Below are 461,373 nucleotides of genomic sequence, written 5' to 3'. Positions count from 1 at the left end.
CGCGGCGTTCCGGACCCTGGACCTGCCGACCGTCAAACGGGACATCGCCGACGTACTGACCACCTCGCAGGACTGGTGGCCCGCCGACTTCGGGCACTACGGTCCGTTCATCGTCCGCATGGCCTGGCACAGCGCGGGCACCTACCGGATCAGTGACGGCCGCGGCGGTGCCGGAGCCGGTCAGCAGCGCTTCGCGCCGCTCAACAGCTGGCCCGACAACGGCAACCTGGACAAGGCCCGCCGCCTGCTGTGGCCGGTCAAGAAGAAGTACGGCCGGAGCCTGTCGTGGGCCGACCTGCTGATCCTGGCGGGCAACGTCGCCCTGGAGTCGATGGGCTTCAAGACCTTCGGGTACGCCGGCGGCCGCGCGGACGTCTGGGAGCCCGAGGACGACGTGTACTGGGGCCCCGAGACCACCTGGCTGGGCGACGAGCGCTACACCGGCGACCGCGAGCTGGAGAACCCCCTGGGCGCCGTCCAGATGGGCCTCATCTACGTCAACCCGGAGGGCCCCAACGGCAACCCGGACCCGATCGCCGCCGCCCGCGACATCCGCGAGACGTTCCGCCGGATGGCCATGAACGACGAGGAGACGGTCGCCCTCATCGCCGGTGGGCACACCTTCGGCAAGACGCACGGCGCGGGCCCGGCCGACCACGTCGGCCCCGACCCCGAGGCCGCCTCGATCGAGGAGCAGGGCCTCGGCTGGCGGAACACCTTCGGCACCGGCAAGGGCGGCGACACGATCACCAGCGGCCTCGAGGGCATCTGGACGGACACGCCGACCACCTGGGACAACAGCTTCTTCGAGATCCTGTTCGGCTACGAGTGGGAGCTGTTCAAGAGCCCCGCCGGCGCGCACCAGTGGCGGCCCAAGGACGGGGCGGGCGCGGGCACGGTACCCGACGCCCACGACCCGTCGAAGAGCCACCAGCCGACGATGCTGACGACCGACCTGTCGCTGCGCTTCGACCCGGCCTACGAGCAGATCTCGCGTCGCTTCAAGGACGACTTCGACGCCTTCGCGGACGCCTTCGCCCGCGCGTGGTTCAAGCTGACCCACCGTGACATGGGCCCGGCCGTGCGCTACCTCGGCCCCGAGGTCCCCTCCGAGACGCTTTTGTGGCAGGACCCGCTGCCCGAGGTCACGCACGCACTCGTGGACGCCGCGGACATCGCCGCCCTCAAGACCCGGATCCTCGACTCCGGTCTGACGGTGTCCGAGCTGGTCTCCACCGCCTGGGCGTCCGCCTCGTCCTTCCGCGGCAGCGACAAGCGGGGCGGCGCCAACGGGGCGCGCGTGCGTCTCCAGCCGCAGATCGGGTGGGAGGTGAACGACCCCGACCGGCTGGCGTCGGTGCTGCGCACGCTGGAGGGCGTCCAGGAGTCGTTCAACGCCGCCCAGAGCGGCGGCAAGCGGGTCTCGCTCGCCGACCTGATCGTGCTCGCCGGTGGCGTGGGCGTCGAACGGGCCGCGAAGGAGGCCGGCTTCGAGGTCGAGGTCCCCTTCACGCCGGGCCGGGTGGACGCGTCGCAGGAGCAGACCGACGTGGAGTCGTTCGCCGCGCTGGAGCCGACCGCCGACGGGTTCCGCAACTACCTCGGCAAGGGCAACCGGCTGCCCGCCGAGTACCTGCTGCTCGACCGGGCCAACCTGCTGACCCTGAGCGCCCCCGAGCTGACCGTCCTCGTCGGCGGCCTGCGCGTCCTGGGCGCGAACCACCAGCAGACGCAGCTCGGCGTGTTCACCACCACCCCCGGGTCGCTGACCAACGACTTCTTCGTCAACCTGCTCGACCTGGGCACGACGTGGAGGGCGACGTCCGAGGACCAGAACACCTTCGAGGGCCGCGACGCCGCCACCGGCGAGACCAAGTGGGCCGGCAGCCGGGCGGACCTCGTCTTCGGGTCCAACTCCGAACTGCGCGCCGTGGCGGAGGTCTACGCCGCCGACGACGCGAAGGAGAAGTTCGTGCACGACTTCGTCGCCGCCTGGACCAAGGTCATGAACCTCGACCGGTTCGACCTGGCCTGACCCACCGGCGTCCGGGCCGGCCCACGCGCCCGGCCCGGACGCCCCCGTACTACGCCGTGCCGCGGAAGGTGTTGCGATACGCGCGCGGCGACACACCGAGGACCTCGCGGAAGTGCTGGCGCATCGCGGTCCCGGTGCCGAAACCGGAGCGGGCGGCGATGCGGTCGACCGGCTCGTCGCTGCGCTCCAGCAGCCGCCGGGCGTAGTCGAGGCGCTGCCGGCCGAGCCACTGCATGGGTGTCACCCCGGTCTCCTGCCGGAACCGCCGGTTGAGGGTCCGCACGCTCATCGCCGCCTGCCGCGCGAGCTCCTCCAGGGTGAGCGGCTCACCGATCCGCTGGAGCGCGTAGGTACGGGCGGCGGCCGTCGAGGAGTCGTCCACCTGCCGGATCGGCCGGTCGATGTACTGCGCCTGGCCGCCCTCGCGATGCGGCGGCACCACCGTGCGGCGCGCCACGGTGTTCGCCACCTCCGCGCCGTGGTCGTCGCGGATCATGTGCAGGCACAGGTCGATGCCGGCGGCGACACCGGCCGAGGTGAGCACGCCCCGGTCGTCGGTGTAGAGCACGTCCGGATCGACGTCGACCTCCGGGTACAGCGAGGCGAGTTCGGCGCAGGACTTCCAGTGCGTCGTGGCCCGGCGCCCCTCCAGCACACCGGCCGCGGCCAGCACGAACGAGCCGGTGCAGATGGACGCCAGCCGGGCGGTCGCGGGAACCCGGCCCAGCGCCGCGCGCACCGGGCCGGCGAGCCGCCCCCGTTCCTGCGGCCCGTAGTCCTCCACGGCCGCGGGCACCACCACCGTGTCGGCGCTCTCCAAGGCCTCCGGTCCGTGCGGGACGTTGACACTGAAGTCGGTGTCGGTGGAGACCTCGCCCGGCGCGGACGCGCACGTCAGCACCGAGTACAACGGCCGCCCGTCGTCGTCCTCGGCCGTGCCGAACAAGCGGTGCACGATCCCGAGTTCCATCGGCAGCAGCCCCGGCCGTACGAACACCACCACGCGGTGCACCGGCCGCCCCGCCTCCCACGCCTCACCCGTCGTCTTTCTCATGGCCAGATTCTTTCACTCGATGTCCATCCGGTCAGTGGTTTGGGTGCGGCGCCCGGCGGAGGGTGGGGGCCATGCCCCACACGACCGGACACTCCCGCACCCGCCTCGGACACCGCGCCTGGTGGGTCGCCGCCGTCACCGCGACCACGATCGTCGTCGCCGGCGCCTTCTCCACCATGCCCGGCATCCTCCAGGGCCCGCTGCAACGCGACTTCCACTGGTCCCGCGGCTCCATCGGCCTCGCCGCCTCGGTGAACATGGTCCTGTACGGCCTCACCGCCCCCTTCGCCGCCGCGCTGATGGACCGCTTCGGCATCCGGCGGATCGTCCTCACCGCCCTCGGTGCCGTCGCCGGGGGAGCGCTGCTCACCACCGTCATGGACGCCGCCTGGCAGTTCACCCTCTTCTGGGGCCTCCTCGTCGGCCTGGGCACCGGGTCCCTGTCCATGACCTTCGCCACCACCGTCGCGAACCGCTGGTTCACCGAACGGCGCGGCCTGGTCACCGGCATCCTCTCCTCGGCCGGCGTTCTCGGCCAGATGGTCTTCCTGCCCGCCCTGTCCTGGACCATCGACCACTACGACTGGCGCCCCGCCCTGGTCACCCTCGCCCTCGCCGCACTCGCCACCGCCCTCCTCGTCCGGCTCGCCCTGAGCGACCACCCCGCCGACAGCGGCCGACGCCCCTACGGCAGCCCCGTCTTCGTCCCCAAGCCCGCCCCCGTCCCCGGCGCCGCGCGCCGCGCCCTCCGGGTCCTGCGCGAGGCCGCGCACACCACTCCCTTCTGGCTGCTGGCGGCCGCGTTCGCCGTCTGCGGAGCCTCCACCAACGGCATCATGTGGACCCATTTCGCCCCCGCCGCCCACGACCACGGCATGCCCGTGACCACCGCCTCGACGCTGCTCGCCCTCATCGGCGTCTTCAACGTCTTCGGCACCGTCGCCGCCGGGTGGCTCACCGACCGCTTCGACGCCCGCAGGCTGCTCGCCGTGGTCTTCACCCTGCGCGGCCTCCTGCTGGTCACGCTGCCCCTGATCATGAGCGCGGCCGTCACACCGCCGATGATGGCCTTCGTCGTCCTCTTCGGCCTGCTCGACCTCGCCACGGTGCCGCCGGTCATCGCCCTGTGCCGTCGGTTCTACGGCGACGACAGCGCCATCGTCTTCGGCTGGACCAGCGCCGCCCACCAGGTCGGCGCGGCCCTGGCGTCCTTCCTCGGCGGCGTCGCACGCGACGTCTTCGCCACCTACGACCCGGTCTGGGTCGTCCTCGGCGGGGCCTGCGCCGCCGCGGCACTGCTCGCCCTCACCGTCCGCCGTGCCGGGCCGCGCGTGGTCGCGGCGCCGCTGCCGGATCGAAAAGCGGTGGCCGCCCGTGGAGCGCGATGCTGACATGGCGTGATGCGGAGCGAGACTTCAGTGGTCGTGGACCGGGGCCGGTACCGGGACGCGGTGACTCCCTGGGAGGACGAGGCCTGGCGGACCACGGCCCTCGGCTGGGTGGCGGGCGAACTCGAAGCCCTCGGACTGCGGTCGACGGGGGAGTGGCGGGTGCGGCTGCGGCCCTGGTCCGTCCTGGTGCGGCTGGCCGTCGAGGGCCGCGGCGCCGTCTGGTTCAAGGCGAACCCGCCGGCCAGTGCGTTCGAGGGCCCGTTGACCGCGGCGCTGGCCCGCTGGGTGCCGGAGCACGTACTCGAGCCGCTTGCCGTGGACGCCGACCGAGGCTGGTCGTTGTCGTCCGACGGGGGACCGCTCCTGCGTGACGTACTCGGCCGGGAGCCGGCGAATCCCCGGATCTGGGAAGAGCCGCTGCGCCAGTACGCCGCCATGCAGCACGCCCTGACTCCGCACGCCCGGGAGATCGAGCGGCTGGGTGTCCCCGGCACGCCGGCCACCGCACTGCCCGGCGTCTTCGACCGGCTCGACCACACCGCGCTGCGGCCGGGGGAACGTGAAGCACTCCGGGAACTGCGCCCCCGCCTCCTGGACTGGTGCGCGGAACTCGCGGCCGTGGGCATCCCGGACTCCCTCGACCACGCGGACCTCCACGAGGGCCAACTGTTTTGCCCCGCGCCGGGCAGGTTCACGTTCTTCGACTGGGGCGACGCCGTGGTCTCGCACCCCTTCTGCAGCCTGCCGGTCCCCGCCCGCCGGGCCCGCGAGCGATACGGGCCGCACGTACTGCCGCGACTGCGTGACGCCTACCTGGAGCCGTGGACGGGCGGCGGCCGGAGCACGGCGGAACTACGGCGTGCGGTGAGCCTCGCGTGGCGGCTGAGCGCCCTGAGCCGCGCCGGCGCCTACGGCAGGCTGTTCCCCTCGGCGTACGGCCCCGCGCGTGCCGCGGTGGCCGCGGACGGTGCCCGCTGCCTGCTGGAACTGCTCGGCGATCCGCCGGTCTAGCCGTCGTTGTCAGTGGCGGATGCGAGGCTGCGGGGCATGGATGAGGTGGAGTTCATGCGGGGCAGGGTCTACGGCGCCGACCACGACGACCCCGGGCCGCGGGCCGGACGCGTCTACGCGCATCTGGTGGGCGGCCCCCTGGACGGTCTGCTCCTGGACGTCACCGACCTCGCGGAGCACGAGCGCGGCCGGGGAGTGTCGCTGGCGACGGAGATAGGCCGATACGGCCCGGGGGGCCGCTCGGCGTACGGCCCGAGGCCGGGCGACCCCCGCCGCTTCGACTGGCGGGGCGACGTGCCCTGACGTCACCCCGGCTCCTCCCCGGAGCGCGGGTGGCGGGCCCGGAGAAATTGCACGGGATTCCGGGCCAACCGGCCGGCCAGACCGAGAGGCACGCCCGCACCGTGCCCGACGGCGCCAGTGGACGGCACTCCGTGGTGGTGACGGTCGAGTGACCCACAGGACCGGCCGCCCTCCCTCCCCCTGATCGTCGACACCGCCCTGATTCCCCGGGGACTGACAGCCCGTTGCCTGCCGGGCGACGCGCGAGGGCGCCCGGCGGGACGGCTCCGGCGGGACCGGGGCCTCGGGGCGGCCGGTGCTCCGCCCGGCCGCCCCGCTCCCCGCGATCGAGGCGGTCACCTGGTGAGCCGGCTGCCCACCGGCCCAGGAGAGGCGAGGTCTCCGCACACCTCGCACCCCACACTTTGTCCCCCCGGCGGAAGAAGAATCGAGATCTTGCGCGAAAGGGGTTACAGGTGCGGACCAATGCCGCTAGCTTCCTTGAAATGAACCGGTCATAGACCCCCGACCGGTGCGCGACGGCGCGACGGCGCGCGCCCGTACTCCCTCACGGCAGGTCTCGCACGCCTGCCGCCACCCCACACTCCCCGGGAGAACTCTGTGCGCACGAGACCGCTCGGACACAGACGTGTCCGCTCCCTACTGCCGGCCGTGGCATGTGTCATCGGCCTGGCCCTGCCGATCAGCCCGGCCGCCGCCGCCCCGGTGGACCCGGGCGGCGGGGCCGGGGCAGCGGCCGCCGAGAACTTTCAACAGGTCACCCTCGCCAAGGGCGTGGCCGAAACGGGCGAACCCATGACGCTGGCGGTACTGCCCGACCGCTCGGTGCTGCACACCTCGCGCGACGGCACACTCCGGCTGACCGACGCGGCGGGCACCACCCGCGTGGCGGGCAAGCTCGACGTCTACAGCCACGACGAGGAGGGCCTGCAGGGCGTCGCGGCGGACCCGGACTTCGCTGCCAACCGGTTCGTGTACCTCTACTACGCCCCCGAGCTCGACACACCGGCCGGTGACGCGCCGGCGGACGGATCCGCGTCCGACTTCGCCCCGTTCGACGGGGTCAACCGCCTGTCCCGGTTCGTCCTGAAGGCCGACGGCACCCTGGACCTGGGCACCGAGAGGAAGATCCTCGACGTGCCCGCCTCCCGGGGCCTGTGCTGCCACGTCGGCGGCGACATCGACTTCGACGCGGTGGGCAACCTGTACCTGTCCACCGGCGACGACACCAACCCCTTCGCCTCGGACGGCTACACCCCCATCGACGAGCGTGCCTCGCGCAACCCCGCCTACGACGCCCAGCGTTCCTCGGGCAACACCAACGACCTGCGCGGCAAGATCCTGCGCGTCAAGGTGAACGCCGACGGGACGTACGGCATCCCGCCCGGCAACCTCTTCGCGCCCGGCACCGCCAGGACCCGGCCCGAGATCTACGCCATGGGCTTCCGCAACCCCTTCCGGATGAGCGTCGACAAAGCCACGGGCACCGTCTACGTCGGTGACTACGGCCCCGACGCGGGCACCGCCAACGCCTCCCGGGGCCCCGCCGGGCAGGTCGAGTTCAACCGGATCACCAAGGCCGGCAACTTCGGCTGGCCGTACTGCACCGGCGACAACGACGCCTACGTCGACCACGACTTCGCCACCGGTGCGGCGGGTGGCGCGTTCGACTGCTCCGCGCCCAGGAACACCTCGCCGCGCAACACCGGCCTGACCGAACTGCCGCCGGCCCAGCCCGCCTGGATCCCCTACGACGGAGGCTCCGTACCGGAGTTCGGCAGCGGATCCGAGTCGCCCATGGGCGGACCCGTCTACCGCTACGACGCGAACTCCACCTCCGCGGTGAAGTTCCCCGAGGCGTACGACGGCGACTTCTTCGCCGGCGAGTTCGGCCGCCGCTGGATCAAGCGCATCGAGACCGGCGGCGACGGAACCGTGCAGTCCATCAACTCCTTCCCCTGGAGCGGCACCCAGGTGATGGACATGGCCTTCGGCCCGGACGGCGCCCTCTACGTCCTCGACTACGGCACCGGCTACTTCAACGGCGACGCCAACTCCGCCCTGTACCGCATCGAGCACGTGACCGGCGGCCACGCCCCGGTGGCCCAGGCCAAGGCGAACACCACTTCCGGCGCCGCGCCCCTCGCGGTGGCCTTCTCCTCCGCCGGCAGCTCGGACGCGGACGGCGACGCCCTCACCCACTCCTGGGACTTCGGCGACGGCGCCACCTCCACCGCGGCCAACCCCTCCCACACGTACACCACCAACGGCCAGTACACGGCGACGCTGAAGGTCACCGACACGACCGGCAAGTCCGCCACCGCCTCCGTGCGGATCACCGTCGGGAACACCGCGCCCACCGTGCGCATCGACCTGCCCACCGACGGACGCGTCTACGACTTCGGCGCCGCCATCCCGTTCAAGGTGACGGTGACCGACCCCGAGGACGGCACCATCGACTGCGCCGAGGTGAAGGTCACCTTCATCATCGGCCACGACAGCCACGGCCACCCGCAGACCTCTGCCACCGGCTGCACCGGGACCCTGCGGACCCTGGCGGACGGCGAGCACGACCCCAACGCCAACATCTTCGGCGTCATCGACGCCGAGTACACCGACAAGGGCGCGAACGGCCAGCCCGCCCTCACCACCCACGACCAGCACATCACCCAGCCCAGCCACCGGCAGGCCGAGCACTACGGCGACTCCTCGGGCGTCCAGGTCGTCGACCACGCACCCGCGCACGGCGGCAGGACGGTCGGCCACATCGAGAACGGCGACTGGATCTCCTTCCGGCCCTACGCCCTCGACAACACCACCGCCTTCACCGCCCGGGTCTCCTCGGGGGGCACCGGCGGCACGATCGAGGTGCGCGCCGGCTCTCCGGCCGGCACTCTGATCGGCACGGCGGCGGTGCCGGTGACCGGCGGCTGGGAGACCTTCCAGGACGTGACGGCCGCGCTGAACAACCAGCCGGCCGGTTCCACGACCCTGTACCTCGTCTTCAAGGGCGGCAGCGGATCGCTGTTCGACATCGACGAGTTCTCGTTCGGCACCGCGGCGGGCGGCGACCGTACGGGTCCGGTGCGGGGTGTCGGCGGCAAGTGTCTGGACGTGGACAACGCGGGTACGGCCGACGGCACCGAGGTGCAGATCTGGTCGTGCAACGGAAGTGCGGCGCAGGACTGGACGGTCGGTGGTGACGGCACGTTGAAGGCGCTGGGCAAGTGTCTGGACGTCTCGGGTGGCGGCAGCGCGGACGGTACGCGGGTCCAGTTGTGGACGTGCAACGGCACGGGCGCGCAGCGGTGGGCGGCGCAGTCGGACGGCACGGTGCGCAATCCGCAGTCGGGCAAGTGCCTGGACGCGTCGGGCGGTACCTGGAACGACGGGACGCCGGTCCACCTGTGGACCTGCCACACCGGCCAGAACCAGAAGTGGACCCTTCCGTAGAAAGGAGGCGACCGTACATGCGCAACCATCTGAAAGCGGCCCTCGGCCTGTTCGCCGGCGCCGTGCTGTGCGTGGCCCCCCAGGCCACCGCCCTGCCCGGCGTCGCCGCCGGGCCCACGGGCGACACCGTCCGCACCACGGCCCCGGCGGGCCCGGACGCGGCGGCACGGGCAGCGGCGGCCGACCCGGCGTACAAGATCCTGGTCTTCTCCCGGACCGCGGGCTTCCGTCACTCCTCGATCGACGACGGCATCGCGGCCCTGCGGGACCTCGGCACGGCGAACAACTTCACGGTCGACGCCACCGAGGACCCGGGAACCTTCACCACCGGGAACCTCGCCCAGTACAAGGCGGTCGTCTTCCTGTCGACGACGGGCGACGTGCTGGGTGACACCCAGCAGACGGCGTTCGAGAGTTACGTCAACGACGGCGGCGGCTACGTCGGCGTCCACGCCGCCGCCGACACCGAGTACGACTGGCCCTTCTACGAGGGGCTGGCCGGCGCCCTCTTCCAGTCCCACCCGGCCATCCAGTCCGCCACCGTCGAGATCGAGGACCGGGCGCACGACGCCACCGCGCACCTGGACGCCACCTGGCAGCGGACCGACGAGTGGTACAACTACCGCACCAACCCGCGCACCACCGCCCACGTCCTGGCCTCGCTCGACGAGTCCAGCTACGCGGGCGGTTCCATGAACGGTGACCACCCGATCGCCTGGTGCAAGGACTACGAGGGCGGCCGGGCCTTCTACACCGGCGGCGGTCACACCGACGAGTCCTACACCGACCCCGCCTTCCGCCGGCACCTGCTCGGCGGCATCCGCTGGGCGGCCGGGATGACCAACGCCGACTGCCGCCCGGAGAGCGGCTACACGTCCCTGTTCGACGGCTCCGGCACCACCGGCTGGCAGCAGGCGGGCCCCGGCGGGTTCACCCTCGCCGACGGCACCCTCACCTCCCACGGCGGACTGGGGATGCTCTGGTACTCCGCCGAGGAGTTCACCGGCGACTACTCCCTCAAGCTGGACTGGAGGGCGGCCGGGGACGACAACTCCGGTGTCCTCGTGGGCTTCCCGGCGTCGGGCGACCCCTGGTCCGCGGTGGACAACGGCTACGAGATCCAGATCGACGCCACGGACGCGGCCGACCGCACCACGGGCGCCGTCTACGGCTTCCGGTCGGCGGACCTCCCCGCGCGCGACGCCGCCCTGAACCCGCCGGGGGAGTGGAACACGTACGAGATCCGCGTCACCGGGGAGCGGCTGGAGGTCTTCCTCAACGGCGTGAAGATCAACGACTTCACCAACACCGACCCGGCACGGAGCCTGCGACAGGGATACATCGGACTCCAGAACCACGGGGACGGCGACGAGGTGGCCTTCCGCGACATCCGCGTCAAGAGGGCCGGGACACAGCCGCCCGGCGACCGTACGGGTCCGGTGCGGGGTGTCGGCGGCAAGTGTCTGGACGTGGACAACGCGGGTACGGCCGACGGCACCGAGGTGCAGATCTGGTCGTGCAACGGAAGTGCGGCGCAGGACTGGACGGTCGGTGGTGACGGCACGTTGAAGGCGCTGGGCAAGTGTCTGGACGTCTCGGGTGGCGGCAGCGCGGACGGTACGCGGGTCCAGTTGTGGACGTGCAACGGCACGGGTGCGCAGCGGTGGGTGGCGCAGTCGGACGGCACGGTGCGCAATCCGCAGTCGGGCAAGTGTCTGGACGCGTCGGGCGGTACCTGGAACGACGGGACGCCGGTCCACCTGTGGACCTGCCACACCGGCCAGAACCAGAAGTGGACCCTGCCCTGACGGGTGCCGCGAGATGAGTGACACCGGACCGGCCGGCCGCCCGGAAACGGGCGGTCGGCCGGCGGTCCCGGGACGGGCGGCAAGCGTTTTCTGCTCGATGGCTTGACGTGTACGCGGCGTAATGAGTTCATGGGAGGCGCCTCATGGGAGCGCTCCCACATCGTTCCGGCAATCATTCCGGCACCCTCGTTGTCCTTCGTGTCCGCACTACTCAGTCATGGAGTCGCCGTGCGTACAGCAAGACGCGATACACCCGAGAGCCTGGTCCGCCTGCTGACCGGGCTGGCCGCCCTGCTCGGCCTGGTCGTCGTCGGTGCCCTCTGCCCGGCCGCCGCGCTGGCCCGGTCGCCCGGCCCCCAGGCCGCCGGCCTGCACATCAGTGACGGCCGGCTGCTCGAGGGTAACGGCAACGACTTCGTCATGCGCGGGGTCAACCACGCCCACACCTGGTACCCCGGTGAGACGCAGTCGCTGGCGGACGTCAAGGCACTGGGCGCCAACACCGTCCGGGTCGTCCTGTCCGACGGTCACCGCTGGAGCGAGAACAGCCCCGAGGACGTGGCCGCCGTCGTCGGCCAGTGCAAGGCGAACCGGCTGATCTGCGTACTGGAGGTGCACGACACCACCGGTTACGGCGAGGAAGCCGCCGCCGGCACGCTCGACCACGCAGCCGACTACTGGATCGGCCTCAAGGAGGTGCTGGCCGGCGAAGAGGACTACGTCATCGTCAACATCGGCAACGAGCCCTGGGGCAACACCGACCCCGCCGGCTGGACCGAGCCGACCATCGCCGCTGTCGAGAAGCTGCGCGCCGCCGGTTTCCAGCACACGATCATGGTGGACGCGCCCAACTGGGGCCAGGACTGGCAGGGGGTCATGCGGGCCAACGCGCGGTCCGTGTACGACGCCGACCCCACCGGCAACCTGATCTTCTCGATCCACATGTACAGCGTCTACGACACCGCCCAGGAGATCACCGACTACCTGAACGCCTTCGTCGACGCCGGACTCCCCCTCCTCATCGGCGAGTTCGGCGGCCCCGCCGACCAGTGGGGAGACCCCGACGAGGACACCATGATGGCCACCGCCGAACAGCTCGGCCTCGGCTACCTGGCCTGGTCCTGGAGCGGCAACACCGACCCGGTCCTCGACCTCGCCCTCGACTTCGACCCCAGCCGCCTCAGCTCCTGGGGCGAGCGCATCTTCCACGGCGCCGACGGCATCGCCGGGACCTCGAAGGAGGCCACGGTCTTCGGCGGCGGCGACCCGGACGACACCCAGGCCCCGACGGCGCCCGGCGCCCCGTCCGCCTCCGCCGTCACGGACACCTCCGTCACCCTCGGCTGGACCGCCGCCACCGACAACGTCGGCGTCACCGGCTACGACGTCGTCCGGGTCGGCGACGGCGCGGAGACCGAGGCCGCCGCGTCCACCACCAACACCGCCACCGTGACCGGCCTCACCGCCGGCACCGCCTACACCTTCGCCGTCTACGCCCGCGACGCGGCGGGCAACCGCTCGGCCCGCTCCGCCACCGTGGACGTGACCACCGACGAGGCGGGCGGTACTCCCGGCACCACCTGCTCCGTCGGGTACCGCGTCGTGGGCGAGTGGCCCGGCGGCTTCCAGGGCGAGATCGCCGTCCGCAACACCGGCACCGCGCCCGTCGGACCGTGGACGCTCGCCTTCTCCTTCGCCGACGGCCAGACGATCACGAACATGTGGGGAGGCACCCCGACCCAGAACGCCGGCGCGGTGAGCGTCGCCCCCGCCTCCTACACCTCCACCATCCCCGCCGGCGGCACGGTCACCCTCGGATTCACCGGTGCGCGCGGCGGCACCAACACCGCCCCCGGCGTCTTCAGCCTCAACGGGACCGCGTGCGCCACGACGTGAGCGCCCGGCCCACCACCCGGCGGCGGCCACCTGCCTCCGCCGGGTGGTACCGGGGTGTGTGCGGAGGGCGTCACCACGACACCTCGCGGACGTTGGCCTGACTCCGCGGCTGCGTCGTCGCGGTGATCTCCGACCGGTGGCGGCTCGCCGAGAAGGTCACCGTCAGCGTCCGCGGCCCGCTCTGCTCCGTACTCACCGTGAAGCCCCGGTTCGGCACCGCCGAGACCAGGCACACCCCGCCGCCGCCGAACCGCACCGTCGCCTTGCCGCCCTCGGACGGCACCGTGTACACACCGGCCCCGCCCTCCTCGCACCCCGGGTCGCCCCCGCCCGCCGGGGCCCGCGGGGGTGTGGTGCGGGCGGCAGGCGTCGGTGTCGGACTCGGCTCGGGCGGCCTCTCGGTGGTACGGGACGGCGTCGGGCTGGGCCTCCGGCCGGTCGGTGACGGGCTGGGGGAGGGCTTCGCGGTCTTGGACGCAGTGGGCCGGGGGGACGCCGGCAGCTCCTTCGGCGCCGACTGCGCGACCGGCGCGGTCGGCCGGGTCGAGCCCACCACGAAGTGGATCGTGATGATGACAGCCGTGACGCTGGCCGCCGTGCACGACAGCCAGATGAACAGGTAGCGCAGGAGGCGGGACACGACACCATAGTGACGGACCGGCTAACGTGCCTGCCCATGGCCTCCGTACTTGTCGTCGAGGACGACCCTGTGATCCGGGCCGCGCTGATCGAGGTCCTGACCGGACACGGCTACGCGGTGAAGACCGCCCACCAGGGATTCGAGGCGCTGCGCGACATCACCCAGAGCCCGCCGGACATCGTGGTGCTCGACCTCGGGCTGCCCGACATCGACGGTCTGGACGTGCTGCGGATGATCCGGGGCGTCTCCCGTGTACCGGTGCTGGTCGCCACCGCCCGCGACGACGACACCGAGATCATCCGGCTGCTCAACGCCGGCGCCGACGACTACATGGTCAAGCCGTTCTCCGGCGGCCAGCTCGCGGCCCGGCTCGCCGCGGTGCTGCGCCGCTCCGTGCCCGCCGGCGTCCGGGACGCGCGGCGGCCCGTCGTCCAGGTCGCCGACCTGCGCATCGACCCCACCGCGCGCACCGCACACCTCGGCGGTCGGGAACTCCCCCTGACCCGCCGTGAGTTCGACCTGCTCGCCTACCTCGCCGCCAACGCCGACCAGGTCATCTCCCGGCAGCGGATACTCGCCGAGGTGTGGCAGCAGCCGTACGTGGAGGACCAGACGGTCGACGTCCATCTCTCCGCACTCCGCCGCAAAATGGGCGAGCAGGCGCGAAAGCCCCGCTATCTCCACACCGTGCGCGGCATCGGCATCAAGCTGGTCAGCTCGCCATGAGACGCGCCCTCGCCGGGATCGCCCTGGCCGTCACCTCGATGGTGGCGCTGTCGTTCCTCATCCCGCTCGCCCTCCTCGTACGCGAACAGGCCCGGGACCGGGTCACCACCGCCGCCGAACAGCGCGCCTCGGCCCTCTCCCCGGTGCTCGCCCTCACCACCCGGCGCGCCGACGTACAGCAGGCCGTCGCCGAGCTGGGCTCGGCCGACCAGCTCGTCGTGCGGCTGCCCGACGGCGGCTTCGTCGGCACTCCGCACGCACCCGAGGGCGCCCTCGACCGGGCCGTGCGGGGACGCGAGACGCTCGCCGTCGACACCGCGGACGGCTGGGTCTACCTCCAGCCCGTCGTCCTGCGGGGCGACCGGGTCGCGGTGGTGGAGGCCTACGTGCCCGCCGCGGACCTCACCCGGGGGGTGGCCGCGTCGTGGGGCGTGATGGCGCTGCTCGCCCTGGGGCTGGTCGGTGGCTCGGTGCTGGTCGCCGACCGGCTCGGCGCCCGCGTCGTCCGCTCCTCGCGCGGCCTCAAGCGCGCCTCGCTCGCCCTCGGCTCCGGCAACCTGGACGTACGGGTCGAACCGGACGGCCCGCCCGAGCTCCAGGAAGCCGGTGTGGCGTTCAACACCATGGCCGACCGGGTCGTCGACCTGCTCGCCGTCGAACGCGAACTGGTCGCCGACCTCTCGCACCGGCTGCGCACACCACTGACCGCCCTCTACCTGGAGGCCGACCGGATGGGGGCGACCCCGAGCGCCCGGCGGGTCACGGAAGCGGCCGGCCAGCTCGAGAGCGAGCTCGACTCGATCATCGCGGCCGCGCGCACGCCCCTGGCCGCGGTGCAGCACGGCGGTGCCGGGGCGGGCCCGGCCAAGCCGTGCGACGTCGCCGAGGTGGTCGCCATGCGCCTGGACTTCTGGTCGGTCCTCGCCACCCAGCAGGGCCGGCCCTACGAGCGCTACCTGACCCCGCGCCCGGCGCCGGTCGCCTTCCCGGAGGACGACCTCGCGGCCGTCGTCGACGCCCTGATCGGCAACGTCTTCCGGCACACCCCGCAGGGCACCGCCTTCGCCGTCCGCGTGGAGCGGGCGGAGCGGCACGTGTTCCTCACCGTCGACGACGCCGGCCCCGGCGTGACGGACCCCGAGGCCGCGCTCACCCGGGGCGTCAGCGTCGGCGGCTCCACCGGCCTCGGCCTGGACATCGTGGCCCGGGCGGCCCGCGCGGCGGACGGCGAACTGACGATCACCCGCGCGCCACTGGGCGGAGCGCGGGTGCGGGTGTCGTTCGTACTCGCCGGTGCGAGCGGCGCCCAAGGAGGGGGCCGGTGACGGACGTCAGCGACCGGCGCCGAAGTTCTGGGTCCACCAGGGGCCGCCGTCGCCGAAGTGGACGCCGACGCCCAGCTCCTCGAAGGAGCAGTTGAGTACGTTCGCGCGGTGGCCGGGGCTGTTCATCCAGGAGTCCATCACCGAGGCGGCGTCCGCCTGCCCCCGGGCTATGTTCTCGCCCAGCGTGGACCACTGGTAGCCGGCGGCCTCGACCCGGGTCGTCATCGTGGAGCCGTCGGGGCCCGTGTGGGACATCACGCCGCTGCTCGCCATGACGTCGCTGTAGTCGTCGGCGGCCCGGGTCAGCCGGTCGTTCGCCGTGACCGGCGAGCAGCCCGCCGACGCCCGCTCCTCGTTCACGAGAGCGAGAACCCGCGCCTCGGGGCCGCCGCCCCCGCCGGAACCCGAGTCCGCACCCGATCCCGCGCCCGAACCGGCGTCCGAACCGTTGTCGCCGCCCCCGTTCGACGACCGGTCGCCGCCGCTCTTCGCCGTCGTCCTCGCGGGAGCCTTCGACGCGGGCTCGGCCGCCTTCGCCGGGCCGGCGGCCGGATCCGCCGACTTCTTCGGCTCGTCCTTGTCCTTGTCCTTGGCCTTCGGCTCGGCGCTCGCGCTCGCGCTCGGCGAGCCGTCGGCCTCCGTGGCCGTCGGGCTCGCCGACACCGAGGCGAGCGGCGTCGCGCCGCCCGCCGCGTCCTCGGCGCCCGGTGCCTGCCCGGCGGCGTTCGTGGTGACCCGGTCCGCGGCGCCGCCGTCCTCGCCTCCGGTGACGGCCAGGGTGATCCCGACGCCCGCCGTCACGGTGACGGCGCCGAGCACGAGCGCGGTACCGCGGGTCCGGAGCCCGCCGCGGGGGCGGGCATGAGGGCGGGACGGGCGAGCGGCTCGGCGGGAACCCATACGGCAGGACACCTCGGCTTGTCGGTCGGCTGACGGACCCCCGTACCCGGTGGACGCGACCGCGCCCACCGGGACTGTGGGGGGTGTTCGAGAGCCTAGGGTGCGGCCGGCGCGTAAACGCCGGTTCGAAGGTCATCTTCAGAAAGCCTTAAAAGAGCCGCCAAAGTCCGTTGAGGAAGTGCGACAGCGCCGCCGTCGAGCGGCCCCGGCCCGTTACGCGCCCGCCGCCCGCCACCCTCGGTCCGCCGCGGGGCGCTTCTGCGTGAAAAGCGGACACGGGTGCCCGCAGGAGCCCCTCACGTGCTCCCGATGCTCCGCCGCCCCCCGTACACGGCGCTTACCGAGCCGGACGGCCGGACAGTCTGTCGGCGTGCCACCGGCAGGTCGCCGGTCACCGCCGGCGCACCCGAGGAGGCCGGGACCTCCCGCCCGCCGCCACCGGGCGCGCCGCGCACGGACGAAGGAGGAACCGGACATGCCGTCCACCGCTGAGGAACGACAGTTGCTCGAGGAACTGCGGGACCTGCTGGCCGCCACGGTCGAGGACCTGTCCGTGGAGGAGATCGATCCGGACTCCTCCCTCCAGGACGACCTGGGCGTCGACTCGCTGGCCAGGCTGGAACTGGTCGCCGCGATCGAGGACCGGTGGCAGATCGAGGTGCCGCCGGAGCAGGCGGACCGGCTCACGACGGTCCGGCAGATCGCCGCCCACCTCGCCGAAACCGTCGCCGCCCCCGCGGGCGGCACCGCGTGAGCCCACGACACGCGGCCGGCCCCGACCCCGGGGAACGGGCCGCCGTCATCACCGGGCTGGGACTGACGACCGCGCTGGGCGGCGACGTCCCCTCCACCTGGCGAGCCCTGCTGGGCGGCGGGTGCGGAGTCGAGCGCGTCGACTTCGCGGCGCCGGAAGGGCCCGCGCAGGTGTACCTCGCGGCCCGGGCCGCGGTCGACCCCGGGACGGCCCTGTCGTCCGCCAAAGCGGCGCAGTGCGACCGTTCGGCGCGGTTCGCCCTCGTCGCCGCCCGGGAGGCCGTTCGCGACGCGGGGTTCCCCGACGCGTCAACGCTCTCCGCGGCCGGCACGCGGGTGGCCGTGGCCGTCGGGGTGGGGCTGGGCGGGCTCACCAGCATCCTGGAGCAGAACCACCGCCTGGAGACCCGGGGCGCGGCGCGGGTGAGTCCGCGCACCATCCCGGTCATGCTGCCCAACCACCCGGCCGCCGAAGTGGGGCTGATGGTGGGCGCCAGGGCCGGCGTCCACGCCCCCGTCAGCGCCTGCGCGTCCGGCGCCGAGGCCCTCGCCCAGGCCCTCGGCCTGATCCGGGAGGGCCGCGCCGACCTCGTGGTCGCGGGCGGCGCCGAGGCAGCGCTGCACCCGCTCGCCCTGGCCGGGTTCGCGCGGTTGCGGGCCCTGTCCCGGCGCCACGACGACCCCAAGGGCGCGTCCAGACCCTTCGACGCCGACCGGGACGGCTTCGTGATGGGGGAGGGCGCCGGCGTGCTCGTCGTCGAGAGCGCCGGGCACGCCGCGGCCCGTGGGGCACGCGTCCACGCCCGGCTGACCGGCGCGGGCATCACCAACGACAGCCACCACGTGGCCCAGCCCGCGCCCGGCGGAACGGGCTGCGCGGCCGCCGTCGACGCCGCGCTGCGTGACGCCGGGCTCCTTCCGGAGGAGGTCCAGCACATCAACGCGCACGCCACCTCCACACCGCTCGGCGACCTCGGCGAGGCGCAGGCGCTGCACAAGGTCTTCGGCGAGACACTGGACGACGTGGCGGTCAGCGCGACCAAGGGCGCCTTCGGGCACACACTCGGCGCCGCCGGTGCCATCGAGGCCGTCCTCACCGTCCTCGCCCTGCGGGACAGAACCGCACCGCCCGCGTGCAGTCTCGAACGAGTGGATCCCGAGATCGGCCTGAACGTCGTCGGCCGCACTCCCGCGGCGCTGCACTCCGGGCCCCTCTCGGCCATCACCACGAGCATGGGCTTCGGCGGCCACAACATCGCGCTCGCCTTCGCCGACGCCTCATGAGCAACGACCTCCTGGCCCCCGCCGGCGGCACACCGCGCACCGTGCTGATGTGCCCCGGCCAGGGGGCCTACCTTCCCGGCGCGCTGCGTCACCTGGGCGACGTCCCGTCCGTCTCGGAGGTGCTGCGGCGGGTGGACGACCACAGCACCGCGCTCGGCGGCACCGGGACACCTGTCGGCCACCTCCTCACCGACGCCGGGGCGCCCGGCCCCGGCCCACTCCTGCTCGCCGACCCCCTGGCCTTCGACCTGGCCACCTATGCCGCGGTGGTCGCCTCCGCCACCGTCCTGCTCGACCTCGCGACCCCGCCCGTCCACGCGGTGCTCGGCCACAGTGTGGGCGACCTCGCGGCGCTCACCGTGGCCGGGGCCATCACCCTGGAACAGGGCGTCCGACTGCTGCACGTGCGCGACCGGCTGCTGCGCGACGCGGCGCTGCCGGCGGCGGGCCTGCTGGCCACCGACATGACCGCCGACCTGGCGGCGGACCTCCTGTCCGCCGCGGACCTGCCACAGGTGCGGATCGCCGCCCGCAACGCCCCCCGCCAGACGGTCCTCGCCGGGCCCGACGACCAATTGGCCGCCGTCCGGCGCACGGCCCGGGGGCTCGGTCGTCGCGCCACCCCGCTGACCAGCCGCACCGCCTACCACCACCCCCTGCTCACCGAGGTCCACCGGGCGTTCCGACGCCTCCTGCGGGCGCAGCCCGTCGCCCCGCCCACGCTCGCCGTCTACACGGCCACCGTGGCGCGGCCCGCACGCACCCCGGCCGAGCTGCGTACCGTGGCGGCCGCCCACCTCACCGAACCCCTGGCCTTCCACCGAACCCTGCACGCGATGCGCCTGGCCGGTTTCACCACCTACCTCGACAGCGGCCCCCGAGCCCTGCTCAGCGCCCTGGCCAGGGCCGGGCTGCCCGGCTGCGCCACGGCCGCCCCCTCCCGCACACCGGTCGGCGTCGACCGCATACGCCACCGCCTCACCGTCGCCCCGCGGTGACGAAGGCCCTCCCGGCCGGGTCCCGCGCCCGGATCGGGGTAGGCGGAGGGGAATCCGAAGGAGGAGTGCCATGACGACGTATGTCATCTCGGTGCCGGGCACGTTCACCGGCGCCGTCCAGGACGGCACGAAGGACGAACTGGCCCGGGCACTGCGCCCCGCGGATCCGCACCGCACCCACCTGGGAGACGAGGAGGACCTCGACGCCCTCTCGGTCAACGAGGACGGCACCTTCACGGTCCGCCTCACCGTCGAGGCGGACACCGCCGCCCATGCGGAGGGCCGCGCCCGGGAGGTCGCCGACTCCGCCCTGCGCGCGGTGGGCCTGGACGGCGGCAGCGCGCCCCTCGGACCCCCGGTGGTCACCGGTATCGACTCCGACGTCTGACCCGGCCGCAACGGCACGGGTACATGACGGAGCCGGGAGTGGCCCGGCTCACATGGCGTACCGGGGGCGGCGCCGACACCATGGTCTCGTCACCCGGCAGGCTGAAGGGATCAAGAATGTTCCGCAAGGTGCTGGTCGCCAACCGCGGTGAGATCGCGATCCGTGCATTCCGCGCGGGCTACGAGCTCGGCGCGCGCACCGTCGCCGTCTTCCCGCACGAGGACCGCAACTCGCTGCACCGGCTGAAGGCCGACGAGGCCTACGAGATCGGTGAGCCGGGACACCCGGTGCGCGCGTATCTCTCCGTGGAGGAGATCGTCCGCGCGGCCCGCCGGGCGGGAGCCGACGCCGTGTACCCGGGCTACGGATTCCTGTCCGAGAACCCCGAACTGGCCCGCGCCTGCGAAGAGGCAGGCATCACGTTCGTCGGACCGAGCACACAGATCCTCGAACTGACCGGCAACAAGGCCCGGGCCGTGGCCGCCGCCCGCGAGGCCGGTGTGCCGGTCCTCGGCTCCTCCGCGCCCTCCACAGACGTGGACGAACTCGTCCGCGCCGCCGACGACGTCGGCTTCCCCGTGTTCGTCAAGGCGGTCGCGGGCGGCGGCGGGCGCGGCATGCGCCGCGTCGAGGAACCCGCCCAGTTGCGCGAGGCCATCGAGGCGGCGTCCCGGGAGGCCGCCTCCGCCTTCGGCGACTCCACGGTGTTCCTGGAGAAGGCCGTCGTCGAACCCCGCCACATCGAGGTCCAGATCCTCGCCGACGGCCGGGGCGACGTCATCCACCTCTTCGAGCGGGACTGCTCGGTGCAGCGCCGCCACCAGAAGGTCATCGAACTCGCCCCCGCGCCGAACCTCGACCCGGCCCTGCGCGAGCGGATCTGCGCCGACGCCGTGAACTTCGCCCGGCAGATCGGCTACCGCAACGCCGGCACCGTGGAATTCCTCGTCGACCGCGACGGCAACCACGTCTTCATCGAGATGAACCCGCGCATCCAGGTCGAGCACACGGTCACCGAAGAGGTCACCGACGTCGACCTCGTCCAGTCCCAGTTGCGCATCGCCGCCGGCGAGACGCTGGCCGACCTCGGTCTCGCCCAGGAGAACATCACCCTGCGCGGTGCCGCACTCCAGTGCCGCATCACCACCGAGGACCCGGCCAACGGCTTCCGCCCGGACACCGGCCGGATCAGCGCCTACCGCTCACCCGGCGGCTCGGGCATCCGACTCGACGGCGGCACCACCCACGCCGGTACGGAGATCAGCGCCCACTTCGACTCGATGCTGGTCAAACTCTCCTGCCGGGGCCGGGACTTCACCACCGCCGTGGGCCGCGCCCGGCGCGCCGTGGCCGAGTTCCGCATCCGCGGCGTCGCCACCAACATCCCCTTCCTCCAGGCGGTGCTGGACGACCCCGACTTCCAGGCCGGCAAGGTCACCACGTCCTTCATCGAGCAGCGCCCGCACCTGCTCACCGCCCGCCACTCCGCAGACCGCGGTACCAAGCTGCTCACCTACCTCGCCGACGTCACGGTCAACAAGCCGCACGGCGAGCGACCCGAGATCGCCGACCCGCTGACCAAACTGTCACCGCTCGCCGCCGGTGAACCCCCGGCCGGCTCCCGCCAGCTCCTCGCCGAGCTGGGCCCGGAGGGCTTCGCCCGCCGGCTGCGCGACTCGCCCACCATCGGCGTCACCGACACCACGTTCCGCGACGCCCACCAGTCGCTGCTCGCCACCCGGGTGCGCACCAAGGACATGCTCGCCGTCGCCCCGCAGGTCGCGCACACCCTGCCCCAACTGCTGTCCCTGGAGTGCTGGGGCGGCGCCACCTACGACGTCGCCCTGCGCTTCCTCGCCGAGGACCCGTGGGAGCGGCTGGCCGCCCTGCGCGAGACCGTGCCCAACATCTGCCTCCAGATGCTGCTGCGCGGCCGCAACACCGTGGGGTACACCCCGTACCCGACCGAGGTGACCGACGCCTTCGTGCAGGAGGCCGCCGCCACCGGCATCGACGTCTTCCGCATCTTCGACGCCCTCAACGACGTCGACCAGATGCGGCCCGCCATCGACGCGGTACGGCAGACCGGCACCTCCGTCGCGGAGGTGGCCCTGTGTTACACCGCCGACCTGTCCGACCCGTCCGAGCGGCTCTACACGCTCGACTACTACCTGCGGCTCGCCGAGAAGATCGTGAACGCCGGCGCGCACGTCCTGGCCGTCAAGGACATGGCCGGACTGCTGCGTGCCCCGGCGGCCGCGACCCTCGTGTCCGCGCTGCGCCGCGAGTTCGACCTGCCGGTGCACCTGCACACCCACGACACCACCGGCGGCCAGCTCGCCACCTACCTCGCCGCGATCCAGGCCGGCGCCGACGCCGTCGACGGGGCGGTGGCGTCCATGGCGGGTACCACCTCGCAGCCCTCCCTGTCGGCGATCGTCGCCGCCACCGACCACACCGAGCGGCCCACCGGCCTCGACCTCCAGGCCGTCGGCGACCTGGAGCCGTACTGGGAGAGCGTCCGCAAGGTCTACGCCCCCTTCGAGGCGGGTCTCGCCGCACCGACCGGGCGTGTCTACCACCACGAGATCCCCGGGGGACAGCTCTCCAACCTGCGCACCCAGGCCATCGCGCTGGGCCTCGGCGACCGCTTCGAGGACATCGAGGCGATGTACGCCGCCGCCGACCGGATGCTGGGCCGCCTGGTGAAGGTCACGCCCTCCTCGAAGGTGGTCGGAGACCTGGCCCTCCACCTGGTCGGCGCCGGCGTCTCCCCGTCGGACTTCGAGGCGGAACCGGACCGGTTCGACATCCCGGACTCCGTCATCGGGTTCCTGCGCGGCGAGCTGGGCACCCCGCCCGGCGGCTGGCCCGAGCCGTTCCGCAGCAAGGCGCTGCGGGGCCGCGCCGAGGCCGGGCCGGTGGCGGAGCTGAGCGGCGACGACCGAACCGCGCTGGCCAAGGACCGCCGGGCGACCCTCAACCGGCTGCTGTTCCCCGGACCGGCGCGCGAGTTCGACACCCACCGGGCCTCGTTCGGCGACACCAGCGTCCTGGACAGCAAGGACTTCTTCTACGGCCTGCGTCCCGGGAAGGAGTACACGGTCGACCTCGACCCCGGCGTCCGGCTGCTCATCGAGCTCCAGGCGGTCGGCGACGCCGACGAACGCGGCATGCGCACCGTGATGTCCACCCTGAACGGCCAGCTCCGCCCGATCTCGGTCCGGGACCGCTCGGCGGCTTCCGACGTCCCGGTCACGGAGAAGGCCGACCGGTCGGACCCCGGCCATGTCGCGGCGCCCTTCGCGGGTGTGGTGACCCTCGCGGTCGCCGAGGGCGACGCGGTCGAGGCCGGCGCCACGGTGGCCACCATCGAGGCGATGAAGATGGAGGCCGCCATCACCGCCCCCAAGTCGGGCACGGTGAGCAGGCTCGCCATCAACCGGATCCAGCAGGTCGAGGGCGGAGATCTCATCGTCCAGCTCACCTGAGCCGGGCACTCGGCTGCCGCCGCCCGGGTGCCGGACCGGCGGCAGCCCCCGCTCCGGTCACCCGGGCGGCGTCTCGCGCGAGCGCCCCCTGGCGGCCAGGACGGCGGCGACCGCCAAGAGCACGGCGGTCGCCGCGAGCGTGAGGGCCGTCCAGCTCATCCACACGTAGTCCGGGTCGCTGGAGTACGTGGTGCCGTCGTCGAGGACACAGTCGAACCGAAGCGGCAGGTAGGAATACCGGTGGTGGGACAGTTCGGCGTCCGGGTCCGCGGCAAGGCTCTCCCGGCAGGCCGGGGCGGGCACGGAGTCCGCGCCGTCACCGACCTCCAGTGCGGAGGTCAGGACGGCGGTGAACCCCAGCGCGTAGACACTCGCCGCCGCGGCGGCGGCCGTGCCCGCGGCGCGGCGCAGCAGATGCACCGGCCAGGGCTCCGGCCGGCCGGGCAGCGCCACCGCGACGACCGCGCCCAGCCCGGCCAAGGCTCCGACGGCGCAGGCGGCGGATACGCCGAGGCCTACGAGCACCGCTCAGGCGTTCTTCGGAGCCGCCTGCTGCACCACCTCGAAGGACCACACCGTCGACCCGCTCGCCGCGGGCTTCGGACGCTCGCCGCCCTCCGCGCCGCCGCCCTGGTGCGCCGCCTTCATCGGCCCCTCCATCCAGGCCTGGAACGACTCCTCGTCACGCCAGCGCGTGTAGACGAGGTAGTCGTCGGTGCCCTCCACCGGCCGCAGGAGTTCGAACCACTCGAACCCGTCGGAGCTCTCCACCGCATGGGCCCGCGAGGCGAAGCGCTTCTCCAGCGTCTCGCGCTGCTCGGCGGGGACGGTCAGTACGTTGATCTTGACTACGCTCATGGCACCATCCTGCCGCATGCCGCCGTCAGCACGCCTCGCGCCAGACCCCGAGCTCCGGTCTCTTCAGCATCGACGACAGCCCGAGCCGGCGTGACTCGGGACAGAAACCACGGGTCGGCTCGCTGTACTCCACGTGGAAGACCGCCTTGCCCGCCTCGACGAACGGCGTGAGCCGCGCGCACTCGCCGTACTCGGCGCACTGCTCGTTGACCGCGAAGTCGAAGTCGTCCACCAACTGCGGGATCTGCGGCAGGTCGTTCTTGAGGCCCACCGCCAGACCGCGTTCGTGGGCGATACCGGCGATCATGCGGTTGTACGCCAACTGGTCCCGGGAGGTGAGCGGGAAGCCCGTCTCGTCGGCGTATCCCTCGACCAGGTCGGGTTCCACCGCGTCGAACCCCTTGTCGCGGCACATGTCGAACCGCCGCTCCATGATCGGCCGCAGTACGGAGATCCGGCGGATGTCGAGCCAGCGCTCGCCCCGCCAGCCGTTGGGCTCGCCCAGCACCGCACGGGGGAAGGCGTTCCGGTCGGGCCGGAAGCTCTCCCAGGCGCCCACGTTGACATAGCAGATCACCCTGCGTCCGGCGCGGTGCAGCCGGTCCACGTCGGCCGCGTCGTTCTCGAAGCCGTCGATGTCGTAGACCGGCACGTCGGCCGACGGGTCGACCTTCCCGTCGAGCTGCCACTGCCAGGCCAGCCCGGGCCGGGGCTGCCACACCGCGGCGGCGGACGGGCCCGGCGCCGGCGGGCGGTCCGCACCGGAACACCCGGTCACCACCGCGACGCACAGGGCGGTCAGCGACGCGGCGAGCGCCCGTCCCCTCCTCCTCGTCCTCCTCATCGCCCCGCTCCGGCCAGTACGGGGGTCAGTCGGGACCACGGATTGGGCGGTTCTCCCGTCACGGGTCCGCAGACCGCGGCGCCGCGCTCGTGCGCGGTGCGCACGGCGAGCGGGGTTAGCGCCTCGGGCACCCCGTACACCAGGTGGCAGAACCGCTCGGGCGGATGGCGCAGCGTCCAGTCGGGCCGGCTGAACGCGGACACGTAGGCGGACCAGGGCCCCTCGAAGGTGACGACGAGATCGGCGACCCGCGCGTAACCCGGTGCCGGGTGGACCCCCGGGTTCAGCACGACGGGACCCGAGCCCCGCCGGCGCAGACCGCGCACCAGCGCCCTGTAGGCGGGCAGCTCGGTCGCGGCCGCGCTCACCCGGTCCAGGAAGCACCCGTCGGCCGTGTACCACTGGCGGTGCCGCCGGACGTCCTCGGCGACCTCGGCCGCCGGACGCGTGCCGTAGTCCGTGTCGACGTAGCCGAGCAGACGGGCGCCCGCCGCCCGCAGCGCGCCGGCCGCCGCGGCGAAGGCGGGATCGGGTGCGTCGCCCGGCCCGTTCGCGGGGTTGATGACCACCCCGTAGGTGCGGCCGGCCGCCGCGATGAGCCGGTGCCAGGAGCGCGGGTCCTCGGCCGGGTGGACGTACAGCGGGATCAGCAGGCTCACGACGGACGGTCGCCTTCCGGGGTGCGGGACGGTGGGCGGGCGCCTGCCGACCACAGCGCGGCCAGTGACTCGTCCAGCGAGTACGACGGCCGCCAGTCGAGTGCGGCCCGGGCGGCGGCGATGTCGGAGCACTGCCAGGACACCTGGTGCGAACGGGCGGGGCCGGCTCCCTGTTCCTCGATCCGGCCGCGGAAGCCGGCGGTGTCCGCGAGCGTGCGCACGAGGCGGCGCACCGGGACGGCGTCGCCGCCGCCGATGTTGAGCACGCGCGGCAACGGCCCGGCCGCGGTGACCGCGCGCTCGACCGCCCGCGCGACATCGCGTACGTCCACGAAGTCCCGGTACGCCGACAGGTCGCCCAGCCGGAGCACCGCCTCCGGGTCCGTGCCCGCGGCGCGCAGCAGTCCGGTGACCCGGCCGGGCAGACCGGAGGGCGGTGCGCCGGGCCCCACCGGGTTGCCGATCCGCAGGACCACCGCGTCCAGCTCGGCGGTGGCGACCGTGACGCTGCCGGCCAGTTTGGTGGCGCCGTAGGCGGTGAGGGGGCGGGTGGCCGCCGACTCGGGCACCGGGACCCGCTCGGTGCCCGGCCCGTACTCGGCGGCCGAACCCAGATGGACGAGACGGGCCGTGGGGCGGGCCCGGCGCAGCGCCGCGCAGAGGGCGGCCGGGCCGCGGGTGTTGAGCTCGGCGAGCGTCACCGGATCGCCGCCGGTCGCGCCCGCGCAGTTGACGACGGTGTCGACGGCCGCCGACGCCAGGGCCACCGCGAGCCGGTCGACCGGGTCGGTGGCCAGGTCGCAGCGGACGTCGGCGGCGGGGGAGCGGCCGCCGCCGAGGACCCGCGCGCCGGGCAGGGCGCGCAGCCGCTCGGCGACGTGGCCGCCCAGATATCCGGTGGAACCCAGGACGAGGATGCGCATGCGGTGCTCAGGCTCCCTTGAGCAGCAGGGCCTTGCGGCTGGTGAACTCCGCGTTGGCCCGGTCGTAGTCGTCGGGGCGGCCGATGTCGAGCCAGTAGCCGTCGAAGTCGTAGGCGTGCGGCGGGTCGTCGGCGCGCAACAGGTCGAGCACCAACTCGTCGAAGCCCAGGGGCAGCCCCGCCGTGTAGCCGTCGAGCGTCGCCCGGGTCAGTCCGTACACGCCCATGGAGACGCGGTAGTCGGTGCTGGGCTTCTCGGTGAAGGCGACGACCCTGTCGGCGTCCGTGGTCAGGACACCGAAGTCGATGTGCACCTTCCTGGCGTACGTCGCGATGGTCAGCGGGGCGCCCGAGGCGCTGTGCCGGCGCAGGACGTCGGCGTAGTCGAGGTCGGTGAGGACGTCGCCGTTCATGACCAGGAAGTGCTCCGGCAGCCGCTCGCGCATGGTGAGCAGGGGCCCCATGGTGCCCAGGGGACTCTCCTCGGTGGCGTAGTCGACGGTCAGGCCCCACTGCGAGCCGTCGCCGACGTAGGCGCGGATGATCTCGCCGAGGTGGCCTATGGCGATGGTGCAGCCGGTGAACCCGGCCGTGGCGAGCTGGCGCAGGACGATCTCCAGGATGGCGTGCTGGTCGCCGATGGGCACGAGCGGCTTGGGCAGAGCGGTGGTGTAGGGCCGCAGCCGGACGCCCTTGCCTCCGGCCAGGATCACTGCGTGCATGAGGTTCCCCCCTCGGTTCACGTGCCGGTCGGTGGTCAGATGTTGTAGATGCCGGTCTTGTAGCGGGCGAGGTTGGCCGGGTCGCGGAAGAACTCCACCGTGCGCGCGAGGCCCTGCTCCAGGTCGTGCCCCGGGCTCCAGCCCGTCGCCGCCCGCAGCCGGGACGCGTCGGCGACCAGCCGCATCACCTCGGAGTTCGCGGGGCGCAGCCGCCGCTCGTCCTCCCGTACGTCGAGGGCGGTGTCCATCACCTTGCCGATGAGTGCCACCAGGTCGCCGACGGAGATCTCGCCGCCGGTCCCGGCGTTGAACGTACGGCCCACGACCCGCTCGGCGGGTGCGGTGCCGACCGCCAGGAACGCCTGAGCGGTGTCCTTGACGAAGGTGAAGTCCCGGGTGGGACGCAGGTCGCCGAGCGTGATGGTGCGTTCCCCGGCCGCGACCTGGCCGATGACCGTGGGGATCACCGCCCGCATGGACTGTCGGGGGCCGTAGGTGTTGAAGGGGCGCAGCGTCACCACCGGCGTGTCGAAACTGGCGTGGTAGCTGTCCGCCAGCCGGTCCCCGCCCGCCTTGGACGCGGCGTACGGCGACTGGGTGTGGACAGGGTGGTCCTCGGTGATCGGCACGGTCCGCGCGGTGCCGTAGGTCTCGCTGGTGGAGGTGTGCACCAGCCGGGGCGTGCCCTGGGCGCGCACCGCCTCCAGCACGTTCAGGGTGCCGGTGACGTTGGTGTCCACGTAGCTGTGCGGTGCCTGGTAGGAGTACGGGATGGCGATGAGGGCGGCCAGGTGGTAGACGCAGTCGGCGCCCTCGACGAGACCGCGGACCGAGCCGGGGTCGCGGACGTCGCCCAGGACGATCTCGACCTGGGCGAGGACGTCGGGGGAGAGGGTCTCCAGCCAGCCGTAGGAGGAGAAGGAGTTGTACTGGGCCATGGCCCTCACCCGGTGCCCGGAGGCGACGAGTGCCTCGGTGAGATGGGAGCCGATGAATCCCTCGGCTCCGGTGACGGCGGCGAGCGGTGTGGCGGTCACGCGGGATCCTTCCGGTCGGTGGGTCGGTGGGTCGGTGGGTCGGTGGGTCGGTGGGTCGGTGGGTCGGTGGGTCGCGGTCGTTGGATGGGCCGGCGGGTCGGTCGGCGGGCCGGTCGGTGGATCGGTGGATCGGTTGGCGGCGATGCGCGGGGAGCGGGGGCGGTCCGTGCGGGCCCGGCGGCCGTACGGTGGTCCCGCCGAGGCCTCACGCATGGGCCGCCGGCCGGCCCAGCAGCCGCAGCACGCACACCGTGAGACAGAGCGCGGCGGCGCCGCAGCACAGGGGCAGGGCGGTCGCCGGGCCCGGTGACGGCCCGGCCAGGGAGACCGACCCGGCGCCGGCGGCCGCCGCGAGACACAGCGCGGCCGGAGGCCAGGCCACGCCGAAGGCCTGTAGCAGCAGCGAGGTCCACAAGGCCGCCGCGAGCAGCAGCAGCGTGACGGGTTCCGCGTCGACGAGCAGCGCCGCGGGCACCAGCGGTCCGAGGTACACCAGCAGGCAGCCCGCGAGGACCGCGGCCGAACGCAGCCGGAAACCGGCCGGCGTCGCGGTGGCCCGCAGCGCCGCCACCGACAGCCCGCGGTAGCGGTGGAGCAGCCACTCCGCCGGGCCCATGCTCAGGGTCAGCACGATCACCGCCCACGGGTGCTGACGGCCCGCCAGGAACACCAGCGCCCCGGCGGCCAGCCCGAACAGGCCGTACGGCAGCGAGCGGAGCGGAGGCGGGCGGACGGCGTCCGGCACGGGCGCGGTCGCGAGGGCGCCGCGCAGTGCCCAGCCGGCCGCGGCCACCGCGCCGAGGAGCGACAGCAACGGCAGCCCCGCCCGCAGGACGGCCCCGGGCTCCCACCACGGCAGCGTCACCGCACCGGCGATCACCGGCGCGAGCGCGGCCAGCAGGAGCCGCTCCCGGCCCAGCACGAGCAGCACACCGGCCGCCGCGAGGTAGCCCGACTGGGCCGCCACGGCCAGGGCCGTGGCGCCGGAACCGGCGAGGAGCGCCCCGGCCGCGCCCGCCGTGACGGCGCCCGTCGGCGCCCCCTTGAGCAGGGTGCGGCCCGCCTCCCGGCGACCGGTCGCCAGCCGCAGATACGCCCGGTGTCCCAGCGCCTGGTTCCAGGCCCAGGAGAGGAGCCCCGCCACCACCAGCGCCCGCACCGCGCCGTCCTGGGGAAGCAGGCGCCCGGCGAGCGCGTAGGCGAGACCCGGCAGCGCGAACAGCGCGCCGCGCAGCGCGCACCGCACGTGGTCGGGCCGCCAGGGGTCGGCGGGGCGCGGAGGGTCCGGGAAGGCGCGCGGTACGCGCTCGTACAGCGCCGTGGCGAGGGAGAACAGGCCGCGGTGCCCGTACCGTTCCTGGATCACCTCGCCGGTCAGCCCCTCGGACTCCAGCAGCGCGGCCACCTCGTAGGGATGGACGGCGGGTGCGATGCGGCCGGCCAGTTCGGCGGCCAGCCGGTCGACCGCGTCCCGCCGGTCGTCGTGACCGGGGCGGACCGGGGCAGGGGTGTGCCGGCCGGCCGCACGCAGGGCGGGTGTGCGGTCGTCCGCGAGGCGCAGCGCCAGCGTGTCCTGCTCCGCGCCGCCGGGTTCCAGGGCCATGGGTCCGCTCATCCGGTCGCGCTCCTCACCGGCGTGCCGGCCGCCGTCGCCGCCGCGTCCTCCTCGGCGGCCGCCGCGGGCGCGGCCGCACCGCCGAACGCCGACAGCTCCAGGTAGACGGACCGGAAGGTGTCGATGGTCTGACGGAGCGTGAACTGCTCGATCACCCTCAGCCGGGCCGCCTCGCCCATCGCCCGGCGCCGCCCGGCATCGCCCAGCAGCTCCAGTGCCGCGGCGGCCATGGCGGCCGGATCGCGCGGCGGGACCACGAGACCGGTGTCGCCGACGGCTTCCCGGACGCCGCCCACGTCCGTGGAGACGGTAGCCCGGCCGCAGGACATGGCCTCGATCAGGGTGAACGGGAAACCCTCGCTGATGCTGGAGAGCATCACGACGCTCCCGGCGGCGTACGCGTCCTTGATGTCCTCGACCCGGCCCTCGAAGGAGACGGCGTCACCGTGCCCCAGCTCCGCCGCCAGCGCCTCGCAGCGCTCCCGGTAGGCCTCGCCGCCGCGCGGGGTGCCGCCGAACAACCGCAGCCGCGCGGTGGGCAGTTCGGTCCGTACGAGGGCGAAGGCGCGGATCAGGGTCTCCAGGTCCTTGATCGGGTCGACCCGCCCGGCCCAACTGAGTACGGGTCGGGCCGGCTCGGGACCGGCGGGCGGGAAGGCGGCCGGGTCCACGCCGTTGTAGACGGTGCGTATGGACTCCGGTGCGGCACCGCCCTGTTCCTCCCACAGCCGGTTGTAGCGGTTGCCCGGTGTGATCAGGGCGGCCCGGCGGTAGGTCTCCTCGGCCAGCAGCCGGAAGAAGCCCAGCAGGAGCGCCTTCACCGGCCAGCGGTAGGGGGCGGTGCGGTAGCCGAGGTAGCGCTCGCGCAGGTAGACGCCGTGCTCCGTCAGCAGCAGCGGCACGCCGTGCCGCTCCAGTCCGGCCAGGCCGGGCAGGACCGCCACACCGCCGCTGACCGCGTGCGCCACGCCCTCCCGCGGGTACGGCGCGGCCAGCGGACGCAGCGCGTGCTCCAGCAGCGCGGTCGCGGTCACCGCGTCGTGCAGGGTGGGCCGGGCCTCGCGCACGGCCAGCCCCGGCCGGTTCCAGACGGCCGTCAGGACGCCGATCGCCCGATCCCCGCGCAGGAAGGGACTGAGCCGGCCGTCCGCGGCGGCCCGCGCCAGCCGGTACAGGGCGGGGGCGAACCCGTCCTCGGCGCGCGGGTCGAGCAGCGCGGTCACGAACCGCTCGTAGGCGGCGGCGAGCCGGTCGCGCTCCCGCCCGCGAGGCGCACGCCCTTGCGGTGCGGCCCCCCACAGGGGAACGGACACCACCTCCGAGACGTGCCCGGGGATGTCCCAGACGAGCGGTTCGCGCCCGGTGCCGGTGACGGCTATGACGTCGAAGTCGAGGTCGGGCATGCCGGTGACGAGCTGGTCGCACCAGACGCTCACGCCGCCGTGACTGTGCGGGTAGGTGCCTTCGGTGAGCAGGGTGACGCGCGACGCGCCGGAGCGTCGCGCGCCGTGGGGAACGTGCATGGATGTGCTCCACGGCCGAGGTGTGGGCTGATCCGGCCGGCTGACCGACCGGACCCGCGGTGGTGGGCGACGCTCAGCGCTCCGCGCCGTACGGCACCGGCTCGGTCACACCGGCCGGTACGCGGGTGCGGGGCGCGGTGGGCGTCGCGGCGGCCGTGCCGCCCGGTTCGGCGACGGCGGAGGGCACGGCGGCCGACGACGGCAGGGTGAGGGAGAGCTGCCCCCCGGCCGCCGCGGTCCAGCCGGACAGCGCGCCGGCGTAGGCGTCGCCGAAGCCCGTGCCGCCGCGCAGGGTGCCCGCGGGCATCGTCGCCGTCACGGCCACGCCGTCCGGCGCCTGGACGGTCACGGTGCCACCGACGCGGTACGCCGTGACCTCGCCGGCGTCGACGGCGCTCCGCCAGGCGGCGCGGTGCCGCATCTCGGCGCCGATGTCCTCCATGCGGAGGTTCACCACGGGGGTACTGTCCGCGAACAGGTCGTCGTAGCCGCCCAGTACGCCGTCCAGGACGGGGTAGGCGATGCGGTCCTCGGCGAGGTTCGACTGGTGGATGAAGTGCGGCCTGGGGTCGTTCGACAGGACGTGGCCGAGCGCGATCCGCGTCTCCAGCGGCACGATGTGCTCGGCGTAGCCCGTGGCGGTGTCCAGCGGGGCGGCCAGGCAGGTGGAGGTGGCGGGATTGTCCTCGCAGATGCCGCTGCCGCCCTGGGCGCGGCTGGTGTAGATCCAGTTGTACTCGTCGACCTGCTCGGCCGCCCGTGCGGCGTTGTAGAAGACGTTCATCGGGTAGCGGGAGACGGTCGTGGCGCTGCCGACCTGCCGCTGGACGGGATCGCGGGAGTTGTCCGAGGCGAGCCAGGCGATGCCGTTGTCCGCGAGGGCCGGGCCCAGGTTCGGGTTGTCCTCGGGCTGCTGCGGGGTCACCTTCAGGCCCGAGTGCTCACCGGTCACCAACTCGTCCTTCTCGAGCGGGAGTCCGGCGGTCTCGCCCCAGACGCGGTTGGTGGCGATCTCGTCGGCGATCTCGTTCCGGCTCACCCACTGGGTGCTGCCGTCGGAGTCGGTCGCGCACTTCCACGGGACGACGCTGACGTCCTGCCGGCAGCCGAGGAAGGCGTGGGTGTAGGTGTGGTTGATCCAGCGGAACCGGTCCCGGTCGGCGATCAGCTTGTCGGCGAGCGGGTCGGCTCCGTCGTTGTCCTGGCGGTGGTCGACGCTGCCGGAACCGTTGTAGGCCAGGTCGAGCGTGAAGTCCCGGCTGTCCTGCCAGGCGGTGGCGTGGTCGACGTCGGCCGGGACCATGCGGATCGGGTTCGGTGTGCCCTCGCCCGGCGGGCAGTCCACGTCGCCGGGCGTGCAGTTGAGTTCGGTGTCCCAGCGGTCGTCGGCGGCGAAGACGTCGTCGACGTGCACGGCGAAGTAGTTGCGGTCGGCGCCGAGGTGGACCCCGTCGGTCATCCACTCCACGATGCCCCGGGCCAGCAGCCGGAACTGCCGCTGGTGCTGGTTGTAGACGAAGGTGACGACGAGTTCGCGCCGCCCGTCGTGCCGGTACTCGCCCACCAGGGAGCCCTTCGTGGGCCGACCGGGTATGGACGCCTGGACGTAGGGCACGAAGTCGGCGCCCGGCGCGGGTGTCGAGAGGTAGGCGTAGGACTCGCCCACGGTGGGGGAGTTGTCCTCGAAGGGGACGGCGCCGTCCAGGTAGCCGAAGGGGCCGGCCAGTCCGGCCGGCGTCACCTCCGCGCGGACGCCGTCGACGCTGCCGGCGTACCCGGTGCCGACGGCGGGCTGGAGTCCGACCTCGGGGCGCGCGTAGGTGTAGGCGTCGACCTGGGGGATCGCGTACGTCCGCTCGTAGGACGCGAGGGCGGCCATCTCCGCGGAGTCCGCCGGGAACGGGTTGTCATTGGGCAGGACGACGGCCTGGAACCTGGCCCGCGGCCGTCCGTCCACGGTGTCCGCCAGGAAGCCGGCGTCGATCACGGGCCGGCCGGCGTCCTCGAGATCGACCTCCGTGTACGGCGTACCCGCGGTCTCCAACTCGGCGGCGATGGCGTCGGTGGCCGGGCCTCCGTCGCTCACGACCAGCACGCGCAGGTCGATGCGCGGGGCCGGTGCGTCGGCGTGGACCGGCCCGGCCGGTAGGCCGAGCGACGCGATCAGCGCGCCCGCTGCGAGCACCGTAGTGCGAATGGTCCGCTTCATGCGGTGAGATTCCCTCCCCCGGACAGGGGTGGGCACGCTCCTGCCGGAGCCGTGCCCACCCCGTGACCACGCCGTCGCCCCCCTGAGACGCCGGTCGTCGACGTTTCCGTCGCGTCACATAGTGAGGCTCGTGTGGAGCTTTCGTGTGCCTGCTGCGGAACTTGACGGAAAAGCGCATGTGTCCATTTGCCCGGAAGGGGCGTGGCCGTGAGCGGCCGGCGCACGCCCGACTCCGCACGTCGGACTGCCCCGTCAGGCCTGTGTGCTGCTGCGAGCCGGAAAGCGGCGGGCGCGGAATCCCGGCCTCCGTCGAGCCTGGGTGTCAATGGTCTCGACCGGTGCGCCGACCGGACGCGGAGCGAGATCAGGTCAACCGCGATGGTGCTCGCGCCGACGGCGGCCGGTCCGTCGCGGGCCGGCCGCCGTCGGCGTTCAGTGCGTTCCGTGCGTTCCGTGCGCTCGGTGCGCTCGGTGTGCTCGGTGCGCGCCGAGTAGTGGGGTCAGGAGCACAGGACGCGGGTCTCCGGGGTGTGGACCGGGCCGCCGTTGACGCTCGTGCCGTCGCTGAACTCGGCGTAGTAGTACGAGTAGAAGCCGATGTTGCCGTTGCAGCCGGAGTCGGCGGCGATCTGCAGGGTCAGGGTGACGGTGCGGCTCTGGCCGGGCGGGATGGTGGCTCCGTAGTTGGTGCCGAGGTTCGCCGGCCCGGTCCCGGTGCACGGAACGGCGCCGGCCTCCGAGGCCAGGCTGCATCCGGTGAAGCCGTACTTGAGATCGGGTCGCTGTGTGGTCAGCCAGGTCGGGTCGATCGTCTGGTAGACGAACCAGATGTCGTACGTCCTGTTGTTCTTGATGGTCATCGACAGGTTCACCGTCCCGCCCGGCTGAGTGGTCGCCGCGTCGGTGGCGAACGTCAGCTCGGCCGGGGCGGGGTCGGCGGCGCTCGCGGAGGGTGCCAGGCCGAACAGGGCGAGGGCGAGGGCGATGATCGTGGCGAGGCCGAGGCGTCTCGTTCGTGTGGATCGCATGGCCCGGGAGACTAGGCACGGCCCCGGCGCACCGTCTGTACCGCCGGGAACACGCAGGACCACACTCGGCCGGAAGTGTGTGTCCCGTGAAGGGCCTGTGACGGCCTCGTCACAACCGGTGGGGGCCGGTGTTCGCGCACGGCAGCGCCCGGGTCCGGCCCGGGGTTCGCGCGGGCCGGTCCTCCCGCCGTACCCCCGGTGGCAATGGCGGATTCCGGGTGCCTGCCGAGCGTGCGCCCGCGTGTCCGGGAGAGGTGTCCCCGGGCAAGCGGGCCGGCGGCCCGCCGGTCGGTCACGGGGGCTGCGTGCCCTCGGGCGGAACGGTGCTCGTCCCCGGCATGGGTGCACCGGTGTGGGTGCACCGGTGTGGTCCGCGACCTGGCGGTACAGGCCTGTGCCCCCGAGGAGGGGCACCGCCTCGGCGAGAGCCTTACTCCCGTGTGAAGACTCCCGCTCGCGCCGCCGCGACCGCGGCTTCCGCGGCGCGGTCCGCCGCCGCCTCGTCCAAGGGCTCGTCGGTGGTCAGCAGGCGGTAGTAGAGGGGGGCGGAGACGGCGCGGATCACCTCGCGCGTGTCGGTGCCCTCGGGCAGTTCGCCGCGTTCGACGGCCTGGCGGGCGCAGGGCTCCCACTCCGTGACGCGCACGTCGTAGAACCGGCGGAGCGCGGCGGCCGCCTCCCGGTCGCAGGTCGCGGCGGCGATCACCGCCCGGAAGAGCGCTCCCTGGCGCGGGTCGGCCAGCGTGCGCTGCACCAGTCGGGCGTTCGCGCGCAGGTCGCCGAGGAGCGTGCCGGTCTCGGTGCGGGGGAGCGACTGCTCGGCCATGTCCGTGAGCAGATCGGCGACCAGGTTGGCCGGGGTTCCCCAGCGCCGGTACACGGTGGTCTTCCCGGCTTCGGCGCGGCGGGCCACGTCCGCGAGGTCCAGGCCGGCCAGGCCGTGCTCGGCGAGGACGTCGCCGGCGGCCCGGAGTACGGCGGTCCGTACCCGGGCGGTGCGGCCGCCCGGACGGACGGTGCCGGGGCCCACGCCTTCAGATGTCATAACGGTACTCCGGTTCCATTAGTGGCTGGGTTGCTGTTAGCCTGTGGACATCTTAACGGAACGTGAGTCCCGTTAATGAGTGCCGCTCCGTGCGCGTCGCACACCCACCTCGACGGGACGGACGGCCGGACGAAGGGATGCGGTTGTGGAATTCAGGAGACTGGGCGCCTCCGGGCTCATGGTCCCGGCACTGAGCTTCGGCGCGGGGACCTTCGGCGGGCGGGGAGAGCTCTTCGGCGCCTGGGGCAGTACGGACGAGGCGGAGGCGCGTCGCCTGGTCGACATCTGCCTGGAGGCGGGAGTGACCATGTTCGACACCGCCGACGTCTACTCCGGTGGCGCGTCGGAGGAGGTGCTCGGCGCAGCCGTGAAGGGGCGGCGCGACCAAGTGATCATCTCCACCAAGGCCGGGCTGCCGACGGGCGACGGGCCGGCGGACGCGGGGACCTCGCGGGCGCGTCTGATCACCGCTGTCGACCAGGCCCTGCGCCGGCTCGGCACGGACTACATCGACCTCTTCCAACTGCACGCCTTCGACGCCGGAACCCCCGTCCAGGAGGTGCTCTCCACGCTCGACGACCTCGTACGGGCCGGAAAGATCCGCTACACCGGGGTTTCCAACTTCAGCGGGTGGCAACTGATGAAGTCGCTGGCCGACGCGGAGGCCCACGGACACCGGCGCTACGCGGCGCACCAGGTCTACTACTCCCTCGTCGGCCGTGACTACGAGTGGGAGCTCATGCCGCTGGCCCTCGACCAGGGTGTCGGAGCGGTCGTGTGGAGCCCGCTGGGGTGGGGCCGGCTCACCGGCCAAATCCGCCGCGGCCGGCCGCTCCCGGCCGGCAGCCGACTGCACGCCACGGCGGACTACGGCCCGCCCGTGGCCGACGAGCTGCTGTTCCGGGTGGTCGACACCCTGGACGCCATCGCGGCGGAGACGGGCCGGAGCGTGCCTCAGATCGCGATCAACTGGCTGCTGCGGCGCCCGACCGTCTCCTCGGTCATCATCGGCGCCCGCAACGAGGAGCAGCTACGGCAGAACCTCGGCGCCGTCGGCTGGAAACTGACCGAGGACCAGGTGGCCAGGCTCGACGCCGCGAGCGCCACGACGGCTCCCTACCCCTACTTCCCCTACGAGCGCCAGGAGGGCTTCGCCCGTCTCAATCCCCACCCCTTGCGGCGCGTGGGCGTCTGCCAGGACTGACCCGCGTGTTCCGGCGGTGCGGCAACGGCATTGTCAGTGCCGTGGACGAGAATGCGGGCAAGCGAGATCAACACCGGCCGGAGCGGGTAGGCGGTCTCGAGTCCCCTGTCCCGAAAGGTCACAGCCGATGCCGCTTACCGTCGTCCACGCGCAGAACGCCGAATCCCGCGCGACCGGTGGTCGCGGGCCCCGCCCGTGCGGTCCGCTCAGCCCTGCCGAGGCCGACGTCCTGCGGATCGTCGCCGACGCCCGCACCCCGGTGTTCGTCACCGTGCGCGAGGGCGGCCGGCGCAGATACAGCTACTGGCGACCGCTGGACTCGGCCACCGGCAGGGGCGGCTGCTACGCGGCGCTGCCCACCGCCGAGTGCGACAAGCTGCACGCCGCCGGCCGGATCGCACTGGGCGAGCCGCTGATCGACCCGGCCAGGACCACCTACCGGGTCACCGCCGCCCGGACCCCGACCGGGCCCCTGCGCGCCGTGCGGGGCCGGGCGCACGCGGCGTGAGCACGCAGACGGGAGAGCTACTTTGACGCCGGAGGGTGAGGAGACGGGGATGGCGAAGGGCCACGACGCCGGTGGCGACACCCCTGAGGAAGATCTTCTCGAGGGCCTGCGGATCGACGAGCGCAGGCCGGAGAAGCCCATCCTGCTCAACGCGGAGGGCAGGCCCATCGACACCTGGCGGGAGAACCATCCGTACGACCGTAAGGTACGCAGGGCGGAGTACGAGAGACAGAAGCGGGTCCTGCAGATCGAGCTGCTCAAGATGCAGCGCTGGGCCAAGGAGACCGGACAGCGGATCGTCGTCCTGTGCGAGGGCCGCGACGCGGCCGGCAAGGGCGGCACCATCCAGCGCTTCACCGAGCGCCTGAACCCCCGCGGCGCCCGTGTGGTCGCACTGGACAAGCCGACCGAGAGGGAGGCGGGACAGTGGTACTTCCAGCGCTACGTGGCTCACCTGCCCGCCCGCGGCGAAATCGTCTTCTTCGACCGCTCCTGGTACAACCGGGCGGGCGTCGAGCGCGTGATGGGCTTTTGCACGGAGCCCGAGTACCGCCAGTTCCTCCAGCAGGCGCCGCAGTTCGAACGCCTGCTCACCGACGACGGCATCCTGCTGGTGAAGTTCTGGTTCTCCGTCTCCCGGGCCGAGCAGCGGACCCGTTTCGCGATCCGCCAGGTCGACCCGGTCCGCCGCTGGAAACTCTCGCCGACGGACCTCTCCTCCCTGGACCGCTGGGACGACTACACCGCGGCCAAGGTCGACATGTTCCGGGCCACCGACACGTCGCACGCGCCCTGGACGGTGGTCAAGAACAACGACAAGCGCCGGGGCCGGCTGGAGGCCATCCGCAGCCTGCTGGACCGCTGCGACTATCCGACGAAGGACGACAAGGCCGTGGGCAGTCCCGATCCGCTGATCGTGGGCGCCGCCGACACCCTGCTCGAAGCCGGTGAGGAACCCGTCGACCTCTCGCCGACACCGCTGGCCGGACACGGTGACGGGCCGGGGACCCACCCGGACCGGGTGAACTGACCCCGGCCGTCCGCCCGGCAGACCCGGGTGGCGCCCGCGCCGGCGCGGGCCGCGGGGCGGATCAGTGTTTCAGGGCCGCCCGCAGCGCGGGATCCGCCGCCGCCCGCCACACCGACGGGAGTTCCTCCTGCCGGGCGCGGGCACCCGCCCGTTCCTGACCGTGGAGCAGGCCCCAGGTGAACGCGGTCTCCCCCGCCCCGTGGGCCGCCACCGCCAGCTTGCGCAGGGTGTCCTGGGCCACGACGGCGTCCTGGTGCTCGCCGAGCAGCTTCTGCACCGCCTTGGCACGCTTGCCGAGGCGGGCGACGGGCTTGCCGAGCGCCGGGCGCGCCACCTCGGCCGCGTAGCGGACCTTCTTGGCCGCCTTGCGCGCCTGGTGCAGCGCCGCGTCCCGGGACTGCCCGGGAGGCTGCTCCAGCGCGTGGTCCATGCGCCCGGCGAGGCGGTCGTACTCCTTGAGGACCGCCTTGGCCATGACCCGGGCCGGTTTGCCCGCCGCCCTGGCGCGCAGCGGCGGCCGCCGGACCAAATCGTCCAGCGCGTCCAGGAGGCGCAGGTAGCGGGGCGAGGCCAGGGCCTCCCGGGTACGCGTCCGGCTCTCGTCTCCGCGCGACACGTCCCACACCCGCAGCCGGGCGGCGACCGGGCCGAGCACCAGGTCGTCGGGCAGTTCGTCGACCGCGCCGCCGAGCCGTTCGCGCAACACCTCCTGGTCCCGCTCGACACCCAGCTCACCCGCCAGCCACTGGAGTTCGGCGCGCAGCGGATCGGTGGCCCGCCGGTCGAGCACCGACCGGTACGAGCGCAGGCAGCTACGCAGGCGCCGGCAAGTGACACGCATCCTGTGCACCCCGTCGGGCCGGTCCCGGCGGACCGCGGGATCCAGCGCCGCCAGGATGCCGGCCTGCTCGCGCACGTACGCCAGCACGTAGGCGCCCGGAGACCCGGGCACCACCTCACCGGGGGCCCGGCGGGACGCCCCCGCCTTGGCCGCGGCGCCGGTGTCCCGCAGCGCCCGGGCGAGTTTGGAGGGGCTGTGAGACCGGGCGATCCCCTTCTTGCGCAGTTTCCGTTCCAGGGTGTCCAGCAGCCCGGCGGGCGCCCCGTCGGCGAGTTCGACCTCCAGCTCGCTCCACTCGGCACGGCCACCGCCGGTCAGCAGCGACTCGGCGCGCACCGCGTCGAGACTCAGCTCGGCGAGTACCGTGCCCTCGGCGTCGCGGAGGTGCCGCACGGAGCGGGTGGACCTGATCCGAACGACGGGGCGCAGCTCCGCGCCCCGCGTGCGGGACAGGACGAGCTCGCGCAGCGCCTGCGGTACGTCGTCCGACAGGGCGGCCCGCACCTCCTCGCGGCTGTCCCCGGAGAGCGGCAGCTTCAGATGCCACCCGGCGTCCGAGCCGCCCGTCCGGCGGCGCAGGGTGACCGACGTGCCTGCCAGCCGCAGATCCACGGTGTCGTGGTACACCGCGTCCAGCTCCTCGGGCCCGGCCTCGGTCACCGAGGCGACGGGACCGACGCCGGTGAGGTCCGGCAGATCTTCGGCGCCGGGGGAGGAGGGCTCGTACTTTCGCTCTGTCTCACGCTTCGACTGGGTCATGATGTGTCCTTCGACGCGATCCGGCGGATCAAACGCGAGCTGCGGTGCGTAATGCCACGATAGGAGAAGCCGCCGCGGCACCGGCCCCACAGGGAGATCGCATGTCCGAGAGCCCGACGAGCATCGTGGCAGCGGCGTTCCGGTACTACCGGGCGCAGGACCGGGACGCGGTGACCGCTCTGTACGCCGACGACTTCTCCTTCACCAGCCCGCAGGACGACCACATCGGCGAAGCGGCGTTCTTCGAGCGGTGCTTGTCGACCGCCGGCCGGCCGCGGGAGCAGCGGTTGCCGCACGTCACCCCGGCGGACGGGGAGCTCGTCCTCGCCGGACCCACGGATGCGGACATGCGCCGCCGCTTCTAGCCGCCGGCGACGAGCCAGGGCCGGGGATCGGTGTAGTACCCGTCGAGGACGACTTCGAAGTGCAGGTGGGGGCCGGTGGACAGCCCGGTGGAGCCGACCCGCCCGATCGGGGTGCCGGCCTCCACGGTCTGTCCCGCGACGGCCTCCAGGGACGACAGGTGACTGTAGGTGGTCTCCAGCCGTTTGCCCTCGATCGTCCCGTGGTCGATCACCACGCGGTTGCCGTACGCGGTGGTCGGCGCGGCGAACACGACGCGGCCCCGCCGCGCGGCGACGACCCGCGCGCCCTGGGGCGCGGCGAAGTCCACGCCGGTGTGGAGCTTGGTCACCCCGGTCAGCGGGTGCTCCCGCGAGCCGTAGGGCGAGGTGATGGTGAGCGGGCTCACCGGAGCGGTCAGGAGAGCGCCGGCCGCCCCGCCCGTGCCGACGGAGTCGGCTCGGTCGAGTGCCTCGTAACGCGGGAGCAGGGCCTCGACCTCGGCGAGGTAGGTCTCGGCCGTCGGAGGTACGCGCCCCGACTCCGTCACGGCGTCCGTTCCCGAGGAGTACGCGGCGAGGGTCAGGTCCACCAGGTCCCCGTTGACCCGGCCTTCGGTGCGCAGGTCGGTCACCTCCTCGGCCAGGGAGCAGTCCTGTCGGCCGAGCGCCATGATGGCGTCCGCCGGATCACGGGGCGAGGAGCGCCCGTTGCCGTCGTCGTCCCTGCCCCAGGTCCGCCACTCGGTGTCGGTGAAGGCCGCTATGCCCTTCTGGCCGGAGAGCTCGTCCGTGTCGTCGCTCCAGCCGGAGAGCTGGTCGATCTGAGCCGCGAGTAGGGACGGTTCGAGGAGCGTGCAGGCCGAGGCGGCCTTGCGCAGCCACGGGATGTAGGAGGGGTCGATGTCGACCGCCGCGGCCTGGTCCGTGTCGGATTCCTCGGGCCACGGGGACGGCAGGCCGCCCGTCAGCGCGAGGAACGCGGCCACGCCGGTGACGGTCACCAGACCCGGTAGCAGCAGCAGCGTGACGGGGCCGGGACCGCGGCGCTTCCGCTTGCCGGCCCCCTCCGTCCGGCCCGGCTGTTCCGGCTGACCGGGCGCTTCCGGCTGACCGGGCTGTGCTGACCGCTGGGGCCGTTCCGACCGCTCCGGCTGTAGCCCGTCCGTGTCTTGAACCGCCTCCGCCGTGGTCAGCCGCTCGTCGTTCACCTGGGCGCTCGCCGGGACCTGATGCTCACGAAGCCGAACGTAACGCCCCGTTCCGCAGACGTCAGGAGACCTGGAGGCAGCAGGGGCTGCCCGAACGGGCAGAGCACCGGCGCCCGCCGGACGCGGTATCCCGCACACGAAGGTCATGTCCCGCTCCGAGGCCGCCGTCCCGCTGGACCGCACCGGCCGCCCCACCCGGGCCGCCCGGCGCCTGACCGTGTTCCGTCCGCCCGAACCCGCCGCCACCGCACGGCAGCTCACCGACGAAGTGGCCAACTGGCCCCTGATGCCGGTCCACGTCCTGGCCCGCGGCGAAGTGGCCCGCGCCCACGCACCGCTGCACGGAGTCGTCGCGCCGCAGCAGCTACGGCTCTGCCGGCTGCTGCGGGACACGGCGCACTGGCTGACCCCAGTCGGGCACTGGAACAGGACGTGCCCGCCGCCGACTTCGCCCGGTACACCGCCGCCACCGCCGCCCGGGACGGCGAGGTGCGCACGGCCCGCCCGCGAGAGCCGGCAGTGGAGCCGGGAGCTGAGCGCCGAGGCGGTCGGCCGTTGGGCGGTCCGGGTGCCGCGACGGCTGCACGAACAGATCGCGGAGCTGCCGGCGGCGGACCGCCCGGGCTGAAGCGCGACCGATCACCAGGGCGGTGCGGGGCGGACGGCGAGCACGGCGATGTCGTCCGCGCTGTCGGCGCCCAGGCCGATCAGCAGTTCGTCGCAGAACGTGTCGAGCGGCTCGCGCGCCAGATCGGCGGCGTGCCGGCGCAGCCGCTCCAGGGCGTCGTCGAGGGGTTCGTCCCGGCGTTCGATGAGCCCGTCGGTGTACAGCAGCAGCGTCGAGTGGGCCGGCAGCACGTGGACGGCGGTGGACCGGGGCGCGTGGGGGTCCATACCGAGGAGCAGACCCGCCCCGTCCTCGAGGTAGCGGGTCTCGCCCTCCCGGGTGGTCAGCAGGGGCGGGGGGTGACCGGCGGAGGAGTGCTTCAGCTCCCACGGGCCCTGGGCGGAGCCCTTGACCACCCCGTAGACACAGGTGGCGGTGGCCTCCTGGTGGAGACTGTGATTCGCCAGGTCCAGGCGGTGCAGCACCTCCGCGGGCGGCTCCTGGCGGTCCACGGCGATGCCGCGCAGCATGCTGCGGAGCTGACTCATGGCGATGGCCGCGTCGAGGTTGTGTCCAGTGACGTCACCGATGACGACGGCGGTGTCCCCCTGGGGCAGGACGAAGCTGTCGTACCAGTCACCGCCGACCTGCGCGGTGGCCGAGGAGGCGGCGTAGCGGGCGGCGAGCTGAAGACCCACGACCTCCGGCAGTACCGGCAGCAGGGAGCGCTGGAGCCGTTCGGCGATGGAACGGGTGTCCTGGTACAGACGGGCGTTGTCCACTCCCAGCGCCAGGCCGTGGACCAGGTCGTCGACCAGGGCGAGGTCCTCCTCGGTGAACGGCCGCCCGCCGGGCGCACGGGCCAGGGTCAGCGCGCCGAAGATCTCGCGGCGGGCCCGCAGCGGAGCGACGACGGCACTGCCCGCCCCGAGCCCCCGGAACAGCTCGAGATAGTTCCGGTCCAGCGCGCTCTCGGCCTGGCCCGGTGGCGGGGCGTCGGTGAGCAGCAGCGGCCCCGCACCGCGCAGCACACGGGCCAGCGGTCCGCGTGATTCCTCGGAGACGACCGGCAGCCTGACCTCGAACGTGTCGGGGCGCCGGTCCCTCGGATCGCGGTGGACGACACAGACCCGGTCCACCTGGGCGTGCTCGGCGAACAGGTCGACCGCGCACCAGTCGGCCAGCCGCCGCGTCAGCAGCCGGCCGGCGCGCCGCAGCCCGTCGTCCAGGTCCAGGGTGTTGTTGAGCTCCGCTCCCAGATCGGCCAGGAGTGACAGCCGGTCCAGCGCCGACATGCGGCGTGCGCCACCGCTCGGACTCCCGCCGCGGTCCGGGGCGGCCGATGGCCGGCCCCCGCCCGGCTCCGGTTCCGCCGACTGCGCACTTCCGCCGGGAACCCTCGGCACGTCGAGGGGCGTGGTGGCCCGCGGACTGAGCTGGGCGACGAAGACCGTACGGCCGTCGGCGGTCTCCTGGGTCTGGATGTACAGCCTGACCGGGATCAGCCCGCCGTCCCGGTGCAGCGCGGGAAGGGGCACGGAGCGGCCCACGATGCGGGTGCGACCGGTGAGCAGCATCGAGGCGAACGCCGTCGTGTGCCGCCGGCGCAGGTGCTCGGGGATGAGTGTGGTGAGCTTGCGTCCGACGAGGTCGTCCGGTGCCCAGCCCAGCAGGTCCGCCGCCGGTCCGTTCGTCGCGATGATCCGGTTGTTCTCGTCGGCCGCGATGGTCGGGACCCTGCTGCCCCGTACCTGGCCGGCGTCCCACGGTACGACCTCGGCCGCGCCGGTCTCCGGCTCGCGGGGCACCACCGTCCACGCGGTGGGGTGGCCCCCGGCGAGCTGTCCCGCGATCTGGTCGAAGAGCCATGCCTGGAAGGCGCGCCCGCGAGGCAGTGCCGGCAGCGTGAGCAGCCGTTCCTCCCCGGCCTCGTCCTCGGCGAGGTCCAGGACGCGGCGCAGGGCCCGCACCGAGGGCGCGGCGTCGGCCGGCAGCGGCAGGCGCAGGGTGCGCAGGTCCGGGTCGGGGAGCGGTTCCCGGAGCGCGGTCGTCACGCGGGCGCTGATCAGGTTGTTGATGTCGCCGGCGGCGGCCAGCTCCTCGGGCGACACACCGAGGGGCTCGCCGGTGGACGCGGCGAGGGTCAGTTCGCGCAGCACCGCGTGCCGGTGCTGCCGACACGCCGACTCCAGGGCGCTCGGTACGTCGACGAGCGTCACCGTCCGTTCGCAGGGGCACGGAGGCACGGCGGATTCCCACCCCGGCGACGGCGACGGCGACGGCGGTGGCGGGCCTTCGGGCCACAGTTCGAACCAGACCGCCTTGCGCTCGTCGTCGGCCTCCACCCCGTGTCGCGAGGCCAGCTTCTCCAGCAGGGCCAGACCCTGTCCCGTACCGGCGTACGGCGGCCAGTGCCGCGGTACGAGCGCACGGCCGGGCCGGCCGTCACCGACCCGTACGCGCACCCGGCCGTCGGGGCGTGACACCGCCACCTCGACCTCGGTGCGCGCGTGCAGCACCGCGTTGGTGACCAGCTCGCCGACCAGAAGTTCGGCGGTGTCCACCAGGTCCGGGACGACGTCGTCCAACGCGGCCCGTACGAACCGCCGAGCCGACGCGGCGCTCACCGGAGTCTCGGGAAAACGCCGTGACACCGCCGCCGGCGGATCGAGGTAGACCATGTCCTCAGTGTGCGCCCCGCACGGCCGGCCTCACAGCGCGCCATGCGCGTGTGCCCTGTTCGGGACGCCAGGGCTGTCCGCCGGCCGGGTGAGGTCTCCGGGTGGTGCGGGGGGCGGCCGGGGCTGGCAGGCGGGGGATTACTCCGATAGCTTGCTCGTGCGGCCCCGCGTTCTCCCCCGTACGCGGGGCCGCACCAGTGCGCACCGCCCCGGCCGGCCGGCGCCGGACCCGGCCCGGACGGGGGCACGCCCCGATCGTGACCACCGAGCCGCCGCGGCGGGCCCGGCCCGCGGCCCGGACGACGCGGTGGGTGCGCGGGTGGCACCCCAGGCCAATCGGGACGCGTCGTCTGCCGGCCATCCGGGAACGATGGAAGCGAGCCGGGCGGGAGCCGTGATCACCGGGCCGGCGCGGGGCTGGTAGCGTCGCGTGGTCGCGAGGGCGGCGCGAGAGAGGTGTCGGTGCGTGGGTGAGCGGCAGGACCGTGAGTGGGTGGCGATGACGCCGGGCGATTTCGACCGGGACGCCCCACTGGTCCTCAACGTGGCCACGGGACCCACGACCGTCCCGGCCGAGCCGGACGAATACGGCACGGCCCCCCTGTTCGGGGACACGGCGCCCGCATCGAGCACCCCGCGCCGCAACCGGCGGGGACGGCCCTCGTCCGCCCAGGAGCGGCTGTTCTGACCGTCCCCGCCGGGGCTCAGGACGCGGGGACCTCGTCCACGAAGTCCGTGCCGGCCGCACGGTACCCGGTGACCTTCGCGGCGACCTCAGCCGGGCTCAGCACCTGGTCCTTGACGTGCAGGACGTAGTCGACCTGCTGGTCGTAGGCGCGCGGGGTCGTCGACGTCTGGCCGTTGAGGTCGATCAGCCACTGGTTGAAGTTGATCGACATCGGCCGCTCGGGCAGGTAGCGGGCGTCATGCGTGCCGAAGTGCTGCCCGTCCACGTAGTACGTGATGGCGCTGTCGTCGATGGTGACGACGAGGTCGTGCCAGCCCGCGTAGCTCCGGCGCTGCTCCGAGTGCTGGTTGACGGCCTGCCAGGGCTCGGGGTCGTAGGTCTCCCAGGAGGTCGTGTACAGGATGTTCGACGGCTCGCCCCAACCTCCGTTCGGCAGGTACTCGAAGTCGTACTCGGCGTAGTCGTCGGCCATCGGGGCCTTGAGGTCGTTGATGGTGAAGAACGTCTGCACCAGGTGGTCCCCGTCGGGCCCCGACCGTGGGGCGTCGGAGAACCTCACGCGCGCCGCGTAGGTGCCGTTCTTGAACTTCATCGCCTTGGTGAGTACCTCGGTGTGCGTGGTGGACGCACCGGTGCCCGCCGTGGACGTCTCCAGGTTCATCACCGAGTTGCCGTCGGCGGCGACGAAGGTGACCTTGGACGGGTCCCAGGTGGCGCCGGGGACTCCGGGCCCGCCGGAGTTGGAGCGCACGCTCCAGCCGTGCGCGGAGATGTCGGGGTCCGTGTGCGAGCTGTACTCGAAGTCGTCGAACAGTGACTGTCCGCCGCCGGGCGGGTCCGTCGGGTCGGGCGGATCGGTCGGGTCCGTGGGGTCGTTGCCCTCGGGAGCCGCGCCCCACACGGTGGCGCCGTCGAGCTGGGCGGTGACCTTGTCCCAGTCGGCGTACGCGGTCTGGGCGCCGTCGAACGAGTAGTCGTCGCTCTGCCGGACCGTCTGCCAGTTGGTCTGGTGGAAGCGGAGCTGCATGTCACCGGTGTCCGCGCCGGGGGCCAGGGTCCCGGCCGCCGGGGTGAAACCGATCTCCAGGTAGCGGTCGGCCGTCGAGGTGGGGTTGCTCAGCGTGCCGAACGCGCCGGTGACGGCGGAACAGCCGCGCACCGCCCAGGAACAGGCGAAGCGGTAGGAGGCGTTCGGCGCGTCCGCCTTGAAGTAGTAGCGGATCTTCACCTGGCTGAGCTGCACGGCGGAGGTGCCGGTGTTGCGGACCTTGAGCCAGGGTTCCGTCTGGTCGGCGGTGGCTCCGCTCGCGCTGGTGCGGTACTGGACGGTGAGACCGTCGGCCGTGGCGGCGGCCTGGGCGGGCAGGGCGGTCAGGGCACCGCCGCCCAGGAGGGCCGCCAGGGCGAGCGCCAGGCGGGCGCGGCCGACGGTGGGGCGGGTTCTCATCCGGGATCCTTTCGGTATGGCTCCCGCCTGCGCGGAAGCACGGTCGGGTGGTGCGTGGAGTGGGGGGATACGACGGTGAACCGGCCCGGCACCGGGTGCTCAGCGCAGACCGCCGACCCGGGGCGGCACGGGTACGGTGGCCGGCGGGTCGGCGTGCGGGACGTTCAGGGCGTCCAGCCGGGCCCGGTGTCCGGCCAGCCGGGCGGCGAAGTCCCGCCAGCCCGACGTGCCGTCCCAGACCCGCTCGGCGAGCGCGCACAGCCGGGGGTACGTGAGGTACTCGATGTGCGCGGGCGTCCGGACGAACTCCGTCCACAACTGGCCCTGGGCGCCGAGTACTCGGGACGCGGCCGCCGGGTCCCGCGTCGGCGGTGCGAGGTCGACGCCGTACACCGCACGCAGGTCGACGACCGCGCCGGGCTGGGCGGGCGGTTCCTGCGGGCCGTGGCCGCGCGCGTAGTCGAAGTAGGTGGCGCGGTGGTCGGTGTGCACGACCTGGTGCCCGCGCTCCGCCGCCGCGTGGCCGTGCCCGGGTTCGCGCCAGCTCATCACCGTGCAGTCGAGCGGGAGGGTGACACCGTTCTCGGCCCAGACGACCGGCCGGCGCCCCGCGCGCACGAGGTGCTCGGCCATGCGGGCGATGAACCACGGATGCAGCGCGCGGGGCCCCGGCAGCCCTTCACGGGCGGCGCGGGCCCGAGCCGCCGGGCTGCGCTCCCATTCCGCGGTGGGGCATTCGTCACCGCCGATGTGGACGTACGGCGAGGGGAACACGTCCATCACCTCGTCAAGGACGGTGCGGAAGAAGTCCAGTACGTGGTCGTCGGTGCCGAGGACGTTCTCGCACACGCCCCAGCGCGTCCACACGTCCAGGCGGCGCGCGGGGTCGGTGCCCAACTCCGGGTGGGCGGCCAGGGCGGCGCGGACGTGGCCGGGCACACCGGTCTCCGGGAGCACGCTCACCCCGCGTTCGGCCGCGTACGCGACCAGTTCGCGCAGTTCCGCCCGGGTGTACGCGCCGACGTGCGGCACGCCGTCGAACCGGTCGCTGCCGGCCGGGCCGGCCATCGACTCCGGCCGCCGGCCGCCGACCTCGGTGAGCCGCGGGTAGGCGGCCACCGGCATCCGCCAGCCCTGGTCGTCGGTGAGATGGAGGTGGAAGACGTTCAGCTTGTGCAGTGCCAGCAGGTCGACGTAGCGCCGCAGGTACGACACCGGCTGGAAATGCCGGGCCACGTCGAGCATGGAGCCGCGCCAGGCATGACGGGGTACGTCGGTGATCTCCACGGCGGGCAGCTCCCAGGGCACACCGCGCACCGGCCGTTCGGACAGGGCCTCGTAGGGCAGGAGCTGCCGCACCGTCTGCACTCCGCGCAGCAGTCCGGCCGGACGGGCGGCGCGCAGCAGGGCCCCCTTGGGGCTCACGGTCAGGCCGTAGCCCTCGTCGCCGAGGCCGGTCAGGGCGGGGTCGAGCGCGAGGACGAAGGCGCCGTCGGCGGCCGCCTGCAGCCGCAGTCCGGTGGCCGGGGCGAGGAGCGCGCGCAGCAGTTTCGCGGCCGCTTCGGCTCCCCGGGTGACCCGCAGCCGGGTGGTGCCGTCCAGCCGGAAGCGGCCGGAACGCGTCGAGACGCGGCGGGGGCGGGGCACGAGGGCCAGTTCGGGGCGTGGCAGGTCCACGGGGCGGCTCCGGTGGTCGGGGCGGTGCACGACGGGTGGGGGAACGACGTACGCGATCAGCCCTTGACGCCTCCCGAGGCCAGCCCCGCCGTCACATGGCGTTGCAGGGCCAGGAAGATGACCAGCGCGGGCAGGGCGAAGAGGGTGGAGGCCGCCATGGTGGCTCCCCAGTCGGTGCCGAAGGTCGACTGGAACGAGGAGAGCCAGACCGGGAGCGTGCGGCTGTCCTGCTGTTTGATGATGAGGAAGTTGGCGTACGTGAACTCGTTCCAGGCCGTGATGGAGCCGAACAGCGAGGTGGCCATGAGACCGGGCGCCAGCAGGGGGAAGGCGACCCTGCGGAAGGCGCCGGTCCGGGTGCAGCCGTCGACCTGTGCGGCCTCCTCCAGCTCCGGGGGGATGCCGGCGATGAAGCCGCGCAGCACGACCACCGTGAACGGCAGCGTGATCATGAAGTAGATCAGAGTGAGTGTCGGGAGCCGGTCGAGCATGCCGGTGTCGCGGGAGATGATGTAGATCGGGATGATCAGCGACTCCCAGGGCGCCATCTGCGCGATGAACACCGCCAGCATGAACTGCCGTCGCCCGCGCCACCGCATGCGGGCCACGGCGTAGGCGGCGCCGAGGGCGACCAGCAGGGCGAGCACCACCGCGCTCAGCGTGACCAGGACGCTGTTGCGCCAGAACAGCGCGAATCCGTCGGCTCCGACGGCCCGTCGGAAGTGGTCGAACGTCCAGGCGCGGGGGATCAGGCGGGGATCGTACGACTGGATGTCCGTGGACGGTTTGAACGCGGTCGTGACCATCCAGTACACCGGGAACAGGCAGATCACCACGGTGAACGCGGCGGCGGCGTTGAGCGGGAGGCGGCGCAGGGCCCGGCGTGCCGAGGGACGCGTGGTGCTCACGGCTGCTCACCCTCCTGACGGAACAGTTGACGTAAGTAGAGGACCAGGACGCCGCTCATCAGCAGGACCGTGAGCATCGAGGCCGCGGAGCCCAGGTCGTAGCGCTGGCCGGCCAGCGCGGTCTGCACGGCGTACACCGGCAGGATGGTGGTGGCCTCGCCCGGTCCGCCGCGGGTCATCACCCAGATCTGCACGAACGCCTTGAACGTCCAGATCACTTCGAGGGACAGGACCAGCATGAAGATCGGCCTGATCAGCGGGAACGTCACCGAGCGGAAGACCCGCACGCCGCCCGCGCCGTCCATCCGCGCCGACTCGTACAGTTCGGCCGGCACCGTGACCAGGGCCGAGTACAGCGTGATCGCGGCGAACGGCACGGACTGCCAGACGATCAGGACCACGACGATGGCGAACGCGCTGGTGCCGTGCGCGAACCAGGGACGGCCCTCGTACGAGGTGAGGCCGAGGCCGGTGAGGGTCTCGTTGACGATGCCGAACTCGGAGTGGAACAGCCACTGGAAGACGGTGGTCGCCGCCACCACGGGCACGGCCCACACCAGCACCAGGGAGCTGAGGACCACGGTCCTGGCCGTCCTGCCGAGCCGCTCGGTCATCAGCGCGACCAGCGTGGACAGGACCATGATCGCGACGACGCTGACGGTCATGAACACGAAGGTCCGGCGCACCACCTCCCAGAACCGCGGGTCGCCCAGCAGGGTTTGGTAGTTGCGCAGTCCGACGAAGTCGGCGTCGCCGAGGATCAGTTGGCGCAGCCGGAAGTCCTGGAAGGAGATGAGCACGGCGCGGGCCAGCGGATAGACCAGCAGGTAGAGCATGCCCAGCACGGCGGGCGCGATCAGCAGGTACGGCCACCGGGAGCCCGGGCCGGGCCGGCCGCGCCCGCCCGGACGCCCGGGGGCGGCACGCGACGGGCGGCTCACCCTGCGCGGCATGCTCCGTTCACGGACGGTCGACACGGCGCCTCCTGCCTCTCGGGGGTCGGGCCGGCTGCTGTCAGGAGTCGCTGTTGAGCGTCTCGGTGATCGTCCGGGACGCCTTGGCGGCCTCTGTCTTGGCGTCCCCACCGGTGAGTACGGCCGTCATGTACTCCTTGATCGGGTTCTTGGCCTCGACCGCCGCCCACTGGGGTGTGTTGGGGGTGGCGTGTCCGTTCGCGGCGCCGGCCGCCATGGCGGCGGTGCCGGGGTCGGCGGAGACGGCACCCGCGAGGGTGGTCTTGTTCGGCACGTAGCTCATGGCGACGGCGAGCTTCTTCTGCCAGGCGTCCCCGGTCAGTTCCCGGATGAAGGCGAACGCCTCCTCCTGGTGTCCGGCGACGGCCGGGACGACCAGGTCGGAACCGCCGGTGAAGACGGCACCCGGCCGGTCGGCGGTCTTGCCGGGGACGGGGAAGAAGCCCAGCTTCCCCTTGAGTTCGGGGTTCTTCTCCTCGATGACCTTGGCGCCGCCGGGGACGGCGATGATCTGGGCGATCTGGCCCTTCGCCATGACCTCCGCCTGCGGCGGCTGGGCCTCGTCCGAGTCCTTGGGGCCCTTGCCGAGGGCTTGGAGGCGCTGGTAGAAGTCCATGGCCCGCAGTGCCTCGGGACTGTCGAGGCCGCCCTTCCACTCGCCGCCGGACTCGACGGCGAGGTCGCCGCCCTCGTCCCAGACGAAGCCGGAGAGGACGTACCAGTTCTGCCCGGGCAGGTAGATGCCCTGGGTGCCGTCCTCGTCGAGCTTGCCGGTGGCGGCGATCCACTGGTCCCGGGTCTTGATCCCGGCGGCGTCCACACCCGCCTTCTCGAACAGGTCGGTGCGGTATATCACGACCCGGTTGGCGGCGTAGTACGGGATGCCGTACTGCTTGCCGTCGTACGACCCGGGTTCGGCGAGCCCCTCGAGCCAGTGGTCACCGCCGAGCTCGTCCACCCGGTCCGAGAAGTCGGCGAGACCGCCGCTCTGGGCGTACTGGGCGACCTGGGTGTTGCCCACCTCGATGACGTCGGGGGCGTCGTTGCTGGCCAGCGCCGCGGTGACCTTCTCGCCGATGCCCTCCCACTCCTGGATCTGTATCTTCAGGTCGATGTCCGGACGGGACTTCTCGAAGCCCGTCTCGAACTGCTTCTGGAAGTCGGCCGAGACGCTGTCGCGCATGAGCCACACGTCGAGGGCCGTCCTGCCGGCCTCGTCCGACGCGTCGCCGGACGAGGAGCAGGCGGCGAGCCCGGCGCTGAGCACCAGCGTGGAGAACAGGGCGAGCGAGCGGTACTTCACGGTTCACCTCTGGGAGCCGGATCTGTGAGAGCTGGGCTGTGAGAGCTGGGCTGGGGGGAGCTGCAAGGGACGGCGCGTCCGCACTTGACCAGTGAAGGGGTCGAGGGCTTACCAGTCGGCGTTGGTCGAAGGTGGCATGGACCAATGAGGGCGTCAACCCCTCGCGTAGGAGCGGGATTTCGGCCCGACGGGTCGGTGGGTGGCTGGTTGGCGACCCATGTGGACAGGTAAACTCGGTTGACCAGCAGACCAGTTACGGGAGTACTGCATGGAGATCGACGCCGCCGCCTCCGGTGCGGTGCTCAAACGCGAGCGTGTACGCGACGCCATCCTGGAGCTCATCGAGGAACGGAGCCCGGGGGACCCGATCCCCTCCGAGCGCGCCCTGTGTGCCGAACTCGGGGTGTCCCGCCCCACTCTGCGTGCCGCGGTCGACGAACTGGTGCTCGCCGGGCTGCTGGTGCGCGAGCACGGCCGGGGCATGTTCGTCGCCGCCGAGAAGATCACCCAGGAACTGGTCTCCGGCCGGCGGGCCTTCAGTCTTCCGCCGGCCGCGGGCGCCTGGACCAGCAGGATCCTGGAGGTGCGTACCCTGCCCGCGGGCGCCCGCGTGGGCCGCAGGCTGCGCATGTCGCCGGCGGCGCAGATCCACTACGTGGCCCGGTTGCGGCTGGTCGACGGCTCGCCCATGGCCATCGAGTACCTGCACGTACCGGCCGACCTCGTCTCGGACCTGACCAGTGAGGAACTGGAGCAGGGTGACCTGTACGACCACCTGGGTGAGCGGCACGCCGTGCGGGTGAGTGAGGCCGTGCAGTCGATCGAGCCCACGGTGGTGACCCGCGCGGAGGCCGACCTGCTCGACGTGCCGGAGCTGTCCCCGGCGCTGCTCTTCGAGCGCCTGACCACCGACACGCGGGGCCGTCCGGTCGAGTACGTGCACTCCCTCTACCGCGGCGACCGCTACCGCATCGTCTCCCGGCTCACGCTCGGCCCGCGCGACCAGGCCCCGCCCTCGAGCGAGGGGCACCATCCGGGCATCCCGCCGGGTGACTTCACGAACGGGGACCCGGTCACGCTCTCGACGCGCGGGGTCGTGCAGGACGGAATGTAGCGGCCTTCCGGTGCGTGGAGTTGCTCGAAACGGCTTTGTATCGAGCACGTATTGACATGTAACGGCTGAGCACGCAGAGTCTTGCCCCGAAAGGCTCGAGCTGGACGGCTCGACCGCGCTCCGCCGCGTGCCATCGTGCTCCGCCGCGTTCCACCGTGCCCGACAACGCCCGACCGCGCCCCCGCCCGTGATGCCGACCGCCCACGAGGAGTGTTGCCGTCATGTCCGAAACGCCCGCTGTCTCACGCCGACTGCTCCTGGGCTCGGCCGTCGCCACCGGCGCGGTCGCGGCCGGGATGACCGCCTCGGCCCCGTCCGCGTCGGCGGCCGGGCAGGCGCCTCGCCGCAGGCCCGGCCAGAAGTCGATGATCGGCGTGCCGTTCGACGCGCACAGAACCGTCCGTGTCGGTGTCATCGGCCTCGGCAACCGGGGCGGCGGCATGATCACCGGCTGGGCGGCCGTACCCGGCTGCACCGTGACCGCGGTCTGCGACATCCGCGCCGACCGCGCGAAACGCGCCGCGGACCGCCTGGAGAACAAGGGCAACCCGCGCCCCGCCGAGTACGGCGGCTCCGCCGACTCCTACGCCCGGATGCTCCGGCGGGACGACGTCGACCTGGTGTACGTCGCGACACCGTGGGAGTTCCACTACGAACACGGCAGGGCGGCGCTGCTCAGCGGCAAGCACGCCCTGGTGGAGCTCCCCATCGCGACGGAACTGCGTCAGCTCTGGGACCTCGTCGACACCTCCGAGCGCACCCGCAGGCACCTGCTCCTGTCGGAGAACTGCAACTACGGCCGCAACGAGCTGGCCATGCTCAAGGGGGCGCACGACGGCCTGTTCGGGCAGATCACCAACGGCCACGGCGGCTACCTGCACGACCTGCGCGAACTCCTCTTCTCCGACACCTACTACACCGACTCCTGGCGGCGGCTCTGGCACACCCGCAGCACCGCGTCCTTCTACCCCATGCACGGCCTGGCCCCGATCGCGGCGGCCATGGACATCAACCGCGGCGACCGGATGATCACGCTGCGCGCCACCGCGACCGCCCCGAAGGGCCTGGCCGACTACCGTGCGCGCTTCGTGCCGAGGGACCACCCCTCCTGGAAAGAGACCTACATCAACGGTGACCTGGTCACCTGCATGATCGAAACGGACAAGGGCCGCACGATCCGGGCGGAGCACGACGTGAGCTCACCCCGCCCGTACAGCCGCATCAACACCCTCGCCGGCAGCCGCGGCATCGTGGAGGACTACGCCGGCCCCGCCCCGACCGGCGCCCGGATCTACGTGGAACCGGACCACAGCGGCCACACGTGGCGCGATTTCGAGGGCTACCGCAAGGAGTACGACCACTGGCTGTGGCAGAAGGTCGGCGACGACGCCGCGGGCAACGGCGGCCACGGCGGCATGGACTACGTCCTGCAGTGGCGCACCGTCCAACTGATGCGGGCGGGATTGGTGCCGGACATCGACGTCTACGACTCGGCCGCCTGGTGCTCGCCCGTCCCGCTGAGCGTCACGTCGCTGGCCAGGGGCGGCCGCCCCGTCGAGATCCCCGACTTCACCCGCGGTGCCTGGCGTGAGCGCCGGCCCGGACTCGACTCGGCGCCCACCGACATGCCGCCCGTCGGCTGACCGGAGACGGACGGCACGGCCCCGCCGCGGCACCACGAGCAGCCGCGGCGGGATCTCCCGGCGCGATCCACCGGCGTGCGCGTCCGACGCGGCGTCAGCGGGCGCGCAACCGGCCCAGTTCCTCCAGTGTCCGGGCGGCGGTGCGGGCCAGTTCCGGCCGGTCGCGTACGAATCGGCGGGCGGCTCGTACCGGTTCCCGGCCCAACCGGTAGAGGGCGCCGCCCGGCCCCGGGCGTACCACGGCGCCGGCGTGCACCCTGAGGTCGCGCGTCTTGAACGACTCCTTGTAGCGGGCCGGCCCGCTGCCCAGGTCGACCAGCTCGATCCCGTCGGCGGCGGCCGCCTCCAGCATCCGCAACAGCAGCAGGACCCCGGGGGAGTACTTGCCGTACGCGCGGTCGTACGCCGGGAACCACCAGGAAAGCACCGTGGGCGAGCGCAGGCCGAAGTGGGCGGCCACGGGCCGGTCCGCGGCGTAGAGCACGGACAGCACTCCTCGGCACTCGGGGTCGTCGCTCCGGGCGAGCAACTCCACCAGCCGGGTGATCCACGCCTGCGCGAACCGGTCCCGCCGGCCCGTTCGCCGGTACTGGGCGGACTTCCACCGCATGAGCGCCCGCAACGCGCCGGGGTCCGGGTCGTCGTACACGAACCGCACCGCGCCGACCTGCCGGGCGAGTCTGCGCTCCTTGGCGAGGGTCTGTTTGAGGAAGCCCGGCGAGTTCCGGCGCAGGCTCTCCAGGTACGGCCGGAATCCGGCACCGAGGCCGACGACGGGGGAGGCCAGTTCCTCGGTCGCGTGGGGTAGGAACGGGTCCTGGCCGGCCTCGAGACTGTCGAACTCCCAGGACGAGAGGGCGCAGGCCCGCAGCAGCGCGTGGGCGTCGAGGCGGATGCCCTCGCGCAGCACGGCGCCCTGGCTGTCCGACACTCCGAGTCCGATGGCCCGCCCGCGTCCCGCGACGCCCCGCTCGTGCGGGAAGTACCCGACCGGGAAACCGTCCTCCCGCAGCACCGCTACCGCGGCCCGCGGCCTCACCCGTCCCACAGCGGCGGTGAACGCCGGGTCCAGGAACGGATTCGCCGGAGCTCCGGAGGCGGCCCTGAGCTCCCGCCAGATCTTCTGGTCGTCCGCGCCGAGCTCGCCCGGCCCGACCACGTCTATGCGCCTTCTGGACACTCGCCCGCCTCCTGCGTCATCGGGATTCCGGACACACGAAGGCCTGCTGGCACCGCGCTGCGGTGGGGCAGCACTCAGGCCGCGCGGCGCAGGCCCTGTCGGTACTGCCGCTCAGCAGCGAAACGTTCGCAGCTCGGGTGCTCCTCGGGCGCCCCCGCCCGCTCCCGGCCCGCCCGCCGGTCCCGTGCGGCGAAGGTCCGTGCCGCCGCCCTGGCCCGCGGCGCCGGCCCGCGCCGGGACACACGGGGCGGCGCCGTCGTCCGCCCCGACCGCCTCCGCGGCCCTCGGCGACCGGACGGCGACGTGGCGGAGCGCCGGATCCGCTTCACCCGGGCCCGATTCCCCGGCCTCCTCGGCCGTCGCTGTCGCCGTCGCCGTCGCTGTCGCTGTCGCCGGCACTGCCGTCGTGGCCCGGTCCGGACCCGGCGCCGCGGACCCCGGCGGCCGAGGGGCTACGGCGTACAGCAGCGCCCATGTCAGCACAACTGCCGCCGCTGCCCATCGACGCCGCACTGTCGGACTCCTGACCTGCGTCCCGGCCGGGGGCTGACATACGGGCCGACACTGGACCAGTCCCCCGAATCCGCCCCGTCGTGCCTCCAGTAGGCCGAGCGCGACCCGCTCAGTCAAGCCCGCGTGAGACGAACCGGTACGCCCGGCTCGGCCCGGGGACTCAGCGCTCCGTTGCCGTTTCGCACCGGGCGTCTACGGCGGGTGGACGCCTGCCGGGGCCGTGTCACCGCCTCAGGACCGACTCGGGGCCCATGACGACGACCGGCTCCTTGTCCGGTTCCAGGGCGTTGAGCAACGTGCGCATGTGCTCCTCGCTCAGGGAGACGCAGGCGTTGGTCGGCCCGTCGTGGTCCACGTGGATCCAGACGCCGCCGCCCTTGTCCTCACCCAGCGGGCGGGTCTTGTCCAGGGGGGTGGTGCCGGGCACGCGGTTGTAGTCGATGGCGATCACGTAGTCGAAGGAACCCTCCAGCGGCTCGCCGAGATGCCCGGTGCCCGACACGGCGAACTCAGGGTCCTGGTCGTAGGGGAGCCGGGTGCCCGGGTCGGGCAGCCTGCCCCCGGCGTCACTGAGACGGAAGACGCCGATGGGCGTGTGCAGGTCGCCCGCCTCGTGCTCGTCGGTCCAGCCGCGCAGGCCGTTGTGGGCGGGCCACGGGCCGGCGACGGCGCGCCAGCCCTGCACGGGGTACTGCTCGTAGAGCACCGCCTGCGCCTCGTACGAACTCTCCGTCGGGCCCGTGACCACCAGCGCCTGCCGGGAGGCGTCCGGGACCCGGGCCCGCGTCGCCGGTCCGAGGCCGGGGAGGGGGCGGGGAAAGGAGCGCGGGGGCGCGGGCCGGGGCGACGCCGGCTGTGACGCCGAGCTGCCGGGCCTCGGCGAGGCCGGGGAGGAGGCGCCCGACGGCTGCTGGGCGCAGCCGGTCCCCAGCACGCCGGTGCACATGACAGCGCCGATCACCAGGGCCAGCGCTTTCCTGACGGTCATATCGATCTCCGACTCCGTGTGTGGACTACTCATTGCTAGACCACTCACGGAACCGGGTGGTGCGGCCGCCTCGCCGTCTCCCCCGTTCGGCGCAGGGAAGAGTGAGGGCGCGGGCGCTCCCACGGATCACTGCGAGGCGGCCGCCCCGACCGCGTGTTCCCCGGCCTTCGGACGCGGTTCGGGAGGCTCCCGCCGGAACCCGCGGGTCGGCATGCCCGGATACGCGATGCCGAGGACGAGCCAGGCGCTGCCGAGCAGTACGGCCGTGTTGTTCAGTTCGGTCGGCATGTACACGTCGGCAGCGGCCCCGAGGACGGCAGGACGACGTGGGTCAGGACGGTCAGCGCGGTGCCGCCCCGGCGATGGCGGAACCAGGTGGCGATCACGCGACACCACGTACATCAGACGGCCGGTGCTCGCCTGCCCAACTTCGCCGTAGCCGGCCGCCGTCAGCGTCATGGCCCGTCGCGACCAGGTACACGCGCACTTTGGTGGCCCTGGTGGACGGCTACGGCATCGACTTCCTCTCCGGAGCCGCCACCGCGGAGCAGGTCGAAGAACGCCTCCTGCGCCATGCGCGGCTGATGACCGGAATGTGACGACACTCCGGCACGCCGTCACAGGCCCCGGTTCGCAACATCGTTGCCGCTCACACCCCTTACTCACTGGTGAGGCTCGGACATGCCGTGTAGCGTCAGCAGCAGATGTCGTGGTTCGCCCAGACCGCCCGCGCCGGAGTGCGGGCGGTTTGCTGTGCAATGCCGGAGGACCAGGACGACCACCTCCGGGTTCGCACGGTGCGGATCCGATATCGGCTGAAAGGCAAAGGCATGGCCAGCGGAACCGTCAAGTGGTTCAACTCTGAAAAGGGCTTCGGCTTCATCGCGCAGGACGGCGGCGGTCCCGACGTCTTCGCGCACTACTCCAACATCAACGCCCAGGGCTACCGCGAGCTGCAGGAAGGCCAGGCCGTCACCTTCGACATCACCCAGGGCCAGAAGGGCCCGCAGGCGGAGAACATCACCCCCGCCTGACCGGGAGACCGCCGAAACGGGGCACGGTGCCCGGGAACCGATCGGTTCCCGGGCACCGTGCCCCGGTGTCCGCGGCGGCGTTCGCGCGCCGCGGCCGTCAGGCGACGTGCCGCAGAAAGGCGAGGAGCGCGGCCGTCAGCTCGGACGGCGCGTCCTCCTGCACGAGATGGCCCGCATGGGCGATCGGCTCCCACCGGGCGCCGGGGACGGCGGCGGCGAGTTCGCGTCCTTTCGCCACGGGGATCCACGTGTCGTCCTCGCCCCAGCAGACCAACGTCGGGACGCCGATCGCGGAGTACCGCTCCTGGATCTCGTCGGTGTGACGCTGGTCGGCCTGGGCGATCTGCCGGTAGAAGGCCGGCTGCCCCGACTCGCCCAGCCAGGGCTCGACGAGCCGGTCCAGCACCATGGGACGCAGTCCCGGGCTGCTGGCGGAAGCGACGTACTCACGCACCAGAGCGCGATGGAGCGCGGGCGGCAGCTCCTCGAAGACCTCCGCGTGGTCGCCGACCAGCCGGAAGAACGGCGATCCCCACGGCGCCAGCGCGACCGGATCGACGAGGGCGAGGGCCCGGTAGCCGGCGCCGTGCAGCAGGTGGGCGCGCAGCGCGACGGCGCCGCCGAAGTCGTGGGCGACCACGAGGGGCTCCGCCAGGCCCCAGTGGTCCAGTAGCTCGGTGAAGACCCGGCCCTGGGCGGCCAGGGACACGTCCTGGCCCGCGTACTTCTCCGACATGCCGTAGCCGGGCATGTCCCAGACGAACACCTGATGGTCGCGGGCCAGCGAGCGGGCCACCGCACGCCAGACGTACGAGGAGAACGGCGTGCCGTGCAGCAGGACCAGCGGCGGCCGGTCCGCTCCGCCCAGCCGGTTCCAGCGAACGGCCCCGGAACCGCTGCGGAACGTCTCGGGCAACGGCCATCCGGTCATGGGTACTCCTTTCGGTCGGCCGCTCAGGCGGGCCGGGTCGCTCAGGCAGGCCGGGCGGGCCGGGTTGGCCGGGCGGGCCGGGCGCCGGTGAGGGGGCGTGCCGGCCCGAGCCCGCCGGGGGCGACCGCGGACCGCGTCACCGGAGCCGCCCGTCGAGTACGCCGACCCTCCAGGCGGTGGGCGCTCGTGGCGCCGCTCCCGGTGATGCCGTCCGCGGTCAGGGCGTCACGGCTTGCGGGCCAGGCCGCCGTGTTCGCCGATGAGCGCCGGGGCGTCGGAGCCGGCCTCCGGACGCCAGCGGGTGACGGGCACGACCCCGGGGTCCACGAGCTCCAGGCCGTCGAAGAACGCCGTGATCTGATCGACGGTGCGCAGAATGTAGGGAGCGGCGCCGCTCTCGTTGTAGGCGTCCTGGGCCCGGTCGAATTCCGGATCGACGCCTCGTGAGCCGTCGTTGACGGAGAGGTAGCTGCCGGACGGAAGGGCGTCCATCAGCCGGGTGACGATGGAACGCGCCTGGTCGTAGTCCGCCACGTGACCCAGAATGTTGCTGAGGATGAGGGCGACGGGCCGGTCGAAGTCCAGCGTCCTGGCGGCGTCCCTCAGGACACCGTCGGGGTCGAGCACGTCGGAGTCGATGTAGGCGGTCGCCCCCTCGGGAGTGGAGTAGAGCAGCGCACGGGCGTGGGCGAGGACCATCGGATCGTTGTCGACGTAGACGATCCGGGTCTCGGGGGCGATGCGCTGGGCGACCTCGTGGGTGTTGTCGGCGGTCGGCAGACCGGTCCCGATGTCGAGGAACTGCCGGACACCCGCCTCGGCGACCAGGTACGTGATGTTGCGGCGCAGGAAGGCGCGGCTGCTGCGGGCGATGGTCACGATGCCGGGGAACACGGCGGTGTACGCGTCGCCGGCCTCCTCGTCGACCGGGTAGTTGTCCTTCCCGCCCAGCCAGTAGTTCCAGATCCGGGCCGAGTGCGGCACCGAGGTGTCGATCTTCTGGTGCCCTGCGGTGCCGGGTGTCGTCACGGGGTCGCTCATGGGTACGGTCCGTCTTTCAGCCGAGGCATGGGTGCTTCACCACAACCTACGTCGCAACGGCCCTTTCCTGTACACCGGTTCGCTGTTTCACCGCCGGCCCGGCTGCCCCTGGTCACCCTTGGTCACCTGCCGTGATCCCGGTCGGGCCCTAGAGGCGCGGCGCGCCCGTCACCGACATCACCAGTGAGTACAGGGACGTGGTGGCCGTGATGAACAGGCGGTTGTTCTTCGGGCCGCCGAAGGCGATGTTGGAGACCGGCTCGGGCACCCGCAGCCGGCCGATGAGGGTGCCGTCGGGGTCGTAGCAGTGGACGCCGTCGTCCAGTGCGGCGGCCCACAGGCGGCCCTCGTCGTCGAAGCGGATGTTGTCGAAGTGCACGTCGCCCCGGGCCTTCGCGAAAACCCTGCCGTCGGACAGCGTGCCGTCCTCGCGGACGTCGAACACGTGGATCCGGGCGGCCCGGGAGTCGGAGACGAACAGCCGCCGCTCGTCCGGGGAGAGGATGACGCCGTTGGGCCCGTCGAAGCCGTCGGCGGCGAGCCGGACCTCTCCCGACGCCGGGTCGATCCGGTACACGTTGCACGCGCCGATCTCGGACTCGGCGCGATATCCCTCGTAGTCGCTGGTGATGCCGAAGTCCGGGTCGGAGAACCAGATCGTGCCGTCGGAGCGTACGACGGAGTCGTTGGGGCTGTTGAGCCGCTTGCCGCCGTAGCGGTCGGCGAGGACGGTGACGGTCCCGTCGGGTTCGGTGCGGGTGACCCGGCGGTTGCCCTGTTCGCAGGTGACCAGGCGGCCCTGCCGGTCGAGGGTGTTCCCGTTGCTGTGGCCGGCCGGGGTGCGCAGGACGCCGACCGTGCCGGTGGCCTCGTCCCAGCGCAGGATGCGGTCGTTGGGGATGTCGCTCCAGATCAACTGGCGCCAGGCGGGCACGTACAGCGGGCCCTCGGCCCAGCGGCAGCCGTCGTGCAGGACCTCCAGTCTGCTGTCACCGTTCGCACAGCGCCCGGTGCGGAAGCGGTCGTTCAGGATCTCGTACGGGCCGTCGGTGGACATGGTGTCCTCTCAGCAGTAGTGATCAGAATGTCATTCAACGTAGCACGCACATTTCCGAATCAGGTACGGTCTGTGGATGAAATCAGTGGATGAGATCGACCGTCGCCTGATCGCGTTGCTCCAGCGGGACGCGACCCGGCCGTACGCCGCTCTGGGCAAGGAGGTCGGCCTGTCGGCGGGCGCCGCCCACGAGCGCGTCCGCAAGCTGCGGGAACAGGGCGTCATCAGGGCCACCACGGTCGACGTCGACCCCGAGGCGCTCGACCGCGGAGTCCTCGCCTTCGTGCTGGTCGACTCCACGGCGTGGATGGGTGACCGGGCCGAGGACTTCGCCGCGGTGCCGGAGATCCAGGAGGCGCACGTCATCGCGGGCAGCGCGGCCGTCCTGGTCAAGGTGCGCACCGCCACCACCGAGCGGCTCCAGGACGTGCTGCGCCGCCTCTACGCGATCGACGGGGTCAGCGGTACCCAGGCGACGGTCGTGCTCGAGACGTTCTTCGAACGGCCGCTGGCCGCCGGTTAGCGGCCTGCCCCCGTCCGCTCCCGGAACGGCACCAGGACGCGGAAAGCCTCCGGAGCCGGCCGGACGGGGTCGCGCCGGCGTCGGCGAGGGGGAACCGGGCACGCAGGTACCCGTCCGGACGGACGACGAAGCCGGTCGGGCCGACGGGACGGTGGAGCCGGACGAACTCCCCGGCCATGGTGGCCCCGCGGCACAGGACCGGCCGCCGTCGACGCCGCGAGCCTCCGCTCAAGGCCCGTCCGGCCGAGGCTGCGCGCGAGTTCCATGCCTGTGGCGCACCGGTGCGGTGTCCGGCCGGGCGGCGGGCGGGCGCTCATCGGTCGTCGCCCGCACGTTCGTGCCGCGGTGCTCTCTGATACGCGGTCCTGATTCCAGAGAATAGCCAGAAGCGCGATGGCGCATTGCGGGCCCCGGGAGTTGGCCCGTTACATCCGGAACCTTGAATTCCGTGCAATAACCATGGTGTGACGCCGGACACATGAGTAAAGTCTTGATCAAGTGGAGTCGATGGTTCGATACTGAGCGCACGCTCGGTGCCGCGGATTGACCACCGCTTCACGAGGTCGCAGTCGAGGGGGGAAGCTCTTGTTTCTGAGCGAGATGAATCAGGACGTCACGGTCCCTCCCGCCCTCACCTGACTGTCCAAGCAATTTGTTGCTGGCGGCTATTCAGCAGGCCTGAGCCATGTCCTTCCTCGAGTGTTCCAGTGCATCGGAGCCAGGCGCCCCACCGTCGGACGACCACGAGGTTGATAGGTGAATCGTAATACATCCTTAAGAGACTCCCACCTCAGACTAGGAAACGATCACTTGAGAATCCTTCAACTTGTCTCGCAGGGCTGCACCATGACACAGGTGGCTCGCCGTATGGAGATGAGCGACCGCACCTTGCGGCGCAAAGTACGGTCGATATGTGACCGCGTCGACGTGGAAACTCCGATAGAGGCAGTGGTCTGGGCCGTGCGTCGAAGAATCATCTGAGTGGCACGGGCGGAGAAGGCGTAAAGACGAAGGCGTGTATGCGGCGGCGGCCGTCGACGGGGGAGGAATCCGTCGACGGCCGCCGCCTTGTGCCCGGGCAGCCCGGTGGCGGTCGCACCGGCGGTGGCGTCGTCCCGCACGGCACACGGCGCATCCTTGCCCCGGTGGCCGATTGCGGTCACTTCGTTGTCCCTCGGCCTCGCCCCGCGATAGAAAACGTCTGTGGCAGGCGAAACGATCACTCCCCCGCAGGGCCGGCCTTCCGCGTCGGCTGTCGACAGTCCCGTGGACGCATCGGTCGAACAGCTCCTGATGCAACTCCGGCTGGGTTCCCTGAGCGCTTCGGAGGTCTATTCCTATCCCGGCCGGAACGAGAACTGGTCCGGTGTCACGGACGCCGGTAATTCGGTATTCGTGAAACGGCTGAAAGGGAGCCCCGAGGAATCCCGGAAGCGCTACCGAAGGATCGTCGCGTTCGAGCGTCTCGCCAATGCGGGCCTCCGTCCCTTTCCTCGCCCGGAATTCCTCGGTGGAGACGAGGAACATCGGCTGCTGGTGTTCCGGATGCTGGACGACATCAGGTCCGGCAGTGAACTCGCCGCGGAAAAGGAGTTCACCGAGTCCATGTCGGCCCAGGCGGGCCGGACGCTGGCCACACTGCACCGACTCCCGTTCCGGGACGAGGACTTCCCCGAGCCGGATCCCCACCCGTTCCCGCCGGTCGACGACCTGCGGTCGCTGCCGCTGGAGATGTACGTCCACGCCACCGGTGCCTTCGTCCAGGCGTGGGGGCTGTTACAGCGCGACGCCGCGCTGCTCGAGGCACTGGAGCGGCTGCGAGCGGCCGAGACACACGTCGTCCGCGTGCCCGTCCACGGCGACCTGAGGCTGGACCAGTTCCTGCTCACCGACACCGCGTTCCACGTGAACGACTGGGAGGAGTTCCGGCTGGGGGACCCGGCACGCGATGTCGGGGCGTACGTCGGCGAATGGCTGCACCGCGCGGTGCTCAGGATTCCCGCACAGGAGACGGACGACGCGTTCTCGGCCGTGCTCACCCACGACGAGGTCGTGGCGCGCGGAAGCGAGGAACTGGACCGTGTGCTGCCGCTGATCTCCGCGTTCCACCGCGGTTACCGCGAGGGCGGCGGTCCGGACGACGACGGACTCGTGGTGCGCGCCACGTCCTACGCGGGTTGGCATCTGATCGACCGGCTGATCGCCTCGACCAGGGAGAGCGGCAGGCTGTCGGCCATCGTGCGGGCGGCGGCGGGCATCGGCAGGACCGCGCTGCTCGACCCGCGGAACTTCGTCGGCACGATAGGACTGGGGGAGGCGTCATGAGCACGCGCACCGAGGAGTCCGTCCCGCACGGGGAGCGGACGGCGGAGCGGCCCGCCGTGACCGGGGCACCCGCGCCGGTGCTGTCGGCCGGTCTCCGCCTCGCGCTGGAGGACGTGCATATCGCGCCGGACGGCCGGACGGCCCGGGTGCGGGACGACGAGGTGACCGCCGAGTCCCCGTCGGCGATGCGCTTCGCCCTCGCCCGCACCCTGTACGAGGTGCTGCACACCGGGCGCGGGGTCAAGGACCGCGAGTCGCCCAGGACCCTGCGCGCGCCCGAATACGAGGGACGGCTGGCGAAGGCGACACCGCATCCGGAGACGGTCGTCGCGGGAATTCTCACCGACCGGCGCTCGGCCACCGGCCGGCGGGTCGTGGAGATCGACGGCCTGCGGGTGGGCGTCCCGGACGCGCTGACGCTGCGGAGGACCGGGCGCACGTCGGGCGACGCCGGCCGCCCGGTGGTGCTGATGAACCTCCCGTCGGCCCGACCACTCGTATCGCCGGGCTTCTTCCTCGTGGACAGCGGCACGGGCCGCACCGGCGGCGGCGACCTGCTGCGGCTCTATCTCCGAATCGCGGACGCCGACGCGGCCCCCGAGCTGTGGCACGCCGTACTGAGCGCCCTGGAGAGCCGCTCCGTCACCTACCGAGCGAAAATCATCTCCAATCCCGCGAGCCTGCCGCGCAACGACGGCATGGTCGTCTACCTGAGCTCGGGCTCCTGGGACGCCGTCGGCGCGGTGACCGAGGAGGCTCTGGCCACCGGCCTGCCGGACGGACCCGCCCCCGCGTTCGCCCATGAGGTCGCGCCCGGGGTGACAGCCGCGTGGGAACCGAAGGACGACCGTACGGGCATGCGTGGACTGAGTTTCGGCGAACACCGGGCGCACGTGGTCGCGCGGGCCTTCGTGGCCGCCGCGGAACAGCGGCGCGAGCGTCCGACGGCCGCCGAGCTGGCCGCGGCGTGCGTCGCGGCGAACGTGGACCCCGCCGACCCTGCCCGCAACCTCGACTCGGGCGACTGGCCGTGGCACGGGGCCCACCGGCCGGCCTGAACCGCCGGACGCGCGAACGACGGTGGCCCGACCCGACCGCACACCGCAGGAGGTCCAGCAGCATGGCCAGAGAACCACGTCCGGACGACACCCGCGAACTGCGTGTCTTCACCCAGCTCCTGGAGGGCCGGAGGGCCACCGTGGCCGCCGCGGTGGTGCTGAGTCTCCTGTCCGCCGCAGCCACCCTCGTCCTTCCCCTTCAGGTCCGCGATCTGGTGATGGCTCTGGCCGGGGACGAACGCCCCGTCGGCCCGCTGCTCATGATGGCGGGCCTCGCGGTGGGCGCCGGGCTGGCGACGGCGCTCTCCTCCTACCTGCTCGCCCGTGCCGGTGAGGGCCTGGTCTCCGAGGCGCGCTTCCGCATCGTCTCGCACATCCTGACCCTGCCGCTGCGCTGGGTCCGGCGCGAAGGGGCCGGCAACCTGGTCGCGCGCGCCAACTCCGACAGCACGCAGTTGCGTTCCGTGGTGGACGTCGGGGTGGCGCAGATACCGTCCTCGCTCTTCCTGGCCGTCGGCACCCTGATCGCCATGGGCGTGCTGGACTGGGTTCTGCTGCTCGTCGTGCTCGCCACCTTCTCGGTCGCCGGTGCCGGCATCTTCCTGTGCGTGCGCTCGATCCGCAGCGGTGTGGAGCGTCAGCAGAACGCCATCGGGACCATGTCGCAGCAGATGACGGCGGCCGTTCTCTCCCTGCCCACGGTCAAGGCGTTCCTCGCCGAACGCCAGGTGGCGTCCGCGCTGGGCCACAGCGTGGAGGACGCGCGCAAGGCCGCCGTGTCGGTCGCGCGGGTGACCGCCCTGGTCGGACCCACCATGCAGTTCGGCCAGCAGCTCTCGATCATCGCGGTGATGGTGACCAGCGGCGCCCGGCTGGCCTCCGGGGACCTGGGCATCGGCGAGTTCGCCGCCTTCATCGTCTACCTGCTGCAACTCGTCGCGCCGCTGACCCTGCTGGTCTCCGGCGTGGCCCGGATGCAGAGCGGCCTGGCCGCGCGCGGACGGCTCAACAGCGTGCTCACCGTCGCCCCGGAGAGCCCCGGGGCGACCTCCCCGGTCGAGCCGTCGCCGACCGCGCCCGCGGTGGAGTTCGACGACGTCACGTACACGGACGGCGGGCGCACCATCATCCACGAAGCCGCCTTCGCGGCCCCCGCACGGGGACTCACCGCCATCGTCGGGCCGTCGGGAGCGGGAAAGACGACACTGCTCGCGCTCACCGAGCGCTTCCTTCTGCCGGAGTCGGGCCGCATCTCCGTCTGCGGGCGGCCGGTCGAGGAGTGGCCCCTGACCCAACTGCGCGGCGAGATCAGTTACGTCGACCAGAGCTTCACCCTGGTGGAGGGCACGGTGCGGCAGAACCTCCAGCTCGGACGGGACCGGTCGCTGCCGGACGCGGAGCTGTGGCGGGCGCTGGAGACCCTGGGGCTGCGCGGTGCCGTCGAAGCGCTGCCGGACGGTCTCGACACCGAGCTGGGACGGGCCGAGGACCTGTCGGGGGGCCAGCGGCAGCGGCTGGCGGCCGCCCGCGTCCTCCTGCGGGACACCCGCGTCGTCATCTTCGACGAACCGACCTCACAGCTCGACAGCGAGAACGAGGAACGGCTGCGGGCGCTGATGCGCACCCTGGCCGCCGAGCGCGCGGTGCTCGTGGTCGCCCACCGCATCTCCACGGTGCAGGACGCCGACCTGATCGTGGTCGTGGACGAGGGGCACATCGTCGACCGGGGCACGCACGAGGAGTTGCTGACGCGCTCCGCGCTCTACCAGGAACTGGTGCACGGACAGTCGCTGCGCGACCCGGTCAGGCGGGCGGCCGGCGTCGTCCCGGCGGATCCCGGCGCCACGCCGTCCGGTGGCCCGGTGCCGTCCGCTCCGGTGGCCGGGGCGGCTGCCCGGTGACCGGTACGACGAGCGCGGGGGAACCGGTGGGGGCGCGCCGCCTGCTGGTGATCGGGACCGGATCCGTGACCGCCGCGCACCTGCCCTTCTGGGCCAGTTGGCTGCAGGCCGGGCACCCGGGGACGCAGGTGCGCTACGTCCTGACCAAGGCGGCCACCAGGTTCGTCACCCGCGACGCGCTGACTGCCATCGGCGGCTGTGACGTACTGGTGGACCGGTGGCCCGACGAGCCCGAGCCGAGGGCCCGGCATGTCGACCTCGCCCAGTGGCCCGACGCGGTCGTGGTGCTGCCGGCGACGCTCAACTACCTGGCCAGGCTGGCCGCCGGACTGGGCGACTCGCCCTCCGTCCTCGCGCTTCAGTGCACGCGCGCGGCGATCGCACTCGCGCCCGCCCTGCCGCCCGGCGGCGCGGAGAGCGCGGCGTACGCGGAACACACCGCCCGGCTCCGGGCGCGCCGCAACGTGGTGGTCGTCCCGCCCCACCCCGGACGCAGTACGACCAGTGGGAAGCGCGAGGCGTGGGCGCCCGCGTCCTTCCCCGAAGTCCTAACCGCGGCCGACGGGCTGCGGGCGGTGCTCGACGCACCCGAGGCCGGCGGCCACACCGGGCCCGAGCAGGAACACGCATCCGCCTGACACCTCACGGAGGAACACATGACCACCGAAGCACCCCGGCAGCGGGCGACCGCCGAGGACAGCAGCGCGTACGGGGAGTCGCTGGCGGACGTCTACGACTCGCTCTACCCCGCCTCGGGACCGGCCGTCGACTCCATGGTCGCCTTCCTGCGGGAGCTGCGCCCCGCACCCGCATCACTGCTCGAACTGGGCGTCGGCACCGGGCGGTTGGCGATCCCGCTGGCCCGGCACGGCTACCGGGTGCACGGTGTGGACGCCTCTCCGGCGATGCTGGCGAAACTCCACGAGAACGACCCCACGGGCGAGGTCACCACCTCGGTGGGCGACTTCGGCGCGCTGGCCGTCGACGAGCGGTACGACCTGGTCCTCACCGCGCTCAACACCTTCTTCATGCTCCCCACCCAGGAGCAGCAGATCAACTGCCTGCGCGGCATCCACGACGCGCTCGCGGACGGCGGTGCGGCGGTCTTCGAGACGTACAACCCGCAGGTCTATCACCGGCTCACCGAGGCCACGACCCGGGTCGGCCATCTGGCGCCGGACGCCCTGCTGCTCGACACGATCCAGGTGAACCAGTCGCTCCAGTCCGTCCTGGTCGTCCACACGATCATGGACTCCGGCCGGCTGCGGAAGGTGCCGGAGGTCAGCCGCTACGCCTGGCCGGCCGAGTTCGACGTGATGGCCCGGCTCGCGGGTCTGCGTGTGACCGGCCGCTGGGCCGACTGGGACCGCAGCCCGGTCACGGACCAAGCGGAGAAGCACATCTATGTGGTGGAGCGCCAAAGCGTATGAGTAACTTGACGAGCTGTTGTGTTAAAGCAATACTTCAGTGAGTCAACGCATTGCATCGGAAGGTGTGACATGGCTGGGCCGACGCTGGAGGTCGATGGCGTACGGAAGAGTTACGGCAGACGCCGGGCCGTCGACGACATGACCTTCGACATCCGCGCCGGTGAGCTGTTCGGCTTTGTGGGAAGCAACGGAGCCGGCAAGACCACCACGATGCGGATCGTCCTCGGAGTGCTCACGCCCGACGCGGGAGAGGTGCGCTGGCTCGGCCGTCCGGTCGGCTTCGACGCCCGCAGGCAGTTCGGTTACATGCCGGAGGAGCGGGGCCTCTATCCCCGGATGAAGGTCGGCGAGCACCTGAGGTACCTGGGGGAGCTGCACGGCCTGTCCCCGGCCGCCGCACGGGCCGCGGCGGGGCGGTGGATCGAGCGGCTGGAGCTTTCCTCCCACGCCTCGCAGGAGGTCCAGAACCTGAGCCTGGGCAACCAGCAGCGCGTGCAGTTGGCCGCCGCGCTGGTCCACGGACCGAGGGTGCTGGTGCTCGACGAGCCCTTCTCCGGACTCGATCCGGTGGCGGTGGACGTCATGCGCGACGTGCTCGCCGAGCGGGCCGCCGACGGAGTGCCCGTCATGTTCTCCAGCCACCAACTGGCGCTGGTCGAGCGGGTCTGCGACCGGGTGGGCATCGTCGGCGGCGGGCGGCTGATCGCCTGCGGGACGGTCCGGGAGCTGAGCGAGAACGCCGGCCGCCGGCTGCTGGTCGAGGCCCCGGAGGCGGACGGGAACTGGGCCGCGGGGCTGGCGGGCGTGGAGGTCGTGAGGCGCGAGGGCGCCCGTACCTGGCTCCGCCTGGCGCAGGGCGCGGACGACCAGCGGGTGCTGCACGCGGCGCTGGCCACCGGGCCGGTCTCCGCCTTCGTGTCCGAACACCCGCCGCTGACCGAGCTGTACCGCGACCTGGTCACCGGGACGGACGACCGGGCCGAGGGCGGCGAGCGATGAGCGCGACGACACGGGCGTCGCACGGAGCGACCGGTCCCGACACACCGGACGGGGAGCGGAATCCCACCCCGCGCCGTGGCACCGCGGGCCCGCAGGCCGATACCGCCGCGCTGTCGGCGCGCAGGGCGGTCGGCCTGGTCGCCCGGCGGGAGGTCAGCAGCAGGATGCGGACGAAGTCCTTCGTCCTGAGCACCCTGGGGCTGTTGCTCGGGCTCGGCGCCTATGCCCTGATCATCGTCGTCGCCCAGGACGGGCCGACCAGGGTCGGTGTCGAACGAGAAGCCTCGGCGCTGCGCCCGGCGCTCGCCGCGGCGGCCGAGGAGACGGGCGGCTTCGAGTTCGTCCCCGTCGAGGGCACCCGTACCGACCGGCTCCTGCGCGAGGGGGAACTGGCCGCCGTGATCGGCGGCGGAGCCGGCGGGCAGCTCACCCTGACCGTGGAACACGAAGCGGACGAGGACCTGCTCGCCGTGACACGGGCCGCCGCTGCCAGGGAACGCACCGCCACGGAACTGGAACGCGCGGGCGTGGACCCCGGGGAGTTCAGGCAACGCGTGGCCTCGGCCACGGTGGAGGTCGACGCCCTGGACCCCTCGGAGAACAGCGCGGCCGAGCAGTTCGCGCTGATCCTCGCCTCCACCGGGCTGCTGTACTTCTTCTTCGTCTTCTACGGGATCATGCTGGCGCAGGGCGTGGTGGAGGAGAAGGCCGGCCGCGTCGTGGAGTTGCTGCTCTCCACCATTCGCCCCTGGCAGCTCCTCGCCGGAAAACTGATCGGGGTGGCCGTGGTCGGCCTGACCCAGCTCGTACTGCTCGGCGGCGCGGCGGTGGCCCTCGCGCACGGCACCGGAACCGTCACCCTGCCGACCGCCCTGGGCGGGACTCTGGTGACGCTGGGCGTCTGGTTCATGCTCGGCTTCTTCCTCTTCGCCGCCATGCTGGCCGCGGCGGCCGCGCGCGTCTCACGGCAGGAGGATCTCCAAGGCGTGGCGCAACCGGTGATGCTGCTCATCACCACGCCGTTCGTGCTGGGCATAGCCCTGCTGAGCAAGAACGCGCACGATCCGTTGATCGAGTGGCTGTCGCTCGTACCGCCGCTCAGCCCGATCCTGATGCCGGCCCGCACGCTGCTCGGTGTCGCCCCCGTCTGGCAGATCGCCCTCTCCCTGGTCCTGACGGCCGCCGCGCTGGCCGCGATGACCCGGGTCGCCGGGCGGATGTATGCCAACAGCGTGCTGCGCAGCGGTTCCAGGGTTCCGCTCGCCGAGGCACTGAGGCTGCGCTGAGGAAGCGCCCCTGGCCGTCGCCTCCGTCCTGTCCGTCGCCCGCTCCAGTCCTTCGTGCCCCGCCCCCGTCCACCCGGCCCGCCGGGCCACCCGACAACCGAGGAGTACCTCATGAGCACCACTCTCTGGATCGTCATCGCCATCGCCCTCGTCATCGCCGTGATCGCGGGGATCAAGAAGAGCCGGGGCTGACCCGCCCGATCGGCGCACGTCCCCGAGGGGGCTGTGCCTCCGCGTGGACCACGCGGAGGCACAGCCCCCTCGATCCGTCAGAAGTCGAGTTCGCCGGTGTCGCCCCGGCGCAGCGGCGCCACCGCCGCCTCGTCGGCGACGACCACCCCCGTGAAACCGGCGGGACGGAAGAACCGGTGGGCCGCCTCGACGACCGCGTCGTGCGTTACGCCCTCCAGCAGCGGCCCCCAGTCGTGCAGCCAGTCCGAACCGACACCGACGTGCAGCAGGTTCGCCAGACCGGACGCCAGCGCGCCCGGCGAGGACATCGCCGTGGCGGTGGAGCCGACCGCGTAGCTCCGGGCGGCGTCCACCTCACCCGCCGACGGCGGCTCGGCCGCCATGCGCTCCAGCTCCGCCCTGATCACCGCGAGGGCCGGCACGGTGTGCTCGGCGGCGGTGTCGGCCTCGACCATCAGCGTCGAGGCCCCCGGCACCGACTCCACGCCCGAACCGAGCTGATACGCGTATCCCTTCTCCTCGCGCAGGCACGCGACCAGCCGGGAGGCGAAGGATCCGCCGAAGACCAACTGCGCCAGATGCAGGGCCGGGTAACCCGGGTCCGTGCGGGGCAGCGCGGGGGTGGCGAGCCGGATCACACTCTGGACGGCGCCGGGCCGGTCCACCCGGAGCAGCGGTCCGCCCGCGAACCACGACGACGCGTCGGGCCGGTCGTCCGCCGGCCCCGGCTCCCATGCCCCGAAGGCGTCCGTAACCGCGGCGACGGCGTCCTTCGGCCGCAGGTCGCCGACCAGCACGAGCACCGCGCCCCGGGCGCCCAGATGCCGCGCGTGCAGTGCGGCCAGGTCCTCCGGCGTGCAGGCGGCTGCCGGTTCGGGCGCCGGCTGCCGCAGGGCGGCGGTCCTGTCGCCGTACCGGTGCCGCAGCAGCGCGTGCTGCGCGAGGGCCGCCGGCTGGTGGGCGGCCAGTTGGATACGGCGTACCAGCGCCTCGATCTGGGGGCTGACGGCGTCCTCGGTCAGCCGCGGCTCGAGGACGCTCTCGGCCAGCAGGGCGAGCACGTCGGGCAGACCGTCGGCCATGGTGTGCCCGGCGAAGGTGAACCGGTGCGCGTCCGCGGCGGCGTCCAGGGTGGCGCCGTGTGCGGCGAGAGCGAAGTCGTGGGCGTCCGTGTCCCGGTGCGCGGTGCCTCGCAGCAGGGACGCGGCCAGCAACTGGCACCGGGTCACTTCGCCGGGCATCCTCGCGGTGTACGGGATGGTGAGACGGATCTCCACGACGGGGACGACGGGGGCCGAGCAGACCACCACACGCAGTCCATTGACGAGGGTGGTGTCGACGTCGGGCAGCGGCAGCCGCCCGTCCGCGGCGCCCGGCCCCGAGCCCCCGGTCACGCCGCCTTCCCGCGTACCCCGGCCGGTACGAAGCGCACGACAGCCCGGTGCGAGGAGGTGAGCCGGCCGGCGGCCCGGCGCACCTGCTCCCCGGTCACCCCGGTCCGTACCAGCTCCGGCAGCGTCTGCGTCAACTCGGCCTCGCCGAACAGTGCTTCGCGCAGGCCGAGCAGTTGCGCCCGGGTGCCCGGATCGCCGAGTTCACGCAGCGCACCCGCGGCCCAGCGCGCGGTCGTGGCACGCAGCAGACCCGGGTCGACCCCGTCCTCCGCCAGGGTCTGCAGCGTGCCGTCCAGCGCGGCCAGAACGTCCTCGGCACCGCGCTCGTGCACGGCGAACAGCGTCAGCAGATCGGGCCCCGTCGTGTCCAGTGGCAGTCCGAAGAGGCCGCAGCCCACCGAGAGGCTCGTCATCCGCGCGGCGGCCGGTCCGCGACGCAGCAGGGCCCGTCTGCCCTGGCCGAGCAGCGCGGCCAGGACCAGATGCGCGAGGTAGTCGGCGCGCTCGGTCACCGGATCCGGCATGCGGTAACCCACCGCCACGGCGGGCGTTCCGGCGTGCGGGTCGGCGACCGTCAGCCGCCGCTCCCGATCCGGCGACGGCTCGTGCCCGTCCGGCGCGGCCACCGACGGACGCGCCGGCACGGATTCGAAGTGGCTGCGTACGAGACGTTCCGCCGATCCCGGGTCGAACGCGCCGGTCAGTGTCACCACGGCGTTCGAGGGTCCGTAGTGATCGGCGAAGAACCTTTCGCACCGCGGGATGTCGAAGGCCGCGAGGTCGGCGGTTTCGCCGTACCCGTCCCTGATGTTCTCCGCGCGCGAGTGCAGGGCACCCGGCAACACCCAGGGGAATGCGCCGTACGGGCGATTCCGCACCATGAGGCGGATCTCCTCGTCGATCACCGCGGTCTGCGTGCGCAGGGTCTGCGCGGTAATACAAGGGGCACGCATTCGGTCCGCTTCGAGCGCGAGCAGCATTTCCATGGCGGAGGCCGGAGCGGCGGCGTAGTAGACCGTCACGTCCTGGCGGGTTCTGGCGTCACCGAAACCGCCGGCGCGCTGGAGCCGGGGCAGATACCCCTCGGGTGCGGCACCGTGACCGCCTTGGAAGACAAGGTGTTCGAAGAGGTGCGCGAGGCCGGTGTGCCCCTTTGGCTCGGTGCGGAATCCGACGCCGTAATGCACCGCGAGGCCGACCGAGGCGCCGACGGGATGCGGTGCCAGCAGCACCCGCAGACCATTGTCCAATTCCAGGCGGTGCAACTGAGTTCGGATCATCCGGGTGAGCATAGAACGAGGCAACTTCCCACTCAACGGAGGGCGTTGACCGATAGCGGCCAATGTCCGCATGCGGCCAACTCCATTGCCATCGCGACACCGGCCGGGGAATGGTTCTGACACGACCGGGGCACGTGATCGCCATCGCCGGAAGCGCCGCCCCGGTCACCAACCGATTCCGCTCACACCCATGGGAGTGATTATGAACACCCAGTCCCTCATCAGCGGTTACTCCGCCTACGCCGCCGCCGACGAGATCGTTCCCGCGGTCGAGGCTCCGGGCGCCACCATCACCATCACCACCTCGTCGCAGGCGTGCATCTCCGCCGCGTCCGCCATCTCGGCGGTGTCGATCGACAACACCTTCGACCACTCCTGCTGAATCGCGTGACGCGCTGAGAAACAGGGCGGGTGCCCACCGCCGCAATCGGTGGGCACCCGCCCTGTCGCACGATAGTGGGTCGCCGGTACCCGGCGGTCGGATCACTCGTCCTGGTAGGACTCGGAGTCCTCGACGCCCGTGTCGGACAGGCCCAGGATGATGGAGGGCAGCGCCGACGAGGTCAGCATCAGTGTCGTCAGCAGCGCGGGCATCCGCTCGATCATCCCGGGGTCGTTCTGGAAGACGACCATGAGCAGAACGACCGCCATGCCGGCGGCGATCGCGCACTGGTACCCGATGAAGGAGACCCGGTCGCGCAGCCCGCGCTCGCGTTCATCCAGTCCCGCCACCGGCCGTTCGGCCACCCCCCGGGTCATCGAGCGCAGCACGCCCCAGAGCAACAGCCACAGGACGAAGCCCACGAGCCACCACGAGTCGGAGAACGCGTTGCCGTCCGAGACCAGCGACAGCGCCACCATGGCGGCGCTCAGCGCGCAGAGTGAGAGTGCCACGGGGCGCATGGGGCTGCGGACCCCACTCGTTGTCCCGTCGGAACCTTCCCGGCTCACGTGCGTTCCTCCTTCTTGTACAACTGGGCGGAGAGCGGGACGAAGGGTTGACGACTGAAGATCGCTTCGACCGGAAGTTCGAACACGTCGCTGAAGCGGAAGGCCAGATCGAGGCTCGGGAAGTAGTCACCCCGTTCGATGGCGCCGATGGTCTGCGGGTGTACCTCCACCAGTTCGGCCAGCGCGACCCTGCTGAGACCGCGCTCCGCGCGGAGCACTCTCAACTGGTTGTAGATCGGCATTCCCTCGCGATGACTCACTGGGCTCATGCAAGAAATGTAGTGCTAACACAACAACCCGTCAAGAAATAGCTACGGGAAGGAAGGCTTACCTGTGACCGACGTGCTCCCGAGCGTGCTCGTGCCGAACATGCCCGACACCCCGGACGCCCTGCGGCCCTTCGCCGAGCTGGTGCGCGACACCGGCGCGCGCCGGTTGTGGACGGGCCAGTCGCTCAAGCTGGAGACCCACCAGGCGTTCGCCCACCTCGCCGGCGCCGGGGTACGCGTCCCCGTCGGCACCGGCGTGACCCTGATGCCGCTGCGCCACCCTTACGAGGCCGCCCTGCAGGCCCGCTCCCTCGCCCTGCTGACCGGGAGGACGGTGGTGGCCGGATACGGCGTCGGCGCACCGGCGTTCGTACGCAGCCTCAACGGACGCACCTATCCCAGCCCGCGCACGATGGCCGCCGACTACCTGCGCACGGTCCGCTCGCTGCTGGACGGAGAGATCGTCGACCATGCGGGCGACTACCACGCGCTGCGCGGGCGGCTGATCCCCATGGACCACCCGGGCGTGGAGGTCGGCGTGGGAGTGCTGCGCCCCAACATGGCACGCACCGCCGGCGGCGTCGCGGACGTCGCCATCACCTGGATGACCCCGCCCGGATACGTCGCCGGGACCCTGCTGCCCGCCCTGGAGGAAGGCGCAAAGGACCGGGACGCCCGCTGCCGCGTCGCGACCGCCGTCCATGTCGCGGTCGAGCGGAGCGGCCGGGACCCGTACGTCCTCGCGCACACGGCCGCCGCCGGGCACCTGGTGGCCGACCACTACACCGACATGCTGCGCCGCGCCGGTGTGCGGGCCGATCCGTCCGACCCGAGGGCCGGCGCCGCCGCCCTGGTGGACAGCGGCACCTACGTGTTCGGCTCGGCGGACCACATAGCCGCCCGCCTCGACGAGTACCGGGGCGCCGGGGTGGACGAGGTGATCCTCAACTGCGGCGGGGTGCTCTTCACCGAGGGCCGGGACGCGGCGTTCCGGGACGTCCGGGAGATCATCGAGGCGGTCCGGCGGCGGCACGGTGGCTGAGCCGGTCACCGCCTCGGAAGCCGAGCCGGTCACCGTGCGCGAGTACGGCACCCGCTATCTGCGGATCACCGTGCGGTACCACGGGGGCACGGCATTCAGTTGGCTGCGCGCACCCGGGCCGGCCCACACCCGTCCGCAGCGCCTTCCCACGGCGGCGGTCGAGGCGGCCCTGCGCCGGTCCGACGTCGCCGTCGGTGACGCGGCGGACGGCCGGCCCGGCGCCCGGCTCGCCCTGGGGGAGTGGGCCGGTGGCCCGGCGCCGGACGGTGAGGCACCCCAGGGCGTGCTGTACCGGGTGCAGGGCGCCGTCTCGGTGGCCCGGCTGCTGCCCTCCGGTGACAGCACCGCCCACCGGCTCGCGGTGAGTGCGCTGGCGGACGCGGGCAGGACGCTGCGGCGGCTGCACCGGGAGCCGTGGGACTTCCCCGAGCGGCCGCCGCACCCGGGCCTGCGGCGGCTTCGCGCCTGGGTCGTGGGGGAGGACACCACCCCGGGAGCGACCCGGCTGCGCGCACTGGTCCGCACCCGGCTCGGCCCTTCACTGTGGAGCCGGCTGACCGACTGGTCCGAGGCCGCGAACGACACCCGCGGTTCGGGCGCGGTCCTGCTGCACGGCGCGCCGAGCACCGGCTGGCTGGTCCCCTCCGCCGCCGGCGGCCGAGCTGCCCTGCTCACCGGTGAGGAGGTCACCGGCGGCGACCCGGCCCTCGACCTCGGCTGGATCCTCGGGGAACTGCACGAACTGAACGCAGCCGCCGCCCGCGGCCTCGGCGCCGCCGGGCAGGGACCTCCGGTCGACTACCCGGCGGCGGCGCACGCCCTGCTCTCCGGCTACGCCGACGGCACCGGCACCGCCGGCGTCGCCGCCCTCCCGCCCGGCACCGAACGCGCGGCCACACTCCGACTGGCCGTCCACATGCGGGACTACGCGTCGTTCGTCGGTTGGCACGAGGACCTGCGCCGATACTGCGACCTGCTGGCGGAGGCGCTCGCCGAGGACGGCGCCCCCGCCCTCCGTTGGGGTACGGCCCCCGGGAGCGTCAGGTCGTGACGACCGTCGTCGTCACCACCACCGTGATGATCGCCGTCAGCGCGTCCTCCGCGGCCTTCACGACGTGACGTACCGCCGTCGCGGACCACCTGCCCCGCGAGACCGATTCCATGGCCGCCTCCACCCGGTGCGCGTCGGCGCCCGGGAAGGCCAGGCGGTGCAGTTTGGCTCCGTGCAGCAGGGCCACCAGGCTCGCCGTGCGCTCGTCCGGCGCCGCGCCCTGCAGGACGACCGCGTGGAGGCGCTGCCGTACCGCCGCCTCCACCGAGCCGTCGGCCTCCGGGTACCGGCGCACGGGGAAGAGGCCGAGCACCTTCTTCTTCTCCTCGCGGACCAGCCCCTTCTCGATCAGGCCCGTGTTCGCCCGGGCCACGGCGTCCGTCTTCAGCCGGTTGATCCAGTCCTTGGTGCTGCCCGGCTTCTCCTTGCCGGCGACGGCGTCGAGCGCGGCGTCCAGGGCGGGCTCGCCCAGCGGCGTCGCGTCGACGACGGTGACCTTGTCACCGGTCACGTCGATCCGGCCGGCCAGTGCGAGTTCCACCAGCGCGGCCGCGGCGATCGCCGGGGCGACCTTCGCCGGCTCCCTGGCGGTGCCGGACTCGTCGTCCAGCGAGAGGAGCAGGAGCTGCTCGCCCAGGGTGGCCGAGGCCGCCTCGGAGGTCTCCGTGGAGGTTGCCGTGGGGGGTTCCATCGCTGTGTCCGTTCCTTCGGTGTCCGGGTGGGGCCGGTCGTCGGTGCTGAAGGTCCTCACCTCTGCTCTCTGGGACGCGCCTACCCGCACCGCCGTTCCCACACGGCCGATCCCGGCCACCGGGACACGGCGGTGTCGAAGCCGGAAGCCATGCAGATGCCGCCCCTTCCTCGCGAACCGGCGTGTCGCCTGGGCGGGAAGAGGGCGCAGGCACGTGTCGACCAGATGTCCCGGAACCGGCCCGGCGGCGCACGTCGAACCGAAGTACGCGGAGTCGACGCGCACGGCCCACTGTTCGCCGGTGCGGGAGAAGTCGGTGACCAACCAGCCCGGTGTCATTGAAGGCGCACGGCGCGCAGACGGCTTCGCGCGGCGCCGCGGACCGACCCGCCGCTCAGGCGTCGGCCGCGGCGGGCTCCTCCTGCGGGTCGCTGAGCTGCTCGCGGACGTAGTTCCAGACCACCGCGATCAGCGCGGCGACCGGTACGGCGAGCAGGCTGCCCACGATCCCGGCCAGGCTGCCGCCGAGTGTCACCGCCAGCAGGATCACCGCCGCGTGCAGACCGAGCCCGCGGCTCTGGATGATGGGCTGGAACACGTTGCCCTCCAACTGCTGCACCACGACGATGATCGCCAGCACGATCAGCGCGTCCGTCAGGCCGTTGGACACCAGGGCGATGAGCACCGCGACGAAGCCCGCGAACAGGGCACCCACGATGGGCACGAAGGCGGACACGAACGTCAGCACCGCCAGGGGCAGTACGAGGGGCACGTCCAGTATCCACAGTCCGAGGCCGATGAAGACGGCGTCGAGCAGACCCACGAGCGCCTGCGACCGCACGAAGGAGCCCAGGGTCTCCCAGCCGCGCAGGGCGACGGCCGGCACGTCCGTGGCGAGCCGGCCGGGCAACTGGCGGGTGAGCCAGGGCAGGAACCGCGGCCCGTCCTTGAGGAAGAAGAACATCAGGAAGACGCCCAGGACCGCGGTGATCAGGCCGTTGACCACGGTGCTCAGGCCGGTGGCCACGGTGGTGACCACGCTGCCGACACTGTCCTGGATGCGCGCCATCGCGGAATCGAGGGCACCGGTGATCTGGTCGTCGCCGATGTTCAGCGGCGGTCCCGCGGCCCAGTCGCGCAGCCGGGCGATGCCTTCCACCACGCCGTCGGTCAACTCGTCGGTCTGGGAGGACATCGGCACCGCGATCAGCGCCACGATGCCCGTCACGGCCAGGAGGAAGGCCACGGTCACCACCGCCGCGGCCAAGGCGGGACGCCACCCGTGCCGCCGCAGGAAGCGGGCCGAGGGCCAGGTCAACGTGGTCAGGAGGAGACCGACTATCAGCGGCCACACGACCGACCACATGCGGCCGAGGACCCACAGGACCACCGCGAGCATCACAAGTATGAGCAACAACTCGGCAGAGGTGCGCGCGCTGGTGCGGAGCCCGGCGCGGGTCCTCGCGGAACTCAATCTGGCAGACATGGGGATCACCTTATGGCGACGCCGGTTGCCCTCCGCGATCGAGTCCTTCCTCCCGGGACGGGAACCGGTCAGCCGACCTTGACCCAGTCCAGGGTGCGCTCCACCGCCGACTTCCACCCCGCGTACCCCTGCGCGCGCCGGTCCTGTGACCACTGGGGTTCCCAGCGCCTGGACTCGTGCCAGTGGGTGCGCAGTTCATCGGTGTCCCGCCAGAATCCCGTGGCCAGTCCCGCCGCGTAGGCCGCGCCGAGTGCGGTGGTTTCCGCGACGACTGGACGGCTCACCGGCACGCCGAGGACGTCGGCCTGGATCTGCATGCAGAGGTCGTTGGCGGTCACGCCCCCGTCGACCTTGAGCACGTCGAGATGGACCCCGGAGTCTTGTTCCATGGCTTCGACGACGTCGCGGCTCTGGTAGCAGATGGCTTCCAGGGTCGCCCGGGCCAGGTGCGCGTTGTCGTTGTACCGGGCCAGGCCGACGATCGCTCCGCGGGCGTCGGAACGCCAGTAGGGGGCGAACAGGCCGGAGAAGGCGGGCACGAAGTACATGCCGCCGTTGTCGTCGACGGTACGGGCGAGCTCCTCGCTCTCGGCCGCCGTCTTAATGATCTTCATCTGGTCGCGCAGCCACTGCACGGCCGACCCCGTCACCGCGATGGAGCCCTCCAGCGCGTAGACCACCGGGCTGTCGCCGAACTGGTAGGCCACGGTGGTGAGGAGGCCGTGCTGGGACCTGACCAGTTCGGTGCCGGTGTTGAGCACCAGGAAGTTGCCGGTGCCGTAGGTGTTCTTGGCCTCGCCGGGCGCGAAGCACACCTGTCCGACGGTGGCCGCCTGCTGGTCGCCGAGTACCCCGCCGATGGCGACGGCGGCGCGCAGCGGCCGGGAGGTCCGGGCCACACCGTAGGCCTCCGCGTGCGAGGAGGGGTTGATGGCCGGGAGCATCGACCGGGGGATGCCGAAGAAGCCCAGCAGTTCGTCGTCCCAGTCGAGGGTCTCCAGGTCCATCAGCATGGTGCGGCTCGCGTTGGTCACGTCGGTGGCGTGGATGCCGCCGTCGGGGCCGCCGGTGAGGTTCCACAGGACCCAGGCGTCCGTGTTGCCGAAGAGGGCGTGGCCGGCTTCCGCCGCTTCGCGCACGCCGTCGACGTTCTCCAGGATCCACTGGATCTTCCCGGCGGAGAAGTAGGTCGCCGGCGGCAGTCCGGCCTTGCGGCGGATGACGTCGCCGCGGCCCGAACGTTCGAGGCCCGCCGCGATGGCGTCGGTGCGGGTGTCCTGCCACACGATGGCGTTGTAGTAGGGGCGGCCGTTGCGCGGGTCCCAGACCACCGTGGTCTCCCGCTGGTTGGTGATGCCGATGGCCGCCAGGTCGGTCCCCGACAGCCCGCTGAAACGCAGCGCGTTCTGCATCACCGAGTTGGTGCGCTCCCAGATCTCCACCGGGTCGTGCTCCACCCACCCGGAGCGGGGGAGGATCTGGGCGTGTTCCAACTGGTGCTTCGCCACCTCGTTGCCGCCGTGGTCGAAGATCATGAATCGGGTACTGGTGGTCCCCTGGTCCACCGCGCCGATGAAGTCCGCCATGCTGTGCCGCCTCTCCGGCCGGTGTCAGTCCTCGGGCGCCGGTACGCGCCCCGTCGGCTCGGGTTCCGCCGTGGGCAGGAACCGGCCGACGAAAACCTTGTACAGACCCGCGCCGAGTACGCCACCGATCAGCGGGCCGATGATCGGTACCCAGAAGTAGAGGTTCCCGTACTGATCTCGCCATGCTCCGCCGTATCCGGTGAGGAAGCTGGCCAGCCGGGGGCCGAAGTCGCGGGCCGGGTTGATGGCGTAGCCCGCGTTGGTGCCGAAGGCCATTCCGATCGCGACCACGATCAGGCCGATGATGAAGGGTGCCAGGTTCGCGCCCGGCGGTGTGTTCGCCATGTCCGTCAGGGCCAGGATCAGCAGCAGGAGGATGGCGGTGCCGATGACCTGGTCGCGGAAGGCGCCCCACTCGTGGACCGGGAGAGCGGTGTTCCCGTTGGCGGGGAGCGTGGAGAACACGAACTGCGTCTTGATGGTGTGGCCGGGGTCGGCCTTCGCGAGCGCTTCGGTGTAGTTCCAGCGGACCACGAGAGCGGCCACGAAGGCGCCGGCCGTCTGCGCCAGCGCGTAGGGAACCACCTTGCGCCACGGGAACCCCTTGAACACGGCGAGGGCGACAGTCACGGCGGGGTTGATGTGGGCACCGCTCAGCCTCGCCGCCACGTAGACGCCCAGCGTGACACCGAGCCCCCACGCCCAGGCGATGCTGTCGTGGTTCCCGAGGCCGCCTTCCGGGTCCGTGAGGGCACCGCCCGCGACCACTTGGGCCACCACACCGCAGCCGAAGAGGATGAGGATCATCGTGCCGGCGAATTCGGCCGACAGTTCACCGATCAAGCCTGATCTCTTGAGTCGTTCAGCCATGGAAGCTCACCTTCCGCCGGCTGAACCGGCATCGACTGTCTGAGCCTCTCATCCGGAAGATTAGGTTCCTGAGCGGCGAGCCGCACACCGAGTACGGCCGTCCGGCTGACCCCTCCTCATCAGCCGGTGTGCTCCGGGCCGGGCGACCACGGCGAAGGCGCGGGCGGTCAGCTCGAGGGGGCCCTGACACCGTCGCTGTCGCTCCGGCGCCGGAGCTCGGTGTTGCACGCGGTCAGCGCCATGGCGGAATGCTGATCGGCCGCGTCTCATCCCGCTCGCCCGGTCTGCGGACCGGGGTGCGCTGGTGCAGTCGTGCGCGGCGACCGACCCGAGTGCGCGCAGCGGCGGGTCCATCGGGACGGACGCCCTGGCGCAGCCGCGCGGCGGGCCGACACGGGCACGGCTGTCACCCGCGGCGGCGGACGCCGAGACCGGCCGCCGCCTGTGGGACCTGTCGGAGCGGCTGACCGGCAGGCGCTTCCCGCTCCGGCCCGTGCCCGGCTGATTCAGCCGTCCCGCTCGGCCGACGCCGTTGCCGGCGGCGGTCCGCACCGAGCGCCCAGCCGTCCTGCCGGAGCCCCCGGCACCACACGATCACCGACTGGCTCGCCACCGGCCTCGGTGAACGGTGACCCGGGGCCGCCCCCTCACGGACCGATGGGCAGCCGGCGCTTGTGGTCGGTCAGCCGGTACCGGGTGACGATCTTCTTGACGGCCTGCTCGTCCACCGGCTTGCCCTCCAGGAAGTCGTCGATGTCCTCGTACGTGACCCCGAGGGCGTCCTCGTCGGCCTTGCCGGGGTCGAGGGTCTCCAGGTCGGCCGTCGGGACCTTCCACACCAGCTCGGCGGGCGCGCCCAGCGTGTCCGCGACGGCACGCACACGGCGCTTGGTGAGACCGGTCAGCGGGACCAGGTCGGCGGCGCCGTCGCCGAACTTGGTGAAGAAGCCGGAGACCGCCTCGGCGGCGTGGTCGGTGCCCACGACCAGGCCGTCGTGCGCTCCGGCAACGGCGTACTGGGCGATCATGCGCTGCCTGGCCTTGACGTTCCCCTGGACGAAGTCCTGGTGCCGGGCGTCACGGAACGTCACACCCCCGGCGATCAGCGCCTCGAGCGCGGCGTCGCTCGCCGGCTTGATGTCCACCGTCAGCACGTGGTCGGCCTTGATGAAGGAGAGCGCGAGCTGGGCGTCGTGCTCGTCGGCCTGGATCCCGTGAGGCAGCCGCATCGCGTAGAAGGCCGCCTCGTGTCCCTCGGCCTGTGCCCGCTCGACGGCGAGCTGGCACAGCCGGCCCGCGGTGGTCGAGTCGACACCGCCGCTGATGCCGAGCACGAGGGAGCGCAGACCGGTGGAGGTCAGCCGCTCGGCCAGGAAGGCCACTCGGCGTTCGATCTCCCGTTCGGCATCGAAGGTCTCCGCGACCTCCAGTTCCCGGGCGATCTCTAGTTGCAGGGCGATGGACGCCGACTCGCTCAATTCCGCTCCTCGTCCGGCCCGCAGGGGCCTTCTCATGGGGCCTGTCACGGGTGCTTCCCCACTCACCCTACCCAGGGGCGTTCGCCCGCCCCGGCCGGGCCCGCCCCCGGTCAGCGGCCCTTGCGTACCCGGGCCGCCGCGCGGGCTTCGGCGGCCTTGCGGGCCTCGGCGGTCCTGCGGGACTCCTTCGCGGGACGGCCCGAACGGTCGCCCAGACCTCGGAAGGGGGCGTTGCCGTCGCCGGCCCGCGGCCCGGTCGGCGGGCGTCTCGCACCGGTGATGGTGGTGAGTTTCTGTTCGCCGGAGCGCACCGCCGTGACGGTCGGCCGGACTCCCGCGTCGGACATCATCCGGTTCACCTCGCGCCGCTGGTCGGGCGTGACCAGGGTGACCACGCTCCCGGACCGTCCGGCGCGCGCCGTGCGCCCGCCGCGGTGCACGTAGTCCTTGGCGTCGGCCGGCGGATCGACGTTGACGACGAGGTCGAGCGCGTCGACGTGGATGCCCCGCGCCGCGACGTTGGTTGCCACGAGCACGCTGACCTGGCCCTCCACGAACTGGGCGAGGGTGTGCGTGCGCTGGGGCTGCGACTTCCCGCTGTGCAGGGCGGCGGCCCGCACGCCGCTGGCCCGCAGGTGGCGGGTGAACCGGTCGACCGCGGCCTTGGTGTCCAGGAACATCAGCACCCGGCCGTCGCGTGCGGCGATCTCGGTCGCGGTCGCGTACTTGTCGGCGGGGTGGACGGTCAGCACGTGGTGTTCCATCGTCGTGACCGAGCCCGACGCCGGGTCGACCGACGCGAGCACCGGGTCGTGCAGGTGGCTTTGCACCAAGTGGTCGACGTCGCGGTCGAGCGTGGCCGAGAAGAGGAGCCGCTGCCCGTCGGCGGGCACCTGGTCCAGAATGCCGGTGACCTGCGGCAGGAAGCCCAGGTCGCACATCTGGTCCGCCTCGTCCAGCACCGTGATCCGCACGTCGTTCAGATGGCAGTCACGGCGCGACACCAGGTCGGCCAGCCGCCCCGGCGTCGCGACGACCACTTCGGCGCCGCCGCGCAGCAGCGCCGCCTGCCGGTTGATCGCCAGTCCGCCGACCACCGTCGCCAGTCGCACGTTCAGCGCCTGCGCATACGGTGCCAGCGCGTCACTCACCTGCTGTGCGAGTTCCCGTGTCGACACCAGGACCAGCGCGAGCGGCCGCTTCGGCTCCGCACGCCGCCCCGCGGTCCTGACGAGCAGGGCGAGCCCGAAGGCCAGTGTCTTGCCGGAGCCGGTCCGCGCGCGGCCGAGGACGTCGCGGCCGGCCAGCGCGTCGGGCAGGGTCGCCGCCTGGATCGGAAAGGGCCTGGTCACCCCCAGGCCGGTCATCGTCCGCACCAGCGCCGGCGGAAGTCCGAGCGCGTCGAAACGCGTGACCGGCGGCTGGTCCGCCGGCTCCGGTGGCGCCGTCGTGGACTGGGACTCGCCGGCCCGGGAAACTCCGGTGGCCGGCGACGGCTTCGCGTTCATGCGGGGGAACCCTCCTGATCAGGCGCCCGGAACACGACCGGGTCCGTACCCCTCGGTACGGACCCGGGCGCCTCAAAGCGTGGCCCCAGTTTACCAGCGGGCGGTCAGCGGTCCGGCGGTCCGGACAGCACCGGCGGACCTCGCGAGGGACACCTGCTCCGCGCCGTTCCGGGGGAGTACGGACGTGGCCCCCGCGGCGGCCCCGGTGCCGTGCCCGCCGCGGCGGCCCCGGTGCCGTGCCCGCCTACTTGGTCTCGACCCGTCCGAACGGGTCGGGCCCGGTCGTCAGCTCGTCGCACGCCGTCTGCCAGGCGTCGTCCCCGGGGTACAGCTCGGCGCGCAGGTAGGCCCAGGTGAGCCGCTGGACCGCGGCCACCCGCTCGGGGCTCTCGTCCGTGGTCTCGGCGACGTCGTAGCCGGCGACCCCGCCGAGCCCGTGCTCCGCGTCGAACAGGGTGAGCAGTGACTTGGGGCCCGGGGACAGGATGTACGGATCGGCGTGCCACCGCGGCCCGCGAACCGTCAGATGGGCCGAGTCGTCCTTGTCGCCGGCGACGACGAGCGCGGGCGTCGTCATCGAGGAGAAGTCGGTGGTGAGGAGGAAGGGGAAGTTCTCGGCCGTGGACTCGCTCAGGGCGTCGCCGCCTCGGCCGGGCGCGGCGAGGAGGACCCCCGCCTTGATCCGGGGCTCGGCCAGGTTCACTTCCGTTCCGTCCTCCGGATCGGTGAGCCGGGCGCCCAGCAGCAGGCTCGCGGTGTGCCCGCCCATCGAGTGCCCGGCCACGGCGACCCTGCTCCGGTCCAGGCGTCCGGGGAGCTGCGGGACGGCGCCCTCCAGTACGTCGAGCTGGTCGAGAAGGCGCGTCATGTCCTCGGCCCGCGATCGCCAGAACAGCGGCGCCCCGGGGGTCTTCGGATCCAGCCTCAGTGTCCTCGAGCTCAGGTGGGTGGGCTGGATCACGACGAAGCCGTGCGCCGCCCAGTAGTGGGCGAGGGGAGCGTAACCGTTCAGTGAGGAGAGGTGGTTCGAGTAACCCTGCCCGTGCGAAAGGAGGATGACCGGCAGGTCGCTCCCGGTCACGGGTGCGCAGACCCGCACCTCGAGGTCCACGGCCCGGCCGGGAGCCGGCAGTACGACCGGCCCGACCGAGAGGACGGGAGAGGGCGAGCCGACGATGCCGGCCGTGGGAATGGATGTGTTCATGGGGCGTGAGTCCGTTCGGTGACCGCCATCGGCCGGTCTCGTCCGGCCGATGGCGGTGAGGGGGTCGTGGGCGTCCGGCGTCGGCGAGCACGACAAGCGGGACGCTGTCCCGGTTAAAGATACGGAACGCCGTCCCGTTTAGTCAACGGCGGTTACGCGCGGCCTGGACGCGGCGGTGGCTCCAGGCGAGCAGGGCGAACAGGACGCAGCCGGAGATGATCAGGCTCGCCCCGGTGGCCCAGCCGGAGTACGGGACCCGGGGGACCAGCCCCCACACCACGCCCGCACCGACGAGGAGGAGGCCCACCAGGGCCGAACCGGCGAGACGCCAAGGCGAGGAGACGCTCTCCTCGGCCGCGCGCATCGCCTGTCCGCGGACAGGAGCGACGAACCGGTCCAGCGCCGGGATGGCGCGCGCCAGCAGCACCACCCCGGCGAACACGAGCAGCAGACCCGGTCCGGGCAGCACCAGCAGGGCCACGCCGATCACCACCAGTACGGCACCGAGGGTGCCCAGTGAGGCTCGCCGGATCGAATCGACACCGCCCGCCATGTCGCCCCGCCTTCCCGTGTCCGGCAAGTAACTCCGCTTCCGTCGGCCTGTCCACCTTAGGCAGGCCGTGGAGGTGCGGGCGATTCCGCTCCACCCCGCGCCGACGGGAGATCCGCACCGCTCGAAGATCACCGAGAGCAATCTGACGGCCGTATGGGCGGACTGCGCCCGGCTTTCACCGCGGGCGAGCTGCCGGCAGGCTTAATCAAATTTGACTAGAGTGGGGGAATGGGTGAGAAGACCATTCCGATCCTGCCGTGCAGGACCATTCAGGCCGTCCTCGACTTCTACACCGCCCTCGGGTTCGAGGTGACGTTCCGGCAGAAGAGCCCGAACCCGTACGCGGTCGTGCGGCGCGGCGGTGTCGAGCTGCAGTTCTTCGGGCTGAAGCAGTACGAGCCGGCCGAGTCGGTCAGCACGTGCTACGTCCTGACCGACGACGTCGACGGGTTGCATGACGCCTTCCGGGCGGGACTCAAGGCGGCGTACGGGAAGATCCCCACGCGGGGGCTGCCGCGCATCGGGCCGGTCAAGGACATGTCGTACGGCGTTCGGCAGTTCCTCATGACCGACCCCGGCGGCAACTGCGTCCGCGTCGGTCAGCGGACGAGCGGGGACGGGCGGCACCGGCGTGCTCCCGAGGAGACCTTCGCCCGCGCCCTGCACCACGCCGCTCTCCTCGCGGACTCCAAGGACGACCCCGCGGGCGCCGCGAAGGTCGTCGACCGGGTGCTACGGCTCGAGGGCGAGCGGCCCACCCCGGTACAACTGCTGCGCCTCCTCGTGCTGCGAGCGGACGTCGCGGGGCGTCTCGGTGACGAGGGGACCGCGGCGGCGGTGCTCGACGAAGCCGCCGCCGTCCATCTCACCGCCGAGGAGCGGGAGTCGGTGCGGGACGACCTCGAGCGCCTCGGAGAGCTCCGCGAGTGACGCCTGTCACCAGGCCGGCCCGGCCGCCGCGCGCCCGTCCGCCGCCATGCGCCCCGCACGGCCGGGCGGTACCCCGGCCGGTGGTCGGCATGGCAAGCTGTGGTCCTGTTGTCCGAACCCAGGAGGTCACCATGACTGCAGAGTCTTCATCGCAAGCAGGTTCGGAGCCGGCCGACGTCGAGAGCCCTGCCGTGACGCCCGACGAGAACGGTCAGTACGACCTGAAGGGGAAGTTCCGGGAGGCTCTGGCACGCAAGCGCGAAAAGCAGGCGGAGGCCGCCGACCTCGCCGGGCACACCGACGCGTCGAAGATCCGCGGCGCACACGGTCCGGCCGCGAGCCAGCGGTCGTTCCGGCGGAAGAGCGGTGGCTGACGTTCACCGTGTGTGAGGGAGGGCCCGACCTCGTTTTCCGGTCGGGCCCTCGCCGGTGTTCGCCCCTGCTCGCCCGTCCTGTCAGGGACGGCTGGTCAGGTAGCCGCCCATGGAGGTGAAGTACTCCGTCGCGGGCAACTCCCGTCCGTCCTGTGTCCGTACCCGCGTGATGGCGAGGCCCTGGTTGCGGCCGGTGCGCGCGTCGGCTCCGGCGACGATCACCACACCGTCACCCTCGCGGTAGAAGACGCGGCCGGGCGTGCCCCCGTAGCGGCCCTGGGACACGACGGCGGCGAGGACCTCGAGGCGCCTGCCCTTGTGGAAGGTGAAGGCGCTGGGGTACGGGTCTGACTGGGCGCGGACCAGGCGCTCCAGATCCTGTGCCGGCCAGTTCCAGTCGATGCGGATGTCCTCGGCGGAGCGCTTGTGGAAGAAGGTCGCCCGGGAACGGTCCTGCCTGGTGAACTCCGTTCGGCCCGAGGCGATGAGGCCGAGGGCGCCGATGGTGACCGGAGCGATGAGGTCCACCGTCTTGTGGAAGAGGTCGGTGGCGGTGTCCGTCGGTCCGACCGGCACCGCCTCCTGCCGGACGATGTCGCCGGCGTCGAGTTCGTCGTTCATCATGTGCGCGGTGACGCCCACCTCGGTCTCCCCGTTGATCAGAGCCCAGATCAGCGGAGAGAAACCGGCGTACTTCGGCAGCAGCGAGTCGTGGATGTTGAGCGTGCCGCGGTGCGGGAGGCCGAAGACGCGCGGGGGGATCCACGTCCGCCAGTTGTTGGCCACGATGACGTCCGGGTCGGCCTCCTTGAGGCGCTCGAACAGCTCGTCGTCGTCCGGTCGGTTGCGGAGCAGCACCGGCACGCCGTGCTCTTCGGCGAGGTCGGCGACGGAGTCGCTCCAGATCTTCTCGTAGGCGTGCTCGCTCTTGGGATGCGTCACGACCAGCACCACGTCGTGTTCGGAGTCCAGGAGGGCTTGCAGGGTCCGGTGCCCCCAGGTCTGGTAACCGAACATGACGACCCGCATGGGGTTCCTCCTCAAGGCAGGGGACGGCCCGGGCAAGTAAAGCAAGGCTTACCTTAGTGTGCAACGGCCATGCGCGACACCCCAGTTGGGGGACGCGTCACGCGGGTTCGCCCTATCGACAGCTTCGCGGCATTAGCTTAGGCTCACCTAAGTTCCCGGCGGCCGCTCCGTCGGCATGTCCCATTTCGGCAATCCCCACGCCCGACAGGCGACTGTCCCGCACGATGGGAGTGACATGTCACAGGTTCTTCCTGATGACGCAACACCGGTCCACGACCTCATTGGCATCGGTTTCGGACCCTCCAATGTCGCCATGGCGATCGCGATCGACGAGCACAACGCACGCGCCGGCCGGCAGGAGGCGATCACCGCCCGCTTCTTCGAGCAGCAGCCGCGCTTCGGCTGGCACCGCGGCATGCTGATCGACGACGCGACGATGCAGGTGTCCTTCCTCAAGGACCTGGTGACACTGCGGAACCCGGCCAGCGAGTTCAGCTTCCTGTGCTACCTGCAGAGCAAGGGACGGCTGATCGACTTCATCAACCACAAGAACCTCTTCCCGCTGCGGGTGGAGTTCCACGACTACTTCGAGTGGGCCGCGGCCAAGGTCGACGACATGGTCTCCTACGGCCACGAGGTCGTCGGCGTCGCGCCCGTGGGCCGGGACGGAGCCGTGGACCACCTGGAGGTGACGGTCCGTTCGGGGGAGGGGCTCGAGGTCCACCGGGCGCGCAACCTCGTCATCGGCACCGGACTTCGCCCCCTCCTGCCGGACGGCGTGGAGCGCGGCGACCGCATCTGGCACAACTCCGAACTGCTGGCGAAGGCCGACGGACTGGAGGGCACCTCACCCTCTCGGTTCGTCGTCGTCGGCGCCGGGCAGAGCGCCGCCGAGAACGTCGCCTACCTGCACCGCCGCTTCCCCGGGGCAGAGGTCTGCGCGGTCTTCACCCGGTACGGCTACAGCCCCGCCGACGACAGCGGATTCGCCAACCGGATCTTCGACCCCGCCGCGGTCGACGACTACTTCGCCGCGCCCGGCAGCGTCAAACGCCGGCTGATGGACTACCACGGCAACACCAACTACTCCGTGGTGGACATCGACCTGATCGACGACCTGTACCGGCAGATGTACCGGGAGAAGGTCCTCGGTACCGAGCGGCTGCGTTTCCTCAACGTGTCCCGGCTCACCGATGTCAAGGAGACGCCCGACCGGGTCCGGGCCGCCGTCACGTCCCTCGTCACCGGCGAGGAGACCCTCCTGGACGCGGACGTCGTGGTCTTCGCCACCGGCTACAGCCCGGCCGACCCCCTCGGCCTGCTCGGCGAGGTCGCGGACCGCTGCCTCAGGGACGACGAGGGCCTCCTCCGCGTCGAGCGCGACTACCGCGTCGCGACCGACCCGGGCCTGCGCTGCGGCATCTACCTGCAGGGCGGCACGGAGCACACCCACGGCATCACGTCGTCCCTGCTGTCCAACACCGCCGTCAGGGTCGGGGAGATCCTGGAATCGCTGCTCGACCGGGGCCTCAAGTCCGCTTCCGACGAGGCCCGGACGGTTGCCGACGGAACCGGCACCACCGCCCGTTAGTGTACGTCGCTATGGCCACGACTGCGGTTGAGCGCCCCCTGCCCGGGGGCACAACAGAGGCCCGCCGAAGGCGGGTTGTGGGTTTGGGCGTACTTGCGGTGATCCTCGTGGCCGCGACGGCGGCGTCACTGGCCGTGGGTGCGCGCGCGCTGAGCCCCGCCGAGGTGTGGCACGGGCTGCTCGCGGCGCCCGACTCCGACCAGCGGCTCACGGAGATCAGGCTCATCGTGCGCACCGTGCGGGTGCCCCGCACGGTGCTGGCGGTCGTGGCGGGCATCGCCCTGGGGGTCGGCGGGGCGCTGATCCAGGGGTACACGCGCAATCCGATCGCCGACACGGGCCTGCTGGGGGTGAACTCCGGTGCCTCGTTCGCCGTGGTGTCGGGGATCGCCCTGTTCGGCTTCACCAACCCGTTCCAGTACGTCTGGTTCGCCTTCCTGGGCGCGGCGGTCGCCGGTGTCGTCGTGTTCGGGCTGTCGAGCATCGGCCGGGGCGCCGGCAACCCGTTGACGCTCGCGCTGGCGGGACAGGGCGTCACCGTGTTCCTGGCGGCGATGACCACGGCGGTCGCGCTGACGGACAAGGCCTCGCTGAACGCGCTGCGGTTCTGGAACGCGGGCTCGGTGGCCGGCGTCGGGTTCGACGTCATCTGGCCGGTGACCGCGTTCATCGCGATCGGACTGGTGCTGGCGCTGACCACGCTGCCCGCCGTCAACCTGCTCAACCTCGGTGACGACGTGGCGCGGGGGCTGGGTGTGAACATCGCGCTGAGCCGGACCGTCGGCATCGTCGCCATCACCCTGCTGGCGGGCGCGGCGACCGCGGCGTGCGGCCCCATCGCGTTCATCGGCCTCATGGTGGCCCACGTGGCCAGGTACCTGACCGGGCCGGACTACCGCTGGCTGGTGCCGTACGCGGGACTGCTGGGAGCCGTCGTCCTGCTGGTCTGCGACATCGTGGGGCGCTTGGTGGTGCGGCCGGGAGAACTGGACGCGGGTGTCCTCGTCGCTCTCCTCGGTGCTCCGTTCTTCGCGGCCCTGGTGTGGCGCGGAAAGTTCAAGAACGCGTGAACGGGGCGGACGTGAAGAGGAACGGGCCGGGCGCCAAGGTGAACGGGGCCGACGCGAGGCCGTCATTGACGCCGGGTGTGCGGCTCGGGCGCGTGTCGTTCGTATGGCGGCCCTGGACCGCCGGCGTCACGCTGCTGCTCGCGGCGGCGGCCTTCCTGTTGTTCTGTCTGTCCATCGGCGTCGGGGACTTCCCCATCGGCCTGCCCAGGGTCGTCGCCACGATCCTCGGCGGGGGCGATCGGGTCGACCAGTTCGTGATCATGGACCTGCGGATGCCGCGTGCCCTCGCCGGCCTCGTCGTGGGGGTGGCGCTCGGGGTGTCCGGCGCGCTCACGCAGTCCCTCGCGCGCAACCCGCTGGCCAGCCCGGACATCCTGGGCATCACCAGCGGCGCGGGCGCGGTCGCCGTCTTCCTGGTGACCGTCTCGGGCGGCACCGCCGCCGCGGTCGTCAACTCCGTCGGGCTGTCCGCGGCGGCGCTCGCGGGCGGTCTCGGCACCGGTCTGCTGGTGTACTTCCTGGCGTGGCGGCGGGGGATCGACGGCTTCCGGCTCATCCTCATCGGCATCTCGGTCAGCGCCGTGATGCAGGCGATCACGACCTGGCTGCTGGTCACGGCCGACATCAGGGACGTTGCCCGAGCCCAGGCGTGGCTGGTCGGCTCGCTGGACAACCGGTCCTGGGACGAGGTCCGGGTCGCGTTCTGGGGGACGCTCGTCCTCCTGGTCGCCGTGTTGTGCGTCGCGTTCCAGTTCAAGCCGATGCACTTCGGCGACGAGGTCGCCGCGGGTCTCGGCGTCCGGTACTCGATGGTCCGTGCGGTCCTGCTGCTGTGCGCGGTGCTGCTGGCCGGCGTGGCGGTGAGCGCGGCGGGCCCCGTCCCGTTCGTCGCGCTGGTGGCGCCGCAGGTGGCGATGCGTCTGGCGAGGTGTCCGACACCGCCGTTGGCGGCCTCCGGCATGGTGGGGGCGCTGCTGCTGATCGGCTCCGACCTGGTGGCGCGCACGGCCCTGCCGGTCTCTCTCCCGGTGGGTGTGGTCACCGCCGCGATCGGCGGCCCCTTCCTCGTCTACCTGCTGGTGCGGGCGAACCGCAGATAGCTGGTACAAAGTAAGGCAAGCCTAAACAAGGGGGCCTCGTGGTCGTTCAGTCCATCAGCGCGGTCAGGTCCGGGATCGATGACGCCTCACGGCTGGCGGCCAGGGGCGTCACGGTCGGGTACGGAGCCCGGACCGTCATCGACGAGCTCGACGTGGTGATCCCGCCCGGGGTGATCACCACGGTCATCGGGCCCAACGGCTGCGGGAAGTCGACCCTGTTGCGGACGCTGTCGCGGTTGCTGAAGCCGACCAGCGGCACGGTGGTGCTGGACGGCGAGGACATCGTCACGCTCAGGACCCGGGATGTGGCGAAGAAGCTCGGCCTGCTGCCGCAGGCGCCGGTCGCACCGGACGGGCTGACCGTGTCGGACCTGGTCGCCAGGGGCCGACATCCGCACCAGAGCTGGCTGCGGCAGTGGTCGTCGGACGACGCCGCCGTCGTCGAGCGCGCGCTGGCCATGACCGGGGTGTCCGACCTCGCCGACCGCCCGGTCGACTCGCTGTCCGGCGGCCAGCGCCAGCGCGTCTGGATCTCGATGACCCTGGCCCAGGGCACCGACCTGCTGCTGCTGGACGAACCGACCACCTACCTGGACCTGGCACACGCGATCGACGTGCTCGATCTGGTGGACGACCTGCACGAGTCGGGGTGCACGGTGGTCATGGTGCTCCACGACCTCAACCTGGCCACGCGCTACAGCGACAACCTCGTGGTGATGCGGGAGGGGACGGTCCTGGCGCAGGGACACCCGCGCGACGTGATAACCGCCGACCTGCTGCACGAGGCCTTCGGGCTGCGCGCCAAGGTGATCGACGATCCGGTGGGCGATCGCCCCCTCATCGTGCCGATCGGACGGGCCCACGTCGAACTCGACCGAGTGGTAACGCAGTTGTAGTGGTGAGGGTAGGCTAACCTCACTCGAGCGCGGTAAGGTTTGCTGCCCTTAGACGGGGGCGCAGTGGACAGTGCGACAGCAAGGGATCTCCGGATGCTCCTCCACAGAACGACGCGTACCAAGACCTGGCGGCGGTTGGCGGCGGTACTGTCCGCCGCGGCCCTCGGCGCCGGCCTCCTCGCGGGATGCGGTTCCGACTCGGCGGACAAGGCGGGCGACGGCACCCCGGCCGCCGCCGGCGCCTTCCCGGTTACCGTGGAGCACGCGTTCGGAACCACGAAGGTCACCGAGGCTCCCGAGCGGGTCGTCTCCGTCGGCTACACCGACGACCAGACCATCCTGGCGTTCGGCATCAAGCCGGTCGGCATGGTCGACCAGTACCCGAACCCGGCGGGCCAGAGCCCCGACATCAACACCCAGTGGCCCTGGGTGAAGGACAAGTGGGGCGGTGCCTTGCCCGAGGTCGTCATGAAGAACGGCGACTCCGGCCCCAACTTCGAGAAGATCGCCGCACTGCGGCCCGACCTGATCATCGCGGTCTACTCCGAGATCGACCAGGCCGCCTACGACAAGCTCTCCAAGATCGCCCCGACGGTGGGCCGCACCAAGGCCGAGAAGGAGCCGTTCAGCGCTCCGTGGCAGGACAACGCGCTGCACATCGCCAAGGCGCTCGGCAAGGCCGAGGAGGGCGAGAAGATGGTGGCCGACATCCAGGGCAAGCTCGACGCGGCCAAGAAGGCGCACCCCGAGTTCGCCGGCCAGACCGCCGTGGTGCTGTCCTGGTACAAGAACTCGGTGGCGCCCTTCACCTCCACCGACGTGCGCGGTCGGCTGGTGACGGGCCTCGGCTTCGGCTACCAGACCGAGATCGACGAGGTCGCGGACGGTGACTTCTACACGACGCTCTCACCCGAGCGCGTCGACCTGGTCGACGTCGACCGCGTCTTCGTCATCAACGACAAGGCGGACCAGGACGCGCTGAAGAAGTTCGAGCTGTTCACCAACCTGGACGCCGTCAAGAACGGCAAGGTGTCGTACCTGCTGGACAGTGAGGGCCCGGCGGTCGGCGCGGCCATCTCCCAGGGCACCCTGCTGTCCATGCCGTACGCGATCGACGAACTCGTCAAGTCGGCCGGGTAGGTGTGAGCGGCACCGACACGCGCGTCGCCCCGGCGATCCTGCGCACGGCGACCGGACGGGAGGCCACCCGGTGGGTCGCGGCGCACTGCCGCGAGGTGCCGTGGCTGACACTCACCACCGTACTCACCACGGTGGCGGGCGCGGCGCTCCAGGTGCTCCCGGTGCTTCTGCTCGGCCGGGTGGTCGACGCGGTGGTCGAGGGCGAATCGCGAACGGTCCTGGTCCGGGTCGGGGTCCTGATGGTGGCCGCCGCGCTGCTCGGTGCGGTGGCCACCGCGGTGTCGACCTACCTCATCGGGCGGCTGGGCGCCGACCTGCTCGCGCGGCTGCGGGAGGGCGCCGTCCGGGCGGTGCTGGGGATGCCCAGCACGCGCATCGAGCAGGTCGGCCGGGGAGACGTGCTGTCCAGGGTCGGTGACGATGTCGCCGTGATCTCCAAGGGCATCCGGACGGCCGTCCCCACGGTGTTCTCGGCGGGGGTCCTGGTCGTCATCGCCACGGCCGGCATGTTCGGGCTGGACTGGCGACTGGGTCTGGCCGGCGCCGGAGCGCTGCCCGCGTACGCGCTGGCCCTGCGGTGGTACCTCCCCCGGTCCGCTCCGCTCTACCAGAAGCAGCGGGTGGCTCAGGCGGACCGCGCGCAGGCCCTGATCAGTGGTCTGAACGGAATCGACACCGTCCGGGCGTACCGGCTCGAGGGCGCCTTCCGGGAGAAGGTCACCACCGAGTCGTGGCGGGTGCGCGATCTCGGTATCGAGGTGTTCCGGTTCTTCGGCCGGTTCGTCGGCCGGGAGAACCGCGCCGAGTTCATCGGGCTGACCCTGATCATCGTGGTGGGGTACGCCTTGCTGGAGGCCGGCGCCGCCAGCCTGGGCGAGGTGTCGGCGGCCCCGCTGCTGTTCCACCGGCTGTTCACCCCGCTGGGCGCCATCATGTTCACCTTCGACGAGGCGCAGAAGTCGGGCGCGAGCCTCACCCGGCTGGTCGGGGTGCTGGAGGAGGACGCGGAGGACCGGCTGGTGGGGGACGCGTCGGTGGCGGTGGCGGACGCCGCGCCGTACCCGGTGACGGTCCAGGGGCTGACGTTCGCCTACCCCGGCACCGACGAGCCGGTCCTGCGGGATGTCGATCTGACGATTCCGGCGGGCGGTTCGCTCGCCCTGGTGGGGGCGACGGGCGCGGGCAAGACGACCCTGGCCGCGCTGATCGCGGGCATCGGGACACCGCAGGCCGGGTCGGTGCGCGTCGGGCCGACCGAGCTGGCCGGGCTGGACGAGGCGGGGGCCCGGGCCCTGGTGAGCATCCTGACGCAGGAGACGCACGTGTTCTCGGGGCCGCTCGCCGACGACCTGCGGCTGGCCGCGCCGGAGGCGGGCGACGCCGAACTCATGGCCGCCCTGCGCACGGTCGGCGCCGACGCGTGGGTCGACGCGCTGCCCGACGGGCTGGACACCCCGGTCGGCGAAGGCGGCGAACGCCTCGACGTCACCAAGGTCGCCCAGATCGCCCTGGCCCGGCTGGTGTTGAGCCGGTCGCCGGTGGTGGTGCTGGACGAGTCGACCGCGGAGGCGGGCAGCGAGGGCGCCGCAGAGCTGGAGCGGGCCGTGCTGGCCGCCTGCTCGGGCCGGACCACGCTGTTCGTGGCGCACCGGCTGACCCAGGCGATGGCGGCGGACCGGATCGCCGTGCTGGACGCGGGACGTGTCGTGGAGGAGGGCACGCACGAGGAGTTGGTGGCTCTGGGCGGCCGGTACGCACGGCTGTGGCGGGCCTGGCGAGAGGGTAGTTAGGTATGCCTAAGTTAGGTTAGCCTGCCTTCATCCCTTGGAAGGGGCGTTGAGTCTTCGATGATGGAACCGACCGCTCGTCTCGTACGGCTTTCTCCCGGGCACCTGACCGACATACGCCGCCGCACCGGCGACTTCTCCGACCGGACCATCGCCGAAGCGTGCGCCACAGGGCTGTCGTACTGGGCGACGGGCCGGAGTCCGGACGGCATCGACCTCGCCCCCGGCACCCTGTTCGCCGACGTCCTCGGATGGACCGCCAACGGCGGTACGGCACCCGTCGGCTGGGACGTCTCGGCGGACCTCCGGAGCATCTCCCTCCCGGACGGCGTGCTACCGGCCGACGCGCAGCTCGCCCTCGACGACCTGGCCGACTTCCCGGACCGGCCCGTCGGCACCATCCGCCCGTCCGGCCGGCGGGCGCGGCTGGCGGAGCTGGCCGAGTGGAACGACACCGACGCCGACCGGGTCCGCCCGACCCTGGTGGAGATGTTCCACGAACAGGCGCGGCAGAGGCCGGACGCCGTGGCCGTCGTCGACGAGCGGCGCACGCTGACCTATCGCGAGACGGCTGGGCTGGCCGGCCAGTTGGCCCACCATCTGATCAGACGCGGCCTCACCGCCGAACAGGTCGTCGGCGTCTCCCTGGAGCGCTCCGCCGACATGGTGATCGGGCTCCTCGGCGTGCTCCAGGCGGGCTGCGCCTTCGTGCCGCTCGATCCGCACTGGCCCGCCGCGCGCCGGGCCGTCGTCATCGAGGACGCCCGGGTCGTGGTGCAGCTCAACGCCTCGGGCGAACACGCCGCCGGCGAACCCGAGGCCGTGGCCGTGGACCTCGACGACTGGCGGTACGCGTCCCACCCCGCCGACGGGACCCCGGTCGCCGTCCTCGGCGACGCACTGGCCTACGTGATCTTCACGTCCGGTTCGACCGGGCGGCCCAAGGGCGCGATGATCCGGCACGAGGCGATCAGTGAGCGCCTGCTGTGGCAGGTCCACGAGATCCTGGGCTTCGGCCACGACGACGCGTCCCTGTTCAAGGCGCCGCTGTCCTTCGACATCTCCATCAACGAGGTCTTCCTGCCGCTCGTGTCCGGCGCCCGGCTGGTGGTCCTGCGCCCCGGCGGCGAACGCGACCCACACCACCTGCTGAGCGTGATCGCCGAGCAGCGCGTCACCTTCACCTACCTCGTGTCGTCCATGCTGGACGTGCTGCTGGAGATGTCCGGGGACTCGGGGAGCCTCGACAGCCTGCGGCACGTCTGGTGCGGCGGCGAGGTGCTCACGCCCGAACTGTACGAGCGCTTCCGTACCCGGCTCGGCATCCCCATGTACCACGGCTACGGCCCCGCCGAGACGACGATCGGCGTCTCCCACGTCGTCTACCGGGGCGCGGCGGAACGCCTGTCGACGTCGATCGGCAGGGCCAACCCCAACACCCGTCTGTACGTGCTGGACGACGAGCTGCGCCCGGTACCGGTCGGCGTCGGCGGGGAACTGTACGTCGGCGGCTTCCTCCTCGGGCGCGGGTACGTCAACGCGCCCGGCCTGACGGCGTCCCGTTTCGTCGCGAACCCCTTCGCGAACGACGGATCACGGCTGTACCGGACCGGTGACCTCGCGCGCTTCGCCCCCGACGGCTCGCTGGACTTCCTCGGCCGCGCCGACAACCAGATCAAGATCCGCGGTATGCGGCTGGAGATCGAGGACGTCGAGGCCGGCCTCGCCGAACACCCCGCGGTCCGGCACACCTGCGTCGTCGCGAAGAAGAACGCGGCCGGAGGCACCTACCTGGCGGGATACGTGATCCCGGTCGCGGGGAACGACGGCCTGCGCGCGGCCGACGTCAAGGCGTGGGCCGGCGAGCACATGGTGGAGTACATGGTGCCCGCCCGCGTCGTCGTGATGAAGGAGTTCCCGCTCACCGCCAACGGCAAGCTGGACCGGCAGGCGCTGCCCGAGCCCACGGGCGGGACGGCCCCGATCGTCGCGCCCGCCACCGAGAACGAGCGCGCGGTGTGCGCGGCGGTCGCGGCGCTCCTGCGACTGGACGAAGTCGGTGTCGACCAGGGCTTCTTCCAGCTCGGCGGCGACAGCATCCTGGCCATCTCGCTGCTGGGCGCGCTGCGCGACGCCGGCCTCCACGTCACGGCACGGCAGATCTTCACCCACAGCACCATGGGGGCACTGGCGGCGGTGGCGAGCCGTGCGGACACCGTCACCGTGGACCACCGTGATGTCGCGACCGGCCCCGTCGTGGGGTCACCCGTCGTGCAGTGGCTCGGCGAGACCACGGACGCGATCGACGGCTTCGTGCAGTCGGTGGTGCTGAACACTCCCGAAAACCTGACCGCCGACGCCCTCGACGAGATCCTCGGCGCCGTGGTCGGGCGGCACGACATGCTGCGGGCCAAACTGGTGCGGGGCGACCGCTGGGGCTTCGACATCCCCGACGCGGACGAGACGGGCGAGACGGGCGAGACGGGCGAGACGGGCCAGGCGGGCCAGGCGGGTCGGACGGACCCCGGGGACCGGATGGACGGGGGCCGGGTGGACCGGCCGCACCGCGTGATCGCGTGGTGGCAGGAGAGCGACCGACCGCTCGACGAGTGCGTCGCGTTCGCCACCGACGGGCTGGACCCGGAACGCGGCGTCATGCTGCGCGCCGTCTGGCGCCGCGAGGCACGGCAACTGCTGCTGGTGGCCCACCATGTCGTGATCGACGGCGTGTCCTGGCGGATCCTGCGGGACGACCTGGCCACGGCGTGGCGGCAGTCCGCCGCGGGTGCCCCGATCGAACTGCCGCCGGTGGGCACGTCGTTCCGGCGCTGGACGCAGTTGCTGGAGCGCGCGGCGTTCGACGCCGACAGTGCCTACTTCCGGCGCGCCCTGCCGGGCGCGGACGAACCGGTGGGCAGGCGTGCGCTGACCGAGGCCGACACCGTCGCACGCGAGCGGGTACGGACCGTCTCCGTCGGCGCCGGGACCACGGCCGCGCTGCTGAGCGAGACGCCCGCGAAGTTCCACGCGGGCGTCAACGACGTGCTGCTGACCGCGCTCGCCGTCGCCCTCGCCCGCCGGCGCCGCGACCTCGGCCAGGACCAGACGTTCGCGTACATCGAACTCGAGGGCCACGGCCGCGAGGGACGGTTCGTCGCCCCCTCCGCCGGCTTCGAGCCGGAGCTGTCCCGAACGGTCGGCTGGTTCACCACCCTGTTCCCGGTGACCGTGGACCCCGGCACGGCCCCGGACCTCACCGCACCCGAGTACCTGACCGCCGCGCTCAAGGCGGTCAAGGAAGACCTCTCCCGGGTGCCGGACAACGGCGTCTCCTACGGCGCCCTGCGGTACCTGGCGCACACCGAGTTCGACGCGCCCGCGCCCCAGGTGCTGTTCAACTATCTGGGCCGGTTCGACACCGGCGCGGCAGGCGACTGGCAACTCGCGCCGAACACCAGGCACTTGGGGGAGCAGCGTGACCCGAGGATGCGTCTGCCCCGCGCCCTGGAGTTCAACGCGATCGCCGAACCCGCGCCGACCGGCGAGTACGAGCTGGTCACCACCATCTCCTGGCCCGACGGGATGTTCACCGACGAGGACATCGCGACGCTCGGCGCGTACTACCGCCAGGCCCTGACGGGGCTGGCCGCGCTGGACCGGGGTGGCCACTCGCCCGGCGACTTCGCTCCGGTGCCGCTCACCCAGGCCGACGTCGACGCGCTGGACGGCCCGGCACTGCGGGACATCCTGCCGCTGACACCGCTGCAGGAGGGCCTCTACTTCCACTCGGTCTACGACGACGACTCGACGGGCAGCTACGTCGAACAGCAACTGCTGGCACTGGACGGCGAGGTGGACACCGATCGCCTCGCGGCGGCCGCCACCCGACTGCTCACGCTCCACCCCAGCCTGGCGGCACGGTTCGTGGCCCTCGCCGACGGCCGCGTGGTCTCCGTGCTGGAGAGCGGAGTCGAGGCGCCCTTCACCACGCTGGACCGCCCCGGCATCACCGACGACGAGATCCGCGAGCACGCCGAACGGGACCGCCGTGCCGGGTTCGACCTGGCCACCGGCCCGCTGATGCGGTACACGCTCATCCGCGGGGGCCCCGGCCGCGACGTCCTGGTGCAGACCGTGCACCACATCATCGCCGACGGGTGGTCGGTACCGCCCATGCTGCGCACGCTGCTGGCCGAGTACCACGCGCCCGGGACCGTGCACGTGCTCGACGGCTTCCCCGACCATGTCCGCCGCCTCGCCGGACGCGACGACGCCGCGAGCGACCGGGTCTGGCGCGAGCAGCTCGCCGCACTGCCCGGCCCCTCGCTGGTCGCCGAGGGTCACACCCCGTCGGAACGGTTCGCCGACACCGCGGTGGCGGCCGAGGACGACATCGACGCCGCCGTCCGGTCGGCCGGCGTACCGCTGAGCGTGGCCGTGCACAGCGCCTGGGCGTTGACACTGGGCGGCATCCTGCACGGCAGGGACGTGGTGTTCGGCTCCACGGTGTCCGGGCGCGACGCGGACGTGCCCGGCATCGCGGACATGGTCGGCCTGCTGATCAACACGATCCCCGTGCGCGCCCACTGGGCCGCCACCACCAGCGCACGCGACCTGCTCGCCTCGGTCAGGGCACACCAGAGCGCGGTCCTGCCGCACCAGCACGTCTCGCTGGCGAGGATCGCCCGCCAGACCGGCACCGTCTCACTGTTCGACACCCTGGTGGTGTTCGACGTGGCGACCGACGTGACCGGCCTGCGGCGGCCCGGCGACACGCTGGTCGTCACCGGCGTCGTGAACGAGGGCGCTCCGCACTACCCGTTGACACTGGTGGTGGAGCGTACGCCCGGCGGCCGACCGCGCTTCAACCTGATCTACGACGGCGAGCTCCTGCGGGAGGCGGGTGCCCGCCGGATCCTGCACACCTTCACCCGGATCCTCACCGGCCTGCTCACCCGGCCGGACACCCTGGTCGACGACCTGACGTCCGGGGGGACCTCCCGGCGTACGGAACCGGTCGCCGCGACGACCCTGGACGGCCTGTTCGACGCCGCCGCGCGCCGAGACCCGGCCGCCACCGCCGTCACCCAGTGCGGTCTCGACGGCCGGACCCGGTCCCTGACCTACGGCGAACTCGCCGACGCGAAGGGCGCGCTGGCCTCGGCGCTGCGCGCGTGCGGTGTCGGACCGGGCAAGCGGGTCGCCGTCGCCGTCCCGCGCTCCGTCGAGCAGGTCGTCGCCCTGGTCGCGATCGTCAGCGCGGGGGGCGCGTACGTGCCGCTGGACCCGGCGTACCCGGACGAGCGACTGGAGTACGTACTCGCCGACGCCGCTTCGCACGTCGTGTTCGTGGAACCGGAGCAGCGCGAGCGCTTCACGCGGCTGCTGGCCCGGGCGGGCGTGCCGGCCCGTGTGCTGGTGCGGGGGGAGGAGCCGCCCGCACCAGCCACCGGGCCGCAGTCCGGTGCCGGTTGGACCGACCCCGCTTACGTGATCTACACGTCCGGATCGACCGGCAGACCCAAGGGCGTCGTCGTCCCGCACTCCAGCGTGGTGACGCTGCTCGCCAACACCCGGTCCCGCATGGCCTTCGGCCCGGACGACGTATGGGTCCAGTTCCACTCCTCCTCCTTCGACTTCGCGGTCTGGGAACTGTGGGGGGCGCTGGCACACGGGGGTGAGCTGCTGGTCCCGGAGTACGGACTGACCCGCTCCCCGGTCGACTTCCACCGGCTGGTCCGAGAGCGCGGAGTGACCGTGCTCAACCAGACCCCGTCGGCGTTCTACCAGTTCGCCGAGGCGGACCGGCAGGCCGGCGAACCGCTGCCCGCACTGCGCCGCATCATCTTCGGCGGCGAGGCACTGGACCTCGGGCGGCTGCGCGACTGGGTCGAGCGGCACGGCACCCGTACGCCCGAACTGGTCAACATGTACGGCATCACCGAGACCACCGTCCACGTCACCCACCGGGTACTGACCGACGAGGACTTCGGCACCGGTGGCGGCGCCAGTCCGATCGGCGGCCCGCTGCCGGGCCTGGTCACCCACCTGCTCGACGACCGGCTCCGGCCGGTGGCGCCGGGCAGGGTGGGCGCCATCTACGTCGCCGGAGACCAGGTGTCGCTCGGCTACCTGGGCCGGCCCGCGCTGACCGCCGGCCGTTTCGTGGCGGACCCGTTCGCGGGCGACGGCTCCCGCATGTACCACACGGGTGACCTCGCCCGCCGTACGCTCGACGGCGAGCTGGAGTTCACCGGCCGTGCCGACGACCAGGTGCAGCTCAAGGGCTTCCGTATCGAGCTCGGCGAGGTGGAGTCCGCGATCAGGGAACTCGACGGCGTGGTCGACGCGGCCGTCACGGTCGCGGAGAGCGGCGACCACCTGGCCGCGCACGTCGTGGGTCGAGTGCCCGGAGATCTCACCGAGCGACTCTCCGCGAAGCTGCCCGCGTACATGGTGCCGGGCCAGGTGCTCCCGGTCGACGCCCTACCGCTGACGGTCAACGGCAAGCTGGACCGCGAGTCCCTGACCGAGCGGGCGGAGCTGTACCGGTCCGCGCCTTCCCGGGGCGCGACCGGTCCCGACGCGCCCGCCGGCGAAATCGCCGGTGCCGGGGGGACTCGGGCGGAGCACCGGGACGTTTCCACGCTCGCCGCCTTGGTGGAGATCTTCGCGGACACGCTGCCCGGCTCCGGCGGCGTGGACGCCGACACCGACTTCTTCACCGCCGGAGGCGACAGCATCGTCGCCATCACCGTGATCAACCGGGCCCGGGCGCTCGGCCTGCCGATCGCGCCACGGGACGTGTTCCTGCTCAGGACTCCGCGCGCGCTCGCCGAGCACCTGGGGACGCGCACACCGCCGCCCCCGGTGCCCGTGCCCGTCCGCCGCGCGGACGGTCCGCTGCCACCGACGCCGATCGTCCTGCGGCAGCGGGAACTGGGCGGTTCACTCGCCCGGTTCGCCCAGGCCAGGACGCTGGTGGTCCCCGAGGGCACTGGCTTCGCCGACGTCGAGCGCGCCGCGCACACCGTCGTGGCCGCGCACCCGGCCCTGCGCCTGCGACTGCGCGTCGAGCACGGGGTGTGGTCGTTGCGCACCGAACCCGGGCGCCGGATCACCGTCGCCCGGACGGAGGCCACCGACGCGACGGCCGCGGCGGACGAAGCCGCCGGACGGCTCGAACCCGAGTCCGGGGACGTCATCGCGTTCACGTGGCTGGAGAAGAGCCGAACCCTGGTGGTCACCGTGCACCACCTCGCCGTCGACTCGGTCTCCTGGCTGATCCTGCTGGACGACCTGACCACCGCGCTGCGCGGAGCACCGCCCGCGCCTCCGACCACGTCCTACGCCGAGTACGCCGAAGCGCTGACGCTCCAGTCGGCCCACGCGGTCGGCGATCTGGACCACTGGCTCGCCACGCTCCGGGCGCCCGCGCCGCTGCCCGCGGCCGAGGGGCTGCGCGAGACCACGGTCGTGCTCGCGCCCGACCTGAGCGACCGCGTGACGCGCACCGCGCCCGCCGCCCTCGGCGTCGGACTCACCGAGCTGCTGTGCGGCGCGCTGCGGTCCGCGCTGACGCACATCCAGCCGTCGCCCACCGATCTCGCGATCGAGATGGAGCGGCACGGCCGGGTGCCGGCCCTCGAACACCACGACTACAGCCGCACGGTCGGCTGGTTCACCTCCATCGCGCCCGTACGGCTCACGCCCCACACCGACCCGCTCGCGGCCGCGCGTGAGGTCGCGGAGCGCCAGCCGGACGAGCGCGCGCACATCGACTACGGACAACTCAGGTACCTGAACCCGCAGACGGCCCCGCTGCTGACCGCCCGCCCGCAGGTGCTGTTCAACTACCTCGGCCGGGGCGGCGAGTCACAGGCGTTGCGTCTGACCGGTGGCGACCGGGGCAGTCCGTACGCCGTCGAGGTCAACGCGTGGACCGACGCGGCCACCGGCCGCCTGCACGCGGCCTTCACCCTCGCCGAGGGCGTCCCCGACGAGATCACCGGGCACTGGCACGGCGCACTGGAACGCATCGCGGACGCCGCCGCGACGGCCGGGCGCACCGCACCGGTCACCCCGCTCCAGCGGGGCCTGTACTTCCAGGCCCAGATGGCGGGCCCGGCCGGACACTACGTCGCGCAGAGCTACTTCACCTTCGACCGGCGCCTGGACACCGAAGCGCTGGCCGAGGCGATGGCATACGTGATCGCGCGCCACCCGGTCGTGGGCGCCGGCTTCACCACCGACGACGACGGGAACCCCGTCCAGGTCCTCTCGGCGGGCCGGCGAGTCGACGTGCGCACCGTCGAACCGGTCACGGACGCGGAGGCCGAAGCCGTGCGGGCCCGGGACCGGGACACGGGGTTCGATCCGGGCGAGGCGCCCCTGGTCCGGTTGACCGTGCTGCGTCTGCCCGGCGACCGCGACGGACTGCTCCTCAGCTACCACCTGCTGCTGTGGGACGGCTGGTCCCGCGAGATCGTGCTGCGGGACCTCTTCGACGCCTACCAGGCCGTCCTGGCGGGTGAGCCGCGGGCAGCGGTCCCCGCCGCGCCGAGCTTCCAGGACCACGCCCGGGCGCTCGACGCGAAGGACCCGGCCGGATCGGAGTGCTTCTGGGCGGAGCACCTGGCCGGCCTCCCCGGCCCCACGCTGCTCGCCGGACCGGCGCCGTCCCTGACCGACGACCTGCCGCGCGCCCTCGTACGCACCCTTCCCGCCGGACAGTCCAACCTGCTGAGGGAAACCGCCAGGGCGCACGGCGTCACGCTGAACTCGGTCCTGACCGGCGCGTTCGGCCTCCTCCTCGGCGCGCACACCGGGCGTGCCGACGCCGTGTTCGGCGTGACCGTCTCCGGCCGGGAGGGCGAGGGTCTCTCCGACATCGTCGGCGTGCTGCTGAACACCGTGCCCATGTGGACGCGAGCACGGCCGGACCAGACGGTCCGCGAGTACCTGACGGCCGTACAGGCAGCCAGGGTCGAGGCCATGGAGCACGAGCACCTCGGTCTCGGCGAGATCCAGCGGGCCGGCGGACACGACACCCTGTTCGACAACCTGTTCGTGCTCCAGAACTTCCTGGACATGGACGCCTTCGCCGAGATGAACGCCAGGCACGGCATCACCTCGGTGCGGGCCGACGACTCCACCCACTATCCGTTCACCTGGGTCGTCACACCGGGCGACCGGCTCACCGTCAAACTGGAGTACCGCGACGGCGACACCGACGGCGCCCGTCGTCTCCTCGACGACTATCTGCGCGTACTCGACGACCTGGCCCGGTCGACCGGCCCGGTCGGCGCGCTGCGGGGCCCGGGACCGGAACCCGAGCCCACCCCACGCGCCGACGTCGGCACGGACACCGTCGTCGACCGGTTCGACCGGGCGGCGGACCGTGCTCCGCGGCGGGTGGCGCTCGTAGCCCACGGCTCGGCCATGACCTTCGCCGAGCTGCGCGACCGCAGCCGCGCGGTGGCGGGCGTGCTGGCCGGGCGCGGCATCGGCCCCGAGGCGACCGTGGGCCTCGCCGTCCCGCGCTCCCTCGACTCGATCGTGGCGCTGTTCGCGGTACTGCGCGTCGGCGCCGCGTACGTGCCGCTGGAACTGGACCACCCGGACGAGCGGATCGCCGCGATCGTCGCGGACGCCGGTCCGGACGTCACCCTCACCGTGAGCACCGTCGCGCCCCGGCTGACCGGCGACCTGATCGAACTGGACCGTCCGCTGCCCGGGGCCGAGCCTTTCGTGACGTTCGCGCCGGACGACCCGGACCGGCTGCGGCACCCCGCCTACACGATCTACACCTCCGGGTCGACCGGGAAGCCCAAGGGCGTGGTGACCGAGTACGCCGGACTCACCAACATGCTGATCAACCACCAGCGCCGGATCTTCGAACCGGTGCTGGCGGAGCACGGGAACCGGGTCTTCCGGATCGCGCACACCGTGTCGTTCGCGTTCGACATGTCGTGGGAGGAGCTGCTGTGGCTCGCCGACGGCCACGAGGTGCACATCTGCGACGAGGAACTGCGCCGCGACGCGCCCAGGCTGGTCGAGTACTGCCTCGAGCACGGGATCGACGTGATCAACGTGACCCCGACCTACGCGCAGCAACTGGTGGCCGAGGGCCTGCTCGACAATCCCGCACGCCGCCCCGCACTCGTACTGCTGGGCGGCGAGGCCGTCACCCCGGCGCTTTGGCAGCGGCTCGCCGAGACCGAGGGAACCGTCGGCTACAACCTGTACGGGCCCACCGAGTACACCATCAACACGCTCGGCGTCGGCACCTTCGAGTGCCGGGACCCGGTGGTCGGGGTGGCGATCGACAACACGGACGTGTACGTCCTGGATCCGTGGCTGCGGCCGCTGCCGGACGGCGTGCCCGGAGAGCTGTACGTGTCGGGCATCGGCATCGCGCGGGGCTATCTCGGGCAACCCGCCCAGACCGCGCACCGCTTCGTCGCCTGCCCGTTCGGTGCACCCGGCGAGCGCATGTACCGCACCGGGGACCTGGTGGTCCGGCGGCCGGACGGGAACCTGATGTACCTGGGCCGCACCGACCAGCAGGTCAAGATCCGGGGGCACCGGGTCGAACCGGGCGAGGTCGAGGCCGCTTTCGCGGCGCACCCGGCGGTGCGGTTCGTCGCCGCGGTCGCCCAGCCCGACCCGCAGGTCGACGGGGCGTACCGGCTGGCGGCCTACCTCGTGCTGGACGGCTCCGACCTGACCGAGGTCGCCGCCCAGGTGGGCGCCGGGCTGCCGGACTTCCTGCGCCCGACGCACTACGCCCAGGTCGACGCGATACCGCTGACCGTGAACGGGAAGGCCGACACCAGGGCGTTGCCGGAGGCCAAACCGCTGGGCGCGCTGACCACGGCGGGGGAGCGCGGACCGCGGTCCGGAACCGAGACCGTGGTGTGCGAGTTCTTCGCCGAGGCACTGGACCTGGACGACGACGAGGTGAGCGCGGTGAGCGACTTCGTGTCCCTCGGAGGGCACTCCATGCTGGCGGTGCGGCTGACCGGGCTGCTCCGCCGGGAGTACGGTCCAGTGATCACCATCCGCGATCTGTTCACCCTGCGAACCCCCGAAGCGATTGCCCGCCACCTCGATGACAACTCCTGACACGCAGCGGCCCCGCCAGGGGTCCGACATCCTGCGCACCGCGCTGCGCCGCAACGTCGGCGCCATGACCGGGGGCACCGTCCTCATGGGCCTGTACCAGGCCGGTGAGACCGCCTTCCCGATCGCGCTCGGCCTGATCGTCGAACACACGATGCGGGATCGGAGCTCCGGTTCGCTCGGCGTCTCGATCGCGGCGCTGGCCGTGATCATCACGACCGTGTCGCTGTCGTGGCGGTTCGGAATGCGGATCCTGCAGAAGGCCAACACGACCGAGGCGCACCGCTGGCGGGTACGAGTCGCGGCCTGCGGACTCCAGCCGGTGGCCAGGGACGTCGACCTCAAGTCCGGTGAGGTGCTGACCATCGCCACGGAGGACGCCGACCAGAGTGCGGACATCATCGAGGTGGTGCCGCTGCTGGTCAGTTCACTGGTCGCGGTGGTGATCGCGGCGGTCGCGCTGAGCCTGGCCGACCTCCGGCTCGGTCTGCTCGTGATCGTGGGAACCGTCGCGATCCTGTCGGTCCTGAGCGTGATGTCCCGACGGATCGGCTCCAGCACCCACGAACAGCAGGCCCGGGTGGCACGGGCCGGCGCGAAGGTCGCCGATCTGATCATCGGACTGCGTCCGCTGCACGGCTTCGGCGGCAACCACGCGGCCTTCCGGTCCTACCGGAAGGTCAGCACGCAGGCGAAGCAGCAGTCGGTCACCGTCGCCAGGGTGAACGGGGTGTACGCGGGCACCGCGCTGGCCCTCAACGCGGTCCTCGCCGCCGCCGTGACGCTGACGGCGGGCTGGCTGGCGTTCGACGGCCGGATCAACATCGGCGAACTCGTCATGGCCGTGGGACTCGCGCAGTTCATCATGGAGCCGCTCAAACTGTTCTCCGAGATGCCCAAGTACGTGATGATCGCGCGTGCTTCGGCCGAGCGGATGGCACTGGTCCTGACCGCGCCCCCGGTGACGACCCCCGGGCCGGAGCGCCCGGCGGCAGGCCGGGGGCTCGAGGTCGACTGCGTGCGCCACGGGGCCCTGCGCGAGGTGAAGTTCCAGGTGGCCGCCGGCGAGTTCGTGGCCATCGCCGCCTACCAGCCGCGCGCGGCGGCCGACCTCGCGTCGATCCTGGCCCTGAACGTCCCGCCCGAAGCGTACGAGGGAGCGGTGCGGGTCGGCGGCCGGGACCTCGCGGACCTGTCGACCGCGGCGGTCCGCGAGCACATGCTGGTGAACCCGTACGACGGGGAGATCTTCGCGGGCACCCTCCGCACGAACATCGACCCGTCGGGCACCAGCCGGACGGTCCCGGAGGCCGTCGAGGCGTCCATGCTGACCGACGTCGTCGCCCTGCACCGCGAAGGGCTCGACCATCCCGTCCGCGACCGCGGCGCGAACCTGTCCGGCGGCCAGCGCCAGCGGCTGTCCCTGGCCCGTGCGCTCGCCGCCGACACCGACGTCCTCGTCCTGCGCGACCCGACGACCGCCGTCGACGCGGTCACGGAGCAGCTCATCGCGCGCAACGTCGCGAAGCTGCGCCGGGGCCGCACCACCGTGGTGATCACCAGCAGCCCCGCCCTCCTGGACGCCGCCGACCGGGTCCTGGTCCTGGACGACGGCGTCATCACCGCCGAGGACACACATCGCAACCTCCTCGCCACCGACGAGGACTACTGCAAGGCCGTGGCCCGGTGATCCGGTGACCGCTCGCTAGGCGAGAGCCCAGGCGACGTCCCGGAGCAGGGCGTGCCGCCAGCCCGCCCGGTCGTGGTGCGACGCCGACCGCGAGACCCGCACGGTCGCACCGGCCTGTTCGGTCAGCGTCTCCACCAGGGCGCAGTGGGGGAGCATCCGCGTCTCGTGTTGCCCCACGTCGAACGCGACCCGCAGACCGGACAGGTCGGGACGCCCCCGCAGGCGCGCGGCGACGGCGCCGCCGACCGGACCGCCCAACGGGTCCGCCGATTCCTGTGCGTCGGGAGTCCACCACAACGACGCCGACTGGCAGGCGACGCGGGTCACCAGGTCGGGGAACTCCAGCGCCGCGTACAGCGCGCTCAGCCCGCCGAGGCTCTGCCCCGCGACCACCAGCCGGTCACGGTCGGCGGGCACGCCGGACTCCGCGACCAGCGGCAGCAGTTCGTCCCGGACCGCCTCCCACAGCTCGGGACGGCACCCGAACTCGCCCTCCCTGTCCCTGACCGGAAGGAAGACGAGTGTGACCGGCGGCAACTCGCCACTGGCGACGGCCGAGTCGAACGCGGTCGCCGCGGGGTGCAGGTACAGCCAGTCGTCCCCGTCGAGCAGCAGGACCACGGGTCCACCGCCGCCCGCCGGGTGGACGCGCACGGTACGCCGCCCCCCGAGCCGCTCCCCGGCCCAGCGCAGCCGGGTGCGGGGGAGGGGCAGTACGTCGGTGGCGGCGACCGCCGGCCAGTGCGGCTGGGGCGGGGCGTCCGGGGTCGCGGCGATGGACCGGTCACCGCCCGCACCGACCGGGTTGAACGGGTCGGCGTACGCCGCGTCGCCGACGAGGAACTGGTACGTGACCCGCAGCCGCGCGGGCATCCGCACCTCGGCGTACCAGCAGTCGGTGTCGCCCCACCGGCGCAGGGGCACCGGCTCCGACCAGCTCTCGAATCCGATGGTCGCCGCCTCGGACCCGCGCCGCAGGAACAGGGTCACCCAACCGTCGCCGTCCGCCACCGACGCGGGTGTCCGCGCACTCGCCCAGAACGCGTCGGAGCCGGGCTTGCCGGACAGTCCGAACGCGGCGAAGGTCTCTTCCCCCACCGACCTCATCAACGTCTCCTTGTGGAGCGGAAAGTGAGACGACTAAGCTCCTTTCCCATTAGGCGAGCCTAACCTAATCCATCGGGAGGCACCGCAGATGAGCACCAACCCCTTCGACGACGCCGACGGCCGTTTCCTCGTCCTCGTGAACGACGAGGGCCAGCACTCGCTCTGGCCGTCCTTCGCGGAGGTGCCCGGAGGGTGGACGATCGCCCTCGAGGAGAACAGCCGGGCCGCCTGCCTGGAGTTCGTCGAGGCCAACTGGAAGGACCTGCGCCCCCGTTCCCTCGTCGAGTCCATGGACGCCTGACGCCCGACGCTCTGCACCAGACTGACGAACGCCCGCTTCCTCACCATGGGCCCCGGCCGACAGGCGAGCGCGCGAACCACTGTCATGGCCCCGACCGCGCGCCGCGCACATGAAATCGGTCGCGCCCCGTGAGACGACCCGTTAGCCTCCGCCTGGGCGCGGTGAGGCGCGACGTATGAGCGCGAGGGGGAGTCAGCCATGGAGACCGACGGCCTGCGGACCGACCGTCTGGGCTTGCTGCTCGACCAGTTCGACCAGGCCAGGGCCATGGCTCGGGTACGGCTGGCCGGGCTCGGTGACGAGGAGTACCTCTGGGAACCGGTGGCCCGTTGCTGGTCGATCCGGCGCCGGGGTGACGCCGCGACGCCCAGGGCGTACGGGCCCGGCGAGTGGGTGCTCGACAAGGGCGCCCCGGGCATCCCGGCGAACGAGTACGCCGAGGTCGCCCGGCAGGCCGCCGACGGCATGACGATCGCCAAGATCGCCGACGACTGGAGCGTGACGGTCGAACGGGTCGAGCAGGTCCTCGCCCACACCGGTACGCCGGAACCCGACGACACGCCGATCACCACCATCGCGTGGCGGCTGGGGCACCTGCACTCCGACTTCGCCGGCCGATGGGAGTGGACCTTCGGCGAACGCAGGCGGGATCCGAAGCTGCTGGTCGACTTCACTCCGTCCGCCGCTTCGGCGCTCGAGCGGTTCTGGAAGCTGGTCGACCGCTGGCGCGACAGCGTCGCCGCCGTCACCGACGAGCAACTCGACATGGTCGGCTTCTCGCAGTATCCGTACGGCTCCGACCCCGACGACCCGTTCATCGCCGTGCTGGCCGGTGCCAACCTCGAGTTCATCCACCACATGGCCGAGGTCGCGCTGCTCCGCGACCTGTGGCGGACCCGCTTCACGGCTTTCGAATAGGGGCGGCCGCTCGGCTGTTCGAGGGGGCCGGAGCCGCACAGGGAGCCGGCTGGCTCCCGTGTCTCCTCCGGTCGGTCTGTCAGCCGCCGACGTTGACGTCGATGCAGGCGTAGAACGCGTTGTCGGTGTCGGCGACGTTCCACACGGCGAGAACCTTCTGCTGCCCGGTGAGGCCACCGAAGTCGACCTGGTGGTTCACCACTGCGCCCGGTTTGGCACCGCCGTCGTCGAACAGCGCGATCCGCTGACCGCCGGCGTAGTACTCCCAGGTGCTGGTGGCGTGCTGCGCGGTGAGTTTCCACGAGAACGTCGCGTTCCTCGGCACCGGTGTGACGGCCCAGCCCTTGCCGTCGTCGTCCAGCTCGGCGAAGCGGCCGTTGCCGCCACTGCAGCTACTCAGGCCCTTGGGGCCTTCGACGCTCTGCGGCTCGTACTTGATGTCCCCGCAGGACACCGTGCCCGCGGCACACTGGGCCTGGCGGCTGGGCGGGTCGGAGATGTAGCCGTGCGCACTCGCCGAGGAGGCGGGGAGGCTGACGGCGATCACTGGGGCGAGGGCCGCGCCGATCAGCGCGGCGGTCTTCCGGTTGGTGTGCATGCGGAACTCCTTCACATCAGGCCGTCGCATGGCACGCGCAGTCGTGTGGGGTGACCGCACACGCCGAGTACGGCCTCTCGTGGGTGGGGCCAAGAGGCGGAAGGTGATGCGTACTCACCGCCCTCCCGGGAGACACGAGCCCCGGCTGGGGTCAACTCCGGAAGTGGAACGGCGAGTTCTGTTGGACTAGACCATACAAGTGCTCGGCGTGGACGTGTCAAGAGTGTGGCGCGGCGGCGATTCCGGGGCGGTGAGGCGGTGCGGCTGCGAACGGAGCCTGCGGTCGCCGTACGTCCCACCGGCAACGCCCCACCCCTGTGACGTCGACGCCGGCCGACCGGGCAATCGGCCAGACGGACAGTCAGACGGCGCGCGCCAACCAGCACGTACCGCCGGTTCGTCGCGGTCGTCGGCCTCATCCACGTCCTTCAGACGTCCTTCAGGAAGGGCTCGAGCGAGGCTGGACGTCCCCCGCGACCCTGCTCGGCCTGGCCGTCGGCGGGGGTTCGCGCACGCTTCCGGTCGTCTTCGGGGTCCAGGCGGGCATCTTCGTGGTCCTCTTCCCGTTCCTCCAGGCGCTTTCCGCACCGCGCTCGACGTCGGGGATCAGTCGGTGTCGAGCTGGTGGTCGGCCCAGACGTAGCTTTCGGGCAGCAAATCGGTGATGAGGACCGTGCGGAGGCGGTCGCCTTCACCGACGATGACCTCGAGAGTGGGGAAGTAGTCGAGAAGGACCTGCCGGCACCGGCCGCACGGAGGAACCACCCCCCGGTCGCGGTCTCCGACGGCGACGATCGTGTCCAGCTCGTAGGAGCCCTGACCGGCTGCGGCTCCGATGAGGACCAGCTCGGCGCAGGGGCCTCCGGTGAAGTGGTAGGCGTTCACCGCGGTGACGATCCGACCGTCCCGGGCGCGGGCCGCGGCCGCCATCGTGTGGTTGTCGCCCCGGCAGCGAGTGCGTGCGACGTGGGCCGCGGCCGCAACGAGTTCTCGGTCGACGTGGCGAGCCTGCGTGGTCATCTTCCCTGCTTTCGTGGGCTGTGGGCGGCTGTGAAGGGCTGTCAGGGGCTGGCAGGGGATGTGAGGGCGGCGAGCAGGAGGTCCGCCGGTAGCGCGGGCACCGTCCGGCCGCCGAAGCCGGTGGTCGTGGTCGCCGCGAGCAAGGAGTTGAGCACCGCCTCCTCGACCGCGTCCAGGACCGCTTCGAACAGCGTGCCGAGCCCGGCGTCCGCCATCGGGACGCCGTCCGGTCGAGTACCGAAGGCGATGGCGTAGTCGCCGCTGCCGTGGCTGTAGGCCGCGCCCGTGCGGGCCAGGGCGAACACCGCGCGCCGTGCGACACGGGTGAGCTGCCGGGCATCGAGGGGGGCGTCCGTGGCCACCACGATCATGCAGGAGCCGGTGTCCGCGGGCGGTACCGGCACGTCGGCCCCGACACCCACGGAACGCGGCGTGAGGGTGCGGCCGAGTACCCGCAGAGTGCCGTCGAAGTTGGCCTGCACCAGGACGCCGACCGTGCGGCCTTCGCCGGCCAGGTCCGGGGTACGTGAGGCGGTGCCGATGCCGGCCTTGAATCCCAGGGCGACCGTGCCGGCCCCCGCGCCGACGCAGCCTTCGGCCACCGGCCCGCCGGAGGCCGTGTCGAGGGCCGTCCGGACGTGCTCCTCCTGGACGGGCCGCGCGCGAATGTCCGACAGAAGGCCGTCGTTGCACTCGCCCACCACGGGGTTGAGGCTCTGCACCTCCTCGCATCCGGGCCGCTGGAGCACCCAGCCGACGAGGGCGTCGGCGACACGGAAGGCCCCGAGCGTGGAGGTGAGCAGGATCGGGGTCTCCAGTGTGCCCAGTTCGGTGAGTTGGGTGGTACCGATGAGTTTGCCGTAGCCGTTGCCGGTGAACACTCCGGCCGGCAGCGGGGTGTGCGGGCTGACGAGGTCGGGCACGACGGCTGTGACTCCGCTGTGCACGTCCGGCCGGCCGCGAACGGTGGTGTGTCCGACGCGCACCCCCGGGACGTCGGTGATGGCGTTGAGAGGACCGGTGGCAGCGGAGCCGATGACGATGCCGAGGTCACGGGCTCGGCGTCGGGCGGTGCCGGGTGGAGGCTGTGGGTGGGGCAGTGGTCCCATGCGGCGGGACGTTACGCCTGAAGCGGCGGGAGGGCGCGGGCAGCCGGCCACGACCGGTCGGTCGGCTCGGAATCCACGTGCGTGGCGTGCTGTGACGCACCGTCCGCCGTCCGCCGTCCGCCGTCCGCAGGCAAGCCCGCCATGCTCTTGCAACGGACGGCTCCGCCTCGCCCAGCCCCTGCGCCGCGTAGCCGCCGCCTGGTCAGAGCCGCCGCCAGGTCAGGGCCAGACGTTGGCCTGTGCCTCGAACTCGGCGGGCGCGCTCTCCACGGGCAGCACGCACACCACGTGCCCTCCGGGCACCCGCAGCACGTGACATTCCTGCCACTGGGCGATCTGCTCCGCACCCAGGCCGATCAGGCGCGCGGTCTCCGCCTCGATGTCGTCGGTCTCGATGTCCAGGTGGATACGGGGTGCGTCGTCGACCGCTTGCACGGCGGTCTCCAGTCCTGGGAGAGCCTGATGAAGGTTGGTGAACTGGGGTGCGGGCGGGAACGGTTGAGCGACGACACCGAGAGCCGCCGACCAGAAGCGCGCTGACTGGGCGGCCTCGGCTTCGGGTGTGTCGATGATGACGGCGTACACTCGACTTCTGTGCATGTGCAACTGCCTTCCCCTATGGATTAGCAGCAGTCTGCGGTCACGGATATGCCGTCGCCGGTGCCGTCCCCGCCCACACCGCCGGCGTTCGGACCGTCCACGGGCTCGCCTGTTCGAGTTGCCCGGCGAGGCGGAAGAGGAGGCCTTCGAGTCCGTAGCGGGCGGCGAACTGCATACCGATCGGGAGCCCGGTCTCGGCGTCGGCCGTCAACGGTACGGACATGGCGGGGGTGCCCGCCACATTGAACGGCATGGTGAACGGAGAGCGGTCGTTGAGGCGGTCGATCCAGCCGAGGCCGTCCAGGGGCTCCGCGGTCTCGGCGTAAGTACCCAAGAGCATGGGAAGCTCCGGCAGGACCGGGGTGAGCAGTACGTCGTGGGCGCCGAAGAACCGTGCCAGGCCGCGTGCGACCCGGTTACGGACCGCGAGAGCGGTGACGAACTGGGCGCCGGTGACCCGCTGCCCGTAGTGGTAGCCGGCCAGGGTCTCCGGCTCGAGGGTCGAGGAGTCGACGGGCCGGTTGAAGGCGGCGGCCAGCCCGTCGACCGAGGCCGCGAGGTTCGCCGCCATCAGACGGGCGTTGGCCAGGACGAACTCCTCCCAGTCGACCCCGAGGCCGACTTCGACCTCGGCCACCTGGTGGCCGAGGGATTCGAGCAGACGCACGGTGCGAGCGAGGGCGTCGGCCACTGGCGCGGTGGTGCGGCGCCCACCCCATGCTTGAGGGAGGACACCGATCCGCAGCGAGCCCGGAGGCGCGGTGACTTCCTCCGCGTAGGGCCGGGACGGCTGCGCGGCGAAGTAGGGATCACCCGGTTCCGGCCCGCGGATCTGGTCGAGCAGAACCGCACTGTCGCGCACGGTGCGGCTGACGCTGCCGTGCACGGCCAGACCGTTGAAGACCTCGTCGGCGTCGGGGCCCATGGAGACCCGGCCACGGGTGGGCTTCAGGCCGAAGAGGCCGTTGTAGGCGGCGGGTATGCGGAGCGAGCCGGCCGCGTCGGTGGCGTGTGCGATCGGGACCACCCCGGCAGCGACGGCCGCGCCCGCGCCCCCGCTGGAGCCGCCCGCGCTGCGCTCCGGGTTCCACGGGTTGCGGGCCGGGCCGTACAGGACCGGTTCCGTCGTGATGCTGTAGGCCAGCTCCGGTGTCGCGGTGCGCCCGAACGTCACGAGGCCGGCGCGGCGCAGGCGCAGCATGAGGGCGGAGTCGGCGCCGGCGACGTTGCCGGCCGCGAGACGGCTGCCCAGCTCCATGCGTCTCCCGGCCATGGCGACCCCGATGTCCTTGATCAGGAATGGGACTCCGGCCAGCGGCGCACTGCCCGGTTCGGGCTCGTCGTCGGTGGGCCACGTGTCCACGATGGCGTTGATCCGCCGGTTGACCGCCTGCGCGGCCTCTAGTGCGGCTGCCGCCAGTTCGGCGGGGGTCACCTCGCCCTTGGCCACGAGCTCCGCGAGCCCGACGGCGTCGAAATTCACGTACTCGGCAACTCTCACTGTCACTCCCAGTCGAAGGCATGAACGAGACCATCGGGTACCGGATGATACCGAACGGTATCGCGTGGGACGGGCTGGTACCGTAGCAGGGGACGAGGGCGCGCAACCGACGGGACGTCACGGAGTGGTCATGGCATCGGCCGGCAGAAGACCGGGCAGGGTGGCGAAGCTGCCGCCACGTGAGCGCATCCTCGACGCGGCGGAAGAGCTCTTCCAGAGCGAGGGGATCCGACGGGTGGGGGTCCAGGCGATCGCCGAGAGGGCCGAAACCACCAAAATGGCGATCTACCGGCACTTCGAAACCAAGGACGCGCTGGTCGCGGAGTGGCTGCGGATCGTCGCCGCCGACTACCAGGCGGCCTTCGACCGGGCCGAGGACGAGCATCCCGGCCGGCCCGGGGAGCAGATCCTGGCCCTGGCCCGCTTCATCGCCGAAGGACTGCCGGCGATCTCGCACCGGGGCTGTCCGTTCATCAACTCCATCGCCGAACTGCCCGACCGTTCGCATCCCGCACGGCAGGTGATCGAGGAGCACAAGGCCCGCCAGACCCGCAGGCTGGTCGGGATGTGTGCCGAGGCCGGTCTGCCCGACCCCGAGCAGACCGCGGCCGAGATCACTTTCGTACTCGAAGGCGCTCAGGTCAGCACACAGAACGGAAGCATCGATCAGGCGGGGGACCGGCTGATGAGAGTCGTCGAGGGAATCCTGGACCGGCACGACCCCGCCTCCGGCTCATCCCGGACGACGGCACACAGCCCGGGAGCGGCTGCCACGAGGAGGCGCTGAGCGGCGGTTCGGCCGGACGGAGTTCACCAGGAGCCGGGCGGTCACGGGTGCTCGGCGGCAGGCCGGGGCGACGGCATCGTCCTCGACCGCAACTCGGCGTGGACGTCGTCGGTTTCCCCACTTGGGACGAGCGTCGCGCCAATGCCGCGCAGCGCCGCGAGTGCCGCCGCGTTGTGCGTTTTGGTGTCCGCGACCACGGTCCGGGCACCGGCTTCGGCGGCTTCGCCGAGCAGTACGCGCAGTGCGGCGCCGCCTATCCCGCGGCCGCGTCGGGAACGGGCGAGCCACATGCCCGTCTCGAGGACCTCGAGGCTGCCACGGACGGCCAGCCGGGCCGACCCCACTATTCTTCCCTCGTGGTGGATCACGAAGGTGGATTCCCTGAGCGGGCCGGCCAGCCCCGGGCGCCGAGCGCGGTGCCACGCCCGGAAGGCTTCCCGCCGTAACGGCGTCCACCCCGGTGGACCGGCCACCGGAGGCATGACCTCCTCGGGTTCCGCATCCTCGACGGCCACGGTGAGGAGTCCTTCGAGGCTCACCTCGTCCACCTGCCGCAGCACCACTTCGCCGACCACGTTGGTCCCCTCCAGCGCGCGTTGGACACCGGTTGTCGATTCTCCCGTTCTGCGGGGCGTTCACGCGAGTGGTTTCCAGCGGGGCCGGCATGCGTTCAGGGAACGGGAGGGCCGATGGACCCGCAGGACCAAGAGAGATTCCGGGACTACGTCGACGCCCGGTGGAGCGCCCTGCTGCGCCTGGCGAACCTGCTGACGGGCGGCGACCGGCACGAGGCCGAGGACCTGGTAGAGATCGCTCTGATGAAGGCGCTTGGCCGCCGGCGGCACGTCGAGGACCCGGACGGTTACGTACGCAAGGTGATGTACCGCCAGCAGATCAGCCGCTGACGGCTGCGTCGTCCGCACCGAGAGGTGACCTTCGCGGCGCCGCCGGAGGATGCCTACTCGGCCGACGACGGGAAGCGGCTTTGGTCGCGCGACCTCGGGCTGAAGCTGCGCGAGGAGTCGGGCGACCCCACGATGCGGGAACTGCTCTTCGACGCCGCGGCGGAGTACGGGTGCCGAAGAACCCGGTGGAGGGCGGGATCGCCCCCGAGCTGATGCTCTACGAGCACGGACTCATCGGGCAGATCGGCGGCGAACTGTTCCGGCCGGAGAGGTGTGACCGCGGTGCGTGGACCGGGTCTGGCCGGCCCAGGAGGGTCAGTCGTCCTCCCCGGGCTCCGCGGGCTCCCCGGGCTCCGCGGGCTCGTCGGGCCGACTGGTCCGCCGGAGAGGCGGAAGGCCCCGGTCCGGGCCACACTGCTGGATGTCTCCCAACCGAGTGGGGCAGGCGGCTGGGTAGCTGTCGATTCCGTCCAGCGTGGTTGGCGGGTGTACCGCTTCCGGCTACCAGGAGGAGCGAACGATGACTGCGCGTCTGGGCAGGGTGACCTGCGACATCACGATCTCGGCCGACGGGTTCTCGGCCGGTCTCAACCAGACCGAGGAACGTCCGTTCGGCGACGACGCCGGCGACGGCTGGGGAGCCAAGCTGCACGCCTGGCTCGTCGAGACTCCCGAGGAGAACCGGACCGAGGTCGATCAGTTGGCCGCCGCCAGGGCCTTCGTCATGGGGCGCAACATGTTCGGCCCGGTCCGCGGCGAGTGGGATCGGCCGTGGAACGGCTGGTGGGGCGAGGATCCACCGTTCCACGCCCCGGTCTTCGTACTCACCCACCACGCGCGTGCGCCGCAGCCGATGGACGGCGGCACCACTTACCACTTCGTCACCGACGGAATCGAGTCCGCACTGGCACAGGCGCGCGCGGCGGCCGGCGACGGCGACGTGGCGGTCCAGGGCGGCGCGACCACCATCAACCAGTACCTGGCCGCCGGCCTGATCGACGAGTTGCGGCTGCACATCGCGCCGCTCACGCTCGGCGCCGGCACGCGGCTCTTCGAGGGCGTCCCGCCGCTCGAACTCGAGCAGGTGAAATCGCGAGCGGCGAAACTGGTCACGCACGTGACCTACCGCGTGCTGTCCTGAAGCGCGGGCCGATGCGAACGAACCGAACGCGGCCGACGGCGTCTCGGCGCCGACTGGTGCATGGGCGCACCGAGCCGCGGTCGGGGAGCGCGGTCACCGCGGTCGGTGAGCCGCCGAGGGGATGGCGAGGGCAGCGGCGGCCGCACCGGCGAACAGGCGTAGGGACACCAACGGCCGACCTCGGACTGGCCGGCCACCACGATCGGCCTTGTGACGGCCCCCGCGGGAGCACACCCGCGTGCGCGTCGGCTCACGGGAGTATTATGATCGGCCGAAGTTGGCTGGGCAAAGGGCCCGGCGGTGTGGGGGTTGTGTCAGTGGCTGTTGGCCGGGTGATTCGTTTCGACAGTGCGCGGGGCTATGGGTTCATCGCCCCCGCAAAGGGCGGGGAGGACATCTTCCTGCATGTGAACGACCTGCTGATCCCAGAGTCGTATCTACGCCCCGGGCTCGAGGTCGAGTTCGAGATCGAGGACGGCGGCCGGGGCCTGAAGGCCTCGAACGTGCGGCTCACGCAGGAGGCACAGGCCTCCCCGACGCCGGCCCCCGATGCCCAGGCGCCCCGGTTCCAGACCCCGCACTCGGTCGCCTCGGCCGTCGTGTCCGCACCCGCCGCCCCGGCGCCCGTACGCGCCGCCGGCGGGGAGGAGCCGATGTGCGACGTCCTCAGCAAGGCGGAGTTCACCAGGGAGGTGACCGAGGTGCTGCTGAAGTCCGGCCCCGGGATCACCGCGGCGCAGCTCCTGGAGATCCGCGACGAGCTGGTCAAGTTCGCCGAGAGCCACGGCTGGGTCGAGGACTGAGGCAGCCGGCCCCGGCGCCGCGGCCGACGGCGTACGCCCGCGAAGCTTCTTCCGCCGCGTGACGGCAGACCGCGGTGCTCCAGGAGAAGTAGCACTGTGCGCGGACGGCGCGGAGGCGATCGACGCGGTCCGCGCACGCGCTGCGCCGTCTTCGTCGTACCCGTGGACACCGGCTGCGACGAACCCGCCGACGGACGCAGGAACAGCCCGCGGGCAGGCCGGGCGGACCGTCGCGGCCTCCCCGGGAAGCCGGGGAACTACGCGGGCCGGGAGCCGTCGGGCAGCTTCGGCGCCGAGTCCGAGTGGAGCATGCCGACCGACGGTCCACCGAGGGCCTGGTACGTCGGCACCGTGTTCCCCGACGGAGCGCCGCAGGTCAGCCCGATGTGGGTGGCCCTGGAGGGCGAGGGGGAGCTGACGTTCAACACCTCGGTGGGCCGGGTGAAGGAGGAGAACCCGCGCCACGACCCCCGCGTCTACCTCTCGCACGCGGACGCCGCCGATCCCTTCGACCGAGTGCAGATCAGCGGCGTGGTGGACCCCGCTCCCTGACGGCACGCCGGGCAGGCGCCGGCCATGGCACGACGGGCGCGCTGCGGCACGCAGCGGAGCAACCGCCGTGTGGGCACCGGGTGCTGGGTGGAGCCGCGGGCCCGGTGAGAGGTGAGAAGCTGAGTCGAGGGTGATCCGGTCCCATACCCTTGTGTGCGAAGACGCCAGATGCCGTGGGTATCCACATCGAGGAGGCGATGGTGCTGGGAAGGGGCACGTGGTTGCTGGCGGGCGCCATGGTGGTGGTCTGCGTGGTGCTCGTCGGCCCCAGTGCACCGAGCGGTGCCCTTTTCGCCAGGTCACTGCCCGTCGACGCGGTCGAGGACGTCGTATCGAACCGGGTCATGACGTGGAACATCTGCAACCCCTGCAAGGAGAGCAACGTCGACCGGGCGGCGGAGATCGCCACGTACGCGCCCCAGGTCGTAGGCCTCCAGGAGGCGTGCGTGCGCGACGTCGAGAGCATCCGGGATTATCTGGAGCGCGTCTACGGACTGGTGTACCACGTCGAGTACGGGACGGTTCTCGGGCACCGGGGCCGGTGCGGGGGACTGCCGTGGAGCCCGGGGGCCTTCGGTCAGGCGGTCCTCTCGGCAGCGCCGATGACGGACCACGTCAACGTCGAGTATCCCGACGGCGGATCCGAAGACCGCGGGTACATGGCAGTCACCACCCTGGTGGGCGGTGAGCCCGTCCGGGTCTTCAACACACACCTCGCCCAACGACGCCAGGAGTCGTTCCGGGCAGACCAGCTCCGGGTACTCGCCGCGGACGTCGCCCGGCACGACCGCGCGATCGTTCTCGGCGACTTCAACGCCGTACCGGACGCTCCGGAACTCGCCCGGATGTGGGCTCTGGCCACCGATGCGGATCCCCAGTGCCGCCCCGCACCCGCCGGCTCCTGCGAGCCGACCACCGACTGGTACAGCAAGTTCGACTACGTCTTCCTGCGAGGCATCGCCCCACTCGAGCACCGGGTGCGACCCACCCGGTACTCGGATCACCACATGCTGCACACCGACGTGGACCCGACTTGAGAGCTCGGCCGGCTCGTAGCTCCTAGCTCGCGATCCGTCAGCCGGAGACATCCGTTCCAGGGTGTTCCGCCTGGGCCTTGATCCGCAGCAGTCGGGTCTCCCAGGAGTGGCCGATCCGGTCGAGTTCGCGGGCCAGCGCGCCGAGCCGGGCGCCGACGGCGATGTGGACGACCTCGCGCCCGCGCTGCTCGGCTCGACCAGTCCGACCTGTCGCAGCGGCTCGAACAGGGCTGCGCCAGGCCGTTCCCGTTCAGTGGCTGTTGTTGTTCCGATCTTGAGAGATGCGCGTCGAACGGGAGTCTCGATTGAGTGGTCGCGGAGGGCTGGACGCATATGGACAGGGCCTCCTGAACAGCTCGTTGGTGTCGAATCACCGAGCAGCAGGAGGCCCTGGTGCAGCAGTCTTCCGTGCCGATGGCCGGGCAGTCCAGCTCGGTCACCTGGGAGTGTGACTGCCTGGCTCACCGGTTCGGAAACGCCGCCGACAATGGGACGCGGCGGCCGCGTTACCCGACGGACATGACGGACGCGGAGTGGGCGGCTGTCCGGCCGCTGCTGCCGGTGCCGGGCTGGCTGCGCGGCCGGGGCGGGCAGCCCGAGGCGTACTGCCACCGGGCGATACTCGATGCGATCCGCTACCTGGTCGACAACGGCATCAAGTGGCGGGCGATGCCGGCCGACTTCCCGCCGTGGGACCGCGTTTACGCCTTCTTCCGCCGGTGGCGCGACCACGGCCTGATCAAGGAGTTCCACGACCGGCTACGCGGTCAGGTCCGCGAAAGGCTGGGGCGGGACACGGAGCCGACGGCTGGGGTGATCGACTCGCAGTCGGTCAAGGCGGACGCCGTCGTCGGCTCCGACAGCCGCGGCTTTGACGGCGGCAAGCTGATCAACGGGCGCAAGCGGCACGTCGTGGTCGACACCCTCGGCCTGTTGCTCGCGGTGATGGTCACCGCCGCGGACACCGGCGACCGCGCAGCCGCCCAGGTCTTGCTGCGACAAGTCGCTGACGCGCACCACCTGCTGGCCCTGGTCTGGGCTGACGGCGGCTACACCGGCAGCCTCGTCGAGTACTGCCTGGCCACGTTCGCCCTGGTCCTGGCGATCGTCAAACGCAGCGACGACCAGAAGGGGTTCGTGGTGCTGCCCAAGCGGTGGATCGCCGAGCGGTTCTTCGCCCACCTGATGCGCACCCGCCGCCTGGCACGCGACTACGAGCGCCGCACTACCAGCGCCGAAGCGATGACCTACTGGTCGATGATCCTGCTCATGACTCGCCGCCTGGCTCGGCCACGCCCGCCGCAAGCGTGAAGCGGCCCGGCTGCTGCTCGGCCAGCCAGCCGCGAGCCACCAGTCGTTTCGCCTTCGACCGCAGCGTCTCCACCCGCGCCGGCACCACCTCCATACCGAACGCGGCGGCCATCTCCTGGCAGGTCAGTGGCCCTTGACCGAGCCGGGACCGGTCCGCGAGCACTGTGAGGAGGCGCTGGTAGTCCACCGACAGCACCGACCAGGCCAGCCCCTCACGCCACACGGGCACCTGCGACTTCGGCTTCGCCGCATCCCGGGGCGCCGACTGCGCGTCCGTATCCCGCAGGTCCGGGGTGGTCGTGTCGGCGGTGTTTCCGCCGTCCGGAGCCAGCACCACATCGACCCGCCTGCGGGCGATAGCCCACTCCTGCCATTCCTGCTCGGCCGCGGCCAGCTCGGCCTGAATACGGTCGGCCTCCTCCCGCAGCCCGTCAACTCGACGGCGAGCGGCGAGCTCGTGCTGTTCCAGCAGTCCGACAACCGACGGCATCCATAACCTCCCAGGGAGCAACGACACGACAGGCCACAACTCCCAAGAAGTCACCGATCCTATGCCTGGCCTGCGAAAACACCGCCCTCAGGTTCGGTACGACAACAGCTACTCACCGTTACGGGCAGGCCGCAGCAACTGGACTCGATGCTCGGACAGTTCGCGTCCCGGAGATCTTGGGCACCCTCGTTCTCGTCTCCGCAGGCACCCCTTGGACCACACCGCTCAGGAGGAACCAGTGTCATACCCGCAACTGCTCACCCCCGAGGAGAAGCTCGCCGACGCGAAGAAACTGTTGAGCCTCCCGCGTATCGTCGCGATCTGCGGCTCCACCCGCTTCATGACCGAGATGAACGAGGCCGATCTGCGGGAGACCAAAGCCGGAAAGATCGTCGTCAAACCGGGCTGTGACATGAAGTCGCCGCACGAACTCTGGTCCGATCCTGTCGAGGCCGAGGCGCTGAAGGCTCGACTCGACGATCTGCACCGGGCGAAGATCCGGCTCGCTGATGAGGTGCTCGTAGTCGGCGACTACATCGGAGACAGCACCCGAGCCGAAATCGCCTACGCCCGGTCGCTGGGCAAGCCCGTGCGGTGCACGCACCCCGAAGTCGACCCTGACGCCTGACCGCCCGCTGCCACCGCGGCAACCAGGGCCGGCAGCCCGCCGCCCGACCGTCTCGCGGTGGCTTCGGCCGCCGCCCACCCCACACCCTCCGCAGGCATCCCTTGGAATTGATCACCTAGGGGCACCCGCCCCCGTCCGTATGCGGCCCCGGCCCCGGTTCCCCGGGCCGGAGATGCCTCAGTGGCGCGCTTCGATGCCCCAGGCGGCGGCCCGGGCGGCGGCGGCCGCGCGGTTGGGGAGGTCGAGCTTGGCGAGGATGTGCTCGATGTGGGTCCCCACGGTGCGGGGCGTGACGTGGAGCCGCTCGGCGATCTCACGGTTGGTACGGCCAGTGGTCAGTTCGGCCAGCACCTGGAGCTCCCGTGGCGAGAGGCCGCCGGGTCGCCGCGGGTGGGGGGCGTCCCGCCCGGACGGTGCACCTGCGGGGGAGTCGAGGGCCGCGGCGAGGGCCTCCGTGAGCAGGGTGACCACGGCGCGCGCCGGATCGGGCGTGCGCCGTGGCCGGCGGGTGCTGACGTTCAGCATGCCGACATACCGGCCGTCGACGGCGAACAGGCACTGCGCCACACCGTCCTCGACGCCGAGGGGGCGCAGCACCTCCTGGAAGCCGGGGGACGCTGCCAGGAGCTGCCCGGGGACGTCCCTGAGCCAGAGGCCGTCCCGGGCCGGGCCGCGGAGCACGGCGAACACCGGGTCACGGTGGAGGCGGTTCTCTATGTAGGCCGTGGCGTCGTCCGGGTAGCTCCCCGCCAGTGTGGTGTGGCGCCGGCGCAGCGGATCCCACCGGGCCAGGGAGGCGTGGTCGTACGCCATGACCTCCGACAGCGCCGCGAGGACCGTGCCGACGCCGGCCGCGCCGCTCGTGGCGTTCCTGGCGGCCTCACGCACGTGGACGGCCGCGTCCAGGATGTCCGCCGTGTTCCGTCCCGCTGCCATCCCCCAAGGATGATCATGCGCCCGGAATACGTCAATCGCGAAGGGCGTCGTGCACGATTCTCCCGTCCACGACGGTGAGCACGACGGGCATGTCCGGGATGTCGTGGGGGTCGGCAGCGAGCAGATCCCCGTCGAGTACGCAGAGGTCGGCGACCTTTCCCGGCTCCAGTGAGCCCTTCCAGTCGTCGGCGAAGTCCTGCCAGGCCGCGTCGATCGTGTAGGTACGGATCGCCTCCGCCAGGCCGATGCGCTGCTCGGGGCCGCTGACCCGGCCGGTGGCCTTGGACTCGCGCAGCACCATGGTGGCGACGCCCTGGCGCCAGTCCGGGTGGGTGACGGGGGCGTCGGACCCGCTGACGACCCGTACGCCGGCGTCGATGGCGTCGCGGTACGGCCACGCGTACGCGGCCCGTTCGGCGCCGACGAACTCCTCTTCCATGTCGGCGACGGTCCACTTGATGGTCGGGTTCATGTTGACGCCGAAGCCGTGCGCGGCCAGCACCTTCATGCTGCGGGCGGTGAGGAAGTCGCCGTGGATGACGTAGTGACGGGCGTCGGGTCGCGGGTGCTCCGACACGGCCGCGGCGAAGGCGTCCGTGACGGTGTCGATGGCCCGGTCGCCGGTGACGTGGACGCCCACTTGGTACCCGGCGGTGTGGGCATGCCGGATCATGGCCCCGATCTCCGCGGTCCGCTCGGTGTCGGTCTCGCCGCCGACGCACAGGGAACCGCAACCCCCGCCGACGTACGGCTCGTTCATCCAGGCGGTCCTGTTGGGGACGATGCCGTCGGCGAAGACCTTGACCCCGTGGATGGCGAGGCGGCGCGGGTCGGAGCCGCCGGACTCTCCGGACCGTCCAGACCGTCCGGAGCCTGCGGACCCTCCGGATTCGCCGAGGGAGGTGAGGACGCGGGCGAACTCCTCGGCGGTGCCGGCCATGCCGGTGGGCACGAGCAGGACGCCTACGCGGGCCGTCAGTTCGCCGTCGGCCAGTAGCCGGCGGTAGGCGTCGAGGGTCTGCGAGCCGAGTGCGCCGCGCATGATGCCGTCGCCACCGGGGCCGAGCCCGGGCTCGGTGTAGCTGGTCACGCCGAGCCGGGCGAGCGTGGCGAGGGCCGCCCTGATCGCGTCGGTCCGCTCCTGCCGGCTGAGCGGCGGCAGCGCGTTCTGGACGAGGTCCTGGGCCCCCTCGTGGAGCAGCCCGGTCGGTTCGCCGGCCGTGTCCACGACGATGGCCCCGCCGGGCGGCGCCGCGGTGTGCCGGTCGATCCCGATGAGCTCCAGCGCCTGGGAGTTGACCCAGGTGGCGTGCCCGGAGAAGGAGTACAGGACGACGGGGTGGTCCGGGCTCACGGCGTCCAGGTCGCGCCGCGAGGGCAGCCGCGACGGAGCGGACACGCACTCTGCGAGATAACCGGTGTCCCAGCCGTGCCCCGTGATCCACTGCCCGGCCGGAGCTCGCCCGACGGCCACCCGTACCGCTTCGGCCACGTCCGCGAGGGAGGACACGGCGGGATGGCCGAGGTCCAGGGAGAGCGGCGGCGTGGCCATGCCGAACGCACAGCCGTGCAGATGGGAATCGTTGATACCAGGGAGCAGCGTCGCCCCCCGAAGGTCGATCACCCGGGTGCCCGGCCCGACGAGCGGCGCGACGTCGTCCCGGCCACCGACGGCGCTGATGGTCCCACCGGTCACCGCCAGGGCCGAGGCGACGGAGAACCCCGCGTCGACCGTGACCACCTGCCCGCCGAGAAACACCAGGTCCGCGTACATGTCCATGGAGGGTCCCTTTCGAAAACCGGGCGCACAGCGGGCACCCGCGAACGATCTCCCGAGGACTATGACGGCACCCACGCCTCCCGCACATCGGTCATTCCACCGATGCGCATCGCCCCTCCTCAGTCGTCGATGAGGGCGTCCGCAACGGCTCTGGCCACCCGGCCGGCCCGCTCCGGTGTCCGGACGTTCTGGACCACCCCTTTTGAGCTGGGTCGGTTGCGGGCCACGGGGCCGTCCTCGCGGGCGCGGGGAGTAGGCGAACCCCACAGGCGAGGCCGGCCGGCGGATGGCGGTGCCCGGCTTCGTGGTCAGGGGACGGGGCCGTGGGTCCATCGCCCGGCCAGCGCCCGTTCGACGAGGTGGGTCAGCTCGGTCAGCCGGAGACGTTCGGTGGGGTGGAAGTCCTGGGCGTCGATGGTGGCGCGCAGCCGGGTGAGGGCGGACTGGACCGGAGGCTGGTGGGCGGGCGTGCCGTTCCAGGCCAGTTCGCGCAGCAGCATGGCGATGCGGGCGAGGACTGCGGGTTCGGTGGCGCCGTAGCGCATCGGCTGGGCTACTGCCAGGTCGAGCAGGTCTTCCAGGTCCGGGCGTCGTAGGACGACTCTGACCTGCTGGTCGTCGTCGAGCAGGAGATGGGGGTCGAGGTGGCGTTGGGCCAGCTCGCACAGCAGTGCGGAGGAGTGAGACAGGGCGTGGACAGCGGTTGTGGGGTCGTTGACTGCTGGGGAGAGTGCTTTGGCGGCGATGTCGGTGAGCTGCCGCAGTCCGAAGGCGATGTCCTGGTGGTCGGTGCGTTCGGCGCCGGTGGTCACGGCCTCGGCGACTGCTCCGGCCAGACGCGCCCGCGTCTCGGAGGTGAATGGCTCGCTGGTGTGTGGCCAGGCGGCGCCCATGGGCGTGCCGGTGACCAGGGAACTACCGGGGTGGCGGTCGATAAGCAGGATGGCGTCCGCTTCCACGGCTGCGTTGAGCAGGGCTTCCTCGTCCACGGAGGTCAGGAAGCCGGAGGTGCGGGTGGTCAAGGTCAGGGCGTTCGGGGGCGGTTCCGGGGACGCACCACGGTGGTTCCCTGCGGCGGAGCCCCCGGGTGGCGTGTCCTCCTGTCGGGGCAGGAGTCGCTGGATGGTCCGGTCAGCGGCCCAGTGGACTCTGCTCATCATCGTCTCGACGCGGATCTCGCGGGCCAGGTGGGACAGGAAGAGCACGAGGCCGAGCACGCTGGCCAGCGTGAGCAGGAAGGCCACCGTGACCGACACCTGGGGGACGAAGCCGGTCCGCTCGTCCTCGCCAGTGCGTACGGTGCGCAGTACGGTCAGGGCGTAGGTGAACGTGGCGAGGAACAGTGCCAGCGTCGTCTGGACATACCGGTCGGCGGTGAAGGTACGCAACAGGCGCGGGGAGAACTGACTGCTGGCCAGTTGCAGCGTCAGCACCGTGAGCGAGAAAGTCAGCGCCGTGACTGTGACCAGGGAGCCGGCGATCGCCTCCAGCACGGAACGCGCGGCGTCCGCGTTGCCACCGAACAGGTAGTCCCTCAGCCATGCCGGGACGTCGTGCTGGATCCGTTTGTCCATCCGCGGCAGGCCCACGCCCGCGACGACGGCGAGCACGATGCCCAGCGTCGGCAGGGGCCAAAGCTGTGCCCGGAGCGTGTCACGCATCAGCGCGGAGGGGGCGTGGCGGCAGACCGGCAGGGAGGGCCGTTGATGCGGGAAGGGCGAGCGAGTACGTGGGTGTCAGCACGGTCTCACGGTACATATCGTGCCAAGTGGTGCAACGCTGAAGCCGCTGCCGAGTGCCGTGTACCCGGGCGTCGTGGAGTTTCCGTGCTGGTGATGGCCACGCGTTTCCCGGTCTCCGCACAGTGTGGACGTTTCGCACGTAAGTCTGCTTGTTTATCGGTTGGGTGTTTTGTTCCCTTCCGTCGGGTCAGTCGGCCTGCATGAGAATGACGGGTGAGATCCGGAACGAGGACGGATGGGTGTGGCGACGGATCGCCGTGGTCCTGAGCGTGCCAGTCTTGGCGTTGTCGCTGCTCGCGGGCTGCGGCCGGGACGATCCACTGAACGAATCCGCCGAGCGGTTCGAGATGGTGGAGGTCGATCATGAGCGCGCCGTTCGCCTGGCGACGGCCGAGGTGACCGGGGGAGAGCTGGTGGCTCTGGAACTCAAGAAGCCCGAGTCGGTGTCGCCAGTATGGGAAAGCCGGGTCGCGGATCAGGACGGACATGTGCAGACGGTCCGGCTGGACGCCACCCGGGGCGAGTCACTGGGTGCCGGTGCCGGTCCCGACCTCACGGATTCCGAGCGGCAGGACCTCGTGCGGCTGCTGGATCAGGCTCAGGTCCTGCCGGACACGGCAGCCCGTGAAGCGGCCGATACGCCGAACAGCGAGGTCGTCACCGCCATCGAGCTGGAACGGCAGGACGGCGGCCCGGTCTGGTTGGTCAGCGTCCTCGGAGTAGGCGATGATCTCGCGATGGTCCACGTGGTGGACGCGAAAACCGGCGAGATCCTCGACCGCCACCCGGCCTGACGCGAGCGCGGGGCGCATGTGGCCGACAGCACGCTCACCGATGTCCCGCCGTCGCCTCTCATGCATCGTCTCTCCGGCACAGCAGCCGGGGTTACGACGTCGGCAGCACACCGCGAGTGCCGACGGACTACCTCTGCGAGGTGGTGGCCCGCTGCCGTGACCTGCGCTTGTGCCGGACGAACGCCTCACCGATGGTGCCCGTGAGCATGCCGAGCGAGCCGATGACGAACAGCCACAGGGCGATCCGTTCCAGGCTGGGAAAGAGAAAGAACACGCTGCCGACCAGGAACGTTGCGTTGCCGAAGCCGCCAATCACCAAGTGGATGAACGGGAAGTCCTGGAGCAGATACCGCTCGAGTCGGGCCAGCAAGACGTCACCCTTTCCAATGCCGGGTCGTCCAGCAACTGCGTGAGGGTGCCGGGGTACCGCTCGAAGCGACGGCGAAACATCCGGCTGTCGTCCCGTCCCCGCCACCGGCCCATCCGCAGGACATGCAGCCCGCCCCGCGGCTAAGTGCGGTCGCGCCATCGCCGCCCGCACCGTACACAGGTCCTATGAGCCAGGAAACGGGACGGGGTGCTTCGCTCCGGCGAACCGATCCGGGACGCGTCGCGCACCCACCGCCGTACGCCGCCGGGCCGGCCGCACGCCGCTGAACGCCTTCCTTGGCCTGCACAGAATGAGGGAGCACGGTGACTCGGAACGTGACATGGCTGGCTGTCATGGTTCTGGCCTGCAGCGCCGTCGTGGTGGGAGCACTGGGCGAGGGGTTCGCCGCCCTCCGCTTCCTTTCAGGTGTCGTCCTCCTCGTCGTCGTGACGAGGCTCCGCGTGCCGCCACCCTTTGAGGCGGTCTTCTCGGTCGTCGTTACGGTCGCCTTCTGGTGCGATGTCGGTAGCTGGTACCGCCGGGCCCCGGAATTGGACACGGTCGTGCATTTCCTGCTCACCGGAACCGGCTCCGTAGTCGTCTTCCTCGCCCTGCTCAGGGGTGCGGGACCGGCGCTGGGCCAGGCCGCTGCGAACATTCCGCGCTGGACACTGACCGTTCTGGTCGGCATGGCCGGGACCAGTGCTGCCACTCTGTGGGAGCTTTACGAATGGGTTGCGGAGCAGGCCACGCCGGGAACCATGCGGGTCGGCTACGGCGACACCGTCGCCGACCTGGCCGTGGGCGTCGCGGGCTCCCTTCTGGCCGGTGCGCTGTTCGCCGGGACTTCCCGCGCCGCCCTGACGCCCACCTCGTCAGCGACGCGAAGGAAACCCTGAAGGCGCTGCTTGCCGTCGTGGCGGAACGAAGAGGGCCCAGGGCGGGGAAGGATGTACGACGACCGGGCGTGGCAGACGATTGCGAGAAGCGGGCCGACCAAGTCACCCGGTCGGAGATGGGCTTTCGTCGTACACGGGAACCTGTGACTGGATGTTGAAGTTGGCTGTTCCGGCGTCCTCGAAGCGCAGGGTGAACTTCATGAAGTCGCCGCCCCTGATCTCCTCGCGCACGTCGCGCAGCACCAGATGAGCCCTGCCCGACTCCAGCTCCACGAGCTTGTTCGCCGGCAGATCCACCCCGGCTGACAGCCGCTTGCCGTCCGAGCCGACGATGTCCACCGAGGCCGCGTTCGGCGTGCTGGCACCCACGAGCCTGTCGTCCTCGCCGCCCTTGTTGTAGAGCCATGCATACGCGGGAACGTCGTCTCCCGGCTGCCACGGCTCGCCCCGCGGCTCCGCCACGTGCGCGTAACGGATCATGATGTCGCCGACACGGCCGTTCTGGCCCGGTGCCTCCCAGTCCGGGAGAGAGAAGTCCTCGTCTCCGCCGCATCCACTCACGGTCAGCGTGACGGTAAGCGCGGTCGCCGCGAGGACACACCGGCCACGTGCCGCGAAGAGGCCTGCCATGATCGCTCCTTCTCACCAGCCCAGCGGTTCCAGCTTGAGGACTCCCGGCCTTCCGGGCAATCGGTGCAGGGCTGTTCGGGGACGGAAGACGGTCCCGCAAGGGAGGTGGGGCGCCGGGCCGCTCGCATCGCCAGGCGGTCGGGCGGCGGCGGGTGCCGTAGGCTCTCGGGGGCGGGGTGCCGTCCAGGGCGAGGAAGCCGTGCACGGCCTTCGCGGGCGCGTTGCGCGGGGAGCCGCTGTCGATCACGAGCACGGGCCGGTGGGAGCGGGCGAGGATCAGTGCACCGTTCAGCCCCGCGGCGCCTCCACCGATCGCCACCGCATCGACGGCGTGCTCGGGCAGTGCGTCGCCCGTGGACGGAGAAGTCGCCACGGCCATGTCCTCCCGCCTTTCTTGTGCGCGGCCCACTGGTCGCGGGCCATCCGCACACGACGCTGTTCCAGACATGCACTCTGGGCATACGATGTTGCTCATGACGCAAGAAGATGGAGATCTGGACAGCCTCGTACGCAAACGCCTCCGTGCGCTGCGGGTGGCGCAAGGCTGCTCCCTGGAAGAGCTGGCGAAGCGGGCCAACCTCAGCCAGTCCTCACTGAGCCGCATCGAGAACGGCCAGCGCCGCCTCGCCCTGGACCAGCTCGTCACCCTCGCGCGCGCGCTCGACACCACACTCGACCAGCTCGTGGAGACCGCCACCGACGACGTCATCACCAGCCCGACGATCGATGCTGCCCGCGGCCGGATGCGCTGGACCGTAAAGGCCGACCCCGGGATGAGTGTGGTGCGCCAGCGACTGACCGAACCGCCCCCCGAGAACCAGGCGCGCATGCGCGCTCATCCGGGGCGCGAATGGCTCGTCGTCCTGTCCGGCACTGCCATCCTCATGCTCGGCCACCGACGCTTCCGCCTGGAGACCAACCAGGCGGCCGAGTTCCCCACGATGATGCCGCACGCGATCGGCACCGAAGGCGGACCCTGCGAGATCCTGGGCATGTTCGACCGCGACGCCCGCCGCGGCCACCAGCGCGACGACATCGACGGCGAGAGCCCTGCCGGGTGACGGTCAGGTCCGCGGCCGCGCAGCGGCGGGCATTGCGTGTCGGGCAGCACACCCGACTATCGTCTTGCGTAGACCGGGAGATGCAGTGTCACAGGCGCATAGCCGCCCTAGGGTGAAAAGCATGAGCCACGCACACACCCACACCCCCCACCACGGCACCTCCCACGGCCACCACCACGCTCACGGCACCGAGAGCGACGGCCAGGCGGAGATCCTCGATCTTGACGCCGAGGTCCTGGCCGAGCACACCGCCTCCATCACCGCATGGCTGCCACTGACGACCGGCCCACACCACATCGTGGACCTGGGGTGCGGCACCGGGGCGGGCACCTTCGCCCTCCTCGAGCGCTTCCCCGACGCGCACGTCGTCGCCGTCGACGCCTCCGCCGAACACCTTCAGCGCCTGCGCACCAAGGCATGCGCCCGCGGCGTCGAGGACCGCGTGCGCACGGTGCAGGCCGACCTCGACGAAGCCGCCTGGCCGGACCTCGGCTCACCCGACCTGGTGTGGGCGTCGGCCTCGATGCACCACATGGCCCACCCCGACAGGGCGCTGCGCAACGTCCACGACGCCCTCGCGCCCGGCGGCCTGTTCGCCGTCGTGGAACTGGCCGGCCATCCCCGTTTTCTGCCCGAGCACGCCCCCGAGGGCCGCCCGGGCCTGGAAGAGCGCGTTCACGCCGCGGCCGACCGTCGCCAAGCCGAACACATGCCGCACCGCGGCGCCGACTGGGGCCCGATGCTGACCGCCGCCGGCTTCACCACAGAGGGCGAGCGGACCATCGTCGTCAACATCGGAGGGGACCGCAGGGAAGCAGTCGGCCGCTACGCCGTCGGCGTCCTGCAACGCGTTCGCGGCGCCATCGCCGACCGGCTCACCCCCGATGACCTCGCCGCACTCGACCAGCTCCTCGACACCAGCGGCCCGCGCAGCATCCTGCGCCGTGACGACCTGACCGTACGCACCGAGCGAACCGTCTGGGCCGCCCGCCGCACCTGACCCCGGACGCCCTGACCGGCCTCGTATTGCATTCCGCGAGCGAGACACTCCCCGCCGCCGCGATCGCCTGGCCGCCCTCACGACCGACCACACTGTCCGCGAGGCTCAGGAGGATCTCGCGGTACGGCACTGACCAAGGGCTGTCCCGCGAAAGGCCGGCCGGCGCCCGCGCCGGGTCGCTGAGCGGGATGCTCGGGGAGCGAGCCTGTCCAGCATCCCCTCGCCCACGAGTCCCGCGGCAGACCGGTCCGATCGTCGGCCGGCGGTGAGCCCGCTGTACGGTCCGTGCCCCGCAGTGCCCGATCACCATCCTCAACGGGACGCCCGACCTCTCCCTCCCTGACCGGCGGGCCCTCGCCGGAGCGGCGATCGGGCGCGGACTGGACATCGTGGCCTACGAGTTCCCGAAGTGTTCCTCGTCTTCATCGCCGGCACCTTCCTGCCGGAGTCGAGGATCGCGCGTCGCTTCCTCGCCCAGCGGGGCGCCGCGGAGAACTCGTCCGTCTGACCGATCGCGCAGGCTGCACACGGCGGGACCCGGTGACGGACCCGCCGCCCGGACAAGGGCGCTGCGCCGGTCGGCCGGACGACGCGCTGTGGCCGCCCGCCGCGCACCCGAACTTGCTCCATCGCCGCAGGTGAAGGCGGTGGTGGCCGCACAAAGTATTGACGCCCCTTCGTCGCGCGGAGACTATGCGAGAGCGCTCTCTGACGCGAGCATGACCAGGAGGTATGGAATGTCCCCCTCTCGCCGACGGCTTGTCGGCCTCGTACCGCTCGGACTCGCCGGAGCACTCGTGGTCGGCCAGGTCGCGACGCCCGCCGGAACCGCGCACGCGGCCGGGGACGGCCTGTCCTCCGCCAGCGGCCGCACCAGTCTCGGAGGGGCCGACCCGAGCGTCATCAAGGTCGGTGACCTGTACGTGTCCGCCAAGTCCGTGGACGGGGGCATCGCCGTCAGGTCGGCGACGACCCTGGAGGGCGTCGCCGAAGCTCCCAAGCGGCAGGTGTGGCGCGACACCGGCGGACTCGGCGAGGTCTGGGCTCCGGAGATCGTGCACCACGACGGCCAGTACCGCATCTACTTCGCCGCCGGCCGCGGCGCCACTCACCGGATGTACCACATCAGTTCGCCCTTCGCGGACACCGGCTACTCCGCCGCCACCAAGGTAGCTCTGCCCGACGACAAGTGGGCGATCGACGGAGTGCCGTTCACCTTCGACGGTCAGCGCTGGTTCGTGTGGTCCGGCTGGTCCGGGGACACGAACGTCGAACAGAACCTGTACATAGCGCGGATGAGCAGTCCGACCTCGGCCACGGGCGGCCGCTACGTCATCTCGCAGCCCCGCGAGCCGTGGGAGCGTGTGGTCGGGAACCCCTACATCAACGAGGCGCCGCAGCCGATCGTGGACCCGAGTGGGCGCCTGCACATCACCTACTCCGCGAACGGGAGCTGGAGCAGCAAGTACTGCGTCGCCGACCTGAGACTGCGTGCCGGCGGTGACCCCACCTACGTCTGGGACTGGTACAAGAGCAACGGGTGCCTGTTCGGCTCGCACGTGCCGTCGATGATGGCGGGGTGGCACACCACGGTGAACGTCGACGGCCCGGGGCACCACACCTTCGTCCTGCCCCGGGGCGATGCCGGTGCCGCCCCTGTCCCGGGCAACCGGTTCCCGACCATGTTCCACGCGGTCGAGAAGGGGACACCGTACTCGTGGTCCAACCGCTACTGGTACACGGGCACGGCCGTCTGGTGGGGCAGCTCCACCTACCGCCGGGCCAACGTGCCCGGAGCCCCCACCGACGTGGGCTTCAGCCTGAAGTTCTTCGAGTGACCGCGGCGCGCCGACCCGGTGGGCGCTGCCGCGCGCGACGAGCACACCGGCGGAACGCAGCGGTGTACGTCTCATTCGGGAGGGGACCGCGCGTCCGCGATGCGAATCACCAGACGGTGGTACGTGTCGTGCCGTGCGCGGGGTACACGGGTCGGCATGGCATCGAGCACCGACCACCACACGCCCGTCGCGGTCGCGCCGCGGCTACGTCAACTGCTCCGGATCCGGGCCTTCTATGCAGGAGGTAGCTTCCTGTGGGCCGTGACGGCGGCCTGGACCTGGTGGGAGTCTCCCGGAAGCAGGCAGATGTGGGCGTCCGTCCTTCTGCTGAGTGTCTTCAGCGGCCTGCTGCTCACGACCTCCCTGTGGGTGCGCCGCCTGGAACACGCCGGTACGAAGCGACCCGTCCACCACGCCGCGCCCCGCACGGTGGGCAGGGCGCAGCACGCTCGTCCCTGAGCGTGTACCGGTGCCGGCTGTCCACTTCGCCGAGAGGACACGCATGACACCCCGTGGTGGCCCTCGAAAACCGCCGCCCTGGGCCGGACCCGGAAACCGGTGGGGCCCAGGGGCCTACGGGACGATGCGCTGCCTCAGCGTCGACATGCTGGTGTGGCGGCTGGTCGAGGGTCCGGACCATCGCGACGACGGCGAGGGAGTAGAGGAAGCCCGCTCCATCGCACGGGACTTGTCGGCCTGACCCGGCTCGTCGCCGTGAGTCCGAGTCCCGGGCTCCGGCGGCAGAGGTGAGGCGTGCGACCAGAGCGTGCGGGTCGCGGCGCGGGGCGGCACGACCTCGGCGCACCGCCGGCTGCCGGCGTCGGTGGTCGGTGGTCGGACGAGTCAGGCGCGTGCGCCGTCTCTCCGGGGGCACGAGGAAGTGCACGGACAGGATCCGAGGCCCGGAGTGAGGAGACACGACATGGTCATCGCAGGCATCATCGTCCTCTGCGTCGTACTGGCGGTACTCGCCTTTCTGCTGCCCCGTCTGTCACGACGTCCCCAGAGCGGTGCGCAGCGCACCATGGGTGTCGGTTCCCGGGCCGGGTCCAAGGCCCCAGGCCCGTTGGGACGGCTGTTCAGCAAGCCTTTCCGGTCCAGTTCGCGTGCTCTGGGACGCAGTGGTTCCGCAGGACGCCGGGCCAGGGGCCGCTTGCCGTTCTGACCCCGGGGCACGAGCGGGCCGGCGAGGCGCCTCGACTTCGGTTCCGTCCCGAGCGCAGATGGTGCTGGAGTTCATCGACGACGTGTGGTCGCAGCGGCGCCCGAACAAGGCGCACGACTACATGGCGCGCGACCTGCTCGGCACCGACCGGGGCACGCCCGCGTTCGGCGCGCTGACCGGGCAGCCGGTGACCGCGCTCGGCGTCTCCGAGTTCCTGATCCGGAAACGGACGCGAACCGCGCCGTATGCCGGCCCGCCCTGGGCGCGGACGTCACCGGCCCGCGCTCCGTGCCGCGCCCGGGCCCGCGGTGACCGCGGGGCCGGTCCCCGGCTGCGGCCTCCGCCGTACCGGGGTGCCCGGCACGGCGGACGCCCGCCTTGCGTCTATTGCCGCTCGTCGGCGCTCAGGTCCAGCCGCTGGTGGACCAGACGGGCGAAGTGGGTCAGGGTGCGTCCGGTGGCCAGGTCGGCCGGTCCGAGGCGGATGTCGAACAGATCCCGGGCCTGCACCAGGAACTGCATCCCCAGCAGCGAGTCCAGTCCGAAGTCGGTGACGTTGAGCGTGGGGTCGAGGTCGGCCGGGTCGGCCTGCAGGACACCGGCGAGGAGCTGGGTGATCGCGTCGGTGATCTTGTGCACCGCCTCGTCCGCCGGGAGGTCCGCCAGCGCGTTCAGAAGCTCGTTGCGGGCGTCCGGGGATGCCGCGGAGGAGGCCGGAGCCAGCGGGGCGAACCGGGGGGTGGCCAGGGCATGCAGCAGATGGCGTGCGGTCCCCCAGCGGTAGCGGCCCGCACCGGCGACATCGGTGCCGGCGGCCAAGAGGTGGTCGGCGGTGGTCAGGACCTCGGCGGGGGTGAGCAGTTCGAGGCCGCGTCCGGCCATGGCGGCCTCCATGCCGCTGCGGGCGACGTAGCCGGTTTCGCCGATCGGCCCCCAGGCCAGTGCCGTACCCGTCCGGCCGGTGCCGCGCCGGGCCCGGGTGAGGGCCTCCAGGTAGGCGTTGGCCGCCGCGTAGGCGGACTGTCCCGGGTTTCCGATACTGGCGGAGACGGACGAGTACGTGAGGAACAGGTCCAGGTCGCGGTCGGCGGTGAGGCGGTCCAGCAGGGCCGCGCCCGCCGCCTTGGGCGCCAGTACGGCGGCGAACCGGTCGTCGGTGAGGTCGGACAGCACCGTGTCGTCCATGTGCATCGCCGCGTGCACGATGCCCCTCAGGGGGTGACCGGTGGCGTCCACGGCGTCGATCACCTGGCGCAGCGCCGCTTCCTCGGTGACGTCGGCAGCGTGTGCGGTGGCCCGCACACCGCGGTCGGTGAGTTCTCGGAGCAGGGTGTGCGCGCCGGGGGCGTCGGGTCCGCCGCGGGAGAGCAGGGCCAGGTGCCGGGCCCCGCGGTCGGCCAGCAGGTGGGCGGTGGCGGCGCCGAGCCCGCTCAGTCCACCGGTGATCAGGTAGGTGCCCTCGCCGTCGAGACGGAGGGAGCCGAGTGCGGGTTCGACGGGGACGGGTTCGTCCAGGGGGTCGAAGGTGACGACGACCTTGCCGGTGTGCCGGGAGTGCTGCAGGAGGTGGAAGGCCTCGTCGACACGGGCGGCGGGATAGGCCGTGTGGGGCAGGGGCCGGTAGGTGCGGGAACCGATCGCCGCGTCGAAGTCCTCGACGAGCCGGGCTCGCAGGGCCGGGTCGTCCACGACGGCGTCGAGGTTGAAACCGATGAAGGTGAGACTGCGGTGGAAGGGGCGCAGCGTGATCGGATTGTTGAGGAAGACGTCCCTCTTGCCGAGCTCGACGAAGCGGCCGTTGGGGCGCAGCAGGCCGAGGCCCTGGGCGATGGCCTCGCCGCTGAGGGAGTTCACCACGACGTCCACGCCCTGACCATCGGTCAGCTCTCGCACCCGGGGGACGAAGTCCAGACTGCGGGAGTCGAGTACGTGCTCGACGCCGAGCGTGCGCAGCAGGTCCCGCTTGGTCTCCGTGCCGGCGGTGGCGATGACGCGGGCGCCCTGCCGGCGGGCGCACTGCAGGACGGCCAGACCCACCGCCCCGGCTCCGCCGTGGACGAGCACGGTCTCCCCGGCACCGAGACGGGCCTGGTGGACCAGGGTCTGGTGGACGGTCAGGAAGGCGACGGGGAAGGTCGCCGCCTCCGTGAAGCTCATCTCGTCGGGAACGCGGACGACGGCGAGGGCGGGGGTCGTCGCGTGCGAGGCGAGTGCGGCGGGCACGAGGCCGCAGACCCGGTCGCCGGGCTTCAGGTCCCGTACCCCCGCTCCCACGGCACGCACGACGCCGGCGCCGTCGGTGCCCAGTCCGCGGCCGAGCGGACTGTTCTCCACCGCTTCGGGCGGAAGCAGGCCGTTGGCCCGCATGGGGTCGCGGTAGTTCAGGGCCACGGCCCGCATCTCCAGTACCACCTCGCCCGGTCCGGGCTCGGGCTCCTGCGTCTGCCGCCAGACAAGCCGCCGGTGCAGGCCCGGGTCACGGGCTTCCAGGATGAACGGCGTGCCGGCGGGGACGCCCGGGGGCTCGTTCACCGGGTGCTGTACCTGCCGGGGCACGAACCTGCCCCGTGCGGTCAGAATGATCTCGTCCTCCCGAGCGCTCCGGTCGTCGTCACCGGGTGCGAGAAGTTCGCCGGCCAGGCGGCGGGCGTCGGTGTCGGCGTCACCGGTGCGGTGGCAGGACAGGCGGCACAGGAACAGGTCCGGGCGCTCGTTGGCGAGGGTGCGGCAGGCCGCCCAGACGGCCGCGTCCACCGGGTGCGCCGGCTGCTCCGGGGCCGGGAAGAGGCCGGTCGGGCGTGTGACGAGCCATACCTGAGGGCTGGTTCCGCCCTTCAGGCCGTCGCAGGCGGTGGCCAGGGAGCGCAGGAGGGCCGCGCGGCGGGTGGTCCGCGTGACGGTCTCGTGCGGGCCGGGTGCGGCGAGCAGCAGGACGACGCGCGGATCGGGGTCCGTGGGCAGGGCCGCACTCCAGGTGGCGGCCTCGTCGGGGGCGGTGATCACGGTGGCCTTCCCGAGGCGGGCGGCGAGAGCTCGCGCGGTCGCCGTCTCGGTGCCGTCCTCGACGGCGATCACCCAGGTGGTGCCCGGAACCGGCCGCGCCGTCCCGGTGGTGGCCACCGCCTGGCTGTGGTCCGCCGCGGCGAGGAGGACGGAGCGGTCCTCGGGCCCGGTCTGCGCCACACCGGAGAAGCCGCACCGGTGCAGCAGCGGTGTCCACCGGTCCCGGGCGAGAACGCGGGACACCGGACGCAGGGTGTGGTCCCCACGCTCCCAGAAGTCGTTCAGCGTGCCGTACAGCAGGGCCTGGAGCGGGGCGTGGTGCGGTTCGGTGGCCAGCAGGTGTCCGCCGGGGGCCAGCACGCCGTGCAGCCGGCGCAGGGTCGCGGCCAGGTCGGTGGTGGTGTGCAGGGCGTCCCCCGTCAGGACGAGGTCGTATCCGCCTCGGGGCAGACCCTGGTCGGCCGGGTCGGCGTCCGTGTTGAGAGTCCGGTAGTCGACGAAGTCGTGGGCCGCGAAGCGGTGCTCGGCGCGGGTGAGGGTACTGCCGGCGGGTGCGGTGCACGTGTAGCGGGTCCGGTCGGCCGGCAGCACGGGCAGGACCGCGGCCGCCAGGGCGGTGGTGGTCGCGCCGAACTCCAGGACGCGCAGCGGGCGGTCGGCGGGCCAGCGGGCGACGATGTCACCGAGCAGGGCCTGCACGGCTCGGTGGGCGAAGCGGTGGGCGGGGCCGGACTCGTGGAGTTGCTCGTAGGCGCTGTCCCCGGCCGGCAGAAGTTCACGTGCGTCGGCGTGTCCCCGCACCACGTCGGGCAGTCGGCGCAGGTGCCGGTTGAGGAGCAGTGTCTCGGCGCCGTAGGCGGGATGGTCCTCGACCAGGGCGCGCAGCAGGGCCTCGGCCTGCATCTGTGCGCCGGTGAGCTGCCAGGTCTCCCCTGTCGGCCGGGCGAGACCGTGCTCGGCCAGCAGGGGCAGCATCAGCCGGGCGAGCCGTCGGTGCCGGGGCTGGAGGCCCCCGGCCACCAGGTCGTCCATCGAGAACGGGGCCGCCGGGTCGGCGAGAAGACCGCGCAGCGTCCCGGCCCAGCAATGGGCGCCGGTCTGCTCGGCGGCCGCGGTGAACCGGGGGTGGCCGCTGTCGTCCAGGGCGGCGCGTGCGGCGGCGATGCGCGGCTCGGCCGCGGATGCCACCTCGATGGGCGTGGGGAGCGGGGAGGGCGGGGCGGCGGCCCCCGGGTGGGGGGCGGCCCTGAGGACGGTGCGCTGGACGGTCAGCGGGGTGTGTTCGGCCAGGTGTGCCCGGCGGGTGCGGCAGCCGTCGATCTCGACGGTCACCGTGCCGTCGGTGTCGGCGTAGGTGATGTCCCAGCACATCTCGTTGGCGCTGCGGCTGCGGCGGCGCAGATGTACGACACCGGTGGGCGCCGGGGTGCGCCACACGCGTACGGCTCCGAACACGGTCGGGAGGAACGCGGCGGATTCCCCCTGCGCCTCGGCGAGGGCCACGGTGGCCTGCAATGGTGCGTCGATCAGGACCGGATGGGCGGTGTAGGCGTCGGCGGGGTGCTCCAGCCGGTAGCTGACCAGTGCCTCGCCGTCGCCGGTGTCGACGCGGTCGATGAGCTGGAAGTCCGGCCCGCAGTGCAGACCGATGCCGTGGCACATGCGGTAGAAGCCCGTGCCGTCGACGCTCCGGTCGCAGCGGGCCCGGAGCGTGCCGACGTCGAGCGGGGCCGGTGCCGTACCGAGCAGGCTACGGACCTGTGCGCGTACCACGGGCAGGCACTCACCGCCGTGTTCCTCACGGACGCTGATGGTCACGGCGCCGTCGTCGAGGGCGACCGCGGTCTGCAGGGCGACCGGCGTCGGGTCCGGCCACCGCAGGGAGAGTGGACGGCCGATCTCCAGGTGCCGTACCTCGACCGGGCGGTCCATGGCGCGGCGACCGGCGCTCAGGGCCATCTCCACGTAGGCGGCGGCCGGCATGAGGACGTCGCTGCCGATCCTGTGGTCGCCCAGCCAGGGCACCAGTTGCGGCTCGACGGTGCCGTGCCACACGGGGTGCGGGGCGGGCATCCGTTCGCCCACCAGCGGATGGTCCAGCAGGCCGCTGCCGCTGGTGTGGGCGACCAGGTCCTGCGCGGTGCCGTGCCAGTGCCGTTCGTGCTGCCATGCGTAGGCGGGCAGGTCGGCCACCCGGCCGGGGCGGGGGAAGTGGTGCCGCCAGTCGGTCGCGGTGTCGGCGGCGAGTGCGGCGGCGACGGCCGCCGCGGTCTCGCGCAGGCCGTCCCCGTCGCGGTGCAGGGTGGTGACGCAGAGGGCGCCGGTGTGGCGCAGGTAGGGGCGCAGCACCGGGTGCGGTCCGATCTCGACCAGGACGCCGGCGTGCTCGGTGGCGAGGTGGGCGGCGGCCTCGGCGAACCGTACGGGTTCACGGACGTTGCGCCACCAGTACGCGGCGTCGAGTTCGGGCCCGTCCAGCGGGGTGCCGGTGACGGTGGAGACGAACGGGACGCGGGCCGGGGCGGGTTCGAGTCCGTCGAGGGCGTCGAGCAGCGGCTTCCTGATGGGGTCCATGGCCCGGCTGTGGAAGGCGTAGTCGAGGTCCAGTTCGCGGAAGAAGACGCCGCGGCCGGTCATTTCGGCTCCCCAGGCCGCGAGCGCGTCGGCGTCCCCGGCGACGGTCACGTCCCGGTCGCTGTTGATCCCCGCGATCTCCAGCGCGCCGTCGTGGCGGAGCAGTTCCTCGCGTGCCTCGGCCTCGGGCAGGCCGACGGCGGCCATCCGGCCCCGGCCCGCCGTGGCACCCTGGGCGCGGCTGCGTTCGGCGATCACCAACGCGGCCTGGTCCAGGGTGAGGACCCCGGCGGCGAGGGCGGCGGCGACCTCGCCGACGCTGTGTCCGGTCACCGCCCGCGGGCGCACCCCGTGCGAGGCCAGCAGCGCGGTGAGGCCCACCTGCACGGCGAAGAGGGCGGGCTGGGCCACCTCGGTGCGCTGCCATTTCCGGGGTGAGGGGTGGGCCAGTTCCTTGGCCACCGACCAGCCCAGGTGGGGTGCGAGGGCCGCGTCGGCGTCCTGGACGGCCCTTCGGAAGACCGGTTCGCTCCGCAGCAGGTCGGCGGCCATGCCCGGCCACTGGGAGGCGTTGCCGGAGAACGCGAACGCGATCCCGTCCCGCTCGCCGGCGCGCACCATGGCCCCGTTCGCGGGCTCCGCGGCCGTCAGCCGGTCCAACTGCCGGGCGGCCTCTCGCGGGTCGGCGGCCAGTACGGCGGCACGGTGCGGGTGCGCTGTGCGCCGTACGGTGCTGGTGTGGGCCACGTCGTAGAAGTCCGCCGGCTCGGTGTTCCGCAGTCGCTCCGCCATACGGGCGATCATCCGCTTCAGCGCCTTGGCGGACCGGGCGGAGACGACGAGGGGCAGCGGGCGACCGTCCGGCACCGGGCCCGGCTCGGGCCGCCGGGCGGCGGGCGGCTGGACGACGACGGCGTGGGCGTTGGCTCCGCCGAATCCGAAGGCGCTCACTCCGACGGCCGCCCGCTGTCCCGGGGCCAGCGGTACGGGGTCGACGGCGGGGGCCAGTCCCAGGCCGTCGAAGTCGATGCGGGGGTTGAGGGGAAGGGCGTGCAGGGACGCCGGTACCAGCCGGTGGCGCAGGACCAGGATCGCCTTGAGCAGGCCGGCCATTCCGGCGGCGGGTTCCAGGTGGCCGATGTTCGTCTTCACCGAGCCGATCGGCAGCGGCCCGCGGTTGCGGCGCCGGCCCAGGGCCCGGCCGATGGCCTCGGCCTCCGCCGGGTCGCCGGCCTGGGTGCCGGTGCCGTGGGCCTCGACGTACACCAGGTCGTCCGCGTCGATCCCGGCCTCCGCGTAGACCGTGTGCAGCAGCGCCTCCTGGGTCTCGGCGCTGGGCACGATCATTCCGGTGCTGCGGCCGTCGGTGTTGTTGCCGGTGGCGGCCAGTACGGCGTGGACGCGGTCGCCGTCCGCCACCGCGTCCGCGAGGCGCTTGAGGACGAGCACTGCGCCGCCCTCCGCGCGGACGAACCCGTCGGCGTCGGCGGAGAACGCCGCGCAGCGTCCGCGCCGCGACAGCATGCCCGCGTAGGAGAATCCGGCGAAGGAGTAGGGGTTGGACAGCACGTTGACGCCGCCGACCAGGGCGACGCGGCCCGGGCCCTCGCGCAGGGTGCGGCAGGCCCGGTCCAGGGCGACCAGGGCGGAGGAGCAGGCCGTGTCCACGGCCATGCTCGGCCCGCGCAGGTCGAAGGCGTACGACATCCGGTTCGCCGTGATGGACAGGGTGGCGCCGGGCATGGTGTGCGGGCTGGTGTGGTCCTGCATCATCGACAGGTTCACGCCGTAACCGGGGTCGGAGACGCCCACGTACACGCAGGTGTCCGACCCGGCCAGTGACTCGGCGGGGATGGCGGCGTCGTCCAGTGCCTCGGCGGCCATCTCCAGCAGCAGCCGCTGTTGCGGGTCGGTGTGCCGGGCCTCCGCGGGGGACATGCCGAAGTAGGCGGCGTCGAACGAGGCGACGTCCTCGAGGAAACCGCCGGCGGCGGTGTAGCTGCGGCCAGGCCGCACGCCTCCCGGGTCGACGATCCGGTCGCGGGGCAGCCGGTCGGCGGGCATCTCGCCGACCACGTCGCGCCCGTCGCGCAACACGGCCCACAGGCCGTCCAGGTCGGTGATGCCTCCGGGAAGCCGGCACCCCACGCCCACCACCGCCACGGCCCGTTCAAGCTGCTGCATCGCCAAGTTCCCGCCCCTTCACGCCGATCACTGGCCTTCGTGCGGATTGAAGAGGATGAAGCGGGCGGCGAGTGGAAGGATTCGCTGCATAGCACCCGTTGTAGTGAATGTAACTACATATACGTCATACCGGTTCCGCAACGGCTACGGTGACCCGGTGCCCGAAGCCATCCGTGCCCGTATCGCCGCCGTCTCCGCTCATCTTCCGTCCCGGTACCGGACCTTGGACGAAACCCGCGCCAAGATCACCGAGACGGGGGGTTACTCCCCGCCGCCCGGTCTGCTGGAGGATCTCACCGGTGTGCGCGGGGTCCACGTCCACGAGGACGGCGAGGACTCCTCCGACCTCGCCGTGGCAGCCGCCCGCAGCGCGCTCGACGAAGCCGGTCTGAAGATCGGCGACGTGGACCTGCTGCTGTTCGCCTCGACCTCGCAGGACCTGATCGAACCCGCGACCGCCCACCTCGTGGCCACCAAACTGGGCGCCTCCTGCCCGGTGTTCGACGTCAAGAACGCCTGCAACAGCTTCCTCAACGGCATGGAGGTGGCCGCGTCGTTCATCGAGACCGGCCGCTACCGCACGGTCCTCATCGCCTGCGGTGAACCCTCCACCCTGGCCACCCGCTGGCACCTCCCCGACCGTGAGGACCTGCTCAGGGCACTGCCCGGCTACACAGCCTCCGACGCCGGTGCCGCGATGGTGCTCACCGCCGGCCCCGCGGGTGACGGCGATCCCGGCATCCTGTCCCTCCGGTTCGTCAGCAACTCTCCCGCCTGGGAGGCCTGCACGGTGGCCGGCGGCGGAAGCATGCACCACCTCTCCGTCCACGACGACCACACCACCCTGCGGCTGAACGGGGACCTGCGGCAGAGCGCGCTCGACGTGCTCCCCCGGATCCTGGACACCGCCGGGGACGAACTCCGGGCCGCGCAGGCCGGCACCTTCTCCTTCATCGCCTTCCACCAGATCGCCATGCCGCAGTACCGCGAGGTGATCGACACCTTCTCCCTGCCCGAGGACCGGTGCATGCCCGCGGTGGCCGAGCACGGGAACTGCGCGGCGGCCTCCCTGCCCTTGCAACTGGTCAAGGCGCGGGAGGCCGACCGCATCGAGAGCGGGGACCTGGTGGCGATGATCGGTCTGGCCAGTGGCTTCAGCTTCGGTCTGGCGCTCGTCCGGTGGTGACCGCACGAGCCGGACAGGCCCCGGCACCGGATCCCGCCGCACTGGAACGGCTGATGCCAGGCTACCCCGCACCCCGGCACTGGCGGCGGGTGCCGGTCACCGGCCAGCACTACCTCGACCTCGGCTCCGGCCGGCCCGTGCTGTTCCTGCACGGCAACCCGTCGTGGAGCTACGTCTGGCGCAAGCTGCTGCACCGGCTCGCCCCGCACGCCCGCTGTCTGGCCCCCGACCTGCCGGGCTTCGGGCTGTCCCGGCACCTGCGGCCGGCGGACGGGGTGCCCGACCCCTACGAGGCCCAGTTGGAAGGCCTGGACAGCCTCCACCGCCACCTGGTGCGGAACGAGGGCCTGCCCGAGCGGGGCTGGACGTTCGTCCTGCACGACTGGGGCGGCCCGCTCGGATGCGCCTGGGCGCTGCGCAACCCGGGCGTCGTGGCCCGGCTGGTCGTCTGCAACACCGTGGCCTTCCCCTTCCCGGACGGTTTCCGGCTGCCGTTCTACCTGCGCTGGATCCGTGATCACCGGCCTGTCGCCGCGTTCGTCCACGCCACCAACGCCTTCGCCCGCGTCGCCGTACGGGCCGGAGTCCACCGCCCGCTGCTCCCGGCCGAGCGGCGGGCCTACCTGCGGCCCTACGCCCGTCGCGCGGAGCGCCGGGCGGTCACCGACGCCGTGCGCGCGATTCCCCACGGCCCCGCGGACCCCGCGTGGCACCGGCTCGAACCCTCCGGCACCGGGGCCGGCCTGGGGGACCTGCCCCTGCTCGTCGGGTGGGGCATGCGCGATCCCGTGTTCACCCCGGACCTGCTTCAGGAGTGGGCGCGCCGGTGCCCGCAGGCCGTCATCCACCGCTTCCCCGGCGCCGGGCACTTCGTCATGGAGGACGCCGCGGCCGAACTGGGCGACCACATCCGTGACTTCCTCCAGGGAGCCCCATGACCACGACCGCCGCGGACATCGCCGGGCGTCTGGCCGAGCGGCCCGACGCCGTCGCCCTCGTCGAAAGCCGTAAGGGAACCTCTCGGACGACCCGCCGCGGCGAACTGGTGCGCCACTGCCGTCACATCGCCCAGGGCCTGCGCGACGCGGGGGTCCGGCCCGGCCACAAGGCCGTCGTGATGACCCGCGACGCCCACGACCTCACCGCCGTCTCGTACGCGCTGGTTCTGCTCGGCGCCGTACCCGTACTGATCGAACCGCGCGCCGAAGTGGGCCGCTGCCTTCAGGACATCACCCCGGACGTCTTCATCGGGGAGCCGCTGGCCCACCTGGGCCGCCGGGCGCTGGGGTGGGGCCGTCCCCACGTCCGGATCCCCCTGGTCACCGGATCCGCACCGCTCCCCATGGGACGGCGACTGGTCACCCGGGCGGCGGCCGACGGTACGTCGCACCCGCACGCGCGTGAGTCCGACGGCGACGGACCGGCCCTCATCGCCTTCACGTCCGGCTCCACGGGGCGGCCGAAGGGCGCTCAGTACCGCCACTCCACCCTCGCCGGTCAACTCGACGCCCTGACGACGCTGATGGACCCCCGGCCCGACGACGTACTCCTCGCCGGATTCCTGCCGGTCGCGCTGCTCGGTCCGCTGCTGGGCCTGGCCACCGTCGCCCCGGCGGTGAACCACCTGGCCCCGGCCCGCACCTCGCCGGAGGAAGTCGCCGGGCCCATTCGGGAACACCGGGCGACCATCGTCCTGGCCTCCCCAGCCGTCCTCACCCTGATCGCCCGTCACTGCGCCCGCCACGGCGTCACCCTGCCCTCGGTCCGGCAGATCCTGTCCTTCGGAGCCCCGCTGCGCATCGGTCTCGCCGACGCCCTGCGCGAGGCCGTGCCGGACGACGCCGAGATCCTCAGCGTGTACGGCGCCACGGAGTGCCTGCCCGTGTCCGCGATCGGTGACCACGACCTGCGGGCCTCGCGCACCGCGCCGCCCGCCGGGCACTCGGGCACCTGCCTGGGCCGGCCGATGCCCGGCATCCGCGCGCGGATCCTGGACGCCGACGCCACCGGGCTCGGCGAGATCGCCGTCACCGGCCCCACCGTCAGCCCCGCCTACCACGCGCGTCCCGACGCCGACGCCACCACCAAGAGCGACACCGACCACGGCGTGCTGCACCGCACCGGGGACCTGGGCCGGCTCGACGACGAGGGCCGACTGTGGTTCCTGGGCCGCAAGGCCCACCTGGTCACCGGCACCGGATTCACCCTGACCACCGAGGACATCGAGGCCGTGGCGGACACCGCCCCCGGCATCCGGCGCACCGCCCTCGTCGGTGTCGGCACGGCCGTGTGCCAACTGCCCGTGCTCTGCGTGGAACCCCTGCCCTCCACCCCCCGCGCCTCCGCCCTGGAGGCTGTTCGCGCCGTTCTGAAGGACCACCCGGACGGGCACCGCGTCGGCGCCGTGCTGATCCGTACCGCCTTCCCCACCGACCCCCGGCACAACTCCAAGATCGACCGCATGCGACTGGCCGGCTGGGCCGCCAAGCGGCTGCGCGGGAGGATTCGATGAAGGTACTGGTCACCGGAGGAAGCGGCTTCCTGGGTCTGGAGATCTGCCGTCAACTGAGCGCACGCGGTGCCGTCACCTCCTCCCTCAGCCGTCGCCCGAGCAGCGCGCTGCAACGGCTGGGTGTCCACCAGCACCTGGGCGACCTCGCCGATGCCGCCGCGGTCTCCCGTGCCGTCGCCGGGTGCGACGCCGTCATCCACAACGCCGCCCTGGCCGGAGTCAGCGGCCCGCCGCGGCCCTACTGGGCCACCAATGTCGTCGGCACCCGCCATGTGATCGAGCAGTGCCGCGCCCACGGCGTGCGCACGCTCCTCTACACCTCGACCGCCAGTGTCGTCTTCCGGCCCGGCGGCCTGGAGGGTGTCACCGAGAGCCTGCCCGTCGCTCCCCGTCACCTGGCCGCCTACCCCGCCACCAAGGCCCGCGCCGAGGCCCTGGTGCTGGCGGCCCACGGCCCGGAGCTGGCCACCGTCTCGCTGCGCCCGCACATCGTCTGGGGGCCCGGCGACCCCCATTTCGCCCCCGCTCTCGCGCGCGCCGTGCGGGCCGGCCGCCTGCTGATGCCCGGTGACGGCGGCAACCTCGTCGACACCACCCATGTCCGTACCGCCGCCCACGCCCATCTGCTCGCCCTGGACAGCCTGCGGCAGTCGCCGAAGACGGCGGGCGGCCGCGCCTACTTCATCGGTCAGGGCGACCCGCGTCCGCTGCGCGAGATCACCCGGCACTTCCTGCGGGCCGCAGGCATCGACGCCCGCTGGTGCGCCGTACCGCCCCGACTCGCCACCGCCGGGGCCGCGGTCGGCGACACGCTCCTGCGCGCGGCACGCAGCACCCGCACCCACGCCCTGAGCCGCTTCCTGGTCGCGGAGCTGCTGCATCCGCACTACTTCGACCTCACCGCGGCCCGCCGCGACCTGGACTTCGCACCGCCGGTCGGATTCGACGCCGGTGTCGCGGAGCTCACCCTTGCCACCCCGAACGACAGCGAGGAGACACCGTGCCGGACACCTACGACACCCTCCGCTCCATCCTGAACAGCGCCTTCCGCGTCCCCGAGGAGGAGATCCGGCCCGAGCTCACGCTGGAGCAACTGGACCTGGACTCGCTGGCCCTGACGGAGCTGGTGCTCATCGTGCACGAGCGGTTCGGGGTGAAGATCGACAGCGCGTACGCCTCCCGGACCACGACCGTCGAGCAGGTCGCCGACCACCTCGACACGTTGCGCGCGGATGGCACCGGGGCGGTGGCCTCCTCGTGACCGAGCCCGTCGCCGTCACCGGCCTCGGCCTGATCACCCCCGCCGGGGAGAACACCGGTGCCACCTGGGACACGGTCCGTCGCGGTGCGGGCACCACGGCCGCGCACGATCCGGCGCTGGCCGGCCTTCCCGTGGACTTCTCCTGCCGCGTCCCGCTGTGCCGCGACGACCTGGACCGGCGCGTCGGCCGCACCGCCTGGCGCATGTCGCACAACGCCGTGCTGGCGGTGCTCGCCGCCCGTGAGGCGGTGCACGACGCCGGCCTCGATGCCCGGACGTGGGACGGCGACCGGGTCGCCGTCGTCATCGGCTGCGGGCTGGGAGCGGACGCGGTGCGCGAGGAGCAGGCCAGACGGCTGACGGAACGGGGCGCAGACATGGCCTCCGCGCTCACCATCCCCCAGATCATCCCGAACATGGCGGCCGGGGAGGTCTCCATCGACCTCGGGGCCCGCGGCCCCGGCCTCGCCCCGGCCACCGCCTGCGCCTCCGGCGCCACCGCCGTCGCCCGTGACCTCCTCACCGCCGGCCGGTGCGATGTCGCAGTGGCCGGGGCCACCGAGGCCGCCGTCACCCCGCTGGCCATCGCGGGCTTCTGGCGCGCCGGGGCGCTGTCCCGGCGCACCGACGCGGTCACCGGCGCGTCCCGGCCCTTCGCCGCCGACCGTGACGGCTTCCTCATGGCGGAAGGCGCCGGCGTCCTCGTACTGGAGCGGAGCGCGGACGCGGCCGCCCGTGGTGCCCGCGTCCGCGCCCTGCTGGTGGGCTGCGGCAGCACCTCGGACGCCCACCACCCCACCGCGCCCGCCCCGGACGGCCGGGGCGCGGAGGAGGCCCTGCGCACCGCCTTGGCGGACGCGGGTCCGGCTCCGCGGGACGTCGACCACGTGAACGCCCACGGCACCTCCACACCGGCCAACGACGCCGCCGAGTCGGCCCTGACCGCCCGGGTGCTGCCGCACCGCCCCAGTGTCACCGCGCCCAAGGGCGTGCTGGGCCACAGCCTGGGCGCGGCGGGCGCCGTGGAGGCCGCGCTGACCGTGCTGACCCTCCAGCACGGCACGGTGCCCCCCGGTCGCGAACCTGGACTCCCCGGCTGCGGGGTTCGACATCGACTGCGTCACCAAGGAGCCCCGCCGCCAGGACGTCCGTATCGCCGTCAGCCACTCCTTCGGCTTCGGCGGACACAACGTCGTCCTTGCCCTGGCCAGGACCTCCTGACCGGCTCGGCGGCCGGCCAGGAGAGGCTGGGCGGCGCGGGGGAACGACGGGCCCGCGTCGGTTCAGCGGGAGTGCACCGGCCCTGAATCCTCGGCGGACTCCTCCGCAGGCACGGTGCGCGCTGGGGGCGCGGATGGCGGGGACCGGTCCTGCCGCAGCGATCGAGGAACCGCGGCAGGGGCTCTATCGGGCGCAGGGCCTGGGGGCAGACCAGCGATTCGTCCGGCAACGAGGGGGCCGGACTTGAGCTGCAGCCGGAGCTCCGCAAGCAGCGGCAAGGGGGACGGGAAGGTCACCTTCGGTGTGGCGCCCTGGTACCAGCCGTCCCGTTCCAGGCGTGCCCGGTTCGCCGCAGAAGTGCGGCGACCGGGTAGTAGGCCCGGCCTTGACGGCTTGTGCGTCAACCCGAAATCCGCATGGTGTGACCGCCAGGCGTCGACGTCGTTGGACGGCTCGAAGCCGATCAGCAGGAGATGCGCATGCACTCATTTGCACGAACGACGCTCGCCACCACGGCGATCAGCGTTGCTGCACTGGCCGCTACTGCGGGGTCCGCCCAGGCGGGCGGTATCGGAGCTGGGCTCGGGCCGTCCGAGGGCAGCACCTGCATCAACCACGGCGACAACCGCGCGACCGGCGCGGCGACGAACGCGACCGGCACCGCCACGGGCAACCTGATGCAGGTTCCGGCGTCGCGCCCGTACAACTGGTGCGGCGGCGCGGACCTTCCGATGATGTAGACGATCCGACGGGCTGGTCGTTCAGCGCCCAGACCCGAGCACCGTGAACACGGCGCAGCTCGACGAGATGGGCCCTACCGGCGCGCACCGGTAGGGCCCTCAACGCAGTGACCGGCTCGCGCCTGTCCCGTCGGTCAGACGGAGACGGGGGTGCCGAGCATCGCGGAAGCCCGCTGCATCGGGCTCTCGACGCGGGCGGGCGCGTCCTCGGGGAGTGCGCGGCAGGTGAAGCCGAGCCGAGCCATGGCCCGGAGGACTTCACCGCCGCTGAAATCGCGGCGGTCCTGGTGCGTGATGACCTGGCCGACCTGCTTGACGGGGTAGCGGCGTCGTCCGATGATCACGGACTCGCCGGTGACCGGTTCGGGCTTGACGCCCTTCATCGATTCCAGCACGCCGCTCTTGGTCAGGTCGAACGGGAAGCGGGCGATGACACAGCGCATGATGCCTCACAGGGGAGAAGGAGAGACGGGGCGGACCGCCGTGAGGCGGTTCAGCGGGAGAGGGTGAGGACGCCCAGCGCGTTGCCGTGTTCGTCGACCACGGGCAGCGCCCCGAGTCGCCGGTGCCGCATCGCACGCTCGGTTTCGGCCCTGGTGGCCAGCGGTGGGGCGAAGGGACCGATGACGTCGGCGATGTCACGCAGACGGGTCCGGTCCGTGTATCCGGAGCTGTCACGAACAGCCGTGAGCCGGGCCCGGGTGACCAGGCCGGTGCACAGGCCGTCGTCGTCGCAGACGATCAGATGACCGGTGCGGGCGGCGGCCATCACGGACAGTGCCACCTCGACGGTCATGTCTTCCCAGACCTGAGGTCCGGCGGCGTCCATGGTGTCGGCCACCATGCCGTGAACGGGATGGGCACTCGCCGTGCGGCTCTGCGTCTGGACCAGTGTCAAAGTGTGCCTCCTGCGGAGATGGGCCGGCTTCCTGATCACGACGGTTCTATGCCGCCGTACCGACGCCGGACTGCCGTACGGGCGCGCGTCGGGTCGCCGAAGCGGGGCGGCGCCGGCCGCGTGAGGTGGCGCCGCGCTTCTTGGGGCGTTCGACCACTGGTGCGGTGATGACGACCGGGATGCCGGAGGGGGCCTGGGCACCGGTGATGCGGTGCAGGGCCTCCGCACCGGCGCGGACCTGGGTGGTCTGCGGGACGACGCCGGCCATCGTCATGAGGCGGGTCATACCGCGGCGCTGACTGGGGGTGACCAGGGTGACGACGCTGCCGGACTCGCCGGCGCGGGCCGTGCGGCCGCCGCGGTGGAGGTAGTCCTTGTGGTCGGTCGGGGGGTCGACGTTGACGACGAGGTCGAGGCTGTCGACGTGGATGCCGCGCGCCGCGACGTTGGTCGCCACCAGTACCGTGACGTGCCCCGTCTTGAACTGCGTCAGCGTACGGGTGCGCTGCGGCTGCGACTTGCCCCCGTGCAGGGCGGCGGCGCGCACCCCGCTGTTCAGGAGGTGCTCGGTGAGGCGGTCGACGGCGTGCTTGGTGTCCAGGAACATGATCACCCGGCCCTCGCGTGCGGCGATCTCGGTGGTGGCCGCGTGCTTGTCGGCGCCGTGGACGTGCAGCACGTGGTGCTCCATCGTCGTGACCGCGCCGGCCGACGGATCGACGGAGTGCACGACCGGGTCGCTCAGGTAGCGGCGTACGAGCAGATCGACGTTGCGGTCGAGAGTGGCGGAGAACAGCATGCGCTGGCCGTCGGGACGCACCTGGTCGAGCAGCTCGGTGACCTGCGGCATGAAGCCCATGTCGGCCATCTGGTCCGCTTCGTCGAGGACGGTGACGCGGACCCGGTCCAGACGGCAGTCGCCGCGCTCGATGAGGTCCTTGAGGCGTCCGGGAGTGGCGACGACGATCTCCGCGCCGCCGCGCAGCGCGCTCGCCTGCCTGCCGATCGGCATTCCGCCGACGACCGTGGCCAGGCGCAGCCTCACCGACCGGGCGTACGGGGTGAGCGCGTCGGTGACCTGCTGCGCCAGCTCACGCGTCGGGACGAGGACCAGCCCCAGCGGCTGCCGGGCCTCGGCACGCTGCCCGGCCGTACGGGCCAGCAGGGCCAGTCCGAAGGCCAGGGTCTTGCCGGAACCGGTGCGCCCCCGGCCGAGGACGTCACGGCCGGCGAGGGAGTTCGGCAGCGTGGCGGCCTGGATCGGGAACGGCACGGTCACGCCCTGCGCGCCGAGCGCGGCCAGCAGCTCCGCGGGCATGTCGAGAGCGGCGAAGCTCTCCGCGGCGGGCAGTGCCGGGGTGATCGTCTCCGGGAGGGCGAACTCGCCCTGCGCCGCGGCGGGGCGGCGGCCGTAGCCGCCGGACCGGCTCGGGCCGCCGGACCGGCGAGGGGCCGACGAACCGAATCGGCTGCCACCCTTTCCGGAGTCGGCACTGCCGTTACGGCTGCGGGCGAAGCGGTCGTTCGTGCGTGTGCGGTTGTTCATGCGGAACCTTCCTCGATGCGGCACATATCAAGGAATTCCCGCAGCGATGAGCGGCACGGAGAATCGCAAGAATGGGCCGGTGGAACGCGGCAGCGGATCTGGCCGGAGAAAAACTCGTGAGGGCGCAGGTGCTGGAAAGAGTGGCGCGATGCGGAGGCGATATTCGGGCGCCCACGGAGATGGGCCGTGAAGGAATGCGTCCGCACCCGTGGTGGGCGATCCGTGTCCGGTGCGTCCACGGATTTACCGGTTCTCGCCCATGGCTTGGTTCGCGCGCATGGCTTGATTGTCGTCCATAGGCGGAACCACTGCGGGAAATGCGAGTAGCTGGGGCCCGCACCCCGAAGGATGCGGGCCCCAGCTACGAAGTGTGCGCCGGTGTCAGGCGAGAACGATGTTCTCGGCCGTCGGGCCCTTCTGGCCCTGCGCGATGTCGAAGTTCACCTTCTGGCCTTCGAGCAGCTCGCGGAAGCCCTGGGCGGCGATGTTCGAGTAGTGGGCGAACACGTCGGCGCCGCCACCGTCCTGCTCGATGAAGCCGAAGCCCTTTTCCGCATTGAACCACTTCACGGTACCAGCAGCCATGTCATTTCTCCTTTGGGGCAGTGCCTCGGGGCCCGCACTGCGCGGACCCCGTGTCGCCGCGATGATCACCCCGTCCGGAAAAAGACCGGATATGTAAAAGCGCTTCCAGCGGCAAGGAGCCGGCCGGAGGGCACTTGAAGTTTCGGGAACCACAACTGCAACTGAGATCGACAGTAGCACGTCGCAGCGGCCCGTGTACGGTGCGGAATCCCACTCCACTTATTGCCGCAGACAATCTGTCTGCGTGTTCCGTTTAAATCTCAGCTCGCGGGCACAGCTATTGATTCGGCCGGAGCGCAACGTTTCGGGAGCGTCTTCGGCATCGAAGTGACCCGGGCCCTGCGGGAGAAGGTCCCCGGCGTCCCGCGTCCGGCTCCCGTTCGTCCGTGCCTTGGTCGGGAAGTGTGACGCAGGTCATGCGCATCGTCCGAACCTGCGTCGGCGCAGCCCCGCCTTCTTCCGCGGCGAGGTGCTCACCCGGTCGACCCCCGCCCTGATCGCGGAGGACTGAGACACCGAGACGCGCCGTGCCGGACTTCGGGGCGTCGTATCCCCTGCTCCGGAGCAACACCGGCCGCGTCGAGGCGCCCCGGCGGGGCATCATCGCGTGGTTCGCCGAGCACGCACTCGTCTCGCACGCCCCGCCCCTGCCACCCGCGCCCGAGGGCGGGATCGAACGCGCCGATGCCCTCCTCCGCGAACGCCTCGGCTTCGCGCTTCCCTCCGAACTGCGGCAGTTGTGGCGCCTTTGGGGCGACGTGGAACACCTGCATGTCGAGGAGGACGCGCACCTGGGCGAGATCAGCTCCGGCGCGTTTCCTCCACGAGGCATCATCTTCAGCCCCGAGCAGACGCTGGGCCCCGGCTCCCCGCGCCGGGCGGCCACGGCACCTGGGGCGGCGCCCGCGTGGTGCCCTGGCTGACCGGCGACGAGGCCGGGCCGCTGCGGGGCCACGACGCCTCAAGGGCTCAGACGGAACCCGTCAGGGCTTCGCCGTCGTGCGGACGAGCGTCGCCTTCGTCGGGTCACAGCCGGCGAACCAGTTGTTGCCGGTCCACGTAGTAGCGTCCTGGTCGAGGATCCGGAACGTGTTCAGGAACCCTCGGGTCCCGGTGCTCTCGTCTCGGTCCTCTCGTCGGTCGAGTCGGTTCCCGTCCCGAGGGCGTGGTCCAGCAACGCCACCTACGGCGCCAACCGGACCGCGGAGATGTCGAACTGCAGCCGGACCTTCTCGCTCACCATGGTGCCGCCCGCCTTCAGACGCTGGTTGTAGACCAGGCCCCACTCCGTGCGGTCGATGGTGGTGGTGCCGTCGAAGCCGGCTCGCTCGGCGCCGAACGGGTCCAGGACGGAGCCGAGGTAGTCGAGCTGCAGGTCGACGGGCCGCGTGACGTCGCGGATGGTCAGGTCCCCGGTCATGCGGAAGCTCTCCCCGCCCTCGTGGACGGTGGAGGTGCTGCGGAAGGCCATCTCCGGGAAGCGGCGCACGTCGAAGAAGTCGGGTCCGACGAGGTGCGCGTCGCGTTGTTCCACGCCCGTGTCGACGCTCGCGACCCGGATCACGAGGTCGGCCCGCGACTCGGAGGGCCGGGCTCCGTCGAAGTACAAAGCGCTGTCGTAGTCGGCGAAAGCTCCTCGTACCGTGGTGACCATCGCGTGCCGCACGGAGAACCCGATGCGACTGTGCGGGCGGTCGATGGTCCAACGCCCGGTCAGCGCGCGAAGCGCCGGGTCGAGCGCGACACTCCGGGACGAGGTGTCCGCGCCTGAGGTGCCGGTGTCCAGGGCCGGGTTCCGTTCGATGACGGAGCTCTGGCGACGGCTGAAGATACCCATGATCGTGAGCCCTTTCCCATCTGATACTCCGTGCTATCACGGTGTCGCCGGACACCGCCCAGCGAGATGGGTGGCCTCGTCCGGGTTCCATGCGGTCGACTGCGAAGCTGCACAAGATCAACATAATGTGGTGGTGCGCCGGCGCGCGGGGCCCGATCCGTACCGCGCGAACGAGCGGGAGGCGCCCGGCGGGCCGCGGCTCGCCAGGCGCCTCCCCGCGAGGGCCTACTCCGGGGGCGTGGGCGTGTCGTGGGTGCGGTACATCGCCTGGACGTCCAGCTCCAGTTGGACGGTCGGACCGACGACCGCGATGCCGCGGGCCAGCATCGAGCGCCAGTTCAGGGTGAAGTCCTCCCGGTGGAGTTCCGCCTTCGCGAGAGCCGCGCAGCGCAGTTCCTGGTCGTAGCCCCCGTTCACCGTCCCCAGGTAGGTCGTGTCGAGGCCGACGGAGCGGCTGGTGCCGTGCATGGTGAGGGTGCCGTGCAGCGTCCACTTGGAGCCGCCGCGGTAGGCGAACCGGGTGCTGTTGAAGTCGATGTGCGGGAAGCGTTCGACGTCCAGGAAGTCAGCGGACCGCAGGTGATTGTCACGGGTGTTGTTGCCCGTGGTGATGCTGGCCGCGTCGATGCGCACCGAGACGTGCGAGTCGGCCATGTTCGGTGCGACGCGGATGCCGCCCTGGAAGCGGGTGAACCGGCCGTGGACGTGGGCCATGCCCACGTGCTTGGCGATGAACCGGATCGCGGTGTGCGGAGGGTCGAACAGCCAGGTTCCGGCTGTCGGAAGTTCCATCTGGCGGGTGGGCTCGAGCGCGATGCGTGCCGGGGGCAGTGCCACCCCGGCGGCGATGTCGAGGTTCTCGCGGGCGGGTGCCAGGCCGTCGGCCACGGTCATCACGCTGTACGAGCCCGGTGGCAGCGTCGCTATGAAGTAGCCGTGGGGGTCCGTGGTGCCACGTGTCACCACCCGGTGACTGTCCAGCGCGGTCACGGTGACCTCGGCTCCGCCCATGGGTTGTCCCATGGGGTCGACGACCTCGAAACCGAACGCCCCGGCATCGGGCGGCAGAGGGACCGAGATGCTCGGTCCGGCACCGGAAGTGCCGCGAGAAAGCCGACGTCGGAGCAGCCCGAGGGCCATGGATCTCACCTTTCCTCACATGCGTCACCGTCGCACGGCCCGCTCGGCCGGTAGTGTTCGCGGTCGCCAAGAACCGTCGGCGGCAGGAAGGCGGGCGAGACGACAGTAGTTCGTTGACGATCATAAAGTCGCCCACGTTCAGGTCGTTCACCCCGGTGTCCCAGCCGTCGTATGCCTCTGACCGTGGATGTGGGGTCGCAAATCAGTACAACGGCGGGGCAAATCGGCACACCTCGACTTCGCTCTTTTGCAGCAGTGCTGTGGTGAAGAGCACGGAAGGCCGAGACGTTCACCGGCAGTCTGCGGTTTCACCACGGACCCGACACACAGGCGGGTGGGCAGTGCCTCCCGACGAGGAGTTCCGGGGTTCGCCGAAGGCGATGAGTTTCACCGAGGCGGCCGGTCTGTATCCACGACAGGCCATCGACCGCCCTCGAGGAGAGCAGAGCATCATGCCGGCACCTGCGGCTGCTGATTTCGGCGTGGTGGGTGGGCGTCAGCTCTGGACGGCCTTCGCGATGCGCAGGGCGGCCTCGGCGGGTTCGAGGTGCGTGGTGTCGATGACCTCCGCCTCGCCGTGCAGCCACGTGCGGGCCGCCTCGGCATAGGGCTCGAGGTAGGCGAGGCGGAACGAGGAGGGGCCGAGAACCGTGTCCCCCTCGATGCGTCCCCGCAGGGTGTCCTGGTCGGCGTGGAGGACGAAGTGCCGCACCGGGATGGCGTGCTGCGCCAGGCCCGTGCTGATCTCGCGCCAGTACCGCTCGACCAGGACGGTCATGGGGATCACCAGAGTGCCGCCGGTGTAGTCGAGTACGCGGCGGGCGGTCTCGACGACGAGGGGTCGCCACGGCGGCCAGTGCTGGAAGTTGTCCGTCTCGGGCAGTCCCGGCGTGATGTCCATGAGGGTCTCGCCGACCTTCTCGGCGTCGAACACCCGTGAATCCGGAATCAGTCGCTGCACGAGTGGGCTGGTCGTCGTCTTGCCGGCGCCGTGGGTGCCGTTGAGCCATACGATCATGGCACGCCATGCTAACGGCGCGCGGGCCGCAGGGATGCGCGGGCCGCAGGGAGGGGCACGGCAGAGCTCGGGTACGGCTTCCGCGCTTCCGCGGTTCCGCTTCCGCGTTCCCCATGGTGCCTTCGCGGCGCCATTGCGCACTGGCGAGTCGGAGCCTGCGGCTGTGTCGCCGAGTACGTCGAGTACGCCGCGGATTCCGCCGCCGACGGCGGCCGGGGAACGCGGCGCCGGGAGTGCCGCAGGGGCAGGCAGTGCCCGCCCGCGTGTTGTCACCGGCCCACGAGATCGCCGTCGGCACCGTCACTCCAGGCGCGCAGCGTCATGTGGCCGCCGTGGTGCAGGGGCGTACTCGACCGCCAACGGGTCGCCTCAAGGCCGGTCGCCGCGTCGACGATGTGCACTTCGCCGTGGCCGCCGCGGGTGACGGCGACCCAGTCGGAGCCCGGTGAGGCGGCCACCGCGCGGCGTTGGACACCCTCCCACGGAGTGCCGCCGCGGCGCGGAGCGCCGTCCATGGAGGGCAGGGGGAAGCGTCGGACGGTGTCGTCGTCGCCCAGCAGCAGCAACTCGTCGCCGTCGGGGTGAATACGGGTGAAGGCGGCGTGGCGCCGGGCGAGGGCCAGGCGGAAGACGAGACCCGGACCCAGTTCCGTGCGGACGGTGTGGCCTGTCTCCAGATCGTGGCGCCATGCCTGGTTGGTCCATTCCGGCCACCGCAGCGGGTCCGGAACGCCGCCGCGCAACGTGGTCCACAGTGCCCGCCGACGGGTGTCGAGGCGCAGGTACCAGCCCCTGGCAGGCGCTTCCCACGGAATCACCGCCTCGGCCACGAGTGCTGCGCCCTTCCTCCGCGCCCGGTGCACTCCTTCGCCCGTGGCCGTGAACACCTGTCCCGAGAGGGGGTCCTGAGCGTCGCCGTGCCCGTCGTCCGGCAACGGCAGGGACGCGTGAGGCGCGACCGGAGGACAGCCGGGCGGCGCCGTCAGGAGGTCCGCGAAGCGGTGCACGGCCAGCGCGCCGGGTTCCCGGTGCCGCAGCACCAGCAGGGAATCGTCGCCGCCCAGCACCGTCACGCCCGGTTCGCCGACGCGCGTGCGCACCCGCGCGACGTCCCCCGTGTCCAGTTCGAGGACCGTCAACAGGTCCGACCACGGCTCGGTGTTCTTGCCCAGGCCGGTCGTCACGGCCAGTCGGCGACCCGACGGGGCGCAGGCGAGGTGCTCGGCCGGCACGGCGACCGGAACCGCGAGTTGCACGAGTCGCTCGCCGAAGGGATCGAGCACCAGGAGTTCTCCCCGGCGGTCGTCGACGCAGGCCACCCGTCCTTCCGGCAGGGCGAGGAAACCGGCGTGCTCGGAGAGATGGCGGCCCGTGAGGCGCCCCGCGACGGTGCCGTCCGGCACGGTCAGCACGTGTACGGACCCGGCGACGTGGTCGGACACGACCAGAACGGGGGTGGCGGCGGGCATGAAGTCCTCCAGAAGAGCGGTTGCTGAAAACGATTATCATGTATCTTCTAGGCGTTCCAGGTTCCTGAGAAGAAGCGAGGGCTTCATGCTGCGCTCACCGTCGAGACTCGCCCGCGGTTGGATCACCGCAGCGGTCGTCGGTTCCGTCCTGACCGGCTGCGGCGCGTCGTCCGGCGACGCCACGAGCGCCGAGGCCAAGCCCGCGGCGAGGACCGACGTCACCGTCGAACCCATCAAGGCCGCGACACGGTTGACCGACACGAACGGTGTGAAGGTCTCCCTCGACAAGGAGCCGGAGCGCATCGTGTGCCTGTTCGCGCTCTGCGACGACATCCTGACGGAACTGGGCATCGTTCCGACGGCCACCAACAGCACGCTGCTGGCCCACTCCGGCTTCCTCGGCGAGGAGAAGGCCAAGGAAGTCGACGTCGTCCCCGGCGGGTTCATCGCCCCGGAGGTGGAGGCGATCCTCTCCCACAAGCCGGATCTGGTGATCGGACTGGGGGACACCCACGGCAAGCTGGCTCCCGCGCTGAAGGGTGCCACCACCTTCTGGGCCATGCAGCCCGAGACGTGGGAGGACAGCGTGGGGTACCTGCGCGACCTGGCCGCGCTCACCGGCCGCACCGCCGAGGGGGAGAAGGCCGAGAAGACCTTCCGGACCAAGCTCGCCGAGGCCGAGAAGTCCCCGAGCGGGAAGACCGCCCTCGTCATCTACGGCAGTGACGAGAACTTCGGCGTCGCCACCCCGGAGGGCGACGTGGCCGCCAGCCTGTTCCCCAAGATCGCCGACTACCCGTGGAAGTCCGGCGGAATCGAGGGGAGTTACAGCCTCGAGCAGATTCTCGCCCGGGACGTGGACGTCCTCTTCGTCGAGACGATGAGCTTCGGCGACACGGACGGCAAGCTCTCGGAGAAGCTGGCGGAGAACCCCCTGTGGGGCAAGATCCCGGCAGTGCGGAACGGGGACGTGCACGAGGTGAACTCGGAGGTGTGGGCGAAGGGGCGCGGTACTCGTTCCCTGGGCCTCGTCCTCGACGAGGCCACGGCCGCGCTGCGGTGAGGGCGCCCTTCTCGGCGTCCACCGCGCCAGACCACCTGGCGGCGACGGCCGGGCGTCCCTCGCCTCGTGCGCGGTGGCGGCAACCCCTCCTCGTGATCGCGCTGTTGACCGTCGCGTCGATGTGCGCGCTGAGCCTCGGCACCCCAAACGTCCCACCGCACCGTCTCGCCGGTGCGGTGCTGGAGGGGGACACCACGTTCGCCGGGATCGTCGTCACCGAACTGCGCGTACCCCGGCTCGTGCTGGCGCTGATCGCCGGAGCCTGTCTCGGGGCGGCCGGGCTCGTCCTCCAGGAGGCGCTGCGCAATCCCCTGGCCGTGCCGGAGATGCTGGGTGTCTCGTCCGGAGCCGCGTTGGGCGTGGCCGCCCCGCTGGTGCTGACGCTGTCACTGCCCGCCGCCGTCCAGCCCGTGCTGGCCCTGGGCGGGGCCGCGCTCGGCGGCGGGCTGACGCTGCTCGCCGCCGGGCTGGGGCGCAGCCCCTCCGCCGTGCTGCTGACCGGCGCCGCGGTCGCGGCGGCGTTGCAGGCCGCGCTGCTGGTTTTGATGGTCATGGCCGACCAGCTCGACCTCCAGCTCATCTACCGGTACCTGCTGGGCTCCCTGTCCGCCCGGACCTGGGACGACGTTTCGGGGCTGTGGCCGTGGCTGCTTGTCGCGGCACCCGCCCTCGTGCTGTGCGCGCCGGTGCTCTCGGTGATGCGGCTGGGTGACGAGGACGCGGCGGCACTGGGCGTGCGCGCCCAGCGGGCGCGGTTGGCCGCGCTGGCCATCGCCGTCGTGCTGATCGCGCCTGTCACGGCCGTGTGCGGGCCCGTCGCGTGGGTGGGCTTCCTCGCCCCGCACCTGGCCCGGTGGTTCGATCCCGCAGCGGGAGCGGTGCGTTGGCTTCCCTGGTCCGCGGCGTGGGGCGCCGTCGTCGTGACGGTCGCCGACGTTCCGGCCCGGCTGGCGCTGGCGCCCGTGGAGACACCGGCCGGTGCCTGGACGGCCTTGCTGGGAGTGCCGGCCGGGATCGCTCTGATGCGGTCGGGCCGCCGGGGCCGGACGACCGGGCGCGGATCGGCGGCTTCCGGTGCCACCCGCGTGCCGCACGGGCCGGGGGCCCTGACCTCGGGCGCCGCGGAGGAGGCCTCCCGCACGGCGCCGTCACGGAGCGCGCGCCGAGACGAGTCGGGCGCCGAGGTTGCGGGTGATGCCTCTTCTCCGCCCGTCCGGGCGACTGGAACGGAGGACGTGCGATGAGCCGGCGTTTCGCGGTGCTCGCCGCACTGGCCGTGGTCTGCGCCGGGGTGGAACTGGTGGCGGGTCGCGGCATGTCCCCGGGCGTGGTCTGGGGCGTGCTGGGTGGTGGCGGAGATGCGACGGAACGCCACATCCTCTGGCAACTCCGCCTGCCCAGACTGCTGGTGGCCCTTGGCGCGGGCGCGTGCCTCGCCGTGGCCGGACTGGTCCTGCAGTCCGCGCTGCGCAACCCCCTCGCCGGACCCGAGGTGACCGGCGTGACGCCGGGGGCGGTCCTCGGAGCGGTCACGGCGACAGCCCTGGGGTTCGCCGGGTGGGACTCGCCCCTGGCCGTGGTCCTCGCGGCCTGCCTGGGCGGATGCGCCGGAGCGGCGCTGCTGTGGCTGCTCGCCGGCCGCGGCGGTGGGGATCCCGCGCAGACCGCCGTGCACGGGGTGCTGGTGTCGGCCGTGCTCGGCGGGCTCACCGCCATGGTGCTTCTCGTCGAGCCGGGCGAACTCGGCAGCGTCGTCCAGTGGCTGGTGGGCACCACCGAGGGCCGGGTGTGGCAGCACTGGCACCTGCTGTGGCCGTGGGCGCTCGCCTGGGGGGCCGTGGCCTGGCTGCTGGCCGGGCCGCTGACCCTGCTGCGCTGCGGGGACGACATCGCCCTGGCCGCGGGTCTGTCCGCCCGACGGGCCCGGACCCTCGCCCTGCTGTGCGCGGTGGCGCTGACGGCGGGCGCGGTGGCCGCGGTCGGAGCGCTGGGCTTCGTGGGCCTGCTCGTCCCGCACCTGGCGGTGTCCGTCTTCGGCGCGGACCTGCGGGCGAGCCTTCCCGGTGCCGCCCTGTTGGGCGCGGTCGTGGTGTGCGGGGCGGATGCGGCGGCACAGCTCTCCTCGCGGCTGCTGGCCCAGACGCTGGACTCCGGACGGCTCACGCTGCCGGTCGGGGCGCTCACCGCCTGCCTCGGTGCCGCGCTGCTGCTGGTCGTCGTGCGCCGCACGCCGAGCCGTACGTTCTGAAGTCGACTTAAGGACAGAGCATGACCGAGTCCGTGGGGATCCGCGTCGAGGGGGTCCACTTCGGCTACCCCGCGCGAGCCGTGCTGCGGGGCGTCGACCTGACCGTCCGGCCGGGCGAACTGACCGCCCTGATCGGCCTGAACGGCTGCGGCAAGTCGACCCTGCTGCGCCTGGCCGCGGGGCTGCTGCGGCCGGACCGGGGGCGGGTGCTGCTCGGTGAGGACGACCTCGCCCGGCTCACCAGGCGCGCCACGGCCCGGAAGGTGGCGCTGCTGCACCAGTCCGCGCCCGCCGTGCCGGGGATGACGGTGCGTCACCTGGTGCGGCAGGGCCGTTACGCGGTACGTGGCCCGCTGGGCATGCTGCGCGAGGGCGACGACCCCGTCGTGGACCGGGCGCTGCGGGACGTCGGTGTGGAGCAGTGGGCCGACCGTGACGTGGACGCGCTGTCCGGGGGAGAGCGGCAGCGGGTGCGGCTCGCGATGGCGCTCGCCCAGGACACCCGGGTCCTGTTGCTGGACGAGCCGACCACCTACCTGGACCTGCACCACCAGCTCGACGTGCTGCGGACGGTGGTGCGTCTGCGTGAGGAGCACGGGCTCACCGTGGTGATGGTGCTGCACGACCTGGCCCACGCTGCCCGGTTCGCCGAGCGCATCGTCGCGCTGCGCGACGGCCGTGTGATGGCCGACGGGCCGCCGGGGGAGGTCGTCACGCCGGGGTTGCTGGCGGACGTGCTGAAGGTGGCCGGCCGGGTGGGCCGGGACCCCGAAGGGGGCTGGCCGGTGTGTTATCCAGATCACCCTCTCCCACAACTAGAATATGAAAATCAGATTCATTAGGCTGCCGTCACGGCGTTCGTCCGAACGACGTGTCTCCCATACGAACAAGGAGAGTTCATGGACAACGAGCAGGTGTTCGCGCCCATCACCGACCCGGGTCAGCTCGCCCACGACTCGGCCTCCCACTCCAACGCGCTCGTCGAGAACCCCTTCGAGGACACCGAGGAGTAAGCGAGGGCCCGACCGCCCTCGACCGTGGGCCCGCCCGTTGCCTTCCGGGCGGGCCCACGCCCATCCCAGGCCCGTCGTCAGGAGGATCGCCTTGTCCCGCAGCCGGCTCGTACCCGGTGTCGAAGTCGTCGCCGTACCAGGGCGGGGTCTCGCCGTCCGCACCGCCGACGGGGAGTTCCTCGGTATCAGGGCACGGGACGCGGACGAGGACGCCCTGCTCTCCCTGCTCTCCGGCGCCGCCGCGGCCCCGGCGGACGGGGAACTGGGCCGCGTCGTAAGGGCCTTCCACGGGGCCGGCTACCTGACGGACGGACAACAGCACCCCAAGTGGCCCGCCGCCCGCCGGGACGTCCGGCTGCTCGGCGAACCGGTACTGACCGAACCGCTGGCCCTGCACCTGGCCGCCCTGGGCGCCGAGCCGCGAACGACTCCCGTCCGGACCGCTCCCGACACGTCGTCGACAAAGACCGGGGACCTGCTCGACGGAAACCCCGCCGCCGTCGTGTGGTGCCTCGACGGGCCCGTGCCCGACGGGCTGTGGGACGCGGCCGACCGGCTGCCCGAGCACGGGGTCGCCTGGCTGCGCTGCCACCGCGAGGGCTGGCAGGCGTACGTCGAGCCGCTCGCCGCCGTCCCCGGCGACGTCACCGCGGCGCATGTCCGGGCCCGCCGGCTGGCCGCCACCCCCGCGCACCGCGAGCTGGCCGCCTACTGGAGCGGGCCCCGCACGTCCGGCGCACCGGTCCGGCTCACCGCCCCCGCCGCCGGGTTGCTCGCGGCCCTGCTCGCCGACGACCTCGGCCGGTGGGCCACCGGCGCCCCCGAAACGGCCGGCCTTCCGGCACGGCGCCGGCTCCGGTGCGTGGACCTGCGCAACCTGACCGTCACCGAACACCCCGTCCTCCCGGTGCCCGCGGTCGCCCCGATGCCGAAGCAGGACGGATGACGCCCTTCAGCACGGTCGTCGAAGGTCTCGCCACGGACGTCCTGCTCCCCGACGGCGACGGCCCCTTCCCCGCCGTCCTCATCCGCACCCCCTACGACCGTGCCCGGCACCACGCCGAGGCGCGCGGCTGGGCGCGGCACGGGTTCGCCGCCGTGGTCCAGGACGTGCGGGGCCGGTTCGCGTCGGCGGGGGACTGGCGCCCGTACGAGAACGAGGTGACCGACGGGGCGGTGACGGCCCGGTGGCTCCGGCGACAGCCGTGGAGCGACGGACGGTTCGTCGCCGCCGGTGCCTCCTACGCCGCCCACTGCGCCCTCGTCCTCGCCCTCGAAACGCCCGAAGACGCCCGGCCCGACGCCGTCATCGCCGCGGTACCCGCGCTCGGCGCCGCGGAGACGGCGCGCGAACCCTCCGGTGTGGAACGGCTGCTGGCCCGCGCCGGGTGGTGGGCCGCGCACGGCGACCGGCGGGACTCCGACGAGAGCGTGCTGGACAGGGCTCTCGCCGCGGACCCCGGTCTGCTCACCCACCTGCCGATCACCGGTCTCCCCGAGCGGCTGGGCCGAAGGCTGCCTTCCTGGGCGGGCCTGTGGCGCCACCGCGACCGCGGCCGGCTCGCGTCGCGGGCGGTGCGCGCCGGCATGCCCCTGCTCGCGGTGGGCGGCCACCACGACCACTTCACCGAGGACACCTTCGCGCTGTGGCACACCTGGGGCGGACCCTCGGCACGACTGCTGCTGGGTCCCTGGGGCCACGGCCTCGTCGCCGCACCCGGCCCCGACGCCGGTCCCGCCCACGGGGTGCGCCTGGGCGAGCTGTACGTGCGCTGGGCCCGCCGGGCCCTGACCGGCGGGCTCGCCGCCGGCCGCCGCGGCGCGCTTGCGCTGGGCGGCGGCGATTTGTGGTCGGCCGCCGGCGCCGACGGCGAGCCGCGCACGCGGCGGCTGCGGCCGCTGCGGGGTACCGCCTTCACCGCCGACCCCGACCGTCCCGTGCGCTCCGACGATCTCACCGTCCTCACCGGCGGACCGCCCGACCGCTGCCTGATGGTCACCCCTCCGTTGCCGCGACCGCTCGACGTGGTCGGACCCGTACAGGTGCGTCTGCGGGCCACCGCGCACACGCCGTCCGCCGACTGGGCCGCACGGCTCGTCGCCCTCACCCCGGCCGGGGCCGCCGAGCGACTCGCCGTGGGCGTCCTGCGGCGCGAGGAACCGGCGGGCCGGGAGACCGGGTTCACCATCGAACTCGGCCGGCTCGCGCGCCGCCTGCGGGCCGGCACGCGGCTCCGCCTGGAGATCGCCGGACACCACTTCCCGGTCCACGCCCGCAATCCCCACACCGGGGAAGACCCCGTGACGGCCGACCGGCTGCTCGCCTCCCGGCGGGAGGTCGACCCGGAGAGCGTGGCGCTGACGCTGCACGTGCTCCCGTCCCGTCCCGCGCCCACCGATTTCGCCAAGGAGATCCTGCGATGACGGCACTGCCGCTGGAAGCCCTCGTCGATCCCGTCTGCGGCATCGTCCGCAAGGTCAAGCCCGTCGAACACCCCGCGGGCGCCCCGCCTCGCTACACCGCGCTCACCGCCGAGGTGTCCGACGCCCGCAGGCTCGGTCTGTGGCCCGCCGACCGGGTGTCCCTCGGCACCACCTTCGGCGACCCCGAGCAGGCCCGGGTCGCCGCGATAGCCGAGGGGGTGGAGCGGTACTGCGGCAACCGGGTCCCACCGCCCGGCCACCCCGGCGCACCCCTGCGCGCCACCGCCGCGGAACTGGCCGAAAAGGGCATGCGGCTCTACGGCCCCGGCGACCTGCCCGCGTACGCGCCGTGGCAGTACGCCCGGGAGAAGTTCCCCTACCAGCGCCTCACCGCCGACACCCCGTCCCTGTGGACGCGCGGAACCGAGCGGCTGCCCGACGGACGGACAGCCGAGGTCTGGGCACCCGTCGCCCTCACCCACCTCAACTGGCGCCAGGGCGCCCTGCGCGAGCTGCCCCGGACCCACCACCTCAACTACGCGGGCATAGCCACCGGGCAGGGCCTCGACGACGCCGCCGAACGCGCCCTGCTGGAGATCGTGGAACGCGACGCCCTCGAACTGTGGTGGCACCTCGACGGCCCGGCCCGAGGCATCGACCCGGCCAGCGTGCCCGGCCTCACCGACGACCTCGCCGGATCCGCGCTCGACGTCCACATCGTGGAGATGCCCTCCGAGTTCGCCCCCTGTATGGCCGCCCTCGTCCACGACCCGCGTCTGGGCCTGTACGCCGCCGGGTTCGCATGCAAGTACGACCCGGCCGAGGCCGCTCGCAAGGCCGTCCTCGAAGCGGTCCACACCTGGGTCTTCACCCAGGGGCTCACGGACCCCGACGGCTGGGTGTTCCAGGCCGTCGAGGCCGGGCTGCTCGCCCGTGGTCTGTACCTGGAGCACCGCGCCGACGGCCGCTATCTCGACGCGTGCGGGCAACAGTTCGAGCACGTCCGGGACCTGGGCGCGCACGTGCAGGTGTGGCTGGACGAGCGGATGACGCCCGAGGCCCGGCGGTTCACCGATCCCGCCCACGGAACCGTGTCCGTCGAAGCGGTCGAGCCCGGCAGCCCCGAGCGGCTGCGCAGCGCGCTGCACGCGGGCGGCCACCGGGTCATGACCTTCCACCTCACCACCGAGGACGTGGCCGAGACGTCCCTGCGCGTCGCCCGCGTCCTCGTCTCCGGGCTGCTCCCCAACGCCCCCGCCGCCTTCGGCTACTTCGGCTGCCCACGCCTCGCCGAAGCAGCCGTCCGGCGGGGCTGGCGCACGACCGAGCCGGGCGCGCCGGAGCACTTCACGCTCGCGCCCCCGCCGCACATGTGAGGGCCCGCATCCATGGAACACACCCATGAGGACCACCCGGTGGGCCTCTCCGCCGTGCTGGCCCGCGCCCGTTCCCCGGAGCGCCCCGGCCACGGCACGCCCGCCGGGTCCCCCGTGCGGGACTGGCCGCGTCCGCCGCGCGCGGTCCCGGCGGCCGGCCCGGCGGACCTCGATCTGCGGGCCCTGCTGCGCCTCTCCCTGGCGGCCTCGGACGGCTCCGGGCGGCTGCGGCCCGCTGCCTCCGCCGGAGCCCTGCACCCGGTCGACACCGAGCTGCTCGTGGGGACCGGCTGCCCCCTGCCGTCCGGCCGCTACGGCTACGACCCGCTGCGGCACCGCGTCCACCACCTCGGTCCGCCGCCCGGCCGCACGCCGCCGGGTGTGACCGCCGAACTGACCGTCACCGCCCGGCGCACCGTCTCCCACTACGGCCACCGCGCCTGGCCGTTGCTGCTCCTGGACACCGGGCACGCCACCGCGGCGCTCTTCCTGGCGGCCCGCGCACTGGGCGCGGACGAGCCCGAGGTCCGACTGGACGGAACCGCCGCGAGTCCACTGGCCGCCGTCCGTGTCGCCCCGCCCGACCCGAGGCACCCGGTACGCCCGTGCGGCGGCGTACACGGACCGCGGTCGTCGACGCACGTGCCCACGCCCGGCGAGTTGCAGGCCCGCCGCAGCACCCCGCCGCCGCTGCCGGGCACTCCGCCGCCGGACGCGCTGCGGGCGGTTCTGGCCACCGCCGCACGGGCGGGCGGCGGCGACCTGCGCTGGTGCGCCGCCGTCGGCGAGCCCCGCCCCGGCCTGGTCGAGCTGACCGCCGACGGCGGGGCACTGCGACAGCGTGCGGCGGGAGAGGCCCGCCCGACGCTCGCGGTCTGGGCCGCGGGCCAGGCGTGGATCGCGGACGCGGGCGCCGTCCTGCTCGCCCACGGCTGCCCCGCGGACGCCGACGCGCCGCACATCCGCCGCACCCACCTGCACGCCGGCTTCGCCGTCCACCTGGCCCACGTCACCGCCCTGCGCCACGGACTGGCCGCCCGGCCCGTCGGCTCCTGGCAGCAGGCCGACCTCGGTGCCGCGCTCGGCGCCGCACCGGGCCGGGACTGGATCGTCCACGCACTGGCGCTCGGCACCCGCCACGCCGACGAGGAGAACACCACGTGATCGTCCACCCCGAGCTGCGCCGTGCCGCCCGGCACGCACGGCGCCCCCTGCTCGCGGCCACCCTCCTGCAGGGCGCCGCCACCCTGACCCACCTCGCGCAGGCCGTACTGCTGGCCGTCGCGCTCGCCGACCTGGCCCGCGCCGACACCGGCCGGCTCCCGTGGCTGCTAGCCGCCGTCCTCGCCGTCGTCGCCGCGCGCGCCCTGCTCGGCACGTGGCAGCGGCGCACCGCGACCCGAGCCGGAGCCGGGGTGAGGGTGGCCCTGCGTGACGAACTCCTCGCCCACCTCGGGCGCCTGGGGCCCGCACACCTGAGCACCGCGCGTGCCGGGGCCGTACGCACCACCCTCGTCGACGGGGTGGAGGGCGTCGACGTGTACGTCTCGCGCTACCTCCCCCAGCTCCTGGTCACCCTCACCGTGCCGCTCCCGGTGCTCGCCGTCCTGGCAGCGGTGGAACCGGTGGCCCTCCTCGGTCTCGTTCCCGCCCTGCTGCTCGCCCTGTGCGGCCCGCGTGCCTGGGACCGGCTCCTCGCGGCCCGGGGCAAGGAGCACTGGGACACCTACGAAGGACTGGGCGCCGACTACCTGGAGGCCCTGCAGGGCATGCCCGCCCTACGGGCCGCCGGCGCGGTCGGCCGCACCCGCGGGCGCCTTGAGGAGCGCTCGGCGGCACTGCACCGGGCGACCGTCGCCAAGCTGCGCGTGTCCCTGATCGACACCGGCATCACCGACCTCGCCATCCAGGGCGGCACCGCCGCCGCCGCGCTCCTGGCGTGCTGGTCGGCCGTCACCGGATCCACCACGGCGACCGGCACCTATCTCGTACTGTTGCTGGCCTCGGAGTGCTTCCGTCCCGTCCGCGACCTCGCGCGCGAATGGCACGCCGGATACCTGGGAGCGTCGGCCGCGGACGGGCTCGCGGCACTGCGTACCGCCGAGCCCGCCGTCCGCGACACCGGAACGGCACCCGCTCACTGGCCGGGGCCGCCCGAAGTGCGCTTCGAGAACGTCGGGTTCACCTACGGCGACGCGGACACGCCCGCCCTGCACGGAGTGTCCTTCGCCGCGCGGGCGGGACGCACCACCGCGATCGTCGGTCCGTCCGGCGCGGGCAAGTCCACCCTCATCGCCCTGCTCCTGCGCCACCACGACCCGCAGGAAGGCCGGATCAGCCTCGACGGGCGCCGCACGACCGAGTTCGCGCTCGACTCGCTGCGCCAGGGCATCGCCGTGGTCTCCCAGGAGACATACCTCTTCCCCGCCACCATCGCCGACAACCTGCGCCTGGCCCGGCCGGACGCGACGGACGACGCACTCACGGCCGCGGCACGGGCCGCCGGCATCCACGACGAGATCGCCGCCCTCCCCGACGGCTACGCCACCGTCCTCGGCGAACGCGGCGCCACCCTGTCCGGTGGCCAGCGCCAGCGCCTCGCCCTCGCCAGGGCCCTGCTCGCCGACGCCCCGGTACTCGTTCTCGACGAGGCCACCAGCTCGGTCGACGAACGCCGCGAGGCGGACATCGTCCGTGAGCTGCTGAACGCCGCCGGCGGCCGCACCGTCCTGGTGGTCGCCCACCGGCTCGCCGCCGTCCGGCACGCCGACCGCATCGTCGTCCTCGACGCGGGACGGCTCGACGCCGTCGGTGAGCACACCGGCCTGGTCGAGGCCGGGGGCGTGTACGCCCAACTCGCCGCGGCCGGACACGCACACCGAGGAGAACTCGCGGCATGAGCAGCGCCACCGACACCGTCAGCACCGAAGCAGGCGTGCCCGCGAGGGGCTCACTGCGCGCCCTGCTGCCCGCCCTCGCCGGACACCGCACCATGACGGCCCGCACCTGCGCCGCCGCACTCCTCGAGCAAGGCTCCCTCGTCACCCTGCTGACGCTGGCCGCCCACACCGTGGGAACGGCCGTCATCGAAGGATGCGCCCCCTCGGCCGCCGTCGTCACCGCGCTCGTCGCCCTCGTCCTCGTACGCGCCCTGACGACCTGGCGCGAGATGGACCTCTCGCACGACCTGGCCTACCGGGTGCTGGCCGCTTTGCGCGTACGGGTCTTCGACGGGCTCGCCCGCAGCGCGCCCGCCCGCGTCGGCGGCCGGCGCAGCGGAGACCTCGCCGCCACCGCCATGGCCGACGTGGAGGCCCTGGAGTTCTTCTACGCCCACACCACCGCCCAGCTCCTCGCGGCGGGAACGGTCCTCACCGGCGGCACGGCGGTCCTCGCCGCGGTGGAGCCGTGGCTGCTCGCGGCGGTGCTGCCGGTCGCGGCGCTGCTCGCCGCGGCGCCCTTCGCCGACGCACGCGGGCGCACGGCGCGCGGGAGCCGCACCCGGACGGCCACCGCGCGGCTGTCGGCCGACACGGTGGAGACCGTCGACGGACTGCGCGAGCTGCTCGCCTTCGGCGCCCTGCCCCAGCGGCGCCGCCGACTGGCCGAGCGGGGGCGTCAGGTGGGCGACGCCCAGCGCGCCGAGGCCACCTGGGAGGCCGGCGCCGCCGCGGTCCGCGACCTCCTCATCGTGGCAGCGGTGCTCGGCGTGGTGGCCGCGGCGGCACAGTCCGTCACCGCCGGACGGCTGCACGGAGCATGGGCGCCGGCGGCGATGACGCTCGCCCTGTCCGTCCTCGGCCCCGTCGCGGAGTCGGCCCGGGCGCTGAGCCAGGCCGTGGCACTGCGCGCCGCCGCCGCCCGGGTCGACGCGGCCGTGCGGGCCCCCACCCTCGCCCCGCCGCCCGCGGTACCCCGCCCGCTGCCCGCCGGTCCGCTGGGGGTCCGGTTGCACCGGGTGAGGTTCGACTACGGTGGCGGGCCCGTGCTGGACGGTGTCGAGCTGACCGTCCGCGCCGGGCAGACACTCGCCCTCGTCGGTGCCTCGGGGGCCGGCAAGTCGACCTGCGCCCACCTGCTGGCCCGGTTCTGGGACCCGTCCGAGGGAGCGGTCCAACTGATCCCCGCCGACGGCGCCCCCGTCGACGTACGGGACGTGAGTGACGCGGAACTGCGGCGCGCCGTCGCGGTGGTGGGACAGGACACCCCCCTCTTCCACGGCACGCTCGCCGAGAACCTGCGGCTCGCCGCTCCCGAGGCGGACGACGATCTGCTCGCCGTGACGGCACGCCTGTGCGGCGTCGACGGAATCGCACCGATGGACACCCTGGTCGGCGAGCGTGGCGCCACCCTCTCCGGAGGCCAGCGAGCCCGCATCGCCCTCGCCCGCGCGCTGTCGGCACGGCCGCGAGTCCTCGTACTGGACGAGTCCACCGCCCACCTGGACAACGCCAGTGACGCCCGGCTCGCCGCCGCACTGGAGGAGGAGGGCCGCACCACGATCGTGATCGCACACCGCCGGGCCACCATCCGCCGAGCCGACCGCATCGCCGTCCTCGAAGCAGGCCGCATCGCCGAGGAGGGGACCTGGGAGGAGCTCACCGGCCGCCCCGGCAGCGCACTCAACCGCAGCCTCGCCACCGCACCCTCCTGACGCACCACGCACCGGACGACGCACCACGCACCGGACGACGCACCGCCCGCCCCGGACGACGCACCGCCGGCCGTTCCGCACTCGGCTCCGGTGAGGCTCGGGGACGGGCGCCCGTCGCGGGTGCCTTCCGGTCACTCCGGGCAGCGGCCGCAGTGCGGTCGGCCCATGCCGGAAGCACTGCCGACCAGTCCTCGCGGGCACGATGGGCGGCTCGGCTTGCTCTACTTCCAGTAACAAGATCACTGTGGCTGGGTGCGTCTCACACGAACAGTTGAGGCAGCTCGCCCCCGGCCGCCCGTGCCGCCGTCGTGGCACCCCGAACCAATGTCAGGAAGCCGAATGCAGCCGTCGTACGACCGCCTCGAGCAGGCGCGCGAGGACTACGATCACCACCTGCGGAACTGCCGCCAATGCGAGGCGGACGGTGCGAAGTGCCCCGCGGCCAAACACCTGAGACGCCTGTACAACAACCTCCTGAGAACGACCTGACCACCGCCCCCCCCGCGGGACGCCCGGCCGTCCCGCCTCGATCTTGGATGCGCGGCTCCGTGTACAACGTTTCAGGAGGATCGGGAGTCTCCCTGTCGGAGTCTCGGTCACCTGTCATTCACCTGGAGTTGCCCCATGCCTCGTTTCAGCGTCGTCATCCCGGTGTTCAAGGTGCAGGGGTACCTGCGCGAATGCCTGGACTCGGTTCTGGGGCAGTCGTTCCGGGACGTCGAGGTGATCGTCGTCGACGACTGCTCACCGGACTCCTGCGGGACGATCATCGACGAGTACGCCGCCCGTGACGAGCGCGTCAAGGCACTCCACCTTCCCCGGAACGTGGGCCTGGGCCGGGCGCGCAACGCCGGGCTGGAGCTCGCCCGGGGCGACTACGTCCTCTTCCTCGACAGCGACGACTGCTACACCCCTGGACTGCTGCAGGCCTTGGCCGCCCGGCTGGACTCGGTGGGGGACCTGGACATCCTCGCCTTCGACCATGTGCGTACGCACTGGTGGGGGAGGGGCGGCCGAAGCCAGGTCGCGGATCTGATCGAGCGGGCGGGCACGGACGTATTCCGCCTCGAGGACCGGCCGGAGTACGTTCATCTCTTCCTGGTGGCCTGGAACAAGGCGTTTCGCCGTGAGTTCTTCCTCGAACAGGGCCTCCGGTACGCCCCCGGCCTGTACGAGGACGCGCCGGTCACCCACATGGCGATGGTGACGGCCGAGCGCATCGGCTGCCTGAACAGGATCGGTGTCGAGTACCGCCAGCGCCGTCAGGGAGCGATCACCAAGACACCGGGACGCAAGCACTTCGACATCTTCGAGCAGTACGAGGGGTTGTTCGCCTTCCTCGCCGCGCGACCCGAACTGGCGTGGGCCCACTCCCTGTTGTTCGAGCGTGCCGTGTTCCACATGCTTTTCGTGCTCAAGCGCCCCGAGCGGGTCACGGTCGCCGACCGCAGGGAGTTCTTCCACCGCACCGCGGACTTCTACACGCGGCATCTCCCGGCCGGCTTCGCGCTGCCCGAGGGGGGAACCGGGGTCTACATGCGTGCCCTGGCCAAGCGGTCCTACCGTGCCTACCAGGCGGCCGAACTCGCCGACCGGGTCAGGAAGTCGGGACCGAACAAGATCCTCAAGGCCAGGACCAGGGCCGGCAAACGCGCCTACGCGGGCCTGTACACCGCACAGCGCCGGCGCTCCCTGGATCCGAACCTCGCCGTCTACAGCTCGTACTGGGACCGGCTGCCGTCCTGCAACCCGCTCGCCGTCTTCGACAAAGCCAGGGAACTGGCCCCGCAGGTGCACGGCGTCTGGGTGGTGCGCAAGGAACTCGCCGACCAGGTGCCCGACGGCATCGACCACGTGGTGCGCAACTCGCGCCGCTACTGGGAGGTGATGGCCCGCGCGAAGTACTTCGTGAACAACGTCAACTTCCCGGACGGCATCGTCAAGCGCCCGGGACAGGTCCACCTCCAGACGCACCACGGCACCCCGCTCAAGCGCATGGGCCTGGACCAGCAGGCCTACCCGGCCGCCGCCAGAGGCATGGACTTCGACCGCCTCCTGGAGCGGGTGGACCGCTGGGACCTCAGCGTCTCCTCCAACCAGCACTCCACCAAGCAGTGGGAGCGCGCCTACCCCGGCGCCTTCGAGTCCCTCGACGCGGGCTACCCGCGCAACGACCGCTACTACGCCGCCGGCGCCGAGGACGTCGCCGCCGTCCGCGCCCGGCTCGGTATCGCCGAGGGCAAGACCGCGCTGCTGTACGCGCCGACCCACCGCGACTACCAGCAGGGTTGGGCACCCTCCTTCGACCTGGCACGTCTGGCCGGTGCGCTGGGTGACGACTTCGTGCTGCTCGTCCGTACCCACTACTTCTACGACCGGACCCCGCAGTTGAGCGACCTGGCCGAGCAGGCCACCGTCATCGACGTGTCCCGTCACCCCTCCGTCGAGGACCTCTGTCTTGCGGCGGACGCGCTCATAGCCGACTACTCGTCCGTCACCTTCGACTATGCCAACCTCGACCGCCCCATCGTCATCTACGCAGACGACTGGCAGATCTACTCCCAGGTCCGGGGTGTCACCTTCGACCTTCTCTCCGGCCGCCCCGGCGACACCCCCGGAGCCGTCGCGACGACCGAGGACGAACTCATCGACGTCTTCCTCAGCGGCCGTTGGCACGGTCCCGATGCCGCCGCGCTGCGCGGAGCCTTCCGTGAACGCTTCTGCCAGTACGACGACGGACACGCCGCCGAGCGCGTCGTGCGCCGCTTCTTCCTCGGCCAAGACGCGGAACCGGCGATAGTCCCGCTCGCACAGCGCGTCCCGGCGCCCAGCCCGTCCCTGCGCTGACTCCCCGTCCGCTACGGGGCCCATCGACCAGGGCATCGAGGCGCGGGTACGGGGGATCCCATCGGGGTGCGGGTGGCGGGCGATGGCCGATTCAGCCCGGGATCCTGTTGACCACGCGGTCCAGTTGCTCGGCGTCGAGGGGCGGGCGGCTGAAGGTGAGCCGGGGGTTCTGCAGGCCGGCCACGGCCACGTCGAGGTGCCGCTGCCAGGCGTCCGGTGCGACGGTGTCGGTGGTTTCGATGACGCCCCGCAGGCCCCAGACGACCGCGGCGATGTCGGACAGGGTGACATCCGGAGCCACCACGCCGGCTTGCCGGCCCTCCGACAGCATCTCGGCGGTGAGGGAGTAGACGCGCTCGCGTTGACCGAGGGTGGCCATCTGGCCGAACTGGTGCGGCAGAACGGCGTGGCTGAGGGCCAGGTGCAGCCCCACGGTGCGCAGGAAGCGTTCCAGTTGCTGGTCGACCGGCAGCCCGCGGACCTGCTGGACGTGCGCGAGGAGCCGGTCGTGGAAGGCGGCGGCCAGCCTGCTGTGGAGCGCGTCGGGCGTGGGGTAGCGACTGTAGAGCGCCGTGGGGGTCAGTCCTGCCTCACGGGCGATCTGGGCCATGCTGGCACCGGGACCGAGCTGCCGCATCGCTGCCGCCACGTCCCACAGTACTTCCGCTTCGTCCGCCTGAGCGGATCCTTCGGCGGAGGAGCCCGCCGTCACGTCACTGCCGTCCGATTTCCCGTCCACACCGACTCCGCTCTCTATGCAGACAGCTCATGATCCCGAGACCACGTACGGCAGACCAGGACATGTCTCACGATGTCCACCAGGTCACTCCGACGGCCCAGAGTTCTGGGACTCGTTGCCGGTCGTGGGGGACCGGGGTGGGCGACCAGCGCGCCCGGCCCCCCGGCCACTTGCCCGGACCGTGGTCAGGTCGCGGTCCGGGCCCGCTGGGTGTCGGGGGCCTCGGCGGCGGTGCCGCGCGCCGGTCCGGCACGATTCGGGTGAGTGATGACCGGATCACCCGTGACCTGAGCCGGGCGGTGCGTCATCCCCTCGAGCCCCTCGAAGGATCGCCGATCCACAGCCGCCCCTGGACCATCGAGGGGCCGTGCCGGAACAGGACGAGGGGCGGGTGTCAGTGCGGGATGTCACGCTGAGGTCGGTACAGGAACTGCGAAAGGGAATCGCCGTGATCACCAACGACTTCGTCCCCGGCTCCCCCTGCTGGCTCGACCTCGGTACCCCCGACGTCGCCGGCGCCGCGGCCTTCTACGGCGCCGTGCTCGGCTGGGAGTACGAGTCCATGGGGGAGGACGGGGAAGGCGGAATGTTCCGCAAGGACGGCAAGATCGTCGCCGGGCTGGGCAAGCTGACCGAGCAGGGCGCGCGATCCGCCTGGATGATCTACTACTGCGTCACCGACGCGGACGCCACGACCCAGACCGTGCGGCGGTCCGGCGGCACGGTGCGGGTGGCGCCGATGGACCTCGACGAATGGGGCCGGATGGCCCAGTACAACGACCCTGCGGGTGGCCAGTTCGCCGTCTGGCAGCCGGGCACGAACAAAGGCGTCGAACTGGTGGACCAGCCGGGCTCGCTCTCCTGGACCGAGCTGTACACGAGTGACGCCGCGGCGGCCAAGGAGTTCTACGGCGGTGTCTTCGGCTGGCAGTTCGGCGACATGGAGCTGCCGGGCGGCGGAGGCACGTACTCCCTGATCACGCCTGCCGGCCTGCCCGAGGAGCGCATGCACGGAGGTCTCATGCAGCTCCGCGAGCAGGACCTCGCCCTGGCGAACGGCCGGGCGTACTGGCATCCGGTCTTCGCCGTCGCCGACTGCGACGCAGCGGTCGCCGCGGTCACGGAGAACGGCGGCAGCGTGCAGATGGGCCCGGAGGACGCGGAGGGCGTCGGCCGGCTGGCCGTCTGCCTCGATCCGTCGAACGCGGACTTCGTGGTGCTCACCCCGGCCGCCCAAGGGTGACCGAACCGCCCGCCGGGCCACGGCGCCCGCCGGCCCTCACGCACGGCCGGGCGGTCCGGTTCGCCCGTCGGGCCGGGGCAAGGGCGGGCCCCGCCCCTCGGTGCCGACGGCAGTCCACGGCGGTTGCCGGCGGTGGGATCCGCCGCCTTCGGTGGCGGATCGGCGAGCGGTTGCCTTGCGCGGTGTGCCACCACTCGAACCGCTGCGGCAGGCCGGTGCATAGAATTCGGTCTCATGCCGAAGCCTGACGAGCTCATCACTGACATCGCTGCCCTTGTGGAGTCCGGGCAGAGCAGCCAGATGTCCCTAACCGTGGTCACGGGTGGTGCTGTCATCACCGGTCGCCTGGCCCCCGAAGCCGTGTGGCGGCAACGGGTGTCGGAGGTACTGACGGATTCCGCCCGGCTGAACGCGTTCTCCACTGTCTTCGACACCCCCGCGAAGAAGGACGGTCCGCCCACGCACCTGCACTTCCATGTCGCCCGGATCCTGCAGGGCACGGTGGGGATCCCGGAGACGGGAGGGATGTACCGCGTGGCGATCGAGGACGTCAGCGCCTGGACCGTGGGCGACTTCAGCTACTCCGAGCACTGACCGAAGGGCGCCCGCCGTGCCGGAGACGGCACGACACGCGGTGAGGGTCCTGCCGGCGCGCACCGGTAGGACCCTCACCGCTGTTCGCGCAGGAGGACCGCGGGGCCGGTCAGTCCCCGGCAGGAACGGCCCGCGGCGCCGGTAGCGGTGCCCTGAAGGCTGCCGGGAAGTTGCCCTCGACCTCGGCCTTCTCGGCGGTGTCCGGGTAGGGATTGGTGCACGAGACGCCCGCGGTGGAGCCCGACATCAAGCTGGAGCAGGGACCGGGCTTGCGGTCCGGCAGGCCCAGGATGTGGCCGAGCTCGTGGGATGAGATACGTACCGTGTCGTAGCCCTGGTTCACGGCCTGGCGTCCGATGTAGACGGTGCCGTTGCCCAGGGAGGTGGGCAGGGCGCGCGGCCAGCCGTTGTCGGCGAGGACCCGGATGTTGGCGCGCCGGCCGGAGGCGACGGGGCGCAACTCCACGCCGTCGACGCTCTCGTTCCAGATCGCCGCGCCCCGGTCGACCGCGGACCTGAACTCGGCCGAGCCGCTCGCGTCGTAGGTGAGCACGCGGGCGGCGGACAGGGGGAGCGTGGTGCCGCCGGACGGTTCGGCGGCCACGGCCTGGCCGCTCAGTACGGGTAGGGACATCAGCAGAGCCGCGGCCAGGCCGCCGGTCAGGGTACGAACGTGCATGGTCGACCTCCTTGTGGGGGAAGGGCAGTCGTGTGCATGACACTAACTGACTCCCTGCCCGCCGCGCACGGCCGCCAATCCGTTGTTCCGACTCCGAGCGCCGCCTTCTCCACGGAGCCGGCGCCACCGATCTCATGGGCTTCGTGGACCGGGGTGCGGCGGGGCCCGCCCTGGGACGGACCGTCAGCGGATGCGGTGGGCCTCCCGGAAGGGGCCGAGATCCTCGCCCGTCAGGGACTGGGCGGCCTTCTTGAAGTCGGCGGTGGTGGAGATGCCGTACCGGTGATTTTCGATGTACCGCTTGAGAGAAGCCGTGCCATGGTCTCGGCGCCTAGGGTGCGTGCGAAGCCGTGGAAGCGGGCGTTGGCGTACTGGGCGAAGCTCTCGTCCAGCCACGGTGAGGCGTACGCGTCGTTGCCGAGGATGCCGTACCACCACTGATGCGCCACCTCGTGGACGACGGCGCCGCCCTCCTCGGTGGTGCCGGGGAGGACGAGGCCGGGTACTCCACGCCGCCGCCGAAGCGGCTGGTCATCACGAGGTCGGTCTCGCCGTACGGATAGCGGCCGAACTCCCGGCCGAACCGGTCGATCGCGGCGGCCACGTCCGCGCGGCTGAGCCGCACACCCGCGGCGGCGGTGCCGGGCGCCCGGTACGAGTTCACCGCACGCCCCCGTGAGATCATCGCGTCCGGGACCTTGAGCGCTCCGGTGCCGCCGGCAGGCTGAGCGTCCCGGCGAAAGCGCCGGCGATACAGACGTGCGGCGCCCGGGGGCGGGCATGGGGGAGAGCCGGACAGTGGAAGAGCTTCGGAAGCGCACGCGCGCGGAGCGGCTGACCGAAGGGCTCACGGTCGCCGTGGCGACCGTGTTCGCAGGTGTACTTCTGGCCGGATCGGCGGTCGTCTTCGGCGCGACCGCCTGGCGGTTGGTCACCGACACCGGCACCACCGCGTTCAGCGGACTCTCGGCGACGGTGGTCTTCCTCGCCGTCGTGGTGTTGCCGGTTCTCGTGGCCCGCCTCGTGTTCCGCCGGAGCCGGCGCAGGGGCACGGAGCGGCTGACGGCGGCGGTCCCGGCAGCGCTGACGCTGCTCGGCACGTCGGTCGTGCCGTTCGTGGCTCTGTGTCTGATCGTCGTGTATGCCGACTGACCCGCACAACAACGGTTGAGCAGGGGGCGCGGACCACCTCGGAGCGGTCGCCGCCGGCGGTGCGTGCCGCGTTGCCGGAAGCGTCCGCCCCCAGCGTGCGAGCGGGGACAAGGCCATCACCGCGGGGCACGGCATCATGCCGGCGGCCGTCGTCAGCCGGAATGCGACATCACCCTCGGAGGGCGGGGCGCGGCCGCGGATCTGCCGGCCACCCCCGATGAGACCTGCTGGACTGCGGCGAGAAAGGCGCCGCACTCCACAGGACGGAACGCTAGCGTGCCGTCACTGCCCCGACCGGCGTGCCGCCACTGCCCTGCCGCGTGGCCGACGCCGATTCCGGACACCGACGCGCCTTCGGCCCCGGGCTGTGGGGCGAGGGGGCCGAAGGCCCGTCCTCCTCGCTCCGGTTCAGGTCACCGGACCGCGGTGTTCACCACGCCTCGATGACCGGCGCGCCGGGTTCGTGCTGCCGCCAGGCCGCGTTGAGACGCCCGAGCCGGTCCGCGGCGGCGATGCCGCGCAGGGACGCGACCTTGCCGTCGCGTACTTCGAAGGCCACGGTGCCCACGACCCGGTCGCCGATCACGGCCAGGACGGCCGGGCAGCCGTTGACCCGGGCGATGTGCATCGCGGGCGAGCCGCCGGCCAGCCGCCGCTTGGCGGGCGTGGGCTTGAAACCCGCCCGTACGTAGGAAGCGACCCGCTCCCGCGTCTTGTACTGCAGCAGCCGCTTGCCCAGTCCGGCACCGTCCGAGACCGCCGTCACGTCGTCGGTGAGCAGGGCCACCAGCCGTTCGGTGCGCCCTGAAGTTGCGGCGGCGAGGAACGCCTCGACGACCCGGCGCGCGGACGCGGGGTCGGCCTCGACGCCGCGCCGGCGCTCGGCGGTGACCCGGACCCGGGCCCGGTGGGCATGCTGCTGGCTCGCGGACTCGCTGATGTCGAGGATCCCGGCGATCTCGGCGTGGCTGTACGAGAAGGCCTCACGCAGGACGTAGACGGCCCGCTCGACCGGCGAGAGGCGTTCCAAGAGGGTCAGCACGGCCAAGGACACCGATTCCCGCTGCTCGAAGGTGTCGGCGGGGTCGAGCATCGGGTCGCCCTCCAGGAGCGGCTCGGGCAGCCAGGCGCCGGCCGCTCGCTCGTGACGGGCCTGCGCCGAGCGGAGCCGGTCGAGGCAGAGATTGGTGACGACCTTGGTCAGCCATGCTTCCGGCGCCTCGACCCGTTCGCGGTCCGCGGCCTGCCAGCGCAGGAACGTGTCCTGCACGGCGTCCTCGGCGTCGGCGGCCGAGCCGAGCAGACGGTACGCCAGCGAGGCCAGCCGGCCCCGGCTGGCCTCGAACCGATCGATGGCTGCGCTGTCCATGCGGAGCAGCCTATGCGGCGGCCCTCACCGCGGCCCGGTCAGGCGCGGTGGCCAGGCGGCGCCTGCGCTTCGGCATGCCGAAGGTCGGGTGGGCGATGCCCCACCCGGCCCCCTTGAGTACGCCCGCCTTGAGCCGCGCGGCGGTCCGGCCGGACAGGCACCAGGACTTCGACCGGGCGTCCCCGTCCACCATCTGGAAGATCGCGTCCCGCCGCCCGAGGCTGATGTGGTTGCCGTGGTACTTCAGCCCGGTGGTCGGGACCGCGCCGCCCGTCAGGCGCGCGATGATCGCGGCGGTCGCCTGCATGTTGGTGAAGCCGGCCGACGCGCAGGACATCGGCAGCGGCCGGCCGTTCTCGCCGATCGCGTAGGCGCAGTCACCTGCGGCGTAGACGTCCGGGTGCGAGACCGAGCGCATGCTGCGGTCGACGACGATCTGACCCGTCTCGGCGACCTCCAGTCCGCTCGCGGCGGCGATGGGGTGCACGGCGAACCCGGCCGACCACACGGTCACATCGGCCGGGATGGACGTGCCGCCGGTGGCGATCGCCCGGGTCGGCTCGACGGCTTCGATGCCGGTGTGTTCGTGGACGGTGATGCCGAGCCGGTCGAAGGCCTGGCGCAGGTGACGGCGGGCCTTCGGGGAGAGCCACGCGCCCAGCTCGCCGCGTGCGGCGAGCGCGACCGTGAGATCGGGCCGGGACTCGGCGAACTCGGTGGCCGTCTCAATGCCGGTCAGCCCCTCACCGACGACCAGCACGGTGCCGCCCGCGCCCAGGCCGGCCAGGCGTTCACGCAGACGCAGCGCCGAGGACCGGCCGGTCACGTCGAAGGCGTACTCGGCCACGCCGGGGACGTCACGGTGGGCCACGGAGCTGCCGAGCGCGTAGAGGAGCGTGTCGTACGCGAGCTCCGCGTCGCCGTCCTCGCCGGTCACGGCGACGGTCCGGCGCTCGGGGTCCACACCGGTGACGCGCGCCAGGCGCAACCGCACCCCGGTGCCCGCGAACACGTCGGCGAGCTTGCGGAACGCGAGGTCCCGGCCCGCCGCGAGCTGGTGGAGCCGCATCCGCTCGACGAAGTCGGGCACGGCGTTGACGACGGTTATCTCGGTGTCGGCGGGCGAGAGCCGACGGGCCAGGTTTCCGGCGGCGAAGGCCCCGGCGTATCCGGCGCCGAGTACGACGATGCGGTGCTTCATGGCAGTGCTCCTGTCTCGTTCGCGTGCCCCTTGAACGAGACGGCGTCCCGATTGCTGACAGGAGCCTGGTGTGACGCCGGTCACTGATGCCTGTCCCTGGTCCCGGGGGTCCCGGGGACGCGGGGGTCCGGCGGGCCGGGTGATGCCGGCGGCGGTGCCAGGGCCCGGCCGAGTCGATGGCCCGTCGGCCCGGCCGGTCCCGTGGCCGGAGACCTGCGGGCACGGGACCACCCCTGCGGGGGCCGCGCTCGCCGACGCTCTACTCGGGTCGCGGGGTCTCCCGTGCCCGGGCCTGGTGCCGGCGGGCTTTGAGCCGGTTCCCGCAGGTCTTCATCGAGCACCACCGAGCGGTGTTGGCGCGGCTGCGATCCAGGAGGAAAAGGCGGCATTCAGGGTTCTCGCACGGCCGCAGACGGCCGGGCATGCGGGCCTTGACGTCGGCCCACGCGAGCACGAGTTCCACGGCGAGCCTGCGCTCCGGCGGTACCTCCAAGCGCCACTCGATGCCCGACGCGAAGGGCTGCGGGACTTTGCGGACGCCTGCGAGGACTCGGCCGAGCCGGGGCTCCGTGGTCGCGCCCGTCTCCACCGCCTGGAGCGCGTCCCGGGCGGTACGCAGCCACTCGCGCTCCTGGCCGCCTCCGAGGCCCCCGTGCTCCCGTGCCCACCTGTCCACCTCGCGGTCGTCATGCCACAGGTCCTGGCGTCGGCCACCCGAGACGGGCGTGCTGTTCAGCGCCTGCATCAGGGCTTGGTCGTCCAGCACGGACCTCACCTCCCGGGTAACTCCATCAAGTCGTTTGACAGGTTACCTCAGGAGCGGTCTACTGGACGCCAAGAGGTAACCACCAAAAAGCTTCAAAGGGGTTAGTAATGGTTGAGGTTCTCCACCGGTACGTCACAGTGCGGGGGCAGCGCGTCTTCTATCGCGAGGCGGGAGCCCACGAGGCCCCCACGCTCGTCCTCCTGCACGGGTTCCCCTCCAGCTCACGCATGTTCCGCAATCTCATTCCGGAGCTGGCCGATCGCTTCCACGTCATCGCTCCCGACCACCTCGGGTTCGGCAACTCCGACGCCCCTTCGGTGGACGCGTTCACCTACACCTTCGACGCCCTGACCGACATCACCGAAGCGCTTCTGGCCCAGCTCGGCATCGCTCGCTACGCCTTGTACGTCCAGGACTACGGCGCTCCCGTCGGCTGGCGGCTGGCGCTGCGCACCCCGGACGCGATCACCGCGGTGATCACGCAGAGCGGCAACGCCTACGAGGACGGCTTCGTACCGGAATTCTGGAAGCCCGTACGGGCGTACTGGGAGAACCCGGGGCCCCAGACCGAACCCGGCGTCCGTTCCGCCCTCTCGCTCGATGCCATCCGCTGGCAGTACCTGCACGGAGTGGACCGGCCTGAGCTGGTCGATCCCGACACCTGGGCCGCTGACCACCGCGACGTGAACCGGCCGGGCAACGACCTCGTGCAGCTCGCCCTGTTCCGTGACTACGCCGGCAATCCGCCCCTTTACCCCCAGGTGCAGGCCTATTTCCGGGAACGCCAGGTGCCTCTCCTCGCGGTCTGGGGCGACGGCGACGAGATCTTCGGCCCGGACGGAGCGCGCGCCTTCACGAGGGACCTGCCGGACGCGGAGATCCACCTGGTTCCGGGAGGTGGACACTTCCTGCTGGAAAGCCATCTGGACACCGTGGCCGGGCACGTTCGCGCGTTCCTGACCACCACCGGATCACCGGCGTGAAGCCCCCGAAAGGGCCCCCGGGCGGGTGAACGGCACAACCGGCCCCCGAAGCCCGCCAGCCCGGACGGCCGGAGCCGTGCCGACCGGGGTGGCGGGTCGCCCGTGCGGTGACCCCGGACGGGGCGGGCCGGCCCGAATCCGGCGAACGTACCGGGGTTGTCGGGTTCCGAGCCCGGTCGCACCTCACCCGTCGGGCAGCTCGGGACGCCTCTGTGACGGGCCGGCCGAAACCCGGCATCACCACACGCGCACCATGCGCCGTCTGGCGAAAATCGGGCATCGGACGTGATGGACGCGGGTAACCTGCCAGACATGCCAGAAACGGGGCGGTCTTTCACCGGCATGGTCGAACTGGTCTGCATGTTAAGAGAGTTGACTCGACGGCGACGGTTTCTGGCCAAGACCTCGGACGACGAAGTACGAGGCGAACGTCCCCTGCCGCTGGTCTGTCTCGTCCGGGACCGAGGCCCGAACGATTTCCTGATCGCGGTCAACGAGCGGCTGGAGGCATCCGACCACCGGTCCTCGGTGCCCCACGCCTACGTCGACGCCGAGTCGGTGAACGAGTCCGTGACGGACCGCTGGACCGACGTCCAGGACCGTTCGCTCCCGCTGATCCCGCTCCTGGACGAGCTGAGAACCAAACTCGCCGGCGACCGCTTCGGTCCCGGGCGCCCCTTCCGTTTCGACTACTACCGGCTGGCCGACTGGCTGACGGGCCAGCATCTGTCGCCCACACCGGGGCGTCACGAGCAGCAACTGGCCGACCTGCTGCGCCAGTGGACCGGCCGGGCGCACCAGTCGGACCCTGCCGCTCTCACGACCGCCACGGCCGCCACACCCTCACCCCTCAATTTCGTCGGGTCCACCCTCTACCTGCTCGTGGAGGCCGGCCGCCGTATGGGGCTGCGCTGGCTGGGGCGACGCAGCCCCGGCCTGGGGCGGGAGGCGCGCTGGTTCATGCGCCGGCAACCCTTCATGGTCCCCCGCCACTCCACCAGCTTCCGTGGATTCGCGGAGCGGCTCACCGAGCGCGGGCGTGAAACGGAGAACCCCGAGCAGATCAAGAAGTTGCTGGTGCACGCCTTCCTCGAAGACCTGCGCCGGGCGTACCGCCGTCGTCGCTGGAGCCTCCTTCCCAAACGCTCAGGGTGGCGCCGTACGGCCTACACGATCGTTCTGCTCGACAACCTCGCCGAAAGCAACGGTGGCTGGGAGCTGCTGCGTCTCATCAGCGAGGTCCGCAACGAGACCGGCGAGCTCGATCCCCTCCTCGTGGTCGCCGCGTGCGATGAGCGCCCGGCGGCGCTGGAGGCAGGGGACTCCGGCATGCTTCGCGACCCCCAGGACGCGCTGGACGCCCTGAAGGCATGGCTGGACAACCTGCCCAGCAAACGGCAGCGACTGGCGGAGAACGCCCGCTACCTGTGGATCGCCCTGCCACCGGCCCGGGTGGAACGGAACGGCCGGCACGAAGTCTGGGAGAGGGCAGGGGGTTTCCGTCCGCCCACGCCCCCCTTCCTGTCCCGCCGGGGCATCGGTGAAACCCTGCTGGCACTCGTGATGGTCCTGGTACTGCTCCCCGTGACCCGGAGCGTGGTCGACTCGTGGGCCGCCGACTGTGTGTACTTCCGCGACGGCGTTCACGACGGTGTCTCCGTCAGAACCGCGCAGATGGGCCCGGACGACCGCCAGTGCGTCGGCTACAGCGACGACGCGGTGCAGATCTTCGGCTCCAACAAGCGACTCGTCAGGGCGCAGCAGGCGATCTTCGCGCAGAACGAGACGGCGAAGAAGCTGCACGGTCAGCAGCCGGGCCGCCCCTATCTCAGCATCGTGCACTTCGTCGGCCTGACCCACCGTGAGGCTGCGCCGGACACCGATCACGCCGCCGCCGAGGAACTCGAGGGGCTCCTGCTGCGCCAGCGGGCACAGAACGTCAAATCCAAGACCCTGCCGCTGTTGCGCGTCATCGTGGCCAACGGCGGAGACGGTATGCGCAAGGCGCCCGAGGTGGTGCGCGACATGCTCCGGCCCCTGTTCGACGACGATCCCTCGGTGGTGGCCGTGGTCGGGCTGGACCGCACGGTCGAGGAGACCGAGCAGGCGATCACCGAGATCGGCCTGGCCGGTGTTCCGACCATCGGTACCACTCTGACCGGCTCCGGGCTGGGGGAGCGGTCGCCCCTGTACTTCCAGATGGTCCCGGACAACACCGAACAGGCCCAACTGGTCGCCGAGTACGCGCGGCATCTCGAGACGCGGCGGGTGACCCTGTACCACCCGGCCAGAACGGACAGTTACCTCCGCACCCTGGTCGAGGCGGCCACCGCCGAGCTGGACGACGCGGCGGTGCCCGTGACGGAGGCCACTTGGCGGGAGTCAGCCGGTGAGGTGGACTCCCTGTGCGCAGACGGCGTCGACAGGAGCGACGAGATCGTCTATTACATAGGACGCGAGGACGACTTCGGGGATTTTCTGCGGTCCGCGACCAGCGGTTGCACCAGTCAGGGCAAGCTCCCCCTCTTCGTGGCCGCCGACGCGGTCTCCCGGTTCGTAGCCCAGAGGGAGAACCGGGAACACAGTTCGCTCGCGAACCGGTCGATGTCGTACGTCGGTATGGGCAGCCTCGTCACGCTGGCCGGGCCGTCGTGCGCCGAGGAAGGGCGACCCGCACCTCTGCTGGGAGTGGGGACGCCCCTGGACGAATTCTGCGCGGGCTACAAGAAGCTTCGAACGGAACTCTCGAAGACGCTTCCCGACGAGGAGTCGCCCCAGACGCCGTGGCCGGCGGAGCGCACCGGCACGACGTACGACGTGGCGGGACTGCTCGTCAGGACTACTTCCGCACTGCACCAGCAGTTGGACACCGCGTCGGAGGAGGAAGTGGCGCCGCACCGGGCAGCGATCGCCCAGGGACTCAGGGAGGTCACCTTCCAGGGGGCGACCGGAGAGATCGACTTCCGCGCCTCCCGCATCGGCAACGAGCGCAACCTCGCGATCCTGCGGATCTCCGACATCCACGACATGGACGCCGCGCCCACCTGCTCGTACATGAAGGGCGACCTGTTCGACTCCCAGCAGCGACGCGACCCGGAGACCGGTTGTCCCGGGTAGGCGCGACCGTCGCCGCCGCAATCGGTCACCGGCAGTGAGGGCCGCGGCCGTAGGTCGGAAATCGAAGAGGGGCCCGGCTGACGCCGGGCCCCTCTCTTCTCGTAGCGGGGACAGGATTTGAACCTGCGACCTCTGGGTTATGAGCCCAGCGAGCTACCGAGCTGCTCCACCCCGCGGCGGTAATGCCACTGTACACGGTGGTCTTCGTGGGGCGGAGTGCGGTGGTCCGCGCGCCGAGCGAGGCCCCGACGGGCGTCGCCGCAAGGGAGGGGCGTGCCGCCGCGCATGCCCGCCGCGGCGGCGGGTACGAACCCTCCCGTACGAGGGTGTCGCGGCCGTGGCCGTGGAGCGAGGGGTGTCGGAAGTGATTCGAAAGCTGCAGGCGGTCGCGCTGGACTGCGCCGATCCGGTACGGCTCGCGGAGTTCTACGCGGAGCTGCTCGGCGGGCGGGTGGTCAAGGACGCGGAGGACGCCGACTGGGTCGAGGTGCACGGGTTCGAGGGGACGCCGCTGGCCTGCCAGCGGGTGGACGGCTACCGAGCGCCCCAATGGCCCGGCCAGGAGAGTCCGCAGCAGCTCCACCTGGACTTCGACGTGGACGACCTCGACGGCGAGGAGAAGCGGGCGCTTGCCCTCGGCGCGACGGTGCTGGAGCGGACGGACCAGCTCCGCCCGGGGACCAACTGGCGTATCTACGCGGACCCGGCGGGCCATCCGTTCTGTTTCTGTCTCCACTGAGTCGGCCGAGTCGTCGCCCTCGCAGAAACGGGGCGTCAGAACCGGACGTCGGGCGGGGACTTCGGCGCCTGGGTTCGATCAGCCGGCCGGAGCGAGGAGCCGTGGTCCGGCATGTGGTCCCCGGTCACGCCGTCAGGTTGGGTCCGGGCCGGGACGGTTCGTCGGACAGGTGTCGCCGGCGTCCCTGTTTCGTCGGGTCGACAACCGGCGGCGAGGCTCGCATCGGGGTGGGCGGTGTGGCCACCCCGGGAGCCGTGGCGTTCGGCGAGCAGCCGCTTGCGATGGCCGCGCCGACGGACGGCGGTGACGAGAGCGATGACCGCGCAGATGCCGATTCCGAGGACGGGGAGAGTGATGGCGAGCACCAGCCGGCCCGCGAGTGCGACGAGGCCTCCGGGGGCTCCCATGGCGTACCGGGAGAGCGCTTGGGACGAGCAGGTGATCGTGTAGTCGCCTGCCCTCGGCACGTCGATGGTGGCGAGCGGCATCCAGGTCTCGTCACGGGTGAGGAACACGTCGGGTCCGGGATCCGTGAGACCTGGGGCGCCCGGCCCGGTGACGTCACACTCCGGGCCGGGCGACCGGCCCGGGTACTTGACCCAGATCGTCTTCTCGCTCTCCGGCTCGAGCCGCAGGGTGACCGTGTCGCCGTTGGCGAACTGATTGTCGGTGTCCACCGCGTCGATCGCGCTGTTGAACCGGTACACACCGATGGCCACGCCCAGCACGCTCAGCAGGACGGCGATCGCAGCCGCCGTGGCATACCAGTGGCGACCGGGCCGGAGTTCGTTCGCCGGTATCCGCGGCGGTGGGAAGGACTGCATCGGCGAAGCCTAGACCGTCCGTGCTGCCCGGCCGGCGAGCCACTGGAACTTGCCCGCGGATCGCGTGACGGTTGCGGCCTCGACTCGAGGGTACGCCTCCCGGCCGACCGCGGGTCGTGCGGGCGAGGACCGCACCGGCTCGAAGCCGCTGAACGCACCCGACGGACGGGGCCACAGCCCACTCACGCCGCGCCATGGCGCAGTTGCACACTCATCCTCCCAGCGCCCGACGGCCCCGATCACGGAGGCGGTCGCGAGAGCGAGCGCTTGGTAAGACGCCGGACAGAAGTGACCACGGCCGCCCGCCTTCCGGCCTGGACCGGGCTCGCTGAGCACCGAGACGAGCTGCTGGGTGCCGTCAGCCGGATCCACGCCTCACTCGCGGACACCTGAGCCGGCGTCCGAGGGACGCCCCGTGCGAGAGGCACCGGCGATGTGCTCCTGAAGCGGTCGGCGGCGGCCCCGTGCCGTTGCTCTCCACGCCCGTGAGCAGTCGCTAACCCACCCCCTACCGGGGTATCACTGCGGACTTGGCTCCACGGCGTGACGCCCCACGCCCGACCGTCTTCCTACGTTCCTCCCCGTCACCACGGACGAGACAGAGGGAGACGGACGGATGCGCCGCTTCAGGAAGACCCTGACCATCGCCGCACTGACCACACTGCTGGTCGGCAGCACGGCGGGCTGGGCCTCGGAGAGCAGCCGGAGCGCGCCGAGCGGTCCGCTCCCCGGCACCGCCGCATGGCTGGCGGACGACTGGCTGGGCAGCAAGCTACCGGATCCCGCCGCGGCCACCCCGGCCGAGGTGGCGGCCTTCTTCGCCGGCCTGACCGGCCTTCAGCAACAGCGACTCGCCGAGGACCACCCCACCGTGGTGGGCAACCTCGACGGAGCCCCCGTGAACCTCCGTTACGAGGCCAACGCCCCCGCGGGCGACCAGGTCCTGGCGTACGACCCGCGCGGCCGCGGCCTGATCGCGCAGGTCACCGGCGACCTGGCGAAGGCCACCCACGTCGCGGTGATCGTCCCCGGCTCGGACATCGACATCTCGGCGTTCGACCGTACGGCGCGGTGGGCCGCCGACCTGCAGGAAGAGGCGGGTGACGATACGGCCGTCATCGCCTGGGCGGGCTACACCACCCCCTCCGGTATCGGCCTGGACCTGGCGACGGGCCGGCTCGCCGAGGCCGGTGCCGAGCGTCTCACCCGATTCACCGACGGGCTGGAGGCGGCAGGCCTCCCCGACCCCTCCCTCTTCTGCCACAGCTACGGCTCCGTGGTCTGCGGCCTCGCCGCCCCCGACACCGACGCGAGCGACATCGTCGTCATGGGATCGCCCGGCATGCGCGCCGACGACGTCACCGCACTCGACACCGAGGCCCGCGTCTGGGCGGCGAAGTCCCCGCACGACTGGATCGATCGCGTCCCCGATGTCGAGGTCCTGGGCCTGGGCCACGGCGCGGACCCCACCTCGTCCGGGTTCGGCGCGACCGTCCTGCCCGCCGACGACGTCCCCGCGCACGACGCGTACTTCGCTACCGGCACCTCCACCCTGGCCGCGTTCGCGGCGATCGCCGGCGGAGACCTGTGATGAGGACCCCCGCGAAGCTCGCGAAGCTCACCGCCAAGATCGACGACCGCACCCCCGCCCACCGCGACCGCGCCATCGACGGCCTGCGCGCGCTGGCACTCCTGGCCGTCCCGACCGGCCACTGGCTGCTCGGCGGCTTCACCCTCGACACCGGCGGCGGCCTGCACAACGCCAGCCCGCTTTCCGCGTTCGGCGCCCTGGCCCCGGCCGGCTGGGTCCTCCAGATGCTGGGCATCTTCTTCCTGGTCGGCGGCTACTCCTCGTACCTCTCCTACCGGCGCCGCAAGGGATCGGTCCGCGAGTGGACCACCGCCCGGCTCATCCGGCTGGGCCGCCCGGTCCTCGGCGTCACCGCCGTATGGGCGTTGCTGCTTCCCACCCTCCATTACGGCCTCGGCGTCCCGACCGCCACCCTGCACACCGCGTCGACACTGGTCGTCCAGCCCCTGTGGTTCGTCGGCGTCTACGCCGTGATCACGGCCCTCACGCCGTACTGCGTCCGCGCCTCGCGGCACCTCGGTTCCTGGTCCGCGGCCCCGCTGCTCGGCTCGGTCGCGGTGGTCGACTTCCTGCGCTACGGACCGTACGCGGACGCGATGCCGTCCTGGGTGAGTCTGCTCAACGTGCTTCCCGGCTGGATGTTCGCCTACCAGCTCGGCGTGTCCTGGGCGGCCGGGCGGCTGGGCCGCCGCGGGGCGTGGCTGCTGCTCGCGGGCGGTGCGGCCCTGTTCGCCGTCCTGCTGCTGGCCTTCCACTACCCGGCGTCGATGGTGGGCGTGCCCGGCGCGTCCCGGACCAACTCACACCCGCCGTCCCTCCTGGTCCTGGCGCTCGCGGCGGCCCAGTCCGGTGCGGCGGCCCTGCTGCGCGACCGACTGGCCCGTCTGCTCCGGCGCCCCGTCCTGTGGGCCCCGGTGGTGATCATCAATCTGTCGGCCATGACGATCCTGTGCTGGCACCAGACGGCGATGCTCGCCGCCGCGGTCCCCGCCTCGTTCTCGGGCGAGGTCCCCGGCCTGACCACCGCGCCGGACACGGTCGGATGGGTCCTGGCGCGGATGGCCTGGGTGCCGCTCTTCGCGGGGCTGCTCGTGGCGATCGCGAAGGTCGCCCAGCCCCTGGAGACCCCGTGGGACCGAACCGGCAGGACCCGTCGTGCGGCGGCGGGGGTGCTGGCGGCGGGCTTCGCCTACTTCGCGCTGGCGACGTGAGCGACGGTACCCGCACCGCCGTTTCACCGCGGTCCGCGGCCGCCGCACGCACGGCCGCCCGCGCACGACGGCCCGCCGGGCGGGCCGCCGGCCCGGCGGGCCGTTCACCGGCCGCGGCCGGTACGTTGCGCCGCTTCGTCACCGAGGGCTCGAAGCACCTCGGCGAGCCGGCGAAACCGTGCACCACGACAACCCCCCCCGGGCTGACGAGTCACGCGCCGTATCAGCACCCTCCACCGAACACGGGAGTACAACCATGTCCTCGGCCGGCGAAACCGCTCTGCCACACCCCGAGAAGGCCAACGCGAGGCAGTGCCCACCCGAGACGAGAAGCGAGTTCACACCTCTGCTGCGCGACGTCAAGGGACAGGACCTGCTCGAGCGGCGCACCGGCTGGTACGCGGGCACCATGGTGACCAACGCGCTCGGCCTGGCCACCGTCGTCACCGGCATAGCACTCCTCGGCGATTCGTGGTGGGTCCTCGCCCTCGCCCCCGTCCTCGCCGTCCTGTGTGCCCGCACGGCGTTCATCGGCCATGACGCGGGCCACGCCCAGATCAGCGTCAATCGCGTCACGAACCGCCGCATCGGACTCGTCCACGGCAACCTCCTGCTGGGCATGAGCTACGCGTGGTGGAACGACAAGCACAACCGCCACCACGCCAACCCCAACCACATCGCCAAGGACCCCGACGTCGCCGCCGACGTCCTCGTCTTCACCAGCGAGCAGGCCGCCACCCGCGCAGGCCTGCGCGGCCGGCTCACCCGCCACCAGGCATGGCTCTTCTTCCCCCTCACCCTCCTCGAAGGCCTCGCCCTGAAGCTTCACGGCTTCCGGTACCTGCGCCGCCAGAGCGGCCGCGAGCGCCTGGTGGAGGGCACCCTCCTCATCGCCCACATCACCGGGTACGTCACGCTGCTCCTGACGACGATGCCGCTCGCGCACGCACTCGTCTTCGCCGCGCTCCATCAAGCCCTGTTCGGGCTGCACCTGGGCATGGCCTTCGCGCCCAACCACAAGGGGATGGACATGCCCGACCCCGACGGCCAGAAGTGGGGGCACCTGCGGCGCCAGGTCCTCACGTCCCGCAACATCAGGGGCGGCGTCCTCACCGACTGGTTCCTCGGCGGCCTCAACTACCAGATCGAGCACCACCTGTTCCCCAGCATGCCCCGCCCCCACTTGAGGCTCGCCCAGTCCATGGTGAAGGCCCACTGCCACGACCTCGGCGTCCCGTACACGGAGACCGGCCTCGTCGACTCCTACCGTCAGGCCCTGCGACACCTGCACGAAGTGGGAGAACCGCTGCGCGCCGGCGTCTGATGCGTAGCGGAGGACGGAGGCCGGTCGTGACCGCGCCTCGAGGACACAAGGGAGACAAGGGCGATGATGACTGGATCGCGGCCGTGCCCCACCTGGAGCTGCGCGGCCTCGGCCACGATGCCGGACCCGGCGCCAGGGTGCTCGGCGCACACCGGCTCACGGCATGACGCGTCCGGGCACAGTGGCCTGTTGGCGCCCGGCACGGACAGCCCGGTGAACGACGCCGCCGCCGGAACCGGCGTCCACGGTCCCGCCGAGATCCCCGACGGTTGCGCGTCCCCTGACGCCGTCTCGCCGCACCTAAGCTGGGGACCATGACCTCAGTGGAGCAGGAACCCGCGCGGGCGCTGTTCGCGGGAGCTTCGCGTCGGTGGGTACGACTGCTGCCCTGGGGCGTGGCGTTCGTGCTGTGCGTCGCCCTGCTGCCCACCACCATCCAGGTGCTCAGCGTCGACTACGGCCTGAACGGCGGCATCGCGAGCGCGCTGGCCGTCGCGCAGTCGGCACCGCTGCTGCTCGCCGTCGTCCGCCCGCTGCAGGCCTGGTACGTGATCTTCGCCGCGGACGTGGCCGGGGCGCTCGCCCTGCTCGCCGTGGACCTCGACGACCAGAACGTGTGGCCGTTCCCGCCCATGGAGATCGTCGGGTACGTCGCGCTCTGCCTCGCCCTCGGCCTGCGCGAGCCGCGCCGGACGCTCCTCGTGGTGTGGCTGGCGACGGCGGGCGCGAACATCGGCCTGGGGTTCGTCGCGCCGGGCGGCACGAGCGCCAGGAGCGCACTGCTCACCATCCTCAGCGGCGTGGCACTCCTGCTCGCCGCCGCACTCCGCGAGCGGTACGAGGTGCAGCGCAGGCTGGCCGAGCAGGAGACGATCAGCGAGGCCGAGCGCGAGCGGCGGACCCTGCTGGAGGAGCGCGCTCGCATCGCACGCGAGCTGCACGACGTGGTGGCGCACCACATGTCCGTCATCACGGTGCAGGCGGGCACCGCGGCGTACCGCATCGACGGGCTTCCGCAGGATGTGCAGGAGGAGTTCACGTCCATCGCGGCGACCGCGCGCGAGTCGCTCGGCGAGATGCGACGGCTCCTCGGCGTGCTGCGCAACGAAGAGGCGCACGGCGAGCTCGCGCCCCAGCCGGGCCTGACGCGGATCGGGCAGTTGGTGGAGGCGACGGTGCGGGCGGGAGTGCCGGTGGAGTTCACCCCCTGCGACGCCGATGTGCCCGAGGTGGTGGGCCTGTCCGCGTACCGCATCGTCCAGGAGGCCCTCGCGAACGTCGTGCGGCACGCGCCGGGTGCTCCGACGCGGGTGTCGGTGTCGGAGTCCGTCTCCGAGTCCGTTTCGACAGGCGGCGCGCGGCTCACCGTCCTCGTCGTCAACGCGCCGCCGCCCGAGCCGCCCGTCGCGCCGCTCGAGGAGGGCGGCACCGGGCACGGCCTCGTCGGCATGCGTGAGCGGGTGCGCCTCGCCGGCGGTGCCCTCGACGCGGGCCCGCTGCCGGACGGCGGCTTCCGGGTCGCCGCACAACTTCCGCTGACCGAAGGGGACCTCACGTGACGACGCGCGTCATCATCGTCGACGACCAGGCCATGGTGCGGGCCGGCTTCGCCGCGCTGCTGGCCGCCCAGAGCGACATCGACGTGGTGGGGGAGGCCCCGGACGGTGCGAAGGGCGTCGAGCTGAGCCGGCGCACCCACCCCGACGTCGTGCTGATGGACGTCCGCATGCCCGAGATGGACGGCCTCGAGGCCGCGCGCCGCCTCCTCGCGCCCCCGCCGGGCGGTGGGGGCACCGCCCACGACGTTCAGGGAGTACGGGAGCACCGGCCCCGCGTCCTGATGCTCACCACGTTCGACGTCGACGACTACGTCTACGAGGCGCTGCGGGCGGGCGCGAGCGGCTTCCTGCTGAAGGACGCGCCGCCGGCCGATCTCATCGCGGCGGTACGCGTCGTGGCCTCGGGCGACGCGCTGCTCGCTCCCTCGGTGACGCGCCGCCTCATCGCGGACTTCGCCCGGCAACGTCCCGCCGCCCGGGGCAAGCCCGCGCTGCGACTCAAGGCCCTGACGGCACGCGAGACCGAGGTCCTCGTCCTGGTGGCCCGAGGGCGGTCCAACGCGGAGATCGCGCAGACTCTGGTACTGGCCGAGCAGACGGTGAAGACACACGTGAGCCGCGTCCTCACCAAGCTCGACCTGCGCGATCGCGCCCAGGCGGTGGTCTTCGCGTACGAATCGGGGCTGGTGGCCCCGGGCGAGTAGGACGGCGCCACCCCGGGGCCGTCCCCGGGGCCCCGGGCCCGTCGCCACCGGAGGCGGAGATGGCCCGCGGGCCCCGACGCTCGCACGGCGCTGTTTCCGGCCGCCCTGAACCGCGTCGGGCGGGACGTGGTCTTGTCAGGGCGGCCCGCGAGCCGGCTCCTCGCAACGACCACGAGCACTTGTCCGGGTCCCGGCACGGGGCGGCGAGGACGGCGCGGCAACGGCGGCAAGCCCCCGTGCGCGCCGAGCCGGCGGCAGCCTGGCCGCCCCTTCCCGTGCTCTGCGACAAGCGCCGAGCGGGGGACGACCCGTTCCGCCGCAGGCCGGGGCCGCGCCCCGGGCCCGGGAGGCGCAGCCCTCCGGCGGCGGGCAGAGCCCGCCCCTCCTCCACCCCCTACCGCGGTAGCACCTCCACATTGGCTCCCGCGTATGACGCCCGGCACGCACCCGGTCCCGCACTCTCCACACATCGGCACGAAAGATCGCGAGAGGGCGGAACATGAGGCTACGCAGCAAGCGGCAGCAGACGGACCACCGACCGGAGGCCCCGGCCACCACACCCGGCCTCGCCGTCGAACTGCGCGGTGTCCGGCGCCAGTACGGCCGCGGCGCGGGCTCCGTGCACGCGCTGGCGGGCGTCGACCTGGCCCTGCCGCGCGGCACGTTCACCGCGGTCATGGGCCCGTCCGGGTCCGGCAAGTCCACCTTCCTGCAGTGCGCCGCCGGGCTCGACCGGCCGTCGGCGGGCTCCGTGCGCCTCGGCGGTACGGAGATCACCGGCATGAGCGAGAACAAGCTCACCGAATTGCGTCGCAGCCGCGTCGGCTTCGTCTTCCAGGCCTTCAACCTGCTGCCGTCGCTGACCGTGGAGCAGAACGTGCTGCTCCCGATGCGCCTCGCCGGCCGGCGCCAGGACCGCGGGCGGGCACAGGCGGTGCTCGCGCAGGTCGGGCTCGGCGACAAGGCGCGGCGCAGGCCCGGTGAGCTCTCCGGCGGCCAGCAGCAGCGCGTGGCCGTCGCCCGCGCCCTGGTCACCAGCCCGGACGTGGTCTTCGCCGACGAGCCCACCGGCGCCCTCGACACCGGCACCGCCGCCGAGGTACTCGGCCTGCTCCGGGACGCCGTCGACACCCTCGGCGCCACCGTCGTCATGGTCACCCACGACCCCGCCGCGGCCGCCTGGGCCGACCGTGTGCGGTTCCTCGCCGACGGCGCCTTCGCCGGTGACCTGGAGCGCGGTTCGGCGGAGCGGATCGCGGCGCGGATGACGGTGCTCACCGCCCGTACCGCCCGCGTGGAGGCGATGGCAGGTGCGACGGCATGAGGCTTCCCAACGGACTCGCCCGTGCGGCCGTCCGCTTCAAGCCCGCGTCCTTCGCGGGGACCTTCGTCGCGCTGCTGATGTCCGCACTGATCGTCACGGCCTGCGGCATCCTGCTCGAGACCAGCCTGCGCGCGACGGTGCCGCCCCAGCGGTACGCGAAGGCGCCGGTCGTCGCGGCGGCGGACCAGTACGTGCGCGTGGCCACGGGCAGCGGCGAGGACCGCGAGGAGGAGGCGACCCCGCTGCCGGACACCGCACGGGTGGACGCCGGACTGGCGGCGAAGGCCGCCGAGGCGCCGGGCGTGGCCGCCGCGGTCCCGGACTTCACCTTCCCGGTGCGCGCGGCGGACGGTGGTGCGGCCTTCGGCGCCCGTGAACTGCCCGTCGCGGGCGGTGCGCTGACGGGGCACGGCTGGGGCTCGCACGCGTTCACCGGTACCGCGCTGACCACCGGCTCCGCGCCCCGCGAGGGCGAAGTCGTGCTCGACGCGGGTACGGCCCGCACCGCGAAGGCCGCCGTCGGCGACACCGTCGTGCTGCAGACCGCCGCCGGGCGGCGGGACTTCCGCGTCGCGGGCGTCGCCGAGGCCGGACCCGCGGACACCGCCCGCAGTGCCGGCGCCGCAGGCGCCCTCGCCTGGTTCGCCGACGGCCAGGCCCCCACGCTCGCCGGCCACCCCGGCAAGGCGGACGCCATCGCCGTGCTGGCGCGGCACGGCACCGATGCCGACGCCCTCGCCGGCTCCGTGCAGAAGGCCCTGGCGGGCTCCGTCGCCGAGGTGTACCTGGGCGACGACCGCGGTGCCATCGAGGATCCGGGCCTCGGCTACGCGAAGGAGACTCTCTTCGGAATCGGCGGATCCTTCGGCGGCATCGCCGCCATCGTCGCGGTCTTCACCGCGGCCGGGACCGTCGCCCTGTCCGTGTCCCAGCGGGCGCGGGAATTCGCGCTGCTGCGCGCCGTCGGCGCCACCCCGCGGCAGATCCGCCGCGCGGTCGCCTCCGAGGCGCTGCTCGTCGCGCCGCTCGCCGGGATCGTCGGCTGCCTGCCCGGCATCGGGCTCGCGCACTGGTGGTTCGGGCAGTTGCAGGAACGCGGCGCGATCCCACAAGCGGTGCGGGTGCACGTCTCCTGGATCCCCCTCCTCGTCGCCGTCGCCGCCGGGCTGCTGACCGCGCTCGGCGCCGGCTGGGCGGCAGGACGCAGGCCCGCCAAGACCAAGCCGGGCCAGGCGCTCACCGATGCGTCGGTGGAGCGGCTGCGGCCAGGCGTGATCCGTACCGTGCTGGGCATCGGCGCCCTCGTCGGCGGCGGGTTCCTCACCGGCCTCTCGGCCAGTTCCACGGGGGACGGCGCGGCCGGCGCGGCGCTCGGCGTCGTGATGCTCTTCATGCTCGCCGTCGCACTGCTCGGCCCGCTGGTCGCGCGAGTGTGCGCGGGGCTCTTCGGCCTACCCCTGCGCGGGGCGGGCCCGGCCGCCGGACTCGCGGCCGCCAACTCCCGTGCCAACGCCCGCCGCCTCGCCTCCGCGATCACCCCGATCGCGCTCGCCATGGCCTTCGCCTCGACGCTCGTCTTCATGCACACGAGCGAGAACCACGCCGCCGACAAGCAACTGCGCGCGGGCATCACCGCGGACCACGTGGTCACGGACCCGGCCGGGCTCCCGGCGGACGCGGTGGCACACGCCGCCCGCGCGCCGGGCGTGACCGCGGCCGTCGGCCTGCTGAACACGCAGGTGCTGGTGCCGGTCGGCTCCGGCGAGTTCAAGTCGCTGCGGGGGGCGGCGGCCCAGGGCGTCACCGGTTCCGGCGCCGAGCTCGCGAAGGTTCAGGACCTGGACGTACGTGAAGGCAGCCTCGACCGGCTCGGCAAGGGCCGTATCGCCATCGACAAGACCCTGGCGGCCTCGGCGGACGCCGGCGTCGGCGACCGGCTTCCGTTCTACCTCCCCGACGGCACCGACGCCCGCCCCGAGATCGTCGCGGTCTACGGCCGCGGCCTCGGCCTGGCCACGGTGACCATGGACCGGGCCTCCCTGGCCGGGCACGTCACCTCGGGCTTCGACAGCACGTTGCTGGTACGCGGCGGCTCGGAGAAGTCGCTCACCCCCCTGGGCGAGGTCACCGACGCGTCCGGTTACGCCACCGAGCAGAACCTCGACGCGCACCTGGGCGCCTGGACCAACAACACCATGGCCGCGGTCCTCGGCGGCTTCGCCGCCGTCGCCGCCGTCAACACCCTGGTGATGACGGTCCTCGACCGCCGCCGCGAGCTGGGCACGCTGCGCCTCGTCGGCTCCACCCGGCGCCAGGTGATGCAGATGCTCCGCTGGGAGGGACTGCTGGTCTCCGCGGTGGGCGTGGTCCTCGGCTCCGCGATCGCCGCGGCCACGCTGATCCCGATGATGCACGGCATGACCGGCGAGGCGCCGTACGTGCCCCCGCTGGTGTACGCATCCTTCGCGGCGGCCACCGGCGGCCTGGCCCTGCTCGCGGTGACGCTGCCGGCGCGGGCGGCGCTGCGCCGCTGGTCGTAGCGCGTGTACAGGGAGCGGGAGCCGGTATCACTCGCGGACTCCCGTTTCGTACGACCTCTCGGTTCGCGGGCCTCGAGCAGCGGACCACAGCGTGCCGCGGTGGCCCTCGACGGCGTTCGGCGCGGCCGCATCGGGAGCAGTGCGCCGCCTTGCGGAGCCGGGCCCGCGCCGTGCCCGCGCCGTGCCCGCGCGAGGCGGCAGCGCCACGCGTACCACCGCCCCACCGACCCGCCCGGCAATGACGGAAAGGACCTCCATGACCGCAACGCAGGCTCCCCCGGGCCGCATCGGGAAGGCCGCTGTCGCGGCCCTCGGCCTGCTGGCCGTCGCCACCGGTGCCTTGGAGTCGGTGGTGACGCCGACGCTCCCGCTCCTCCAACGCGAGCTGGACATGAGTCCGGCCGAAGGAGCGCTGCTCAGCATCGTGCTCCTGATCACCGGCGCGCTCATCACACCGGTCGCGGGCAAGTTCGGCGACCGCTATGGCGGAAAACGCGTACTGATCCGGCTGATGACGGTGGTCTCGGCCGGTGGCCTGGTGTCCGCCCTGGCGCCGAACCTGCCCGTGCTGCTGCTCGGCCAGGTGCTGCAGGGAGCGATGGTGGGCGCGCTGCCCCTGTCGTTCATCCTGGTGCGCAAGCACCTCCCCGCAGAAGAGTCGAAGGTGGCCATCGGAGTGGTCAGCGGGCTCTTCGTGGGGGGCGGGATGGCGGGGACGCTGTCGGCCGGACCCGTGGCGGAAGGGCTGTCCCGGCACTGGATGTTCGCGCTGCCGACGATCGCGGTCATCGGGGCCACCGTCCTGGTGCACAGGCTGATGCCGCACGATCCGCCGGGCCGGCCGGGCGACGCCGGGGTCGACTGGCCCGGGCTGGTTCTCCTGAGCGGGACGCTGCTCACGCTCATGCTCGTGCTCGCGCTGGCGCCCGACATCGCCTCACGGCCCCTCGTGCTCGGCTCGCTCATCGTGGTGCTGGCTGCCTTCGCGACCGGATGGACGGCCGTTGAGCGGCGTGCGGCGTCGCCGATGATCGATCTGCGCATGCTGGCACGGCCCGCGATGTGGAAGTCGAGTGTGCTGACCTTGGTGATCTGCGTCGGTACCTCGGTGGCGGTCTATCTCGTCCCGCAGTTGTTCGCGGTGCCCGCCGACCGGTACGGCTTCGGGGCCGGCGCCACCGAGATCGGCTTCTTCCTGCTGCCCGGCGCCGTGGCCGCGTCACTGGCCGGGCCGATCAGTGCGATGGGGACGCGGCGCTTCGGCTCGCGTGCCGTGGTCACCGCCGGGATCGTCATCATGGCCGCCGCCCTCATCGGCCTGGCGGCCGTGCACACCGAGGTCTGGCACCTCGTCATCGGCAAGATGATGATCGCGCTGGCGAATGGCCTGTGCGTCACCGCGATGGTGACCGACACCGCCACTTCCGTCGATCAGAGCGACACGGGCATCGCCACCAGCCTCGTCCTGGTGACGCGCGTGATCGGCTACGCCGTGGGCGCGCAGATCGGCGGCGCGATCCTCACCGCCGGTACCCCTTCCGGGACGGACGTCCCGGCCGAGTCGGCCTTCGTCACCGGCTTCGTCATCGCCGCCGCCGTCACGGCGCCGGCCCTGCTTGTCGCCCGCACCATGAGCAAAGGAGTCAAGGAATGACCCGCACCGACCTGATGGCGAGTACCTCCGCCACGCGGAAGCGCACGGTCCTGATATCCGGGGCCGGCGTCGCCGGGACCGCCCTCGCCTTCTGGCTGGACCGCCACGGATTCGCGGTCACGGTGGTCGAGAAGGGAGGCACACTCCGCAGCGGTGGCTATCCCATCGACGTGCGCGGCACCGCACTCGAGGTCGTCCGCAGGATGGGGATCCTGCCGCGACTGCGGGACGCGCACATCGACCTGCGCCGGCTGACCTTCCTCGACGGGGACGGCGGCGAGGTGGCCTCGGTCAGCCCCCACGCCGTCACCGGTGGTGTCGCGGGCCGCGACCTGGAGGTGCGGCGCGGGGACCTGACCGACGCCCTCCACACGGCGGTCCGTGATGACGTGGAGTTCCTGTTCGACGACTCCATCGAGACCCTCGACCAGTCCGGCCACGGTGCCGACGTCACCTTCCGCGGGGGCGGCACGCGTACGTTCGACATGGTGGTCGGTGCGGACGGTCTGCACTCACGTACCCGCGAGCTCCTGTTCGGCCCCGAGGAGCGGTTCCACCGGTACCTCGGCCACTGCTTCGCCGTGTTCACCATGCGCAACACCTTCGGGCTCTCCCACGAGACCCTGATGTGGAACACCCCGGGCAGGGCCGCGGCACTCTACGCCGTCGGGGACGACGACGAAGTGCACGCTTTCCTGAACTTCGCCCACCCGGAACCGCCGTTCGAAGCGTTCCGGAACCCGGAGGCCCAACGGAACCTGGTCGCCGCGGTCTTCGCCGACGCGCGTTGGGAGGTTCCGGGGATGCTGGCCGCCATGCGCGACGCGGACGACCTCTTCTTCGACGGCGTCAGCCAGATCCGCATGCCACGCTGGTCCAGCGGCAGGGGCGCGCTGGTGGGCGACGCCGCGTACGCACCCTCGTTCCTCACCGGACAGGGCACCAGCCTCGCCCTCGTCGGCGCGTACATGCTCGCCGGTTCCCTGGCCGACCGTGACCACGCCGCGGGCTTCGCCGCCTACGAGGCCAACACCCGCGGATTCGTGACGGAGAACCAGGAGCAGGTCGGCGCGGGCGGTGCCACACTCTTCCCGACCACCGCGCGGGCTCTGAGGCAGCGCAACGACATGCTGCGCGGCCTCAGCGTCCTGCCCCCCGCGGACGGCCGACCGGCCCATTCGGCCCTCACCCTGCCCGACTTCCTGCCCCGGGCGTGAGCCAGGGAGGGCGCCGCTGACGGGCCTCACCAGCGGTCGGGGCCGGCGGGTCCGGTCCCGGCGCTGGTGCCCCGGGCGCCCTGGTCGCGGAGTGCCGCTGGCACGCTCCGGTCAACTGGGCGCCCAGGCACCACAGCCGGCGGTGACGGCACAGGTCCCGGCGATCGGTCTCCGCTCGTTCTCGTAAGGCGTCCGAGGGAGAGTCCAAGGGGAGTCCAAGGGAGGAGAGCACGGGCGCGCCCGCCGACGACGAGGCCGGGACTCCCCCCGGGTGATCCCGGGGGGAGTCCGTCAGTGCGCCTGGGCCCCTGGACCGGTGCTGCCCCGTACGACCAGCCGGTGCGGGATGGTCAGGTCCAGGGCCGGCACCTCGTTCTCCGGGCTGTAGATGCGGTCGGCCAGGCACTGCAGCGCACGTTCGGCGATCTGCCGCTTGTCGGGGGAGACGGTGGTCAGCGTCGGATGGCTGAAGCGGCTGTCTTCGATGTCGTCGAAGCCGACGACCGCGAGGTCGTCGGGCACTCGCAGCCCACGCGCGTGCGCCATGTGCAGGGCGCCCAGCGCCAGTTCGTCCGTGAAGGCGAACACGGCGTCCGGGGTGTCCCCGTCGTCCCCGTCGAGCAGTTCCGCCATGGCCCGGGCACCGTCCTGCCGGTGCAGTGAGGTAACGGAGCGTTCCCACCGCGGCTTCGGCGTGACGCCCGCTCGGCGCAGTGCGCTGCGGTAGCCCTCGGCGCGCTGCTCCGCGGTGCCGTTGTGCAGGTGCGGCTGCAGCCCGATGGCGGCGACGCGGCGGCGTCCGAGTGCCAGCAGATGGGTGGTCGCCTCGTCCGCGGCGGCCACGTTGTCCACGGCCACCCGGTCCGCCAGGCCCTGAGGGCTGCGCTCACCGAGCAGCACCACGGGCAGGGGGCGCGCGGTGGTCGCCACCTCCTGTGCCTCCAGTGCCCAGGGGCTGATGATGAGGCCGTCCATGGCCCGGCCGCCGTCGCCGGTCAGCAGCCGCCGCTCCGCCTCCGCGTCACCGTGCGTCTGGTCGATGATCACCGTCCATGAACGGCGCCGGGCCTCGTCGACCAGGAGGCCGGCGAGTTCGCCGAAGTACGGCGAGTGCAGTTCCGGGATGGCGAGACCGATGACTCCGGTGCGGCCCGCCCGCAGGTTGCGGGCGGCGAGATTGGGGCGGTACCCCAGCTCGTCGATCGCCTCCTGGACCCGCTGCCGGGTCTGCGTGGAGACCCTGGCGGAACCGTTGACCACGTTCGACACGGTGCGCGCCGACACCCCGGCGCGGGCGGCTACGTCTTTCAGGCTGCTGCTCACCCGCACATCGTGGCATGCCGTCGGCGGCGTTGACCAAGATCCCCTCCGAAAGGTATTGCCACGTTGAATTCAACGATGCAACATGTTCCGGACAGTTCTGCTGCACGTGCAAGGAGGCACCCATGAGTCCGCACACCCACCCCGACGTCTCCGCGGCCGGCCTCGATCCGGACGTGACGGCCGACGTCGCGGCCCTGTACTCGGACGGCATCACCGCCCGCAAGGGTGCCTTCGCCCCCGACTGGGCCGACCGGCTCCGCGAGGACATCGACGCGGCCTTCGAGGAAGCGCTGGCACGGCCCGGCGGCGCCGTCGGACGCGGACCGCACCGCTACTACGTGGAGATCCACCCCGAGCAGCTACGCGGCTTCGTCGACCTCGTCGACCACCCCTGGGTGAGGTCCGTCTGCACCGCGGTGCTCGGCCCGGACTACCGCATCGTCGAGCTCGGCTTCGACGTGCCGCTTGAGGGCGCCGTCAACCAGCCCTGGCACCGGGACTTCCCCATGCCGGAGGAGACCCGCGCCGAGCGGCGGCTGACCTCTTTGGCCTTCAACGTGACCGCCGTCGACACGGAGGAGGACATGGGGCCCTTCGAGATCGCGCCGGGCACCCAGTGGGACGACAGCCCGGAGTTCGGCCACGGGATGTTCCCGCCCCGTCCGCACTACCCTCGCCTCGAGGAGCGGGCCGTGCGCAAGTACCCGCGGCGGGGCGACATCTCGGCGCGCACCGCGCTGACCATCCACCGCGGCACCAAGAACGACTCGGCGAAGTCCCGGCCCGTGCTGGTGCTGGGAGTCGACGGCCCCGAGGCCACAAACGGCGACCGGCACGACACGGCAGTGACCCGTACCTACTGGGAGTCCCTGCCCGAGCGGGTGCGGCGCCACCTGGACTGCCCGATCGTCGACAGGCTGGAGCCGATCACGCAGAAGCACACCATCGAGGGTCTGGTCATGGGCGATGCCTGAGCTCACCGCGGAGCCCGAGAACACCGAGGCGGCCGTCGGGGACCAGCGGAAGGCGCCGGCCATGGTGTACGCGGTCGCGGGCGTGTCCGCGCTGGGCGGCCTGCTGTTCGGCTACGACACCGGCATCATCTCCGGCGCTCTGCTGCACCTGCGCGAGGACCTGGACCTGTCCTCCCGCGAGCAGGAGATCGTCGTCAGCGTGATCCTGCTCGGCGCGATGGCCGGAGCGCTGCTCGCGGGACGCCTGGCCGTACGGCACGGACGCCGCAAGGTCGTCATCGCGGTCGCGGTCGTCTTCGCCCTCGGGGCCGCGGCCGCCGCCGCGGCCCCGGGGGTGGGCAGCCTCGTCGCCGCGCGCTTCGTACTCGGACTGGCCGTCGGCGGCGCCTCCAACATGGTGCCGGTCTATATCGCCGAGACGGCTCCCGCCGGGATCCGCGGCCGGCTCATGGTGCTGTTCCAGCTCATGGTCGCCTGCGGACAGCTCATCGCCTATCTGTGCGGCTGGGCGTTGTCGGGCAGTGGCGGCTGGCGCGTGATGTTCGCCCTGGCGGTCCTCCCCGCCGTGGCCCTGGGGATCGGCATGCTGGCCCTGCCCGAGAGTCCACGCTGGCTCGTCGAGCGCGGCCACCGGGAGGAGGCCGTGAAGGTACTGACCCGGCTCCGGCCCGCCGGCACGGACGTCCGCCGGGAGATCGACGAGATCACCGAGGTCGCCGCCGCCACTCCCTCGGGCGGCTGGCGCGACCTGCGACAGCGCTGGATGCGCCCCGCCCTGCTGATCGCCGTCGGAATCGCGGCCTTCTCCCAGCTCACCGGCATCAACGCCGTCGTCTACTACGCACCGACGATCCTCGTCGACGCGGGGTTCGGCGACTCGGCCGCCCTGCTCACCGGCGTGGGGATCGGCGTGATGCTGGTGGTCGCCGGTGTGGTCGGTGCCATCGCCGTGGACCGGGTGGGCCGCCGCCGGACGATGCTGTGGTTCCTGCCGGGCTCCGGCCTCGCCATGGCGGTCATGGCCCTGGCCTTTCTCGGTCCTCAGGGCTCGGCGGCGCAGCGCTGGACGGTGATCGTCGCACTGTTCGCCTACATCCTGTGCAACGGGATCGGGCTACAGGCCGTGGTCTGGCTCATCGGCCCGGAGATCGTCCCGCTGAGTGTGCGCGGCCCGGCGACCAGTCTCGCCACCGTCACGCTGTGGGGCGTCGACCTGCTGATCGCGGTGACCGCTCTGACCGCCATCCAGACAATCGGCCGCTCCGGCACCTTCTTCGTCTACGCGCTGATGAACGTCGCGTGCATCGCCTTCGTGGCGGCGAAGGTACCGGAAACCCGGGGACGGTCCCTGGAGAGCATCGAACGAGCGTTGCAGCGTGGCGGCTCCTTCCGGAAGACCCTTCAGAACCACTGAAGGTCCGACCGGGAGGGGGCGCCTCGCGGGCCCGGTCGCAGCACCGTTCCGCCACGCCGCGCCGCTCGCAGATCACTCAGGACGACACTCCGTAGAAGGAGGCGATCGCCGCGGCGCGGTTGTGCAGCGAGGTGCGCAACCACTGCGGGGAGAGAGCCTCCGCGTCCGTAGTGAGCTGCCACAGCGCCCATTCGGCGTGCCGTGCGTCCTGGAAGGTCACCTCCAGCCGCAGCCGCCCGTCCGCGTCGGGTTCCTCGGCTCGGACGGCCAGCGCGGTGCTCACCAGGTCCTCCCGGCGCGCCGGGTTCACCCGCACCAGCACCGTGACCTGATCGCCGTCGGAGAGGAACTGCGCGCAGCGTTCCCGCCAGATCCGGTCCAGGTCGACCCGGTCCGGTCGCTGGGCCGGTTCGGGGAGTGTCTCGGCGGCCAGCACCCGCGACAGCCGGTAGGTGCGGTCCGCGCCGGACCGTGTGGCCAGCAGATAACCCCGGTCGCGCACGGTGACCAGGCCGATCGGGTCCACGGTGCGCCACTGCGGTGTCTGGTCACTGGCCGCGTAGCGGATGCGCAGCTTGCGGCCGGTGAGCACCGCGCGCCGGACCTCGATCATCGTGGCGTCGGGCAACTCGTCGGTGAGCAGGCGGTGTGAGAGCAGGTCGGTCTCCGGATCGATGAGCAAGCGCTGGGCGGCATCGCTCGCGGCTGCCCGGTGGGTCTCGGGCAGTGCGTCAACCACCTTGCGCATGGCCGCGGCGAGGGCGGTGCCGAGGCCGAACACCCGCTCACCGCGCCCCGACCCGGCGACCAGGAGGGCGAGGGCCTCGTCGTGGTTCAGTCCGGTGAGATCGGTCTGGAAACCGGGCAACAACGCGAAACCGCCGCGCCGGCCGCGTTCGGCGTAGACCGGGATGCCGGCCGCGGACAGTGCCTCGATGTCGCGCAGCACGGTGCGAGTGGAGACCTCCAGCTCGCGGGCCAGCGTGGCCGCGGTCAGCCGGCCGCGCCGGCGCAGCAGCAGGACCAGCGAGATCAACCGGTCGGCACGCACACGAGAACGTTAACGGAATGCATGACGAAGGGTGTCGTGATTTGCGGGGAGGCTTGCCAACGTGCCGTCGAAGGCGGTGGCCGCCGAGCCGACGTGCGTACGCGCCGCCGATGAATCGAATGGAGCTGATGTGACGATGGAGCGGATGACGGTCGACCCGTGGACGTGGTCGGTGGAGATGGGTTACAGCCAGGGCCAGATCGTCTCCGGGCACGCCCGGACGCTGTACTGCTCCGGACAGACCGCGATGAGCGGCGAGGGCAAGCCTCAGCATGCCGGTGACATGGCGGCGCAGTTGGCGCTGACCATCGACAACCTGGAGTCCGTGCTCGGAAAGGCCGGCATGTCCCTCGCCGACCTCGTCCGGCTCAACGTCTACACCACCGACGTCGACCGGCTCTTCGAGCACTACGGCGTGCTGGCGTCGCGGCTGGGCGCCGCCGGGGTGGCACCGACCACCACGATGCTCGGGGTGACACGGCTGGCGATCCCCGGCCTGATGGTCGAGTTGGAGGGAACCGCGGTCGCCTGAGGTGACCTCGTCGCCCGCGGCAGGGCTTGTTAGTGCCGTGCCCGTCAGCAAGAGGGCCGCCTCCGTCCGGCAGGCGGCCCTCCCGCGGATCGGCCGGCTCAGTCCGGGCCGGGTTCGGCCGCGCAGGCGACGTCGGACCGCGGGCGTTCGCCGGTGACCAGGAACTTGGTCGTCGCGTCGTTGAGGCACCGGTTCTTCAGGAAGAGATAGGCGAGGTGCCCGCCCTGGTCGGCGGTGACCATCCGAGCCCGCTCACCGAAGGCCTCGCGCAGTTCGCGGGCGCCGGACAGCGGCGTGGACGGGTCGCGCAGGTTCTGCACGATCAGTACGTTCGACGGCCCGCGATCGGTGATCTTCACCGGGGGCTCGCTCGGTTCCGTCGGCCAGAAGGCACAGGGCCAGATGTTCGCCCCGGCGGCGCCGAACATCGGGTAGCGGGAACGGTCCGCCTCGACGTTGCGCTGATACGCGGCGACCGACTCCGGCCAGTCGCGGTCGTTGCACAACACCGCGAGCTGGGCGGCGACCGGGTTGTCGGCCGGCTGCCCGGGCGGTACTTCCGAGGGCGGGGCCGGCGGGAGGGGCCGCCCGGTGTCGACGGCACGCCAGATCGCGGCCAGTTGTGGCAGCCACTGGTCCAAGTACAGCTTCTCGAACGTGACCTTGCGGAACCGCTTGCCGTCGAAGCCGTCCGGCCTCGGCCTGGCGTCCAGCCGGGCGGCGATCTCGAAGTACTTCCTCCTGATCCGTTCCACCGAGGTGCCGAAGCCGTACTCGGGGTGCTCGGAGAGGAACCTGGCGAAGTCCGGGAACCTGTCCTCGACGCCCTCTCCGAAGCCGCGGGAGGCCGATGGGCCGCTGCCTTCCGGGCCCATCGCACTGTCGAGCACGAACTGGGCACTGCGCTGCGGGAACAGCGTGGTGTAAACGGAACCGAGGTAGGTGCCGTAGGAGATGCCGAGGTAGGAGATCTTCGGCTCGCCCAGGGCGGCGCGGATCCGGTCCATGTCACGCGCGGTGTTCGCCGTACTGATGTGCGCCAGCATCGGCGCCGTCGCCGCGGAGCCGCACTTCTCGGCGACGTCGGCCGCGTACACGGCCCGCTTGGCGACGTCGGCCGGGCCCAGCGCGTATTCCGGGATGTTCGCCGTCGCCGTCGCCTCACCCTCCAGATCGCAGGTCACCGGAGTGCTGTGCCCGACCCCGCGCGGGTCGAAGCCGATCACGTCGTAGGCGTCCAGCACACTCTGCGGTACGCCGTAGTACTTCAGCACCAGTGGGTAGGACAGCCCCGGTTCGCCCGGCCCGCCGGCGTTCGTCAGCAGCACGCCACGGCGCTTGTGAGGGCTGGGGGCGGCCAGGCGCGAGATCGCCAGGTCGATGCTCTTGCCGTCGGGGTCGCGGTAGTCCAGCGGAACCTTGAGCGTGCCGCACTCCAGTGCCGGCAGCGCGGTGCCGCCAGGGCACTCGCCCCAGCTCACCACGTCCGGCGACGCGCGCGACGCCGTTTCGGCACAAGCCCCCTGCCCGGTAGGAAGCGCCACCATGACGGTGGCGAGAACGGCAACGACAAACCTGCGCATGCAATGCTCCTCAGCGGCAGACACAGCCAGGGATCGGCGGCACAACACGACCGGAGCTCCATCGGGAGATGACGAAACCGTGCTGAACCGGGTGACGGAAGGACCTTCGAGGGGACGGGCCCGAGGAAGCGGGTCAGCCCGCCGCGCCGTCGAGCAGCCAACTGTGGCGCAGCCGCAAAGCTCGTTCCGTGCTCGCCGTCAAAGTGATGAGCCCGACGACGGAGTTGCCCCATGCCGACAGATCGACGGGCGAGGAGAAGGCGCCGACGTAGGGAGAGACGCCGTCCGCCCGGGTGAGCTGTTCGGCGAGCTGAACAACGAGGAGGAACACGGCGACGACGAGCACGATCGACGAAAGGAAACCGACCCCGCGACTCAGGGCGGGATGCCTGCGGTCGAAGTGCGCGCGGCGTCCTTCGGCGGAGTCGCCGTCCGGGACGAGTTGGTACTCCGCTCCGTCGGCCGTGACGTAATGGCAGCGCTTGAGCCCGAACGCGCTCATTCTCACCTCGACGACGCCACCCGGGACGGGGAAGGCGGCAGGGAGTCCGGACCGGGCGTGTTGCCTGCCGTCGACGTAGAGACACGCTTTGACGTTGCCGGACGAGTTGTTCCGCCAATGCCTGACGTCCACGGCACAGACCGTCCGCCGACCGTCGTCGCGTGTCAGCCGGAGGTAGAACAGCGCGCGGAAAGGCAACTGCCACCAGCGGAACCGCTTCAGCGCGCGCCCGTCCCCGGGCCTGACCCGCTGCACAGCCCGACGACGCCGCACTTCGTTGAACATGCCTCCCACTTTCCCTGTCTCGGGTGAGAGTCCAGCCACCCGTGTTCCGTCGCCATCGGCGCGACGAATCCGGGACCGAGTCTGTCCGTGCGGCGCGGCGGGCACATCAGCCCGGTGGTCGGAAACGTCTTCGACCACGGGTGAGGCCGTGATTCGACTTGGGTCTAGGGCGTATCAGTCCTCGGTCCGACTCACCGGCCGTACGGTTTCGCGATAATGACCAGGTGCACACGGACGTCGCTTCACGGCTCGGATGGTGGCAGCAGGCCTGGCGGCTGACGGCGGCCACCGCAGTGGGCGCCCTGGCCTGGCTCGCCACCGGTGTGGTGCTGTCGCGGGGACCGGCGGCCGAAACGGGCTCCTGGTTCCTCATCGGTGACCCACTGGTGGCTCTCTGCTGTCTGACCGCGCTTCTGTGGCGGCGGCGGTTCCCCTTCCCCGTCGCCACGTCGGTCGCTATCGCCTCCACCACGTCAGCGCTCGCCACCGGCGCCGCGCTCGTGGCGCTGGGTTCGATCGCCACCCGTCGTCGTCCGGTGGAGACCGGGGCCGTCGTGCTGGCCTACGTGACCGCGTCACAGTTCGCTGCCGGGTTCTACTCGGTCCAGAGCTCACCCGCCTCGTGGTGGCTCCAGCTCGCGCTGCCGGCACTGGCCGCGGGCCTCGCGGTCGCCGTGGGCACGGCCGTCGGTGCGCGGCGTGCCGAAGTACGGTCGTTGCGCGACCGGGCGGAGAGCGCGGAGCGGGAACAGACCGCACGAGCGGAGCGCGCCCGGATCCTGGAACGCAACCGGATCGCCCGCGAGATGCACGACGTGCTCGCGCACCGGATCTCGCTGGTCGCCATGCAGGCCGGCGTGCTGGATCACCGCAGCGACCTCAAGGCCGAGGAGAACCGCGTCCTGGTCCGCGGCATCGCCGAGGGCTCCCACCAGGCCCTGGAAGAACTACGGGGCGTCCTCGGCGTCCTCCGGGCCGACCCGGGCCCGGAACCACCGCAACCCTCCCTCGAGCGAATCCCCGCTCTCGTGGCCGACGCACGCGCATCCGGACTGGGCGTCACGCTCACCGTCACCGTGACGGAAACACCGCCCGACGTCGTCGGACGGACCTGCTACCGGGTCGTCCAGGAAGGTCTGACCAACGCCGCCAAACACGCTCCCGGAGCACACGTGGACATCACCATCGAAGGAACAGCGGGCGACAGGCTCGACGTCGGCGTCCGCAATTCCCCGGCCGCCACGCGCGCCGCACGCCTGCCGGGATCGGGATTCGGCCTGCTCGGCCTCAACGAACGAGTCCACCTCACCGGGGGAAAACTCGGTCACCGCTCCACGCGCGACAACGGGTACCTCCTCACCGCGGAACTACCCTGGCCGGACCCCACCCACGAAAAGAGAGCATGAGTGGACAGCGAGCGGGAGCCGGTGCGTGTCGTCATCGTCGACGACGAACAACTGGTGCGCATGGCGTTGCGGCTCGTCATCGACGGCGAGCCGGACCTGACCGTCGTCGCGGAGGCGGCCGACGGGGACGCCGCCATCGCCGTGGTGGACGAACACCGGCCGGACGTCGTGCTGATGGACGTGCGGATGCCGGGCCGTGACGGTCTCAGCGCGACCCGGGAACTCCTCTCCCGGCCGACGCCGCCACAGGTGCTGATCCTGACCACGTTCGACTCCGACGATCTCGTGCTCGACGCCCTGCGCACCGGGGCACTCGGGTTCGTCCTCAAGGACACCCAGCCTCCGCGGCTGCTCGACGCGGTGCGGACCGTCGCGGCCGGCAACCCCGTGCTGTCACCGGCGGCCACGACACGGGTGATAGCCGCGGCGACCGGGCCGCAGTCTGCTCACGCCCGCAACTCGTCGCGCGAGGCCGCCCGGAAACAGTTGTCCGCGCTGACCGAACGAGAACTCGAGACCGCTCGGGCCATCGCGGACGGACTGGGCAACGCGCAGATCGCCCAGCGACTGCGCATCAGCGTCGCGACCGTCAAGGCGCACACGGGCAGCCTGTTCGCCAAGCTGGCGGTCGACAACCGGGTGCAGATCGCGCTCCTGGTCCGCGACGCGGAGGAATGACCCCGCCAGGACCGCCGGTGGGGAGGTGAGTGGCGGCATGCGAACCTCAGCCGTCTCGGCCAGGGCCTGACCAGCGGACCGTGCCGGGCGGCCCACCGGCGCCGAATTGCCGCAGTGACCGCTGGATCCTCCTCCACCTCACCGAGGAGAGGGCCCGCCACAACGGCCACCTGGACATCCTGCGCGAGATGCGCGACGGCACGACCGGCGATGGGATGCGGCGGAGACCACGGGCGGAGCCGGAGTCGGATCGAGGCGACGGTGCCGTGAGCGTTTCGCACGTTCTTCTCGCCGGTGGTGGGCTTCGCTCACCACCCTGGGAGCGATCCGAGCCTATGGAGGGAGGGGGACAGCGGTACCAGAAGAAAAAGAGATTGCCTCGGGGACGAGGTTCACATTGGCTGGGCGGCATGGTGGAACTGCGTACCGATCGCCTCGTCCTGCGCCGATGGCGTGACTCCGACCTCGAACCGTGGGCGGCGATGAACGCCGATCCGGAAGTCCGGGAACACTTGGGTGACCTGCTTACCCGCGAACAGAGCGATGCCTCCGTGGCGCGGTTCCAGGCCGACTTCGACCGGCGAGGCTATGGGTGGTGGGCGGTTGAGGAGAGGGTCACGGGCGACTTCGTCGGCTTCGCCGGCTTGGACGAAGTGGACGACGGCATGCCGTTCACCGGAGTGGAGATCGGCTGGCGGCTCGCCCGCTCGGCTTGGGGCCGGGGTTACGCCACCGAGGCTGCCCTGACAGTCCTGACCCACGGCTTCGACACCCTTGGACTTCCCGAGATCCTCGCAGTCACAACAGCCACCAACCTTCGTTCGCAGGCGGTGATGCGCCGGATCGGTATGACCCGGGACCCGGCCGGCGACTTCGACGACCCCGCCGAGCCCGAAGGGCCGTTGCGTCCGAACATGCTGTACCGCATCGCGCGTACTGCGAGGATCTGACGTTCCTTGCGGCGAAGTACCTTCGCTGCGGCGGACGCCTCCTCACGTCCGCCGCCTGGTCAAGCGCCCCGGCGCCCTGTCCCCCTGCCAAGGGCGTCTTCGGCCGGTCCTGTTCCGAGGCTGTCGGAGGCGAGGGCTCGGCGGCCGTTCGTGGCTTCCTTCTCGGGTCGGCAGACGAGCGGTCGAGCCGTCCGGCGAGGTCGCACTGTGTCGTTGCCGGACAGGTCGCAGCTCCGTGCGCTGTCACGGCACGTGTTCTGGACCCGGTGTTCGTTTCCGTCCAGGACAAGATCTGCGGCTGAGCCTCAGCGTGTACCCAGCAGCTCGCCCGATCATGGGGAGGCAGCACGATGCGTGACTCGGTCTGCACCGGTTTCATGTCGCTGGACGGTGTGGTGGACTCATTCGGCGGGCCGGGGGAGGGGCACCGCAGTGGCGGCGGGCGATCGGACCGCCGTCGCCTTCGCGCAGTTCCTGGCGGTGAGGCCGACGTACGAGCGCAGAACCCGGGCCCGTGAAGGTTGCGCCTTCCGGAACCGGCGCGGTGCCGGTCCGGCGCTCGGGAGCGGTGATGGCCGCGTGCGCTCGGCCTTCCTGCTCCCAGAACACGAGGCCCCAGCACACCCCGGCGACGGACCTCAGCAGCACAGCGAGATCTCAGTGCCCCAGCCATGCCATCGAGAGGCCCTGATCACGGCCTTCTGCGACGTCCTTCGGTGCGATCATGCACGCATGAACCATCTCGGCGATGCGCACCTGCGCACCTGGACGCTGCGATTCATGGCCCTGCTCGCAGCCGACACCCAGGAGCAGCTTGCCTGGCTGGGCGAGCGTGAGGTGGAGACTGAATCCGTTGTCGAGGAGATAGAGCTCCTCTGCCGTGTCTCCGAAGGACTCTCGGAGCGCGGAGTCTTCGAACCCCGGAGTCTGGGCGTCCTTCAGGCGATCGGCCGTCGCCTCGGCGGGATCGATGCCGCCTGCCGCGCCGGCCTCTGGGCCAACACCCTGGCCACAGAACCGGCGTGGGACGAAATACGCCCGCTCGCCCGCCAGTTCCTCCTCACGATGTTCGACGACTGGCGTCAGCCGCTGCCTCTCCCGGTGCCCCCGTACACGAGCGATCACTGAGCACGTCCAGCCGCCTGTGCCACCGCGGTGCGGCCCGCCGCTGCCATTGGCCTGGCCACTAGGCTGCTGCCCCACACGAGTGTCAGCCCAGGGGGGACGTTGTGCCACGGTCCGACGCAGCGGTCAGGACTCGTACACGGCTGCTGTTGATGTACAACCTCACGCCGCAGGTGGGGGTGCCCGAAGACATGCTCCGCCCGCTGACCGAGGCGCTCGACCTCGGCCGGTTCGCCGCCCATGTCGAGGCCGCCGGGCTGCTGCTGCCCCGGCTGGTGCTGCACGAGCGCGTCCCCGAGATCACGCTGCCGCCGAGCGCGGCGCGGGTCGACGGTGCGGCGGTCACCCTCGCTGTCACGCCTCGCCGGGACCCGTTGCTCTTCGTGGACGTCGAAATCGCGGACGACGCGGACGGCTCGCACGCCCTCGCCGAAACCCTCTACGCCACCTGGCAGGACCGCTCCGCGACGCGCGTCGGCGGGGTGCCGCTGACCGAGTGGCTCGAGGGACGCCTGCGCGCGTACGGCGTCACGGACGGGCCCGCCGGCCAGCCGCCGCTCGAGTTCGGCCGGAACGTCCACCAGAGCGTCTTCCCTGGAGCGGCACTCGCACGAGGGCTGCTGGCAGAGCACGCGCCCGGCGACGCGGTCGGCCAGGAGGTCGTGACGATCGTGCTGCGCGGCACGCTGGACGGCGACACCGGCGCCACGCTGGGCATCCGCCGGCCCGAGACGCTGAACAACGCCGGCCAGACCATGGTCGCGCACGGCAGGGGCGTGTCATTGATCGTCGGCTACGCACCGCCGGTGGAGAACGCGTTCGGGCTGGCCGCGGCCGGCATCCTCAACGCGGTCGCGGCCGTGCACCGCATCAGGCGGCAGGCGTTCGAGGCGCTGGAGCTCGACCGGGCGGCGGTGGTGGAGACGACGGACGATGCCCGTTCCCTGGTCGCGCAGCTCTCGCGCCGGCTCAGCGATCTCCAACTCGACCTGAGCTTCAGCGTCGAGGCGTACGCCGACACGATCCTCATCCCCGAGCTGCTGGTCGAAAGCTTCCACTCGTCACTGCGCGACATCTCGGCGCTGGCGGACGCGCTGGCCAACACGTCCCGCATCGTCGAGCGCGTCGACGCCGTGCTCGCGACGCGCCGCGTCGACCTGGAGACGGCGGCCCAGCAGTACGCCGAGGACCGCGACCGGGTACTGGCCGCGGTGATCGCAGTCGGTTCGGTCATCGCGCTCCCGCCCGCGCTGCTGCTGGCGTTCTTCGGCGTCAACAGCAGCGACGTGGACCCGCGCCGGTCGATCCTGGACGTCCAGCACTACGGAGTCGCGTACGCGATCGCCTGGTTGCCGTTCCTGCTGCTGATCCTGGTCGGCCTGGTTGCACGCCGCCGCATTTCGCTGAGTCTGTCCGCCCCGGACGCCGTCACTACCGATCCGCGCCGAACCCGGCGTTTTTGGCTCAGACGACCGCGGCGACGCGGTCGGTGACGCCGGGCCCCACGAGGGCCGGGCCCCGCTGGCGTCCGCGACCGTGCGGCCGGCACGGGACGTTGCCGGCGGATCGTTAGACGAGTGATCCTCGGGTACTCGCCTCGGTGTGCCGAGGCCGCGTACTGCTCGGTCCCGGCTGCGACGAATCCAGTAGAGAGGACGGTTTCGAATGAGCACGGTCAAGGAAGCGGTGGAAGTCGAGGTTCCTGTGCACACCGCCTACAACCAGTGGACCCAGTTCGAGGAGTTCCCGCAGTTCATGGAAGGGGTCGAGGAAGTCAGGCAGCTCGATGAGCGCCGCAATCACTGGACCACCAAGGTCAGCGGGGTGAAGCGCGAGTTCGACACCGAGATCGTCGACCAGCTCCCCGACGAGCGCATCACGTGGCGCACCACCACGGGGGACACCAGGCAGAAGGGCACGGTCCGCTTCCAGCGCCTGGACGACACGCACACCAGGGTCGAGCTGGTCATGGACGTCGAGCCCACGGGAGCCGCGGAGAAGACCGGTGACGCGCTGGGAGTGGTCGACCGGCGGGTGAAGGGCGACATGCAGCGTTTCAAGGAGTACATCGAGGGACGTGGCGGTGAGTCCGGAGCCTGGCGCGGGCGGATCAGGCCGGGTGAGTGACCCCTGTCCAGTCCCCGCAGTGGCATCGCTGCCGGCGCCATGACCGCATGGTGCCGCCGATGCTGACCTCGTGACCGTGTCACGACTACAGCGTCGGCCCGGTCCTGTGTGCGCGCCTCGGGGTGGTCCCTTGCTGTCGCGGAGCCCGGTTGCCGGCCGCCCGTGGCAGCCCGTGGACGCCCGGCGTGCACCGGATGCGCTCTCAGCAACCCGAGCACAAAGGCGGTGCCACGCCCGGGAGCGGCATCGACGCCGCGGCGGCACCGGCCAGGCCTCCGACACCACGGACGCGGCCCTCGCATACCGCTGCGCCCGCTTCGAGCGCTCGCCTACGACATCCAGGCCACGGCTTCGTCCACTTCAGGCACCAGCTCATGTCCGCCGGTTCGGACAGCAGTTGGCGAACCGGGAAGGATCGCGCCGGCGAGCATCCTTCCCCACTCGGGCGGCGTCACGCGGTCTCCAGAGGGAAGGCGCATCACAACGGAAGAGTCGGGGAGGCTTGCAGTGGATGAAGCGTCGCTTCGTGCGGTGGGATGGGCGCGGTCGATACCGATGCACACGAGCCCCAAAGCTGCGCGTGATTGGGCCTGTCGGCACCTGCGGTCACTGGCGTGGGCCGACACGGCTCCGGAGACGGTGGATGCTGTTCTGCTGACCGTTTCGGAACTGGTCACCAACGCTCATGTGCACGCTCACTCCCATGCCCAGTTGCTGATGACCTGGGACGGGAGGTGCTTGCACGTTGCCGTCCACGACAATTCCACCACGCTGCCCACCCAACGCGCCGCCAGCAGCGACCGCATCGGGGGACGGGGCATGCTCCTGGTCGATGCACTGACCGACGGCTGGGAAGCCCGGCCCTGCCCCCACGGAAAGACGGTCACCGCTTGCTTCCGCCCGCCGACCGAGGACCCAGAGCCCTGTTGAAGGTCGCGCGGCAGGAGAGCGATAGCCGGTGGAGCCGCGGAACTCCAGACCGGTCACCTTACTGACCAGGCATCGGTCCGGCGTAGCGGGACGACTGGCAGCCGGCACCCGTGGCCGTGCCGTAATAGCCGCTGATCCACGCAGTACGTAGCGCGGACGGCCGCGGGTACTGGCACACCAGATACGACTCTCCTCTCCGACTGGCTTCGAGGCCTTCCTCGACGGCCCGTGCGATGTCCTCGGGTGTGTCCACGCCGCGCGTTCTCCCTTCACCTGCTCCGCTGCTGATCGGTCTCACGCCTGTGGCCGAGGCCGCTGGTTCCCGCGACGCTAGTCGGCGGCTATGCCGCGGGCGCTGAGGACGTTGCGCAACTCCGGGCCCAGGAACTCGGAGCCGAGGACGCGCCGAAGGTTCGGAAGCAGCACGAGGTCGTCGAGGGAAGCGACGTCGAACAGGTCGTCCTCGCCGTCCCAGACCGGGGCGCATTCTTGGTAGACCTGGTTCCCGCCGTCCATGCACAGCTCCTCGACGTCGGCCAGGAGCCCGTCGCCGATCCTCAGCGATTCGAAGTAGCTGCGTGCCTCGGGCACGATCTGGTACGCCAGGCCGTGCTGCTGGGCGTACTCCCAGGGGTCGCCGAGCCCCTTCTCCTTGAGGAGGTCGGCGAGGCGGAACTGTGGCGTCAGCCTCTCATCGATGTACATCAGTTGCTCGACGACGATGAGCTTGAAGTTGAAGTCCTTGAACGTGGCCATGCGCACAACCTAGACGGCACCACTGACACCAAGACCATCGCGGCAGGGAAACCGGGGCGCGTCTGGTCCGGAAGCCCTCGCCAACTGACGCGGCAGAACCGCCCGTTGCCGGGCGCCGGCCCTCCGCACCCCAGGAGACGGACGACGAACGCGCCGCGCGCACGGCACGTGTACGGGCCCTGTCACTCGACCACGCGCCCCTGAAGCGCCGGGTGAACGACCACCGCCACCTGGCACGGGAAGAACTGACCGGCCGGGCGTTTCCGCTCGATCCGCCACCTAATGGCGGGCCGGTGATCGGCGCGGCTCGTCGTTCGTCCGAGGCAGGGGACGTGCTGTGCCGGCCCAGGGCCGTCCTGTCCGGACGAACGGGTCGGCCGGTACGACCGCCGGCTGACTCAGGGGCCGCCACCGGTTCTCCGGCTACCCGACATCGCTACCCGACATCGCTGCCCGGCGTCGGCGCTGCGCGGCGACGTTCGCCACCGGGGCGGCGAGCATCAGCGCCCGGGTGCAGGCGTGCCGGGGAGCCCCCGTGACGTCGGCGGCGTCGCCCGTCTCCACGATCTCTCCCCGGTGGATGACCGCCACCCGGTGGCTCATGAAACGCACCACGGGCAGGTCGTGCGTCACGAAGAGATGCGCCGTTCCGGCCTCCTCCTGGATGTTCAGCAGCGGGTCGAGCACGGCCCGTTGGGTGGTCGCGTCGAGCGCGGAGACCGGCTCGTCGCAGATGACCAGCCGGGGGCGCAGAGCCGGCGCGCGGGCTATGGCGACCCGCTGCCGCCGGCCCTCGGAGAACTCGCGGGGCAGCCGGTGGGGCGGCGTCCGCGGGCAGGTGGACGCGGTCGAGGAGGCTTGGGACCCGGCCCCGGGCCTCCCGCGGGCTCGTGCCGTGCGCGATCAGTGGCCCGGCCAGGATGTCGCCGACGGTGAGCGAGGGATTCCACTCCCTCTCGCCGTAGAGGCGGCCCCAGGCGGCGGTGTGGAGCAGGGCCCGGACCACTGAGCGCCGAAGACGCGCGTCCCGTCACGCTCGGCGCACCGGATGACACCTGAGCGGCCGCCAGTTGCCGAGGCGACGATTGGCACAGCACCAGCCGCACAACACGGGCCTGACACGCCATCAGGCCCACTGCGTCGCTCGAGGCTACATCCCCAACAGGACTTGACCACCTCGGGGGAGGGAAGAACCCGACGGGCGGTGACAGTGGTGCTCAGCGGTTGGGTCTACCTGCCGGGCCGGTCACCCTCGGCTCCCCGCTCGGCATGCGTGACCTCGGCTTACCCGGCGTAACGTATCGCGAGTTGATCACGCTGTTAGGAGTGTGCCGGTTGATCGCCGGTGTCACGTCGCAGTCCCCGGGTGTCCCCCGTGGGCTGTGCGGCGTCGGGCGCCCGTTACCGGCTTGTCCGGAGCGGGTCCGCCCTCGTGACCACGGTCCGGAACGCGGCCTGCCTAGCTCCCAGGGGTTTGCTTGGAAACAATTGTCTTGCCGTGACTTGTCCATTCCTGTCCAGGTCGATCATCGACCACCGCACGGTTCACAGAAGAAGCACGTCTCCTTGATATCCACGAAAGTCCGGTCCGCCGCGCCCCGGCATGCCCGCACCGTGTCCTACGGCCGGGTGCGAGGTGTCTATCTGCCTCGCCTCGCGGACGCGGCCGCCTCCTCCATGGCCACCTACGGCATCCCCTTGCTGGTGTTGAGCACGACGAACTCCTCGTCGCTGACCGGAGCCGCCTTCATGCTGGCGTGGGCACCGCGGCTGTGCACGTTCAGTCTGGCCGGCATGGCCGTCGACCGTTTCGGGCCCGCACGGGTCTTCCGGCTTGCGGCCTCGGCCCGGGCGCTGGTCGGCGGACTCGCGGTGCCCGCCTTGGCCATGGCTGACGACAGAACGGCGTCGAGTCTGGTGATGCTCCTGGCAGCGTGCGCCGGATGCCTGACCCAGTTCAGCTTCATCGCGGCCGAGAGCGTCGGTGCGATGGCCAGTCGTGACGCCGGCGACGGGGCTCACCGCGTCCAGTCGGTTCTGCTGGGCATCGACCAGGCAGCCGCTCTGGTCGGCCCCGCGGCAGGCGGCCTCCTTCTGCAGTGGGGCGGTTCCAGCGGCATGCTCCTGGTGATCAGTGCCATGTCGTTGCTGTCGGCCGCCATCGCCCCGGGCTCCCGCCAGTCACCTCCGCAGCCACCGGAAGCGACCGGGCCCGCCGCGCGGGGATGGCGCACTGGCTGGTCCACCCTGCGCGCGCTGCCGACTCTCGCGTGGCTGGTCGCAGGGCTGGCGTTGTCCAACCTGGCGCTTGGTCTGCTGGAGGCGGCAACCCCCGTCATCGTGGTGCAGGAACTCGGCCAGTCCAGTGCGTCGGTCGGCTTGGTGTGGTCCTGTGCGGCCGTCGCCTCACTGCTGGCGGTCGCCACCTCCCGCGTCGCGATCGACCGGTGGGGGCTGACGAGGGTGGGCCGTTGTGCGGCTTTGGTGGCCATCGTGCCGTGCTTCCTCATCGCGCACGCCGACTCCTACCCCGCGTACCTGATCCTGGCCGCTCTCTTCCTGGCCGGGGACAGCGTCCTGGCCGTCGTGCTACGCACCCTGCGCTCCCATCTCATCCCCGCCGAGGTGTTCGGCAGCACGTTGTCCGTGACGGTGCTGATCCTGCTCGTGCCCTATCCCCTCGCCGGCGTCCTCATGGCAGTCGTCGAGCCGGGAGCCATACGCACCGTGATCACCATCTGCGCCGCGCTGCAGTGCCTCGGCCTTCTCAGCGCCTTCACCCTCGGCACGCGTCCCCGCCCCCGCCACGGAAAGCACCGCAGATGAGGTCGACGCGTGCTCCCTGAGCGCGCATCCGCGGATGTGCGGCCCAAGGCGCTGACCCCGGCCGCGTCGCCCGCGCGGGTGAGAACAGCATCCCCACCCAGAGCGGCACGCCCCTGAGCAGGGCTTACGGGACGTCGTTCAGTCGCCGACGCCGGGTGGGCCGTCGAGGACGGTGGGGATGTACTCGAGCAGTTGCATGCGACCGTCGAAGGTGCGGCTGTCGACCAGGTCGAGGGTGATGTCGGGGTACCCGTCGAAGATGCGTTCCTTGCCGGTGGCCCCGGTGATGACGGGGAAGACGACCACCCGGAAACGGTCGGGGCGTGGCGATCCACTCGTGACCGAGCAGTTCCTGGATCGCGATGATGCCGACGCCGTTCCGGTACGGCGACGACGCCGGCTTTTCGGTGCTCGAATCGGTGGCGGACGTGCACTTCCTGACCCAGTGACAGTCGAGACTCCGACGCCATGGTGCTCGGCCACAGAGCCTCCGCAGAAACCCGTTGGTGGAACCACGGCGGCCACTGCTACGTTTCCGGAGGCCGTGCAAGAGAACGAGGAGGTGGTACCCGTGAACGTATCGACATGGGTGCTCCCCTCCGGGGTCACGGTCGGGCGATAGGTCGTCCGGGAGCGCCGTTCAATGGCTCTCCCGAAAGGCACCACCATGCACTTCACTTCTGAACAGCGTCTCGACGACGCCGTCATCGAGCGTGAGTTCACCCTCGGTGAGATCCCCGGCATCCTGTGGACGCCCGCATCCGCATCCGCACCGGCGCCGCTGATCCTGCTCAGCCCTCCTCCTCTCGGGCTGCGCAAGACGTACCCCCGGCTGGTGGCCCGGGCCCGGCACGCTGCGGCCGACGGCTTCGCCACGGCTACCATCGAGCTCCCCGGAAGCGGCGACCGGCCCCGTTGGCCCGCCGCCGAGCAGGCCCGCGCCGACCTGCGTCGGGCCATGGAGGCCGGCGAGCCGGTCAGCGACGAGATCATCGACGCCCTCATCCTCCCGCTCGTCGACAAGTCGGTCCCGGAATGGCAGGCTGCCCTGGACGCCCTCCTGTCGCTGCCCGAGATCGGCGGCCCGGTCGGTTACTCGGGGGGAGTGATCTCCATCGGGACCCGGCTGGCGGTGGTCGAGCCGCGCATCTCGGCCGCCGTTCTGTTCGCCGGGAGTTTCGTCCCCCGGGCCATGTTCGAGGAGGCCCGCCAGGTCACCATTCCGCTGCACGTCCTGCTGCAGTGGGACGACGAAGGGAACGACCGGCAGGCGGCCCTGGACCTGTTCGACGCCTTTGGCTCCAAGGAGAAGACCCTGCACGCCAACATGGGCGGGCACACCGGCGTCCCGCAGTCCGCAAGCGACGAAGCGGGCCGATTCCTCGCCCGGCACCTGAAGTGACGCCGGGCCGTCAAGCCACCAGCAGACGGTAAGCCGTGTCGGCCAGGATGCTGCCCACCTAACTGCGGCAGTTGTGCATACGTCTCCGCGATCGAGCATCTACCCGAATGCTGTTCTGCTGTGCGGTCTTGAGGGGAGGGGACTGTCAGTGCCCGATTCCGATCAGGCCTGGCGCCAGTGTGTTTGCCTGGGTCATGCCCCCAGGTTCTCCGGCACGGGCAGACACTCGGCGAGCAGGTCGACGACGTCGCGCCAGGCTCGCTGCGCGTGCTGTGGGTGGTAGCCGACGCCGGGGACCGTGGAGTGGTCGACCGGCGGGTGGTGGAAGGCGTGCAAGGCTCCGCCGTAGACCGTGAGGCGCCAGTCGATGCCCGCGGTCTGCATCTCAGCGGTGAACGCGTTCCGTTGTGCGGGCGGCATGATCGGGTCTTCCGACCCGACCCCGGCCCACACCGGGCAGCGAATGCGCGCCGCCTCGCCCGGTCGGCCCGTGGTCAGTGCGTTGACTGTCCCGATCGCGCGCAGGTTGACGCCGTCGCGCCCGAGTTCCAGCCCGACGGCGCCCCCGGTTCCGTAGCCGACGGTGGCGATCCGGTCGGGGTCGGTCCGGGGCTCGGTGCGCAAAACGTCGAGCGCCGCATGGCCGATCCCCCGCATCCGGTCGGGATCAGCGAGCAGCGGCAGGCAACGGGCCAGCATCTCCTCGGGGTCACCCAAATAGCGCCCGCCGTGAAGGTCGAAGGCCAGCGCTACGTAACCCAGCTCGGCGAGAGCATCTGCCCGGCGGCGCTCGACGTCGCTGAGCCCCATGCCCTCTGGTCCGAGCAGCACCGCGGGCCGGCGGTCGACACCGGCCGGGAGCGCGAGGTGCCCGATCATCGTCAGACCGTCGGCCGGATACTGGACCGGACGCGTCGTAATCGTCGTCATGAGACTGGACTGTAGTGATCGTCGAGCCCGATCCGGCCGCTGTTCTGCCGCTGGCAGAACAGCGCGGGTTACCCCTGTGGAATACGGCGAGCGCTCACAAGAACCGTCACAAACCCCGTCCCCACGGCAGCGCTGTCGACATCATCCCGTTGCCCCTTTGGGGAGTATCTCGGTCACACCCGCATGACAGGCGGGTGTCCCTGAACTCGTCCGTGCAGAGCGCCCTGCCGTCCACCAACGCGCGGGTTCCTGCGACTGAGCGGCCAGAATTCGCGACCCGCCTGGCTTGCCCGGTAGCCATGTCGACCCGGGGGAGTCGAGCCGCGAGGCCGCCGCCCGGGAGCTGGCTGAAGAGACCGGCGTCCGCGCCCCTGCCGACGACCCGCGCGAGATTGGCACGTGGGACCAGCCCAGCCGAGAGCCGCGCGGCAGGTACAGCACCGACGCCTACGCGGTCATCGTCCCCGTCGGCATCCAGACCACCGCCGGAGACGACGCCCGCACCGCCCGATGGTGGCCCCTGAACGGCCTGCCGAACCATCTGGCGTTCGACCCCACGCCGACATCCTCCGCGCGGCCGTGTCCTCCTGAGCCCTCACCACGAGATCCCCGCGCCTCGCCCGGCCCTTCCCGCCCGGGCGAGGCACATCCGTCGCCGACACGGAGAACCTCCGAGTGGCACGTATCACCGTCCGCGTGGAGCCCCGCCACGCCGACAACGGCCCCTGCACACACGAGGTGAAGCCGTCCGGCAAGCCCCGCGACCCGCACTCCGGCTGCCCCGGGAGGGCCGCCTAGTCGTCTGCAGCGAACACGGTGACGTCGGAAACCCGCACTACCTCAGGACCGTCGCCGAGCCCTCCGCGGCCGCGCACCGCGACGAGCACCGCGCCGCCCTCACCTCCCGCCGACCGCGATCACGCAACCCGTCCCCCCCCCCATGCCTGCGAGACGGCCGTCGACACGTCTCCGGCCGCCCCGCAGCCCCACCCCGCAAGCCACCCGGGCGCAGCGAACCGCTGCGCCCGTTCCCGTTCTCACAGATGAAGGGACACCCCGTGCACGACCAAAGCAGGAAAACGGCGGCGTCGACCTGCGTGAGATCACCTGGCGGCTGGAGACGATCCCGGCCGCGAACTTCGGTGAGATGCCGACCGGGGCGCCCGGCGTCGGCCGCATCGAGAGCTTCGCCCAGAACCCGGAACACTGGGTGAAGATTCGCCCCGCAGAGGTCGGCCGCCACTGGGAAGAGCACGGGACGTGGATGCGTGCCCCGATTCTGATCGACCGACGGCTCCCGGACCCGTCGGCCATCGGTTTTCAGGTCCTCGAGGGCAGAACGCGTGTCGGTGTCCTGCGAGGTCGCCTGCGCGAGGGACTACGCGTCGCTTCCCACCATCGAGCCTGGGTCGGACGCCCTGGGGTAGCGACCACCGGGACCCGCCGCGCGGCGAAGTGAAGGAATGGGCAGATGTACGCTCCCTCTCCGGCGGACCGGCCGGGCGTCCATGCGCCTGGCCCGGGTGACGTCCAGCCGCCACAGCCGGGGTCTACGCGACGCCCCTCCTCGCGGGGCCCTGGCTTCGCCTGCACCGCGTCGGCGTGATCTTTCTGTGGGTGCGGTCAGGGCGCCGAAGCCGGACTGCCGGGGAACCAGGCCTCAACGCGTGTGCACGATCGGGTCGGCCCGTATGCTGCTCGGCCGCCACGACCACGCCGCTTCCGCCTCACGCGCCGCTCTGCTGGCACCGCGAAGCCGCGGCATCCGTGGACCAAGGGGCGGGCCTCGCCTGGACGCTGATCCTGAGGCACTGACGTATCACCTGACCACGACAATGCAGGTCGCGCGATTGCCGTACTTGTCGGCCTCCGACTGGCAGTCGTCCCGATCAGCCTCGCTGCTGGCAGCCATCGTCCAAAAGACTGCAATGAAGATCGCCAACATGGCAAGGGCGACGAGGATCCCTATCATTACGTCCTTCACGTTCCCCGGGCACCTCCGCCGAAGCCACACCAACGCTGTGCCCATGGTAGGAGGACTTGCCGGGAGTGGTCGGTCCCTGAATCTGGGGACCACTCTGCGAAGTGGTTCGCCATGTGGCGCGCTCAGTCCCGCCAACTCAAGCACTCCTCCGTCAGGTGAAGTGCTCAGTCACAGTTCCTGTCACTGAGCGCGGCAGTTGACCCGGATGGACAACTTGGATGCTCAGAATTCGCCCAAGCACCGCGAGGCGCCTCGAGGGGTTCAGTAGGGCGGTTCCTACGCGTAGCCGTTCCCGGGTTTGACCGGGCGGGGTCGGGCGCTTGGCGGTCGGTGAGCGCGTCGAGCGTGGCTCGGGCCGCGGCGCGCACTGCGTCGTCAGGAGTGTTGGTCAAGGGGCGGATGAGGGTCTGGGCGGGTTGCGCGTTGAGTCCGAAGGCGGCGAGGGCGTCGAGGGCGTCGGTCACTACGGTCCAGCTTCGGTGTTGGCTGGCCCACGTGAGGGTGTCGGTGATCACGGGTATGGCGATGGGGTCCTTCAGCTCGGCCAGACAGGACAGGTAGAGGCCGGCGGGATTGGGTGCTTGCGGGCGGGATCGATGCATCGCAGGCCGTTGGCGAGGAGGGGGACGAGCCGGTCGGCGGCCTGTGGGTAGCCGCCGACGCCGTAGAGGACCCGCCAGTGGTCCACACGGGTTTCCAGGGAGCGGATAAGGTCGGGGAAGGCGCGGGGGCCGCGATGGTCGGCCGGGGTCATGACCGCCTCTTCAAGCGCCGGCCGATCACCGTCTTGATCCTCGCGAGCGTCCACCGTTGGTCCTCCCAGCCGTGCGCGGCGGGCCCCTTGGCCAGCTCCGCCTCCAACTGGGCGAACTGCTTCTGGCTCAGCCTCGGACGGCGACGCCGGTCCTGTGACCGCAGAGCCCGCGGACCGCCCTCGTCGCACATCTGCCGCCAACGCTGCACGGAACGGACGCCGACCGCCGGTCCTTGGCGATCAACGAGCTCGCCTCGCCTTGGGTGAACCGTTCAATCTCAGTGGTCAGGCAGAGAAGTGGGCGTTGGCAGGTGCCGAGGGGAAGGCGTCAGGTAGCTGGCGCCGTACGTGCACATGACCATCGAGAGGGTAGGAAGGAGGAGCCGATGGCAGAAGCCTGTCGAACTGGTAGCCGTTCTTCTCGGCGACGCGGCAGGATGCCAGGTTGTCGACCTGATGCAGGAGTTCGAGGCACTCCAGACCATTCGCTTGGAAAGCGTCGAAGGCCCAGGCGGTGAGAGTATTCAGGGCTCGCTGGGCCACGCCTCGTCCGCGAGCCTGTGCCGCCGTCCAGTAGCCGACCTCTGCGGAAGGCTTGCCGGATGCGACTTCCTTGAGTACCACGTTGCCCACCAACCGCAGCGGCGCCGCGTCAAGGGCCCTCTCAAGGACTGCGAAGGCGAACCGGCTGCCTGCTGCCCAACCCTGCTCCTGATCCTGCACCCATCTCAGTCCATCGTCTTCACTTTCCATACGAGAGTTCGTCCAACGCCGCAGCTCGGCGTCCCGGTACACCTCAACCAGCGCAGCAACGTCTTCCGCGCACCAGGGACGAAGGACGAGAGCGGGGGTGGTCGGCGTCGCGGCAACCTTGAGTATGACGGGAGAGTTCACTGCCGGATCATATGCAGCAGGGCATTGATCTGACCTTGGCGACAGGTCGATCCCGCCCCGCAGCCGCCCCCTCATCCCTGTGTCCGAGCCTGCAGGGCATCGACGGCCCAGTCGAGCACCGGCCGCAAACTCTGCGGACCCGGCCAGCCGTTGATCACCGCAAGCAACGAGACGTACCGTTCTCTGCGAGGGTCATTCATACGTTCCAGCCGCCGGATTAGGAGCTGCCTGCGCGACTTGGCATCGTCACAGCGGCCGAGGAGATGTGCGCAACGGTTCACGAGGACCGCGACGATCGGATCGGCCTGGAGCGAAACTGGTTCGACACCCGCTGCCACGGCCGGCGTGATCTGGTCACGGACGATCGCAGCCAAGTCGCTGTGCAGCGAGGGTGGGCCACCCTGGATGAACCCGGTCGTCTGCTCCTGTTCTCACAAACGACCGTCTGTGAGAGACGCATAAAGGCGCTTGTCCCGCTTTGATCTTCGGACGAGTGGGGCCCGTCGTGGCGAGGCGGCCGATCTATCTGGAGGCGTTGAGGTTGTGCAGGCGGGCGACGCCAAGCGCTGCGTGGTGGACGCCGTTGCCTTGAGGCGACAGTCGCGGAGGATCTTCCAGGCTCCCGTGCGGGCGAAAACGTGCTCGACGCGGGCGTGTACCTGGGCGCTTGCCTGGCAGTGGATGGCCGGCCACGACGACGCGACGGGCGTCGGCGTCGACGACGACTTGGTGGTTGGTGGAGTAGCGGTAGTTCTTGGACCGCTCGGCGATCGCGTGGTCCCGGGTGGGCACCAGAGTGCCGTCCACGATGCGGACGGTGTGCTTCGCGAAACACCGACTGGGCTGAAGCGCGAGAAGTGGGCCGAGGTGTCAGATGGTCCGGTCGGCGAAAATCATCACACCATGACCAGGTGAGGCTGTGCATGCGAGTGGCTGTGAGTCCGAAGGCTTGCTCTAGTCTGCAGCGATAACGGCTTGGTTCAGGCCCGGGAATCTGCGATCCAGGTCGTCCTTGCGCAGGCGCATGTAGAGCCCGTTGCCAGCGTCGCGTTGATACACCAGGCCCGCCTCGCGCAGCACCCGCCAGTGACGTGGCCGAGTCCACTGCCGTGACCACGACCGAGGCGGAGGAGGAAGCGGCGCCGTCGCTCGCGCCGGTGCCGGGCTCGACGGTGCCGCCCTCTCGGGAAGCTGCCGGTGACGGTTCTGGCGCCGGAGTATCAGCGGAACCTGGGCGTGCTGGAACAGTGGCGGTCCACGGGGCACGGGCCGCTTCGAGCCAAGGAGATTGCGGTGAAGCTGGGCCTTGGAGCGACGCCGGCGAAGGTCGAGAGGTTGCGGTCGAAAGCCCGGCGCCTGGCGGAGCGCGGGTGACTCCTCCTGGATATGTCGGGGTGCCGCACGAACATCAAGTGACGTGAGACAACCTCTGTGCCTTGATTGACGCGGCCGACCTGGCGGCCTGCTCGATCTTCGCGCAGTGGACTGCACGGGCTTCCTCGTCGATCTGCTTCTCGAGTTCGGCGCGCAACCCGGTCCGGCCGTCGAGACCCTCGCGCAGGATGTCGGCGTGCCCGGCATGCCGGATGGACTCGCCGAGGACATGGACCATGACGGCGAACAGGTTGGTGTCGGCATAAGGCTCCGGCCACCACGGCACGTGGCCGGGGGCGTCGAGGGGAAGCTCGTCGATCGTCGCGTCCGAGTGTTCCCACGTGCTCCGGTAGAACCCGATGATCTGATCGTGGTTCTCGTCCTCGGTCGCCCACAGATCGCTGCCGTCTGAGTCCTGCCACCGGGGCAGCGGGTGCGGGGAAGGTCGGTCGAAGACCTCGCCGAAGTACCTGGCCTCGACGGTGGCCACGTGTTTGACCAGGCCGAGGAGATTGGTCCCGGTCGCTGTCAAAGGCCGGCGGGCGTCGTATTCGGACAAGCCGTCGAGTTTCCAGAGCAGCGCCTTGCGGTCCCGCCGCAGTCTCCCGTGCAGGTTGTCTTTCGCGAATCTCTCGATCATGCGGCATGAGCCTGCCATGGGCTGCTCGCGGTCTCAAGATCCCGTACGTGGTCCGCGACGACTGGCAGAGCCGAGGTCTGGCCGTGGCCGCCGCCCTGACCTGTTACGAGAAGCTCGCGGAACTTGCCACGTGAGACGACCTCTTAGCGGCGTAGTCAAGGAGGAGCTCAGCCGTGAAAATTCCCCATCGTCACGTCCCATCGGAATTCATACCAGTAAGATCCCTCGTGGTACGCACTCGGGTCGACCTCACGAATAACGTCTTCCACCTTCTCTGCGCCAACCTCCCACTCGTCAGAATCGCAGTCGTCGTCGTAGAAAGGGAATATGTCACTCAATCGGAGGATGCACTGAGTGAAGTGCGAAACTGAGGTATTCACGATGTTGACGTCTCCGGGGCTCAGTCCGTACAGAACCTCCTGTGAGTCCTTGTCGAGGTACATGGAGACACTCAGGCCCATTACACCGAAACGAATCAGCGTTCTCCCTGAATCTGACTCAACCATTTCGGGTGCATCGAGTGCCCGGTAGGTGAAGAAACCACGAGGGACGAGAAATTCCGCTTCACCGTGCATGACGCCGAGGCTGACGAAGTGAGTATTCATGGAGAGTCCGCTCTTTTCGGCAGTGATCGCGGACTCGCCCAACGCCACTTCGTTCGGCTCCGCCGGGCAGGTGGTCGGCGAGTGCAACGGAACCGTCTTCCCCGCAGCCCGCATCGGACTGAGTACGCGTCAGAGTGCCTCGGCCGACGGGTACACCCTGCATATCCACGGCGCGCAAGGTCGGCCGGAACGGACGTTCCCGTCGTGGCATGGGCGCCGCACGCCAGCAGGTGGTGGCCGGCAACGGCTGCCACCCGTACCTGTACGGCCGAGCCCCGCGTCAGCCCCGGCCGAGGACACAGAACTCGTTGCCCGCCGGGTCGGCCAGGACGACCCAGGAGACATCACCCTGACCCACGTCGGCCCGTACCGCGCCGAGGCCTTCGAGCCGGGCGACCTCCCTCGCCTGATCCTCGACGGGGTCGGACATCAGGTCGAGGTGGACGCGGTTCCAGATGACCTCGTCGTCCGGCGTGCGGCGGAACTCCAGGTACGGCCCGACGCCCTTGACGGAGCGCAGCAGGGCGCGGTCGTCGGTCAGCTCGTGGACGGTCCAGTCGATCGCCTCGCCCCAGAACCGGACCATGGCCCGCGGGTCGGCGCAGTCGACGACCACGGCGGCTATCGGCCCGGTGTCCCGGTAGAGCTCCCGGGGCTTCAGGACGCTGAACACGTTGCCTTCCGGGTCGGCCATCACCGTCCAGGGCGCGTCGCCGTCGCCCCGGCCCACATCGGCGGGCGTCGCCCCGAGTTCCTTCAGACGTGCGACCAACTCCGCCTCATGGGCGTCGGAGGTGGTGGCGAGCTCGATGTGCACGCGGTACTTCACCGTCTCCGGGCTGGGAACGCGTACGAGGTCGATGCATACGGCGGACGGGTCCGGCCAGTCGAAGCCCACGGGTTCCAGGTTGGTGACGCCAGGCCCTTCGCTGGAAAGACCCCAGCCGAGCGCCTGCGCCCAGAACCGGCCGAGCGCCGAGTCGTCGCGGGCCTTGAAGTTCACCTGAACAAGTTGCAATGTCATCCCGCACACCTTAGGTGGTCCCTCATCGGACGGGCGCGCGAAGGTGTCAGTCCGGCCGTCAAGCCCGTGATCCCCCGGTTACCGGTGAGCACCGCACGAGCCGCGTTCCCCACCACCCGACCATGACCAGCCGTCACGGACTCGTCCCCATGGCCGTCAACCGTGCACCAGCTCATTAGCAGAAGACTTGTCGCCGATGGGCCGTACCCGTGACATCGACCCGATTTCATCGACTATGGAGCTATCCGGCCAAGGTTTCACCGTCTTCCGCCTCCCGGACAACCGCGCATCCGATCCGTTCCTCTGACAGCGCGGGCACAGGAAGTGCCCCTCACCGTGCCGGCCCGGCGGCTGTTCTCGCCGACAAGCCGTGCCGACTGCTGCCTGTCTCCTTCTCACAGCATCCAAAGGACGAGGGAACGATGACCAGAACGCGTACCACCCGGCTGCGGCGCCCGCTGCTCGCCACCGCCACGGCCGTCGCCGCCATGGCCGTGACAGCCGGCCTCGTGGCCGTCACGTCGGAGCCGGCGAAGGCCGCGACAGGGCCCGAGCTGAGCCTCATCGCCGCGACCAACTCGCTCACACTCACCTCCTGGAAGGAGGATCCGGGCGTCTACCTCGACCTGGGTACCTACCTCACCGCCGAGGGGGCGCCGCTGGAGCTGAAGGTGACCAGGAAGTCCTACAAGGACCCGGTGACCGTCGCCCAGACCGTGCACGAGGGCGGCAAGGCCAAGGCCAAGGTGCTGCCCAAGGGCACGGTGAAGGACTTCTCCGGGCTGCCCGGCTTCTCGGAGATCACGGTCACCGACAAGGCGGGCAAGAAGGTACTCACCCGTACCGAGGACTTCTGCCCGAACAACGCCAGCGGCCGGGTGCGACCCGACGCGCCCGCCACCTCCAAGTATCCCGAGAGCTGCCCCACCAACCCGTTCACCCTCGGTTCCGTGTGGGGCGTCGAGAAGGGCTGGGCCGCCAACACCTACGGGGGTGCCTACACCGAGCCGGTCAAGCTGGCGGCCGGCACGTACACCGCCAAGGTCGGGGTCGCCAAGAAGTACCGTGACCTGTTCGGCATCGCCAACAAAGCGGCCACGGTGAAGGTGATCGTGGAGGAGCGGAGTTACGAGGACGAACAGGAGGTCACCGAACCCGCGTCCCGGTCCGCGCGGTCCGCCATGGCCGGCGAGCACGCGGAGCACGGAGCCGCTCATCAGACGCCGACCGCACACTCCGGCCACGGGCCGGGGCACGCCCCGACGCGCGCCCAGGCCGCCGCGCCGGTGACGAGCGGTGCCGGCCCCTCGTACAACGTGGGCCACGGACCGCTGAAGGCGGCGCCGCCGGCCCTGCCGTGGGCCCTGAAGAAGGAGCAGGCCGCGCGCTCGATGCGGGTCGGTGACACGGGTGGCCAGACCGACGGATCGCGCAAGGCGCCGGCGCTCAAGCCGCTGTCGAAGCGGCCCGTCGGCAAAGCCTCCGTCCCGGACGTCCCCAAGCCCGACCTGCGTTCGCTGCCGGCTTACGGCATCGTCGTCAGCGACGGCGAGAAGGACATCCCCGGCAAGGACTACCTGGCCTTCAGCGCCAACGTGTGGAACGCCGGTCCGGCCCAGCTCGTGGTGGACGGCTTCCGTTCACCCGGCAAAGCCAAGATGGACGCCTTCCAGTACTTCTACGACGCCAAGGGCAAGCAGGTCGGCTACACCCCCACCGGCACCATGGAGTGGGACCCGCGTCCGGGGCACGTGCACTGGCACTTCACCGACTTCGCCAGCTACCGGCTGCTGAAGGCGGACAAGAAGGAGGCCGTACGCAGCGGCAAGGAAGCCTTCTGCCTGGCCAACACCGACGCGGTCGACTACACGGTGAAGAACGCCAACTGGCACCCGTACAACACCGATCTGGCCACGGCCTGCGGCCAGGAGAACTCGATCTCCGTACGCGAGGTGCTGGACGTCGGCTCGGGTGACACGTACTCCCAGGACCTGCCCGGCCAGTCCTTCGACATCACCACTGTGCCCAACGGCACTTACTACATCCAGGTGCTGGCCAATCCGGAGAAGCGGCTGAAGGAGACCAACGTCGGCAACAACAGCGCTCTGCGGAAGATCGTGCTCGGCGGCAAGCCGGGCAAGCGGACGGTGACCGTGCCGGCGCACGACCTGGTGAACGCCAACTGACGGCTCGGCTTGAAGCCGTCTCGCGCGGACCGTGAGGGCGGCGGCCACGTGCAGTGGCCGCCGCCTCCTCCACGTCGCGGTGAGCCGGAATGAGGGCCGGACGTGCCCGCTGTCGGCGCAGGGCGCCCGGGACGCAGGCCGGGTACGCCGGACAGGCGTACGGCCGTGCCCATGGGGCACTCGTGGAGACGCCCGAACTCTGGCAGCACTGTATGGAGGAGAGTCGTGTCGTTTCTGTGGGCCATCATCGCGGGACTCATCATCGGCCTGCTGGCCAAGCTGGTCATCCCCGGACGCCAGCCCATCCCGCTGTGGCTGACGACCATCCTCGGCATCGTCGGGGGCGTCGTCGGCAACGCGCTCGCCACCGCCTTCGGCGTAGGCGACACCAGCGGCATCGACTGGATCCGCCACATATTCCAGATCGCCGTCGCGGCGCTCCTCATCGCCCTTGTCACCCCTCTCTGGTCCCGACGACGTGCCTGAGAATCGTGCACGGTGTGTGCCCGTCAGCCGCCGGCTGACGGGCACACGTTCTTTCGAGCGCGTGTTCCCGTGAGAGTGGGACACGGCCCGCCCGCGCTTCGCCGTGTGGGTAGGCTGACCGGATCACGGTCGCCATGTCGCAGCAGATGTGACAGATGTGGAGCTCCCGCCATGACCACAGCACATGACCTGACGATCGTCTCTCTCGAGGTTCGCTCCGACTACCCCGTTGAGCGTGGCGACCTCTCGCTGGCCCTGGCCGGGGCCGAGCTGGTCGACTTGCTCGAGGCCGGGGCGGTGTCCCTCGAAGGTGGCCTGATCCGGCCGATTGCTCCGCCCGAAAGCGGTGACCGACTTCTGGACGCTGCGGCGTCCCTCGTCAGGCCGGAACCGGCCGAGTCCGTGCAGGACTGGTTGTGGCGACGGGGGCGCGGTCTGGCGGCGGAGTACCTCGCCGCCGCGGGGGCGGGCGACGGCGGCCGCAGGCGCTCGCGATGGACCGCACGGCGCACCGCCGACCGGCCGGATCCGGTCGATCCGATGGCCCGCCGGCGGGCCACCGACCGCTGGGCCACCGGCGACCCTGTGCTGGTGGGCCTCGCGGCGGCGGTGGGAATCCGGCACGAGTCGGCGGATCAGGTCGCGGACCCCGAGGATGACGGGATCGCGGCCGCTCTCGCCGCCGTCAACGACGCCGTGGTGGAGTTGGCGGACATCCGGCAGCGTCGCAGCATCGAACAAGCGGCCTTCGACAACATCTGGCGTGGGATGTGACGGTCGGCGAGGACGCGGCTGTCCCTCCGGGAGTGCCGTCCGCTCGTCGTCCGTACCCCGGCCCGTCCACGGCGGAGGTACCGAGTCCGTGCGCGTCGCGCCGGTCCGCTCGGTCCTGCGTCCGAGGGCCTTCTCCTTCTCGGCGGTGGTGTGTTTGTGGGAGGGAGGGGCACGCTGTGCCCTCGTGAGAGGCGGGGCTTGCCGGAGCAGCTCATCTTCTACAGTTGTGTAGAGGGGCGTGGGGTGGGCGAAATGGCCACCCTGGCGGGCGCGAAGGCGTCGAGGGGCCGGGGCGTGCAGCCGGAAGCCGGCGGAGTTGATCGGCTGCAGAACTGCGCCGACCGACCCTGCGGGGCCCCCGGGGGAGCGACGCCGCAGTTCGCGCTCTCGCCCCCTCGTCGGCAGGATGGGGGCATGACCGAGATCCGCACCCCCCGTCTTGTCCTGCGCCGTTGGCTGGACGACGACCTTGCCCCCTTGTCCGAGATCCAAGCCGATCCGGTGGTGATGCGGGGCATCGGCGACGGCCGCCCGCGCTCCCCGGAGCAGACCGCCGAGGACATCGAGGCGTGGGAGGAGGGGTGGGACGAGGAAGGCTTCGGAATGTTCGCGGTCGAGCTTCTGGGCTCCGGCGAACTGGCGGGGGCCGTCGGACTGTCCGTCGCCGACGCTCCGACGGAGGTCGCCGGTCAGGTGGCGGTCGGTTGGCGGCTCGGGCGGGTCTTCTGGGGACAGGGATACGCCTCCGAAGCGGCGCACGCCGCACTGGAGTTCGCCCTGCAGGACCGCGGTCTCGACCGTGTGGTCGCCGTCTTCCGGACGGGCGACAGTGCCTCCGCGAACGTGGTCGACAAACTCGGCATGGAGGCGGAAGGCGTCACACAGCACCCGGTCCACGGCTACGACCTGGCGGTGTACGGCATCGACCTGACCCAGTACCAGGAGTAGACGCCGTACGACGAGTAGACGCTGTACCAGGAGTACACGCCGTACCAGGAGTGGCGGCCGCCCGACTGGTCTGAGTCCTGGGCGCAGGGGCAGGCCGCCCACGAGGCGAGATCCCGCACGGGGTGAGCCGCGTCTCATCCGGATCCGGCGGCTTGTATATGCAACAAGTTGCATAGCAGGATCGGAGCATGGCGCTCGAACACGCGATCCTCGTCTCGCTGCTGGAGAAGCCGGGCTCGGGTTACGAACTCGCGCGCCGGTTCGAACGGTCCATCGGCTACTTCTGGACCGCGACGCACCAGCAGATCTACCGCGTCCTGCGACGCATGGAGGGCGACGGCCTCCTGGCCGTCCGCGAAGTGCCGCAGCAGAGCCGGCCGGACAAGAAGGAGTACACCGTCGCGACGCCCGGCCGCAGGGCACTCTCCGCGTGGCTGCACGAGCCCGTCGAACCGGAGAGCATCCGGCACGAGCTCGCCGTGAAGATCCGGGGCGCGGCCTTCGACGACCCGGCGGCACTGATCTCCGAGGTCGAGCGCCACCGAAAGGCCCACGACGACCGGCTCAGGCGCTACCTCACCGGGGAGCGGCGGGACTTCACCGGCCCCGAAGCGCCCCGGCCACTGGACGTCGGACAGGAACTCCAGCACGTCGTCCTGCGCGGCGGCATCGCCTTCGAGCGGATGACGATCGCGTGGCTCGACGATGTCCTCGACACCCTGCACGGGCTCAGCGCGGCACGGTCCGGCACCTGACACACGGTGAGTGCCCGTACCGGCCCCGCCGACCGGCACTCGCCCCCCTGCACTCCTACACCCCTGCGCCCCTGCACCCGTGCACCCCCGCGGCCCGGCTCCCCGCGCCCCTCTCCGTCCCGCCCCCCGCGACACCCACCCCGTCAGACCCGATCCCGGAAGGCGTACCTCATGGCCGACCAGCTCCTGTTCAACCCGCGCACCTACGACCCGGCGCACTTCGACCCGGAGACGCGCAGGCTGCTGCGCGCCACGGTCGACTGGTTCGAGGCGCGCGGCAAGCGCAGGCTGATCGAGGACTACCGCTCGCGTGTCTGGCTGGAGGACTTCCTCGCCTTCGCCGCCAAGGAAGGCCTGTTCGCCACGTTCCTGACCCCGGCGGCAGAGGGCGGCCGGCCGGACCAGCGCTGGGACACCGCCCGTATCGCCGCCCTCAACGAGATCTTCGGGTTCTACGGCCTCGACTACTGGTACGCGTGGCAGGTGACCATCCTCGGGCTCGGCCCGGTCTGGCAGAGCGGCAACGCCGGTGCCCGGGCACGGGCTAACGAACTCCTCGCCCAGGGCGAGGTGTTCGCCTTCGGCCTCTCCGAGAAGAGCCACGGTGCCGACATCTACTCCACGGACATGCTGCTGGAACCCGACGGCGAGGGCGGCTTCCGGGCGACCGGCTCCAAGTACTACATCGGCAACGGCAACGCCGCCGGGATCGTCTCCGTGTTCGGCCGGCGTACCGACATCGAGGGCCCGGACGGCTACGTCTTCTTCGCCGCCGACAGCCGCCACCCCGCGTACCACCTGGTCAAGAACGTCGTCGACTCCTCGAAGTACGTCAGCGAGTTCCGGCTCGAGGACTACCCGGTCGGCCCGGACGACGTCCTGCACACCGGACGGGCCGCCTTCGACGCCGCCCTGAACACCGTCAACGTCGGCAAGTTCAACCTGTGCACGGCTTCGATCGGCATCTGCGAGCACGCCATGTACGAGGCCGTCACCCACGCACACAACCGCATCCTGTACGGCCGGCCCGTCACCGCGTTCCCGCACGTGCGGCGCGAACTGATCGACGCCTACGTACGTCTCGTCGGTATGAAGCTGTTCAGCGACCGAGCCGTCGACTACTTCCGTTCCGCCGGCCCGGACGACCGCCGCTACCTGCTGTTCAACCCGATGACCAAGATGAAGGTCACCACCGAGGGCGAGAAGGTCATCGACCTGATGTGGGACGTCATCGCGGCGAAGGGCTTCGAGAAGGACAACTACTTCGCCCAGGCCGCGATCGAGATCCGGAGCCTGCCGAAGCTCGAGGGCACGGTGCACGTCAATCTCGCGCTGATCCTGAAGTTCATGCGCAACCACCTGCTCGACCCGGTCGACCAGCCGCGGGTGCCGACCCGTCTCGACGCGGCCGACGACGCGTTCCTCTTCCGGCAGGGCCCGGCCCGAGGGCTCGGCTCCATCCGGTTCCATGACTGGCGTGCCGCCTTCGACGCCTGTGCCGGGGTGCCCAACGTGGCCCGGTTCCGCGAGCAGGCCGATGCTCTGTGCGCCTTCGTCACCACCGCGGCTCCCGACGAGCGGCAGAGCCGTGACCTGGACCTCCTGCTCGCCGTCGGCCAGTTGTTCGCCCTCGTGGTGCACGGACAGTTGATCCTCGAGCAGGCCGCGCTGACCGGTCTCGACGAGGATGTGCTCGACGAACTGTTCTCCGTGCTCGTCCGCGACTTCTCGGGGCACGCCGTCGATCTCCACGGCAAGGACTCCGCCACGGAACGGCAGCAGAGCTGGGCCCTGGACGCCATCCGCCGCCCCGTCGTCGACGAAGCTCGCTCGGGCCGTGTCTGGGAGCGCGTCGAGGCGCTGTCCGGCGCCTACGAGATGGCCCCGTAGCCGATGCCGTGACAGGCGAGGGTGGTGAGTTAGGCGCAGGCGGCCGGCTCCGCCACCCGCGCCTCGACCGGCACCGCCGGCCCCGAAGGCCCCGGGGCGCATGTGGTGCCCAGTCGGGCGCGCGGCCCGAACGCCGGACACGAGGGCACAGTGGCGCGTGCCCGTAGCCGCGTGCGACGTCGTGACCGCGACGGCGACTGGACGTGAGTGGGCCGGTCTAGTGGAACCGCCCGAGCACCCCCCGGAGCCGGCGTGCGTCGCGAAGCCGCTGCTCGTAGGTGGCGCCCAGGGCGAGCAGCAGCGCACCGGCGAGCGCGGGCGGGACCCACCGGGGAAGCGCGCCGGCGACCTGGGCGACGTACGGGGCGAGTTCGTGCAGCGTCACCAGTGCGAGCACGCTCCCGCCGAGGACCAGCGGCGCCTGCAGCCGGCTCCGGGCGCCCACCAGGGTCACGGTCAGCGCCGCGGCGCCGAGCAGCAGGGGCCGCAGCCAGTGCCGGTCGCCCCACGCCGCGAGGAGGCTCGGCAGCAGGGCGACGGCCAGTCCGGCACCGTACGCCGTCCAGGAGGAGAGCGCCGGGTCGCGGCGCCGGCGCAGGTACCCGACGACCAGCGCGAGCACGGTCACCGGCAGGGTGTAGGCCTCCGCCGTGGTGACGTCCCAGGCCGCCAGACGCACCCAGGTGGCCAGCAGGAACAGTACGGCGGCCACGTAGCCGGCCGGCCGCCGATCCGGTCGCAGCGCGGTCCCGGACGCGACGACTCCACCGAGCGAGAGCACCAGGGCGAACACCGGTGGGGCGGTCACGGCGAGTACGAGCGCGAGCAGCCCCGCGGCCGCACCCGCCCCCTCGACCGGCACGGTCGCGGGCGAGCCCGCGAGACGTGCCGCGATCAGGGCCGCGGCGGCGGGCACGACGAGGACCAGCAGCGCTGTGTGCTGCGGCTGCCACCCGGCGGACGCGCCGATCGCGCAGGCCAGAGCCGCGGCGTACACGAGGGAGGCGGGCGCCGTGAACAGGCCGAGCCCCGGGCGGGGGCTCGAGGCACCGAACAGGACCGTCAGCGCGACGAGCACGCCGATCGTCACCGGCTCGGAAGCCAGCGAGGCGAAGGCGACGTCGACAGAGGTGACGAGTGCCAGGAGAACGGCCGTGCGGGACAGCGGGGACGGCCCGGCCGCAGCGCGCCGGGCCCACTCGGCGAAGCCCAACGCGGCCACGACGACGGCGCCCTGAGCCACCAGACCGGCCCCGTAGGGGAGTTCGAGCACCGTCGGCAGCACGAACGCCGCCGCCCATCCCAGGACGAGTGCCCCCACCGCCGCCGCCGGACGCCAGGCGGCGCCGCGCCCGGCCACCGCGAGGACGCCGGCCACGGCGGCGAGAACGAGCGGCACAGTACTCGCGTGCGCGGGCCGGAGCACGTCCGTGAACACGGCGGCCCACGTGTCCTGCGGCATGCCGGACCAGGGCCGTTCCACCCCGGCCACCGGACCGAAGAGCGCGCTGGCGACCGACGGCACCGCCCACAGCACCGCGAGGGCCTGCACGGTCAGCGAAGCCAGGCCCAGTCCTTGACGCAAGGGGGCGGGGAGCTGTGTCCGGACCACCGCCAGCAGGGCGATCCCACAGGCCAGGCACGCGGGCACCGCCCACTCGCCGGGCGCCGGAGCGCGCAGCACTCCGCCCGCCCCGGCGACCGCGCACAGGCCCGCGGCCAGGGCAGCGCCCGTGGCGACGTCCCGCTGCGGGGCGAACCGGGCCGCGGTCAGGGCGATGGCCGCGGCGAGGAACAGCAGGGTCGCCGCCCGTGCGGCGGTGCCCGCACCGGACGCGCTCCAGCAGAGCCATCCGGCCGACAGAGCGCCGAGGACACCCGTACCCCATGCGCCGACGAGGGCGACGACCCGGACCGGAACGGGTGCCGTCCGCAGTGCGACAGCGGTATCGGCCGCGGAGGTCACCAGCAGCACGGCCGTGAGGGTGTGCGGACCCGCGTCGATGGCGAGCGCCCACAAGAGCAGGGGCAGGTGCGTGGCAGCCGCCGCGAGGGGGAGGGGGAGCCGGAGTACGAGACGCGGGCCCCTCCGCGCCGGGCCTTCCTGCGCCGCGGCGCCCGTCATGGGCGGTGGCGCCTGCGCGCTCACCCCGACGCCGTACGCGGCCCACGTTCCCGCCAGGACGGCCGAAGCGGCGGCCGCGTAGCCAAGACCGTCCGTGCCGGTGAACGCGGCCTCGTGCAGCGCGTAGGCGTCGAGCACGGTCAGTGCGATCCCCAGACCCGCCACTGATTCGGCGGTCGAAGTCAGTCCGCGCCGCAACAGCGCCACGGGTGCGCCCAGCACCCCCACGGTCACCGCGCCCAGCACCAGCGCCCGGCCGGCGACCCCCATGTCGCCCCAGTTGACCAGGGTGAAGGCGACTGCGGCGATCGTCAGGAGGATTCCGCCGAGGACCAGGAGCACGTTCTGCACGCCTGGTGCCGTGGCCTCCGGCCGGTCGACGGCGGTCCCGGCACCGGCCGGCCAGTCCGGCGCCCCGGGCCGGGTGCCCCCGGCCGTCTGGGGGCCGCGGGCCGCACGCAGGGTGTGGATCAGCCACTCGCGGCGCCGCAGCAGGACGACGCGGCGGGCGTCGAGTTGCCGCAGTTCGGCGTCGAGGAGCCGCAACTCCTCGGCCGGGGGCGGAAGGTTCATCATGCCTCGGAGTGTGGCCTCCATCACCTCGCCGGACATGAGCGCGCGTACTCAGTCCGTACTCATGTCCCGGCCCGGCGGCCGCTCCTCCACCCGGTCCCCATGCCGAGCCGTGTCACCGACGGCAACCGCGCCACTTCGGCTGGGTGCTGAGCGATTCGGCCGCATTTTCCCACTCTTCCCCGACTCGACAGTCTGACGACGTACATTCAAGTTCATGCCTGAACATTTCACTCCCGAAGCCAGAGCTCCCCGTCTCTCCCGCCGCGCGGTGATCCGGGCGGCGGCGGTGACCGCCGCGGTGGTCGGCGTACCGCTCCAGACATGGGCGGCCGGGGCACACCCGGCCGCGGCAGCCCCCTCGGCCGCGCCCGAACTGCCCGCCGGACTGACCGCGTACCGCACCCCTTACGTGAACTGGGCAGGCGAGATCACCCACAGCGGCTTATGGGCCTGTGCGCCGCGCACCGCGCAGGACGTCGCCGACCTGGCCAACTGGGCCCACCGCGAGGGCTGGCGGCTGCGCGCACGCGGCAAGGCGCACACCTGGTCCCCGCTCACCATCACCGGTCCCGCCGAGTCGGACGAGCGGGTCCTGCTCATGGACACCACCCACCACCTCACCGGCATGGAACTCGTCACGCCGCCCGCCGGTGCGCCCGGCGCCGTCCGCGCGCAGACCGGGGTGCTCCTGGAGACCCTGATGGCATTCCTCGCCGACCACGGCCTCGGAGTCACCAACACACCGGCACCCGGGGAGCTGACCCTCGGCGGCACCCTGGCCATCGACGCCCACGGCACCAGCGTGCCGGCCGCGGGTGAGGCCGCGCGCCCCGGTCACACCTACGGATCGCTCAGCAACCTGGTCCTCTCCCTCACCGCGGTCGTCTGGGACACCGGACGCGCCGAGTACGTGGTGCGCACCTTCCACCGGGGAACCGACGACGAGTGCGAGGCGCTGGCCGCCCACATCGGACGCGGACTGCTGACCGAGGTGGTGCTCCAGGTAGGCGAGGAGGTGCCGCTGCGCTGCGTCAGCCGCGTCGACATCAGCAGCGACGAACTGTTCGCGGCGCCCGGCAGCGCGGCGGCCGGCCGGGGTAACACGTTCGCCGACTTCCTCGACCGTGCGGGACGCGTGGAAGCCATCTGGTTCGCCTTCACCGACCGGCCTTGGCTGAAGGTGTGGAGCCTCAGCCCGCAACGCCCCGCCACCTCACGCCCCGTCAGCCACCCGTACAACTACCCGTTCAGCGACGTCCTGCCGACACCGGTCGCCCGTCTGGCGGGGCGGCTCGCCGCCGAGGGCGCCTGGTTCCTCGCTCCCGAACTCGGTCTCGCCCAGTACACGGTGGCGGCGACCGGCCTGACCGCCACCCTCGCCGGCGACCTGTGGGGTCCCGCTCACACGCTCCAGTTCTACCTGCGCCCCACCACCCTGCGCGAGACCGCGAACGGCTATGCCGTCCTGACCAGGCGCGCCGATGTGCAAAGAGTCGTCTCGGAGTTCGTCGCCTACTACAGCGAGCAGCTCAAGTCATCGGCGCTGCGCGGCAGGTACCCGGTCAACGGTCAGGTCGAGATCCGCGTCGGAGGACTGGACAGGCCCGCGGAGTCGGCGGCCCCCGGCGCCCGTCCGCCGCTGCTGTCCGTGGTGCGGCCGCACCCCGACCACCCGGAGTTCGACTGCGCGGTGTGGATCGACGTGCTCACCCAGCCGACCACACCCGGAGCGCACGCCTTCTACCGCGACCTGGAGCGCTTCCTGCTGCGCACCTTCGAAGGCGGTTACGCGCTCACCCGCGTCGAGTGGTCCAAGGGCTGGGGGTACACCGACACCGCGGCCTGGGCCGACCAGGAGGTGATCGGCACCGTGATCCCGGCCTCGTACGGGCGCGGACAGTGGGCGGAGGCGGTCGGCATCCTCGACCGGCTCGACCCCCACGGTGTCTTCGGCAACGACTTCACGGACCGGTTGGTACGGGTGTGACCCCGGCGCCTGACACGTGACCCTCGGGGAGAGCCGGATTCCGCGACGCCCTGGCTCGCGCAGGGCATTGCCGGCCCTCCAGCGGCCGAGGCAGGACTGGACAACGGGGCGGCTGCCATGGCCACGCTGCTGCACGACCACCCCGCTGGGGACGGCGTGTCAGCGGTCGGCGACCTGAGGGCCCGGGGCGCCTGCCGAGTCCTGCGGGAACTGGGCAGGCGCACACCGCAGGGTGGCGCGTGCGTCGGGTTCGACACCTCGGGTACCGCTGTGACACGCCGGCCGCCGCTGACCACCGTCCGCCGGGTGTCGGCGCGGTCAGGCGTGGGACTCCCGGTGGGCACGGATGATCTCCGCGTACCGCAGGCCGCTCGTCTTGACGGTCCGGGCCTGGGTCGCGTAGTCGACGTGGACGAGGCCGAAGCGCTTGTCGTAGCCGTAGGCCCACTCGAAGTTGTCGAGGAGGGACCAGGCGTAGTACCCGGCCAGCGGCACTCCCTTGCGGACCGCCCGGGCGCAGGCACTCAGGTGCTGCTCCAGGTAGCGGGCCCGGTCGGGGTCGTGGACGGCGCCGTCGGGCGAGACGTCGTCCGGGAAGGCGGAGCCGTTCTCGGTGACGTACAACTCGCGCACCCCGTAGTCGTCGGCCAGACGCAGCAGCAGGGCCTCCAGGCCCCCGGCGTCGATCTGCCAGTCCATGCCGGTGCGCGGTACGTCGGGCAGCCGGACCTCGCGGGCGTGCGGGACGGGGCCCTCGGGGTCGTCGGTGACGGTGGCCGGGAAGTAGTAGTTGAGGCCGTGCCAGTCGAGCGGGGCGGCGATCGTCTCCAGGTCACCGGGGCGCTCCGGGAGGTCCACGCCGTACAGCTCGCGCATGTCGGCGGGGAAGCCGCGGCCGTAGACCGGGTCGAGCCACCAGCGGTTGGTGTGGCCGTCCATGCGGGTGGCCGCCGCGATGTCCTCCGGGCGGGTCGAGGCGGCCTCGACGGTGGAGTGGTTGGTGACGAGGCCGACCTGCGCGCCCGGTGCCGCCGCGCGGACCGCCCGGGTGGCGAGGCCGTGCGCGAGCAGGAGGTGGTACGAGGCCCGCACGGCGGCGGTCAGGTCGGTCAGGCCGGGCGCCATCCGGCCCTCCAGGTGGCCGATCCAGCCGGAGCACAGAGGTTCGTTCAGCGTGGCCCACCGCGTGACACGGTCGCCGAGCCGGCCGGCCACGGCGGAGGCGTAGTCGGCGAGGTGTTCCGCGGTCTCGCGCACGGTCCAGCCGCCGCGGTCCTGGAGCGCTTGGGGCAGGTCCCAGTGGTAGAGGGTGACATTCGGGGTGATCCCCGCGTCGAGGAGGCCGTCGACGAGCCGGTCGTAGAAGTCGAGCCCGGCCGCGTTGACCGGCCCGTGGCCACCGGGCATAACACGGGGCCAGGCGATGGACAGGCGGTAGGCGTCGGCGCCGAGCCGCTTCATCAGCGCGATGTCCTCGGGCCACCGGTGGTAGTGGTCGCAGGCCACGTCGCCGTGGTCGTCGTTGTCGATCCTCCCGGGGGTGTGGGAGAAGGTGTCCCAGATCGACGGTGCCCGGCCGTCCTCGGCGACGGCGCCCTCGATCTGGTAGGCGGAGGTGGCCGTGCCCCAGGTGAAGTCGGCGGGGAAGGCGGCGAGGTCAAGCGATTCGGACACGGAGGGCCTCTCTGGGGTGGTCGGGAGGAGTGGGGGAGGGGCCGGGGCCCCGGCGGCTATTTGACGGCGCCGGCGGTGAGGCCGGTGACGAGATAGCGCTGGAGGAGCAGGAAGCCGGCGACGACGGGCAGGCTGACGACGAGTGAGGCGGCCATGACCTGGTTCCAGTACACGTCGTTTTGGGTGGAGTAGCCCTGGAGGCCGACGGCGAGGGTGCGGGTGGTTTCGTTGGTCATGACCGAGGCGAAGAGCACTTCGCCCCAGGCGGTCATGAACGCGTAGACGGCTACGGCGACGATGCCGGGGATCGCGGCGGGCACGATGACCCGGAAGAGGGCGCCGAGCGGTCCGCAGCCGTCCACCTTGGCGGCCTCGTCGAGGTCCCTCGGGACGGAGTCGAAGTAGCCGATCAGCATCCAGATGGAGAACGGCAGCGAGAAGGTGAGGTAGGTGAGGATCAGGCCGCCGCGGGAGCCGAACAGGGCGATGCCGGTGGCGTTGCCGATGTTCACGTAGATGAGGAACAGCGGCAGCAGGAACAGGATGCCGGGGAACATCTGGGTCGACAGCACGGTCACCGTGAAGACGCGCTTGCCGCGGAAGGAGTAGCGGCTGACCGCGTAGGCCGCGAACACGGCGATGGTGACGGAGCAGACGGTCGCGGCGCCCGCCACGATCAGCGAGTTCATGAAGTAGTCGGCGAGCGGGACCGTTTCCCAGATGTCGAAGTACGGGCGGACGGTGAGACCGGAGGGGATCCACTCGAACTGGCCCGACACGTCCTCCAGCGGCTTCAGCGAGCTGGAGATCATCACGTAGACCGGCAGCAGGACGAAGGTGGTGAGGAGGGTCAGGAATACGCGACGGCTCCACAGGAAGGACCGCGGGGCGGCCATCGGGGAGCGGGGCCGGTGCGTGGCGGGGCTAGGCATCGGTGGCCTTCCTTCCTCGGGAGGTGAACCAGAGGTACGCACCCGTCACCACGAGCAGGAACAGGAGCAGCAGGACCGACATGGCGGAGCCCGTCCCGAAGTTCCAGGTCTGGAACGAGGACTGGTAGATGTGGATGGAGATGAGGTCGGCGGCTTCCGGCGCGGCCTTGCCGAACAGGACGAAGGGGGTGTTGAAGTCGTTGAAGGTCCACAGGAAGAGCACCAGGACGAGGACCTGGTTGACGGGGCGCAGCGCCGGCAGGGTGATGCGGCGGACCTGCTGCCAGATCCCCGCGCCGTCCAGGGCGGCGGCCTCGTAGACGTCCTTCGGGATGTTCTGCAGTCCGGCCATGATGATGAGGAAGGCGAAGGGCCAGCCCTTCCACACCGAGACGACGAGCAGCGCGACGAAGCTGTTGTCGCCGATCAGCCAGAACGGGGGGCTGCCGGTGAGCCCGAGCTGGTCGTGCAGCACGTGGTTCACCAGCCCGTTGTCCCGCTGGAACATGAACGACCAGGTGATGACGGCGGCGTAGACGGGCAGCGCGTACGGAACGAGGAAGATCGTGCGCAGGAAGCCCCGGCCGCGGAACGACTCCTGCATGAAGATCGCCGCGGCCACGCCCAGCATCCAGCACAGACCGACGGAGAGGACGGTGAACAGGCAGGTGGTGAGGAAGGACCTCAGCAGCGCCTCGCCCACGGGGGCGTCGAAGTCTACCGACAGCGCGTAGTTGTCGAAGCCGGCCCAGGGCGCGGTGCCCCAGTCGCGGATGTAGAACTGGGTCAGCTCCTTGAAGCTGACGACGATGCCGATCACCATCGGCACCAGGTGGACCAGTAGTTCGAGGAGGATCGCGGGGAACAGCAGCAGGTACGGCAGTCCGATGCGGCGCAGCCGCCCGGAGCGGCGCTTGCGCGGCGCCGCTCCGGGATGGTTCTTCCGTGCCGTCCGCTCGCCTGTGGTGGGGGCAGCGGTGGTAGTCATGGTGGAGTCCGTGCTCACTTCTTGGGCATCTGCTGCTGGGCCTTTTCGAGCTTGTCCCGCACCGATTCGGTGGTCACCGGCCGGCCGGCCGCGGCGTCGGCGAACAGTTCCTTGACCGCGGTTCCGACAACGGTCTCGAACTGCGACTCCTCGGGGACCTGCGGCAGCGCGGCGGCGCTGGTGGCGAGGGTCTCCCGGAGCACGGTGAGGGACGGGGTGTCGAAGGCCGGGTCCTGCTGGGCGGCCTTGACCGGCGGGATGGAGCCGTATGCCTTGTTGAGGATGATCTGCTCCTCGTCGCTCGTCATGAACTTCACGAACTTCTTGGCGCCGTCGATGTTCTTGGTGTTCTTGAAGACGGCCATGTTGATGCCGGCGACCATCGAGTTGGTGGCGGTGCCCTGGCCGGGCTCGCCGGACTGCACGGGGGCGGGCGCGACACCCCACTCGTCCTCGTTCATGCCCTGCGTCTTGAAGGTGGCCGACGCGGTCTGCCACAGCACCATGGCCGTCTTGTCCTTGGCGAAGTCGCTCAGGGACTGGTTCTGCGCGTACTCGGCGTTGCCCGGCGCGATGATCTTGTCCTTGGCCATCAGGTCGACGTACTGCTTGACCGCGGCCACGGCGCCGTCGGAGGTGAAGTCGGCCTTGCCCTCAGGAGTGAAGAAGTCGGCGCCGTGCTGCTTGGCGAGGACGAAGACCTGGTGGATGTTGTTGGAGAGGTTCGAACCCTCCGCGCCGAGCCCCCACTTGCCGTCCTCGGAGAGCTTCCGGCCGGTCTCGGCCAGCTCCTCCCAAGTGGCCGGCGGCTTCTCGATGCCGGCGTCGGCGAACATCTTCTTGTTGTAGTAGAGCGCGTAGGCCATGGAGTACAGCGGTACGGCGGCCGGGTCCTGGCCCTGTACGCCGGTGGAGCCGAGCGCGGACCGGACGAAGCGGTCCTTGCCGCCGATCGCCTCGAAGTTCTTCGCGTCCCAGGGCAGGAGGGCGCCGCTGGACTGCAGCGACGCGCTCCAGGTGTTGCCGATGTTGAGGACGTCGGGGCCCTGGCCGGAGGTGGTGGCGGTGAGGATGCGGTTGAGGAGGTCCGCCCAGGGCACGACCTCCAGCTTCACCTCGATGCCGGTCTCCTTCTCGAACTTGTCGAGTTCCGGCTGGAGGACCTTCTTGTCGACCTCCAGGTTCGCGCCCTGGTTGGAGGCCCAGTAGGTCAGGGTCTTCGGCTGCTCGTTGGAACCCTCCGTACCGGACGATCCCCCGCCGCAGGCAGCCATGGTGAGGGCGAGCGAGAGGGTGAGGGCGCCGACGGCTGCGGCTCTGCTTCTGCGCATGACTCCAGAGGCCTTCCGAGAAGTGACGGGGTCGCCCGCGGAGGGGGGCCGGAGCAACGCCCCGCGTTCCCTGAAGCCCCCCACGGCTTAATTTAGGATGTGAGTTAAACCTCAAGTGAAGGTCGCGTCAAGGGCCCGGCCGCAGGTAAGTTGCGGTGAGGATTCCGCAACGAGGGGGCGAGGGTGAAAGTGCGCAACGGCCGTACAGTGCGTGACCTGCGGCGGGAGAACCGCACCGCGGTATTGCAACGGTTGTATTTCGACGGGCCGCTCAGCAGGTTCTCGCTGGGGCCGGTCACCGGGTTGAGTTCCGGCTCGGTGAGCAACGTGGTCTCCGAGCTGGTCGCCGAAGGGCTGGTGGAGGATGCCGGAAGCGTCGAATCCGCCGGCGGCCGTCCCCGCACGCTGCTGCGCGTCAGCGCGCGGAGCGGTTACATGATCGGCGTCGACATCGGCGAGACCCGGGTGCGGATCGAACTCTTCGACCTCGCCCTCACCGAGCTGGCCCGGGTCGAGAGGCCGCTGGAGACCGAGGGGCCGCGCCGCGTCGACCGCTACGACGTCGGCGTCGTCGTGACGCATCTGCGCGAGGGCATCGCCGAGGTCCTGGACAGGGCCGGCATCGCCGCCGAGCGGCTGCTCGGCGTCGGGATCGGCGTGCCGGGCATCGTTGCCAGGACCGCCGAGGACGGTGCGGTCGTGCACGGTCAGACGATCGGCTGGGACGCCGTTCCGCTGGAGCGGTTGCTGCGCGAGTCCCGGATCCTGCCAGGGACCGTGCCGTACTACATCGACAACGGGGCCAAGACGCTGGGCCAGGCGGAGATGTGGTTCGGTGCGGGCCGGGGCGCGCAGAGCGCGGCGGTGGTGCTCTTCGGCTCCGGTGTCGGCGCCTGCGTCGTCGGCGACGACATGCGCCCGGGCCGGGCCGTGGAGTGGGGGCACCTGACGGTGCGGGTGCGCGGACGCCGGTGCCGCTGCGGCGCCCGCGGCTGCCTGGAGGCGTACGCGGGCGCGGAGGCCCTGCTCCAGCGCTGGGCGGAGGCGGGCGGGCAGCCGCTCGTGGGCGTCGACGAGGAGACCGCGCTCACCGCGATGCTCGCGGCCGCGTACCCGGATCCGGACGCGTCGGGGGCCGGCCCGGAACCCGATGCCACGGCGCTGGCAGTGCTGGAGGAGACCGCCGAGTACCTCGGTGCGGGGTTCTCCGACCTGATCAACCTCTTCCAGCCCGAACGCATCCTGGTCGGCGGCTGGGCCGGGCTGCAGCTCGGCCGGCGCTTCCTGGACTCGGTGACGGCCCACGCCGCCTCCTACGCCCTGACCTACCCGGCCGCCCACGTCCGCATCGACCTCGGCACCCTGGGACCGGACGCCGTCACCGTGGGGGCCGCGATCCTGCCGCTCGCCGACTTCTTCGCTCGTGGCGGCCGGCCGGAGCAACCCGAACCGGTGGAACCGGATCCGGCGTGGCGGACGGCCCTGCGGGAGCGCTCGGTCCAGTGAGCGGCGCGGGCCGCTTCCCGACGGGGTGCACCGAAGGCGGCCGCCCCGGCCATGGCCCGTGCCCCCCGCTGCCATGGAGGAGACCTGCGCACCCAGAGACCGGGGTCCGGGGTCATGGGCCGCGGCCCCGGCGCGAAACCCACCGCGGGCCCGGGGCGTGCGCCCGCACAGCACCCGAAGGCGCGGCGGCGCCCCGGAAGATCCTCACGGCATCGCACAGGCCACAGGTCGCGGCCCGCAGCCGCAGTCCCGGCGAGCGCGCTGCCCGGGCCCCGTCAGGGGCCACTGACCGTGACCGTCCCCTCCCACCGAAGGTCCCCCGCGGACCTGCCCACCATGAGCCGGTAGGCGCCCGGCTCCGTGGCCCAGCCGTGGTCCGCCTCCGACCAGTGCCGCAGCGCGCTCGGGCCCACCACCACCTCGGCGCTCGCCGTCCGGCCCGCTTCCGCCCGCACGGCCGCATGGCCGGCGAACCAGCGCACGGGCCGCTCCACCGCTGAACCGGGGCGGGCCAGGTAGACCTGCACGACCTCGCGCCCGGCGCGGGAGCCGGTGTTGCGAACCGTCACCCGAACGGTGAACGGCTCGTCCGCCAGGACGTGCGCGGGAGCCTCCACGGCCGCGTACGCCCACGTCGTGTAGCCGAGTCCGTGGCCGAACCAGTAGGCGGGCTCGCGTCCGGCTCGCAGCCACGCCCGGTAGCCGATGTGCAGGCCCTCGGCGTAGTCGAGCCGGCCGTCGACCGGCCGGGTACGGGTGACGGGCGCGTCCGCCAGGGTCGCCGCCCAGGTGGTGGGGAGCCGGCCGCCGGGCTCGGTGTGGCCGAACAGGACGTCGGCCAGCCCCGCGCCGGCCTCCTGCCCGGGAAACCAGGTGAGCAGCACGGCGCCCGCCTCCTCGCGCCAGGGGAGCTCGACCGGCCCGCCGCTGTTGACCACCACGACCGTGCGCGGATTCGCGGCGGTCACCGCGCGGACCAGCTCGTCCTGGTGCCCGCCGAGCGACAGCCCGGCGCGGTCGTATCCTTCGGTCTCGCTGTGCTCGGTGGTGCCGACGACCACGATCGCGGCGTCGGCGTCGCGGGCCGCCCGCACCGCCTCCTCCAGCGCGGTCGCCGGGGACGGTCCGGGCGGCGCGGCGGTGACGACGGTGGCGCGTCCTCGGCCGGGCACCAGTTCGCGCCGTGCCACCACGTGCACGGGCCGCTGGGTGGTCAGCACCGTCCGCACCGTGTGCACGGGCGGGTTGACGTGGACGACGGCGGGGTCGTCCGTGTCACCGGGGAACTCACCGTCCAGGAGCACGTGGTCGTCGACGGTGAGCGTGATGCGTCCGAACCCTCCGGCGCCGAACGTCCACTCTCCCGACTGCCGGGGACGCAGCACGGCGGCGATCTCCACCGTGCGGGCGCCCGGGGGCAGGTCCGGCTCCAACTGCCGGCCCGAGAGCCGGTGCTCCGCGCGCAGCTCCCGCCCCGCCGCGTCGAGCACCCGAAGGAGCACGCCGGGGGCGCCCGAGCGCGGGTCGCAGCACCGGTCGGTGCCGAGAGGAGCGGGCGGTGCTCCAGGCGCCGGGCCGGGCTCGTACACCACCCGGGCCCGGCCCCGCAGGCGGGACCGGATGCCGGCCAGCGGGGTGACCACGTCGGAGCAGAAGACGCCCGCGCTGCCGCCGCCCTGGACGCGCGGGGACGCGGCGTGCACGCCGATGACCGCGACGGTGGACAGCTCGGCGGAGTCGAGCGGCAGGACGGCGTCGTTGCGCAGCAGGACGGAACCGGCGCTGACGGCGCGGCGCAGCAGCGCCCGGGTGGCACGTGCCGCCGTCGCGGGCGCCCGGCGCGGGTGATGCGGTTCCAGCGCGCCGACGCGGGCGGCGAGCCGGAGCAGTCGCCGCACCTTCTCGTCGACCGCCTCCTCGGCGACCCGGCCGTCCTTCACCGCCCGTACCAGGTTCGCGCCCCAGGGACTGTCCGGGCCCGGCATCGCGAGGTCGAGGGCGGCCCGGCCGGGCTCCTCGGTGGAGCGCACGGCAGCCCAGTCGGAGACGGCGACCCCGTCGAAACCCCAGTCCCCCTTGAGGGGCTCCGCCAGGAGCGGGCTGGCCGTCATGGTGGTGCCGCCGACGGCGTTGTACCCCGCCATGACCACCCACACCCCGGCCTCGACCGCCGCCTCGAAGGGGAGGAGGTACACCTCTCGCAGGGTGCGTTCGGACGCCCGGACGTCGACGGTCAGCCGGTCGGTCTCGGAGTCGTTGCCGACGTAGTGCTTGGCGGTGGCCGCCACCCCGAGGGCCTGGACGCCGCGGATCAGCGCGGCCCCGGTACGGCCGGTGAGCCGCGGGTCCTCGGAGAAGCACTCGAAGTGCCGGCCGCCCAGCGGGCTGCGGTGGAGGTTGAGCGTGGGAGCCAGTACCACGTCGACGCCCTTGCGGATGGCCTCACGGGCGAGCAGGCCGCCGAGCCGTTCGACCAGTTCCTCGTCCCACATCGCGCCCAGTGCGGAGGCGGAGGGCAGCAGGGCGGAGGAGCGCCGCTCGTCCCATGCCTCGCCGCGCACCCCGGCGGGCCCGTCCGAGGTCACCATCTCCCGCAGCCCGATCCCGGACTCACCGGCGGTCCGCCAGGTCGTCGCGCCGGTGAGCAGGCGCACCTTCTGTTCGAGGCTCAGCTTGCCGATGAGCCGATCCAGTGCCTCGTCGTCCATTCCCGCCCCGCTTCCTGCCCCTCCACCGGTTGGGAGAGCGCTCTCCAACCGTCCGACGGGCATCTCCTCCCCGTCAAGCCCGCCGGGCCGACGGCGGGCGGAGGTGCCCGGCCGCCCGTCCAGCACGGGCCCGGCGGCACCCGTGCTGGACGGGCGGCCGGGCCCCTGGGTTGCTGCCGGGTCAGCCGTAGATGCCGAACTCGTGCAGCGAGTAGCCCCAGCCGGTGCCACGCGCCGTCAGGTGCAGTCGCACGTGCCGCGCGGTCTGCGCCATGTCGATGGTGTCGACGTCACCGTTGCCGGCGGTCGTGGTGTGGACCGTGCGCCAGGTGGTGCCGTTGTCCGAGACCTGGACCTCGTAGGACTTGGCGTAGGCGGGGTCCCACACCAGTTGGAGCTTGCGGACGGGGGTGGCGGCGCCGAGGTCGACCTGGATCCACTGCGGGTCGCTCCAGTCGCTGGCCCAGCGCGTGTCGTTCTTGCCGTCCGTCGCCTTGGCGGGCTCGCACGGGCAGTCGCCGTAGGAGGGCTGGAAGGAGGAGGCGGTGGTGGGCTTGTTCAGCGCCACGTTGGTGCCGGAGACCGGTGGGGCGACCACCTCGACCGACTTGGTCTCGATGCCGGCGTTGCCGCGGCCGTCCTCGGCCTGGATGTACACCTTCCACACGCCGAGCTTCTCCGGAGCCGTCACGGCGAAGGTTCCGTCGCCGGTGGACCGCCATGTGGCCTCGACCAGGCGCTTGTCGCCAGTGGCGTAGTTGCCGCTGAGGAAGACCTTGTACGTGACCGGGTCGCCGTCGGGGTCGCGCACGTCGGCACGGACGGTGAACTCGCCACCCGCCGGAGCCGACGAAGCGGGGCTGACGGCCATGTTCGTGATGACGGGCGGGGTGTTGTCGCCCGTGGTCGAGCCGGTGTAGGCCCTTTTGACGGAGTAGTAGGACAGCCGCTTCAACCCGTCGGGGACGAGGTTGAACCAGACGCCGCCGAAGTCGTGCTCGACGCCGTAGTGGAAGAGGGTGGCGCCCAGGGCGACGCCCCGGTGGCCGGTGACGCAGTCCCACGCCTTGGTGTAGCCCTCCGCCTTCTGGACGTCGGTCGGCTCGTCGGGGACGCCGTTGGCGTCGTCGGGCACCTCCCACTCACCGGCGGGCCCGCCCTCGGTGATGATGTACGGCTTGGTGTAGCCGCCCTCCTCCCAGTCCTCCCGGACGCCGCAGATGTCGCCGTAGGAGTTCATCGAGTACAGGTCGAGGTCGGGCGCGTTGCGCTTGTAGTAGGGCCACGCGCCGGTCCAGGCGTCGGTGGAGGTGACGGGGTGGTCGGGGTCGATGCTGTGGATCTTCTTGGCCACGTCGTTGACGAAGCTGGTGTACGCGTTGCGCTGCGCCTCCAGTTCCGAGCCGCTGTAGCAGTTCTGCAGGCCGAGAACCGACTCGTTGCCGACGTTCCACATGAGGGTCGCCGGGTGGCTCTCGTAGGCCTCCACCCACTTGGCGAACTCGGTGAGCATGTTGTTCTTGTAGGTGGTGTCGGTGACGTAGTCGACGCAACCCCCGGAGCCGGGGCCGCCGCCGGGCTGCAGCCAGAAGCCGTTGACGACGCGGATGCCGTTCGCGGCGGCGCTGTCGAGCAGCGGCTTGGTGCCGCCGTCGGTACCCCAGGTGCGGATCGTGTTGACGCCCATGGACTTCACGTCGGGCATGTACTTCGGGGCGTCCGCGATGGCGGGGCCCCAGGTCAGCCCCTTGACCGTGTACGGCTGGCCGCCGACGGTCAGGTGCCAGTTCCCCTGCGTGCCCGCGACCTTGACCGCCCCTCCGTCGGCGGGAGGCGTGCCCTCCGCGGTCCCGTACACCTGGAACTCCCACAGGGAGTAGCCGTAGCCGCCGGACCGTTCGGTGCCCAGCATGCGGACGTACCGGCCGGCGCCGGTGACGGCGACCTCGTCCGTGCCGCCGTCACCGCCGGAGACGGTCTTCAGGGTCCGCCACTGCGTGCCGTTGTCGGACGCCTGGATCTGGTAGCTCTTGGCGTACGCGCCCTCCCAGGTCAACACGACGCGGCTGAGGTCGGCGCGCTGCCCGAGGTCGACCTGGAACCACTGAGGGTCGCTCCACCGGCTGGCCCAGCGGGTGCCGGTGAGATCGCCGTCGACGGCCGCCGAGGCCGCGTAACCGTCGCCTTCCTGGGACGACGCGGTGGCGGGCTTGCCCTGGGAGAGCAGGGCTTCCGCGGCCTGGGCGGGCGGGGCGGCGACGGCGAGCGACGACGCCACCAGCGCGCCGAGGGCGAGCAGGGGGACACCGGCGCGGCGGACTGGTCTGCGATACGGGAGGGCTGTGGACACGTCTGCTCCTGGCGGGTTGGGGAAAGCCGACGGGGCGGGGCGGCCGGGGGCGCCGCCTGATGGCCCCTCCGGGCCGGGCGCGGGGTCGCGATCCGGCCCGGAGGGGAGTCGTGGCCGACGGATCGGTCAGGGGAAGGACACGACGGTGGACGGCACGGTCGTCGTGCCGGCCGGGACCGTGGAGGCGCCGGTGTCGTTGATGACGTGGTTGTAGTGGCCCATGCCACCGAGGGAGACCACGAGCAGGCTGTGGAACTTCACCCCCGGTTTCACGGGCGTCCTGAAGCCGTGGTCCTGGCGGATGTCCGGGTCGACGTTGTAGTTGCAGTAGCTGCCCAGGCCCCAGGCCTCGTGGGTGTCCACGGAGTCGTCGACGCGGTAGGCGGCGTAGCCCTTCGTCGCACCGTTCTGGATGGCGGCCTGGTCGGGGGCGTCGTACGCCTTCTCGTTCTGGTAGAAGATCGTCCGGCCGCGTTCGCCGTACCACTCGACGTCGTACTTGTTGAAGTGCTCGACGAACAGCCCGGTGGCCAGGACGTCGTCGCCGTTGACGCGGACGCCGTAGTCGGCCCGGTTGGTCTCCCAGCCGACGCCCTCGCCGTGGTCGGCGCGCCACACCCAGGTGTGGTCGATGATCGTGTCGTGGCTGTTGACCACCATGCTGGTGGTCGCCTTGCCGGCCCCCGCGCCGCCGATGCGGATGTAGACGTCCTGCACGGTGGTCGGGTTCGCGGCGTGGTCGGTCGAGGCGCCCTGGTGGCCGATCTCCAGGAGGGTCGGGGAGTTGACCGGTCCGGCGTCGATGAGGAAGCCGGCGAGCTTCACGCCGTCCACGTCGGCGACCCTCATCGCCGTCACCCCGTCGTCCGGGATGATCGTGGCCAGACCGAGGCCCAGCACGATGGTGTCGGCCCGGTTGACGTTGATCGTCTGGTCGACGTGGTAGACGCCCGGGGTGAACAGCAGGTGCAGGCCCTGGGCGAGAGCAGAGTTGATGGTGGCGGCGGTGGCGCCGGGCTTGACGACGTAGAACTCGCTCAGCGGGATCGACTCGCCCTGCGGCGTGCCGCCCGCCCAGGTGGTGCCGCGGGCGTTGGTCCGCTTGGCGGGCGCGAAGACCTTGTACTCGTTGCCGTCCAGGTAGAGGAAGGGCTTCTCGCGGGAGATCGGCGTCGTGTCGAGCGTGGTGTAGCGGGGCTCGGGGAAGCTGGTGGCGGGAGCGCCCTCGACGCCTGAGAAGACCTGGTTCCACACGCTGTTGGACCAGCCGCCGATGGAGCTGTCGCGGGTGTACCACTGCTGCTGCGAGTAATTGCCGACCTGGCCGTCGATCTTGCTGTCGGCGATGTAGCCGCCGCTGGCCCAGCCGTAGCCGTTGGGCGCGAGGTTGAGGCCGCCCTTGACGTGCATCCGGCGGAACGACGCGGCCTGCGAGACCGCCCACCGGTTGGTGCTGCTGACCGGCTTCACGGCGAGGTTCTCCGCGCCGCGCCAGAAGTTCTGGGTGGCGTTGCCGTTGAACCAGCCGGCGTCGACGGTGATGTCACCGTTGATCGTCGTGTCGTCGGGGCGCAGGCCGAGACCGAGGACCTGGGTGTAGAAGCCGATCTGGGCGTTGAGGTTGTCGTAGGTGCCCGGCTTGAAGAGGAAGGCGTGCCGGCCGGAGCCGAACTGCGCGGACTCCTGCTCCTCGAATACCTGGTCCAGCTTGGCCTGGATGCCGGGCGTGGACGGGTCGAAGACGTGCACGTTCGGGCCGAGGTCGCCGCCGCCCGGGATGACCGGACCGGAATCGTCGCCGGTGGTGCCGTACACCTTGAACTCCCACAGGGAGTAGCCGTATCCGGTGGCGCGGGCGGTGCCGAGCATGCGGACGTACCGGGCGGTGCCGGAGACGTTCACGGTCTCCGTGCCCCCGGTTCCGGTGGTGGTGGAGTAGGCCGTCGACCAGGCCGAGCCGTTCTGGGATGTCTCGATGCGGTAGGACGTGGCGTAGGCGGCCTCCCAGCGCAGCTCGACCCGGCTGAGGGAGGCGGGGGCGCCGAGGTCGACGCGGATCCACTGCGGGTCGGCGGCGGCGCTGGACCAGCGGGTGCCGTCGTCACCGTCGACGGCTGCGGCCGCCGGGGTGCCGTAGTGCTCCTGGCTGGAGGCGGTGACCGGCTTGCCCTGGGACAACAGCGCGGGTGCGGCCTGGGCCCGCGTCGCGGGGACGACGGCGAGCAGGGCGGCGGCCAGGGCGGTGACCAGGACGCCGACGAGCCCGCGGCGACCGGGTCTGCGCGACACCGGCGCCGCCGGGGGTATGCCGACAGTGGGCATGGAGAGACTCCTTGACGCGGAATGGGTGGGAGAGCGCTCTCCGGCACCTTGCCCGCCATGCCGGTCGCGGTCAAGGTTCCTGGCATGGCTTTTCTTTTGACTTTCATTAAGTGCAGTTGGTGGGTCCTGTGGGGGAGTGGGGTGGGGAAGCTCGGTTGCGGGAAGGAGTTGGCCGGCGTGCCGGCACGTTCGCGTGGCGACTGTTCCTCGTCGTCGGGCGGCGGGCGGGCCCTGTCGCGGGGCCCTCGCCGAAGACGTGAAGGCCGAAGACGTGAAGGCACGGTCCTCCGGCGCGACAACGAGCCGGACCTACCGGACTTTGCTCCGGACGCCGCTCGTGAGCAGACCGAAGACGATCCCGGGCGGGAAGCGCGACGAAGTACCCGGCGCCGTCGCGAACTCCGACCGAGAGTCGCACTCCTGAGACGCTCCAGGGGCGGGTGGACGAGCGAGGTCCACCTCGCCGCCGACCGCGGGTGCCGCCCACCGGCGTTCGTCCAGACCGCCGGGCAGACCGCTGTCGGCCCGCGGTTCATCCCCGTACTGGACCAGGTGTGCGTCCGCGGGCCCGTCGGCCGTCCTCGCACCCGGCCCGGACGCGGTCGCCGGGGACAAGGCGCATTCGTCCCCGCGGCAACCGGGTCGCATTACTCGGATGTCGGGATCTCGGTGGCCGCTGCCGCCCTCGGGGAGTGGGCATCGTGCGCCACCGGCGTGGTGCCGGCGAGCGGGCTCAGGTGAGGGCGGCGGCCAGCAGGGCGAAGGCGGCGATGATGACGGCGACGCGGACGTAGTGGTAGCGGTCCCAGCGGTTCATCTGCTGCTTCCAGTCGTCGGGCCGGTTGTCGGGGGTCCACGTCTTGCCCCGGTTGTTGATCGGGACGAGCAGCAGGATCGACATGATCACGCTGAGGATCAGCAGTGCGCCGGCGGTGACGACGAGGCCGGTGCCGGGGTGGTGCCACCCGGCGGCGGCCCAGACCGCGACGAGGACGAGCGAGGTGATGTACCAGACCGGCATCACGGCGCCGAGCATCCGGCCACCGTGGGCGCGGCCCCGCTGACCGCAGTCGTCCGGGAGGCCGTCGAGGATCGGGTTGACGACGAAGGCGACGGAGAACTCGACCCCGACCATCACGCCGACGACCACGGTGGTGAAGACCTCGAGTGCATTGAGCATGACGACCCCTTCGTAAATCTAGCGTTGATAGCCGATGTGGCAACGCTAGTACTGCCACCGCTCCAATGTCTAGCAGTGCTAGGATCGGATCATGTCGGTACAGGAACGCAAGGAGCGTGAACGGGCGAGCCGCGAACGGCTCATCGTGGCGACGGCCCGCGAACTCGCAGAGCAGCAGGGCTGGGACGCGGTCACCACACGTCGGCTCGCCGAGCGCATCGAATACAGCCAGCCCGTCCTCTACAGCCACTTCCGCGGCAAACGCGAGATCATCGGCGCCGTCGCCCTCGAAGGCGCCGCCGAGATGGCCGCGGCGCTGCGGGCCGCGGCCTCCGCCGCGGACGGCCCGCGCGCCCGGGTCACCGCCCTCGCCCGCGCCTACCTCGACTTCGCCGAACGCAACCCGGCGGTCTACGACGCCATTTTCCAGCTCGACGGCGGCCTGGCGTTCGCGCGGGCGGACACCCCGGAGCCGCTGAAGGACGCCTTCGCCGCCCTGCTGGAGAGCCTCGGAGAGGTCGCCGGGGACGGCGTCCACCCGGGGCTGTTCACCGAGGTGTTCTGGGCGGCCCTGCACGGGCTGGCGACCCTGACCCGGGAGGGACGGCTGCCGCCGGAGGACACCGAGCGGAGGACGGAGCTGCTGGTGGACCGGCTCGCCATGCTCTGACGCACCGCCCCGGCGGGCACACGGCCGGGGGCCTCGGGCCCGCTGCCCGCCTGCGTCGCCGCCTCCGGTCGCTCGCGACCACACGGCGCAGCGCAGTTCCGGGCCCCGTAGCCACGAATGGGCACCCGCCCCGGAAGCTGCGGTGCCCATTGACCACGGCCCGATTCCGCGCCCCAGCCGCATGCGCCGACTGCGGCTCCCCGGCACCGCACCCGGTGCAGACCTCCGTCCGGCCTGCCTCGACTGCCCGCTGTACCGAACCTGCCCCGCCCCCCGACGCGGAGGGCCGCTGCACCACCCGCGCCAAGACCTTCACCTCCGTCACCTCCCTGGCGGACGGAAGTACGGCATGAGCACCCGGCCACCCCCGGCCGACGGACCGTGCAGCGGCCGCGCGCATGACGAGGTACGTCGCCAGCTCTGAGGCGGCGCATACGCGCAGGCGGCGCATACGCGCAGGACGCGGCATCGACTCAGCTCCGGTACGCCGGCGAGCCGGGCCCTGACCGCCGCCGGATCAGCCCATCGCGGCTTTCCCGATTACTTCGCCTGATGGTGATCGTTGGTCAGGACGACCCATCGACGAGGCATGTGAAGGAGAGGCCCGTGACCGCTGCCGAACAGAGTGGTGTGGAGGGTCTTGTACTGGATCTTCCGCTCGGAGGGACCATCCTTCCTCTTGACCGTGTCAACCCTCAGCACGCGCATCTGCGCGAAGCGCATGACCGATGGTTCGCCGACCGGCTGATCGGACGGCAGCGCGACAAGGTGCTGGACCGGATCAAGCGGCACGACATGGCCGGGCTCGCCACGCGGGCAGCCCCCTCGGCGGATGTCGGCTATCTCCTGGATGCCGCCCTGTTCACCACGACCGGATTCATCGTGGACGACGAGCTCGAGGATCCGGACACTCCGCCGCGTCTGATCGACGCGTACCTGGCCGTAGCCGATGAGTCCGACACGGCTGTCGACTCGGACGACCTGCGTCTGTGGGCGGACTCGCTCGCGCAGACCAGATCGCATCTCACACCGGGGCAGAAGACCCGTCACTGCCGGGGGCTTTCCGAGTGGGTGAAGTGCCATGCGGGCAGGGAGGGGCAACTGGAACACACGCGGGACCTGGCGTCGTACCTGGACTTCCGGCGCGCGGACTCCGGCTTCAGCTTCCTCACGGTAGGTGTGGAGCGCAGTGCGGGCGTCGATCTGGAGCAGATGATGCACTCCTCGGACCTGGAAACCCTTCACGCTGCCTGCCTGGCCCACGGAACGTTGGTCAACGACCTCTTCTCCTATCGGAAAGAACGCGACGCGCCGGTGCCCATGAACGCCGTTCCCGTGTTGCAGCGCGCCGAGGGACTCACCCTGCAGGCCGCCGTGGACAAAGTCTGCGGGCTGATCCGCCGAGCCGAACTCGATGTCGACCGCCTTGTGCGGAAATGGAAGGAGACAGACCGTGCGCAGGCGCTGTACGCCTACGCGCACGCCTGGTGGGAGCTTCTGGGCGGTCACCTGCGCTGGACCATGGAAAGTGAGCGGTACCACGGCCGCGGCCATGTCTGGGACGGTACTTTCCCCACCGCGATGGTGCTGTACCCGGACCGAACCGTCCTCGTCTCGGCGTGAGGAACGGACGGGCCACTTGATGCGGTTCGAGAACGGCACCACGCTGCTGGTGAGGGGACTGTGCCACGCCTACGGGCGACGCGCGGTCCTGCGCGGAGTCGATCTCACCGTACGGGCGGGCGCCCTGGTCGGCGTCGTGGGCGAGAACGGGACGGGCAAGTCGACCTTTCTGAAGATCCTCTCCGGTGAGCTGCGCCCGCAGCGCGGCAGTGTCCGACGCGAGGGCCGTTTCGGGTACTGCCCGCAGGACGCCGTCCTCAACGACGCGCTGACCGTGCGCCAGCATCTGGAGTTCTTCCAGGCAGCTTTCGCCCTGCCCGACCTGCGGTATGCCGAGGAGATCATGGAGGTGCTCGGGTTCTCCGAGTACGCCGACCAGCGCGCCGGGCTGCTCAGCGGTGGGACCCGACAGAAACTGAACCTCACCCTCGCGCTCATGCGCGACCCCCGGCTACTGCTCCTGGACGAGCCGTACCAGGGCTTCGACTGGGAGACCTACCAGCGGTTCTGGCATCTCGCGGCCCGGCTGCGCGACGCCGGCCGGTCCGTCCTGGTCGTCTCCCACCTGGCCTACGACGCCGAACGCCTCGACGAACTGTGGCGCCTGGAGGACGGCCTGCTGCGCTCCACCCGGGAGGTGTCCGCGTGAACCGACACTTGGCCCTGCTCGCCACCGCCACCAGGTACAACCTCGTCGAGCACGTCCGCAATCGTTTCGCCATGCTCCTGGTGGTTCTCTACATCCCCACCTGGGTCACACTCTGCTACCTCAACATCCCTGACGAACCGATGCCGTACCGGCTCCGGGATACCGGCCGGGTGCTGTCACTGCCGGGCAACGAGCTCACCCAGCTCTCCGGCGCCATCAACGCCGTCACCCTGATCACCGGATTCATGATGTTCGCCGCCACCTTCGCAGGCGGACGCTTCGACCGGCGTCTGGCCATGGCCGGCTACCCCCGTACGCACCTGGCAGTCGCCAAGATCATCTCACTGACCCTCGCCTCCGCCACGGTCGCCGCCTATGCCACCGCGGTCATGTGGCCCGCCTGGCATGCGCGTCGGCCCGTCCTCCTCGCCACCGCGCTCTTCGGCGACGCCATGACCTACGGCACGCTCGGCGTCATCTTCGGCTCCGTCTTCCGCCGGGAAGTAGAGGGCATGTTCGCGATGCTCATGACCAGCGTCATCGACATCGCTCTGCAAAGCCCCCTCGCGAATTCCGGTGTCGACAGCACCTTCGTCCGCTTCCTGCCCTCCTGGGGCGCGATGCAAGCCGCCGTCGCCGCCGGTTACTCCGACGACTCCGTGTTCGTCTACGGCACCGTCCAACTCGCCTGGTTCACCACCACGGCCGTCCTGGCCCTCCTCGCATTCCACCACCGCACCCGCAACGCCCTCCCCAAGGCCGGGCCGCCTCTCACCGACCTACTGCCGCCCATCAATACCCGGACGACCTGCCCGCCCAGCCTCCGACACCCGGCGATCCGCGGACTGCCCGAGCCGCGCCTGACCGGCGCCCCCGAAGCGGACGACGGCTGACGCAACGCCAGAGAGCAGTCGGCGCGGCGGAAGGCGCGGATGAGGGTCTTCCCCGGGCCCTCGCCGCCCTCGGCTCTTGCCGCCACGGCTCCACCGGCCGAGGGTGGCTCCACCCGGGGACCCGCGCGCCCACACCATGGCCGCAACCCTCTGCGCCGCCGATCCGGGGCGTCAGTCACCGAACAGGAGCTGGCGTGGAAGCAGAGGTACGGGATCCCGGACCGACCGCCGCCCAGTCCGGTCGGGAAGACGTGACAGCAACCTCTGGCTCGGGCGGCCGCGCGATGTCCAGGGCATGCCGACGTGGCTCGGCCCGCCAGGCCGTCAGAACGGGTTCGGCCAACTCCCAGCGGGAATCGGGCAGATCACTCGGATACGCACGACGTTCCCCCATGGCCTGGACAGACCCCTCAGCCCGGCTTGCGCGCAGGCTCGGGGGGCAAGATGCCTTCCACTCCGTGCAGAAATGTCTCGGAGATGAGTGCGGGGTTGAAGAGGCAGCCGGCGGCCATGGCGCCGTCCCGGAGCATGACGAAGTGACGGCCCGCCGCGTCTGCGGGCACGCAGCCGGCCTGTGCGAGCAACTCGATGGCGGTTTCCAGGAACCACTGCCGATGCGCCAGCACGGCCTGGTGGACCGGATGCGCCGGGTCGGGGTACTCGGCTGCCGCGTTCAGGAAGGCGCACCCGCGGAAACCTGAGGACCGGATGCCCTCGGTGATCGTCCGGCTGACGGCCCGGACCGTGTCGTGGGCGGGGAGTCGTTGGGCGCGAACCGCCTCGACCTGGCCTCGGATGCCCTGATCGGCCTGTTGGAGGTACGCGAGGACGAGGTCTTCCTTGCCCTTGAAGTGCCGGTACAGAGTGGCCCGGGTGACCTGGGCCTCTTCGGTGATCCGGTCCACTCCGACAGAGTGGATTCCCTCGGTGTAGAAGATGCGGGTCGCCGTGCCGAGCAGCCGTGACCGCGCCTCGGACGTCTTGCCGCCCCCAGTGCTCGCGCTCATGGAACCCACCGTATCAGGTGTCTGAGGGAGAACGTTCGGTCTTGACGGCTGGCTGTGAGCGGCTTTAGATGAAGAGAGACCGAACGTTCTCCCTCTCCCGGCTCTGTGGCTCTGGGCGAGGACATGGTCACGTCTCCGTCAGTCAGGCCGCGTGTCTCCCTGCCCTGCCTTGCCGCGGCGTGCCGCTTTCCCGAAAGGACTCCTCATGGACACCGTCGTTGCCACCCCCGCCCCCGCTGCGGGCGCTGCCGTGACGCTGCGTCGTCTGTACCTCCTCCGCTTCGCGTTCGCCGCCGTGTGGGCCGGCCTGCTGTGGACGGCCCATGACGTCCTGGGGGTCCTCAGCGGAACGCTGTTGGTTCTCTACCCGTTGTTCGACGTGGCCTGCGCGATCGTCGATGTACGGTCCGCCAGGGCCGTCCGAGGGCCGGTGCGCGTGCTCTACGTGAACATCGCGCTCAGTGTCCTGACCGCCACGGGGCTGATCGCGGCCGTCTCCTCCGGCATCCCGGCTGTCCTGCGCCTGTGGGGTGCCTGGGCCATCACCGCGGGTCTCGTCCAGTTGATCGTCGGTGTCCTGCGGCGCAGCATGGGGGGACAGTGGCCGATGATCGCCAGCGGCGGCATCTCCGCCCTGGCCGGGGCCTCATTCATCGCACAGGCCGCGCAGGACGACCCCACCCTGACCGCTCTGGCCGGATACGCCTTCCTGGGCGGGGTCTTCTTTCTCATCTCTGCACTGCGCCTGCGGCGCTGACAAGGAGGAGGGGGCCGGGCCGCGAACAACAGCGCGGCCCGACCCACCTGCTCCGCATCGCCTGTGCAACCCGGGCGCCGAAGCAGACGCGGTCAGGCACCAGTGGCCGTGCCTGCCGCTGCCCTCGCCGCCGGCCGAGACCGCTGCCCCGGCATTCCGGCAGGAGCCATCTGGGCGCCGTTCGCGACGTCGGGCCTTGGGCGCCGATGACCACAGGTCGAACTTGGTGTCGCCGTCGGCGTTCCTCTGGCTGGGGAGATCCTCACGGCCGTCGTACAACGGGCACGAGAGCCCCTCTCCCCCCTCTCCGATTGAGCGGACACGGCTACTTCTTGTGCGCCACGTACACGGTGTTGGTCGCGTTGCCGTCTTGGAGGGCGTTGTCGAAACTGACGACGTGAGCCTCCGGAGCGGCGAAGGCATCCGCGAGGGCGGAGACGAACTGCTCGTCCGGCGGGTCGTTCGACCACAGGGCGAACACTCCGTCGGGGTGGAGGTGCGTTGCCAGAGCACGGAGCCCGGCGGGCCGGTAGAAGGCGGCATGGCGGGGGTTGAGCACATGGCTCGGTGAGTGGTCGATGTCCAGCAGGACGGCGTGGAAACGACGGCCGGGCATCGTCGGGTCCAGGCCGCCGGGTTCGGTGGCCATCGTGAAGAAGTCGCCGTGCACCATTCGGCAGCGTACGTCCGAGGCCAGCGCGGCGCCGAGGGGGACCAGGCCGCGCTGGTGCCAGTCGATGACTTCGGCGAGTGCGTCGATCACCGTGAGTGTGTTTGTCCGGGGATCGTCCAGCGCCGCCCGGGCGGTGTATCCCAGTCCGAGTCCGCCGACGGCCACGTCCAGCCGGGTGTCCGGCAGGTTCGCCAGTCCCAGCTCGGCCAGCGCGATCTCGCCGGCGGTGAAGAGGCTGGACATCAGGAACTCGTCGCCCAGTTTCACCTCGTAGACGTCCTCGCCCGTCGCAGGATGGCGGCGCCTTCGCAGACTGATGTCACCGATCGGCGTCTCCCGCCAGTCGATCTCCTCGAAACGCAAGCTCATCCGTTCACCTTCCTGACGTTCGGTGCTCTGAAGAATGGCGCCGCCGGGACGGTGCCGGGCACGGCCGGCCCGCGGGCGGAGCGGAAACGCGGCCTTGTCAGGCGTCGATGATGACGGGGATGACGAGGGGCCTGCGGCGGTGGGTGCGGAACGCCCAGTTCGCGACGGCGCGGGCGATGAGCTGTTCGAGCTGGCGTGCGTCACCGACGGCTTCCTGCGCGGCGGTGGCCAGAGTCTTCTCGATGAGGGGGATGACGGGCTCGAAGGTGGTCTCGTCGTGTACGAAGCCACGGGCCAGGAAGTCGGGCGGCTCGGTCAGCGCGCCGGTGTCGGCGTCCACGAGGGCGACGACGGTGACGACGCCCTCCTCGGCGAGGGTGAGGCGGTCCTTGAGGGATGCCTCGGTCGCGCCGCCGACCTCCATGCCATCGACGTACACGTTGCCCGCAGGGACTTTGCCGCTGATGGAGGCGCGGCCGTCGACGAGGTCGACGACGACACCGTCCTCGGCGACGACGACCCTCTTTGGGTCCACGCCGGTACGGATCGCCAGGTCCGCGTTGGCCCGCAGATGCCGGAACTCGCCGTGCACGGGCATGACGTTGCGAGGCTTGACGATGTTGTAGCAGTACACGAGCTCGCCGGCGCTGGCGTGACCGGAGACGTGCACCTTGGCGTTGCCCTTGTGGACGACGTTGGCGCCCCACCGGGTGAGGCCGTTGATCACCCGGTAGATGGCGTTCTCATTGCCGGGGATGAGGGAGCTGGCGAGCAGGACGGTGTCGCCCTTACCGACGCGGATCATGTGGTCGCGGTTGGCCATCCGGGAGAGCGCGGCCATCGGCTCGCCCTGGGAGCCTGTACAGACCAAGGTGACCTTGTGGTCCGGCAGCTTCTCCAGCTCCTTGGTACTGACCACGAGGCCGGGCGGGACGCGGAGGTAGCCCAGCTCGCGGGCGATGCCCATGTTGCGGACCATCGACCGGCCGACGAATGCCACCTTGCGGCCGTACTGGTGGGCGGCGTCCAGGACCTGCTGGATGCGGTGTACGTGGCTGGCGAAGCTGGAGACGATGACCCGCCTGGGCGCGGTGCGCATCACCTGCTCGATCGCCGGGTTCAGCTCCCGCTCGGACGTGGTGAACCCGGGCACCTCGGCATTGGTGGAGTCGGTGAGAAAGAGATCGACACCCTCCTCACCGAGGCGCGCGAACGCCCGCAGGTCGGTGATGCGGTCGTCCAGGGGGAACTGGTCCATCTTGAAGTCGCCGGTGTGCAGCACCAGGCCGGCGCCCGTCCGCAGGGCGACCGCGAGCCCGTCCGGAATGGAATGATTGACGGCCACGAACTCGCAGTCGAAGGGGCCGAAGCCGCGCCGGTCGCCCTCCCGTACCAGAACCGTGCGGGGCCTGATGCCGTGCTCCTTCAGTTTCGCCTCGATGAAGGCGAGAGTGAGCTTCGACCCCACGACGGGAATGTCGGAACGCTCCCTGAGCAGGTAGGGAACGCCGCCGATGTGGTCCTCGTGGCCGTGAGTGAGCACGATGGCCACGACATCGTCCAGGCGGCCCCGGATCGATGTGAAGTCGGGAAGGATCACGTCTACGCCGGGCTGGTTCTCCTCCGGGAACAGCACGCCGCAGTCCACGATCAGCAGCTTGCCGGCATGTTCGAAAACGGTCATGTTGCGACCGATCTCGCCCAGACCGCCTAGAGCGGTGACCCTCAGTCCTCCGTCGGGCAGCGGCGGGGCGGCTTTGAGTTCTGGATGCGGATGACTCATATCCTGACGCTATCGGAGAGTCCCCCGAAGGTCTTCACGGCCTGCCCGGACGGGTGGAGCGGCGTGCGGACCGGAGTGACTCGGACGCGAAGGATCACCGAAGTCGTGTCCTGTCGGAGGAGGAACACCGAGCCGTCCCGTTCGAAGGCCGGCGCCCCCCCCGGTCCGCGCGCCGGGCGAGGAGTTCGGCTGGCGCCCCGGGCGCGGGGGCGTGCGGCGGGGCGGGGACGTGGTCGGGCTGCGCGCTGATCGGCCGGTCCTCCCGGCGGCGGGTCGTCACCTCACGGTACGCACGCCGGGTGGGCCGTGGATGCTGGCATGGGCAGTTCCCTCCGGAAGAAGCCTCGAACAAGTGAGCTCGGGGTGCCTGGTTTCGGGCAGGGGCGGAATGAGTAACAGCTTGGACTCGCACCTCCTAAGCGGTCCAGGCACCGGCATGCTCGGATCATGGGAAGACGCGACGGGGTGCAGAGTGGAACGGCTGGAGGGTGTGTCCTCAACGGTTGCCTGGCTGTACTCACGCTGCTTCTTGTGTGCAGCATCGGACTTTGGGTCTGGGCGGCCACGGCGGATGACCGTGCCGAGGGAGAAGCCCGCGCCAATCTGCGGAGCGGTGCTGAGACTCGGCAGGAGAAGCTCGTCGGGGCGGCGGCTGACGGTGTGCTGGACGACGGCGAGATAGCTCGGGCTTTCCCTCGTGGAAAGCCGGCTCAGGGCCTGGTCAGGATCGAGCGGCATGGTCCTGACGTCATAGTGACGGCAGAGCTGCTGGGCGTCGGACCGGGAGTCTTCCTCACCAGCGAGACACTTGTGACAGGGTGCTTCACCTTCACCGTCACACCGGAGGGGCACGGCCATCGGGGGTCTGAGGTCATCATCAGGGAACTGGCCGTGGAGAACGGACCGTCCGCGTGTACGACGGCGGGAGTGCCGTCTCCCAGCGTCTCGTCCTGATCTGCCTGGCCCGGACCGAGCGGGCGGTTCTGGCGTGCACCGTGTACTCCGTGACTGCCTGGCTGCTGTTCCACCTGGTGAGCGGACGGGGGCCGCTCCCACCGTGACGGCGGTGGGAGCAGCCTTCGCCGCCCTTCGGGGCCCACCTGCGCTGACTGAGAGGCGAGGTCAGTACGGGGTCAGCTGCACGAGTCGAACGTGGCGGAGTTGTACCAGAGCTTCTTGAGGTCGCCCTGGTTCCACATCGCGACTTCACCGGCGGCGTTCCGGCGGAAGGCGACCTCGCGGCCCGTGGCGTTCCCGGCCGCGTTCTCTCCGTGGTACGTGAAGTACTCCACGCCTCCACTGCTGGACCCGCTCCAGGGCCCCAGTGCCCCGAAGGTGTTCGGGCCGACGATGCCGTCGCGGGCGAGGCCAAAGCGTGCCTGCCACCGCTTGGTCGCGTACGTGGTGTTCGGCCCGAACCGGCAGTCGATGTCGCTCAGGTCGAAGGGAGTGCCGTTCTGCTCGTAGGACGCGTCAGCCCACAGGATCGCCTGCCACATGGCAGCCAGATTGCTGTGCGCGTGCGACGAGGCCGACACCGGGCCCTCGTCCCCGAAGTCGTCGAAGGGGAGTCCTGCGCCCGTGACGACGCCGGCGGACGGGGAGGCCGCAGCCGGGGTGGCGGACACGGCGAGGCCGCCGAGGGACAGGAAGGCCAGGGTCACAGCGATTGCTCGGCCGCTGCGTAACGACATTCGTTGCCTCCATTTCCGCGCGGCACCGGGACCTCGGTGGGGCCCCTCACCAACCCCGCGCGTCGTCCGGGGACTATATGGGCTCGGGGCACAGAGCGCGTCACACGTCAGGTTGAACCGCGCGTCAACTACGGCGGCAGGAGGGGGCGTCGTACAACCACCGCGGTATGTGTCAGGCCGCCCGCTCAGTCGCGCGGGCAGGCCGTGCCCCATGCCGCCGGAGCACGGGTCCTGCGCGTGGGCGATGCCCTGCCTGAGCCGGAGGCGCCCGCGCGGCGGGTGGTCGGCGTGGATGAGTACGCCACCCGCAAGGGCCGCCACTACGGCACCGTGCTGGTGGACATCGAAACCCGTCGGCCGATCGACCTCTCCCGGGCCGGGAGGCCTCCAGTTTGGCCGCCTGGCTCGTCCAACGACCTGGCGTTGAGGTCGTCTGCCGGGACCCAGCGCGCCGATCGTCGCCGAAGGCGCCGCCGCCGGAGCGCCGCAGACGGTCCAGGTCGCCGACCGGTGGCGCCTCTGGCACAACATGAGCGGAGCCGCCGAACGGAGTGTTGCCCAGCACCGCCGCTGCCTGTGTGTTCCGACGACCGCAGCGTCTCAGTCCGAACCCGAGACTGCTCCGGCCCCGGATGCGTCGGCGTCGCCATGGTCGACAGGTCACCGCTTGCCGAGCCGCTCAGCGGCGAGCACGGCGACGCCCGCCACGGCTAGAGCTGCGCGTCTGTGCATGTGTAACCTTCCGTCCTAGATGGATGGTCACTGCCCGCGATACTGCGATCACGGACGCCAACGCGCTAACAGCGACGCCCGAAAGCGGTATCGATTTCTGGGGCGACGAGTCATCGATGCGCAGGATTGAGCCGTTCTCCGACCGTCACACATCACACACGGAAATCCTGGAACGCCCTCGGAGATGTTCTAGTTGCAGGCGAACGATCAGATCGCCTGCAAGGTACACAGAAGGGATGGGCGGCACATGACGACCAAGGGAGTGCCCCGCACCGGACTCGGACGCCTTACCGTGTCGACGATCACCCCTTACGTTGTAGGAGCCGCCGTCACCGGCGGGGCCTTTCTACTCTTCAAGGACTCCTTCGCGGACGTGATCGCCACCCATTTCACGCTGGACGGGGCAAGCGACGGATTCCACTCTCCGGAAGCCGCATTTGGCCTGTATCTGATGATATTTGGTATTGAAGCCGCGGGTTCCGTCGCCGCGCTCCTTTCGATCAAGGACCCTCGGACAGGAGGTTCAGTGGCAGCTTTCTCCTGGGGTCTGTCTGCCGCAACGGCCTACCTCTTCGTGGTGGTGATGCAGGCCAGTACTGACCTCCAAGGCGGGGCGGCTCAGCTCCCGTCGTACCAGCTCGCCATCGGCGTCGTCGTCGGCCTCGCCGCAGGAGGCGCGGCGTGGCTGATCGGGCGGAGACGCGCGTGAACCGGCCTCCGAGACGCGGCACCGTCGCCGTCTGGCACCGCTCCGTGACATCCGGCTGGATGCTCTCGCGACCGGCGCGGTTGCCACGATCGGCCTACTAGTCATCGCCGTCCTCGTCGGCGCGCACCGGCCCCTGGGCACTCTGGCTGTTGATCGTCCCCGCCGCCTTCCGGGCCACCGGAGCCGTCACCATCACGGTCTCGCCGAGCGGCGTGACCGCGGCTTCCGCGTCGTTCCCTCTCCTGGCCAGGGCCCGCCCGGGCCGAGGTCGGGACGCCTCCAAGCGAAATGCATCAACGGTGGAGGCACCCCCACGTTCAGCACCTTGCCGATGCCCGGGACCATCGCCGTCATGCATTGCGAGGGCGGCACGTACGACGGCGAACTCATCAGCTAGTGCTGCATCAGGCAACGTTCGCCTTGGCCCCGTCCTACGGTGCTGCCGCGGTTGCGATCAGTCGGTTCGTGATCTCCTCGGCGGTCAGCACGAGTGCGAAGCCTTTGCGCAGGACGGCGAGTTCTGGTTCCTGGCGGGACTCGTCGTCGGTGGCCGTGGTGTCGGATCCGAAGATGACCTTGTAGCCGCGTTCGTATGCCTGCCGGGCCGTGGTGCCGCAGCAGTAGTTGGTGAGGGTGCCTGTGACGATGACCGTGTCGCGGCCGAGGTTGCGCAGCATCGTGTCGAGCGGGGTGTCGTAGAACGCGCCGTAGGAGGGCTTGCGGATCAGAGCCTCGTCGGGGCGGCGGTCCATCGGTGCCCATACCTCGGTGGGGCCCGGGCGGCGCCAGTCGGTGTCGGCATGCGGGAGGAAGGACAGGGCGCGCGGCCGATCCAGTCCGAGATGTGTGTCGTCGAAGATGGTCCAGATCACCGGGATCGAGGCGGCTCGGCAGTCCTCGACCAGTTGCCGCAGCCGGGGTGCCATCCGAGTGGCCGCGGGCACCCAGTAGGGGCTCCACCCGGGGCGGACGAATTCGTCCTGCATGTCGATGACCAGCAGCGCCGTGCGCTCGGGCCGTACGTCGAACGATGCCCGGCCGTGCTCGTAGGCGTCACGCGCTCGCGCGGTCACCCATTCCTCGGTATACGTCATCCCCGCCCCTTATATCGATTCGAGGTACCTCGTTTCGATGTGTGAGACTAGCAGCATGCTGGAACTCGCGATCCTGGGATTCCTGGCCGAGGGGCCACTGCACGGCTACCAACTACGGCCCCGGATAGCGCACTTGTCCGGCCATGCCCGTCCGGTCAGCGACGGCAGCCTCTATCCGGCTATCAACCGCCTGGTCAAGGCCGGGCTGCTCGACCGCAGAGCCGAGCCAGGCGCCTCGGCCGTCCAGCGACACACCCTGAGCCTGACCTCCGCCGGCCGCACCGAGCTGCTGCGCCGGCTGCGGGACGCCGACGGCCTGAACATCAGCGACAGCACCCGGTACTTCACGGTCCTGGCCTTTCTCTCCCAGCTTCCCGACCTCGCCGACCAGCACGCGGTCCTTCGCCGGCGACTGGCCTTCCTGGAACAGCCCGCAAGCTTCTTCCGCGATGGCGACCGCCTCCTGGGCGCCGAGGACACCGACGATCCCTATCGACGCGGCATGCTCACCATCGCCCGCACCACCAGCCGCGCGGAACGATCGTGGCTACGGGAACTGCTGGCCTGACGCCGACACGGCGGACCCTCACCCGGATGCTCCCTCTGCCCGCGAGACTGTGCGGGTGGCAGAACCAGTACGCGTCCGAGAGATCGATGATGATGAGGGGCGGCGCCTGCTGTGAATCATCCGCAGGGGCACCGGATCGGTGGTGGCCTGGCGACGGGCCCGGATGGTCCTACTCTCAGCTCAGGGCATGCCCGCGACGAGGATCGCCGAGGTGACGTTCACCAGTGACGACCGGGTGCGGGATGTGATCCATGACTTCAACGCCGACGGCTTCGACTCTCTTCACCTGAAGTACAAGGGCGGCTGATCGAAGACCTCCACGCTGCCCGCGCGCCGTGGAATCAAGAAGATCGCGAAGCGCTCGCCCGATGGAGCTGAACGACTGCCCCTCGCGCCAGCGTCTTCAGATTTCAGTTCGTTGAGCCGGCGAAACCCGTGGTCACGCACCTGTGCCTCCACGATCACATGAGCATCCGTGGGTGGTGCCTTGATCACTTGAGGGTGCCGTCGTTTCTCGATACCCGAGCTTAGGTCTGGCGAGCGTCGGCCATGCGTGGCTGGTTCCCGTCGGTGGCTGGCGCCCGCAGTGCACGCCTTGCCGGCTGGTCGACTGAGAGGGCTATAGTGCTAGGCAACTAGATAAATGGAGGAACCGGTGATTGAGTTCCACCTGAACAGCCGGTCCGGCCTGTCCCCGTACCAGCAACTGGTCCAGCAGGTTCGGCATGCACTGCGCCTGGGCCTGCTGAAGGAGGGGGACCGGCTGCCGACGGTCAAGGACGTGGCGAGGCAGATGGCGGTCAACCCGAACACGGTGCTCAAGGCGTACCGCGAGCTGGAGCACGACGGCCTGGTGGCCGCCCGTCCCGGCGTCGGGACGTTCGTGACCCGGACGCTGGCCGACGGCACGCTCGCCGCGCACGGGCCACTGCGCAAGGACCTGCAGCGCTGGCTGACCAAGGCCCGCCTGGCCGGGCTCGACGACGAGAGCATCGAGGCGCTGTTCTTGAACACGTTTCACAACGCCGCCGGAGAGGACGTAGCGTGAGCGCTGTCTTGCGAGCCCAGGGCCTGGGCAAGAGGTACAAGCAGCGCTGGGCGCTGCGGGACTGCCACCTGGACGTCCCCGAGGGCCGGGTGGTCGGCCTGGTCGGCCCCAACGGCGCCGGCAAGTCGACCTTGTTGAAGCTGGCCTCCGGCATGCTGACTCCGACGGCCGGCACCATCGAGGTATGCGGTGGCCGTCCCGCCGAGGGCGTGGAACAGCTGTCCAAGGTCGGCTTCGTCGCGCAGGACACCCCGATCTACGCCGCGCTGAGCGTCGCCGACCACCTTGACTTAGGTAAGCGCCTCAACCCGAACTGGGACGACACCGTGGCGCGCGACCGGATCCGTCGCCTTGGTCTGGACCCCAAGCAGCGGGCCGGCAAGCTGTCCGGTGGCCAGCGGGCGCAGCTCGCTCTCACCCTGGGCATCGCCAAGCGCCCGGAACTGCTCATCCTGGACGAGCCGGTCGCGGCCCTGGACCCGCTCGCCCGACGGGAGTTCATGCAGGACCTGATGGAGGCCGTAGCCGAGCACGAACTGAGCGTCGTGCTCTCCTCCCACCTGGTCTCCGACGTGGAGCGGACCTGCGACTACGTCATCGTCCTGGTCGACTCCCGGGTACAGGTGGCTGGCGACATCGACGACCTGGTCGCCTGCCACCACCGGCTCACCGGACCGCGCCGGGACCCCGACACACTCCCGACCGGTCAGCACGTCATCACCGCCAGCCACACCGACCGGCAGACCACCCTCCTGGTGCGCACCGACACCGCGGTCCACGATCCGTCCTGGACCGTCAGCCCTCTCGGTCTGGAAGACATCGTCCTGGCCTACATGACCCGGCCCGCCGATGCGGTACGCGACACCCGACCCGCACTGGAGGTACTCCGATGATCTGGCTGACCTGGCGCCAGTTCCGCACCCAGGCCGCCGTGTTGTTCGCCGCCGTGGCTGCCCTCGCCGTCACCCTCGTGGTCACCGGACCGCGGCTGGCCGACCTCTACCGGACGGCCGGCAGCAGCCTGGTGGACCAGGTCTCCAGTTCGGACCAGACCCTCTACTACACCGGACTGCTGGTCGCGCTCGCCGTGCCGGCGGTCATCGGGATGTTCTGGGGCGCGCCGCTGATCTCTCGTGAACTGGAGACCGGCACCCACTACCTCGCGTGGAACCAGGGCGTCACCCGCACCCGCTGGCTGGCGACCAAGCTGGGCCTCGGCGCGGCGGCCTCCATGGCCGCTGCCGGACTGACCAGCCTCGCGGTGAGCTGGTGGAGCAGCCCCATCGACCGGGCCGTCAACGCCGGTGGCGCGACGGACACGTACTTCCCGCGGCTCGACCCCGTGGCCTTCGCCGCACGGGGTGTCGTCCCCATGGCCCATGCCGCCTTCGCCTTCGTCCTGGGCGTCGCCCTCGGTCTGGTCATCCGCCGCACCCTGCCCGCGATGGCCACCACGTTCGCCCTCTACGTCGCCGTCCAGATCGCCGTGCCGACATGGATCCGGTCCCACCTGGCGCCCGCGGACCGGACCACCGTGCCGATCGAGCCCGACGGCGCCCCCATCAGCATCCAGGACGGAGCCAGGCAGATCGTCGCGCACCTCGAAGAATTGCCCGGGGCCTGGGTCACCTCCCAGCAGACGCTGAATGCCGCCGGTCAGCCGACCCCGGTGCCGTCGTCCTTCGCCGACTGCCTGCGCACCGAGTCGGGCCCGCCCGCCCTGCAGCAAGTCGACCGCTGTGTCGCCGACCTCGGCGCCCTCGGCTACCAGCAGCAGGTGACGTACCAGCCCGCCGGCAACTTCTGGACCCTGCAATGGGCCGAGACCGGGCTCTTCCTCGGCCTCGCCCTGGCCCTGACCGGATTCTGCGCCTGGTGGATCCGCCGCCGAGTGACCTGACACCCCGACGCCCACGACGGGAACACCCGCGGGGGTCAGCCGGGACCCGGCTGACCCCCGCGGGGTCGGTAACAGTCCAGTGCCCCGGCCCGAGGCGCGCCTCGGGCGCCCGCTGCCGCCGATCACATGCGCCGGCATCCTGCGGCGGGCGCGGCCCGCGCCGCTTTCCCTGCACGTCTGCTACCACCCTGCTACCATGAACCGGTGACTTCCGCTAAGAAGCAGACGCAGGTCCGGTTGGAAGAGAACACCCTGGAGGCCGGGAAGGCGGCCGCACGCGCCCGCGGGCTGGACTTCAACAAGTACGTGGAGCGGCTCATCATCGAGGACACGACCGGCGCCCGCGCCGCAGGCATGGCCGCGGCCCAGCGGCTCATCGACGAGCACGGCTCGTTCCTCGACGATCTGGATCAGCAGCTCGACGCCCCGTACGCCTCCTCCCAGCCGGATGTCGCCGCGTGATCCTGCATGTCGACGAATCATGGATCCTCGAAGTAGCAGAACGGGCCGGCCACCGCGATCCGGCTGCCGACGACTACGGCGTGCTCATCGCCGCCGTCGCCCGCCATCGTGGTGAGCTGCTCGACACTCCCGTCTACGACGGCCCCTACGCCCGCGCCGCCGCCCTGGTCCACACCCTGGGCCGTTGCCGCTGGCTGGAACGCTCCAACCTCACCGTCGCCTGTGCTGCCGCCGTCATGTACCTCGAGGCGAGCAACATCCCGGTCAGCCCCACCCGCGAGCAGCTCACCGCGCTCGCCCACGAACTGAACAACCCGCGTTGCACCGCCGCCCGCATCGCTTCCTTCCTGCGCACCTGGAAGCCCTGACCTCGGACTGGCGCGGGCCGGAGGGCCCGCGGTCCGAGTCCACGCACGGCCGCGCGGCGGCACGAAGGACCGTGGGGCGCGGCGAGCGGAAGCACCCGGACGCCCGTGCCAAGCTCCCCTGGTTGGGGCTGCAGGGTGTCGCAGAAAGCCGTGGTCAGGCAGGCCGGGGCGGTGTTCGGGCGAGTGATCACGTGGCGAGGGTGAGGTTGTGCATGCGGGCGACGGCCTGGACGGGGTGGTGGAGGCCGTCGCCGCGTTGCCGGCAGTGGCGGAGGATCTCGTAGTTCTTCGTCCGGGAGAAGTTGTGCTCGACGCGGGCGCGGACACAGCCGCTCGACCGCGTTTTGGGAGGCTCGGGCGGGCTCGAGTGCGAGCAGCGGGCCTTGCCGCTGGTTCACCCGGCACACGGTCGTGGGCGGGACGTCGAACAGTGGGGCGAGTTGCCGCATGGTGAGGTTCGTGGGGTAGTAGACGGCCACCAGCAGGACCTGCTCGGCCAGCGGAGCCGCCATGGCCGGCCCCGGCCGCAGCCCTCGTCTCCAGGTTCCCGGGCTGCCTTCGGCTGCCGGCCGAACTGATCGCCCCGCAGTCCGGTGAACGTCTCCGCCCGTACCCGCTCGGCGCTCAACACTCCGCTTATACGACGGAGGTGCCCAGTTCACGGCCTCTTGCAGCACCCTTTGGCGCGCTGAGCGGCGTTGTGCCGACTGGTTGGGTGTCTGCGATCGGCGGTCGTGGCCGCGCGAACGCCTTAAGGGTGGCGGGTGGGGTGGGAGGGGGTGTCAGCTCGTGGCTTGTTTGACGAGTGTGGTGATGCGTTCTTCGGTTTCGGGTGTGATCTGGGTGAGCGCGAAGTTGGTGGGCCACATGGTGCCGTCGTCGAGGTTGGCGTTGTCGCTGAATCCGAGGGTGGCGTAGCGTGCCTTGAATTTTGCGGCGCTCTGGAAGAAGCAGACGAGTTTGCCGTTCAGTGCGTAGGCGGGCATGCCGTACCAGAGTTTGGGTGCGAGGTCGGGGGCGCTGGCGAGGACGATCTTGTGGACGCGTTCGGCGATCACCCGGTCGGTGTCCTGCATGTCGGCGATCTTGGCGAGGACGTCCTGTTCCGCCAGTGCGGCCTTGTCCGCTTGTGAGGCGCGCCGTGCGGCTGCCTTTTGTTCCTTGGCGTGGTCTTTCATCGCGGCGCGTTCTTCGGCCGTGAATCCTTCGTACGTGTTCTTGTCGGTGCTGCTCATGGTTCCTCCGGTGGCCCGTGGTTCAGTCTCGTCTGACCCGGTACGCCTCGACGAGCCCGGTTGCGGGCTTCAGTACAGCACCTGCCGTGCACGTAACCCTTGACGGACACTCGAGGCGGCCTTGAGGCGGGTGCCTGTCGGTTGGGTGCGGCTGGGTCGCGGTGGGGTGGGTGCTGTCGTACGAGGTATTTTCTTATGGCGTGATCGCTCGCTGAACGGTGTCGGACGGATCCCTTTGAGGTTCCGTTGGTGGTGGTGCTGGCGAGCAGGGATACCCGGGGGCTCAGCATCCTGAGCCTGATTCCGGTCACGAGCGCACGTACCCCGTTGCGGGCAGGACCCCTGCCCGAAACCGGTGTTACTCAGACCGCTCGGGGGAATAGCTGCTCGACGGCGGTCACCACCGCGGCACGGCGGGCGGCGGTGGTGGGGTCCGCGGCGTGTGCGGCGGCGGCCTTGCTGAGTTCGGGTTGCGACGCCCAGGTCATGGCGATCTGGTTGACCAGGGCGAGGACGTCGGCCGGGTCCCAGGCGGGGTCGAGCTGTCCAGCCTGCTGCACCTGGCGGAGCTGGTCGATTTTGCGGGCGATCACTGCCTGGTCGGGATCGTCGGCACCGGCTGTGGTGCCCTGCAGTTCGAGGCGGCCCCAGGTGATCAGGCGGTGGTGGTCTGGACGGGCGACGAAGTAGTCGAACAGGCGGCCCGCGTAGCCAGGGAGGTCGGACGGGTCCATCTGGGTGGCCTCGGCGATGACGACATACTCCCGTGCAGCAACAGCGGCATAAAGCGCGTCTTTGCTACGGAAGTAGGCGTAGACGCGTTCTTTGCTGGTCTTGGCGAGCTTGGCGATGCGGTCCACGCGGGCGCCGGCGATGCCGTGGCCGGCGAACTCCTCCATGGCAGCGGCAAGGATGCGCTCGCGCGTGGTGTCGCCGCCGGCGGTGGGCGCTGCGGTCTGGCCGGAGTCGCGGGACTGGGACATAGGCCCAGGATAGAGCACCGAACCGTTCGGTTTGGTAGTCGGGGTGGCCGGCGCGTACAGTCAAACGGAACAGTTCGGTTTGGCCTCTGTGGGTGAAACCGACGAAATACCGAGGGAGTGAACTCATGCAGCACCGCAATCTGGGCTCTCAGGGTCTGCGCGTCTCGGCGCTCGGCCTGGGGACCATGGGCATGTCCATGGCCTACGGCGCCTCGAACGACGACGAGAGCATCGCGACCATCCGCCGCGCCCACGAACTCGGCATCGACTTCTTCGACACCGCCGAGCTGTACGGCGCCGGTACCGGCAGCAACGAAACCCTCCTGGGCAAGGCGGTCCGCGACTTCCGCGACGAGGTGGTCCTCGCCACCAAGTTCGGCTTCGACATGACGACCCAGCCGCTGGGCTCCGGCTTCAACAGCCGCCCCGAGAACATCCGCAAGGTCGCCGAGAACAGCCTGCGCTACCTGCAGAGCGACCACATCGACCTCTTCTACCAGCACATCTCCGACCCCGCCATTCCGGTCGAGGAGGTCGCAGGCGTGGTCGGCGATCTGATCACCGAAGGCAAGGTGAAGTACTTCGGCCTGAGCAACGTCGGCCCCCAGTACATCCGACGCGCCCACGCCGTTACCCCGCTCTCGGTGCTCCAGTACGAGTACTCGCTCTTCGAGCGGGAGGTGGAGGAGGAGATCCTTCCCGTCCTGCGGGAGCTCGGCATCGGCTTGGTGCCCTACTCCCCGCTCGGCCGCGGTTTCCTGACCGGGGCGGTCACGCCCGCGAGTGAATACCCCGCGGACGACATGCGCAGGTGGGACGAGCGCTGGCAGGGCGAGAACTACACTTACAACCTCCGCGCCACCGAACAGCTCAAGGAACTCGCCGCGGCCAAGGGCATCACCACTGCCCAACTCGCGCTGGCCTGGCTCCTCGCCCAGGGTCAGGACGTCGTGCCCATCCCCGGCACCCGCAGTGCCAAGCGTCTCGAGGAGAACGCCGGCGCGGACAGCGTCCAGCTCACTGACGCCGACATGGCCCACATCACCGAGATGCTCCCCCACGGCTCGGCGGGCAGCCGATACCCGGCCGCGACACTGTCCAGCTTCACCACCGACTGATCCCGCCGACGCCACAACGCCTCTCCACCGTTTATGTGGTGAGGCGCCGGTGGCAGATGAGAGCGGCGGCTATGCCGACGAAGGCAAGGAAGTGCTCGGGCTTGCGTTCATAGCGGCGGTGTAGGCGACGGCATCCGCCAAGCCAGGAAACCGTACGTTCAACGACCCATCGATGACGGCCGAGCCGCTGCGAGGGCTCGATGCCCTTGCGGGCGATGCGGTGGGGTATGCCGCGGCTGCGGAGCCATCGTCGCAGGTGCTTGTAGTCATAGTCCTTGTCGGCATGCAGTTTCGCCGGGAGTCTGCGCCGAGGTCCGCGGCGGGAGCGAATGGGCGGGATGCCGCGCACAAGCGGTTCCAGGGCCTGGCTGTCGTGCATGTTGGCTCCGGAGATGCCCAGCGACAGCGGCAGTCCGTTCCGGTCGGTGAGCAGGTGAATGTTCGTTCCTGACTTGCCACGATCGGTCGGGTTCGGTCCCGTCAGCATCCCCCTTTTACTGCACGGATGCTGACCGAATCGATCGCGCACCGCGACCAGGCCAGCTCACCCCGAGCACCGAGTTCATCCAGGACCACGCGGTAGGGCCGGGCCCAGACCGGGTCCCGACTCCACTGTGCGAACCTCCTGTACACCGTCTGCCAGGCCGGACCGAACACCGGCGGGAGCTGCCGCCACGTACAGCCGGAGGTCGCGACGAAGATGATCGCGGCCAGTGCCTCGCGGTCACCGGATCGACGCCGACCCCCGCCCTGTGGACGCTTCACCTCGGCGGGCGGCACCACCCGCCGGAACAGAGCCCACAACTCGTCCGGTACCAAACCGCTCAACAGGAATCGTCATGCCCGGTTCAACGCGCGATCGGGCCATAAGAAGCGAGTCAGTCGTCCGTGGGGTGACTGTTTCTGGGATTTGGGTTTTGGGTGGTGGATGTGTGGGGGGTGTGTGGGTGTCGGGTGTCTTGTTAAGAACCGTCTGTTCGGTATATTTTTTGGGGTCCTGGTGGGCGGGCGCTGGAGGGGGTGTTGGTAATGGGGCGTTGTCTGGATGCGGATGTGGTGGTGGTAGGGGGTGGGCCGGTGGGTCTGTTGGTGGCGGCGGAGTTGGGGGAGCGGGGGGTGCGGACGGTGGTGTTGGAGGCGGGGGTGTGTGTGTCGCGGGGGCCGAGGGCGCGGGTGTTGCATGCGCGGGCGGTGCAGGGGCTGGCGAGGCGGGGGTATGTCGGTGAGTTGGGGCGGTGGGTGGATGCGGGTGGGACGGGGGTGGAGGTGGGGTTTCGGTTCGGTGGGGTGGAGGGGTTGTCGATTGTTGCGCCGGTTTCGGAGCCGGGTCCTGTGTTGAGGTGTCCGCAGGCGGAGTTGGAGTGTGTGTTTGAGGGGCGGGCGCGGGGTGTGGGGGTGCGGGTGTTGCGTGGGGTGCGGGTGAGTGGGGTGGTGCAGGACGGGCGTGGGGTGCGGGTGGTGGGGTGGGGGGCTGGGGGGCGGCGGGTTGAGTGTCGGGCTGGGTTTTTGGTGGCGGCGGACGGGGGGCGTGGCACGGTGGGTGGGTTGGTGGGGGTGGTGTCGGAGAGTTTCGGGGCTACGGCGTCCGGGTTGTCGGCGGTGGTGGGGCGGGAGGTGGTGCGGGATCTGCCGGCGGGCTGGCACCGTACGCCGCGTGGGTGGATCGTGGCGCACGAGATTGCGGGGGTGGGTCTGCATGTGAAGACGCTTGACTGTTCGGGCCCGCATCCTGGTCGTCAGGTGCCGCCGTCGGTGGGGGAGTTGCGTGGTGAGGTTGCTCGGATCGCGGGGCGGGAGATCGAGTTGGGGCGGGTGCGGTGGCTCAGTCGGTTCAGTGATTTTTCGCGGCTGGCTTGTTCGTTTCGGTGGGGGAGGGTTTTTCTGGTGGGGGATGCGGCGCACTTGTGTTTCCCGGTGGGTGCGCAGGGGTTGAGTGTGGGGGTGCAGGATGCGTTGAATTTGGGGTGGAAGTTGGCGTTGGCGGTGCGGGGTCGGGCGGGTGTGGGGTTGCTCGACAGTTATGACCTGGAGCGGCGTCCGGCTGCTCGGCGGGTGATTGGCAGTACGCGGGTGCAGCTTGCGTTGATGCGTCCGGGGTGTGGGGCGGAGTCGTTGCGTGCTGTGTTCGCCGGTCTGGTGGCGGCTGATGGGGGGAGTCGTTTTCTCAGTGATCTGGTCAGTGGTCAGGACACGGTTCTTCCGGGGCGTACCCGGCGGCCTTCGGTGTGGGAGGGGAGGTTTTTGCAGAATGTGGGGCTGGGGGTGGGTGGGGGGTGTGTTGATGTGATCGGGTTGCTGCGGCCGGGTAGGCCGTTGCTGCTGTTGCTGGGTGCGGGGGGCGGCCGGTATGCGCGGGGGGCGCGTGGGTGGGCGGATGTGGTGAGGGTGGTTCGGGCGGGGCCGGTTGCGGAGGTTGGGTGTGAGGCTCTGCTGGTGCGGCCGGACGGTTATATTGCCTGGGCTGCCGCTCCGGGTGGGGACTGTCTTGAGGATGCGTTGGCGCTGTATTTCGGCGGGCGGCTGCGGGGTCCGGGGTCTGGAGGGCGGGTGCGGCTGCGGTGACCGGGGGGCGGGTGTGGTGGCCGGGGTTTGGTGGGGGGTTGGTGGGGTGGGGTGGGGGGGGTGTTTATCTGACGGCGGTTGCCGGCTGGGGCTGGAGTTGGTGCCGGATTTCCTCGTGGACGGTTTCGCCGCGTGATTCGGTCAGGTCCAGGGAGGCGAGTACGGATGGCACGGCGATGCTGGGGAGGAGGTGGCGCAGCAGTGCGGAGGTCTGGAAGCGCAGGTTCTGGTAGTCGGTGGTGGTCTGGGACATGGACTGGACGCCCGCGAATGTGCTGACCATGATGTCGGCGGTGACGGATGGTATGACGTGGGGCAGTAGTTCGCCCTGGGCTTGTGCTTGTTCCAGCAGTTGCCGGCATACGGTGCTCCAGCGCAGGAAGGGGCCGCTGCGGTCGAGGCCTTCGGCGTGCTGGTCCATGGTCAGCCGCACGCCTGCCCGTACCATCGGGTCGGACTGCAGGCGGTAGGCGTGCAGCAGGACGACGTCGGCGAGTTCCTGGACCTTGCAGGCGCGGTCGGGGATGACGAACCGCTGGTCCTGTTCGTGCAGGACGCCCTGGGCGAGCTGTTCCTTCGATTCGAAGTGGAAGTACAGCGCTCCCTTGGTCACGCCTGCGGTGCTGAGGATTTCGGCGATGGTGGCGGCCTGGTAGCCGCGTTCCTCGAAGATCTTTGCCGCTGCTTCGAGGATGTTCCTTCGTGTGCGGATGGCACGGTCTTGTTTCACCACGTGGGGTCCTCCCTTTTCCTGGCGTTGGTTTCGGCGGGCGGAGGCCCGGCCGACCCCACAAAAAAACCGCATAGTTTGTATCTTACATCCGGTGCCGGGCGCGGTCTCAGGACGCGGGTTCGGGCGGCGTGTGGGCCTGGTGCGGCGGAGGGAGGACATCGGTGATTCTCGTGACAGGCGCCACCGGGACCGTCGGGGGGGAGGTCCTGCGCCGGCTGCCCGCGCATCTCGCGGTGCGTGTCATGGCCAGGGACCCCTCGCGGGTGGCGCGTCCGGGTTGCCGGGCCGAGGTGGTGGCCGGTGACTATGGCGATCCGTGCTCGCTGGGGCGCGCTGTCGAGGGGGTGGGCCGCGCGCTGGTCCTCACCAGCCGTGTCGGCGGTGACGACGACGCGCGCTTCGTGGATGCCGCGCGTGCGGCGGGGGTGCGGCATCTGGTCAAGGTGTCCGCGGCGGCCGTCGCGGACAGCGGGGCGGACGATGTCCTCACCCGCTGGCAGCGCAGGAACGAGGACCTGTTGCTGGGTTCCGGTCTGCGGTGGACCGTGCTGCGCCCGCGGTCCTTCATGTCCAACACGCTGTCCTGGGCGGTGTCCATCGCCGGTGAGCAGGTGGTGCGGGGTCTGTACGGCACCTCGCTCAACGCGTGCGTCGACCCGCGCGACGTCGCCGCCGCAGCCGTGTGCGCGCTGACCGAGGACGGGCACGAGGGGCGGATCCATACGCTGACCGGACCGGAGCCGATCAGCGCGGTCGAGCAGACGGCGCAGCTCGGCCGGCTGCTGGGCCGCCCGCTGCGCTTCGAGGAGTTGTCCCCCCGCCGGGCGCGTGTCCTGCTGCGCGAGCGGTATCCCGAGCCGGTCGTCGAGGCGTTGCTGGCCGGTGCGGAACGCCAGCGGGCCGGAGCCAAGGCGGGAGTCGAGGACACGGTCGGGCGGCTGACCGGGCGCGCGGCCCGGTCCTTTCGCACGTGGGCCGGGGATCACCTCGGGGCGTTCGGTGCCGTGCCGGGTGCGGCGGGGGCGGGGCGGTGAGGGCTTGCCCGGAGCCTTCACGGGGTGTGAGGGCTCAGGGGGCGTAGGGGTGGTACGGCGGCCGTCAGGTCCGGTCGCCGCGGTCCCCGCCGCCCTTCCCCGGGCGGCGGCGCACCGCGCCGGACGGTGCGCCGCCGCCGGACGGGGCGCCGTCGGGGACCGGGGCCGCCCCGTCCCGCGGGCGTGCCGGTGCCGTGCCGGGTGTGGCGGGGGCGGGGCGGCGGGGGGCTTGCCCGGAGCCTTCACGGGGTGTGGCGGGCCGGGCAAGGGGGTGCGGGTGCGTGGCCGTCAGGTGCGGTCGCCGCGCGGCCCTGCCGCCCCGGGCAGCGGCACGCCGCCGGACGGCACGCCGCGCCGGACGGTGCGCCGCGTCGGACGGTGCGCCGCGTCGGACGGTACGCCGCGTCGGACGGTGCGCCGCCGCCGGACGGTGCGCCGCCGCCGGACGGTGCGCCGCCGCCGGACGGCATGCCGCGCCGGACGGTGCGCCGTTGTGGCTCGGGGCCGTCCCGTTTCATGGGCTGGCCCGTCCCGCGGGCCGCGGCGGGGGCTGCTCCCCGGGTGCGTGTGGTGTGTCCTGCGGTGTGGCGGTGTGTTGTGGGGTGTGCGGTCAGTCCTGTGGGGCGGCGGTCACGGTCGCGCTGAACACGGGGTGGCCGTCCTGGTGGCCGGTGACCAGGACTGTGTCCGGGTCGCCGGGGGCGGTGCGGGGCAGGTGCAGGGCGTCGATCAGACAGGGCAGGTCCAGCTCCGCGTATTTCGTGAACGCGCATGTGAGGCCGGCCGGCAGGAGGGAGGGTCTGTGCAGGACCGCGGTCGCTGCCTGGCGGGCGGCCTCGAGCAGCACCATGCCCGGAACGTGGTCGACCTGGTGGTCGAAGAGGACCGGGTGCCGGGTGTCCACTCGCAGTTGCCAGCGGTCCGGGTCGCCGGTGGGGGAGAGCACCACGTCGGCGGGTGAGAGGCGTCCCACGCTCTGCGGCGCCACCGGAGCCGTCAGGGGGATCGGACGGTGTCCGGCGCTGAAGACGTGCTCTGGACGCAGCCGGCGGTAGACGGCGGGAGCGAGGGCGGTGAAGGAGATCTGTCCCGTCGCGGCGGGCCGTCCCTCGCGCAGGATCGTCGTCTCGTACCGCAGGCCGGACAGCCGGCGGCCGCGTGTCCTGACCTCCGTGCAGGTGACGTCGAGGTCCAGCGCGGCGGGTGCCCGGCCGGTCCGCACCTGCTCGGGACGGACCGTGAGGGTGAGTTCCTCCATCAGGAACTGGTGGCCGAAGGGGACGCCGAACTCGGCGTGGGCGAGCAGGGCACCGATCTGACGGATCGTTTCAGCGGCGATCAGCGGGTCGTGGTGGACTCCCACGGGGGTGAAGAAGCTGTGGCTGCGCGGCCACTGCGCGGCCATCGCGAAGTGGGTGTCGTCCAGGCGCTTCCAGTCGGTGAGCATGACCTCGGCGACGGCTGCGCGGTGCACCAGTTCCCTGGGGACCGTCGTGGTCAAAGGCCCGTGACGCAGCGCTGCCCGGGAGGCCGGCAGGGCGGTTCCCGCCGGCGCCTGCTCGATCGACGGACCTTCGAACCGGAACGTGCTCGCGGTCATCGCTCCCCCTGAGTGGGATCGGAGATGTGCTGCAGAGGGCATAAAAGTAGAGACCACCCGGTTTGATTTCCAGAGGAACCGCAGCTTCCGCGCAGGTTCGTCCCGGGGCGTCCTGGGGGCGGGACGGGAGAGTTCTGCCGGGCCGGTCCCTTCTCCGGTGTTTGTCCAGCTCATGGCTGACGGGGCCGCCGCAGGGCCGCTGTGCCGCCTCCGGCCGACCGCCCGAGCGTTTCTCGAGCGGTGCTGAGGCGCCTTTGTAGTGCGGTGCCGCACGGTGGCCGGGGTGGAGAGGAGCCGACATGGGTGAACCCGGCGTCATGGGGCCCGCGTTGCGCATAGAACGCGGCCGGGCCGACGCGGACGAACTGGCCGCGCTGACCGTCGTGCTGTGCTCGGTTGTGGCCGGGCGGGCGGCGGACGGCGCACCGGAGCCCCCCGCCCCCGCCCCTGCGCCTGCGCCGTGGCGGCGGGCGGACCGGACCGGCTCGGCCTACCGCTCGCCGTACTGCTGGCGGTAACGCCCCACCGCCCAACCGGCCACCGCCCAACGGTCGGCCGGCCACCGGCCACCGGGCCACCGGCAACCGCCCAACTGGCTACCGGCTACCGGGCCACCGCCCAACGGTCGGCCGGCCACCGGCTACCGGGCCACCGGCCAACCGGCCACCGCCCAACGGTCGGCCGGCCACCGGCCAACCGGCCACCGCCCAACGGCCGGCCGGCTACCGGCCACCGGCTACCGGCTACCGGCTACCGGGTCACCGGCTACCGGGCCGCCGGCCGCCCGGGCGGTGGCCGGGCGGGCGGCACTTACCAGGGCTTTTTCATGCGTGGGCCACACAACCCCCTTATAAACCGCATAGACGGTTTGTTAGCCTGGGGTTCCGTGCCGGCCGCGTTCAGGAGGGAGGAGGCAGCGTGACAGTCCTCAATGACGTCGCTCAGGTGTCCGCGCGTCTGTCGGGCGGCCGCGGGTGCGTGGCCGAACTGCGCGGGATCCGGGCGCGGGCGCTGGCCGGGCCGGGTGGGGAGGCGACGGCGGCGCAGCATGCCAGGGGCAAGCTGACGGCGCGGGAGCGTATCGGGCTGCTGTTGGACCCGGAGTCCTTTTGTGAGGTCGGGCAGCTGCGCCGGCACCGGGCCACCGGGTTCGGCCTGGAGGCCAAAAGGCCGTACACCGACGGTGTCGTCACCGGCTGGGGCACGGTGGAGGGCCGTACGGTCTTCGTCTACGCGCACGACTTCCGGATCTTCGGCGGGGCGCTGGGCGAGGCCCACGCCGCGAAGATCCACAAGATCATGGATATGGCCATCGCGGCGGGTGCGCCGCTGGTCTCCCTCAACGACGGTGCCGGCGCGCGGATCCAGGAGGGTGTCTGCGCGCTGGCCGGGTACGGCGGCATCTTCCAGCGCAACACCCGGGCGTCCGGGGTCATCCCGCAGATCAGCGTGATGCTCGGCCCGTGCGCGGGCGGCGCCGCCTACAGTCCCGCCCTCACGGACTTCGTGTTCATGGTCCGCGACACCTCGCAGATGTTCATCACCGGCCCGGACGTGGTCAGGGCCGTCACCGGCGAGGAGGTCACCCACAACGGCCTCGGCGGCGCCGGCGTGCACGCCGAGACGTCCGGCGTCTGCCACTTCGCCTACGACGACGAGGAGACCTGCCTCGCCGAGGTCCGCTACCTCCTGTCCCTCCTCCCGCCGAACAACCGGCAGTTCCCGCCGCGCGTGCGGTGTGCCGATCCGCACACCCGCCGTTCGAAGGTGCTGGCGGACCTGGTGCCGGCGGACGGCAGCCGCCCCTACGACATGGCCAGGGTCGTCGAGGAACTCGTCGACGACGGCGAGTACCTGGAGGTCCACGAGCGCTGGGCGCGCAACATCATCTGCGCCCTGGCCCGGCTGGACGGCCAGGTCGTCGGCATCGTCGCCAACCAGCCGCAGGTCCTGGCCGGTGTCCTGGACATCGGGGCCAGCGAGAAGGCCGCACGGTTCGTCCAGATGTGCGACGCCTTCAACATCGCGCTCATCACCCTCCTGGACGTACCCGGGTTCCTGCCGGGTGTGGACCAGGAGCACGGCGGGATCATCCGCCACGGCGCCAAGCTGCTCTACGCCTACTGCAACGCGAGCGTGCCCCGGATCTCGCTCGTCCTGCGCAAGGCGTACGGGGGCGCCTACATCGTCATGGACAGCCAGTCCATCGGCGCCGACCTCACCTACGCCTGGCCCGCCAACGAGATCGCCGTGATGGGCGCCGAGGGCGCGGCCGACGTCGTCTTCCGCCGTCAGATCGCCGACGCCGAGGACCCCGAAGCCATGCGGGCGCGCATGGTCAAGGAGTACAGGGCCGAGCTGATGCACCCCTACTACGCGGCCGAGCGCGGTCTGGTCGACGACGTCATCGACCCCGCCGAGACCCGCGAGGTGCTCGTCAGATCCCTGGCGATGCTCCAGGCCAAGAACGCCGACCTGCCCTCCCGCAAGCACGGCAACCCGCCGCAGTAACGGAGCATTCCCCATGGTCAAACAGGAGCGAGCGCGGCGTACCCGCGAGGCGCTGATCAAGTCGGCCGCCACGGTCTTCGACCGCGACGGCTTCAGCGTGGCCTCTCTCACGGCGATCAGCTCGCTGGCCGGAGTGAGCAACGGCGCGCTCCACTTCCACTTCGCGAGCAAGGCGGCTCTGGCCGACTCGGTGGAAGAGGCCGCGGCGCAGCGGCTGGAGCGCATCGTCACGGCCCCGGAGGGCGCGGCCGGCAACGCCCTGCAGATGCTGGTGGACACCTCGCACGAGCTGGCCCGCCGGCTCACCGAGGACGTGGTGCTGCGCGCCGGGTTCGAGCTGAGCCGGGACCAGGTCCGCCGAAGGGGGCCCGGCCTGTACCGCCAGTGGCACCGGTGGGTCGAGGGGGCGCTGAAGCGCGCCGCCGGCGAGGGCGTGCTCAACCAGGTCACGCCCGAGGACGCGGCGGCCTCCGTGGTGGCGGCGACCACCGGCTTCGAGGTGCTGGGCCCGCAGGACCCGCAATGGCTCTCGCACCAGACGGTCACCAGGTTCTGGCAACTGCTGCTGCCGCGGCTGGCCGAGGCCTCCGCCCTCGGCGGTCTCGTGGCGGCCGGCAGCCGCCCCCGGTGAGGACGACAGGCCACACCGGCACCCGCAGAGGGGAGACGGCCCGAAGGGAGAGCATAACAGACCACGCGGTCTGATAAGCGGGTTGATTATCCTTTTTGTCTCCACCTACTTGAGCGTGCGGGCACCACGGCGGCGCCCGGCCGCACGGCTCCCCGCACGCCGCCCCGCTCCGTGCGCCGGCCCGCCGCCGCACCCGCACCCCGGCCGCCCGGGGGTCAACGGCGCCCATCCGCCGGGGTTCCGGGCCTCCCGCCGCCCTCGTCCGGACGAGGCCGCCACCAGCGGCGGGGCAACGCGTGCGAGTCTGCACATCTCCTCCCCATTGACAAACCGACTGTGCTGTTTTTTTAATCGTGTTCTAGCCGGAGTCGTCGAGCGCCGTCCAGGCGCACCAGCGACGGCCCTCGCGGTAGGGATCCGTATGCAACCCGGCATGGAACAAAAAGGGGGAAAAGACAGTGGACATCGAAGTTCTGGGCGCCCTGTCAGTACGCGAGCACGGCACCTCGATCACACCGACGGCCCCGAAGCCGCGGCAGGTGCTGGCACTGCTCGCGCTGCAGGCCGACCGCGTGGTCCAGGTCTCTTCCCTGATCGAGGAGTTGTGGGACGACGAGCCGCCGCGCAGTGCACGCACCACCCTGCAGACCTACGTGCTCCAGTTGCGGGAGCTCATCGGCGAGGCGCTGGCCAAGTCCGGCGAGGAAGACGTCACCGCCAAGGACATCCTGGTCACCCTCCCCGGCGGCTACCGCCTGGACACCCGGGGCGGCCGGGTCGATTTCCGTGAGTTCGAGCAGCAGGCCGGAGCGGGCTACCGGGCCATGGACGCCGAGGACTTCACCAGCGCCGCACGGCGGCTGCGGGAGGCGCTGTCGCTGTGGACCGGCTCCGCGCTCGCCGACGTGACCGCCGGCAGCCGCATCGGCCTCGAGGTCAAGCGCCTGGAGGAGACCCGGCTGTGCGCGCTGGACCAGCGCATCGAGGCCGATCTGCGGCTCGGCCGCCACCGCGAGCTGCTGTCCGAACTGACCGTCCTCGTCAACCGGCACCAGATGCACGAGAGCCTGCACGGCCAGTTCATGGTGGCCCTGCACCGCTCCGGCCGGCGCGGCGAGGCGCTCAGCGTCTACCAGCGGCTGCGCACCACCCTCGTACGCGAGCTGGGCCTGGAGCCGTCGGCGATGATGAGCCGGCTGCAGCGCTCCATCCTGACGGCCGCCCCGGAGACCGCCGGGACCCGCAGCCCGGAGGCCACCGGCCGGACCGTGGCCCGGGTGGGCTGACCCCGCCCCCGCGCCCGGCCGCCGCGTCCGCGCCCGGCCGCCGCGCCCGCGTCCGCGCCCGGCTGCCGGGACCGCGCCCGGCCCCGCGTCCGCGGCCGGCCCCGCGCCCGCGGCCGGCCGCCGGGCCGTGCCGGCCGTGCCCCCGGCCCGGGGGCGGGCGGGCTCGTGTACCCGGGATGCCCGCGCAGGTGCCAAGCGGCCGTGAGGCCCTCTGCGCAGCTCGCCGCCGGCGGCCTGCCCGCCCGGCTGCCCCCGTTCCGGTACCACCGCATCGGCTTTCCCGGCCGCTACGCCTTCACCCGGCCGGCCGGCCGTGCCGGGGCGGCGGCAGCCGCGCGACCCGCACCGCGCGCGTCCCGGTGCGGCAGGCGGCCGCAGGCCTGGCCGGCCTCGACCGGGACGGTGCCGGCCTCGCGGTCCGGGGCGACGGACTTCGCCACCGGTGACCGGGACGAGCACGGCGGGCAGGACGGGCCCCGCCCGGCCGGCGGACCCCGGGCAGCAGGCGCGCCACCGCTCGCGTCGGCCGCTGCGCGGCGGCCCCGCCGGTATGCGGCAGGTGTGGTCGCGCACGATCACGCCCCTCACCCGGCCTCGGGCGCGCCGCGGGAGAACCGGTACCCGGCGAAGCCGGCGACACGGACGTATCCCAGGCGCTGGTAGAGGGCGTTGCTGGTGGGGTTGTCCGGGTCCGTGAACAGGACGACGCCCGTCGCCCCCGCGGCCAGCGCGGCCCTGCTCGCCTCGGCCGTCACGGCTCCCGCGTAGCCGCGGCCGCGGAGGCGGGCGGGAGTGTAGACGGGGTCCACCCGGACCATGCCGCCGACGACCGGCGTCGAGGCCGCCATCGAGACAGGGGTGCCCTCCGGCGTCCGCCAGAACGTGAAGTGCCGGTCGCCGAAACGCGATTCCTCCCAGGAGCCGGCATCGATCACGTCGATGGAGGACTGCTCCCCGACGTCGGCGCAGAACTCACGGCACCAGCGCACCACGTGCGCACGGTCCTCACCGCCCGCGGGGCGCCCCTGGCCCGGCGGGCGCGGCTGCGGCGGGGTGAGCGTGCCGAGACGGTACAGATGCGTCCGCCAGAAGAGTGCCGGCGCCGCGCCCGTGGCCCGCTGCCAGGACCGGGCGAAGGCACCGGCGGTGTCGTGGTCCGCGATGACGGTGGCGGGAAAGTGGCCGAGGCCGGCCAGGTGAGCGGCGAGGGTATCGCTCTGCTCGGCACTCAGGGGCGTGAGGCCCAGGCGTCCGCGGGAAGTGAGACAGAAGATCGCGCGGACCTCGCCCCGTGACTGCAGTCGGCCGAAAACGGCGGCGGCTTCGGCGCCGGGATCGGCCGCCTTGCGTCGGCGCAGCTTCTCGATGTCTGTCAGCGGCGTGTTGTGCAGCGCGGCGCGCGAGCACAGGAAGTCCCCGGCCCGGGCCAGGAAGTCGTCGACGTCTTGGGTGAGGTGCCAGTCATCCGGGAGCATGCTTCATGATCCCGGATGGCCCGGGCCCGGGGATTTTACCCAACGACTGTCAGCCACCCGACCGACTGCCCCCGTTCAGCCGCCGGCCCGTGAGCGAGGCGGGGAAACACCGCCTTCCGGGGGCGCGGCGTACCTGGCCGCCTCCGCAGTGGCGTCCTGGACGTCAGCCGGGGCGGGCCGGCCCGGGACCGGACGCCGGTGCGGCGCGCCTGCGACACGCACCTCGCCTCTCGCGGTCGAGCACCCCGGGAAAAAGAGCCCGCCGGCGCGCAAGGACGGCGGCACGCTCGTCACGCAGGCCGTGCTGTGCGCCGTACCCGGGCACGTTCTTGACGCTGCGCGACCAGCACATCCGGATGCCGGCTGTCCGCGTCGGGCCACCGCGGACACGCATACGGCTCATCGCCGCCCGCCCCGCCGGCCGCACTATGATGCGGCCCCGGGCCTGCAGAATCCTTGGAGAAGACGCATGAGCGATGTGGGCATCGGCACCGGCAATGTGGTCGTGAACAGGGCGATGTCGCTGGACGGGTTCATCGCCGGTCCCGGCCACGCGATGGACTGGATCGCCGAGTACCTGACCGCGGATACGTTCCCGGAGGTTATGGCGGCCACGGGCGCCATGCTCGTCGGCCGGGGCACGTACGAGGTCGCCAAGCGGATGGCCGACCAGGACACCGCCTACGACGGGGGAGCACAGTTCGTCCTCACCCACGAGCCTCCCGACGAGCCGGACCCCGCCGTCACGTTCCTCACCTGCGACATCGAGGAAGCCGTTGCCACAGCACGCAGCGCCGCGGGCGGCAGGAACCTGGAGATCCTCGGTGCTGACACGGCCGCCCAGTGCCTGCGGCGCGGGCTCGTCGACGAGATCCTGGTGTATGTACTGCCGGTACTGCTCGGCGACGGTGTCCGCTTCTCGCCCCCGAGCCTCGGCAGGATCGACCTGGAACCGTTCAGCACCACCCAGTCGGGCGCCGTCACGATGCTCCGCTTCCGCGTGCGTAAGTAGGCGCAGCCCTCCAGGAGCCGACACCGCCGGCACCGGAACGCGCCGACACCGCCCGGGGCGACGGCGGCTGCGCCAGCGTCAGCAGGCGTGCAGGTCACGGGCGAGGGCGGGGTGGTCGGGCGGGTCGCTGTCGCCCAGGACGAAGCCGCGCAGCGGCCCGAAGCGGCGGTTCGACGGAGTCGGCCCAGGACGCGTGGGCCGGGGTGAAGCACGGCTCGGTCTGGTGCCGGGCGGACCAGGTGCGGATCGTCGCGGTTTGTTGCCGGACCAGTTGTCGGGGATGACGCAGAGGGGGGCGCCATCGGGCCGGGCGGCGCGGATGCTCTGCACCCGGTGGAGGGCTGAGGCAGTCGGCGAGCTTGCGCAGACTCCAGTGGGTCAACGGCATTGCGCATCACCGGAAACCGAGATCACCACACCCCCACCCGGCCGACGTCCGCGGTCAACGCACCAGCCGCTCCGGCCCCCGTGACCCGGACCGGCGACCGAGGACCGGGGAGCAGGGACCGGGGACCTGGGGCCTGGGACCGGAAAAGCGTGCGAGACGATTTCCATGAACGGCTCCATCGGTGATCCGAACCCGGCCGCCCGGAAATGGAAGGCTCAATTCCCGGCTATCGCACCCATCGCGGTGCGCGTGAATGACGGGATCGGCTCGAGTGCGGCTCCAGCGTTTTTCCGGAACCCTGGAGCTTATACCGCGCGGCGTTCGCGATGGCAGGAGCACGGCGGCCTCTGGCGGCCAGGAACGGGGGCGCCATCAGTTCCGGGAAACCGGTCTCGATACCGCGCCGGTGCCAGGCGGAGACGAGTTCCATGGCCGTGATCGAATCCAGGACGTGACCCGCCCCCTCGTCGCGGCCCGCCAGGGGCACGGGCCCGTCCTGCTCGGCGCAGCGGGCGGCCATGAGCCGCAGCAACTGCCGCAGCAGCGGGTCCGCGCCCGGCGGCGGCACCTGCCCGTCACCCCGCCCGGTACTTTCGGTGCCCCCCACGGCACGGAAATCCACAGGGTGGAGCGAGCCGCAAAAGACGATCGACGGCATTCATTTCGCAACGGCCGGCCGCACGTCACAGACCTGTCAGGAACAACGGGACGCGACGGCGCAACAAAACGGCTCAAAGATTCCTCGACCACTTCCGAGAGCGGGGTCGTGGCGGGATACGGCACGCCTCGTGCATACGTCGCGGGGTAAGGACACCGGGCCCCCGCCTGGCGCAATATCGACGAGCCTCGGGCGCCGATTCGCACACCGGCTCGGAAGACGAGTCCAGCCGTCGAGGTACAGGGAGGGAAACCATGAAGATTCGTGTTCTGGGTCCACTGAGTGCCGACGTCAACGGGATGTCGATCGTTCCGACGGCCGGGAAACCGCGCCAGATCCTGGCCCTGCTCGCCCTCTACCCGGGCAGAGTCATGCCCGTGCCCACGCTGATGGAGGAGATCTGGGGCACCGAACTGCCCCAGAGCGCCCTCACCACGCTGCAGACCTACATACTCCAGCTGCGGCGCCGGCTCGGTACCGCCATGGGGCCCGGCGCCCCCGGCACCGCCAAGGACGTGCTCGCCACCCGGCACGGCGGCTACCTGCTGCAGATACCGGCCGACGCGGTCGACGTCCACGAGTACGAGCGCCTCGTCCTCGAGGGCCAGCAGGCCTTCGAGGACGGCGACGACCAGCGGTCCGCCCACGCCTACCGCAAGGCGCTGAGCCTGTGGCAGGGGCCCGCCCTGGTCGACGTACCCGTCGGCCCGGTCCTGGAGATAGAGGCGATGCGGCTGGAGGAGAGCCGGCTTGTCACGCGGGAGCGCCGCATCGACGCCGACCTCAGGATCGGCCGGCACGCCGAGGTCACCGCCGAACTGATGGACCTGACCGCCCGGCACCCCGAGCACGAGGGACTGCACTCGCAGGCCATGGTGGCGCTGTACCGCTCCGGTCGGCAGGCCGGAGCGCTTGACGTCTACCACCGGCTGCGCCGCCGCCTGGTCGACGAGCTGGGTGTGGAGCCCTCACCGCAGTTGCAGCGACTGCACCAGGCGATCCTCGCCGTCGACCCTCAGTTGGACCTGGCGTCCGGGCCCCGGCGCAGCTCCACCTTCGACCTGTACGCGGCCTGACACCGCGGCCTGGCACGCGGCCTGGCACCGCGGCCTGGCACCGCGGCCTGGCACCGCGGGCTGGCACCGCGGCCCGGCCCGCCGGCCGTCAGCCCGCCGGGCCGATGTCCTTCAGCAGGGCGCGCTCCAGCGCGGTCAGGGGCAGGTCGGGGCGCAGGCGTTCGGGATGGCCCGGCGCAGGCGCGTCCACCAGGCGGGTGTCGGCCCGGGCCGTCTCGCCCGCGAGCTGGACGGCGCCGACAGCGACCAGGCACTGCCAGACGTCGGCCACCAGGGCACGGGTGAACCGCCGCACGCGCCGGGCGAACGTCATCAGGCCTCCTTCGGACCGCGGATCGGCATCCCGTCCCGGCCAGGCTGGGCGGGCTCGCTCGAGAACCGCCCGACGTCCCCTCGAGCCCGGGTCGAGCGGACTGACGGCCGACCCCCGGGGCGCGCGGGGGCCCGGGGGCCTGAGCCGAGCGGACCGGGCGAGCCGGCGGCCGACGCCAGGCGGCCCGCGGCGAGGCACTGGCGGCGACGCCCGGGGCCCAATACCCACCCGGGGGCTTGAGGGCTTGAGGGCTTGAGGGTTTGGGGGCTCGGGGGCTCGGGGGCTCGGGTCGAGCGGGCCGACGCCGGGACGCGGGCCGGGCGGGCGGATCCGGCCGCGCCCCGAGTCGGCACACCGCGCCCCGGACGGGCCAGGACGGGCTGGACCGCGCCTGGACGGACATGGACGGACCTGGACGGGTCGCTGTCCCGGACCACTGGCGCGGTTCCTCGGCCGCGTCACCGGCCCGGATGGGGCCCGGCGTCCCACGCGTACCTGCGACCACGGGCTGCCGACCCCTTTGAAAGCAGCGGGTCCCTGACGAAGCTGCCCGGCCGGCCTGTGGCGCGGGCGCGCCGGGCCGAGCACGGCTCCGGCGCGCCGCACCTCCCGCACCGGTTTCGACAACAGTGTCCGCCCACCGGGCTGTTCGTCCGTCGTGGTGTCCGCCCACCGGGCTGTTCGTCCGTCGTGGTGTCCGCCCACCGGGCTGTTCGTCCGTCGTGGTGTCCGGCGCCGGGCTGTTCGTCCGTCGTGGTGTCCGGCGCCGGGCTGTTCGTCCGTCGTGGTGTCCGGCGCCGGGCTGTTCGTCCGACGTGGTGTCCGGCACTGGGCCGTCCGAGCGCCGGAGTCGCGCGCAGTGGTCGTGCGACCGGGCGGCACCCGGGTTCCGCTCCCGCCCGGCCCCTTCCGGACAGCCGGCCGGGCCCGGGGCGCGCACCCGGGTGAGGGCCTCGCGCCGCCCCCTGGGTCCCGGTGCCGATGCGCGGGCCCGTGCCGGGCGGTCCGGGCCCGGGCGCGCACGCACGGGTGCGGTGGCGCGTACGCCCGGATCCGCCCCCCGGGTGTCCGGCGCGGCGGCCCGCAGGGTCGGGCAGGGCGGTCGGGCCCGGGTCGAGCCGGCGTCGAGTGCGCTCGCCCTCCGCGCGGGCGCGCCGCACTCCGCTGCGGATTCGAGCGGCGTTCGAGGAACGGGCGAGCCGTTCTCCACCGGATCAGGACACCGTCCGTGGTGAGCCTGTACGGGCCGGCGGGCCGCGGCCTCCCATGGCCTGCCGCCCGCCTTCCGGACGACGTCTGAGACGAGAGGGGTGTGCTGGATGTATCTCGCGCCCGTGCACCGTATGGCCCAGCACACGGAGGTGGACGCACCGGCCGGGGTGCTCTACGGCCTGATCGCCGACGCGTTGCGCTGGCCCGTCTTCCTGCCGCCCACCGTCCACGTCGAACAGCTCGAGTTCGACGGCGAGTCGGAACGGCTGCGGATGTGGGTCACCGCCAACGGCGAGATCAAGTCCTGGACGACACGGCGCGTCCTCGACCCCGTGGCACACCGCGTCGACTTCCGCCAGGAGGTCCTGCCCCGGCCCGTGACCTCCATGGGCGGCAGTTGGACCGTCGAGCCGCGGGGCCCCGAGCGCTCCCTGGTCACCCTCCGCAACGACTTCTCCGTCGACGGCAACGCGCGCACCGACGTCGACTGGGTGAAGCGGGCCACCACCGCCAACAGCCACGCCGCCCTCACCAACCTCCGTCGGCTCGCCGAGCGCTGGCGCCGCCTCGACGACCTCGTCCTGTCCTTCGAGGACACGGCTCTCCTCGACGCGCCCGTCGAGCCGGTCTACGACTTCCTGCACCGGTTCGGCGACCGCCCCGACGCGGTGCCCGGCGCCACCGGGATCGACATCACCGAGCGCGGGCCCGGGGTGCAGCTCATGACCGTGGAGCTGGCCGGCCCCGACGGCACGGCGCGGACGACCGAATCGGTCAGGATCGGCTTCCCGCACGCCGGACGCATCGTCTACAAGGACATCCGGGACACCGAACAGCCCGCACTGCTGGCGGCGCACACGGGGGAGTGGTCGGTCGACCCCAACGCCTGGGGCACGGGCGTCACCGTCACCGCGCGACACCACGCGGTGCTCGACGAGGACGGCGTACGCGAGCGGTACGGCGACGGCGCGGACGCGGTGCGGCTCGCGCGGCAGGCGCTGCGCTCGCGGCTCGTGCGGGAGAGCGGCCTCGCGCTGCGGCTGGCCGGGGAGCACGTCGCCGGCGCACCGGCCCGCGGAGCCTGAGCCGCGCCGCCGCCCGGCCGCCGAAACCCCGTGCCCATGTGCCGAACGCGCCCGTCCGCGCCCGCCGGACGGGCTGAAGCCGGAGGTCCCACGTGAACCACAGCCTGACCGCGGGTGCCGGCACGTCCGGGGCCGCAAAAACGCCCGCCGCCCCCCGCGCCCTCCAGGTGTCCGGTGACGGGTCCGCACGCGCCCAGTACGTCGAGGACCTGCTCGGTGACCCCTTCGCCGCCGGCAACCCGCACGGCCAGCAGGCGCTGCTCGCCGCCGACGAACGGCGCGAGGCCCCCGCGGCCACCGAGGAACTGCTCCATCGCTTCGGCCTCGCCGCCGAGTTCGTGCCGAAGGCCCTGGGCGGCCGCCTCACCGGCGTCGAAGGGCTCGCCCAGGTGCTGCGGCCGGTCTTCCGGCGGGACGTGGCGCTCGGCTTCGGCGCCGGGATGACCGCCCTGTTCGCCGCGTCCGCGGTGTGGACCGCCGGCGACGAACGGCAGCGCCAGGACACCGCGCGGCGGCTGCTCGGCGGCGGCCGCCTCACCATCCTGCACCGCGAGTTCGCGCACGCCAACGCGATCCTGCGCGGCGAGTACACCGCGCGCCCCGCACCCGGCGGCGGCTATGTGGTGGACGGCCGCAAGGAAGTCGTCATCAACGCCGACCGCGCCGACACCTTCGTCTCCTACGTCCGCACCGCGCCCGGCGACGGCCCGGACAGCCACTCCGTGTTCCTGCTCGAGACCGGCCGGCTCCCCGCGCACGCCGTGCACCGGCTGCCCCGCGCCCGCACCCACGGCATGCGCGGCGCCCACTACGCCGGACTCGAACTCGCGCACTGCCCCGTGCCCGCCGACGCCCTCGTCGGACAGGTGGGCCAGGGCGTCTCCCTGGCCCTGCGCACCTTCCAGGTCAGCCGGGCGCTGGTGTCCGGCGGCGCCCTGGTCGGCGGGATGGACAGCGCACTGCGCTACGCCGTCCGGGCCGTCGGCGAGTCCCGCCGCGGCCTGGAACCGCACGGCCGCCGCGGCCGGGTGCTCGCCGGGGTCTTCGCCGACCTGCTCGCCTGCGACAGCCTGGCCGTCGCCGGGCTGCGGCTGCTCGACCTGGCGCCCGAGCACGCCCTGGTCCCCTCCGCGGCCGTCAAGTACGCCGTGTCCGCGCTGCTCCACGAGGACCTCGACGAACTCGCCGCGGTGCTCGGCGCCCGCGGCTACGACCGCGGCCCCACCTACGGCGGCTTCCAGAAGCTGGTGCGCGACCTGCCGGTGGCCGGGCTCGGACACGCCGGCACCGCCGACACCCAGGCCGTCCTCGTCCCCCACCTGCGCACCCTCGCCCACGCCACCTGGCGCGGCGAGGCCGGACACGAAGCGCCCGCCGCGCTCTTCACCCCCGGCGCCGGGGACACCGCCCTCGACTTCCGGCGGCTGGACGCCGAGCCCCGCGACCCGCACCACGGCTGCGACGGACTGCTCGCCGCGCTGCTCGGCGCCGCCGCCCGGCTCGACGGCAAGCGCGAACGCGGCCCCAGGTGGGCGGCGCTCGCCGACCTCGCCCGTGCCTTCGCCGCCGAGGTGCGCCGGCTCGCCGAGCGGTGCGCCACGCTCCTGGGGCGCCCGGCCGCCGGGGCGCTCGCCCCGGCCGCCTACGTCCTCGTCGACCGCTACTGCCTGCTGATCGCCGCCGCCTCCTGCCTCGCCGTCTGCGAGAACGCCGATCCCGGCGCTGTGGACGGGGGCCTGCTCGCCGAACCCGACTGGGCGCTGCTCGCCCTGACCCGGTTCGGCCGCCGGCTCGGCCTGGAGGTCCCCGGCCTGCCCGACGGCCTCACGCGGGACCTCGCGGCCCGGCTCGTGGACCGCTACCGCAGCGGACGGAGCTTCGACCTCTACGGGATGCGGCTCGCGTGAGCCGCGGCCCCGGCAGAAACGGTTCGGCCCGGCCGGGGGCGGACCGGCCGTCCAGGGGACACGGCCCGGACCGCAGGACGACGCAAGGAGGCGAACGCCATGCACCACAGTGAGCCCGCACCCGCACCCGCACCCGCACCCGCACCCGAGCCCGCGCCCGCGCCCGCACCCGCACCCGCACCCGCACCCGAGCCCGCACCCGAGCCCGAGCCCGCACCCGCACCCGAGCCCGCACCCGAGCCCGCACCCGTGCCCGCACCCGTGCCCGCACCCGTGCCCGCGCCCGAGCCCGTGCCCGAGCCCGTGCCCGTGCCCGCGCCCGAGCCCGCACCCGAGCCCGTGCCCGTACCCGTGCGCAAGGGCGGCGGCCGCGTCACGGACGACATCGACGCCCGCGACGCCGTCGGTGTCCTCGACACCCTGCGGCGCCTGGGCGCCCTGGGCGCCCTCGCCGTCACGCACGGCTCCGCCGTCCCGCCGCCCGTGCACATTCCGCGTCCGGACAGCTCGTGGCTGCGGGTCCGCGAGGACCTCGCGGACCGCGGCGTCACGGTGGCGTACGCGACCTGGACCGAGTGGTTCCCCGCGGTGCTCACCACGCCGCGCCTCAAGCCCCTGCTCGGCGGGGACTGGAACCGCTACGCCGGGACCCACGACCCCGCCGTCCGCTGCCGGTTCGCCGCGTCCCGGCTGCTCGTCAAGTACACCGCGGCGGCCGCGCTCGGCATCGGGCCGGAGGACATCGACATCGCCTACCGGCTCGGTGGCCGCCCCTACCTGCGCGGCCTCGACCAGATCGAGGTGGGCCTGACGCACACCGGTGAGCTGATGGCCGTGGGGATCAGCCGGGTGGGCCGCATCGGCCTGGACGCCGAGTGCGCGGACCGGCGCTTCGACCTGGGCCTGATGCGCAACCGGATGTGCACCCCGGCCGAGGCCGCCGAACTGGACGCGCTGTCCCCGGACCAGCAGGCGGCGTGCGTGCTGCGGCTGTGGACGCTGAAGGAGGCGTACACCAAGGCGCTCGGGCAGGGCATGCGGCTCGCCTTCACCGAGTTCGGCTTCGGCCTCGCTCTCGGCGGCCTGCGCACCCCCGACGGCGCCGCCGCCCTCGGCGAGGAGTGGGCGTTCGCCACGCACCCGGTGCTCGGCCGCTACCTGGTCAGCGCGGCGTGCCACGACGCCGGACTCGACCCGGCCGGGGACACCTCGGTCGGCACCATGCTGGACCGGCGGCTGCTCACGGCGATGACCCCGCCCGCGGACCAGGACCCGGCCGTCGACATCTGAGCACCTCCGGCCCCGAGCACCTCCCGCCCCGAGCACCTCCCGCCCCCGCGCGCTCCGGCCCCGCGCGCTCCGGCCCCGCGCGCTCCGGGCCCGAGCACCTCCGGGTCCCGCTCGCGCTCGGTCCCGCTTGCGCTCGGTCCTGCTCGTGTCCGGTCCCGCTGGTGTCCGGTCCCGGCTGGTGTTCAGCCCCGCTTCGGGGGCTCTCCCTCGGTGAACAGGACCCGGAACGCCAGCTCGCCCATCCGCCACCCGGCGGCTGTCCTGCGGGCCTCGCCGGAGGCGAGCGTGCCCGCGCGGAACAGCGGCGGCCGGTCCCCGCCGGGATGGTGGACGTGCGTGGTCAGCACGTTGGCGCGGAACACGGCCCGGTCCCCCGTGACGGTCACCACCGCCGGCGAGCCCAGGTGCTGGGTGCACGCGAACGCCGCCAGCGAGGCACGGTGCCACTCGGCGAGCCCGGCGCGCCCCTGGTGACGGCTCACCGGGAAGGTGACGACCGCGTCCTCGGTGAACAGGCTCCGGGCCCATGCGTCATCGGGCTCCTCGTCGTCGAGCGTGACCAGATAGCGGCCCAGGAGTTCCGCGACCAGGGCGGCGTCGGCGGAATCGGTGACCGGGGCCGAAACGGCGGGCAAAGGGTTGGAAGTCACCGCCCGAGCATGGCGCCGACCGCCTCCCCGAGACCAGATTCCTGCCAGAGATCTGACATTACCGGCAGAGTTCTGTAGTGGATTGCGCAAAGCCTGTACCGCACTCGCTTTACCGTTTCTCCGTGGTCCGGCGATACTCATCAAACACCAGTCGGAAGAGGGCAGATGGATACCTTTGACGCGGACGTGATCATAGTAGGAGCAGGGCCCACCGGACTCATGCTCGCGGGCGAGTTGAGTCTCAACGGAGTCTCCGCCCTGGTCGTGGAACGGCTTGCCGAACCCATCAGGGAATCTCGCGCCCTCGGCTTCTCCGCGCGCACGATCGAGGAATTCGCGCAGCGCGGACTTATTTCCCGGCTCGGTGACGTCGACGTCATTCCGTTCGGTCATTTCGGCGGTGTGCCGCTCGACTACCGGGTCCTTCCCAATGGTTCGTACGGCGCCCGCGGCATCCCCCAGTCGCGGACCGAGGCCATGCTCGCCGGCTGGATCGCGGAGCACGGCGTCGAGGTGCGCCGCGGCGTCGAGGTCACCGGCGTCGAGCAGGACGACGACGGGGCCGGCGTCCGCACAGCCACCGCGGACGGCACCCGCACCCTCCGTGCCCGCCACGTCGTGGGCTGCGACGGCGCCCGCAGCGTCGTCCGCACCAGCGCCGGGATCGACTTCCCCGGCACCGCGCCCACCGTCGAACTGCGCTTCGCCGACGTCACCGGCGTGCAACTGCGCCCCCGCTTCAGCGGCGAGCCGGTGCCCGGCGGCATGGTCATGGTGCTGCCGCTCGGCCCGGACCGCAGCCGCGTCATCTACTACGACCGCGCGCAGCCGATGCGCACCAGCCCGGACCCGATCACCTTCGAGGAGGTCGCCGAGGCGTTCCAGCGGCTGTCCGGCGAGGACATCAGCGGTGCCACACCGCTGTGGGTCTCCTCCACCACCGACGTCAGCCGCCAGGCCGCCCAGTACCGCAAGGGCCGCGTCTTCGTCGCCGGCGACGCCGCCCACATCCACCTGCCGATCGGCGCCCAGGGCATGAGCGCCGGCATCCAGGACGCCGTCAACCTCGGCTGGAAGCTCGCCCTCGACATCAAGGGCCAAGCCCCCCAGGGGCTGCTCGACACCTACCACGCCGAGCGTCACCCGGTCGGCGCCCGCATCCTCGCCAACACCCTCGCCCAGCGCACCCTCTACCTCGGCGGTGACGAAACCGGGCCGCTGCGCCAGGTGTTCACCGAGCTGGTGCGGCACGAGGAGGTGCAGCGCCACCTGGTGGGCATGGTCACCGGGCTCGACATCCGCCACGACGTCGGCTGCGAGGGCCACCCGCTGCTCGGCCGCCGCCTGGAGGACAAGCAGGTCACCCGCGACGGCGTGAAGCAGAGCGTCTTGAGCCTCCTGGAGCCGGGACGCGGCCTGCTGCTCGACCTCGCCGGCAGCGCCGAGCTGCGCGCCGCGGGCCGGGGCTGGTCCGACCGGGTCGACACCGTCACCGTGCAGGGCACCGACGGCGGCTGGGGCCTGGGCGGCATCCTCGTCCGCCCCGACGGCTACGTCGCCTGGGCGGGCGCCCCGGGGGACGGCCCCGCCGCCGGCGCCACGGGCATGCCGCTCACCGACGCGCTCGCCCGCTGGTTCGGCCCCGCCCGCTGACCAAGGGCCCGGCCCGGCCGCACGCCCACCACCGAGGACTTCGAGGAAGCGAGAAGACCATGCCGATCATCTGTGCCGAGGACAACTACCTGACCGTCCTCAACCTGTTCACCACCGACACCCCCGAGCACCAGGAGCAACTGCTCACCGAGATGGGGAAGATCGTCGACGCGGCCGCCTACGAGGGATGGATCTCCTCCACCGTGCACGCCGGGCAGGACGTCCCCGGGACCGCCAACCTCATCCAGTGGCGCAGCGGCGAGGATTTGGAAAAGCGTTACGCCGGTGAGGAGTTCAAGCACCGCACGCTGCCCGTCTTCCGCGAGATCACCACGGCCATCCGGCTGCTGCAGAACGAGATCGTCTTCTCCCAGACCCACCCCTCGCTCGAAGGGCGCGTCCAGGTCTCGCCGGACCGTGACGACTACACGGCCATCGAGGTCCACCGGGTCGGCGAGGCCGACCAGGCCGAACTGGTCAAGCTCCTGGGCGAGGGCCAGGACTGGCTCGTGAACGTCCCCGGCTACCGCTCGCACAGCGTCTTCAAGGGCCTGCGCGCCATGTTCGTCGAGGGCGCCTTCGCCGTCGTCTACTCGCAGTGGGACAGCAAGGAGAGCTACGAGGCCTTCCGCGACCTGCCGCACGCGCGCAAGCCCAGGCCCCGCCGCACCAACGACGAGCGCATCGCCGAGCTGAGGACCGAGTACGACGCGAACACCTACCGCGTCGTGCACACGCGCGCCGCGGGCGAGTAACCCCGCCCGCGCCGAGCACCGGCCCGCCCGCGCCGAGCACCGGCCCGCCCGCGCCGAGCACCGGCCCGCCCGCGCCGAGCACCGGCCCGCCCGCGCCGAGCACCGGCCCGCCCGCGCCGAGCACCGGCCCGTCCGGCCCGTCCGGCCCGTCCGGCCCGTCCGGCCCGTCCGGCCCGTCCGGCCCGTCCGGCCCGTCCGGCCCGTCCGGCCCGTCCGGCCCGTCCGGCCCGTCCGGCCCGGCCGTGCCGCACGCGCCCTCCGCCCTCCCACCGCCCCCCACCGCAGCCACCGGCCCCCTCCGCCCCCACCGCAGTCACCGGACCCCCCACCGCAGCCACCGGCCCCCCCACCGCAGTCACCGGACCCCTCCGCCCCCACCGGACCGCCAAGGAGCGAAACCCTATGCACAGCACGCTGATCGTGGCCCGTATGGCGCCCGGTGCGGGTGCGGACGTCGCCAAGCTGTTCGCCGAGTTCGACGCGACGGACATGCCGCACCGCATGGGCACCCGGCGGCGCCAGTTGTTCGCCTTCAACGGCCTGTACTTCCACCTGCAGGACTTCGACGAGGACAACGGCGGCGAGCTGATCCAGGGCGCCAAGGACGACCCGCGCTTCGTGCGGATCAGCGACGACCTCGCACCGTTCATCGCCCCCTACGACCCGGCGACCTGGCGCTCCCCGGCCGACGCCATGGCACAGCGCTTCTACCGGTGGGAGGCGTCCGCCTGAGCGGACGGCGTGCCGTCCACGGCGGACCGAGCCCGCGGCCCCGCCACAAACGATCAGCCTGGGCGCAACCGCCCCGAGAACCGAAGGAAGTACCCATGGCCAGTATCCAGTTCACCCTCGACGACCTCAGGCGGATCCTCCTCGAGGCCGCGGGCGCGGACGAGAACGTCGACCTCGCCGGAGACATCCTGGACACCACGTTCGAGGTGCTCGGCTACGAGTCCATCGCGCTGCTGGAGACCGGCGGCCGCATCGAACGCGAGTACGGCATCGTCCTGGACGACGACGACCTCGGCGACGACATCACCCCGCGCGACCTGATCGACGTCGTCAACGCCCAGTTGCCCCTGTCCGGAACCCGGGCCGCCTGAGAGGAGCACCCCCATGTCCGACACCACCCGCAGGGTCGCCCTCGTCACCGGCGCGACCAGCGGCATCGGCCTGGAGACCGCCCGCCTGCTGGCGCGGCAGGGGCACCGGGTCTTCATCGGCGCACGCGACGCGGACAACGTCGCCCACACCGCCAAGGCACTGCGCGAGGAGGGCCTGGACGTCGACGGCCGGCCGCTCGACGTCCGCGACGCCGCCTCCGTCAAGGAGTTCGTCGACGGCGCCGTCGCCGCCTTCGGCACCGTCGACGTACTCGTCAACAACGCCGGACGCTCCGGCGGCGGCCCCACCGCGGACCTCACCGACGCGCTGTGGGACGACGTCATCGACACCAACCTCAACAGCGTCTTCCGGATGACCCGCGAGGTCCTCACCACCGGCGGCATGCGCGCCAAGGACCGCGGCCGGATCATCAACATCGCCTCCACCGCCGGCAAGCAGGGCGTCGTCCTCGGCGCCCCCTACTCGGCCTCCAAACACGGCGTCGTCGGCTTCACCAAGGCCCTCGGCAACGAACTGGCACCGACCGGCATCACCGTCAACGCCGTCTGCCCCGGCTACGTCGAGACGCCGATGGCCCAGCGGGTACGGCAGGGCTACGCCGCGGCCTACGACACGAGCGAGGACGAGATCCTCAAGAAGTTCCAGGCCAAGATCCCCCTGGGCCGCTACTCCACCCCCCAGGAGGTCGCGGGCCTGGTCGGCTACCTCGCGTCCGACACCGCCGCCTCCATCACCTCCCAGGCCCTCAACGTCTGCGGTGGCCTCGGCAACTTCTAGCACCGCCCGCCCCCCCCCGGGGGAGTGTTGCTCCCCGCCGCCCGCACAGCCCGTACCACCGAGGAGAAGCCGTCATGACGACTCGTGAGGTCGAGCACGAGATCACCATCAGCGCGCCCGCCGCCGCCGTCTACCGCCTCCTCGCCGAGGTGCCCAACTGGCCGCGGATCTTCCCGCCCACCATCCACGTCGACCGCGAGGAGAGCGAGGGGAACCAGGAGCGCATCCGCATCTGGGCCACCGCCAACGGCGAGCCCAAGACCTGGACCTCGCGCCGCACCCTCGACCCCGGGGCCCTGCGCATCACCTTCCGCCAGGAAGTGCCGGCACCACCGGTCGCGGCGATGGGCGGCACCTGGATCGTCGAACCCCTCGACGAGGGCACCTGCCGCGTCCGGCTCGCGCACGACTACCGGGCCCTCGGCGACGACCCGCACGACCTGCTGTGGATCGAGCGGGCCGTGGACAAGAACAGCACCGGCGAACTCGCCGCCCTCAAGGAGAACGTCGAGCAGGCGCACGCCGCCGAGACACAGGAACTGACCTTCTCCTTCACCGACACGGTGACGATCGACGGCTCGGCCAAGGACGCCTTCGACTTCGTCAACGAGGCCGGGCTGTGGCCCGAGCGGCTCCCGCACGTGGCCCGCGTCCGCTTCACCGAGGACACCCCCGGCCTGCAGGAGCTGGAGATGGACACCCGCGCCCAGGACGGCTCCACACACACCACCAAGTCCTACCGGGTCGTCCTGGGCCACCACCGCATCGCCTACAAGCAGGTCACCCTGCCGGCACTGATGACCCTGCACACCGGCGTGTGGACCTTCCAGGAGAGCGACGAGGCGGGCACGACGGCCAGCTCCCAGCACACCGTCACCCTCAACACCGCCAACATCGCCCGCGTCCTGGGCCCTAAGGCCACCGTCGCCGACGCCCGCGCCTACGTGCACGGCGCGCTGAGCACCAACAGCCTCGCCACCCTCGGCCACGCCAAGGACTACGCCCAGCGGAACCGCTGACATGGCCGGCGCCCCGCACCCGCACGCCCCCACGCCGCGCACCTCGCCCGCGAAGACGGCCGACACCCAGGTGATCGTCGTCGGTGCGGGCCCGGCCGGCCTGCTCCTCGCCGGTGAACTGGCCCTGCGCGGCATCCAGGTGACCCTCCTCGAGCGGCGCCACGGCCCCACCACCGAGTCCCGCGCCTCCACGCTGCACGCCCGCACCATGGAACTGCTCGACAGCCGCGGCCTGCTCGCGGACCTCGGCAGCCCGCCGTGCGAGCCGCGCGGCCACTTCGGCGGCATCCCCCTGGACCTGACCCTGCCCGGCCCCTACCCCGGGCAGTGGAAGGTCCCCCAGACCAGGACCGAGTCCGTCCTGGAGGAGTGGGCCCTGGGGCTCGGCGCCGACCTCAGGTGCGGCCACACCCTGCACGCCGTGGCAGACCGCGGCACCCACGTCGAGGCCGCCGCCACCAGCCGCCACGGACAACACGTCACACTGCGCGCCGCCCACCTCGTCGCCTGCGACGGCCAGGACTCCACGGTGCGCCGCCTGCTCGGCGCCGACTTCCCCGGCACCCCGGCCACCCGGGAACTGCTGCGCGCCGACGTCGAGGGCATCGACATCCCCGACCGGCGCTTCGAACGGCTCCCCGGCGGCCTCGCCGTCGCCGCCCGCAACCCGGCGGGCGTGACCCGGGTCATGGTGCACGAGTTCGGCGCCGCGGTCCGCGAACGCGCCGGCGACCCGCACTTCGACGAGATCGCCGCCGCCTGGAAGCGCGTCACCGGCGAGGACATCACCGGCGGCACCCCGCTGTGGGTCAACCACTTCGACGACGAGAACCGGCGCCTGGCCCGTTACCGGCACGGCCGCGTCCTGTTCGCCGGGGACGCCGCCCACCGCCAGATGCCCATCGGCGGCCAGGCCCTCAACCTCGGCCTCCAGGACGCCTACAACCTCGGCTGGAAGCTCGCCGCCGCCGTCGACGGCACCGCACCCGCCGGACTCCTGGACACCTACGGCACCGAACGCGCCGCCGTCGGCGCCGCCGTCCTCGGCAACATCCGCGCCCAGGCCCTGCTGCTGCTGGGCGGCCCCGAGACCGAGCCGCTGCGCACCGTCCTGGCCGAACTCGTCGCCCACGACGACGTACGCCGCCACCTCGCCGCGATGATCAGCGGCCTCGACGTGCGCTACGACGTCGGCGGCCCCGAGCACCCGCTGCGCGGCGCCCGCCTGCCGCACCTGCGGCTGCGCACCGGCGCAAGCGTCTGCAGCACGGCCGAACTGCTGCGCTCCGGGCGCGGGCTGCTCCTGGGGCTGGGCGCCCCGCCGCCGCCGGCCGGCACCGCCCTGGCCGACCGTATCGACACGGTCACCGCGCGCCCGGCCCCGGGCTCACCGCTCGCGGACACGCCCGCCGTCCTGGTCCGGCCCGACGGCCACGTCGTCTGGACCGGCGGCAGGGACGGCGACGGGCTCGCCCAGGCGGTCGCACGGTGGTTCGGTCCCCCCTGAGAAGCCGCTGCCGGCCCGCGCGGCGGGCCGCCCCGGCACCGCCAGCCCCCGGCCCGTACCGAGCACGGACCACTGATGACTGAGAGGGATCCCACGACCATGCAGGACACCACGATGGACGCCGACGTCATCGTCGTAGGCGCAGGCCCGACCGGACTGATGCTCGCGGGCGAACTCCGCCTGGGCGGAGCCGAAGTGATCGTGCTCGACAAACTGGCCGAGCCCACCGGCCAGTCCCGGGGCCTGGGCTTCACCGCCCGCGCCATGGAGGTCTTCGACCAGCGCGGACTCCTGCCCCGCTTCGGGCAGGGCGAGAGCCTGGAGGTCAGCCCCGTCGGCCACTTCGGCGGAGTCCAGTTCGACTTCACCGCCCTGGAAGGCGCCCACTTCGGCGCCCGCGGCATCCCGCAGAGCCAGACCGAGGCGGTCCTCGCCGCGTGGGCCGCCGACCTCGGCGCCGACATCCGCCGCGGCTGCGAGTTGCTCGCCCTCGCCGACGGCTTCCTCGACGGCGACCACGTCGAGGTCACCGTGGCGACCACGGACGGCGTACGGCGGCTGCGCGCCTCCCACCTGGTGGGCTGCGACGGCGGCAAGAGCACGGTGCGCAAGCTCGCCGGCATCGGCTTCCCCGGCACCGAGGCGACCCGCGCGATGTTCCTCGCCGACGTCACCGGCTGCGACCTCAAGCCCCGCTACCTCGGCGAGACCCTCCCCAACGGCATGGTGATGGCCGCCCCCCTCAAGGAGGGCGTGCACCGCGTCATCGTCTGCCCGCACGGCGCCGCCGCCCGCAGCGCCGACGACACCGTCACCTTCGAAGAGGTCGCCAAGGCCTGGGAGCACATCACCGGCGAGGACATCAGCGGCGGCGGCGCCGAGTGGGTCAGCTTCTTCAGCGACGCCACCCGCCAGGCCGCCGAGTACCGGCGCGGCCGGGTGCTGCTCGCCGGGGACGCCGCCCACATCCACCTGCCCGCCGGCGGGCAGGGCCTGAGCACCGGCGTGCAGGACGCCGCCAACCTCGGCTGGAAACTCGCCGCCGTCGTCACCGGCCGGGCCGGCGAGGACCTCCTGGCCACCTACCACGCCGAGCGTCACCCGGTGGGCCGCCGCCTGCTGATGAACACCCGCGCCCAGGGCATGGTCTTCCTCGGCGGCGACCAGGCCGAGCCGCTGCGCCGGATCCTCACCGAACTCACCGGCTACGACACGGTCCGCCGCCACCTCGCGGGCATCGTCTCCCACCTCGACATCCGCTACGACATCACCGCCACCGCCACCGCCACCGGCGCCGATGCCGCCACCGGCGCCGATGCCGATGCCGATGCCGGTGCCGGTGCCGGTGCCGGTGCCGGTGCCGGCCATCCGCTGCTCGGCCGCCGCCTGGGCAAGCTCCCGCTGACCGGACCCGGCGGCGAGAGCGACACCTTCCGGCTGCTGCACGCCGGACGCGGCGTCCTGCTCGACCTCGCCGACGACCCCGGCGTGCGCGCGGCCGCCGCAGCCTGGACCGGCCGCGTCGACGTCGTGACGGCCACCGCCCGCACGGCCGACCGCGGCGCCGTGTTCGCGGGCGCCGAGGCGGTGCTCATCCGCCCCGACGGCCACGTCGCCTGGACCGGCACCGGCGGCGCCGCCGGCCTGGGGACCGCCCTCGCCCGCTGGTTCGGCACGCCCGCCCGGGCATGACGCACGCGCCAGGGGTGCCGCCCGGTGGCCCGGGCGGCACCCCTGACACGTTGTCCGGGCGCCTACCGCGGGCTCGCCTCCACGACCGAGATCGCACCCGGCGTCTGCACGATGCGCTCCAGCCGGAAGCCCGCCCGGGCCAGCAGCTTTCCGTACTGGGCCCCCGTGCGCTCCTTGCCGCCCACGAGCAGCATCAGCCACAGGTCGACCAGCTTCGAGGGGTGGGCGGCGTTCGGCTTGTCCGGCACGACCATCTCCATCAGCAGCAGCCGCCCGCCCGGCCGCATCGCGGCCCGCACGTTGCGCAGGATCTCCAGGGCCTGCTCCTCGGGCCAGTCGTGCACGATGTGCTTGAGGACGTAGGCGTCCCCGCCCCCGGGCACCGGCCCGAACAGATCGGCGGCCACCACCCGACAGCGGTCGGCGACCCCCTGCTCGGCCAGGTAGTCCGCCGCCCCGTTCGCACCCGCCCGGGGATCGGAGAGGATCCCCCGCACGCCCGGCGACTTCCGCAGGATCCCGGCGAGCAGCTCGCCGCGGCCCGCGCAGAAGTCGACGACCGTGCCGAACCGCGAGAAGTCGTACGCCGCCAGGACCGGCTCGCTCTCGGTGGCGGACATGGCGCCCATGCCCTTCATGAACACCTCGCCGTACTCCGGCTCGGCCTCCAGGAACTCGAAGGCCGTCATGCCGCGCAGCTTGGGCAGGCTCGGCTCGCCGGTACGCACCGCGTCCACGAAGTGCGACCAGTCCTCCCAGTGGACCGGGTGGCCCATCAGCACCGCGATGCCGCGCATCGACACCGGCGCGTCCTCGAGCAGCGCGGCCCCCATCGCGGACAGGGCGAAGTCGCCGTTCCCGCGTTCGGCGAAGACGCCGTTCGAGGCGAGCAGCCGCATCAGCCGGTGCAGCGTCTCCGGGTGGGCACCGACACGCTCGGCGAGCCGTTCGGCGGGCAGCGGACCGTCCCTCAGCGCCTCGGCGACGCGCAGCTCCGCGGCGGCGTAGACGGCCTGGCTGAGCATGGCGCCCTGGACCATCTCGAGCAGCGAGAACGGTGCGGGGGCCAGCCTCCGTGCCAGCCGCTGCAGACCGGTACGCACGCCTTCGACGGCCCGCACGACGCGGGCGGGCGGCAGGGGCATGGGTTCCTCCGTGGTGGACGGCGGGCGGCCGGGTGGCTTGCCCGCGGGCGGGCAGGGCGGCGCGTACCCGGCTCACGATCCCGGGCGCGCCCTGGACACCCACGGTCCGGTGCCTCGGACGGGCCGCGCTCGCAGCCGACTCGAGCGGGCGCCGGCAGGAGGCTCCAGCCGGTCCCCACCCGCGCTCCGGGGGCGGTCGAGGCCACCCGGTGACGATCGGGACCGTCCGTCTCGGCCATGGCCGACAAGAGTCCCGGAGGGGGCCGATCCCGTGAAGAAGCTTGCCTCGTCTGCCGCACTGTCGGAACGCGCCGACCGCATCGCCCAGCGCTCCCGCGCCGACAACTGGAAGAAACCCCCGCGGCGCATCGAGTCGTCCGAGTGCATCACCTGCGACAGTTGCCTGCGCGGCTGTCCCGCGGAGTTCGGCGCCATCTTCGACCGGGGCCTGGACGTGGTGATCGTCCCCGAACTCTGCTCGGGCTGCCCCGCCTGCGTGCTCGAGTGCCCGGTCGACTGCATCTACGTCGACGAGGACTGGTCCCCGACCGACGACGCGATGTGGAACCACATCGAACTCACCGCCGAGAGGGCCGCATGAAGGAACCCGCGGGGCGCCACGAATCCCGCCGCGCCGTCAACGCCAGAAAGCGGATCAGCCGCCGTCCCAGCAGGCTCGGCACCCCCGCCGGCAGCACCGCCAAACCGGACCGCGTCGGTGACCTCGACGCCGGATTCCCCGGACTGCTGGGGCACGTGTGGCGGCGGGCACGGGAGGCCGAGGACCTGCGCACCACTGTCGACGTGCTGCTCACCCTCGACGGGCACGTCCCCGGCGACATCCAGTTGCGGGCCCTGAACTCCACGGAGCAGGCCGCCCTGACCGCCCTGTGCGGCCTGAGCTGGCGCGATCCGGACGACGCGGACGGCGGCGTCACCGACGCGGCGGCCCCCGCGCCGGCGGACCCCGACGCGGCGGGCCCCAGGCCGGCGGACCCCGACGCGGCGGACCCCGCGCCGGCGGACCCCGACGCGGCGGACCCCGGGCCGGCGGACCCCGACGCGGCGGGCCCCAGGCCGGCGGAGCCCAGGCCGGCCCCCGGCACGCCCCAGCCCCCCGCCTTCCTCGGCGAGATCGGCCTCAGCACCACGGGCCGCATCGCCCTGCGCGTCCCCGGCGCCCGCCCCCTCGACCCCCGCACCCTGGTCGGCGGTGTGCGCCGCGTGCCGTACGACCGCGCCGCTCTCGCCGCCTACCGGCGGGAACTCGACCACGCCCGGGAACGGAACGCCGCCCGCGCCGCCGACTGCCGCGCCTGGCTCGCCGGGCAGGGACCCCAGGGCCGCCGCGCGCTGCTCTCCCAGGCCCGCGAGGCGGCCGTGCGCACCGCCCCGTTCGTCCTCTACCAGGAGGACACGCAGTACACGAACTTCCGCGACCACAACACCCTGACCGGCAAGACCCTGTGGCCCGGCCACCCGCACTGCGCCCTCAGCGCGCTCGAGGACCTGCCGTTCGACCTGTGGTCGGACCAGGACACCCAGGTACTGGTCTGCCTCACCCTGCTCATCCGCTCGGCCGGCTTCGGACGGATCGAGGAGGCCAACGGCACCCAGCTCACCGTCGACCACGTCGCCCACACGCTGGAGCGGGTACGCCGCGCCTACCGTGCCGTACCCGGCGTCGAACCGGTGCCCGCCGCCGCCTCGCACCGCGTCGCCGACCTCGACCGGCTCGCCGTCGCACTGCGCGAGCGCCGCCGGGAGGTGGGCCGGCACGCCCAGTTGTACCGCGAGATCCACGGGCCGCTGATGCACAAGGTGGAACGGGTGGCCGCCGCTGCCGGCCCCACCGCCCGGGCCCGCCAGGACGCCGTCGCCGAACGCCTGCGCACCAGGCTGGCGCTGGCCGGCGCCACGCTCGCCGACCTCGGCCGGACCCTGGCCGCCGCGCCCGGCTGGCTCGCCGAACCCCACGGCGCCTTCGGCACCGGCCTGGAGTCGCTGGTGCACGAGACCGTGGCCGCGACCGCCGACGTCTTCGGCGCCGACTTCGCGATGAGCCGCGGCATGCGCTCGCTGCCCGACCTGGTACGGGCCCTGCGCGGTGAGAACTGGGCGGCGATCTGCGACTGGGACATCACGCACTTCTTCTGCTGCGTGGTGCCGCGGCCCGAAGCGGCCGCCCACTTCGGCGGCTCCCAAACCGCGCTCGCCGACGCGGCCTGGGCGATGTCCTCGCGCATGCAGTACAACTCCTGGCACTTCGTCGCCGGCAACCTGCCGCGAAAGCCCGAGGTGCTGGCCCGCGACCACTTCGTGCCGCCCGTCATCCCGGACCTCGCCTACTTCTCGGACCAGCACCACCACGGGCACGTCAGCAACAACGTGCGCTTCTCCATCCGTTCCCCGCAGGCCGTCGAGGTCGACGGACGCCGCTTCGACGGCTTCATGGACCTCAGACTGCTGCGCTGCGCCGGCGACCCGTTCGGCGAACAGGACCTGCTCGCCGCCCACCAGGTGTCCGGATTCATCGCCCGCGCCACCTCGCTCGCCGCCTCGCTCGCCGCCGCCGGCACCACACTGGAGGTCACCGCGTTCGACTCCGGCTGGCACTGGACGGCCGTCACCGGCCAGGGGCCCGCGGCACCCGGAGCCCTGGCCGGCCAGATCCGCCGAGCGTCGTGAAAGGAGAGGCGATGACCGCCCGCGGCGTCAGCCACACCGGACAACTCCTGCGACGGGGCGAGCTGTCCGCCCTCGAACACACCACCGCCGTCCTGGACGCCATCCGCGAACAGGACACCCTCGACGCCTACGTGTCCGTCGCGGGCGAGGAGGCACTGCGCGCGGCCGAACGCGCGGACGCCCGGATCCGCAAACTGGGCGCCGACGCCTGGCGGACCATGCCGCTGCTCGGCGTCACCGTCTCCGTCAAGGACCTGCTGCAGACCCACGACCTGCCCACCGCACGCGGCTCGCTGCTGCCCAACGACCGGCCCCGCCGGGACACGCCCGCCGTGGCCCGGCTGCGCGCCGCCGGGGCCGTCGTCGTCGGCAAGACCGCCACCTCCGAATACGGCTGGAGCGCCTCGACCGTCAGCCGGGCCGCCCCGCCCACCCGCAACCCCTACGACCCGCGCCTGAGCGCGGGCGGCTCCAGCGGCGGCGCCGCGGCCGCGGTGGCCACGGGCCTGTGCGACGGCGCCCTGGGCACCGACGGATCCGGATCGATCCGGATCCCCGCCGCGTTCTGCGGCGTCGTCGGCTACAAACCGTCCCTGGGCCGCATCCCGTACGTCCCCAACAGCGCCGACCGGCTCGCCCACCAGGGCCCCCTCGCCCGTACCGTCGCCGACGCCGCGCTGCTCGCCACGGTCATGGCGGGCCCGCACCCGGCCGACCCCGACTCCGGCCTCGGCTCCCTGGACGCGCCGCGCACCAAACGGGTACTGAGGATCGGCTGGATCGAGTACGAGGGCACCGCCGACGAGGTCCGCCACGTCACCGAACCCGCCCGCCTGGCCCTGCGGGCACAGGGCCACCTGGTCGAGGACGTCGAGGTGCGCTGCGCCCGCCTGTACCCCGCCCTCGTCGACCTCCTCGCCGCCTTCGAGGCGGCCGGGGCCCGCCCCGAGGACGACGAACGGGCCGACCCCGGCCGCCTGGAGGTGATCCGGCACGGGCGCACGCTCGGCGGCGCCGACGTGATCCGGGCCGAGGAGGTCCGCCAGGGCCTGCGCGCCACCCTGCGCACCGTCATGGACCACTACGACGTCCTCGCCATGGCCACCGTGCCCGTCGAGCCGTTCGCCACCGGCGCCTTCGCCCCGCCCTGGGCGGCCGACGCCCGGGACCTGCAGTGGCTGGCCTGGGCGCCCGCCTCGTACCCCTTCAACATGACCGGCCAGCCGGCCCTGTCGCTGCCCGCCGGCCTCACCCGCTCCGGCCTGCCGGTGGGCCTGCAACTGGTCGGGCCCGTCGGCGCCGACGACCTGGTCCTCCGGCTCGCCGGGCACCTGGAGTCGGACCTCGGCACACCGGTGCCGCCCCACCCGCGCGTTCTGCAGCCCGCGGCCGCCCGGTAACCCACGCCCGAGGAAAGGACGTTCCCATGTACGCCAGGTCATGGTCCTCGCCCGCCGCGCAGGGCAGCGTCGGGCGGCCCTCGTTCGTGGCCGGTCACGGGCTGTGGGACCAAGCCCGCATCGCCGCCGCCGAGCTGATCGAGGCGAGCCTCGCCGACCTCGACCTCGTGCGCCTCGTCTTCGGCGACCCCCACGGTCTGGCCCGCTCCAAGACCCTCACCGCCGAGGCGTTTCGCGGCGTGCTGCGCAACGGCATGAACTTCAGTCCCGGGCCGTACCTCTTCGACACCGGCCACGCCGTCGCCGTCGACTTCCTCGGCGAGCACGGCATCGGCGTCGACGAGATCGCCGGCGCCGGGAACTTCATCCTGGTCCCGGACCCCCTCACCTTCCACGAGCTGCCCGGCGGCGACGCCCGCACCGCCTGGGTGATCGGCGACGAGTACCTGCGCGACGGCAGCCCCCACCCGCTCTCGTCACGGGCCGTGCTGCGCCACGTCGTCGACCGCTACACCGAGCGGGACCTCGCCCCCGTCCTCGGCCTCGAAGTCGAGTGGTACCTCACCCGCCGCCTCGACGACGCTCCCGGCAACACGGGCAACGGCTTCGGACTGCAGGGCCGGCCACCGCGCGTGGCCGCCCTGAACGCCGGCTACCAGTTCAACCTCGACGGCCACTACGACACCGTCGCCCCCCTCACCGACCCGCTCGCCCTGCACCTGCTCGCCCTCGGGCTGCCGCTGCGGTCGATGGAGCACGAGTCGGGGCCCGGGCAGGTCGAGACGACGTTCAGCCCGATGTCCGCGCTGGACACCGCCGACGCGATGCTGCTCTTCCGCACGGTCACCAAGAGCTGGTGCGCCCGGCGCGGGCACCACGCCTCCTTCATGTCGCAGCCGCTCCTGGACGCCGCCGACCCCAGCGGCTGGCACCTCAACCAGTCCGTCGCACACCTCGCCTCCGGCAGCAACCTGTTCGGCACCGAGGACCCCTCGGACGGCCTGTCCCCGCACGGCAAGGCGTACGCGGAGGGACTGCTGAACTGGGCCCGCGACCTGTTCCTGCTCTCGGTGCCCACCGTCAACGGCTACCGTCGCCTGGCCCCCGAACACACCCTCGCACCCACCCGGCTCGGCTGGAGCCAGGAAGACCGCAGCGCGATGGTCCGCGTCGTCGGCCACGGCGCCGGCGCCCACCTCGAGAACCGGATCGGCGAGCCGTGCGCCAACCCCTACCTCGCCATCGCCGCCCAGCTGTTCGCGGGCCTGGAGGGCCTCACCGCCCCGGCCGCACCCGCGGACGCCACCGGTGCCGCGCCCTGCCACGGCACCGGCGGCGTACCGCGGCACCTGCGCGAGGCCCTCGACGCCTTCCGCGCCGGCCGCGCCGCCCAACTGCTCGGCGAGCCGCTCACCGCCTGCCTCACCAAACTCAAGGAGAGCGAACTGCGCCGCTACGAGGCCTGGTGCCTGCAGGCCGCACCCGCGCCCGGACGGGTCACCGAGTGGGAGCAGCGGGAGTACTTCGGCGCCTACTGACCCCGCCGGACCACAGCTTCCCCCCCCCAACCCTCCCCGCCCCTCCTGACGAAGGCCTCGCATGCTTGCCCGATACACGCTGCCCGAGATGGCCCACCTCTTCACCGACCGCTCCCGCTACGCCACCTGGGTGCGGGTGGAGATCCTCGCCTCCCAGGCGCAGGCCGCCCTGGGCCGCGTACCGCACGAGGCGGTCGAGGACATGCGCCGCGCCCGCGTCCCGGACCCCGAGCGGGTCGCCGAGATCGAACGGGAACGCGACCACGAGGTGCTCTCCTTCCTCGCCGCCTACTGCGAGGACATCCCCGCCTCCTCCGCGTGCTGGGTGCACCACGGCATGACCAGCTACGACCTCGTCGACACCGCCCTGGGCCACACCCTGGCCCGCGCCACCGACCTGCTCACCGGCGCCACCCGGCGGCTGCGCCGGGTGCTGACCGAACGGGCCCTGGAGCACTGGGACACCGTCATGGTGGGCCGCACCCACGGCGTGCACGCCGAGCCCACCACCTTCGGGCACAAACTCGCCGGCCACGCCTTCGCCGTGGACCGCTCGCTCGGCCGGCTCGCCGCCGCCCGCGAGGCCGTCGCCGTCGGCACCGTCTCCGGCTCCGTCGGCACCTACGCGCTGATCGACCCGCGCGTCGAGGAGCACGTCCTGGCCGCCCTGGGCCTGGCCGCCGAGCCCGCGCCCAGCCAGGTCGTCGCCCGGGACCGGCACGCCCAGCTCCTGCAGGCCGTGGCCACACTGGGCGCCTGCGTGGAACAGATCGCCCTGGAACTGCGGCTGCTGCAGCGCACCGAGGTCCGCGAGGTCGAGGAACGGCGCACCGGCGCCTACCAGGGCTCCAGCGCCATGCCCCACAAACGCAACCCCACCACGAGCGAACGCCTGTGCGGGCTGGCCCGCCTGCTGCGCGGCTACGCCGACACCGCGGTGGAGAACGTGGCGCTCTGGCACGAACGCGACCTCGCCCACCAGTGCGTGGAGCGGGTGATCCTGCCCGACAGCCTCTGCGCCGGCCACTTCCAGGTCACCAGGGCCGCCGACCTGGTGGCCTCGCTCACCGTCGACGCCGACCGGATGCGCGCACACATCGACCAGACCGACGGCCTCGTCCACAGCTCCGCGGTCCTCGCCGACCTCCTCGGCGAGGGCATGGAGCGCGAACACGCCTACCGCAGCGTGCAGGCCGCGGCCGGCCACACCCTGGCGACGGGCGAGCACTTCGGCGCGGCCCTGGCCAAGGAGGGCATCGGCCCGGCCCCCCTCGGTGCCGAGCGCTTCCTCGTCCACCACGATGTGATCCGCACCCGTCTGGAGAAACTGCATGAACTGGAAGACTGACCGCGTCGAGGGGGCCGCCCTCGACCCGGCCGAAGTCCTCGCCGTCTACCACGCCTCCGGCCTCGCCGAGCGGCGCCCGGTCGAGGACCCAGAACGGTTCGCCGCCATGGTCGCGAACGCCAACCTCGTCCTGGCCGCCCGCGACGAGGAGGGCACGCTCCTGGGCATCGTGCGCGCCATGTCCGACTTCTCCTACGTCACCTACGTCTGCGACATCGCCGTCGTACGGGAGCGCCAGCGCTCCGGCATCGGCCGCGCCCTGATCGACGCCACGCGGGAGGCGGCACCGGCCGCCAAACTGGTCCTCCTGTCCGCGCCCGCGGCCGTCGACTACTACCCGCACATCGGGTTCACGCGCCACGCGTCGGCCTGGGTCCTCAACCCGTAGCACCCGGCTCCCACCGGGTCAGCGGGGCTGTACCGGGGCTCGACCGCGCCCTTTTAGATTCACGGTCGGGGCGGGCCCCGTGCCCGCGGCGCCACGGGCGGCCCGCACCCCGTGCCGCCCGCCGCCGCACACGCCCCGCGCACCGCACCGGACCCCGGGGGAGGCATGACCCACACATCGGCACAGGCGCTGCTCGACACCCGCCCGCCCGCCGGCCCCGCCCCGGCCCTCCCACGGCCCGCGCAGGAGCACGAGCCGGCCGCCACCGGCCCCGGCGCGGCCGTATCGATGCCCTCCGGGCGGCGCGTCCTCGTCGTCGACGCCGACACCGCCTGCGCCGACTCCCTGGTCACCCAGTTGCGCCGGCACGGCCACGAGGCCCTCGGCGTCCGGCGCGGCCAGGACGTGCTGCGCGCCCACGAGGACGCCGACCTGGTCCTCCTCGACCTCGAGCTGCCCGACCTGGACGGCCTGGAGGTCTGCCGCGCCCTGCGCGCCGTCAGCCGGGTGCCGGTCATCATCGTCACCGCCCGCGCCTCCGAACTGGACTGCGTCCTCGGCCTGCAGGCGGGCGCCGACGACTACGTCGCCAAGCCGTACGGCCTGCGCGAGCTGATGGCCCGGATCGAGGCGGTGATGCGGCGGGCCGCATGGCAGCCCGCCGCCGCCCGCGAGCTGCGGCACGGCCGGCTGCACATCGACGTGGGCTCCCGCGAGGTCCTGGTCGGCGGCGAGGAGGTCGCCCTGACCCGCAAGGAGTTCGACCTCCTGTGCCTGCTCGCCTCGCACCCGGACACAGTCATCCCGCGCAAGCAGCTCCTCCAGCGGGTCTGGGGCGACTCGTGGTCCCGCCGCACCGTCGACACCCACGTCAGCAGCCTCCGCGGCAAGCTGGGCGACAGCGGCTGGATCGTGACGGTGCGCGGTGTGGGCTTCATGCTGGGCAAGCCCTGACGGCCCTCCGCACAGGACGTTCGAGCGTTTCTCGAGCCGGTCTCATGCGCTCCGGCCGACTCTGGGTGAGGCGTGATCACCTGAACGCGCCGTTCCGCTTACCCGATGGGGAGACGAACATGCAGATCCGCTCGCGTCTGACCAAGTCCGGCCTGCTGGGCGCCGCCGCCGTGGCCGCCCTCGCCTTCTCGGCAGCCCCGGCCTCCGCGGCGCCGGCGGTGACCGCCTCGCCCGGCAGCGGCCTGTCCGACGGCCAGTCCGTGACCGTGACCGGCACCGGCTTCCCGGCGGGCGCCGAGGTCGCCGTGGCGCAGTGCCGGGAGAACACCACGTGCACCGACACGCTGACGAGGGCCACCGTCGGCGCCGACGGCGGCTTCACCGCCCCCTACACGGTGCGCGAGCAGTTCACGGCCACCGACTGGAGCACCGGCACCGGCACCCCCGTGACCGTGGACTGCGGCACGCAGCAGTGCCAGTTGGTCGCCTACCAGGAGAGCACCGGTCCGGTCGGCACCGGCATCTCCTTCGGCTGAGCCGGCCCGCCGGGCCCGAGCCCACCGCGCGGTGCCCGCGACCGGCACCGCGCGGTGGGCTCGCTCGTGTCCCGCCGCGCCGGCACGGGGCGCCGCGGATCCCGGCGAGGACACGTCCCGCCTAGGCGGACGCGGACGTCACCGGCGCGGGCTCCCAGGCGAACCCGTCCGGGTCGGTGAAGGCCCCGGTGGTGCCGCCGAGCACGATCCGGTGCGAGCCGCTGCCGTCCTCGGTCACGCCGACGTCCTTGGCCAGGCCCCGGCGCTTGTACAGTGCCAGCTTGACGGGGCTGGAGTCCTCGGAGGCGAACTCGACGTACTTGCCGCCGAAGCTCTTCGCCACGGTGAGCCCCTGCTCGACGTAGAACTGCTTGCTCGCCTTGACGTCCTCGGCGCCCAGCAGGAGCACGAGGTCGTCGACCTTCCGGGTGGCGGGGCCGGTGTTCTTCTTCGACGAGGTCGCCACCTTCCAGATCGTGCCGTCCGGGGCCTGCACGACGCCGCCGTAGCCCCACAGGGACTTCGCGGCCGGCTTCAGCGTCGTGGCGCCGGCCTCGAGGGCGGAGCCGAGGAAGCTGTCGACGTCGGCCGGCTGGGACACCGTGATCGACATCGTGAACCCGCGAAAGCCCGTCGTCGGCGCGTCGCCGGCCCGCAGACGCACCCGCGGCCCCAGGGCGAAGGCGGCGGTGTAGAAGTGGTCGGCGGCCGTGAGGTCGGCCACCTCGAGGGTGACGCAGGTGAGGGAAGTCATGACAGTCACGCTAGCCGCGGAGCACCCGCCGGGCTTCTTCATTCCTGCTCGATGACGCCCCCGGCGCCGTCACCCGCCACGGCAGCCCCGCGCCGCCGGCCGCCGCGCGGCGCCGGTAGACACCGGGCGGCATGCCGGCCAGCTCCGTGAAGCGGGTGACGAGCGCGGCCGTCGACGGGCAGCCGACCGCGAGGCGGAGCTCGCCCGGAGCGTGGTCGCCGTGCCGCAGCAGCACCATCGCGTGCTCGACGCGGCGCGCCGTCAGATAGGCGTACGGCGACTGGCCGTAGGCCTCCCGGAACTGCCGGGCGAGCTGCCCGGGCGGCATGCCCGCGTCGCGGGCGAGCGCCTCGACGTCCAGCGGCCGCGCGAACTCCCGGTCGATCCGGTCGCGGACGCGGCGCAGGCGCGCGAGATCGAGCAGACGCTGCGCGGCGATCAGCGCCTGCCTCCATGCGGGGTGGCACACGGCAAAGCCCCTCTCAGCCGAGGTCGCGGCGCAGTTCCCGGATGCGGACCAGGTTGCCCGCGGGGTCACGGAACGCGCAGTCGCGCACGCCGTACGGCTGGAGGACCGGCTCCTGGACGACCTCGGCGTCGGCCGCCTGCACCTTTTCGAACGTGGCGTCGAGGTCCCCGGTGGCGAGCATGACCCAGCCGTAGGTGCCCTTGGCCATCATCTCCAGGACGGTGCCGCGTTCCGACTCGGTGACCGAGGGGTCGGCGGCCACCGGCGCCAGCAGGAGGGCGGTGTCCGGCCGGCCGGCGGGGCCGACCGTGATCCAGCGCGTCCTGCCGTGCCCCACGTCGCTGCGGACTTCGAAGCCGAGGACGTCGCGGTAGAAGGCCAGGGCGGCGTCCGGGTCGTCGTGCGGCAGGGAACTCGTATGAAGGGTGAGGTCCATGGACGCACGCTAGCCGCGGGCCGGTGCCGGGAGCTTCTCCGTTCCTGATCCCTTCCGGGCGGCGCCCTGGACCGGGACCCGAGCGGGACCCGATCGGGACCCGAGCGGGGCCCGAGCGGGGCCCGAGCGGGACTTGAGCGGGGCCCGAGCGGGACTTGAGCGGACCGCGATGGCCGCGCGCCACGCTGTCGAGTGGACCGACACGTGGTGAGGTGGCTATGGACGCGGCAGTGGAAAGGGCGGTCGAGTACATTCGCGAGCGGTTCGGCGATCCGCTGACCGTCGCGGACATCGCGGAAAGGGCCCGGCTCGGCCTTTTCCCTTTCTCGCGCCTGTTCAAGGAGGAGACCGGGGCGAGTCCCGGAAGGTTTCTCGCCGCGGTACGTATCCACGAGGCCAAGCGGCTGATCGACCGTTTCTCCATGAGCATGGCCGAGATCTCCGCCGCGGTCGGATACGGCAGCCTGGAATCGTTCACCGAGTCCTTCACGGCCGGTGTCGGGCTGCCTCCCGCCGGCTTCCGCCGGCTGTGCCGCGGCGCGGGGCAGGCACCGCCGGAGCCCCGGCCGGGCCCGCGGCCGGCAGCCGGCGCGGTCGCGGGCACGATCACGCTGCCGGAGGGGCACGGGAACGCGCGCGTGTACCTGGGTGCCTTCGCCACACCCCTCGTCCAGTACCCGGCCGTCGCCGCGGCCCTCGTCGACGTGCCGGGCGACCGTCCGTCCTGCTACCGCCTGCCCGGCGTTCCCGAGGGGAGCTGGCACCTGCTCGCGGTGGCGGTGGCCGCCGGCACCGGCCACGATCCGCACGCCGGGCGGAGCACGCTCGTCGGGGGCCACCGCGCCGGGGCCGTGACGGTGAACGCCGCCACCGTCACCAGCGCGGCGGTGCGGCTGCGCCCGCAACGCCCCGCCGATCCACCGGTCCTGCTCGCCCTGCCCGAACTGCGGCCCGCGCGCACCGTCGTGGCGCACCCCGGGTGCGCCGCCGCCCCGGGCCCGCGCCCCGCCGGCCGGCCGCGGACGGTGCCCGCCGCGCCGGAGCCGTCAGGGGCCTGAGGGCGGCGGATTGCGGCACAGCTCCTGCCGGGCCTTCAGCCGTTCGGCCAGCAGGCACCACTCCCTGCCGATGTGCTCGGCCATCGGGGCGATGACGCCCAGCCAGTGCGGCGGCACGGCGTCGACGAGCCGCCGCGAGTCCTCACCGGGCGCGAGGGCGTGCGACTGCATCCAGCGCAGGAGCTCCCGGCCGTCCGCGGTGTAGCGGATGGCGGGGTCGGCGGCCATCTTGGCCGCCACCACCGCCCACGTGGGCGGGGTGTCGGTGTGGTTCCTGCGCTGCGGCGGCGCGGCGTCGACGCTCCCGGCCACCCGCAGCGGCGCCCGGCGGGCGCCGTCGGCGACCGTCCCGGCCGGCTGGGCCGGCTCGCCGGGCGGCGCCGCGCACGGCACGGGCCGCACGTGCTGCGGGCGTACGGCATGCGGCTGGCGCCCGTTGCGTTCGGGCCCCTCGCCGCGCCGGAGCCGCGCGCTGACGTCGTGCACCGTGCCCAGCGACACGTCGGCCGCCCGGGCGACCTGGCGCAGCGGGGCGTCCGGGTGGGCGGCGATGTACTCGGCGGCCCGCCGCCTGCCCTCGCCCGCGTCCACCGGCCGCCGCCTGCCGTCCTGCCCCATGCGCTTGCCGCCCAGCGGCGTCGCGATCGCCGACCGGCCGCGCAGCGACGCGACGGTCTTCGCGCTCAGCCCGGTGACGCCGGCGACGGCGCGGTCGGACCAGTCGGGGTGGGAGGCCAGGACCCGCTGGGCACCGGCGACGCGGTCGGCCTTCGACAGCGGCAGGCCGTGCGAGCCGTTGGCCTGCATGGCGATGACGAGCGCCTCGGAGTTGGAGCAGTCCAAGAACCGCGCCCTGATGCTGTCGTCGCCCATGAGCCGGGCGGCCTCGAGCCGGTGCAGCCCGTCGATGACACGGCAGCCGTCCACCTGAACGAGAATGGGGGGGAGTTCCGCGGATTCCGCCGCGTCGAGGAGAACGCGGACATGAGCGGCGTCCGTTCCGCCCTGGCGCAGGGAGAATCCGGGGGCCAGCGCGGTGACGGGGACTTCGCGCGCCGGGAGCTGCTCGAAGTTTTGCAGGTCGAATTCGGTGTGCGCCGACGATCCGACGCTCTCCATCCGGACGGGACTGAATGCACTCGTTATCGAGACGGCGTGCGCGTTGCTCTGAGCCATTCCTGTAACTCCCTCTCTGCTGCCGCTGGCGAAGAGGGTCGCAGGAGGGTCTCCAGCCGTAGTGGAGAGCAGGTCGACGTTGCCTGGAAACACGGCACCGCGGGTGTCCGCCGCCCGGCGGACACCCGCGGTGCGTCAGGCGTCCCGGCGCCGGAGCTGCACCGCCGCGACGGCCATCAGGACGGCCGTCCAGAGCGCGAGCACCCCCAGTCCCGCCCACGGCCCCAGCAGGTCGCCCGCCCGGGAGTGCTGCTGGGTGATCAGGAAACCGGCCTCCGTCGGGAGGTAGGCGTGGACGCGCTCGCCGACGCTCCCGGGCAGCATGCCCGCCATCGGGGTGATCACCAGGACGAAGCCGGTGACGACGGTGATGCTCGCCGCCGTGTGCCGGATGATCGCGCCGACGGCGAGGGCGAACAGGCCGAGCAGGGCGAGGTAGAGACCGCAGCCGAGGACGGCCCGCAGGACGCCCGGGTCACCGATCGCGACCGGCGCCTTGCCGTCGAGGATCGGTGCGCCGACGAAGAAGGAGCCGAACGCGGTCACTTCGCCCACCGCCAGGACCAGCAGCCCGAACACCGCGCTCTTGGCCGCCAGCACGGGCACCCGGCCGGGCACTGCGAGCAGGCTGGCACGGATCATGCCGGTGGAGTACTCGGAGGCGATCGCCATCACGCCCAGCACGCAGACCGCGAGCTGGCTGAGCAGGATGCCGCTGCCCAGGATGGTGCCCGTCGGGTCGCTCCTCATCTCCGCCTGCTGGGACGCGTCGGTCTTGTCCCAGTTCGCGATGCCCATCTGCATGAACAGCGCGGTGAACACCAGGGTCAGCACGACCAGGACGGCCAGCGACCAGACGGTGGAGCGCACGGAACGGATCTTGGTCCATTCCGAGAGCATCAGACTCGCGAAGCCCGGCCCGCGCTCCCGGGCGGCCGACGCGGACGGGTGGGTGGGCGCGGTCGTGGTGGTCACTTCACACCTCCGGCGGCGGGCACGCCGGCGTCGTACTCGACGGCGTCCTTGGTCAGTTCCATGAAGGCCTCCTCCAGGGAGCCGCGCCGGGTCGACAGCTCGTGCAGCACCAGGCCGTCGGCGGCGGCGAGTTCGGCGATGCGCGCGGCCTCCAGCCCGGTGACGTCCAGGTCCCCCTCGTCGGTGGTGGTGACGGTGGCTCCCTTGCCCGTCAGCAGCTCGGCGAGCTGTGTTCCGTCGGGCGTTTTGACCAGCACGGACCGCTCCGTGCTCTGCTCGATGAACTCCTCGGTGGAGCAGTCGGCGACCAGCCGGCCGCGGCCGATGACGACGAGGTGGTCGGCGGTGACGGCCATCTCGTTCATCAGGTGGCTGGAGACGAAGACGGCGCGGCCCTCCGCAGCGAGCGACTTCATCAGGTTCCGGATCCACAGGATGCCCTCGGGGTCGAGACCGTTGACCGGCTCGTCCAGGACCAGCGCCGCGGGATCGCCGAGCAGCGCGGCGGCGATGCCGAGCCGCTGGCCCATGCCGAGCGAGAAGCCGCCCGCCCGCTTGCGGGTCACCGGTGCCAGCCCGACCTGCTCGATGACCTCCCCGACCCGGCGCCTGCCGATGCCCTGGGTCTGTGCGAGGCAGAGCAGGTGGTCGTAGGCGCTGCGGCCGGTGTGGACGGCGCGCGCCTCCAGCAGCGCCCCGACCACCCGCAGCGGCCGGGCCAGGTCGCGGTAGGGCACGCCGTTGACGGTGGCCTCGCCGGCGTCGGGCCTGTCGAGCCCCAGCAGCAGTCGCATCGTCGTGGACTTGCCTGCGCCGTTGGGGCCCAGGAAGCCGGTGACCCGGCCGGGCTCGACCGTGAACGACAGGTCGTTCACGGCACTCTTGTCGCCGTAGCGTTTCGTGAGGTTCTTGGCCTCGATCATGGTCACCTCGGTTGAATGGCCTGCGAGAGTTTCGCTGGGGCAGAAAAATCCCCGGCCACCTGTGATAGCAGGATCGCTATCTGTTCAGTAGTCGCGCCCTGGAGCGGCCGTGAACGATGGCCCCCACATCGGGGCACGGATATTTTGGCAGCGCCTACTGTCCGAGGAAGCCCGTGTTTCATCTGCCGACTTTCCTCAGTTGAACCCGTGGACCCGTGAGGGTGGTCATGAATTCAGTCACGAACGGTCCGGCGCACACCGGCCGGCGGCCGGTGGTCGGGATCTGCGCGCGCACCGCGCCGGTCACCCTCCAGGGCAGCGATCTGGTCGTCTCCCTGGCGCTGCAGTCGCACGTGGCCTTCCTGGCCGAGGCGGGCTGCACGCCCCTGCTGCTGCCGCTGCTGCCGGGGGCCGAGGACCTGGCCGGCCGGCTCGACGCACTGCTGGTCGCGGGCGGCCCCGACCTGGACCCGGCGCTGTACGGTCAGGACGCCCACCCGGCGACCCGGCCGATGAGCCCGGACGCCGACCGCGTCGAACTGGCGCTGGTCGCCAGGGCACTCGACGCGGCCCTCCCCGTACTGGCGATCTGCCGCGGCATGCAACTGCTCAACGTGCTGCACGGAGGCACCCTCCACCAGCACCTGCCGGACGTCACCGGCCACGACGGCCACCGTCCTCGCACCCCGTCCTTCACCCTGGGCCGCCGCCCGCTGAAACTGCTGCCCGGCAGCCGGATCGCCGGCATCCTCGACGAGGACGAACCCGAGACGGCCTGCCACCACCACCAGGCGGTGGACCGGCTCGGCGAGGGCCTCACCGCCACCGGATGGGCCGAGGACGGGACCGTCGAGGCAGTCGAAGTCACGGGCCATCCCTTTGCGGTCGGCGTGCAATGGGAATCCGGGCACACGGCCGACAAACGACTTCATCAAGCCCTCGCGCAAGCAGCCGCACGCGTTTGAAGAACAGGTCGCCGCAATTTTCGAAAAATTGAGAACAGGCGGCCTCGAGGGAAAACTGTTTTCCGATCCCCATGCGAAGGAGAATCATGTCGCCGCGGATGCCCAACCCCTCGTTGGTGGTGCCCGACGTTCTTCCGCCCATGCGCGCGCTGGTCAAGGCCGTCAACAGCGTCGGTGTGCCGCTGCAGACGCTCGTGCTCGTCCACCTGCGGGTGAGCCAGATCAACGGCCGCCTGGTGCAGCTACCCGTCAAGCAGTGGGAGTTCGAGGAGGCGGGGGAGGAGGACCACCGTCTGCCGCTGGTGGAGACCTGGCGGGAGCAGACCTGCTTCACCGACGCCGAGCGCTCCGTGCTGGCGCTGGCCGAGGCCGCCACGCGCATCAACGACCGCGCGGACCCGGTGTCGGACGAGGTCTGGGAAGAGGCCGCCAAGCACTGGACCGAGGTGCAGCTCGCCGCCGTGGTCCTGCACATCGGCCTGGTCAACCTCTGGAACCGGGTCAACGTCGCCACCAAGCAGGAACCGGTGGACTGGCGTGTCAACCCCAAGAAGTGGACCCCGATGACCAGCCGGCTCACCGCGGCGCAGTAACCCCCGCACGCACCGGCCCTGTCCGGCGGCTCACCGCCGGACAGGGCCGGTGTCGTTGCGGGCGCGGCCCCGGCTCAGCGGGCGCCGCGGCCCGGAGCGACCGTACCCAGGACCGCCAGCAGCGTCCTGGCCTGCACGTTGACGTAGCGGCTGTGCCCGGCGAGCCAGTTCAACTGGCCCGGCGTGACCCAGTGGTACCCGGGCGGCGGCTCGGTGGGCGTCGTGGCCTCGTCGGTCTCCACGATCAGATAGCGGCTCTCGGCGTTGAGGAACCGGCCGCCCTCCTCGGAGTGGACCGTCGAGTAGCGCACACGGTCGCCGGACGCGTTCAGCAGCGCGTCGAGGAACGGCGGGCGGTGCGCCGCCGGCAGCGGGGCGTAGTTCGACGGAGCACACTGCACGGTGGGCGCGAGCTCGACGGTGTCGAGGAAGCCGCCCTCGACCCGCGCGTGCGCCAGAACGTGCGGGACCCCGTCGAACACCCGGTAGGCGAACCCCACGACCCCGCTCTCCACCGGCTCGATGATCGGCTGCGTCCAGCCGGCGACCTCACGGCCGGCGCCCTCGACCGACACCGCCACCACACGGAAGAACCTGCCGTCGGCACGGCTGACGCAGGACGCGTCGGTCCGCCATCCGGCCACCTCGCGCAGGGGCATGCGACGGACCCGGACGTCGTGCCGGGCCCGTTCCCCCGTGAACCAGGTCAGCAGGCCGGAGTCGGACGACAGCGCCCTCGTCTCGGCCGGGACCGCCGGAGCGCTCGCCAGCACGGTGCGCGCGTCCATGTTCACGACGTTGTCCAGCCGCAGCAGCTCGAGGATCTGACCGAGGGTCAGCCAGCGGAACGCCTCGTCGGCCGGTACGTCGCCGTCCACCTCGACGATCATGTTGCGGTTGCGTTTGCGGTAGAACCAGGCGCCGTGCTCGGACTGCAGCACGTCCGTGAGCACCCGCTCCCGCTGCGGGGCGAGGAAGTGCTCCAGGTACTTCACCTCCGTCCCGCCGTGGGCCTTGGTGTAGTTGCTGCGGGTGGCCTGCACGGTGGGGGAGAGCTGCACCAGGTTGGGGTTGCCGGGCTCCATCTTGGCCTGCATGAGGAAGTGCAGGACCCCGTCGAACTCCTTGGCCAGGATGCCCAGGATGCCGATCTCCGGCTGCACGATGATCGGCTGCTGCCACTGGGCCCCGGGCCGCGCGACGTGCAGTCCCTCGATGGTGAAGAACCGTCCGCTGCGGTGCCGCAGGTCGCCGGTGTCCGCGGCGAACGACCAGTGGCCGAGTTCGGCGAACGGGATCCGCCGGATCACCGCCCCACCGGACCGGCGGCGCTCCTCCAGCCAGCCCGGCACCTCGCAGGTCGCGGTGTGCGTCCCTTCGGCCGTCGCGGCGGACAGCGCCAGCCGCTCGGCGGTCCCCGCCCCCGAGCGCGCGACCAGCGTGGCCGGCGCGCTCACGGCCGGCCACCGCTCTCCTTGACCGGCTTCCACCACCGGGGGTTGTCCCGGTACCACGCCACGGTCTCGGCCAGCCCCGTGCCGAACGCGGTCAGCGGCCGGTGGCCGAGCGACCGCTCGATCTTGCCCTGGTCCAGGGCGTAGCGCCGGTCGTGGCCCTTGCGGTCGGTGACGTGCCGGACCATGTCCGGCTCCGCTCCGCACAGTTCGGCGATCCGGTGGGCCAGCGTGAGGTTCGCCACCGCCGTGCCGGCACCGATGTTGTAGACCTCGCCCGCCCTGCCCCCGGTCAGCACCCGGTGCACCGCCCGGCAGTGGTCGTCCACGTGCAGCCACTCGCGGACCTGCCCGCCGTCCCCGTAGACCGGAACGGGGCGTCCCTCGAGCAGGTTGGTGACGGCGAGCGGGATGAACTTCTCCGGGTGCTGGTAGGGGCCGTAGTTGTTCGAGCAGCGGGTGACCGAGAGGTTCAGCCGGTGCGTGCGCACGTACGCCAGGGCCACCAGGTCGGAGGCCGCCTTGGACGCGGCGTAGGGCGAGTTGGGAAGCAGGGGGGACTCCTCGGTCCACACCCCCTCCTCGATGGAGCCGTACACCTCGTCCGTCGAGATGTGCACCACGCGCTCGACACCGGCCGCCAGGCAGGCCTCGAGCAGCGCCTGGGTCCCCTCCACGTTGGTGCGCACGAAGACCGCGCCGCCGGCGATCGAACGGTCGACATGGCTCTCGGCCGCGAAGTGCACCACCGCGTCCTGACCGTCGAGCACGGCAGGCAGCAGGTCGCGGTCGAGGATGCTCCCGCGCACGAAGGTCAGCCGCGGGTGCGTGGCGGGGAGGTTGTCACGGTTTCCCGCGTAGGTCAGTTCGTCCAGGACCGTGACGTGCGCGTCCTCGAAATCCGGAAAACCACCGTCGAGCATCGTCCGTACGTAGTGCGAACCGATGAATCCGGCACCGCCGGTGACGAGGATTCTCATGAGACCACATCGCAGTCGGAATTCCACGCTCGAAGCATGACCTTCTCCCTTTCCGGTGAACAGACGGACGGTGTTCCGCGGTCCTGCCGGCCGATGCGGGCGGGGTGCCGGACGGCGCGGGCGGCGGGCGCGGACGCCGAGAGCCCGCCCGCGGCGGGCTCTCGGCGTCCCCGGGGAGGCGACGCCCTCGCCCGCCCCCTGTCCGGTGAGGCTGAACGGCCGCCCTCGAAGGCGTCTCGAGACGGACTCGAAGGCCTTCGAGGGCGGCCGGCCGGGGGGCGTCGTCGTCAGCCGTCCTGCAGCAGCCCCAGAACGTTGCCGTCCAGGTCGGTGACGGTGGCCACGCGACGACCGCCGCCGACGTCCTTGGCGGGGTCGCGCACCGTGGCGCCCGCGGCGGTCACCTCGGCGAGCTTCGCCTCGATGTCCGCCACGTGCCAGTAGGCGACCTGCGAGTCCTGCGCCCCCGCCGGCACCAGCCCGACGTGCTGCCCCGCGACGTCGAAACCGACGTAGTACTCCGAGTCGGTCTGCGGCTCGATGCCGAACAGGACGGCGTACAGCTTCTTGGCCGCTGCCACGTCCGCCACGGGATGCAGCACGGTCTTGATTCCCTTAATGGCCGAGTCAGCCATTCTCACTCCCGGGGGTTGGAATTGCGTCGCTACATGCTAGGGAAATCCGCGAAGCCGACGCATCTTCACGCATGCCGCCTCGAGCGGGTTTCCAGACGTCCTCGAGCAAAAGCCGACAGGGCGATGCCACGCTGCCAGCGCGCTGAATTCAGGAGGGGAATCACGTGAGAAGGCTTGCGTTGGTCACAACAGCGATGGCGGTCGGTCTGCTGGGCTCGGCCGTCGTCCCGGTCACGGCGGCGGAGGAGGCGGCGGCGCCGGCCGCCGGCAGCGTCGACTGGATACCGTGTCCGGGCGGCGACCCGGTCCTCGGCGACATGCTCGAGGGCCTGGAGTGCGGCTCGCTACAGGTGCCGCTCGACTACGACGAACCCGACGGCAGGAAGATCAGCCTGGCGCTGACCCGGGCCAAGCACACCGTCCCCGACAGCGAGTACCAGGGCGTCGTCGTGCTCAACCGCGGCCAGTGGCCCGGCGGCATCGGCCGCGACCTGCCCACCCGCTACGCCCAGGGCACGACCGGGCTGGCGAAGGACGTCGGCGACGCCTACGACTGGATCGGCTTCGACCCGCGCGGCGTGGGCGCCAGCGAGCCGGCCGTCGTCTGCGACAGCGACTACCTCGACCCCGGGCACGCCCAGCCGGACCCGGTGCCGCCCACGCCCGCCGCCGAGCGGGAGTGGACGCAGCGGGCCCGCGCGTACGCCGAGAGCTGCGGCGACAAGTACGGCGACGTGCTCAGGCACCTGAGCACCCAGGAGGCGGCGCGCGACCTGGACCGGATGCGCGCCGCGCTCGGCCAGCAGAAGATCACCTACTTCGGCACCGACTGGGGCACCTACCTCGGCTCGGTCTACGCCTCGATGTTCCCGCACCGGGTGCAGCGCATGGTCCTGGACAGCGTGGTGCGTCCCAGCGGCGTGGGGTACCGCGACAGCCTCCGCAAGAACGTGACGTCCCAGCGCAACGCCGAGATCTTCTTCGCCTGGGTCGCCCGGTACGACGACGTCTACCACCTGGGCACCACCGCGGCCGAGGTCGAGGCGAACTACTACGAGGGACAGGACGCGCTCCGCACGGCGCCCGTCGACGGCAGGATCGGCCCCTCCGAGTGGGCCGACGTCTTCGAACCGGTCGTCTACCGGAGCTGGACCTGGCTCTCCCGCGCGCAGATGCTCTCCGACTGGGTGGTGCGCAAGGACCCGGCGTCGCTGCGGGCCGGCTACTCACCGCCGGGCTTCCCGCACCAGAACCGGCACGCGATGACCAACGCGGTCAACTGCCTCGACGGCCCCTGGCCGCGCGACTGGAGCCGGTGGCACCGCGACCACACCCGCCAGTACGACGCCGGCAACCGGTTCTTGACCTGGACCAACGCCTGGTACAACGCGCCGTGCGCCTTCTGGCCGGAGCCCGCCAGGAGCGAGCCGCTCGAGGTCGGCGACCGCACGGTGGACGTCCTGCTGGTGCAGCCCCAGTTCGACACCGCGCACGGTGTGGCCGGCGCCGCCGAGACGCACAGGCTGTTCCCGAACTCCCGGCTGGTCCTGGAGAGGGGCGGTCACAACGTCGGCGCCGCGCTGTCGGCGAACAACAACGTCTGCCTCAACGAGTACGTCGGCGACTTCCTCAGGGACGGCACCCGTCCGGCCTCCCGGCGGGGGGCCGACGCCACCTGCAAGGCGTCACCGGACCCGGTCCCGGCGTCCTGATCCGTCACCGGACGGGCCCCGCACGAGCGTCGTGCGGGGCCCGTCCGGCCGGACGGCCAACTCAGCGCGGGGCGAGTGCCGCACCGCCCCGGTGGGCGGCGACCACCTCCCGCAGCGTGTGCGCCAGGTCGTTGGGCGCGGGCATGGCCAGCACCTCCTCGCCCAGGCGCCGGGCGTTCGCGCGCAGGGCCGCGTCCCCGAGCAGACGGACCAGTGCGGCACGGACCGCGGGCCCGTCCGCCTGGGCGGGTGTCATGGCCATCCCCGCGCCCGCACGGTCGAGGCAGCCGGACTTCAGCGGAGCGTCGAACGCCCGGCCGATCAGCAACTGGGGAACGCCGTGGCGCAGAGCGCACCCGAACGACCAGGTGCCGCCGTGGTGCACCACGGCCGAGCAGGTCGGCAGCACCTCGGACAGCGGAACGGACTCCACCAGGCGGGTGTTGCCCGGCACCTCGCCCAGGGCCCGCCGCGCGTCCGGCGGCAGGGCCAGGACCAGCTCCATCTCCAGGCCGGCCACCGAGCCCAGGATCTCCCGGACCCGCTCGAGGGGCAGCGGCAGCCGTACCGGCCCGTCGTCGGCGACGTCGCCGAAGGTCATCAGGACCCGCGGCACCCGCGGCGGTCCGGCGAGCCATCCGGGCACGACGGCCGGGCCGTTGTAGGGGACGAACTGCACGGGAAGCGTCGTCGGCCGCGCGTCGGGCCGGAACGCCTCGGGGAACGGGGCGATGGTGAACTGCCCGTTGACCAGGTCCTCGCAGAACTCCACGCCGTACCTCGCGGCCCAGCCCGCCAGCCAGTCGCGCATGGCGTCGGCGCGCCGATGCGGCGGCTGCCGGGCTTTGGCGTGCAGGAAGTCCTCCCGCAGGCGCGTGTAGACGTCGACGGAGTACAGCACCCGGGCGTGGGCCGCGCCCACCGCGGCGGCGGCCACCGCGCCCGCGAACGCCTTCGCGCCCCAGAGCACCAGGTCCGGCCGCCAGGCGCGGGCGACGGCGACCAGGTCCTCCATCATCGGGTCGTTGGACCGCCGTGCCTGCGGCAGCACCAGGTCGTCGAAGACCCCGCAGGCCTGCTCCCAGCTCAGCCGCGCACGGTCGGGCCGTAGGTCGAACAGCGGCTCCAGCCCCTGCCGCGGGGCCCTTCTCGCGGCGGCGGCACGGTCCGACGTCTGACGCCGGTCGCGCTGCCTGCGGACCGTCGGTGTCTCGCCGGGCCCGACGCCCAGGCCCGTCAGCCCCGCCCCGGCGACGGCGTCCAGCAGGTCGGGCCAGCCGGCCACCCGCACCTCGTGCCCGGCCGTCCGCAGCGACCACGCCAGCGGCACCAGGTTGTACAGATGAGTCTTCCAGGGAAACGGCACGACGAGAACTCGCACGACGTACTCCTTTTGGAACGTGGGAGGTGGAATGCACCCAGGAAAGTGCCATCTGAACCCGCCGTTCAACCGCTGAAACGCCGCGGTTGAACAAACGGGCCGGCACGGTCGGCAACACGGAAAACTCGTGAACTTGACAGAGCCGAGTACTCAACGGGACCGTCGGCGTACTCGGTTGCCGATACAGCCGAAGGAGGTGAAACAGATGAAGACGCTTCGTCAGTGGAATGCTCTGCGTTCGCAGCGCAAGGGCGGTGTCCGCCCGGCCGGTACGCACTTCAAGTGGGCGGCCTGATCAGGTCGATCTCTGAGTCTGTGGAGGGTCGTACGACCCTCCACAGACTGGCTTTCGGACCTCGGAAATCTCTGACCCTGGCAATCGAGGTGGGACCAGTGCACCGATGGAGTTACGAGCTTTTTGCCGTCGAACGGAAAACCTTGGACGGGCTGGTGGACCGTTTCCTGGCCCACGAGCCATGGCAGAAATCGCGCGATCCGCTGACCGAGGCGGAACGCGCGGAACTGCGTGAGACGATCGCGGGACTCCGGCATCCCAGGGTCGTCGAAGAACTCTGCGCGCTGGCGGCGACCCACCCGCGTGCGGATGTCCGCCTGTCGGTGCTCGAGGGTGTCGAGCCGTTCCTGGCCACCCATCCCGCGGCGCGGGAGTTCCTGGTCTGGCTGCTCGGCGACGACGAGGACTTCATCGTGTTCTCCGCCGCGCGGATCGCCGGCCGGCACCGCGTCGGCGAGGCCTACGAGGAGCTGGTGCACATCACCGGACCGGCCGAGGCCGGCCTGTTGCGCAGCACCAAACCGGTGGGCATCGGCGCCGCCGTCGTGGCCAAGGCGATGGACCGGATACTGGGGGCCGAGGACCGGGCGGCCCGGCTGGGGCTCGAGCGGGAGCACGCCCGCACCGGGCAGTTGCCGCCGGGCACCGCACTGGACGAACACTGGGACTACGACCCGCACCACCTGCCACGCCCCGCCCCCGACGGCATGGTGCTCATCCCGGCGTCGGACTTCGTCGTCGGAATCGGCATGGACGACGTCGTCCATCCGCTGTACGACGTGGACGACGCGGTCCCCAGGCAGACCCGCCACCTGCCCGACTTCCTCATCGACCGCTACCCGGTGACCAACCGGCAGTACGACCAGTGGGCGCAGGGCCCGCTGGCCGCCGAGCACGCGCTCTGCCACCCCGACGAGCCCGAGGGCAAGGACCACCGCCGCGGGATCGCCGGCGACACCCGGTTCGGCCCCGACCACCCCGCGACCGGCGTCGACTGGTTCGACGCCTACGCCTACCTCGCACACCTCGGAAAGCGGCTGCCGACCGAGCTGGAGTGGGAGAAGGCCGCACGCGGCGACAGCGGAGCCCGCTATCCGTGGGGCGACGACTTCGACCCGGACGCCCTGCGCTGGTTCGGCGCGTCCTACGCAGCGGTGCAGAACCTGGAGCAGTGGCGCGACGCCCTGAGCACCTTCGACGAGAAGAGCCCCGAGGTCACCACCGTCCCGGTCGGCTCCCACCCCAAGAACGTCAGCGGCTACGGGGTCGCGGACCTGGTCGGGAACTGCTGGGAATGGACGGACACCAACTTCTTCACCCGCGACCGGATGAAACCGATGATCTCCGGCAGGCCCCGCACCGAATGGGCGACGGCCGAGGAGACCTCGGTGGTCATCCGGGGCGGCGCGTGGACCTCCATGCGGGAGCAGGTCACGACGTACTTCCGCGGCAAGGACCTCTTCACGGACCGGCACAACGAGATCGGATTCCGAGGAGTGATCCGGTGAGCCCGCCGCAGCGCATCCCGCGGTTTCGGTACGACGGCACGGTGACGGCGGACCAACGCGCCTTCTACGAGCAGTACGGATTCGTGATCTACCGCGGCGTGTTCGACGCACAGGACGTGGAGGTCATCCAACGCGATGCCGAACGCCTGGAACGCGACACCCTCGAGGGGAAAGTACCGGCCGAGCACCGCGACCGGGTGATCAAACCGTCGTACGACGAGGACGGCCGGGCGACCCTGCACCGGCTGCCCTATTTCACCCTGCACTGCGCGAACACCCGAGAACTCATCGAGCGACGGCACCTGGACGCGCTCGGCCCCGGCCTGCTGGGACGGCCGACATGGCGGTTCGAGGACGCCATCGACGGAGCCGTGTGGCAGATGAAACGCGGCAGGCGAAGCTCGTACAGCGCGCTGGACTGGCACCTCGACTTCCCGCACGATCTCCCGGTGACCCCGCTGGTGAACGTGGGCATCTACCTGGACTCCGCCACCATCCGCAACGGCTGCCTGGTCCTCGTGCCCGGATCCCACCGGTATCCGCCGCGGCGGCTGGAGGCCGTGGGACTTCCCCTCGAAGCCGAGGCGGGCGACGTCATCTGCCACACCTACAACATCCTCCACCATTCCGGGCCGGTGCTGGACGACACCAGCCGGGCGACGCTGTACGTGTACTACTCCGCGGGCGAGAAGCCCTCGGCGGGCACGGAGTACAGCCACCGGGCGGGCGAGGACTTCGCCAAAATGATCACCGGAGCGGAGGCCGGCACGCGATGACCACCACCGAGCAGTTCTCCCCCGAGCCTTGCCTGCCCGAAGTCCCCGCCGAGGTCCTGCGGATCGCCGCCTCGACCGACGGGACGGCGGCGGAACACGACGCCCTGCTCGGCGGCTACCTGCGCACACTGGAACGGCTCACCGACCCGCGACTGCTCGGGGAATGCCTGGCGGTCGGCCTGCTGCACGACACGCCCCGGATCCGCCGGCTCGCCCTGGCAGCCGCCGTACGGCTCGCCCCGGAACTGGCGGCCGAGGCCGTCGGGTGGGCGCTGGCCGACCCGGACGAGACCGTGCGGGGACCCGCGCTCGCCTCCCTGGCCTCGACATCCGCCCTGCGGTTGGCGGGCGGCCCGTCGGCGCTCCACGCCCTGCTGGCCGTCCTGGGCCGATCCCCCGAACAGATCACCGCGGGCGTCGGCAACTACGTGACGGCGGCGGACGCGCACGCACTCGCCTCGGCCCGGACGCTGCTGGCCGACCCGGACCTGGCCGACACGGTCCTGGCCGAGCTGCCCGTCCCGCTGTCGGCCGACCGGCTGCCCAGCCGGCTCTCCCTGGACGGAATGCGGCACGTCCCGGCCGGACGGCTGCGCCGCGGGACGCGCCCCGGACAGGAACGCTCCTGGGGCGACCCGGCCGAGGCGGCGGTGGACGAGGTCGAGGTGGCGGGGTTCCACCTGGACACCGTGCCGGTCACCAACGACGCGTACGACGCGTTCGTCGCCGACGTCGCCGGCCACGGCCACCTGTGGTGCCATCCGGACGAGCCGCGCGACACCGATCACACCCGCTCCACCGCCGACGATCCCCGCTTCGCCGGCGACCACCCCGTGACCGGGGTCAGTTGGTACGACGCGGCGGCCTACGCCGACTGGTGCGGCAAGCGGCTGCCCACCGAGGACGAATGGGAGCGGGCCGCGCGGGGCGACGACCACCGCCGCCACCCGTGGGGCGCCACCTTCCGGCCCGACCTGGTACGGGGCCTGCACACGGTACTCGCGGGGGACGCTGCCACCGGCCCGGACCGCCAGACGTGGCTGCGCCGGCTCGCGGACCTCCGCATCACCGAACCGTCCGCGCTGACCGGCCCGGTGAACGACCTGCCGGGCAACGAGTCTCCCTTCGGAATCCGGGACATGTGCGGCAACGTGTGGGAGTGGACGTCCACCCGCTTCCTGGACGGCCTCCCGCTCCGGCCGCGCTTCGGCACGATGGACCCGGGCGACCTGTGGGGCGAGTGGTCGGCCGAGGTCAGCGTGCGCGGCGGGGCGTGGAGCTCACCCCCCGCGCTGCTCACCGCGGTGAGCCGGGCGGGAAAGCCCCTGGTGACCAGGAGCCCGGAGATCGGGTTCCGCTGCGCGGTGAGCGAATCCGAGGCGCCACGGTGACCACCGGAACACGGCGAGTGCGGCGGGTGCTGCCCGAGGGCTACAGCCGCTGCCTCGCCAACCCCGACTTCCGCCGGCTCCAGCCCGGCTTCCTGGTCTCCTTCCTGGGCGACGGCATGAGCTTCGTCGCAGTGGCGTGGCTGGCCGTCGAACTGGCCGGCCCGGCCGACCGGGCCCTCGTGGTGGGGCTGGCCGTCGCCGCCTACAGCCTGCCCGCCGCGATCGGCTCCCTGACGCTGGGACGCTGGCTGAGCGGGCGCAACGCCAAAAGCCTGATCCTGCTGAACTCGCTCCTGCGCGCGGCCGTGTTCACCCTGCTGCCGGCGTTGTCCTGGCTGGACCTGCTGGACGTCACGACCTACATCGCCCTGCTCGCCCTCTCCTCGGTCCTGCACGCCTGGGGGATCGCCGGCCGGCAGACCTTCGTCGCCGAGACCCTGCCCGACGAGGACCGGCTGGCCGGCCACTCGCTGGTGGGCAGCCAGGAGCAGTTGTCCTTCATCATCGGACCGCCGCTGGCCGGCCTGGTGGCGGCCGCGCTCGGGCCGGCCGCGGTGCTCGCCGGCGACGCGGCCAGCTACCTGTACCTGGCCGTCGTGGCGGCCCGGGTACGCGGCGACAGCAAGGTCGGCCGCCGTCCAGCGGTCCCGTTGCGGCGCAGCGGCCAGACCCTCGCCCGCCACCCGGAGCTGATGGGCCTGCTCGCGCTCACGTTCGTGTTCTACCTCCTGTACGGGCCGATCGAGGTGGCGCTCCCGGTCTTCGTGGCCGAGGAGATGGGCGCGGACCCCACCGCGCTGGGGTGGATCTGGGGCGCCTTCGGCGTCGGCGCGGTCATCGGGGCCCTGGTCGCGGGAACGCTGCGGCGGCTCCCGCTGTGGCCGACCGCGCTGGCCATCGTGGCCGGCTGGGGACTGGCCATCCTCCCCTTCGCGCAGTTCGGCACCCTCACCGCGGGCATCGTGGGCTTCGGCCTCGGCGGGCTGATCTACGCGCCCTACGGACCTGTGACGATCACCCTGCTGCAACAGAAGGCCCCCCTGGAGGAGTTGGTGAGCCTCAGCGCCTTCCGCAGCGCGATCCTGGTGATCGCGACGCCCCTGGGCGCGGCACTCGGCGGGCCCCTGGTCGGCGCGTTCGGGGCGGCGGGCACGATCCGGCTGTCCGGCCTGACCACCGTCGGCCTCGCCGTCCTGGGCGCACTGCTGATCTGGCTGGTACGGCCGCGCCCGGACCGCGGGAAGCCGCAGCCGGTCTCCGGCAGGCGGCACGCCGATCGGACCTGAGCAGCCCGCGACGGGCCGCCCGGCCCCGCGCGGGCAGCGCACCGGCGCCGGGACCCCGACGCCGTCATGCTCGGCGCCGCGGACCTGCCCGGCGCCAGGGACAAGGAGCGGTGATGAAACTCGGACAGGACGAGATGCGAAGCCGGTTCGAGCGGGAGCGGTCCGTCCGGCTGGCCACGGTCGACGAACGCGGCGGCGCCCATGTGGTGCCCGTCATCTTCGTGGTCGACGGCGACATCCTCTACTCACCGACCGACAGGCCGAAGAACGGCGCGCCGCGGCCCAAGCGGCTGCGCAACCTGGACCACGACCAGCGGGTCACGGTCCTGGCCGACCTCTACGACGACGACTGGCTGAAGGCGTGGTGGGTACGGCTGCGCGGCACCGGCCGGGTGGTCGGCGAGAGCCCGGAGCGCACGCGTGCGCTGGGCCTGCTGGACCGGAAGTACGGGCAGTTCGACGGCCCCCGCTACCTCAGGGACGGCGGACCGGTGCTGGCGGTGGACATCAAGGACTGGCTCGGCTGGGCGTTCAGCGACCGCCCCGCGCAAACGGACCGGCCGCGGCCGTGGCACGAGCGGTTGCGGCGGCGCCCCCGGTGACCGGCCTGTGGCCGGTTCCACCCGTCCTTGACCGGGGTTGGAGACGTCCTTGCCATGCTGCCAGCACTACCCAGCCCGGCACACACGGCAGTCCCCGTCATCCCGGTACGCGACCTGGGCGCGGGTCTGTCTGCCACCTTCCGAAAGGACGAACATGGGATCAGTCGAGGTTCCGGTTCTGATCGTGGGCGGTGGCGGATGCGGTCTGTCCGCCTCCGTCTTCCTGTCCGACCAGGGCGTCGACCACCTGCTGGTGGAACGGCACCCGGACACGTCGAGGGTCCCCAAGGCGCACTACCTCAACCAGCGCACGATGGAGATCTTCCGCCAGCACTCGGTCGCCGACGACGTGCTCGCCGAGGCGGCGCCGCTGGAGAAGTTCGGCAAGGTGCGCTGGCAGACCACGCTCGCCGGCGACGGGCCGCTGGACCGGCGCCTGATCCACGAGATGGACGCCTTCGGCGGCGGTGAACTGCGCGAGACCTACGCGGCGGCCGGGCCCGTCCTGCCCGCCAAACTGCCGCAGATGTGGCTGGAGCCGATCCTGCGCCGGCACGCGCAGGACCGCAATCCCGGACGGATCCTCTTCCACCACGAGGTCACCTCCTTCTCCGACGAGGGCGACCACGTCGTCGCCGAGGTACGCGACCTCGACACCGGAGAGATCACCACGGTCACGTCGCAGTACCTCATCGGGGCGGACGGCGGCCGCACGGTCGGAGCCGCGGTCGGCATCGAGATGCAGGGCCCGCCCGGGCTGGTCAACACCACCACCGCGTACTTCTCCGCCGATCTGTCCCCGTGGTGGGAGGAGGGCACGCTCATCACGCACTTCCTCAGCCCGCAGGACCCCGACCTGTCCAGCAACCTCATCGAGATGGGACCGAGCTGGGGCAAGGAGTGCGAGCAGTGGGGCCTGCACTTCGCCCCCGGCCCGCCCGGACGCTGGGACACCGAGACGGTCGTCCCCAGGATCCGTGAGCTGCTGCGCATCCCGGACCTGGAGGTGACGGTGCACAAGGTGACGGACTGGATCGTGCACGCCCACCTCGCCGACCGCTACCGGGTCGGCCGCGTGCTGATCGCCGGCGACGCCGCCCACCGCCAGCCCCCCGCCGTCGGTCTCGGCCTCAACACCGGCATCCAGGACGCGCACAACCTCGCCTGGAAGCTGGCCGCGGTACTCGGCGGCCGGGCCACCGACAACCTGATCGACACCTACGAGAGCGAACGCCGGCCCGTGGGCCGGGAGAACGTGGACTGGGCGGTGTCCGCCGCCGTCCACCACCAGGCGGTCATCGACGCCGTCGGCGTCGGTCACCACATCCCCGCCGGGCGCCGCGGGCAGCGTCTCGAGGCGTACTTCGACCCCTCACCGCTCGGCGACACCGTGCGGGCGCGCGCCCTGGAGATCTTCCACACCCACCGCGGGGGCTGCCAGTCCCTCGACATGGAGGTCGGCTTCCACTACGAGGACGGTGCGCTGGTCCCGGACGGCAGCCAGGCGCCGGCCCGCGTCCCCATGCGCGACGAGCACCGGCCGACGTCCCGCCCCGGGCACCGGCTGCCGCACGCCTGGATCACCCGCGAGGGCCGGCGCCTGTCCACGCTGGACACCACCGGCAGCACCGACTTCACGCTGATCACGGGCGCGCGGGGGACGCCGTGGCGCGAGGCGGCCGCGCGGGTGGCGCAGAAGTACTCGGTGCGGCTCCACACGGTGTGCATCGGCGCCGGCGGCGAGTACGCCGACGTGGACGGCGGCTGGCAGGCCGTCCGGGAGATCACCGACGCCGGCGCCCTCCTGGTCCGCCCCGACCAGCACGTCGCCTGGCGCAGCACGGGCGGCAGCGAGGACCCCGAGCAGGCCCTGGCGCAGGCGTTCGCCGCGGTCCTGGAGCGCTGAGACCACGACGGCACACGGAAGCGGCCGTGCCCCGAGACTTCGGGCACGGCCGCTTCCGCGTCGGCCGGGCGGCTCAGGCCCCGACCGCGACCGGGCCGGCCGCGTTCTGCTTCACCCAGGTCATGACCTGCTCGGCGGCCTGGCGCGCGGAGGCCATGCACACCCCGACGCCCACACCGTCGTACAGGGCGCCGCACACCGCGAGGCCGGGCTGGGCGGCCACCGTCTCCCGGATGCGCCGCACCCGCTCGAAGTGGCCGACGGTGTACTGCGGCAGGGCGTCCTGCCAGCGGCTGACCCGGGCCGCCACCGGGGCGCCCCGCACGCCGGTGGCCTCGGCCAGCTCGGCCGTCGCCAGCGCCACCAGGCCGGTGTCGTCGCGCTGCAGCAGGCCCTCCTCGCCGAACCGCCCGATCGAGCAGCGGACGATCTCCACCTCGCCGGCCAGGTGCGGCCACTTCACGGTGGTGAACGTGACCTCCTTGACCGCCCTGCCCTCCACCGCGGGCACCCGGTAGCCGGCGTAACCGCGGCCCGGCAGCCCGCCGGGGAACGCCGTGCGGGGGTAGGCGAGCGTGACCACCGCCACGCTCGAGTACGGCACCTGTCCGAACGCCGAGACGGCCGCGGAGGTGCCGGGGACGGTGGCGAGCAGCCTGCCCGCGGGGCCGGCCGGAACGGCGACGACGACGGCGTCGGCGTCGAGGTGCTCCGGGCCGGTGTCCGAGTCCACGGTCACCCGCCAGCCGTCCGCGCGGCGGGTGAGTTCCCGCACGGGGGAGTCGGTGCGCACGGACGCGTCCGGCGCGGCCGCCAGCACCTGGCGCACGAGCACGGGGGGCAGCGAGCCGAACCCGCCGTCCAGGGTCGCCACCCGCACCGGCGGCGGCTTCTGCCCCTGGGCGAGCACGGGCGTCAGCGAGCCCGCCGCGTCCGCGAGCGAGACGTGCGCGCGGGCCGCCTTGGCCAGCGGCGTCAGCGTGGCCTCGAACGACAGGTCCGCGGCGCGGCCGGAGAACACACCGGCGAGGAACGGTTCGACGAGGCGGTCCACGACCTCCTGGCCGAAGCGCCCGCCGACGTAGTCCGCGACCGAGACGTCGCCGTCCCGGTCGAAGGACGGCAGCACGAGGTCCTGCCGGGCCCGGTCGACGCCCTGCGCGGAGACGACGCCGGACCTGGCGAGGTCGTCCATGTCGCAGGGCACGCCCATGAACTGACGGTCCGGCTGCCGCCGGATCTCGCCCCGGGTCCAGATCGCCGACGCGGTCTCGCCCGCCGGCATGATGGTCTCGCCGAGCCCGGCGTCCTGGATCAGCCCGGTGGTCCGGCGCCGGTTGGCGTACAGGGACTCGGCGCCCTCGTCGACCGCGACGCCCGCCACCTCGGAGACCGAGAGTTTCCCCCCGAGCCGGGACGACGCCTCCAGGACCGTCACCCGGACCGGCTCGTTACGGAGCCGGAACGCCGCCGCCAGTCCCGCGATACCACCCCCGATGACGACGACATGGGGCTTTCCACTCACCTGATCCTGTTCGGTGCCAGCCATTCCACCAGATCCTTCGCGGTTAGTGTCGTAGAGGCCGTCCCGGCGCCGGGACGGGTGCCTGGCAGTCTGACCGGAGGGACCGGCCCCCCGGTCGAGAGCGCCTAGAGGGCCCTGCGGGCGGAGCCGAACCAGCGCTCGAGGGCCTGGCCGAGGTCGTCGGTGGTGCCCGGTGAGGTCCAGGCGACGTAGCCGTCGGGGCGGACCAGGACGGCGTCGGGTGCGGTGCCGGGGGTGGTGCCGGGGGTGGTGGTCCAGGTTCCGGTGACGGTGTCGACGCGGCCGGTGTGGTGCCGGGCGGCGCGTGCGGCGGCGCCGTCACAGGTCACCAGCAGGCCGCGTCCGGTGCGCAGGAGTTCGCCGACGCGGGTGCGGGTGCCGTCGGGCAGGGTCAGCGCCCGGTCGGGCGGCATGCGCCGGCCCAGCAGCGGATGGTCGCCCTTGGCCAGGTCGTAGCGGATACCGAGGTTGCTCAGCATGCCGGCCGCGTACTCGGCGGCGTCCCGGTGGGCCAGCAGCTCGCCCACGACCTCACGGACCGGGTCCATGTCCTGGCCGGTGAGCCGCAGCTCGATCGCCGCGCGGGCGTTGCGCGCCAACTGCTCGCCGACCGGGTGGCGTTCGGCGTGATAGGTGTCCAGCAGGCCCTCGGGCGCCCACCCGCCGACCGCCGCCGCCAGCTTCCAGCCCAGGTTCACCGCGTCCTGGACGCCCACGCTCAGCCCCTGCGCCATGGCCGGGGGCTGCACGTGCGCCGCGTCGCCCGCCAGGAACACCCGCCCGCGCCGGTACTCGGCGGCGGCCCGCGAGGCGTCGGTGAAGCAGCTCATCCAGCGGCACCGGCCGTGGTGGAGGGACTCGCCGGTGAGCCGCTGCCAGGCGTCGGCGAGGTCGGAGAAGGACAGCGAGTCGCGGTCGTGCGGCGGCGGCGTACCGGCCTCGTGGACGACGACCCGGGTGACGCCGTCCTCCAGGTCCATCGCCATCACCATGCTGCCGCCCGGCAGGTTCTCGCCGATGCGCCGCTTGCGGGTGTCCACACCGGTGACGTCGGCCGTGAGGAAGCCGCGCCGGCCGTCGGTGCCGGGGAAGCCGATCCCGGCCAGTTTGCGGACGGTGCTGCGTCCGCCGTCGCAGCCCACCAGGTAGGCGGCGCTCTCCCCGGCCGGCCCGTCGGGCCCGTCCACGGCCACCACGACACCGTCGTCGCTCTGCCGCACACCGGTCACCTCCCGGCCGCGCAGGACCGGTACGCCGAGTTCGCCCACCCAGTCCTCCAGCATCCGCTCGGTGCGGAACTGGGAGACCCCCCGGTGCCCGTAGTGGTCCTGCGCCAGCACGCCGAGGTCGATCGGGATCCCGCCGAAGTGGCTGTCGGCGGGCTCGGTGCCGCCGAGACGGCCGAGCAGGCCCCGCTGGTCGAAGCACTCGGCGGTGCGCTTGGTGAAGCTCGCCCCGCGCGACTGGCGCGTCGGGGCGGTCAGCCGCTCGTAGACGACGACGTCCGCGCCGCCGAGCCTGAGTTCGCCCGCCGTCATCAGCCCGACCGGGCCGGCCCCGACGACGATGACATCCCTGGCCATGTGTTCGCTCCTCTTCGATGGGTGGCGCCGGGCGCTCACCGGCCGGCGTACTGCGGGACGCCGCCGCCGAACCAGCGCTCGAGGGCCTGGCCGAGGTCGTCGGTGGTGCCCGGTGAGGTCCAGGCGACGTAGCCGTCGGGGCGGACCAGGACGGCGTCGGGTGCGGTGCCGGGGGTGGTGGTCCAGGTTCCGGTGACGGTGTCGACGCGGCCGGTGTGGTGCCGGGCGGCGCGTGCGGCGGCGCCGTCACGGGTCACCAGCAGGCCGCGTCCGGTGCGCAGGAGTTCGCCGACGCGGGTGCGGGTGCCGTCGGGCAGGGTCAGCGCCCGGTCGGGCGGCATGCGCCGGCCCAGCAGCGGATGGTCGCCCTTGGCCAGGTCGTAGCGGATGCCGAGACCGCTCACGATGCCGGCGACCCGCTCGGCGGCGTCCCGGTGGGCCAGCAGCTCGCCCACGACCTCGCGGACCGGGTCCATGGTCTCGTCACCGAGGTAGAGCTTCGACGCCGCGCGGGCGTCGCGGATCAACTGCTCGCCGACCGGGTGGCGTTCGGCGTGATAGGTGTCCAGCAGACCCTCGGGCGCCCACCCGCCGACCGCCGCCGCCAGCTTCCAGCCGAGGTTCGCCGCGTCCTGCAGCCCGGCGCTCAGTCCCCACGCGGCCAGCGGCGGGATCTCGTGCGCCGCGTCGCCCGCCAGGAACACCCGCCCGCGCCGGTACTGCCCGGCCAGCGCGGCCGAGTTGCCGCACGCCCACAGCCAGTGGCAGTCCGCGTCGTCGATCGACTCGCCGGTCAGCCGCCGCCACGCGTCGGCGACCTCGGCGAACCTCAGCGCGCCCGGCTCCGGACGGGCGGGCAGATCCGGGTCGTGGACGACCACACGGCAGCGGCCCCCGCCCAGCGGAGTGCACACCACCATGCGGCCGCCGGGAAGGCGCTCGCCGATCGGCCGGGGGCGCGGGGCGGCACCGCTGATCTCCGCGGTGTACATGCCCCGGGTGGGCTCCCAGTCCCGCACCGGGATGCCGGCCAGCGCGCGCACGGTACTGCCCGCCCCGTCGCAGCCGGCCACGTACCCGGCCTGCTCCTGGCCGGGCCCGTCGGGACCGGTGAAGGACACCACCACACCCTCGGGCGTCTCCCGCAGACCGCTCACCTCGCAGCCGCGGCGCACCGGCACGCCGAGGTCGGCCAGCCAGCCGCCCAGCGCCCTCTCGGTCGTGGCCTGGGACAGGCCCAGCACGCCGCTGTGGTCCTCGTCGAGCATGCCGAGGTCGAAACGGACCCCGCCGAAGTGCCCCATCGGGCCCCACCGGAACTCGCCCAGCCGGCTCAGCAGCCCGCGCTGCCCCAGCGACTCGGCGGCCCGCCGGTTGAAGCCGAGGGCCCGGGACTGTCCGGCCGGGACGGGCAGCCTGTCGTAGACGGCCACGTCCGCTCCGCCCAGGCGCAGCTCTCCGGCCAGCAGCAGGCCGGCCGGCCCCGCGCCGACCACTATGACGTCAGTCTTCTTCATTTCGTGAGGCCCTTTGCGCTGTGGCAATAGTTGGCCGTTGTGAAGCTACTCAGGGCGGTGTCCGGCCGCAACGATTCCTAATTCAGCGGGCGCCGGCGAGGGCGTTCGGCCGCGCAGCCGGCGCTATTGAACGCGGCGGTGAACGCTTGAACGTGGAGAGTGCACCGCAGCAATATCGTCGGGTGCCTCCGGATTTTGTTTCTTCCCACGGTGCATGCGCGCATTACCGGCCACAGAAAGGAAACTGACGTGACGGTCGAGAAGATCGCCCTCGTCACGGGTGCCAACAAGGGCATCGGTTTCGCCGCCGCGCGGCAACTCGGTGAGCGGGGGATCGCCGTCCTCGTCGGCGCGCGGGACGAGGTGCTCGGCAAGCAGGCCGCCGACGCGCTGGCCGCCGACGGCATCACCGCGGCGCCGCTCCGGCTCGACGTGAGGGACCCGGCCTGCGTGGCCGACGCCGCCCGCGAGATCGAACGGCGCCACGGACGCCTGGACATCCTGGTGAACAACGCCGGCACCGCCGGCTCCTTCACCGGCGCACCGAGCGAGGCGACCGCGGCCGACCTGCGGGAGGTCTACGAGACCAACGTCCTGGGCGTGGTCACCGTGACCCACGCGATGCTGCCGCTGCTGCGCCGCTCACCGGCCGGCCGCGTCGTCAACCTCTCCAGCCACGTGGGGTCGCTGACCCTGAACGCGGACCCCGGCTCCCCGCTCGCGAACGTCAACATGATCGCCTACCAGTCCTCGAAGACCGCGCTGAACGCGGTCACGCTCGCGTACGCGAAAGAGCTGCGGGAGACCCCGGTCAAGGTCAACGCCGCCCTGCCCGGAGTGGTGGCCACGGACATCAACCACCACCGCGGCCGCCGCACGCCCGCCGAAGGGGCCGCGATCGTGGTCCGGCTCGCCCTGCTGGACGACAACGGCCCGTCGGGCACGTGCCTGGCGGACGAGGGACCCGTCCCCTGGTGACGCGCGGCCCCCACGCACGGCTGCCGCCCCGCGGCCGCCGCACCCGACCGCACCGCCGGGCCAGACCCGGCGGGCACGAGACTTGGAGAAGACAGTGGCGCTTGACGCAACGATCCTGGTGCTGGGCGGGACCGGCCGGCAGGGCGGGGCCGTGGCCCGCGAACTGCTGCGGCGCGGGCACACCGTGCGCGCCCTGGTCCGCGACCCGGCCAAGGAACAGGCCAGGCAGCTACGGGAGGCGGGCGCGGTCCTGGTCCGCGGCGACATGGACGACGAGGCGTCGCTGACGGCGGCGATGCGGGACGTCCACGGGGTGTTCAGCGTCCAGACCTTCCGCGGCCCCGGCGGCGTCGAGGCCGAGGAGCGGCAGGGCAGGGCGGTGGCCGACGCCGCGGTACGGGCCGGGGTGCGGCACTTCGTCTACAGCTCGGTCGGCGGCGCGGACCGCGACACCCGGGTCCCGCACTTCGAGAGCAAGCACCGGGTCGAGCAGTACCTGCGGACGCTCGACCTGCCGACGACGGTGCTGCGGCCGGTCATGTTCCACGACATCCTGCTCGACATCGCCCCGCGCCCGGCCGAGGGCGGACTCGTGCTCGCCATGTGGCTGGACCCCCGGACCCCGGTACAGCTCATCGCGACCAGCGACATCGGCGTGTTCGCGGCGGACGCCTTCGAGGACCCGGACGCCTGGCTGGGCCGGGTGGTCGAGATCGCCGGCGACTGCCTGACCGGACCGCAGATGGCCGCGGCGTTCGAGGCGGTCGCCGGCGTCCCGACCCGCTACCGGCGGCTGCCGATCGAGCCGCTGCGCTCGGCCCGCCCCGACCTCGCCAACATGTTCGACTGGTTCGAGCGGGACGGCTACCGCGCCGACCTCGACGGACTCCGCCGCAACCGGCCCGGCCTCGTCTCCCTGGAGACCTGGCTGGCCGGCAACTGGACGGCCCCCGTGGCCGCGGCGGGCCGCTGACAGGCCTCAGGTGAAGACCGGCTTCCCGGTGCGGGTGCGCTTGAGCTCGAAGAACCCGTCGGTCGCCGCCACGGCGAGCACGCCGTCCCACAGCCGCGTCGCCGCTTCACCGCGCGGGGCCGGGGACACCACCGGGCCGAAGAACGCGACGCCCCCCACCGCGACGACGGGCGTGCCCACATCGGTCCCGACCCGGCCCACGGCGTCGTGGTGCGAGGCGCGCACCGCGTCGTCGTAGGCGCCGCAGACGGCCGTGCCGGCGAGCCCGGGATCCAGACCCGCCCCGGCCAGGGCCGCCGCGTAGGTGGCCCGCTCCCTGGGCGCCCCCTCCAGGTGGAACCGGGTACCGAGTTCGGTGTAGAGCGGCCCCAGCGCCCCGGGGCCGTACCTCCGCTCGGCCGCGGCGCACACCCGCACCGGCTCCAGCCGCACGGCCAGGTCCCGGTGCCAGCGCTCGGGCAGGTCGGCGCGCCCCTCGTTGAGCACCGTCAGGCTCATCAGGTGCCAGCGCAGTTCCAGGGGCCGCTGCCGGGCGACCTCCAGGACCCAGCGGGAGGTCAGCCACGCCCAGGGACAGGTCGGGTCGAACCAGAAATCCACCGTGGTCGGGGTGTCGTGCCGCAACGGGGCCTCCTCGAATAGCCGGGCCGCAATAATTTGGCAAGCCGGGCCGGAATTTCACTGGAGCGACGCTGGACACCGCCTGTTCAACCGCTCAAATTCCCCGGTTGAACGCCCTGCAGGCAATTGCGTGAATGCCGAGGTTGCGGTTTTCCAAAGCGCCGACCTATCGTCTGGAATCCGCGAGAAGAGGCGCTCCGAAAGGAAAGGCATGTCCGTGCTGCCCGAGGTTCGTGACCAGTCCGACTCGTACTCACTGCTCCATCTCATCCAGGGCGCGGTGATCACCCAGGCGATCTCCGTCGCGGCCAGGCTCGGCATCGCGGACGTGCTGGCCGACGGCCCGCTGTCCGCCGGGGACATCGCGGCACGGGTCGGCTCCGACCCCGGCGCGACCCACCGCGTCCTGCGCGCGCTCGCCGGCCACAAGGTGTTCGCCGTCCGTGCGGACGGCCGCTACGAGCACACCCCGCTGTCCGACAAGCTCCGCGAGGACGCACCGGACTCGATGCGCGGCTTCGCCCTGCTGATGAACCACCCCACACTGTGGGAGGAATGGGGCCACCTGTCCGCCACCGTGGAGACCGGCGAGGCCAACCTGCCCAAGCTGCGCGGCACCGGCGCGCTGGACTTCTTCCACGCCAACCCCGGCTACGCGCGGGTGTTCTTCCAGGCGTTCGGCGAACTCTCGGCCTCGGAGACCGACCCGATCCTGGCCGCCTACGACTTCTCCCGGTTCGGCACCGTCGTGGACGTCATCGCCGGCCGCGGCAACCTCCTGGCGGGCATCCTCAAGCAGGCGCCGGACGTCAAGGGCGTGCTGTACGACTCCGAGGTCGCCACCGTGGACTCGCCGGCGCTCTTCGAGGCGGCCGGAGTCGCGGACCGGCTCACCATCGCCCACGGCGGCTACCTCGGCCAACTGCCCGCGGGCGCCGACGCCTACGTGTTCAAGCACATCATCCACGACTTCCACGAGGCCGACGCCGTCACGGCCCTGCGCAACGCGCGCGAGGCGATCGCCCCGGGCGGCAGGCTGCTCGTCGTCGAGTACGTGCTCCCGGAGAACAACGAGAAGCACCTCGGCCACACCATCGACCTCTGGCTGATGCTGATGCTCGGTGCCCGGGAGCGCACCCGCGCCGAGTACGCCGAACTGTTCGCCAAGGCCGGCTTCGAACTGACCGGGGTCGTTGCCACCAGCGCGCCGGTCTCGGTCATCGAGGGCATCCCGGTCTGAGGCCGCCCCACGCAACCGACTCATCCACGCATACCGCACAGGAGAAGACCCGATGACTCCACGGATGGACAACCCCTCCCTGGTCGTTCCCGGCGCCCTGCAGCCCCTGCTCGACCTGACCGAGGTCATCGGCAAGGTGGGCGTACCGCAGACCACCCTCGACCTCGTCCGGCTGCGCGTCAGCGAGATCAACGGCCGCGCGTACACCTTCCCGGACGACCCCGGGGAGGCGGCCAAGGCGGACGCCCGCCTGCCGCGGGTGGCCGGCTGGCGCGGCGAGAGCTGCTTCGACGACGCCGAGCGCGCCGCGCTGGAGATGGCCGAGGCCGTCACGCTGATGACCGACCCGCAGGACATGGCGTCGGACGAGATCTGGGAGAAGTCCGCCGAGTACTACACCGCCGAGCAGCTCGGCGCGCTGGTCATGCACATCGGCCTGGTCAACTTCTGGAACCGGGTGAACGTCGCCACCCGCCAGGAAGCCGCGGCCTGGCGCTGAGGAAGGGAGACGGCACTGTGCTGAAGCTCATCAACGCCGGACTGGGCAGGACCGGCACGACCTCACTGAAGGCGGCCCTGGACCGGCTCGGTCTCGGCCCCTGCTTCCACATGTTCGATATCGTCGGCGACACGGCACGGCTGAAGCGGTGGGAGGGGATCGTCTGCGACGGCCACAGCCCCGACTGGGGGGCCGTCTTCGACGGCTACCACTGCGCCGTGGACGGCCCCTGCGCCGTGTACTACCGGCAGATCGGCGAGGCGTTCCCCGACGCCAAGGTGATCCTGACGGTGCGTGACGCCGAGAGCTGGTACCGCAGTACGCACGACACGCTGTACCAGTTCGCCCTGCGCAGCATGGCGCACCCGCCCGAGCCCGGCAGCCCGCAGGCCAGGCTGTTCCGGATCACCAACACCATGATCTGGGACGGCCTGTTCGGCGGCCGGTTCCGCGACAAGGACCACGCCATCGAGGTCTACCACCGGCACAACGAGGAGGTGGTGCGCACCCTGGGCGCGGACAACGTCCTCGTCTACGACGTGCGGCAGGGCTGGGAGCCGCTGTGCGACTTCCTGGGGGCCGACGCCCCGCGGGAGGAGTTCCCGCGGACCAACGACACCGCGTCCATGCGGCAGCGGGTCGCCAGGGCGGCCCAAGCCGCCGCGGCGGCCACCGGCTGAGCCGGCGAGGAGCCTTCGGTGCTGATAACGGAAATGACGGTCCCCGGCGCGTACCGCGTCGAACCCGAGCCGCTGAGCGACCGGCGCGGCCACTTCTTCGAATCCGTGCGGGCCGGCTCCCTGCTGGCCCACAGCGGCTGGGAGTTCACCGTCCGCCAGGTCAACTACTCGGTGTCCCGGCGCAACACCCTGCGCGGTGTCCACGGCACGACCCTCCCGCCCGGCCAGGCGAAGTTCGTCACCTGCGTGCGGGGCGCCGCCCTCGACATCGCCGTCGACCTGCGGGTGGGGTCGCCGACGTTCGGCCACTACGACGTCACCCACCAGAGCCCGCGGACGGGGACGGCCGTGTACCTGCCCGACGGCGTCGGGCACGCCTTTCTCGCCCTCACCGACGACACGTGCATGAGCTACCTGTGCTCGCAGGAGTACGTGCCGGGGACGATGATCGACGTCGACGCCCTCGACCCGGCTCTCGCCCTGCCCTGGGACCTGAAGGAGCCGCCGATCCGCTCGGACAAGGACGCCGCGGCGCCCACCCTCGCCGAGGCGGCGGCCGCGGGCCTGCTGCCCACCTACGACCAGTGCCCCCCGCGTCGGCTCACGGCACGGACCGGACGATAGCCCGTGAGCTGCGGCGGCCCGCGCCCACGGGCGCCGGCCGCCGCCGCTCACTGTCCCGGCGGCCCGCGAGGCCTCGACCCCCGCTCACCGGGGCTCCTCACCGAGGGCGTGCGCGCGGATGCGGGCCATCAGCCCCGCCTGCCGCACCAGGTCGCGGTGGTGCCCCGCCCGCGCCGCCGGATCGCGCACGGCGTCGTGGAACGCGGTGAACACGCCGAGGAACTGGTCCGACGCCGGAGCGACGATCCGCGTCTCACGGTCCTTCTGCTGCAGGCGCAGCACCGGACGGGCGCTGTGCGAGGGCGTGAACGCCCATTCCAGAACCAGCCGCCCCTCGCTTCCCCACAGGTCGTACGTCGACCGGTAGCCGTGGGACAGACCGAAGGAGCAGTGGGCGGTGACGCCGCCGTCGTCGCCCAGCAGCGCCACCCCGGAGACGTCCACGCCGAGGTCCGGGTCGAACTTCAGGCCGGCCCCCAGGACCCGCGCCGACGGCCCGAGGTACTCCTGGGCGGCGCGCACCGGATAGCAGCCGACCTCCCACAGCGCCCCGCCGCCGAGGTCCGCCTGGTACTTGATCCCGCGCGGGTCGGTCGGCGGAATGCCGAACGCGCCGTTGTAGGCCCGCAGTTCCCCGATCGCCCCGTCGGCCACCAGGGACTGCGCCTGCTCGTGCTGGGGGTGCCGGAGGAACGCGAAGTTCTCCATGACGACCAGTGCGCGCTCCTCGGCGAGCGCGACGAGATCCCGGGCACTGTCCTCGGCGGGCACCGCGGGCTTCTCCAGCAGGACGTGCTTGCCCGCCTCCAGCGCCCGCCGCGCCCACGTGGCGTGCTCGCTGTTCGGCAGCGGGATGTAGACCGCGTCGACGCCGGGCAGTTCCAGCAGCCGCTCGTAACCCTCGACGGCCGCGCAGCCGGCGGTGGCCGCGACGTCCTCGGCCTTCTTTCGGGACCGGCTCGCGACCGCCACCAGCCGAAACGGTGACCGGTGGACCGCGGGCAGGGCCCGCCGCACGGCGATGTCGGCGCACCCGATGATGCCGATACCGGCCCTCTGCTCGGATTCGAGAACGGGCGTCAGATCTTCGATTTCCACAGGTCCACCTAAACGACGACAGTAAATGCGCATGCCTGAACCGGTATGCCGCCAGCCTGAGTAAGCAGACCCGCTCCTGTCAACAGGAACGCAATTCAGGTGGCCGCGGGAAAACTTTCGGGCGGGAGCCGGCCACCGATAAAGTGCGGGCACGCCCAATTGGCACGAAGTTACTGAGGAGGCGCCACGGTGAAGGGCATCATCCTGGCCGGCGGCAATGGCACGAGGCTCCATCCGATCACTCTCGGAGTCTCGAAGCAAATGCTCCCGGTCTACGACAAGCCGATGATTTACTACCCGCTGTCGGCCCTGATGCTGGCGGGGGTCACCGAAATAGAGATCATCACCACGCCCGAGGACTCGGAGATGTTCCGGCGACTGCTGGGCGACGGCTCCTGGCTGGGCATCACCCTGACCTACGCGGAGCAGGACAAGCCCCGCGGGCTCGCCGACGCGTTCCTGGTCTGCGCGGACCACATCGGGGACGACTCCGTCGCCCTGGTGCTGGGCGACAACATCTTCCACGGGTACGAGTTCGGGCCCATGATCCAAAGGGCCGCGCAGGACATCGAGGGCTGCGTCCTGTTCGGCTACCCGGTGCGCGACCCGGAGCGCTACGGCGTCGGCACCCTCGACGAGCAGGGCAGGCTCGTCGCCCTCGAGGAGAAGCCCGCCAACCCGCAGACCAACATGGCGATCACCGGGCTGTACCTCTACGACAACCAGGTCGTGGACATCGCCCGGAAACTGCGGCCCTCGGAACGCGGCGAGCTGGAGATCACCGACCTCAACCGCGTCTACCTGGAACGCGGCGAGGCCAGGCTGGTCCCGCTCGGCCGCGGATTCGTCTGGCTGGACACCGGAACCCACGACGCGCTCATGGAGGCCGGGGACTACGTCCAGGTCCTGGAACACCGCCAGGGCGTGCGCATCGCCTGCCTCGAGGAGATCGCCTGGCGCATGGGCTACATCGACCAGGAGTCCTGCTACCGGCTCGGCAGCCGCCTCGCGAACTCCTCCTACGGCCGCTACGTCATGGAAATGGCCCAGGCCGGCTGATCCCGCGCCGCATCCGCGCGGTCCCCGCATCCCCCAACGGAAGAAGTGCGACAGCCATGAAAATACTGTTCACCGTCGGCGGCAGCCAGGCGGCCGTCTTCGGCGTCGCCCCCCTCGCCGCCGCCGCCCGCAACGCCGGCCACGAGATCCTGCTGGCCGCCGACGAACCGCTGATGCGGGCCGCGCAGTCCGTCGGGCTTCCCGCGGTCTGCATCACCCCCGAGCGCATGCGCCACGGCCAGGACGCCACGACGGCCGCCGTCCGGATCGACGCCCTGCTGGACCTGACCCGGCAGTGGAGCCCCGACCTGGTCGTCGGCGGCCTGTCCCACGTCCCCCGGGTGCTCGCCGCCCGGCTCAAGGTCCCCTACGTCCGCCACATCTGGCACATCGCCCCGATGGCACGCCGCGACCGCACGGCGGTGGCGGAACTCCGGCCGCAGCTCGAGCGCCTCGGGCTGACCGAACTGCCGGCGCCCGACCTCTTCATCGACCTGTGCCCGCCGTCCCTGCGCCCGCCCGGCACCCCCGCCGGACGGGCGATGCGCTGGGTCCCCCGGGTGAGCCAGCGCCGGATCGAGCCGTGGATGTACACCCGCCCCGAGGGCCGCCGCCGGGTACTGATCACCGCGGGCACCCGCAACCTGATGCTCGAGACCCCCGGCAGTTCGCTGCGCAGGCTGGTGGACGGGCTGACCGGGGCGGGAGCCGAGGTGCTGATCGCGGCGCTGCCCGAGGCCGCCGAGCGCTACGGCGCGGACCTGGGCGACGTACGCATCGGCTGGATCCCCCTGGACGTCGTCGCCCCTACCTGTGACCTGGCGGTCCACCACGGCGGTGCCACCACGGCCATGACCCTGGTCAACGCGGGCGTGCCCCAGTTGATCCTCCCCGACAACGGCTACGGCAAGGCCGTCGCGGAGGCCGTCAGCGGCTTCGGCGCCGCCGTGACGGTGGACCGGCACCGGCCGCAGGAGGGACAGGACCCGGACGAGGTGATCGTCGCGGCCTGCCGGGAGATCCTCGCCGACCCGCGGTACGCCGAGCGCACCCGCGCCCTCGCCGCCGAGACCGCCGCGCTGCCGACCCCGGACCAGGTGCTGCGCGAGATCGAGGCCCTCGCCGCCCGCTGACCGGCCGCGCCGGACCCGGCCCGGCGGCAGCGCGAGTCGCCCTGAGACCGGCGGAGAGGTGCTCCGTGGTCCCAGGGCGACTCGCGCTGCCCCCCGGGGGAGAGGGGGAGAGGGCGCCGCGCCGGCCGTCAGGCCAGCGCCTCCAGCTTGGGCACGATCTCGGCGGGGGCGGGAAGCGTCGCGATCTCCTTGGCGAGGAACTGCGTCCGCTCGGTGTAGCTCGGGTTCTCCAGCAGTTCCCGGCAGGCCTCGGCGATCACTTCGCCCGGAGCCCTGTCGGGCTCCTGCGCCTGCGGCCACAGCGTCTTGCCGGCACCGAAGCCGGTGATGGCCTTGGCGATGGCCTCCCGGTGGTAGTTCGGCGGGAACTCCGGCGGGTTCTCCGGGATGACCAACTGCGGCACGCCGTTGGCCATGAGGGTCGTCGCGGTGGTCGCCCCGCCGTGGTGGACCGCCAGGTCACAGGTGGCGGCGGTGACGTCGATCGGGATCCAGCCGACGCGCGCGTCGCCCAGCTCGGAGCCGAACCGCTCGACGGCGCCGGGGTTCGACGCGATCAGCGTCTCGGCGCCCAGCTTGTCCAGCTCCCTGACCAGCAGCGGCATGGACCAGCCCGGGTCCCGGAACATCAGGCTGCGGAAACCGGAGGTGATCACCACCCGCCGGCGCCCCTCGGGGCGGGTGTACATCCAGCGCTCCAGCCGGCGCTGCGGGTTGCTGGGGATCCAGCGCATCGGCTGCGCGGCCGGGTCGTGGGACGGCCGCAGCGACGGCGGCGTCGAGTCCAGGAGCAGGTCGGGCTTGAGGAGCCCGTCCACGCCCAGCCGCTCCATCTCGGGGCGCAGCTCCTGCTCGGCGCCCGGGTCGATGCCGGTGAGCGGAATGCCCAGGTACTCGATGTGGCGCACGTACGGGACCTTCAGGTGGGCGGCGAGCAGCATCGCGGCGTAACTCTGCGAGCTGCCCACGACCACGTCCGGGGTCCAGTCCCTGGCCAGCTCCAGCAGGGACCGGACCCCGGCCAGGCCCATCCTCGCGAAGCCGCGGCCCTGTCCGAGCATCTCCTCGTCGCCCAGCTCCCGGGGGAACCGCAGGCCCTTGCCCGGGTTGGTGATCCGCATGAAGTGCCGGATCGGGTCGACGGTGAAGCAGAACGTGGGAAGGCCGATGGCCTCCGCGGTCTCCACCCACGGTTCGTGGGCGGCCAGCACGACGTGGTGGCCCGCGTTGCGCGCGGCCGTCGCCAGCGGGGCAGCGGCATAGTAGGTGGCCTGGCTGCCCGTGGTTATGAACAGGATTTTCATGGCACTCCGGATGCTTTTCGTGGGACGCGGCCTACAGCATTAGCGGACAGTACCGATGGTCCTCAGTGCCGCCTTTTTCTGTCAAACACCAGCAATTGACAAGCCTGTTCAATCGCGGATTTCCCGCAGTTGAACAGGGTATTCGCCCGATCTCGTTGCGCAGCCCTCGGACGCTGACCATCATGAGACCGGTACGTGTGGCCAGGAAGCCTCAGAAAAATCGGATCCCGAAAGTCGGTGGCACGCATGAACAACCTGATCTACAAAGCCCGTATGGCCCTGCGTGACGTCATGGAAGTGAACATCTACAGCCAGGGAAACGACAAGGTCTACCTGACCGTTTTCCCGGAGCTGGTCTGGGAGGGCACCGAGAAGACGCAGCCGGAAAAGGTCGTCCGGAACGTCATCGGCCGCCTCCACGACATGGACCTGGACGTCGACGGCGGGGAGTCGGCCGTCCGGACCCTGCTGGACTCCGGCGCCGTCGAGATCGTCCGCAAGGCCGCCTGACCGCGCCGCCGGTACCCGCACACCGGCTTTCGCCGCGCACGACCCCGCCCGGACACCCCCGGGCCGCCCCCTCGAGTGCCCGCGCCGACCACCGCCGCGGGCACTCGCCGCGTCAGTGGTGACCGCCGCCCGCGGGCCGGTGGGCGGCCGGGCCGACCACGAGCGGGCGCACCATGTGCTGCTCGTGCTCCAGCATGTGACAGTGGTGGACCCCCCTGCCGACGACGGGGAAACGGACCGCCACGGTGACCAGCTCGCCCGGGGTGCCGTTCGGACCGGGGATGATCTGGCCGGCCGTACCCACCCTGACGGTGTCCTTCTCCCCGAGCTCGTGCGGTTCCAGCTCCGCCGCCCCCAGGAACGCGACCGGCCTGGCGGAGCCGCGCACGACCCGGTCGAAGCCGGTCACGTCGTAGTTCTCGCGGGACAGCACCTGGAAGTGGGCCAGGTGGATGTGCATGGGGTGCGGAGCGGCGGCGAGGTTGAGGTACTTCCAGATCTCCACACCCCGGTGCGCCACGGTGAACGCGTTGCCGTCGTCGTAGCGCATGGCCGTCCGGCGCAGCGTCGTGACCGTGCCCTCGGCGTCCTCGACCTGGACGACCCCGGCGGACGGGAACGCGATCCCCTCCGCGTCGGCCCGCTCCACCTCCTCCATCTCCCACAGTTCGGGCACGTTGGCCGAGCCCGGCCCGACCAGCACCACCCACCGGGGCCGGCCGCCGTGCGGCAGGTCGTGGTGCGTGGACCGTCTGAAGGCGGGCGAGAGTCTCCCGGGCGGCGTGAACCGGCCGGCGGATCCGCGGCCGGCCACGCGGAACTGCATCACGTCGGGCTCCAGCAGGTCGTGCCGGGTGCTGGAGCCGCCGGGCACAACGCCCTCCATCGTGTTGACCAGCTTGACGGACCGGCCGCGGAACGCACTGAAGTCGACCAGCACGTCGGCGCGCTCACCGGGGGAGAGGTTGAGCGCCCCCTCGACCGGCAGCGGCCTGTCGATCAGCCCCTGGTCGCTGCCGATCACCTGGAAGGCCCCGGGGACGGGCCGGCCGTCGGCCAGCAGCATCAGCCGGTAGATCCGGGAGTTGGCCGTGTTGACGATCCGGAACCGGTACCAGCGCGGCTGGACCTCCAGGTAGGGCCAGACCACACCGTTGACCAGGGTGTAGGGGGCCGCGTGCGCACGCATGAGCTTCGCGTTGACCATCTCCACCTTGTGGACCAGGCGTCCGGTGAGGGCCCCCGATCCGTCCAGCGCGAAGTTGCGGTCACTGAGGACCAGCGGCACCTCGTGGCCGCCCCGGGGCAGGCCCAGCGCACGCTCCTGCGCGTCGCGGCAGACGAACAGGCCCGCCAGACCGGCGTACACGCTGAAGCGGCTGACGTGGTGGGTGTGGTCGTGGTACCAGAGCATGGTCGCGGCCTGGTCGTTCGGGTACGCCGACAGTTGCTCCTCGCCCGGACCGACGAGGTTCTCCATCCAGCCGTCGTTGCCGCCGCCGGTCAGCATGCCGTGCAGGTGCACCGCCGCCCACGGCCCCAGGTCCGCCACCCCGGGCACCTCCCGGCAGCCCTCGGTGCCGGGATAGTTGGACAGCGGGTCGGGCATGGGACCGCCGGGCCGGCCGAACTCGACGGCGGTGACCGGCATGTTCCCCGTCAGGTGGTTCTCCCAGACGACCCGCAGCCGGCGGCCGCGGACCGTCTCGATCGTCGGCCCGGGGTAGCTGCCCTCGTACGTCCACATCCGCACCGGCGCCAGCTCCGAGTGCACGGTGACGTCGGCGGTGCGCAGGCGCACGGTCAGTTCGTCGTGCCCGCCGCGCCCACGCGGACGCAGCACCGGCGGCGTACGCAGCGGATCCCTGAACTTGGTCAGCAGCAGCCCGTCCGCCGACGGCTCGGCACCTTCGGACGCCGCCCCGCCCGGGACGGCGAAGACGGAGGACGACGGCACGAGCGCGCCCAGGCCGGCCACGGCACCGCCCCGCAGCAGGGTGCGCCGGTTGATCCCGGGCGAGCTGGGTATTTCGGCAGACGCAGTCTCCATGCGCCGGATCGTAGGCAATGACCCCTCCAGATCCGCTCGAAGACCGCTGCACGGCACGGCCGTTCACCGGCCGCCCCGGCCGCCCCGGCGGGCCGCGCGGCCCGCCGCCTACACGGCCGCCATCTCGGTGTCCCGGCGCACCAGCGTGGCGTAGTGGCCGCCGAGGGCGAGCAGCTCGTCGTGCGTGCCCCGCTCGGCGACGCGCCCCTGCTCCAGGACGAGGATCTCGTCGGCGTTGCGGACGGTCGACAGCCGGTGTGCGACCGTGATGGTGGTGCGGCCCGCGCTCGCCGCGTCGATGGCCTTCTGGACGGACCGCTCGGTCTGGGTGTCCAGCGCGCTGGTGGCCTCGTCGAGCACCAGCACGGGCGGGTCGCGCAGGATGGCGCGGGCGATGGCCAGCCGCTGCTTCTCCCCGCCGGAGAACCGGTATCCGCGCTCGCCGACCACCGTGTCGTAGCCGTCGGGCAGCGACATCAGGTAGTCGTGGATGTGCGCCACCCGCGCCGCCGCGACCAGCTCCTCGTCACTCGCGTCGGGCTTGGCGAACCTCAGGTTGTCGGCGACCGACGCGTGGAAGAGGTAGGTCTCCTGGGAGACGACACCGACGGCGGCGGCGAGCGTGTCGAACGACAGGTCGCGCACGTCGACGCCGTCGATCGTCACGGTGCCGGACGTCGCGTCGTACAGACGCGGTATGAGATAGCTCAGCGTGGTCTTGCCCGACCCGGTCTCCCCGACGACGGCGAGGCTGTGCCCGGCGGGAACGGTCACCTCGACACCGTCCAGCGTCGGCCGCTGGGCGCCCGCGTAGCGGAACCCGACCCCGCGCAGCCGCACCTCGCCCCGCAGACTCGCCGGAACCACCGGCCGCTCCGGCTCGGCCACGTCGACGGGCAGGTCGAGGTACTCGAAGATACGCCCGAACAACTCCAGTGAACTCTGGATGTCCAGACCGATGGTCAGCAGCCGCTGCGCCGGCCGGAACAGGATCTGCTGGAGGGTGGCGAAGGCGACCAGCGCGCCGATGGAGATGGACATCCGGCCGCCGCTGCCGGTCAGCCCCGCCACCCAGTAGATCACCGCGGGCATGGCCGCCATGACGACCCAGATCGTGGACTGGTACCACAGGCCCGCCGTACTCGCGCGCACCTCGATGTCGGTGAGCTTGCGGGACTGACCGGCGAACGCGTCGCTCAGCGAACGCGAACGGCCCATGGTGTGACCGAGCATGATGCCGCTGACCGACAGCGACTCCTGCACGTTCGACGACAGGTCGGCGAACTGGCGCTGCCGCGCCCGGGTGAGCACGCGCAGTTCGTCCCCGACGTGGCGGCTCACCCAGACGAAGCCCGGCAGGACGACCAGCGACGCCAGCGTGAGCCGCCAGTCGAGCAGGGCCATGGCGGTGACCGTGGTGATGACGGTGGTCACGTCCGACACCAGCGCCGTCGCGGTGGTCGTCACGGTCACCTGCATCCCGCCGATGTCGTTGGCGATCCGCGACTGGACCTCACCGGTACGCGTCCGGGTGAAGAAGGCCAGCGACATCCGCTGCAGATGGGAGTAGACGGCGGTGCGCAGATCGTGCATGACGAGCTGGCCGACCCTGGCGGACAGATACGTCTGCCACACGTTGAACGCGCTGTTCGAGACCGCGACGACGACCATGCCCAGGGCGAGCAGGGACAGCAGTCCGGTCCTGCCCTGCGGCAGCGCCACATCGATGATCTCGCGGATCAGGAACGGGTTGACCAGGGAGACCAGGGAGGACGCCGCGACCAGGAACCCGACGGACAGCAGGCTCCTGCGGTACGGAACGAACAGCTTGAGGATGCGCCGCTTGTGCACGGGAACACGCGCAGTGGCCGACCCGGTGGTGGTCACCCTGTTCTCCTTGTCCTCGGTGGTGAACGGTCGGTTGCCGCGGGCCGCGGTCACCTCTCACAGGTGCTTGACCGGTCTCACAGGTGCTTGACCGGAGCCGTCCACCGGACGAACTCCTCCTCCGACAGCGGCGGCAGGCACGGCTGCTCGGCAGGCGGGATCGCGTACCCGCTCCAGGGGTGCGGCGGGTGCGTGCCGTACCACCCGAACCCCATCCATGTGAGGCCCACGCCGAGGCTCCTGCCGATGGCCCTCGTGGCGGATGCGCGCCGTGCCCGCATGACGGTCTCCGTTTCGCCGGTCAACCATTCACCGCCACCTTGGTGGACGCCTCTCAAGGATCAGCGGGTGATCCGTCGAGTCCCGCTGGAGGCAGCGCCGAGCCGGCGAGCGCCTGCGGCCGTGGGCGATGACGGGCAGGGCAGGGCGGAGCGGACCGGACGGTGCAGCACGGGACGGTTCAGCTCCTCACCAGCAGGCCGCGGCTGCGCAGGACCCATCGCTCCAGGGGGCTGAAGACGAGGAGGTCGATGGCGATGCCGACGGTCAGGATCAGCAGGATGGCTTCGAAGACCATGGCCATGTCGCTGGCGTTGCGGCCGTTCTCGAGGAGCTGGCCGAGTCCGACGCCGAGGTCGGGGAAGGAGGCGATGATCTCGGCGGCCATCAGGGAGCGCCAGGAGAACGCCCAGCCCTGCTTGAGGCCGGCGACGTAGCCGGGCAGCGCGGCCGGCAGGACGATGTGCCAGGTGCCCTTCAGTCCCGTGGCGCCCAGTGTGCGGCCCGCGCGCAGGAAGACGGGGGAGATCTGGTCGACGCCGGAAACCAGGCCGTTGGCGATGGAGGGTACGGCGCCGAGGAGGATGACGGCGTACATCATCGAGTTGTTCAGGCCGAGCCAGATCACGGCGGGCGGAACCCAGGCCACGGAGGGCAGTGACTGGAGGCCGGAGAGGATCGGGCCGATCGCCGCGCGGACGAACCTGACCCGTGCCACGAGCAGCCCCAGTGGTGTGCCGATCACGAGGGCCAGCAGGAAGCCGGACAGGCCGCGCGAGACGCTGGTCCAGATGTAGCCGAGCAGTTCGCCCTCGAGCCATGCCTGGTGCAGGACGTGCCACACGTCGGACGGGGCGGGCAGTTTGGTCGGGTCGTCGACGATCTCGAAGGTGACGAGCCCCTGCCATACCGCGAGGACCAGGAGTACGGCCGCGGCGGGCGGCAGGATCTTCTCCACGAGGGTCTGCCGGAAGGGCTTGCGGCCCTGCTGCACCGTCTCCAGTGCGTCCAGGCCCGCCTCGAGGCCGGCGAGGTCGCCGCCGTCCCCGGCGCCCGGGCCCTTGGCGGGACGCGTCGTGTCAGTGCTGGCCATGGCGGCGGATCTCCCCACGCAGTTCTTCGGTGATCTCGAGGGACAGTTCCGCCACGGCGGTGTCCTCGATGCGGCGCGGATGCGGGATGCCGACGGTCCACTGGCGGGCGATGCGTCCGGGACGTGAGGAGAGCAGCACCACGCGCTCCGCGAGCCGGACGGCCTCGCGGACGTTGTGCGTGACGAACAGGACGGACAGCTTCGTCTCGCGCCAGATCCGGGTCAGTTCGTCGTGCAGCACGTCTCGCGTGATGGCGTCCAGCGCCGCGAACGGCTCGTCCATCAGCAGCACCCTGCTCTCCTGGGCGAGTGCCCGGGCCATCGCGACCCGCTGGCGCATGCCGCCCGACAGCTCGTGCACCCGCTTGCCGTGCGCGCCCTTCAGCCGGACGAGTTCGAGCAGCTCCTCCGCCTTGTCGCGGCGCTCGGACTTGGGCACGCCGCGCAGCTTCAGGGCGAGTTCGATGTTCTTGCCCGCGGTCAGCCACGGGAACAGGGCGTGCTCCTGGAACATCAGGGCCGGCCGCCCGTCCGTGGTGATCGCGCCGGCGCTCGGCTTGTCCAGGCCCGCCACCAGGTTCAGCAGGGTGGACTTGCCGCAGCCGGAGGCGCCCAGGAGGGTGACGAACTCGCCGGGTGCGACGTCGAGGGTGATGTCGTCCAGGACGAGCTGTTGTCCGGCCGGGCCCGGGAACGACTTGGAGACGTGCTCGATCCGGGCGGCGTGCGTGGCCGCCGCGGTGTCCTCGCCGGCCTTGGCGAGAGTCGTGGTCGTGGCCGTGGCGGCGTCGACGGTCTCGGCGTCCTCGATGGCGTCGGCGGCCGTGGCGAGGGGCGCGGTCGTGGCCATGGTCGTCACCTCCTGGTCCCTGGTCGTGGTCCGGGCTCACTGCCGACCGCCGAGCCCGGCGTCGTCGACCGCGGGCAGGTCCTCGGCCTTGAGGACCTTGTTGAGCAGCGTGAGGTCGTAGATGCCGTCGAGGCCGGGCTGCTCCAGCAGGCCCGCCTCCACGGCGTGGTCCGCCTGGGCCGCGAGGGTGGCGGCCAGCGGGTCGTCGGTCACCTGGAACGACTCCCACGCCGGGCCGAGCACGTCGGCGGGCAGCGCCTTGCCGACGTCGCTCCGGATCTGCTCGTTGGCGGCGTCCTTGGCTTCTTCCGGATGGGCCGCGATCCACCGGTTGGACTCCACGGACGCCCTCAGCACCGCCTCGACGGCCCTGGGGTGCTCCTCGAGGAACTCCTGGCGCACGACGATGTTGGTGGTGACGAACTCCTCGTCCGGCCACAGCGTCGACTCGTCCAGCAGCACTGTGCCGCCCTGGGCGACCAGCCGGGACGCGGTCGGCTCCGGTACCCAGGCGCCGTCGACGGACCCGGACTCGTATGCGCCCGGGGTCACCTTGTTGTCGCTGCGGACGACCGTCACGTCGCCCTTGCCGCTCTGCGCGTCGACCTTCCAGCCCTGCTCGGCGATCCAGTTGAGGAACGCGACGTCCTGCGTGTTGCCGAGCTGAGGGGTGGCGATGCGCTTGCCCTTGACGTCCTTCAGGGACTTGATCTCGTCCGGGTTCACCACCAGCTTCACCCCGCCGGAGGCCGACCCGCCGATGATCCGCAGGTTCCTGCCCTCGGACCGGGCATAGCCGTTGACCGCGGGGGAGGGGCCGATCCAGCCGATGTCGATCGAGCCGGAGTTCAGCGCCTCGATCGCGGACGGGCCCGCGTTGAAGACCGCGTACCTGGCCTCGGTGGCGCCCAGTTCCTTCTGGAAGAAGCCCTTCTGGTTGCCGACCAGCGCGGTGGCGTGCGTGACGTTGCCCAAGTAGCCGATCCGGACGGAGTCCAGACCGTCGGTCTTCTCGGCCCCGGCGGCGATCCGGACACCTCCGTCGTCCTTGGCCTGCGAGCCGTATCCGCAGCCGGCGAGGACCAGCAGCGGCAGGGCGGCAAGGAGCGCCAGGGCGCGGCGCGGGGCGGTGGTGGCAGGCACGGGAGGTGTTCCTCTCGTCGGCCCGGCGGCCGCGGTCGGCCGAGTCGTGGGATGCGTCGCTCACGCCGTGGCCGGGCCGTCCGCGCAGACAAGCCGGGGGAGCCCAGGGGGCCCATGCTTAGAAGTCCCACCCGTCGTCGGTCTCGTGCTTGACGGGCTCCGGGGTGGCGAACGACTCGCCGGCCATGCCGGCGGTGAGGGTGGTGCCGTCGCTGGGGTCGATCAGGATGAACGAGCCGGTGCGGCGGGAGTCGGCGTAGGAGTCGGCGGGCAGCGGTTCGGCGGTGCGGATCTTGACGCGGCCGATGTCGTTGGCGACGAGCTGCCCGGGGTGCGGGTGCAGGGACAGGTCGTCCAGCGTGAGCCGGGCCGGGATGTCCTTGACGATCGCCTTGACGGTGCGGGTGCCGTGCTTGAGGAGCACCCGGTGGCCCACGGTGAGGGGGGCGTCGGCGACGTGGCAGACGGTGGCCTCGACGTCCTGGCTGGTGGCCGGGGCGTCCTTGCTGGGCACGATCAGGTCGCCGCGCGAGATGTCGATGTCGTCCGCGAGCAGCAGGGTGACCGACTGCGGTGTCCAGGCGGCGTCGACGGGCTCGCCGAGCAGGTCGATGCCGGACACCGTCGAGGTGCGGCCCGAGGGCAGGACGGTGACCTCGTCGCCGATGCGGAAGGTGCCGGCGGCGATCTGTCCGGCGTAGCCGCGGTAGTCGGGGTGCTCGGCGGTGCGCGGGCGGATCACGTACTGCACGGGCAGCCGGGCGTGGCAGTGCGCCAGGTCGTGGCTGACCGGGACGGTCTCCAGGTGCTCCAGGACGGTCGGGCCGCCGTACCAGTCCATGACCGCGGACGGCTCCACCACGTTGTCCCCGGCGAGGGCCGAGATCGGGATGGCGGTGACCTCCGGGACGCCCAGCTCGAGGGCGTAGGCCGTGAACTCCTCGGCGATGGCGGCGAACACGGGCTCTTGGTAGTCGACCAGGTCCATCTTGTTGACGGCGAGGACGACGTGCGGCACGCGCAGCAGGGCGGCGATCGCGGCGTGCCGGCGGGTCTGCTCGACGACGCCGTTGCGGGCGTCGACCAGGATGACCGTCAGCTCGGCCGTGGAGGCGCCGGTGACCATGTTCCGGGTGTACTGCACGTGCCCGGGGGTGTCGGCCAGGATGAAGCGCCGGCGGGGGGTGGCGAAGTAGCGGTAGGCCACGTCGATGGTGATGCCCTGCTCGCGTTCGGCCCGCAGGCCGTCGGTGAGCAGCGCGAGGTCCGGGGCGTCCTGGCCGCGGCCGGCGGAGGCGCGCTCCACGGCCTCCAACTGGTCGGTGAGGACCGACTTGGAGTCGTGCAGCAGGCGCCCGACCAGGGTGGACTTGCCGTCGTCGACGGAGCCGGCGGTGGCGAACCGCAGCAGGGTCGTCTCCGACAACTGCCAGACCGAAAACGCCTCGGCGGCCTCGGCAGGCTCGGCGGGCTCGATGGGCTCGGCGGGTTCGGTGGGTTCGGTGGGCTCGATGGGCTCGGTGGGTTCGGTGGTGCTGGTCATGGTTAGAAGTACCCCTCGCGCTTGCGGTCTTCCATCGCGGCCTCGGACATCTTGTCGTCGGCACGCGTCGCGCCGCGCTCGGTGAGCCGGGAGACGGCGATCTCCGCGATCACCTTCTCGATGCTGTCGGCGTCCGAGTCGACGGCGCCGGTGCAGGACATGTCACCGACCGTGCGGTAGCGCACCCGCCGCTTGACGACCCTCTCGCCGTCCTTCGGCCCGCCCCACTCACCCGCGGTCAGCCACATCCCCGCACGGGCGAAGACCTCGCGCTCGTGGGCGTAGTAGATCGCCGGCAGCTCGATGCCCTCACGCGCGATGTACTGCCACACGTCCAGCTCGGTCCAGTTGGACAGCGGGAAGACCCGCACGTGCTCGCCGGGGGCGTGCCGGCCGTTGTACAGGTTCCACAGCTCGGGGCGCTGGCGGCGCGGGTCCCACTGGGAGAACTCGTCCCGCAGCGAGAACACCCGCTCCTTGGCCCGCGCCTTCTCCTCGTCGCGGCGCCCGCCGCCGAAGACCGCGTCGAACCTCTCCGCCTGGATCTTCTCGGTCAGCGGCAGCGTCTGCAGCGGATTGCGGGTACCGTCCGCACGCTCCTTGAGCACACCGCGGTCGATGTAGTCCTGCACGGAGGCCACATGCAGACGCAGACCGTGCTTGTCGACCGTGCGGTCGCGGTAGTCGAGGACCTCGGGGAAGTTGTGCCCGGTGTCCACGTGCAGCAGCGAGAACGGCACCGCCGCGGGCGCGAACGCCTTCAGCGCCAGGTGCAGCATCAGGATCGAGTCCTTGCCGCCGGAGAACAGGATCACCGGCCGCTCGAACTCACCCGCCACCTCACGGAAGATGTGCACCGCCTCGGACTCGAGGCCCTCGAGGTGCGAGACGGTCACGGGCACCTGTGCCAGAGGCCGCTGCGCCAGAGCCGTCATGCCAGGCCCCTCTCGCTCAGGAAGGAGTGCAGTTCGGCGGCGGTGTCGGCCACCGACCTGCCCTGTGTCCTGATCCGCAGCTCCGGCCTCTTCGGCACCTCGTACGGGTCGTCCACCCCGGTGAGCCCCGTCAGCTCACCCGCGGCCTGCTTGGCGTACAGGCCCTTCACGTCCCGCGCCGAGCACACCTCCACCGGCGTCGCCACGTGCACCTCCAGGTACTGTGTGCCGTTCGCCTCGTGCCGCCCGCGCACCGCGTCCCGGCTGTCCGCGTACGGCGCGATGACCGGGACCAGCGCCGTGACGCCGTTGCGGGCGAGCAGTTCGGCCACGAATCCGATGCGCTGCACGTTGGTGTGCCGGTCCGCGCGGCTGAACCCCAGCCCCTGGGACAGGAACCGGCGGATCTCGTCGCCGTCGAGCACCTCGGCCCTGCGGCCCGTGGCGTGCAGCCGCTCGGCGGCGGCCCGGGCGAGGGTGGTCTTGCCCGCGCTCGGCAACCCGGTCAGCCACACGGTGGCGCCGCGCTCACCGGTGGCGGCTGCGACGGGCCGGGCGGTGGCCCCGGCGGCCAGGGTGTGAGCTGTGGTCACGGTGATGCCCTCCTGAGCGTGAGGTGACGTGACAGGGCGGGTGACTCTCAGACGGTGGCGAACTCGGCCGGGGCCCGGCCGAGGGTGAACCCGGCCAGGGTCCGGCCGAGCACGTCCATGTCGATCCGGTGCCAGGAACCGGGCAGCTCCAGCGACCGCCCGTTGGGCAGCGCCGCGGCGGTCGCCCGTGCCGCCGCCCGCAGCCAGTCGCTGGTGCCGGTGCTGTTGAGGACGAGGGTCTGCGTGGCGTACCCGGCGAGCCGGTCGGCCGGGACGTCGCAGTCGCCGCAGATCGCCAGGTCGTAGGCGAGGGTGTGGGCGTTCGCCTCGTTCACCGTCCAGACGGGGCCCTTGCGCCACTGTGCGACCGTATCCGGGGTCAGGCCCAGGAAGCTGCCCAGGTAGTACTCGACCGCTTCCCGGCGACGGTCCTCCTCCATGAGGACCCGGAGGGTCTTGGCGACGTTCCACGGCGGCTTCGGGAACCCGTCGACCCGGTAGAACGGCTCGTGCAGCGCCAGTTTCGAGATCGGGGCACCGGCGAGCGCCGCCTCGATCGCCAGGTTCGCGCCCGACGAGCCGGCGAACACCACCGCCGGCCCGCCGGCCTCCCGGATCACCGCCTCGAGATCCTCGATCTCGCGCTCGACGGCGTACTCGGGGCGGTCGCCGCTCTGGCCGCGTCCGCGGCGGTCGTAGACGTAGGTGGTGCAGTGCGGCGCCAGCTCCGGGACGAGCGCGTCGAAGATGGTGTGGTCGCGGAACGAGCCGTTGAGGAGCACGATCGGCGGGCCGTCACCCGTCTTCTCGTAAGCGATCGTCGTGCCGTCCCGGGAAACGACCTTGCGCATACGTACTCCTCACGCCGAACGGAGGTGCTCTCACCTCCCCGCCTGGCGGCATCCTCGATCGCTTCGCTGGACCACGGGTCGAGGACCGGTCGTGAGTCCCCTGCGCCGTGCTGGGCCGCCGAAGCCGTGCGACCGCTGCCGCCTCGTCCCCGCCGTCCCTCCCGGCCCGCCCGCCCGAGCCGCCCACGAGCCGGGCCACAGCCGGACTCGATGTGCGGGTGCTGTCATGGCGGGGACGAAGTGAGGCGCGGGGGCAGCCGTCAGCGGCGCGTCGGTCTTGTGGCAGCACCGGCGGCGACAGTGGTCCGGGCCCGTCCCGTTCCGTCCTGCCGCCGACCACCGGGAGACCGACATGAGCGACCGGGTCGAACTCGGCCGGGTGCACGCCGCGCTCATGTCGCTGCCCGGTGTGCGGGACGCGGCCGTCCATGTGGCCCAAAACGTCCCGGGCGGCCGGCGGATCGTCGCACACATGGTGACGCGCGCCCCGCTCGCCGAACTGCGTGCCGCCCTGGAGTCGCAGCTTCCCTCCCACCTGGTCCCGGCCCGCTTCCACCGGGTGCCGCACATCCCCCTGCGTCCCGACGGCAGCACCGACCGGCCGGCGTTGGCGGCGCTGACCTCCCCGGAGCCGGACACCACCGCCCCGGCACCGGTGCGGGAGGCGGACGAGCAGGCCGTGCGCCGTGCCGCCGACACGGACCAGGGACCACCGGAGACCGTGCCGGTCACCCCGCAGCAGCACACCCTGCTCCTGGACGCGCTCGCCCACCGCGGCACCGGCCGCCACGTGGAGCAACTGCACTGGCGCTGGCGCGGTCCGCTGGACACCGACCGGTTCACCGCGGCCTGGCAGTCGGTGTCCGACCGGGAGACCGTCCTGCGCGCCGCCTTCGACTGGGAGAGCGGACCGCGCCTGGTGCTGCACGAGCACGCCGGCATCGAAGTCGTCCGGCACCCGGCCGCCGGCGTGGACTTCGAGGAGCTGAGGGAACGTGACCGGCTGCGCGGCTTCGACCTGCGCCGCCCGGGCCTGCTGCGGCTCAACCTCGTCGACGAACCCGAACCGGCCGACGGCGGCCCTGCGTGCGTCCGCGTCCTGCTCACCTTCCACCACGTCATGCTGGACGGCTGGAGCGTGTCGGTCCTGCTCCAGGAGTTCCACCGCGCCTACCTCGCCGGCGGCCGGCTGCCGGGCGGCGACCGGCGCCCCGACATCCGCGACTACGCGCACTGGCTCGCCGCCCAGGACACCACCCCCGCACGCGACTTCTGGTCCTCGGCCATCCCGCCCGGCACCGCCCTGGTGCTGCCCGCGACGCCCGGCCCGGACACCGGCCTGCACGGGACCGGCCGGGCCGAGGCCCGCCTCGGCGCCGCACACGCCGACCGGCTGCGCGCCTGGGCGGCGTCCTGCGCGGCCACCGAGGCCGGCGCGCTGCAGGCCGCGTGGGCGCTGCTGCTGTACCGGGCGGCCCGCACCCCGGGGCCCGCCCTGGTGGGCTTCGGCGTCACCGTTCCCGGCCGCGGCATCGCCCTCGACTCCGTCGAGCGGCTGCCCGGCCTGCTGATGAACGCGCTGCCCATGACCGTCCGGGTCGACCCCGCCGCGGCCGTGACCAGGCTGCTGGCCGAACTGCGCGACCGCGCCCTGGACCTGGCCTCCTACGAGTGGGTGTCGCTCGGGCAGATCCACCAGTGGAGCGGGCGCCGCGCCCAGGACAGCCTCGCGCAGAGCCTCATCGTCTTCGAGAACACCCGGCGCCGCTCTGACGGCCTGCACTCCGCGCTCGCCGCGCAGGGCATCAGCGTCGAACCGCCCCGCGCGGCCGGCGTCCAGGGCCTGTTCCCCGTCTCCCTGCTCGCCCACCGGGACGTGGACGACGGCCTCGTCCTGGCCGCCGTCCACGACCGCGCCCGACTCGCCGACGACGACGCGACCCGACTCGTCGGTCAGTGCGCCCGGCTGCTGCGCGAACTGCCCCGCCTGAAGGGCGGCTCGGCGACCGTGGCCGACGCGCTGGCCGCCCTCGCCGACGAGCCGCGGGTGCGGATGGCCCGGGCACCCGCGGCGACCGCTTCCAGTGAACCGACCTGAGGAGAGCCCGGCCATGACCACCCACCGCCGTCGCGACACCCCGCCCGGCCCCCTCGACGGGCCCGGCCACCGAACGGCTGCGCCCGCGCCGGACCGAAGGACGCGTGATGGACGCGGAGCACCTCCGCATCGGCGTCGTGGGAGCCGGACCGCGCGGCCTGTCCGTGCTGGAACGGATCTGCGCCAACGAACGGTCCCACCCCTCGCCCCGCCGGGCGCCCCGACCACACCGTGATCCGCAGCGCGGCCCCGCTCGGCAGGACCCGCGCGAAAGACCTGCTGACGTGGGCCTCGCTCACCGCCGACCAGCAACAGCGCCCCCTGCTGGACGTACGGGGCACCCTCCCGGACGTCACCGCGCACCACACCGCGAAAGAACGCGAACGACTCCTCGACCCCACCGCCTACGTGGGCGGCGCACCGGCCCTGACCGCGCGTGCGCTCGCCCAGGTCCCGGCGGGAGACACACCACCCCCCCCACCCCCGCGTCGACGCGCACGGGGTGAACCCGGCGGCGCGGCGCGGCGGCGCGGCGCGGCCGGCGCACCGGCGGTCTTTCGGCACCGCGTCCGCACGTGGCCGATTCGAGCCGTGCTCCAGGCACGTCAGCGAGGCTCGGGACAACCGACGCGCTCCCACACGGCGACCGAGGAGGTGCGACACCATGCGGGACGGCTCACCGCTCACGCTCTACTGCTTCGCACACGCCGGCGCCGGCGTGTCCGGATTCGCGCACTGGCGCACCACGGCCGGCCCCGGGGTGACCGTCGCGCCGGTACTGCTGCCCGGACGGGGCGCCCGGCGCCGCGAAGCCCGCGCGACCTCACACGGCCAACTGCTCGACGCACTCCTGGGCCCGCTGGCCGGCCAGGCCGCCGACGGCCGCCCGTACGCACTGTACGGACACAGCCTGGGCGGCATCGTCGCCCACACCCTGGCCCGGGCGCTCATCGACCTCGGGCTGCCCGCCCCCGCCCTCCTCGCCGTCGGCGCGAGCCCCCCACCGCACGCCGCGGCACTGCGCCACGACGACCTCAGCGACGAACGGCTGCTGCGGTTCGCCGGCGACCTCGACGCAGCGCCGGACGGCCCCCTCGCCACTCCCGGCAGCCTCTGGCACCGCACCGTGCTGCCCGTGCTGCGGGACGACCTCCTGCTCGCCGCCGCCCTGCGCACCGCCGCGCTCGCCGACGCGGCGCACCGCCTCCTTCCCGTGCCCGTCCTGGCCGTCGACGGCCGGGACGACCCCGTCGTCGGCGCGGCCGCCCTGGACGGCTGGGCGCGCTGGACCACCGGCCGGTTCGTCCGGCGCACCGTCCCCGGCGACCACTTCTTCGTCCGCGGCCCGCACGCACCCCGCCTGATCGGGCGCGCCTGCCGCGTGGTGCGGCGCACTCGGCGCGTACCTGGGCTCATATCTGGAGGACAACTGTGAGGGACAACCGATGAGACGGGTCGTCATCACCGGCATCGGGGTCGTGGCCCCGGGCGGCGTGGGCACCCGCGCCTTCTGGAGCACGCTGACCGCGGGCCGCACCGCCACGCGCGGCATCACACTCTTCGACGCGAGCACGTTCCGGTCGCGTATCGCCGCCGAGGCGGACTTCGACCCCGCCGCCCACGGATTCGGCCCCGCCGAGGCCGCCCGCCTCGACCGCGCCGCCCAGTTCGCCCTGGTCAGCGCCAAAGAGGCGGTCGAGGACAGCGGACTGACCGCCGCCCTGGACCCGGTGCGCACCGGCGTCACCCTCGGCAGCGCCGTCGGCTGCACCACCGGCCTCGACAACGAGTACGGCGTGGTCAGCGAGAACGGCAGCGCCTGGGAGGTCGACCACACCCGGGCGGTCGCCCATCTCTTCGACTACTTCGTGCCCAGCTCCATGGCCGCCGAGGTGGCCGGCGCGGTCGGCGCCCAGGGCCCGGTCTCGCTGGTCTCCACCGGCTGCACCTCCGGCATCGACTCCGTCTGCCACGCCGTCGACCTCATCCGCGAGGGCAGCGCCGACGTGATGGTGACCGGCGCGACCGAGGCCCCGATCTCACCGATCACCGTGGCCTGCTTCGACGCCATCAAGGCGACCAGCCCGCGCAACGACGAGCCGGAGACCGCCTCACGCCCCTTCGACCGCTCCCGCAACGGCTTCGTCCTGGGCGAGGGCTCGGCCGTACTGGTCCTGGAGGAGTTCGAGCACGCCCGCCGGCGCGGCGCCCACGTGTACGCGGAGATCGCGGGGTTCGCCGGCCGCAGCAACGCCTACCACATGACCGGACTCAAGTCCGACGGCGCGGAGATGGCCGAGGCGATCCGCGCGGCGCTCGACGAGGCCCGCCTGGATCCCACCGCCGTCGACTACGTCAACGCCCACGGCTCCGGCACCAAGCAGAACGACCGGCACGAGACCGCCGCGTTCAAGCGCAGCCTCGGTGAACACGCGCACCGGGTGCCGGTCAGCTCCATCAAGTCCATGATCGGCCACTCGCTCGGCGCGATCGGCTCGCTGGAAGTGGCCGCCAGCGCCCTGGCCATCGAACACAACACCGTGCCGCCGACGGCCAACCTGCACGAGGCCGACCCGGCCTGCGACCTCGACTACACCCCGTTGACCGCGCGCGAGCAGCGCACGGACACCGTACTCAGCGTCGGCAGCGGGTTCGGCGGCTTCCAGAGCGCCATCGTCCTGACCCGGCCGCGACTTCAGGAGGCGGCATGACCACAGCCACACTGGACCGACCCACCGTCCGGCACAACGTCCCCGCCGCCACCGGCTCCGTCGTCACCGGCATCGGCGTCACCGCCCCCAACGGGCTGGGCACCGAGGCCTGGTGGGCGGCGACCCTGCGCGGCGAGAGCGGCATCCGGCCGGTGACCCGCTTCGACGCCTCGCGCTACCCCGTGCGCATCGCCGGCGAGATCCCCGGCTTCGTCGACGAGGAGCACCTGCCCGGCCGGCTGCTGGCGCAGACCGACCGCGTCACCCGGCTGTCCCTGACCGCGGCCAAGGAGGCCCTCGACGACTGCGGCAGCGACCCCTCGGCACTGCCCGAATACGGCGCGGGCGTGGTCACCGCCTCCTCCGCGGGCGGTTTCGAGTTCGGGCAGCGCGAGCTGCAGGCCCTGTGGTCCAAGGGCGGCCAGCACGTCAGCGCCTACCAGTCCTTCGCCTGGTTCTACGCCGTCAACACCGGCCAGATCTCCATCCGGCACGGCCTGCGCGGCTCCAGCGGCGTCGTCGTCGCCGAGCAGGCCGGCGGCCTCGACGCGCTCGCCCACGCCCGGCGCCAGATCCGCAAGGGCGCCCGGCTGATGGTGACCGGCGGCGTCGACTCGGCACTGTGCCCCTGGGGCTGGGCCGCCCACCTCGCCGCCGGCCAACTGAGCCGCGCCACCGACCCCGCCCGCGCCTACCTGCCGTTCGACACGCAGGCCGGCGGCCACGTGGTCGGCGAGGGCGGCGCCCTGTTCGTCCTGGAGAACGCCCCGGCCGCCCGCGAACGCGACGCCCGCGTCTACGGCGCGTTCACCGGATACGCGGCCACCTTCGACGGCCCCGGCACCCCGCGCCTGGCCGACGCCGCCCGCCTGGCCCTCATCGACGCGGGGGTACGCCCCGACGAGATCGACGTGGTGTTCGCCGACGCGGCCGGCGCACGTGCCGCGGACCGCGCCGAGGCGGAGGCGCTCGCCGCCCTGTTCGGCCCGCGGGGCGTGCCCGTCACCGCACCCAAGTCGATGACCGGGCGGCTGCTGGCCGGCGGCGCCGCCCTCGACGCGGCCGCCGCCCTGCTGTCCCTGCGCGACCAGGTGATCCCGCCCACCACCGGCACCACCGAGCCCGCCCCCGACTGCCCCGTCGACCTCGTCACCGCACCCCGCGAGACCGGGGTCCGCCACGCCCTCGTCCTGGCCCGCGGCCGAGGCGGCTTCAACTCGGCGGCCGTCCTGAGCGCGCCCTGACCGGACCGGGCCGCCGGAACGACATCCCCCGCGTTCCGGCGGCCCCCGCCACACCTGCCTGCCTGGGCCGAACGGGCCATGGCGCAGGCGAACGGCACCATCGCACCAGCATGTGCAGCCGGCGGGTGCAGGTCACCGCACGTGTCAGCGCCAGCAGGAGGCTCGACATGCCGCCACCGTGACAGAGCGGCAGGGGCCTGCGTCTCCCCCGTGAGGAGAGACGCTCTCCTCGATCGGGGGATGCCTGCTCCCGTTCCCTCGACCACGCCGAGGCCACGACCGGCGTCGCCGTCGAAGAGTTCACCTCTGCGCGTTCTCGCCGCCGGCAACCGCCTCCCCGCCCGCCGAGTGGGCGAGGTCCTTCCGGACACGGGTGCCACCGCTGTCGCGCACCGCCACATCACCGTTGAGTACTCACCCCCGCTCGCGGTGCCGGGCGGCGGGACGCTCACCGAAACGCAGATCAAATCCGGCCAGTTCAAGCGAGTTCGAAGGTGCTGACAGCAGGACTTACGTTATCGATTGTTAACGTACGACGTCGCTGCAAGGGGAGGAACCCCCCAATTCTGTCCTGAGCGCCGACGTCGAGCACTCAGCGTAAGAAAAGTCGAGCGAATGGTTCCGGACGCGCAGAGAAGATCGCTTGTGTCGCCTAGGGCGTCATGCGAATCTTGAAGAGCGACCCAAATCGCGAACAGGAGTTCGAAGTTGAACGCCCGGGCGTTTGTCCCGTGCCGCACTGGCCCGAAAGCGCATGGCGCCGCTTCTTCTGCCCAGGCGTGAGCGCGCGGCGATCGGCGCACCCCGGTATCGGCCATAGGACTAACGGGGAGACTGCATGTCGCTCGAGACCGGTCGCGTCCGCGGACAATGGTTGCTTCACCGTCCCAGCGCGACTGCGCCCTGCCGGATCTTCTGTTTCCCGTACTCCGGCGTCGGGGCCTCAATGTATGCGCGTTGGCCGTCAAACGTGGGGTCGGCGGAGGTCTGTCCGGTACAGCCGCCAGGTCGGGAGAACCGGCTGAGCGAACCGCATTTCGGAACCTTCGAGAATTATGCCGAGCAGGCAATATCGCAACTTCAACCCTACCTGGACCGCCCGTTCGCCTTCTTCGGACATTGCAGCTCGGCGCTGGCAGCCTTCGCGACAGCTTGTCAGTTGGAGCGAGCTGGTCTGCCGACGCCAAGCCGGTTGTTCGTCTCCTCCCAGGTAGCTCCGCACGAGCCGCCCTACGGCCGGTTCCTTTCCATGGGGGACGACGAGCTGGCTATGGAAGTGACCACGTTGGCCAAGTCGATGGGCAGTCGGCTGACGCCGGAGCTGCTGGATCTAGGGCTCTCGGTGATGAAGGCCGACATTCGCGCCCACAAGGCGTACCAGCTCCCCGCTCCGGTCTCGCTGCCAGGCGGGGTGACCGCGATTGGATGGGACTCCGACGACGAGGTACGGCCCGAGTTGATGGCCGGCTGGCGGGCGTACGGCGACGACGTCCGGTTCATCACCGTGCGCGGCACGCATCACACCTTCCTGAACGCGCCCCTGGCACTCGTGGCAGAGCTGGCGCGGGACATGGAGGGCGTGGCTTGATGGACACGGTCCATGAGCTGTTCAGCGCCCAGGCCGCCGCGACCCCGCACAAGGTGGCACTCCACGGGCATGACGGCGCTCTGACCTACACGCAGTTGGATGCCCGGGCCGACGAGACAGCGCGTCGACTGGCCGCCCGGGGAATAGGCGTGGAGGCGAGAGTGGGCGTGCTGGCCGAGCGGTCCCTCGACCTGGTGGTCACGCTGCTCGGCATCCTCAAGGCCGGCGCCGCGTATGTGCCCGTCGATCCCCGGCAGCCGGACCACTGGCGTGCGAGGGCCCTGCGGTCGGCGAGTGTGAGCTGCCTTCTCGACGCGACCGGGGCCGTGATCGAGCCCTCGACGCCCGCCGGCCCGGCTCCGGCCGGCGATCGGGCGACCCGGGCGGGCGGCGGCAACCTCGCCTATGTCGCGTTCACTTCGGGGTCGACCGGCGCCCCGAAAGGTGTCGCCATACCGCACGAGTCGGTCCTTCGGCTGGTGCGCGACCAGGCCTACGCACCGGTCGAACCCGACGACCGTTTCCTGCAGTTCGCCCCCGTCGCGTTCGACGCCTCCACCTTCGAGATCTGGGCTCCCCTGCTCAACGGCGCCGAGCTGCTGGTCCATCCCCCGGGGGAGCCGTCGCCGGCCGAGCTGGCGCGCTTCGTCAGCGACCACAAGATCACCACGCTGTGGTTGACCGCAGGCCTGTTCCAGCAGGTCGTCGACCACCACCTCGACCTGCTGGCGAACGTGCGGCGCCTCGTCGTCGGCGGAGACGTGGTGTCCCCGCGCCATGCCGAGCTGGTTCTCTCGCGGCTGCCGGGGATCCGGCTCGTCAACGGCTACGGCCCGACCGAGAACACGACGTTCACGTGCTGCCACGACATCACAGCCGGCGACACCGACCCGGTACCGGTCGGGCGGCCGATCACGGGCACCGAGGTGCGCGTCCTCGATGCCCGACTGCGGCCGGCCGAGGTCGGCGAGCTCTACGCCGTGGGCTCCGGGCTCGCCAGGGGATACCTGGGCGAGCCGGGGCAGACCGGTGCGCGGTTCGTCGCCGACCCGTGGAGTTCTCCGCCCGGCGGACGGATGTACCGCACCGGCGATCTGGTCCGCGTGCGGTCCGACGGTGTGCTGGAGTTCCTCGAGCGGTCCGACCGACAGGTCAAGATCAACGGCTTCCGGGTGGAACCAGGCGAGGCGGAGACAGTCCTGGCGCACCTGCCCGGCGTTCGCTCGGCGGCGGTCGTGGCACAGCCCGGCCCCACCGGCGCGCTCAGGCTTGCCGCATTCGTGGCACCCCATCGCGGACAGGTGGTGTCGGTCCTCGGCATGCGGCGTCAGATGGCGCAGGCGCTGCCCGACTACGCGCGGCCGGCGACCTACCGCATCGTCGACGAGCTGCCGCTGACCGCGAACGGCAAGGTCGACCGCTCGGCGCTGGCCGGCACCGTGTCGCGTGAACGTCCGGACCTCTTCTCCGACTTCGTGCCGCCGGCCACCGGGGTGGAGACGCTCATCGCCGAGATCTGGTCCGATCTGCTGGGTGTCGACCGCATCGGGATCGACGACGACTTCATCGCGCTGGGCGGCCACTCGCTGCTCAGTATGCGGATGGCCGAGGACGTTGCCAGGGAGTTCGGCGTGACGATCGCCCCGCGCGACTTCTATCTGCGGCCGACCGTGGCCGGGCTGGCGGCGCTGGTCGAGGAGCGGCGCCGATGAGGATGTCGCCAAACGCTCCGGACGGGCAGGTCGATCTGGACAGCGTCGATCTGTTCGATCCGTTCCTGCACAGCGAGGGTCACCCGCACGCGGTCTGGCGGGCCCTGCGCGCCGAGGCGCCGGTGCACCGGCAACAACTGCCCGACGGGCGGCAGTTCTGGTCGGTGACGCGCTACGCGGACGCCTGCCGGGTGCTGCGCGACCATGAGGACTTCACCTCCGAGCGGGGCACCCTCCTCAGCGCCCTGGACGTCGGGGACCCGGCCGGCGGCAAGATGATGGCGGCGAGCGACCCGCCTCACCACACCATGCTGCGCGAATCGCTGAACCGGGTGCTGTCGGCACGGGCGGTGAACGCACGGCGCAACACCTTGCTCAAGCCCGTCGACCGGCTGGTCGAGCCGCTGTTGAACGGCGAGTCCACCGATCTCGCCGTGCTCGCCGCCGACTTCCCGATGGACTTCATCGGCACCTTCATGGGTCTGCCGGAATCGGACTGGCCGCGTCTGACGAAGCTGACCACCATGGCCGTCGCGCCCCATGACCCGGCCTTCCAGGAGGGCTCGGCCCCACTCACGCTCGTCACCGCGCACCATGAGCTGTTCGAGTACTTCTCGGAACAGCTCGCCGCGCGGGACGGGACCCCGACGGACGACTTGATCGGCCACCTGATGCAAACGCGGATCGACGGGAAGCCGCTGGACCACGAAAGCATCGTCTACAACTGCTACAGCCTCATCCTGGGCGCGAACGTCACCACCCCGCACACCGTCACCGGACTGGTCCAGGCCCTGATGGACCACCCCGACGCCTACCGCGCGGTCGTCGCGGACCCCTCCCTGGTCGCCGGCTGCGTCGAAGAGGGACTGCGCTGGACATCACCGGCCAGCCACTTCATGCGGTACGCCACCCAGGACGTGCGGCTGAGCGACAGTACGGTCAAGGCCGGCTCAGCGCTTGCGGTGTGGCTGGGGTCGGCCAACCGGGACGAGGACGTCTTCGCCGACCCCTACACGTTCGATATCACACGCCGTCCCAACCGGCACATCGCCTTCGGATTCGGGCCCCACTACTGCGTCGGGGCCGCGCTGGCACGGCTGTCGCTGCGCATGCTCCTGGAGCGCGTCTGCGCGCTGGTCGAGCGGATCGAACCGGCCGGGGAGGTGCGGCACCTGGCCTCCAACTTCGTCGCCGGGGTCACGTCCATGCCGGTGCGCGGCGTACCACGGGACGGCGCGCACCCGGCCCGCCTGTCGTGACCGTCGCGGACCATCCGGGAACCGGAGTGGGTGGAGGGTACTCGTGAAACCCCTGGAGTCGTCACACATGCCCGACGGACTGCCGCTCTCGCCGACCCAGCAGGACATCTGGCTGTCGTACCGGATCGACAGCGACGCCCCGGTCTACCGAGCGGCGGAGTGCCTGGAGATCGAGGGCCCGCTCGACCGTAAGCTGTTCGAGCGGGCGTTGCACCGCACGGTCGCCGACGTCGACGCGCTGCGGGCCAGGTTCATCGAGACGCCGCAGGGCCCGCGGCAGATGATCGGCGCCGTCCCGCAGGTCCGGCCGGTCTGGTCGGACCTGCGGGACCACCCGGACCCCCGGGCTGGCGCCGATGCGTGGATCGACGCAGACCTCGCCCGGACCGTCGACCTGGCCGACGACCCGCTGTTCACCTTCGCGGTCTTCCGGATCGCCGACCAGCGTTACCTCTGGTACCAGGGCTACCACCACATCGTCATCGACGGCGTCAGTTTCGCTCTGCTCAACGAGCGGTTCACCGAGGTGTACAACGCCCTGGCCGACGGACTGCCGGTGCCCAAGTCCCGCATCGGATCGGTCCGCGCCCTCGTCGAGGACCACCACGGGTACACGCAGTCGGCGCGGTTCGCCGAGGACCGGCACTACTGGGGTGAGCGGTTCGCCGACCTGCCGGAGCCCGGCCGGCTGGCGGGGGAGCCACCGACGGGCTGGGCCACACCCTTGCGACGCCGGGTGTCACTGCCCGAGCACGCCCTGAGCGCGCTGCGTCTGGCGGGCCAACGACACGGGGTGCGCACCTCCCGGCTGCTGTTCACGGCTGCCGCCGTGCTGGTGCACCGTCACTCCGCCCGCCCCGACGCCGTGTTGAGCCTCCCGGTGACCGCCCGGGTCACCGAGACGGCCAAGCGCGCGGCCGGCCCGATGGTGAACGTGCTCCCGCTGCGCCTGTCGGTGCATCCGCGAACTACCGTGCGCGAACTGACCGACCAGGTCGCCGCCGAGGTCGAGGCCGCACTGGCGCACCAGCGGTACCCCGGCGAATTGCTGCGCCAGGAACTCATGGCGCGCGGGCTGCGCCGCTCCGTGCTCGGCCCGGCCGTCAACGTCATCCCGTTCCACTACGGCGGACAACTGGGCGCGGCGCGGGTAGTGAGTTCCCGCAACGTGTCGGTACGGCGCATCCACGACATGAACGTGAGCGCCTACCGGCGGCCCGGCGGCGGGTTCGACATCGACCTGGAGGCGGATCCGCGGCTGTACACCGAGGACGAGGCGGCCGGGCACCACGAGGCGTTCACCGAACTGCTCGTAGCGGTCGCCGAGGGACTGGACCGTCCGGGCCGGACGGTCGCCGCGCTGGCCGCCGTGAGCCCGAGGCGTCGGCGCACGGTGCTCGGCTGGGGAAGCACTCCGGCCGCGCCGACGACGCCGAGCACCTTCCCCGAACTCTTCCGGGAGGTCGTGTCGCGCCGCGGGACGGCGCCCGCGCTCCTGGTCGGCGACCGGCGTGTGGGGTACGCGGAGCTGCACGGCCGGGCCAACGCGCTCGCCCGGCTGCTCATGGCCCGCGGCGTGGGGCCGGAGTCGGTCGTGGCCGTCGCGCTGCCCCGATCCGTCGATCTCGTGGTGGCGGTGCTGGCGGTGCTGCAGGCCGGCGGAGCCTACCTGCCGCTCGATCCGGCTCATCCACCGGAGCGGATCGCCTACCAGCTCGCGGACTCGGCGCCGCAGTGCGTGCTCACCGTCGGCTCGCTGACGGGCGCGATCGACACGGTGCAGGCCCCGGTGCTCCTGCTGGACGCGCCCGTGACCGTCGACCAGTTGGCCGACACCGACCGCGGCGACGTCACGGACGCCGAGCGCGCCGGGCGACTGAAGACGACGAACGCGGCCTACATCATCTACACCTCCGGATCCACCGGGCGTCCCAAGGGCGTGGTGGTGAGCCACCGCGGCGTGGCGGCGCTGGCCCGGGCCCAGCAGCGCCGTCTGGACGTCGACGACCGGGCACGGGTGCTCCAGTTCGCGTCGGCCACCTTCGACGCCGCGTTCTGGGAACTGGTCATGGCTCTGCTGTCCGGCGGCAGCCTGGTGCTTCCATCCATACCCGAGGAGCTGATGCCGCCCGCCCTCGGCGACTTCGTCGCACGGCAGGGCATCACCCATCTCACCGTGCCGCCCGCGGTCCTCGCGGCGGTGCCCAAGGACACGATCCCGCAGCGGACCACGCTCGTCGTGGCCGGCGAGTCCTGCCCGCCGCAACTGGCGGCCGCATGGGCGCCCGGCCGCACCATGGTCAACGCCTACGGGCCCACCGAGACCACGGTGTGCTGCACCGCCAGCGATCCGCTGGCCGGCCCGTTCGGCGACCAGGTGGTCATCGGCACACCCTTCGCGGACTCCGGCGTCATGGTGCTCGACCCGGCCCTGCAACCGGTCCAGCCCGGTGTCACCGGCGAGTTGTACGTGACGGGTCCGGGGTTGGCCCGGGGCTATCTCGGCCGTCCCGGCATGACCGCCGGACGCTTCGTCGCCGACCCGTTCTCGGACAACGGCGGGCTCATGTACCGCACCGGCGACCTGGCACGCTGGCGGGACGACGGCCGGCTGGAGTTCCTCGGCCGCGGCGACCAGCAGGTGAAGATTCGCGGCTTCCGGGTCGAACCGGGCGAGATCGAGTCCGTGCTGCTGGCGTCGGACGGCGTGCGGCAGGCCGTCGTCGTGCCGCGTTCCGACGACGGCGACCGGCAGCCGGCGCAGATCGCGGCGTACGTGGTGCCCGCGGCCGGAGACACGGTCGACGTCGACGCGCTCCGCGAGCGGTTGGGCGCCGTGCTGCCTGAGCACATGCGGCCGCACGCGATCGTCGTGCTGCCGAGCCTGCCGGTCACCTCGCACGGCAAGGTGGACCGCGACGCGCTGCCCGCACCGCACCGCGCGGTGGGCCGTGGCCGGGCGCCGCGCGACCGGGCCGAGAAGCAGGTGTGCGCTCTGTTCTCCGAGGCGCTCGGCGTACCCGCGGTCGGCATGGACGACGACTTCTTCGCGCTCGGCGGGCATTCGCTGTCCGCGTCGACACTGGCGGCGCGCGTCCGCGAGGAGACCGGCATCGCCGTCGGCGTCCGCGCCGTCTTCGACGCTCCCACCCCAGCCGGCCTCGCCGCGCTGCTCGCCACCGCCGCCGAACCCGCGGCACCACCGCGGATCACCGCAACCACCGAGGACGCTCCGCTGTCGTACGCGCAACGGCGGCTGTGGTTCCTCGACCGGCTGACCGGCGCCGACGCCAGCTACCACATCCCGCTCGTTGTCCGGCTGTCCGGACGGCTGGACCAGGACGCCCTCGGGCAGGCGATCGCCGACGTGGTGGCCCGGCACGCTCCCCTGCGCACGACCGTGGAGGACCGCGACGGCGAGCCATGGCCGGTGCCCGCCGGATCGCCCCCCGAGATGGAGGTGGTGGCCCTCGCGGAGGGGGAACTGGACGCGCGGCTGCGAGCCGAGATCCACCGTGGCTTCGACCTGGCCGCCGAACCGCCGCTGCGGGTGCGGCTCTATGCCCTGGCCGCCGACGAGCACGTACTCCTGTTGCTCCTGCACCACATCGCTGCGGACATGCTCTCGCTGCGTCCGCTCTCCCGCGATCTCGCCACGGCCTACCGGGCACGGACGACGGGCTCGCGACCCGGTTTGCCCGTCCTGGAGGTCGGTTACCCGGACTACGCGGTCTGGCAGCGGCGGACACTCGGCGAACTCGGCGATCAGGACGGGGTGCTGCACGGTCAGCTCGCGTACTGGCTGGACCGTCTCGCCGGGGCGCCCGAGGAGATCCCGCTCCCCACCGACCGGCCGCGGTCTCCCGCGGACGGTTCGGCGGGCGGCGCGGTGCCGATCGAACTGTCGGCGCAGACGCACGCCTCGATCGAGCGAGTCGCCCGCGAGCACGGCGCGAGCACGTTCATGGTGCTGCACGCGGCACTGGCCGTGCTGCTGCACCGACTCGGCGCCGGCCGCGACATTGTGCTGGGCACTCCGGTGGCGGGCCGCGGGTCACCCGCGCTGGAGGACGTGGTCGGCTTCTTCGTCAACACCCTTGTGCTCCGCACAACGGTGACGGGTACGGACGGCTTCGCCGACGTGCTGGCGCGGGTACGCGCCGGTGACCTCGAAGCCTTCGGCAACCAGGACGTCCCGTTCGACCTGTTGGTGGAGGAGCTGAATCCGGAGCGGTCGACGGCTCGACACCCGCTGTTCCAGGTGATGATCGCGCACAGCGCCGAGCCGGAGCCGACGCTCGACCTGCCCGGTCTGCGCACCGGTCTGGACACCGTCCGCCCGGACACCGCCAAGTTCGACCTCACCTTCAACTTCCGGGAGCGGCGTGCCGACGGCGCCGGTCCGGCCGGTGTCGGCGGCGTCGTGGAGTTCCGCAGCGATCTCTTCGACCGGCAGACCGTCGAGGCGCTCGTCCGCAGGCTCGGTACCGTCCTGGAGCAGGGGCTCTCCGACGTGGAACGCGCGGTCGGCCGGATCGACGTACGACTGCCGGAGGAAGTGCCCGCCCCGGTCGGCCCGTCGGCTCAGGTCGCCCCAAACCGAGCACGCTGTCTGCACGAGGTGTTCCAGGAACACGCAGCGCGGACCCCCGACCGCCCCGCCGTGGTCTTCGGCGACACGACACTGAGCTACGGGGAACTCGACGCCCGAGCCGACCGGTTGGCACGTCGGCTGGCGAGGCTCGGCGCGCGGCCCGAGACGTCCGTGGCGCTCGTGCTGCCCCGTTCCCCCGAGCTGATCGTCGCGATCCTCGCCGTGCTCAAGACCGGCGCGGCGTACGTCCCGATCGATCCGGCCTATCCGAAGGGCCGGATCGACTCGATCATCGCCGGCGTCCGCCCCGTCCATGTCCTGCGGGACCTCCCGTCAGCCGACGACCCCGCGGACAGCGTGCCGCCGGGTCCGCCGGTGGGCGCGGCGCGGGTCGATCCGGCGGGCGCCGCCTATGTCATCCACACCTCGGGGTCGACCGGTCGGCCCAAGGGGGTGGTGGTGCCGCACACGAACGTCCTGCGACTGTTCCAGGCCACCGAGAAGTGGTTCGACTTCGGACCGCAGGACACCTGGCTGCTGTTCCACTCGGCGTCCTTCGACTTCTCGGTCTGGGAGATCTGGGGCGCGCTGCTGCACGGCGGCAGGCTCGTCGTGCTCACCCATGAGGAGAGCCGGTCGCCGCGGGACGTGCTGCTCACCGCCGCGCGGACCGGCGCGACCGTGCTCTGCCAGACCCCTTCCGCGTTCGCCCAGCTAAGCGCCGCCGCCGCACTGGGCGACACGCTGCCCCCGACCGCCCTCCGATGGGTCATCTTCGGAGGCGAGCGACTGGACTTCGCGTTGCTCCGGCCGTGGTACGAGCGGCACGGCGACCGAGGTCCGGTCCTGGTCAACATGTACGGGATCACCGAGACGACCGTGCACACCACCTTCCAGCGGCTCGACGCCGAGCTGGTGCGGCACGCACGGGCGAGCGGCATCGGCGTGCCGCTGCCGGACCTCACGGTCCGGCTGCTCGACGACATGCTGTGCCCGGTGCCGCCCGGCGTCGTCGGCGAGATGTACGTCTCCGGTCCCGGACTCGCGCGGGGTTATCTGGGGGCCCCCGGCCTGACGGCCGAGCGGTTCGTGGCGGACCCGTCCGGCAGCGGCGGGCGCATGTACCGGACCGGTGACCTGGCCAAGCGGCGGGTCGGCGGCGGTCTGGAGTTCGTCGGCCGCGCGGACGACCAGGTCAAGATCCGGGGCTTTCGGATCGAGCTGGGCGAGGTCGAGTCGGTGGTCGGCCGGTGCCCGGGCGTCGGCCGTGCCGTGGCCACCGTGGCGGACGGGCGGCTCGCGGTCTATGTGAGACCCGTCCCGGGGGCAGCGCCGGATGCCCGGCAGGTTCGCGAGTTCGCCGCGGCACTGCTGCCGGACTACATGGTTCCGTCGGATGTGCTGGTGGTCGACGAGTTCGCGCTGACGACCAGCGGCAAGGTGGATCGCCGCGCCCTGCCCGCGATCGTCCGGGAAGGCGGTGGCGAGGCGCCGAGGGGCGCCGTGCAGGAAGTGCTGTGCGGCCTGTTCGGCGAAGTGCTGGGCGTCGTCGGAGTCGGTGCGGACCAGGGCTTCTTCGAGCTGGGCGGCCATTCGCTGCTCGTGATGCGGCTGGTGAACCGGGTCCGTCAGGTCCTCGGACGTGAACTGGCCGTGCGCTCGGTGTTCGAGCATCCCACGGTGGCGGGATTGGCCGGGGTACTGGCGGACACCGGCCCGGCCCGGCCGGCACTGGCGCCCGGCACCCGCCCGCAACGGGTGCCGCTCTCGCCGGGGCAGCAGCGGCTGTGGTTCCTGCAGACCCTCGAACCCGGTTCGGCCGCTTACCACTTGCCGGTGGTTCTCGACGTCCACGGGCCGGTCGACGCCGATGCCCTGGGCGCCGCCCTGAACGACGTGGTCCGGCGGCACGAGGTGCTTCGCACGTACTACCCCGTTGATGAACAAGGCCCCTACCAGCAGATTCTGGCCGACATCGAGATCTGCGTGGAGACGGGTGGATCGCAAGCCGCGCCCGGTCGGCCGGTGGCCGATCCGGTCGGGGAGTACGTCACACGTCCCTTCGACCTGTCGGCCGAACCGCCCCTGCGGGCAGCCTTGTGGCCAGCGCCGGACAGCGACGCCCGCACCCTCGTGCTGGTGCTGCACCACATCGCGGTGGACGGCTGGTCCCTCGGTGTGCTGCTGCGCGACCTGGACGCCGCCTACGGGGCCCGTCTCGGGGGGCGGGTCCCGGGCTGGCGACCGCTGCCCGCGCAGTACGCCGATGTCGCGCTGTGGCAGCGTGCGCTGCTGGGCGACGTCGAGGACCGGGACAGCCTGTCCGCCCGGCAGCTGGAGTTCTGGAAGGAGACGCTGGCCGGTGTCCCGGAGGAGGTGACGCTGCCGGTGGACCGGCCGCGCGTCGCCGTGCCGAGCCGCTCCGGCGACGTGGTGCCCTTCACACTGGCCGGCGAGGCGTGGCAAGGGCTGCTCGATCTCGCACGCCGCCACGGGGTGAGCGTGTTCATGGTCCTGCACGCCGCGGTGACCGCGCTGCTCTCCCGGCTCGGTGCCGGGGACGACGTGCCGGTGGGCACCGCGGTCGCCGGCCGTGACGAGCAGGCGCTCGACGATCTGGTCGGCTTCTTCGTCAACACGCTGGTCCTGCGGGTCTCGACAGCGGATGATCCCTCGTTCGCCGACCTGCTGGAACGGACCCGGGCCGTCGACCTCGCGGCCTACGCCCACCAGGACGTGCCGTTCGAGCACGTGGTGGAGGCACTCAACCCGGAGCGCTCGCCGACCCGGCACCCGTTGTTCCAGGTGATGCTGACCCTGCAGCACACCCAGGACATACCGGACGACCTGGGCGGCCACAGCGTCAGCCGACGCCTCGTCGGTCTGGGCCAGGCCAAGTTCGACCTGTCCTTCCTCCTCACCCAGCACGCCGACGGGCTGACCGGCGCAGTGGAGTACGCCGCGGGTCTGTTCGAACGCGCCACGGTGGAGCGGGTGGTGACGATGCTGCGACGGCTGCTCGACGCGGTCGTCGCCGATCCCGCGGTCCGGCTCGCCGACATCGACCTGCTCGGCGCCGCCGATCGTGAACTGCTCCTGCACCACTGGAACGACACCCGCCACGAGGTCCCGTACCCGACCGTGATCGACGGCTTCCGTCAGCAGGCGGCACGGACGCCCGACGCCATCGCCGTGAGCGGAGACGGTACCCGGCTCAGCTATCGCGAACTCGACGCACGGTCCGACCGCGTCGCCGGCGCCCTGCTCGCCCGGGGCGCCGGTCCCGAACATCTGGTGGCGATTGCCCTGCCGCGAGGTGTGGACCAGGTCGCGGCCGTGCTGGCGGTCCTGAAGTCCGGTGCCGCCTACCTGCCACTCGATCCCGACGACCCGGCCGATCGGCTCGCCCGTGTCATCGAGGACGCGGCGCCTCTCCTGGCGGTGACCCATTCCGGGCTCGCCGGTCGCACGCCGCTGCCCGCCGTCCTCCTCGACGAGGACATCCCCGCGGCGCCCACGACCCCGAGCGGACTGCCGCCCGTCCACCGCGCGTACCCCGCCTACGTGATCTACACGTCCGGTTCCACCGGGCGGCCCAAGGGCGTCGTCGTCGAGCACCGCGCCCTGGCCGACTACGTCGCCTGGGCGGCGCACGCGTACCCGGGAGTGCGCACCGGTGCCCTGCTGCACTCGCCCGTCACCTTCGACATGCCCGTCACGGTGCTCTTCGCGCCGCTCGTGTCCGGCGGCCGGATCGAGGTCGGCGAGCTGACGGCCGACCGGGCCGCCGAAGGCGGATACGGCCTGGTGAAGATGACACCCAGTCACTTGGCCGCGCTCGGCGACCAGCCGTCGGTGTTCCCTCCCGGCTGCGACCTGGTGGTCGGCGGCGAACAGATGCCCGCCGAGCTGACCGGCGCCTGGCTGGACCGGATCCCGGGGACGACGGTCCACAACGAGTACGGCCCGACCGAGGCCACCGTCGGATGCGTGCTGTTCTCCGCGACGTCCGCGACACCACTGCCGGACGGCGACACCCCGATCGGGCGGCCCGCGTGGAACACCGCCGCCTACGTTCTGGACGCCCGGCTCAACCCGGTGCCCGTGGGCGTGAAGGGCGAACTGTACGTGTCGGGGACGGGGCTGGCCCGCGGATACCTCAGGGCGCCGGGCGCGACCGCGGAGCGTTTCGTGGCCGATCCCTGGTCTCCGGGCGCACGGATGTACCGCACCGGCGACATCGCCCAGTGGACGGCCGAGGGACACTTGCGGCTGCACGGCCGGGTGGACGACCAGGTGAAGATTCGCGGCTTCCGGGTGGAACCGGGCGAGGTCGAGTCGGTGATCGGCCGGCATCCGGCGGTCTCACACGTGGTGGTGGTGGCCCGGGAGCACGAGCTCGCGGCCTTTCTCACCACGTCGTCCCCGGTGACCGCGGCCGAGCTGCGCGCCTGGGCCGAGCGGAAGCTGCCGGGCTACCTGGTGCCCTCGCACTTCGTGACACTGGACGAACTGCCGATGACCGCCAGCGGAAAGGCGGACCGCCGTGCCCTGCCGCAACTGCAGGCGCGCGGCAGCGGCAGCGCCCCGCACGGTGCGGTCGAGGAGATCATCTGCGGCCTGTTCGGCGCGGTGCTGGGCGCCGAGGACGTCGGGCCCGACGACGGCTTCTTCGACCTCGGCGGCCACTCACTGTCGGTGATGCGGCTGGTCAACGCGATCCGGTCGGCGCTCGGCCGGGAGGTGCCGGTCCGGTCGGTCTTCGAGCACCCGACGGCCCGACGGCTGGCGCGACTGCTGGACGGCTACGGCCGCGGCACCCGCCCGGCGCTGCGCCCGAGCGAGCACCCCGCCCGGGTGCCGCTGTCGCCGGCGCAGCGCCGACTGTGGTTCCTCAGCCGGATGAACCCCGACGACCACACCTACAACGTCCCGCTGCTGCTCTGTCTGGAGGGAGACGTGCAGGTCCCGGCGCTGAGGGCGGCGCTGGCCGACCTGGTCGAGCGCCATGAGCCGCTGCGCACCGTCCTGCCCGGCGACAACGGCGAACCGTGGCTGCACGTGCTGCCGCCGTCCCCGCGGCTGCCACCGACGGTGGTCGACGAGACCGGGGCGGGGGCCGACGAGCTGGCCGCGGCGATCGAACAGGCCCAGCGGCACGTCTTCGACCTGACGGCCCAACCCCCGCTGCGGGTGTGGCTGCTGCGGGGCATGCCCCAAAGCTGGCACCTGCTGCTGGTGCTGCATCACGTCGCTGTGGACGGTCTGTCGTTCGGCCCGCTGCTGCGCGACCTGGATCTGGCCTACCGAGCGCGGTGCCGGGGGCAGGCCCCGCACTGGCGACCGCTGCCGGTGCGCTACGCCGACTACGCGCTGTGGCAGCGGGAACTGCTCGACACCGGTGCCGCCGACCGGGGCGTGGAGTTCTGGACGTCCGCGCTGGCCGGCCTGCCCGACGAGGTGGCGCTCCCGGTGGACCGGCCGCGTCCGGCGGTACCGAGCATGGTCGCCGCAGTGGTGCCGTTCGAGCTGGACGCCGAGGTGTGGGACGGGGTCACGGCACTGGCCCGCCGGTGCGGGGTCAGCACCTTCATGGTCGTGCAGGCCGCGGTGACGGCCCTGTTGACCCGGCTGGGCGCCGGGGACGACGTGCCGATCGGTACGCCCGTCGCCGGCCGGGACGACGAGGCCCTGGAGGACCTGGTCGGCTTCTTCGTCAACACCGTGGTACTGCGGGTGTCCACGGCGGGAGCCCCTTCGTTCGCCGAACTGTTGCGGCGGACCCGGGCGGCCGACCTGGCCGCGTTCAGTCACCAGGACGTGCCGTTCGAGCACGTCGTCGAGGCGCTCAACCCGGCGCGGTCGTTGGCCCGCCACCCGCTGTTCCAGGTGATGGTGACGGTGGAGCACACGCCGGACAGCCGGCCGGATCTCGGCGACCTCGCCGTGACCCGGACGCTTCCCGACGCCACCGCCGCCAAGGTGGACCTCGCGTTCGGGTTCGTGGCCGAAGCGCACGCCGCGGGCTGCCGGGGCGCCCTGCAGTACGCGACCGACCTCTTCGACCGCGGCACGGCCGAGCGGCTCGTCGCCATGGTGCGGCGGCTGCTGCGCGCCGTGGTCGCCGAGCCCGAGACCTCCGTGGCCGACGTCGAGCTGCTCGGCCCGGACGACCGGGAGCTGGTCCTTCGCCGGTGGAACGACACCCGGCACGATCTCCCGGCCGAAGCCGTCACCGACGCCTTCGCGGCGCGGCTCGCCGGTGCCCCCGAAGCACCGGCCGTGGTCGACGGCGACATCACGCTGACCTACCGCGAGCTGGACGAGCGCGCCGAGCGGCTCGCGGACCGCCTCGCCGAGCTGGGCGTGACCACCGAATCCCGCGTGCTGCTGCTGCTGGGCCACTGTCTGGACCTGCCGGTTTCGGCACTGGCCGTGCTGAAGGCGGGCGGCGCGTACGTTCCGGTCGACCCCGGCGACTCGCCCGCCCGGATGCGTGCGGTGGCCGGGCAGACCGAAGCACTCGTGGTGCTGACCCGGTCCCGGCTGCGTGACCACGCCGCCCTGGACGCACTGGGGCTGCCGGTGGTGTTCGCCGACGACCACCAGCCGGCCGGCGCCCCGCGACGGCGCCGGCCGCGCCACCCGGCGCAACTCGCCTACGTCATGCACACCTCCGGCTCCACGGGCACGCCGAAGGGCGTGGCGATCAGTGACGCGTCGGTGGTCGGGCTGGCCCGCGACCGGTGGTGGTCCACCGGGACGGCAGCACGGACGCTGTTGCACACCTCCATCGCGTTCGACCCCTCCACTTTCGAGCTGTGGGCGCCGTTGCTCACCGGGGGAACCACCGTGGTCGCCCCGTGGACGCGCCATCCCCAGCCGCACCTGCTGGCCGAGGCGGTCGCCCGGCACGCCGTCACCGGAGTGGCGCTGTCCGCCGCCGTCTACCAAGCCCTGGCCGCCGCCGACCCGGACTGCTTCCGGGGGCTGAAGGAGGTGTGGACCGGCGGCGAGAGCATGTCGCCCGAGCCGACCGCCCGGGTGCTGGCCGCCGCGCCCGGTACCGCCGTGACCAACAGCTACGGTCCGACGGAGACGACGTTCGCCGTGACGCAGCACGCCGTGACAGGAACCGGGCCGGACGGCCGCGTCCCCATCGGCCGGCCGCTCGACAACACCCGGTGCTACGTGCTCGATGGACGGCTGCGGCCGGTCCCCGTGGGCGTGGTCGGCGAGCTGTACGTCGCCGGAACCGGGCTCGCCCGCGGATACCTGGGGAGCCCCGGTCTGTCGGCGGCGCAGTTCGTGGCGTCCCCCTTCGGCCCGGCCGGCGAGCGGATGTACCGCACGGGCGACCTGGTCAGACACCGTCCGGACGGCGCACTGGAGTTCCTCGGCCGCGCCGACCAGCAGATGAAGGTCCGCGGCCACCGGGTCGAGGCCGGCGAGATCGAGGCCGCGCTGGCGAGCTGCCCCGGTGTCGCGCGATCCGCGGTGGCGCAACGCGAGACCAGACCCGGAAAGTCCGTGCTCGTCGGCTACCTGGTCCCGGAATCCGAGGGACCGGCGCTGTCCCTCGACGTGGTTCGGTCGCGACTGGCCGAGCTGCTGCCGCCGTACATGGTGCCCGCCGCGTTCGTGGAGTTGGCGGATCTCCCCCTGACCCGCAACGGCAAGGTCGACCACGGCGCGCTTCCCGCGCCCGCCCCGGTCACCGGCGTCGGTGGCTCGCGTCCGCCGCACGACGAGCGTGAGGAACTGCTGTGCCGGGTGGTCGCCGAGCTGCTCGGCCTTCAAGAAGTCGGCGTCGACGACAACTTCTTCGACCTCGGCGGGGACAGCATCCTGTTCATCCAACTGGTGAGCCAGGTGCGGGCCGCCGGGCTGCTGCTCAGCGTGCGGGACGTCTTCACCCATCAGACGGTGGCCGAACTGGCCCTGGTCGCCAGACGGGCCACGGAGGACGGCGAGCATCAGGCCGAGCCGGGAGTCGGCACCCTCCCGGCCACCCCGATCATGCACTGGCTACGTGAACTCGGCGGTCCCGTCGCAGCGTTCAATCAATCCGTGACCCTGCGGGTGCCCGCCGGACTCGACCGTGCGAGGCTGGTCGACGCCCTCCAGGCCCTGCTCGACACGCACGACATGCTGCGGGCCCGGCTCCGGCCGGACTGGTCCCTCGAGGTGCCCGAGCCCGGTACCTGCCCGGCCGCCGGGCTGGTGCACCGGGTGGACGTGGCAGGGCTGGACGGGAGGGGAACGGCCGCCGCCGGCGCCGAAGCCGGCGCCGAGGCCGCGCATCGACTCGACCCGTGGGCAGGTGTGATGCTCCGTGCGGTCTGGCTCGACGCGGGCGCGCACCGCCCCGGACGGCTGCTCCTGGTGATCCACCACCTCGTCGTGGACGGAGTGTCCTGGCGCATCCTGCTGCCCGACCTGGCCTCGGCCTACCGGGCCCTGGAAGCCGGGCACGCACCGCGGCTCGCACCGGTGCCGGCGTCGTTCCGCGGCTGGGCCCGGGGCCTGGCGGACGCCGCGGCCGACCCGGCGCTCCGCCGGCAGACGCCTTGGTGGCGCCGCACCGAGAGCACCGCGGTCCTCGGCGATGCCGGGCGGTCTCCGCGACGGCACACCTTCGCCGACCTCGGACAGTTGCGCCGCACAGTGCCCGAGCAGGTGACCGACCGGATCCTGGGGGAGGTCTGCGTGGAGCTGGGGCTGCGTGCGGACGACGTCCTGCTGACCGCGCTGGCGCTCGCGGCCGGACGCTGGCGCAGCGCCCGGCACGGCCCCGGCGACGGCGTGCTGGTGGACGTCGAGAGCCACGGCCGGGACCTGGTGGGTGAACGAGGCGATACCGATCTGTCCCGTACGGTCGGCTGGTTCACGCGCATGCACCCCGTACGGCTGGAACCCGGCAACGTGCCCGCCCAGGACTTCCGGACCGGCGGCGCGAGCGTGGCGCGCGCCGCGCGCCGGGTGAAGCAACAGCTCCGCGAGTGCCCGGACGGCGGCGCAGGGTACGGCCTGCTGCGCTACTGCGCGCAGCCGGACGGTGACGGCGAACCGACAGCGTGGCCCACGGCCGAGATCGGCTTCAACTACCTGGGCCGGTTCACCGTCTCCGGCGAGTCGGACTGGCAGCCGGTTCCCGACCCTGTGGCCGTGCCCGCCGCCGATCCGCGCATGCCGCTGCCGCACCCCCTGGAACTGACGGTCGTCTGCCGCGACCGCGGCAGCGCGGCAGAGTTCACGGTCACGTGGGGGTGGGCACGCGGGCTGCTCACCGAGGCCGAGGTGACGGCCTTGGCCGAGCTGTGGGAGCAGGCGCTGGCCGCGCTGTGCGCCGGCGCCCGCATCGACGGGAACGCCGCCCGCACCCCGTCCGACCTTCCCCTGGTCTCGCTCAGCCAGGACGAACTGGACCTGCTCGAAGAGGATTGGAGTATCTGATGGCTCGTTCCGGGCTGGCCGACGTCCTACCGCTGTCACCGCTGCAAGAGGGGCTGCTGTTCCACTCACTGCTGGACGGCGGGCAGGCCGACCCCTACGTCGTGCAGTTGGTCCTCGGACTCGACGGGGCCGTGCGTCCCGACCGGCTACGCCGCGCCGCGGAGCAGGTGCTGACCCGCCACCCGAATCTTCGGGCCGGCTTCGTCAGCCGACGCGAGGGCACACCCGTCCAGGTCGTGCCGCGCCACGTCACCGTCGACTGGCTGGAGCACGACCTGTCAAGGCTGCCGGAGCCCGACCGGGACGCCGAACTGGACCGGCTGCTGCGGGCGGACCGGGACGCCGGCTTCGACCTGACCGAGCCACCGCTGATCCGTTTCATCCTGGTGCGTCTCGCACCGGACACCCACCGTTTCGTGGTGACCAACCATCACATCCTGCTCGACGGCTGGTCCGGTCCGCTGCTGCTGCGCGAGCTGTTCGCCCTCTACGCCGCCGACGGAGACGGCTCGCAGCTCCCACCGGCCCCGCCCTACCGGGACTACCTTGCGTGGCTGTCCCAGCGGGACCGCGAGGAGGCCCGGCGCGTGTGGCGCGAGGCCCTCACAGGCCTGACAGAGGGGACGCTGGTCCCCACGACCGGCCCCGGACCGCAGCGTGCCGCGGAGCCGGCCCGTCACGAGCATGTCGAGGTCACGCTGCCGGAGCGCTTCACCGCGACCCTGCAGGACACCGCGAAGTCGCTGCGCGTCACGGTCAATACAGCGGTGCAGACCTGCTGGGCCCTGCTGCTGGCCCGGCTGACCGGGCAGCACGACGTGGTGTTCGGCGGAGTGACCTCCGGCCGGCCCCCGGTGCTGCCCGGGATCGAGTCGATGGTGGGCCTGCTGATCAACACCGTGCCGGTGCGCGTCCGGCTCGACCCGGCCGAATCGCTCGGCGACCTCGCCGCCCGCATCCAGCGTGAACAGTCCGCGCTCGCCGATCACCAGTACCTGGGCCTGGCCGAGCTGCAGTCCCTCGCGGGCGTGACCGAACTGTTCGACACCGCTGTGGTGTTCGAGAACTATCCGGTGGACCGGGGCGGCGTCCAGGCAGCCCTGGACGGGCTGCGGATCTCGGTGGAACACGCCGAGGACACCATGCACTACCCGCTGGGTCTGGTGGCGGCGTTGCGCGGCGACCGGTTGCAGTTGCGGCTCCAGTACCGCACCGACACCGTCGGCGCCCAGGAGGCGCAGCGCGTCGTGGGCCGGCTGGTCGCCGCCCTGACCGAGCTGGCCCACCGGCCCGGCCGGCCCGTCGCCGGGACCGATGTGCTCTCCGCGGCCGAGCGGGCCGACGCGCTGGCCCGCGGCCGAGGCGCCGACGTGCCGCTGCCCCCCACCGACCTGGCACGCATGGTCCAGGATCAGGCCGCCCAGAGCCCGGACGCCGTGGCGGTCGTCCACGAGGACGCCACGCTGACCTACGCCCAGCTCGACGACCGGACGAATCGGCTCGCCGCACACCTCGTCGCGAAGGGAGCCGGGCCGGAGCGCACCGTGGCGGTGGCGCTGCCCCGCTCGCTGGAACTCGTGGTGGCCCTGTGTGCGGTGCACCGTACCGGGGCCGCCTATCTGCCGGTCGATCCCGGCTATCCGCCGGACCGGATCGCGGCGATGCTGGCCGAAGCCCGGCCGGTGGCCGTGCTGGACGACCCCGCGTCGGTCCACGTGCCGCAGGCCGACACCGGCACGCTCATGCCGTGCGAGGGCTCACCCCTCCATCCGGCGTACGTCATCTACACCTCGGGGTCCACCGGCAGGCCCAAGGGCGTGATGGTCAGCCACGCCGCGATCGTCAACCGGCTGCGGTGCATGCAGGACGACCTCCGGCTGGGCCCCGGCGACCGGGTGCTGCAGAAGACGCCGTCGAGCTTCGACGTGTCGGTGTGGGAGTTCTTCCTGCCGCTCGTCACCGGAGCCACGCTGGTGCTCGCGCGGCCGGACGGCCACCGGGATCCGCGCTACCTCGCGGAGCTGATCCAGCGCCAGGACATCACCACGGCCCACTTCGTCCCCTCGATGCTCCAGGCGTTCCTCGAGGAGCCGGAGGCGCACGCGTGCACCTCGCTGCGGCGCGTGGTGTGCAGCGGCGAGGCGCTCCCCGCCGAGCTGGCGCAGGAGTTCCGGCGGACACTCGACGCCGACCTGCTCAACTACTACGGCCCGACCGAGGCCGCCGTGGACGTGACGGGCTGGCATGTACGGGACGAGGCCGTACCGATCGGCCGGCCCGGCTGGAACACCCAGGCGTACGTCCTCGACGCCTGGCTGCGTCCGGTGCCCCCCGGCGTGCCGGGCGAGCTGTACCTGGGCGGCGCGCAGCTCGCCCGGGGCTATCTGGACCGGGCCGCACTGACCGCGGAGCGGTTCGTCGCCGATCCGTGGACGCCGGGGGAGCGGCTGTACCGCACCGGCGACCTCGCCCGGCAGGACGGCGACGGCGTACTGGAATTCCTCGGCCGCACCGACGACCAGGTCAAGATCCGGGGCTTTCGGATCGAACTCGGCGAAGTCGAGACGGTGCTGTCGCGGCATCCCGACGTCCGCCGGGCCGTGGTGGTGGCACGCGGCCAGGAGCTGGCCGCCTACCTGCTCGTCGAGGCTCCGGTCGACGGGGCCGAGGTCCGTGCCTCGGCCGCCGCCGTGCTGCCGGACTACATGGTGCCGTCCACCTTCACCACGTTGGCCGAGCTGCCGCTGAGCCCGAGCGGCAAGGTCGACCGCGCCGCGCTTCCCGCACCGCACCGCACCGCGGGCGGCCGGCAGGCCCGTGACCCGCGCGAGGCCATCCTCTGCGGACTCTTCGCCGAGGTGCTGGGGCTCCCCGAGGCCGGTGTGGACGACGACTTCTTCGCCCTCGGCGGACACTCGCTGCTCGCCACCCGCCTCGCCAATCGCATCCGGTCCACCCTCGGTGTCGAGGTCGCCCTGCGGCAGTTGTTCGAGACCTCGACCGTGGCCGGTCTGACGGCCGCGCTGAACAACACCGGAGCAGCCAGACCGCGGATTCGACCGCTGCCGCGGCCCGATCGCATACCGCTCTCCTTCGCCCAGCGCCGGCTGTGGTTCCTCAACCGGCTCGAAGACCGCAGCCCGACCTACAACATCCCCGTCGTGCTGCGGCTGGCCGGACATCTGGACCCCGCCGCGCTGCACGCCGCCCTCGCCGACGTGGTGCGGCGGCACGAGAGCCTGCGCACCGTCTTCCCGGCCACCGACGGCGTGCCGCACCAGCTCGTGCTCGAGCCCGAGGCCGGCGCGCCCCGGCTGGACATCGCCGTGGTGGACCCCGCGGAACTGGACGGCGCGGTCCGCGCGGCCGTGGCGCACGGCTTCGACCTGGAGACCGAACCCCCACTGCGCACCTGGCTGTTCACCCAGGCAGCCGGCACCGCGGGCGGCGAGGAGCACGTGCTGGTCCTGCTGCTGCACCACATAGCCGGTGACGGCTGGTCGCTCAAGCCCTTGCTCGACGATCTCGGTGCGGCCTACGACGCGCGGCGCCGTGGCGCGGAGCCCGGCTGGACGCCGCTGCCCGTGCAGTACGCCGACTACACCCTCTGGCAGTCCCGGCTGCTCGGCGATCAACAGGACGGCACCAGCCTCCTCGCGCAGCAGACGCGGTACTGGACCGCCGCGCTCGACGGCGTCGCAGCGGAGCTGGAATTGCCGACCGACCGGCCGCGCCCCCCGATGGCCAGCTATCGCGGCGACACCGTCGACTTCACGTTCGACGCGGACCTGCACGCCGGTCTCACCACCCTGGCGCGGACCGACGGGGCCACCCTGTTCATGGTGCTGCAGGCCGCCTTCGCCGCTCTGCTGACCCGGCTCGGGGCCGGCACCGACATCCCGCTCGGCACGCCTGTCGCAGGCCGCACCGACGACATCCTCGACCCGCTGGTCGGCTTCTTCGTCAACACGCTGGTACTGCGGACGGACACGTCGGACAACCCCGGCTTCCGGGAACTGCTGGCCCGGGTCCGCACCACCGACCTCGACGCCTACGCCCACCAGGACCTGGCGTTCGAGCACCTGGTCGAGACACTCAACCCCGCACGCTCGCTGTCCGGCAACGCGCTGTTCCAGGTGATGTTCGCGCTCCAGAACGTGGCGGCCGTGACAGCCGACCTGGCCGGGTTGACCGCTACCCCGTACCCCGTGCACGCCCGCAACGCCAAGTTCGACCTGTTCGTCAGCATGGCCGAGCGGCGCACCGCGACGGGGAGCCCCGACGGGGTGTACGGCACGGTCGAGTACGCCACCGACCTGTTCGACCGGGAGACCGTGGAGCGGCTCGTCGCCTGGTACGAAGCCTTCCTGCGCGCCGTGCTGCGCGATCCCGCGACACCCATCGAGCACGTCGACTACCTCGGCCCCGACGAGCGACGCGACCTGCTGACGGCCAGGAACGACACCGCCCGGCCCCTGCCCGACCACTACCTGCACGAGCGGTTCCAGCAGCAGGTCGCCGCCGCCCCCGACGCCCTGGCGGTGCGCTGCGGCACCGAGCAGGCGACGTACGCACAGCTCAACGAGCGCAGCAACCGGCTGGCCCGGGAGCTGATCGCCCGGGGCATCGGCCCGGAGCACGTCGTGGCGCTGGCCGTCCCGCGCTCGGTGGACATGGTCGTGGCGATGCTGGCCGTGCAGAAGGCCGGCGCGGTGTACCTCCCCATGGACCCCGCCCATCCGGCGGAGCGTCTGGCGTTCCTGATCTCGGACGCCCGCCCCGTCGCGCTCATCACCCGTACGGAGATCGCGCCCACCCTGCCGGAGACCGACACCCCGACGATCGTTCTCGGCGATCCCGCGGCAGAGGACGGGCTGTCCGCGCGTGCGAGCACCGATCCCGTCGACACCGACCGCGTATCGCCGATCCGGCCGGACAACGCCGCCTACATCATTTACACCTCCGGCTCCACCGGCCGCCCCAAGGGCGTGCTGATCTCGTACCGGAGCATCATCAACAACCTGACCGGATTCGCCGAGCGGTTCCCGGTCGGTCCGCACGACCGCGTCCTGGCGACGGCGACGATCGCGTTCGACATCGTCGCCGTCGACGTCTACCTGCCGCTGCTGCACGGCGCAAGCGTGCTCATCGCCGAGCCGGAGACCATCCGCAACCCGGTCGCGCTGTCGGGACTCGCCGCGGCGAGCGGGGCCACGGTCCTCCAGGCCACCCCCTCGCTGTACCGCACGATGCTGGCCAACGCCCCCGAAGGCCTGCGCGGTCTGCGGCTGCTCGTCGGCGGTGAGGCGCTGACCAGCAGCGTCGCCGAACAGATGGGCGCGGTGGGCAGCCAGGTGGTCAACCTCTACGGGCCCACCGAGACCACCGTGTGGAGCACCCTGGCGGAGGTCGACCCGTCCCCAACGGCCACCGACGGCCCGCCCCCGGTGGGCAGCCAGACCCAGAACGTCCGGATGTACGTGCTGGACGCCAGCCTCCGCCCGGTGCCGTGCGGGGTCACCGGCGAGCTGTACATCGCCGGCACGGGGCTCGGCCGGGGTTACCTCAACCGCAGGCCGCTGACCGCTGAGCGGTTCGTCGCCGATCCGTTCGACGAACCGGGCGGCCGGATGTACCGCACCGGCGACCTCGTGCGCTGGCGGCGGGGCGGCGGACTCGCCTTCGTCGGCCGGGCCGACGACCAGGTCAAGGTGCGCGGCTTCCGCATCGAACTGGGCGAGATCGAGGCCGCGTTGTCGCGGCAGGAGCACATCGCCGAGGCCACGGTCCTGCTCGGCCGGGCGAGCGACGGCGAACGCCGACTCGTCGGCTATGTCGTTCCCGGCGCCGAGTGGGCAGCCGGCCGGGACGAGCAGGAGGAGGACGAGCAGGTCCGGTTCTGGCGCGAGCTGTACGACTCGCTCTACACCGAGCAGGTCGCGGACGGCGGCTTCTGGGACGACTTCACCGTCTGGCAGAGCAGTTACGACGGCCGGCACATCCCGCTGGAGGACATGGAGCGGTGGCGGTCGGCCGCCGTCGACCAGGTACTGCGCCTCGACCCCCGCCGGGTGCTGGAGATCGGCGTCGGCAATGGGCTGTTGCTGTCCCGGCTCGCCCCGCACTGCGAGGCGTACTGGGGAACCGACTTCTCCCCGTCGGTCATCGCCGCGCTGCAGGAGCAGCTCCGGGCGCGCGGCGAGGACCTGCCGGGAGTGCGGCTGCGCGTACAGGCCGCCGACGACACGGACGGGCTGCCCCGCGACTTCTTCGACACCATCGTCCTCAACTCCGTGGTCCAGTACTTCCCCCACGCCGGCTATCTCGTGGACGTCCTGCGCGCATGCCTGGAGCTGCTGGTGCCAGGCGGCGCGATCGTCCTGGGCGACATCCGGAATCTGCGCCTGCTGCGCTGCCTGCAGAGCGCCGTCGCCGCCCACCGACTCACGGAGGAATCCGACACCTCGTCGGTCCGCGCGGTGGTGGAGCAGAAGGTCGCCACCGAGGAGGAACTGCTCCTGGCGCCCGACTTCTTCGTCGCCCTGGGCCGCTCGCTGCCGGGTATCGGCGGGGTGGACGTCAGGCTCAAGCGGGGCAGGTTCGACAACGAGCTGTCGCGCTACCGCTACGAAGTGGTGATCACCAAAGCGCCCACCGCCGCGCAGCCCGTCGACCGGTTGCCCCGACTGCCCTGGGCGGACCTGGCCCCGGCCGACGCGCCCACCGACGCCGCCATCGACACGCTGGCCGACGCGCTGCGCGACGCGCCGACCGGCCTGCGGGTGACCGAGGTGCCCAACGGCAGGCTGCTGGCCGAGTTCGACGCGATGAGCGAACTCAACCGGGGCGGCGGCGTCGCGCGGGTCCTTTCCGAACTGCACGCCGAAGCCGCCGGGGTCGATCCGGAGGATCTCCACGACCTCGGCGCGCGCTGCGGCTTCCAGGTGGTGACCACCTGGTCCGCGTACGGCCGCGACGAGTGCTTCGACGCGGTCTTCCTGCCGCGCGACGCTTCCGCCGCCGTGGTGCCGGCGTACGAAGGACCTCGGGCCGGGGCCGACCCGCTGGTCCACGCCAACAGCCCGGCCCGCACCCGCAGGCTGCGCGCGTTCAACGACGAACTGCGCACCCGACTGCGCCGGTGGCTGCCGGACTACATGATTCCCGCTGCCTTCGTGGCACTCGATCAACTGCCGCTCACCGTCAACGGCAAGCTGGACCGGCGGGCGCTGCCGAAGCCCGACTTCGGCGCCCTGTCGGCCGGCCGGCCGCCTCGCACGTCGCGCGAGAACGTGCTCTGCGAGCTGTTCGCCGAAGTGCTCGGAGTGCCGAAGGTGACCATCGACGACGACTTCTTCGCCCTCGGCGGCCACTCGCTGCTGGCGACCAGGCTGGTCAGCAGGATCAGGACGGTCACCGGGACCGAGATCCCCATCCGCCGGATCTTCGAGGGCCCCACCGTCGCGGCGCTCAGCGAACGGCTGGAAGCCGAGCAGCCGGCCCGGCCGGCGCTGATGCGGCGGCCCCGGCCGGAGCGGGTGCCGCTGTCGTTCGCCCAGTTGCGCCTGTGGTTCCTCAACCGCTTCGAGACGTCCTCGCCCAGCTACAACCTTCCGCTGGTGCTGCGGTTGCACGGCAGCCTCGACCGAGCCGCGCTGCGGGCCGCGCTCGGCGACCTGGTGGACCGGCACGAGACGCTCCGCACGGTCTTCCCCGAGCAGGACGGCGAACCCTTCCAGCTCGTATCGCCGGCCGAGCAGGCGCGTCCGGCATGCCCCGTGGTGGACGTCGACCCCGCCGCTCTGCCACAGGCCCTGGCCGCGGCGGCGCGGACGCCCTTCGACGTCACGCTGGACCCCCCGTTGCGCGCCACGCTCTTCGCGGTGGCTCCGCGGGAACACGTGCTGTTGCTGGTCCTGCACCACATCGCCGGCGACGGCTGGTCCATCGGCCCGCTCGCCCGCGACCTCACCGCCGCCTACCGGGCCCGCCTGCACGACGAGGAGCCGGCCTGGCCGGAACTCGCCGTGAGCTACGCCGACTACGCCCTGTGGCAACGCGAGGTGCTCGGCAGCACCGCGGACCCCGACAGCGCCGTCTCCCGGCAGCTCGTGTACTGGCGGCGGACGCTCGCTGCGGCACCCCCTGAGATGCCCCTGCCGGTCGACCGGCCGCGGTCCGCGGCCGCCGCACCGGCGGGCGAGCGGCTCGCCTTCGAACTCGACGCCGCACTGCACGCCAAGCTGCTCGACGTCGCGCGGAAGCACCGGGCCAGCCTGTTCATGGTGGTGCAGAGCGCCCTGGCCGCCGTCCTCACCCGGCTCGGCGCGGGCACGGACGTCGTGCTCGGCGGCGCCATCGCCGGCCGGACCGAGGCGGCGGTCGAGAACCTCGTGGGCTTCTTCGTCAACACGTTGGTGCTGCGCCTCGACACCTCCGGCGACCCGTCGTTCGGCGAACTGCTGGACCGGGCCCGGCAGGTCGACCTGGCGGCGTACGACAACCAGGAGCTGCCGTTCGAGTACCTCGTCGAGGCACTCAACCCGCAGCGGTCCCTCGCCCGTCATCCGCTGTTCCAGGTGATGCTGGTGCTGCAGAACGCGCCGCGGACGGACGTCACGCTGCCCGGCGTGCGCATCACCGGCGAGCCACTGGACGTCGGCGCGGTCAACTTCGACCTGGGCTTCAACCTCGCCGAACGGGAACCGGTGGCAGGCCGCCCCGGCGGCGTGGCCGGCATGGTGGAGTACCGGTCGGACCTGTTCGACCGGGACACCGTGGAGCGGATCACCGACCGGTTGCGGCGGCTGTTGACGGCCGTCGCGGCCGACCCGGCACTGCCGATCGGCGCTGTGGACCTGTCCGGGGGAGACGCACTCGACCACCGGCTGCGGCCGGTGCCGGCGGACCGGGAGATTGACCTGGCCCGGATCGAGGAGGTGCTCGCCCAGTTCGACGGCGTACGGGAGGTCGCCGCCGTACTGCGCGACGCCGCACAGCCGTCGGAGCGTTCGGTCGCCGTCCACGTGGTGACCTCGCAGGACGTCGCCTGCGACGCCGACCGGTTGCGCGCCTTCGCCCTGCAGTGGCTGCCCGAGCACCTGGTGCCGGCCTCGTACACCGTCCTCACCGGCACCGACGAGGTCACCGCCGCCGGTGCGGACCCGACGCCGTGGGTCGGTGAGCGGACGCCGCCGGCCACGCCGCGGCAGGAGATCCTGTGCGGGCTCTTCGCCGATGTGCTCGGCAAGCCCGCGGTGGGCGTGCACGACGACTTCTTCGCGCTCGGCGGACACTCCTTGCTGGCCACGCGCCTGGTCAGCCGGGTCCGCGAGACGCTCGGGGTGGAACTCCCCATCCGCCGGCTGTTCGAGGTGCCGACGGTGCACGGGCTCGACGCCGTACTCGACGAACACGGCGCCGGCCGTCCCGCGGTGGTGGCCATGTCCCGGCCCGCACGGATCCCGCTGTCCTTCGCGCAGCTACGGCTGTGGGTGCTCCACCAGGTGGAGGGGCCGTCGGCCACGTACAACATCCCGTTCGCGCTGCGGCTGACCGGCCCGCTGGACGACGCGGCGCTGCGGGACGCGCTGCGGGATGTGGTGGACCGGCACGAGGTGCTGCGCACCACGTTCGGCAGCGAGGCGGGCGTCCCCCACCAGCGGGTCCGGTCCGTCGAGGACGTCCCACCCGGCATGCCGGTGCGCGACGTGCGGACCGAGGAGCTTCCCGCCGAGCTGGCTGCGGCGTCGTCCCACCCGTTCGACCTCGCCACCGAAGCACCGCTGCGGGCGACGCTGTTCCGGCTCGCGCCCGAGGACCACGTGCTGTCGCTCGTGGTGCACCACATCGCCGCCGACGGCGCGTCGCTGGGCCCGCTCGGCGCGGACCTGTCGACCGCCTACGCCGCCCGCAGGCGAGGCACCGCACCTGACTGGGAACCGCTGGCCGTGCAGTACGCGGACCACACGCTGTGGCAGCGCGCCACGCTCGGCGACGAGGACGATCCCGACAGTGTGCTGGCCCAGCAGATCCGTTACTGGACCGGCGCGCTGGACGGGATGCCCGACGAGCTTGCGCTGCCCGCCGACCGCCCGCGCCCCGCGGTCGCCGGGCACGAGGGCGCGGTGGTCGAGTACGCCGTCTCGCCCGAGACCCACCGGTCGCTCGCCGAACTCGCCGAACGCCACGGCGTGACGCTGTTCATGGTGCTGCACGCGGCCCTGGCCGCCGTGCTCACCCGGCACGGCGCCGGCACCGATGTGCCGATCGGCACACCGGTGGCCGGCCGCGGCGACAGTGTGCTGGAACCGCTGATCGGCTTCTTCGCCAACACTCTGGTACTGCGCACCGACACCAGTGGCGATCCGGACTTCGTCACCCTGCTGGACCGGGTCCGGCGCACCGACCTCGCCGCGTACTCCCACCAGGACGTGCCCTTCGAACGGCTCGTCGACGTCCTCGGCGTCGAACGGTCGTTGGCCCGAAACCCCTTGGTGCAGGTGATGCTGGCGTTCGACCAGCACCGTGAGGCCGCGCTGGACCTCGACGGGGTCGGCGTGCGATCCCACCCCACCGGCTACGCCGCGGCCAAGTACGACCTCGCGGTCAACGTCGCCGAGCGCCGCGGACCCGACGGGGAACTCCTGGGCCTCACCGGGGCCTTGGAGATCGCCACGGAGCTGTTCGACCGACGGACAGGAGAGGAGCTCGCCGAACGCCTGGTTCTCTTCCTGGATCAGGTCGCGGCCGATCCCACACTACGGATCGGTGCGGCACGCCTGGAGCCGGCCACCGACCAGTTCCCATGGAACGACACGGACCGCACCGTCCCCGTCGAGCACGCGCTGGCGGCCTTCGAACGGCAGGTCCGACACCACCGCGACCGCGACGCCGTCGTGTGCGGCGAGGACCGGATCAGCTATCAGGAGCTGAACGAGAGGGCCAACCGGCTGGCTCACCGGCTCATCGCGCGGGGGATCGGTGCCGAACAGATCGTCGCGCTCCACCTGCCACAATCCATCGATCTGGTCGTCGCTCTGCTGGCGGTGCTGAAATCCGGCGCAGCGTATCTGCCAGTGGACCCCGACTACCCGCCCGAGCGAGTGCGCCTGCTGTTCGACCGCGCCGCTCCCACACTGGTTCTCGCCAAGGGCGACGTAGGACCGACGACCGCACCCGTCCTGGACCCGGCGCAACACCTGCCGAACCTGCCCACGCACGACCCGACCGACGCCGATCGGCTGGTCCCCTGGACGCCTGACCACCCGGCCTACCTGATCCACACCTCCGGGTCGACCGGCACACCCCGGGGCGTCCTGGTGACCCACCGCGGACTTCCGGGCCTGGCCCGCAGCCTCGCGGATGCCTACCAAGTCACACCAGACAGCCGTGTTCTGGAGTTCGCCTCACCCGGCTTCGACGTGGCGACCGGGGACCTTCTGTTCACGCTGTCATCAGGTGCAGCCGTGGTGCTGCCCGATAGCGACCGGGTCACTGCTGCGGCGAACCTGGCTGAACTGATGGCGCGTCACGGCGTCACGCACACGACGCTGACCCCGACCGTTGCCGCAGCCATCCAGCCCGGTGCCCTGCCGGACGGCTTCGTGCTCGCACTGGGCAGCGAGACGGTGCCCGGTTCGCTCGTCAACCGATGGGCTTCGACCTGCCGAGTCCTGAATGTCTACGGCCCGACTGAATGCACGGTGGCGTCGACCATCACGGGGGCGTTGACCGATGGTGGTACCCCGCCCCTCGGCCGGCCGCTTGCCAACACCAGGGCGTACGTGCTCGACCACGCTCTGCGCCCGGTGCTGCCCGGAATGGTCGGGGAACTCTACCTGTCAGGTCCCGGACTGGCCCGGGGCTATCGAGGGGAACCGGCCGCGACCGCCGGCCGGTTCGTCGCTGATCCGTACGGCGCCCGGGGTGCGCGCATGTACCGCACGGGAGACCTGGTGCGGCGGCGCCGGGACGGCAACCTCGAGTTCATCGGTCGGGCAGACGGGCAGGTGAAGATTCGCGGTCATCGCGTGGAACTGGGCGAGGTCGAGCAGAACCTTCTCGGCCACCCCTGCGTGCGCGCCGCCGCGGCGGCTGCTTTCACCACGCCGACCGGGGAACGGCTGGCTGGTTACGTAGTCGCCGAACCCGGCGGCGTCAACCTCCCCGAGCTGCGCGGGTGGCTTGCCGAGCGGGTCCCCGACCACCTCGTGCCGACCGCGCTGGTCCCGGTGGACAGCCTGCCGTTCACCGCCCACGGCAAGGTGGACCGGACAAGACTGCCTGCTCCCCTCACCCATACGGACAAGGGTGCCGGTCGAGTGTCGGACGCCGCTTCAGGCACCGAGGACGAGCGCATTCTGTGCCGCCTGATCGCAGACCTGCTGGGGCAGCCGGCCCCCCCGGTCGACGGCCACTTCTTCGAACTCGGCGGCGACAGCATCCTGGCCATCCAACTGGTCAGCCGGGCGGGCAGGGAAGGCCTCTCGCTGACCACACGCGACGTATTCGCTCACCCGGTGATCGCGGAACTCGCCGCCGTAGCTCGGTCCGGTCGCCGTACATCGGCGGTGGTGTCCGAGCGGGGGGTGGGGTCCGTCCCGCTGACGCCGATCATGCACTGGCTTCGCGAACTCGGCGACGACGTGGCGGACTTCCAGCAGTCCGTCGTCGTTCCCGTTCCGCCGGGCCTCGGTCAGGAGCAGGTGAGCCTCGCGCTCCAGTCCGTTGTGGACCACCACGACGCGCTGCGGATGCGGCTGTCCCGCGACCACGACACGGAACTGTGGGCGCTGGACATACCCGAGCCGGGGGCCGTCACCGCCCACGACCTGCTGGTCTGCGTGGACGCGTCCACTTTGTCCGGCGAGGATCTGAGCCGGCTGACGGCCCGGTCAGTGGCGGAGGCCCGGGCCCGCCTGGACCCGGACAACGGCGTCATGCTCGAAGCGGCGTGGCTGTCGAGTGGCCCCGGCGCCACCAGCCGGCTGGCCCTCACCGCACATCACCTGGTGATCGACGCGGTGTCCTGGCGCATCCTGGCCGCCGATCTGGCGGCGGCCTTCGCCGACCTGACGGCGGGCCGGCCCATCGAACTGGCGCCCGTCGGCACGTCGTTCAAGCGCTGGGCGCAAGAGCTGGTCGCCTCCTGCGGAAACCGCACCCGGCTGGCCGAAACCCGCTACTGGGCGACGGTGCTGCGCACCCCCGACCCCCTGCTGGGCGAGCGCGCCCTCGATCCCGAAACGGACACGGTCGCCACCGCCCGGTCCCTCCGGCGGACGGCGCCGAACGGGACGACGGCCGCACTGCTCACCGAAGTTCCCGCGGCGTTCCACGGCAGGGTCACCGACGCCCTGCTCACCGCGCTGGCCCTGGCCGTGGACGAGTGGCGGACGCGGCGGGACATCCCGGCCACGAGCGCGGTCCTGGTTGATGTCGAGGGACATGGCCGGGTCGAGCACGATGGCATGGATCTCACCCGGACCGTCGGCTGGTTCACCACGCTGCACCCGGTGGCGCTCGACCCCGGGGCACTGGACTGGGCCGAGGTCCGCCGCGGGGACGACGGCATCGGCGCGGCCGTGAAGCGCGTCAAGGAGCAGTTGCGGTCGGTCCCTGACAGCGGCATCGGATTCGGACTGCTGCGCTACCTCAACCCGCAGACGATGTCCGCACTGGCACGGGCGGGCGCACCGCAGATCTGTGTGAACTACCTCGGCCGGCTGAGTGGTTCACCCGAAACCGACGTCGCGGCCGCCCTGCCCCGGGAGACCGCCACCCGGGCGCTGGCACACGCGGTGGCGCTCGACACCCTCGTCAGAGACACCCCGCAGGGACCGCGGCTGGTCGCCAACTGGACATGGCCGAGCGATCTGCTGGCCGAACGAGACATGGCGGAGCTGGCCGACCTGTGGTTCGAGGCGTTGGCCGGCATCGTCGACCACGCGCGCCGTACGGCCGGCGGCCGCACGCCCTCCGACTTTCCGCTCGTCGACCTGGACCAGAAACAGGTGGACTGGATCGAGCAGACCTGGCCGGCACCGGCCGACGTGCTGCCGCTCGCACCGCTGCAGGAGGGCATGCTCTTCCACGCACTGCTGCGAGGACGCTCGGACTCCGGCGACCCCTACGGGGACGAGCCCGATGGGGACGATCCCTATGTGGTGCAGACCATCCTCGCCGTGCCCGGCAGTCCGAGTCCGAACACGTTGGAGCGTGCGGTGCAGACGGTCCTCGACCGGCACGACGCCCTGCGCGCGGCGTTCGTCCAGCCGCCGGACGGCCCCTGGGTGCAGGTGATTCCAGAGAAGGTCAGAGCGCCGTGGCGGGTGCGCACCGCGGCAGACCAGGCTGAACTGGCCGCGCTCGCCGCGGCGGAACGACGCGAGGGATTCGACCCGTCCGACCCGCCCCTGGCCCGCTTCCTGCTGGTGCAGATGCCCGACGACGGTCACGCGGCGTCCGAGCGATCCGCCGGGCACCGGCTCGTCGTGACCAACCATCACATGCTGCTGGACGGCTGGTCGCTGCCGTTGCTGCTGCGCGAGATCTTCGCCGCCTGCCGTCCCGGCGCCGACGAGGGTCGCGACGGCGACGGACTGCCGGCGCCGACTCCCTACCGGGCGTACGCGTCATGGCTGGCACAGCAGGACGTTCAGGCCGCCGAACGCATCTGGCAGGCAGCACTGTCGGGGGTGGACGGCTGCCTCGTCGTCCCGGGCGCGGGCCGCACCACGGGACCTCGGCGGGAGCTGCACCGACGGTTGCCCGAGCGGGTTGCCGCACGTCTTCGGGACACCGGCCGGACCCTCGGGGTCACCACCAGCACCATGGTGCACACCGCGTGGGGGCTGGTACTCGGACGGCTCACCGGACGGTGGGACGTGGTCTTCGGCAGCGTGGTGTCCGGCAGGCCCCCGGCCGTACCCGGCATCGAGTCGATGATCGGCTGCCTCATCAACACGGTTCCCGTCCGGCTGCGACCGCGGCCGGGGGAGAGTGCCGCAAAGCTGCTGCGGCGTCTCCAGACCGAACAAGCGGCCCTGGGCGAGGCGCATCACCTCACGCTCGCCGCCGCGCACCGCCTGGCCGGTGTCGGTGAACTGTTCGACACCCTGGTGGCCTTCGAGAACTATCCGGTCGACGGGGGCGCCGTCCGGACCGGAGCGGGCGAGGAGGCCGTACGCCTGGAGCAGGCCAGGGACGGGATGCACTATCCGCTGGGCCTGGTGGCCGCCGCCGCTCCCGACGGGCTCGGGCTGCGGCTGATCCACCGAGCGGACCTGATCCCACCGGACCGGGCCGAGCAGGTCATGACCTGGCTGTGCGACGTACTGGAGTCGCTGGCGGCCGACCCCGGCCAGCCCGTCGAGCGGGTCGCCGGCCGGCCGGTCGGCACGGCGTCAGCCATCGGTCCGGCCGGTCCGACGCCGGACCGCGACCCCATCGCGGTCTTCGCCGATCGAGTGGCCGAGACACCGGACCACCCGGCCGTCGTCGGCCAGGACCACACCGTGACCTACGCGGAACTCGACGCCTGGTCCGATCGGCTGGCCCGCACTCTCGCCGCGGCCGGGGCCGGGCCGGAGAGCACGGTCGCCCTGCTCCTCGACCGCACGCCTGCGATGATCGCCGCCCTGCTCGGGGTGCTGAAGGCGGGCGCCGGATACGTGCCGCTCGACCGGCGATTCCCCACCCGGCGCATGCACGACATCATCACCGAGTCGTCGGCCACCGTGCTGCTGGCCGACGGCGATGTTCCCGCGGACCTCGCGATCCCGGTCATCGTCCCGGATCCGGCCGAACCGCCCGGCGACGGCGACCGCGCCGACGTCGAGCTGCGGCCGGTACCGGCACGGGCCCTGGCCTACGTCATGTACACCTCCGGATCGAGCGGGCGCCCCAAGGGCGTGGCGGTGTCCCGGCGCGAGATCGCCTGGCTCACGGGACAGGACGCGTTCCGCACGCCGCGACGGGTCCTCGTGCACAGCCCGCTCGCCTTCGACGCCTCCACCCTGGAGATCTGGTGCACCCTGCTCAACGGCGGCTGCGCGGTGCTCGCGCCCGGCGGCGACCCGGACACCGCCGAGCTCGCCCGCGTCATCCGGGCAGAACGGGTCACCCGGGCCTGGCTCACCGCCGGTCTGTTCCGGATCCTCGTCGAGGACGAGCCCTCGTGCTTCGCGGACATGCGCGAGGTGTGGACCGGCGGGGACGTCGTGCCGCCCGCGACCGCGAAGGACCTCCTGCGCCGGCACCCCGGACTGACCCTGATGAACGGATACGGCCCGACCGAGACCACCGTGTTCGCCACGGCCCACCGGATACCCGCCGCCGACGCCGTCGGCGGGACCGTCCCGATCGGGCAGCCGCTGCCCGGCACCCGCGTCCGTCTGCTCGACGACTCGCTGCGCCCGGTTCCCGACGGCTCCGTCGGCGAGGTCTACATCGCGGGCGACGGGGTCGGCCGTGGCTACATCGCACAGCCCCGGCTCACCGCGGCGCGGTACGTCGCCGAGACGAACGGTTCGGGTCGGCGGATGTACCGCACCGGCGATCTCGCACGGCTCGGCCCGGACGGCCGGCTCGACTACGTCGGCCGGGTGGACGCGCAGCTCAAGATCCGGGGGTTCCGGGTCGAACCGGGCGAGACCGAGACGGCGTTGACCACCCACCCGGGGGTCGCGCACTGCGTCGTGGTGGCGTCCGGCGAACCGGCGCGCGCACGTCTGACGGCGCACGTCGTCCCGGCAGCGGGACAACTGCCCGAGGAGGCCGAGCTGATTCGGTACGCCGAGGGCCTGCTGCCCGCCTACCAGGTGCCGGCGGTCGTCTGGATCCGGGACTCCCTGCCGGTGACGCCCAACGGAAAGGTCGACCGGGCAGCCCTCGGCGCAGCGACCTCCGGACGCCGTTGTGTCGTCGCCCCGGCCAACCAGGTCGAGGAAGCCCTCTGCGCGCTGTACCGCGAGGTGCTCGACGTGGCCGAGGTCGGCACCGACGACGACTTCTTCGACCTGGGCGGCGACTCCCTGCTCGCGATGCGGCTGATCGGCCGGATCCGACACCGACTGGGCGGGCAAACCACCATCAGGGACCTCTTCCGAAGCCCCACGGTCGCCGGCCTCGCCGCGCGCCACATCACGGGTGGCGCGATCGCGCGTGACACGGCGTTCGACACCGTGCTGCCGCTGCGCGCCGACGGCACCGAGGCCCCGGTGTTCTGTTTCCCCCCTGCGAGCGGGCTGGGCTGGCGGTACTCGGGACTGATCCGGGAACTCCCGCGCGGCGTACCGATCTACGCCCTGCAGGCCCGCGGATACGTCGACGGGGGACCGCTGCCGGGCACCGTGTCCGAGATCGCCGCGGACTACGCGGCGCGGATCGCAGAGCTGTCGCCGGGCCCGTACCGGCTGCTCGGCTGGTCCTTCGGCGGACTGGTCGCCCACGAGGTCGCGAGGATGCTGCGTGACACGGGCGGCAAGGTCACGTTCCTCGCCCTGCTCGACACCGCACCGGCAGGCGGCGTGGTGACCCGTGTCCCCGACCGTGCGACGATCCTGCGCTCGCTGCTCGAATCGGTCGACGGCCCGCCCGAGCGGCTGCCTGACGGGCTGACAGCGCAGAGCGCCGAAGCGCTGCTGCGCGAGCACGACAACCCCATGGTCGCCCTGCTGGGCGAGCGCTCGTCGCGCCTGGTGGAGATCGCACGGCACTTCACCGAACTCTCGGCCACCCACACACCGGGCACCTTCGACGGCGACATGGTCTTCCTGCCCGCGGCCCGCGGCCGCGCCGAGGGCCCCCTGACCGAGGAGCGCTGGCGCCCGTATGTCACCGGCACGATCACCACCCGTCCGATCGACTGCGAACACCACCAGATGCTCGACGTGGCACCGCTGCGCGACATCGGCAGCGTCCTGCGCGAGTTCGTCGACGACACCGGAGCGAGCGCATGACGAGCCGAGCACTGTCCGCGCATGTGATGCTCGGGCCCGCCGACGCACCGCACCGGGTGCTGTTCCTGCACTACGCGGGCGGGTCGGCCGCGTCGTTGCTGCCGCTGGCCAGGCCCCTGTCGGACGGCTGTGCCGTCGCACTGCTGGAGGCCAATGACCGAGAGGCACCGGCGAACTCCTTCACCGAGGCGGTGAACCGGCTCAGACCGGACTTCGAGGCGCTGGTGGACCGGCCGACGACCGTCTTCGGCCACAGCTTGGGGGCGCTGCTCGCCCACGCGCTCGTCATGGGGCTGTCGGCGGAACGCCGCAGCCTGCTGCGCGACGTCGTCCTGTCCGGGTCCCGCTCGCCCGTCACGACGAGCCGGATCGCCTCGCACCCCCAGGCGCCGTTCACCAACCGGTCGCGGGCCGAGCTGATCCGGGATCTCGACCGCTACGGCGGCTGCCCGCCCGAGGTCTTCGTCGATCCGCACATGCTGAACCTGGCCGTGACCGCCCTCGGCCAGGACCTGCAGTTGGTCGACACCTACCGCGCGACCACGTCCGTCCCGGCCGACCATGCGCCGGACACCGGCGCGGCCTACCACGTCTGGTACGGAGCCGACGACGAGGAGGCCTCCGTCCACGAGGCCCGGCGGTGGATCGCCGACCTGCCCCGACCACCCCGCCTGAGGGGCTTCCCCGGAGGCCACTTCTACCTGCTGGAACACCCGGAGGCCGCCGGCCGCGCCCTGCGCCACCTCGTCACTACCGGAGATGGATCACCATGACACGAGACCTCTACGAGCTAGGCGAGCTCCCCCCGCCGGGGGAGGTGCCGCGCCAGATGTACGCCGCCCTGATCCGTCAGGAGCGATACGGGATGCCGCAGAACGCGATCAAGGTCGAAGTCGTGGACGTGCCCCCGCTCGGCCCCGGCCAGGTCCTGGTCCTGGTGATGGCGGCCGGCATCAACTACAACGGCATCTGGGCCGGCCTCGGCACACCGGTGGACGTGATCGCCGCACGACAGCGCAAGGGCGACCCCCACGACTTCCACATCGCCGGTTCGGAGGGGTCGGGCGTGGTCTGGGCAACCGGCGAGGGCGCCACCCGGTTCCAGGTGGGCGAGCACGTCGTCTTCGGCGGGCTGAAATGGGACGAACAGGCCGACGACATACGGCTCGGCGCCGATCCGACCACCTCGAAGTCCCAGGCCGCCTGGGGCTATGAACTCAACTTCGGCACCTTCGCCCAGTTCACCGTCGTCGACGAGTACCAACTGCACCCCAAGCCGGAACGGCTCACCTGGGAGGAGGCCGGCTGCTTCCTCGCCGGCGGCGGCACCGCCTACCGCCAGCTGCGCGGCTGGGCGCCGCACACCGTGCAGCCCGGCGACCCGGTGCTGGTGTGGGGCGGTTCCGGCAGCCTCGGATCGATGGCGATCCAGATCGTCCACCAGTTCGGCGGTGTGCCGATCGCGGTGGTGTCCAGCCAGGAGAAGGCCGAGCACTGCCGGAGGCTGGGGGCCCGGGGCGTGATCAACCGCAGCGAGTTCGACCACTGGGGCAGACTGCCGGACTGCACCGACACCACCGCATACAACGACTGGCTCGACGGTGTACGCGCTTTCGGCCGCAGCTTCTGGGACGCGCTCGGCGAGCGCCGCTCGCCCCGCATCGTGCTGGAACACCCGGGCCAGGACACGCTCCCCACCTCGCTGTACCTCTGCGACAACGGCGGGATGGTGGTCACCTGCGCGGGAACCAGCGGCTACAACGGCGATGTGGACCTGCGCTATCTGTGGATGTTCCAGAAACGGCTGCAGGGTTCGCACTGCGCCAACACGCAGGAGTTCCGTGCGGTCACCGAACTGGTCGCGGCCGGCCGGCTCGACCCCTGTCTGAGCCGGACCGCGCCCTTCACGGACATCGCCGAACTGCACCAGCTCATGTACGACAACGCCCATCCGCCGGGCAACATGGCCGTGCTGGTCAACGCCGCCGAGCCCGGGACGACCGGTCTGCCGGGCGGGGGCGCGAAGTGACCGCCCGGGCACATGGCTCATGGCCGCCGTTGGGATGGCTGCGCGTCCTGGACCTGACCCGGCTGCTGCCGGGTGGCTTCGCCACCCAGGTCCTGGCCGATCTGGGCGCGGACGTGGTCAAGATCGAGCCCTCCGGCGGGGATCCGCTGCGCGGGGCCGCGCCCGAGACGTTCGCGGCGCTGAACCGCAACAAGCGGTCGGCGGTGCTGGACATCGTCCGGCCCGAGGGACGAAGCGCCCTGCTGGACCTGCTGCCCGAGTACGACGTGGTGGTCGAGAGCTACCGGCCCGGTGTGCTGGACCGCCTCGGCCTGGGCTTCACCGAGCTGCGCCGTGCCAACCCGCGAACGGTGCTCTGCTCGCTGTCGGGCTTCGGCCAGTCCGGCCCCTACGCCGGGCGTCCCGGTCACGACGTGAACTTCCTCGCGCTGTCCGGATTCTTCGCGGTGCCCAACCGGCCGGGAGGCCGCGTCGACCGGCCCGGCGTGCGCGTCGGCGACCTGGCAGGCTCGATGTACGCCGCGCTCTGCGTCGTGGTCGCCGCGCAGCACGCGTCCGTCACCGGAGTCGGCCAGCACGTCGACGTCTCCCTGCACGAGGCGGCCGCGGCCTGGGCCGGACCGCTCGCGCTGCCGGCGCTCAACCTCGACGACCCGGCCGACAGCCCCGTACTGACCGGCGACAACGACGTGTTCACCACGCGCGACGGCAGCCGACTGTCCTTCGCCACGTTCGAGGACAAGTTCTGGCGCGCCTTCCGCGACCGACTGGCGGACGAGTTCCCGGCGCTGACCACCGATGCCTATGACCGCCGCGCCGACCGCACCCGGCACAAGGACGCGGTGTCCGCCCTGCTCGCCGAGGTCTTCGCCGCCCGGGACCTCACCTGGTGGGCCAAGGTGCTAGGCGAGCTGGACGTGCCCTGGGCGCCCGTCTACGAGACGCCGCAGGACATCGTCGACGACCCCCATGTCCGGGCCAGGAACCTCGTCGCGACCGTGCCGGGCGGCCCCGACGAACAGCGGTGGCACCAGGTCCGCTTTCCGGTGCTGTTCGACGCGGGACTGGACTCCCACCGTGCACCCGCACCCGCACTCGGCGAGCACACCGCCGAGGTCCTCGCGCCCACGGGACCGCGCTCATGACAGGAAAGGCCGAGATGCCCACGTCCCCCACGGACGCCGAGCCACGACTCGGAGAGATCCTCGCCTCCGCCGACCGGGACACCCGGTACGGCGAGCTTGCGGCACGAACGCCCGTGACCCGCGGCAGGTACGCCGGCGATGTCGAGGTCTGGCTGATCACCGGCCACGACGAGATCGTCACGGTGCTCAACGACGTCCGCTTCAGCAGCGATCTGACCGGGCAGGACCGGATTCCGCTGCCCGGCGCGGGGCTGCCGGACGACTTGCGCACCGCGTTGACCTCGACACTCGCCGCGTACGACCCGCCCGACCACACCAGACTGCGCCGACTGGTGTCCCACGCGTTCACCGCCCGTCGGGTGCAGCGGCTGCGGCCGCGCGTCGAGCACATCGTGGACGCCCTGCTCGCGGACCTGCCCGCCCACGCGGACGCCGCCGGCACCGTGGACCTGATGGAGCACTTCGCCCACCAGTTGCCCGTCCTGGTCATCGGTGAACTGCTCGGACTGCCGCCCGAGGACCAGCAACAGTGGCGTACCTCCGCAGAGGGACTCACCAGCGGTGATCCGGACAGGGTCACCACCGACGCCCGGAACCTCATCGCATACATGCGCAAGGCGATCGCCGAGCGCCGCGACCCGCAGTACGCGGCCGATGACCTGCTGACGGCATTGGTACGGGCCCGGGACGCCGGTGACCGGCTCACCGAGGACGAACTCGTCTCGACCGCGCTCGGCATCCTGCTCGCCGGACACCGCACCACCGCGCTTCTGGTCAGGACCATGGCCGTCCTCGTGCTCACCGGAGCGCTGCGACCCGGTGCGGCGGGGATCCCGGACCTGGTGGAGGAGACCCTGCGCCGTCACGGGCCCGCCGAGATCGGCACCCTGCGCTTCGCCCGGGAACCGGTCGAGTTGGCCGGGGCGACCATCGAGCGCGGAGACCTGGTGCAGGTGGTTCTGGCGAGCGGCAACCGCGACCGTCGCCGGTTCACGGACCCCGACGCCATCGACCCGGCCCGGCCGGACAAGGCGCACCTGGCCTTCGGCCACGGGATCCACTACTGCCTGGGCGCCGCCCTCGCCCGGACCATGGCCGAAGTCGCACTGGCGGCCCTGTTCCGGGTCGCGCCGCGGCTGACGCTGCACCGGGACGTTTGCCTGCAGACCACCGACCCGCGCTCGACGGCCCTGTCGGTGCGAATGGCGACCGAGCAAGAAGACAACTGAGAAGAGATCAAGGAGCCCATGATGACGAATCCGTTCGACGACCCGGACGGCACCTTCTACGTTCTGGTCAATGACGAGGGACAGCACTCCCTGTGGCCGACATTCGCCGACGTCCCGCAGGGGTGGAACGTCGTGCATGGTGAGGCGGACCGGCAGTCCTGCCTCGACTACATCGAGGAGAACTGGACTGACATGCGCCCCAAGAGCCTGATCCGCGCCATGGAACAGTGACTCGCCGCGGACTTCGAAACCGGGGTGGCCCGTGCAACGGACCCTGAGTGCACGCCAAGATCCATCGCGCCACCGTGACGCGGGCCGACCTCCACCACGTCGCCTCCATTCCGTCCGGAGCTGACATGGCCTGGCGTCCCCGATGCTCTGGGTACGCCAGGCCCCTCCGCGCAGACGTACTCCGAGTAAGAGCATCGGGCCGCAAGACAGAGAGGTACCCCCAAGCGGAAGCCTCCTGCGGAGTCCCTGAACCTGCGGGGCGCCTCGGCGGCACCGTGAGCTCTACGGGACCTCAGGTGTCGCGACCGGCAACGGATGAGACTCACGTCGGCTATCCGGGGCGGTATCGGCTCCGGCGCTCCCGGGACGAAGGCGTCCGGACAGGCACTCGCCGGTATCGGCGGGGAATCACAGCAGGGGTGGAAGCCGAAGCCGTCTTTGTAGGCGGGTGCGGCCTGGTCCCTGTCGGAGTGGAAGGTGATCAGCGCGGCGTCGTCTGCCGCCCGGCTGAGGATGTCAGGCGCCGACCATGTGCACGCCCCCGTCGACATGGACGATCTCGCCGGTGGTCTTCGGGAAGAAGTCGGACAGCAGGCCGACAACGCCGCGGCCGGCCGGTTCCGCGTCCTTCAGGTTCCAGGACAGGGCGGAGCGCTTCTCCCACGCCTCGGCGAGGTCGCCGAAGCCCGGGATGGACTTGGCCGCCATGGACAGGATCGGGCCGGCGGCGACGAGGTTGCAGCGGATGTCCCGGTCACCCAGGTCGCGGGCGAGGTAGCGGTTGGTGGATTCCAGCGCGGCCTTGGCGACGCCCATCCAGTCGTAGTGGGGCCAGGTCAGACTGGCGTCGAAGGTCAGGCCGACCACCGAGCCTCCCCGGGGCATGAGCGGCAGACAGGCCATGACGAGGGCCTTGTAGGAGAACGCCGACACCTGCACGGCGGTCGCCACGTCGTCCCAGTCCGCGGCGAGGAAGTCGAAGACGTCTCTGGGGCCGAAGGCGACCGAGTGCACGATGCCGTCGAGGGTGGTGACGTGGTCGCCGATCCTGGCGGCGAGACCGTCCAGTTGCTCCGGTGACGTCACGTCCAGTTCGATGACCGGGGCGGGCTTGGGTAGCTGCTGGGCGGTGCGTTCCACCAGTGAGATCCGTCCGAACCCGGTGAGAACGACCTCCGCGCCCTCCTCCTGGGCGACCTTGGCCGCGTGGAAGGCGATGGACCGCTCTGTCAGCATGCCGGTGACGAGGATGCGCTTGCCGTCGAGTATGCCGCTCATGGCCCTACCAATCCGCCGCCCGGCCGGGCGGCTTCGTCACGGAAGACGGGCGGTGTCCGCACGGTCCGCGGCGTCCGCAGTGCCCGTACGGTCCCCGTCCACGGGGGTGCCGGTGGTCCGGTCCCCGAGCAGCAGTACCGTCGCCGCGAGCAGTGCCATGGCCGCGCCGATGACCAGGAAGAGCATGCCGGGGCCGTGGGCGTCCAGGACCGGGAGCAGGATGAAGGGGAGCGCGGCAGCGCTGAGCTTCGACAAGGAGTACGCCGCGCCCGAGGCCGTCGCCCGGAAGGCCGTGGGGTACTGCTCGGCCAGGTACACGTGGGACACGTTGGAGAAGATGTTGCTGCAGAGGGTGTAGCAGAATCCGAACGCGACGACGAGCGCCGCGGAGTCCGCGTAGGCGAATCCGGTGCCCGTCGCCACCATGGCCGCGGCGACGACACCCACCAGCGTCTTGCGCTCGTACCGGTCGATGATGGGGAGCGAGAGCGCGGAGCCGATGGGGTAGCCCAGGAAGGACAGCGCGATGAAGCCGAGCCCGGACACCACGTCGTAGCCCTTGGCCGCCAGGATCTGTGGTGCCAGCGCGCCGAAGCCGTAGTAGCCGAAGACGGAGAGGACGCTGAAGGTCCACAGCATCGTCGTACGTCGGCGGTAGTGCCTGCTGAAGACGGTCCGCAGCCGCGGCCCGCGCTCGGAGCGGGCTAAGGCGGGACCGTGCGGGCGCGGTGCCGGGCCGGCGAGAGGGCGCCGGCCGAGGGGCATCTTGGACTCCATGCTCGCGACCAGGTGCTCCGCCTCCTGCACGCGCCCGTTGGCGGCGAGCCACCGCGGTGACTCGATCAGCCGGCGGCGCAGGAACCAGACGACGACGGAGCCGAGCGAGCCGATGACGAACAGCCAGCGCCAGCCGTCGATGCCCAGCGGGCTCAGCGGCACGAGCCACATCGCGGCGAAGCCGACGGCGGGAACCCCGCAGAAGGCGAGTGTGTAGGCCCACGCCGTGTACCGTCCCCGCTTCGACGCCGGGAGCATGTCCGCGAGGTAGCAGTCGGAGAGGGCCTGTTCGGCTCCGATGCCGATGCCCGCCAAAAACCGCATCACGATCAGCCACACCGCGTTGGGAGAGAAGGCCGCGAGCAGCGAGAAGCCGGAGTAGAGCGCCAGGTTGACGAGGAAGGCGCGGCGTCGGCCGAACCTGTCCGCGACCTTGCCCAGGGCCAGCGAGCCGATGAACTGGCCGACGAAGGCGGAGGCCAGGACCAGTTTCAGCGTCGTACCGTCGAAGGCGAAGTCGTCCTGGAGGACTTTGGAGATGGTGCCGGCGAGGTTGTTCTCGAAGGTGTCGAAGAGCAGGCCGATGCCCACCACCGCGGTGAGCTGCCGGTGGGTGGAAGTGATCGGCATCCTGTCCAGCCGGTCGCCGATCGACGCCGCGGCGGCGGCTCCGTCCGCGCCGCTCTCCCGGGGTACGGCGGTCCTGGGCATCAGTGGTACGGCTCCTCGTCTCGCCTGTCGCTTCTTCTCGCCTCTTGTGCCGTGTCCCGACGTCGGCAGGTCCGCGACCCGCCCGGTCCGGGCCGTGATCGCCGACCGGTCTGGGGCTCGCCGGCCGGTCCGCCGTCGGGGGCCCGTCCGGGGCCGGCGTGCTCGGTGGCGTGCCTCAGGCGGCACGCCGCGCGAGCGCCTGCTCGACCTCGTTCCGTCGCACGGGTGCGCTCACCTCGTGGAGAAAACCGGCCACCTCCCGGTACGAGGCCCAGAAGCCGACCTCGTGGTAAGGAACGCCGCGCTCCGCGCAGTACTCGCGGGTCAGTTCCCGGGCACGGGGCAGGTTCTTCTGCGCCATGGAGGGGAACAGGTGATGCTCGACCTGGTAGTTGAGGCCGCCGTACAAGAAGTCGACGAGACGCGAAGGGCGGATGTTGCGCGAGGTGAGCACCTGGCGCTCCAGCCAGTCCAAGGTCTCCTCGTCACCGTCGCGGACCTCCATGCCCTTGTGGTTCGGGGCGAAGATCATGCCGAAGTAGAGGCCCTGGGCGAACTGCTGCACGACGATGAAGGCCACGGCGAGCAGCGGGGAGAGCACGGTGAAGGTCAGCGTCAGGTAGATGGCCGCGCGCAGCAGGATCAGCGCGCCTTCGAGCACCGGGCGCTTGGTCTGGCCCCGGGCGATCACCTTGATCGCGGTCTTGCTCATCTTGAGGGCTTCGAGGACCAGCAGGACAAAGAACAGGACGCTCTGGTACCGGACGATGAACCGCTTGATCCCGTGCCGGCTGGGGTACTGCTTGAGATCGAAGATCGCTGTACGACGGCCGATGTCCGGGTCCATGTCCAGGTGGTTGGGGTTGCTGTGGTGCCGGTTGTGGTGGTTGACCCACCAGCCGTAGCTCGACCCGTTGATCAGGTTGGCGTGAATGTAGCCGACGGCGGTGGCGAGCCGCTTGTCGCGGAACATCGCCTTGTGGCCGGCGTCATGGAACATGTAAGCGCACTGTGTCCCGCACAGGCCCATCCACACGGCCACGACGAGCTGCCACCAGGAGTCGCCGAGCAGGAAGAACGCCGTGAAACCGGCCGCCAAGAGAAGCGTGTTGAGCGCCAGGCGGCCTATGTAGTAGCGCGGGTCGAAATCCAGCAGGCCCTCGGCCTTCACCCGCTTCAAAAGCTCGGCGAACGTTGCGGAGGCGCCCACGGGCTGCGGAGCCGGAGACGCGCGGCGTGCGTCGAGGGACTCGGCCACGCTGTTCTGGGAGGGGATGTGCGGTGATGACATACGGTGCACTCCTTGGGTTGATCTGTCCAGTAGCGAGGCGGTGGCAAGGCAGCCGTGCCGGGATCAGGAGGGCGTGCGGGGGAGAGGCGGGAGCCACGGGGTGGCATCGTGGCCTCGCCCGCGCGTGAGCCGCGGCACTACGGTGCGTCGCGTCTGGTTCCGAGCCGACGTGCTGCCCAGCCTCGCCTACCGGGCTGATGCGGTTCTGACACTGGACTGACCGGGGCGGCGCGGCGCGGCGCGGGTCAGGCCGCTGACGCCTCTTCGGCCAGACGCCGGTCCAGGGTGAGCAGGACGGCGTCGGCGTCGCGCGCCAGCGCCGTGTCGTCGGGGCACCCCATGATCCGCATGAGGTGCTCGACCATCGACTGCCGGAGCTCGTCGGTACTGAGAGACGCGTAGGACACGGTCTTCCCTTCATGGCTGGAACGGAGAAGTGGTTCCTTGCTACGGAGCCTCAGAAGGCGTTGCTTGCCCGGAAGATGTGGGCGAAGCCGGCGAGCGAGGCCTGGTTCTCGAACGCGACGTACTCGGGGATGAGGACATCGGCGGCCCACTTCTTCTTGTAGGCAAGCTGCGTCTGCGCGGGGTAGAGAGCGGCGCCCTGGTCCCACAGGAAGTGCATCAGCCACTGGAACGCGGGGCTGTGGCCCGGGACCTCGTGGCTCGCGTCCAGACCCGTGAAGGGCGTGAAGCCGAAGTGCAGCCACTCCACCCCCTCGCCACGGAACACCTCCAGCGCGTGGGCGTTGATGGCCTCCATCAGCCCGGGCGAGCCGTCCGGAATGCGCCGGCTCAGGTCGTGCATCCAGCCGGCGCGGGATCCGTAGACCGGGGAGTAGGAGATGTACGCGACCGGGGCGTCGTCTATGGTGCCGACGAAGAGCCGGCGGTGCGCCTGCATCGGGCCGCCGATCTGGCCCACCAGGAACTCCAGGGGGCGGGCGCCCTCGCCCTTCGAACCGAGCCACGCGCGGTCGACGACCGCCAGACCGTCCTGCCACTCCGCCGCCTGGACCTCCTGGATCTTCAGACCGTTGCGGTGCGCTCGGGACACCTTATTGCGTAGCTGCATGAACCGGGTGCCCCGCAGCGTGAGGTCCGGGACGCGCACCGCCCAGGAGGCCCCGATCTGATTGACCGTGAAGCCCTGACGCACGTAGGCGTCGGTGTCCTCGCGCTGGAGCTGCACGGCGACGAGGGTGAGGTCCCTGTCACGGACGTGGGTGACAAAGCGCTCGAGGAGTGCGTCGTACGATGCCCTGTCGGCGAAGGGGCCGCCGAACTGCACGGCGTACCGTCCCGTCCTCCGGAACGAGATCACCCCGTTCAGCCCGGGGACGCCGAACGTTTCGTTTCCCTCGTTCACCGCGAGAAATGAACTGGAGTTGTCGGCGGGATTGTACTTCTGCACGGCCAGGAAGGCCGGACTCTCGATTTCCGTCGCGGACACGCTCACGCTCCCTCTCGGTGGGACTGAACCGAGGGAATTAGAGCATCGAACGGCTCGGCGCCGGAAGAGTGTTCCCCGGAGGCGTCGGAGGTACGTCAGCCACATGTCAGACTCGTATCAGCGACGTCTGTCAGTGTTGTTCACAGGAACGGCCCGGCAAACGCCGGTCAGCTCCTGGAGAGGTGCCCGGAGTGGTTTATCGGGGGCCTGAGCTTCGGCTCGACGGTCGGGTCCTATGGGCCCACGCAGGTTCGAATCCTGCCCTCTCCGCAGTCCCGCCGGTTTATCGGAGCGGGTTTGGGAGAGGTGCCCGGAGTGGTTTATCGGGGGCCTGAGCTTCGGCTCGACGGTCGGGTCCTACGGGCCCACGCAGGTTCGAATCCTGCCCTCTCCGCCGTTTTCTCGCATGATCTCCAAAGCCCCCGCTCCTCGGAGAAGCGGCCCGCCCGGGAAGACCTGCCGACAGGTTTCCGAGCGGGCCGCGTACGTGCCGACCCGCGGCGGGCCGGGGGGGCACGTCACCGGCCGGCCGGTGTCAGGTCCGGGTCCCCGAGCGTCCGGTGGGCCATCTCCAGCACGCTGCGGCGGACCGCCTCGGCGTCGATCGGCGTCCCGTCGGCGATCAGGTCGTCCAGCAGGCCGTCGGCAGCGTGGTAGACCATGCGGAACGCCCATTCGGGGTTGGCGCTGCGAAAGGCGCCGGCGACCGCGCCGCGCCGGACGAAGTCACAGATCGAGTCCACCACGCGGGCGTTGGACTCCTTGCACATCTCCAGCGCCTTCGCGTTCGCCGATCCGTAGACCAGCCGGTGCAGCTCGGCGTTGTCGATGGCGTGCTCCAGGAGCCTGCACAGCAGCTCGTCCATGGTGGGCCACCACGCCTGCCCCTTGCCCAGGATCTCCTGGGTGGTGTCGTAGAACGCGTTGACGTACTGCTCCCAGAGGGCGGCCAGGACGTGGTCCTTGGTCTCGAAGTACATGTAGAAGCTGCCCTTGCCCATGCCCGCGGCCGTGGCGATGTCCGCGATGGTGGCGTCGGCGAAGCCCTCCGTGCCGAACACCTCACGGCTGGCCCTCAGGATGTCGGCCCTGCGCGCCTCGGGGGTCTTGACGACGCGCTTGCGCTTCCTCGGGGTCGCGGTCTGAGCCATCACTGCAGCCCTCCTTGCTCGGGGAGTATGCGTTCGAGGCTACATGACCGACCGCCGGTCCCTTGTCGGACCGACCGTCGGTCAGTTAGCGTTTCTCACGCTTGGTCTTCCCATGGCCCCCTGTCGCATGCAGGCAGAAGGCCTCGAACTCGTGTGAACGTGAGGCAGGCATGACAACTGCGACCCCGGACGCCACCCGCGGAAAAGGTCTGTTGCTGACCTTCATCTGCGTCGGCATCTTCATGGTGTACCTCGACTCCACCATCGTGAACGTGGCCCTGCCGGAGATCCAGCAGGACCTGTCGGCAGACCTGACCCAGCTCCAGTGGGTCATCAACGCCTACGCGCTCGTCGTCGCCTGTCTCCTGCTCACGGCGGGGACGCTCGGCGACATCTTCGGACGCAAGCGCATCTTCCTCGGCGGTCTGGTGGGATTCCTCGCCGCGTCGGCCCTCTGCGCGCTCGCGCCGAACTACGAGTTCCTGCTGGTCGCCCGTGTGCTGCAGGGTGCCGCGGGATCCATCATGATCCCGGTCTCACTGGCCCTCGTCTCCACCACCTACCCGCAGCCCGCCGCGAGGGCCCGTGCCATCGGTATCTGGGCCGGCATCGGCGGACTCGCCCTCGCCGCGGGTCCGGTGCTCGGCGGCGTCCTCGTGGACGCCTTCGGCTGGCAGTCGATCTTCTGGGTCAATCTGCCCTTCGGCCTGGCCGCGCTGGCCGTCCTGGCCGGCAAGCTCGCCGAAAGCAAGGCACCGAACCGCCGCCGCGCCGACATCACCGGGCAGGTCCTCTTCGTCGTGGCCATGGCCACCCTCGTGTACGGGCTGATCGAAGCCAGCGCCCGGGGGTGGAGCGACCCGGTCATCCTCGGTTCCTTCGTCGTCGCCGCCGTCGCCCTGGCCGCCTTCATCGCGTGGGAGCTGCGCAGCGAGGACCCGATGCTGCCGATGAACCTCTTCCGCAGCCCCGTCCTCGTCGTGGCCGGCGCCGTCAACTTCCTCGGCCTGTTCGGCCTGTACGGCAGCATCTTCCTGCTGACCTTCTATCTGCAGGAGGTCAACGGCCTGTCGACCACCGAGGCCGGCGTCCGGTTCCTCGCCCTGAACGTGTCGATCATGGTGTTCTCGTACGTCGCGAGTGTGGCCGCCGCCAAGTTCGGCCCGAAGGTTCCGATCCTGATCGGCTCGCTGGCGAGCGCTGTCGGCCTCTTCGCACTGGCCCAGTTGGAGCCGGGCAGCGGATTCGGCTCCTACTGGTGGGCGATGGCGCTGCTCGGCGCCGGTGTCTCCCTCGTCGGAGCGCCGGCGACCGTCGCGCTGCTCGCCTCAGTCCGCCCGGAGCAGGCCGGGACCGCATCGGGTGTCTCCAACACGTTCCGGCAGGTCGGCAGCGTGTTCGGCGTGGCCCTGACGGGCACCCTGCTGATCCAGCACCTGCACGACGCGGTCCCCGGCGCGATGAAGAACGTGCGGTTGGATCCGGCGGCGCGCGGCGAGGCGACCGGTCTGCTGTCCTCGGGCGACCTGAGCGCCATCGCCGGGCTGCCGGAGCAGGCGCGGCAGCCGGTGCGCGACGCCGTGGCTCCGATCTTCACCGACGGACTCCAGATCGGCTTCACGGCGGCCGCCGTCGGCACCATCATCGGGGGCCTGCTGGCGCTGGTGATCCTGCCCAGCCGCAAGAAGATGGCCGAGGCCAGGGCCGCCGCCGCAGATCCGACCCCGGGACCCGCCGACGCCTCCCGTGCCGCCTCTGTGTGACCCGACCATCACGCACAAGCATTACGGAGCCGCCGTGGACACCAAGGAACTCCTGCACGCCTACCAGGAACTGCTGGCCGAGGCCGAGCTCATCACCGACGCCCCACCTCTCGCCGAGTCCGACCGTACCCAGATCGACTGGATCCTGGCGCACATCGCCCTGAGCGACCGGGCCCTGGCCGACGCGGGACGCGCCGTCATCGCCGGCCGGGAGGCCCGCCTGGACAACACCCAGGCCATGTCGAAGTCCGAGATCGGCCGGATCCTCCGCTCGACCACCCACGCGGAGCGGGCGGAGCTGGTCCGCCGGAACGCGATGGAACTCGTCGACCTGCTGGCCCTCACCCCCGACGAGGCGGCGGACGCGACCGTCCGGGCCCGCCTCGTCAACCGTGAGGGCGCCGTGGTCTTCGACCAGGACCTCAAGTGGGGGGATCTGATTCGAGTACGCGCCAAGGAACACATTCCGGGACATGCGGCCACGCTGCGATCCCGAAAAGGCACACAGACCGGTCCGTAGGCACACCGGTGGACCAGTTAGCCGCTTCCCGGCCGTCCCTGTGTCCGAGATCTATGGTAAACGTTGATAAAAAAACGTTCATCATGCATTTCTCGTGTGTCAGAATCGAACTAAAGCACTGGGCTGTTCGTTGAGATGGCAACGCGCGTTAACCGTCGAAATTGAGCCATCTGGCTGATCGGGGGAGGGGAGTGCGCCGGCCATTCATCGTGACAGGTGACGTCAGCCAGTCCGGCACTCCCGCACCGGTCAGCCGCACGGCGGAATCGCGTTCGTCTTGACGTGTACCGAATAGACGGCAACGGAGGACGATGTGCTGAGCTTTTCGATTCTCGGGGCGCTAGAGGTCCACACCAGAACAGGGCAGGTCGACATACCGGGCGATCTGCAACGCACTTTATTACAGGTACTGCTGGTCAGCGAGGGGCAGGCAGTGTCAGGGGAAACGCTCGTCGAAGAGATGTGGGGGGAATCGACGCCAGACAACCAGGTGAACGCTCTCCAGGCACACATCAGCCGAATGCGGCGACGACTGAAATCCCTGGAGCCCGACCGGCATACGTCACGCCTGACCGTCCACCCGTCCGGCTACCGGCTGGCCGTGGACGAGTCCGAGATCGACGCCGCCCAGTTCCTCGGGAAGGTCCACCGGGCCGAGGGTATCGTCGCCACGCGCCCGGCCGAGGCCGTCGGTCTCCTGCGCTCCGCCCTGTCCATGTGGCGAGGCCCGGTCTTCGGGCCCCTGCCCGGCGGGTCGGTGTGCCGCCTGGCCAGCGCCCTGTACGACGAACACCGCCTGCGCGCCAGTGAGTTGCTGTTCGACGCCGAGCTCAGCGCCGGCCGCCACGCGAGCATCCTCGCCGAACTCCGCGACGCCCACATCAGCAACCCGCTGCGCGAGCGGTTCTGCGAACAGCTCATGATCGCCCTGTACCGCTCCGGCCGGCAGACCGATGCGCTGGACACGTATCGCCACATGTGGAAGCGCCTCTCCGAGGAGATCGGGGTGCTCCCCTCCCCGTCACTGCGAAGCGTGGAACACGCGATCCTCTCCCACGATCCGTCCCTCACCCTGACCAGTGCCCCCACGCTCTGCCGGTCCGCGTGACGCAACCCGCACCGTGACACCGTTCGGACGCGGACCGTCCGCGACGTCCGCGGCTTCGGACAGGTGAGCGGGCCCGTCCGCCGGGGGACCGGCGGACGGGCCCGGTTTTCGTGGCTCAGGCGGTACGGCCCCCGGGCAGGAGCCTCCGGAATCCGGTGTAGGGGACGAGGACCTCCGGCAGGACCACGCTGCCGTCGGGCCGGCAGCCCTGTTCGAGGAGAGCCGCCACCGTGCGGCCGATCGGCAGCGCCGACCCGTTGAGCGTCGCGGCGAAACCCTTGCGACCGGTGGCGTCGCGGTGGCGGATTCCCGCCCGCCGGGCCTGGAAGGTACCGCAGTCCGAGACCGAGGAGATCTCCCGGAAGGCGCCGCTGCCCGGCAGCCACACCTCGACGTCGTAGGTCATCCGCGCGGAGAAGCCCATGTCGCCGGCAGGAAGCAGGACCACGCGGTACGACAGTTCCAGCCGCCGCAGACACTCCTCGACGTGCCCTGTCATCAGCTCGAACTGCGACGGGGCGTCCGCCGGCGCGCACACCCGCACCAGCTCCACCTTCTCGAACTGGTGCAGCCGCAGCAGCCCCCGGGTGTCCCGCCCGTAGGAACCGGCCTCGGAGCGGAAGCACGGGGTGCGGGCGGTGAAGGCGAGCGGCAGTTCCGCGTCGGTGAGCGTCCGTCCGGCGACCAGGTTCGTCAGGGGCACCTCGGCGGTGGGGATCAGGAAGAGCTCGCGGTCGCCGACCCGGGTGGCGAAGAGGTCCTCCTCGAACTTCGGGAGCTGACCGGTGCCCATCATGGTCTCCCGGTTGACGAGGAAGGGAACCGTGTACTCGGTGTAGCCGTGCCGCGCGGTGTGCAGATCGAGCAGGAAGTCGCCGAGCGCCCGTTCCAGACGTGCTCCCGGCCCGCGGCCGACCTGGAACCGGGCCCCCGACAGACGGGTGGCGCGGGCGCTGTCGAAGAGTCCCAGGCGCTCACCGATATCGGCGTGGTGCGCCGCCCCTGCCTCGCCGGCCTCGACCGGGGGCCCGCCCCGGCGTATCTCCACGGCCTCCTTCTCGGACCGGCCGTCCGGCACCTGGTCCAGCGGAAGGTTGGGGATGGTCCGCAGGCGCCGCGTCAGCTCGGCGGTCGCGGCGCGCGCCTGCGTCTCGGCCTCCTGCACACGGTCCCGCAAGGCGCGTGCCGCCGCACGCTCCTCCTCGTCCGGGACCGCGTCGCGGGTGTCACGGCGCGCCGCGGCCTTCAGCCGTGCCCGCAGCCGGCTCACCTGGTCCTCGGCGGCGGTCCGCCTGCGGGAGGCCGCCTCCAGGGCGTCGAGATCGAGGGGGTGGTCGCGTCGCGCCAGTCGCCGTACGGCCTCGGGTCCCGACTCGATGAGTTCGCGTACGTCGTGCACGGCAGTCTCCTTGCGTTCCGGTGCGGCCCGGACGGTGCGCGGACGTGCCGGCCCGGGCGCACGGCGGGGGTACGAACAGGGGCAGCCGACCCGGTGTCGGATCGGCTGCCCCGGAACGGCAGTGACGCTCAGGCCGCGGCCACGGCGAGAACCGCGTTCTGCCCGCCGAAGCCGCAGGAGTTGCTCAGCGCCAGGTCGACGGGGAGCGACGTCTGCGTCGAGGCGACCTTGATGTCGATGCGGGGATCCGGGTGGGTGAGGTTGGCGGTGGGCGGCACGATCGACTGTTCCACCGAGAGCACCGTGAAGACCGCTTCCACGGCTCCCGCGGCGCCCAGCAGGTGCCCGGTCACGCCCTTGGTGGAGGTGACCAGTGGGTCGCCGGTCAGTACCCGCTTCAGCATGGTGGCCTCGGCCAGGTCGTTCAGGGGCGTCGACGTGCCGTGCGCGTTGACGTGTCTCACGTCGCCCGGTCCGGCGTCCGCGTCGCGCAGGGCGTCGCGTACGGCCGACTCGATACCGGCGCCCGTCGGATGGGGAGACGTCATGTGGTGGGCGTCGGCGGACGCCCCGTAACCCGCGACCCGGGCCCGGACCCGGGCACCGCGGGCGCGGGCGTCCGCCGGCCGCTCGAGGACGAGGATGCCGGCACCCTCCCCGGCGACGAACCCGTCCCGGTCCGCGTCGAAGGGCCGCGAGGCGGCGGCGGGGTCGTCCTCACGCCGGGACAGGGCGCCCATCTGCGCGAAGCCCGCCATCGCCAGCGGCGTGATCAGGGCTTCGCTGCCCCCGGTCAGGACCACGTCGCAGCGGTCGAGAAGCAGCAGGTCCCGGGCGACGCCCACGGCGGTCGTGCCCGAGGCGCACGCCGTGGACACCACCAGGTTGGGGCCGGCCGCTCCGAACTCGATGGCCGTCTGGCCCGCCAGCATGTTGGGTAGCTGCATCGGCAGCAGCAGCGGGGACACCTTGCCCGCACCCGCCGACAGCAGCACCCGGTGCTGGGCCTCGACCGTGGTGGGCCCTCCGTCGCCGTTGCCCAGGACCACGCCGACGCGCGCGCCGTCCCAGGTCTCCCGGTCCAGCCCGGCATCGGCCAGCGCCTCACGAGCGGCGACCAGGGCGAACTGTACGAACGGGTCCAGGCGCAGGGCACGCCTGGCCCCCAGCAGGGCATCGGCGTCGAACCCGGGAACGCGGCACGAGATCCTCACCGGGTTCGACTCCAGCACAGGGTCGAAGGCGGCCGTGGAGCGCCCTGAGCGAACCGTCGCCCAGCTCGACTCCACCCCGATGCCGGCCGGGGTGACGAGGCCGACCGGGCCTCCTCCAGACCGCCCGGATAGGGCTCGGACTCCTCCCGCTCCTCGTCGGGCGCTTGCTCGCGCAGCAGGTCGCGGAGCATGGCGGCGACCTCGTCGAACCCGCCGGCCGCGTCCTCGGCGGCCCGGTGCGCGTCGAGCAGTTCGGCGTGGGCCTCGCGGGCCTGCCTCAGTGCCTCGTTGCGGGCGGCGAGTTCGGCGGTCGCCGTGCGCAGCAGGGTCTGGGCGTGTTCGGCGTCGCGCGGGAGGAGCTCCTCGGGGAGTTCGGTGTGGGCGTCGCCGTCCTCGGGCGCGAGCCGTTCGGCCTCGCCGCGCAGCCGGCCGAGCTGTTCGCTCGCGCTCGACATGCGGGTCTCCAGGAGCTGCACCAGTTCCTCGGCGCGGGCGGCGGCGGCCTGCCGGGACGGTCCGTCGGAGCCGTCGGGCGACTCCAGCAGTTGCCCGGCCCTGGTGCGCACCTTGTTGCTGAGCCGGTCCAGTTCGGCGCGGGCCGCGCTCTCGTCGCTCTCCGCGCGGGCCTGTTCGGCCCGCAGGTCGGCGCCGACGCCGACCTTCTCGTAGAGCTGGGAGGCCGCACGGTAGGCCTCGCGGAGGGCGGGCAGGGACGTCTTCGGCGCGCTCGTGCCGTCGTCCGGCGCGTCCTGCGGTACGTCGTCGGGGGCGCCGGCGATCTCGGAGCGCTCGGCGCGCAGTGTGCGGGCGGTGCGTCGGGCGTCGTCGGCGGCCCGCTGGGCGCATTCCCACTATGTTCCCCATAGCGCAACCCATCGTGCCATGCGCAACAGCAGAGGAGCTTGCCGTGCCACACGAGGTCCGTGCCGTAGTCGCTGTGAAGAAGGGCGCACCGGTCGAGGTGCAGACGGTCGTCGTGCCGGACCCGGGACCCGGCGAGGTTCTCGTCGCGGTACAGGCCTGCGGGGTCTGCCACACGGACCTGCACTACCGGGAGGGCGCGATCACGGACGACTTCCCCTTCCTGCTCGGCCATGAGGCGGCCGGCACGGTCGAGGCGGTCGGCGAGGGGGTCACCGATCTTCAGCAGGGCGACTACGTGGTCCTGGCCTGGCGGGCGCCCTGCGGCGGCTGCCGTTCCTGCCGACGCGGTCGCCCCTGGTACTGCTTCGACTCCCGCAACGCCGCCCAGCCGATGACCCTGCTGGACGGCACGCCGCTGACCAGCGCCCTCGGTATCGGTGCCTTCGCCGAGAAGACGCTGGTCGCGGCGGGCCAGGCGGTGAGGGTCGACCCGGCCGCGCGCCCCGAGGCGGCCGGCCTGATCGGCTGCGGGGTGATGGCCGGTTACGGCGCCGCCGTCAACACGGGCAACGTGGGCCGCGGCGACTCGGTCGCCGTCATCGGCTGCGGCGGCGTCGGCAACGCGGCGATCGCGGGAGCCGCCCTCTTGGACCGGCCGGGCTACCGGCTACACGGCTACCGCCGGCAGCGACGGGCAACGGCTGCCGTCCGGCTGGCAGACCACCGCCACCACCACCTACGACACCCTGGGCCGCCCGCTGGCCGTCACCGACACCGCAGGACGCACCACCTCCACCGCCTACACACCCGCCGACGCCGGTCCCCTTACGAGAACGCTCTCGACCGACCCCAAGGGCTACACCTCGGCCAGCTATCTCGACCCCCGTCGCGGCTTGGCACTGCGCAGTTACGACATCAACTCCAAGAAGACCGAACAGCACTACGACGCGCTCGGCCGGGTCACCGACGTGTGGCTGCCCAACCGCTCCAGCGGCAGCCAGATCCCGAACGTCAAGTTCACCTACCACCTCGACAACACCAAGCCGTCCTCGGTATCGACCGCCACCCTGACCAACAAAGACACCTACATCACCAACTACGCCCTCTTTGACTCCCTCTTGCGGCCCCTGCAGACCCAGGCACCGACCCCGCAGGGAGGCCGGCTGCTGACCGACACCCACTACGACACCCGCGGCCTGGCCTACGCAACGTTCGCCGACATCTTCGACAACACCACCACCCCCAACGGCACCTACACCCGAGCCGAATACGGCGCCGCCCCCACCCAGACGGAGACCGTCTTCGACGGCGCCGGCCGGCCCACCACCAGCACCCTGCTCGTCGGCGGCGTCAAGAAGTGGGCCACCACCACCAGCTACACCGGCGACTCCACCGCCACCACCGCCCTCGACGGCGGCTCCGCACAGCGCACCATCACCGACATCCGCGGCCGCACCACCGAAACCCGCTCCTACGCCGGCGAAAACCCCGCCGATGCCGCCTTCGGCACCGGCCCCGGCGCCAGCTACACGTCGACCAAATTCACCTACGCTCTCGACGGCCAACAGAAGACGATCACCGGCCCGGACGGGGCCACCTGGTCCTACGGCTACGACCTGTTCGGCCGCCAGACCAGCGCCGACGACCCCGACAAGGGCAAGGCAACCACCCAGTACAACGCCCTCGACCAGATCACCAAGACCACCGACTCTCGCGGCAAGTCCATCCTGAGCGCCTACGACGAGCTTGGCCGCCCCACCGGCACCTGGGCCGGATCGAAGACAGACGCGAACCAGCTCACCGGCTACACCTACGACACCCTCCTCAAGGGCCAGCCGACCTCCTCCACCCGCTACCTCGGCGGCAAGAGCGGCGTTGCCTACACCCAGGCTGTCACCGCCTACGACAGCATGGGCCGGGCCACCCACACCGAACTGCAACTGCCTGCCAGCGACCCGTTCGTCAAGGCCGGCCAGCCGGCCACGATGGCGTTCGAGACGCACTACAACACCCCCGGGGCGGTGCAGCAGACCAAGGACCCAGCACTGGGCGGCCTGCCCTCCGAAATCGTCGGCTATGAGCACGACGACCTGGGCAACCTCACCGCCATCGGCACGTACCTGCCCGAGATCGACTACTCGGCCCTGACCGAACCGCAGATGCTCACCATGGGCACCGGCGAAGACCAGGTCTACGTCGCCAACCGCTTCGAAGAAGGCACCGGCCGCCTCACCCGCACCTTCACCCAGGACCTCACCCACCCCTACCACCTGCAGGACCTGAACTACAGTTACGACCAGGCTGGCAACGTCACCTCCATCAGCGACCCCACCACCCTCGGCGGCACCAGCAGCGCCGAAACCCAGTGCTTCACCTACGACGCCCACCAGCGGCTCACCGAAGCCTGGACCCCCACCTCCCAGAAGTGCACCGACCCCCGCAGCGCCACCTCGCTATCCGGCCCAGCCCCCTACTGGACCAGCTACACCTACAACACCGCAGGCCAGCGCACCACCGAAACCCAGCACACCAGCGCCGCCACGACCAAAACCACCTACTGCTACACCAACACCGACCAGCCCCACACCCTGACCGGCACCACCACCAAAACCGACTGCACCAGCCCCGAACATACCTACACCTACGACACCACCGGCAACACCACCAAGCGCCCCGGCGTAGCCGACAACACCACGCAGAACCTGGCCTGGTCCGAGGAAGGCAAACTCACCCGCCTCACCGAAGACAACCAGTCCACCGACTACCTATACGGCGCCGACGGAACCCTCCTCATCCGCGCCACCGAAAACGGCGAACGCGTCCTCTACGCCGGCAGTACCGAACTACACCTCCGCGCCGACGGCACCACCTGGGCCCAGCGCTACTACGCAGCAGACGGCATCACCGCCGCCCTGCGCTCCAACCAGACCGGCACCAACAAGGTCACCTTCCTCGTCAGCGACCACCACGGCACCTCCAGCCTGGCCATCGACCGCCTCGACCAGAAATACACCAAGCGCTACACCACCCCCTTCGGCGAAGACCGGGGCAAACCCCAGTACGGCCCCTGGCCCGACGACAGGGGCTTCCTTGGCAAGACACGAGACACAACCACCGGCCTCACCCACATCGGGGCGCGCGAATACGACCCCACTCTTGGTCAATTCATCAGCGTCGACCCACTACTCGAATCCGAAAAACCTCAGACCCTCAACGGATACAGTTACGCCGCAAACAACCCCACGACTTTTTCCGATCCCACCGGTACCAGGCTTGCCGATTGTGACGGTGGATGGAACGAATGCGGACCTGGTGGAAACGGCGGAATCAGCGACAGCGGGCCAGTTGTCGACAGCGGCAACAGCGATAGCGGTTCGCCATCAACAGGCGGGACAGCGTCAACCGGCAGCGGCGGCAGCGTTGAGTACCCTGCGCCACAAGATCCTGGATGTGGTTTCTGGGACGTCAAGTGCGGATTGAAGCAGTTCTTCCACAGCGAGTGTGGATTCTGGGACGTCAAGTGCGGACTCAATGAAAATTATCAGGCCTGGAAAACCGTTCTCATGCCTGATACAGAGGATGCCGAAGCCTGCTCCCAGTTTGACAAGCTCGCATGTAGCATGCTCGTCGCCGGTTTCTTGCCGGCAGGGAAACTGAAGAAGCTCGGGAAGCTTCTTGATGAGGGACAAGACGCCAAGAAGGCTGCCGAGATAATCGAGGAAGCCATTGATTTGGTAGGCCAGGTGCCCTATGGCGAAGGGCATCTCGGCAAAGCAGTGCAATTGCAGCGCTTGATTGACAAGAAGAGGAATGGAAACTACGCTTCCGCTCTGCTAGATGATGGAACCACGCTGGTGGCCCACTCCGACTCGTCCTTCCACTCTGAGGAGTACCTGCTACAGCGGGCCGGGAAGAGGAAAATCGTGGCAGCATACTCGGAACGTGAACCCTGCGCCACTGGACACAATTGCGAGTCCCAGTTGAAGAACGCTGGGGTGAAAAACGTGAGTTGGTCATTCCCGTGGAACGGGATCGGCGACGCCGGCAGGGCGAAGACGAACAAGGACCTCAACGCTGCAATCTCAAAGCTCTTCAAGGGGTAGCGAGCCGAGTGTGCTGTACTGGTGGGGCTGGGTCAGACTCGAGCTCCACCAGTACCTTTTTGCTGAAAATTCGGAGAACATTCCATGAATATTGATCTCGTCAACCTTGGTATCGTGCACGGTGGGGCAGAGTTGATCGTTCCGCATGAATTTTTCTCCTATCGGTCGCTTGATTCACTCGAAGCGGTTGAGTCGGATTCCGGGAAGGCGCTGATTCGTTTCGGCGTGTTTGGCCTGAGTGTCTCCGTGTACCTCGACCAAGACTCGCAGGAGGTTCTGTACGGACTGAACCCCGGAGACGTCAATATCGTCAACACTTCATTCCCGCATTTTACTCAGTGCGTCCTCCGGTTGAGTGAAATGTTCCCGTTCTATGCTGAAGACAGCGATGCCGACGAATGGGAAGAAGCCGCACAAAGAGTAGAAGATGTCATTCGCGAGATCGACCCGAGCGCGTATCGCGAGGGATCTTTCTGGTATGAATTCAGGTGGGATGTGACAACGGGGGATTTTCATGACTAGGGGAGCCGCAGTTGCTGTGACGCGCTTGCTTAGTGATCTTAACTGTGGCCTGCTGCCATTCAGTCGTATAGGGCGATACATCTGTTCCGCTAGACTTCTTGCAGAGGCTAACGAAATGAAATACCAGTAGTCGTCTTCTTGATTGGTGGCGAGAAGGGGTAGAACAGGGAGTCACAGCACCAGGATGCTTCCTTCGGGCGCTCGGTCGGATTGCGTTAGTTGCGTCGCGTGAACGATCAGGAGGCGGTGGACACTGCTGATGGGTGTCGCTCGCGGACTCGGAGCGGGAGCAGTGGGGATACCCAGCCAGACGGGTTGGAGCGCTGAGCTTCCGTGTCGATCGACATAAGAACCTGGCCAGCTTCGCGCTGCCGTGATGCGTCGTTCGCCCATGGACGGGGGACCAAATTGCATGCCAGTCCATTGTCGGATGACCCTTCTCTCGAGAGCTCTACCGGCGGTAGAATCGCTGGTATGAGCAAGCCGACGAGTATCAAGACCAGCGAGGAAGTGCGCGATCGGCTGCGTGTCCTCGCCGAGGAGCGCGGCACCACCATCACGGAGCTGCTGGAGGAGCTCGCGACGCGTGAGCTCACGGAAGCCGAGCGGGAGCAGCGTGCGGTCGAGGCGGCCCGAGAGCTCGGCATTGAGTACACCGAGCAGGTCCAGCAGGTCGGCCAGGACGCCTGGGCGAAGATCCGCGCCCATCAGGGCGGCGCCGCCGCATGAACCTGACGGCCGTCCTGGACCACACGGCTCTGGCAGCCCTGTACCGCGCGGACTCCTTCTTCACGGGCCTCTACATCGAGGCATCGCGCGGCACCGGCCGTGTCATCATCCCCTCCCTCTCCGTGCTCGCTGCCGAACGGCAGGTTGCGGGCGCTGGCAAGCACGCGGCATCCCTGCGGTTCGCGGAGAACGTTCCGTTCACCGCAGCGCACGCAGTGGACGCGATGGACTGGACAAACGTGGACTGGCCGGTGGCCCACGCTGCTGCGATCGCCTGGCACGCGGTCAAGGCGGGCGAGCCGCTCACGGTCCTGTCGCTGGAACCCGAGTTGTACGCGGGTACCGGCATCACTCCGCTGAACCCCACCTGACCCACGCCGTCTCAGGGCCGTTTCCCGCGGGAAACGGCCCCCCTTCTTGGTTAACGCCCGGCGCGCAAATGCGCCTGCCGGGCGACGACCAGGCCACACCAGCGGCTGCGGGTGTCCTGTTCGGGACTGTAAATCGTTCGGGTCTGTTCCGTAGTCGGTGGTAACGGTGAGTGCCCGCCTGTGATCATTGAGCGTGCATGATGTGAACACGCTTGTAGCAACGGTGTTTTCAGGGTTGTCGGCGTTGGTCATCGAGGATGTGGCGAACGGTGGCGAGATAGTCCGGGTTGCGGCCCGGACCCGGGATGTTCCCGTTCCCTGTCCGATGGGCGGTGTCGAGACGGGGAGGGTCCACGGGTATCACGGCCGGACGGTGCGGGATGTGCCGGTCGACGGCCGACAGGTCGTGGTCCGGGTGAGGATACGACGGCTGGTCTGTCCGGTCCTGGGCTGCAGGCGGCAGACCTTCCGAGAGCAGGTCCCCGGGCTTCTGGAGCGCCATCAGCGCCGCACCACACGTCTGACCGGCCAGCTCTCTGAGCTGGTCAAGGAGTTATGCGGCCGGGCGTCCGCCCGACTCGCCCGATCGCTGGCCGTGCCCGTGTCGTACGCCTCTGCCCTGCGGCTGCTGCGGCGGGTGCCCGTGCCGGAGGTGCGGATCCCGCGGGTGATCGGGGTCGACGACTTCGCCCTGCGGCGCCGGCAGAGCTACGCCACGATCATCATCAACGCCGAGACCGGTGAGCGAATCGAGGTACTGCCCGGCCGCGAAGCCGCCACTCTGGAAGCCTGGCTGTGCGGACATCCGGGCATCGAGGCCGTGTGCCGGGACGGATCGGCCACCTACGCCGAGGCGGTCCGCCGAGCCCTGCCCGACGCGGTCCAGATCAGCGACCGCTGGCACCTGTGGCACAACCTCACCGAGGCCGTCCGCAAAGAAGTCGCCACGCACAGCACCTGCTGGGCGAAAGAGGGCCCGCCCCCGGCTGAGGGGAGACAGGCCGCCACCACCCGCGAGCGCTGGCAACAGGTCCACGCCCTGCGCGAGCGCGGAGTCGGACTTCTGGAGTGCGCACGGCGCCTGAACCTCGCCATGAACACCGTCAAGCGCTATGACCGCGTCACCGAGCCCGAGCGCCTCATCCGCGCCCCCAAATACCGGCCCACCCTTGTGGATCCCTACCGCGATCACCTGCGCAAGCGCCGACTGGAGAACCCGGCCGTCCCCGTCACCCATCTCCTCCAGGAGATCAGGGACCTGGGCTACACCGGCAGCTCGAACCTGCTGGTTCGCTGCGTCAACCAGGGCCGTGTCGAGGCCGACCGGCCCGCCCTCTCGCCCCGTCGCCTGGCCCGCTACCTGCTCACCCGTCCCGACCGCCTCAAGGACCACCAGCGGGAACGTATCGAGGCCGCCCGCACTGCCTGCCACGAAATGACCGCTCTGGCCGACCTCATCCACCGCTTCGCCGTGCTGCTGGATCCCGCCGACGGCAATGCCGCCCTGCTGAGCACCTGGATCACCTCGGCCCAGGCCGAGGACCTGCCCCACCTGCATGCCTTCACCCGGGGCCTCGAGAAGGACCGCGCCGCAGTCGACGCCGCCATCACCCTGCCGCACCACAACGGCGGCACCGAAGGCGTCAACAACAAAACCAAGCTGATCAAGCGCCAGATGTACGGCCGCGCGAGCTTCCCTCTCCTCCGCCACCGCATCCTCCTGGGTTGACCACACCCTCCGTCACCACCGACTACGGAACAGACCCGCTCGTTTGACAGTCCCGGTCCCGGACCGAAAAGAGAGAAAGGGGAAGGGGACGGGTGGGCGGCGGTGCGGTGTGCGGCCGGGGGCAGGGCCGACTCCTGGCTGGGTTGCGCGTCGGCGACCCTCCGCGCTCCGCTCCCGCAGGACACGGGCGCTCGAAGAACCCTGGTGGCCGCGGGGCCGTGCTCACGAGTCAGGGCCAGACGTCGAGAGAGGGGGAGCATGTCAGTGCTCGTTCATAGGATCACGGTATGTCTGATGCCTTCACCGTCTTGTGGACCCACGACACATGCCGTGCGCTGCGCAGGGCCGGCCGTGTGGGGGAGCGGCCGCCGGTCGCGTTCAGCGGCGTTCATTCTTCCCTGCCCGCGTGGACGGGCGCCCAGGCGGGGGACGAGGTGTACGCGCTGCATGTCAACCGGCGTGAGGTGTTCGTGGTGAGCCGGATGCGGATCATCGACCGCGAGCGTCACGGCTGCTGCGGCACGGCCCCCGCAACATGGGAGGACCCCGCCTATCCCGGGCACGACGACTGGTCGATGCTCGGCGCCGAGGGCTGCGGCGCCGACGCGGTGCACGTGGACGCCACACCCGTACGCTTCGATACGCCGATCCCTGGCGACCTGCTGGCCCAGCTCACCTGGCGCAACCGCCGGGGCCAGACCCGCAACCTGAAGTATGTAGTGGACGGCCGTCTCGAGAACTCGGTCAGCCTCCAGGGCTTCTACCGTCTGACACCCGCCTCGGCCACAGAGCTGGCGGACGTCACCGCCCGCGCCGTCTCCAGCCGCTGACACACAACCACGGCACTGGAACACACCCGCGACGACGACCGCTGCGGTGAGCACCAACCCGCTCTTCCTCGCCCGAAGGCCCCGTCACCTACCCGCAGCGGCCTCCTCGCGCTCGTACTGGGTGCGAACCTCTGCCATGGCGCGCGGCCAGGCGCGTGTTCGCTGCCACGCCGCCGTACTCGCGCGCGAGCCGTGCGGCGATGCCGCGCGCGCCGGTACCCGCCGGCCGTCCGAAACTCGGCCAAGACGACAGCGACCGCATGCCCCCCCCCGCTGCGCACGGCCCGGACCCCCGCCCTGGTTCCCCCTGCCGTCTCCAGGACGCCGTCCAGCGGCCCGGAAACGGCAGGTGCCGATGTTCTCGGCCTCCGAGAACGCCTCCACAGTCTCCCGTCGTAGTGGGTGCGATTCGCAGTGCACGGGCCCGCCGAAATCGGAGCTCAACGGGGTACCGCAAACATTGCGCGCTGTCAGACCGCACCCAACGCTTCGCAGGCGGGCAGGCTTCTGCCCTGCTTGCCTCGGCGATGAGTTTGAGCCGTTCTCCCCGGACTGCCCAGCGGGCGAAGAGGCGACCACAGTTCGGGTGGCCGCGCCTCTGTTCGGGCTGTGGTCTTCATGGGCATTGGCCGTATCAGCAGCATTATTGCGTCGAGCGCTGCTGTCGGTCGGAGTCCTCTTGCGGTGCGGGGTGCTCACCCCTCTGCTTATTCATTTACGGACATCCGTCACACGATCGTTGGCGTGCACATGCATACGCGTGATACGTGTCTCCTCTTTGTGGATCTTGTGTCTTCGGTGTGAAGGCAGGGGAGGAGAAACGGTGCGTACCGCACGATTGTTGGCAATTTTCTCGACGCTCCTGGCGTTGCTGGGCGGGAGCGTCGTGACAGTGGGGGGCGTGGCTGCCGCAGCAGGCCGGGCCGGCGTGGTGAAGGAGGTGCCCGCGGGTAGATCCGCGAAGCCGCTGAAACCTGAGCGCCCCATGACGCTCAAAGAAAGACGCGCCCAAGTCGCCGACCTGCGCGAGCCTAAGGAGCCGGGTGCGAGCATCAGCCTCCCGGGCAACAGGACGCTCGAAAGCGACGCCGCAGCACCCGACGCCAAGGGTGCCAAGCAGGACCGAGCGCCCGCCGCAGCTGCGGCTTTGAGCCCTCCGACGAATCTGCGGGTCGCCCCGCATAAGTGGTTCGGCTTCGATGTGGAGTGGGGCAACACCAAGTTCGACACCCCGGTCGGTACCGAGTCGATCTACAAGGCCCTCTACCGGGCGTCGGACAACAAGCTGATCAAGCAGTGGTGCGACTCGGACCCGGACGGCTCGACCGACTACTCCGGAAAGACGTTCAACTGGGGCGTCTCCGACCCGACGATCCTGACCCAGGGCGTCGAGTACTACTACAAGATCGCCGTCTCGGCCGACCGGGGAACGCACTCCGACCCCCTGGGCAAGGGCTGCGCCACCGGCTGGAGCGCCGAAGCAAAGGGCCCGAACATCGAGGCCCAGGGCCGGCCGGTGTCCGTCCCCCTCGCGGAGACGTACGGGTGCGGTTGCCTGGACACCACCGGCCGACTGCCCTTCCAGGGCTACATCGGCGACCCGGTCAACACCGCCACCGGCGCCCAGACAGAAGCCGCCGTCGACGCCCAGCTGTACGCTCCTGGGGTCCCGTTCGCGCTGCGGCGAACGTACTCGTCCAACAACACGTCATCCGGCGTCCTGGGCAAGGGCTGGTCCTTCGCCTACGACGTACGCCTCCAGGTGTCGGACACCAAGGTGGTCTACTCCGCCGACAGCGGTGCACGCATCACCTTCACCAAGAACGCCACCTCTGGTGCCTACACGGCCTCCTCGCTCGGCGTCACCGCAACCCTGACCGGCTCGGCGAGCAGCGGGTTCACACTGACCAGCGGCACACGGGAAAAGCTCACCTTCAACGGCACCGGCCGGCTCACCGGATGGCGGGACGCCAGCGGAGTCGGCCTGACCTTCACGTACTCGGGCACAGACCTGGCGTCGGTAAAGGACGCCGGCGGCCGAGTGGTGAAACTGACCGTCGATCCGGCCACCCACCTGCTGGAAGCAGTCGAGCTCCCCGGCGGCCAGAGCGTCGACTACGGCTACACCGACGGACTCCTCACCTCCGTGAAGGGAACCGACGGCGGAACCACTGTCTACGCCTATGACGCCGACGACTTGCTCGCCCGCGTCACGGACCCGGCCGGCCGCACGACGATGCAGGCCAAGTACGACAGCAGCGGCCGCGTCACCGAGCACACCGACGCCGACGGCAAGAAGGCCACGTTCTCCCGAGCGACGCTGGAGACCGACTACCAGGATCCGGCCGGCGGCATCTGGACCGACGTCTACCACGGCAGCGTGCTGCGCAACCGCATCGACCCGCTCGGCAACGTCACGTCGTACCAGTACGACACGAAGCTGCGCCTGACGGCCGTAACCGACCCGGCGGGACGGCGCACGACCATGACCTACGACTCCGCCGGTGGCCTGCTGAGCCGCACCAGCGCAGGCGTAACCGAGTCATGGACGTACGACTCCGCCCGCAACGTCTCGACCCACACGGACGGGCGAGGCGCCAAGACGACGTACAACTACGACACGACGCGGCGGCTGACCTCCATCGTCGGCCCGGTGGGCAAGACCTCCTTCACGTACAACACCCTGGGGCAGGTGGCCACGACCACCTCTCCCCGAGGCAAGGTCACCTCGCTCGGCTACGACGACAACGGCAACCTGACCTCGCGCACCTCGCCGTCCGGCGCCAAGACCACCTATACCTACGACGCGGCAGGGCGCCTGCTCACCAACACCGACCCGCGCGGCAACGTCTCCGGCGCGGACGCGGCTAAGTACACCACCACGTACGCCTATGACACCGCCGGGCGGCTGGCGAAGACCACGGCCCCAGCCGGGAACGCCACCACCTACGACTACGACGCGAACGGCAACCAAACCAAGGCGACCGACGCGGCCGGTAATGTCACCACCTTCGGCTACGACAAGTTCAACCGCGTCACCTCGGTAACCGCTCCCGACGGCTCCGTCGAAACCACGGCCTACGACGCGAACGGCAACGTCACCGCCGAGACCGACGCGGCGGGCGGGAAGACGACGTACAGCTACGACAAGGCAGGCCGCCTCGTCTCAGTTACCCCGCCCAACGGCAACGCCTCCGGCGCGGACCGGACGAAGTACACGACCACGTACGCCTACGACCGCGCCGGCAACCTCACCAAGACCGTCGCCCCGACGGGCGCGGTGACCAGCACCGTCTACGACGCCCTCAACCGGCCCACCAAGGTCACCGACCCGCTGGGCCGCACCACGACCACAGCCTACGACGGCAACGGCAACGTCACCCAGGTCACCGACCCGCTAGGCAAGGTCACCAAGTACACCTACACGGCCGCCGACCTCCTCGCGACCGTGACCGACCCGCTGGGCAAAGTCACCACCTACGGGTACGACGTCGCCGGCAACCGCACGTCCGTCACCACGCCGCTCGGCCACAAGACCACCTACGCCTACGACGATGACGACCGTCAGATACGGATGGTCAGCGCCCGCGGAAACGCCTCCGGCGCCACCCCAGCGAAATACACCTGGACCACCGACTACGACGCCGCAGGCAAACCAGTCAGCCTGACCGACCCGCTGGGCAACGTCGCAAAGAGAAGCTACGACGCTTCCGGGAACGTCACGTCCGTCACCGATCCAGCCCAGCGCACCACCGCCTACGGATACGACGCCCTCGGCCGCCTGACCTCGGTCACCGCACCCGACGCCGGCAAGACGGCCTACGCCTACGACAAGGCCGGCAACCGCATCCGGCGCACCGACCCGACAGGGCACGTCACCACCTACGGATACGACCCAGCACAGCGACTTACCTCCGTCACCGACCCGCTCGACCGCAAGACCTCCTACGCCTACGACGCGGACGGCAACCTCACCACCAAGACCACGCCCCGGGGCACCACCACCCAGAACTGGGACGCACGCGGCCTGCTGACCAAGGTGGACTACTCCGACACCACGCCAGACGTCACCTACCAGTACGACGCCGCCGGACAGATGACCCTGCGTGAGAACGCAGCCCTCTCCGAGGACTTCGTCTACGACAAGGCCGGACGCCTCACCAAGACCCGCGGCTTCGCCTACACCTACGACGCCGCAGGCCAGATGCTGACCCGCAAGTACGCCGACGGCACCACCATCACCTACACCTACGACGCCGACGGCCGCACCGCCACCATGGCCGCCGACTCCACCACCACCAAATACACCTACGACGCCGAAGCGAACCTCACCCGTACCACGTTGCCCAACACTCTGGTCGAGGAACGGACCTACGACGCCGCGGCGCGACTGACGTCCGTCAACGCCACGAAGGCGGGAGCGGTGGTCACCAAGACCGCGCTCGCCCTCTCCCCCGCCGGCCAGCCCACCCGCATCGACACCACCCGGGCAGGGGTCGCCGCAGGCGGCTACGACCTGACCTACGACAAGGCCGGGCGTATCACCGCCGGCTGCGCCCCGCAACCGCAGGTCAGCGGCTGCGCCGCCTCCCGCACCACCAGCTACACCTACGACAAGGCGGGCAACCGCCTCACGTCGACACTGGGGACGACGGCCACCAGCTACACCTACGACGACGCCCACCAACTCACCTCGTCCACCACAGGCTCCACCACCACCAACTACGACTACGACGACGAGGGCAACCAGACCAAGGCCGGAGCCAACACCTACACCTACGACCTGGCCGGCCAAATCTCAGAAGTCACCAAGGACGACGGCCTACGCCAAACCTTCCGCCACGACTCCGAAGGCAACCTAGTAGGCATCGGAGGCAGTCTCCCCAAGAGCCTCACGTGGGACCCCAACGCCCCGCTGCCCCTTCTCGCCACTGAGACCACCGGCCTGACAACGGTAAAGTCCCACCGTTACGACCCGCTCGGTCAGGTCGCCGCCGTGAAGGCCAGCAACGGAGACGTACTCTCCTACACTCACGACACCCTGGGCTCGCCCTTGGACGTCACCGACAGCACCGGCACAGTCGACCACAGCATGGCCTATGACCCCTTCGGCAACCGGGAGCTGAGCACCGGGACCGGAAGCACTATCGCACCGTCCTACACCGGCGCCTACCAGGACCCCACAACCGGGTACCTCGACCTCCGCGCCCGCCAGTACGACACCATCACCGGTCGCTTCACCCGCCCCGACCCGTACACACCCGACCCGGATACGCCCTTCACGCAGCCTTACGCCTACGTGGAGAACATGCCGACCAGCCGCGTCGACCCTAGCGGCATGTGCAGTGTCACTACGCAACTGAAGGACCTGTTCTCAGGCAACTGGTGGGACAGCGACTGTGAGAAGGAAGACCGCGAAACCGCAACCCTCCCACCCGCGGCCCAGTCCGCCAAGGAACTCTCCGACAAGGTCACCAACGAAGCCATCGAGGTCACTGGACAGGCGAGCCTCGGCTTCCTCGACGGCGTCACCCTCGGCAGTTTCAGCCATCTCACCGGAGCCCAAATAGTCTGCCCGCCGGCATATAACGTCGGACTGTTCGGCAGCCTGCTGTTGGCGCCCTTCCCCACCTCGGGAAGCCGGCATCTGGCTGCGGAGGGGATCGAGCATGCCACTGCTTCCGTATGGACGCGGATCGTGGCGACTCAGCCCGTCTATGCCGGAACCGTGCTGCCCAAGTCCTTCAATCTGCTCACCTCAAGCGGCCGCCAGATCTGGGTGCACCCCAACGCAACGAAGCACATTGCCGAGGAGATCATGCACAACGGCTTCTCCAAGAGCTTCAAGACCGAGGAGATGCTGTTCGGCCTCACCCGAGCGGTCGATGCAGCCACCCTGCAGGGGGTCCAGTACGGTCAGAGGGTGTTGAGTCACGGTTGGGAACTGATCATCGCCAAACCCAGAAATCTGACGGAGAACCCAGTGCTGAAGCATGCACGAAGGCTTGGGTGAGGGCCGGTGTCGTTCACGATCCACGGCGCTCGACCGCATGGAGGACACACCGTTGAGATCGACGAGTACGTCCCTCTGACCATTCAGTGGCCAGGATACGCACGCCTTCGGCAGACGCCGCAGACCGTCGTCCTCGACGTGGGGGCGTCCTTGGTCGAAGTCAAGACGGACCGCGACAGCGGTGAGGTGGTGGAACTCGTACTGGTCGACATGGGCCGCTTGGAAAGCAGCGATACCCCGCTGCTCGTTACCGGCACCGTGGAATCTGGTATTCCACTGCTGTCGTACGATGAGTCCACTCAAGACGACTCGGTGAGCGGAGTCCACCTTCACTCGGACGGGCTGCGCGTCCGGTTCAGGCAGGAGCGGACGTCACGATCAGTCGGTGACGAGGAAGCGGTATTCGGATTCTCGGAAACGGGAGGTCTGGTTGAGTTCGAAGTGCGACTCGGCCTCGACCGTATGGCCGAACTGCGGGCTGTGTGCGGCCTCGGGTGACGAATCCTAAGATTTCGGGCGCGCTGAGGGAGCGGGAGATGGGGAGTCGGTCTCCCCATCCGAAGCGGTCCTCAAGCCGCTACACCCTGGTGATCGTCTCCAGTTGACCGTTCAACGGCCCTCGATGAGGCGCCGCCTGTGCTGTTCGAGCACAGGCGGCGCCTCTCTGCACGTCAGGACGACGCTCTACGCCAGCCCCGCTGGGTGGGACGACGACGTCAAAAATGCCGGCGGACTGGGGCACACAGTGACCCGACTCCTGGATCGGGTCACTTCCCTGCTTGTCGGTCTTCAGGCCATGGAACAGCGTGAGCCGTACGAGGATCCAGCGCCGCCAGCAGGCCATGCGGTGGACCCGGAAACGGCTTTGGGCGGAGTGGCCCCTGCCCCTTGCGCCCGGCGATACCGTGGTGAGACACGCCAGTCACGCGCCCTGGAGTCCTCGATGAGCGAACAGCCGGCCACCACGGACACGGCTCGGCAGCAGCTGGAGCCCGCGGCCGCCGACGCGGTCCGCGCCTACGCGGCCAAGACCCGCGAGAACGCCGACCAGCTCGCCGCCGTCCTCGAAGACATCGCCGCCAACGGCCTGCCCCCGGTGGACAACTGCACGCCGTGGGAGGAACTCCGCGAGACCCACCTCGCCCGGCTCACCCGCCAGCGCCCTGCCATCGCCTGATGACCCGACAGCACGGCCCACGCCGCGCCCGGATCGCCTTCTCCGACGCCGCCGCCAAGCAACTGGAGACCATCACCAGCGAGGCAGACCTCCACGCCCTGGACCGCGCCCTGGTCGTCGTCTCCGTCGACCCCGACATCGGCGAGACACTGCCCGGCGACTCCTCCAGCCCTCAGCTGCGCCAGTACACCGACGAGGTAGAACGCGTACGCGTCCTGTACTGGGTCACGGCCCTGCGCACCGTGGTCGTCGTCGCGTACGTCGAGGTCTGACGCGCCACACCCTGGGGAGCAGTCCGGGCCCCGGCGGCTGCAGCCATCCCCCGGCACCGCTGGCCAGACGCCGGTCCGCGCGGACGGCGCAGCGCCTGACGCACGCATCTGCTTGTCGGGTTTTGTTATGGCTGATCCGGCTCCTGCCGCATTGTCAGTGCCTGGTCGTACCGTCGATGCAACGACCTGCGACGGTGAAGGCGGTGTGTGTTGGCAAATGTCGTCTGGCACAAGAACTTCCGGATTCTCCTGGACCTGACCCGGGACGACTTGGACCATCCGGAGTTCCCCGGGCTGTGGGACCTGATCTACACGGCGGACCGCTTCTACGGGCGCCGGGGCGTGCCGGTCAGCCAGCGGGACCTGCAGTGCGGGGGAGTGTGCCGCGACCTGGGAGTCGAGGCGCCCATGCATCTGCGGATGCGCGGCGGCCGACGCGAGGCCGTCCACGAACGCCGCGAGGACGAAGAGCGCCACAGCGTCCCGATGAGCGACGAGCACAAGGCCTACCAGGAACGCATCCTGCGCGCCGCGCACGAGGGCGGCTTCGGCGGCGACAGTGAGGTCCGCACCCGCGTGGGCCGTACCTGGATCCAGACCGACACCCTCGTCGAAGGAGCCGACGGCCGCCGCATCGGTTGGGAAGTCCAGCTCTCCACCATCGACGAGCGCGGCCTGCGCGGCGTCCGCGCCCGCGCCGGCAAGGCCGCCAAGAACGGCATCACCCCGGCCTGGCACACCGACCGCGCCGCCTACGCCCAGCGCAACGACACCCACTGGACCCGCAGCGACCGCCTCCCCGCCCACCTCATCGCCCGCAACGGCGACCTGCGCATCGTCTCCGGCTTCCGCGCCCTCGACTTCTGGCACTGCGACACCAGCGCCCTCTACCCCTGCCCCCACGGCATCCGGCGTTGCGGCAAGGCCCACGCCACGCCCAAGCCCCGCGACGTCTTCTTCGACGACATGGTCCGCCAGACCGCCGCCGGCACCATCGTGCCCATCCACTTCCGCGCGGGAAGCACCGTGCACCGCTACTGGGTGACCAGCGCCGACCGCGACCGCCTGGACGACCTCAACAGCGACGACACCCGTCTGCCGCTTGAGCGCGAGGCAACTCCCGCGAGCGGTGCCAGCCGCAACCGGCCCACCTGCCAGCCGGCCGCCGCACCGCTCACCGTGCAGGACCCGCCCGCTCCGGCCGGCCTTCCGCTGGCCCGTCCCCTCTTGGCCGCACTGCCGTTGCAGGCTGCCGCACCGCCGCCCGAGACCGCGCCCTCAGCCCTCGGACCGTGCGAAGACCAGATCCCGCAGGCGGCCGAGAGCACGACGGGACTGCCCACCGAACTGGTCACGCTGCAACAGGCCGCCGACGCCGCCCACCGAAAGCTCCAGCAGCTCGACAATCCCCACGAGCGGGACCTTCAACGCCAGGTGTGGCGCCAGGCCGCGGAAGCCGCGCAGGGCGCGGTGACGCAGTACGCTCGCACCAAGCGCCTCAACCGGTACGAGGTCGAAGCGCGCCTGCGCCAGCTCGTACGGAACCGCGGGCAGTAGAGCCGCCTCTGCTCGCACGGCCGTGTCCTCAGAATGGCCGACTACCGTCGCTCACTGAGGCCGGCGGGGCCTCCGCGCGTCGTGGACCACCGGCTGATTCCGCTCGTGGTCTGTTGATATCGACTCGCAGGCTGCTGCGCGGGAGCTAGCGAACGGTGGGATCGAGACTGGTCGTGTCGTGTCGTGCCGGGCGGGCTGCCAGTGTGTGGTTCTCGTGGCGGGCAGCCCCGCGAGTGAGTGACGTCGGTGGCGGCGATGCGCTGTTCTGCTCACTGGACGGCACCGGTCGTGGTCAGCGGCGGTATCGAACGAAGGCGGAGCCGAGGGTGGCCCCGCCCTTTTGGTCAGGTTCCGTGTCGGCGCAGCCTCTCATTGGCCGCCCGTCTCCAGTCTTCCTCGGCTGGTTCAGGTGGGGCGACTTGTTGCGGCTGGTTTTGTGCGGATCGCCTCATGGATTGCCCGTAGCGGTCGGTGTGCCGGTGGATCAGGTCGGGCTGGCGTTGCCCCGGCCATACCTGGAGGAGGAATACCTCCACGGGGTCTGTGACGTGGGCGTCGTGCGCTCGGTCACGGCCGCGGGCGTGAACGCGGGCGCGGTAAGGACCGGGCCCGAACGGTGTCAGCACTGGCAGTTCGGGGAGGGAATCCATCATGGCGGTGACTCTCATGTCACCCGTGAGGGATTCGATGCTGTGGTCCACCACCTCGTCCCACATCTCGGCAGGGTCGGGAAGTGGGACGGCGCCGCGGTAGATCTCCACGGTCACGTCGACGGGGCCGCTGTTTACGCCCGCGAGGACGACGGCGAGCCCAGGCTTGGAGAAGATCAGTCCGTTTTCCGGGTGGAAAGCAGGCTGCGTGTACTGCCCTGCGTCCGCCAGGTGGAAGGCGTGGTACTCCACCTGTACCTGACCGGACGCCTTCGCTACGGGTTCACTCATGGCCGGCATCGTAGGCGCTGCCTCCTCATGCGACGATCCATACGCGGAAAGCATCCCGCTCGATGACCCGGTTCTCGATGTAGAAGCGGTTCAGCAGACTGCCCGCGCTGCTGTTCTGTTTTGCCCGGATCATGCACGCGCTCCAGCCGTCGGGTCCAGTGACGTTCTGAGGCAGCGCGCTGATCTGGCACCAGTTGAACGTGCGGCCCGGATTGGGGGCGGGTTGAGGAAGCGACCCAGTGAATGCCCCCTGCCAGGTGGAGCGGAAGGGGTATTCGTCGCAGCTGTAGTCCGCCGGGCGCGGGTAGCCGCCGCTGGCTGCCTGCGGGCAGGCCGTGTTGCCGTTCTTGTCTCGAAGGGCCGAGTCGGTCAGCCGGTGGAGCGGTGCACCGTCCGGGTAGGCGCCGGGCAGACCGGACGCCTGGGCTGCTTGAACGTGGCGGGCGTATTCCGGATTGGGACCGGTGAGGCTGACGACGTCGACAGCTTCGTAGTCCGGAATCACGCAACCGATGTCTGTGGTCCCGGGGGTGGCGCTGTCGCAGCGCACGTCGAAGGTGGGCGTCGAGGTGACGCCTGATGGCTGCAAAGTCCAGGATGTGTTCGCCAAGCGGTAGCTCACCGTAGTGCGGCCTTTGCCGCTGTTACCCAGCACACGGCCGCTCTTCGGCAGGATGTCCCCGTAGGTCGTACCCGCCGTGGTGATCGTCTGGACAGGGAAGTCTATGTCGCCTGCGGCGAGCGTGCAGCTGCCGGCACAGGAGCCGCTACCACTGACAGTGGTGCCGCTGATGTTGCCCCAGCCGCCGGTCTTGTCAATCACTACCTGGTGAGCCCAGTAGGGCGAGTCGTGGCTGGTGTATATCAGGTCGGCCTGAAGGTACTCGAGTTGGCCGGTCTGTCGGCCGGTGCGGATGTCGGTGACTTTGAGGGTCCACACTGAGATGGCGCATGCGTCCTTGCGTGTGTAGTACCAGGCACCGTTTCCGGTGGCGAGGTCGTAACAGTAGTCGGGCATGGCCGCGGGGGTCCGGGCGGCCAGCCTCGACATGCGGCGATCCGTGATCGCACTAGCACTGCCTGGTTCGATGCAGGCTGCCTCGGGCTTTTCATCTTCGGCCCTCAGCTGGCCGGCGTCGATCTTCGTTTGCAGCTTGTCACAGCTGTTAGCGAGGGCATTCGATCGCTTCATTGACGGGGCCGATTGGGGGGCGGGCTCGGGCAGGGTGGGTGCGCTCGCGCGCTCAGCGTTGTACACGAGCGCTGGGGGGCGGGGTGTTTCTTCGGCGGCTAACGCCGGCGTGGGCAGCAACCCAACGGCCAGAGCAACCGCTGCTGTGCGTACTACGGATCTCATCGTGTCCTTTCGCGAATGATCGACCTGATACCGACTCACATGAATCGGTACGGCGGACTTCCGCGACACTAAGCTGCAAGATCACCGGCAACAATGGCATGTACACACATTGTCCTGAAGGGTACGGTCTTCAGCCGATCCCCGTTGTCCGTGTGCCATTAGCTGAGCTTCTCCGCGTCGGCTCCCATGCCCGCACCGGCCCCTTGCCTGCCGACACCGCCCTGATCCGTGGAGCCCTACCAGCGCCAGAACGGCTGGAAGATCCGGGCCGTGGGACAGGGCTACGCCAGCGGCCTCGCGGGACTCGCAACCGACTATGGCGTCGACGTCGCCCCTGAGCCCACGGCCCCACCGCTGCCCGCGCAGACGCGTACGACAGGCCCACGCGCCGCTTCGGTCGACCTGACGAAACTGGAACGACAGGCCCCAGGCCTGCTGGCACCCGCCCGCCAGGCCAGCCAAGCCCTCGCCAACCGCGGCCTTACAGGGCGGCACGCCGCCGTCTACCTGATCCTGGACCACGACTGGCACATGGAAGAGCTCTACGAGTCGTTCGCCGTCCAGGCCTTCGCCGAACGCGTCCTGGCCCTGTCGGCCAACCTCGACGACGACGGCACCGTACCCGTCATCTTCTCCAGCGGACGCGAGCCGTTCCTCGAGGAGATCCGGGTGGACAACTACCGCGGCCGCATCGGGCAGCTCCACACCCAGGTCGACTGGGGCTGGGGCAACGTCGCCGACGCGATGCGCCGCGCCGTCAGCCACTACCAGGAATCCGGAGCCGCCGATCCAGCCTTCGTGGTGACCCAGGTCGGCGACGAGCCCTGGGACAAAGCAGAGGTCCGCTCCATGCTCCAGAACACTGCTTCCCTGGGCATCTTCTGGCTCTTCGTCGGCTTCGGCCGCGGCAAGCTCGCCTTCTACAAGAACCTCAACGCCTCCGCCTCGGCCACCTTCACCAACGTCGCCTTCTACGACGCCAGTAAGAACCCCCGGCTCGGTTCCCGGCGAACGGTTCTACACGGGCTTGGTCGACTCCTTCGCTACCTGGATGCGCTCGTGAAGCCGAAGGCGGGGCACTGAGCCCGGCACTTCCCCGGTCCATGCCTGGCGACGGCTGGCAGATGCTGCTGACGTCCGTTGAACGAGCCGAGCGGACCGAGGCGGCGCGCGCCGCACTGCACTGGACCGCCGGCTAGCACGCGTGACCGGCGCCTGAGCGACGCCCCGCACGCCTCCGCGCCACGTGCCTCACATCTTCCCTGACCTGGCCTGATCTCCCCTTTCTTGATCACCCGGGGTGCTGATGTGCTGACGCGTTGTCAGTGCTTGCTGTCAGCATGACCTGGTGTGCGGGGAGTTGCTACGAGGGGGAGGCTTGCATGCCTTTAGTGCGGTCGTACGTGCGTTCTGACGGGACACGGGTTCGCGCGCATGCGCGGTGGGCTCCGGGCGCCAAACGGGAAACGATGATCTTCGGGGCAGTGGCCTTGGCCGTGGTCGGGCTGGGCAACAGCAACGTCTCCGCCGGGGAGGACGGGACCCCACAGCCGAAGTCGACGGTGCAGTACCCGATCCGGTTCGACCACGCCCCCGCCGCGCGGGCGCCACAGCCCCGCCCGACCGTCTCGTACCCGATCCGGTGGCAGCGGTGACCCGCCGGCGGCCGCCCACGCGGCGGCGCAACCGGCGGCCCAGCCGACGGCAGCAGCAACGCGACGCCCAGCTACTCCTCTACGCCGCGGCAGCTGCGGCCGGCATCACGTTGGTGGTGATGGTCGTCAACTGGCTGCTGACCCACTGGTGGGTCCTCGTCGTCGTCCTGGTGCTCGCCGTCCTCGCGGGCGCCGGCTGGCTCTACAACCGACAGCAGCAGGCTCAGTGGGAGGCGGTACGGGCGCAGGGACTGCGCTACGGACTGCCCCAGCTGGACGCACTGCACCACGCCCGGTTCGAGGACGCCATACGGGACCTGATGCAGCGCGACGGCTGCCACGACGCCCAGCGAGTCGGCGGCCGCGGCGACCTCGGCGCCGACGTGAAAGCCACCGACCCCTACGGGCGGCGCTGGGTGATCCAGTGCAAGCACCGCCGCAACGGCGCCCACGGCTCACCGGTCGGCACACCCGACCTCCAGGTCCTCAACGGAACAGCCCGCCAGGTCCACGGCGCCGACGTCGCCGTGATCGTCACCAACGGACGGGTGACCGGCCCGGCGGTCACCTTCGCCAAGCAACAGCGGCTGCACGTCGTCGACCGCCAGACCCTGGCCGCCTGGGCATCCGGATCCCGCCCCCTGTGGGAGCTCCTGCGCGCAGTGCCGCCCCCGCGCCGTCCGACGTCGCTGAGCTGAATCACCGGACGCCGGGGCCAGGCCTGCGGCTGTCTGGTTCGGGAGGTCGTCCCTCGCGTGGCGGGTGCCGGCCGGGCAGGGGGCCGGCTGCGCGGCGGGTGCTGGGGACGGGCGCGTGCAGGAAGGGCGGTGGGGGGGGGCAAGGCTGGACAGGGTCAAGATCTGGGACGACGTGCCTGAGATGGACGGCCCCCACTGGCCGATGCGGAGGGGGGTAGAGGGCTGCGTGGCGACCAGTGGCCGGCCAGCTGTTGTGGTGCTCTCCACGCGTGCCCCTCCTTCGTATGCCCTGGTGAGCGGCAGAGCCGACGCCCTCGGAGAAGGGAGCCGGCTCTGGTGCAGGTCCTGCGCCAACACGAGCCTGCGGTGTTCTGCCGGCGACAGCTGGTGGGAGCCGTAGCGATCTGCCGTGCAGTGCCTCAGCCAATTGCGGGCCGAGTTGCATTTCAACCGTCGCAATTTGCAGGCGATTTATCCAGCGCCGACGACGTTGTGCCTGGTCAAGGCCATGGATGCCAATGAGCCAACCCACCACGAAGTGATCACCGGTGCGGAATATGTGCAGGTCAACGGCCCTCTGCGCCCGGGAAACGGTGCCGCACTGTAGTGAGGACGCCGGTGGGCGGCCTCATCGGTGCAGGTCGGGCGCGTGTCCGTGTGCGGTGCTGGGGCCAAAGGAGGCGGGCGCAGACCGCGCGTGCCGCCGTCCGTGCCCGTATGCAGGCGTCCACCCCACCCGTTCGTGCGTCAGACCTGTGAGCAGGAAGGATGCGGCAGACCGGGCACAGACACCGTGACGTCGAGGGCACCGGAAGCGGCCCGGGGAGACGAGCGTGCAGGGTTCCTCACTGTTGAGGGATGCAGTTGGGCCTACCTCTGGCCCCCGCCTGTGCGGGACCCCGCAGACCGTCCTTGGCCTGGCAAAGTCGACAGCACGGACCTTGTCGGGCGTCGCCAACCGCTCTGCGGTCCAGACAAGTTGGAGCCGTAGCAACCGCCCGGCGGCCAGGCCGCCGGGCGCCTCGCACAAGGAGCCGTGCCCTCATGGCCAAGGACCCCGCCACCACCGCAACGCCCCGGCGCTCTGCCGACACCCATACCGCACCCTTCGGCATGTCACACGCAGCCGTCATCATCGCCTTCGTCGTCACCGCCGCCGTGCTGGCCCTCAACGGCCAGCAGGTCCAGGACATCCTCCTCCTGCTGTGCGGTGCCGGCGCCATCGGCACCGCGGCCGTCGCCGGTGTCGTGCTGCCCACCCGGCCCGGACGGCGCCTGGCCCGCCTCATCCAGGCCTACCGCGCCTCCTCCGGCGAACGCTGAGGAACACGGCCATGGCCCGCCCTCAAAAGCCGCTGGACTTCAGCCTCTACGCACAGGCACAGCTCGCCAAGTACCTGCGCGATATCCACGCCCGAACAGGCCTCAGCTTCGCCGAGCTCGCCCAGCGGACAGTGTCCTCGCCCGCCACCCTGAAACGAGCCGCATCAGGCAAGGGAGTGCCACGACGCACGGTTGTGGAGGACTACGTCCAGGCCTGCACCACCCCAGGGCATGACCGCGACCTGTGCACTGACGTCGCCGTCCGCCTGTGGAAACGCGCCCGCCACGACGAGGAGCGCCCCGGCCGCGCCTACGACGAGCCGCGCCCCGACTACGTACGTGACTTCAGAGACCTCAGCGGAGCCCTGCGCGACCTTCACGCCTATGCCGGCTTCCCCTCGGCCGCAGAGATGGAGCGACGGGCCGGCGGCTTCAACGCCCTGCCCCACAGCACCGCGCACCGCATCATCAGGGCCCGCGCCGTACCGCGAACCGAGCACCAACTCCTCGGTTTCCTTCTCGCGTGTGAAGCACCCGAAGAGCGCCGTCACCTCTGGGTGGAGGCGCTGTACAAGTGCCTGGCCGGCCCAGACGAGAGCCCGCCCGCCCCCAGGCACAGGGAACTCCAGCCCGCCGCGGCTCTCGCCACCTCGGTCTGAACCCGCACCCACCCCATCAGTACGGATCCGAGCCCACCCCGCACTCAGAGCCCGCTCCCGACCCCCGCGCCCCCAGCTCTCTGCCGGCCCTGGGGGCGCGGGGCCGCGTGGCTATCACGAGTTTTCCGCCCGCCACTGTGCACCACACCCGTGTGACCTGCATGAACACTGTGACAGGCGTGAGTGGAGCGGCAGTTGTAAAAAAATCTTGCTCCCAGGCATCCGGATCCGGCCCCTCTGCGGCGTGTAAGGGATGAAGGCTCTCGGCCTTCGTCAACGAGACCGTCACTACGAGGAGGCCTGGTCGATGACTTGGTCGTACTGGGTAGGAGCGGGCGGGGTATCCCTGCCCGTGCTCATCCTGCTCTTCTACGCACTGCGCCGCGCCCGCGGCGTCATGGAAATGCTCCTGAAGGCACACATCGCCACCCGGGCGGAGCGCGAACAGCGCGCCACCATGGTCGCGATGGCCCAGTCCCTGCCCGACGGCGGCGCCGCCGCCCGCTTCGAGCAGGGACAGCCGGCCTGGCTGTTCCGCAAGGACGCAGCCGACCCGGCCGACCGGCACCGGGCCATCACCATGCGGGAGGCTGCGTGAGCGAGGCCGTCTGGGGAGTGGACTTCGAGTCCTTCGTCCTCGAGACCCTCGAGGCGTACTCCCGACTGGCCCGGGCCCAGGCCGGCGACCTGCACAGCGCCGAGGACGCCGTGCAGGACGTCTACCTGAACATGTACCGGCGGTGGGAGGAACTGTCCACGAGGCAGGGCTCTCTCACCGCCTACGGCCGCATGGCGGTGAAGAACGCCGTCATCAGCCAATTCCGCAAGAACCGGCGCATGGTCCCGGCCCCGGTACAGGAACTGCCCGAACAGGAATCCGGCATCGGCATCCCCGACGCCGCTTACGAAATCTTCAAAGAGGGTATCGATGAACTGATTGCCGAACTTCCCGAACGTCAGCGCCAGGTCATCACCCTGTGCATTCTGCAGGATTTGAGCCCCGCAGTGGTTGCGAAGCGCCTCCGCATCAAGGAGGAGTCGGTGAAGCGCTATGTCAAAGCCGCCGCCAACAACCTGAAGAAGTCAATCCACGAGTCCAGCGAGGAGGTATCCGCATGAACCAGCCATCGTGGCGCCAGCCGTCCGAGGAGCACGGGCCCATCCGGCTCCTCGCCCTGTGGCTGCTGCTCGAAGCATCTGAGCAGGCCGTTTCCAAGGGTCCTCGGATCGGCGAGGACCCTGTCCAGGCGGAGGGGGGCCAGCCTGCCGGCTGGCCCCCGGCCCCCGCCCCCTGCCCGAATCCAGACGCAGACGGACACCACAGAACTCAAGCAATCCGAGAACTGTGCACCCTGATGAAAAAGGAAATCCACGACTCTGCAACGCCACGGCAAACGCGTCGCATCGCAGAAATTCTGGAACTTCTCGACAGGGAAACCATGGCGTTGGAATGGTGGGTCAGAGCGGCGCGCAGGGGAGACAAAGACGCACAAGATTACCTTGAAATCCTTCATGCCGAGAGTGAAGAAGACCTACCGGCATGCCGCGAATGGAAAGAAGGGGAGTACCTTACTGCCAGGTCGTTCACGTCACTCGTAAGCGACCTCGCATGCCCATCCATCGATCCACGCGCCACCACTGACCAGGTCGAGCCCGAGCCTGGGGAAACCGGACTCGACCTGGTCGAGGGAACCCAAGCCCTGGTACGCGAGATCGAAAGCTTCCTTGCCCACCTGGACCACACCACCGACGGACCGCGATGCTGACCATCAGCGCTTCGCGCCCTCAGACAGGAGAGTCTCTGTAGACCACCTCGCGTAAGGCCTTCACCATCAAAGGCCAGACGACTCGTTGACGCGGCGGCCGCCCGAACAGGGCGGCCGCCGTTGTTTCTTTCCCCAGACGACCTCCGCGTGAGTCGTTTTACGTACCGGCCATGCCGTCACTGCTCCAGCTGCGGAGAACTCAGTCCTGTTGCATGATCACCTGACGTCCTTGTCGCCCCTTCCGGTCGAGGCTCCTGGCTTGACCCAGTGAAGCGATCGCTAACTTGGCAGGTGCCTCGCGGCGGGGCGCCTCTTCGTTTCTATGGCTGGTCGGTTGGTGGTTGTGAAGGGATGAGGCTCGCGAGGAAGTGCTGGGTTTCGGGGTGGGTGGTGTGGATGTGGGTGGTGTGGGTGCCGCGGGTGAGGAGGACGCGGTAGGTGTTGAGGGCGTAGGGGAGGTATTGGTCGGGGGTGAGGTGGCGGAGGGTTTCGTCGCGGCTGTGTTGGGGGCTGGATGCGCTGCACCACGCTCGGTTCGAGGACGCTATACGGGACCTGATGCAGCGCGACGGCTGCCAAGGTGCCCAGCGGGTCGGCGGCCGCGGCGACCTGGGCGCGGACGTCAAGGCCACAGACCCGTTCAAGCGTGTTCCAGTGCAAGCACCGCCGCAACGGCGCTCAAGGCTCACCGGTGGGCACACCTGACCTGCAGGTACTCAACGGAACGGCCCGGCAGGTGCACGGCGCGGACGTCGCAGTCATTGTCACCAACGGCCGCGTGACCGGCCCGGCCGTGACCTTCGCCAAGCAACAGCGGCTCCACGTGGTCGACCGCCAGACACTTGCCGTATGGGCGTCCGGCTCACGGCCGCTCTGGGAACTGCTGCGGGCAGTTCCACCGCCGCGCCGCGCATCGCCCACCAGCTGAGGGCAGGGTCTGGTCGGCCTGGGCTGCGGGCAATCTTGCACGCCGGGCGCCGCAGCTCAGCTGCAGTAGCTGCGGGATGGATGTCCTGCTCATGATTGCCGGGGGTGACCCAACAGCCCTGCGGACGGGGAGGACACCGAACTGAGGAGCGACATGGGCGCCTACGCCGAAGCACCACCGCGGAAGCGGGTGTGCTTCGGCTCACCTCTGCTCGCGCGGAGAGGACCCTGCACCCTCACACTGAAGCGCTCCGACTCCGGCTCACCTCCGCTCGCGCGGAGAGGACGCCGACATCCTGATCACAGGGCACTTCCACCACGGCTCACCTCCGCTAGCGCGGAGAGGACATCGTCCACTCGGAGCCCGCGACTTCGTCTTGCGGCTCACCTCCGCTTGCACGGAGAGGGCACGTCCTTGCACTCCAGAGCCTCGTCAGGCCCCGGCTCACTGTCGGCGACGCTTGAAATGTGAGCCGATTCCGGCGGGTGAAAAATGACCCCCCGCTGCGTCAGTTGATGTTGGTCATTCCCCGGTGTTGGCGGCGGGAACCCGTCCGAGGTCGCGGCCGCGCATGCGATAGCTGTCGCCCTTCAGCGAGATGACCTCGGCGTGGTGGACGAGTCGGTCGATCATCGCGGCGGCGACGGTGTCGTCGCCGAAGACCTCGCCCCAGCGCCCGAAGGGCTTGTTGCTGGTCACGATCACCGAGGCGCGTTCGTAGCGGCCCGAGATGAACTGGAAGAACAGGTTCGCCGCCTCGGGCTCGAAAGGGATGTAACCCACTTCGTCGACCACGATCAACGGGATCCGTCCCAGCCGGGTCAACTCATCGCTCAGACGCCCTGCTTGATGGGCTTCGGCGAGGCGGGTGACCCACTGGGCGGCGGTGCCGAAGGCGACCCGGTGGCCGGCCTGGCAGGCCCGGATGCCGAGCCCGGTGGCGAGGTGGGTCTTGCCGGTGCCGGGCGGCCCAAGGAAGATCACATTCTCCTTTCCGGCGACGAAGTCCAACGTCCCCAGATGAGCAATGACCTCGCGTTTCACGGACCGCTGGTGGTCGAAGTCGAAGTCCTCCAGCGACTTGCGAGAGGGAAAACGGGCCGCCCGGATGCGTCCCTCGGCGCCGTGGGAGTCGCGGGCGGCGACCTCCCGCTGCAGGCAGGCGGCCAGATACTCCTCGTGGCTCCAGCCCTCGTCGCGGGCCCGCTCGGCGAGCCGGGCTGCCGCATCCCGCAGGGCCGGAGCCTTCAGCGCCTTGGTCAGATAAATCAGTTCAGAACCGACGTCGCGGCTGGTCCTGGCCTGGTTCGTGCCGTTCTTCATGCTCATCACGCTGCCCCTTCGCCCGTGCTCAGCCCGCCGTCGATGACGCCGAAGATCCGGTCGTAGGCCTCCAGCGACCGCTCCTCGACCTCCGTCACGTCCACCGGCGCCGGTTTCGTGCCGGCGGCCGCCTTGCGGGCGGCTGCGGCAGCCGCAGCGTGGTCCGGGTCGGTGATGGTCTGGTGGCGGGCCCAGCTGCGGGCATGGCGGGCGACCTCGACGCCGTCGCAGGTCACCAGGACCTGGTCCAGGTCGGCGGCGACCTGGACGCGGCGGCCAACAGCCAGCGGATGCACCGAGTAGTCACAGGTGTCCAGGCGGACATAGTGGTCCCTCGGCAGCCGCAGCGATGCCTTCCACCAGCCCGGCGGGGCGATCGGCGGCAGGGCCAGCATCCGCGAGCGGTCGGCTTCCAGCCGGTCCGCCGGGCGGGCCTGCAAGGTGCGGTGGATGCGCCGGTTGGCCCTGGTCAGCCAGTCGGCGAGCTGGATGTTGAAGTCGGCCGGCGAAGTGAATACCCGCCCGGGCAGAAACGACGTCTCGAGATAGCCGTTGGCCCGCTCGACCAGGCCCTTGGCTTCCGGATCCCGCGGCTTGCAGAGCAGGAACTTGACGCCCAGCAGTCCGGCGAACGCGGCGAATTCATCGGTCAGCTGAGGACCGCCGGGCCTCCAGGAACCGACGGCTCCCTCGTTGTCCCAGACCAGCACCCGTGGGACGGCGCCCAGCTCGGTCAGCAGCCGCCAGTGCCCGGCGATCAGGTCGGCCGCTGACCTGGAGGGCAGCATCCGGGCGGTGATCCACCGCGAGTAGCCCGCGACCATGACCAGCACCGGCGGCCGCCCGACCTGGCCGAAGCCGAGCGGGATGTCGGCCGGCGGGAACCACAGGTCGCACTGGCCGATCTCGCCCGGCTCATAGACCGTCCGCGAGGCCGGATCCGCAGGCCGATAGGCCGGCCGCAGGTCCCGGACCCGGTCCTTGAGCACGGTCAGACCACGGTCCCAGCCGATCCGCTCGGCGATCACCGTCGCCGGCATCTCAGGCCACTGCTCGAGAAGTTCACGGATCTGCGGCTCGACCGCGTCCACGATCGAGCCCTTCGGAGCCCGCTGGTACTTCGGCGGCGCGTCGTCCGCGATCGCCCTGCGGACAGTGTTCCTCGCGATCCCCAGCTTTCTTGCGATCGCCCGAACCGGCATCTGCTCGGCCCGGTGAAGCCGGCGGATCTCCGCCCAGTCCTCCACGCTGATCACCACTCCTCCCGGCCTGACTCAACGAGCCAGACCCCTGGAGAGGGTCAACTTTCAAGCGCCGCTACTGGTCCACTTTTCAGCCGTCGCCGACAGCTCACCTCCGCTTACGCGGAGAGGACGTGTGATGCGGCCACACCGCCCACCCCACCGGCGGCTCACTTCCGCTCGCGCGGAGAGGACCGGCTGACCGGCTCACCTGACGGGCGGCAGAACGGCTCACCTCCGCTCGCACGGATAGGACATGATGTCGCCCAGGACGGAGTCCCAGACCGCCGGTTCACCTCCGCTCGCGCGGAGAGGACTCGGCGATCGAGCGGCTGCTGCTCCTGGCGGACGGCTCACCTCCGCTCGCACGGAGAGGACCGGCCGAGAGTTGCCTGCCATGGGCAGACCTCCGGCTCACCTCCGCTCGCGCGGAGAGGACAGCCACCACCGGTACGTCGAACCGTCGCCGACCGGTTCACCTCCGCTCGCCCGGAGAGGACGCGATCAAGCAAGCTATCAGCGCTGTGCTGTCCGGCTTACCTCCGCTCGCGCGGAGAGGACCCGGACGTCACCACGAAACCCGAATCGGGATCCGGCTCGCCTCCGCTCGGGCGGAGAGGACCCGCCGATGCCCACGGCTTCGACCGTGTAATCCGGCTCACCTCCGCTCGCGCGGACCTGGAGGTCCTGTGGCACGGCTCACCTCCGCTTACGCGGAGAGGACAAATCGAAATCCGTGCCCTGGCCGATGGTGACCGGCTCACCTCCGCTCCCGCGGAGAGGACTACCGGACCGTGTCCGTCGGCAGCCTGTCCCACGGCTCACTTCCGCTCGCGCAGAGAGGACCGGCTGACCGGCTCACCTGACGGGCGGCAGAACGGCTCACCTCCGCTCGCGCGGAGAGGACGACACCACGGTGACCGGGTAGACGTCCATGCCCGGCTCACCCCCGCTCGCGCGGAGAGGACAATCAGATCCCCGGTCTCGAGAACGGATACGTTGGCTTACCTTCGCTTGCGCGGAGAGGACAGTGACCACGACGTCTCCTTCTGCGACGGCTGAGCCTCACCTCCGCTCGTGCGGAGAGGACACCGGCATCGACGAGGACGGCAACGTCCACGACGGTTCACCTCTGCTTGTGCGGAGAGGGCGCCGGGACCATCGTCGGCACCGGGCGGGCGAACGGCTCACCTCCGCTCGCGCGGAGAGGGCACCTGGTCAGAACTCAGCGCGCCGTTCGCGTTCGGCTCACCTCCGCTGGCGCGGAGAGGACGCCTCCGCTCGGGCGGAGAGAACGGCACCAGTGCCCTTCCCCCGGGCCTCCCTTCTACGGCTCACCTCCGCTCGCGCGGATAGGACAGGAGGATCTGCTCCAGCTCACTGACCAGGTACGGCTCACCTCCGTGGGCGCGGAGAGGACACGCCGTGCAGCTCGACCACGACGACTGGGCACGGCTCACCTCCGCTTTGCGAAGAGAGGACCATCTGGAGGCCGGCCTGACGCAGCGCCACGAACCATCTTCGCTCGCGCGGAGAGGACGTGAACGCTATCGTCTCCGTCCGCGCGCTGTACGGCTCACCTCCGCCCGTGCGGAGAGTGCTACCCGGACGCCGCCGGCAAGACCGTCTATCACGACTCACCTCCGCTCGCGCGGAGAGGGCACCGACGACGCGTACCCCGAGGCGACGCAGAACGGCTCACCTCCGCTGGAGCGGAGAGGACTCCCTACGCACCCCCAGACAGGCGCTGATGTCCGGCCCACCTCTGCTCGCGCGGAGAGGACGCTCCACGGAATGGGAGCGGAAGTTCCAGGAGCGACTCACCTCCGCTGGCGCGGAGAGGGCGCTTCGTCCTCCGCTCGCGTGGACAGGACGAACTGGGCGTACCGTCCACCGACGTGGATGCCGGCTCACCTCCGCGCGAGCGGAGAGGACATCATCTCGCCGGGGAGCGTCGGCCGGCGGACTGGCTCACCTCCGCTCGCGCGGAGAGGACAGCTCCAGCGCGGGCGTCTTCCCGTCCTGCGTCGGCTCACTCCGCTCGTGCGGAGAGGACTTCGGCCGCCTGGTGGCGATCGACCCACTCGACGGCTCACCTCCGCCGAGCGGAGAGGGCCCCTTCGACCTGCGCTCTGGGGTGACAGGTCTGCGGCTCATCTCCGCTCACGCGGAGAGGACCCGAGTATGCCGGTCTGCGTGCGCCTGGTCACCAGCTCACCTCCGCTCGCGCGGAGAGGGTCCCCATGAGGGATCCGCGGCCGCCGCGAGGCCGGTTCTCCTCCATTCGCGCGGAGAGGACTCGTGGCGGAGGTCGTAGATACGCTGGTCGATTTCGGATCACCTCCGCTCGCACGGGGAGGACGTCGGCCTGGCGGTGGAGCTCGCCGTGAACGTCGGTTCACCTCCGCTCGTGCGGAGAGGACCGTACCCACAGACGCCGAGTGACCCGGCGCACCTCCGCTCGCGCGGAAAGGACTTCTCTCCGCCGGTACGGGAGACGGTTCCGACCGGCTTACCTCCGCTCGCACGCCCGGAGAGGACATCCGGTGTGCCAGGTGGGAGAAAACGACGGTCGGCTCACCTCTGCTCGCGCGGAGAGGACGGCACGGACGGAGTCCACATGAGCGACGCTGGCGGCTCATCTCCGCTCGCGCGGAGAGGGGTGGGTCGTCGAGCTGGACGCCACCGGCTGCAACGGCTCACTTCCGCTCGCGCGGAGAGGACTGCCTCGGCTGGGTCACCACCGACGGCGGCACCGGCTCACCTCCGCTCGAGCGGAGAGGACTACCGGTGGGACATCAACCAGACCGGTTGGGCCGGCTTACCTCTGCGTGCGCGGAGCGGGTATTTCGTGACCTGCGATGTCGTGGGTGTTGCGTGATTCTTTTTTCAAGGTGCGAGTGTGTTTGTGATGTTACTCGCGTACGAGGCCGTCGAGTCGGGACAGGTGGTGGGTTTTGCCGTTGAGTCGATACGGCCGTCTTCCTGTGCTGGTGACGCGTTGTGGCAGGAGGAGGACGTCTTGGAGGGCACCGATGTGCCGCCAGGTGGTGGGGGTGTTGGTTTCGGCGCCGTGTCCTTGGAGCCATCGGTGGTCGACTTGGACGGTGTGGGCCATGAGGTTGCGGATGGTGGCTGTGTCTCGGGGGTCGATGTGGGTGGGGAGCGGCCGGTGGCGTGCCTGGCGGTCGAGCCAGGGGCGGCCGTTGGTGTCGGTCCAGACGGGCAGGACGCGGACGCTGTCTGCGCCCAGTCGGGTCACGAGGAGGTTCTCGTCGTCGATGGTGGTGAGCGGGTGGAGGTCGCGGATCAGCTGGGTGGGGGTGGGGATGGTGGCGGTGTCGGCGAGGGCCCGCGTGGCGTGTTCGGTGGCGAGATCGTGGGTGCCGGCGGTGGTGGTCCAGTCGGCGGCGTAGACCTGGTCGACCAGGCTTTGGACATCTTCGGGGATGGCGCAGATGCCGCCGCCGAGGCCTTGGAGGGCCGTCACGGTGCGGTTGAGGAGGTTTTCGCTGTAGACGGTGCCCCATCTCTGGGGTGGGAGTTTTCCGGTGGGGATGAGGACGGTCATGGCCGGGGCGGGGGCCCAGGCGGGGCGGTCGGTGCGGGGGTGGCGGTGGCATCGGCCGGCGCGTTGGAGGAGGAGGGCGATCGGGGCGAGGTCGCTGATGACGTGGTCGAAGTCGACGTCGAGGGATTGTTCGATGACCTGGGTGGCGACGACGATGACCGGCCGGGAGGGGCGACGGCCGCGGGCCGGGGTGTAGTGGCCGTCCGGGGTGGTGCGGGCGGCGCGGGGCTTTCCGGCCCAGTGCTCGATGCGGCGTGTGACGCCTCGGCGTTGGCGTGCGGGCATGCGGGCGTGGAGCAGTTGAACGAGCGGGGCGGTGGGGCCGGCCCATGCGGTCCTCAGGTGGCGGGCGGTGGCCTGGGCGTCGGCGACGGTGTTGCAGACGACGGCGGCGCAGCCTCGGCCTTCGTCGATCATGGGCTGGAGGGTGCGGGTGAGGGTGGCGAGGCGGCTGTCCGGGTTGGTGGGGGAGGCTTGGTGGCGGATGTGGTGGAGGTTGACGGCCAGGCGGCGGGCACGGGTGGTGGGGAGGGTTTCGCTGGTGGTGACGGTGCCGGTGGTGGCGTCGATATGGGTCCAGCCGGGATAGGTGGGGGCGATGGTGGCGGGGCTGGTGTGGCCTGCCCCGGTCCGGTAGGCGGCTGCGAGTCGTGTGGCGATGGTGCCGGTGAGGGTGGCGGACAGCAGGATCACGGGGGTCCGGGTGTGGCCGAGCCATTCGAGGAGGCGTTCGGTCAGGCGATGTCCGTAGGCGTCGTAGGCGTGGGCCTCGTCGATGACAACGGTTTTGCCGGTGAGGCCGAGCCAGCGCATGACGTTGTAGCGGACCGGGAGGGCGGCGAGGGCCGCGGTGTCCCAGGTGCCGACGGCTACGCCGGCCAGGAGCCCGCGGTGGCGCCCTTTGATCCACTCTCCCGCGGTGGTTGACGCGTCGGTGAGGACGCGGTCTGTGTCGGGGTTGTAGTCGGCGTTGAGCCAGGCCATGGAGTGCAGCAGGGCGACGGGCATGCGGACGCTGGCGGCCTGGGCGACGTGCTCGGTGATGCGGGTGTGCATGGCGTCGGTGGTGGCCATGGTCGGCAGGAACACGCCGAGGCCTTCGGTGCGGGCGGCGTGACCGAGGACGTGCGCGGTGAACAACGCCGTTTCCGTTTTGCCGTCCCCGGTGGGGGCGGTGATGACGACCAGACCAGGACCGTTGACGAGCGCCGGGAGGCGCTTGGCGAGGTCAGCCTGAAGAGGGTACGGGTCGGTGATGAACGGGAACATCGCGGTGAACGACTTGGCCGGCTTCCAGACCGCGGAGGCAAGCTGGACCTGCGCGAGAGCCTCCGGCGCTGCCCTCTGGGCACGTTCGGCATGCGTCTTCCAGTCGCGAGGGTCACGGGAGTGCTTGCGCTCCCAGTGGCGTGCGCGAACCCAGCCGATCCGGGAGGCGAGCCAGTCCGCGAGAACGATCAATCCTGTCGCTACGACGCAGGCGCCCCCGGGGGCGAACAAGGCAGGCGGCTCGGGGCTGCCACACAGAGCATGAACAGTGTGGAGATGCGCGGCCCGCTGCGCGCTCCAGCCGGCCGCCCCGACGCGCGGCTCCTGGTCCTCGGGGCCGGTGAGAGTGCGGGCGTTCAGGGCATTGCCGTAGGTGCCGTGGTGACCGCCGAGGATTTGCCCGATCTGGTGGGCGATCGACCGCAGTGGACGGCCGCTCGTTGGGTAGCCCGCCTGCGCGAGAAGCATGGGCGCGGTGAGGTGAGAGACGCGCTCGTGCCGGATCGAACTGCGGTCGTCCGGGACAGGGTATGCGGGGTCCTCGAGGAGACCGGCCGCCGCCTTCTGGTCCTGATGCTGAAAAGCCGGGCAGATCTTGCCCAGGTCGTGCAGTCCAGCCCAGAACATCACCAGTTGCCGAGCGTGCACCTCGGTAACGCCCCAGCCTTTCGCGATGATGTCCCGCTGGCCGGCGGTGAGGTAGTTGTCCCACAACTGTCCGGCGATCATCGCGGTGTCGATCAGATGGCCGAGGACCGGGTACGGCCCCACGTCTTCCAGACCATCGGACTTGCCCCACAGGCGATCCTCAATGAGGGGCCGCATCATCAGAGATCTCCAATCAGATCCAGAAAATCTCCGCGTTTGCGGAGCACGCATCATCCACTCGTAGCCGGCGATCTCGTCCTGCGGGACACCTCCGCGTAGGCGGAGCGCATATCGCCCGCACCATCGGCCAGGGCACCAACAACGGGACATCTCCGCGTACGCGGAGCCCATGCAAAGACGTTTTTGTCGCCGGTGATGGGGTTCGGGACACCTCCACTCACGCGGAGCGCACCCTCTCTAACCTGTGCTGTCTTGGTTGCGTTGCTGTGTCACTGCTCGCGGTGGGGTGCGATGGAGAGGAGTCCGAGTCCGTAGGCGCGTCCTTGGCCGATGCCGGTGGTGATGGCCTGGCGGAGGGCGTGGGTGTCGGTGATGGTGGCGATGCCGTCGAACCGTGTGACGTTGAGGCGTGCGCGCTTCTTGTCGCCTCGGGTGGCGAGTACGGGGGGTTGGGGGGTGTCGAGGATGAGCTGCGGTGTGAGACCGGCGTGGGCGGCTTTGCGTTCCCACCAGGTGAGGGCGGCTTCACCGGTGAGGGGGACGCGGCGGCCTCGGCGGCCGGGGACGAATTCGGTTTTGAGGGGGTTGGCGTCGATGCGGTAGCGGATGATGCGGCCGGGTGTCGCCCAGTCGAGGAGGGGGTTGAGTTCGCGGTAGTCGATGTCGGCGGTGGTGTAGCTGGCGGGGAGGGCGTTGCGGTTGATGGTGATGCCGGTGGACTGGATGAGCAGTTTGGCGCCGGTTGGTTCGCGTTCGAGGCGGTAGAGAACGTTGTGGGCGGTGCGGGGGCTGGTGCCTGCCTGGTCGGGAAAGAGTGCGCTGATGCGGCGGTGGAGGGCGGTGTGGTCGCGGAGGTCGTTGTGGAAGTCGCGTGAGCGGGGGTTGAGGGTGATGCGGGCCAGGTGGACGGTGGTTGCGGTGGCGGCAGTGGTCATGGCGTCTCCTGGACGGCAGTGGTCTTTGCGTAGGCGGTGAGGGCGGTGAGCCACTGGGTTCCGCGGCCGGCGCAGAGGCTGGCGGGGAGGGCGCGC

General features: G+C 71.6%; 364 protein-coding genes, 3 tRNA genes and 15 pseudogenes (2 of these 382 running past the window's edge). 226 read left to right on the top strand and 156 right to left on the bottom strand.

Translation table 11 applies throughout. The annotated features are described in order from the left end of the window. Positions 1-2,035, top strand: the 3' portion of a protein-coding gene (gene katG, locus B1H29_RS02185) for a catalase/peroxidase HPI (protein ID WP_055421383.1). The gene continues 197 nt to the left of window position 1, outside the view; only the last 2,035 of its 2,232 coding nucleotides appear in the window; its start codon lies off the left edge, out of view; its stop codon occupies positions 2,033-2,035. Positions 2,036-2,084: 49 nt separating this feature from the next. On the opposite strand, the gene B1H29_RS02180 is transcribed toward katG, so the two are convergent. Continuing rightward, positions 2,085-3,089: a GlxA family transcriptional regulator gene (locus tag B1H29_RS02180; RefSeq protein ID WP_055421384.1), complete on the bottom strand. Its 1,005-nt coding sequence runs from the start codon at positions 3,087-3,089 to the stop codon at positions 2,085-2,087. 71 nt (positions 3,090-3,160) lie between these two features. Between B1H29_RS02180 and B1H29_RS02175 the strand changes: the two genes are divergently transcribed. The 9 genes from B1H29_RS02175 to B1H29_RS02130 all read left to right on the top strand — a co-directional run bounded on the left by B1H29_RS02175 (position 3,161) and on the right by B1H29_RS02130 (position 15,642). Further along, positions 3,161-4,480 (top strand): MFS transporter, encoded by a 1,320-nt coding sequence (locus tag B1H29_RS02175; protein ID WP_055421385.1) that lies wholly within the window; start codon positions 3,161-3,163, stop codon positions 4,478-4,480. 9 nt (positions 4,481-4,489) lie between these two features. Continuing rightward, a complete protein-coding gene (locus B1H29_RS02170) occupies positions 4,490-5,491 on the top strand; it encodes a phosphotransferase (protein ID WP_055421386.1) in 1,002 nt (333 codons plus the stop codon). A gap of 36 nt (positions 5,492-5,527) precedes the next feature. Beyond that, a complete protein-coding gene (locus tag B1H29_RS02165; RefSeq protein ID WP_055421387.1) occupies positions 5,528-5,794 on the top strand; it encodes a hypothetical protein in 267 nt (88 codons plus the stop codon). Positions 5,795-6,394: 600 nt separating this feature from the next. Beyond that, the gene (locus B1H29_RS02160) at positions 6,395-9,247 is read left to right on the top strand and encodes a PQQ-dependent sugar dehydrogenase (RefSeq protein ID WP_055421388.1); all 2,853 of its coding nucleotides are present in this window, start codon (positions 6,395-6,397) and stop codon (positions 9,245-9,247) included. Between the two features lie 17 nt (positions 9,248-9,264). Then, positions 9,265-11,055, top strand: coding sequence for a ThuA domain-containing protein (locus B1H29_RS02155; RefSeq protein WP_079159965.1), 1,791 nt, complete (start codon positions 9,265-9,267; stop codon positions 11,053-11,055). Positions 11,056-11,283: 228 nt separating this feature from the next. After that, positions 11,284-12,951, top strand: a complete 1,668-nt coding sequence (locus B1H29_RS02150; protein ID WP_055421389.1) for a cellulase family glycosylhydrolase — start codon at positions 11,284-11,286, stop codon at positions 12,949-12,951. A gap of 122 nt (positions 12,952-13,073) precedes the next feature. Next, on the top strand, positions 13,074-13,574 hold the full coding sequence (locus B1H29_RS02140) for a hypothetical protein (RefSeq protein ID WP_234393172.1): 501 nt from the start codon (positions 13,074-13,076) through the stop codon (positions 13,572-13,574). A gap of 53 nt (positions 13,575-13,627) precedes the next feature. Next, positions 13,628-14,317, top strand: a complete 690-nt coding sequence (locus B1H29_RS02135) for a response regulator transcription factor (protein ID WP_055421390.1) — start codon at positions 13,628-13,630, stop codon at positions 14,315-14,317. Beyond that, on the top strand, positions 14,314-15,642 hold the full coding sequence (locus B1H29_RS02130) for a sensor histidine kinase (RefSeq protein ID WP_055421391.1): 1,329 nt from the start codon (positions 14,314-14,316) through the stop codon (positions 15,640-15,642). The genes B1H29_RS02135 and B1H29_RS02130 overlap by 4 nt, the downstream gene beginning before the upstream one ends. A 6-nt stretch (positions 15,643-15,648) precedes the next feature. Here the strand turns inward: B1H29_RS02130 and B1H29_RS02125 are convergent, their stop codons facing one another. Beyond that, on the bottom strand, positions 15,649-16,542 hold the full coding sequence (locus tag B1H29_RS02125) for a CAP domain-containing protein (RefSeq protein WP_055421392.1): 894 nt from the start codon (positions 16,540-16,542) through the stop codon (positions 15,649-15,651). A gap of 475 nt (positions 16,543-17,017) precedes the next feature. On the opposite strand from B1H29_RS02125, the gene B1H29_RS02120 reads away from it, so the two are divergent. The 5 genes from B1H29_RS02120 to B1H29_RS02100 all read left to right on the top strand — a co-directional run bounded on the left by B1H29_RS02120 (position 17,018) and on the right by B1H29_RS02100 (position 23,456). After that, on the top strand, positions 17,018-17,296 hold the full coding sequence (locus B1H29_RS02120) for an acyl carrier protein (RefSeq protein WP_055421393.1): 279 nt from the start codon (positions 17,018-17,020) through the stop codon (positions 17,294-17,296). Beyond that, positions 17,293-18,579: a beta-ketoacyl-[acyl-carrier-protein] synthase family protein gene (locus B1H29_RS02115; RefSeq protein WP_055421394.1), complete on the top strand. Its 1,287-nt coding sequence runs from the start codon at positions 17,293-17,295 to the stop codon at positions 18,577-18,579. The genes B1H29_RS02120 and B1H29_RS02115 overlap by 4 nt, the downstream gene beginning before the upstream one ends. Continuing rightward, positions 18,576-19,577 (top strand): ACP S-malonyltransferase, encoded by a 1,002-nt coding sequence (locus B1H29_RS02110; RefSeq protein WP_055421395.1) that lies wholly within the window; start codon positions 18,576-18,578, stop codon positions 19,575-19,577. Before B1H29_RS02115 ends, B1H29_RS02110 begins: the two co-directional genes overlap by 4 nt. Before the next feature lie 70 nt (positions 19,578-19,647). Beyond that, positions 19,648-19,965, top strand: a complete 318-nt coding sequence (locus B1H29_RS02105) for a hypothetical protein (RefSeq protein ID WP_055421396.1) — start codon at positions 19,648-19,650, stop codon at positions 19,963-19,965. A gap of 116 nt (positions 19,966-20,081) precedes the next feature. Then, positions 20,082-23,456 carry a pyruvate carboxylase gene (locus tag B1H29_RS02100; protein WP_055421397.1) on the top strand — a complete coding sequence of 1,125 codons (3,375 nt, stop codon included), beginning with the start codon at positions 20,082-20,084 and terminating at the stop codon, positions 23,454-23,456. 57 nt (positions 23,457-23,513) lie between these two features. Here B1H29_RS02100 and B1H29_RS02095 read toward each other — a convergent pair whose 3' ends face one another. The 12 genes from B1H29_RS02095 to B1H29_RS02040 form a co-directional block, all read right to left on the bottom strand. After that, positions 23,514-23,981 (bottom strand): hypothetical protein, encoded by a 468-nt coding sequence (locus B1H29_RS02095; RefSeq protein ID WP_055421398.1) that lies wholly within the window; start codon positions 23,979-23,981, stop codon positions 23,514-23,516. Positions 23,982-23,984: 3 nt separating this feature from the next. Next, a complete protein-coding gene (locus tag B1H29_RS02090) occupies positions 23,985-24,314 on the bottom strand; it encodes an antibiotic biosynthesis monooxygenase family protein (protein WP_055421399.1) in 330 nt (109 codons plus the stop codon). 25 nt (positions 24,315-24,339) lie between these two features. After that, a complete protein-coding gene (locus tag B1H29_RS02085; RefSeq protein ID WP_055421400.1) occupies positions 24,340-25,158 on the bottom strand; it encodes an endo alpha-1,4 polygalactosaminidase in 819 nt (272 codons plus the stop codon). Continuing rightward, positions 25,155-25,817, bottom strand: a complete 663-nt coding sequence (locus B1H29_RS02080) for a spherulation-specific family 4 protein (RefSeq protein ID WP_055421401.1) — start codon at positions 25,815-25,817, stop codon at positions 25,155-25,157. Before B1H29_RS02080 ends, B1H29_RS02085 begins: the two co-directional genes overlap by 4 nt. After that, positions 25,814-26,740, bottom strand: a complete 927-nt coding sequence (locus B1H29_RS02075; RefSeq protein WP_055421402.1) for an NAD-dependent epimerase/dehydratase family protein — start codon at positions 26,738-26,740, stop codon at positions 25,814-25,816. Before B1H29_RS02075 ends, B1H29_RS02080 begins: the two co-directional genes overlap by 4 nt. A gap of 7 nt (positions 26,741-26,747) precedes the next feature. Further along, positions 26,748-27,461, bottom strand: coding sequence for a nucleotidyltransferase family protein (locus B1H29_RS02070; RefSeq protein WP_055421403.1), 714 nt, complete (start codon positions 27,459-27,461; stop codon positions 26,748-26,750). Positions 27,462-27,496: 35 nt separating this feature from the next. Next, positions 27,497-28,498: a GDP-mannose 4,6-dehydratase gene (locus B1H29_RS02065; protein ID WP_055421404.1), complete on the bottom strand. Its 1,002-nt coding sequence runs from the start codon at positions 28,496-28,498 to the stop codon at positions 27,497-27,499. A gap of 205 nt (positions 28,499-28,703) precedes the next feature. Further along, on the bottom strand, positions 28,704-30,113 hold the full coding sequence (locus B1H29_RS02060; RefSeq protein WP_055421405.1) for a hypothetical protein: 1,410 nt from the start codon (positions 30,111-30,113) through the stop codon (positions 28,704-28,706). Then, the gene (gene pelF, locus B1H29_RS02055) at positions 30,110-31,636 is read right to left on the bottom strand and encodes a GT4 family glycosyltransferase PelF (RefSeq protein ID WP_055421406.1); all 1,527 of its coding nucleotides are present in this window, start codon (positions 31,634-31,636) and stop codon (positions 30,110-30,112) included. Before pelF ends, B1H29_RS02060 begins: the two co-directional genes overlap by 4 nt. A 73-nt stretch (positions 31,637-31,709) precedes the next feature. Further along, positions 31,710-33,845, bottom strand: a complete 2,136-nt coding sequence (locus B1H29_RS02050) for a hypothetical protein (protein WP_055421407.1) — start codon at positions 33,843-33,845, stop codon at positions 31,710-31,712. A gap of 500 nt (positions 33,846-34,345) precedes the next feature. Then, on the bottom strand, positions 34,346-34,873 hold the full coding sequence (locus tag B1H29_RS02045) for a hypothetical protein (RefSeq protein ID WP_055421408.1): 528 nt from the start codon (positions 34,871-34,873) through the stop codon (positions 34,346-34,348). A gap of 430 nt (positions 34,874-35,303) precedes the next feature. Continuing rightward, on the bottom strand, positions 35,304-35,918 hold the full coding sequence (locus B1H29_RS02040; protein ID WP_055421409.1) for a TetR/AcrR family transcriptional regulator: 615 nt from the start codon (positions 35,916-35,918) through the stop codon (positions 35,304-35,306). Between the two features lie 145 nt (positions 35,919-36,063). Between B1H29_RS02040 and B1H29_RS02035 the strand changes: the two genes are divergently transcribed. The 3 genes from B1H29_RS02035 to ppk2 all read left to right on the top strand — a co-directional run bounded on the left by B1H29_RS02035 (position 36,064) and on the right by ppk2 (position 38,660). Further along, positions 36,064-37,122 (top strand): aldo/keto reductase, encoded by a 1,059-nt coding sequence (locus B1H29_RS02035; protein ID WP_055421410.1) that lies wholly within the window; start codon positions 36,064-36,066, stop codon positions 37,120-37,122. A 127-nt stretch (positions 37,123-37,249) separates the two neighbouring features. After that, positions 37,250-37,630 carry a hypothetical protein gene (locus B1H29_RS02030; RefSeq protein WP_055421411.1) on the top strand — a complete coding sequence of 127 codons (381 nt, stop codon included), beginning with the start codon at positions 37,250-37,252 and terminating at the stop codon, positions 37,628-37,630. Between the two features lie 49 nt (positions 37,631-37,679). Beyond that, complete coding sequence (gene ppk2 / locus B1H29_RS02025; RefSeq protein ID WP_055421412.1) at positions 37,680-38,660, top strand: polyphosphate kinase 2; 981 nt, start codon at positions 37,680-37,682, stop codon at positions 38,658-38,660. Between the two features lie 61 nt (positions 38,661-38,721). Here ppk2 and B1H29_RS02020 read toward each other — a convergent pair whose 3' ends face one another. After that, positions 38,722-40,260: a CYTH and CHAD domain-containing protein gene (locus B1H29_RS02020; protein ID WP_055421413.1), complete on the bottom strand. Its 1,539-nt coding sequence runs from the start codon at positions 40,258-40,260 to the stop codon at positions 38,722-38,724. A gap of 101 nt (positions 40,261-40,361) precedes the next feature. Between B1H29_RS02020 and B1H29_RS02015 the strand changes: the two genes are divergently transcribed. Further along, positions 40,362-40,625, top strand: coding sequence for a nuclear transport factor 2 family protein (locus B1H29_RS02015; protein ID WP_234393173.1), 264 nt, complete (start codon positions 40,362-40,364; stop codon positions 40,623-40,625). On the opposite strand, the gene B1H29_RS02010 is transcribed toward B1H29_RS02015, so the two are convergent. After that, positions 40,622-41,812, bottom strand: a complete 1,191-nt coding sequence (locus B1H29_RS02010; protein WP_055421414.1) for a M23 family metallopeptidase — start codon at positions 41,810-41,812, stop codon at positions 40,622-40,624. The two genes, B1H29_RS02015 and B1H29_RS02010, sit on opposite strands and share 4 nt — an antisense overlap. A 145-nt stretch (positions 41,813-41,957) precedes the next feature. Between B1H29_RS02010 and B1H29_RS02005 the strand changes: the two genes are divergently transcribed. Beyond that, complete coding sequence (locus B1H29_RS02005) at positions 41,958-42,440, top strand: hypothetical protein (protein WP_055421415.1); 483 nt, start codon at positions 41,958-41,960, stop codon at positions 42,438-42,440. Between the two features lie 11 nt (positions 42,441-42,451). On the opposite strand, the gene B1H29_RS02000 is transcribed toward B1H29_RS02005, so the two are convergent. Beyond that, positions 42,452-45,100, bottom strand: a complete 2,649-nt coding sequence (locus B1H29_RS02000; protein ID WP_055421416.1) for a SpoIIE family protein phosphatase — start codon at positions 45,098-45,100, stop codon at positions 42,452-42,454. A gap of 466 nt (positions 45,101-45,566) precedes the next feature. Between B1H29_RS02000 and B1H29_RS01995 the strand changes: the two genes are divergently transcribed. Next, the gene (locus B1H29_RS01995; RefSeq protein WP_055421417.1) at positions 45,567-45,788 is read left to right on the top strand and encodes a hypothetical protein; all 222 of its coding nucleotides are present in this window, start codon (positions 45,567-45,569) and stop codon (positions 45,786-45,788) included. A gap of 16 nt (positions 45,789-45,804) precedes the next feature. Here B1H29_RS01995 and B1H29_RS01990 read toward each other — a convergent pair whose 3' ends face one another. The 5 genes from B1H29_RS01990 to B1H29_RS01970 all read right to left on the bottom strand — a co-directional run bounded on the left by B1H29_RS01990 (position 45,805) and on the right by B1H29_RS01970 (position 52,097). Further along, positions 45,805-47,235: a cellulose binding domain-containing protein gene (locus B1H29_RS01990; RefSeq protein WP_055421418.1), complete on the bottom strand. Its 1,431-nt coding sequence runs from the start codon at positions 47,233-47,235 to the stop codon at positions 45,805-45,807. Between the two features lie 99 nt (positions 47,236-47,334). Then, positions 47,335-48,912, bottom strand: coding sequence for a beta-N-acetylhexosaminidase (locus tag B1H29_RS01985; RefSeq protein WP_055421419.1), 1,578 nt, complete (start codon positions 48,910-48,912; stop codon positions 47,335-47,337). A 56-nt stretch (positions 48,913-48,968) separates the two neighbouring features. Continuing rightward, positions 48,969-49,820 carry a carbohydrate ABC transporter permease gene (locus B1H29_RS01980; RefSeq protein ID WP_055421420.1) on the bottom strand — a complete coding sequence of 284 codons (852 nt, stop codon included), beginning with the start codon at positions 49,818-49,820 and terminating at the stop codon, positions 48,969-48,971. Continuing rightward, positions 49,817-50,797 carry a carbohydrate ABC transporter permease gene (locus B1H29_RS01975; protein ID WP_055421421.1) on the bottom strand — a complete coding sequence of 327 codons (981 nt, stop codon included), beginning with the start codon at positions 50,795-50,797 and terminating at the stop codon, positions 49,817-49,819. The genes B1H29_RS01980 and B1H29_RS01975 overlap by 4 nt, the downstream gene beginning before the upstream one ends. Before the next feature lie 37 nt (positions 50,798-50,834). Next, complete coding sequence (locus B1H29_RS01970; RefSeq protein WP_055421422.1) at positions 50,835-52,097, bottom strand: extracellular solute-binding protein; 1,263 nt, start codon at positions 52,095-52,097, stop codon at positions 50,835-50,837. Between the two features lie 268 nt (positions 52,098-52,365). Here B1H29_RS01970 and B1H29_RS01965 point away from each other — a divergent pair, with 268 nt between their 5' ends. Continuing rightward, positions 52,366-53,211 carry a GntR family transcriptional regulator gene (locus tag B1H29_RS01965; RefSeq protein WP_055421423.1) on the top strand — a complete coding sequence of 282 codons (846 nt, stop codon included), beginning with the start codon at positions 52,366-52,368 and terminating at the stop codon, positions 53,209-53,211. A gap of 221 nt (positions 53,212-53,432) precedes the next feature. Further along, on the top strand, positions 53,433-54,854 hold the full coding sequence (locus B1H29_RS01960) for a Gfo/Idh/MocA family protein (protein ID WP_055421424.1): 1,422 nt from the start codon (positions 53,433-53,435) through the stop codon (positions 54,852-54,854). 94 nt (positions 54,855-54,948) lie between these two features. Here the strand turns inward: B1H29_RS01960 and B1H29_RS01955 are convergent, their stop codons facing one another. The 3 genes from B1H29_RS01955 to B1H29_RS37915 form a co-directional block, all read right to left on the bottom strand. After that, positions 54,949-56,034, bottom strand: a complete 1,086-nt coding sequence (locus B1H29_RS01955) for a GNAT family N-acetyltransferase (RefSeq protein WP_055421425.1) — start codon at positions 56,032-56,034, stop codon at positions 54,949-54,951. A gap of 736 nt (positions 56,035-56,770) precedes the next feature. Continuing rightward, a complete protein-coding gene (locus tag B1H29_RS01950; protein WP_055421426.1) occupies positions 56,771-57,535 on the bottom strand; it encodes a L,D-transpeptidase family protein in 765 nt (254 codons plus the stop codon). Between the two features lie 126 nt (positions 57,536-57,661). Further along, positions 57,662-57,823 (bottom strand): hypothetical protein, encoded by a 162-nt coding sequence (locus B1H29_RS37915; protein WP_159027762.1) that lies wholly within the window; start codon positions 57,821-57,823, stop codon positions 57,662-57,664. Positions 57,824-58,365: 542 nt separating this feature from the next. Between B1H29_RS37915 and B1H29_RS01940 the strand changes: the two genes are divergently transcribed. Next, positions 58,366-58,569, top strand: a complete 204-nt coding sequence (locus B1H29_RS01940) for a cold-shock protein (RefSeq protein WP_003978336.1) — start codon at positions 58,366-58,368, stop codon at positions 58,567-58,569. A gap of 97 nt (positions 58,570-58,666) precedes the next feature. On the opposite strand, the gene B1H29_RS01935 is transcribed toward B1H29_RS01940, so the two are convergent. From B1H29_RS01935 to B1H29_RS01925, 3 genes are all read right to left on the bottom strand, one after another. Then, a complete protein-coding gene (locus B1H29_RS01935) occupies positions 58,667-59,500 on the bottom strand; it encodes an alpha/beta fold hydrolase (RefSeq protein ID WP_055421427.1) in 834 nt (277 codons plus the stop codon). A gap of 225 nt (positions 59,501-59,725) precedes the next feature. After that, entirely contained in the window at positions 59,726-60,541 is an 816-nt protein-coding gene (locus B1H29_RS01930) for an SAM-dependent methyltransferase (protein WP_055421428.1), read from the bottom strand. 148 nt (positions 60,542-60,689) lie between these two features. Further along, a complete protein-coding gene (locus B1H29_RS01925) occupies positions 60,690-61,598 on the bottom strand; it encodes an SMP-30/gluconolactonase/LRE family protein (protein ID WP_055421429.1) in 909 nt (302 codons plus the stop codon). Positions 61,599-61,674: 76 nt separating this feature from the next. Here B1H29_RS01925 and B1H29_RS01920 point away from each other — a divergent pair, with 76 nt between their 5' ends. The 9 genes from B1H29_RS01920 to B1H29_RS37910 all read left to right on the top strand — a co-directional run bounded on the left by B1H29_RS01920 (position 61,675) and on the right by B1H29_RS37910 (position 71,312). Then, positions 61,675-62,121: an Lrp/AsnC family transcriptional regulator gene (locus B1H29_RS01920; RefSeq protein WP_234393174.1), complete on the top strand. Its 447-nt coding sequence runs from the start codon at positions 61,675-61,677 to the stop codon at positions 62,119-62,121. Between the two features lie 1,203 nt (positions 62,122-63,324). Next, complete coding sequence (lxmK, locus tag B1H29_RS01905) at positions 63,325-64,446, top strand: class V lanthionine synthetase subunit LxmK (RefSeq protein WP_159027761.1); 1,122 nt, start codon at positions 63,325-63,327, stop codon at positions 64,444-64,446. After that, complete coding sequence (locus tag B1H29_RS01900) at positions 64,443-65,504, top strand: T3SS effector HopA1 family protein (protein ID WP_055421432.1); 1,062 nt, start codon at positions 64,443-64,445, stop codon at positions 65,502-65,504. Before lxmK ends, B1H29_RS01900 begins: the two co-directional genes overlap by 4 nt. 62 nt (positions 65,505-65,566) lie before the next feature. Continuing rightward, positions 65,567-67,405, top strand: coding sequence for an ABC transporter ATP-binding protein (locus B1H29_RS01895; RefSeq protein WP_063787549.1), 1,839 nt, complete (start codon positions 65,567-65,569; stop codon positions 67,403-67,405). After that, positions 67,402-68,043 carry a flavoprotein gene (locus tag B1H29_RS01890; RefSeq protein WP_055421433.1) on the top strand — a complete coding sequence of 214 codons (642 nt, stop codon included), beginning with the start codon at positions 67,402-67,404 and terminating at the stop codon, positions 68,041-68,043. The genes B1H29_RS01895 and B1H29_RS01890 overlap by 4 nt, the downstream gene beginning before the upstream one ends. Before the next feature lie 18 nt (positions 68,044-68,061). After that, positions 68,062-68,835, top strand: coding sequence for a class I SAM-dependent methyltransferase (locus tag B1H29_RS01885; RefSeq protein ID WP_055421434.1), 774 nt, complete (start codon positions 68,062-68,064; stop codon positions 68,833-68,835). 69 nt (positions 68,836-68,904) lie between these two features. Continuing rightward, positions 68,905-69,834 (top strand): ABC transporter ATP-binding protein, encoded by a 930-nt coding sequence (locus B1H29_RS01880; protein WP_055421435.1) that lies wholly within the window; start codon positions 68,905-68,907, stop codon positions 69,832-69,834. Continuing rightward, positions 69,831-71,120 carry an ABC transporter permease gene (locus tag B1H29_RS01875; RefSeq protein ID WP_079159960.1) on the top strand — a complete coding sequence of 430 codons (1,290 nt, stop codon included), beginning with the start codon at positions 69,831-69,833 and terminating at the stop codon, positions 71,118-71,120. The genes B1H29_RS01880 and B1H29_RS01875 overlap by 4 nt, the downstream gene beginning before the upstream one ends. A gap of 54 nt (positions 71,121-71,174) precedes the next feature. Next, positions 71,175-71,312, top strand: coding sequence for a hypothetical protein (locus B1H29_RS37910; protein WP_159027760.1), 138 nt, complete (start codon positions 71,175-71,177; stop codon positions 71,310-71,312). Positions 71,313-71,389: 77 nt separating this feature from the next. Here B1H29_RS37910 and B1H29_RS01870 read toward each other — a convergent pair whose 3' ends face one another. Beyond that, positions 71,390-72,706 carry a M16 family metallopeptidase gene (locus tag B1H29_RS01870; RefSeq protein WP_055421436.1) on the bottom strand — a complete coding sequence of 439 codons (1,317 nt, stop codon included), beginning with the start codon at positions 72,704-72,706 and terminating at the stop codon, positions 71,390-71,392. Continuing rightward, a complete protein-coding gene (locus B1H29_RS01865) occupies positions 72,703-73,986 on the bottom strand; it encodes a M16 family metallopeptidase (RefSeq protein ID WP_063787563.1) in 1,284 nt (427 codons plus the stop codon). Before B1H29_RS01865 ends, B1H29_RS01870 begins: the two co-directional genes overlap by 4 nt. 202 nt (positions 73,987-74,188) lie before the next feature. Here B1H29_RS01865 and B1H29_RS37905 point away from each other — a divergent pair, with 202 nt between their 5' ends. Then, entirely contained in the window at positions 74,189-74,368 is a 180-nt protein-coding gene (locus B1H29_RS37905; RefSeq protein ID WP_055421438.1) for a hypothetical protein, read from the top strand. 101 nt (positions 74,369-74,469) lie between these two features. On the opposite strand, the gene B1H29_RS01855 is transcribed toward B1H29_RS37905, so the two are convergent. Both B1H29_RS01855 and B1H29_RS01850 read right to left on the bottom strand, forming a co-directional pair. Next, complete coding sequence (locus tag B1H29_RS01855) at positions 74,470-74,880, bottom strand: hypothetical protein (protein WP_159027759.1); 411 nt, start codon at positions 74,878-74,880, stop codon at positions 74,470-74,472. A 53-nt stretch (positions 74,881-74,933) separates the two neighbouring features. Continuing rightward, positions 74,934-75,206, bottom strand: coding sequence for a helix-turn-helix transcriptional regulator (locus B1H29_RS01850; protein ID WP_055421440.1), 273 nt, complete (start codon positions 75,204-75,206; stop codon positions 74,934-74,936). A 64-nt stretch (positions 75,207-75,270) separates the two neighbouring features. Here B1H29_RS01850 and B1H29_RS01845 point away from each other — a divergent pair, with 64 nt between their 5' ends. Both B1H29_RS01845 and B1H29_RS01840 read left to right on the top strand, forming a co-directional pair. Then, positions 75,271-76,248: an LLM class flavin-dependent oxidoreductase gene (locus B1H29_RS01845; protein ID WP_055421441.1), complete on the top strand. Its 978-nt coding sequence runs from the start codon at positions 75,271-75,273 to the stop codon at positions 76,246-76,248. Next, complete coding sequence (locus B1H29_RS01840; protein WP_055421442.1) at positions 76,241-77,299, top strand: hypothetical protein; 1,059 nt, start codon at positions 76,241-76,243, stop codon at positions 77,297-77,299. Before B1H29_RS01845 ends, B1H29_RS01840 begins: the two co-directional genes overlap by 8 nt. Here the strand turns inward: B1H29_RS01840 and B1H29_RS01835 are convergent. The 4 genes from B1H29_RS01835 to B1H29_RS01820 all read right to left on the bottom strand — a co-directional run bounded on the left by B1H29_RS01835 (position 77,289) and on the right by B1H29_RS01820 (position 81,932). After that, a complete protein-coding gene (locus B1H29_RS01835; RefSeq protein WP_063787565.1) occupies positions 77,289-77,990 on the bottom strand; it encodes a GOLPH3/VPS74 family protein in 702 nt (233 codons plus the stop codon). The two genes, B1H29_RS01840 and B1H29_RS01835, sit on opposite strands and share 11 nt — an antisense overlap. Before the next feature lie 394 nt (positions 77,991-78,384). After that, a complete protein-coding gene (locus B1H29_RS01830; protein WP_055421444.1) occupies positions 78,385-79,476 on the bottom strand; it encodes an AI-2E family transporter in 1,092 nt (363 codons plus the stop codon). A gap of 68 nt (positions 79,477-79,544) precedes the next feature. Then, entirely contained in the window at positions 79,545-81,062 is a 1,518-nt protein-coding gene (glpK, locus tag B1H29_RS01825; protein WP_055421445.1) for a glycerol kinase GlpK, read from the bottom strand. A 24-nt stretch (positions 81,063-81,086) separates the two neighbouring features. Then, positions 81,087-81,932, bottom strand: coding sequence for an MIP/aquaporin family protein (locus B1H29_RS01820; protein WP_055421446.1), 846 nt, complete (start codon positions 81,930-81,932; stop codon positions 81,087-81,089). 304 nt (positions 81,933-82,236) lie between these two features. Between B1H29_RS01820 and B1H29_RS01815 the strand changes: the two genes are divergently transcribed. Next, positions 82,237-82,437, top strand: coding sequence for a hypothetical protein (locus tag B1H29_RS01815; protein ID WP_055421447.1), 201 nt, complete (start codon positions 82,237-82,239; stop codon positions 82,435-82,437). A gap of 142 nt (positions 82,438-82,579) precedes the next feature. Here B1H29_RS01815 and nadE read toward each other — a convergent pair whose 3' ends face one another. From nadE to B1H29_RS01795, 4 genes are all read right to left on the bottom strand, one after another. After that, positions 82,580-83,410 carry an ammonia-dependent NAD(+) synthetase gene (nadE, locus tag B1H29_RS01810; RefSeq protein WP_055421448.1) on the bottom strand — a complete coding sequence of 277 codons (831 nt, stop codon included), beginning with the start codon at positions 83,408-83,410 and terminating at the stop codon, positions 82,580-82,582. 110 nt (positions 83,411-83,520) lie between these two features. After that, entirely contained in the window at positions 83,521-84,918 is a 1,398-nt protein-coding gene (locus B1H29_RS01805) for a DEAD/DEAH box helicase (RefSeq protein ID WP_079159957.1), read from the bottom strand. A 244-nt stretch (positions 84,919-85,162) separates the two neighbouring features. Beyond that, on the bottom strand, positions 85,163-86,122 hold the full coding sequence (locus B1H29_RS01800; RefSeq protein WP_055421449.1) for an alpha/beta hydrolase family protein: 960 nt from the start codon (positions 86,120-86,122) through the stop codon (positions 85,163-85,165). Positions 86,123-86,264: 142 nt separating this feature from the next. Then, on the bottom strand, positions 86,265-86,675 hold the full coding sequence (locus tag B1H29_RS01795) for a PGPGW domain-containing protein (RefSeq protein WP_055421450.1): 411 nt from the start codon (positions 86,673-86,675) through the stop codon (positions 86,265-86,267). 228 nt (positions 86,676-86,903) lie between these two features. Here B1H29_RS01795 and B1H29_RS01785 point away from each other — a divergent pair, with 228 nt between their 5' ends. Together B1H29_RS01785 and B1H29_RS01780 are read left to right on the top strand one after the other, a co-directional pair. Then, positions 86,904-87,605 carry a bleomycin resistance protein gene (locus tag B1H29_RS01785; protein ID WP_055421451.1) on the top strand — a complete coding sequence of 234 codons (702 nt, stop codon included), beginning with the start codon at positions 86,904-86,906 and terminating at the stop codon, positions 87,603-87,605. A 131-nt stretch (positions 87,606-87,736) separates the two neighbouring features. Next, entirely contained in the window at positions 87,737-87,979 is a 243-nt protein-coding gene (locus tag B1H29_RS01780) for a DUF5302 domain-containing protein (RefSeq protein WP_055421452.1), read from the top strand. Between the two features lie 81 nt (positions 87,980-88,060). Here B1H29_RS01780 and B1H29_RS01775 read toward each other — a convergent pair whose 3' ends face one another. After that, on the bottom strand, positions 88,061-89,008 hold the full coding sequence (locus B1H29_RS01775) for a methionyl-tRNA formyltransferase (RefSeq protein WP_055421453.1): 948 nt from the start codon (positions 89,006-89,008) through the stop codon (positions 88,061-88,063). Positions 89,009-89,243: 235 nt separating this feature from the next. Here B1H29_RS01775 and B1H29_RS01770 point away from each other — a divergent pair, with 235 nt between their 5' ends. The 8 genes from B1H29_RS01770 to B1H29_RS01735 all read left to right on the top strand — a co-directional run bounded on the left by B1H29_RS01770 (position 89,244) and on the right by B1H29_RS01735 (position 109,406). Beyond that, a complete protein-coding gene (locus B1H29_RS01770) occupies positions 89,244-90,599 on the top strand; it encodes a lysine N(6)-hydroxylase/L-ornithine N(5)-oxygenase family protein (protein WP_055421454.1) in 1,356 nt (451 codons plus the stop codon). 11 nt (positions 90,600-90,610) lie between these two features. After that, positions 90,611-91,669, top strand: a complete 1,059-nt coding sequence (locus B1H29_RS01765) for a FecCD family ABC transporter permease (RefSeq protein WP_055421455.1) — start codon at positions 90,611-90,613, stop codon at positions 91,667-91,669. A gap of 11 nt (positions 91,670-91,680) precedes the next feature. Further along, entirely contained in the window at positions 91,681-92,769 is a 1,089-nt protein-coding gene (locus B1H29_RS01760) for a FecCD family ABC transporter permease (RefSeq protein ID WP_409350935.1), read from the top strand. 38 nt (positions 92,770-92,807) lie between these two features. Next, a complete protein-coding gene (locus tag B1H29_RS01755; RefSeq protein WP_055421457.1) occupies positions 92,808-93,665 on the top strand; it encodes an ABC transporter ATP-binding protein in 858 nt (285 codons plus the stop codon). A gap of 93 nt (positions 93,666-93,758) precedes the next feature. Then, positions 93,759-94,805: an iron-siderophore ABC transporter substrate-binding protein gene (locus B1H29_RS01750; RefSeq protein ID WP_055421458.1), complete on the top strand. Its 1,047-nt coding sequence runs from the start codon at positions 93,759-93,761 to the stop codon at positions 94,803-94,805. A gap of 2 nt (positions 94,806-94,807) precedes the next feature. Continuing rightward, positions 94,808-96,595 carry an ABC transporter ATP-binding protein gene (locus B1H29_RS01745; RefSeq protein WP_055421459.1) on the top strand — a complete coding sequence of 596 codons (1,788 nt, stop codon included), beginning with the start codon at positions 94,808-94,810 and terminating at the stop codon, positions 96,593-96,595. 57 nt (positions 96,596-96,652) lie between these two features. Beyond that, a complete protein-coding gene (locus B1H29_RS01740) occupies positions 96,653-107,719 on the top strand; it encodes a non-ribosomal peptide synthetase (protein ID WP_055421460.1) in 11,067 nt (3,688 codons plus the stop codon). Then, positions 107,706-109,406 (top strand): ABC transporter ATP-binding protein, encoded by a 1,701-nt coding sequence (locus B1H29_RS01735; RefSeq protein ID WP_055421461.1) that lies wholly within the window; start codon positions 107,706-107,708, stop codon positions 109,404-109,406. The genes B1H29_RS01740 and B1H29_RS01735 overlap by 14 nt, the downstream gene beginning before the upstream one ends. A gap of 15 nt (positions 109,407-109,421) precedes the next feature. On the opposite strand, the gene B1H29_RS01730 is transcribed toward B1H29_RS01735, so the two are convergent. After that, on the bottom strand, positions 109,422-110,513 hold the full coding sequence (locus B1H29_RS01730; RefSeq protein ID WP_055421462.1) for an alpha/beta hydrolase-fold protein: 1,092 nt from the start codon (positions 110,511-110,513) through the stop codon (positions 109,422-109,424). 88 nt (positions 110,514-110,601) lie between these two features. Between B1H29_RS01730 and B1H29_RS01725 the strand changes: the two genes are divergently transcribed. Both B1H29_RS01725 and B1H29_RS01720 read left to right on the top strand, forming a co-directional pair. Continuing rightward, positions 110,602-110,814 carry an MbtH family protein gene (locus B1H29_RS01725; protein WP_055421463.1) on the top strand — a complete coding sequence of 71 codons (213 nt, stop codon included), beginning with the start codon at positions 110,602-110,604 and terminating at the stop codon, positions 110,812-110,814. Positions 110,815-111,012: 198 nt separating this feature from the next. Continuing rightward, positions 111,013-111,732 carry a DinB family protein gene (locus tag B1H29_RS01720; protein ID WP_055421464.1) on the top strand — a complete coding sequence of 240 codons (720 nt, stop codon included), beginning with the start codon at positions 111,013-111,015 and terminating at the stop codon, positions 111,730-111,732. Between the two features lie 79 nt (positions 111,733-111,811). Here B1H29_RS01720 and B1H29_RS01715 read toward each other — a convergent pair whose 3' ends face one another. From B1H29_RS01715 to B1H29_RS01690, 5 genes are all read right to left on the bottom strand, one after another. Continuing rightward, positions 111,812-112,330 carry a lytic polysaccharide monooxygenase auxiliary activity family 9 protein gene (locus tag B1H29_RS01715; RefSeq protein WP_055421465.1) on the bottom strand — a complete coding sequence of 173 codons (519 nt, stop codon included), beginning with the start codon at positions 112,328-112,330 and terminating at the stop codon, positions 111,812-111,814. Positions 112,331-112,936: 606 nt separating this feature from the next. Further along, the gene (locus B1H29_RS01705; RefSeq protein ID WP_055421466.1) at positions 112,937-113,350 is read right to left on the bottom strand and encodes a biotin transporter BioY; all 414 of its coding nucleotides are present in this window, start codon (positions 113,348-113,350) and stop codon (positions 112,937-112,939) included. 41 nt (positions 113,351-113,391) lie between these two features. Then, positions 113,392-114,459, bottom strand: coding sequence for a P1 family peptidase (locus tag B1H29_RS01700; RefSeq protein WP_055421467.1), 1,068 nt, complete (start codon positions 114,457-114,459; stop codon positions 113,392-113,394). Between the two features lie 219 nt (positions 114,460-114,678). Further along, the gene (locus B1H29_RS01695; RefSeq protein ID WP_055421468.1) at positions 114,679-115,059 is read right to left on the bottom strand and encodes a VOC family protein; all 381 of its coding nucleotides are present in this window, start codon (positions 115,057-115,059) and stop codon (positions 114,679-114,681) included. A 40-nt stretch (positions 115,060-115,099) separates the two neighbouring features. Continuing rightward, the gene (locus tag B1H29_RS01690) at positions 115,100-116,560 is read right to left on the bottom strand and encodes an amidase (RefSeq protein ID WP_055421469.1); all 1,461 of its coding nucleotides are present in this window, start codon (positions 116,558-116,560) and stop codon (positions 115,100-115,102) included. 130 nt (positions 116,561-116,690) lie between these two features. Here B1H29_RS01690 and B1H29_RS01685 point away from each other — a divergent pair, with 130 nt between their 5' ends. Beyond that, positions 116,691-117,347 (top strand): TetR/AcrR family transcriptional regulator, encoded by a 657-nt coding sequence (locus tag B1H29_RS01685; RefSeq protein ID WP_055421470.1) that lies wholly within the window; start codon positions 116,691-116,693, stop codon positions 117,345-117,347. A gap of 41 nt (positions 117,348-117,388) precedes the next feature. Here the strand turns inward: B1H29_RS01685 and B1H29_RS01680 are convergent, their stop codons facing one another. Then, on the bottom strand, positions 117,389-117,922 hold the full coding sequence (locus B1H29_RS01680; protein WP_055421471.1) for a GNAT family N-acetyltransferase: 534 nt from the start codon (positions 117,920-117,922) through the stop codon (positions 117,389-117,391). Positions 117,923-118,036: 114 nt separating this feature from the next. Between B1H29_RS01680 and B1H29_RS01675 the strand changes: the two genes are divergently transcribed. From B1H29_RS01675 to B1H29_RS01640, 6 genes and pseudogenes are all read left to right on the top strand, one after another. Further along, entirely contained in the window at positions 118,037-118,252 is a 216-nt protein-coding gene (locus B1H29_RS01675) for a hypothetical protein (RefSeq protein ID WP_199832441.1), read from the top strand. 520 nt (positions 118,253-118,772) lie between these two features. After that, positions 118,773-119,393: a dihydrofolate reductase family protein gene (locus B1H29_RS01665; protein ID WP_055421473.1), complete on the top strand. Its 621-nt coding sequence runs from the start codon at positions 118,773-118,775 to the stop codon at positions 119,391-119,393. Positions 119,394-119,710: 317 nt separating this feature from the next. Next, entirely contained in the window at positions 119,711-120,196 is a 486-nt protein-coding gene (locus B1H29_RS01660; RefSeq protein ID WP_055421474.1) for a cold-shock protein, read from the top strand. Positions 120,197-120,505: 309 nt separating this feature from the next. Then, positions 120,506-120,733 (top strand): annotated as a pseudogene (locus tag B1H29_RS01655) (pyridoxamine 5'-phosphate oxidase family protein); the annotation flags it as partial. Between the two features lie 212 nt (positions 120,734-120,945). Next, positions 120,946-121,785, top strand: coding sequence for an endonuclease/exonuclease/phosphatase family protein (locus B1H29_RS01650; protein WP_055421641.1), 840 nt, complete (start codon positions 120,946-120,948; stop codon positions 121,783-121,785). 519 nt (positions 121,786-122,304) lie between these two features. After that, positions 122,305-123,096 carry an IS5 family transposase gene (locus B1H29_RS01640; protein WP_055421592.1) on the top strand — a complete coding sequence of 264 codons (792 nt, stop codon included), beginning with the start codon at positions 122,305-122,307 and terminating at the stop codon, positions 123,094-123,096. On the opposite strand, the gene B1H29_RS01635 is transcribed toward B1H29_RS01640, so the two are convergent. Continuing rightward, the gene (locus tag B1H29_RS01635) at positions 123,053-123,586 is read right to left on the bottom strand and encodes a hypothetical protein (protein ID WP_055421032.1); all 534 of its coding nucleotides are present in this window, start codon (positions 123,584-123,586) and stop codon (positions 123,053-123,055) included. The genes B1H29_RS01640 and B1H29_RS01635 overlap by 44 nt on opposite strands. A 238-nt stretch (positions 123,587-123,824) precedes the next feature. On the opposite strand from B1H29_RS01635, the gene B1H29_RS01630 reads away from it, so the two are divergent. Continuing rightward, on the top strand, positions 123,825-124,214 hold the full coding sequence (locus B1H29_RS01630) for a hypothetical protein (protein ID WP_055421475.1): 390 nt from the start codon (positions 123,825-123,827) through the stop codon (positions 124,212-124,214). Between the two features lie 177 nt (positions 124,215-124,391). On the opposite strand, the gene B1H29_RS01625 is transcribed toward B1H29_RS01630, so the two are convergent. The 3 genes from B1H29_RS01625 to B1H29_RS01615 form a co-directional block, all read right to left on the bottom strand. After that, entirely contained in the window at positions 124,392-125,150 is a 759-nt protein-coding gene (locus B1H29_RS01625) for a helix-turn-helix transcriptional regulator (protein ID WP_055421476.1), read from the bottom strand. 31 nt (positions 125,151-125,181) lie between these two features. Then, complete coding sequence (locus tag B1H29_RS01620; RefSeq protein WP_055421477.1) at positions 125,182-126,930, bottom strand: amidohydrolase; 1,749 nt, start codon at positions 126,928-126,930, stop codon at positions 125,182-125,184. Positions 126,931-127,238: 308 nt separating this feature from the next. After that, on the bottom strand, positions 127,239-128,591 hold the full coding sequence (locus B1H29_RS01615) for a DUF2254 domain-containing protein (RefSeq protein ID WP_055421478.1): 1,353 nt from the start codon (positions 128,589-128,591) through the stop codon (positions 127,239-127,241). A gap of 359 nt (positions 128,592-128,950) precedes the next feature. On the opposite strand from B1H29_RS01615, the gene B1H29_RS01610 reads away from it, so the two are divergent. Continuing rightward, on the top strand, positions 128,951-129,466 hold the full coding sequence (locus B1H29_RS01610) for a PepSY domain-containing protein (RefSeq protein WP_159027758.1): 516 nt from the start codon (positions 128,951-128,953) through the stop codon (positions 129,464-129,466). A gap of 127 nt (positions 129,467-129,593) precedes the next feature. Here B1H29_RS01610 and B1H29_RS01605 read toward each other — a convergent pair whose 3' ends face one another. Further along, complete coding sequence (locus B1H29_RS01605; protein ID WP_055421480.1) at positions 129,594-129,836, bottom strand: YrhK family protein; 243 nt, start codon at positions 129,834-129,836, stop codon at positions 129,594-129,596. Between the two features lie 323 nt (positions 129,837-130,159). On the opposite strand from B1H29_RS01605, the gene B1H29_RS01600 reads away from it, so the two are divergent. Further along, a complete protein-coding gene (locus tag B1H29_RS01600) occupies positions 130,160-130,735 on the top strand; it encodes a hypothetical protein (RefSeq protein WP_159027757.1) in 576 nt (191 codons plus the stop codon). A gap of 102 nt (positions 130,736-130,837) precedes the next feature. Here B1H29_RS01600 and B1H29_RS01595 read toward each other — a convergent pair whose 3' ends face one another. Continuing rightward, the gene (locus tag B1H29_RS01595) at positions 130,838-131,365 is read right to left on the bottom strand and encodes a copper chaperone PCu(A)C (protein WP_055421482.1); all 528 of its coding nucleotides are present in this window, start codon (positions 131,363-131,365) and stop codon (positions 130,838-130,840) included. Between the two features lie 169 nt (positions 131,366-131,534). Then, a pseudogene (locus B1H29_RS39030) lies at positions 131,535-131,744 on the bottom strand (FAD-binding protein); the annotation flags it as partial. Positions 131,745-131,838: 94 nt separating this feature from the next. Here B1H29_RS39030 and B1H29_RS01585 point away from each other — a divergent pair. From B1H29_RS01585 to B1H29_RS39025, 5 genes are all read left to right on the top strand, one after another. Further along, positions 131,839-132,426, top strand: coding sequence for an XRE family transcriptional regulator (locus B1H29_RS01585; RefSeq protein ID WP_055421483.1), 588 nt, complete (start codon positions 131,839-131,841; stop codon positions 132,424-132,426). A gap of 121 nt (positions 132,427-132,547) precedes the next feature. Further along, a complete protein-coding gene (locus B1H29_RS01580; RefSeq protein ID WP_055421484.1) occupies positions 132,548-133,426 on the top strand; it encodes a class I SAM-dependent methyltransferase in 879 nt (292 codons plus the stop codon). Between the two features lie 737 nt (positions 133,427-134,163). Then, on the top strand, positions 134,164-135,264 hold the full coding sequence (locus B1H29_RS01575; protein ID WP_079159949.1) for a glycoside hydrolase family 43 protein: 1,101 nt from the start codon (positions 134,164-134,166) through the stop codon (positions 135,262-135,264). Between the two features lie 156 nt (positions 135,265-135,420). Next, positions 135,421-135,723 (top strand): hypothetical protein, encoded by a 303-nt coding sequence (locus B1H29_RS01570; protein ID WP_055421485.1) that lies wholly within the window; start codon positions 135,421-135,423, stop codon positions 135,721-135,723. Between the two features lie 463 nt (positions 135,724-136,186). Then, positions 136,187-136,429, top strand: coding sequence for a DUF6411 family protein (locus tag B1H29_RS39025; protein ID WP_079159948.1), 243 nt, complete (start codon positions 136,187-136,189; stop codon positions 136,427-136,429). Positions 136,430-136,813: 384 nt separating this feature from the next. On the opposite strand, the gene B1H29_RS01560 is transcribed toward B1H29_RS39025, so the two are convergent. Further along, the gene (locus tag B1H29_RS01560; protein ID WP_055421486.1) at positions 136,814-144,190 is read right to left on the bottom strand and encodes a type I polyketide synthase; all 7,377 of its coding nucleotides are present in this window, start codon (positions 144,188-144,190) and stop codon (positions 136,814-136,816) included. 157 nt (positions 144,191-144,347) lie between these two features. On the opposite strand from B1H29_RS01560, the gene B1H29_RS01555 reads away from it, so the two are divergent. The 7 genes and pseudogenes from B1H29_RS01555 to B1H29_RS01525 all read left to right on the top strand — a co-directional run bounded on the left by B1H29_RS01555 (position 144,348) and on the right by B1H29_RS01525 (position 151,110). After that, on the top strand, positions 144,348-145,376 hold the full coding sequence (locus tag B1H29_RS01555) for a 3-oxoacyl-ACP synthase III family protein (protein ID WP_055421487.1): 1,029 nt from the start codon (positions 144,348-144,350) through the stop codon (positions 145,374-145,376). A 53-nt stretch (positions 145,377-145,429) separates the two neighbouring features. After that, complete coding sequence (locus B1H29_RS01550) at positions 145,430-146,314, top strand: alpha/beta fold hydrolase (RefSeq protein ID WP_234393175.1); 885 nt, start codon at positions 145,430-145,432, stop codon at positions 146,312-146,314. Beyond that, a complete protein-coding gene (locus B1H29_RS01545) occupies positions 146,311-147,888 on the top strand; it encodes an AMP-binding protein (RefSeq protein WP_055421489.1) in 1,578 nt (525 codons plus the stop codon). Before B1H29_RS01550 ends, B1H29_RS01545 begins: the two co-directional genes overlap by 4 nt. Continuing rightward, positions 147,885-148,925, top strand: a complete 1,041-nt coding sequence (locus tag B1H29_RS01540; protein WP_055421490.1) for an NAD-dependent epimerase/dehydratase family protein — start codon at positions 147,885-147,887, stop codon at positions 148,923-148,925. The genes B1H29_RS01545 and B1H29_RS01540 overlap by 4 nt, the downstream gene beginning before the upstream one ends. Next, positions 148,889-149,149 carry an acyl carrier protein gene (locus B1H29_RS01535; RefSeq protein ID WP_055421491.1) on the top strand — a complete coding sequence of 87 codons (261 nt, stop codon included), beginning with the start codon at positions 148,889-148,891 and terminating at the stop codon, positions 149,147-149,149. Before B1H29_RS01540 ends, B1H29_RS01535 begins: the two co-directional genes overlap by 37 nt. Continuing rightward, positions 149,146-150,370 (top strand): annotated as a pseudogene (locus B1H29_RS01530) (beta-ketoacyl-[acyl-carrier-protein] synthase family protein). Before B1H29_RS01535 ends, B1H29_RS01530 begins: the two are co-directional and overlap by 4 nt. A gap of 479 nt (positions 150,371-150,849) precedes the next feature. Beyond that, positions 150,850-151,110, top strand: coding sequence for a chaplin family protein (locus B1H29_RS01525; RefSeq protein WP_055421492.1), 261 nt, complete (start codon positions 150,850-150,852; stop codon positions 151,108-151,110). A gap of 134 nt (positions 151,111-151,244) precedes the next feature. On the opposite strand, the gene B1H29_RS01520 is transcribed toward B1H29_RS01525, so the two are convergent. From B1H29_RS01520 to B1H29_RS01505, 4 genes are all read right to left on the bottom strand, one after another. Further along, on the bottom strand, positions 151,245-151,553 hold the full coding sequence (locus B1H29_RS01520) for an SCO5918 family protein (RefSeq protein WP_055421493.1): 309 nt from the start codon (positions 151,551-151,553) through the stop codon (positions 151,245-151,247). A gap of 50 nt (positions 151,554-151,603) precedes the next feature. Next, positions 151,604-152,008 carry a CBS domain-containing protein gene (locus B1H29_RS01515; protein ID WP_055421494.1) on the bottom strand — a complete coding sequence of 135 codons (405 nt, stop codon included), beginning with the start codon at positions 152,006-152,008 and terminating at the stop codon, positions 151,604-151,606. Between the two features lie 46 nt (positions 152,009-152,054). Then, a complete protein-coding gene (locus B1H29_RS01510) occupies positions 152,055-153,554 on the bottom strand; it encodes a DEAD/DEAH box helicase (RefSeq protein ID WP_055421495.1) in 1,500 nt (499 codons plus the stop codon). 381 nt (positions 153,555-153,935) lie between these two features. Next, positions 153,936-154,139, bottom strand: coding sequence for a cold-shock protein (locus tag B1H29_RS01505; protein WP_030817331.1), 204 nt, complete (start codon positions 154,137-154,139; stop codon positions 153,936-153,938). A 527-nt stretch (positions 154,140-154,666) separates the two neighbouring features. Here B1H29_RS01505 and B1H29_RS01500 point away from each other — a divergent pair. After that, positions 154,667-155,062, top strand: a complete 396-nt coding sequence (locus tag B1H29_RS01500) for a hypothetical protein (protein WP_055421496.1) — start codon at positions 154,667-154,669, stop codon at positions 155,060-155,062. 260 nt (positions 155,063-155,322) lie between these two features. On the opposite strand, the gene B1H29_RS01495 is transcribed toward B1H29_RS01500, so the two are convergent. The 4 genes from B1H29_RS01495 to B1H29_RS01480 all read right to left on the bottom strand — a co-directional run bounded on the left by B1H29_RS01495 (position 155,323) and on the right by B1H29_RS01480 (position 159,603). Then, complete coding sequence (locus B1H29_RS01495; protein WP_055421497.1) at positions 155,323-155,976, bottom strand: YceI family protein; 654 nt, start codon at positions 155,974-155,976, stop codon at positions 155,323-155,325. 225 nt (positions 155,977-156,201) lie between these two features. Further along, positions 156,202-157,116 (bottom strand): YceI family protein, encoded by a 915-nt coding sequence (locus B1H29_RS01490; RefSeq protein WP_055421498.1) that lies wholly within the window; start codon positions 157,114-157,116, stop codon positions 156,202-156,204. A gap of 496 nt (positions 157,117-157,612) precedes the next feature. Further along, positions 157,613-158,134: a hypothetical protein gene (locus B1H29_RS01485; protein WP_055421499.1), complete on the bottom strand. Its 522-nt coding sequence runs from the start codon at positions 158,132-158,134 to the stop codon at positions 157,613-157,615. A 269-nt stretch (positions 158,135-158,403) separates the two neighbouring features. Further along, the gene (locus tag B1H29_RS01480; RefSeq protein WP_055421500.1) at positions 158,404-159,603 is read right to left on the bottom strand and encodes a hypothetical protein; all 1,200 of its coding nucleotides are present in this window, start codon (positions 159,601-159,603) and stop codon (positions 158,404-158,406) included. 85 nt (positions 159,604-159,688) lie between these two features. Here B1H29_RS01480 and B1H29_RS01475 point away from each other — a divergent pair, with 85 nt between their 5' ends. The 12 genes from B1H29_RS01475 to B1H29_RS01425 all read left to right on the top strand — a co-directional run bounded on the left by B1H29_RS01475 (position 159,689) and on the right by B1H29_RS01425 (position 175,228). Continuing rightward, positions 159,689-160,666, top strand: coding sequence for an ABC transporter substrate-binding protein (locus tag B1H29_RS01475; RefSeq protein WP_055421501.1), 978 nt, complete (start codon positions 159,689-159,691; stop codon positions 160,664-160,666). 119 nt (positions 160,667-160,785) lie between these two features. Further along, positions 160,786-161,910, top strand: a complete 1,125-nt coding sequence (locus B1H29_RS01470; protein WP_234393190.1) for a FecCD family ABC transporter permease — start codon at positions 160,786-160,788, stop codon at positions 161,908-161,910. After that, positions 161,907-162,914, top strand: a complete 1,008-nt coding sequence (locus tag B1H29_RS01465) for a FecCD family ABC transporter permease (protein WP_055421502.1) — start codon at positions 161,907-161,909, stop codon at positions 162,912-162,914. Before B1H29_RS01470 ends, B1H29_RS01465 begins: the two co-directional genes overlap by 4 nt. A gap of 20 nt (positions 162,915-162,934) precedes the next feature. Continuing rightward, positions 162,935-163,756 (top strand): ABC transporter ATP-binding protein, encoded by an 822-nt coding sequence (locus B1H29_RS01460; RefSeq protein WP_055421503.1) that lies wholly within the window; start codon positions 162,935-162,937, stop codon positions 163,754-163,756. Positions 163,757-163,813: 57 nt separating this feature from the next. Next, positions 163,814-163,927: a streptamidine family RiPP gene (amiA, locus tag B1H29_RS39020; protein WP_244209015.1), complete on the top strand. Its 114-nt coding sequence runs from the start codon at positions 163,814-163,816 to the stop codon at positions 163,925-163,927. A 91-nt stretch (positions 163,928-164,018) separates the two neighbouring features. Next, positions 164,019-164,873, top strand: coding sequence for a hypothetical protein (locus tag B1H29_RS01455; RefSeq protein ID WP_055421504.1), 855 nt, complete (start codon positions 164,019-164,021; stop codon positions 164,871-164,873). Beyond that, positions 164,870-166,351, top strand: coding sequence for a CocE/NonD family hydrolase (locus B1H29_RS01450; protein WP_055421505.1), 1,482 nt, complete (start codon positions 164,870-164,872; stop codon positions 166,349-166,351). The genes B1H29_RS01455 and B1H29_RS01450 overlap by 4 nt, the downstream gene beginning before the upstream one ends. After that, a complete protein-coding gene (locus B1H29_RS01445) occupies positions 166,348-167,727 on the top strand; it encodes a YcaO-like family protein (protein ID WP_055421506.1) in 1,380 nt (459 codons plus the stop codon). The genes B1H29_RS01450 and B1H29_RS01445 overlap by 4 nt, the downstream gene beginning before the upstream one ends. Positions 167,728-167,739: 12 nt before the next feature. After that, positions 167,740-168,891, top strand: a complete 1,152-nt coding sequence (locus tag B1H29_RS01440; protein WP_055421507.1) for a hypothetical protein — start codon at positions 167,740-167,742, stop codon at positions 168,889-168,891. Then, positions 168,888-170,627 (top strand): ABC transporter ATP-binding protein/permease, encoded by a 1,740-nt coding sequence (locus B1H29_RS01435; RefSeq protein WP_055421508.1) that lies wholly within the window; start codon positions 168,888-168,890, stop codon positions 170,625-170,627. The genes B1H29_RS01440 and B1H29_RS01435 overlap by 4 nt, the downstream gene beginning before the upstream one ends. Beyond that, positions 170,624-172,381 carry an ABC transporter ATP-binding protein gene (locus B1H29_RS01430; RefSeq protein ID WP_055421509.1) on the top strand — a complete coding sequence of 586 codons (1,758 nt, stop codon included), beginning with the start codon at positions 170,624-170,626 and terminating at the stop codon, positions 172,379-172,381. The genes B1H29_RS01435 and B1H29_RS01430 overlap by 4 nt, the downstream gene beginning before the upstream one ends. A 624-nt stretch (positions 172,382-173,005) precedes the next feature. Then, entirely contained in the window at positions 173,006-175,228 is a 2,223-nt protein-coding gene (locus B1H29_RS01425; protein ID WP_055421510.1) for a bifunctional glycosyltransferase/CDP-glycerol:glycerophosphate glycerophosphotransferase, read from the top strand. 91 nt (positions 175,229-175,319) lie between these two features. Here the strand turns inward: B1H29_RS01425 and B1H29_RS01420 are convergent, their stop codons facing one another. Beyond that, positions 175,320-175,967, bottom strand: coding sequence for a TetR/AcrR family transcriptional regulator (locus tag B1H29_RS01420; RefSeq protein WP_055421511.1), 648 nt, complete (start codon positions 175,965-175,967; stop codon positions 175,320-175,322). A gap of 448 nt (positions 175,968-176,415) precedes the next feature. Between B1H29_RS01420 and B1H29_RS01415 the strand changes: the two genes are divergently transcribed. Both B1H29_RS01415 and B1H29_RS01410 read left to right on the top strand, forming a co-directional pair. Then, complete coding sequence (locus B1H29_RS01415; RefSeq protein WP_055421512.1) at positions 176,416-177,210, top strand: VOC family protein; 795 nt, start codon at positions 176,416-176,418, stop codon at positions 177,208-177,210. 234 nt (positions 177,211-177,444) lie between these two features. Beyond that, positions 177,445-177,804: a hypothetical protein gene (locus B1H29_RS01410; RefSeq protein ID WP_055421513.1), complete on the top strand. Its 360-nt coding sequence runs from the start codon at positions 177,445-177,447 to the stop codon at positions 177,802-177,804. Positions 177,805-177,913: 109 nt separating this feature from the next. Here B1H29_RS01410 and B1H29_RS01405 read toward each other — a convergent pair whose 3' ends face one another. Continuing rightward, positions 177,914-178,483 carry a snapalysin family zinc-dependent metalloprotease gene (locus B1H29_RS01405; protein WP_055421514.1) on the bottom strand — a complete coding sequence of 190 codons (570 nt, stop codon included), beginning with the start codon at positions 178,481-178,483 and terminating at the stop codon, positions 177,914-177,916. 440 nt (positions 178,484-178,923) lie between these two features. On the opposite strand from B1H29_RS01405, the gene B1H29_RS40125 reads away from it, so the two are divergent. Beyond that, positions 178,924-179,046 (top strand): hypothetical protein, encoded by a 123-nt coding sequence (locus B1H29_RS40125; RefSeq protein ID WP_409350936.1) that lies wholly within the window; start codon positions 178,924-178,926, stop codon positions 179,044-179,046. A 235-nt stretch (positions 179,047-179,281) separates the two neighbouring features. Next, entirely contained in the window at positions 179,282-179,635 is a 354-nt protein-coding gene (locus tag B1H29_RS37900) for a hypothetical protein (RefSeq protein WP_055421515.1), read from the top strand. A gap of 430 nt (positions 179,636-180,065) precedes the next feature. Here the strand turns inward: B1H29_RS37900 and B1H29_RS01390 are convergent, their stop codons facing one another. From B1H29_RS01390 to B1H29_RS01380, 3 genes are all read right to left on the bottom strand, one after another. Continuing rightward, positions 180,066-181,004, bottom strand: coding sequence for a sigma-70 family RNA polymerase sigma factor (locus B1H29_RS01390; protein WP_055421516.1), 939 nt, complete (start codon positions 181,002-181,004; stop codon positions 180,066-180,068). A gap of 10 nt (positions 181,005-181,014) precedes the next feature. Then, positions 181,015-182,205: an NAD(P)/FAD-dependent oxidoreductase gene (locus tag B1H29_RS01385; protein WP_055421517.1), complete on the bottom strand. Its 1,191-nt coding sequence runs from the start codon at positions 182,203-182,205 to the stop codon at positions 181,015-181,017. A gap of 259 nt (positions 182,206-182,464) precedes the next feature. Then, the gene (locus B1H29_RS01380; protein WP_055421643.1) at positions 182,465-182,971 is read right to left on the bottom strand and encodes a CGNR zinc finger domain-containing protein; all 507 of its coding nucleotides are present in this window, start codon (positions 182,969-182,971) and stop codon (positions 182,465-182,467) included. 107 nt (positions 182,972-183,078) lie between these two features. Between B1H29_RS01380 and B1H29_RS01375 the strand changes: the two genes are divergently transcribed. Then, complete coding sequence (locus B1H29_RS01375; RefSeq protein ID WP_055421518.1) at positions 183,079-183,954, top strand: alpha/beta fold hydrolase; 876 nt, start codon at positions 183,079-183,081, stop codon at positions 183,952-183,954. 312 nt (positions 183,955-184,266) lie between these two features. Beyond that, entirely contained in the window at positions 184,267-187,071 is a 2,805-nt protein-coding gene (locus B1H29_RS01370; protein WP_055421519.1) for a hypothetical protein, read from the top strand. 102 nt (positions 187,072-187,173) lie between these two features. Here B1H29_RS01370 and B1H29_RS01365 read toward each other — a convergent pair. Beyond that, a tRNA-Met gene (locus B1H29_RS01365) sits at positions 187,174-187,247 on the bottom strand. Positions 187,248-187,435: 188 nt separating this feature from the next. Between B1H29_RS01365 and B1H29_RS01360 the strand changes: the two genes are divergently transcribed. After that, entirely contained in the window at positions 187,436-187,810 is a 375-nt protein-coding gene (locus B1H29_RS01360) for a VOC family protein (RefSeq protein WP_055421644.1), read from the top strand. Between the two features lie 35 nt (positions 187,811-187,845). Here the strand turns inward: B1H29_RS01360 and B1H29_RS01355 are convergent, their stop codons facing one another. Further along, the gene (locus tag B1H29_RS01355; protein ID WP_055421520.1) at positions 187,846-188,634 is read right to left on the bottom strand and encodes a hypothetical protein; all 789 of its coding nucleotides are present in this window, start codon (positions 188,632-188,634) and stop codon (positions 187,846-187,848) included. 616 nt (positions 188,635-189,250) lie between these two features. Between B1H29_RS01355 and B1H29_RS01350 the strand changes: the two genes are divergently transcribed. The 10 genes from B1H29_RS01350 to B1H29_RS01310 all read left to right on the top strand — a co-directional run bounded on the left by B1H29_RS01350 (position 189,251) and on the right by B1H29_RS01310 (position 201,758). Then, positions 189,251-190,225 carry an alpha/beta hydrolase gene (locus B1H29_RS01350; RefSeq protein WP_055421521.1) on the top strand — a complete coding sequence of 325 codons (975 nt, stop codon included), beginning with the start codon at positions 189,251-189,253 and terminating at the stop codon, positions 190,223-190,225. Continuing rightward, a complete protein-coding gene (locus B1H29_RS01345; RefSeq protein WP_055421522.1) occupies positions 190,225-191,436 on the top strand; it encodes an acyltransferase family protein in 1,212 nt (403 codons plus the stop codon). The genes B1H29_RS01350 and B1H29_RS01345 overlap by 1 nt, the downstream gene beginning before the upstream one ends. 256 nt (positions 191,437-191,692) lie before the next feature. After that, the gene (locus B1H29_RS01340) at positions 191,693-192,760 is read left to right on the top strand and encodes a fatty acid desaturase family protein (RefSeq protein WP_055421523.1); all 1,068 of its coding nucleotides are present in this window, start codon (positions 191,693-191,695) and stop codon (positions 192,758-192,760) included. Positions 192,761-192,786: 26 nt separating this feature from the next. Next, entirely contained in the window at positions 192,787-192,927 is a 141-nt protein-coding gene (locus tag B1H29_RS37895) for a hypothetical protein (protein WP_159027756.1), read from the top strand. Between the two features lie 147 nt (positions 192,928-193,074). Continuing rightward, the gene (locus B1H29_RS01335; RefSeq protein ID WP_055421524.1) at positions 193,075-194,319 is read left to right on the top strand and encodes a sensor histidine kinase; all 1,245 of its coding nucleotides are present in this window, start codon (positions 193,075-193,077) and stop codon (positions 194,317-194,319) included. After that, the gene (locus tag B1H29_RS01330; protein ID WP_055421525.1) at positions 194,316-195,023 is read left to right on the top strand and encodes a response regulator; all 708 of its coding nucleotides are present in this window, start codon (positions 194,316-194,318) and stop codon (positions 195,021-195,023) included. Before B1H29_RS01335 ends, B1H29_RS01330 begins: the two co-directional genes overlap by 4 nt. 499 nt (positions 195,024-195,522) lie before the next feature. Continuing rightward, positions 195,523-196,347, top strand: a complete 825-nt coding sequence (locus B1H29_RS01325; protein ID WP_055421526.1) for an ABC transporter ATP-binding protein — start codon at positions 195,523-195,525, stop codon at positions 196,345-196,347. Next, positions 196,344-198,887 carry an ABC transporter permease gene (locus B1H29_RS01320; RefSeq protein WP_055421527.1) on the top strand — a complete coding sequence of 848 codons (2,544 nt, stop codon included), beginning with the start codon at positions 196,344-196,346 and terminating at the stop codon, positions 198,885-198,887. The genes B1H29_RS01325 and B1H29_RS01320 overlap by 4 nt, the downstream gene beginning before the upstream one ends. A gap of 256 nt (positions 198,888-199,143) precedes the next feature. Then, positions 199,144-200,541: an MFS transporter gene (locus B1H29_RS01315; protein WP_055421528.1), complete on the top strand. Its 1,398-nt coding sequence runs from the start codon at positions 199,144-199,146 to the stop codon at positions 200,539-200,541. Next, positions 200,538-201,758, top strand: coding sequence for an FAD-dependent monooxygenase (locus tag B1H29_RS01310; protein WP_055421529.1), 1,221 nt, complete (start codon positions 200,538-200,540; stop codon positions 201,756-201,758). The genes B1H29_RS01315 and B1H29_RS01310 overlap by 4 nt, the downstream gene beginning before the upstream one ends. A 291-nt stretch (positions 201,759-202,049) precedes the next feature. Here B1H29_RS01310 and B1H29_RS01305 read toward each other — a convergent pair whose 3' ends face one another. Next, positions 202,050-203,081, bottom strand: coding sequence for a LacI family DNA-binding transcriptional regulator (locus B1H29_RS01305; RefSeq protein ID WP_055421530.1), 1,032 nt, complete (start codon positions 203,079-203,081; stop codon positions 202,050-202,052). Positions 203,082-203,203: 122 nt separating this feature from the next. Between B1H29_RS01305 and B1H29_RS01300 the strand changes: the two genes are divergently transcribed. Further along, on the top strand, positions 203,204-204,055 hold the full coding sequence (locus B1H29_RS01300) for a phytanoyl-CoA dioxygenase family protein (protein WP_055421531.1): 852 nt from the start codon (positions 203,204-203,206) through the stop codon (positions 204,053-204,055). Further along, on the top strand, positions 204,048-205,469 hold the full coding sequence (locus tag B1H29_RS01295; RefSeq protein WP_055421532.1) for a sugar porter family MFS transporter: 1,422 nt from the start codon (positions 204,048-204,050) through the stop codon (positions 205,467-205,469). Before B1H29_RS01300 ends, B1H29_RS01295 begins: the two co-directional genes overlap by 8 nt. A 76-nt stretch (positions 205,470-205,545) precedes the next feature. Here the strand turns inward: B1H29_RS01295 and B1H29_RS01290 are convergent, their stop codons facing one another. Further along, on the bottom strand, positions 205,546-206,520 hold the full coding sequence (locus tag B1H29_RS01290; protein ID WP_055421533.1) for a helix-turn-helix transcriptional regulator: 975 nt from the start codon (positions 206,518-206,520) through the stop codon (positions 205,546-205,548). Positions 206,521-206,656: 136 nt separating this feature from the next. On the opposite strand from B1H29_RS01290, the gene B1H29_RS01285 reads away from it, so the two are divergent. After that, positions 206,657-207,052, top strand: coding sequence for a RidA family protein (locus B1H29_RS01285; protein WP_055421645.1), 396 nt, complete (start codon positions 206,657-206,659; stop codon positions 207,050-207,052). Between the two features lie 98 nt (positions 207,053-207,150). Here the strand turns inward: B1H29_RS01285 and B1H29_RS01280 are convergent, their stop codons facing one another. Together B1H29_RS01280 and B1H29_RS01275 are read right to left on the bottom strand one after the other, a co-directional pair. After that, positions 207,151-208,635 carry an alpha/beta hydrolase gene (locus B1H29_RS01280; RefSeq protein ID WP_055421534.1) on the bottom strand — a complete coding sequence of 495 codons (1,485 nt, stop codon included), beginning with the start codon at positions 208,633-208,635 and terminating at the stop codon, positions 207,151-207,153. Positions 208,636-208,768: 133 nt separating this feature from the next. Further along, entirely contained in the window at positions 208,769-209,269 is a 501-nt protein-coding gene (locus tag B1H29_RS01275) for a hypothetical protein (protein WP_244209014.1), read from the bottom strand. 377 nt (positions 209,270-209,646) lie between these two features. On the opposite strand from B1H29_RS01275, the gene B1H29_RS01270 reads away from it, so the two are divergent. The 8 genes and pseudogenes from B1H29_RS01270 to B1H29_RS01235 all read left to right on the top strand — a co-directional run bounded on the left by B1H29_RS01270 (position 209,647) and on the right by B1H29_RS01235 (position 216,638). After that, positions 209,647-210,828, top strand: coding sequence for a sensor histidine kinase (locus tag B1H29_RS01270; RefSeq protein ID WP_055421536.1), 1,182 nt, complete (start codon positions 209,647-209,649; stop codon positions 210,826-210,828). Beyond that, positions 210,829-211,506 carry a response regulator gene (locus B1H29_RS01265; protein ID WP_055421537.1) on the top strand — a complete coding sequence of 226 codons (678 nt, stop codon included), beginning with the start codon at positions 210,829-210,831 and terminating at the stop codon, positions 211,504-211,506. Between the two features lie 29 nt (positions 211,507-211,535). Then, positions 211,536-211,694 (top strand): annotated as a pseudogene (locus B1H29_RS40120) (DUF664 domain-containing protein); the annotation flags it as partial. A gap of 222 nt (positions 211,695-211,916) precedes the next feature. Then, a complete protein-coding gene (locus B1H29_RS39010) occupies positions 211,917-212,456 on the top strand; it encodes a GNAT family N-acetyltransferase (protein ID WP_055421538.1) in 540 nt (179 codons plus the stop codon). A gap of 732 nt (positions 212,457-213,188) precedes the next feature. Beyond that, a complete protein-coding gene (locus B1H29_RS01250) occupies positions 213,189-213,584 on the top strand; it encodes a hypothetical protein (protein WP_079167809.1) in 396 nt (131 codons plus the stop codon). Between the two features lie 149 nt (positions 213,585-213,733). Next, positions 213,734-215,074, top strand: coding sequence for a hypothetical protein (locus tag B1H29_RS01245; RefSeq protein WP_055421540.1), 1,341 nt, complete (start codon positions 213,734-213,736; stop codon positions 215,072-215,074). A 172-nt stretch (positions 215,075-215,246) separates the two neighbouring features. Beyond that, positions 215,247-215,708 carry an SRPBCC family protein gene (locus B1H29_RS01240; protein ID WP_055421541.1) on the top strand — a complete coding sequence of 154 codons (462 nt, stop codon included), beginning with the start codon at positions 215,247-215,249 and terminating at the stop codon, positions 215,706-215,708. Positions 215,709-216,215: 507 nt separating this feature from the next. Further along, positions 216,216-216,638, top strand: coding sequence for an ATP-binding protein (locus tag B1H29_RS01235; protein WP_055421542.1), 423 nt, complete (start codon positions 216,216-216,218; stop codon positions 216,636-216,638). A gap of 58 nt (positions 216,639-216,696) precedes the next feature. On the opposite strand, the gene B1H29_RS39985 is transcribed toward B1H29_RS01235, so the two are convergent. From B1H29_RS39985 to B1H29_RS01220, 3 genes and pseudogenes are all read right to left on the bottom strand, one after another. Then, positions 216,697-216,891, bottom strand: coding sequence for an Rmf/CrpP fold protein (locus B1H29_RS39985; protein ID WP_079159941.1), 195 nt, complete (start codon positions 216,889-216,891; stop codon positions 216,697-216,699). 77 nt (positions 216,892-216,968) lie between these two features. Further along, a complete protein-coding gene (locus tag B1H29_RS01225; protein WP_055421543.1) occupies positions 216,969-217,394 on the bottom strand; it encodes a DUF6892 domain-containing protein in 426 nt (141 codons plus the stop codon). 423 nt (positions 217,395-217,817) lie between these two features. Beyond that, positions 217,818-218,340: pseudogene (locus B1H29_RS01220) on the bottom strand (ATP-binding cassette domain-containing protein); the annotation flags it as partial. A 668-nt stretch (positions 218,341-219,008) separates the two neighbouring features. Between B1H29_RS01220 and B1H29_RS01215 the strand changes: the two are divergent. Further along, a complete protein-coding gene (locus B1H29_RS01215) occupies positions 219,009-220,220 on the top strand; it encodes an MFS transporter (RefSeq protein WP_055421544.1) in 1,212 nt (403 codons plus the stop codon). A 138-nt stretch (positions 220,221-220,358) separates the two neighbouring features. On the opposite strand, the pseudogene B1H29_RS01210 reads toward B1H29_RS01215, so the two are convergent. Then, positions 220,359-220,541, bottom strand: a pseudogene (locus tag B1H29_RS01210) (dihydrofolate reductase family protein); the annotation flags it as partial. Positions 220,542-220,887: 346 nt separating this feature from the next. Between B1H29_RS01210 and B1H29_RS01205 the strand changes: the two are divergent. After that, positions 220,888-221,622 (top strand): alpha/beta hydrolase, encoded by a 735-nt coding sequence (locus B1H29_RS01205; protein ID WP_055421646.1) that lies wholly within the window; start codon positions 220,888-220,890, stop codon positions 221,620-221,622. A gap of 192 nt (positions 221,623-221,814) precedes the next feature. On the opposite strand, the gene B1H29_RS01200 is transcribed toward B1H29_RS01205, so the two are convergent. Further along, complete coding sequence (locus B1H29_RS01200) at positions 221,815-222,552, bottom strand: dienelactone hydrolase family protein (RefSeq protein WP_063787550.1); 738 nt, start codon at positions 222,550-222,552, stop codon at positions 221,815-221,817. A 286-nt stretch (positions 222,553-222,838) separates the two neighbouring features. On the opposite strand from B1H29_RS01200, the pseudogene B1H29_RS39980 reads away from it, so the two are divergent. Next, positions 222,839-223,030, top strand: a pseudogene (locus B1H29_RS39980) (NUDIX domain-containing protein); the annotation flags it as partial. A 197-nt stretch (positions 223,031-223,227) separates the two neighbouring features. After that, positions 223,228-223,350, top strand: coding sequence for a hypothetical protein (locus tag B1H29_RS39780; protein WP_267892005.1), 123 nt, complete (start codon positions 223,228-223,230; stop codon positions 223,348-223,350). Positions 223,351-224,371: 1,021 nt separating this feature from the next. Here the strand turns inward: B1H29_RS39780 and B1H29_RS01185 are convergent. The 6 genes and pseudogenes from B1H29_RS01185 to B1H29_RS01160 form a co-directional block, all read right to left on the bottom strand. After that, entirely contained in the window at positions 224,372-224,536 is a 165-nt protein-coding gene (locus B1H29_RS01185; protein WP_234393177.1) for a hypothetical protein, read from the bottom strand. Between the two features lie 535 nt (positions 224,537-225,071). Beyond that, complete coding sequence (locus B1H29_RS37885; RefSeq protein WP_159027753.1) at positions 225,072-225,344, bottom strand: hypothetical protein; 273 nt, start codon at positions 225,342-225,344, stop codon at positions 225,072-225,074. Next, a pseudogene (locus B1H29_RS40115) lies at positions 225,305-225,579 on the bottom strand (IS630 family transposase); the annotation flags it as partial. The gene B1H29_RS37885 and the pseudogene B1H29_RS40115, both read right to left, overlap by 40 nt. Continuing rightward, a complete protein-coding gene (locus tag B1H29_RS01175) occupies positions 225,576-226,184 on the bottom strand; it encodes a GNAT family N-acetyltransferase (RefSeq protein WP_234393178.1) in 609 nt (202 codons plus the stop codon). The gene B1H29_RS01175 and the pseudogene B1H29_RS40115, both read right to left, overlap by 4 nt. A gap of 522 nt (positions 226,185-226,706) precedes the next feature. Beyond that, positions 226,707-227,054, bottom strand: a pseudogene (locus B1H29_RS01170) (IS5/IS1182 family transposase); the annotation flags it as partial. Between the two features lie 538 nt (positions 227,055-227,592). Then, positions 227,593-228,198: a DinB family protein gene (locus tag B1H29_RS01160; protein ID WP_055421547.1), complete on the bottom strand. Its 606-nt coding sequence runs from the start codon at positions 228,196-228,198 to the stop codon at positions 227,593-227,595. Positions 228,199-228,203: 5 nt separating this feature from the next. Here B1H29_RS01160 and B1H29_RS39775 point away from each other — a divergent pair, with 5 nt between their 5' ends. Then, on the top strand, positions 228,204-228,332 hold the full coding sequence (locus B1H29_RS39775) for a hypothetical protein (protein WP_267892006.1): 129 nt from the start codon (positions 228,204-228,206) through the stop codon (positions 228,330-228,332). 33 nt (positions 228,333-228,365) lie between these two features. Here the strand turns inward: B1H29_RS39775 and B1H29_RS01155 are convergent, their stop codons facing one another. Both B1H29_RS01155 and B1H29_RS01150 read right to left on the bottom strand, forming a co-directional pair. After that, positions 228,366-228,890: an SUKH-4 family immunity protein gene (locus B1H29_RS01155; RefSeq protein ID WP_159027752.1), complete on the bottom strand. Its 525-nt coding sequence runs from the start codon at positions 228,888-228,890 to the stop codon at positions 228,366-228,368. 193 nt (positions 228,891-229,083) lie between these two features. Continuing rightward, positions 229,084-229,827, bottom strand: coding sequence for a VOC family protein (locus B1H29_RS01150; protein WP_055421549.1), 744 nt, complete (start codon positions 229,825-229,827; stop codon positions 229,084-229,086). Positions 229,828-230,249: 422 nt separating this feature from the next. Here B1H29_RS01150 and B1H29_RS01145 point away from each other — a divergent pair, with 422 nt between their 5' ends. From B1H29_RS01145 to B1H29_RS01120, 6 genes are all read left to right on the top strand, one after another. Then, on the top strand, positions 230,250-232,013 hold the full coding sequence (locus tag B1H29_RS01145; RefSeq protein ID WP_055421550.1) for a lysyl oxidase family protein: 1,764 nt from the start codon (positions 230,250-230,252) through the stop codon (positions 232,011-232,013). Positions 232,014-232,238: 225 nt separating this feature from the next. Then, positions 232,239-232,499 carry a GlsB/YeaQ/YmgE family stress response membrane protein gene (locus B1H29_RS01140; RefSeq protein ID WP_055421551.1) on the top strand — a complete coding sequence of 87 codons (261 nt, stop codon included), beginning with the start codon at positions 232,239-232,241 and terminating at the stop codon, positions 232,497-232,499. A gap of 171 nt (positions 232,500-232,670) precedes the next feature. Next, on the top strand, positions 232,671-233,273 hold the full coding sequence (locus B1H29_RS01135) for a GPP34 family phosphoprotein (protein ID WP_055421552.1): 603 nt from the start codon (positions 232,671-232,673) through the stop codon (positions 233,271-233,273). A 414-nt stretch (positions 233,274-233,687) separates the two neighbouring features. After that, positions 233,688-234,221: a GNAT family N-acetyltransferase gene (locus B1H29_RS01130; RefSeq protein WP_055421553.1), complete on the top strand. Its 534-nt coding sequence runs from the start codon at positions 233,688-233,690 to the stop codon at positions 234,219-234,221. A 188-nt stretch (positions 234,222-234,409) separates the two neighbouring features. Further along, a complete protein-coding gene (locus B1H29_RS01125) occupies positions 234,410-234,976 on the top strand; it encodes a PadR family transcriptional regulator (protein WP_055421554.1) in 567 nt (188 codons plus the stop codon). Positions 234,977-235,147: 171 nt separating this feature from the next. Beyond that, positions 235,148-236,866 (top strand): acyl-CoA dehydrogenase family protein, encoded by a 1,719-nt coding sequence (locus tag B1H29_RS01120; protein ID WP_055421555.1) that lies wholly within the window; start codon positions 235,148-235,150, stop codon positions 236,864-236,866. A 217-nt stretch (positions 236,867-237,083) separates the two neighbouring features. Here the strand turns inward: B1H29_RS01120 and B1H29_RS01115 are convergent, their stop codons facing one another. Next, positions 237,084-239,567 carry an SCO7613 C-terminal domain-containing membrane protein gene (locus B1H29_RS01115; protein ID WP_055421647.1) on the bottom strand — a complete coding sequence of 828 codons (2,484 nt, stop codon included), beginning with the start codon at positions 239,565-239,567 and terminating at the stop codon, positions 237,084-237,086. A 214-nt stretch (positions 239,568-239,781) separates the two neighbouring features. Between B1H29_RS01115 and B1H29_RS01110 the strand changes: the two genes are divergently transcribed. After that, positions 239,782-241,554, top strand: coding sequence for a cholesterol oxidase substrate-binding domain-containing protein (locus B1H29_RS01110; RefSeq protein ID WP_055421556.1), 1,773 nt, complete (start codon positions 239,782-239,784; stop codon positions 241,552-241,554). A 318-nt stretch (positions 241,555-241,872) separates the two neighbouring features. On the opposite strand, the gene B1H29_RS01105 is transcribed toward B1H29_RS01110, so the two are convergent. Genes B1H29_RS01105 through B1H29_RS01090 form a run of 4 tightly spaced genes read right to left on the bottom strand, consistent with a single transcriptional unit; the run spans position 241,873 to position 246,479 of the window. After that, a complete protein-coding gene (locus B1H29_RS01105) occupies positions 241,873-243,228 on the bottom strand; it encodes a GH1 family beta-glucosidase (protein WP_055421557.1) in 1,356 nt (451 codons plus the stop codon). A gap of 56 nt (positions 243,229-243,284) precedes the next feature. After that, entirely contained in the window at positions 243,285-244,124 is an 840-nt protein-coding gene (locus tag B1H29_RS01100) for a carbohydrate ABC transporter permease (RefSeq protein WP_055421558.1), read from the bottom strand. A gap of 28 nt (positions 244,125-244,152) precedes the next feature. After that, the gene (locus tag B1H29_RS01095; protein WP_055421648.1) at positions 244,153-245,148 is read right to left on the bottom strand and encodes a carbohydrate ABC transporter permease; all 996 of its coding nucleotides are present in this window, start codon (positions 245,146-245,148) and stop codon (positions 244,153-244,155) included. A 14-nt stretch (positions 245,149-245,162) separates the two neighbouring features. Next, positions 245,163-246,479 carry an ABC transporter substrate-binding protein gene (locus tag B1H29_RS01090; protein ID WP_079159936.1) on the bottom strand — a complete coding sequence of 439 codons (1,317 nt, stop codon included), beginning with the start codon at positions 246,477-246,479 and terminating at the stop codon, positions 245,163-245,165. 183 nt (positions 246,480-246,662) lie between these two features. Here B1H29_RS01090 and B1H29_RS01085 point away from each other — a divergent pair, with 183 nt between their 5' ends. After that, complete coding sequence (locus tag B1H29_RS01085; RefSeq protein WP_055421559.1) at positions 246,663-247,985, top strand: ROK family protein; 1,323 nt, start codon at positions 246,663-246,665, stop codon at positions 247,983-247,985. A gap of 275 nt (positions 247,986-248,260) precedes the next feature. Here the strand turns inward: B1H29_RS01085 and B1H29_RS01080 are convergent, their stop codons facing one another. From B1H29_RS01080 to B1H29_RS01065, 4 genes are all read right to left on the bottom strand, one after another. Continuing rightward, positions 248,261-250,693, bottom strand: a complete 2,433-nt coding sequence (locus B1H29_RS01080) for a beta-glucosidase (RefSeq protein WP_055421560.1) — start codon at positions 250,691-250,693, stop codon at positions 248,261-248,263. A gap of 181 nt (positions 250,694-250,874) precedes the next feature. Beyond that, positions 250,875-253,043 (bottom strand): discoidin domain-containing protein, encoded by a 2,169-nt coding sequence (locus B1H29_RS01075; RefSeq protein WP_055421561.1) that lies wholly within the window; start codon positions 253,041-253,043, stop codon positions 250,875-250,877. Positions 253,044-253,169: 126 nt separating this feature from the next. Further along, the gene (locus B1H29_RS01070) at positions 253,170-255,365 is read right to left on the bottom strand and encodes a discoidin domain-containing protein (protein WP_055421562.1); all 2,196 of its coding nucleotides are present in this window, start codon (positions 255,363-255,365) and stop codon (positions 253,170-253,172) included. Between the two features lie 733 nt (positions 255,366-256,098). After that, positions 256,099-256,545, bottom strand: coding sequence for a DUF1772 domain-containing protein (locus tag B1H29_RS01065; RefSeq protein WP_055421563.1), 447 nt, complete (start codon positions 256,543-256,545; stop codon positions 256,099-256,101). 91 nt (positions 256,546-256,636) lie between these two features. On the opposite strand from B1H29_RS01065, the gene B1H29_RS01060 reads away from it, so the two are divergent. From B1H29_RS01060 to B1H29_RS01040, 4 genes are all read left to right on the top strand, one after another. Further along, entirely contained in the window at positions 256,637-257,215 is a 579-nt protein-coding gene (locus B1H29_RS01060; RefSeq protein WP_055421564.1) for a TetR/AcrR family transcriptional regulator, read from the top strand. Between the two features lie 606 nt (positions 257,216-257,821). Beyond that, entirely contained in the window at positions 257,822-258,838 is a 1,017-nt protein-coding gene (locus B1H29_RS01050) for a terpene synthase family protein (RefSeq protein WP_055421565.1), read from the top strand. A gap of 19 nt (positions 258,839-258,857) precedes the next feature. Then, complete coding sequence (locus B1H29_RS01045) at positions 258,858-259,487, top strand: ABC transporter ATP-binding protein (protein ID WP_199832443.1); 630 nt, start codon at positions 258,858-258,860, stop codon at positions 259,485-259,487. Beyond that, positions 259,484-260,380 (top strand): hypothetical protein, encoded by an 897-nt coding sequence (locus tag B1H29_RS01040; RefSeq protein WP_063787551.1) that lies wholly within the window; start codon positions 259,484-259,486, stop codon positions 260,378-260,380. The genes B1H29_RS01045 and B1H29_RS01040 overlap by 4 nt, the downstream gene beginning before the upstream one ends. 259 nt (positions 260,381-260,639) lie before the next feature. Here the strand turns inward: B1H29_RS01040 and B1H29_RS39000 are convergent. Both B1H29_RS39000 and B1H29_RS01035 read right to left on the bottom strand, forming a co-directional pair. Beyond that, a pseudogene (locus tag B1H29_RS39000) lies at positions 260,640-260,774 on the bottom strand (IS5 family transposase); the annotation flags it as partial. A gap of 16 nt (positions 260,775-260,790) precedes the next feature. Then, positions 260,791-261,387: a TetR/AcrR family transcriptional regulator gene (locus B1H29_RS01035; RefSeq protein WP_055421566.1), complete on the bottom strand. Its 597-nt coding sequence runs from the start codon at positions 261,385-261,387 to the stop codon at positions 260,791-260,793. A 205-nt stretch (positions 261,388-261,592) separates the two neighbouring features. On the opposite strand from B1H29_RS01035, the gene B1H29_RS01030 reads away from it, so the two are divergent. Continuing rightward, positions 261,593-262,144, top strand: a complete 552-nt coding sequence (locus tag B1H29_RS01030; RefSeq protein ID WP_055421567.1) for a hypothetical protein — start codon at positions 261,593-261,595, stop codon at positions 262,142-262,144. Positions 262,145-262,469: 325 nt separating this feature from the next. Here the strand turns inward: B1H29_RS01030 and B1H29_RS01025 are convergent, their stop codons facing one another. The 3 genes from B1H29_RS01025 to B1H29_RS37880 all read right to left on the bottom strand — a co-directional run bounded on the left by B1H29_RS01025 (position 262,470) and on the right by B1H29_RS37880 (position 266,663). Next, positions 262,470-263,186, bottom strand: a complete 717-nt coding sequence (locus B1H29_RS01025; protein ID WP_055421568.1) for a hypothetical protein — start codon at positions 263,184-263,186, stop codon at positions 262,470-262,472. 97 nt (positions 263,187-263,283) lie between these two features. After that, on the bottom strand, positions 263,284-264,969 hold the full coding sequence (locus B1H29_RS01020) for a ribonuclease J (protein ID WP_055421569.1): 1,686 nt from the start codon (positions 264,967-264,969) through the stop codon (positions 263,284-263,286). Positions 264,970-266,102: 1,133 nt separating this feature from the next. Further along, a complete protein-coding gene (locus B1H29_RS37880) occupies positions 266,103-266,663 on the bottom strand; it encodes a peptidoglycan-binding domain-containing protein (RefSeq protein WP_063787552.1) in 561 nt (186 codons plus the stop codon). A gap of 979 nt (positions 266,664-267,642) precedes the next feature. Between B1H29_RS37880 and B1H29_RS01000 the strand changes: the two genes are divergently transcribed. Then, the gene (locus B1H29_RS01000) at positions 267,643-268,104 is read left to right on the top strand and encodes a hypothetical protein (protein ID WP_159027751.1); all 462 of its coding nucleotides are present in this window, start codon (positions 267,643-267,645) and stop codon (positions 268,102-268,104) included. 431 nt (positions 268,105-268,535) lie between these two features. Here B1H29_RS01000 and B1H29_RS00990 read toward each other — a convergent pair whose 3' ends face one another. Then, a complete protein-coding gene (locus tag B1H29_RS00990) occupies positions 268,536-269,198 on the bottom strand; it encodes a cysteine hydrolase family protein (RefSeq protein WP_055421572.1) in 663 nt (220 codons plus the stop codon). A gap of 55 nt (positions 269,199-269,253) precedes the next feature. Between B1H29_RS00990 and B1H29_RS00985 the strand changes: the two genes are divergently transcribed. The 7 genes and pseudogenes from B1H29_RS00985 to B1H29_RS00955 all read left to right on the top strand — a co-directional run bounded on the left by B1H29_RS00985 (position 269,254) and on the right by B1H29_RS00955 (position 273,544). Beyond that, positions 269,254-269,766 (top strand): PadR family transcriptional regulator, encoded by a 513-nt coding sequence (locus tag B1H29_RS00985; RefSeq protein WP_055421573.1) that lies wholly within the window; start codon positions 269,254-269,256, stop codon positions 269,764-269,766. Between the two features lie 115 nt (positions 269,767-269,881). Beyond that, positions 269,882-270,133: pseudogene (locus B1H29_RS39975) on the top strand (helix-turn-helix domain-containing protein); the annotation flags it as partial. A gap of 276 nt (positions 270,134-270,409) precedes the next feature. After that, on the top strand, positions 270,410-270,814 hold the full coding sequence (locus B1H29_RS00975; RefSeq protein WP_055421574.1) for a GntR family transcriptional regulator: 405 nt from the start codon (positions 270,410-270,412) through the stop codon (positions 270,812-270,814). After that, positions 270,811-271,707 (top strand): ABC transporter ATP-binding protein, encoded by an 897-nt coding sequence (locus B1H29_RS00970; protein WP_055421575.1) that lies wholly within the window; start codon positions 270,811-270,813, stop codon positions 271,705-271,707. Before B1H29_RS00975 ends, B1H29_RS00970 begins: the two co-directional genes overlap by 4 nt. Further along, the gene (locus B1H29_RS00965) at positions 271,704-272,714 is read left to right on the top strand and encodes a transporter (RefSeq protein ID WP_055421576.1); all 1,011 of its coding nucleotides are present in this window, start codon (positions 271,704-271,706) and stop codon (positions 272,712-272,714) included. The genes B1H29_RS00970 and B1H29_RS00965 overlap by 4 nt, the downstream gene beginning before the upstream one ends. Positions 272,715-272,918: 204 nt before the next feature. Then, positions 272,919-273,176, top strand: coding sequence for a hypothetical protein (locus B1H29_RS00960; protein WP_234393180.1), 258 nt, complete (start codon positions 272,919-272,921; stop codon positions 273,174-273,176). Next, the gene (locus B1H29_RS00955) at positions 273,173-273,544 is read left to right on the top strand and encodes a hypothetical protein (protein ID WP_055421577.1); all 372 of its coding nucleotides are present in this window, start codon (positions 273,173-273,175) and stop codon (positions 273,542-273,544) included. Before B1H29_RS00960 ends, B1H29_RS00955 begins: the two co-directional genes overlap by 4 nt. A 187-nt stretch (positions 273,545-273,731) precedes the next feature. On the opposite strand, the pseudogene B1H29_RS40110 reads toward B1H29_RS00955, so the two are convergent. From B1H29_RS40110 to B1H29_RS00940, 3 genes and pseudogenes are all read right to left on the bottom strand, one after another. Continuing rightward, positions 273,732-274,184 (bottom strand): annotated as a pseudogene (locus tag B1H29_RS40110) (transposase family protein). Positions 274,185-274,326: 142 nt separating this feature from the next. Then, positions 274,327-274,779 carry an iron chaperone gene (locus B1H29_RS00945; protein WP_055421578.1) on the bottom strand — a complete coding sequence of 151 codons (453 nt, stop codon included), beginning with the start codon at positions 274,777-274,779 and terminating at the stop codon, positions 274,327-274,329. Between the two features lie 362 nt (positions 274,780-275,141). After that, positions 275,142-275,762: a TetR family transcriptional regulator gene (locus tag B1H29_RS00940; RefSeq protein ID WP_055421579.1), complete on the bottom strand. Its 621-nt coding sequence runs from the start codon at positions 275,760-275,762 to the stop codon at positions 275,142-275,144. A gap of 125 nt (positions 275,763-275,887) precedes the next feature. On the opposite strand from B1H29_RS00940, the gene B1H29_RS00935 reads away from it, so the two are divergent. After that, entirely contained in the window at positions 275,888-276,880 is a 993-nt protein-coding gene (locus tag B1H29_RS00935; RefSeq protein WP_055421580.1) for an aldo/keto reductase, read from the top strand. Between the two features lie 31 nt (positions 276,881-276,911). On the opposite strand, the gene B1H29_RS36985 is transcribed toward B1H29_RS00935, so the two are convergent. Then, positions 276,912-277,711 (bottom strand): IS5 family transposase gene (locus B1H29_RS36985; protein WP_107095385.1). Its coding sequence is split into 2 segments (ribosomal slippage): positions 276,912-277,366 and positions 277,366-277,711, totalling 801 coding nucleotides; the frame shifts between segments, so codons are not numbered across the junction. Positions 277,712-277,909: 198 nt separating this feature from the next. On the opposite strand from B1H29_RS36985, the gene B1H29_RS00920 reads away from it, so the two are divergent. After that, positions 277,910-279,442, top strand: a complete 1,533-nt coding sequence (locus tag B1H29_RS00920; protein ID WP_079159928.1) for an FAD-dependent monooxygenase — start codon at positions 277,910-277,912, stop codon at positions 279,440-279,442. A gap of 64 nt (positions 279,443-279,506) precedes the next feature. Here B1H29_RS00920 and B1H29_RS00915 read toward each other — a convergent pair whose 3' ends face one another. Beyond that, positions 279,507-280,175, bottom strand: coding sequence for a ScbR family autoregulator-binding transcription factor (locus B1H29_RS00915; RefSeq protein WP_079159927.1), 669 nt, complete (start codon positions 280,173-280,175; stop codon positions 279,507-279,509). A gap of 161 nt (positions 280,176-280,336) precedes the next feature. Between B1H29_RS00915 and B1H29_RS00910 the strand changes: the two genes are divergently transcribed. Continuing rightward, positions 280,337-281,209, top strand: a complete 873-nt coding sequence (locus B1H29_RS00910; protein ID WP_055422406.1) for an NAD(P)H-binding protein — start codon at positions 280,337-280,339, stop codon at positions 281,207-281,209. A gap of 610 nt (positions 281,210-281,819) precedes the next feature. Here the strand turns inward: B1H29_RS00910 and B1H29_RS00900 are convergent. Beyond that, positions 281,820-282,809, bottom strand: a complete 990-nt coding sequence (locus B1H29_RS00900; protein ID WP_055422189.1) for a ScbA/BarX family gamma-butyrolactone biosynthesis protein — start codon at positions 282,807-282,809, stop codon at positions 281,820-281,822. Positions 282,810-283,108: 299 nt separating this feature from the next. Between B1H29_RS00900 and B1H29_RS00895 the strand changes: the two genes are divergently transcribed. The 4 genes from B1H29_RS00895 (at position 283,109) to B1H29_RS00875 (ending at position 287,237) form a co-directional block, all read left to right on the top strand. Continuing rightward, a complete protein-coding gene (locus B1H29_RS00895) occupies positions 283,109-283,327 on the top strand; it encodes an acyl-CoA carboxylase subunit epsilon (RefSeq protein ID WP_055422190.1) in 219 nt (72 codons plus the stop codon). 400 nt (positions 283,328-283,727) lie between these two features. After that, positions 283,728-285,320, top strand: a complete 1,593-nt coding sequence (locus B1H29_RS00885; protein WP_055422191.1) for an acyl-CoA carboxylase subunit beta — start codon at positions 283,728-283,730, stop codon at positions 285,318-285,320. Positions 285,321-285,333: 13 nt separating this feature from the next. Beyond that, on the top strand, positions 285,334-285,951 hold the full coding sequence (locus B1H29_RS00880; RefSeq protein ID WP_055422192.1) for a ScbR family autoregulator-binding transcription factor: 618 nt from the start codon (positions 285,334-285,336) through the stop codon (positions 285,949-285,951). A gap of 458 nt (positions 285,952-286,409) precedes the next feature. Beyond that, positions 286,410-287,237, top strand: a complete 828-nt coding sequence (locus B1H29_RS00875) for an AfsR/SARP family transcriptional regulator (protein ID WP_055422193.1) — start codon at positions 286,410-286,412, stop codon at positions 287,235-287,237. A gap of 584 nt (positions 287,238-287,821) precedes the next feature. Here B1H29_RS00875 and B1H29_RS00870 read toward each other — a convergent pair. Further along, the gene (locus tag B1H29_RS00870) at positions 287,822-288,712 is read right to left on the bottom strand and encodes a GNAT family N-acetyltransferase (protein WP_055422194.1); all 891 of its coding nucleotides are present in this window, start codon (positions 288,710-288,712) and stop codon (positions 287,822-287,824) included. A gap of 469 nt (positions 288,713-289,181) precedes the next feature. Here B1H29_RS00870 and B1H29_RS00865 point away from each other — a divergent pair, with 469 nt between their 5' ends. Next, positions 289,182-289,724, top strand: coding sequence for a dihydrofolate reductase family protein (locus B1H29_RS00865; protein WP_055422195.1), 543 nt, complete (start codon positions 289,182-289,184; stop codon positions 289,722-289,724). Between the two features lie 614 nt (positions 289,725-290,338). Here the strand turns inward: B1H29_RS00865 and B1H29_RS00860 are convergent. Then, positions 290,339-290,719 (bottom strand): hypothetical protein, encoded by a 381-nt coding sequence (locus B1H29_RS00860; RefSeq protein ID WP_159027750.1) that lies wholly within the window; start codon positions 290,717-290,719, stop codon positions 290,339-290,341. A 305-nt stretch (positions 290,720-291,024) separates the two neighbouring features. On the opposite strand from B1H29_RS00860, the gene B1H29_RS00855 reads away from it, so the two are divergent. Then, entirely contained in the window at positions 291,025-291,846 is an 822-nt protein-coding gene (locus B1H29_RS00855) for an AfsR/SARP family transcriptional regulator (RefSeq protein WP_055422197.1), read from the top strand. An 88-nt stretch (positions 291,847-291,934) separates the two neighbouring features. Here B1H29_RS00855 and B1H29_RS00850 read toward each other — a convergent pair whose 3' ends face one another. Then, complete coding sequence (locus B1H29_RS00850) at positions 291,935-292,159, bottom strand: DUF6059 family protein (RefSeq protein WP_055422198.1); 225 nt, start codon at positions 292,157-292,159, stop codon at positions 291,935-291,937. 1,343 nt (positions 292,160-293,502) lie between these two features. On the opposite strand from B1H29_RS00850, the gene B1H29_RS00845 reads away from it, so the two are divergent. The 3 genes from B1H29_RS00845 to B1H29_RS00835 all read left to right on the top strand — a co-directional run bounded on the left by B1H29_RS00845 (position 293,503) and on the right by B1H29_RS00835 (position 297,653). Next, on the top strand, positions 293,503-294,456 hold the full coding sequence (locus tag B1H29_RS00845) for an aromatase/cyclase (RefSeq protein WP_234393210.1): 954 nt from the start codon (positions 293,503-293,505) through the stop codon (positions 294,454-294,456). 92 nt (positions 294,457-294,548) lie between these two features. Beyond that, the gene (locus tag B1H29_RS00840) at positions 294,549-296,363 is read left to right on the top strand and encodes an acyl-CoA dehydrogenase (protein ID WP_107095403.1); all 1,815 of its coding nucleotides are present in this window, start codon (positions 294,549-294,551) and stop codon (positions 296,361-296,363) included. Between the two features lie 99 nt (positions 296,364-296,462). Next, a complete protein-coding gene (locus B1H29_RS00835; RefSeq protein ID WP_244209013.1) occupies positions 296,463-297,653 on the top strand; it encodes a 4'-phosphopantetheinyl transferase family protein in 1,191 nt (396 codons plus the stop codon). A 182-nt stretch (positions 297,654-297,835) separates the two neighbouring features. On the opposite strand, the gene B1H29_RS00830 is transcribed toward B1H29_RS00835, so the two are convergent. Continuing rightward, on the bottom strand, positions 297,836-298,303 hold the full coding sequence (locus tag B1H29_RS00830; protein ID WP_055422200.1) for a nuclear transport factor 2 family protein: 468 nt from the start codon (positions 298,301-298,303) through the stop codon (positions 297,836-297,838). Positions 298,304-298,489: 186 nt separating this feature from the next. Between B1H29_RS00830 and B1H29_RS00825 the strand changes: the two genes are divergently transcribed. From B1H29_RS00825 to B1H29_RS00785, 8 genes are all read left to right on the top strand, one after another. Then, on the top strand, positions 298,490-299,956 hold the full coding sequence (locus tag B1H29_RS00825; RefSeq protein ID WP_324611061.1) for an FAD-dependent monooxygenase: 1,467 nt from the start codon (positions 298,490-298,492) through the stop codon (positions 299,954-299,956). 59 nt (positions 299,957-300,015) lie between these two features. Then, the gene (locus B1H29_RS00820) at positions 300,016-300,711 is read left to right on the top strand and encodes an antibiotic biosynthesis monooxygenase family protein (RefSeq protein ID WP_055422202.1); all 696 of its coding nucleotides are present in this window, start codon (positions 300,016-300,018) and stop codon (positions 300,709-300,711) included. 402 nt (positions 300,712-301,113) lie between these two features. Then, positions 301,114-301,443 (top strand): TcmI family type II polyketide cyclase, encoded by a 330-nt coding sequence (locus B1H29_RS00810; RefSeq protein WP_055422203.1) that lies wholly within the window; start codon positions 301,114-301,116, stop codon positions 301,441-301,443. Between the two features lie 95 nt (positions 301,444-301,538). Beyond that, positions 301,539-301,814 carry a phosphopantetheine-binding protein gene (locus B1H29_RS00805; protein ID WP_055422204.1) on the top strand — a complete coding sequence of 92 codons (276 nt, stop codon included), beginning with the start codon at positions 301,539-301,541 and terminating at the stop codon, positions 301,812-301,814. 13 nt (positions 301,815-301,827) lie between these two features. After that, a complete protein-coding gene (gene fabG / locus B1H29_RS00800) occupies positions 301,828-302,613 on the top strand; it encodes a 3-oxoacyl-ACP reductase FabG (protein WP_055422205.1) in 786 nt (261 codons plus the stop codon). 74 nt (positions 302,614-302,687) lie between these two features. After that, complete coding sequence (locus B1H29_RS00795; protein WP_055422206.1) at positions 302,688-303,632, top strand: aromatase/cyclase; 945 nt, start codon at positions 302,688-302,690, stop codon at positions 303,630-303,632. A gap of 1 nt (position 303,633) precedes the next feature. After that, entirely contained in the window at positions 303,634-305,139 is a 1,506-nt protein-coding gene (locus B1H29_RS00790) for an FAD-dependent oxidoreductase (protein WP_079159926.1), read from the top strand. Between the two features lie 99 nt (positions 305,140-305,238). Continuing rightward, positions 305,239-306,831, top strand: a complete 1,593-nt coding sequence (locus tag B1H29_RS00785; protein WP_234393211.1) for an FAD-dependent monooxygenase — start codon at positions 305,239-305,241, stop codon at positions 306,829-306,831. A 62-nt stretch (positions 306,832-306,893) separates the two neighbouring features. On the opposite strand, the gene B1H29_RS00780 is transcribed toward B1H29_RS00785, so the two are convergent. Continuing rightward, entirely contained in the window at positions 306,894-307,976 is a 1,083-nt protein-coding gene (locus B1H29_RS00780) for a methyltransferase (protein ID WP_079159925.1), read from the bottom strand. Between the two features lie 271 nt (positions 307,977-308,247). Between B1H29_RS00780 and B1H29_RS00775 the strand changes: the two genes are divergently transcribed. From B1H29_RS00775 to B1H29_RS00740, 8 genes are all read left to right on the top strand, one after another. Continuing rightward, positions 308,248-308,577 carry a 4Fe-4S dicluster domain-containing protein gene (locus B1H29_RS00775; RefSeq protein ID WP_055422207.1) on the top strand — a complete coding sequence of 110 codons (330 nt, stop codon included), beginning with the start codon at positions 308,248-308,250 and terminating at the stop codon, positions 308,575-308,577. After that, positions 308,574-310,664: a hypothetical protein gene (locus B1H29_RS00770; RefSeq protein WP_055422208.1), complete on the top strand. Its 2,091-nt coding sequence runs from the start codon at positions 308,574-308,576 to the stop codon at positions 310,662-310,664. Before B1H29_RS00775 ends, B1H29_RS00770 begins: the two co-directional genes overlap by 4 nt. 11 nt (positions 310,665-310,675) lie before the next feature. Next, the gene (locus B1H29_RS00765) at positions 310,676-312,064 is read left to right on the top strand and encodes an amidase (protein WP_079159924.1); all 1,389 of its coding nucleotides are present in this window, start codon (positions 310,676-310,678) and stop codon (positions 312,062-312,064) included. 26 nt (positions 312,065-312,090) lie between these two features. After that, complete coding sequence (locus B1H29_RS00760) at positions 312,091-313,602, top strand: glutamine synthetase family protein (protein ID WP_055422209.1); 1,512 nt, start codon at positions 312,091-312,093, stop codon at positions 313,600-313,602. A 61-nt stretch (positions 313,603-313,663) separates the two neighbouring features. Beyond that, positions 313,664-314,950: an adenylosuccinate lyase gene (gene purB, locus B1H29_RS00755; protein WP_079159923.1), complete on the top strand. Its 1,287-nt coding sequence runs from the start codon at positions 313,664-313,666 to the stop codon at positions 314,948-314,950. Continuing rightward, positions 314,934-315,338 carry a GNAT family N-acetyltransferase gene (locus B1H29_RS00750; RefSeq protein WP_055422210.1) on the top strand — a complete coding sequence of 135 codons (405 nt, stop codon included), beginning with the start codon at positions 314,934-314,936 and terminating at the stop codon, positions 315,336-315,338. Before purB ends, B1H29_RS00750 begins: the two co-directional genes overlap by 17 nt. Before the next feature lie 165 nt (positions 315,339-315,503). Beyond that, on the top strand, positions 315,504-316,292 hold the full coding sequence (locus B1H29_RS00745) for a response regulator transcription factor (RefSeq protein WP_079159922.1): 789 nt from the start codon (positions 315,504-315,506) through the stop codon (positions 316,290-316,292). A 119-nt stretch (positions 316,293-316,411) separates the two neighbouring features. Next, on the top strand, positions 316,412-316,828 hold the full coding sequence (locus B1H29_RS00740; RefSeq protein ID WP_055422211.1) for an enediyne antibiotic chromoprotein: 417 nt from the start codon (positions 316,412-316,414) through the stop codon (positions 316,826-316,828). Positions 316,829-316,949: 121 nt separating this feature from the next. On the opposite strand, the gene B1H29_RS00735 is transcribed toward B1H29_RS00740, so the two are convergent. The 3 genes from B1H29_RS00735 to B1H29_RS00725 are packed head-to-tail and all read right to left on the bottom strand — an operon-like array spanning position 316,950 to position 318,487. Continuing rightward, complete coding sequence (locus tag B1H29_RS00735) at positions 316,950-317,582, bottom strand: hypothetical protein (RefSeq protein WP_055422339.1); 633 nt, start codon at positions 317,580-317,582, stop codon at positions 316,950-316,952. 10 nt (positions 317,583-317,592) lie between these two features. Beyond that, complete coding sequence (locus B1H29_RS00730) at positions 317,593-318,051, bottom strand: helix-turn-helix transcriptional regulator (RefSeq protein ID WP_055422212.1); 459 nt, start codon at positions 318,049-318,051, stop codon at positions 317,593-317,595. A 13-nt stretch (positions 318,052-318,064) separates the two neighbouring features. Then, positions 318,065-318,487 carry a VOC family protein gene (locus B1H29_RS00725; RefSeq protein ID WP_055422213.1) on the bottom strand — a complete coding sequence of 141 codons (423 nt, stop codon included), beginning with the start codon at positions 318,485-318,487 and terminating at the stop codon, positions 318,065-318,067. 218 nt (positions 318,488-318,705) lie between these two features. Here B1H29_RS00725 and B1H29_RS00720 point away from each other — a divergent pair, with 218 nt between their 5' ends. Beyond that, the gene (locus B1H29_RS00720) at positions 318,706-319,545 is read left to right on the top strand and encodes a helix-turn-helix domain-containing protein (protein WP_055422214.1); all 840 of its coding nucleotides are present in this window, start codon (positions 318,706-318,708) and stop codon (positions 319,543-319,545) included. Here B1H29_RS00720 and B1H29_RS00715 read toward each other — a convergent pair. From B1H29_RS00715 to B1H29_RS00705, 3 genes are all read right to left on the bottom strand, one after another. Then, on the bottom strand, positions 319,534-320,721 hold the full coding sequence (locus B1H29_RS00715; protein ID WP_055422215.1) for a ParB/RepB/Spo0J family partition protein: 1,188 nt from the start codon (positions 320,719-320,721) through the stop codon (positions 319,534-319,536). The two genes, B1H29_RS00720 and B1H29_RS00715, sit on opposite strands and share 12 nt — an antisense overlap. A gap of 135 nt (positions 320,722-320,856) precedes the next feature. Beyond that, positions 320,857-321,696 (bottom strand): ABC transporter permease, encoded by an 840-nt coding sequence (locus B1H29_RS00710; protein WP_055422216.1) that lies wholly within the window; start codon positions 321,694-321,696, stop codon positions 320,857-320,859. Then, positions 321,693-322,619 carry an ABC transporter ATP-binding protein gene (locus tag B1H29_RS00705; RefSeq protein ID WP_055422217.1) on the bottom strand — a complete coding sequence of 309 codons (927 nt, stop codon included), beginning with the start codon at positions 322,617-322,619 and terminating at the stop codon, positions 321,693-321,695. Before B1H29_RS00705 ends, B1H29_RS00710 begins: the two co-directional genes overlap by 4 nt. A 227-nt stretch (positions 322,620-322,846) precedes the next feature. Here B1H29_RS00705 and B1H29_RS00700 point away from each other — a divergent pair, with 227 nt between their 5' ends. Together B1H29_RS00700 and B1H29_RS00695 are read left to right on the top strand one after the other, a co-directional pair. After that, positions 322,847-323,584, top strand: a complete 738-nt coding sequence (locus tag B1H29_RS00700) for a gamma-glutamyl-gamma-aminobutyrate hydrolase family protein (protein ID WP_055422218.1) — start codon at positions 322,847-322,849, stop codon at positions 323,582-323,584. A gap of 86 nt (positions 323,585-323,670) precedes the next feature. Then, positions 323,671-324,177, top strand: a complete 507-nt coding sequence (locus B1H29_RS00695; protein ID WP_055422219.1) for a carboxymuconolactone decarboxylase family protein — start codon at positions 323,671-323,673, stop codon at positions 324,175-324,177. A 74-nt stretch (positions 324,178-324,251) separates the two neighbouring features. Here the strand turns inward: B1H29_RS00695 and B1H29_RS00690 are convergent, their stop codons facing one another. From B1H29_RS00690 to B1H29_RS00680, 3 genes are all read right to left on the bottom strand, one after another. Beyond that, positions 324,252-325,634 carry an NDP-hexose 2,3-dehydratase family protein gene (locus B1H29_RS00690; protein ID WP_055422220.1) on the bottom strand — a complete coding sequence of 461 codons (1,383 nt, stop codon included), beginning with the start codon at positions 325,632-325,634 and terminating at the stop codon, positions 324,252-324,254. Continuing rightward, positions 325,631-326,611, bottom strand: coding sequence for a dTDP-glucose 4,6-dehydratase (gene rfbB, locus B1H29_RS00685; RefSeq protein WP_055422221.1), 981 nt, complete (start codon positions 326,609-326,611; stop codon positions 325,631-325,633). Before rfbB ends, B1H29_RS00690 begins: the two co-directional genes overlap by 4 nt. A 287-nt stretch (positions 326,612-326,898) precedes the next feature. After that, a complete protein-coding gene (locus B1H29_RS00680) occupies positions 326,899-327,246 on the bottom strand; it encodes a VOC family protein (protein WP_055422222.1) in 348 nt (115 codons plus the stop codon). A 179-nt stretch (positions 327,247-327,425) separates the two neighbouring features. Here B1H29_RS00680 and B1H29_RS00675 point away from each other — a divergent pair, with 179 nt between their 5' ends. Beyond that, complete coding sequence (locus tag B1H29_RS00675; protein WP_234393212.1) at positions 327,426-328,958, top strand: alpha/beta fold hydrolase; 1,533 nt, start codon at positions 327,426-327,428, stop codon at positions 328,956-328,958. Between the two features lie 61 nt (positions 328,959-329,019). Here the strand turns inward: B1H29_RS00675 and B1H29_RS00670 are convergent, their stop codons facing one another. Beyond that, positions 329,020-330,339 (bottom strand): nucleotide disphospho-sugar-binding domain-containing protein, encoded by a 1,320-nt coding sequence (locus B1H29_RS00670; protein WP_063787570.1) that lies wholly within the window; start codon positions 330,337-330,339, stop codon positions 329,020-329,022. Between the two features lie 438 nt (positions 330,340-330,777). Here B1H29_RS00670 and B1H29_RS00665 point away from each other — a divergent pair, with 438 nt between their 5' ends. The 6 genes from B1H29_RS00665 to B1H29_RS00640 all read left to right on the top strand — a co-directional run bounded on the left by B1H29_RS00665 (position 330,778) and on the right by B1H29_RS00640 (position 338,103). Continuing rightward, a complete protein-coding gene (locus B1H29_RS00665) occupies positions 330,778-332,142 on the top strand; it encodes a formylglycine-generating enzyme family protein (RefSeq protein ID WP_055422225.1) in 1,365 nt (454 codons plus the stop codon). Beyond that, a complete protein-coding gene (locus B1H29_RS00660; protein ID WP_055422226.1) occupies positions 332,139-332,918 on the top strand; it encodes a phytanoyl-CoA dioxygenase family protein in 780 nt (259 codons plus the stop codon). The genes B1H29_RS00665 and B1H29_RS00660 overlap by 4 nt, the downstream gene beginning before the upstream one ends. Then, positions 332,915-334,309, top strand: a complete 1,395-nt coding sequence (locus B1H29_RS00655; RefSeq protein ID WP_055422227.1) for a formylglycine-generating enzyme family protein — start codon at positions 332,915-332,917, stop codon at positions 334,307-334,309. Before B1H29_RS00660 ends, B1H29_RS00655 begins: the two co-directional genes overlap by 4 nt. Then, entirely contained in the window at positions 334,306-335,595 is a 1,290-nt protein-coding gene (locus tag B1H29_RS00650) for an MFS transporter (protein WP_063787571.1), read from the top strand. Before B1H29_RS00655 ends, B1H29_RS00650 begins: the two co-directional genes overlap by 4 nt. A 113-nt stretch (positions 335,596-335,708) precedes the next feature. Further along, a complete protein-coding gene (locus B1H29_RS00645; RefSeq protein WP_055422229.1) occupies positions 335,709-336,197 on the top strand; it encodes a pyridoxamine 5'-phosphate oxidase family protein in 489 nt (162 codons plus the stop codon). Between the two features lie 154 nt (positions 336,198-336,351). After that, positions 336,352-338,103, top strand: a complete 1,752-nt coding sequence (locus B1H29_RS00640; protein ID WP_055422230.1) for an FAD-dependent monooxygenase — start codon at positions 336,352-336,354, stop codon at positions 338,101-338,103. A 73-nt stretch (positions 338,104-338,176) separates the two neighbouring features. Here B1H29_RS00640 and hemG read toward each other — a convergent pair whose 3' ends face one another. The 3 genes from hemG to B1H29_RS00625 all read right to left on the bottom strand — a co-directional run bounded on the left by hemG (position 338,177) and on the right by B1H29_RS00625 (position 342,749). Beyond that, complete coding sequence (gene hemG / locus B1H29_RS00635) at positions 338,177-339,652, bottom strand: protoporphyrinogen oxidase (protein ID WP_055422231.1); 1,476 nt, start codon at positions 339,650-339,652, stop codon at positions 338,177-338,179. Between the two features lie 101 nt (positions 339,653-339,753). Beyond that, positions 339,754-341,232 (bottom strand): FAD-dependent monooxygenase, encoded by a 1,479-nt coding sequence (locus B1H29_RS00630; protein WP_079159919.1) that lies wholly within the window; start codon positions 341,230-341,232, stop codon positions 339,754-339,756. A gap of 35 nt (positions 341,233-341,267) precedes the next feature. After that, positions 341,268-342,749, bottom strand: a complete 1,482-nt coding sequence (locus tag B1H29_RS00625) for an FAD-dependent monooxygenase (RefSeq protein WP_055422233.1) — start codon at positions 342,747-342,749, stop codon at positions 341,268-341,270. A gap of 249 nt (positions 342,750-342,998) precedes the next feature. Here B1H29_RS00625 and B1H29_RS00620 point away from each other — a divergent pair, with 249 nt between their 5' ends. Both B1H29_RS00620 and B1H29_RS00615 read left to right on the top strand, forming a co-directional pair. Then, a complete protein-coding gene (locus tag B1H29_RS00620; RefSeq protein ID WP_079159918.1) occupies positions 342,999-343,727 on the top strand; it encodes an SDR family oxidoreductase in 729 nt (242 codons plus the stop codon). 94 nt (positions 343,728-343,821) lie between these two features. Then, positions 343,822-344,700 (top strand): NmrA/HSCARG family protein, encoded by an 879-nt coding sequence (locus B1H29_RS00615; protein ID WP_159027749.1) that lies wholly within the window; start codon positions 343,822-343,824, stop codon positions 344,698-344,700. 6 nt (positions 344,701-344,706) lie between these two features. Here the strand turns inward: B1H29_RS00615 and B1H29_RS00610 are convergent, their stop codons facing one another. Further along, a complete protein-coding gene (locus B1H29_RS00610) occupies positions 344,707-345,324 on the bottom strand; it encodes a hypothetical protein (protein ID WP_055422236.1) in 618 nt (205 codons plus the stop codon). Positions 345,325-345,532: 208 nt separating this feature from the next. Here B1H29_RS00610 and B1H29_RS00605 point away from each other — a divergent pair, with 208 nt between their 5' ends. Genes B1H29_RS00605 through B1H29_RS00590 form a run of 4 tightly spaced genes read left to right on the top strand, consistent with a single transcriptional unit; the run spans position 345,533 to position 348,364 of the window. Next, positions 345,533-346,561: a methyltransferase gene (locus tag B1H29_RS00605; RefSeq protein ID WP_055422237.1), complete on the top strand. Its 1,029-nt coding sequence runs from the start codon at positions 345,533-345,535 to the stop codon at positions 346,559-346,561. A 52-nt stretch (positions 346,562-346,613) separates the two neighbouring features. Next, entirely contained in the window at positions 346,614-347,060 is a 447-nt protein-coding gene (locus tag B1H29_RS00600; RefSeq protein WP_055422238.1) for a carboxymuconolactone decarboxylase family protein, read from the top strand. A gap of 17 nt (positions 347,061-347,077) precedes the next feature. After that, positions 347,078-347,740, top strand: coding sequence for a sulfotransferase family protein (locus tag B1H29_RS00595; RefSeq protein WP_055422239.1), 663 nt, complete (start codon positions 347,078-347,080; stop codon positions 347,738-347,740). An 18-nt stretch (positions 347,741-347,758) separates the two neighbouring features. Next, a complete protein-coding gene (locus tag B1H29_RS00590; protein WP_055422240.1) occupies positions 347,759-348,364 on the top strand; it encodes a dTDP-4-dehydrorhamnose 3,5-epimerase family protein in 606 nt (201 codons plus the stop codon). 84 nt (positions 348,365-348,448) lie between these two features. On the opposite strand, the gene B1H29_RS00585 is transcribed toward B1H29_RS00590, so the two are convergent. Beyond that, positions 348,449-349,462 carry a Gfo/Idh/MocA family protein gene (locus tag B1H29_RS00585; protein ID WP_107095404.1) on the bottom strand — a complete coding sequence of 338 codons (1,014 nt, stop codon included), beginning with the start codon at positions 349,460-349,462 and terminating at the stop codon, positions 348,449-348,451. 189 nt (positions 349,463-349,651) lie between these two features. On the opposite strand from B1H29_RS00585, the gene rfbA reads away from it, so the two are divergent. Both rfbA and B1H29_RS00575 read left to right on the top strand, forming a co-directional pair. Continuing rightward, entirely contained in the window at positions 349,652-350,521 is an 870-nt protein-coding gene (rfbA, locus tag B1H29_RS00580; protein ID WP_055422241.1) for a glucose-1-phosphate thymidylyltransferase RfbA, read from the top strand. A 56-nt stretch (positions 350,522-350,577) separates the two neighbouring features. After that, positions 350,578-351,654 carry a glycosyltransferase gene (locus B1H29_RS00575; RefSeq protein WP_063787572.1) on the top strand — a complete coding sequence of 359 codons (1,077 nt, stop codon included), beginning with the start codon at positions 350,578-350,580 and terminating at the stop codon, positions 351,652-351,654. A gap of 128 nt (positions 351,655-351,782) precedes the next feature. On the opposite strand, the gene B1H29_RS00570 is transcribed toward B1H29_RS00575, so the two are convergent. Beyond that, on the bottom strand, positions 351,783-352,958 hold the full coding sequence (locus B1H29_RS00570) for a glycosyltransferase (RefSeq protein WP_055422242.1): 1,176 nt from the start codon (positions 352,956-352,958) through the stop codon (positions 351,783-351,785). Between the two features lie 246 nt (positions 352,959-353,204). On the opposite strand from B1H29_RS00570, the gene B1H29_RS00565 reads away from it, so the two are divergent. Further along, positions 353,205-353,468: a hypothetical protein gene (locus B1H29_RS00565; protein ID WP_055422342.1), complete on the top strand. Its 264-nt coding sequence runs from the start codon at positions 353,205-353,207 to the stop codon at positions 353,466-353,468. Between the two features lie 112 nt (positions 353,469-353,580). Here the strand turns inward: B1H29_RS00565 and B1H29_RS00560 are convergent, their stop codons facing one another. From B1H29_RS00560 to B1H29_RS00515, 10 genes are all read right to left on the bottom strand, one after another. Then, a complete protein-coding gene (locus B1H29_RS00560; protein ID WP_055422243.1) occupies positions 353,581-355,518 on the bottom strand; it encodes a multicopper oxidase family protein in 1,938 nt (645 codons plus the stop codon). Positions 355,519-355,626: 108 nt separating this feature from the next. Then, on the bottom strand, positions 355,627-357,405 hold the full coding sequence (locus B1H29_RS00555; RefSeq protein ID WP_055422343.1) for an ABC transporter ATP-binding protein: 1,779 nt from the start codon (positions 357,403-357,405) through the stop codon (positions 355,627-355,629). Positions 357,406-357,482: 77 nt separating this feature from the next. Next, positions 357,483-357,635 carry a hypothetical protein gene (locus tag B1H29_RS00550; RefSeq protein WP_234393213.1) on the bottom strand — a complete coding sequence of 51 codons (153 nt, stop codon included), beginning with the start codon at positions 357,633-357,635 and terminating at the stop codon, positions 357,483-357,485. Positions 357,636-357,865: 230 nt separating this feature from the next. Beyond that, complete coding sequence (locus tag B1H29_RS00545) at positions 357,866-358,777, bottom strand: ABC transporter permease (RefSeq protein ID WP_055422244.1); 912 nt, start codon at positions 358,775-358,777, stop codon at positions 357,866-357,868. Further along, the gene (locus B1H29_RS00540) at positions 358,764-359,627 is read right to left on the bottom strand and encodes an ABC transporter ATP-binding protein (protein ID WP_234393214.1); all 864 of its coding nucleotides are present in this window, start codon (positions 359,625-359,627) and stop codon (positions 358,764-358,766) included. Before B1H29_RS00540 ends, B1H29_RS00545 begins: the two co-directional genes overlap by 14 nt. Before the next feature lie 36 nt (positions 359,628-359,663). Next, positions 359,664-360,770 carry an aliphatic sulfonate ABC transporter substrate-binding protein gene (locus tag B1H29_RS00535; protein ID WP_055422245.1) on the bottom strand — a complete coding sequence of 369 codons (1,107 nt, stop codon included), beginning with the start codon at positions 360,768-360,770 and terminating at the stop codon, positions 359,664-359,666. Positions 360,771-360,888: 118 nt separating this feature from the next. Then, positions 360,889-362,313 carry a sulfate adenylyltransferase subunit 1 gene (locus tag B1H29_RS00530; protein WP_079159916.1) on the bottom strand — a complete coding sequence of 475 codons (1,425 nt, stop codon included), beginning with the start codon at positions 362,311-362,313 and terminating at the stop codon, positions 360,889-360,891. A 2-nt stretch (positions 362,314-362,315) separates the two neighbouring features. Next, on the bottom strand, positions 362,316-363,248 hold the full coding sequence (gene cysD / locus B1H29_RS00525) for a sulfate adenylyltransferase subunit CysD (RefSeq protein ID WP_055422247.1): 933 nt from the start codon (positions 363,246-363,248) through the stop codon (positions 362,316-362,318). After that, positions 363,245-363,823, bottom strand: coding sequence for an adenylyl-sulfate kinase (gene cysC, locus B1H29_RS00520; protein WP_055422347.1), 579 nt, complete (start codon positions 363,821-363,823; stop codon positions 363,245-363,247). Before cysC ends, cysD begins: the two co-directional genes overlap by 4 nt. Before the next feature lie 65 nt (positions 363,824-363,888). Further along, positions 363,889-364,692: an alpha/beta fold hydrolase gene (locus B1H29_RS00515; RefSeq protein ID WP_055422248.1), complete on the bottom strand. Its 804-nt coding sequence runs from the start codon at positions 364,690-364,692 to the stop codon at positions 363,889-363,891. 352 nt (positions 364,693-365,044) lie between these two features. Between B1H29_RS00515 and B1H29_RS00510 the strand changes: the two genes are divergently transcribed. From B1H29_RS00510 to B1H29_RS00445, 14 genes are all read left to right on the top strand, one after another. After that, a complete protein-coding gene (locus tag B1H29_RS00510; RefSeq protein WP_055422249.1) occupies positions 365,045-366,790 on the top strand; it encodes a condensation domain-containing protein in 1,746 nt (581 codons plus the stop codon). 664 nt (positions 366,791-367,454) lie between these two features. Continuing rightward, positions 367,455-368,225: a thioesterase II family protein gene (locus B1H29_RS00505; protein ID WP_055422250.1), complete on the top strand. Its 771-nt coding sequence runs from the start codon at positions 367,455-367,457 to the stop codon at positions 368,223-368,225. 10 nt (positions 368,226-368,235) lie between these two features. Further along, the gene (locus B1H29_RS00500; protein ID WP_055422251.1) at positions 368,236-369,501 is read left to right on the top strand and encodes a beta-ketoacyl-[acyl-carrier-protein] synthase family protein; all 1,266 of its coding nucleotides are present in this window, start codon (positions 368,236-368,238) and stop codon (positions 369,499-369,501) included. After that, positions 369,498-370,745, top strand: a complete 1,248-nt coding sequence (locus B1H29_RS00495) for a ketosynthase chain-length factor (protein WP_055422252.1) — start codon at positions 369,498-369,500, stop codon at positions 370,743-370,745. The genes B1H29_RS00500 and B1H29_RS00495 overlap by 4 nt, the downstream gene beginning before the upstream one ends. An 838-nt stretch (positions 370,746-371,583) precedes the next feature. Continuing rightward, positions 371,584-372,333 (top strand): thioesterase II family protein, encoded by a 750-nt coding sequence (locus tag B1H29_RS00490; RefSeq protein WP_055422253.1) that lies wholly within the window; start codon positions 371,584-371,586, stop codon positions 372,331-372,333. Next, on the top strand, positions 372,333-374,045 hold the full coding sequence (locus B1H29_RS00485) for a non-ribosomal peptide synthetase (RefSeq protein WP_055422254.1): 1,713 nt from the start codon (positions 372,333-372,335) through the stop codon (positions 374,043-374,045). Before B1H29_RS00490 ends, B1H29_RS00485 begins: the two co-directional genes overlap by 1 nt. Next, positions 374,042-375,304 carry a cytochrome P450 gene (locus B1H29_RS00480; protein ID WP_055422255.1) on the top strand — a complete coding sequence of 421 codons (1,263 nt, stop codon included), beginning with the start codon at positions 374,042-374,044 and terminating at the stop codon, positions 375,302-375,304. Before B1H29_RS00485 ends, B1H29_RS00480 begins: the two co-directional genes overlap by 4 nt. Before the next feature lie 67 nt (positions 375,305-375,371). Then, positions 375,372-389,354: a non-ribosomal peptide synthetase gene (locus tag B1H29_RS00475; protein ID WP_055422256.1), complete on the top strand. Its 13,983-nt coding sequence runs from the start codon at positions 375,372-375,374 to the stop codon at positions 389,352-389,354. Continuing rightward, positions 389,354-407,317, top strand: coding sequence for a non-ribosomal peptide synthetase (locus B1H29_RS00470; protein ID WP_079159915.1), 17,964 nt, complete (start codon positions 389,354-389,356; stop codon positions 407,315-407,317). The genes B1H29_RS00475 and B1H29_RS00470 overlap by 1 nt, the downstream gene beginning before the upstream one ends. Then, a complete protein-coding gene (locus B1H29_RS00465) occupies positions 407,314-408,090 on the top strand; it encodes a thioesterase II family protein (protein WP_079159914.1) in 777 nt (258 codons plus the stop codon). The genes B1H29_RS00470 and B1H29_RS00465 overlap by 4 nt, the downstream gene beginning before the upstream one ends. Next, positions 408,087-409,346: a crotonyl-CoA carboxylase/reductase gene (ccrA, locus tag B1H29_RS00460; RefSeq protein ID WP_199832470.1), complete on the top strand. Its 1,260-nt coding sequence runs from the start codon at positions 408,087-408,089 to the stop codon at positions 409,344-409,346. Before B1H29_RS00465 ends, ccrA begins: the two co-directional genes overlap by 4 nt. 29 nt (positions 409,347-409,375) lie before the next feature. Continuing rightward, on the top strand, positions 409,376-410,491 hold the full coding sequence (locus tag B1H29_RS00455; protein WP_055422259.1) for a CaiB/BaiF CoA transferase family protein: 1,116 nt from the start codon (positions 409,376-409,378) through the stop codon (positions 410,489-410,491). A gap of 14 nt (positions 410,492-410,505) precedes the next feature. Then, the gene (locus B1H29_RS00450) at positions 410,506-411,720 is read left to right on the top strand and encodes a cytochrome P450 (protein ID WP_055422260.1); all 1,215 of its coding nucleotides are present in this window, start codon (positions 410,506-410,508) and stop codon (positions 411,718-411,720) included. A gap of 21 nt (positions 411,721-411,741) precedes the next feature. Next, entirely contained in the window at positions 411,742-411,951 is a 210-nt protein-coding gene (locus B1H29_RS00445) for an MbtH family protein (RefSeq protein ID WP_279636571.1), read from the top strand. A gap of 516 nt (positions 411,952-412,467) precedes the next feature. On the opposite strand, the gene fabI is transcribed toward B1H29_RS00445, so the two are convergent. The 5 genes from fabI to B1H29_RS00425 all read right to left on the bottom strand — a co-directional run bounded on the left by fabI (position 412,468) and on the right by B1H29_RS00425 (position 417,461). Beyond that, positions 412,468-413,229: an enoyl-ACP reductase FabI gene (gene fabI / locus B1H29_RS00440; protein WP_055422262.1), complete on the bottom strand. Its 762-nt coding sequence runs from the start codon at positions 413,227-413,229 to the stop codon at positions 412,468-412,470. A gap of 36 nt (positions 413,230-413,265) precedes the next feature. Continuing rightward, complete coding sequence (locus B1H29_RS00435) at positions 413,266-414,717, bottom strand: MFS transporter (protein WP_055422263.1); 1,452 nt, start codon at positions 414,715-414,717, stop codon at positions 413,266-413,268. A 175-nt stretch (positions 414,718-414,892) separates the two neighbouring features. After that, entirely contained in the window at positions 414,893-416,008 is a 1,116-nt protein-coding gene (locus B1H29_RS00430; RefSeq protein ID WP_079159913.1) for an acyl-CoA desaturase, read from the bottom strand. A 245-nt stretch (positions 416,009-416,253) separates the two neighbouring features. Further along, entirely contained in the window at positions 416,254-416,415 is a 162-nt protein-coding gene (locus B1H29_RS37875; protein ID WP_159027748.1) for a hypothetical protein, read from the bottom strand. A 50-nt stretch (positions 416,416-416,465) separates the two neighbouring features. Continuing rightward, a complete protein-coding gene (locus tag B1H29_RS00425; RefSeq protein WP_055422264.1) occupies positions 416,466-417,461 on the bottom strand; it encodes a DUF2156 domain-containing protein in 996 nt (331 codons plus the stop codon). Between the two features lie 176 nt (positions 417,462-417,637). Here B1H29_RS00425 and B1H29_RS37870 point away from each other — a divergent pair. Continuing rightward, a tRNA-OTHER gene (locus tag B1H29_RS37870) sits at positions 417,638-417,731 on the top strand. A gap of 30 nt (positions 417,732-417,761) precedes the next feature. Beyond that, positions 417,762-417,855 (top strand) — tRNA-OTHER (locus tag B1H29_RS37865). Positions 417,856-417,979: 124 nt separating this feature from the next. Here the strand turns inward: B1H29_RS37865 and B1H29_RS00420 are convergent. Next, entirely contained in the window at positions 417,980-418,612 is a 633-nt protein-coding gene (locus B1H29_RS00420) for a TetR/AcrR family transcriptional regulator (protein ID WP_055422265.1), read from the bottom strand. A 170-nt stretch (positions 418,613-418,782) separates the two neighbouring features. Here B1H29_RS00420 and B1H29_RS00415 point away from each other — a divergent pair, with 170 nt between their 5' ends. From B1H29_RS00415 to B1H29_RS00405, 3 genes are all read left to right on the top strand, one after another. Next, on the top strand, positions 418,783-420,375 hold the full coding sequence (locus B1H29_RS00415; protein WP_079159912.1) for a DHA2 family efflux MFS transporter permease subunit: 1,593 nt from the start codon (positions 418,783-418,785) through the stop codon (positions 420,373-420,375). Between the two features lie 34 nt (positions 420,376-420,409). Further along, complete coding sequence (locus B1H29_RS00410) at positions 420,410-420,895, top strand: hypothetical protein (protein ID WP_055422267.1); 486 nt, start codon at positions 420,410-420,412, stop codon at positions 420,893-420,895. A 313-nt stretch (positions 420,896-421,208) separates the two neighbouring features. Next, positions 421,209-422,003, top strand: coding sequence for an AfsR/SARP family transcriptional regulator (locus B1H29_RS00405; protein WP_055422268.1), 795 nt, complete (start codon positions 421,209-421,211; stop codon positions 422,001-422,003). Positions 422,004-422,118: 115 nt separating this feature from the next. Here the strand turns inward: B1H29_RS00405 and serS are convergent, their stop codons facing one another. The 3 genes and pseudogenes from serS to B1H29_RS38985 all read right to left on the bottom strand — a co-directional run. Next, positions 422,119-423,402, bottom strand: a complete 1,284-nt coding sequence (gene serS, locus B1H29_RS00400) for a serine--tRNA ligase (RefSeq protein ID WP_055422269.1) — start codon at positions 423,400-423,402, stop codon at positions 422,119-422,121. Positions 423,403-423,530: 128 nt separating this feature from the next. Next, positions 423,531-424,697, bottom strand: a complete 1,167-nt coding sequence (locus tag B1H29_RS38990; protein WP_055422350.1) for a beta-ketoacyl-[acyl-carrier-protein] synthase family protein — start codon at positions 424,695-424,697, stop codon at positions 423,531-423,533. A 10-nt stretch (positions 424,698-424,707) separates the two neighbouring features. Beyond that, positions 424,708-425,458 (bottom strand): annotated as a pseudogene (locus B1H29_RS38985) (hypothetical protein); the annotation flags it as partial. 65 nt (positions 425,459-425,523) lie between these two features. Between B1H29_RS38985 and B1H29_RS00390 the strand changes: the two are divergent. The 12 genes and pseudogenes from B1H29_RS00390 to B1H29_RS38975 form a co-directional block, all read left to right on the top strand. Continuing rightward, positions 425,524-426,126, top strand: a pseudogene (locus B1H29_RS00390) (alcohol dehydrogenase catalytic domain-containing protein); the annotation flags it as partial. 247 nt (positions 426,127-426,373) lie between these two features. Next, a complete protein-coding gene (locus B1H29_RS00385; RefSeq protein WP_079159911.1) occupies positions 426,374-429,583 on the top strand; it encodes an RHS repeat-associated core domain-containing protein in 3,210 nt (1,069 codons plus the stop codon). Between the two features lie 84 nt (positions 429,584-429,667). Beyond that, the gene (locus B1H29_RS00380) at positions 429,668-430,105 is read left to right on the top strand and encodes an SUKH-4 family immunity protein (protein ID WP_055422271.1); all 438 of its coding nucleotides are present in this window, start codon (positions 429,668-429,670) and stop codon (positions 430,103-430,105) included. A 474-nt stretch (positions 430,106-430,579) separates the two neighbouring features. Next, positions 430,580-430,834, top strand: coding sequence for a hypothetical protein (locus B1H29_RS00375; RefSeq protein ID WP_055422272.1), 255 nt, complete (start codon positions 430,580-430,582; stop codon positions 430,832-430,834). Then, complete coding sequence (locus B1H29_RS00370; RefSeq protein ID WP_055422273.1) at positions 430,831-431,205, top strand: PIN domain-containing protein; 375 nt, start codon at positions 430,831-430,833, stop codon at positions 431,203-431,205. The genes B1H29_RS00375 and B1H29_RS00370 overlap by 4 nt, the downstream gene beginning before the upstream one ends. A gap of 193 nt (positions 431,206-431,398) precedes the next feature. Beyond that, the gene (locus B1H29_RS00365; protein ID WP_079159910.1) at positions 431,399-432,934 is read left to right on the top strand and encodes an ISL3 family transposase; all 1,536 of its coding nucleotides are present in this window, start codon (positions 431,399-431,401) and stop codon (positions 432,932-432,934) included. A gap of 287 nt (positions 432,935-433,221) precedes the next feature. Further along, complete coding sequence (locus B1H29_RS00360; RefSeq protein WP_055422275.1) at positions 433,222-433,764, top strand: hypothetical protein; 543 nt, start codon at positions 433,222-433,224, stop codon at positions 433,762-433,764. A gap of 985 nt (positions 433,765-434,749) precedes the next feature. Continuing rightward, positions 434,750-439,777: a DUF6531 domain-containing protein gene (locus tag B1H29_RS00355; RefSeq protein ID WP_159027747.1), complete on the top strand. Its 5,028-nt coding sequence runs from the start codon at positions 434,750-434,752 to the stop codon at positions 439,775-439,777. A 6-nt stretch (positions 439,778-439,783) separates the two neighbouring features. Further along, positions 439,784-440,275 (top strand): hypothetical protein, encoded by a 492-nt coding sequence (locus B1H29_RS00350; protein WP_055422277.1) that lies wholly within the window; start codon positions 439,784-439,786, stop codon positions 440,273-440,275. Between the two features lie 445 nt (positions 440,276-440,720). After that, a complete protein-coding gene (locus tag B1H29_RS00345; RefSeq protein WP_055422278.1) occupies positions 440,721-440,954 on the top strand; it encodes a hypothetical protein in 234 nt (77 codons plus the stop codon). Then, positions 440,954-441,226 carry a hypothetical protein gene (locus B1H29_RS00340; protein ID WP_055422279.1) on the top strand — a complete coding sequence of 91 codons (273 nt, stop codon included), beginning with the start codon at positions 440,954-440,956 and terminating at the stop codon, positions 441,224-441,226. Before B1H29_RS00345 ends, B1H29_RS00340 begins: the two co-directional genes overlap by 1 nt. Before the next feature lie 210 nt (positions 441,227-441,436). After that, positions 441,437-442,783, top strand: a complete 1,347-nt coding sequence (locus B1H29_RS38975; RefSeq protein WP_234393216.1) for a hypothetical protein — start codon at positions 441,437-441,439, stop codon at positions 442,781-442,783. Between the two features lie 344 nt (positions 442,784-443,127). Here B1H29_RS38975 and B1H29_RS00330 read toward each other — a convergent pair whose 3' ends face one another. Both B1H29_RS00330 and B1H29_RS00325 read right to left on the bottom strand, forming a co-directional pair. Further along, on the bottom strand, positions 443,128-443,724 hold the full coding sequence (locus B1H29_RS00330; RefSeq protein ID WP_159027746.1) for a hypothetical protein: 597 nt from the start codon (positions 443,722-443,724) through the stop codon (positions 443,128-443,130). Between the two features lie 25 nt (positions 443,725-443,749). Then, positions 443,750-444,982 (bottom strand): NucA/NucB deoxyribonuclease domain-containing protein, encoded by a 1,233-nt coding sequence (locus B1H29_RS00325; RefSeq protein WP_234393217.1) that lies wholly within the window; start codon positions 444,980-444,982, stop codon positions 443,750-443,752. 327 nt (positions 444,983-445,309) lie between these two features. Between B1H29_RS00325 and B1H29_RS00320 the strand changes: the two genes are divergently transcribed. From B1H29_RS00320 to B1H29_RS00285, 10 genes and pseudogenes are all read left to right on the top strand, one after another. After that, entirely contained in the window at positions 445,310-446,164 is an 855-nt protein-coding gene (locus tag B1H29_RS00320; RefSeq protein WP_234393218.1) for a VWA domain-containing protein, read from the top strand. Between the two features lie 386 nt (positions 446,165-446,550). After that, a complete protein-coding gene (locus tag B1H29_RS00315) occupies positions 446,551-446,736 on the top strand; it encodes a hypothetical protein (RefSeq protein WP_055422282.1) in 186 nt (61 codons plus the stop codon). Continuing rightward, a complete protein-coding gene (locus tag B1H29_RS00310) occupies positions 446,733-447,434 on the top strand; it encodes a restriction endonuclease (RefSeq protein ID WP_055422283.1) in 702 nt (233 codons plus the stop codon). The genes B1H29_RS00315 and B1H29_RS00310 overlap by 4 nt, the downstream gene beginning before the upstream one ends. Before the next feature lie 409 nt (positions 447,435-447,843). Next, positions 447,844-448,041 carry a hypothetical protein gene (locus B1H29_RS37860; RefSeq protein ID WP_159027745.1) on the top strand — a complete coding sequence of 66 codons (198 nt, stop codon included), beginning with the start codon at positions 447,844-447,846 and terminating at the stop codon, positions 448,039-448,041. A gap of 437 nt (positions 448,042-448,478) precedes the next feature. Continuing rightward, entirely contained in the window at positions 448,479-448,757 is a 279-nt protein-coding gene (locus B1H29_RS00305) for a hypothetical protein (RefSeq protein WP_055422284.1), read from the top strand. Between the two features lie 11 nt (positions 448,758-448,768). Then, the gene (locus tag B1H29_RS00300; protein ID WP_055422285.1) at positions 448,769-449,416 is read left to right on the top strand and encodes a helix-turn-helix domain-containing protein; all 648 of its coding nucleotides are present in this window, start codon (positions 448,769-448,771) and stop codon (positions 449,414-449,416) included. A 307-nt stretch (positions 449,417-449,723) separates the two neighbouring features. Next, positions 449,724-450,014 (top strand): hypothetical protein, encoded by a 291-nt coding sequence (locus B1H29_RS00295; protein ID WP_055422286.1) that lies wholly within the window; start codon positions 449,724-449,726, stop codon positions 450,012-450,014. Beyond that, complete coding sequence (locus B1H29_RS00290; protein ID WP_055422287.1) at positions 450,011-450,535, top strand: RNA polymerase sigma factor; 525 nt, start codon at positions 450,011-450,013, stop codon at positions 450,533-450,535. The genes B1H29_RS00295 and B1H29_RS00290 overlap by 4 nt, the downstream gene beginning before the upstream one ends. Next, positions 450,532-451,182: a hypothetical protein gene (locus tag B1H29_RS37855; RefSeq protein WP_159027744.1), complete on the top strand. Its 651-nt coding sequence runs from the start codon at positions 450,532-450,534 to the stop codon at positions 451,180-451,182. The genes B1H29_RS00290 and B1H29_RS37855 overlap by 4 nt, the downstream gene beginning before the upstream one ends. Before the next feature lie 510 nt (positions 451,183-451,692). Continuing rightward, a pseudogene (locus B1H29_RS00285) lies at positions 451,693-452,110 on the top strand (restriction endonuclease); the annotation flags it as partial. Positions 452,111-452,632: 522 nt separating this feature from the next. On the opposite strand, the gene istB reads toward B1H29_RS00285, so the two are convergent. From istB to cas5e, 5 genes are all read right to left on the bottom strand, one after another. Next, positions 452,633-453,439 (bottom strand): IS21-like element helper ATPase IstB, encoded by an 807-nt coding sequence (gene istB, locus B1H29_RS00280; RefSeq protein ID WP_055422288.1) that lies wholly within the window; start codon positions 453,437-453,439, stop codon positions 452,633-452,635. Beyond that, positions 453,439-454,689 (bottom strand): IS21 family transposase, encoded by a 1,251-nt coding sequence (gene istA / locus B1H29_RS00275; RefSeq protein WP_055422289.1) that lies wholly within the window; start codon positions 454,687-454,689, stop codon positions 453,439-453,441. The genes istB and istA overlap by 1 nt, the downstream gene beginning before the upstream one ends. A 2,899-nt stretch (positions 454,690-457,588) precedes the next feature. Further along, positions 457,589-460,342 (bottom strand): CRISPR-associated helicase/endonuclease Cas3, encoded by a 2,754-nt coding sequence (locus tag B1H29_RS00270; RefSeq protein ID WP_055422290.1) that lies wholly within the window; start codon positions 460,340-460,342, stop codon positions 457,589-457,591. A gap of 269 nt (positions 460,343-460,611) precedes the next feature. Further along, positions 460,612-461,277, bottom strand: coding sequence for a type I-E CRISPR-associated protein Cas6/Cse3/CasE (gene cas6e / locus B1H29_RS00265; RefSeq protein ID WP_055422291.1), 666 nt, complete (start codon positions 461,275-461,277; stop codon positions 460,612-460,614). Next, positions 461,274-461,373, bottom strand: the final stretch of a protein-coding gene (gene cas5e, locus B1H29_RS00260) for a type I-E CRISPR-associated protein Cas5/CasD (protein WP_055422292.1). Its footprint extends 656 nt past the window's final position; 100 of the gene's 756 nt are visible here — the last part of the coding sequence; the start codon falls outside the window, past its right edge — the gene reads right to left on this strand; its stop codon occupies positions 461,274-461,276. Before cas5e ends, cas6e begins: the two co-directional genes overlap by 4 nt.

Origin of the sequence: Streptomyces pactum, assembly GCF_002005225.1 — a bacterium.
Taxonomy (GTDB): Bacteria; Actinomycetota; Actinomycetes; order Streptomycetales; family Streptomycetaceae; genus Streptomyces; species Streptomyces pactum_A.
The sequence above is the reverse complement of the archived record's forward strand: the minus strand, read 5'-3'. Positions and strand labels throughout refer to the sequence as shown.

Excerpts from the sequence above, each read along its gene's own strand:
- B1H29_RS00500 (WP_055422251.1), top strand. The coding sequence starts at position 368,236 with ATGAGACGGGTCGTCATCACCGGCATCGGGGTCGTGGCCCCGGGCGGC.
- B1H29_RS02175 (WP_055421385.1), top strand. The coding sequence starts at position 3,161 with ATGCCCCACACGACCGGACACTCCCGCACCCGCCTCGGACACCGCGCC.
- B1H29_RS01800 (WP_055421449.1), bottom strand. The coding sequence starts at position 86,122 with ATGAACACATCCATTCCCACGGCCGGCATCGTCGGCTCGCCCTCTCCC.
- B1H29_RS01095 (WP_055421648.1), bottom strand. The coding sequence starts at position 245,148 with ATGACTACCACCGCTGCCCCCACCACAGGCGAGCGGACGGCACGGAAG.
- B1H29_RS00985 (WP_055421573.1), top strand. The coding sequence starts at position 269,254 with ATGCTGGAACTCGCGATCCTGGGATTCCTGGCCGAGGGGCCACTGCAC.
- B1H29_RS00780 (WP_079159925.1), bottom strand. The coding sequence starts at position 307,976 with ATGCCCCTGCCGCCCGCCCGCGTCGTGCGGGCCGTCGAAGGCGTGCGT.
- B1H29_RS01065 (WP_055421563.1), bottom strand. The coding sequence starts at position 256,545 with ATGCTCAATGCACTCGAGGTCTTCACCACCGTGGTCGTCGGCGTGATG.
- B1H29_RS01700 (WP_055421467.1), bottom strand. The coding sequence starts at position 114,459 with ATGGGACCACTGCCCCACCCACAGCCTCCACCCGGCACCGCCCGACGC.
- B1H29_RS02040 (WP_055421409.1), bottom strand. The coding sequence starts at position 35,918 with ATGACATCTGAAGGCGTGGGCCCCGGCACCGTCCGTCCGGGCGGCCGC.
- B1H29_RS01280 (WP_055421534.1), bottom strand. The coding sequence starts at position 208,635 with ATGCGCAGGTTTGTCGTTGCCGTTCTCGCCACCGTCATGGTGGCGCTT.
- B1H29_RS00640 (WP_055422230.1), top strand. The coding sequence starts at position 336,352 with ATGGGATCAGTCGAGGTTCCGGTTCTGATCGTGGGCGGTGGCGGATGC.
- B1H29_RS02105 (WP_055421396.1), top strand. The coding sequence starts at position 19,648 with ATGACGACGTATGTCATCTCGGTGCCGGGCACGTTCACCGGCGCCGTC.
- B1H29_RS00380 (WP_055422271.1), top strand. The coding sequence starts at position 429,668 with ATGAATATTGATCTCGTCAACCTTGGTATCGTGCACGGTGGGGCAGAG.
- B1H29_RS01495 (WP_055421497.1), bottom strand. The coding sequence starts at position 155,976 with ATGGGTATCTTCAGCCGTCGCCAGAGCTCCGTCATCGAACGGAACCCG.
- B1H29_RS01960 (WP_055421424.1), top strand. The coding sequence starts at position 53,433 with ATGTCCGAAACGCCCGCTGTCTCACGCCGACTGCTCCTGGGCTCGGCC.
- B1H29_RS01240 (WP_055421541.1), top strand. The coding sequence starts at position 215,247 with ATGAGCACGGTCAAGGAAGCGGTGGAAGTCGAGGTTCCTGTGCACACC.
- B1H29_RS39025 (WP_079159948.1), top strand. The coding sequence starts at position 136,187 with ATGGTCATCGCAGGCATCATCGTCCTCTGCGTCGTACTGGCGGTACTC.
- B1H29_RS01935 (WP_055421427.1), bottom strand. The coding sequence starts at position 59,500 with ATGACCGGATGGCCGTTGCCCGAGACGTTCCGCAGCGGTTCCGGGGCC.
- B1H29_RS01580 (WP_055421484.1), top strand. The coding sequence starts at position 132,548 with ATGAGCCACGCACACACCCACACCCCCCACCACGGCACCTCCCACGGC.
- B1H29_RS00490 (WP_055422253.1), top strand. The coding sequence starts at position 371,584 with ATGTCGCTCGAGACCGGTCGCGTCCGCGGACAATGGTTGCTTCACCGT.
- B1H29_RS01885 (WP_055421434.1), top strand. The coding sequence starts at position 68,062 with ATGACCACCGAAGCACCCCGGCAGCGGGCGACCGCCGAGGACAGCAGC.
- B1H29_RS02030 (WP_055421411.1), top strand. The coding sequence starts at position 37,250 with ATGCCGCTTACCGTCGTCCACGCGCAGAACGCCGAATCCCGCGCGACC.
- B1H29_RS00945 (WP_055421578.1), bottom strand. The coding sequence starts at position 274,779 with ATGAGCAGCACCGACAAGAACACGTACGAAGGATTCACGGCCGAAGAA.
- B1H29_RS01100 (WP_055421558.1), bottom strand. The coding sequence starts at position 244,124 with ATGGCCGCCCCGCGGTCCTTCCTGTGGAGCCGTCGCGTATTCCTGACC.
- B1H29_RS00360 (WP_055422275.1), top strand. The coding sequence starts at position 433,222 with ATGTCTGATGCCTTCACCGTCTTGTGGACCCACGACACATGCCGTGCG.
- B1H29_RS40125 (WP_409350936.1), top strand. The coding sequence starts at position 178,924 with ATGCGCCACCTCGTGGACGACGGCGCCGCCCTCCTCGGTGGTGCCGGG.
- ccrA (WP_199832470.1), top strand. The coding sequence starts at position 408,087 with ATGACACGAGACCTCTACGAGCTAGGCGAGCTCCCCCCGCCGGGGGAG.
- B1H29_RS00530 (WP_079159916.1), bottom strand. The coding sequence starts at position 362,313 with ATGACCAGCACCACCGAACCCACCGAGCCCATCGAGCCCACCGAACCC.
- amiA (WP_244209015.1), top strand. The coding sequence starts at position 163,814 with ATGGACAACGAGCAGGTGTTCGCGCCCATCACCGACCCGGGTCAGCTC.
- B1H29_RS00900 (WP_055422189.1), bottom strand. The coding sequence starts at position 282,809 with ATGACCGCGAGCACGTTCCGGTTCGAAGGTCCGTCGATCGAGCAGGCG.
- B1H29_RS01460 (WP_055421503.1), top strand. The coding sequence starts at position 162,935 with ATGACCGAGTCCGTGGGGATCCGCGTCGAGGGGGTCCACTTCGGCTAC.
- B1H29_RS02165 (WP_055421387.1), top strand. The coding sequence starts at position 5,528 with ATGGATGAGGTGGAGTTCATGCGGGGCAGGGTCTACGGCGCCGACCAC.
- B1H29_RS01410 (WP_055421513.1), top strand. The coding sequence starts at position 177,445 with ATGCCGAAGCCTGACGAGCTCATCACTGACATCGCTGCCCTTGTGGAG.
- B1H29_RS00340 (WP_055422279.1), top strand. The coding sequence starts at position 440,954 with ATGACCCGACAGCACGGCCCACGCCGCGCCCGGATCGCCTTCTCCGAC.
- B1H29_RS00545 (WP_055422244.1), bottom strand. The coding sequence starts at position 358,777 with ATGGCCAGCACTGACACGACGCGTCCCGCCAAGGGCCCGGGCGCCGGG.
- B1H29_RS00805 (WP_055422204.1), top strand. The coding sequence starts at position 301,539 with ATGGCCAGTATCCAGTTCACCCTCGACGACCTCAGGCGGATCCTCCTC.
- B1H29_RS00865 (WP_055422195.1), top strand. The coding sequence starts at position 289,182 with ATGAGCGATGTGGGCATCGGCACCGGCAATGTGGTCGTGAACAGGGCG.
- B1H29_RS00745 (WP_079159922.1), top strand. The coding sequence starts at position 315,504 with ATGACCCACACATCGGCACAGGCGCTGCTCGACACCCGCCCGCCCGCC.
- B1H29_RS00295 (WP_055422286.1), top strand. The coding sequence starts at position 449,724 with ATGACTTGGTCGTACTGGGTAGGAGCGGGCGGGGTATCCCTGCCCGTG.
- B1H29_RS01350 (WP_055421521.1), top strand. The coding sequence starts at position 189,251 with ATGCGCCGCTTCAGGAAGACCCTGACCATCGCCGCACTGACCACACTG.
- B1H29_RS01740 (WP_055421460.1), top strand. The coding sequence starts at position 96,653 with ATGATGGAACCGACCGCTCGTCTCGTACGGCTTTCTCCCGGGCACCTG.
- B1H29_RS01900 (WP_055421432.1), top strand. The coding sequence starts at position 64,443 with ATGAGCACGCGCACCGAGGAGTCCGTCCCGCACGGGGAGCGGACGGCG.
- B1H29_RS01930 (WP_055421428.1), bottom strand. The coding sequence starts at position 60,541 with ATGAGCGACCCCGTGACGACACCCGGCACCGCAGGGCACCAGAAGATC.
- ppk2 (WP_055421412.1), top strand. The coding sequence starts at position 37,680 with ATGGCGAAGGGCCACGACGCCGGTGGCGACACCCCTGAGGAAGATCTT.
- B1H29_RS01130 (WP_055421553.1), top strand. The coding sequence starts at position 233,688 with ATGACCGAGATCCGCACCCCCCGTCTTGTCCTGCGCCGTTGGCTGGAC.
- B1H29_RS01750 (WP_055421458.1), top strand. The coding sequence starts at position 93,759 with ATGCTCCTCCACAGAACGACGCGTACCAAGACCTGGCGGCGGTTGGCG.
- B1H29_RS02085 (WP_055421400.1), bottom strand. The coding sequence starts at position 25,158 with ATGAGGAGGACGAGGAGGAGGGGACGGGCGCTCGCCGCGTCGCTGACC.
- B1H29_RS01620 (WP_055421477.1), bottom strand. The coding sequence starts at position 126,930 with ATGGACATGTACGCGGACCTGGTGTTTCTCGGCGGGCAGGTGGTCACG.
- B1H29_RS01570 (WP_055421485.1), top strand. The coding sequence starts at position 135,421 with ATGGCATCGAGCACCGACCACCACACGCCCGTCGCGGTCGCGCCGCGG.
- B1H29_RS00565 (WP_055422342.1), top strand. The coding sequence starts at position 353,205 with ATGAACAACCTGATCTACAAAGCCCGTATGGCCCTGCGTGACGTCATG.
- B1H29_RS01765 (WP_055421455.1), top strand. The coding sequence starts at position 90,611 with ATGGCCACGACTGCGGTTGAGCGCCCCCTGCCCGGGGGCACAACAGAG.
- B1H29_RS01390 (WP_055421516.1), bottom strand. The coding sequence starts at position 181,004 with ATGGACAGCGCAGCCATCGATCGGTTCGAGGCCAGCCGGGGCCGGCTG.
- B1H29_RS00920 (WP_079159928.1), top strand. The coding sequence starts at position 277,910 with ATGGGGCGTTGTCTGGATGCGGATGTGGTGGTGGTAGGGGGTGGGCCG.
- B1H29_RS01540 (WP_055421490.1), top strand. The coding sequence starts at position 147,885 with ATGAAGGTACTGGTCACCGGAGGAAGCGGCTTCCTGGGTCTGGAGATC.
- B1H29_RS00315 (WP_055422282.1), top strand. The coding sequence starts at position 446,551 with ATGATCTTCGGGGCAGTGGCCTTGGCCGTGGTCGGGCTGGGCAACAGC.
- B1H29_RS01805 (WP_079159957.1), bottom strand. The coding sequence starts at position 84,918 with ATGAACGCGAAGCCGTCGCCGGCCACCGGAGTTTCCCGGGCCGGCGAG.
- B1H29_RS01375 (WP_055421518.1), top strand. The coding sequence starts at position 183,079 with ATGGTTGAGGTTCTCCACCGGTACGTCACAGTGCGGGGGCAGCGCGTC.
- B1H29_RS00715 (WP_055422215.1), bottom strand. The coding sequence starts at position 320,721 with ATGGCTCAGAGCAACGCGCACGCCGTCTCGATAACGAGTGCATTCAGT.
- B1H29_RS01475 (WP_055421501.1), top strand. The coding sequence starts at position 159,689 with ATGCTGCGCTCACCGTCGAGACTCGCCCGCGGTTGGATCACCGCAGCG.
- B1H29_RS01665 (WP_055421473.1), top strand. The coding sequence starts at position 118,773 with ATGACTGCGCGTCTGGGCAGGGTGACCTGCGACATCACGATCTCGGCC.
- B1H29_RS01315 (WP_055421528.1), top strand. The coding sequence starts at position 199,144 with ATGACCGCAACGCAGGCTCCCCCGGGCCGCATCGGGAAGGCCGCTGTC.
- B1H29_RS01440 (WP_055421507.1), top strand. The coding sequence starts at position 167,740 with ATGGAACACACCCATGAGGACCACCCGGTGGGCCTCTCCGCCGTGCTG.
- B1H29_RS00965 (WP_055421576.1), top strand. The coding sequence starts at position 271,704 with ATGATCTGGCTGACCTGGCGCCAGTTCCGCACCCAGGCCGCCGTGTTG.
- B1H29_RS00750 (WP_055422210.1), top strand. The coding sequence starts at position 314,934 with ATGAACTGGAAGACTGACCGCGTCGAGGGGGCCGCCCTCGACCCGGCC.
- B1H29_RS01200 (WP_063787550.1), bottom strand. The coding sequence starts at position 222,552 with ATGACGACGATTACGACGCGTCCGGTCCAGTATCCGGCCGACGGTCTG.
- B1H29_RS01445 (WP_055421506.1), top strand. The coding sequence starts at position 166,348 with ATGACGGCACTGCCGCTGGAAGCCCTCGTCGATCCCGTCTGCGGCATC.
- B1H29_RS01795 (WP_055421450.1), bottom strand. The coding sequence starts at position 86,675 with ATGGCGGGCGGTGTCGATTCGATCCGGCGAGCCTCACTGGGCACCCTC.
- B1H29_RS01080 (WP_055421560.1), bottom strand. The coding sequence starts at position 250,693 with ATGGACGACGAGGCACTGGATCGGCTCATCGGCAAGCTGAGCCTCGAA.
- B1H29_RS00740 (WP_055422211.1), top strand. The coding sequence starts at position 316,412 with ATGCAGATCCGCTCGCGTCTGACCAAGTCCGGCCTGCTGGGCGCCGCC.
- B1H29_RS01950 (WP_055421426.1), bottom strand. The coding sequence starts at position 57,535 with ATGACCGTCAGGAAAGCGCTGGCCCTGGTGATCGGCGCTGTCATGTGC.
- B1H29_RS01525 (WP_055421492.1), top strand. The coding sequence starts at position 150,850 with ATGCACTCATTTGCACGAACGACGCTCGCCACCACGGCGATCAGCGTT.
- B1H29_RS01720 (WP_055421464.1), top strand. The coding sequence starts at position 111,013 with ATGGAGACCGACGGCCTGCGGACCGACCGTCTGGGCTTGCTGCTCGAC.
- B1H29_RS00735 (WP_055422339.1), bottom strand. The coding sequence starts at position 317,582 with ATGACTTCCCTCACCTGCGTCACCCTCGAGGTGGCCGACCTCACGGCC.
- B1H29_RS00760 (WP_055422209.1), top strand. The coding sequence starts at position 312,091 with ATGTACGCCAGGTCATGGTCCTCGCCCGCCGCGCAGGGCAGCGTCGGG.
- B1H29_RS02110 (WP_055421395.1), top strand. The coding sequence starts at position 18,576 with ATGAGCAACGACCTCCTGGCCCCCGCCGGCGGCACACCGCGCACCGTG.
- B1H29_RS00705 (WP_055422217.1), bottom strand. The coding sequence starts at position 322,619 with ATGATCGAGGCCAAGAACCTCACGAAACGCTACGGCGACAAGAGTGCC.
- B1H29_RS01940 (WP_003978336.1), top strand. The coding sequence starts at position 58,366 with ATGGCCAGCGGAACCGTCAAGTGGTTCAACTCTGAAAAGGGCTTCGGC.
- B1H29_RS02050 (WP_055421407.1), bottom strand. The coding sequence starts at position 33,845 with ATGAAGCGGACCATTCGCACTACGGTGCTCGCAGCGGGCGCGCTGATC.
- cysD (WP_055422247.1), bottom strand. The coding sequence starts at position 363,248 with ATGACGGCTCTGGCGCAGCGGCCTCTGGCACAGGTGCCCGTGACCGTC.
- B1H29_RS01110 (WP_055421556.1), top strand. The coding sequence starts at position 239,782 with ATGCCTGAACATTTCACTCCCGAAGCCAGAGCTCCCCGTCTCTCCCGC.
- B1H29_RS00605 (WP_055422237.1), top strand. The coding sequence starts at position 345,533 with ATGTCCGTGCTGCCCGAGGTTCGTGACCAGTCCGACTCGTACTCACTG.
- B1H29_RS01035 (WP_055421566.1), bottom strand. The coding sequence starts at position 261,387 with ATGAGCGCGAGCACTGGGGGCGGCAAGACGTCCGAGGCGCGGTCACGG.
- B1H29_RS00420 (WP_055422265.1), bottom strand. The coding sequence starts at position 418,612 with ATGGCTCAGACCGCGACCCCGAGGAAGCGCAAGCGCGTCGTCAAGACC.
- B1H29_RS00470 (WP_079159915.1), top strand. The coding sequence starts at position 389,354 with ATGGCTCGTTCCGGGCTGGCCGACGTCCTACCGCTGTCACCGCTGCAA.
- B1H29_RS02120 (WP_055421393.1), top strand. The coding sequence starts at position 17,018 with ATGCCGTCCACCGCTGAGGAACGACAGTTGCTCGAGGAACTGCGGGAC.
- B1H29_RS00370 (WP_055422273.1), top strand. The coding sequence starts at position 430,831 with ATGAACCTGACGGCCGTCCTGGACCACACGGCTCTGGCAGCCCTGTAC.
- B1H29_RS00630 (WP_079159919.1), bottom strand. The coding sequence starts at position 341,232 with ATGGCCAGGGATGTCATCGTCGTCGGGGCCGGCCCGGTCGGGCTGATG.
- B1H29_RS01470 (WP_234393190.1), top strand. The coding sequence starts at position 160,786 with ATGTGCGCGCTGAGCCTCGGCACCCCAAACGTCCCACCGCACCGTCTC.
- B1H29_RS01640 (WP_055421592.1), top strand. The coding sequence starts at position 122,305 with ATGACGGACGCGGAGTGGGCGGCTGTCCGGCCGCTGCTGCCGGTGCCG.
- B1H29_RS00600 (WP_055422238.1), top strand. The coding sequence starts at position 346,614 with ATGACTCCACGGATGGACAACCCCTCCCTGGTCGTTCCCGGCGCCCTG.
- B1H29_RS00940 (WP_055421579.1), bottom strand. The coding sequence starts at position 275,762 with ATGTCCCAGTCCCGCGACTCCGGCCAGACCGCAGCGCCCACCGCCGGC.
- B1H29_RS00510 (WP_055422249.1), top strand. The coding sequence starts at position 365,045 with ATGAGCGACCGGGTCGAACTCGGCCGGGTGCACGCCGCGCTCATGTCG.
- B1H29_RS01225 (WP_055421543.1), bottom strand. The coding sequence starts at position 217,394 with ATGGCCACGTTCAAGGACTTCAACTTCAAGCTCATCGTCGTCGAGCAA.
- B1H29_RS00570 (WP_055422242.1), bottom strand. The coding sequence starts at position 352,958 with ATGAAAATCCTGTTCATAACCACGGGCAGCCAGGCCACCTACTATGCC.
- istB (WP_055422288.1), bottom strand. The coding sequence starts at position 453,439 with ATGAGCATGAAGAACGGCACGAACCAGGCCAGGACCAGCCGCGACGTC.
- B1H29_RS01340 (WP_055421523.1), top strand. The coding sequence starts at position 191,693 with ATGTCCTCGGCCGGCGAAACCGCTCTGCCACACCCCGAGAAGGCCAAC.
- B1H29_RS01965 (WP_055421423.1), top strand. The coding sequence starts at position 52,366 with ATGGAGATCGACGCCGCCGCCTCCGGTGCGGTGCTCAAACGCGAGCGT.
- B1H29_RS01335 (WP_055421524.1), top strand. The coding sequence starts at position 193,075 with ATGACCTCAGTGGAGCAGGAACCCGCGCGGGCGCTGTTCGCGGGAGCT.
- B1H29_RS00655 (WP_055422227.1), top strand. The coding sequence starts at position 332,915 with ATGACCACCACCGAGCAGTTCTCCCCCGAGCCTTGCCTGCCCGAAGTC.
- B1H29_RS01895 (WP_063787549.1), top strand. The coding sequence starts at position 65,567 with ATGGCCAGAGAACCACGTCCGGACGACACCCGCGAACTGCGTGTCTTC.
- B1H29_RS01160 (WP_055421547.1), bottom strand. The coding sequence starts at position 228,198 with ATGATCGAGAGATTCGCGAAAGACAACCTGCACGGGAGACTGCGGCGG.
- B1H29_RS01820 (WP_055421446.1), bottom strand. The coding sequence starts at position 81,932 with ATGGCTGAACGACTCAAGAGATCAGGCTTGATCGGTGAACTGTCGGCC.
- B1H29_RS01295 (WP_055421532.1), top strand. The coding sequence starts at position 204,048 with ATGCCTGAGCTCACCGCGGAGCCCGAGAACACCGAGGCGGCCGTCGGG.
- B1H29_RS00430 (WP_079159913.1), bottom strand. The coding sequence starts at position 416,008 with ATGTCATCACCGCACATCCCCTCCCAGAACAGCGTGGCCGAGTCCCTC.
- B1H29_RS01090 (WP_079159936.1), bottom strand. The coding sequence starts at position 246,479 with ATGCGCAGAAGCAGAGCCGCAGCCGTCGGCGCCCTCACCCTCTCGCTC.
- B1H29_RS01705 (WP_055421466.1), bottom strand. The coding sequence starts at position 113,350 with ATGACCACGCAGGCTCGCCACGTCGACCGAGAACTCGTTGCGGCCGCG.
- B1H29_RS01285 (WP_055421645.1), top strand. The coding sequence starts at position 206,657 with ATGGAGCGGATGACGGTCGACCCGTGGACGTGGTCGGTGGAGATGGGT.
- B1H29_RS01025 (WP_055421568.1), bottom strand. The coding sequence starts at position 263,186 with ATGAGCTTGCGTTTCGAGGAGATCGACTGGCGGGAGACGCCGATCGGT.
- B1H29_RS00695 (WP_055422219.1), top strand. The coding sequence starts at position 323,671 with ATGTCGCCGCGGATGCCCAACCCCTCGTTGGTGGTGCCCGACGTTCTT.
- cas6e (WP_055422291.1), bottom strand. The coding sequence starts at position 461,277 with ATGACCACTGCCGCCACCGCAACCACCGTCCACCTGGCCCGCATCACC.
- B1H29_RS01575 (WP_079159949.1), top strand. The coding sequence starts at position 134,164 with ATGTCCCCCTCTCGCCGACGGCTTGTCGGCCTCGTACCGCTCGGACTC.
- B1H29_RS00560 (WP_055422243.1), bottom strand. The coding sequence starts at position 355,518 with ATGGAGACTGCGTCTGCCGAAATACCCAGCTCGCCCGGGATCAACCGG.
- hemG (WP_055422231.1), bottom strand. The coding sequence starts at position 339,652 with ATGGCTGGCACCGAACAGGATCAGGTGAGTGGAAAGCCCCATGTCGTC.
- B1H29_RS01550 (WP_234393175.1), top strand. The coding sequence starts at position 145,430 with ATGCCAGGCTACCCCGCACCCCGGCACTGGCGGCGGGTGCCGGTCACC.
- B1H29_RS01650 (WP_055421641.1), top strand. The coding sequence starts at position 120,946 with ATGGTGCTGGGAAGGGGCACGTGGTTGCTGGCGGGCGCCATGGTGGTG.
- B1H29_RS01485 (WP_055421499.1), bottom strand. The coding sequence starts at position 158,134 with ATGATCGTATGGCTCAACGGCACCCACGGCGCCGGCAAGACGACGACC.
- B1H29_RS01405 (WP_055421514.1), bottom strand. The coding sequence starts at position 178,483 with ATGCACGTTCGTACCCTGACCGGCGGCCTGGCCGCGGCTCTGCTGATG.
- B1H29_RS00845 (WP_234393210.1), top strand. The coding sequence starts at position 293,503 with ATGGCCCAGCACACGGAGGTGGACGCACCGGCCGGGGTGCTCTACGGC.
- B1H29_RS00415 (WP_079159912.1), top strand. The coding sequence starts at position 418,783 with ATGACAACTGCGACCCCGGACGCCACCCGCGGAAAAGGTCTGTTGCTG.
- B1H29_RS01070 (WP_055421562.1), bottom strand. The coding sequence starts at position 255,365 with ATGCCCACTGTCGGCATACCCCCGGCGGCGCCGGTGTCGCGCAGACCC.
- B1H29_RS01020 (WP_055421569.1), bottom strand. The coding sequence starts at position 264,969 with ATGAGTCATCCGCATCCAGAACTCAAAGCCGCCCCGCCGCTGCCCGAC.
- B1H29_RS01585 (WP_055421483.1), top strand. The coding sequence starts at position 131,839 with ATGACGCAAGAAGATGGAGATCTGGACAGCCTCGTACGCAAACGCCTC.
- B1H29_RS01520 (WP_055421493.1), bottom strand. The coding sequence starts at position 151,553 with ATGCGCTGTGTCATCGCCCGCTTCCCGTTCGACCTGACCAAGAGCGGC.
- B1H29_RS00855 (WP_055422197.1), top strand. The coding sequence starts at position 291,025 with ATGAAGATTCGTGTTCTGGGTCCACTGAGTGCCGACGTCAACGGGATG.
- B1H29_RS37905 (WP_055421438.1), top strand. The coding sequence starts at position 74,189 with ATGAACACCCAGTCCCTCATCAGCGGTTACTCCGCCTACGCCGCCGCC.
- B1H29_RS01625 (WP_055421476.1), bottom strand. The coding sequence starts at position 125,150 with ATGGCAGCGGGACGGAACACGGCGGACATCCTGGACGCGGCCGTCCAC.
- B1H29_RS01920 (WP_234393174.1), top strand. The coding sequence starts at position 61,675 with ATGAAATCAGTGGATGAGATCGACCGTCGCCTGATCGCGTTGCTCCAG.
- B1H29_RS00345 (WP_055422278.1), top strand. The coding sequence starts at position 440,721 with ATGAGCGAACAGCCGGCCACCACGGACACGGCTCGGCAGCAGCTGGAG.
- B1H29_RS01685 (WP_055421470.1), top strand. The coding sequence starts at position 116,691 with ATGGCATCGGCCGGCAGAAGACCGGGCAGGGTGGCGAAGCTGCCGCCA.
- B1H29_RS02045 (WP_055421408.1), bottom strand. The coding sequence starts at position 34,873 with ATGCGATCCACACGAACGAGACGCCTCGGCCTCGCCACGATCATCGCC.
- B1H29_RS01490 (WP_055421498.1), bottom strand. The coding sequence starts at position 157,116 with ATGGCCCTCGGGCTGCTCCGACGTCGGCTTTCTCGCGGCACTTCCGGT.
- B1H29_RS01865 (WP_063787563.1), bottom strand. The coding sequence starts at position 73,986 with ATGATCCGAACTCAGTTGCACCGCCTGGAATTGGACAATGGTCTGCGG.
- B1H29_RS00330 (WP_159027746.1), bottom strand. The coding sequence starts at position 443,724 with ATGAGTGAACCCGTAGCGAAGGCGTCCGGTCAGGTACAGGTGGAGTAC.
- B1H29_RS00505 (WP_055422250.1), top strand. The coding sequence starts at position 367,455 with ATGCGGGACGGCTCACCGCTCACGCTCTACTGCTTCGCACACGCCGGC.
- B1H29_RS01675 (WP_199832441.1), top strand. The coding sequence starts at position 118,037 with ATGGACCCGCAGGACCAAGAGAGATTCCGGGACTACGTCGACGCCCGG.
- B1H29_RS02125 (WP_055421392.1), bottom strand. The coding sequence starts at position 16,542 with ATGGGTTCCCGCCGAGCCGCTCGCCCGTCCCGCCCTCATGCCCGCCCC.
- B1H29_RS01615 (WP_055421478.1), bottom strand. The coding sequence starts at position 128,591 with ATGCGTGACACGCTCCGGGCACAGCTTTGGCCCCTGCCGACGCTGGGC.
- B1H29_RS00935 (WP_055421580.1), top strand. The coding sequence starts at position 275,888 with ATGCAGCACCGCAATCTGGGCTCTCAGGGTCTGCGCGTCTCGGCGCTC.
- B1H29_RS00795 (WP_055422206.1), top strand. The coding sequence starts at position 302,688 with ATGACGACTCGTGAGGTCGAGCACGAGATCACCATCAGCGCGCCCGCC.
- B1H29_RS01770 (WP_055421454.1), top strand. The coding sequence starts at position 89,244 with ATGTCACAGGTTCTTCCTGATGACGCAACACCGGTCCACGACCTCATT.
- pelF (WP_055421406.1), bottom strand. The coding sequence starts at position 31,636 with ATGCACGTTCCCCACGGCGCGCGACGCTCCGGCGCGTCGCGCGTCACC.
- B1H29_RS01730 (WP_055421462.1), bottom strand. The coding sequence starts at position 110,513 with ATGAGGTCGGTGGGGGAAGAGACCTTCGCCGCGTTCGGACTGTCCGGC.
- B1H29_RS01300 (WP_055421531.1), top strand. The coding sequence starts at position 203,204 with ATGAGTCCGCACACCCACCCCGACGTCTCCGCGGCCGGCCTCGATCCG.
- B1H29_RS37855 (WP_159027744.1), top strand. The coding sequence starts at position 450,532 with ATGAACCAGCCATCGTGGCGCCAGCCGTCCGAGGAGCACGGGCCCATC.
- B1H29_RS02155 (WP_079159965.1), top strand. The coding sequence starts at position 9,265 with ATGCGCAACCATCTGAAAGCGGCCCTCGGCCTGTTCGCCGGCGCCGTG.
- B1H29_RS01370 (WP_055421519.1), top strand. The coding sequence starts at position 184,267 with ATGCCAGAAACGGGGCGGTCTTTCACCGGCATGGTCGAACTGGTCTGC.
- B1H29_RS01125 (WP_055421554.1), top strand. The coding sequence starts at position 234,410 with ATGGCGCTCGAACACGCGATCCTCGTCTCGCTGCTGGAGAAGCCGGGC.
- B1H29_RS01245 (WP_055421540.1), top strand. The coding sequence starts at position 213,734 with ATGTACAACCTCACGCCGCAGGTGGGGGTGCCCGAAGACATGCTCCGC.
- B1H29_RS01325 (WP_055421526.1), top strand. The coding sequence starts at position 195,523 with ATGAGGCTACGCAGCAAGCGGCAGCAGACGGACCACCGACCGGAGGCC.
- B1H29_RS01880 (WP_055421435.1), top strand. The coding sequence starts at position 68,905 with ATGGCTGGGCCGACGCTGGAGGTCGATGGCGTACGGAAGAGTTACGGC.
- B1H29_RS02090 (WP_055421399.1), bottom strand. The coding sequence starts at position 24,314 with ATGAGCGTAGTCAAGATCAACGTACTGACCGTCCCCGCCGAGCAGCGC.
- B1H29_RS01045 (WP_199832443.1), top strand. The coding sequence starts at position 258,858 with ATGCGGTTCGAGAACGGCACCACGCTGCTGGTGAGGGGACTGTGCCAC.
- B1H29_RS01320 (WP_055421527.1), top strand. The coding sequence starts at position 196,344 with ATGAGGCTTCCCAACGGACTCGCCCGTGCGGCCGTCCGCTTCAAGCCC.
- B1H29_RS01120 (WP_055421555.1), top strand. The coding sequence starts at position 235,148 with ATGGCCGACCAGCTCCTGTTCAACCCGCGCACCTACGACCCGGCGCAC.
- B1H29_RS01385 (WP_055421517.1), bottom strand. The coding sequence starts at position 182,205 with ATGAAGCACCGCATCGTCGTACTCGGCGCCGGATACGCCGGGGCCTTC.
- B1H29_RS01635 (WP_055421032.1), bottom strand. The coding sequence starts at position 123,586 with ATGCCGTCGGTTGTCGGACTGCTGGAACAGCACGAGCTCGCCGCTCGC.
- B1H29_RS00810 (WP_055422203.1), top strand. The coding sequence starts at position 301,114 with ATGCACAGCACGCTGATCGTGGCCCGTATGGCGCCCGGTGCGGGTGCG.
- B1H29_RS01465 (WP_055421502.1), top strand. The coding sequence starts at position 161,907 with ATGAGCCGGCGTTTCGCGGTGCTCGCCGCACTGGCCGTGGTCTGCGCC.
- B1H29_RS01030 (WP_055421567.1), top strand. The coding sequence starts at position 261,593 with ATGGACACCGTCGTTGCCACCCCCGCCCCCGCTGCGGGCGCTGCCGTG.
- B1H29_RS01850 (WP_055421440.1), bottom strand. The coding sequence starts at position 75,206 with ATGAGCCCAGTGAGTCATCGCGAGGGAATGCCGATCTACAACCAGTTG.
- glpK (WP_055421445.1), bottom strand. The coding sequence starts at position 81,062 with ATGGCGGACTTCATCGGCGCGGTGGACCAGGGGACCACCAGTACCCGA.
- B1H29_RS00835 (WP_244209013.1), top strand. The coding sequence starts at position 296,463 with ATGCACCACAGTGAGCCCGCACCCGCACCCGCACCCGCACCCGCACCC.
- B1H29_RS00485 (WP_055422254.1), top strand. The coding sequence starts at position 372,333 with ATGGACACGGTCCATGAGCTGTTCAGCGCCCAGGCCGCCGCGACCCCG.
- B1H29_RS01780 (WP_055421452.1), top strand. The coding sequence starts at position 87,737 with ATGACTGCAGAGTCTTCATCGCAAGCAGGTTCGGAGCCGGCCGACGTC.
- B1H29_RS02130 (WP_055421391.1), top strand. The coding sequence starts at position 14,314 with ATGAGACGCGCCCTCGCCGGGATCGCCCTGGCCGTCACCTCGATGGTG.
- B1H29_RS01725 (WP_055421463.1), top strand. The coding sequence starts at position 110,602 with ATGAGCACCAACCCCTTCGACGACGCCGACGGCCGTTTCCTCGTCCTC.
- B1H29_RS01430 (WP_055421509.1), top strand. The coding sequence starts at position 170,624 with ATGAGCAGCGCCACCGACACCGTCAGCACCGAAGCAGGCGTGCCCGCG.
- B1H29_RS01715 (WP_055421465.1), bottom strand. The coding sequence starts at position 112,330 with ATGCACACCAACCGGAAGACCGCCGCGCTGATCGGCGCGGCCCTCGCC.
- B1H29_RS39010 (WP_055421538.1), top strand. The coding sequence starts at position 211,917 with ATGGTGGAACTGCGTACCGATCGCCTCGTCCTGCGCCGATGGCGTGAC.
- B1H29_RS01145 (WP_055421550.1), top strand. The coding sequence starts at position 230,250 with ATGACCAGAACGCGTACCACCCGGCTGCGGCGCCCGCTGCTCGCCACC.
- B1H29_RS02075 (WP_055421402.1), bottom strand. The coding sequence starts at position 26,740 with ATGCGCATCCTCGTCCTGGGTTCCACCGGATATCTGGGCGGCCACGTC.
- B1H29_RS00540 (WP_234393214.1), bottom strand. The coding sequence starts at position 359,627 with ATGGCCACGACCGCGCCCCTCGCCACGGCCGCCGACGCCATCGAGGAC.
- B1H29_RS00975 (WP_055421574.1), top strand. The coding sequence starts at position 270,410 with ATGGAGGAACCGGTGATTGAGTTCCACCTGAACAGCCGGTCCGGCCTG.
- B1H29_RS00625 (WP_055422233.1), bottom strand. The coding sequence starts at position 342,749 with ATGAAGAAGACTGACGTCATAGTGGTCGGCGCGGGGCCGGCCGGCCTG.
- B1H29_RS00770 (WP_055422208.1), top strand. The coding sequence starts at position 308,574 with ATGAAGGAACCCGCGGGGCGCCACGAATCCCGCCGCGCCGTCAACGCC.
- B1H29_RS02060 (WP_055421405.1), bottom strand. The coding sequence starts at position 30,113 with ATGAGCGGACCCATGGCCCTGGAACCCGGCGGCGCGGAGCAGGACACG.
- B1H29_RS01990 (WP_055421418.1), bottom strand. The coding sequence starts at position 47,235 with ATGAGAACCCGCCCCACCGTCGGCCGCGCCCGCCTGGCGCTCGCCCTG.
- B1H29_RS00300 (WP_055422285.1), top strand. The coding sequence starts at position 448,769 with ATGGCCCGCCCTCAAAAGCCGCTGGACTTCAGCCTCTACGCACAGGCA.
- B1H29_RS01345 (WP_055421522.1), top strand. The coding sequence starts at position 190,225 with ATGAGGACCCCCGCGAAGCTCGCGAAGCTCACCGCCAAGATCGACGAC.
- B1H29_RS00355 (WP_159027747.1), top strand. The coding sequence starts at position 434,750 with ATGACGCTCAAAGAAAGACGCGCCCAAGTCGCCGACCTGCGCGAGCCT.
- B1H29_RS00465 (WP_079159914.1), top strand. The coding sequence starts at position 407,314 with ATGACGAGCCGAGCACTGTCCGCGCATGTGATGCTCGGGCCCGCCGAC.
- B1H29_RS00475 (WP_055422256.1), top strand. The coding sequence starts at position 375,372 with ATGCCCGACGGACTGCCGCTCTCGCCGACCCAGCAGGACATCTGGCTG.
- B1H29_RS00700 (WP_055422218.1), top strand. The coding sequence starts at position 322,847 with ATGAATTCAGTCACGAACGGTCCGGCGCACACCGGCCGGCGGCCGGTG.
- B1H29_RS02135 (WP_055421390.1), top strand. The coding sequence starts at position 13,628 with ATGGCCTCCGTACTTGTCGTCGAGGACGACCCTGTGATCCGGGCCGCG.
- B1H29_RS00880 (WP_055422192.1), top strand. The coding sequence starts at position 285,334 with ATGGTCAAACAGGAGCGAGCGCGGCGTACCCGCGAGGCGCTGATCAAG.
- B1H29_RS39775 (WP_267892006.1), top strand. The coding sequence starts at position 228,204 with ATGAGCCTGCCATGGGCTGCTCGCGGTCTCAAGATCCCGTACGTGGTC.
- B1H29_RS00305 (WP_055422284.1), top strand. The coding sequence starts at position 448,479 with ATGGCCAAGGACCCCGCCACCACCGCAACGCCCCGGCGCTCTGCCGAC.
- B1H29_RS00720 (WP_055422214.1), top strand. The coding sequence starts at position 318,706 with ATGGACGCGGCAGTGGAAAGGGCGGTCGAGTACATTCGCGAGCGGTTC.
- B1H29_RS00445 (WP_279636571.1), top strand. The coding sequence starts at position 411,742 with ATGACGAATCCGTTCGACGACCCGGACGGCACCTTCTACGTTCTGGTC.
- B1H29_RS00515 (WP_055422248.1), bottom strand. The coding sequence starts at position 364,692 with ATGCGCAAGGTCGTTTCCCGGGACGGCACGACGATCGCTTACGAGAAG.
- B1H29_RS00820 (WP_055422202.1), top strand. The coding sequence starts at position 300,016 with ATGCCGATCATCTGTGCCGAGGACAACTACCTGACCGTCCTCAACCTG.
- B1H29_RS02020 (WP_055421413.1), bottom strand. The coding sequence starts at position 40,260 with ATGACCCAGTCGAAGCGTGAGACAGAGCGAAAGTACGAGCCCTCCTCC.
- B1H29_RS01830 (WP_055421444.1), bottom strand. The coding sequence starts at position 79,476 with ATGTCTGCCAGATTGAGTTCCGCGAGGACCCGCGCCGGGCTCCGCACC.
- B1H29_RS02015 (WP_234393173.1), top strand. The coding sequence starts at position 40,362 with ATGTCCGAGAGCCCGACGAGCATCGTGGCAGCGGCGTTCCGGTACTAC.
- B1H29_RS37880 (WP_063787552.1), bottom strand. The coding sequence starts at position 266,663 with ATGTCGTTACGCAGCGGCCGAGCAATCGCTGTGACCCTGGCCTTCCTG.
- B1H29_RS00450 (WP_055422260.1), top strand. The coding sequence starts at position 410,506 with ATGCCCACGTCCCCCACGGACGCCGAGCCACGACTCGGAGAGATCCTC.
- fabG (WP_055422205.1), top strand. The coding sequence starts at position 301,828 with ATGTCCGACACCACCCGCAGGGTCGCCCTCGTCACCGGCGCGACCAGC.
- B1H29_RS02000 (WP_055421416.1), bottom strand. The coding sequence starts at position 45,100 with ATGGTCTACCTCGATCCGCCGGCGGCGGTGTCACGGCGTTTTCCCGAG.
- B1H29_RS01695 (WP_055421468.1), bottom strand. The coding sequence starts at position 115,059 with ATGCACAGAAGTCGAGTGTACGCCGTCATCATCGACACACCCGAAGCC.
- purB (WP_079159923.1), top strand. The coding sequence starts at position 313,664 with ATGCTTGCCCGATACACGCTGCCCGAGATGGCCCACCTCTTCACCGAC.
- B1H29_RS00495 (WP_055422252.1), top strand. The coding sequence starts at position 369,498 with ATGACCACAGCCACACTGGACCGACCCACCGTCCGGCACAACGTCCCC.
- B1H29_RS01505 (WP_030817331.1), bottom strand. The coding sequence starts at position 154,139 with ATGGCTGCTGGTACCGTGAAGTGGTTCAATGCGGAAAAGGGCTTCGGC.
- B1H29_RS01545 (WP_055421489.1), top strand. The coding sequence starts at position 146,311 with ATGACCACGACCGCCGCGGACATCGCCGGGCGTCTGGCCGAGCGGCCC.
- B1H29_RS01135 (WP_055421552.1), top strand. The coding sequence starts at position 232,671 with ATGACCACAGCACATGACCTGACGATCGTCTCTCTCGAGGTTCGCTCC.
- B1H29_RS01150 (WP_055421549.1), bottom strand. The coding sequence starts at position 229,827 with ATGACATTGCAACTTGTTCAGGTGAACTTCAAGGCCCGCGACGACTCG.
- B1H29_RS01560 (WP_055421486.1), bottom strand. The coding sequence starts at position 144,190 with ATGCAGCAGCTTGAACGGGCCGTGGCGGTGGTGGGCGTGGGGTGCCGG.
- B1H29_RS02170 (WP_055421386.1), top strand. The coding sequence starts at position 4,490 with ATGCGGAGCGAGACTTCAGTGGTCGTGGACCGGGGCCGGTACCGGGAC.
- B1H29_RS37915 (WP_159027762.1), bottom strand. The coding sequence starts at position 57,823 with ATGCCGACCGAACTGAACAACACGGCCGTACTGCTCGGCAGCGCCTGG.
- B1H29_RS00435 (WP_055422263.1), bottom strand. The coding sequence starts at position 414,717 with ATGCCCAGGACCGCCGTACCCCGGGAGAGCGGCGCGGACGGAGCCGCC.
- B1H29_RS01355 (WP_055421520.1), bottom strand. The coding sequence starts at position 188,634 with ATGCAGTCCTTCCCACCGCCGCGGATACCGGCGAACGAACTCCGGCCC.
- B1H29_RS01310 (WP_055421529.1), top strand. The coding sequence starts at position 200,538 with ATGACCCGCACCGACCTGATGGCGAGTACCTCCGCCACGCGGAAGCGC.
- B1H29_RS01060 (WP_055421564.1), top strand. The coding sequence starts at position 256,637 with ATGTCGGTACAGGAACGCAAGGAGCGTGAACGGGCGAGCCGCGAACGG.
- B1H29_RS00870 (WP_055422194.1), bottom strand. The coding sequence starts at position 288,712 with ATGCTCCCGGATGACTGGCACCTCACCCAAGACGTCGACGACTTCCTG.
- B1H29_RS00575 (WP_063787572.1), top strand. The coding sequence starts at position 350,578 with ATGAAAATACTGTTCACCGTCGGCGGCAGCCAGGCGGCCGTCTTCGGC.
- B1H29_RS01115 (WP_055421647.1), bottom strand. The coding sequence starts at position 239,567 with ATGATGAACCTTCCGCCCCCGGCCGAGGAGTTGCGGCTCCTCGACGCC.
- B1H29_RS01835 (WP_063787565.1), bottom strand. The coding sequence starts at position 77,990 with ATGGAACCCCCCACGGCAACCTCCACGGAGACCTCCGAGGCGGCCTCG.
- B1H29_RS01775 (WP_055421453.1), bottom strand. The coding sequence starts at position 89,008 with ATGCGGGTCGTCATGTTCGGTTACCAGACCTGGGGGCACCGGACCCTG.
- rfbB (WP_055422221.1), bottom strand. The coding sequence starts at position 326,611 with ATGAGAATCCTCGTCACCGGCGGTGCCGGATTCATCGGTTCGCACTAC.
- B1H29_RS02100 (WP_055421397.1), top strand. The coding sequence starts at position 20,082 with ATGTTCCGCAAGGTGCTGGTCGCCAACCGCGGTGAGATCGCGATCCGT.
- B1H29_RS01205 (WP_055421646.1), top strand. The coding sequence starts at position 220,888 with ATGCACTTCACTTCTGAACAGCGTCTCGACGACGCCGTCATCGAGCGT.
- B1H29_RS00645 (WP_055422229.1), top strand. The coding sequence starts at position 335,709 with ATGAAACTCGGACAGGACGAGATGCGAAGCCGGTTCGAGCGGGAGCGG.
- B1H29_RS01735 (WP_055421461.1), top strand. The coding sequence starts at position 107,706 with ATGACAACTCCTGACACGCAGCGGCCCCGCCAGGGGTCCGACATCCTG.
- B1H29_RS01875 (WP_079159960.1), top strand. The coding sequence starts at position 69,831 with ATGAGCGCGACGACACGGGCGTCGCACGGAGCGACCGGTCCCGACACA.
- B1H29_RS00990 (WP_055421572.1), bottom strand. The coding sequence starts at position 269,198 with ATGACGTATACCGAGGAATGGGTGACCGCGCGAGCGCGTGACGCCTAC.
- B1H29_RS00785 (WP_234393211.1), top strand. The coding sequence starts at position 305,239 with ATGCAGGACACCACGATGGACGCCGACGTCATCGTCGTAGGCGCAGGC.
- B1H29_RS00375 (WP_055422272.1), top strand. The coding sequence starts at position 430,580 with ATGAGCAAGCCGACGAGTATCAAGACCAGCGAGGAAGTGCGCGATCGG.
- B1H29_RS00765 (WP_079159924.1), top strand. The coding sequence starts at position 310,676 with ATGACCGCCCGCGGCGTCAGCCACACCGGACAACTCCTGCGACGGGGC.
- B1H29_RS00270 (WP_055422290.1), bottom strand. The coding sequence starts at position 460,342 with ATGATGCGGCCCCTCATTGAGGATCGCCTGTGGGGCAAGTCCGATGGT.
- B1H29_RS02180 (WP_055421384.1), bottom strand. The coding sequence starts at position 3,089 with ATGAGAAAGACGACGGGTGAGGCGTGGGAGGCGGGGCGGCCGGTGCAC.
- B1H29_RS01595 (WP_055421482.1), bottom strand. The coding sequence starts at position 131,365 with ATGGCAGGCCTCTTCGCGGCACGTGGCCGGTGTGTCCTCGCGGCGACC.
- fabI (WP_055422262.1), bottom strand. The coding sequence starts at position 413,229 with ATGAGCGGCATACTCGACGGCAAGCGCATCCTCGTCACCGGCATGCTG.
- B1H29_RS01450 (WP_055421505.1), top strand. The coding sequence starts at position 164,870 with ATGACGCCCTTCAGCACGGTCGTCGAAGGTCTCGCCACGGACGTCCTG.
- B1H29_RS01250 (WP_079167809.1), top strand. The coding sequence starts at position 213,189 with ATGAACCATCTCGGCGATGCGCACCTGCGCACCTGGACGCTGCGATTC.
- B1H29_RS00725 (WP_055422213.1), bottom strand. The coding sequence starts at position 318,487 with ATGGACCTCACCCTTCATACGAGTTCCCTGCCGCACGACGACCCGGAC.
- B1H29_RS00850 (WP_055422198.1), bottom strand. The coding sequence starts at position 292,159 with ATGACGTTCGCCCGGCGCGTGCGGCGGTTCACCCGTGCCCTGGTGGCC.
- B1H29_RS00895 (WP_055422190.1), top strand. The coding sequence starts at position 283,109 with ATGGGTGAACCCGGCGTCATGGGGCCCGCGTTGCGCATAGAACGCGGC.
- B1H29_RS01785 (WP_055421451.1), top strand. The coding sequence starts at position 86,904 with ATGGGTGAGAAGACCATTCCGATCCTGCCGTGCAGGACCATTCAGGCC.
- B1H29_RS02005 (WP_055421415.1), top strand. The coding sequence starts at position 41,958 with ATGTCCCGCTCCGAGGCCGCCGTCCCGCTGGACCGCACCGGCCGCCCC.
- B1H29_RS01000 (WP_159027751.1), top strand. The coding sequence starts at position 267,643 with ATGACGACCAAGGGAGTGCCCCGCACCGGACTCGGACGCCTTACCGTG.
- B1H29_RS00480 (WP_055422255.1), top strand. The coding sequence starts at position 374,042 with ATGAGGATGTCGCCAAACGCTCCGGACGGGCAGGTCGATCTGGACAGC.
- B1H29_RS00680 (WP_055422222.1), bottom strand. The coding sequence starts at position 327,246 with ATGGCTGACTCGGCCATTAAGGGAATCAAGACCGTGCTGCATCCCGTG.
- B1H29_RS01510 (WP_055421495.1), bottom strand. The coding sequence starts at position 153,554 with ATGAACAACCGCACACGCACGAACGACCGCTTCGCCCGCAGCCGTAAC.
- B1H29_RS00790 (WP_079159926.1), top strand. The coding sequence starts at position 303,634 with ATGGCCGGCGCCCCGCACCCGCACGCCCCCACGCCGCGCACCTCGCCC.
- B1H29_RS02070 (WP_055421403.1), bottom strand. The coding sequence starts at position 27,461 with ATGCACGCAGTGATCCTGGCCGGAGGCAAGGGCGTCCGGCTGCGGCCC.
- B1H29_RS01480 (WP_055421500.1), bottom strand. The coding sequence starts at position 159,603 with ATGCCCGCCGCCACCCCCGTTCTGGTCGTGTCCGACCACGTCGCCGGG.
- B1H29_RS01425 (WP_055421510.1), top strand. The coding sequence starts at position 173,006 with ATGCCTCGTTTCAGCGTCGTCATCCCGGTGTTCAAGGTGCAGGGGTAC.
- B1H29_RS01925 (WP_055421429.1), bottom strand. The coding sequence starts at position 61,598 with ATGTCCACCGACGGCCCGTACGAGATCCTGAACGACCGCTTCCGCACC.